This window comes from Tindallia texcoconensis (assembly GCF_055383815.1).
Window position 1 is genome coordinate 1326152 of the sequence record NZ_AP042431.1, and the last position, 461373, is coordinate 1787524.

385 protein-coding genes, 1 tRNA gene, 3 pseudogenes and 3 riboswitches (2 of these 392 only partly in view) are annotated in these 461373 nt (G+C 41.8%); of the genes and pseudogenes, 221 read left to right on the plus strand and 168 right to left on the minus strand.

What is annotated here, in order from left to right:
* Together ACZ47N_RS06090 and ACZ47N_RS06095 are read left to right on the plus strand one after the other, a co-directional pair.
* Positions 1–368, plus strand: the 3' portion of a protein-coding gene (locus ACZ47N_RS06090; protein ID WP_464888245.1) for a Crp/Fnr family transcriptional regulator. It extends 328 nt beyond the left edge of the window; the window shows 368 of its 696 coding nt (coding positions 329–696); its start codon lies beyond the left edge, outside the window; the stop codon is at positions 366–368.
* A gap of 602 nt (positions 369–970) precedes the next feature.
* Positions 971–1972 (plus strand): hypothetical protein, encoded by a 1002-nt coding sequence (locus tag ACZ47N_RS06095; RefSeq protein ID WP_464888246.1) that lies wholly within the window; start codon positions 971–973, stop codon positions 1970–1972.
* A gap of 504 nt (positions 1973–2476) precedes the next feature.
* Here the strand turns inward: ACZ47N_RS06095 and ACZ47N_RS06100 are convergent.
* The 8 genes from ACZ47N_RS06100 to ACZ47N_RS06135 form a co-directional block, all read right to left on the minus strand.
* Complete coding sequence (locus ACZ47N_RS06100) at positions 2477–4057, minus strand: glycine betaine ABC transporter substrate-binding protein (protein ID WP_464888247.1); 1581 nt, start codon at positions 4055–4057, stop codon at positions 2477–2479.
* 1 nt (position 4058) lies between these two features.
* Positions 4059–5024 (minus strand): ABC transporter ATP-binding protein, encoded by a 966-nt coding sequence (locus ACZ47N_RS06105; RefSeq protein ID WP_464888248.1) that lies wholly within the window; start codon positions 5022–5024, stop codon positions 4059–4061.
* A 4-nt stretch (positions 5025–5028) separates the two neighbouring features.
* The gene (locus ACZ47N_RS06110; protein ID WP_464888249.1) at positions 5029–5670 is read right to left on the minus strand and encodes an ABC transporter permease; all 642 of its coding nucleotides are present in this window, start codon (positions 5668–5670) and stop codon (positions 5029–5031) included.
* 20 nt (positions 5671–5690) lie between these two features.
* The gene (locus ACZ47N_RS06115) at positions 5691–6461 is read right to left on the minus strand and encodes a DUF169 domain-containing protein (RefSeq protein ID WP_464888250.1); all 771 of its coding nucleotides are present in this window, start codon (positions 6459–6461) and stop codon (positions 5691–5693) included.
* Positions 6462–6491: 30 nt separating this feature from the next.
* Complete coding sequence (locus tag ACZ47N_RS06120) at positions 6492–7520, minus strand: uroporphyrinogen decarboxylase family protein (protein ID WP_464888251.1); 1029 nt, start codon at positions 7518–7520, stop codon at positions 6492–6494.
* Between the two features lie 486 nt (positions 7521–8006).
* A complete protein-coding gene (locus tag ACZ47N_RS06125; protein WP_464888252.1) occupies positions 8007–8195 on the minus strand; it encodes a hypothetical protein in 189 nt (62 codons plus the stop codon).
* A 20-nt stretch (positions 8196–8215) separates the two neighbouring features.
* Entirely contained in the window at positions 8216–8410 is a 195-nt protein-coding gene (locus ACZ47N_RS06130) for a hypothetical protein (protein ID WP_464888253.1), read from the minus strand.
* Between the two features lie 1222 nt (positions 8411–9632).
* Positions 9633–10055: a hypothetical protein gene (locus tag ACZ47N_RS06135; protein WP_464888254.1), complete on the minus strand. Its 423-nt coding sequence runs from the start codon at positions 10053–10055 to the stop codon at positions 9633–9635.
* Positions 10056–10344: 289 nt separating this feature from the next.
* Between ACZ47N_RS06135 and ACZ47N_RS06140 the strand changes: the two genes are divergently transcribed.
* On the plus strand, positions 10345–11127 hold the full coding sequence (locus ACZ47N_RS06140) for a transposase (protein WP_464888255.1): 783 nt from the start codon (positions 10345–10347) through the stop codon (positions 11125–11127).
* Between the two features lie 134 nt (positions 11128–11261).
* On the opposite strand, the gene ACZ47N_RS06145 is transcribed toward ACZ47N_RS06140, so the two are convergent.
* Together ACZ47N_RS06145 and ACZ47N_RS06150 are read right to left on the minus strand one after the other, a co-directional pair.
* Positions 11262–12083: a nucleotidyl transferase AbiEii/AbiGii toxin family protein gene (locus ACZ47N_RS06145; RefSeq protein ID WP_464888256.1), complete on the minus strand. Its 822-nt coding sequence runs from the start codon at positions 12081–12083 to the stop codon at positions 11262–11264.
* Positions 12080–12673 (minus strand): type IV toxin-antitoxin system AbiEi family antitoxin domain-containing protein, encoded by a 594-nt coding sequence (locus ACZ47N_RS06150; protein WP_464888257.1) that lies wholly within the window; start codon positions 12671–12673, stop codon positions 12080–12082. Before ACZ47N_RS06150 ends, ACZ47N_RS06145 begins: the two co-directional genes overlap by 4 nt.
* 240 nt (positions 12674–12913) lie before the next feature.
* On the opposite strand from ACZ47N_RS06150, the gene ACZ47N_RS06155 reads away from it, so the two are divergent.
* The 4 genes from ACZ47N_RS06155 to ACZ47N_RS06170 all read left to right on the plus strand — a co-directional run bounded on the left by ACZ47N_RS06155 (position 12914) and on the right by ACZ47N_RS06170 (position 15475).
* Positions 12914–13672, plus strand: a complete 759-nt coding sequence (locus tag ACZ47N_RS06155; RefSeq protein WP_464888258.1) for a transposase — start codon at positions 12914–12916, stop codon at positions 13670–13672.
* A 609-nt stretch (positions 13673–14281) separates the two neighbouring features.
* The gene (locus tag ACZ47N_RS06160; protein WP_464888259.1) at positions 14282–14851 is read left to right on the plus strand and encodes a chloride channel protein; all 570 of its coding nucleotides are present in this window, start codon (positions 14282–14284) and stop codon (positions 14849–14851) included.
* A gap of 190 nt (positions 14852–15041) precedes the next feature.
* Positions 15042–15248 (plus strand): type II toxin-antitoxin system HicB family antitoxin, encoded by a 207-nt coding sequence (locus ACZ47N_RS06165; RefSeq protein WP_464888260.1) that lies wholly within the window; start codon positions 15042–15044, stop codon positions 15246–15248.
* Entirely contained in the window at positions 15248–15475 is a 228-nt protein-coding gene (locus ACZ47N_RS06170) for a type II toxin-antitoxin system HicA family toxin (protein WP_464888261.1), read from the plus strand. Before ACZ47N_RS06165 ends, ACZ47N_RS06170 begins: the two co-directional genes overlap by 1 nt.
* Before the next feature lie 26 nt (positions 15476–15501).
* Here ACZ47N_RS06170 and ACZ47N_RS06175 read toward each other — a convergent pair whose 3' ends face one another.
* Positions 15502–15741: a hypothetical protein gene (locus ACZ47N_RS06175; protein WP_464888262.1), complete on the minus strand. Its 240-nt coding sequence runs from the start codon at positions 15739–15741 to the stop codon at positions 15502–15504.
* Between the two features lie 229 nt (positions 15742–15970).
* A complete protein-coding gene (locus ACZ47N_RS06180) occupies positions 15971–16336 on the minus strand; it encodes a hypothetical protein (RefSeq protein WP_464888263.1) in 366 nt (121 codons plus the stop codon).
* A 592-nt stretch (positions 16337–16928) separates the two neighbouring features.
* Here ACZ47N_RS06180 and ACZ47N_RS06185 point away from each other — a divergent pair.
* From ACZ47N_RS06185 to ACZ47N_RS06200, 4 genes are read left to right on the plus strand one after another with little or no spacing between them, the layout of a single operon-like run.
* A complete protein-coding gene (locus ACZ47N_RS06185) occupies positions 16929–17837 on the plus strand; it encodes a putative selenate ABC transporter substrate-binding protein (RefSeq protein WP_464888264.1) in 909 nt (302 codons plus the stop codon).
* 12 nt (positions 17838–17849) lie between these two features.
* Complete coding sequence (locus tag ACZ47N_RS06190; protein ID WP_464888265.1) at positions 17850–18593, plus strand: phosphonate ABC transporter ATP-binding protein; 744 nt, start codon at positions 17850–17852, stop codon at positions 18591–18593.
* Positions 18594–19367 (plus strand): PhnE/PtxC family ABC transporter permease, encoded by a 774-nt coding sequence (locus ACZ47N_RS06195; RefSeq protein ID WP_464888266.1) that lies wholly within the window; start codon positions 18594–18596, stop codon positions 19365–19367.
* On the plus strand, positions 19364–20197 hold the full coding sequence (locus ACZ47N_RS06200) for a PhnE/PtxC family ABC transporter permease (RefSeq protein WP_464888267.1): 834 nt from the start codon (positions 19364–19366) through the stop codon (positions 20195–20197). Before ACZ47N_RS06195 ends, ACZ47N_RS06200 begins: the two co-directional genes overlap by 4 nt.
* A gap of 889 nt (positions 20198–21086) precedes the next feature.
* Here ACZ47N_RS06200 and ACZ47N_RS06205 read toward each other — a convergent pair.
* Entirely contained in the window at positions 21087–21734 is a 648-nt protein-coding gene (locus ACZ47N_RS06205) for a copper amine oxidase N-terminal domain-containing protein (RefSeq protein ID WP_464888268.1), read from the minus strand.
* 387 nt (positions 21735–22121) lie between these two features.
* On the opposite strand from ACZ47N_RS06205, the gene ACZ47N_RS06210 reads away from it, so the two are divergent.
* From ACZ47N_RS06210 to ACZ47N_RS06225, 4 genes are read left to right on the plus strand one after another with little or no spacing between them, the layout of a single operon-like run.
* Positions 22122–23117: a methionine ABC transporter ATP-binding protein gene (locus tag ACZ47N_RS06210; protein WP_464888269.1), complete on the plus strand. Its 996-nt coding sequence runs from the start codon at positions 22122–22124 to the stop codon at positions 23115–23117.
* On the plus strand, positions 23107–23784 hold the full coding sequence (locus ACZ47N_RS06215; protein WP_093312245.1) for a methionine ABC transporter permease: 678 nt from the start codon (positions 23107–23109) through the stop codon (positions 23782–23784). The genes ACZ47N_RS06210 and ACZ47N_RS06215 overlap by 11 nt, the downstream gene beginning before the upstream one ends.
* A 13-nt stretch (positions 23785–23797) precedes the next feature.
* On the plus strand, positions 23798–24640 hold the full coding sequence (locus tag ACZ47N_RS06220; RefSeq protein WP_464888270.1) for a MetQ/NlpA family ABC transporter substrate-binding protein: 843 nt from the start codon (positions 23798–23800) through the stop codon (positions 24638–24640).
* Positions 24641–24656: 16 nt separating this feature from the next.
* A complete protein-coding gene (locus ACZ47N_RS06225; RefSeq protein WP_464888271.1) occupies positions 24657–25478 on the plus strand; it encodes a DUF169 domain-containing protein in 822 nt (273 codons plus the stop codon).
* 427 nt (positions 25479–25905) lie between these two features.
* On the opposite strand, the gene ACZ47N_RS06230 is transcribed toward ACZ47N_RS06225, so the two are convergent.
* Together ACZ47N_RS06230 and ACZ47N_RS06235 are read right to left on the minus strand one after the other, a co-directional pair.
* Entirely contained in the window at positions 25906–26778 is an 873-nt protein-coding gene (locus ACZ47N_RS06230) for an AraC family transcriptional regulator (protein ID WP_464888272.1), read from the minus strand.
* Positions 26779–26791: 13 nt separating this feature from the next.
* Positions 26792–27259, minus strand: a complete 468-nt coding sequence (locus tag ACZ47N_RS06235) for an SAM-dependent methyltransferase (RefSeq protein ID WP_464888273.1) — start codon at positions 27257–27259, stop codon at positions 26792–26794.
* 359 nt (positions 27260–27618) lie between these two features.
* Here ACZ47N_RS06235 and ACZ47N_RS06240 point away from each other — a divergent pair, with 359 nt between their 5' ends.
* A complete protein-coding gene (locus tag ACZ47N_RS06240) occupies positions 27619–27807 on the plus strand; it encodes a hypothetical protein (RefSeq protein WP_464888274.1) in 189 nt (62 codons plus the stop codon).
* 123 nt (positions 27808–27930) lie between these two features.
* Here the strand turns inward: ACZ47N_RS06240 and ACZ47N_RS06245 are convergent, their stop codons facing one another.
* Entirely contained in the window at positions 27931–28782 is an 852-nt protein-coding gene (locus ACZ47N_RS06245) for a copper amine oxidase N-terminal domain-containing protein (protein WP_464888275.1), read from the minus strand.
* 397 nt (positions 28783–29179) lie between these two features.
* On the opposite strand from ACZ47N_RS06245, the gene ACZ47N_RS06250 reads away from it, so the two are divergent.
* The 3 genes from ACZ47N_RS06250 (at position 29180) to ACZ47N_RS06260 (ending at position 30926) form a co-directional block, all read left to right on the plus strand.
* A complete protein-coding gene (locus tag ACZ47N_RS06250) occupies positions 29180–30457 on the plus strand; it encodes a chloride channel protein (protein WP_464888276.1) in 1278 nt (425 codons plus the stop codon).
* Positions 30458–30648: 191 nt separating this feature from the next.
* On the plus strand, positions 30649–30828 hold the full coding sequence (locus ACZ47N_RS06255) for a hypothetical protein (protein WP_464888277.1): 180 nt from the start codon (positions 30649–30651) through the stop codon (positions 30826–30828).
* Complete coding sequence (locus ACZ47N_RS06260; protein WP_464888278.1) at positions 30828–30926, plus strand: type II toxin-antitoxin system HicA family toxin; 99 nt, start codon at positions 30828–30830, stop codon at positions 30924–30926. The genes ACZ47N_RS06255 and ACZ47N_RS06260 overlap by 1 nt, the downstream gene beginning before the upstream one ends.
* Positions 30927–31012: 86 nt before the next feature.
* On the opposite strand, the gene ACZ47N_RS06265 is transcribed toward ACZ47N_RS06260, so the two are convergent.
* On the minus strand, positions 31013–31669 hold the full coding sequence (locus tag ACZ47N_RS06265) for a Fic family protein (RefSeq protein ID WP_464888419.1): 657 nt from the start codon (positions 31667–31669) through the stop codon (positions 31013–31015).
* Between the two features lie 94 nt (positions 31670–31763).
* Positions 31764–31955, plus strand: a riboswitch (cobalamin riboswitch).
* A 147-nt stretch (positions 31956–32102) separates the two neighbouring features.
* On the opposite strand from ACZ47N_RS06265, the gene ACZ47N_RS06270 reads away from it, so the two are divergent.
* The 5 genes from ACZ47N_RS06270 to ACZ47N_RS06290 are packed head-to-tail and all read left to right on the plus strand — an operon-like array spanning position 32103 to position 37213.
* The gene (locus ACZ47N_RS06270; protein ID WP_464888279.1) at positions 32103–33713 is read left to right on the plus strand and encodes an ABC transporter substrate-binding protein; all 1611 of its coding nucleotides are present in this window, start codon (positions 32103–32105) and stop codon (positions 33711–33713) included.
* A gap of 2 nt (positions 33714–33715) precedes the next feature.
* Positions 33716–34669, plus strand: coding sequence for an ABC transporter permease (locus ACZ47N_RS06275; protein ID WP_464888280.1), 954 nt, complete (start codon positions 33716–33718; stop codon positions 34667–34669).
* On the plus strand, positions 34666–35502 hold the full coding sequence (locus ACZ47N_RS06280; protein WP_093315148.1) for an ABC transporter permease: 837 nt from the start codon (positions 34666–34668) through the stop codon (positions 35500–35502). Before ACZ47N_RS06275 ends, ACZ47N_RS06280 begins: the two co-directional genes overlap by 4 nt.
* A 15-nt stretch (positions 35503–35517) precedes the next feature.
* Positions 35518–36450 carry an ABC transporter ATP-binding protein gene (locus tag ACZ47N_RS06285; protein WP_464888281.1) on the plus strand — a complete coding sequence of 311 codons (933 nt, stop codon included), beginning with the start codon at positions 35518–35520 and terminating at the stop codon, positions 36448–36450.
* Positions 36443–37213 (plus strand): ABC transporter ATP-binding protein, encoded by a 771-nt coding sequence (locus tag ACZ47N_RS06290; protein WP_464888282.1) that lies wholly within the window; start codon positions 36443–36445, stop codon positions 37211–37213. The genes ACZ47N_RS06285 and ACZ47N_RS06290 overlap by 8 nt, the downstream gene beginning before the upstream one ends.
* Positions 37214–37230: 17 nt before the next feature.
* Here the strand turns inward: ACZ47N_RS06290 and ACZ47N_RS06295 are convergent, their stop codons facing one another.
* Together ACZ47N_RS06295 and ACZ47N_RS06300 are read right to left on the minus strand one after the other, a co-directional pair.
* Positions 37231–38637 (minus strand): hypothetical protein, encoded by a 1407-nt coding sequence (locus tag ACZ47N_RS06295; protein WP_464888283.1) that lies wholly within the window; start codon positions 38635–38637, stop codon positions 37231–37233.
* Between the two features lie 15 nt (positions 38638–38652).
* On the minus strand, positions 38653–39417 hold the full coding sequence (locus tag ACZ47N_RS06300) for a nitroreductase family protein (RefSeq protein WP_093315140.1): 765 nt from the start codon (positions 39415–39417) through the stop codon (positions 38653–38655).
* Between the two features lie 923 nt (positions 39418–40340).
* Between ACZ47N_RS06300 and ACZ47N_RS06305 the strand changes: the two genes are divergently transcribed.
* On the plus strand, positions 40341–42548 hold the full coding sequence (locus ACZ47N_RS06305) for a stalk domain-containing protein (RefSeq protein WP_464888284.1): 2208 nt from the start codon (positions 40341–40343) through the stop codon (positions 42546–42548).
* 213 nt (positions 42549–42761) lie between these two features.
* On the opposite strand, the gene ACZ47N_RS06310 is transcribed toward ACZ47N_RS06305, so the two are convergent.
* Positions 42762–44078: a methyl-accepting chemotaxis protein gene (locus ACZ47N_RS06310; RefSeq protein WP_464888285.1), complete on the minus strand. Its 1317-nt coding sequence runs from the start codon at positions 44076–44078 to the stop codon at positions 42762–42764.
* 471 nt (positions 44079–44549) lie between these two features.
* Between ACZ47N_RS06310 and ACZ47N_RS06315 the strand changes: the two genes are divergently transcribed.
* Positions 44550–44924: a hypothetical protein gene (locus ACZ47N_RS06315; protein ID WP_464888286.1), complete on the plus strand. Its 375-nt coding sequence runs from the start codon at positions 44550–44552 to the stop codon at positions 44922–44924.
* A 301-nt stretch (positions 44925–45225) separates the two neighbouring features.
* On the opposite strand, the gene ACZ47N_RS06320 is transcribed toward ACZ47N_RS06315, so the two are convergent.
* The 7 genes from ACZ47N_RS06320 to thiW all read right to left on the minus strand — a co-directional run bounded on the left by ACZ47N_RS06320 (position 45226) and on the right by thiW (position 51323).
* The gene (locus ACZ47N_RS06320; protein WP_464888287.1) at positions 45226–46227 is read right to left on the minus strand and encodes a virulence RhuM family protein; all 1002 of its coding nucleotides are present in this window, start codon (positions 46225–46227) and stop codon (positions 45226–45228) included.
* Between the two features lie 8 nt (positions 46228–46235).
* Positions 46236–46817, minus strand: coding sequence for a hypothetical protein (locus ACZ47N_RS06325; protein WP_464888288.1), 582 nt, complete (start codon positions 46815–46817; stop codon positions 46236–46238).
* 324 nt (positions 46818–47141) lie between these two features.
* Positions 47142–48551, minus strand: coding sequence for a sodium:solute symporter family transporter (locus ACZ47N_RS06330; protein ID WP_464888289.1), 1410 nt, complete (start codon positions 48549–48551; stop codon positions 47142–47144).
* Positions 48548–49195, minus strand: a complete 648-nt coding sequence (thiE, locus tag ACZ47N_RS06335) for a thiamine phosphate synthase (RefSeq protein ID WP_464888290.1) — start codon at positions 49193–49195, stop codon at positions 48548–48550. Before thiE ends, ACZ47N_RS06330 begins: the two co-directional genes overlap by 4 nt.
* Entirely contained in the window at positions 49188–50012 is an 825-nt protein-coding gene (gene thiM / locus ACZ47N_RS06340) for a hydroxyethylthiazole kinase (RefSeq protein ID WP_464888291.1), read from the minus strand. The genes thiE and thiM overlap by 8 nt, the downstream gene beginning before the upstream one ends.
* The gene (gene thiD, locus ACZ47N_RS06345) at positions 49999–50820 is read right to left on the minus strand and encodes a bifunctional hydroxymethylpyrimidine kinase/phosphomethylpyrimidine kinase (RefSeq protein ID WP_464888292.1); all 822 of its coding nucleotides are present in this window, start codon (positions 50818–50820) and stop codon (positions 49999–50001) included. The genes thiM and thiD overlap by 14 nt, the downstream gene beginning before the upstream one ends.
* Positions 50817–51323, minus strand: a complete 507-nt coding sequence (gene thiW / locus ACZ47N_RS06350; protein ID WP_464888293.1) for an energy coupling factor transporter S component ThiW — start codon at positions 51321–51323, stop codon at positions 50817–50819. Before thiW ends, thiD begins: the two co-directional genes overlap by 4 nt.
* Positions 51324–51492: 169 nt before the next feature.
* Positions 51493–51605: riboswitch (TPP riboswitch) on the minus strand.
* 285 nt (positions 51606–51890) lie between these two features.
* Between thiW and ACZ47N_RS06355 the strand changes: the two genes are divergently transcribed.
* Positions 51891–53372, plus strand: a complete 1482-nt coding sequence (locus ACZ47N_RS06355; RefSeq protein WP_464888294.1) for an aminotransferase class I/II-fold pyridoxal phosphate-dependent enzyme — start codon at positions 51891–51893, stop codon at positions 53370–53372.
* Between the two features lie 148 nt (positions 53373–53520).
* Here the strand turns inward: ACZ47N_RS06355 and ACZ47N_RS06360 are convergent, their stop codons facing one another.
* The 6 genes from ACZ47N_RS06360 to ACZ47N_RS06385 all read right to left on the minus strand — a co-directional run bounded on the left by ACZ47N_RS06360 (position 53521) and on the right by ACZ47N_RS06385 (position 57249).
* Positions 53521–53919, minus strand: coding sequence for a TspO/MBR family protein (locus ACZ47N_RS06360; RefSeq protein ID WP_176968409.1), 399 nt, complete (start codon positions 53917–53919; stop codon positions 53521–53523).
* 118 nt (positions 53920–54037) lie between these two features.
* Positions 54038–54460, minus strand: coding sequence for a DUF4829 domain-containing protein (locus ACZ47N_RS06365; protein WP_093315010.1), 423 nt, complete (start codon positions 54458–54460; stop codon positions 54038–54040).
* A gap of 147 nt (positions 54461–54607) precedes the next feature.
* Positions 54608–56053, minus strand: a complete 1446-nt coding sequence (locus ACZ47N_RS06370; RefSeq protein ID WP_464888295.1) for an NAD-dependent succinate-semialdehyde dehydrogenase — start codon at positions 56051–56053, stop codon at positions 54608–54610.
* Between the two features lie 729 nt (positions 56054–56782).
* Positions 56783–56914, minus strand: coding sequence for a hypothetical protein (locus ACZ47N_RS06375; protein WP_464888296.1), 132 nt, complete (start codon positions 56912–56914; stop codon positions 56783–56785).
* Between the two features lie 11 nt (positions 56915–56925).
* Positions 56926–57114 (minus strand): hypothetical protein, encoded by a 189-nt coding sequence (locus ACZ47N_RS06380; RefSeq protein ID WP_093314128.1) that lies wholly within the window; start codon positions 57112–57114, stop codon positions 56926–56928.
* A 3-nt stretch (positions 57115–57117) separates the two neighbouring features.
* Positions 57118–57249 (minus strand): DUF188 domain-containing protein, encoded by a 132-nt coding sequence (locus tag ACZ47N_RS06385; RefSeq protein WP_093314130.1) that lies wholly within the window; start codon positions 57247–57249, stop codon positions 57118–57120.
* Between the two features lie 204 nt (positions 57250–57453).
* Between ACZ47N_RS06385 and ACZ47N_RS06390 the strand changes: the two genes are divergently transcribed.
* From ACZ47N_RS06390 to ACZ47N_RS06405, 4 genes are all read left to right on the plus strand, one after another.
* On the plus strand, positions 57454–58500 hold the full coding sequence (locus tag ACZ47N_RS06390; RefSeq protein WP_464888297.1) for a DUF5050 domain-containing protein: 1047 nt from the start codon (positions 57454–57456) through the stop codon (positions 58498–58500).
* A gap of 94 nt (positions 58501–58594) precedes the next feature.
* Positions 58595–58885: a nucleotidyltransferase family protein gene (locus ACZ47N_RS06395; protein WP_464888298.1), complete on the plus strand. Its 291-nt coding sequence runs from the start codon at positions 58595–58597 to the stop codon at positions 58883–58885.
* Positions 58886–58991: 106 nt separating this feature from the next.
* Complete coding sequence (locus ACZ47N_RS06400; protein WP_464888299.1) at positions 58992–60071, plus strand: hypothetical protein; 1080 nt, start codon at positions 58992–58994, stop codon at positions 60069–60071.
* A 39-nt stretch (positions 60072–60110) separates the two neighbouring features.
* On the plus strand, positions 60111–60719 hold the full coding sequence (locus tag ACZ47N_RS06405) for a hypothetical protein (protein ID WP_464888300.1): 609 nt from the start codon (positions 60111–60113) through the stop codon (positions 60717–60719).
* 76 nt (positions 60720–60795) lie between these two features.
* Here the strand turns inward: ACZ47N_RS06405 and ACZ47N_RS06410 are convergent, their stop codons facing one another.
* The 17 genes from ACZ47N_RS06410 to ACZ47N_RS06490 form a co-directional block, all read right to left on the minus strand.
* On the minus strand, positions 60796–61230 hold the full coding sequence (locus ACZ47N_RS06410) for a YaiI/YqxD family protein (RefSeq protein WP_464888301.1): 435 nt from the start codon (positions 61228–61230) through the stop codon (positions 60796–60798).
* Positions 61231–61380: 150 nt separating this feature from the next.
* The gene (locus ACZ47N_RS06415; protein ID WP_464888302.1) at positions 61381–62376 is read right to left on the minus strand and encodes a zinc-ribbon domain-containing protein; all 996 of its coding nucleotides are present in this window, start codon (positions 62374–62376) and stop codon (positions 61381–61383) included.
* A gap of 128 nt (positions 62377–62504) precedes the next feature.
* Positions 62505–63620: a M48 family metalloprotease gene (locus ACZ47N_RS06420; protein WP_464888303.1), complete on the minus strand. Its 1116-nt coding sequence runs from the start codon at positions 63618–63620 to the stop codon at positions 62505–62507.
* An 86-nt stretch (positions 63621–63706) separates the two neighbouring features.
* The gene (locus ACZ47N_RS06425; RefSeq protein WP_464888304.1) at positions 63707–63922 is read right to left on the minus strand and encodes a YwbE family protein; all 216 of its coding nucleotides are present in this window, start codon (positions 63920–63922) and stop codon (positions 63707–63709) included.
* An 88-nt stretch (positions 63923–64010) separates the two neighbouring features.
* Positions 64011–64529, minus strand: a complete 519-nt coding sequence (locus ACZ47N_RS06430; RefSeq protein WP_464888305.1) for a GNAT family N-acetyltransferase — start codon at positions 64527–64529, stop codon at positions 64011–64013.
* A gap of 77 nt (positions 64530–64606) precedes the next feature.
* Positions 64607–65191, minus strand: coding sequence for a DNA-deoxyinosine glycosylase (locus tag ACZ47N_RS06435; RefSeq protein WP_464888306.1), 585 nt, complete (start codon positions 65189–65191; stop codon positions 64607–64609).
* A gap of 218 nt (positions 65192–65409) precedes the next feature.
* Positions 65410–65721 carry an RloB domain-containing protein gene (locus ACZ47N_RS06440; protein WP_464888307.1) on the minus strand — a complete coding sequence of 104 codons (312 nt, stop codon included), beginning with the start codon at positions 65719–65721 and terminating at the stop codon, positions 65410–65412.
* Entirely contained in the window at positions 65703–66512 is an 810-nt protein-coding gene (locus ACZ47N_RS06445; RefSeq protein ID WP_464888308.1) for a transposase, read from the minus strand. The genes ACZ47N_RS06440 and ACZ47N_RS06445 overlap by 19 nt, the downstream gene beginning before the upstream one ends.
* A 337-nt stretch (positions 66513–66849) precedes the next feature.
* Positions 66850–67584 (minus strand): DUF2726 domain-containing protein, encoded by a 735-nt coding sequence (locus ACZ47N_RS06450; protein WP_464888309.1) that lies wholly within the window; start codon positions 67582–67584, stop codon positions 66850–66852.
* Between the two features lie 510 nt (positions 67585–68094).
* Positions 68095–68613 (minus strand): hypothetical protein, encoded by a 519-nt coding sequence (locus ACZ47N_RS06455; RefSeq protein ID WP_464888310.1) that lies wholly within the window; start codon positions 68611–68613, stop codon positions 68095–68097.
* A gap of 35 nt (positions 68614–68648) precedes the next feature.
* A complete protein-coding gene (locus ACZ47N_RS06460) occupies positions 68649–69767 on the minus strand; it encodes a hypothetical protein (protein WP_464888311.1) in 1119 nt (372 codons plus the stop codon).
* A 440-nt stretch (positions 69768–70207) separates the two neighbouring features.
* Positions 70208–72508: a DEAD/DEAH box helicase family protein gene (locus tag ACZ47N_RS06465; protein WP_464888312.1), complete on the minus strand. Its 2301-nt coding sequence runs from the start codon at positions 72506–72508 to the stop codon at positions 70208–70210.
* Positions 72478–73374 (minus strand): HamA C-terminal domain-containing protein, encoded by an 897-nt coding sequence (locus ACZ47N_RS06470; protein ID WP_464888313.1) that lies wholly within the window; start codon positions 73372–73374, stop codon positions 72478–72480. Before ACZ47N_RS06470 ends, ACZ47N_RS06465 begins: the two co-directional genes overlap by 31 nt.
* A 384-nt stretch (positions 73375–73758) precedes the next feature.
* Positions 73759–77082 (minus strand): DEAD/DEAH box helicase family protein, encoded by a 3324-nt coding sequence (locus ACZ47N_RS06475; RefSeq protein WP_464888314.1) that lies wholly within the window; start codon positions 77080–77082, stop codon positions 73759–73761.
* 535 nt (positions 77083–77617) lie between these two features.
* Positions 77618–78796 carry a restriction endonuclease subunit S gene (locus ACZ47N_RS06480; RefSeq protein ID WP_464888315.1) on the minus strand — a complete coding sequence of 393 codons (1179 nt, stop codon included), beginning with the start codon at positions 78794–78796 and terminating at the stop codon, positions 77618–77620.
* 2 nt (positions 78797–78798) lie between these two features.
* On the minus strand, positions 78799–80250 hold the full coding sequence (locus ACZ47N_RS06485) for a type I restriction-modification system subunit M (RefSeq protein WP_464888316.1): 1452 nt from the start codon (positions 80248–80250) through the stop codon (positions 78799–78801).
* Between the two features lie 81 nt (positions 80251–80331).
* A complete protein-coding gene (locus ACZ47N_RS06490; RefSeq protein ID WP_464888317.1) occupies positions 80332–81252 on the minus strand; it encodes a Fic family protein in 921 nt (306 codons plus the stop codon).
* Positions 81253–81385: 133 nt separating this feature from the next.
* On the opposite strand from ACZ47N_RS06490, the gene ACZ47N_RS06495 reads away from it, so the two are divergent.
* Positions 81386–81778, plus strand: a complete 393-nt coding sequence (locus ACZ47N_RS06495) for a GntR family transcriptional regulator (protein ID WP_464888318.1) — start codon at positions 81386–81388, stop codon at positions 81776–81778.
* 94 nt (positions 81779–81872) lie between these two features.
* Here ACZ47N_RS06495 and ACZ47N_RS06500 read toward each other — a convergent pair whose 3' ends face one another.
* Both ACZ47N_RS06500 and ACZ47N_RS06505 read right to left on the minus strand, forming a co-directional pair.
* Positions 81873–82622, minus strand: a complete 750-nt coding sequence (locus tag ACZ47N_RS06500) for a transposase (RefSeq protein ID WP_464888319.1) — start codon at positions 82620–82622, stop codon at positions 81873–81875.
* A gap of 404 nt (positions 82623–83026) precedes the next feature.
* Positions 83027–83197: a hypothetical protein gene (locus ACZ47N_RS06505; RefSeq protein WP_464888320.1), complete on the minus strand. Its 171-nt coding sequence runs from the start codon at positions 83195–83197 to the stop codon at positions 83027–83029.
* A gap of 859 nt (positions 83198–84056) precedes the next feature.
* Here ACZ47N_RS06505 and ACZ47N_RS06510 point away from each other — a divergent pair.
* The 4 genes from ACZ47N_RS06510 (at position 84057) to ACZ47N_RS06525 (ending at position 88562) form a co-directional block, all read left to right on the plus strand.
* Positions 84057–85445: a YfcC family protein gene (locus tag ACZ47N_RS06510; RefSeq protein ID WP_464888321.1), complete on the plus strand. Its 1389-nt coding sequence runs from the start codon at positions 84057–84059 to the stop codon at positions 85443–85445.
* 25 nt (positions 85446–85470) lie between these two features.
* Entirely contained in the window at positions 85471–85755 is a 285-nt protein-coding gene (locus tag ACZ47N_RS06515; RefSeq protein WP_464888322.1) for an ArsR/SmtB family transcription factor, read from the plus strand.
* Between the two features lie 190 nt (positions 85756–85945).
* Positions 85946–87124 (plus strand): M20 family metallopeptidase, encoded by a 1179-nt coding sequence (locus tag ACZ47N_RS06520; protein WP_464888323.1) that lies wholly within the window; start codon positions 85946–85948, stop codon positions 87122–87124.
* 49 nt (positions 87125–87173) lie between these two features.
* Positions 87174–88562 (plus strand): YfcC family protein, encoded by a 1389-nt coding sequence (locus ACZ47N_RS06525; protein WP_464888324.1) that lies wholly within the window; start codon positions 87174–87176, stop codon positions 88560–88562.
* A gap of 1030 nt (positions 88563–89592) precedes the next feature.
* Here ACZ47N_RS06525 and ACZ47N_RS06530 read toward each other — a convergent pair.
* The 3 genes from ACZ47N_RS06530 to ACZ47N_RS06540 all read right to left on the minus strand — a co-directional run bounded on the left by ACZ47N_RS06530 (position 89593) and on the right by ACZ47N_RS06540 (position 92505).
* Positions 89593–89730: a hypothetical protein gene (locus ACZ47N_RS06530; protein WP_464888325.1), complete on the minus strand. Its 138-nt coding sequence runs from the start codon at positions 89728–89730 to the stop codon at positions 89593–89595.
* Positions 89731–90189: 459 nt separating this feature from the next.
* Entirely contained in the window at positions 90190–90435 is a 246-nt protein-coding gene (locus ACZ47N_RS06535; protein ID WP_464888326.1) for a hypothetical protein, read from the minus strand.
* Between the two features lie 720 nt (positions 90436–91155).
* A complete protein-coding gene (locus ACZ47N_RS06540) occupies positions 91156–92505 on the minus strand; it encodes an aspartate aminotransferase family protein (RefSeq protein ID WP_464888327.1) in 1350 nt (449 codons plus the stop codon).
* Between the two features lie 181 nt (positions 92506–92686).
* Between ACZ47N_RS06540 and ACZ47N_RS06545 the strand changes: the two genes are divergently transcribed.
* On the plus strand, positions 92687–92980 hold the full coding sequence (locus ACZ47N_RS06545) for a hypothetical protein (protein WP_464888328.1): 294 nt from the start codon (positions 92687–92689) through the stop codon (positions 92978–92980).
* On the opposite strand, the gene ortB is transcribed toward ACZ47N_RS06545, so the two are convergent.
* The 11 genes and pseudogenes from ortB to ACZ47N_RS06600 form a co-directional block, all read right to left on the minus strand.
* Positions 92952–94376 carry a 2-amino-4-oxopentanoate thiolase subunit OrtB gene (gene ortB, locus ACZ47N_RS06550; protein ID WP_464888329.1) on the minus strand — a complete coding sequence of 475 codons (1425 nt, stop codon included), beginning with the start codon at positions 94374–94376 and terminating at the stop codon, positions 92952–92954. The genes ACZ47N_RS06545 and ortB overlap by 29 nt on opposite strands.
* On the minus strand, positions 94369–94683 hold the full coding sequence (gene ortA, locus ACZ47N_RS06555) for a 2-amino-4-oxopentanoate thiolase subunit OrtA (RefSeq protein WP_464888330.1): 315 nt from the start codon (positions 94681–94683) through the stop codon (positions 94369–94371). The genes ortB and ortA overlap by 8 nt, the downstream gene beginning before the upstream one ends.
* Before the next feature lie 44 nt (positions 94684–94727).
* Positions 94728–95504 (minus strand): glycyl-radical enzyme activating protein, encoded by a 777-nt coding sequence (locus ACZ47N_RS06560; RefSeq protein ID WP_464888331.1) that lies wholly within the window; start codon positions 95502–95504, stop codon positions 94728–94730.
* Positions 95505–95639: 135 nt separating this feature from the next.
* On the minus strand, positions 95640–98060 hold the full coding sequence (locus ACZ47N_RS06565) for a glycyl radical protein (RefSeq protein WP_464888332.1): 2421 nt from the start codon (positions 98058–98060) through the stop codon (positions 95640–95642).
* Positions 98061–98136: 76 nt separating this feature from the next.
* Positions 98137–98913, minus strand: a complete 777-nt coding sequence (locus ACZ47N_RS06570; protein WP_464888333.1) for an HpcH/HpaI aldolase family protein — start codon at positions 98911–98913, stop codon at positions 98137–98139.
* A gap of 117 nt (positions 98914–99030) precedes the next feature.
* The gene (locus ACZ47N_RS06575; RefSeq protein ID WP_464888334.1) at positions 99031–100191 is read right to left on the minus strand and encodes a pyridoxal phosphate-dependent aminotransferase; all 1161 of its coding nucleotides are present in this window, start codon (positions 100189–100191) and stop codon (positions 99031–99033) included.
* A 167-nt stretch (positions 100192–100358) separates the two neighbouring features.
* A complete protein-coding gene (locus ACZ47N_RS06580) occupies positions 100359–101264 on the minus strand; it encodes a fumarylacetoacetate hydrolase family protein (RefSeq protein ID WP_464888335.1) in 906 nt (301 codons plus the stop codon).
* Positions 101265–101335: 71 nt separating this feature from the next.
* Positions 101336–102496: a UxaA family hydrolase gene (locus ACZ47N_RS06585; RefSeq protein ID WP_464888336.1), complete on the minus strand. Its 1161-nt coding sequence runs from the start codon at positions 102494–102496 to the stop codon at positions 101336–101338.
* A gap of 28 nt (positions 102497–102524) precedes the next feature.
* Complete coding sequence (locus tag ACZ47N_RS06590) at positions 102525–102806, minus strand: UxaA family hydrolase (protein ID WP_464888337.1); 282 nt, start codon at positions 102804–102806, stop codon at positions 102525–102527.
* A 67-nt stretch (positions 102807–102873) separates the two neighbouring features.
* A complete protein-coding gene (locus ACZ47N_RS06595; protein ID WP_464888338.1) occupies positions 102874–103893 on the minus strand; it encodes a 2-keto-3-deoxygluconate permease in 1020 nt (339 codons plus the stop codon).
* 732 nt (positions 103894–104625) lie between these two features.
* A pseudogene (locus ACZ47N_RS06600) lies at positions 104626–105191 on the minus strand (transposase).
* A gap of 908 nt (positions 105192–106099) precedes the next feature.
* On the opposite strand from ACZ47N_RS06600, the gene ACZ47N_RS06605 reads away from it, so the two are divergent.
* The 4 genes and pseudogenes from ACZ47N_RS06605 (at position 106100) to ACZ47N_RS06620 (ending at position 108370) form a co-directional block, all read left to right on the plus strand.
* Positions 106100–106351 carry a transposase zinc-binding domain-containing protein gene (locus ACZ47N_RS06605; RefSeq protein WP_464888339.1) on the plus strand — a complete coding sequence of 84 codons (252 nt, stop codon included), beginning with the start codon at positions 106100–106102 and terminating at the stop codon, positions 106349–106351.
* A 391-nt stretch (positions 106352–106742) separates the two neighbouring features.
* Positions 106743–106877: pseudogene (locus ACZ47N_RS06610) on the plus strand (transposase); the annotation flags it as partial.
* Positions 106878–107220: 343 nt separating this feature from the next.
* The gene (locus ACZ47N_RS06615) at positions 107221–107544 is read left to right on the plus strand and encodes an IS66 family transposase (protein ID WP_464888420.1); all 324 of its coding nucleotides are present in this window, start codon (positions 107221–107223) and stop codon (positions 107542–107544) included.
* 40 nt (positions 107545–107584) lie between these two features.
* On the plus strand, positions 107585–108370 hold the full coding sequence (locus ACZ47N_RS06620) for an IclR family transcriptional regulator (protein WP_464888340.1): 786 nt from the start codon (positions 107585–107587) through the stop codon (positions 108368–108370).
* A gap of 154 nt (positions 108371–108524) precedes the next feature.
* Here the strand turns inward: ACZ47N_RS06620 and ACZ47N_RS06625 are convergent, their stop codons facing one another.
* From ACZ47N_RS06625 to ACZ47N_RS06655, 7 genes are all read right to left on the minus strand, one after another.
* Positions 108525–108908, minus strand: coding sequence for a transposase (locus ACZ47N_RS06625; RefSeq protein ID WP_464888341.1), 384 nt, complete (start codon positions 108906–108908; stop codon positions 108525–108527).
* A gap of 62 nt (positions 108909–108970) precedes the next feature.
* Positions 108971–109675, minus strand: coding sequence for an ABC transporter permease (locus ACZ47N_RS06630; protein ID WP_464888342.1), 705 nt, complete (start codon positions 109673–109675; stop codon positions 108971–108973).
* A gap of 75 nt (positions 109676–109750) precedes the next feature.
* Positions 109751–111373: a nickel ABC transporter substrate-binding protein gene (gene nikA / locus ACZ47N_RS06635; protein ID WP_464888343.1), complete on the minus strand. Its 1623-nt coding sequence runs from the start codon at positions 111371–111373 to the stop codon at positions 109751–109753.
* A 216-nt stretch (positions 111374–111589) separates the two neighbouring features.
* A complete protein-coding gene (locus ACZ47N_RS06640) occupies positions 111590–113335 on the minus strand; it encodes an ABC transporter ATP-binding protein (RefSeq protein WP_464888344.1) in 1746 nt (581 codons plus the stop codon).
* Positions 113328–115100, minus strand: coding sequence for an ABC transporter ATP-binding protein (locus ACZ47N_RS06645; protein ID WP_464888345.1), 1773 nt, complete (start codon positions 115098–115100; stop codon positions 113328–113330). Before ACZ47N_RS06645 ends, ACZ47N_RS06640 begins: the two co-directional genes overlap by 8 nt.
* Positions 115097–115726 carry a TetR/AcrR family transcriptional regulator gene (locus ACZ47N_RS06650; RefSeq protein ID WP_464888346.1) on the minus strand — a complete coding sequence of 210 codons (630 nt, stop codon included), beginning with the start codon at positions 115724–115726 and terminating at the stop codon, positions 115097–115099. Before ACZ47N_RS06650 ends, ACZ47N_RS06645 begins: the two co-directional genes overlap by 4 nt.
* Positions 115727–115945: 219 nt before the next feature.
* A complete protein-coding gene (locus ACZ47N_RS06655; RefSeq protein ID WP_464888347.1) occupies positions 115946–116695 on the minus strand; it encodes a transposase in 750 nt (249 codons plus the stop codon).
* Positions 116696–117174: 479 nt separating this feature from the next.
* Here ACZ47N_RS06655 and ACZ47N_RS06660 point away from each other — a divergent pair, with 479 nt between their 5' ends.
* Both ACZ47N_RS06660 and ACZ47N_RS06665 read left to right on the plus strand, forming a co-directional pair.
* A complete protein-coding gene (locus tag ACZ47N_RS06660) occupies positions 117175–118794 on the plus strand; it encodes a M23 family metallopeptidase (protein ID WP_464888348.1) in 1620 nt (539 codons plus the stop codon).
* 44 nt (positions 118795–118838) lie between these two features.
* The gene (locus ACZ47N_RS06665; protein WP_464888349.1) at positions 118839–119423 is read left to right on the plus strand and encodes a hypothetical protein; all 585 of its coding nucleotides are present in this window, start codon (positions 118839–118841) and stop codon (positions 119421–119423) included.
* A gap of 77 nt (positions 119424–119500) precedes the next feature.
* On the opposite strand, the gene ACZ47N_RS06670 is transcribed toward ACZ47N_RS06665, so the two are convergent.
* The 20 genes from ACZ47N_RS06670 to ACZ47N_RS06765 form a co-directional block, all read right to left on the minus strand.
* Positions 119501–120097 carry a class I SAM-dependent methyltransferase gene (locus ACZ47N_RS06670; protein WP_464888350.1) on the minus strand — a complete coding sequence of 199 codons (597 nt, stop codon included), beginning with the start codon at positions 120095–120097 and terminating at the stop codon, positions 119501–119503.
* On the minus strand, positions 120097–120627 hold the full coding sequence (locus ACZ47N_RS06675) for an ECF transporter S component (RefSeq protein ID WP_464888351.1): 531 nt from the start codon (positions 120625–120627) through the stop codon (positions 120097–120099). Before ACZ47N_RS06675 ends, ACZ47N_RS06670 begins: the two co-directional genes overlap by 1 nt.
* A gap of 15 nt (positions 120628–120642) precedes the next feature.
* Positions 120643–120963, minus strand: a complete 321-nt coding sequence (locus tag ACZ47N_RS06680) for a hydrogenase maturation nickel metallochaperone HypA/HybF (protein WP_464888352.1) — start codon at positions 120961–120963, stop codon at positions 120643–120645.
* Entirely contained in the window at positions 120920–121903 is a 984-nt protein-coding gene (locus tag ACZ47N_RS06685) for a DUF5692 family protein (protein ID WP_464888353.1), read from the minus strand. The genes ACZ47N_RS06680 and ACZ47N_RS06685 overlap by 44 nt, the downstream gene beginning before the upstream one ends.
* 35 nt (positions 121904–121938) lie before the next feature.
* The gene (locus ACZ47N_RS06690) at positions 121939–124629 is read right to left on the minus strand and encodes an FAD-dependent oxidoreductase (protein ID WP_464888354.1); all 2691 of its coding nucleotides are present in this window, start codon (positions 124627–124629) and stop codon (positions 121939–121941) included.
* 30 nt (positions 124630–124659) lie between these two features.
* Positions 124660–125349, minus strand: coding sequence for a hydrogenase nickel incorporation protein HypB (gene hypB, locus ACZ47N_RS06695; RefSeq protein ID WP_464888355.1), 690 nt, complete (start codon positions 125347–125349; stop codon positions 124660–124662).
* Positions 125350–125588: 239 nt separating this feature from the next.
* Entirely contained in the window at positions 125589–126842 is a 1254-nt protein-coding gene (locus ACZ47N_RS06700) for an FAD-dependent oxidoreductase (RefSeq protein ID WP_464888356.1), read from the minus strand.
* Complete coding sequence (locus tag ACZ47N_RS06705) at positions 126835–127896, minus strand: helix-turn-helix domain-containing protein (protein WP_464888357.1); 1062 nt, start codon at positions 127894–127896, stop codon at positions 126835–126837. The genes ACZ47N_RS06700 and ACZ47N_RS06705 overlap by 8 nt, the downstream gene beginning before the upstream one ends.
* Positions 127897–128216: 320 nt before the next feature.
* Complete coding sequence (locus ACZ47N_RS06710) at positions 128217–129074, minus strand: NAD(P)H-dependent oxidoreductase (RefSeq protein WP_464888358.1); 858 nt, start codon at positions 129072–129074, stop codon at positions 128217–128219.
* Positions 129075–129138: 64 nt separating this feature from the next.
* On the minus strand, positions 129139–130044 hold the full coding sequence (locus tag ACZ47N_RS06715; protein ID WP_464888359.1) for a LysR family transcriptional regulator: 906 nt from the start codon (positions 130042–130044) through the stop codon (positions 129139–129141).
* 237 nt (positions 130045–130281) lie between these two features.
* The gene (locus ACZ47N_RS06720) at positions 130282–131559 is read right to left on the minus strand and encodes an amidohydrolase family protein (RefSeq protein WP_464888360.1); all 1278 of its coding nucleotides are present in this window, start codon (positions 131557–131559) and stop codon (positions 130282–130284) included.
* Between the two features lie 82 nt (positions 131560–131641).
* The gene (locus ACZ47N_RS06725; RefSeq protein ID WP_207646081.1) at positions 131642–133225 is read right to left on the minus strand and encodes an AbgT family transporter; all 1584 of its coding nucleotides are present in this window, start codon (positions 133223–133225) and stop codon (positions 131642–131644) included.
* Positions 133226–133488: 263 nt separating this feature from the next.
* Entirely contained in the window at positions 133489–134343 is an 855-nt protein-coding gene (locus ACZ47N_RS06730; protein ID WP_093315103.1) for a MurR/RpiR family transcriptional regulator, read from the minus strand.
* A gap of 424 nt (positions 134344–134767) precedes the next feature.
* On the minus strand, positions 134768–135538 hold the full coding sequence (locus ACZ47N_RS06735) for an S-methyl-5'-thioinosine phosphorylase (RefSeq protein WP_464888361.1): 771 nt from the start codon (positions 135536–135538) through the stop codon (positions 134768–134770).
* Positions 135535–136587: an S-methyl-5-thioribose-1-phosphate isomerase gene (gene mtnA, locus ACZ47N_RS06740; RefSeq protein ID WP_464888362.1), complete on the minus strand. Its 1053-nt coding sequence runs from the start codon at positions 136585–136587 to the stop codon at positions 135535–135537. Before mtnA ends, ACZ47N_RS06735 begins: the two co-directional genes overlap by 4 nt.
* A gap of 121 nt (positions 136588–136708) precedes the next feature.
* On the minus strand, positions 136709–137440 hold the full coding sequence (locus tag ACZ47N_RS06745) for a GntR family transcriptional regulator (RefSeq protein ID WP_464888363.1): 732 nt from the start codon (positions 137438–137440) through the stop codon (positions 136709–136711).
* Between the two features lie 33 nt (positions 137441–137473).
* Positions 137474–138436, minus strand: a complete 963-nt coding sequence (locus tag ACZ47N_RS06750) for an ABC transporter permease (protein ID WP_464888364.1) — start codon at positions 138434–138436, stop codon at positions 137474–137476.
* Positions 138433–139617 carry an ABC transporter permease gene (locus tag ACZ47N_RS06755; RefSeq protein WP_464888365.1) on the minus strand — a complete coding sequence of 395 codons (1185 nt, stop codon included), beginning with the start codon at positions 139615–139617 and terminating at the stop codon, positions 138433–138435. The genes ACZ47N_RS06750 and ACZ47N_RS06755 overlap by 4 nt, the downstream gene beginning before the upstream one ends.
* The gene (locus tag ACZ47N_RS06760; protein ID WP_464888366.1) at positions 139610–141148 is read right to left on the minus strand and encodes an ABC transporter ATP-binding protein; all 1539 of its coding nucleotides are present in this window, start codon (positions 141146–141148) and stop codon (positions 139610–139612) included. The genes ACZ47N_RS06755 and ACZ47N_RS06760 overlap by 8 nt, the downstream gene beginning before the upstream one ends.
* 151 nt (positions 141149–141299) lie before the next feature.
* Positions 141300–142457, minus strand: a complete 1158-nt coding sequence (locus ACZ47N_RS06765) for a BMP family lipoprotein (protein WP_464888367.1) — start codon at positions 142455–142457, stop codon at positions 141300–141302.
* Positions 142458–142693: 236 nt separating this feature from the next.
* On the opposite strand from ACZ47N_RS06765, the gene ACZ47N_RS06770 reads away from it, so the two are divergent.
* Both ACZ47N_RS06770 and ACZ47N_RS06775 read left to right on the plus strand, forming a co-directional pair.
* Positions 142694–143965, plus strand: a complete 1272-nt coding sequence (locus ACZ47N_RS06770; RefSeq protein ID WP_464888368.1) for a hypothetical protein — start codon at positions 142694–142696, stop codon at positions 143963–143965.
* 48 nt (positions 143966–144013) lie between these two features.
* Complete coding sequence (locus ACZ47N_RS06775) at positions 144014–144658, plus strand: L-fuculose-phosphate aldolase (protein ID WP_464888369.1); 645 nt, start codon at positions 144014–144016, stop codon at positions 144656–144658.
* A gap of 146 nt (positions 144659–144804) precedes the next feature.
* On the opposite strand, the gene ACZ47N_RS06780 is transcribed toward ACZ47N_RS06775, so the two are convergent.
* Positions 144805–145281, minus strand: coding sequence for a hypothetical protein (locus ACZ47N_RS06780; protein WP_464888370.1), 477 nt, complete (start codon positions 145279–145281; stop codon positions 144805–144807).
* Positions 145282–145961: 680 nt separating this feature from the next.
* Here ACZ47N_RS06780 and ACZ47N_RS06785 point away from each other — a divergent pair.
* Positions 145962–147260: an anaerobic C4-dicarboxylate transporter family protein gene (locus ACZ47N_RS06785; protein WP_464888371.1), complete on the plus strand. Its 1299-nt coding sequence runs from the start codon at positions 145962–145964 to the stop codon at positions 147258–147260.
* A gap of 78 nt (positions 147261–147338) precedes the next feature.
* Here the strand turns inward: ACZ47N_RS06785 and nagA are convergent, their stop codons facing one another.
* The 10 genes from nagA to ACZ47N_RS06835 all read right to left on the minus strand — a co-directional run bounded on the left by nagA (position 147339) and on the right by ACZ47N_RS06835 (position 159165).
* The gene (gene nagA, locus ACZ47N_RS06790; protein WP_464888372.1) at positions 147339–148508 is read right to left on the minus strand and encodes an N-acetylglucosamine-6-phosphate deacetylase; all 1170 of its coding nucleotides are present in this window, start codon (positions 148506–148508) and stop codon (positions 147339–147341) included.
* A 94-nt stretch (positions 148509–148602) separates the two neighbouring features.
* Positions 148603–150000: a hypothetical protein gene (locus ACZ47N_RS06795; RefSeq protein WP_464888373.1), complete on the minus strand. Its 1398-nt coding sequence runs from the start codon at positions 149998–150000 to the stop codon at positions 148603–148605.
* Positions 150001–150040: 40 nt separating this feature from the next.
* Complete coding sequence (locus ACZ47N_RS06800) at positions 150041–150811, minus strand: copper homeostasis protein CutC (RefSeq protein WP_464888374.1); 771 nt, start codon at positions 150809–150811, stop codon at positions 150041–150043.
* Complete coding sequence (locus tag ACZ47N_RS06805) at positions 150812–152320, minus strand: M81 family metallopeptidase (protein WP_464888375.1); 1509 nt, start codon at positions 152318–152320, stop codon at positions 150812–150814.
* 13 nt (positions 152321–152333) lie between these two features.
* On the minus strand, positions 152334–153302 hold the full coding sequence (locus ACZ47N_RS06810; protein WP_464888376.1) for an ABC transporter ATP-binding protein: 969 nt from the start codon (positions 153300–153302) through the stop codon (positions 152334–152336).
* Positions 153299–154279, minus strand: coding sequence for an ABC transporter ATP-binding protein (locus tag ACZ47N_RS06815; protein WP_464888377.1), 981 nt, complete (start codon positions 154277–154279; stop codon positions 153299–153301). The genes ACZ47N_RS06810 and ACZ47N_RS06815 overlap by 4 nt, the downstream gene beginning before the upstream one ends.
* 12 nt (positions 154280–154291) lie before the next feature.
* Positions 154292–155170, minus strand: coding sequence for an ABC transporter permease (locus ACZ47N_RS06820; protein WP_464888378.1), 879 nt, complete (start codon positions 155168–155170; stop codon positions 154292–154294).
* Between the two features lie 12 nt (positions 155171–155182).
* The gene (locus ACZ47N_RS06825) at positions 155183–156103 is read right to left on the minus strand and encodes an ABC transporter permease (protein ID WP_464888379.1); all 921 of its coding nucleotides are present in this window, start codon (positions 156101–156103) and stop codon (positions 155183–155185) included.
* Positions 156104–156170: 67 nt separating this feature from the next.
* Entirely contained in the window at positions 156171–157760 is a 1590-nt protein-coding gene (locus ACZ47N_RS06830) for a glutathione ABC transporter substrate-binding protein (protein ID WP_464888380.1), read from the minus strand.
* A gap of 235 nt (positions 157761–157995) precedes the next feature.
* Complete coding sequence (locus ACZ47N_RS06835; RefSeq protein WP_464888381.1) at positions 157996–159165, minus strand: ROK family protein; 1170 nt, start codon at positions 159163–159165, stop codon at positions 157996–157998.
* Positions 159166–159377: 212 nt separating this feature from the next.
* Here ACZ47N_RS06835 and nagB point away from each other — a divergent pair, with 212 nt between their 5' ends.
* Together nagB and ACZ47N_RS06845 are read left to right on the plus strand one after the other, a co-directional pair.
* Positions 159378–160100: a glucosamine-6-phosphate deaminase gene (gene nagB / locus ACZ47N_RS06840; RefSeq protein ID WP_464888382.1), complete on the plus strand. Its 723-nt coding sequence runs from the start codon at positions 159378–159380 to the stop codon at positions 160098–160100.
* Positions 160101–160278: 178 nt separating this feature from the next.
* A complete protein-coding gene (locus ACZ47N_RS06845; RefSeq protein ID WP_464888383.1) occupies positions 160279–161394 on the plus strand; it encodes a glycerol dehydrogenase in 1116 nt (371 codons plus the stop codon).
* 340 nt (positions 161395–161734) lie between these two features.
* Here the strand turns inward: ACZ47N_RS06845 and arcC are convergent, their stop codons facing one another.
* The 14 genes from arcC to ACZ47N_RS06915 form a co-directional block, all read right to left on the minus strand.
* Positions 161735–162718: a carbamate kinase gene (arcC, locus tag ACZ47N_RS06850; RefSeq protein ID WP_464888384.1), complete on the minus strand. Its 984-nt coding sequence runs from the start codon at positions 162716–162718 to the stop codon at positions 161735–161737.
* A 143-nt stretch (positions 162719–162861) separates the two neighbouring features.
* Entirely contained in the window at positions 162862–164115 is a 1254-nt protein-coding gene (locus ACZ47N_RS06855) for a uracil-xanthine permease family protein (RefSeq protein ID WP_464888385.1), read from the minus strand.
* A 318-nt stretch (positions 164116–164433) separates the two neighbouring features.
* Complete coding sequence (gene rbsB / locus ACZ47N_RS06860; RefSeq protein ID WP_464888386.1) at positions 164434–165381, minus strand: ribose ABC transporter substrate-binding protein RbsB; 948 nt, start codon at positions 165379–165381, stop codon at positions 164434–164436.
* Positions 165382–165419: 38 nt separating this feature from the next.
* Complete coding sequence (locus tag ACZ47N_RS06865; protein ID WP_464888387.1) at positions 165420–166397, minus strand: ABC transporter permease; 978 nt, start codon at positions 166395–166397, stop codon at positions 165420–165422.
* Positions 166394–167887 (minus strand): sugar ABC transporter ATP-binding protein, encoded by a 1494-nt coding sequence (locus tag ACZ47N_RS06870; protein ID WP_464888388.1) that lies wholly within the window; start codon positions 167885–167887, stop codon positions 166394–166396. The genes ACZ47N_RS06865 and ACZ47N_RS06870 overlap by 4 nt, the downstream gene beginning before the upstream one ends.
* Positions 167887–168294, minus strand: a complete 408-nt coding sequence (gene rbsD / locus ACZ47N_RS06875; RefSeq protein ID WP_464888389.1) for a D-ribose pyranase — start codon at positions 168292–168294, stop codon at positions 167887–167889. Before rbsD ends, ACZ47N_RS06870 begins: the two co-directional genes overlap by 1 nt.
* A gap of 30 nt (positions 168295–168324) precedes the next feature.
* Positions 168325–169338, minus strand: a complete 1014-nt coding sequence (locus ACZ47N_RS06880) for a LacI family DNA-binding transcriptional regulator (protein WP_464888390.1) — start codon at positions 169336–169338, stop codon at positions 168325–168327.
* 160 nt (positions 169339–169498) lie between these two features.
* Positions 169499–170296, minus strand: a complete 798-nt coding sequence (locus tag ACZ47N_RS06885) for a transglutaminase-like domain-containing protein (RefSeq protein WP_464888391.1) — start codon at positions 170294–170296, stop codon at positions 169499–169501.
* 103 nt (positions 170297–170399) lie between these two features.
* Positions 170400–171455: a type IV pilus twitching motility protein PilT gene (locus ACZ47N_RS06890; protein ID WP_464888392.1), complete on the minus strand. Its 1056-nt coding sequence runs from the start codon at positions 171453–171455 to the stop codon at positions 170400–170402.
* Between the two features lie 4 nt (positions 171456–171459).
* The gene (locus ACZ47N_RS06895) at positions 171460–172017 is read right to left on the minus strand and encodes a hypothetical protein (RefSeq protein WP_464888393.1); all 558 of its coding nucleotides are present in this window, start codon (positions 172015–172017) and stop codon (positions 171460–171462) included.
* A 15-nt stretch (positions 172018–172032) separates the two neighbouring features.
* Entirely contained in the window at positions 172033–172515 is a 483-nt protein-coding gene (locus ACZ47N_RS06900; RefSeq protein ID WP_464888394.1) for a PulJ/GspJ family protein, read from the minus strand.
* The gene (locus tag ACZ47N_RS06905) at positions 172508–173065 is read right to left on the minus strand and encodes a DUF4860 domain-containing protein (RefSeq protein WP_464888395.1); all 558 of its coding nucleotides are present in this window, start codon (positions 173063–173065) and stop codon (positions 172508–172510) included. Before ACZ47N_RS06905 ends, ACZ47N_RS06900 begins: the two co-directional genes overlap by 8 nt.
* A gap of 38 nt (positions 173066–173103) precedes the next feature.
* Positions 173104–173409 carry a hypothetical protein gene (locus ACZ47N_RS06910; protein ID WP_464888396.1) on the minus strand — a complete coding sequence of 102 codons (306 nt, stop codon included), beginning with the start codon at positions 173407–173409 and terminating at the stop codon, positions 173104–173106.
* Between the two features lie 32 nt (positions 173410–173441).
* Positions 173442–174470 carry a type II secretion system F family protein gene (locus tag ACZ47N_RS06915; protein ID WP_464888397.1) on the minus strand — a complete coding sequence of 343 codons (1029 nt, stop codon included), beginning with the start codon at positions 174468–174470 and terminating at the stop codon, positions 173442–173444.
* Between the two features lie 265 nt (positions 174471–174735).
* On the opposite strand from ACZ47N_RS06915, the gene ACZ47N_RS06920 reads away from it, so the two are divergent.
* On the plus strand, positions 174736–175695 hold the full coding sequence (locus ACZ47N_RS06920; RefSeq protein ID WP_464888398.1) for a hypothetical protein: 960 nt from the start codon (positions 174736–174738) through the stop codon (positions 175693–175695).
* Positions 175685–176584 carry a hypothetical protein gene (locus ACZ47N_RS06925; protein ID WP_464888399.1) on the plus strand — a complete coding sequence of 300 codons (900 nt, stop codon included), beginning with the start codon at positions 175685–175687 and terminating at the stop codon, positions 176582–176584. The genes ACZ47N_RS06920 and ACZ47N_RS06925 overlap by 11 nt, the downstream gene beginning before the upstream one ends.
* A gap of 130 nt (positions 176585–176714) precedes the next feature.
* Here ACZ47N_RS06925 and rsmG read toward each other — a convergent pair whose 3' ends face one another.
* The 8 genes from rsmG to rpmH form a co-directional block, all read right to left on the minus strand.
* Positions 176715–177440 (minus strand): 16S rRNA (guanine(527)-N(7))-methyltransferase RsmG, encoded by a 726-nt coding sequence (rsmG, locus tag ACZ47N_RS06930; protein WP_464888400.1) that lies wholly within the window; start codon positions 177438–177440, stop codon positions 176715–176717.
* A gap of 63 nt (positions 177441–177503) precedes the next feature.
* Positions 177504–179402 (minus strand): tRNA uridine-5-carboxymethylaminomethyl(34) synthesis enzyme MnmG, encoded by a 1899-nt coding sequence (mnmG, locus tag ACZ47N_RS06935; RefSeq protein ID WP_464885833.1) that lies wholly within the window; start codon positions 179400–179402, stop codon positions 177504–177506.
* Between the two features lie 57 nt (positions 179403–179459).
* Positions 179460–180842: a tRNA uridine-5-carboxymethylaminomethyl(34) synthesis GTPase MnmE gene (gene mnmE, locus ACZ47N_RS06940; RefSeq protein WP_464885834.1), complete on the minus strand. Its 1383-nt coding sequence runs from the start codon at positions 180840–180842 to the stop codon at positions 179460–179462.
* 159 nt (positions 180843–181001) lie between these two features.
* The gene (gene jag / locus ACZ47N_RS06945; protein ID WP_464885835.1) at positions 181002–181625 is read right to left on the minus strand and encodes an RNA-binding cell elongation regulator Jag/EloR; all 624 of its coding nucleotides are present in this window, start codon (positions 181623–181625) and stop codon (positions 181002–181004) included.
* Positions 181622–182338 (minus strand): YidC/Oxa1 family membrane protein insertase, encoded by a 717-nt coding sequence (locus tag ACZ47N_RS06950; protein WP_464885836.1) that lies wholly within the window; start codon positions 182336–182338, stop codon positions 181622–181624. Before ACZ47N_RS06950 ends, jag begins: the two co-directional genes overlap by 4 nt.
* A gap of 29 nt (positions 182339–182367) precedes the next feature.
* Positions 182368–182616, minus strand: a complete 249-nt coding sequence (gene yidD, locus ACZ47N_RS06955) for a membrane protein insertion efficiency factor YidD (RefSeq protein ID WP_464885837.1) — start codon at positions 182614–182616, stop codon at positions 182368–182370.
* Positions 182617–182658: 42 nt separating this feature from the next.
* Positions 182659–183039, minus strand: coding sequence for a ribonuclease P protein component (gene rnpA / locus ACZ47N_RS06960; protein ID WP_464885838.1), 381 nt, complete (start codon positions 183037–183039; stop codon positions 182659–182661).
* Between the two features lie 66 nt (positions 183040–183105).
* Positions 183106–183240 (minus strand): 50S ribosomal protein L34, encoded by a 135-nt coding sequence (gene rpmH, locus ACZ47N_RS06965; RefSeq protein ID WP_464885839.1) that lies wholly within the window; start codon positions 183238–183240, stop codon positions 183106–183108.
* 570 nt (positions 183241–183810) lie between these two features.
* Here rpmH and dnaA point away from each other — a divergent pair.
* From dnaA to ACZ47N_RS07030, 13 genes are all read left to right on the plus strand, one after another.
* On the plus strand, positions 183811–185202 hold the full coding sequence (dnaA, locus tag ACZ47N_RS06970) for a chromosomal replication initiator protein DnaA (RefSeq protein ID WP_464885840.1): 1392 nt from the start codon (positions 183811–183813) through the stop codon (positions 185200–185202).
* Between the two features lie 271 nt (positions 185203–185473).
* Positions 185474–186586 (plus strand): DNA polymerase III subunit beta, encoded by a 1113-nt coding sequence (gene dnaN, locus ACZ47N_RS06975; protein ID WP_464885841.1) that lies wholly within the window; start codon positions 185474–185476, stop codon positions 186584–186586.
* A gap of 25 nt (positions 186587–186611) precedes the next feature.
* Positions 186612–186821: an RNA-binding S4 domain-containing protein gene (locus tag ACZ47N_RS06980; RefSeq protein WP_464885842.1), complete on the plus strand. Its 210-nt coding sequence runs from the start codon at positions 186612–186614 to the stop codon at positions 186819–186821.
* A 16-nt stretch (positions 186822–186837) separates the two neighbouring features.
* Positions 186838–187953: a DNA replication/repair protein RecF gene (recF, locus tag ACZ47N_RS06985; protein ID WP_464885843.1), complete on the plus strand. Its 1116-nt coding sequence runs from the start codon at positions 186838–186840 to the stop codon at positions 187951–187953.
* 463 nt (positions 187954–188416) lie between these two features.
* The gene (gyrB, locus tag ACZ47N_RS06990; RefSeq protein ID WP_464885844.1) at positions 188417–190336 is read left to right on the plus strand and encodes a DNA topoisomerase (ATP-hydrolyzing) subunit B; all 1920 of its coding nucleotides are present in this window, start codon (positions 188417–188419) and stop codon (positions 190334–190336) included.
* A 17-nt stretch (positions 190337–190353) separates the two neighbouring features.
* Entirely contained in the window at positions 190354–192831 is a 2478-nt protein-coding gene (gene gyrA, locus ACZ47N_RS06995; protein WP_464885845.1) for a DNA gyrase subunit A, read from the plus strand.
* A gap of 251 nt (positions 192832–193082) precedes the next feature.
* Positions 193083–193397, plus strand: a complete 315-nt coding sequence (locus ACZ47N_RS07000; RefSeq protein WP_464885846.1) for an STAS domain-containing protein — start codon at positions 193083–193085, stop codon at positions 193395–193397.
* 70 nt (positions 193398–193467) lie between these two features.
* Positions 193468–193896, plus strand: a complete 429-nt coding sequence (locus ACZ47N_RS07005; protein WP_464885847.1) for an ATP-binding protein — start codon at positions 193468–193470, stop codon at positions 193894–193896.
* Positions 193896–194696: a SigB/SigF/SigG family RNA polymerase sigma factor gene (locus tag ACZ47N_RS07010; protein ID WP_464885848.1), complete on the plus strand. Its 801-nt coding sequence runs from the start codon at positions 193896–193898 to the stop codon at positions 194694–194696. Before ACZ47N_RS07005 ends, ACZ47N_RS07010 begins: the two co-directional genes overlap by 1 nt.
* Before the next feature lie 50 nt (positions 194697–194746).
* Positions 194747–197545 carry a UPF0182 family membrane protein gene (locus tag ACZ47N_RS07015; RefSeq protein WP_464885849.1) on the plus strand — a complete coding sequence of 933 codons (2799 nt, stop codon included), beginning with the start codon at positions 194747–194749 and terminating at the stop codon, positions 197543–197545.
* A 52-nt stretch (positions 197546–197597) separates the two neighbouring features.
* The gene (gene serS / locus ACZ47N_RS07020) at positions 197598–198875 is read left to right on the plus strand and encodes a serine--tRNA ligase (protein WP_464885850.1); all 1278 of its coding nucleotides are present in this window, start codon (positions 197598–197600) and stop codon (positions 198873–198875) included.
* Positions 198876–198983: 108 nt separating this feature from the next.
* Positions 198984–200438 carry an Hpt domain-containing protein gene (locus ACZ47N_RS07025; RefSeq protein WP_464885851.1) on the plus strand — a complete coding sequence of 485 codons (1455 nt, stop codon included), beginning with the start codon at positions 198984–198986 and terminating at the stop codon, positions 200436–200438.
* Positions 200419–200823 (plus strand): response regulator, encoded by a 405-nt coding sequence (locus ACZ47N_RS07030; protein WP_464885852.1) that lies wholly within the window; start codon positions 200419–200421, stop codon positions 200821–200823. Before ACZ47N_RS07025 ends, ACZ47N_RS07030 begins: the two co-directional genes overlap by 20 nt.
* A gap of 13 nt (positions 200824–200836) precedes the next feature.
* Here the strand turns inward: ACZ47N_RS07030 and ACZ47N_RS07035 are convergent, their stop codons facing one another.
* Genes ACZ47N_RS07035 through ACZ47N_RS07045 form a run of 3 tightly spaced genes read right to left on the minus strand, consistent with a single transcriptional unit; the run spans position 200837 to position 207022 of the window.
* Complete coding sequence (locus ACZ47N_RS07035) at positions 200837–202300, minus strand: hybrid sensor histidine kinase/response regulator (protein ID WP_464885853.1); 1464 nt, start codon at positions 202298–202300, stop codon at positions 200837–200839.
* A 40-nt stretch (positions 202301–202340) separates the two neighbouring features.
* Entirely contained in the window at positions 202341–203927 is a 1587-nt protein-coding gene (locus ACZ47N_RS07040) for a PAS domain-containing hybrid sensor histidine kinase/response regulator (RefSeq protein ID WP_464885854.1), read from the minus strand.
* Complete coding sequence (locus ACZ47N_RS07045; RefSeq protein WP_464885855.1) at positions 203927–207022, minus strand: PAS domain-containing protein; 3096 nt, start codon at positions 207020–207022, stop codon at positions 203927–203929. The genes ACZ47N_RS07040 and ACZ47N_RS07045 overlap by 1 nt, the downstream gene beginning before the upstream one ends.
* A gap of 241 nt (positions 207023–207263) precedes the next feature.
* Here ACZ47N_RS07045 and ACZ47N_RS07050 point away from each other — a divergent pair, with 241 nt between their 5' ends.
* The 17 genes from ACZ47N_RS07050 (at position 207264) to ACZ47N_RS07130 (ending at position 234630) form a co-directional block, all read left to right on the plus strand.
* Positions 207264–208511, plus strand: a complete 1248-nt coding sequence (locus ACZ47N_RS07050) for an MFS transporter (protein ID WP_464885856.1) — start codon at positions 207264–207266, stop codon at positions 208509–208511.
* Positions 208512–208720: 209 nt separating this feature from the next.
* Positions 208721–208796: transfer RNA gene (locus tag ACZ47N_RS07055), tRNA-Arg, on the plus strand.
* 307 nt (positions 208797–209103) lie between these two features.
* Positions 209104–212718, plus strand: a complete 3615-nt coding sequence (locus ACZ47N_RS07060; RefSeq protein WP_464885857.1) for an InlB B-repeat-containing protein — start codon at positions 209104–209106, stop codon at positions 212716–212718.
* A gap of 208 nt (positions 212719–212926) precedes the next feature.
* On the plus strand, positions 212927–213508 hold the full coding sequence (locus ACZ47N_RS07065; protein WP_464885858.1) for a GNAT family N-acetyltransferase: 582 nt from the start codon (positions 212927–212929) through the stop codon (positions 213506–213508).
* A gap of 60 nt (positions 213509–213568) precedes the next feature.
* The gene (locus ACZ47N_RS07070; protein WP_464885859.1) at positions 213569–217252 is read left to right on the plus strand and encodes a PAS domain S-box protein; all 3684 of its coding nucleotides are present in this window, start codon (positions 213569–213571) and stop codon (positions 217250–217252) included.
* A gap of 23 nt (positions 217253–217275) precedes the next feature.
* Complete coding sequence (locus ACZ47N_RS07075) at positions 217276–218529, plus strand: HD domain-containing phosphohydrolase (RefSeq protein WP_464885860.1); 1254 nt, start codon at positions 217276–217278, stop codon at positions 218527–218529.
* A gap of 28 nt (positions 218530–218557) precedes the next feature.
* On the plus strand, positions 218558–220417 hold the full coding sequence (locus ACZ47N_RS07080) for a PocR ligand-binding domain-containing protein (RefSeq protein ID WP_464885861.1): 1860 nt from the start codon (positions 218558–218560) through the stop codon (positions 220415–220417).
* A 96-nt stretch (positions 220418–220513) separates the two neighbouring features.
* Positions 220514–222610, plus strand: coding sequence for a PAS domain-containing sensor histidine kinase (locus ACZ47N_RS07085; protein WP_464885862.1), 2097 nt, complete (start codon positions 220514–220516; stop codon positions 222608–222610).
* A 13-nt stretch (positions 222611–222623) separates the two neighbouring features.
* On the plus strand, positions 222624–225062 hold the full coding sequence (locus tag ACZ47N_RS07090; protein ID WP_464885863.1) for a response regulator: 2439 nt from the start codon (positions 222624–222626) through the stop codon (positions 225060–225062).
* Positions 225063–225317: 255 nt separating this feature from the next.
* Positions 225318–225914 carry a TetR/AcrR family transcriptional regulator gene (locus ACZ47N_RS07095; protein WP_464885864.1) on the plus strand — a complete coding sequence of 199 codons (597 nt, stop codon included), beginning with the start codon at positions 225318–225320 and terminating at the stop codon, positions 225912–225914.
* 79 nt (positions 225915–225993) lie between these two features.
* On the plus strand, positions 225994–228102 hold the full coding sequence (locus ACZ47N_RS07100; protein ID WP_464885865.1) for a chemotaxis protein CheW: 2109 nt from the start codon (positions 225994–225996) through the stop codon (positions 228100–228102).
* On the plus strand, positions 228083–228580 hold the full coding sequence (locus ACZ47N_RS07105) for a chemotaxis protein CheW (protein ID WP_464885866.1): 498 nt from the start codon (positions 228083–228085) through the stop codon (positions 228578–228580). Before ACZ47N_RS07100 ends, ACZ47N_RS07105 begins: the two co-directional genes overlap by 20 nt.
* A gap of 16 nt (positions 228581–228596) precedes the next feature.
* The gene (locus ACZ47N_RS07110; RefSeq protein WP_464885867.1) at positions 228597–230672 is read left to right on the plus strand and encodes a methyl-accepting chemotaxis protein; all 2076 of its coding nucleotides are present in this window, start codon (positions 228597–228599) and stop codon (positions 230670–230672) included.
* 18 nt (positions 230673–230690) lie between these two features.
* Positions 230691–231512 (plus strand): CheR family methyltransferase, encoded by an 822-nt coding sequence (locus ACZ47N_RS07115; RefSeq protein WP_464885868.1) that lies wholly within the window; start codon positions 230691–230693, stop codon positions 231510–231512.
* The gene (locus ACZ47N_RS07120) at positions 231509–232534 is read left to right on the plus strand and encodes a protein-glutamate methylesterase/protein-glutamine glutaminase (RefSeq protein WP_464885869.1); all 1026 of its coding nucleotides are present in this window, start codon (positions 231509–231511) and stop codon (positions 232532–232534) included. The genes ACZ47N_RS07115 and ACZ47N_RS07120 overlap by 4 nt, the downstream gene beginning before the upstream one ends.
* A 56-nt stretch (positions 232535–232590) precedes the next feature.
* Positions 232591–232992, plus strand: a complete 402-nt coding sequence (locus ACZ47N_RS07125) for a response regulator (protein WP_464885870.1) — start codon at positions 232591–232593, stop codon at positions 232990–232992.
* A gap of 66 nt (positions 232993–233058) precedes the next feature.
* Positions 233059–234630 carry a PAS domain S-box protein gene (locus ACZ47N_RS07130; RefSeq protein WP_464885871.1) on the plus strand — a complete coding sequence of 524 codons (1572 nt, stop codon included), beginning with the start codon at positions 233059–233061 and terminating at the stop codon, positions 234628–234630.
* Between the two features lie 125 nt (positions 234631–234755).
* On the opposite strand, the gene ACZ47N_RS07135 is transcribed toward ACZ47N_RS07130, so the two are convergent.
* From ACZ47N_RS07135 to ACZ47N_RS07160, 6 genes are all read right to left on the minus strand, one after another.
* A complete protein-coding gene (locus ACZ47N_RS07135) occupies positions 234756–237089 on the minus strand; it encodes a putative bifunctional diguanylate cyclase/phosphodiesterase (RefSeq protein WP_464885872.1) in 2334 nt (777 codons plus the stop codon).
* Between the two features lie 172 nt (positions 237090–237261).
* Positions 237262–238608: a short-chain fatty acid transporter gene (locus ACZ47N_RS07140; protein WP_464885873.1), complete on the minus strand. Its 1347-nt coding sequence runs from the start codon at positions 238606–238608 to the stop codon at positions 237262–237264.
* Positions 238609–238730: 122 nt separating this feature from the next.
* The gene (locus tag ACZ47N_RS07145) at positions 238731–240761 is read right to left on the minus strand and encodes a cache domain-containing protein (protein WP_464885874.1); all 2031 of its coding nucleotides are present in this window, start codon (positions 240759–240761) and stop codon (positions 238731–238733) included.
* Between the two features lie 33 nt (positions 240762–240794).
* On the minus strand, positions 240795–242315 hold the full coding sequence (locus ACZ47N_RS07150; protein WP_464885875.1) for a methyl-accepting chemotaxis protein: 1521 nt from the start codon (positions 242313–242315) through the stop codon (positions 240795–240797).
* A gap of 24 nt (positions 242316–242339) precedes the next feature.
* Entirely contained in the window at positions 242340–243851 is a 1512-nt protein-coding gene (locus tag ACZ47N_RS07155; RefSeq protein WP_464885876.1) for an HD domain-containing phosphohydrolase, read from the minus strand.
* Between the two features lie 18 nt (positions 243852–243869).
* Positions 243870–245963, minus strand: coding sequence for an ATP-binding protein (locus ACZ47N_RS07160; protein ID WP_464885877.1), 2094 nt, complete (start codon positions 245961–245963; stop codon positions 243870–243872).
* Between the two features lie 348 nt (positions 245964–246311).
* Between ACZ47N_RS07160 and ACZ47N_RS07165 the strand changes: the two genes are divergently transcribed.
* On the plus strand, positions 246312–247220 hold the full coding sequence (locus tag ACZ47N_RS07165) for a chemotaxis protein (RefSeq protein ID WP_464885878.1): 909 nt from the start codon (positions 246312–246314) through the stop codon (positions 247218–247220).
* A 53-nt stretch (positions 247221–247273) separates the two neighbouring features.
* Here the strand turns inward: ACZ47N_RS07165 and ACZ47N_RS07170 are convergent, their stop codons facing one another.
* Both ACZ47N_RS07170 and ACZ47N_RS07175 read right to left on the minus strand, forming a co-directional pair.
* The gene (locus tag ACZ47N_RS07170) at positions 247274–247744 is read right to left on the minus strand and encodes a chemotaxis protein CheX (RefSeq protein WP_464885879.1); all 471 of its coding nucleotides are present in this window, start codon (positions 247742–247744) and stop codon (positions 247274–247276) included.
* Entirely contained in the window at positions 247735–248607 is an 873-nt protein-coding gene (locus ACZ47N_RS07175; protein ID WP_464885880.1) for a response regulator, read from the minus strand. Before ACZ47N_RS07175 ends, ACZ47N_RS07170 begins: the two co-directional genes overlap by 10 nt.
* Before the next feature lie 220 nt (positions 248608–248827).
* Here ACZ47N_RS07175 and ACZ47N_RS07180 point away from each other — a divergent pair, with 220 nt between their 5' ends.
* Positions 248828–249184 (plus strand): hypothetical protein, encoded by a 357-nt coding sequence (locus ACZ47N_RS07180; protein ID WP_464885881.1) that lies wholly within the window; start codon positions 248828–248830, stop codon positions 249182–249184.
* Positions 249185–249383: 199 nt separating this feature from the next.
* Positions 249384–250628, plus strand: coding sequence for a M20 family metallopeptidase (locus ACZ47N_RS07185; RefSeq protein ID WP_464885882.1), 1245 nt, complete (start codon positions 249384–249386; stop codon positions 250626–250628).
* A gap of 24 nt (positions 250629–250652) precedes the next feature.
* On the opposite strand, the gene ACZ47N_RS07190 is transcribed toward ACZ47N_RS07185, so the two are convergent.
* Both ACZ47N_RS07190 and ACZ47N_RS07195 read right to left on the minus strand, forming a co-directional pair.
* Positions 250653–251555 (minus strand): hypothetical protein, encoded by a 903-nt coding sequence (locus tag ACZ47N_RS07190; protein ID WP_464885883.1) that lies wholly within the window; start codon positions 251553–251555, stop codon positions 250653–250655.
* Between the two features lie 20 nt (positions 251556–251575).
* On the minus strand, positions 251576–251935 hold the full coding sequence (locus ACZ47N_RS07195; protein WP_464885884.1) for a response regulator: 360 nt from the start codon (positions 251933–251935) through the stop codon (positions 251576–251578).
* 280 nt (positions 251936–252215) lie between these two features.
* On the opposite strand from ACZ47N_RS07195, the gene ACZ47N_RS07200 reads away from it, so the two are divergent.
* Together ACZ47N_RS07200 and udk are read left to right on the plus strand one after the other, a co-directional pair.
* Positions 252216–253310, plus strand: coding sequence for an AbrB family transcriptional regulator (locus ACZ47N_RS07200; RefSeq protein WP_464885885.1), 1095 nt, complete (start codon positions 252216–252218; stop codon positions 253308–253310).
* 26 nt (positions 253311–253336) lie between these two features.
* Positions 253337–253951, plus strand: a complete 615-nt coding sequence (gene udk, locus ACZ47N_RS07205; RefSeq protein WP_464885886.1) for a uridine kinase — start codon at positions 253337–253339, stop codon at positions 253949–253951.
* Here the strand turns inward: udk and ACZ47N_RS07210 are convergent.
* The 3 genes from ACZ47N_RS07210 to ACZ47N_RS07220 form a co-directional block, all read right to left on the minus strand.
* Positions 253948–255552, minus strand: coding sequence for a Na/Pi cotransporter family protein (locus ACZ47N_RS07210; protein WP_464885887.1), 1605 nt, complete (start codon positions 255550–255552; stop codon positions 253948–253950). The genes udk and ACZ47N_RS07210 overlap by 4 nt on opposite strands.
* Before the next feature lie 56 nt (positions 255553–255608).
* Positions 255609–258017 carry an HD domain-containing phosphohydrolase gene (locus ACZ47N_RS07215; protein WP_464885888.1) on the minus strand — a complete coding sequence of 803 codons (2409 nt, stop codon included), beginning with the start codon at positions 258015–258017 and terminating at the stop codon, positions 255609–255611.
* A 209-nt stretch (positions 258018–258226) separates the two neighbouring features.
* Positions 258227–259375 carry an iron-containing alcohol dehydrogenase gene (locus ACZ47N_RS07220; RefSeq protein ID WP_464885889.1) on the minus strand — a complete coding sequence of 383 codons (1149 nt, stop codon included), beginning with the start codon at positions 259373–259375 and terminating at the stop codon, positions 258227–258229.
* Between the two features lie 277 nt (positions 259376–259652).
* On the opposite strand from ACZ47N_RS07220, the gene ACZ47N_RS07225 reads away from it, so the two are divergent.
* The 4 genes from ACZ47N_RS07225 to ACZ47N_RS07240 all read left to right on the plus strand — a co-directional run bounded on the left by ACZ47N_RS07225 (position 259653) and on the right by ACZ47N_RS07240 (position 262898).
* Positions 259653–260504 carry a helix-turn-helix domain-containing protein gene (locus ACZ47N_RS07225; RefSeq protein WP_464885890.1) on the plus strand — a complete coding sequence of 284 codons (852 nt, stop codon included), beginning with the start codon at positions 259653–259655 and terminating at the stop codon, positions 260502–260504.
* Between the two features lie 100 nt (positions 260505–260604).
* Complete coding sequence (locus ACZ47N_RS07230) at positions 260605–261453, plus strand: ABC transporter substrate-binding protein (RefSeq protein ID WP_464885891.1); 849 nt, start codon at positions 260605–260607, stop codon at positions 261451–261453.
* A 46-nt stretch (positions 261454–261499) separates the two neighbouring features.
* On the plus strand, positions 261500–262189 hold the full coding sequence (locus ACZ47N_RS07235) for an ABC transporter permease (RefSeq protein WP_464885892.1): 690 nt from the start codon (positions 261500–261502) through the stop codon (positions 262187–262189).
* A 1-nt stretch (position 262190) separates the two neighbouring features.
* On the plus strand, positions 262191–262898 hold the full coding sequence (locus tag ACZ47N_RS07240) for an ATP-binding cassette domain-containing protein (RefSeq protein WP_464885893.1): 708 nt from the start codon (positions 262191–262193) through the stop codon (positions 262896–262898).
* Between the two features lie 41 nt (positions 262899–262939).
* On the opposite strand, the gene ACZ47N_RS07245 is transcribed toward ACZ47N_RS07240, so the two are convergent.
* Positions 262940–263833, minus strand: coding sequence for a selenium metabolism-associated LysR family transcriptional regulator (locus tag ACZ47N_RS07245; protein ID WP_464885894.1), 894 nt, complete (start codon positions 263831–263833; stop codon positions 262940–262942).
* A 393-nt stretch (positions 263834–264226) separates the two neighbouring features.
* Here ACZ47N_RS07245 and ACZ47N_RS07250 point away from each other — a divergent pair, with 393 nt between their 5' ends.
* The 4 genes from ACZ47N_RS07250 to ACZ47N_RS07265 all read left to right on the plus strand — a co-directional run bounded on the left by ACZ47N_RS07250 (position 264227) and on the right by ACZ47N_RS07265 (position 266875).
* Entirely contained in the window at positions 264227–264715 is a 489-nt protein-coding gene (locus ACZ47N_RS07250; protein ID WP_464885895.1) for a C-GCAxxG-C-C family (seleno)protein, read from the plus strand.
* 3 nt (positions 264716–264718) lie between these two features.
* Entirely contained in the window at positions 264719–265663 is a 945-nt protein-coding gene (locus ACZ47N_RS07255) for a TDT family transporter (RefSeq protein WP_464885896.1), read from the plus strand.
* 152 nt (positions 265664–265815) lie between these two features.
* Positions 265816–266400, plus strand: coding sequence for a CD3073 family putative ECF transporter S component (locus tag ACZ47N_RS07260; RefSeq protein ID WP_464885897.1), 585 nt, complete (start codon positions 265816–265818; stop codon positions 266398–266400).
* Positions 266384–266875, plus strand: a complete 492-nt coding sequence (locus ACZ47N_RS07265; RefSeq protein WP_464885898.1) for a CD3072 family TudS-related putative desulfidase — start codon at positions 266384–266386, stop codon at positions 266873–266875. Before ACZ47N_RS07260 ends, ACZ47N_RS07265 begins: the two co-directional genes overlap by 17 nt.
* 496 nt (positions 266876–267371) lie before the next feature.
* Here ACZ47N_RS07265 and fdhF read toward each other — a convergent pair whose 3' ends face one another.
* Together fdhF and ACZ47N_RS07275 are read right to left on the minus strand one after the other, a co-directional pair.
* Positions 267372–270044, minus strand: coding sequence for a formate dehydrogenase subunit alpha (gene fdhF, locus ACZ47N_RS07270; protein WP_464885899.1), 2673 nt, complete (start codon positions 270042–270044; stop codon positions 267372–267374).
* Between the two features lie 295 nt (positions 270045–270339).
* Entirely contained in the window at positions 270340–270615 is a 276-nt protein-coding gene (locus ACZ47N_RS07275; protein WP_464885900.1) for a hypothetical protein, read from the minus strand.
* A 368-nt stretch (positions 270616–270983) separates the two neighbouring features.
* On the opposite strand from ACZ47N_RS07275, the gene ACZ47N_RS07280 reads away from it, so the two are divergent.
* The 9 genes and pseudogenes from ACZ47N_RS07280 to ACZ47N_RS07320 all read left to right on the plus strand — a co-directional run bounded on the left by ACZ47N_RS07280 (position 270984) and on the right by ACZ47N_RS07320 (position 280138).
* Positions 270984–271811: a hypothetical protein gene (locus ACZ47N_RS07280; RefSeq protein WP_464885901.1), complete on the plus strand. Its 828-nt coding sequence runs from the start codon at positions 270984–270986 to the stop codon at positions 271809–271811.
* Positions 271808–273079: an alkaline phosphatase family protein gene (locus tag ACZ47N_RS07285; RefSeq protein ID WP_464885902.1), complete on the plus strand. Its 1272-nt coding sequence runs from the start codon at positions 271808–271810 to the stop codon at positions 273077–273079. The genes ACZ47N_RS07280 and ACZ47N_RS07285 overlap by 4 nt, the downstream gene beginning before the upstream one ends.
* Positions 273080–273146: 67 nt before the next feature.
* Positions 273147–273974: an ATP-dependent sacrificial sulfur transferase LarE gene (gene larE / locus ACZ47N_RS07290; protein ID WP_464885903.1), complete on the plus strand. Its 828-nt coding sequence runs from the start codon at positions 273147–273149 to the stop codon at positions 273972–273974.
* A gap of 98 nt (positions 273975–274072) precedes the next feature.
* Positions 274073–274840: a nickel pincer cofactor biosynthesis protein LarB gene (gene larB, locus ACZ47N_RS07295; protein ID WP_464885904.1), complete on the plus strand. Its 768-nt coding sequence runs from the start codon at positions 274073–274075 to the stop codon at positions 274838–274840.
* Positions 274841–275045: 205 nt separating this feature from the next.
* A pseudogene (gene larC, locus ACZ47N_RS07300) lies at positions 275046–276202 on the plus strand (nickel pincer cofactor biosynthesis protein LarC).
* Positions 276199–277194, plus strand: a complete 996-nt coding sequence (locus ACZ47N_RS07305; RefSeq protein WP_464885905.1) for an asparaginase — start codon at positions 276199–276201, stop codon at positions 277192–277194. Before larC ends, ACZ47N_RS07305 begins: the two are co-directional and overlap by 4 nt.
* Positions 277195–277230: 36 nt before the next feature.
* Positions 277231–278640 (plus strand): SLC13 family permease, encoded by a 1410-nt coding sequence (locus ACZ47N_RS07310; RefSeq protein ID WP_464885906.1) that lies wholly within the window; start codon positions 277231–277233, stop codon positions 278638–278640.
* 119 nt (positions 278641–278759) lie between these two features.
* Positions 278760–279506 carry a ZIP family metal transporter gene (locus tag ACZ47N_RS07315; protein WP_464885907.1) on the plus strand — a complete coding sequence of 249 codons (747 nt, stop codon included), beginning with the start codon at positions 278760–278762 and terminating at the stop codon, positions 279504–279506.
* 251 nt (positions 279507–279757) lie between these two features.
* Complete coding sequence (locus ACZ47N_RS07320) at positions 279758–280138, plus strand: hypothetical protein (RefSeq protein WP_464885908.1); 381 nt, start codon at positions 279758–279760, stop codon at positions 280136–280138.
* A 154-nt stretch (positions 280139–280292) separates the two neighbouring features.
* Here the strand turns inward: ACZ47N_RS07320 and ACZ47N_RS07325 are convergent, their stop codons facing one another.
* Positions 280293–281369 carry an HpaII family restriction endonuclease gene (locus ACZ47N_RS07325; RefSeq protein ID WP_464885909.1) on the minus strand — a complete coding sequence of 359 codons (1077 nt, stop codon included), beginning with the start codon at positions 281367–281369 and terminating at the stop codon, positions 280293–280295.
* Entirely contained in the window at positions 281321–282343 is a 1023-nt protein-coding gene (gene dcm / locus ACZ47N_RS07330) for a DNA (cytosine-5-)-methyltransferase (protein WP_464885910.1), read from the minus strand. Before dcm ends, ACZ47N_RS07325 begins: the two co-directional genes overlap by 49 nt.
* A 266-nt stretch (positions 282344–282609) precedes the next feature.
* On the opposite strand from dcm, the gene ACZ47N_RS07335 reads away from it, so the two are divergent.
* Complete coding sequence (locus ACZ47N_RS07335; protein WP_464885911.1) at positions 282610–284073, plus strand: LuxR C-terminal-related transcriptional regulator; 1464 nt, start codon at positions 282610–282612, stop codon at positions 284071–284073.
* Here the strand turns inward: ACZ47N_RS07335 and ACZ47N_RS07340 are convergent.
* Positions 284054–285859, minus strand: a complete 1806-nt coding sequence (locus tag ACZ47N_RS07340; protein ID WP_464885912.1) for a complex I subunit 5 family protein — start codon at positions 285857–285859, stop codon at positions 284054–284056. The two genes, ACZ47N_RS07335 and ACZ47N_RS07340, sit on opposite strands and share 20 nt — an antisense overlap.
* 550 nt (positions 285860–286409) lie before the next feature.
* Between ACZ47N_RS07340 and ACZ47N_RS07345 the strand changes: the two genes are divergently transcribed.
* The 24 genes from ACZ47N_RS07345 (at position 286410) to holB (ending at position 308003) form a co-directional block, all read left to right on the plus strand.
* The gene (locus tag ACZ47N_RS07345; RefSeq protein WP_464885913.1) at positions 286410–287927 is read left to right on the plus strand and encodes a glutathione ABC transporter substrate-binding protein; all 1518 of its coding nucleotides are present in this window, start codon (positions 286410–286412) and stop codon (positions 287925–287927) included.
* A gap of 171 nt (positions 287928–288098) precedes the next feature.
* Positions 288099–289028: an ABC transporter permease gene (locus tag ACZ47N_RS07350; protein ID WP_093315200.1), complete on the plus strand. Its 930-nt coding sequence runs from the start codon at positions 288099–288101 to the stop codon at positions 289026–289028.
* A 20-nt stretch (positions 289029–289048) separates the two neighbouring features.
* Entirely contained in the window at positions 289049–290068 is a 1020-nt protein-coding gene (locus ACZ47N_RS07355; protein WP_464885914.1) for an ABC transporter permease, read from the plus strand.
* Positions 290069–290091: 23 nt separating this feature from the next.
* Entirely contained in the window at positions 290092–291072 is a 981-nt protein-coding gene (locus ACZ47N_RS07360) for an ABC transporter ATP-binding protein (RefSeq protein ID WP_093315202.1), read from the plus strand.
* A 12-nt stretch (positions 291073–291084) separates the two neighbouring features.
* Positions 291085–292047, plus strand: a complete 963-nt coding sequence (locus ACZ47N_RS07365) for an ABC transporter ATP-binding protein (RefSeq protein WP_464885915.1) — start codon at positions 291085–291087, stop codon at positions 292045–292047.
* Between the two features lie 126 nt (positions 292048–292173).
* Positions 292174–292548: a hypothetical protein gene (locus ACZ47N_RS07370; RefSeq protein ID WP_464885916.1), complete on the plus strand. Its 375-nt coding sequence runs from the start codon at positions 292174–292176 to the stop codon at positions 292546–292548.
* A gap of 64 nt (positions 292549–292612) precedes the next feature.
* A riboswitch (cobalamin riboswitch) is annotated at positions 292613–292794 on the plus strand.
* Between the two features lie 111 nt (positions 292795–292905).
* Positions 292906–293274 carry a sirohydrochlorin chelatase gene (locus tag ACZ47N_RS07375; protein ID WP_464885917.1) on the plus strand — a complete coding sequence of 123 codons (369 nt, stop codon included), beginning with the start codon at positions 292906–292908 and terminating at the stop codon, positions 293272–293274.
* Between the two features lie 28 nt (positions 293275–293302).
* Entirely contained in the window at positions 293303–294718 is a 1416-nt protein-coding gene (locus ACZ47N_RS07380; protein ID WP_464885918.1) for a cobyrinate a,c-diamide synthase, read from the plus strand.
* Positions 294715–295479, plus strand: coding sequence for a hypothetical protein (locus tag ACZ47N_RS07385; protein ID WP_464885919.1), 765 nt, complete (start codon positions 294715–294717; stop codon positions 295477–295479). Before ACZ47N_RS07380 ends, ACZ47N_RS07385 begins: the two co-directional genes overlap by 4 nt.
* Positions 295476–296375 (plus strand): GHMP family kinase ATP-binding protein, encoded by a 900-nt coding sequence (locus tag ACZ47N_RS07390; protein ID WP_464885920.1) that lies wholly within the window; start codon positions 295476–295478, stop codon positions 296373–296375. The genes ACZ47N_RS07385 and ACZ47N_RS07390 overlap by 4 nt, the downstream gene beginning before the upstream one ends.
* 2 nt (positions 296376–296377) lie before the next feature.
* Entirely contained in the window at positions 296378–296995 is a 618-nt protein-coding gene (locus ACZ47N_RS07395; RefSeq protein ID WP_464885921.1) for a precorrin-8X methylmutase, read from the plus strand.
* A 42-nt stretch (positions 296996–297037) separates the two neighbouring features.
* Entirely contained in the window at positions 297038–298132 is a 1095-nt protein-coding gene (gene cbiD, locus ACZ47N_RS07400) for a cobalt-precorrin-5B (C(1))-methyltransferase CbiD (protein ID WP_464885922.1), read from the plus strand.
* Positions 298129–298833 carry a precorrin-6y C5,15-methyltransferase (decarboxylating) subunit CbiE gene (cbiE, locus tag ACZ47N_RS07405; protein ID WP_464885923.1) on the plus strand — a complete coding sequence of 235 codons (705 nt, stop codon included), beginning with the start codon at positions 298129–298131 and terminating at the stop codon, positions 298831–298833. Before cbiD ends, cbiE begins: the two co-directional genes overlap by 4 nt.
* Positions 298834–298858: 25 nt before the next feature.
* Positions 298859–299395: a precorrin-6Y C5,15-methyltransferase (decarboxylating) subunit CbiT gene (cbiT, locus tag ACZ47N_RS07410; protein ID WP_464885924.1), complete on the plus strand. Its 537-nt coding sequence runs from the start codon at positions 298859–298861 to the stop codon at positions 299393–299395.
* A 120-nt stretch (positions 299396–299515) separates the two neighbouring features.
* The gene (cobI, locus tag ACZ47N_RS07415; RefSeq protein ID WP_464885925.1) at positions 299516–300232 is read left to right on the plus strand and encodes a precorrin-2 C(20)-methyltransferase; all 717 of its coding nucleotides are present in this window, start codon (positions 299516–299518) and stop codon (positions 300230–300232) included.
* On the plus strand, positions 300225–300986 hold the full coding sequence (cobM, locus tag ACZ47N_RS07420) for a precorrin-4 C(11)-methyltransferase (RefSeq protein ID WP_464885926.1): 762 nt from the start codon (positions 300225–300227) through the stop codon (positions 300984–300986). Before cobI ends, cobM begins: the two co-directional genes overlap by 8 nt.
* Entirely contained in the window at positions 300983–302788 is a 1806-nt protein-coding gene (gene cobJ, locus ACZ47N_RS07425; RefSeq protein ID WP_464885927.1) for a precorrin-3B C(17)-methyltransferase, read from the plus strand. Before cobM ends, cobJ begins: the two co-directional genes overlap by 4 nt.
* Positions 302785–303552, plus strand: a complete 768-nt coding sequence (cobK, locus tag ACZ47N_RS07430; RefSeq protein ID WP_464885928.1) for a precorrin-6A reductase — start codon at positions 302785–302787, stop codon at positions 303550–303552. Before cobJ ends, cobK begins: the two co-directional genes overlap by 4 nt.
* A 54-nt stretch (positions 303553–303606) precedes the next feature.
* A complete protein-coding gene (locus ACZ47N_RS07435) occupies positions 303607–303858 on the plus strand; it encodes a hypothetical protein (RefSeq protein WP_464885929.1) in 252 nt (83 codons plus the stop codon).
* A 50-nt stretch (positions 303859–303908) separates the two neighbouring features.
* Positions 303909–304421 carry a hypothetical protein gene (locus ACZ47N_RS07440; protein WP_464885930.1) on the plus strand — a complete coding sequence of 171 codons (513 nt, stop codon included), beginning with the start codon at positions 303909–303911 and terminating at the stop codon, positions 304419–304421.
* Entirely contained in the window at positions 304421–305854 is a 1434-nt protein-coding gene (locus ACZ47N_RS07445) for an aminotransferase class I/II-fold pyridoxal phosphate-dependent enzyme (RefSeq protein ID WP_464885931.1), read from the plus strand. The genes ACZ47N_RS07440 and ACZ47N_RS07445 overlap by 1 nt, the downstream gene beginning before the upstream one ends.
* Before the next feature lie 50 nt (positions 305855–305904).
* On the plus strand, positions 305905–306597 hold the full coding sequence (gene tmk / locus ACZ47N_RS07450) for a dTMP kinase (RefSeq protein WP_464885932.1): 693 nt from the start codon (positions 305905–305907) through the stop codon (positions 306595–306597).
* 20 nt (positions 306598–306617) lie between these two features.
* Positions 306618–306947 carry a cyclic-di-AMP receptor gene (locus tag ACZ47N_RS07455; protein WP_464885933.1) on the plus strand — a complete coding sequence of 110 codons (330 nt, stop codon included), beginning with the start codon at positions 306618–306620 and terminating at the stop codon, positions 306945–306947.
* Between the two features lie 12 nt (positions 306948–306959).
* Complete coding sequence (gene holB, locus ACZ47N_RS07460; RefSeq protein WP_464885934.1) at positions 306960–308003, plus strand: DNA polymerase III subunit delta'; 1044 nt, start codon at positions 306960–306962, stop codon at positions 308001–308003.
* Here holB and ACZ47N_RS07465 read toward each other — a convergent pair.
* Complete coding sequence (locus tag ACZ47N_RS07465) at positions 307980–308642, minus strand: TetR/AcrR family transcriptional regulator (RefSeq protein WP_464885935.1); 663 nt, start codon at positions 308640–308642, stop codon at positions 307980–307982. The genes holB and ACZ47N_RS07465 overlap by 24 nt on opposite strands.
* Before the next feature lie 189 nt (positions 308643–308831).
* Between ACZ47N_RS07465 and ACZ47N_RS07470 the strand changes: the two genes are divergently transcribed.
* Both ACZ47N_RS07470 and ACZ47N_RS07475 read left to right on the plus strand, forming a co-directional pair.
* Positions 308832–309731 (plus strand): PSP1 domain-containing protein, encoded by a 900-nt coding sequence (locus ACZ47N_RS07470; protein WP_464885936.1) that lies wholly within the window; start codon positions 308832–308834, stop codon positions 309729–309731.
* Positions 309728–310468, plus strand: a complete 741-nt coding sequence (locus tag ACZ47N_RS07475; protein ID WP_464885937.1) for a tRNA1(Val) (adenine(37)-N6)-methyltransferase — start codon at positions 309728–309730, stop codon at positions 310466–310468. Before ACZ47N_RS07470 ends, ACZ47N_RS07475 begins: the two co-directional genes overlap by 4 nt.
* On the opposite strand, the gene rsmI is transcribed toward ACZ47N_RS07475, so the two are convergent.
* Both rsmI and ACZ47N_RS07485 read right to left on the minus strand, forming a co-directional pair.
* Positions 310453–311340 carry a 16S rRNA (cytidine(1402)-2'-O)-methyltransferase gene (gene rsmI, locus ACZ47N_RS07480; RefSeq protein ID WP_464885938.1) on the minus strand — a complete coding sequence of 296 codons (888 nt, stop codon included), beginning with the start codon at positions 311338–311340 and terminating at the stop codon, positions 310453–310455. The two genes, ACZ47N_RS07475 and rsmI, sit on opposite strands and share 16 nt — an antisense overlap.
* 47 nt (positions 311341–311387) lie before the next feature.
* Positions 311388–312815 carry a nicotinate phosphoribosyltransferase gene (locus ACZ47N_RS07485; protein WP_464885939.1) on the minus strand — a complete coding sequence of 476 codons (1428 nt, stop codon included), beginning with the start codon at positions 312813–312815 and terminating at the stop codon, positions 311388–311390.
* 273 nt (positions 312816–313088) lie between these two features.
* Here ACZ47N_RS07485 and metG point away from each other — a divergent pair, with 273 nt between their 5' ends.
* From metG to ACZ47N_RS07545, 12 genes are all read left to right on the plus strand, one after another.
* A complete protein-coding gene (gene metG / locus ACZ47N_RS07490) occupies positions 313089–315116 on the plus strand; it encodes a methionine--tRNA ligase (protein WP_464885940.1) in 2028 nt (675 codons plus the stop codon).
* Positions 315117–315171: 55 nt separating this feature from the next.
* On the plus strand, positions 315172–315939 hold the full coding sequence (locus ACZ47N_RS07495; protein ID WP_464885941.1) for a TatD family hydrolase: 768 nt from the start codon (positions 315172–315174) through the stop codon (positions 315937–315939).
* A 204-nt stretch (positions 315940–316143) separates the two neighbouring features.
* On the plus strand, positions 316144–317532 hold the full coding sequence (locus tag ACZ47N_RS07500) for a sensor histidine kinase (protein WP_464885942.1): 1389 nt from the start codon (positions 316144–316146) through the stop codon (positions 317530–317532).
* A gap of 30 nt (positions 317533–317562) precedes the next feature.
* Positions 317563–318933, plus strand: a complete 1371-nt coding sequence (locus ACZ47N_RS07505) for a sigma-54-dependent transcriptional regulator (protein WP_464885943.1) — start codon at positions 317563–317565, stop codon at positions 318931–318933.
* 278 nt (positions 318934–319211) lie between these two features.
* Positions 319212–320732, plus strand: coding sequence for a sodium/proline symporter (locus ACZ47N_RS07510; protein ID WP_464885944.1), 1521 nt, complete (start codon positions 319212–319214; stop codon positions 320730–320732).
* 174 nt (positions 320733–320906) lie between these two features.
* Positions 320907–322418 carry a sodium/proline symporter gene (locus ACZ47N_RS07515; RefSeq protein WP_464885945.1) on the plus strand — a complete coding sequence of 504 codons (1512 nt, stop codon included), beginning with the start codon at positions 320907–320909 and terminating at the stop codon, positions 322416–322418.
* A gap of 142 nt (positions 322419–322560) precedes the next feature.
* Entirely contained in the window at positions 322561–323367 is an 807-nt protein-coding gene (locus ACZ47N_RS07520; protein WP_464885946.1) for a nitrilase-related carbon-nitrogen hydrolase, read from the plus strand.
* A gap of 16 nt (positions 323368–323383) precedes the next feature.
* Positions 323384–323917 (plus strand): hypothetical protein, encoded by a 534-nt coding sequence (locus ACZ47N_RS07525; RefSeq protein ID WP_464885947.1) that lies wholly within the window; start codon positions 323384–323386, stop codon positions 323915–323917.
* Positions 323918–324056: 139 nt separating this feature from the next.
* Positions 324057–325259 (plus strand): HD-GYP domain-containing protein, encoded by a 1203-nt coding sequence (locus ACZ47N_RS07530; protein ID WP_464885948.1) that lies wholly within the window; start codon positions 324057–324059, stop codon positions 325257–325259.
* A gap of 255 nt (positions 325260–325514) precedes the next feature.
* Positions 325515–326522: a 3D domain-containing protein gene (locus ACZ47N_RS07535; protein ID WP_464885949.1), complete on the plus strand. Its 1008-nt coding sequence runs from the start codon at positions 325515–325517 to the stop codon at positions 326520–326522.
* A 57-nt stretch (positions 326523–326579) separates the two neighbouring features.
* The gene (rsmA, locus tag ACZ47N_RS07540; RefSeq protein ID WP_464885950.1) at positions 326580–327464 is read left to right on the plus strand and encodes a 16S rRNA (adenine(1518)-N(6)/adenine(1519)-N(6))-dimethyltransferase RsmA; all 885 of its coding nucleotides are present in this window, start codon (positions 326580–326582) and stop codon (positions 327462–327464) included.
* A 75-nt stretch (positions 327465–327539) separates the two neighbouring features.
* Complete coding sequence (locus tag ACZ47N_RS07545; RefSeq protein WP_464885951.1) at positions 327540–328652, plus strand: M20/M25/M40 family metallo-hydrolase; 1113 nt, start codon at positions 327540–327542, stop codon at positions 328650–328652.
* Between the two features lie 58 nt (positions 328653–328710).
* Here ACZ47N_RS07545 and ACZ47N_RS07550 read toward each other — a convergent pair whose 3' ends face one another.
* The 3 genes from ACZ47N_RS07550 to ACZ47N_RS07560 all read right to left on the minus strand — a co-directional run bounded on the left by ACZ47N_RS07550 (position 328711) and on the right by ACZ47N_RS07560 (position 332066).
* Positions 328711–329442 (minus strand): ABC transporter ATP-binding protein, encoded by a 732-nt coding sequence (locus ACZ47N_RS07550; protein ID WP_464888421.1) that lies wholly within the window; start codon positions 329440–329442, stop codon positions 328711–328713.
* Positions 329443–329597: 155 nt separating this feature from the next.
* Positions 329598–330815, minus strand: coding sequence for an ABC transporter permease (locus tag ACZ47N_RS07555; RefSeq protein ID WP_464885952.1), 1218 nt, complete (start codon positions 330813–330815; stop codon positions 329598–329600).
* Positions 330816–330845: 30 nt separating this feature from the next.
* A complete protein-coding gene (locus tag ACZ47N_RS07560; RefSeq protein WP_464885953.1) occupies positions 330846–332066 on the minus strand; it encodes an HlyD family secretion protein in 1221 nt (406 codons plus the stop codon).
* A gap of 238 nt (positions 332067–332304) precedes the next feature.
* On the opposite strand from ACZ47N_RS07560, the gene ACZ47N_RS07565 reads away from it, so the two are divergent.
* Positions 332305–333381 (plus strand): LCP family protein, encoded by a 1077-nt coding sequence (locus ACZ47N_RS07565; RefSeq protein ID WP_464885954.1) that lies wholly within the window; start codon positions 332305–332307, stop codon positions 333379–333381.
* A gap of 78 nt (positions 333382–333459) precedes the next feature.
* On the opposite strand, the gene murC is transcribed toward ACZ47N_RS07565, so the two are convergent.
* On the minus strand, positions 333460–334875 hold the full coding sequence (gene murC / locus ACZ47N_RS07570; RefSeq protein ID WP_464885955.1) for a UDP-N-acetylmuramate--L-alanine ligase: 1416 nt from the start codon (positions 334873–334875) through the stop codon (positions 333460–333462).
* Positions 334876–335096: 221 nt separating this feature from the next.
* Here murC and purR point away from each other — a divergent pair, with 221 nt between their 5' ends.
* The 14 genes from purR to ACZ47N_RS07640 all read left to right on the plus strand — a co-directional run bounded on the left by purR (position 335097) and on the right by ACZ47N_RS07640 (position 350920).
* The gene (gene purR / locus ACZ47N_RS07575; protein ID WP_464885956.1) at positions 335097–335924 is read left to right on the plus strand and encodes a pur operon repressor; all 828 of its coding nucleotides are present in this window, start codon (positions 335097–335099) and stop codon (positions 335922–335924) included.
* A gap of 157 nt (positions 335925–336081) precedes the next feature.
* Positions 336082–336411 (plus strand): septation regulator SpoVG, encoded by a 330-nt coding sequence (gene spoVG, locus ACZ47N_RS07580; protein WP_464885957.1) that lies wholly within the window; start codon positions 336082–336084, stop codon positions 336409–336411.
* Between the two features lie 191 nt (positions 336412–336602).
* Positions 336603–337964, plus strand: coding sequence for a bifunctional UDP-N-acetylglucosamine diphosphorylase/glucosamine-1-phosphate N-acetyltransferase GlmU (gene glmU, locus ACZ47N_RS07585; RefSeq protein ID WP_464885958.1), 1362 nt, complete (start codon positions 336603–336605; stop codon positions 337962–337964).
* 4 nt (positions 337965–337968) lie between these two features.
* Complete coding sequence (locus ACZ47N_RS07590; protein WP_464885959.1) at positions 337969–338916, plus strand: ribose-phosphate diphosphokinase; 948 nt, start codon at positions 337969–337971, stop codon at positions 338914–338916.
* Positions 338917–338938: 22 nt separating this feature from the next.
* A complete protein-coding gene (gene pth, locus ACZ47N_RS07595; protein WP_464885960.1) occupies positions 338939–339514 on the plus strand; it encodes an aminoacyl-tRNA hydrolase in 576 nt (191 codons plus the stop codon).
* Positions 339515–339558: 44 nt separating this feature from the next.
* Positions 339559–343074 carry a transcription-repair coupling factor gene (gene mfd, locus ACZ47N_RS07600; RefSeq protein ID WP_464885961.1) on the plus strand — a complete coding sequence of 1172 codons (3516 nt, stop codon included), beginning with the start codon at positions 339559–339561 and terminating at the stop codon, positions 343072–343074.
* A gap of 117 nt (positions 343075–343191) precedes the next feature.
* Entirely contained in the window at positions 343192–344145 is a 954-nt protein-coding gene (locus ACZ47N_RS07605; RefSeq protein ID WP_464885962.1) for a peptidylprolyl isomerase, read from the plus strand.
* A gap of 44 nt (positions 344146–344189) precedes the next feature.
* On the plus strand, positions 344190–345797 hold the full coding sequence (locus tag ACZ47N_RS07610; RefSeq protein ID WP_464885963.1) for a putative polysaccharide biosynthesis protein: 1608 nt from the start codon (positions 344190–344192) through the stop codon (positions 345795–345797).
* Between the two features lie 93 nt (positions 345798–345890).
* Positions 345891–346976 carry a MazG family protein gene (locus ACZ47N_RS07615; RefSeq protein ID WP_464885964.1) on the plus strand — a complete coding sequence of 362 codons (1086 nt, stop codon included), beginning with the start codon at positions 345891–345893 and terminating at the stop codon, positions 346974–346976.
* A gap of 77 nt (positions 346977–347053) precedes the next feature.
* Positions 347054–347332 carry an HU family DNA-binding protein gene (locus ACZ47N_RS07620; RefSeq protein WP_464885965.1) on the plus strand — a complete coding sequence of 93 codons (279 nt, stop codon included), beginning with the start codon at positions 347054–347056 and terminating at the stop codon, positions 347330–347332.
* A 118-nt stretch (positions 347333–347450) separates the two neighbouring features.
* Positions 347451–347714: an RNA-binding S4 domain-containing protein gene (locus ACZ47N_RS07625; RefSeq protein ID WP_464885966.1), complete on the plus strand. Its 264-nt coding sequence runs from the start codon at positions 347451–347453 to the stop codon at positions 347712–347714.
* 114 nt (positions 347715–347828) lie between these two features.
* Positions 347829–348131, plus strand: a complete 303-nt coding sequence (locus tag ACZ47N_RS07630; RefSeq protein ID WP_464885967.1) for an FtsB family cell division protein — start codon at positions 347829–347831, stop codon at positions 348129–348131.
* 81 nt (positions 348132–348212) lie between these two features.
* Positions 348213–348626, plus strand: coding sequence for a S1 RNA-binding domain-containing protein (locus ACZ47N_RS07635; protein ID WP_464885968.1), 414 nt, complete (start codon positions 348213–348215; stop codon positions 348624–348626).
* 251 nt (positions 348627–348877) lie between these two features.
* Positions 348878–350920 (plus strand): methyl-accepting chemotaxis protein, encoded by a 2043-nt coding sequence (locus ACZ47N_RS07640; protein ID WP_464885969.1) that lies wholly within the window; start codon positions 348878–348880, stop codon positions 350918–350920.
* A 189-nt stretch (positions 350921–351109) separates the two neighbouring features.
* Here ACZ47N_RS07640 and ACZ47N_RS07645 read toward each other — a convergent pair whose 3' ends face one another.
* Complete coding sequence (locus ACZ47N_RS07645; RefSeq protein WP_464885970.1) at positions 351110–353644, minus strand: hypothetical protein; 2535 nt, start codon at positions 353642–353644, stop codon at positions 351110–351112.
* Positions 353645–353904: 260 nt separating this feature from the next.
* Here ACZ47N_RS07645 and ACZ47N_RS07650 point away from each other — a divergent pair, with 260 nt between their 5' ends.
* The 18 genes from ACZ47N_RS07650 (at position 353905) to ACZ47N_RS07735 (ending at position 389642) form a co-directional block, all read left to right on the plus strand.
* Positions 353905–354423, plus strand: coding sequence for a hypothetical protein (locus ACZ47N_RS07650; protein WP_464885971.1), 519 nt, complete (start codon positions 353905–353907; stop codon positions 354421–354423).
* 46 nt (positions 354424–354469) lie between these two features.
* Positions 354470–355660, plus strand: coding sequence for an efflux RND transporter periplasmic adaptor subunit (locus ACZ47N_RS07655; protein ID WP_464885972.1), 1191 nt, complete (start codon positions 354470–354472; stop codon positions 355658–355660).
* Positions 355657–358758, plus strand: a complete 3102-nt coding sequence (locus tag ACZ47N_RS07660) for an efflux RND transporter permease subunit (RefSeq protein ID WP_464885973.1) — start codon at positions 355657–355659, stop codon at positions 358756–358758. Before ACZ47N_RS07655 ends, ACZ47N_RS07660 begins: the two co-directional genes overlap by 4 nt.
* 221 nt (positions 358759–358979) lie before the next feature.
* On the plus strand, positions 358980–360524 hold the full coding sequence (locus tag ACZ47N_RS07665; RefSeq protein ID WP_464885974.1) for a copper amine oxidase N-terminal domain-containing protein: 1545 nt from the start codon (positions 358980–358982) through the stop codon (positions 360522–360524).
* A 165-nt stretch (positions 360525–360689) separates the two neighbouring features.
* Positions 360690–367277, plus strand: a complete 6588-nt coding sequence (locus tag ACZ47N_RS07670) for an IPT/TIG domain-containing protein (RefSeq protein WP_464885975.1) — start codon at positions 360690–360692, stop codon at positions 367275–367277.
* Between the two features lie 344 nt (positions 367278–367621).
* On the plus strand, positions 367622–370528 hold the full coding sequence (locus tag ACZ47N_RS07675) for an S-layer homology domain-containing protein (protein WP_464885976.1): 2907 nt from the start codon (positions 367622–367624) through the stop codon (positions 370526–370528).
* A gap of 151 nt (positions 370529–370679) precedes the next feature.
* Positions 370680–372191: an S-layer homology domain-containing protein gene (locus ACZ47N_RS07680; RefSeq protein WP_464885977.1), complete on the plus strand. Its 1512-nt coding sequence runs from the start codon at positions 370680–370682 to the stop codon at positions 372189–372191.
* A 225-nt stretch (positions 372192–372416) separates the two neighbouring features.
* The gene (locus ACZ47N_RS07685; protein ID WP_464885978.1) at positions 372417–373829 is read left to right on the plus strand and encodes a S41 family peptidase; all 1413 of its coding nucleotides are present in this window, start codon (positions 372417–372419) and stop codon (positions 373827–373829) included.
* A 113-nt stretch (positions 373830–373942) separates the two neighbouring features.
* Positions 373943–375544: a CTP synthase gene (locus ACZ47N_RS07690; protein ID WP_464885979.1), complete on the plus strand. Its 1602-nt coding sequence runs from the start codon at positions 373943–373945 to the stop codon at positions 375542–375544.
* Between the two features lie 447 nt (positions 375545–375991).
* Positions 375992–377128, plus strand: a complete 1137-nt coding sequence (locus ACZ47N_RS07695) for a M15 family metallopeptidase (protein ID WP_464885980.1) — start codon at positions 375992–375994, stop codon at positions 377126–377128.
* 27 nt (positions 377129–377155) lie between these two features.
* Positions 377156–378193 carry a copper amine oxidase N-terminal domain-containing protein gene (locus ACZ47N_RS07700; RefSeq protein ID WP_464885981.1) on the plus strand — a complete coding sequence of 346 codons (1038 nt, stop codon included), beginning with the start codon at positions 377156–377158 and terminating at the stop codon, positions 378191–378193.
* 343 nt (positions 378194–378536) lie between these two features.
* On the plus strand, positions 378537–379952 hold the full coding sequence (locus ACZ47N_RS07705; protein ID WP_464885982.1) for a fasciclin domain-containing protein: 1416 nt from the start codon (positions 378537–378539) through the stop codon (positions 379950–379952).
* A gap of 477 nt (positions 379953–380429) precedes the next feature.
* Positions 380430–381641 (plus strand): copper amine oxidase N-terminal domain-containing protein, encoded by a 1212-nt coding sequence (locus tag ACZ47N_RS07710; protein WP_464885983.1) that lies wholly within the window; start codon positions 380430–380432, stop codon positions 381639–381641.
* Between the two features lie 126 nt (positions 381642–381767).
* A complete protein-coding gene (locus ACZ47N_RS07715; RefSeq protein WP_464885984.1) occupies positions 381768–382130 on the plus strand; it encodes a four helix bundle protein in 363 nt (120 codons plus the stop codon).
* 680 nt (positions 382131–382810) lie between these two features.
* On the plus strand, positions 382811–385279 hold the full coding sequence (locus tag ACZ47N_RS07720; protein ID WP_464885985.1) for a copper amine oxidase N-terminal domain-containing protein: 2469 nt from the start codon (positions 382811–382813) through the stop codon (positions 385277–385279).
* A 151-nt stretch (positions 385280–385430) separates the two neighbouring features.
* Positions 385431–387533: a copper amine oxidase N-terminal domain-containing protein gene (locus ACZ47N_RS07725; protein WP_464885986.1), complete on the plus strand. Its 2103-nt coding sequence runs from the start codon at positions 385431–385433 to the stop codon at positions 387531–387533.
* Positions 387534–387984: 451 nt separating this feature from the next.
* Positions 387985–388752, plus strand: coding sequence for a VTC domain-containing protein (locus ACZ47N_RS07730; RefSeq protein WP_464885987.1), 768 nt, complete (start codon positions 387985–387987; stop codon positions 388750–388752).
* Between the two features lie 200 nt (positions 388753–388952).
* Positions 388953–389642, plus strand: a complete 690-nt coding sequence (locus ACZ47N_RS07735; protein ID WP_464885988.1) for a DUF4956 domain-containing protein — start codon at positions 388953–388955, stop codon at positions 389640–389642.
* Positions 389643–389763: 121 nt separating this feature from the next.
* Here the strand turns inward: ACZ47N_RS07735 and ACZ47N_RS07740 are convergent, their stop codons facing one another.
* Positions 389764–390021, minus strand: a complete 258-nt coding sequence (locus ACZ47N_RS07740) for a Txe/YoeB family addiction module toxin (protein WP_464885989.1) — start codon at positions 390019–390021, stop codon at positions 389764–389766.
* Positions 390014–390268, minus strand: a complete 255-nt coding sequence (locus ACZ47N_RS07745) for a type II toxin-antitoxin system Phd/YefM family antitoxin (protein WP_093313935.1) — start codon at positions 390266–390268, stop codon at positions 390014–390016. The genes ACZ47N_RS07740 and ACZ47N_RS07745 overlap by 8 nt, the downstream gene beginning before the upstream one ends.
* 269 nt (positions 390269–390537) lie before the next feature.
* Between ACZ47N_RS07745 and ACZ47N_RS07750 the strand changes: the two genes are divergently transcribed.
* The 10 genes from ACZ47N_RS07750 to ACZ47N_RS07795 all read left to right on the plus strand — a co-directional run bounded on the left by ACZ47N_RS07750 (position 390538) and on the right by ACZ47N_RS07795 (position 403821).
* Positions 390538–393159: a CotH kinase family protein gene (locus ACZ47N_RS07750; protein ID WP_464885990.1), complete on the plus strand. Its 2622-nt coding sequence runs from the start codon at positions 390538–390540 to the stop codon at positions 393157–393159.
* Between the two features lie 456 nt (positions 393160–393615).
* Positions 393616–395574 (plus strand): S-layer homology domain-containing protein, encoded by a 1959-nt coding sequence (locus ACZ47N_RS07755; protein ID WP_464885991.1) that lies wholly within the window; start codon positions 393616–393618, stop codon positions 395572–395574.
* Positions 395575–395688: 114 nt separating this feature from the next.
* On the plus strand, positions 395689–396513 hold the full coding sequence (locus ACZ47N_RS07760) for a stalk domain-containing protein (RefSeq protein ID WP_464885992.1): 825 nt from the start codon (positions 395689–395691) through the stop codon (positions 396511–396513).
* A 77-nt stretch (positions 396514–396590) separates the two neighbouring features.
* The gene (locus ACZ47N_RS07765) at positions 396591–397757 is read left to right on the plus strand and encodes a hypothetical protein (RefSeq protein WP_464885993.1); all 1167 of its coding nucleotides are present in this window, start codon (positions 396591–396593) and stop codon (positions 397755–397757) included.
* A 105-nt stretch (positions 397758–397862) separates the two neighbouring features.
* Positions 397863–398948 (plus strand): stalk domain-containing protein, encoded by a 1086-nt coding sequence (locus ACZ47N_RS07770; protein ID WP_464885994.1) that lies wholly within the window; start codon positions 397863–397865, stop codon positions 398946–398948.
* 56 nt (positions 398949–399004) lie between these two features.
* On the plus strand, positions 399005–400795 hold the full coding sequence (locus ACZ47N_RS07775) for an O-antigen ligase family protein (protein WP_464885995.1): 1791 nt from the start codon (positions 399005–399007) through the stop codon (positions 400793–400795).
* Positions 400776–402830, plus strand: coding sequence for an O-antigen ligase family protein (locus ACZ47N_RS07780; RefSeq protein WP_464885996.1), 2055 nt, complete (start codon positions 400776–400778; stop codon positions 402828–402830). Before ACZ47N_RS07775 ends, ACZ47N_RS07780 begins: the two co-directional genes overlap by 20 nt.
* A gap of 90 nt (positions 402831–402920) precedes the next feature.
* Positions 402921–403142, plus strand: coding sequence for a DUF1659 domain-containing protein (locus ACZ47N_RS07785; RefSeq protein ID WP_464885997.1), 222 nt, complete (start codon positions 402921–402923; stop codon positions 403140–403142).
* Between the two features lie 122 nt (positions 403143–403264).
* Complete coding sequence (locus ACZ47N_RS07790; protein WP_464885998.1) at positions 403265–403486, plus strand: DUF2922 domain-containing protein; 222 nt, start codon at positions 403265–403267, stop codon at positions 403484–403486.
* A 176-nt stretch (positions 403487–403662) separates the two neighbouring features.
* Entirely contained in the window at positions 403663–403821 is a 159-nt protein-coding gene (locus tag ACZ47N_RS07795) for a YvrJ family protein (protein ID WP_464885999.1), read from the plus strand.
* Positions 403822–404107: 286 nt separating this feature from the next.
* Here ACZ47N_RS07795 and ACZ47N_RS07800 read toward each other — a convergent pair whose 3' ends face one another.
* Together ACZ47N_RS07800 and ACZ47N_RS07805 are read right to left on the minus strand one after the other, a co-directional pair.
* A complete protein-coding gene (locus ACZ47N_RS07800; protein WP_464886000.1) occupies positions 404108–404473 on the minus strand; it encodes a hypothetical protein in 366 nt (121 codons plus the stop codon).
* Positions 404474–404755: 282 nt separating this feature from the next.
* Positions 404756–405265 carry a hypothetical protein gene (locus ACZ47N_RS07805; RefSeq protein ID WP_464886001.1) on the minus strand — a complete coding sequence of 170 codons (510 nt, stop codon included), beginning with the start codon at positions 405263–405265 and terminating at the stop codon, positions 404756–404758.
* Between the two features lie 311 nt (positions 405266–405576).
* On the opposite strand from ACZ47N_RS07805, the gene ACZ47N_RS07810 reads away from it, so the two are divergent.
* The 20 genes from ACZ47N_RS07810 to rfbC all read left to right on the plus strand — a co-directional run bounded on the left by ACZ47N_RS07810 (position 405577) and on the right by rfbC (position 430569).
* Positions 405577–406176 (plus strand): sigma-70 family RNA polymerase sigma factor, encoded by a 600-nt coding sequence (locus ACZ47N_RS07810; protein WP_464886002.1) that lies wholly within the window; start codon positions 405577–405579, stop codon positions 406174–406176.
* Between the two features lie 49 nt (positions 406177–406225).
* Positions 406226–406594 (plus strand): YcbK family protein, encoded by a 369-nt coding sequence (locus ACZ47N_RS07815; protein ID WP_464886003.1) that lies wholly within the window; start codon positions 406226–406228, stop codon positions 406592–406594.
* 226 nt (positions 406595–406820) lie between these two features.
* Positions 406821–409862, plus strand: coding sequence for a copper amine oxidase N-terminal domain-containing protein (locus tag ACZ47N_RS07820; protein ID WP_464886004.1), 3042 nt, complete (start codon positions 406821–406823; stop codon positions 409860–409862).
* Positions 409863–410023: 161 nt separating this feature from the next.
* On the plus strand, positions 410024–410575 hold the full coding sequence (locus tag ACZ47N_RS07825) for a winged helix-turn-helix transcriptional regulator (RefSeq protein ID WP_464886005.1): 552 nt from the start codon (positions 410024–410026) through the stop codon (positions 410573–410575).
* A gap of 104 nt (positions 410576–410679) precedes the next feature.
* The gene (locus ACZ47N_RS07830) at positions 410680–411456 is read left to right on the plus strand and encodes a glycosyltransferase family 2 protein (protein ID WP_176968362.1); all 777 of its coding nucleotides are present in this window, start codon (positions 410680–410682) and stop codon (positions 411454–411456) included.
* Between the two features lie 101 nt (positions 411457–411557).
* The gene (rfbA, locus tag ACZ47N_RS07835; RefSeq protein WP_093313903.1) at positions 411558–412427 is read left to right on the plus strand and encodes a glucose-1-phosphate thymidylyltransferase RfbA; all 870 of its coding nucleotides are present in this window, start codon (positions 411558–411560) and stop codon (positions 412425–412427) included.
* Positions 412428–412450: 23 nt separating this feature from the next.
* Complete coding sequence (rfbB, locus tag ACZ47N_RS07840) at positions 412451–413500, plus strand: dTDP-glucose 4,6-dehydratase (RefSeq protein WP_464886006.1); 1050 nt, start codon at positions 412451–412453, stop codon at positions 413498–413500.
* Positions 413478–414278 carry an ABC transporter permease gene (locus ACZ47N_RS07845; protein WP_093313899.1) on the plus strand — a complete coding sequence of 267 codons (801 nt, stop codon included), beginning with the start codon at positions 413478–413480 and terminating at the stop codon, positions 414276–414278. The genes rfbB and ACZ47N_RS07845 overlap by 23 nt, the downstream gene beginning before the upstream one ends.
* Positions 414279–414305: 27 nt before the next feature.
* Positions 414306–415046, plus strand: a complete 741-nt coding sequence (locus tag ACZ47N_RS07850; protein ID WP_464886007.1) for an ABC transporter ATP-binding protein — start codon at positions 414306–414308, stop codon at positions 415044–415046.
* Between the two features lie 31 nt (positions 415047–415077).
* The gene (locus ACZ47N_RS07855) at positions 415078–419388 is read left to right on the plus strand and encodes a glycosyltransferase (protein ID WP_464886008.1); all 4311 of its coding nucleotides are present in this window, start codon (positions 415078–415080) and stop codon (positions 419386–419388) included.
* A gap of 17 nt (positions 419389–419405) precedes the next feature.
* Complete coding sequence (locus ACZ47N_RS07860) at positions 419406–420734, plus strand: hypothetical protein (RefSeq protein WP_464886009.1); 1329 nt, start codon at positions 419406–419408, stop codon at positions 420732–420734.
* 332 nt (positions 420735–421066) lie between these two features.
* On the plus strand, positions 421067–421870 hold the full coding sequence (locus ACZ47N_RS07865) for a hypothetical protein (RefSeq protein WP_464886010.1): 804 nt from the start codon (positions 421067–421069) through the stop codon (positions 421868–421870).
* A 78-nt stretch (positions 421871–421948) separates the two neighbouring features.
* Complete coding sequence (locus ACZ47N_RS07870) at positions 421949–422764, plus strand: sulfotransferase family 2 domain-containing protein (RefSeq protein WP_464886011.1); 816 nt, start codon at positions 421949–421951, stop codon at positions 422762–422764.
* Positions 422765–422917: 153 nt separating this feature from the next.
* On the plus strand, positions 422918–423742 hold the full coding sequence (locus tag ACZ47N_RS07875; RefSeq protein ID WP_464886012.1) for a class I SAM-dependent methyltransferase: 825 nt from the start codon (positions 422918–422920) through the stop codon (positions 423740–423742).
* Positions 423743–423804: 62 nt separating this feature from the next.
* Positions 423805–424704: a sulfate adenylyltransferase subunit CysD gene (gene cysD, locus ACZ47N_RS07880; protein WP_093313869.1), complete on the plus strand. Its 900-nt coding sequence runs from the start codon at positions 423805–423807 to the stop codon at positions 424702–424704.
* Positions 424704–426530, plus strand: a complete 1827-nt coding sequence (gene cysC / locus ACZ47N_RS07885; RefSeq protein WP_464886013.1) for an adenylyl-sulfate kinase — start codon at positions 424704–424706, stop codon at positions 426528–426530. The genes cysD and cysC overlap by 1 nt, the downstream gene beginning before the upstream one ends.
* A gap of 15 nt (positions 426531–426545) precedes the next feature.
* Positions 426546–428318 carry an SLC13 family permease gene (locus tag ACZ47N_RS07890; RefSeq protein ID WP_464886014.1) on the plus strand — a complete coding sequence of 591 codons (1773 nt, stop codon included), beginning with the start codon at positions 426546–426548 and terminating at the stop codon, positions 428316–428318.
* A gap of 21 nt (positions 428319–428339) precedes the next feature.
* On the plus strand, positions 428340–429116 hold the full coding sequence (gene cysQ / locus ACZ47N_RS07895; protein WP_093313863.1) for a 3'(2'),5'-bisphosphate nucleotidase CysQ: 777 nt from the start codon (positions 428340–428342) through the stop codon (positions 429114–429116).
* A 24-nt stretch (positions 429117–429140) separates the two neighbouring features.
* Complete coding sequence (gene rfbD / locus ACZ47N_RS07900) at positions 429141–429983, plus strand: dTDP-4-dehydrorhamnose reductase (RefSeq protein ID WP_464886015.1); 843 nt, start codon at positions 429141–429143, stop codon at positions 429981–429983.
* Positions 429984–429999: 16 nt separating this feature from the next.
* Positions 430000–430569: a dTDP-4-dehydrorhamnose 3,5-epimerase gene (gene rfbC, locus ACZ47N_RS07905; protein WP_093313859.1), complete on the plus strand. Its 570-nt coding sequence runs from the start codon at positions 430000–430002 to the stop codon at positions 430567–430569.
* A 25-nt stretch (positions 430570–430594) separates the two neighbouring features.
* Here rfbC and ACZ47N_RS07910 read toward each other — a convergent pair whose 3' ends face one another.
* Positions 430595–431584, minus strand: a complete 990-nt coding sequence (locus ACZ47N_RS07910) for a glycosyltransferase (protein WP_093313857.1) — start codon at positions 431582–431584, stop codon at positions 430595–430597.
* Positions 431585–431960: 376 nt separating this feature from the next.
* On the opposite strand from ACZ47N_RS07910, the gene ACZ47N_RS07915 reads away from it, so the two are divergent.
* From ACZ47N_RS07915 to ACZ47N_RS07935, 5 genes are all read left to right on the plus strand, one after another.
* Positions 431961–433490 (plus strand): hypothetical protein, encoded by a 1530-nt coding sequence (locus ACZ47N_RS07915; RefSeq protein ID WP_464886016.1) that lies wholly within the window; start codon positions 431961–431963, stop codon positions 433488–433490.
* Positions 433491–433603: 113 nt separating this feature from the next.
* Complete coding sequence (locus ACZ47N_RS07920; RefSeq protein WP_464886017.1) at positions 433604–435022, plus strand: sugar transferase; 1419 nt, start codon at positions 433604–433606, stop codon at positions 435020–435022.
* Between the two features lie 89 nt (positions 435023–435111).
* The gene (locus ACZ47N_RS07925; protein WP_464886018.1) at positions 435112–435369 is read left to right on the plus strand and encodes a hypothetical protein; all 258 of its coding nucleotides are present in this window, start codon (positions 435112–435114) and stop codon (positions 435367–435369) included.
* A gap of 479 nt (positions 435370–435848) precedes the next feature.
* Entirely contained in the window at positions 435849–436523 is a 675-nt protein-coding gene (locus ACZ47N_RS07930) for a SatD family protein (RefSeq protein WP_464886019.1), read from the plus strand.
* Positions 436523–437266 (plus strand): DUF3307 domain-containing protein, encoded by a 744-nt coding sequence (locus ACZ47N_RS07935; protein ID WP_464886020.1) that lies wholly within the window; start codon positions 436523–436525, stop codon positions 437264–437266. The genes ACZ47N_RS07930 and ACZ47N_RS07935 overlap by 1 nt, the downstream gene beginning before the upstream one ends.
* Before the next feature lie 138 nt (positions 437267–437404).
* Here ACZ47N_RS07935 and brnQ read toward each other — a convergent pair whose 3' ends face one another.
* Positions 437405–438700, minus strand: a complete 1296-nt coding sequence (brnQ, locus tag ACZ47N_RS07940; RefSeq protein WP_464886021.1) for a branched-chain amino acid transport system II carrier protein — start codon at positions 438698–438700, stop codon at positions 437405–437407.
* A 367-nt stretch (positions 438701–439067) separates the two neighbouring features.
* Between brnQ and ACZ47N_RS07945 the strand changes: the two genes are divergently transcribed.
* The 11 genes from ACZ47N_RS07945 (at position 439068) to ACZ47N_RS07995 (ending at position 454230) form a co-directional block, all read left to right on the plus strand.
* On the plus strand, positions 439068–441143 hold the full coding sequence (locus ACZ47N_RS07945) for a hypothetical protein (RefSeq protein ID WP_464886022.1): 2076 nt from the start codon (positions 439068–439070) through the stop codon (positions 441141–441143).
* A 109-nt stretch (positions 441144–441252) separates the two neighbouring features.
* The gene (locus ACZ47N_RS07950) at positions 441253–442527 is read left to right on the plus strand and encodes an adenosylhomocysteinase (RefSeq protein ID WP_464886023.1); all 1275 of its coding nucleotides are present in this window, start codon (positions 441253–441255) and stop codon (positions 442525–442527) included.
* Positions 442528–442761: 234 nt separating this feature from the next.
* Positions 442762–445491: a bifunctional diguanylate cyclase/phosphodiesterase gene (locus ACZ47N_RS07955; RefSeq protein ID WP_464886024.1), complete on the plus strand. Its 2730-nt coding sequence runs from the start codon at positions 442762–442764 to the stop codon at positions 445489–445491.
* A gap of 22 nt (positions 445492–445513) precedes the next feature.
* Complete coding sequence (locus tag ACZ47N_RS07960; RefSeq protein WP_464886025.1) at positions 445514–446656, plus strand: ABC transporter substrate-binding protein; 1143 nt, start codon at positions 445514–445516, stop codon at positions 446654–446656.
* Complete coding sequence (locus tag ACZ47N_RS07965) at positions 446653–448773, plus strand: sensor histidine kinase (RefSeq protein WP_464886026.1); 2121 nt, start codon at positions 446653–446655, stop codon at positions 448771–448773. The genes ACZ47N_RS07960 and ACZ47N_RS07965 overlap by 4 nt, the downstream gene beginning before the upstream one ends.
* A 103-nt stretch (positions 448774–448876) precedes the next feature.
* Positions 448877–449983 (plus strand): NAD/NADP octopine/nopaline dehydrogenase family protein, encoded by a 1107-nt coding sequence (locus tag ACZ47N_RS07970; protein WP_464886027.1) that lies wholly within the window; start codon positions 448877–448879, stop codon positions 449981–449983.
* Positions 449984–450101: 118 nt separating this feature from the next.
* A complete protein-coding gene (locus ACZ47N_RS07975) occupies positions 450102–450488 on the plus strand; it encodes a DUF8042 domain-containing protein (RefSeq protein WP_464886028.1) in 387 nt (128 codons plus the stop codon).
* Positions 450489–450492: 4 nt separating this feature from the next.
* The gene (locus ACZ47N_RS07980; RefSeq protein WP_464886029.1) at positions 450493–452205 is read left to right on the plus strand and encodes a [Fe-Fe] hydrogenase large subunit C-terminal domain-containing protein; all 1713 of its coding nucleotides are present in this window, start codon (positions 450493–450495) and stop codon (positions 452203–452205) included.
* Positions 452202–453374: a SpoIIE family protein phosphatase gene (locus ACZ47N_RS07985; RefSeq protein WP_464886030.1), complete on the plus strand. Its 1173-nt coding sequence runs from the start codon at positions 452202–452204 to the stop codon at positions 453372–453374. Before ACZ47N_RS07980 ends, ACZ47N_RS07985 begins: the two co-directional genes overlap by 4 nt.
* A 23-nt stretch (positions 453375–453397) precedes the next feature.
* Positions 453398–453640, plus strand: a complete 243-nt coding sequence (locus ACZ47N_RS07990) for a (2Fe-2S) ferredoxin domain-containing protein (RefSeq protein WP_464886031.1) — start codon at positions 453398–453400, stop codon at positions 453638–453640.
* A 20-nt stretch (positions 453641–453660) separates the two neighbouring features.
* A complete protein-coding gene (locus ACZ47N_RS07995; RefSeq protein WP_464886032.1) occupies positions 453661–454230 on the plus strand; it encodes an HD domain-containing protein in 570 nt (189 codons plus the stop codon).
* A gap of 19 nt (positions 454231–454249) precedes the next feature.
* Here ACZ47N_RS07995 and ACZ47N_RS08000 read toward each other — a convergent pair whose 3' ends face one another.
* The 6 genes from ACZ47N_RS08000 to ACZ47N_RS08025 all read right to left on the minus strand — a co-directional run bounded on the left by ACZ47N_RS08000 (position 454250) and on the right by ACZ47N_RS08025 (position 460631).
* Entirely contained in the window at positions 454250–455311 is a 1062-nt protein-coding gene (locus ACZ47N_RS08000) for a YkvI family membrane protein (protein WP_464886033.1), read from the minus strand.
* Between the two features lie 28 nt (positions 455312–455339).
* A complete protein-coding gene (locus tag ACZ47N_RS08005; RefSeq protein ID WP_464886034.1) occupies positions 455340–456485 on the minus strand; it encodes a pyridoxal-phosphate-dependent aminotransferase family protein in 1146 nt (381 codons plus the stop codon).
* Between the two features lies 1 nt (position 456486).
* Positions 456487–457431 carry a thioredoxin-disulfide reductase gene (trxB, locus tag ACZ47N_RS08010; protein ID WP_464886035.1) on the minus strand — a complete coding sequence of 315 codons (945 nt, stop codon included), beginning with the start codon at positions 457429–457431 and terminating at the stop codon, positions 456487–456489.
* A 148-nt stretch (positions 457432–457579) separates the two neighbouring features.
* On the minus strand, positions 457580–458527 hold the full coding sequence (locus tag ACZ47N_RS08015) for a glycine betaine ABC transporter substrate-binding protein (protein ID WP_464886036.1): 948 nt from the start codon (positions 458525–458527) through the stop codon (positions 457580–457582).
* 57 nt (positions 458528–458584) lie between these two features.
* Positions 458585–459445, minus strand: a complete 861-nt coding sequence (locus ACZ47N_RS08020; protein ID WP_464886037.1) for an ABC transporter permease — start codon at positions 459443–459445, stop codon at positions 458585–458587.
* Positions 459432–460631 carry a quaternary amine ABC transporter ATP-binding protein gene (locus ACZ47N_RS08025; protein ID WP_464886038.1) on the minus strand — a complete coding sequence of 400 codons (1200 nt, stop codon included), beginning with the start codon at positions 460629–460631 and terminating at the stop codon, positions 459432–459434. The genes ACZ47N_RS08020 and ACZ47N_RS08025 overlap by 14 nt, the downstream gene beginning before the upstream one ends.
* Before the next feature lie 623 nt (positions 460632–461254).
* On the opposite strand from ACZ47N_RS08025, the gene ACZ47N_RS08030 reads away from it, so the two are divergent.
* Positions 461255–461373: the 5' portion of a formate--tetrahydrofolate ligase gene (locus tag ACZ47N_RS08030; protein ID WP_464886039.1), read on the plus strand. 1558 nt of this gene lie beyond the right edge of the window; only the first 119 of its 1677 coding nucleotides appear in the window; the start codon lies at positions 461255–461257; the stop codon falls past the right edge of the window.

Consider the following 461373-nt stretch of genomic DNA (forward strand, 5'->3'; position numbering starts at 1 on the left):
ATTTTTTACGCAAATCCTTATTGCTTGAAAAAATATCCCAGCACCCTCAGCTCCTGTCTAATTATTTGTCTTTTGTCAATCAACGAACCGCCTTTCTGTTAAACAAAACCATCTTGTTTAGCATCCAGAGCAATCGCCAACGCATCGCCTGTTTTTTTCTTAATGAGATCCGAAGCCAGAATACCTGCTCTTTCCAGATTAATCTTTCTAAAAGCTGTATGCTCGACTGCCTGGGCATGTCTCGCAGCTCCTTCTACCGAGAGCTTAATGCCTTGCAAAAGACCAAAGCCATTGAGTTGGTAGATAAAAACAAGTATCGCTGTTGCCCCCATCAGTTAGAAGCCATTATGCAAGAAGAAGTGAATTAAAGCCAAAAAGACTAGCATTCCTGATACAAACAGGAAAAACAGTGTCCTTTTTGACACCAGAACCAAGTATTGAATAAAAGATGCACCTAATGGTGGATTTACTGGTATAACTAAGGCATAATAAAAGTAATGGCAATAGATGTAGTTCCAATAAATGTATCCATGACATAAACAATTTACAGGACCAATGGATCGATGTGGATCAAGAAGAAAAAATCATTTGGGACTCCATGATCTGGAGAAGTCATCCTTCCATACGCTGAGGTATTCTTTTGCAACATTTTGAAACCCACTTATCTGGAAGGAAAAACAGACTTGCGGTCCATCCAAGAGCTGTTGGGTCATAAGCATTCTAAAACCACTGAAATTTTCAGGATGTGAGCAATAAAAGCCTTAGCAGAATACAGAGTCCGCTGGATAGGTTGTTGGAAGGGTAGAGCAAATGGGTTTTGGGTTGTTACAGAAAGAAATCGATATTGCCGAACAGAGTTGCACGAATATTTATTGAAATGGGAGAAAAGCGAACTGAGTGAAGGGAATAAGGCGTTAGCGGACAGATAATAAAAAGCTTACATTTACGAGACTACGAAAGGTTGAAAAAGATGAATGAAAAAGAAAAAAAATTAGTGAGTAATTTAAAAAAGTTAAAGGCAGACTATCCAACTTTAGAAAAATATTTAAATTATATAATTGCTATAGTTTTAATGATTCCAATATTAATATGGCTAGTCTATTTAATAGGACACCATAAGACGATTATACCTACGGATATAACTGCTGGAGAATTATTATCCTTTTATGGAACTTTATTGTCATTTCTAGGAATTTTCTGCTTAAGTGCATTGGCTTTATGGCAGAATGAGAAAGCAAACCAAATGAATGAAAGACTAATTAAATTACAATTAGAAGAATATACACCTTATCTAAAGATATTTTCATTTGCAGAAACCATTCCAGACAGCAAAAGATGTCCGGATACATCTCAATCAGTATTAAGTAGGACAAGAGGATATTCTTCAAAAGAAATAACAGAAAAATATCAAAAGGATTTTGAAGAAAAACTAAAGAAATTTACAATCCATAACAATGGTTGTCAGTTTGATGACTCAGAATATAAAGAAGTTCAACTCAATTATATAAAAAATATGAAAAAAGTCCCTAAAACTATAACCGAAAAATATAACGATATATACTGGATAATAGACAGAACCTCAGTTAATCCGCTTAATCAATTTAATTCATTAGAAAGCTTAGAAAAACTAACATATAGATTTGTCTTTAAAAATGAAAGTAACGCTAAAATAAAAAAGATTGTTATAAACGAGGTTCATATGAATAACACAATGTTTAATTGGGTATTTAGGCCAAACAATTCAAAAAACTACATTTCTCAAGTTTTACAAAACAATGAAACAATAAACTTTAATATAAACCTATACTGGGATATCAATGATATCGAACTAAGTTTCTTAATGAATAGCTCTGCTACGAATATCACTATGATGTTCACCATGATAACGATAGGTAATAATGAACAAGTCGAGACTGTAGATGTTAATTTATGGGCTGGGAGTATGTTTGAGTCATCATACCAATTACTTTAATCAAGAATAATTAACTTTAGTTCAAGTCATTAGAGGCTCAGTGGGGACGGGGGCAACTCGTCCTTCGGGTATTGCCTTATGAATCACCACATCCACTTATTAATCAAAGAGGGACGAGAAGAACTGGGCACTGTCTTTCCAAGAATCGGCGCAAAATACGTCTACTGGCATAACCGAAAATACAGCCGAAGAAGGCATTTATTTATTATCAAAACATCGAGCTCTATCCATGGAGCAGATACAAGGAGTACATAAGTGAAACAGACATTTGCGAAACAGCATTTCCCTTAAGTGTTTTTTCGAAGGACAGTGAAAAAGCCAGATCAATATTTAAAAGCTTTCATGCAAAAGAGAATAGTGATCACTGCTTGAACTAGGAAGATTCATTCAGGGTTGTAAAAAATATTAACCGCTTATCTCTGGAAGATAAGCGGTTTTCTTTACCATTATGGGTTATCACTGTTTTTCAGATGGATGAGTGGTAGAACAGTAAATGAATATTATCTATAATAAAGTATGTTCATCTAAAAATTCTTTCGCTGCATCCTCCACACTTATACCTTCAATATCTACTTTTGCATTCAAATTCATTACTGCCTCATTAGTTAATAACTCTGTTAATGTTGCCAGTTCAGAAGAAAGTTCAGGGTACTCTTCAAGGATCTCTGTTCTTACTACCGGGGTTATGTTATATACTGCAAAGGCATTTTTATCGTCTTCTAATGGGATATACCCTTCTCTTTCAATGATGCCGTCTGTAGCAAAACCGGTAGTAACCTGTGCTTCGTCATTTCTTAATGCTTCATAGAATAATCCTAGTTCGATATTCAAGCGATTTTGATTTGGTACAGTAAAGTCGTATGCCTCCATTAGTCTTGGCATCATATCTGGTCTTTCGTAAGACTCTGCAGCCGTAACCAAGGTAATACTATGACCTTCATTATAGGCTCTGGCAAGATCACTAACATTTTTCAAGTCATGTTCCTTGGCAAGCTCCGGTGTAACCACCATAACGTAGGTGTTATTGGCAGGTGAATATGGCAACCATGTTATACCATTTTCTTTATCCCATTCACTTATGAGTTCATAGGCTAAAGCCTCATCAAAAACAGCTTCATGATTCATAAATTGCATTAAGCCGGTACCAGTATACTCAAAGTATAGATCAATTTCTCCTGAAGTTAAAGCGGTTCTAATAATCGCTGTTTCCCCTAAGCCTGTTTGATCAGTAACCTGATAGCCCAATCCTTCTAAATACTGGACCATTACACTCCCTAATACAAGACTTTCGGTAAAGGTTTTTGAACCGATGGTGATTTCTCCTTTGTAATCCCCTTCCGTGGTATTTGAACAACCTACAAATGCCACTAAAACTAACATACTTAACATTATAGCAAATACTCTTTTTTTCACTTGATCTCCTCCATTGTTATTATATTTTTTTGTCTCTCCAAACACTCTGAACATAATTTTATTTTCACAAAGGGTAACAAGATAGATCATACCCAGCGCAATAATGGCAGATAAACCTGCTCCAATAAGTAGATACTCGGGGTATAACATAGCTAAACCACTAGATATTAAAACACCCAGTCCCCCGGCTCCAATAAAACCTGCTAAGGTTGCAATACTAACAACATAGGTTGACGAAGTTTTTATGCCATTAAAGATATAGGGCGTTGAAAGGGGCAACTCCACTTCTAACAGGACTCCCAAAGGCCTCATCCCCATACCTATTGCAGATTCTTTAATCCGAGGATCAATATTTTTGATACCGACAATCGTACCCTTCAGAATTGGAAGAACTGCTTGAAATACCAACACAATCATGGTGGGACGATACCCGAACCCAAGTAATGGTATGGATAATGCCACAAAAGCAAAGCCCGGTATCGTTTGAAGAATAGTTAGCACGTGCAGTATAAGGGCAAAAAAATATCGATTGCCCTTTCGGCTCAACATAATCCCTAAGGGTATCCCTATGATTATTGCAATGGCAAGAGAGGACCATACTAAACCTACATGTATAAGAAAGTGGCGGGGAGCGATTTCCGTTAACGCTCTTAGTAATCTAACACTATCCATATTAAAACTCCTTATTATAATACTTTATAATGTCCAGATAGGAAATTTCCCCTAGAACTTCAGAATGATTGCCCGTAATGGACACTATTGTTTTTGATTGATCCATTAATTGTGCTAAGGCTAAGTATACACTGCTTTTTTTATTAAGCTTTAGCTTATCTGTAGGATCGGCATTCTTAAAGCTTATTGTTGACGGTTCAATTAAGTCACCTAATTTGATGATTTTCAATGCATCGAGTGTCCTTGTCTTGCCCATGTATTCTTTTACGTAATCATTTTTAGGTTTCATGAATGTAGTAATCGAATCATCACATTGGATAATTTTACCCTGATGGAAAACCGCAATTTTATCTCCCAGCTTCATTGCTTCGTCAATATCATGGGTAACAAAACAAATGGTCTTTTGCTCTTTTCTTTGTATCTCTAATAAATCCTCTTGAAGTCTGGCCCTTGCCATAGGATCAACAGCACCAAAAGGTTCGTCCATTAATACAATAGGTGGGTTTGCTGCCAAGGCTCTGGCTACACCAACTCTTTGCATCTGTCCTCCGCTTAGCTGTCTTGGATATTTTTTTCCTTCTGTTTGTGGATCAAGACCAATCATTATAATCAGTTCTTTTACTCTTTTGGCAATCTTTTCTGGACTCCATTTTTTGAGCTTTGGCACAATGGCAATGTTTTCTTCGACGGTTTTATTGGGAAGAAGGCCGATATCCTGTATTACATAGCCAATATTTCTGCGTAGTTCAACGGCATCCAATTCTTTTATGTCCTTACCCTCTATGGTGATCCTTCCACTGTTGGCATCAATCATGCGATTGATTAGTCTGAGGGTTGTGGATTTTCCACAGCCGGAGCTTCCCAAGAAGACCGTAATTTTCCCCTTGTCAATCAACAAATTAAAATTGTTAATAGCAGAGTTCTTTTCAGCACCATAAGTTTTGGTCACATTTTCAAAGCATATCATAGGATTACTCCACCCCCTTGGGCTCATGTCCGCTTAATTTATTTTCTATTAATAAAAATAAATAATCCAGTAGGATTGCAATCACAGAAACTAACAAAGCCCCGGTTAGCACCATATCCATATCGCTTCTTGATAGACCTTGAGAAATCAGTCTTCCTAGGTTTCTTTCTCCGATATAGGTGGCTAACGTTGCAGTACTAATAATCATAATCGATATTAGGCGAAAGCCGGAGAACATTGATGGGACCGCAAGGGGTAGTTCCACTTGGAGCAAGATATCTTTCGAATCCATACCCATACCCTTAACGGCTTCTATTAAAGACCTATCTACATTTACAATCCCGGTGTATACACTTGTTGTCATCGGCATCATCGAATATAGAATAAGAGCAATAATTGCAGATAACCTTCCTAGGCCTAAAAAGGGAATCGTGATCAAAATTGCAAACATGGCAATTGATGGTATGCAATAGAGAATATTGCTTATCATGTTCACGATCGAGGCTATTTTTTCGTTCTTTGCCATTAAAATTCCCAATGGGATCCATAGAATCAAGGAAATAATAATGGCAGAAATCGATAAAGAAAAGTGGTTATACGCATAAACGGAAATACTATCTGAATTTCTTAGGATAAAATCAAACAAAGCCACCCTCCTTATCTACGCTACTTGTAGTAGCTACTATTCATGGTAATACTAAGATCAACATGTTTTTCTTCCAATTTTTTTATAATGTTTTTTTTCTTAGAGTCTGGTTCCGTAGGATTAATGGTCTTCAATATTCCATCGACTACGCTATTCATCTTATGATATGGAATACCGATAGCGAGATCCTCGTCGCTCCATCTTGAAAAGAATCTAGTGCCGGAGCATAGAAGTGATATATTAATATCTTGTTTAGCGTAGGGAAAGGCTGTAACTTCAGAGCATATTCCTTGATTCCCACCTAAACGAATTTCTTTATGGATCCCTTCATTATATGAGTAACCTTGGATTATTCGCATAATCACATAGGAATTGTCTATCATTATTGCAATATCATAGGGTGTATTGGGATAATCCTCTAAAGGGAAAATTTCCACACCATAATTATTTTGATCCAAATACACCGTATCTTCTTGTGCTTTCTTTGCAACTTTTCGATTAGCATATAGTCCTAAGGATTCATAAATTTCACCGGATATAACCTTTTCATTTGCATTTATCATACCCAGAGCCTTCGAAGCACCTTCACAATGAAAATGAGAAAGATTTGCTTTAAAGCGCCTTCCGTATGAACCTAATTTCACCATATAACAGTAAGTAATCTTATGGGTTAACTCCCGACTCTTTGACTGTTCATATTCCTCTTGTCTTTTAAAGATTCTTACCCCCACCACTTTTCTTTTTAGACCGAGCGCATCGGGTAAAACACGAAGTTTTTCCTTCAAATCCATTTTAACAACCTCTTTTACGGAAAATTTTTATTAATACTTACCATGGTCTTCACAAGCTTTGTACATGGCAAATACATTTAAGGGTGGAGTAAGTGGAGGCAAGGTACATGAAGGCATCAAGACAAAGCCACCCTTTCTATGCTTTTGATGTAGGATCAGGTTTTTTGATGCATTGTAGACCTCTTTAGAACTTCCGCTGACGAGGATTTCCGTAGATATATTTCCACCGAGGATATAATCTTCTCCAAATAAGGTAGAAGCCCTTTGAAAATCAATTTTCTCATCAAGACTAACAAAGGTTTTGCTAGGGAAGTTCATCTCTTTATAATATTCAAGTTTATCATTTTGTCCGCCACATAAATGAAAAGAGTAATTACTTACCCCTTTTTTCTCGAAATGTTGATAAATCTCGTAAACAAAGGGTAATACTTGTTTTTCTAACTGTTTAAAGGATATTAATGATTCTAATGGAGTATTGAGTACCGCTGAGCATTTCTTAGCTCCGAACCTTTCGATGGTAAGATCCCCTAATGTCTTTATAAAGTCCGTAGCAATTCTTAAGATTTGTTCTAGTTTTTGGGTGTTCTTTCGAAATAAGCGAAGAAGTAAAGATGCTTCACATATATTTCCGGCAACTTCTAGCGGAGATCCCATGCTAATAGGAATCGTTAAATCATTAACATCCAAAAACTCAAGAAACTCAAATTTCTGTAGAATCATCGGGTCCTTTCTAAGATCTGGAAGAATTATTTTATCTATGTCCTCTTGTTTTTTCACAAAGGGTCGTAGTTTGGGGATACCGATATAGGGATCATCGACAAAAGTAATTTCTCCCTTAAATACACTCCCTATATAACCAGGAAAATCAAAGGAAGGTTGGCTATCACAATGAAACAAGGCTAGGGTTTGTTTTTGTACTTCATAGGATAATTTCTGATTTAAGTAGAAATCTCGAGATTTAATGCCTGCCATTATTCCGCTATAGATTGTTCCGTTAGAAAAAAATGGAACTCTGTCAATACTTTTTCCCTCATATAAGTTTTTTATTCTTTCATTCATTAATGATCATTCCCCAACTGAAAAGGCCTAATTTACACGCAAATATTATAGTATCATGTTTGTTTTCAAAATTATAATTAAACATTTCTATGGAAACACAAGGTTGTATAGATATTAACTATAATCACTTTTTCTGATAAGAGCCACGAAGATAGAAAGAGGCTCAGTGAGGACGAGGCTCAGTGGGGACGGGGCTCAGTGGGGACGGGGGCAACTCGTCCTTCTAGAAAAATGTAGCATTCTATACTTTTATGAACTATAAATTCCTAAAAAGTAGTTTTACAGCATAATAAAACCCCTTGGATTCAATCCAAGGGGTTTCTAGTTAACAGAATTTTCATTGTGTTGAGTTGAACTTGACTTGATGGATTGCTTACGAGAACAAAGTAAATCATCTAATTACTCATAATAGATCTTATAATATTCATTAGGATTCCAGTTAAAAAACCTAATATAAATATATACCTGCCCTTTAACATAATTGTATCACTCACCTTCACTATGAATTTCTGGATCTAAAGACCAAGGTGTTGATGGATCTAACATCCAATCTGGTAGTGTTACTTCTGATCGATATTGCATACCTACAATGTAATCAGCTGCGTCTGAAGCCCAATCTTCTTTAGGTTGTCCTGTTACTTCTACTATCACTCCATCAATTACTGTTGTGGCCATGTCTCCGAGATAAGCTCCTCCTACAAAATAGCTACTGCTTTAATAACACCAATAGAATTTGGCTGTATATCACTTGTGGTTTCAACCACTTTTTCAGATTTAACAGTTTCTACCTTAGTTGCAGTATTTGCACTAACAACACTAACGGAAGCTACCAACATGCTTACCACCACAGTAGAGACCACTATTTTTTTAAAGTTCTTTTGAACATTCATTGATACATTTCCCGCTCTGTTATTTTTCCATAGTATTTTATATATAAACCTCTCTGAATTAGAGGCCTCTAATTAACTATATTATAGCGTGGTAGAAATCATTCAACAATAATATGAAGCTTTTTTGCCAAATTCCTGACTTATCCAACCAGTATATGTATGTTAATTACCTAAACATAATTGAAGATACTGAATATAAGACGCTCAGTGGTACGAGACACTCAGTGGGACGGGGGGCAACTCGTCCTTCGGGTATTGACTTATGAATAACCACATCCACTTATTAATCAAAGAGGGACGAGAGGAACTGGGCACTGTCTTTCCAAGAATCGGCGCAAAATACGTCTACTGACATAACCGGAAACACAGCCGAAGAAGGCATTTGTTTATTATCAAAACATCGAGTCCTATCCATGGAGCAGCTCTAAGGAATACATACGTGAAAAAGACATTTGCGAAACAGCGTTTCCCTTAAGTGTTTTTTCGAAGGACAGCAACAAGCCAGATCAATATTTAAAAGCTTTTATACAAAAGAGAATAGTGATCACTGCTTGGACTATGAAGATTCATTCAGGGTTAATGACCTGGAAACGGCAGAAATAATCAAATAAACAGCAAGCATTGACAACACCAGTAAAGTTCAAAACTTCGATAAGGACAATAGAAACAAACTAATAAAGAATTTCAACAAACAGGCTCTCCATAAGACAGATAGAAAGATTGACGGGAGTCAGGTTTGGTGTGATAAGAAAGCTATGAACATGCACAAAAGAACCGTCTCTTCATGTTTTAAACAAGCTCTCAGTTAAAATTTCTACGGAATATGAAGGAGTAATTGAAAAAGAAGCTTTAAGGGTTTCAGAACTGACTGGACAGGACGAAGGAAAGTAAAAAGAAAGAAAAGCAAAATTGTCGGTAAAAAGGTAAGTTTCGTCATACAAGGCAAAATACTCCTCTGTGACCCTTTGATTTTCATGAGGGAACTGAACATCGGAGGGGTCTATCTTTTTAAACAAAAACCCATGTTATTCGGCAATGATTTCGCTGATTTATTTTGCGTATTATTCATTCTTGGTAAACGATCTGTTATTACGTTGTTATACTGTAAATTTTTTAAGTTGTTTATTTTTCTGTATACTTCCCTTGTATTTCACCTAAGCTAGCTTCTGTTCCCATTGTAAAATCTCTCAACCAACTTCCACCATCAACCATTAAAAGTTCTTTATTTCTTTGGTTTTTTTAGAGTAATTACTCCAAAACCACTCAAAAATATAAAAGCGATTTGACCAAGCGCCATCGCCCATCCATCCCATCGGATTATGATCGCTATCGACACGATAATTGCTACTATTAGTCCGTAGCGATCTATCCATGACGACCATTTCAACACTTCTGTATTTTCTTCTGATTTTTCACTTGCTTCTTTAACATTATCTTCTTTAACATTATCTTCTTTGTTCTCCTTTTCGACGAAAAAAAATGAAAATAAACGATCTCTCAGTTTTTCAATTACTTCCATCGAAATTAAGTATGGAATGAGTGGAACAAGCAGTAACATAATAAAAAATCCTATAGGAATAAACAAAAGAAGTGGCGGTAAAAATAAAACCGCTAACAAAATGTACAGTCTTACATGTTTAGTCACGCTATCACCTCCAATATCTGATTTCCTCTGTTTTGGTATAGATTATGTTTGTGGCTTTGATTCTTGTTTTCCAATAAATCTAAATACATATAAATAAAGACCTATCCACAAAGATGCTGTGACTAGAAACGAAAATAAAGTAAGCGTACAATAGAACCCACCTACCTACACACAAGGGGACGGTTCTATTGTGTTTGCTTGCCCTTTGATTCATCTACACACAAGGGGACGGTTCTATTGTGTTTGCTTGCCCTTTGATTCATGCTAAGATGAACAAGAGGTGATCATTTTGCCAAGAAGAGAGCGAAAGAAAAGCCGTACAGGAATATACCATGTCATGTTAAGAGGAATCAACGGCCAAATTATTTTTGAAGATCATGAAGATTTCACAAAACTGTTGGAAACCATAAAAGAGTACAGAGAAGTAAGTGGTTACGAAATCTACGGCTACTGCCTTATGAGGAATCACATCCATTTATTAATAAAAGAGGGACGAGAAGAACTGGGCACTATCTTTAGAAGAACCGGCGCAAAATACGTCTACTGGTACAACTGGAAATACAGCCGAAGAGGGCACTTGTTTCAGGACCAGTATAAAAGCGAAGTGATCGAAGAAGACGGCTATTTATTGACCGTGCTGCGGTACATCCACCAAAATCCCCTTAAAGCAGGGATTGAAAAAAACATCGAAAAATATCCATGGAGCAGCTACCAGGAGTACATAAGAGAAAAAGACATTTGTGAAATAGAATGGCCACTAAGCATTTTCGCCAAGGACAGCAAAAAGGCTGTGTCATCATTCAGAAGCTTTCATGCAAAAGGGAATCATGACCGCTGCATGGACTACGAAGAATCCTTTAGAGTTAATGACCTGGAAGCGGCAGAAATAATAAAAAAGACAGCAAACATTGACAACACCAGCAAAGTTCAAATCTTCGATAAGGACAATAGAAACAAACTAATAAAGGATTTCAAAAAAGGGGCTCTCCATAAGACAGATAGAAAGATTGACGGGAATCAGTTTTGGTGTGATAAGAAAGCTACGAACATGCACAAAAGAACCGTCTCGTAGCGTCGTAGCGCTTTAATAAAAAAAGCCTTCTCAGCTTTTAACTTGATTTTAGAAGACGAATTGTTTTACAAATATACTTACATCTATCTCGTTATAAGTATATTTGTACCAATGTTGTATTCAGATAACATTGTTTAAACCAGTGCTCTGAAAGCATCTATGATACTACTGTACTCGATATCTTCGGCATACCTATAATCCTTAGTATACTTGATCCATCTTTTTTTTAGGATTTCACTGTTTTCAATTTCATCGATTCTTTTACTAGTATCATTTAAAATATGAGAAGTTTCTCTATGAGCTGCTGTTGATTTAAGGGCCTCTTTAAAAACTAAAAGATCAAAACTCTGAGTTCTTGTCAAAATATAAACATCATAAAAATCTCTTGGTCTTGTATTCAACTCTCCCCTTCTCAAAATGGTTTCTATTTTTTCTGCTAAGACAGTTTCGATGTTGTATGCCCACACGCCAATACTTCCTTCTTCAAAAATCATTTTGAATAGATATAAGACTTCTTTAGGTGTAATGACATCACCAGTTGTAATATCTATCTGCATTGGTGTAATAATGGTATCGTATTCTGAAACAATACCCACTCGATAACCGCCATAGGCATCATCATCTCTAATGGCATCAACACTATTAAATGTAAAAGTTACTTCATCATCTATTGAAATATTACAGATTTCTTTAATTGCTTTGCTAATGGAATCGTTATCGATTGGATAGTGCTTGATTGTTGCATCCATGTCCATAGTCGCTCTATTGTCTATTCCCACAAGAGCTGCAATCAATATGCCACCTTTTAGAATAAACTTATCCCTATAAGCCGACTTGGAAAGACGCTCAAGAAATCGTTCAAACATATAGTTTTGAAGCACTACTTGAGCTGACATATCTTTTTTTCTGGCTAGATTTCTGATTTTTGCTTTTAAGCTCATCGCTTTTTCACTCACAGTATCACCTCCAAATAATTTTTAAGTACCGTTTCTATGTTGAGTTTTTTCGCATAATCCATTAATAATGAATAGTCAGACGATTTTATTTTAACGTACCGTCTCAATGCTTCATTTAGGATTTGAATATCTACTCTGCTTCTGCTTTTAATAATGTCACAAATCGTTCTTTCAATGTTATAAACTCTAACCTGATTACCGAATGAGCTTTTAAGTGATATAACGCCAAGTTCATGTAATTCTTTTTTAACATAGTATATTTTAAATCTATCTGCAACATTTGAAACAACCTTATACCCACTAGGAACCGTAGCCGAATACTCGAATGGTGTTCGATCTGATAGATCATGCATATAAAGTGCTGTCTCATGGGAGTAAATTAATTGCGAATATTTTTTCTGCATAGCAAACATTTCATCCTCAATAGCATCAACCGCTACATATACGCCACGATCACACCTTTCTAGCCTACCTCCATTAATCAATCTTTGAAGATATTTTCGTGGTATCCCATATCTATCAAGATCTGCACTTAAAATTGTACCATTTTGCTTTTTAATTAATTTTTCTATTTTTTCTAGGTAATTCATGCCTATCACCCCCCCCTGGTACAGGTATACTCATATTGTACGCTGATTAAGTATATTTGTAAACAAGACTTTACTCCAAAGGACGCCAAGACACAAAGGGACGGTTCTTTTGCAAGACACAAAGGGACGGTTCTTTTGTGTTGTCTCAATTTCTGTTTCATGCAAGACACAAAGGGACGGTTCTTTTGTGTTGTCTCAATTTCTGTTTCATGCTAAAATGAACAGGAGAGAGGTGATCATGTGCCGAGAAGAGAACGAAAGAGAAGTCGCACAGGAATATACCATGTCATGTTAAGAGGAATCAACGGCCAAATTATTTTTGAAGATCATGAAGATTTCACAAAACTGTTGGAAACCATAAAAGAGTACAGAGAAGTAAGTGGTTACGAAATCTACGGCTACTGCCTTATGAAGAACCACATCCATTTATTAATAAAAGAGGGGCATGAAGATCTGGGCACAGTTTTTCGAAGAATCGGAGCGAAATATGTCTACTGGTACAACTGGAAATATAGCCGAAGAGGCCACTTATTTCAAGATCGGTACAAGAGTGAAGTCGTCGAAGACGATGGGTATTTATTAACCGTGCTGCGGTACATCCATCAAAATCCCCTTAAAGCAGGGATTGAAAAAAACATCGAAAAATATCCATGGAGCAGCTACCAGGAGTACATAAGAGAAAAAGACATTTGTGAAACAGAATGGCCACTAAGCATTTTCGCCAAGGACAGCAAAAAGGCTGTGTCATCATTCAAAAGCTTTCATGCAAAAGAGAATCATGACCGCTGCATGGACTACGAAGAATCCTTTAGAGTTAATGACCTGGAGGCGGCAGAAATAATAAAAAAGACAGCAAACATTGACAACACCAGCAAAGTTCAAAACTTCGATAAGGACAATAGAAACAAACTAATAAAAGATTTCAAAAAAAAGGGGCTATCCATAAGACAGCTAGAAAGATTGACGGGAGTCAGTTTTGGTGTGATAAGAAAACTATGAACACGCACAAAAGAACCGTCCCCTCGTGTCTCTAAAGAACCGTCCCCTCGTGTCTCTGTTTACATACTACGCTAAATGCATCAGTAACCTAACGTAATTAAAAGACAGGAGCTCATCGGGTCAGTTCGGGACGGAGGAAACTCATCCTTCATTTAGCCGGAGGCTCAGTGTTCAAGCAAGAACATATCCCCGGGCTATATAACAATCGACTGTTTTTTGCTCTGTACTTTCCTCAGGGAATGGGAGATAGATCAGTGGGGACGGGAGCAACTCGTCCTTCGGGTATTGCCTTATGAATCACCTCATCCACTTATTAATCAAAGAGGGACGAGAGGAACTGGGCACTGTCTTTCCAAGAATCGGCGCAAAATACGTCTACTAGCATAACCGGAAATACAGCCGAAGAAGGCATCTATTTATTATCAAAACATTGAGCTTTATCCATGGAGCAGATACAAGGAGTACATAAGTGAAACAGTGTTTCCCTTAAGTGGTGTATTTGCCGAATCCACTTCGCTTTTCTATGCACCTTCCTATTCACCAGATGTGACGAATGTCCACTAGTTTATTCATACAGGTATACTGGCTGGAGTAGTTTCTCTTTTATTTATGACCTTCTTTGGCTCTATCCAAAAATTATTTGCAAAACTACCCCGTAAAGGCGCACATCCTATTCTTAGCGGCATTTTAACAGGAATCCTTCTTTTTTATTTGCCTGACGTTGGAGGAACTGGAACTGCTATGATTCAAGGTATGATTAACGGAAGTTTTCCCATCGCTTTCTTATGCTTTCTATTAGTAGGAAAAATGTTAGCCACTTCTTTCACCGTAGCGTCTGGCGGTAGTGCAGGATTAGTAATTCCTTCTTTATTTCTTGGTGCCATTACTGGTAATTTGCTTTCTTCGATTTTAGTTGCCGATGCCGGTCTTAATGCTTCTTTGGTAATTGCCGGTATGGCTGCCAGTCTAGCCAGTGTTGCCAATGTTCCTGTAGCGGCTGCCATCATGCTGATCGAAATGGTAGGTCTACAACTAGGTGTTCCTGCTACTCTCGGCAGTATTATTGGCTATGCTATTGGCCATAGTCGAGTTATTTATGGGGTCACTCGCCCGGATCAATGGCAGTTTGAAGAAACAACTAAATGGCGAACCATCGATGCTGTATCCGATTGTCACTAATGATCAAAGGTTCTTCTTTCTTCTGAAGTGCAGTCATCCCACAAGGGGATACTCATCAGGAGCCTCCCCTTGTGGGAATGGCTTGTTAGATGATGTTCAATAAATTGACCCTAACATTAAAATATGTATATTTCTAAACCCATTATGATATAATATGAATAATTAAACCTTTAAAGTGAGGTGCCTTATTATGAGTATTAAAGTTACTGTCCTTGTTCAAAAAGAAGATAACTGGTATGTTGCTAAATGTATTGAAAATAATGTTGCTTCGCAAGGTAAAACGATTGAAGAGTCAATTAGTAATTTGCGAGAAGCCCTTGAACTGTATTATGAAGATACTCCCCCCCAAAATATTAATGTCCCTACTTTCTTGACTACCATGGAGATTGGATTATAATGGGGTCTAAATATCCTATATTATCACCTAATAAAATTATTAAAGCTTTAGAAAAAATTGATTTTCGTAAAGTTTCTCAAAAAGGAAGCCATGCAAAATATAAGAAGTTAGGTATTCCTACAAGAGTAGTAATTATACCTATGCATGATGAAATTGCAAAAGGGACCTTACAAAGTATTTTAGAGCAAGCTGATATACCACTTGATGAATTCTTAAATCTTTTATAGTAACTCATTCTTAGGAATGAGTTTTTTCATGCCTGTGGGCTCAGTGGGACGGGGGCAACTCGTCTGTGTAGATCTTCAACATTCTCCGCCAGTTGTTCGCTGTATTGTTCTTTCGTCACTTCGTCTACTCCGGATGATTTTCCGGTGCTCATGTTTTTTTGGCATTTGATCAGGTTTTCCTCGTTGATCAGGTGTATTAATGACGTGAATTTTTCTTTAGGATTTTCCTTTGCTACTTTTGCTATCCTGTCCAGTTGCGTTTCCACATGTTTCCTCCCTCTGTGTGGAGCATATGTTTCTCCTTAAGGTTGATGTTGTGTTTTCAGCAATATGCAGTAATCCGACTCCCTGTCGCATTGGGCAGCCTTGCGTTGTTATTGTTGGTGGATATCATTCATTTATAAGTAAAAACAAAACATCACCTCCTGTTGTGATAGGAGGTGATGTTTTATGTGGCTAAATAGTGTGAATAGCCCTTTCTTTACTTTATTCCGTTTAATAAATTCCGCGATTTAATCCGTCACGAATCGCCGAAAGTACTTTATTTGCACGGAGTGTAGCACCACTGTAGGTATCGATATCTTCTACAAATTCTCCAGGTTCATAAAGATCAAAGACGGCCTCGAGTGGCTGACCTTCTAGGTATTCCAATACCTGATGATGTTGCAATAGAACTGGATACATGTCTTCATCCTCGTTTATATCCATAAAATCGATATTTGCATAGCTCAGTCTTCGGAAGCTTAAATCAGTAAAGTTTCCATCTTCGAGGTAAAACTGGATCCCTACCTGCTGATCCCCTCCATCGCTGAACACTCCACGATAACGACCATCTGGATAAGACCCTATATCCGTTGTCACTCCATCAGTGGGTGCAGCAACACGAGGGCAACACGAGGGGACGGTTCTTTGGCAACACGAGGGGACGGTTCTTTTGTGTTTAGGGACGGGGCAACTCGTCCTACGAGTATTGACTTATGAATCACCACATCCACTTATTAATCAAAGAGGGACGAAAGGAACTGGGCACTGTCTTTCCAAGAATCGGCACAAAATACGTCTACTGGCATAACCGGAAATACAGCCGAAGAAGGCATCTATTTATTATCAAAACATCGAGCTTTATCCATGGAGCAGATACAAGGAGTACATAAGTGAAAAAGACGTTTGTGAAACAGCGTTTCCATTAGATTCATTCAGGGTTAATGACCTGGAGTACGCCTCAGAACTCCCAAAACCAAAATCAATTGCCAGATCTATAATCCTTAGTAAACTTGCTCCATCCTTTATTTTGATTGCAATTTTTAGTTGATGCGGCACACAATTCATCCACCCATATAAATGTATCGATATATTCAATGGCCCAATACAAAACCTTTATTGGACTGGTCCACGAAGGTTTTATATACTGTACAAGATATAAAAATTGATATTCTTTTAAGGAGAGATGACCATGAAGCGTTTATTCGTATTTGCTTTGCTATGCTGCCTGTCTATTAGCCTTTTGGCATGCTCAAACACAAGCACGACCACCGAAGGCAATGGAACCGATTCACCTTTTAGGATTGGAGCTATTCCAGATCAATCCGCTGCAGAACTGAATGAAAACATGAAAAAAATGGCCGAGTACCTGACAGAAAAATCTGGTGTAGACGTTGAATACATACCGTCTCAGGACTATGCAGCACTGGTAACGGCCTTTGAACGAGGTGAAATTCACATGGCTTGGTTCGGCGGCCTTACCTCTGTTCAGGCTCGAAATCGTGTGCCAGAAGCAGCATCCATTGTCCAGCGTCCTTTGGATGCTGCGTTTCACTGTGTTTACATTGCCCAGAAAGACTTGAATCTCAATGGGCTGGAAGACTTAGCCGGGAAGACATTTACCTTTGGAAGCGAATCTTCCACGTCTGGCCATTTGATGCCACGGTATTTCTTAAATGAAGCGGGCATCATTCCAGAAGACGATTTTGATGGAGGGCCGAATTATTCCGGATCCCATGATCGGACTTATGCGTTGGTGGAATCCGGTGCTTTTGATGCCGGCGTCCTCAATGAATCTCTATGGGAGATGATGGTGGAATCTGGTGAAGCTGATTTAGATAAAATAGAAGCCTTCTATATCTCTGACGATTATTACAATTACAACTGGACGATTAATAGCGAAGCTGTTTTACAAGATCAGTTTGGTTATGATATAAAGGCGGAAATGAAAGACATTTTATTAACCATGCACGAAGATACCAACAGTGATCTGGCAGCAGATATTCTTGCTTTTTACGATACCCATCAGTTCATCCCCACCCAAAATGAAAACTATTCCATGATCGAAACCATTGGAAGAGATTTGGGGCTGCTGAATTAAGGAGTGGCCACCATGAGCAGAGCAGTCGTTCAGCTAAAAAATCTATCCAAAAGTTATGGAGAGTTGGAGCTTATTTCCTCCCTCTCCCTAACCATTTTTGAAGGAGAACGTGTAGCCTTCATAGGACCCAGCGGAGGGGGCAAGACCTCTCTTCTTCGCATCATCTCCAATTTTGTTGCACCGGATTGTGGCGAAGTGTTTATTTTTGAAAAGAAAATTAACCAGTACCATTATCGTGATTTGGCCAAAAAAGTCGGGATGATGCGACAAAGCTTAGACTTAGTACCACAACTAAACGTCCTTAACAACGTTTTGGCTGGGAAACTAGGGGATTGGGGCCTGCTTAAATCCATGATTTCCCTTGTTTTTCCCAGGGAGAAATCCGAAGCAGAGCAGGCTTTAAAGCGGGTAGGCATCCTGGAAAAAATCAACGAAGTAACCAAAAACCTTTCTGGAGGCGAACAACAACGGGTTGCGCTGGCCCGACTTTTGCTGCAGAATTCCCACATTATCCTGGCAGACGAGCCTGTGGCTTCCTTAGACCCTGCCAGAGCAGAAGACATTCTTAGTCTGATCCGAGACGTGGTGCAGGAAGAGCGTAAAACTTTGGTAGCCAGCATTCATTCTGTTGAATACGCGAAGAAGTATTTTACCCGCGTAGTGGGGATTCGGAATGGGAGTATTCATTTTGACCTTAAAGCAGAACAACTGAGCCAAGAGCAGCTTGATGAATTGTATCAAATTGAGGTGGGATAAGTGAAACACCGAAAACTTTTATTAACAGCCGGCATACTTGCCGCCTTAGTCGCCAGCGTCCTTACCATTGATACTAGCTCTGGGGTTATACACGCTGGTGGCGTCAATCTTTTAAAGCGAATGGTTGTAGCAATGGTGTTTCCTGAAGTATCCATTTCTATTCTGCTGACAGGGTTGGAGGCCCTTAAAAAGACTGCTGTTTATGCTTTTACCGGAATGTCTTTAGCCATAATGCTGGGCATGACATTGGGAACCCTTAGTTCTGGTATTCTGTTCAAGGGACGGACTGGCCATCTCCTATCTATTTTTTTCACCGGGCTTTTGGCTTTCATGAGAGCCATTCATGAACTGGTGTGGGCATGGTTGTTTGTTGCTTCCATCGGACTTACCCCCTTTGCAGGTATCTTTGCTCTGGCCATTCCCTACGGAGGGATGTTGGGACGTATCTATGCAGATATGCTCAAGGATGTGCCCAGATCCATTGTTGAAAATTTAAGAGGCTGTGGTGCTTCTAAACTCCAAATCTTGCTTTATGGATACCTTCCTCTTTCAAAAGCTCAGCTCATCAGCTACAGCCTGTATCGGTTAGAGTGCGCTCTGCGCTCTTCCACCATCATGAGTTTTGTGGGGCTGGGCGGTATTGGATTCCAAATCCAGATGAGTTTGTATGATTTTGATTTCAATAAAACCTGGACTTTTGTTTACCTCTTAATTATTGCGGTAATCCTACTGGATGCCTGGAGCAACACCATAAGAAAGAAGCTGATTGAATGAAAAAAAAAGTAAGTTTTATGTCAATTTCTGCCTCTATTGCCTTCTTATTCCTTTTGTACTCCTGGTATTATATTCTTTATGTTGATGGCGGAAATCTGTCGATGCTTTTCTCAGAGGAGAATGCCACCTATTTGAAACGTTTTCTGGCAGAACTTGCCGGTATACATGAGGAAACCCCAGCTTTTATGGACAGAGAGCAATGGAAGATTGTTTTTCAGTTATCCATGGAAACTTTAGTGATGAGCATTATGGCCATATGCCTGGCTTCTTTTTTCGTTTTGATTACCGTAATCCATGGAGCTCGCAATATTTCCGATGGCAGTCTTCTGGCCAATCCAAAATGGTATCAACGTTTCGCCTTCTATGCCGTACGTCTTCTATACATCCTTACCCGATCTGTTCCGGAGTTGATCTGGGCCATGATGATTATTCTCATTTTTCGACCAGGTGTCATCCCTGGGGTCATTGCCTTAGCCATCCATAATTATGGAGTTTTGGGCAAACTTTGTTCCGAAGTCATTGAAAATCTGGATAGTCAACCCATCCAAAATTTACATGCTTCAGGCGCCAGCAATGGGCAGAAACTGCTGTACGGAATTTTCCCCATGGTTTTACCAAGCTTTATGACCTACATAGTCTATCGATGGGAAGTAATCATTCGAACCACCATTATTTTAGGATTCATTGGCGCCGGAGGCCTTGGAAAACAATTTCGTCTCAGCATGAGTTCCTTTCACTACTCTCAAATCACCATGATTCTGATGGCCTATCTCCTGCTGGTATTCTTCGCTGAAGGGGTTAGCAAAGTAGCTCGCAAATTATCAGGATAAGAGGCTCAGTGGGGAGGCTCAGTGGGGAGGCTCAGTGGGACGGGGGGCAACTCGTCCTTCGGGTATTGACTTATGAATAACCACATCCACTTATTAATCAAAGAGGGACGAGAGGAACTGGGCACTGTCTTTCCAAGAATCGGCGCAAAATACGTCTACTGACATAACCGGAAACACAGCCGAAGAAGGCATTTGTTTATTATCAAAACATCGAGTCCTATCCATGGAGCAGCTCTAAGGAATACATACGTGAAAAAGACATTTGCGAAACAGCGTTTCCCTTAAGTGTTTTTTCGAAGGACAGCAACAAGCCAGATCAATATTTAAAAGCTTTTATACAAAAGAGAATAGTGATCACTGCTTGGACTATGAAGATTCATTCAGGGTTAATGACCTGGAAACGGCAGAAATAATCAAATAAACAGCAAGCATTGACAACACCAGTAAAGTTCAAAACTTCGATAAGGACAATAGAAACAAACTAATAAAGAATTTCAACAAACAGGCTCTCCATAAGACAGATAGAAAGATTGACGGGAGTCAGGTTTGGTGTGATAAGAAAGCTATGAACATGCAAAAAACCGTCTCTTCATGTTTTTAACATGCTCTCAGTTAAAATTCCTACGGAATATGAAGGAGTAATTGAAAAAGAAGCTTTAAGGGTTTCAGAACTGGCTGGACAGAACGAAGGAAAATAAAAAGAAAGAAAAGCAAAACTGTCGGTAAAAAGGTAAGTTTCGTCATACAAGGCAAAATACTCCTCTGTGACCCTTTGATTTTCATTGAGGGAACTGAACATCGGAGGGGTCTATCTTTTTAAACAAAAATCCATGTTATTCGGCAATGATTTCGGAAGGAGTAATGCCTTCCTTGATTTGTTCGCGAATTTCTAGTGTATCCTCTGTTCGATAGATAGTGAACAACCATCGCCCCATTGGAAGCCTTCTACATTTCGTACACTTTGGCTATAGAAGGAGACGGAATCCTCTGTTTCTTCGATAAGGTATCGACCTTCCCAGTGGGATGGAATGGTGAGGTGAAATCCCATCTTTTCATGAATATATGCTTTGTCACGGATACTATCTTCTGTCTTTTCCACTGATGATCCACGAATGACAACGGTACGACTGGTTTCATCCCAATCAACGGCAGCGCCAAGGCTTTCGGCAATAAACCTGGTCGGTACCATGGTTCTTCCATCAAGGATCATCGCCGCTACATCCAGTTCCACTACCTGCCCATTGACGGTAGGATGTTTACTTCCGATAGGAAGCGTTACCTGAATGCTTTCTGTTTGTGCCGTCACTGTTTGAGTTTTCTCATCCCATTGAGGACTTACGCCCAAAGACTCAAATATCCCTCGTAGGGGAACAAGAATTCTGCCTTCTAGGTTGATGGGATTGACATCGAAGTTAACTGGTACACCATTGACAAGGACGGATACCGGTGGTTGACTATACACGGAAAAGCCATGCAAAAATACCATTAAAATGACTAACAAGAAAACGACTAACAAGCATTTCAGTTTCTTATGCATCCTTTCACTCCCTTTCCATTCCTTCTTGTGAATAGAATTTTGCGAATATACTTTCGGCACTACCTACTCCTTATTTTCTTTGCCAAAAAGAAACTGCGATCTGTCATGATGAGTATTTCCGGATAAGCTTAGTGTAGCATAGTCTTTATCGAGATAGTTGAATGATTAGGCTATTCAGCTATTTAGGCATATTGTCAGGCAGTTCTTTGGAAAGAGGTGGGAGTGGGAAGGATTGTATAGCCTCGAGATCTGGGCTATAGGAAGTCTTGGGAATGATAGATAGGCAAACCCTATAGATGTATCAATAATTCATATTAGACGGCGCTTTTGTGATCGTCTATAATGAGGAATATTAAAAATACTGTTTTGACAGGTTGGGAATAGAAAATGATTCAGATACACAATTTATACAAATCCTATCACCATAGTGACATACTGAAAAAAATTAACCTCTCTATCGAAAAAGGGGAAATATATGGCCTTATTGGACAAAGTGGCGCAGGTAAATCTACGCTATTACGATGTGTCAATGGATTGGAAAAATTTGATACGGGAGATTTGATTGTTGAGGGTGTTAATTTAGCTTCCATAACGGAAAAAGAACTGAGAAACTTTAGGAAAAAAATAGGCATGATTTTTCAGGATTTTGCGCTTCTCCATCGAAGAAATGTTGTTGAAAACGTATCGCTGCCTATGGAGTGCTGGAAGTATGATAAAAAAGAAATTGAAACCCGATCTGAAGCGTTGCTGGATCTAGTTGGACTGTTGGATAAAAAAAATTCCATGCCCAGCGAATTATCTGGAGGGCAAAAGCAAAGAGTAGCCATCGCAAGAGCCTTATCCCTAAATCCCAGCGTGCTTCTATGCGATGAAGCGACGTCTGCCCTTGATCCCAATACAACGGATTCGATCTTGAAGCTATTAGCTGATATCAATACGGAGTTGGGAATTACCATTATGGTGGTAACCCATGAGATGTCCGTGGTGAAAAGCATCTGTGATAAGGTAGCTATTATTGCAAGAGGAAGCATTGTGGCTGAGGACACGGTAGAAAACATATTTCTAAAAGAATCTTTAGCGCTGAAGGACTTGGTAGGACAAGAGTCAATCAAGGTTCCGGAAAATCAAACGGTGATAAAGCTGGCGGTACGCAGTACTGATATTGATAAGAACTTCTTGTGGAAACTGGCTTCTGAAAATCAAATCAAATTTTCCATTGTATCAGCCAATATTGAGCAATCGAAAAACAGCCGATTTGGGCACCTTTATATCAGCGTTCATAACCATGAGGTGGATGCGACACAGGCCTATTGTGAAGCGAATGGGATTCAATACACTTTGGTGAATACCTGTGGAAAAGGAGCTGAAATTGGTGTTTCTTAACTTTGCAGACACAAGACTGATAGAATATTTACCAAAAGTCATCTGGCCAGCTTTGTTAGCTACGCTAAGAATGCTTTTTTTCTCTATGATATTAGGACTTATTATTGGTAGCGTTGTTGCCGTTTTCTTGGTCTTAACATCTCCTTATGGGCTTAAGCCAAACAAGAAAGTTTACAGAGTATTAGATTTTACGATCAATATGATTCGATCTTTTCCGGTAATTATATTAATCGTTGCAATTTCTCCTTTAACAAGGGTTATCGTAGGAACTTCTGTTGGAGAGAAAGCGGCTATTGTCCCCCTTACTATTGCCGCTTTTCCTGTGATTGCCAGGTATATTGAAATGAGTATGCTAGAAGTAGACAGAAACGTGGTTATAGCTGCAAAATCTTTTGGTGCTTCTGATTCACAGATTATTTTTAAGGTGTTACTCTCGGAAGCCTTACCTTCTATTGTCGCTGGACTGACCACCACTACCATCCTGTTTCTGGCCAGTACGACCCTGGCTGGAGCGGTAGGAGCCGGAGGTTTGGGGGCTGTTGCCCTGACTTATGGATACCAGCGGTTTGATGATGTGATGATGTACGCGATTGTCATTATTTTATTTGTCATGGTATTGATAATCCAAGGAATTGGAGAATTGATATATAGAAAAATTAAAAAGTAAAGGAGTTACAAGGATGAAAAAAATAGGAATGATGCTTGTTGTTTTATTATTAATGATTTTGGTGGCAGGCTGTTCAGGATCTTCGAATGAAGAGGCTTCTGTTGAAGAGGCTACCACTGAAGAGTCAGCAGTAGAAAAGGAACCGTTGAATCTTGTAATTGCATGTGCTGAAACAACCCAGGCCCTTGTGGATGCCGTCATACCGGTGATGGAAGAAAAAGGATACCAGATGACGTATCAGATGTTTGATAACAATGTGAATACAATGGTTGCCACAAATGATGAAAGCGTAGATGGATTGTTTCTTGTGCATAAACCTTTTATGGAAAACTTCAATAAAGCTAATGATGCGGATTTGGTAATGATGGAACCTCATGTATTTGCCGTGGGTATGGGAGTCTTTTCTGAACGGTATGAAAGCATAGAAAATCTGCCGGAGGGCGCATCTGTTGCGATCATGAATGATGCAATGAATATGGACAGAGGCTTGAGGGTTTTTAGTGATGCTGGTTATATAAAACTGTCTGAAGATGTTGAGCGAGCAACGTTGCTTGATATAGAAGAAAATCCGATGGGCTTGAACTTTGTAGAAATGGATCAGACTCAAACCGTTCGTTCGCTACAAGATATGGATGCGGTAGTTGCTTTTTTTAGTCATATGAAGAATGCCGGAAAAGATTTTGACAATTATATTATCAGAGACCAACGTCCTGAAAACTACCCTCAAGGAGTCATTGTCAAAGAAAAAAATGCAGATGCACAATGGGCTAAAGATTTGGTAGATGCTTTTAGAAGCGAGGAAATAAGAGCTTTTGCCGATGACTACTACGGTGGATTATACGAATACATTGATTAATAAAAGGAAGATACCTGTGGAAAATAAATCTTGTGTTTTAATTGAATCATTATTATCCTTCAGCAGAAAGCCTGTAGGTGTAAAATTTTTACTCACAGAAAATGATTATGAAAAATCGACTTCTTTTGAACACAAAAATGGGATGCCTTACTGTACAGCTATCAAAAATGCATCAAAAGGTTCTCACTATAAAATGAATATGGAAAACTCAAGTTGTGTGGCTGCTTCAAGAGCCTTAGGATTTACGGAAATTAGCGAGGAATCCCTTTCGGGAAGCAGGCATGAACAGTTAGGTGTTTATAAAAACTTATGTATCAGCCGGTCGGTGGCAAAGGATATGGTGTATTGTCAACATCGTTGTACTGGGGTTGAAATCAAGCCTCTTGATGCTTATCAGGAGGAAGAACCGGATGTGGTGATTCTTGTAACATCTCCCTATAATGCCATGCGGATTGTTCAGAGTTATGCCTATCATTTTGGACAGCTGAAAAACATTAAAATGGCTGGTATGTGTGCTATATGTCAGGAATGCACCAGCTATCCCTATGAAACAAATTCTCTGAATATATCCATGTTATGTTCTGGTACCCGTTGTGTGGGGCAATGGTCTGAAAATGAACTAGGTATCGGATTTCCTTACCATTATTTTGAACCGATTGTAGACGGGTTGATTCAAACCACAAACCCAATGGAAGATAATAAAAACAAAAAAAAGATAGCCCGAAGATTTTCAGATAATGGACTGTTGAGCTCTTTAGAGATTAAACCGAATGATAATTACTATAGAGGAGCTTATGGAACACCTAAACAAAAAGAAAAACAACAGAATGTTGAATAGCAAAAACTGTCCCTTATTTCAAGACACTGTCCTTTTTCCATGGCGGTGCGACAAGTTCCCTCCTAGAAACACTTTGTCAGCAAAGATAAGGTGTTTCTTTTCTTTTTGCAAGGCTCAGTGCAAAACCACGGGTTAATGCAGAAAAAGGTGCTTATCCAAAGAGCTCAGTGGGCTTCCTACTGCTTTGATTTTAAATTCCACAGAATAATGGGTTCTTTTTCTCATAAGCCCAGTATAGCTTAAATTCCTTTTTGTGTGTCTCACTCTATGGGTTCATTATATTTCCCTCCTCTAGTGGCAAAAGGGGGGACAGCATTCATACTAATTTGAAACACCAAAATTATGTTAACAAAATTTGACCTTGCTTTTCCACCGCATCAAGTATCACATTCTTTAATACTTTGATTAGTGCGGTTCATCTTGGAGTTTAAACATTATCTGTGGGAATATATATCTCGCTGACAGAGTTTTCATTATTAGGCCCCTTATGCTCTTTGCCATAGAACTCAAAGTTGAAATGTCCTGGCAGTTTGTTGTCAGTTGATGGCAACCATTCTTCATATATGTACTGATACGTATGGCCAACTTGATTGGCTAATCCTTTGTGCCTAAACTTAAAGTAAGTTTGGGCTGGAATGATTTTAGCTGTCAATTGGATAGGAACCAATTCAAGCTTGTTGACAGCTACTGCAACATAAAAATATATGCTGTCATTATCTTGATCTGGGAACCAAAATTGCAACTGATAAAATGCTAAAGGTTTTTTTAGGTTGGGAATTGCTGTAAGATTCCTTGTTAACATTGACCACTGTTCTGTCAGATCATTTTTCATTGATATATCATAGTAAAACGGAATCCCAACCAATTTTATTTCCTCCAAAGACACTCTTTCTGGTTCTTTGTCTAAGTCTAAGACATTCTCATTCTTTTTCAATTCTCTCTCTGTTATAGGCTGCGTCAGCAATTGTCTGTCAATCCCACCTTCTTTACGAATGTCTGATGGGTTTTTGTTTGTAATTTTAAAACACGCCCTGGAATACGCCTCAGAACTCCCAAAACCAAAATCAATTGCCAGATCTATAATCCGTTTTTCCGTGTCAATAAGTTCTTTTATTGATTCAGTGATCTTTCTGGCTAAAATATATGCTTTAGGTGAGTAACCAGTGATAGATTTAAACAGTCTGGAATAGTAATAGAAAGAAAACCCCAGTTCTCTAGATATCTCTAATACTGATATTTTAGATCTGAGGTTGTTCTCCATTATTTGTATCGATTGTAAAATATAATCTCTATTATTCATATTAATTTCCCTCTTAGAAATTAAAAAAATGACTCCAATCATAATCAGCAGACTCTTCGATACATGTTGGCAAGCCGGCACACCAATCTGGAAGTTTCGCCTCTCTAGCTACATCAGAGCATGGATAATATGGCTTAATATCCAAGACTGGCGTTCCATCTTCTGCATCTATATATGAAGTATATATGATCCCCCGTTCATAATCAATGCCTGTAACATCAACAACGGTTATACAGATTGGGTTAGGTCTTAGTGGTGATCTCGTTGAAAACACCCCCATGGTATCTGGACCTAGCTTATATGGTTTTTCTATGGTCTTAACCTTCCACAAATCAGCATTATCCACCTGATCTGCCCACCAAATGACAATCAAGTGACTAAACCCATCCATGGCTGTCAGTGCTTCTTTGTAGAACTCATCCACCACAATTTCAAAACCACGGTTATGCTTAATGTTCCCTACTTCTCTCAACTCCATCATACCTGCCTCCTTTTTAATTGTTGGATTCAGTTATATTATGGATTATTTTTATACCCCGTGCTTGATTAAAATTGTCTAAAATCAGTGGCTAATTGATCTAATTTGCTACATTTTCATCAAAACTTGTTTCAACTTACAGATTAACAATTCGTCTATGTTCTTTATCTGTACCAACGATGATTATTCTCATTTTTCGACCAGGTGTCATCCCTGAGGTCATTGCCTTAACCATCTATAATGATGGAGTTTTGGGTACACTTTGTTCCTAAGTCATTGAAAATCTGGATAGTCAACCCATCCAAAACTTACATGCTTCAGACGCCAGCAATGGGAAGAAACTGCTGTGCGGAATTTTTCTCATGGTTTTACCAAGCTCTATGACCTACATGGTCTATCGATGGGATGTAATCCTTCGAACCACCATTATTTTAGGATTCATTGGCACTGGAAGCCTTGGAAAACAATTTCGTCTCAGCATGAGTTCCTTTGACTACTCTCAAATCACCATAATTCTGATGGCCTATCATCCTGCTGGTATTCTTCGCTGAAGGGGTTGGCAAAGTAGCTCGCAAATTATTAGGATAAAGTAGAATACAAGGATGTTTCTCTCACGGGCTCAGTGGAGACGGGTCTCTGTAGCTTTTTAGCGTCTCTACTAGTTTGTTGGAATCCTATCGATCTCCAAAAAACACAAAAGTAAACGTGTCGGTAATACGGTGAGTTTCGTCATACAAGGCAAAATATTCCTCTGTGACCCTTTGATTTTCATGAGGGAACTGAACATCGGAAGGGCCTATCTTTTTAAACAAAAACCCATGTTGTTCGGCAATAATTTCGGAAGGAGTAATGCCTTCCTTGATTTGTTCGCGAATTTCTGGTGTATCCTCTGTTCGGTAGATAGTGAACAACCATCCGCCCCACTGGAAGCCTTCTACATTTCGTACACTTTGGCTATAGAAGGAGACGGAATCCTCTGTTTCTTCGATAAGGTATCGACCTTCCCAGTGGGATGGAATGGTGAGGTGAAATCCCATCTTTTCATGAATATATGCTTTGTCACGGATACTATCTTCTGTCTTTTCCACTGATGATCCACGAATGACAACGGTACGACTGGTTTCATCCCAATCAACGGCAGCGCCCAGGCTTTCGGCAATAAACCTGGTCGGTATCATGGTTCTTCCATCAAGGATCATCGCCGCTACATCCAGTTCCACTACCTGCCCATTGACGGTAGGATGTTTACTTCCGATAGGAAGCGTTACCTGAATGCTTTCTGTTTGTGCCGTCACTGTTTGAGTTTTCTCATCCCATTGAGGACTTACGCCCAAAGACTCAAATATCCCTCGTAGGGGAACAAGAATTCTGCCTTCTAGGTTGATGGGATTGACATCGAAGTTAACTGGTACACCATTGACAAGGACGGATACCGGTGGTTGACTATACACGGAAAAGCCATGCAAAAATACCATTAAAACGACTAACAAGAAAACGACTAACAAGCATTTCGGTTTCGTATGCATCCTTTCACTCCCTTTCCATTCCTTCTTGTGAATAGAATTTTGCGAATATACTTTCGGCACTACCTACTCCTTATTTTCTTTGACAGAAAGAAACTGTGATCTGTCGTGAGGAGTATTTCCGGATAAGCTTAGTATAGCATAGTCTTTATCGAGATAATTGAATCCTTAGGCTATTCGGTTATTTAGGCGCGTCCTTAGGCTTTTCTTTGGAAAGGAGCAGAGCTTGGTAAGTCTGAAAATTGATTTACTTTTTTGATGTATATCCTTTTCGTTTTTTTTATGTTAGAATGATGAGCTGAATTGCTTAAAACCATCTGAAATCCTTAAAAAACTAAGCTTATAGCTAGTTTCTATGGATTTCTGAAGGATAGAACTATCTGGAAAAGAGGCTCTGATCATGAGAAAAACACTTCCTTACATTGGAAAGTATATGTCAAAATGGCTCATCGTTGCTACCTTTATGGGCTTTGGCGGTGGTATATCGGCGGTAGCTCTTCAACGGGCGATTCATTTAATGGAATCTGGCAGCCGATTTCTTCCACTTGCCCTTGCACCTGTAATTGGTGGAATTATGGTATCCATTATCCTGCTTTGGGATCCAATTGCCGCTGGTTTTGGAACCGATCACTATATTTACGAAGTCAATCATGACAAAAAATATCTGGCTGGAAAAACCATGCTGAGTAAAATCTTATCAACAACAGTTACTCTTGGGTTTCGAGGAAGCGGAGGAGTTGAAGGACCTATGTTGGTCATTGGTGGCAGCATTGGGGATATTTTTTCCCGCATCCCTCTCTTAAATCGTTTTTATCATAAAGAAGATGAAAGAATTCTCACTATTTGTGGAGCAGCTGGTGCGATTGGTGCCATTTTTCATTCGCCACTAGGTGGGGGTATTTTTGTGGTGGAAGTTCTGTATAAATCCTCGCTTCATTATGGCGATCTTTTTCCTGCTATTTTGTCCTCTACCATGGGTTTTGTCATTTATGGTGTTTTTTCCGATTCCACTTCGCTTTTCTATGCACCTTCCTATTCACCGGATGTGACGAATGTCCACTGGTTTATTCTTACAGGGATACTGGCTGGAGTAGTTTCTCTTTTATTTATGACCTTCTTTGGCTCTATCCAAAAATTATTTACAAAACTCCCCCGTAAAGGCGCGCATCCTATTCTTGGTGGCATTTTAACAGGAATCCTTCTTTTTTATTTGCCTGACGTTGGAGGAACTGGAACTGCTATGATTCAAGGTATGATTAACGGAAGTTTTCCCATCGCTTTCTTGTGCTTTCTATTAGTAGGAAAAATGTTAGCCACTTCTTTCACCGTAGCGTCTGGCGGTAGTGCAGGATTAGTGATTCCTTCTTTATTTCTTGGTGCCATTACTGGTAATTTGCTTTCTTCGATTTTAGTTGCCGATGCCGGTCTTAATGCTTCTTTGGTAATTGCTGGTATGGCTGCCAGTCTAGCCAGTGTTGCCAATGTTCCTGTAGCGGCTGCCATCATGCTGATCGAAATGGTAGGTCTACAACTAGGTGTTCCTGCTACTCTCGGCAGTATTATTGGCTATGCTATTGGCCACAGTCGAGTTATTTATGGGGTCACTCGCCCGGATCAATGGCAGTTTGAAGAAACAACTAAATGGCGAACCATCGATGCTGCATCCGATTGTCACTAATGATCAAAGGTTCTTCTTTCTTCTGAAGTGTAGTCATCCCACTATGATGCCCTGGAGGCTCATCAGGAGCCTCCCCTTGTTGAATGGCTTGTTAGATGATGTTCAATAAATTGACCCTAACAGTAAAATATGCTTATTTCTAAATCCATTATGATATTAATCACTAAACCTATACAGTGAGGTGCCTTGTTATGAGTATTAAAGTTACTGTCCTTGTTCAAAAAGAAGATAATTGGATTATCATGAGTTCTAAATATCCTGTATTATCACCTAATAAAAATATTAAAGCGTTAGAAAAAATTGAGTTTCGTAACGTTTCTCAAAAGGCAGCCATGCAAAATATAAGAAGTTCGGTATTCCTACAAGAGTAGTGATTATACCTATGCATGACGAAATTGCAAAAGAGACCTTAAAAAGTATTTTTGAGCAAGCGGATATACAACTTGATGAATTCTTGAATTTTTTATAGCAACTCATTCTTAGGAATGAGTTTTTTCATGCCTGTGAGACTATTGAATTTTATCTAACCGTTCCCGCTATTACCGGATCGTCTGTCTACATCCCTTTCATGATTTTCAATAATCTCTTGTTTATAAACAATTTATCTTTTCCTCTTACCTCAACTTCGAGTATTCCAGACTCTACAAGCTCCTTAAGATAATTCGATGCTGTTTTTCTAGTCACATTTAATCCCACTTCAACATTGTTAATCCTTGTATAAAATTCGACAAACAAGATATCAACTAATTCTTTTGAATACATTTTGGGATGCTTTTCTCTTATTTCATTACTCGTATTTTCCATAAACTCATTTATTTGCCTCAATATATTCAATGATTTTTCAGACGTTTCTTGGATTCCCTTTAGAATGTATCGTATCCAGTCTTCCCAATTTCCCTTATTATGAATATCCTTTAGAAGTCTATCATAATCTTCTTTTGTTGATAGTATATATTTACTTAGATATAAAATTGACGAGTCCAACAATCCTTTCATTACCAGGAACAACTCATTTATGATTCTTCCAGTACGTCCGTTTCCATCATAAAATGGATGAATACTTTGAAATTGATAATGGATTACAGCTAGTTTAATCAACGCATCAATTTCATCTTCTTCATTGATATATCCCTCTAGGTTTCCTAGTAAATTTCTTATCTCCGTTTCAGTTGCTGGTGGCGTATAAACGACCTCTCCGATTCTTTCGTTAATTAGCTTTGTTCCACCTTGGTCCGCCGTTTATGAATACCATTGCATGGCTGGCCGCCAGTTCCATCCCGTTGACAGGATCTTTCATAAAGGGTACACTATTATCATCTTTTCAGGTGCCCTTATCCTCAACAGGATACAAGGGAGAATAGGAAAACTGGTGAAAAACCAGTGCGGACTCACCACTGTAAGCGAAGACGAATCCCTAAAGTGTCACTGGAGAAATCTGGGAAGACTGGGAGGAGAATGATGCGCGAGCCAGGAGACCTGCCTTGAAAAAGACGACGCAGAACCTTTGCGTTTTTTAGGAAGACTTAAGATGAGAAAGTCTCTTAGTAGCCATGCTAAGGGGCTTTTTTGATGCCCTTAGCATGTAGTAGTATCCTCCATCTCCACTCTTAAAAAGAGAAAAAAAGACGAAAGAAGGGAATGTACCATGATGAAACAAAGAAAAGAAATATTATGGACCGTGATGTTTCTCGGGCTTATGAGCTTTTTCCTCTTAGCCGGATGCCATGGCGGATCAACGGATGCTGATTCGGATACCTCACAGGAAGTTGAACTCACTCAGGAAGTTGAAAAGGATCTCTATGAAAAAGAGGTTGTGTTGGCTGGTCCAAGAGATGTCGCCCCAGGTCCGGAGGATGCTTTTTACATGAGCTCCATTTTATCCGTATGGGAACCTCTGGTAGCCATCGGACCCGATCAGCAACCAGCTCCTAAGCTGGCAACCCATTGGGAACGCAACGAAGATGCTACGGAATGGATTTTTCACCTAAAGGAAGGTGTCACTTTTCATGACGGTCATTCTTTTGACGCGGATGCGGTCATTGCCAATTATGATCGCTATTCAAACATGCATGGAAAAAGTTCCTCCTTCTACACCTTCCATTTCGATGCTGTATATCCCCATTTTGAATCCATCGAAAAAATAGAGGACCATCAGGTGAAAATGATTTTCTCAGAACCTTTTGCCTTGCTTCCTTATAATATGGCTAATTTTGGCAGTGCCATGTATAGTCCGGATTCCTTTGACGAAACAACGGATTTTACGACGATTGCTCAGGGAACAGGTCCTTTCAGGCTGGTGGAACATGAAAGGAACCAATATGTAAAGCTGGAAGCCAACGAAGATTATTATGGCGAAAAAGCTCAGGTGAAAAATATTCAAATTCGAATTATTCCAGATCCACAGACTCGATTTGCTGCCTTAAAAGCCGAAGAAATCATGGGCGTTTTAGATTTGGGCGCTTTAACACCAGAATTAACCAAACAGTTATTGGACGATGATCGTTTTGCCCTTTCTTACCAGCCATCAACCATTTCTCATTACTTGTCTTGTAATGGAACACGGTTTCCTTTTAATGATCCGAAGATGAAAAAAGCCCTTAGTTTAGCCATTGACCGAGAACTGCTGGTGCAAGAGTTTTATAACGGTTATCCAGAACCTACCGTCAACATTCTCAACGCCGCTTCTCCCTTTGCTAAACCCATTTCTCCAGTCTATGATCCAGAAAAAGCCAAGACCTTGGCCACAGAAGTCCTTGGTGATCAAACACCGGAACTTGAAATTATTGTTCCTTCCTGGGCCTTAGACCGGTACCCTTATAAAGAACAGGCGGAATACCTGCAATCCGTCTTATCGGAACTTGGCTTGCCTTCCAGCATCAGCATCATGGATGGTGCCGCTTTTCGAGAGCGTCAGTCACAGGGAGACTTTGATATCTCTTTGCATATTCAAGGATTGCCAGATCTAAACCCAATGACCATTTTTAACCGATTTATGCACAGTGAAGGAAGTACCAATATTGCTTATAGTTTGGGTTTTTCCAATGAACGTGTAGATGAATTGCTGGCTCAGCTAGCTGTTGAAACAGAGCTGGATCTCATCAAAGAAGCCGTTAATGAATTACAAACCATTTCTGCCGAAGATATTTCCACCCTGCCGATGTTTCATGATGTAACCTTGGCACCGCATCATAAATCCCTTAAAAATTATGAAGCTACCGTTTATGGAGTGGATTTACCCGGCATTTCCTGGAGATAGCCATGACCTATGCCCTTCCTTATGCTTTGAAAAAAATAGTATTGGCCCTGCCGGTTTTAATCGGAGTTTCGGTAATTGCCTTCCTGCTGGGCGTGGTCGCTTTAGGTGACCCGGCCCGGGAGGCTTTAAGTGCCGACGGAGTGAGTACCCCTACTCAGGAGGAAATTGACGTAAAAAGAATAGAACTGGGCCTTGACCAGTCATTAGGCAAACAATACCAGCAATGGATCGGAGGGATTCTTCAGGGAGATCTTGGTACCTCTTTTATGACGAACATCCCCATTGCTGAAGAATTCCGGGATCGACTGCCTAAAACCTTGGCCTTATCCATTTCAGCCCTTCTCCTGGTCATCTTTCTTTCGATTCCTTTGGCGGTTCTCATGGCCGTCTATCAACATAGCTGGTTTGACCATATAGGCAGGCTCTTCAGCCTGCTTCTCATTTCAACCCCCGGATTTTTGGCCGCCATTCTGCTCATGATGTTCTTTTCTGTTCATCTGCGTTGGCTGCCTACCAGTGGCTATGGGACATTTTCCCACTTGATCATTCCTTCCTTGGTACTGGCTTTCGGAACCAGTGGGGTGATTATGCGTGTCAATCGGGCAACCTTACTGGAAGTGTTGCATAAAAATTATATCTTAAATGCCCATGCCAAAGGACTAACCAAAGCTTTTGTACTTTACCGGCATGCTTTACGAAATTCTCTACTTCCTGTCATAACCATTATTGGCAACTATTTTGGCAGTATCCTCGGTGGATCCGCCATTGTAGAAACCATTTTTGCCATTCCCGGTGTTGGCCGTTATGCCGTAGAAGGGATTATGAGCATGGACTATCCTGTGATTCAGGCCTATGTCCTTTTTACTGGTGTGGTTTATGTCCTTTTTAACCTAGTGATTGATCTTTCCTATATCCTCATTGATCCACGAATTCGCCTTGGTGGTGATCAAGGATGAAGCAAAACACCTTTGGAAAATGGATGAATTCTTTGGGAATCCTTTTTCTCCTTTTACTCATTCTGATGAGCATCACCGCTGAATGGATTGCTCCTTACGATCCGGTACAAGTGGATATGAGTAATCGCTTACAACCTCCTTCGAAGGAGCATCTGATGGGTACAGATGCCATGGGACGGGATGTGCTTAGCCGCATTATTTATGGCGGCAGAACTTCTATGATTTTAGCCACCGTCGCTTCCAGTGGCACCATGATCATTGGTTTGTTTTTTGGAATTCTTGGTGGTTATTTTGGTAAATGGCTGGACGAAATCATTCAGATTTTTGTAAAGATTTTTCAGAGTTTGCCTCCTCTAAGCTTTATGCTGGCTATTGCTGGCATATTAGGACCCGGCTTCCAGAGTATCTTAATCGCCAGCTTAATTGTTTCCTGGGCCGACTTTTCTAGAGTGGTGCGAGCTGAAATCTTAAAAATACGAGAAGAAAGTTTTGTGGAAGGTCTTCGAGTCCTTGGTGCTGGTCATGGGTATATTATTTTCAGGCATATCCTTCCCACCATTATTGGCCCTTTTATGGTGCTTTTTACCGCTCAGGTCGGCCGAACCATTATTGCGATTGCCTCTTTAAGCTATCTGGGTTTAGGCCTTCAACCACCTCAGCCAGACTGGGGTGTCATGATCTTTGATGCAAAAACCTATATGCGTACCGACCCTCATCTGATGTACTTTCCTGGCATTTTTATCATTGGATTTTGCTTCTCTGTCAATCTGTTGGGCGATGCACTTCGAGACTTTTTTGATACCTCCGAAAGAAAGGATCAACCCTTTCTTTAGAAAGGCTGAGATCTGATGAATAACCGTATTGACGTAAACCATCTACAGGTGGCATTTCAAACAAAAGAAGGGCTGGTAAAAGCCGTTAACCATTTATCCATGTCTTTCGAAAAAGGCAGCGTCACCGCAATGATAGGTGAAACAGGCAGCGGAAAATCCGTGCTGGGACTTTCCCTTCTTCAACTACTGCCTGAGAATAGCCTGGTTTCCGGCGAAGCTTTCTATGAAAACCAAAACCTTCTTATGATGAAAGCTTCTGAAATTCGAAAAATACGAGGACAAAAAATAGCTCTTATTCCTCAAAATCCTGATACCTCCCTGAACCCACTTCTCAAGATCAAAAGACAGCTTCGGGAAGTAGTAGCTGGGAAGCATCGCCAAAATCTTAAAGCTGGTATCCTTGAAGAACTAAAACGATATCATTTCACAGATCCGGAAAGAGTGGCAGATGCTTACCCTTTTCAGCTAAGCGGTGGAATGAAGCAACGAATTTTAGCCGCCGCCGCAACCATCCGACAACCAGAATTTATCATTGCCGATGAGCCTACCAAAGGCTTAGATGTACTGCTTCGCCATGAGGTATATCATATTTTCCAGCAAATGAAGCAAGATACCCATATCGGCTTTTTACTGATTACCCATGACCTGATTTTTGCCAATCATATTGCCGACCATCTGCTGGTTTTATATGCCGGCGAAATCGTGGAATCCGGACAGACACAGGATCTTTTTTCCCAACCCTTTCATCCTTATACAAAAGGATTTATTGAAGCCCAACCTTATAAAACATTGACACCCATTCCCGGCATGCCACCCAGTTTAATCCATTTACCGACAGGATGTGCTTTTCACCCTCGATGTCCACACAAAAAGCCTCTGTGCCAACAGGAAAAACCACCGTTATTTTCTGTAAACCACCGGAAAGTGAGATGCTTCTTATATGCTTAAATTAACAAACGTTACAAAGACCTATGGTCGCAGCTGGCCTTTTTCTCAAAAAATCACACCGGTCCAAGAAGTCTCTTTTTCCCTTCATGCCAAAAAAACCACCGGATTGGTCGGTAAAAGCGGTTGCGGAAAGTCCACCTTAGCCAGATGCATTGCCGGTCTTCAACCCATTGACAGCGGCCATATTGTATACCAAGACGTATCCCTTAACCAACTCAGTTTTAGAGAGTGGCTCCCCTACAGAAGAAAAATCCAGATGGTTTTTCAGCATCCGGATACAGCCTTAAACCCTAAGAAAAAAATTCTTGAAAGCCTAAAAGAACCTTTTCGCCTCCATCGAATCCTCCCGGAAAGAGAAGCTGTCCAAAAGATTCGGGAAAGCCTGGCCTTCTTTGGTCTGACAGAAGACATTTTATCCCGATATCCACATCAGGTCAGCGGTGGGCAAATACAGCGGGTGGCACTCCTAAGAGCCTTATCTTTACAACCTGAGTTACTGATTCTTGATGAACCCACGTCCATGCTGGATGTTTCTGTACAGGCGCAGATGATTCAGTTATTGCAAAAAATACAACGGGAGTTTTCCCTTTCCATGCTGTTTATCACTCATGATATTCATCTGATAAACGCTATCAGTGATCATCTTTTAATCATGAAAGAGGGTCGTATCCTTGAACAAGGATCCACAAAAACTATTTTTTCAAACCCAGTCCATTCCGAAACCAAAAAAATAGCCGAATCTTTAAAGATAGGGCTATTTTAAAGGTTCTAAAGAGTCCATTACTGAAATAACTTATCCAGACTCATATGCTTTTCCAGTTCCGAAAACCACAACCGCTTATAGGTATCATTTTCCTGTTCTTCTTCCTGCCATTTTAAGTGAAGTCCGGATCCACCTATGACAAACTGATCAATATCTTCGGGTGCTGTGTCCACAATATCGGATAAGGCTACGGTTACTCCCTCTTGTTCCAACATGTTTTTCAGGTTTTCTCTTTCTAATCCCTCCAAATCAATGGTGACAAATTCTTCCTTAAATTGATATGCACCCTCTTCCGTTGTATAGGTTGCAGAGATGGAAAAACTTAAGAAATGATCATTCATAAAGTAAAAAGAATTAGCCATAATGGCTTCTTCTGGCAGATCCATAGAACTTGCGATCTCATTAATCAAGTGATTGACGGCTTTTTCCTTTTCTTGATCCTGAGGAAAATGAAGATACCTAAGATCCCCAAGGGATTCTCCTCCCTCTATAGGTTCTTTCACGATTTGAGCCGATCCGTTTACCCCAAAGATATGAACATTTTCGATGATCTCATATAATGTCATGCTGTCCGTAGCTTCTGCTTCTTCCAGGGATTGTACCAACTTGGCAAATCCGCTATCCGGATACGCTGATGCATTATTGACCAATAGCTGATATAGCTCGTTGTCTTGATGAATAAAGGTTTCCATATAACTGCCTTCCGGCCCAACAAATAAGGCGGCTATCTGACGATTATAAAGCTGCTTTAACTGCCAGGTTAGGAAGGAAACTTCTTTGGATTGAATCATTTTTTCTGTTTCGATCATATCTTGGATGATTTCTTCGTAGTTTGTATCTTGTCTGCCATATCGATGATTTTGCATTTTATCCTTTAGTATAATCCAACGGGAAAACCTTTGGGTTACAGCCTCTTCGTACTGTTTCAGGGCTTCCCAGTCGGTTTCTACCGCTGGAGTATCTCCGTATCGAACCACCGTCAAGTAGGCATCCACCAATTCCTGATAATCCCTCTTAACCTCTTCCTCTTCAATGTCTACTATCTTTTCTGGTGTTAACTTTCCTCCCATGGTTTGATTTAAGGCTTCCATATAGGCCTGGGAATAAATTTTTTGATGAAAGCGATTCTTCAAGCCAGCCTGATGCAGTACCAGTTTTTCGATCATCATTTCCATTTCCTGTGCCGATGCTTCGGCACCATGTTCTCTGATAAAAAGGCCTATAGCCGCTGCACTGTTTTCTTGCTGCTCCAGCACCTGTTCCCATTTCTCCATCAAATCCGGGCTGAAGCCTCCTGGTGCTTCTTCGCTTATTACTGTCTCCTGCTCTGTAGAAACTGGTTCTGTTGGTTCTGTTGGTTCTGTTGGTTGGCATCCAGTGGTAAAAAGAAGGATGGTGATTCCTATCCATAAACGTTTTTTCATGATATTCCTCCAGCTTTATTTATTTTTCTTGAAACTTGCTGAATACGTATATTCGTAGTTGGGAAGCGTTGGTTCTTTTTCAGCCCTTTCACGAAAGAGATGTACTTCGTATCCTTCTGCCAGGCCTGCAAGCCACAAGTGGCATAGTCCTATGCCCATGTCGATTCGATTAATCTCTTCGTAGAACATGGCTTTCAGTTTTCCTTTTTTGACACAAAAGGCGTGCAAGTTATTTTCTTCTTCCACCAAAAACCAGGGCTGACTATTTGTGGCGGAAGGTGCTAGTCGTAGAGCTTCCACCACAGAGCTAAAATGATTTCCCCGATAGATCTCTTCTCGTTTTTTACGTTTGAATTCGGTTGTTGATTGACGATGAACTGGTTCAGCCGTCGGCCCGATGGCCAGTGCAATCACATAGTTCATTCCATCTTTTCCTACTGCTTTTTCCGTCGGTTTTCCTAAGCCCAGCCAGCAAGAGCCAATGCCCATAGCCGATAACATCAAATCCACTTGTTGCAACAGAAAACCAGCATTTTCCAAGTTGTTTGGTTTTTCTTCAGAGTAAATCAGCACATAATGTGGTGCTTTTATGGCCAGCAGGCCTTTCATCGAATCTGCATCCATGATCTTAATCTCTGTTTTAATATCACTTTCCAGTGGTGTCAGCCCTTCCATAGCTTCTAAAATGGATTGAATCCTTTCTTCTTTCAGTCCTTCCTGGATAAACTTTCTACTGGATTTTCGCTTAAAAATCCATGAATAATAGGTTTCCTGCATCATATGGTTCCCTCCTTCTTTTCTTCTCTTATTCTTCTCTTATTCTTCTCTTATTCTTCTCTTATTCTTCTCTTATTCTTCTCTTTTTTCTTAAGCATCCTGTTTATCAGAATCTGATGACTACCACCTCTAAGAATCCTGTTTATGATCATTATACCTTATAGGAATTTATTCGTGAAAGGAAAGTTTTTATTCAGGAGCTCAGTGGAGAGGGATCAGCTCATCCTTCGGGTGTTAGAAGAACCGTACCTCCCAATAAATACATGATTTGGCCGTTGATTCCTTTTACCCGGTCACGGTTTATTCCTGCACGACTTTTCTGTCCCTCTCTTTTTAGCAAAATGATCCCCTCTTGTTCATCCTGTATCCTTGTTCTGTGCTAATAGGTCAAAATACTTATATGTACTGAATGCTTAGCAGTTCGTCGTCCTATTTATGATATACTGAAACAATCATGTGACGGTACAACGTTAAAACCCTTAGTTCCAAAAATAACGATCTCAAGATAAAAGTGGAGAGATGGGTATTGTATCTCCTAAAAAAAGCATCACACCATGATTTTACATGTAGACACTCGAATTAGTATTACAAATACGCATTCCCAGTATTTAAGCCAATCTGCTCCTTTACCCATTGGCAAAATAAATCATAGTCACTATGTGTTTTCAAAATCAGGAGATAGTTGAACAATTAAAAAGTTGTTGCTTAAAGGGGGTATCTTATCTATTAAAACCAAGAAAACACTACTTACATTATTCGTAAATGACTAAAGATTAACACGTTTAATTGTTGAGGTGAAGTTTAGGTAATAGTAACAATACGACACTTTAAGAGAAAGAACCATAACCATCTACTGCAGCAGATACCTAAAGGTAGTTGGCGGGACACTCCACGGTGGGCATTGTACAACAAAGGAGGAATATATAATGAAACAGCAAAAACAAATCGCCTGGATCATGATGCTGGCCCTGATCATGAGTCTTATCACCCCCATGGCAGTACTAGCCATTGGGCAATCTCCTCTTCCACCGGTTCCACCGGGTCCATCTCTTCCACCCGGACCCAATGATGGTTTTAACATATTTTCCGGCGCCATAACCATCAGGCCGGGGACTGGACCACATACGGGAATGATAGCCGTGGAACAAGGTACCGTGACTAGCCATGTGTATGAAGCGGACACCATCCACATCATCGGCTCTGGAAACAATCAAATTGTGGCAGATGACGTAATAGCCAATATCACCCTGGGAGATGTCAATATCCATAGGTACGGAAACCAATCTGCCTTCGAATTAAAAAACAACGCCACGGTAAATCTCGCCCTGGAAGGAAACAACACGTTGCATGGGGGAGTGAGAAGTGCTGGTGTACAGGTGCCGACGGGTAGTACCCTTACCATTGGCGGTACCGGCTCCCTCACTGTCGCTGGTAGTGACGGTACTATTCTGACTAATGGTGGTGCTGGCATTGACGGCTCAGGTACCATCCACCTGACTGGTGGTAATATAACTGTCACCGGAGGAAATGCATCAAGTGGAGCTATGAATGCTGGTGCTGGTATTCAAGGAGGTACCATCCACCTGACAGGTGGTAATGTAACTGTCACCGGAGGAAGTGCATCAAGTGGAGCTATAAGTGCTGGTGCTGGTATTCAGGGAGATGCCATTCACCTAACAGGTGGTAATGTAACTGTCACCGGAGGAAGTGCATCAAGTGGATCTATGAATGCTGGTGCTGGTATTCAAGGAGATGCCATCCACCTGACAGGTGGCATTCTGACTGCCAACGCGGGGAGTGGCAATAGTGGTGCCGTGGGCATTGGTAATATGAGCTTGTTTGGCAACAGCACCATTATCGTTGATGGCCACCCCACAGTGGTGGCTACTGGTCAGGGTGTGGAGGCCCATGTGGGTAATCTGGTTGATGCGACAGGCACCACCACCATCAAAGACAACAGTGGCAATGATCTTACCTACCTGCGCATGGCAGTGGTAGATGGCCCCTCTCCCCTGACCAATACCGCCATCAGTTTCAATGACAATACACATACCACCAATAACGAAGGCCTCGTTGGCTTCTTTGTTCCCCGAAGGGATGACACAGCCCATCGACTTACTGTGAATCACCCAGAGACGTTCCTGTGGTTCACTCCGGGAGACGTACAAAACAAAAGTCTCATCGTGGACATGGCCGCAGAAGCGGAACTGATAGCCCTTAAGATTATTTCAACCAATACGAATCCAACACCTGTTGCGCTAACTCCTACATTTGAGAAGCATCTTTACAGTTACAATGCTCAGGTGGCAAACAGCTTGGAACACATTCATCTCAAACCTGAAGCGCCGACAGGCTCCGTCATCACCATTAATGGAGCATCAGGACCCATCCAAAGTCCTTATGAAAACATTCCTCTTGATGTGGGGAAGAATGATTTCATGATAGCTGTCACGACGGAAACAGCAGATCCAGCAGTGACTTATGGGGTGGAATACCACTTCACCATCACTCGCCAAGCTGCTCCTGAGGATAATGGCGGCGATCCAGATAACGGCGATTCAAATAATAGTTCCGGCGGTTCTGGAGGTTCGGGAGGATCGGGCGGTTCGTCAGATGGTAGAGGCGGTTCTGGCAATTCTACCCCCGCCAACAATGAAACGCCCCCCACATCTGGCACTGACAGCCCGACAGCCAGTGAAGCCCAAGAAGGCACCGACAGCTCCAAGGGCTCCCTTTCACCCGTAAGCATTCTCCTTACCATTGGTCAGCTGGAAAGCCAAGTCGACGGCACCCGAACACCTGTAGAGGCCGCCCCTTACATCGACCCGGTCAGTCATCGCACTATGATGCCCCTGCGATTCATCAGTGAAGCCCTGGGAGCCGCCGTCACCTGGCAGCCAGAAAACCAGCAGGTGATCATCACCAGCGAGGATACCGAAATCATCTTCACCATCGGCTCAACAGAAGCCCTGGTGAACGGCATTCCCTTAACCCTGGAAACCCCACCAGTGATTCGACCCCCCGGTCGCACTTTCGTACCCCTGCGGTTCATCAGCGAAGCCCTGGAGGTAGCTGTCTCATGGAATCCGGAAACCCAGGAAATCACCCTCACACGTGAATCGCAAAAGGAGTGAATGAACCAGCACCTGCTGTCTTTTCATGGAAAAGACACCTCTGCACAATGAAAAACTTGCGCCTATCAAGGTGACAAGCAGAAAAAATACCCGCTAAAAGCGTTTCCATCAAAAGGAAACTGTCTTTGGCGGGTGTTTTCATTTCAACACATATTTTGTCTGCTAAGAAAAGAAGCAAGCATAAACCATACTGGAATAATCCTACTTAATACCCTAGATATCAAACTCTTTAATACTGTTTTGCAATAAAGAGGCTACTTCCATCAGCTCGTCTAGTGATCCAGCAACTTGTTGCATAGTAGCCGATTGCTCTTCTGTAGAGGCGGAAGCCTCTTGTGTTCCTGCTGCATTCTCTTCTGCAATGGCCGAAAGGTTTTCCATCACACCAAGGATTTCATCTTTTTGGGTTTCCATCTGATTCCCAGAAAAATTTAAGTCTGTGATCACCTTTCTCATTCTTTGAATGGAGTGATTAATACCAGTGAATTTTTCATTCGTTTGATGAATCCCTTTTGCTTGCGCTTCCATCATTTTATCAACATTTTGTGTCACTTCCACAGCTCCACCAGTTCTTTGAGTTAACTGACAGATGATCGTACCTATCTCTTCCGTAAAACGATTTGACTGCTCTGCCAACTTTCGGATTTCTTCTGCAACCACGGCAAACCCCCGCCCGGCTTCACCAGCCCGAGCCGATTCAATGGCTGCATTTAATGCCAGTAAATTGGTTTGTTCTGCGATACTTTTAATCATGGTACTCGCTGACTGAATCTGACGGGCACTTTCATTGGTTTCGTTAATTACTTGTGCCACTTCATGAGAGGCAGTACGATTAGCTTCAGTTTTCTCCACCACCTGTGCTAATATTTTCAGGCCTTCCTCCTTAAGGGATTCTACATCGGTGGCCGCTTGATTAAGACTTTTCATTGCCTGCTGATTTTGACTGATCATTTCTGCCAGCTGCATCATATGCCGTACGCCTTCTTCAGTGTTCTTAGCCTGATCATTCGCACCTCTGGCAATCTCTTCAATTGTTTTAGCAATGTCTTCCGTTGCTTTTGCAGAGGACTTACTCATTTCTTTTAGATTTCCTGCCGTTTCATAGGTTTGATCAGAAGCTACCTGGATGCTAACAACAGTTCCATGCATTTTTTTCTGAAAGGCATTAACATAGCCTGTCATGACCCCAATTTCATCCTGTGCTTTAATAGGGACAGCAGTTTTAAGATCCAAGATGGATAAATTAGCAGAAACATCTTTTATCGGTTTTAGGATCACTCGATTGAGCTGAATCATGATGATCGTTGTGACAAGCAAAAGGTTAATAACAGTTGTGAGATAGGCAGAAAAATTACCCGTAACCAAACCAAACCTTTGAACAATCTGGTCGATGGGAATTGCTATCGCTGGTGAAATCAACAATGCCAATACCACACTTAAGATCATTTTCACTTTAATACTAGTGACATTTCGGACGCCTTCACTAACCCTACCCGACATACTTTGACTCATACTAGACTGATTTTGCACAAAAACTCCTCTTTTCTTTTCAAAATAATAGGTATAGCCAGCTATTCCGTTTTGAAATCAATGGTTATTTCGACCTATTTTAAATTCCGTAATAATAGTACCCCCTTTTTATTTCGTCCAAACCTACTATTTTCTGTTTTTCAAATTTTTTTCAAAGCTCAGTAGAACGAGAGGCAACTCGTCCTACGGTCTTCAACTATGCTTTATCCCTTGATTTCTTTTACCCAGACAGGTATACTCCTGGACGGCTTTGCTTTCCTTCTCTTTTTGGCAAAATGATCACTTCTTGTTCCTCTCGGCATGAATCAATGGGTACATAAACACAAAAGAATCCTCCCTTGGGTATTGCTTCCCTTAGATATTGCTTCCCTTGGATGTTGGGCGCAATTCGAAAAATATTTCATTATCAATAGGTCTTTATGTTTATTTATTCTTCGTTTCAGTATATACTTATTTCTAAGGAGGGATGATATGAATCAGAAATATTTTTGCGAAATATGCCGAAGACCTTTTTTAGGAAATGAAAAAGATTCACTATGCAACCAATGCGAAGAAAAGCTGTTAGAGGATATCCTAGGATTCTTAGAAAAGCACCCAGAGGCAGAGTATGAAGAAGTCCTAGAAGAAATGGATGCCACCAAACAGGAGCTAGATAAATGGATCCAAAAAGGAAGACTTGATTTGGTTTCACCGGCCTTAGAAAAGAAAAAGGAAAAGACACTGACTTTTCAACAGGAAATTCAAGAAATGCAAACCAAATCAGCACCAGAAGATAAAAAGGAAAAGGGAACCACGGAAAAAAAATCAGTTGCGTTTCATCATCAACGTCACAAATTTAAAAAATAGCTATTCGGACGCAGCCTAGGACAAGGGTAGGACAAGGGTAGGACAAGGGTAGGACAAGGGTAGGACAAGGGTAGGACAAGGGGACGTTTCTCGCGTCCCGTTTTAATCAGACAAGTTCACCGTATTCATCTATTATCAAAAAGGCTAGGGAAGAAACGATGCTTCATCACTGGACTATACAAGCCTACGCAAACCCATATGACCGAAACAACAATTGGTGTTACAAAACTAATCAGCAACTGTCCTTTAAGAAAGGTACGCCAATTGTATGAATGCCCATCTTCACATCACCTTTAATCCCTTACTTCTTTTGTGTCCATTCATGCTCTTTCAAATACACATCAAAATCATCTTTTTCAGGTGCACTTAATCGCTTTTTATTAAACTTCTCATATTCATTTTCAGCAAGTTCCTTAGCCACTTCATGTGAAATAGAACCTGCACCATTAAGAATGTCTCGCTCATTAAATTTTAGGAAGGCATTAAGCTTTTCTTCCCAATCTTTCATATGCATTGGATTACGCCTTTCTGCCTGATCTTCAGCATAATCAAGATACATTGTTACAATACGATTGAGGGACTTTATTTCTTTTTCCGTCAAATAATTCTTGGCAACAGTTATATCCACTTTACGTACCTTCTCACCCTTCCAAGTGGTAAGACCCATATTGTCTTTTGAGGCATCTGCTCTTTGTTCGATGAGTTCTGCTGCTGTATTACCATGAATAGCAAAATGAAGCTTGTTTTGTACCGTTGCAAAGAACTTTTTAGCTTCTTCTGATTTTCCATCATAATCTATAGATAAGGCATAGATATCCGTGATTTTCTTATAAAATCTTTTTTCTGACGCTCTAATATCACGAATACGTTCTAAAAGCTCATCAAAGTAATCATCACCGATGTTACGCATATCTTTAAGACGTTCATCATCCATGGTAAAACCTTTGACTAAATACTCATTTAGTCTTTCCGTTGCCCATCGTCTGAATTGGGTGCCTCGACTAGATCGTACGCGGTAGCCAACGGCAATAATCATTTCAAGATTATAATGGCGTGAATTTCTCTGAACCTTTCTATTTCCTTCGTTTTGAACTTGTAAGTAATTCTTACAAGTTGAATTTTCCTCTAATTCGCCTTCTTCATAAATGTTTTTTATATGAAGTGTTATATTTTGAGGCGTTGTTTGATAAAGTTCTGCAATCGCTTTTTGTGTCATCCATACTGTTTCATTTTCAAGTCTTACATCAATTTTGGTTTTTCCGTCTTCCAATTGGTAAATAAGAATATCTGTTTTATTCTCCACATTATCCCTCACTTTTGCTTTGTATATTTCCTTTGTTCAGAAACCCATGCTAAATTATGTTTTCCTTCAATTGAATTATGATCAAATGGATCTTTGTTATGTCTTTTTCGTTCGTCTAAAAACCTAATAATGCACTCCATTGCTAATTTCTCTAAAAAAGTATATGGTATCGCAAAATGCCAATGTATATTTCCTTCACAACCAATAGAAATAAAACATGGCAGATTTTCATTTTGCCTAGATGAAATCTTAGTCCAACTAGAAAAATGCCCCTCATGTGATAACTTATTTCTCATTTTATATATTTGATTCACATAACGATGTTTTTTTGTCTTTATTTTATCAAAATTAGTACCATCAATATCTAAAATCTTTTTAATGCTAACGGATGTATAAATATAGCCATCTTCTAGCACCGATAAATCAATTTCTTCGCATCCATCCCATTTAAAATCATAACATAATGTCACTGGGTTAATTTCTTCTAACCAATTGTAACTACTATTATGTTCCAAAATAAAATCACAAAATACATCTTCAGATTTATCTGTAGGATAATGTGCCCACTCCTGCGCGAAACGTTCAATCAATTAAAATAAAACCAAAAATTTAAACTCATACTCATCCATTTTATCAATGGATTCAAACTTCTTTTTAACATAATCTTTTACCTCTATGTGCCTATTATTTAAATACTCATTTTGTTTTTTCCCACACAATTGATTATCCAAATCAAATCTAACCCCTTGTTATCTAATAGGATCAATAAAATATTCTTCTAAAATGATAAAACATTTATGCTTTTAATTTTACTACAGTGGTTGCAATTTAACCACTTAAACTCCGTTTCAGGACAAGGGTAGGACAAGGGGACGTTTCTCGCGTCCCGTTTTAATCAGACAAGTTCACCTTATTCATCTATTATCAAAAAGGCTAGGGAAGAAACGCTGCTTCATCACTGGACTGTACAAGCCTACGCAAACCAACAAAACCGAAACAACAATTGGTGTTACAAAACTAATCAGCAACTGTCCTTTAAGAAAGAAAGGCACGCCAGATGCCATTCCCAGAATCGAAGCAATTAAGGCTGTTTTTTCCGTCAATTTTGGCTGAAACAGACCATAAAACAGCGGGAAAACCAATCCGGCACAGAGTAGATCGGCTAACAGAAATAGATACAACACACTGAAACCTTTGGAAGCAATCCAGGCACCTGGAAGGATAATGATCAGACCAATCCATTTGACCCAGCGCAGGTTTCCTTGTTTTGCTCCTACTCCATTGGAACTGTAAAGGTCGATGGAAAAACTGGTCACCAAAGCATTCAAAAGCGTATCTACCGTACTCATAACCAGCACCAGCGCCAGAATAAAGACAAATACGATTAATGCGGTTGGAAAAGTAGTGTATATCATTGAAAACATGGCCACAGAAGGATGCTCCGAGTATCCAAGGCCGCTGGATGCAATGCCAAGAAATCCGGTAAAAAGCATAATGGGAACGGCTAACACCGAGGAAATAATCAGGGCTTTTCGCAGACTGCTATCATCTTTCCCTGCATACACCCGTTGCCAATAACCTTGATGAAATAAATTCGCCACCAAAACTGCAATCATGAGGGTCAGACCAAATTCGATGCCTCCCGGATTTCCAAAATCCATCAGATGAGGGGTCATTTCCTGTGTGCGTTTCATGATTTCTACCGGCGATCCCACATACTGAACAATGCCGAAACCCGTTACTCCCAAAAGCAGAATCACTAAACCCATCTGAATGGTATCCGTAAACATAGATGCTCTTAAGCCACCATAGGATGTATAGATCAGGGCACTGATGCCCACCATCAGGGCTGTAAAAAGCATTGGGATTCCAGCAATTTCACGGGCTACCAAGGCGATGGCCGTCAATTCTGCAATTAAGTGCACAAACATATAAAAAAGCGATATGCTTACCGTCAAAAAAAACATTTTTTTCCCATATCTCTTTTTTACATAATCGTTCAGGGTGCTCCCTTCAGGGAGAAAGGTTCTGACCCTGGGACCCAGCAGGATAAAGGCAAGGTATAAACTTCCCAAACCCAGGGCATAAAACACCACGGCACTGATGCCTCCAATGGATCCAGCTTCCGGTGGTGTAAAGAGGATGAATACCCCTAAAAAAGATGCCATAAAAGTAGTAGATAAAAACCCGACTCCCGCAGAATTTCGAGCCGTGAAAAAATCATCATTGCTTCTGATTAGCCCCTTGCTATAGGCTATGCCAAGGCTGGTGAACAAAACAACCGTTAAAACCAATAAAATACTCACAAGTCCTGATGAGATCATCTTTGTTTCCTCCTTGTTTCCCCTATGATTTGGTTGAGCGTTTCCGCTGCTTTTTGGGGAGATGCTGTTTTTAAAACCGCTGATACCACTGCCACACCATCCACGCCTTGCTCCATGACAGAGGGGAGGTTCTCTTTGTTGATCCCTCCAATGGCAACCACTGGAAGTCCCACAGTTTTTTTAATGATTTTGAGTTTTTCAAGGGTTACCGGACGAGTATTGGTTTTGGTGCCGGTTGGGTACAAGGCTCCAACCCCGACATAATCTGCTCCTTCTCTTTCTGCACCAACAGCCTCTTCCAGCGTTGCAGCCGAAACACCAATGAGCATCTTAGGGCCAGTTATCTTTCTAGCTGCTGAAACCGGCAAATCCTGTTGCCCTAAATGCACCCCCTCGGCACCAATAGCGAGGGCAATATCAAGCCGATCGTTAATGATAAGTGGTACCTCATACTCTTGGGTCAACCGATGCACCTCAACCCCACGCTGATAAAAGTCCTTGGCAGAAAGATTTTTTTCCCGAAGCTGAACCAGGCTCACTCCGCCCTTCAAGGTTTCTTCCAGCGTTTTTAAAAAGTCACGCCTTTCTAAGATGCCTTCATCTGTCACTAAATAAAGCTGGTAGTTAAACCCCTGCTTATCCATAGTGAACCTCCTCTTTGATGCGGATTCGTTTCTCCAAAATATCGGCGGAGATCCTGCCCAGATGATCCATCAGCTTCACCCGATAGCTTCCCATCCCTTCTCCTGCAGCCAGATCTTCAAAGGCCAGTTGGCCAGCAACCGCCATGGTGGAAATCCCCATAATTCCTGCTTCCACTGGAGACCTTTGGGCTCCCAAATACAGCCCAATGATGGCCGTGGTCATGCATCCGCTTCCGGTGATTTTTGTAAGAAGGGGGTGACCGTTGGAGAGTTGGTAAACTGATTTTCCATCGGACACCACATCCATGACGCCGGTGATTCCTACGGAAACCTTGTATTCCTTGGCCATGGCCATGGCCAGTTTACTGAGATCCAGATTCTCATTGTCAGCAGCATCCACCCCTCTGGTTTTTCCATTCCCTTCCACCAGGCACTTTATCTCTGAAGCATTGCCCCGAACAAAGCCAAAAGAAATCGTCTCCAAGAGCTCTTTTGCGGTTTTGGTACGCAATGAAGTGGCGCCGGCTCCCACCGGATCCAAGATCACCGGGATCCCTTTTTCATTGGCTTTGCTTCCTGCCAACCTCATAGAGTCAAGGCTTCTTTGATTTAAGGTGCCCAGATTAATCACCAAGGCCGAGGCCATAGACACCATTTCTTCCACTTCTTCTGGATCATCCGCCATAACAGGGCTTCCACCAAGAGCCAGCGTACAGTTTGCACAATCATTTGCCGTCACATAGTTGGTGATATGATGAACTAGGGGAGTGGTTTCTTCCAGTTGTTGAAATGTCTTTTGAAAATCAATTTTTTTCATCAATCCGTCTCCTCCCCTCTTGGTCATAGTATTCGTGAAAGTGATGCACTGGTCCCGGTCCATGGCCAATGGAAAATGATTCTTCGATGGCTTTACTGATGTATGCCTTGGACATCCTTACGGCTTCCAGCATTGAAATTCCTTTTCCCAAATTGGCTGCAAGGGAAGCAGACAAGGTGCAACCGGTTCCGTGGGTGTTTTTTGTTGTGATGCGATGATGTGGATGTTCATGCCAGTGTTCCCCGTCATAAAGGAGATCCGTTGAATCGCCTCCCATTAGATGACCACCTTTCATCAGCACATATTGTGCTCCCATCTGATGAATGGCTTTCCCTGCAATTTTCATCTCTTCAGGAGTTGTGATGGTTTTTCCAAGGATGACTTCTGCTTCTGGTATATTAGGCGTTACAACAGTTGCCAACGGAATTAGCTGTTTGATCAATGCTTGTTGAGCATCCTTTTCCAAGAGATGGTAGCCACTTTTTGAAACCATCACCGGATCCAACACCAGGGGTATCTCAGGATGCTTTCTTAAAAAACGATGGATGCTTCCAATGGTTTCTGTATTGGAGACCATGCCTATTTTGATCCCATGCACTTGAATATCGTCGAAAAGAACCTCCAACTGTTTTTCAATTATTTCCGGCTGTATATCTTGGACACCAAAAACGCCGCGGGTGCTTTGAGCTGTCACCGCTGTAATAACGCTCATCCCAAAGGTTCCATGGGCACTAAAGGTTTTTAGATCTGCCTGTATACCCGCTCCCCCGGAACTATCAGACCCTGCTATGGTTAGTAGATTTTTCATGACAAGGAACCTCCTTCTAGTAATTGCCTCGTTGCTTTGCTTTTATAAAGTACGCTGAGCACCATTAATCCAATAATGGCACCACTAAAGGAACTGATGCCAAAGGGCACCACAAAGAAAAGTACTGCACCTTCAAAACCCATTAAATATTTGGCCAAGGGAAAGGCTCCCAGTGCCCCCAGGAAGGAAGTGCCCAAAACTTCTCCTGCCATGGAAAAATGCATCTTACCTGTTTTGCTGAAGAAAAAACCTGCCATCCATGCTCCAAAAATGCTTCCTGGAAAAGCCAGCAAAGATCCGGTTCCCAGGATATTTCGAATAAGAGAAATCATAAAAGCAACCAGAACAGCCATGGGTGTTCCAAGGGTCACCGCCGCCACTACATTAATAGCGTGTTGCATGGGAAATGCTTTTGCAACGCCCACCGGGATAGAAACCATATGGGCCGTCACCACTCCCAGGGCCATTAAAAGTGAGGCCATGGTTAGTTTTCGAACATTCATTTCTTTTCCTCCTTTCATCCATCCTAAATTTTTTTCATTTATCCTACGTTCTAAATAGCAGGCTCACACCCCAGTGATCCAGCAGGTCCGTTGAATATATACTTTCCTATATCAACATAAAAAGAGCATCACCCGTAGGCAATGCTCTCAAGATACAAAAAGAGTCTAGTCTCTCTGCAAAGCACTTTCCTACGCTGGCATTACCCAGATCAGGTGCAGGGATCGAAGACTTGAAACGGGTCTTCCTCTCAGTCGGCCTAACCGACACTCCCAGTGTTTACTTTCCATTTAGTTTTCAAAGTCATCATAGCACACCTTTTAGCCTTTGACAACGATATTTTCTAAGGTTCATTCTTTAAAACTTCAGTAAAAAATCTTAATCCCTATTCCTAAGCCTATCCATGATTCCTAAGCCTATCCATGCCTTTGATCCTAAAAACGTGCACAAGGGGTTGATGCAAGAAGTTTACACTCAATTAACACAAGAAGTTTGCACCCACCTCTAAAAAAGTTTATAGTGGTTCTATACAGGTCTTACTTTAACCTTAAAGGGCAGGAGTGAATAAAATGATCCCTCTAAATCATCAAAGAGCACCTCTTTTTGAGGCACTGTTAACCTATGTTAACAACGAAACCATTCCTTTTCACGTACCTGGCCATAAAAAAGGAGTCGGCATGGACCAAGCCTTTCGAGAATTTATCGGTACCAACGCCATGGCCATTGATGTCACGGTTTTTGAGCAGGTAGACAGCCTCCATCATCCTTCCGGTTGCATCGCCGAAGCTCAGAAATTAGCGGCAGATGCATTTCAGGCAACGCATACTTTCTTTTGCGTCCATGGAACTTCTGGAGCCCTTCATGCCATGGTGCTCAGCGTGCTCAGGGAAGGCGATAAGATCATCCTTCCAAGAAACGTTCATAAGTCTGTCACCACAGGCCTTGCTCTTGTGGGCGCTCTACCGATTTATATCCATCCTGAGATCGACTCTTTGACTGGTACAGCACTGAATGTAATCCCAGCAACCGTTGAAAAAGCACTACAAGACCATCCAGATGCCCGGGGAGTGCTCGTCATTAATCCCACCTACTTCGGTGTTGCAGCAGATCTAAAAGCCATTGCAAAACTGGTTCACCAACATAACATCCCCCTTATGGTGGACGAAGCCCACGGCCCTCACCTATCCTTTCACAAGGATCTTCCCATGTCAGCCATGGAGGCAGGGGCGGATATCTGTGCCCAGAGTACCCATAAAATCATTGGTTCCCTGACCCAAAGCTCCATGCTTCATGTACAGGGAGAGAGGGTGGATCATCGAAAGGTTCAAGCAGCCTTAAACCTACTGCACACCACCAGTCCTTCTTATATTTTACTGGCTTCTTTAGACGTAGCCCGCCGCCAAATGATGACAGAAGGATTTCAATTGCTGGAAAGGATACAGTTCCTATCCCACCAAGCCCGAGAACGTATTAATGCCATCGACGGCTTTCACTGTTTTGGTGCCGAAAACCTTGGAAGTCCAGGGTTCTATGGTTTGGATCCAGCCAAGTTAACCATTACCTGCCGCAATCTTGGAATCTCTGGTCATCAGTTAGAGGAAATTCTTTCCAAAGAATACCATATTCAGCCAGAATTATCGGATCTTTACAATGTTTTATGTACGCTTTCCATTGGTAATACGCAGGAGCAGGTGGATTCACTGATTAGCGCCCTTCAATCTATCCGTAAAGGCTATGGTCAAAGCCCGATTCTCTCCTATTCTGAAACAGATAATGTCATCCTGCCACCGCTCCCTTTGCAAAAGCTCTCACCAAGAGAAGCCATGCACTGCGATACGCATTTGCTTCCCTTATGGGAAAGTATCCATCACATCAGCGCAGAGTTCTTAATGGTATACCCTCCTGGTATTCCTCTCCTCTGCCCAGGAGAGCTTATTTCTGAAGAGCTGGTACGCTACATTGAAACCCAGCGAGAAGCTGGTCTATGGATTCAGGGAACGGAAGACCCAAGGGTCCGACATATTCGAATCGTCCAAGCCTCACATCAATAAGATTCTTATAAACAGGATTCTTATCCAGAGACGTAGCACCGCTTATCTCCCTCTTGTAGAATCCCTATCGACCAGCACTACTGGAATTGATCCTATCATCATCCTAGCGCCTGTTTTAGCATTTTTTGTACCTAGGAATCCGTCCTGCTTATGCATTCAGATACCAGGTTGCTATATTCAAATAAGTGGCAAATGTGACCCATAACAGGTAGGGCACCATTAGCCATCCAGCCAAAGCGTCTATTCGGAAAAAAAGCCAGGTACACAAACCGATGGCCAGCCACAATACCAGAATTTCTATTGCTGCCACGCCTCGAAGCCCTAAGGTAAAATACAGGTAGGGCCACAGGAAATTCAATGCAAGCTGAAGAACAAATGCCAAGGCTGCTCTCTGGACTTCAGGCCTACCCAAACCCTTGGACAGCACCCTAAAACAGGCAATTCCCATCATCGCATATAATACGGTCCAAACGGGTCCAAAGATCCAACCCGGTGGAGATAAAGGTGGTTTGGCCAGTTCCTGGTAAATGTTATATGAATTATTCAACACAGCTCCCCCTAACCATCCGTTTCAACAACCCTTTTTTCATCCTTTCATCCGCTTCTTACCTTCATGAAAATATGCTCTCACTGAATACGCGGTAGATCCTTATACCTTGCATAAACTAGTATCCCCAATCATCTACTGTCCAATCACTCGTGTTACTCTCTCTATTTAATATCCACATCCAGTCTGTATAGGTTGAATTTGGTTCAAGACTTCCATCACTACTGGACTCATCCACCGTAAAGTTTGATAGTAATACCATTACATTGTCAGGACTTACACCATTAATTGATCCACGCCCATAGTTCATATAAGTCTCGATAAATGAATTAGATCTTTCTTCATCGTACCAAATATCCGTAAGTTCGCATCCATTGAAATCTTTAAATTTTTCCTTCACACATTCAATTGCCTGATTAATTTCTTTGTCACTGAATTGTTCTGACTCTCCAACCAAAACAACATCTTTATCCGCTTGGCTACAAGACATTAAGATGAGACTTAATAAGATTATATAGCTGCACCATATCACTCTTTTCATTTAAAGGTTTCCTCCAATATTCTTCTTTATTTTGAAAGCTTAAGGAGGACGTGTTGAGAGGGCGAGTTGCCCCCGGCCCCACTGAGCCTACCCCACTGAGCCCACTCTCACTGAGCCCAGCCCCTCCCACTGATCCTCTGTCCTTGGTTATTTTATGCCAATGGAGATATATTTAATCTCCAGAAAGCTTTCAATCCCGAAATGTCCTCCTTCTCTTCCAAGGCCACTTTCCTTAAAGCCTCCAAAAGGCGCCTGCACCGTTGCCGGACCACCATCATTAAGGCCCACAATGCCATACTCCAATTTTTCAGAAACCCGAATACCTCTGCTGAGTGATTCGGTGAAAACGTAGGAAGCAAGACCAAAACGTGATTTATTTGCCAGTTCCAGAGCCTCCTCTTCCGTTGAAAAGCGTTGAATTGGCAGCACAGGACCAAAGGTTTCCTCCTTCATAATTCTCATGTCCTCTGTTATATCCACGAGAACGGTGGGCTTATAATAGTAGCCTGCCTGATCATGATTGCCTTTATGAAACCCTTCTCCACCGGTTATAAGTGTTGCCCCTTTTGAGAGAGCATCTTCCACCTGCTCCTGTACTTTTTGATAGGCATTTCCATCAATCAGCGGTCCCATTTGAGTGCCTTCTTCAAACCCGTCACCCATCTTAATGGCAGAAAATTTCTCACTGATTTTTTGGACAAATTCTTTCTCGACGGATTCCTGCACATATAATCGGTTGGTAGCGATACAAACCTGTCCGCAGTTTCTGATTTTTGCTCCCATAAGTTCTTTTACCGCTTTGTCTAAATCCCCATCATCAAACACAATGTACGGTGCATGGCCTCCAAGTTCCATGGATAGGTGCTTAACCGTATCCGCTGATTTCTTTATCAGCATTTTTCCTACATCAGTTGATCCAGTAAAGGTTATTTTCCGAACTCTGTTATCTTCCAACAAAGTGTCACCAATGATTTCCGGCGGACCTGCCAGTAAGGAGATGACTCCTTTTGGTATGCCGGCTTCATGGGCCAGCTTGATGATTTCAACGGCAGAAAAAGGAGTCTGTTTTGCTGGTTTCAGGATCACCGGGCACCCGGCAGCAATAGCTGGTGCAATTTTTCGCGTTACCATGGAAGCCGGAAAGTTCCAAGGTGTAATGGCCGCTGTAACTCCTACCGGCTGTTTGAGAACCATAATACGTTTTCGGCTTGAACTGGCTGGGATGGTTTCCCCATATACACGTTTCGCTTCCTCCGCATACCATTCCACAAAGCTGGCAGCAGACCTCACTTCTCCCAGTGCCTCGGCCAGTGGTTTTCCTTGTTCCGCCGTCAGAGTGCTGGCGATGGTTTCTTCCTTTTCCAGAAGCAGTTTATGCCATTTTTTCATATAATCTGCCCGCACATGGGCCGGCAGGTTGGACCATTCTTCAAAAGCCTGATTCGCAGTATCAATGGCCTCAAGTACTTCTTCCTTTCCGGCAGCTGCCATTTTACCGACCAGGCTTCCATCGGCCGGATTGAGTACATCAAAGCTTTCTCCCGAAGCCGCATCTTTCCATTGTCCGTTAATATATAGTTTTTCCATTCTCATCTCCATAAACCCTCCTGTGTTTAAACTCATCATTCACTTGCATGAATTGGACTTAAAAACATCTATAAATACGCTACCCATCGAATGATAACCGTAAACACAGCCTCGTTTCTGATGCGGATGTGGTAGGAGGGTGGCAGGGTCCAAGTTTTAATGTTGAAGCGCCAACATAGCAGCCTTTGCTTCATAGAGTTAGTCTATTGTAACTTTTTTGATCTGTAGGACATGATAAATCCACCATTTATTATCTACTTATATTTCTTCGAAGATATTTTTTTCACAAAAAAACACACAATGATTGCCTATACACTGTGTGCTTTCTACTATTTTTCTCCAGTCGCTTCAAAGGAGGGAGGGGAAACGATTTTTTGCACCATCAACAATTTTCGAAGAAGAGATCTTCTTAGTGGTGGTATTCATCGGATAAAATTGTCCAAACTAACGGAAGAGGTATGTCTGTTATTCTTTCCCCACCGTCCCGAAGCGATGATGAGAAACGATAAGCTTTTTCGGGTTTGTATTTTTCAATATAGCTGAGCAGGCTTTTCGATCGAATGGTCTTGCCGGATTTCACTTTGGATGGGTGCTCCTAAAAGGATTCCCCTTTCAGTAATAATGTGCTCTTTATTAAAATCTTATGTGTGTATTTTGCACATGTATTATGCATTATTGGTATGTTTAATGCAACAAAGCGCATTTAAACTCTACCATTGCTGTAACTAGAAGCATCTAAGCATACATCAATGGCCCGGTTACACCAGCCAATATAATGGCTAGTGCGATTCCTGCCATGATAATGCTTTTATCAGCTGCTTCATCCTCTTTGTTCTTTAACGCAAGCCCTTTCGTAAGTGAAAACACAATAGCCATCCTCACTGTTTAAGGATGCGAACAATGCTGTCGGCAGTGATCAGCGCAAGGATAAAAGAAATAAGCAATACGATCAGGCTGCCAACTAAGATAGCCTCAGAAGAATTCAAACTGATGTTCATGAAAATAAACATCCTTATGTATACGTAAAAAAATACCGCTACCAGTAAAAAGTGTACCAGCTTCTTCAAGGTTTATTCCTCCTTCAATAGGCGTCGCAGCGCTCTTTCAAAGTCTTTATCCTGATCTTTGTCCCGTTTCTTCGATTTGGATGCATAGATTCCTTTATTCCTCAGTTTTCGATTGATATGCCTGCTGGAAAGCATGCCGTCAATATTGGAATCATCCCTCACCTCTCCTTCCAGTCAGCATATCATATTGGATCTTTGGAATAAACTCTGTAATCGTATAAACAAATGGAACTTTAGCTCCTTTCGAAAAACCGGTTCCTCTGTTAGAATATATGTGAACCCGTTAACATAAAGTTAGATTGTTTCCATAACACCTTCATAACCCAAGGAAAGGAACCTATGATGCTGAAAAAATATATAAAGACACTTCTTATTGCCATCCCTGTCGCACTGATCTTGAGTCAGCTGATCCCGGCTCTGCTTTACAGTGATCTCTCCACCAGTTTGAAAATTCAATACCATTCTTTTCAGACCAGAAACCTTGAGCGAATTCAAATCTCTGATGACCACGCTCAGGGAAACACCGTCATCAACACCAATAATTACGGACATGGAGTAAAAGGGGAGGACCACTATTATTTTGTGGAGAACCATTTGAACCTGGTTCAGACCACCAAGGATTTCCAGAATAAGCAATACCTGATTGAACAATCCGGCGGTACTGGCATCAACCGATTGAATAAGGTGGACGACTGGATTTTTTTCAGCCAGGGCAAAAGCTACAATCGAATCAAAACAGATGGCAGCCAGCAGGAAACTATTTTTCAGATGGGCTATCCTTTGGACGTTCATCTCCTGGGAAACTGGATTTATTTCAGAAATTTTTCCGACAGGTCTATGATTTATCGAATGGATGTGAATGGCCAAAACCTGGAAAGGTTGGTCAACCAGTCCGTTACGGATCTGACTCTTTATGATGATCGGCTCTATTACAGTTATCAGGAGGATGAAGCCGGATGGCTGAAAAGCGTTGATCTGGAGGGAAAGGATCTGCGAGTGGAAATGAATCGTGAAGTGAAGGATTTAACTGTCTGGGAAGGTTATTATTATTTCATGGATTATGAAGATGATCGGCTCTATCGAAAGAACATTTATGATGACGAAAGCCCTCAGCTTTTGGTAGACGAAAAGGTATCTACGTATGCCCTCACGGAAAATGGCATCTATTATGCGTTGCATTCCCCTGATGTGGGTTATCCGGGTGACGGACTTTATAAAATGGCTCTGGATGGATCGGATAAGATCCTCTTGATGGATACGAAAAGGGTGGAAGGGCTCTGCTTGCTGGATCATTGGCTTCTTTTCATGTCCTCAGACGAAAGCATGCTTCCCAACCAAAAAAAGCTCGATCTTCGAAGGGATGAAATCTTAGAAATGGCTCAATAACTCCTGCTCTTTTGATCACCTGCTAACATGCTCATTCAACAAACATTAACAAGAATAGTAGAGTATGTTACTATAGAAAGAGAGGGTGATAAAAATGAAACGAAACACTCTTATCTACCAAAATCGAAAAGAAATATTGAATCTTGCAAGAAAGCATGGTGTTATAAAAATTCAGTTATTTGGTTCTGTAGCAAAGGAGAACGACACCTCTGATAGTGATGTGGATTTTCTTGTTACTTTTAAAGAAGACCGTTCTCTGTTTGATTTAATATCCTTAAAGTATGATTTAGAAGATCTATTAGGTATGAAAGTTGATGTCGTTACGGTAGAATCTTTACATGTTCTCATCCGAGATCATATCGTTGGTGAAGTTATTGAACTATGAAAGATAACAGGATTTATGTGCATCCTATTCTCGAATGTATCAAGAATGTTGAAGCATATCTTGTCAGGACTATACTGACACCACTTCAACCAAAAGGAGTGTTATCTTGAAAAACAAAAGAATCTTTTTATGCTATGGCCTCATTATCTTATTGATGGCTATTTTTTTAAGCCAGTATACGACCTCCTATTCCCATTTATCATTACTACTACTTGCTACCTTTCCCATTTTTCACTTTGTTCAGAAAAACAGTGCGGTGAAAGAATCCGATCCGGTTTATGTGAAACATACTATCTTCACCCTACTGAAATTCTTCTTGATGGCCAGCGTCTATTATGTGCTTCTTCGTTCAACCACCACCTATAGCCATCCAACCTTTACCTTTGTCATGATATTTGTCATTATTGGTCTAAGCAAACTGTGGAGCAAACTACCTTTGGTCAGAAATGAAAAGATTATCCTTATCCTGACTGTGGCGATGATCTATGGCCTTTTCTTTTTTGAAACCTGGCAGGAACAGCCTGTTTCAACTTTTGAATACTATCATCAGGAACTGAGTCAGGTAGAAGACTATCAGGCTTTAAAGGAACTGATGGACCACCAAAAGGATCCGAACTTCGATGAAGAGGATTTTGAAAAGCTTCTTTCCTATCAAGACGCTCCAGCAATGGGCTTTCAGAACCCATCCTTTATCGAAATGTGGGACGGTTCACTGCTTAAACTGAACCTTTTCCGAGATTCCAGAAGCAACGATATCCTGATCCATCATATTGAGTGGCTTCCGGAGGAGGTGGCTCATCATTTTAGGGAATTTCCACCTGAACTAGTCAGAGCTCCCCTGGATGATCTAGATGCTGAAAGCCATCCCATCATCGCTGCCAGAGGTAGTTTTGTCCAGGAAGGACATCACTATCACCGAATGCTTTGGAAGGATGAATTGAGCAGCATTTTCGGAAGCAAAAAAGTATGGGATTCTTTATGGGATGAATTTGATTCCCTTCAGCCACCGGAAGGGCCGGTTATCGGCAGCGGCACTCATCCAGACGGGTATATCTACCTTCGTTTTAGAGAAGATTGGGATGAGGATCTGGAGCTGATTGATGAAATATATGAAGTATTCAAATCCTATGCTTCCGACAAGGGAATTGACGAATTGCCCATGCTATTTTTACAGGATGAATCTTAACCTACCCACACTATCTTTCCGGAATAAGGGGGACCTACATTGTTTTTGAACTTATTCTTCCACTTTGGCATTGCTTTCATTATCTTGATTGTGCTTTTTCAGCTAACCAAAGATACAAAACTCTACAGAGCGAGAGGTTTTTTTCTCGTAGTCATTTTGTTGGTCTATTCTTTTGTGATAACACATCAGTATATTGAACTATCTAACAGCCATCATCAAACTGCTGTTTATCAATATCAGAAAGTGGCAACTTCTTTGCATCATCTTCATCAAAATCATCAACTTCAACATGCTGCCAACTTACGTGATGATGTCCAACACTTGAAACAGCTGATTAGTCTTTCCTCCGTAATGGATCAGAAATCTCAGGAAAAGCTGACATTGACTCTTGATAACATTCAACAGTCCATGAACAACCTGTTAACCGCTTTTCCCACTGAAGAATATGATCGCTATGAGGATTGGTTTGCCGATTCGGATTTTGAGGAATTCCTGTTTCAGGTATCCACAGAGTTTCCCTTGTTTAATCGAGGGAGTTCAAGAAATCCTATCGGAATCTATAATTATGAAATAACTTATTCTGGCAATCATCTTCAGCGGATGCAGGAGAACTCAGAAAGGATGCTTAGCATCAGTGAGAAGCTTTAATCAATACCCCTTAGCCAATCAAAGACAGGCCTTTGGCCAAGCTCTTTGATATATCCTTGATGCGTTTCCTTGTGGATTACTCCTTCAACAGGCGTCGCAGTGCTCTTTCAAAATCCTGATTCTGGTCTTTGTCTCGTTTCTTTACCTTGGATGTATAGATTCCTTTATTCCTCAGTTTTCGGTTGATATGCCTGCTGGAAAGCATGCCATCAATATTAGAATCATCCATTACCAAACCATTTTGATTAATGGGAATGGCTCCCCTGCCTAAACACATGGCGGCAAGGCCCTGATCTTGGGTAATAACAAGGTCTCCCTTGGCAAGGTGATTGACGATATAAAAGTCGGCACTGTCGCTGCTAGTATCCACCGTAACCACTTCTGCGTATTCGTCCTGAAGGACATGGGCATGGTTTTTCACCAGTATGATCCGTACCTGAAATTCTTTTGCCAGATTTACGGCTATTTTTACCACCGGACATCCGTCCGCATCTACAAAAATTCTTTTCATTCCTCACCTCTCCTCCCATCAGTATATCCTATTCCATTTTCCGTTTGTTGTACCTATGTTTTAAATGGTTCCCTAGTAAATTATCTTTTTACAGTAAAGATCCCTTCTATCTTCATGATGCTTTCCAGATCCTTTTCGTGAGACCTTTCTTCATTCTTGTTCTTCATAAGATAGTAAAATAAAACGCTCCCCTTTTCTCCTAATCTGCGATTCCATTCTTCTTACAAACTGTGTATTCGTCTTCACTTCCTCCGACCAGTGTGACTTTGGTTCATAACTAAATACATCCAAAGACAAGGCTTCATAAATATCGAAAACGGCTTGATAGGTACCATCATGGTGATCATATATTTCAACCAATTGGGCAAAAGGAGGGGTTTCACCATCTGCTGCTGGGTAGAAATAGTAACCGTCTCGATATTCCATCGGTATTTGCCCCCGGTCCAGGTTTTCTAGCGGCCTATGGGTCCCAAAGTATTTTTCGATACTCTCCAACACATGCTCTTCATGAACATATGCTTCATAGCCTTTATAATTCAGTCTGCTGGTATTATTAACATAGTTGTGAAAAAAACCAAACCGTAGCAGTTCGCTGTCGTGAATTTCACCCGCTTCAAATGGCAGAAGAAACACTTCGGCAAAGTTACTAAAAAAAACATTGAGGGCACGATGTTCATCATAACTTAAGGATAGCTTAGTGGGTTCAATCTGAGCTTCAACCTCTATTTCAGACTTTTCATCCGTTTTGTGATCTTTATTTTCTTCCCTTTGGATTCCCTCGTTTTCTTCTGTTTCGACTCCTTCATCCGCTTCCACTTTTTCTGGATTCGATGCTTCCAGTCCCTCTTCCTCCATCACCCTTTGCTCTGCAGTAAAGCTCTCTTTCAGTTCTTCTCCTTCATCGTTGTTGCCAAAAAACAGAAAACTAACGGTTACTGCTACAATAATAACACTTAGCAAGATGGGGATGATCTTACGATTTGGTCCAGTGTCTTCGGAGGACGATTCCTCGAGTTTACGTTTCTCTTTTGAAGATGCTTTGGCCTCCATCGATCTATCTCTTGTTTTTGCCTGTACTGACGATCCACAAAATTCACAAAACCGACTGTCTTTCTCTATTTTTTTTCCGCATTGACTACAGAACATGTGCATTCCTCCATTTCCATTTCCATTTCCATTATTCATTCCTTGTATATGAATCTTATGTTTCTCTTTCTAAATAAGGAGAATGAACGTATCTAGTATGACGCCTCTAGTTGCTCCTGCTCTTTATCTTAACAATGAAAAAGTTGCTCTATATTTTTTCCACATCCACAACAAAACTTCATTCCTTCTTCAGCAAGTCTTCCACAGTCGCATTGTATCGTTGTATCTAGGCTCTGTGTTTCAACAACATTTTGCTTCTGTAACCCTTCTGCCTCGGCGCCACAGTTCTTGCAAAATATTGCTTCGGGTTTGAGTTTCTGACCACACTGGCATAAAAACCGATGTGTTTCGATGGATGCTTCATCTCTAATGGATGCATCGTTTATTTGTTGTAACCGTTCCATTCGATCATCCATATGTGGATGACTCGATGCAAGATTTGCCCATAGTCCAGTAGCATTTTGTGGTCCTAGATTAGAGAGTGCCCCCACAAGACTGGCACCATAACCACATCGATGAGCAAATTCATCTGCCTGAAATTCATTGTTTCTACTGGAATGCATCACCAAAAGAATCCCCAGCTTTGTCCAAAACCACATAAGGCCCACCAACACCACGTTGGCTACAACAGTAGACAATATGGCACTGATATTACCCATGAAACTTCGACTCGAAATCACAGCCATAAATCCAACCACATTGGCAATAATCCTAATAAATAAAAATATCCCCGTAATAATAAAGTTTCCAACTGTAATCGTCAATATTAAATCTGTATCTTTATTGGATAAATGTCCCAGCTCATGGGCAAACACGCCCTTAATCTCCTCATCTGAAAACTGAAGAAATCCTTTGGTAAGACAAACCGTTTTTCTGCCTGTGGCAAACGCATTCGGCGCCGCATCGTCTGCAATAAATAATTGTATATCGTCGGGCAGGTTTGGATTTAGTGTTTTTGCCTTTCTGTGAACTTCATTAAAGAGTGGCAAGAGTCTGTTTTTCAATTCTGGATGAGTGATTTTTCTGCATCCAGTTTGAAGTCTTAGTATCCACTCCCCTATTGGAGACAGCGCTACAGCCATAGACAATATGTAAATAAATAACCCCAACAACATTCCCTGGGGTTCCGAAAACCCACCACTGAAAAAAAACATGACCATTAAGATGTTCATGCCCAAATATGCAAAAATGCCTGCATTGTTTCTTTGAATCAAACTAGTTACAAACTCTACAAGATAAGTCACTCATTCTCCTCCTTCTTCCGTTAATGTAAGACAAGCTTCTCCAAAAGGAAGAAAACGCTCTTCACCTGTTGAAAAAACCACTGATGCTATCTCTTAATTTCCTTTACCCTTCCAACCACTCCACTCTCCAACATCACCTTAATCCCATGAGGATGGAAGGCTGCATTCGTCAGGATTTTTTTGACCACTCCTTCTGTCAGGTTTCCGCTACGCTGATCCTGCTTTTGAACCACCCAAACAGTCATCCCTATTTCTATCTCATTCCGTTCTGGTACTGCGGTCATTTTCATGTTCCTTTCCATCAATGGTTATCCTCTATATCTTTCATGCATAACCATCTCCTCGAGGGGTTTTCTCTCCGTTTTATGGCGATCAGAGCTTAAAAAGCCATCAGCAGGATACCCTAAGATAATCAATTGCCATTTCATTAAAGTAAGGCACCGAAGCTTCGTCATGGAATCCTAGGTATAATAAAGAAAAGCCAGCTGGCGTGGTGTCACATTGGATAAATCCTTGCTTCAGCAACCATTTTGTATCACTCATAAAATGATATTTTTTTATACCCACAACCGTAACCAGCCCATCTTTTCCTTGCTTTTTTGCGTCAGCAATGGCATCTTGAAGCAAGGCTTTCCCGTGGCCTTTCCCTTTGTATTTTCCCGAAACCCAAAAACAGCCTAACAGGAAATAGTTCGGAGCCGTCACAGGCATCCAGGCTTTTTCTGCCGGCCCGTATTCAATAAACACTTTTGCCCGTTCATTAAGTCTTCGGAAAACAAATCCTTTTTCAAACTCATTTTTGAGCCACTGCTTTTTTAATTCGTAGCTTTCAGCACACTTTTTATCAGAAAAAGCACAGCAAATATGCTCCTGATCCACATTCCTTTGATCAATGGTTACATAACTCATCAGGTCCTTCCCTCCCTATCAAGCCATCATATTCAAATGAAATACCCCACACGGCTGATCTGTTCATTATACATTAATTATTCGATTAAAATATGCCGCCATTTATTGCAAATGCTTTCAAAATCAATTCCTGCATTGGCTGGACTTGAGCTTGGCAAGGAAACATATTTAATTCCGCTTTTTCGATCAAAATACTTGTCGTAGAGGGATTCCGCCTTCTTCCCATTAAAACCGATTGCTTTTAAGTGGCTGTGTTCTGCCATAAAGCTCTCTAAATCGTTGGGTTCATCGTCTTTTATAGCACTGTCAAGGCTTCCCTTTCTTTTTGCTTTATGAGCAACGTCCCAAAGGCCAATGGATTCTTTCCACAACATTGCTTTCTTTTCTGAATAGGTTAAGGGCAATTCATTGTCTGTAATGGTGGCTATGATTTTCCAGAATCGATTTCTGGGATGTCCATAATACTCCCCAAGTTCAATGGATTTGTCTCCTGGCATGCTGCCTAGTATTAAAATAGTCGTATCCTCATTGGAAATGGGCGCAAAGGAAGATTTGATTGTTTCTGTTGCTTCCGTTGTTGCTTCCGTTATTGCTTCCGTTATTGCTTCCGTTATTGCTTCTGTTATTGCTTCTGTTTTTTTGCTGGTTGATCCTTCTACCATAGCTTATGCCTCCTTTGCAACTGTTTCATTTTAAGGCCATGATCCTTCACTTTTTCATCCACACAGCCATTGCTTCTAAAATTGAGTATTTTAAAATATTTATTGGCCGTATGATAATGTGCTGAAAAGCGGCGGACTATGTTGGCGGCATCTTTGTCCTGTTCATGAACCAGATCTGAATGCTATAACAGGACAAGAGAAACGTCCCCTTGTCCTGTTTAACAATTCAGCTCATTCAAGTATTTTACAATTAGATGCATTTCTGTGTATGGGTTATGATCTTCTGAGTATTTGCTGGTCCCATTTTGCTGATGATACTCCGATAAATTCGTTGCGTTACTGATTGCTTGAGGCTGATTAGCTAAAACCACATTAAAATAACTCTTGTTCTTTTGGTAGTCTTCACCCAGTTCTTTGGATAGTTCTTTTTCAATTTGGCGTGTATTGGAAATGTATGCTGTTGTATACCGAAAATGTAGTAAGTACCACAACTCAAAACACCTGGATGAAATTACTTTATTAAGAGACACTCGGGGACGGTTCTTTTGTGCATGTTCATAGCTTTCTTATCACACCAAAGCTGCTTCCCGTCAATCTTTCTATCTGTCTTATGTCTTATGGATAGCCCCTTTTTTTTGAAATCCTTTATTAGTTTGTTTCTATTCTCCTTATCGAAGTTTTGAACTTTACTGGTGTTGTCAATGTTTGCTGTCTTTTTTATTATTTCTGCCGCTTCCAGGTCATTAACCCTGAATGAATCTTCATAGTCCAAGCAATGATCATTATTCTCTTTTGCATGATAGCTTTTAAATAATGATATGGCTTTTTTACTGTCCTTCGAAAAAACACGTAATGGAAACTCTGTTTCACAAATGTCTTTTTTACTTATGTACTCCTTGTAGCTGCTCCATGGATATTGTTCGATGTTTTTGACAATGCCTGCCTTAAGGGGGTTTTGATGGATGTATCGCAGCACGGTCAATAAGTATCCGTCGTCTTCGATCACTTCGCTTTTATACCGGTCCTGAAACAGGTGCCCTCTTCGGCTGTATTTCCGGTTATACCAGTAGACGTATTTTGCGCCGATTCTTCGAAAGACAGTGCCCAGTTCTTCTCGCCCCTCTTTGATTAATAAGTGGATATGGTTATTCATAAGACAATACCCGTAGATTTCGTAACCGCTTTCGTCTCTGTAGCTTTTTATCGTCTCTAATAGTTTGATGGAATCCTCACGATCTTCAAATATGATTTGGCCGTTGATTCCTCTTAACATGACATGGTATATTCCTGTACGGCTTTTCTTTCGCTCTTTTCTTGGCAAAATGATCACCTCTTGTTCATCTTAGCATGAATCAGAGGGCAGGCAAACACAAAGGAACCGTCCCCTCGTGTTCGAAGCGGATTTTAGTCTGCTTCAAATCTGCCTCCGATAGACGAAGTATGTCATTAAGCATAATCATGAAAACACGTCCTTTTATCGTTTCTTAAAGCAAAGTTGCTAATGGCACTCTTTTCCTCATTGCAAATAGTTTTCTTAAAGGAAATTTTTGTCGCTTATTTGTTTAGAGGGAAGCGCGAAAACTGACTCCTCCTGTTCACACACCCAGCATTGCCACGCGATAAATGTTTAGGAAAAGCTTTATCCCATATACAACCAATCACTCGCTGCCACTAACAGTCTCCCTGCATTTAGGAAAGTTCGCGCATCCCCAAAATGAATTACCCTCATTTTTACCTTTAGAGGCTGTTCTCATCACCATCGGTACATCGCACTTCGGGCAAAGAGGAATTTCGTCATTATCTTTAGCACCTATTGTGACCGGTTCATTTGCAAGTTCAGCTTTTTCATCGAACACACCCATTAACGCCGTCTCGATTTCATTCGCCGTATATCCTGATTTTGAAGACAAACGAATCAGTTCAAGTCCAGCATCTTTATACAGCTTTTCGATAAACTGATCTCGTTCATAGCTCTTCTTACTTGTATGGCTGATATCATCCAGTTCAATGGCACAAAATGGTTTCATTGTTGTCGGGTCACAAAGAACAAAATCGACATGCTTTTGGGCGATCTTGCCAAAATACTTCATGTATTTCTTGCCTGCTTCCTTTGAAATAAAAAAGATATCCTTAAGCCCAACTTTTGGACATATAACCGCTCGATCACCTACAAAGAGCTTTAACGTGTGATAGAATGATTTTTCTGCATCCGTCAGAACACTATCCGATACCCGGTAGGGTAGTTTGGTTTCTTTTTGTAGAACTTCGTCAGCAGCACCGCCATAGCCGGTGCTGGATCCATCCTTGGTATAAGTGCGACGACCCTTTTTAGCCGAAATGGCTAGAAAGGCAATAACAACAATAATAAAAATCACAACAACTTGCATCGGCATCCTGAAGCACTCCTTTTTATGTATGTCCTGATAATATTCCGTAAACACTCCCACGCAAAGCTAAACATTCTCCTATGTTTTGGCTTATAAAGACGACAGGTCACCTTCTTTAGTCTCCAGGTTTCGTGGCTCAAAAATTTTCCGAATTCATTAACATGTTACATAAACTCCTGCGGTGCTATTCTTTCGTGCTTGTCTTGGTATTCGAATCTTCCTGCCTGTTCGTGTTCATGATGGTGAAATAAGGACGAGAGAAACGTCCCCTTGTCCTTACATCGGCATCCTGAAGCACTCCTTTTTATGTATGTCCTGATAATATTCCGTAAACACTCCCACGCAAAGCTAAACGGCCCCCTATGTTTTGGCTTATAAAGAAGACAGATCACCTTCTTTACTCTCCAGGTTTCGTGGCTCAAAAATTTTCCGAATTCATTAACATGTTACATAAACTCCTGTGGTGCTATTCTTTCGTGCTTTTCTTGGTATTCGAATCTTCCTGCCTGCTCGTGTTCATGATGGTGAAATAAGGACGAGAGAAACGCCCCCTTGTCCTTTAAACTTATTGATATTAGACAATGATTCACAAACACATGGATTGACTGCCAATGTAGACATGGGCCGTAATCCATCCCTGTAATACCTAGTAGCCTCCCGTGTTTCTAAGAAGACAGGAGGCCTATATTTATAATCTTCCGCTAAAAAAAGTAATTCATCAAAATATTCATGCGGATTACTTAAGCCTAATTTTGTAGATATTTCTTTAAATGTTTTGCTTTTTTCAAGCATGTCAATAAAACTTGTTGTATCTTTACCAAAAATAAAACAACTCAATTTCTCTATAGCAATATCTATTTTCTTATGGTGATCTATCCTAGAACTAAACCATTTTTCAAGAGGCACCTTGCCCTCTATAGGCGCAACGCAACCATACAGTACTTTTGAATTGCCCGGTGCCTTTAAGTCTTTTAAAATCCAAATATTAATTGAGTACTGCTGAGTATCTCTTACATATTTCCATTTACCGTCCACGAAACCACCCGCCTTTTCGACCTCAGTTAGATCTATTATGACTCTTTCATTACATCTCTCAAACCAATAGCAAAGGCTAAATTGTAGAATATTAGAAGCAAACGCAAAGCCACAGCTTCAGTCCCAAACTTTGTATCTCCACCGTGAAGGATTGCATGTCGACTAATAGGCGAATCGACTTCTTTCCCATGTTCGAAGCTAACAAGCATCCGTTTATTGATTATTTCTTGCAGAGACTCTGTTTCATCTCCATCTAGTAATTCATTGATGTATTCCTTTAACTGCCCTCCATTCATGCGTCCTTTATGCTTAAATCCTCTCGCTATCATCCCTTCAATTAAAGCAAATAGCGCTGGAATTACAAGATAAAATAACTTCTGATCATAACCACACCCTATTTCATTAAGTATCTCCTTATATTCATTGGTAACCACCATATCTATTAGATCACTTATGATTTGTTTTCGTATATCCACTCCATAATATTCTGTAAATAAGGTATCTATTTCTTTACTATCAGATATAGCTTCATCTAATTCAACCAGTTTTTCAAAAAATTCTTTGTTCACATAAAAATCATACGCAATAAACCAGTCATATTTTGATGCAATTAGTGAGGCTTTCTCTTTTGCATCTAGATACTCTCTACGTTCTTCGAGAAAATTATTGACGGTTTCCGCCCATTGTGTTGTCATTGTTTGGATTTGAGATACTATAGGAGCATATAATACTCGGATGCTTATACTTAACTCTTGAAATGGTTTTATTACTTCAGCTATCTTTTTTTGTAAAGGTCTAAAAGATCGCGCTACTGATTCTCTTATTTCTTTCATTTCTTTATCCATTTCAAGAAAAATATCAGTGAACACACTGTCTTCAGAGCTTTCAGTCGATTTCCTTTTCTCCAAAATCTCACTAGCAATTATTTCTAGATCAGCATCCCTTAACTGTCTATAATCCTCTTGAGTAAAGTTCTCAATGATTGCTGCTTTACAAATTAAATCTCTAAATTTTTCTATCTGGCAATCATAGCAACTTTCAATTTCTTCATAAGCTATGTATACATTAAAACTGAAATAAGTTTGTACACCAATAAATTGACCATCGCTTAATCTTATTTGTTTATATTTCTGATACTCTGGTTTAAAAGTCATTTTCCATCCACCACCTATTAGATCCAAAGAGCGTTATTTTTGGGTTTTTATTTTTGATCAAAAGCACTAGAGGACGGTTCTTTTGTGCTACATGGGTAGTGTTCCCCCAATAGCACTAATTTTTGATAATTCTCCATTATTTAAAGAATGTCTTCTCCATATTTTTCGCCTTTTGCATCACCAAAGCCAGAGATCTTTTTCAACTGCTCCATGGGCGAAGGGAATGCATGAATTCAGGACTAGGACAAGGGCAAGAGTAATACAAGAGGACGTTTCTCCCGTCCCGTCTCTTTTCACAATAAAATCTTTTTCGCCTCAACTATAAATCCATTAAGGACGAGTTGCCCCCGTCCCGGATCAAACGTTTCGCGTGTTTACGACGTGGCAATCCTACCTCTTTCCTACTATGTTGGGAACACGCTGTTAGACGATGTTTCAAACTACTTATCCATAATTTTGACTACACGATCAAACATTTTGTGCTCATAATCATCAAAAGTTTTTCTGATTTCTTTAGAGCTATCTTCACTTTCAAAATAGTCGATTACTTTTGGCGGAACTCCATAATCGCTAGCAAGTTTACCTTCATCAGTTAGTGCATTATGCTCCAATTTCTTTAATAATAATGTAATACCAACTATGTCATCATTTGACTTTCCAGTTTTCTCTGATTCAATATGTATGTAAATTAAGTTGAAAACCCCTAAATACTTTACAACTTGATACTTCAAAGTATTGTAGACAAATTGAGTAGTTTCTCGCATAGCTTCATCAAATGTATTTTTTCTTCCTAAGTTATACTTTAAGGATCCCTTGAAGCCATCTTGTAGATACATACTAATCGCATAAGTTAACACTGAATACTCCTTCTTTGTTTTTTTAGTCTCTACTTTATAATCAATTAAAAACTCGAGAGTACGATTTTTAACAATAGGTCGAATTATATTGAGTATTAACTGAAAATCATCAAAGTCATAAGACATACTAAAGTAAATTTGACTTACCACGGATTTAATCATCTTATACTCATTTGGTGGCAAAGCTTTGACAATATCATAAATTCTAATCTTGTCAATCGGACTAATAATTTTAAAAGTATCAAAAACATATTGTGGTAATTTTCTTTTTTCGATTTCTATTCTTAGCTCTTTGAGTCTGATTTTATCATTGTCACTCAGGTATTCACTATCAGTATATAGTAAATCTACGTCGTCTTTGTCTACATTTTCATCATAGTTTTTATGTTTAATGCCTTCTTCATCGCTTTCTAAAACTTTCTCAAATGTATTTTGCAGAACAATTACTCTACCTTTGTAATGATGGTTGAAACGACCAGCTCTTCCTGATATGTTCTTAGCATCAAACTTTTTGAGCATTTTTGTACCTTTTCGTTCACTCAACACGATTAAATTCTTAGCTGAGGTATTTACCCCCTCAGTGATTGTAGTAGTTGAGATTAGAACATTTAAGTAACGATCATTAAATAGGTCAGTGATTTCTTTTTGAATATACTTTGGTACTAATCCATGATGTATACCTATACCTTTTTTGATTGCTCTAATTACTACCCATTCACTACTATACTCATTTTCAAGATGATTAATGAAGTTTTTGACCAAATCAGTCATTTCTATTTTCTCATGATAATAATCATCATCAAGTAATAACTTGGCATAATTTTCAGTCCTTAACTTAGTTGAACAATATACTATACAATTTTCATTATTGATCATTATTGTTTCTACAACTTTTTTGAATCTGTCTTTTTTATTCTTGCTATCAAATTCAAAGGTTAATCCATCAAGTTCATACCTCTTCTTCTTTGCTATAGTTTGAGATACTTTATTTACAATCTCATAATTATTATAATTTAAGACTGTAAAGTCATTTCTCTTAATAAAATTGTCGAACGACGAGTTGTAATTAGATTTTTTTTTGCTCGAAAACTCGATATATGGACCAGCTAACAAAATATCTTTGCTAAACTTTAGAATATAATGTAACGCAATTCTATAAGCTGTATCACGTTCATTCTCTTTAGTAGTCTCGTCAATCAAGTAATCATTATCCATCTTATAAATTTCATCCACAAAAACAAAATCGAAGTCTTTGTCCTTAGTTATATCTAAGTAAGATAAGAACCTTTCAGGAGTATAAATGAATATGTTCTTAGAATTAGATTTTTCGGTTTCACTTAATGTGTGAATTTTGTATTCATTTTTGAAATTCGAATATCGTTCGTCAGAGTATATTCGCTCCAAATTCTCAGTTAATAGCGCTATAGTTGGAAATACTAGTACAACATTTTGGTAATCCAATCGTTTAATAATTTCAAAAATCAAATATGTTTTTCCAAATGATGTGCTGGCAGACAAGAAGTATCTATTTGACGTCTCCTTATTGAATTGATCAATAACTTGCTTTTGATATTTGTGAAGCATTATTTCATCATCAGTATGTAGAGTGCTCTCAAATATTATGCTTGATAACGTTCCTAAATCATAATCTTCATTATCAAAGTCCTTCGAATTAAACTTACTTAATAATTCATAGTAATGCGGTATGCCTATTATGCTGGATAAGTATCTTAAAAACCTTAAATCAGCAGAATTCAGTTCAGAACTTTTGACTTTATCATAAAAATCACAGACCGATTTAATTAATTCGAATGGTTCAAGTTCTTTATTTTTGTATAATGCCAGATCACTAATTACACTAGTTGCTTCTTTGATTTTATGCATTCTATCACCTCGAGTTTTATTTTCCCGACTTCATCAATAGGTAACAACATAAAAAATATCTTATATGGAAATGAAAGATTAAAGTCTAATTGCGCAAATTCAGTATTAATATACTCTACCACAGAAGCTATAGATGCTTCATAGCCTGACTTAAGTTTTTCATACGTTATGAGAACGGGATAAACTAATTCAACATTATACTTTTTAACCTCATCCGCAAGATTTATATATGGATTAGACTCCCAAGATTCTATAACCTCTGATATTAGTTTTTCTGTAGGGTTTATCCTGTCCTTGTAATTTACAATAGCAAGAATATTCTTGTTGAAATAATCGTCAGATATTGCTTTTTCAATACTTTTCATAACGCTTTTAATAGCCGTTCTATAACTTTCGTAAAATTTGGCTTCACCAAACCAAAGCTGAAGTTTGTTAGCATTTTGAATCATGTGGTAAGAATCGTAACCTTTTGCCTCTGAGTTTTCGAGTGGACTATAAAAATAACCTCTCGATATAAATACATCCGTTTTAAACTTTGCTCTTAGTATTGCATGTAATAAGACTTCCCCATAAAAACCATATTTTTTCTGAACTGTTTCATTAGCATTATGATCATAGCGTAACTTTGTCATTAATGCTTTTGTATGTAGTACACTTAAATCCTCTTTTTCTATAAACTCTTCTTCGAACGAGTAATCTATAATTGCATTGTAAATAATGTCAACTAGATTTTCATCATTAATACTTTGATAGCAATAATCTTTCAATGTTGTGTGACAAGTGCTAGTAATACAATTCTTATTACATGGTAAACTGAACTGAAAAACTATTGTATTTTTTATAAGCTCTTTCAAATTTTCTCTCAATCGAACACCCCTGTTCTTTAATTGATTGAATAACAAACATTGATTCCAAACATTACACTATTATATTCCTATATGCTATAAACACTACTTAATGTATAATGTATTCGTAGTTTGAGATTTCGTCTAACGTCTTATTCCCGCCACTAGTTCGTTTTCCCGCCTATTTCAAAAAGGATTTGCGACCTTTGGTTCAGTAATATCGACTTCTTTCTGAAACAATATAAATCCGTTGTGATTCAGTCTTCCAGTAATCCATCTAACCTGACTCAGTCTTTTGTGCAGTATATTGCTATATAGCGACGTAAATACAAAGGTTTTCAGTCTTTCATCTACCTTCAAGACAGTTGTCCTCTATCTATTTTCTTATTGGCTTCAGGAAACTACTCACACACTCAACCTACCATTCAACCGATCAATCACATGAATAATCTTCTTCGCCGTATCAATCTTCTGGTCAAAGAGCTTCGTCACGTTCCCTGATTTATTGAAAGGATGCTCGTTCAACACCTTTTTATCCAGGCTGCCGTTTTGGATGATGTAGTTGACGATGAGCTTCACGAATTCCTGCTGGTTTTGGTTCAGGTTTTCATCGGCGAGGAATTCGGAGAAGGCTTCATTGGCGGCTTTGGGGTCCAGGCCGACGATGGTGCCGGCCAGCTTCAGCAGGGGTTCGTCGCCAAATTCCTTCCGGTAGTCTTCTTCGGTGCCCAGATCATGCCAGAGCACTTTCTCCAAATGCTTGATGTCTTCCATTCCCAGTTCTTTGTTATGCCGCAGCTTGTATACCACCAAGTCGTCCTGGTTTTCCACCAGATACTGACTGACTTTCTTCCGGTAGTTTTCCATGTTGTTGATTTTGAATTCACCTTTGTTCTCTTTGGTTTCCAACACTTCATCGGTGAAATTGGTGTAGTAGATCTGTTTTGAGGTGTCTTCAATATAGCGCACCAGTTCCCGGAAGGCTTCCCGCACCTGTTCGTAGTCCATTAAATCCGCCTGATCCCAGAATTCCTGGGTCTGGACCCGGCCGATAAGGTCGGACTGCTGGCGCACCCGTGCTATGGTGCCTTTTCCTGCCAGTTTTTCTGCTGTGGTGATGACTTTTCGCTTAGGCTTGGAGGCTTCCATTCCTGCCAGTTCTGCGTATTCGATGGTGTACATGAGGAAGTCAAATCGCTTGGCCATTTCCTCCTCTTCCAAGGCAGGGATCAAGGGCGCTATGTGTTCCTTCAGCTCTCGCAGGTTTTCTTCGCTGAGGTTTTCGTAGGCTTCTCTCCGGTTAAATCGGTGAATGTATTTTAACTTCATTCGGGCGCTGAATTTCTTTTCGTCGATTTTCAGCACGTCTTCCAGGATTTCTTCGATGAGCTTTTCCCGAAGGGCTTCGTAGTCTTTCCTCTGATAGTTTAGGTTTTGCAGTTCATGGATAATGTTCAGCTTGATATTGAAAAGTTTTTCCGTCAGGCTGACGGTCATTTTCACTTCTTTGCCGTTTTTTTCTATCCGGAAAAACTCGAAATTGCTGCAGTAATCGAAGATGCGAAACTCTTTTTTATCGATGCCGGCGCCCAGCAGGTTTTCGCAAAGTCGGGTGCCCCGGCCAATCATCTGCCAGAACTTGGTTTTGGAACGGACCTTCTTGAAAAACACCAGGTTGAGAATTTCCGGAATATCGATGCCGGTGTCCAGCATATCCACAGAAACGGCAATCTGAGGGAGTTTTTCTTTCGTTTCAAAGTGCTCCATGGTGCTGACTACATAGTTAATCCCGGTATAGACAGGCTTGGTGAATTCGCCCCTGTATTCCGGGTACAGGAGGTTAAACCGCTTTACGATGAAATCGGCGTGTTTTTTATTCTTGGCGAAGATGATGGTTTTCCCCAGTTTATCGCCGCCCTCCACCTTCAGCCCTTTTTCCATCAGCTCCCGCAGTACCAGATCGATGGTGCTGTTATTGAAGAGAAAGGCGTTCAGTTCTTCGCTGCTGATATCCCGAACGTCGTCGTCGAAGGTTTCTTCAAAGAGTTCTTTTTCATCCTCCGGTAGTTCGTCGTAGTGGATGCCCTCTTCCATGAACTTCATTTTGGTTTCGATGGTATGGTAAGGCACCAGATAATTGTCGTTGATGGCTTCATCCAGTTCGTAGGCGTAGGTGGGGACGTTATTTTCCAATTCAAAAATTTCATAGGTGTTTTTATCCAGATCGTTTCGGGGGGTGGCCGTCAGGCCCAGGAGAATGGCGTCGAAATAAGAGAAGATGGCCTGGTATTTTTTGTAGATGCTGCGATGGCTTTCATCAATAATGATCAGGTCAAAATGACCCCGGGTGTAGAGCTTGTCTCCGGCGCTGTTTTTGACGTCGTCGATGGCGTTCATCATGGTGGGATAGGTGGAAAAAACCATGCGGCTTTCCGGATTGTCTTTGCTGTCTAACAGATTGCACAGGGAAAGCTCCGGCAGATGGTTATGGAAGCTGCCTTTGGCCTGCTTCACCAGGGACCTTCGGTCTGCCAGAAAAAGGGCGTTCTTGATCCAGCCCCGGTTCAGTAACACTTCCACCAAAGAGATGGCGGTTCTGGTTTTTCCAGATCCGGTGGCCATGACCAACAGGGCTTTCCGGTTGCCTCTGTCCAGGGCATCGCAGGTAGCTCCAATGGCCATTTTCTGATAGGGCCGGTTGGTGATTTGTTCGTTAATGAGAGGGTTTTCCAAGGATTGGCGGTGATCCCGCTTGTATAGGGTCCAGAGCAGTTCTTCCTTGGTATAGAGACCGGAGACAAGGCGCTCCGGATAGCTGCGGTCGTCCCACAGGTAATAGTCGAATCCGTTGGTGTAAAAAATCAGCGGTCGAAACCCATACTGCTTTTCCAGACAGTCGGCGTAGCGTTCCGCCTGAACCTGACCGATCTTCGGGTCCACACTGGTTTTCTTTGCTTCCACCACGGCCAGGGGTTTTCCGTCGTCGCCGTAGAGGACGTAATCGATGTAGCCGATGCCGCTGGCGTTGGGCATGCCGAGGACTTCCACCTCTTCCAGACAGTTTTTGCCGAAGGTCCAGCCGCAGAGTTCCAGCTCCAGATCGATGTAGAGCTTACGAGTATGAAATTCGGAGATTTCATCCACTTGGAAGGTTCGCTGCTGTCGGTTGATGTGGCGTTTTTCCGTGTTTTCTTTTCGCAGCCGTTGGTTCTCGGCTATGATTTCTTCCAGCTTTCGGTCCTGCTTGCCCAGCCGCTGCTGCAGTGTTTGAAGCTCCTGCAGGGTTTTGCTTTCCTGGGCTTCATCACTCAGGATGCTTTCATCAAAATGAACTTCCTGGTATTCTTCGGAATAGCAGTAGTCGATCCAACTGGTAAACTCGAATAGATTTTTCAGGGCATGCACTGCCTGCTCCCGGCTGATGGGGGAGGCGGAGTGAACGGCTTTATTGCCCAGCTTTTGTATGTATATCAGCAAGGGAAACAACTGGCTGTCGATGGTGCTTTTAAACTGATAGTCGTGGATTAAGGCACCCAGTTTTTCGTCGTAGGGAACCTTGAGGGCTTCGTCGAAGCTATAGACCCATTTGATGGCCAGTTCCAGCGCTCTTCGGGTAAGAATAGCGGTGGTGGCGTAGGAAACCATCAGGCTTTTTTCCGCCTCGATGCAGGCAGAAGTGAAGCTTTTGTATTTTTCTTCTTTTTCGAGAAAGTGGAAGTTGCCGGGCATGGGTTCACTCCTCTCGGGGCAGAAAATTTAGTGGTTAGGGGTTAGTTGGTTAGGGATTAGCCTGTGCCAGAACGGGTAGAAAAGCAAAGTAAAACCTTAAAGACTTATAATTAGGCTCAGTGCACATGCTATTCCTAAAGAAAATTTAGGCACGCAATATTCCGCCGTATTTTTAACTCATGCTAACTACTTAACGGTTCTATTGTAACATATGTATCGTCAGAAATAGTATTGATTTTCGTTGCAACCTATAATAAAGTTATTGGTACATTGAAAGCAAAAATCAAAAGACGAAAAACTGTTAACCGCTAAGGACGCAAAGGGTCGCAAAGAAAATATACCGAGGTGAAACCATGGCTACAAAAAGCATATTAAAGACGATTGAAATCAGAAATAAGCATGAAGGAAACACATTCATTTGTGCACTTGAGAAAGCTGAGGAAAAAACACCTCTCCCAATTACGCTCACAAAACCTGTAAATACTGTCCCAGATCATCAAATCAAGGAGTTTCTGAAAATAGAATAACGATGTTTTTATACTAATTCTCCTTTAAATGCCCGCTGCATCAGACTGCTGTAGTTGTTCTCCATTTCGATGAGTGATTCTAGCATGAGTTGTTTTTGGGCTACGATTTGTTGAACAATATCGGCGAATTGGTTTTGGAGGTCGATTGGGGGTATTAAGATATTAATCTTTTTAAGTTCTTCTGCATTGATGTTTGCCATTCCAACGATATTTTTTGCCATGTTAAGTAAAACCATCTTTCCATGTTTTGAATTTAAGTATGCAGAGATATATTCACTGTTGGCATTTGGCTTCACAATTAACTTGATAAGGTATCCGGCGTAAGCTATCGAATTTTCTTCCCGATACACCGCTGTTTTTCCAACTAATTCTTTACTGTTAGTTCTATTAAATAACAGTTCGCCTTTTTGAACTAAATATTTCGATTGCTCTTTTTCATCCAAGTCGACATATTTCATGCTCGAAAAATCCCAATCACCTTTATAAGTAATATTATTCATTCTCAGAATTGGAAACTGACCTTTTTCTTCGGATGCTTTTTTACTTGTCCCATATTGAGTTCTAACTGTCAAATCATTGATCTTTCCATTAGGCCATCCCTTCTCATTCACCACTGGATCTCCAAACATCTCATAAAACGTTGACTGAATCAGGTCGTCCATCAGTTCAATCTGTTCTTTTCGCTGATCAATCAAAGTCTGGGCTTTGTCCAGCACTTCGACTATTTTTTGTTGGGTTTGGAGGGGCGGCAAGGGAATTTTGAATTTTGAAAAAGTGGACTTATTGATTATTGGAACAACTGGTGCATTTGCCATTTCTATTAATAGATTCTTTCTAAACAATATCGCATATGCAATATATCTTGACATAGCAATATCTTCATTTGGAATTATTGCGTTTATCTGCTGATTAAAAGATATGTCTCTTAATGCTACTCCAACTTTTCCTATTGTTCCTATACAAGTTACTAGTACCGCACCGCTATCTACTACTCTTGCAACTTTTGAGCCTTGTTCAGATAACCATTCATCTCCGTATGCCAAATTTGTTATTCCACAATTGTTCAAGTCGCTCGGTTTAATGAATGCAATATTAGGGGGATGATAGTAGCTTTCAACTTTTTTTGATGGAGTATTTCCAGTAATAATCTTTGCTATTTGACCAATTTCTTTGATTTCATATTCCACCCCTACACCATCCTCTCAATGTCATCCAAGCCATCAAGAATCTGCTGTTCCAGGGTTCTGATCTTTTCAATAATCACCTTCGGAGCTTCGTATTCCACTTCTTCATACTCCACTTCCTTGTAACGGTTTATGGAAAGGTCGTACTCATTGCCGGCAATTTCTTCTTTATCTACCAGGAAGGAGGCTTCGGTTCGCTTTCGATCTGTTTCGTTCTCTCTGTTATGGTAGCGCTGGATAATATCCGGGATGTCATTGGTTTCGATGGGCTGGCGCTTGTCATCCAAAGAGAATCCGTCGGCTTTCATGTCGTAAAACCAGACTTTGTCCGTGCCGCCGGAGCCGGTTTTGGTGAAGATCAAAATGGCGGTGGATACGCCGGCGTAGGGCTTGAACACGCCGCTGGGCATGGAGATGACGGCTTGCAGCTGATGGTTTTCGACGATTTCTTTTCGGATGCCTTTATGGGCGGTGGAACTGCCGAAGAGAACGCCATCTGGTACGATGGAGGCGCAGCGGCCGCCTTTTTTCAGGATACGCAAAAACAGGGACAGGAAAAGAATCTCTGTCTTTTTGGTTTTGGTGATTTTCAGCAGCTCAGCGGAGACGCTCTCGTAATCCAAAGAGCCTTTAAAGGGCGGATTCGCCAGCACCAAGGTGTAGCGGTCTTTGTCCTTGTTGACTTCCGCCAAGGAATCTCGGTATTCGATGTTGGGGTTTTCCACGCCGTGGAGCACCATGTTCATGGCGCCAATGCGCAGCATGGTTCGATCCATATCGTTACCGTTGAACATGGTTTTGCTGTAATGTTCCTTCAGTTCTTTGTTGGCGAAAAGTTCTTCGTGATGATCTTGCAGATATTCACCGGCGGCCACCAGGAATCCAGCGGAACCGGCGGCGGGGTCGATGATGACGTCGGTGGGGGTGGGTTGAGTGAGGGCCACCATCATGCGGATGATATGCCGCGGCGTTCGAAACTGGCCGTTGGTGCCGGCAGTGGACAGTTTGGTCAGCAGGTATTCATAAAGATCGCCGTTGGCATCCCGGTCTTCCAGGGGAAGGGTGTCTATATTGGTGACGATCTTTTCCAGCATCTGAGGTGTGGGAATCATAAAAATGGCATCGTCCATGTATTTGGCAAAAGCGGAGTTTTCGTCGCCGTGCATGCTTTTGATAAAGGGAAAGACCTGTTTGGACACCACTTCGTACATGGCGTTGGCGTGAAGCTGTTTGAAGTTCTTCCAGCGGAAGTTTTCCTGCTCGGAGTCGAAAATACGTTCTGCCTCGATGCCCAGGATTTCGGCATCCTGTTCCAGCTCTGTCTGCCGGTCGTCCAGTCCTTTGATAAAGAGCAGGTAGGTGAATTGTTCGATGACGGACAGGGGGTTGGTGATGCCACCGGTCCAAAAGATTTCCCATATTTTATCCACTTTGTTTCGCAATTCGCCTGTGATCATGTTGTTCCTCCTGATTTTTGTTTTTATCTGGATGCATTGTTTCTCCTTATTCTATCATTTGACACAGAAGAAAGAAATTCTTTATTCCAATACAGATAGCCAGAGTTTTCCAGACTCTACCACACGTTCCGAAACCAACTCTATGAATGGCCCATAACTCATCGTTGTATGTGCTAAATCAAGAACATCATAGTATCTTGCTCGTTCTTCCTTCTTTATGATGATGGGGGGATAGCCATTTTTCATTAGCTCAAAATTAAGAAGTAACCTTGCCGTCCTCCCATTCCCATCGATGAATGGATGTATTTTCACAAACTCGCCATGCAACAATGTCGCCCTGACAACAGGATGGACTTTTTTCCACTCATTCTGATTTTCCACCAAAAGCTTTTGCATTAGTTCTCCGATCTCATAATGCTTTGGCGGAATGTGTTTTGCACCGCTAATGACAACATTCTCACTCCGATATTTGCCGGCATTTGTATTGTCAATTTCTTTTAGGACCAATGCATGGATATTCCTGATATTCCACTCTGAAAGTGGTTCCTTATTAGAAACTAATTCTTCAACAAAAAGGATGGCTTCACGGTGGTTCATCGCTTCCAGATGTTCTACCATGCTTTTTCCACCAATGGTAATTCCTTCAAGAACAACTCTGGTCTCTGACATCGTCAGCGTATTGCCCTCTATGGCATTACTATGGTACGTCCACTCAACAATGAGTTTTTCCTTCAGCGAATTGGCAAGTCCTTTTGAAAAAGGTCTGTGATCGTCGATTGCTTTCCTAAGTGAATCGATATAACTGAAGTCAAATTCCAGCCCAGTATAATGCTTCTTGCTTGTTTCCCTTGCGTCCCAAGGTTTTTCAGCATCAGCAGGTATAGACCAGTTTCGCCCAATTTTTATAGCACCTTCGATACGCCCCTCATTGCAAAGCACCCGAATCCGACGATCGCTAATGTTCCATTTTTCACTTGCTTCTTTAGAACTCATATATTTCATGAAAAATCACCTCAGAAACACAATATACCGTTATCGGAACAATGTCAAGAAAAGGCATTGGATCGCCGATTTTTTTCACAAAATCTAGTCTGTTTTTGTAAGCGAATATCCATCATTAGAGAGGAAAATGCTTATGCTTCTCACCATTGCTTTTGAATCTGACATTCCATTATATCAACAGATCAAGAACCAGATCATTACCGGTATTGCGCAAAGAAAATTGAAGCCCGGAGAATCTTTGCCTTCAGTCAGACAGTTAGCCGCTGACATTGGCATCAATTTTCATACCGTCAACAAGGTATATCAGCAACTGAAGCAGGAAAATTGGGTGGTGATTCATCGAAAAAGCGGTGTTATCATCAATCCGGATTTAAATCTTCAGGCAGATGAAGCCTACCGGGAATCGCTAACAGAAACCCTGGAAGTTTTGTTTGCAGAGGCACATCTTCGGGGGGGCACCCGGGAGGAAAGCCAACAATTTATTGAAAGGATTTATCAGACTTTTGTGCAGGAGGGATCCAAATGACAATTCATTCTCCGTTACTTAGGACAAGGGTAGGACAAGGGGACGTTTCTCGCGTCCCACTCCAAGTTAAGCAGGCTCTCCACATTCATCCAATTCATTTAACGCTTCTCTCAACTACTCCTTTACTAACACCGAACACCCTGGCCAACTGACGAACACTGCCGTGGTTATTGTCATAAAGACTACGGATCAATTCTCTGCATTCATTTGTCTTTAACTCTCCAGGAGTTACATGATAATCTTTTTGTATTTGCTTAAGCAGCTGATTATCTGTCATTTTTCCTTTAGGTTCAAATCCTAAGCACTTATCTTCCCTTTGTTGGTTCATAAAGGTTTCAAATTGTTTTTTAGATTTAAAATAACCCATGATTCTATCTGTTGCCACATGGGTGTTTTTTCCGTTATAGGCTTCCAGGTAAAGCGGGTAACTGCTCCACGAATAGCTTTCTGCTTTTTCCACCATTCCTGCCTTTATCGGATTTTGGTGAATGTAGCGGGCAACAGTAACCAGATAAGCGTCATCTTCCACAGGTTCGCTACTGTACCGATTCTGGAAGAGATGGCCACTTCGCCCATACTTGTGATTGTGCCACAGCACATAACCCACTGTGATTCGTTTTATGGCTGTACCCAAGTCTTCCATTTCTTCGAGTAAGAGATGAATATGGTTATCCATCAAACAGTAGGCCAGCAGTTGAAATCCGCTTTTTTTCTGTGCTTGAAGCAGTTGCGTCAAAAATTTTTTCCGGTCGCCTTCTTCTAAAAAGACGTTTCGGTCATCCATTCCTTTTAACATAACATGATAGATTCCTGTACTGCTCTTCTTTCGTGCTTGTCTTGGCATTCGAATTACCCTATCCTACCATATCATAAGCACCAAAGCAGGACAAGAGAAACGTCCCCTTGTCTTCATAAGCACCAAAGCAGGACAAGAGAAACGTCCCCTTGTCTTCTACCCATGTCTTACAAGATTGCAGTTGCATACCAAGTTCAAAGGATTAAAGTAAGGCTATTTCAAAATATTAAAAAGCTTGATAACTTAAGTGCTTGGGATAGCTCCGAAAAAAGCACCTGCATTAAGTCGATGTCTGCTACATGATGTGTTTAGAGTTAAAGCCTATCACTACATATAACTTTCGAAAGGTGAATTATTGAGTTTTTCGGAGCTTTCTCTGTCACTTGACTTATTTTGACATTTTAATTAAGTAAGATATACTTATAGATAATTCAACTTTCACAGGCTGAAATTTAAAGGTAATCCCTCATGTAATAGGGCAGATTGTCAATCCACTGTTGTAATTGAAACATGCTTGCTTTGCGAAATCGTTTATTAATTTGCTGCAAGGCATCTCCTGAAATACCCATTAACTGCTGTAATACCATCAACCAATCAAGGTCGGCTATTTCGTCACAGAGCACATATAAAAGCTCTCAAATAGAGCAAGGATTTTTTGTTGTACCGATTCTGTGAGGAAAGAGTAATATGCCAGACGAATACGATTAATGTCAGATCAGTGCTTAAAATTACCAGCCATTCGCTTTTCTTGTAATGTTTATAATGTTTTCTGCAATTCAATTAAGTTGACTCGTCATGGAACTGAGCAGGGAAAAGTCTATTGGAATCAACGTAGCTCCGTTGGACCATGCCATCGTCAGCATATGAAACCCTTTGTAAAATCGCTTTTTTCTGAGGAATGTCTAGGCATCGATCCAGCCAGTTCTTCACTTTTACTGTGGTTTCGTTCGTAGGCAGAGTTATCGATAATCTGCACTTTGGGGCGGTCTTAACTAATCAACCGTGAAACTTACTGTACAGTATAGGTGCTTAGATAAAGCAGAAACTTCCATCAAACAAAGAATCATCTGAAAAAAACACTCACAGGAATAGCCAAACGATTTAGTAATTCTAGATTTTCGTAGATGCTTAAGAACATGTAGCTCTTTCATAACGAAACAACTATCATTTGGTAGTTGCATTAAACTATTCGATTCGTCTATCATAATAGGAGACACCTCTTCTTTATAGTATTTGCGGATCTTAGCAGTTCATTTATACCAAAAGTTATGGTGTCTTCTGCCGTTTTCATGCAAAGTCAATAATACTTTTTAATCGCTACAATCGCTTTAAAATCAAGTATTTAGTCGTTTTTACAAGGTGCGAAAATTGATTATATAAGATTCAGCATTTCCCTTGCAAAAGCGCTTCAGCAAGAGCATTAACATAGTCTTTTATGTATTGATCTTCATGGCTGTTTAATGTCGCAGGGAGGTTCTGACAATGAAAAGAATCAAGTTTCCTCATTCTTACGTGCTTTTCTTTTATATCATTATTTTCGTCACCATACTAACCTATTTTGTACCTGCTGGTAGCTTTGAGCGTAGTACCGATGAAAACACAGGAATCACCTATGTTCTTGAACATTCATATAAAGTAACTGAACAGAAACCCGTATCACCTTTCGGCATGTTTGAAGGTATTCTTGAAGGCATGCTAGATGCTGCTGATATTATTTTCTTTGTTTTTATTGTTGGTGGTGCCTATAGCATTATTAATAAAACTGGTACTCTCACCGTATTTATTGCTCACGTAGCTCATCTAAATCAAAAAAAAGGAAAGCGTTTAATTGTTTTTATCATGATTATTTTTTCTCTCTGTGGCACTTTTTTAGGAACGGCAGAAGAAGCTTTGCCATTTTATCCTTTATTTATTACTATTGCTCTAACGCTAGGATATGATTCTTTCACAGGTGTGGCTATGGTACTTTTAGGAACAGGTGCAGGTTTTGCTGCAGGCATCTTGAATCCATTCACTACTGGAGTTGCCCAAATACTTGCTGATTTACCTCTGTTTTCTGGGTATCACTTTCGTTTTTTAACGTATCTTCTACTTTTGATACCCTCTATATGCTACGTCCTCAGGTACGTTAAGAAAATAGAAACGAATCCTACTGCCAGCATAACTTATGCAGAAGATCAGTTAAGAAATCAGAAGCTTGATTTTAATAGGATTCCTTCCTTAGAAAATACGCATAAGAGAGTACTTACTATTATTTTCCTTTCGGTACTTTTTTTAATCTATATTGTTACTTTTGGCGAGTTTAATACCACAAAAATGGCTGCACTTTTTATTGTTATGGGAATTTTGTCAGGAATTGTTGCCAAACTAGATTCGTCAGTAATAGCTACTGAATTTATAAAAGGATCTTCAAATATCATGTATGGCGCTCTCATTATCGGTCTTGCAAGAAGCATTACAGTGATTATGAAAAACGGCTATATTTTAGACTCTTTAATTTTTCATCTCGCTTCTAGCATTGAAGGCTTTGGAAAGATTGGAGTAGGCATAGGAATGTTTGTTGTTCAAAGCTTTATCAACCTTTTTATTCCATCAGGAAGCGGGCAAGCTGCAGCCGTTATTCCGATCATGAAACCTATAGGGGACCTAACCTCACTCTCACGTCAAACAGTAGTGCTTGCATATCAGTTCGGAGATGGTTTTTCTAACATTATAAGTCCTACTTCCGGCTATTTCATGGCAGCCCTTGCTATCGGAAGAATCAGTTGGAAAAAATGGGCAAAATGGGTTCTGCCTTTATTTTTATATTGGACAATCATCGGTGTTTTACTAATTATATTGTCTATTACGGTTCAACTTGGACCTTACTAGAATATACATATACTGGAGTGTTTATATGTCAGGAATTAACGAAAATACAATCGACACTGAGGTTATGAAAGCCTTATCCGATGAAACAAGAGTAGAAATTTTATTCCTTTTGGGAAATAAGGAGTTAAATGTCAATGAAATCTCTAGTAACTGTAAAGTTTCTAGACCTACTATCTCGCATCATTTACAAATCATGAAACGAGCGGGTGTTTTGGTATCTAGAAAAAGCGGGAAAGAAATTTACTATTCTGTGAACAAATACAAACTAACTTCTCTCGCCGAAAGCATTCTTGCTTTTATCTATTGGTAAAAACCTATGTTTGTAGTTCAATTGAATTATTTAGAATAAATCATCAATTCCGCAAATAATAGGTTGATATTTATCAACCTATAGTATATAATGCTGATTAAAGTCACAATGATATTACATTGTGATATTTTAATGTCTAACGCGTTGACATTCTTAAACCTATCGAAATGTTATTGGGAGGTGCATAGTGATGGATCAATGGATTAACAAAAGCGAGGTCATTTCCTTAGCAGAAAAACTAATTAGTATCCAAAGTCATAAAGAAAATCAAGGACAGGAGTTTAACATTGCTCACTTTATCAAAGATGTATTTCAAGCTGAAAAAATCGTGACAGAGTTAGAAGAAATAGAGCCCCACAGACCAAACATTTACGGGTTTCTTCCAGGTAGTAATAGTGATCATTATTTCATGCTTAATGGACATATCGATACCGTACCAGGCTTTAATATGGAGTATGACCCTTTCAAACCATTTATAAAAAACGGAAGACTTTACGGGCGTGGTTCAGTAGATATGAAAGGTGCTCTCGCTGCAATGATTAGCGCCATCATTGCCATAAAAAGAAGGGGAATACCCTTAAAAGAAGGAGTCGTTTTTGCTGGAGTTATTGATGAGGAGCAATGCTGTAAAGGAACAGAAAGAATTGTTCGAACTAAAGCTATAACACCTACACTTGCTGTTATTGGAGAACCCACTAATCTTAAAACTGCAATTGCTCATAAAGGAATGGAATGGATTGAAATTGCTTTCCAGGGTCTCGCTACACACGGAAGTACACCACATAATGGAGTTAATGCTATTTATCTCGCTAATGAATTTCTTACCTTACTTCGAAATGAACTAGAACCAAAGCTAGAAAAGAAAACCTATCCATTACTGGGCTCCGCCACTATAAATCCAGGAGTCTTAAAAGGAGGACATGATCCGAATATCGTTCCAGATCATTGTATCCTTCAAATTGATAGAAGATGGCTCCCTAGTGAAAGTATTTTAGAGCTTTACGAAGAAATCGAGGAAATCGCCACTAAGGCGATCTCTAAAATTAGTGGCGGAAGTTTTTTAATCAAAAGAATGGATGAAGCAACAGCCGCCCTTTACAATATGCCCCATAGCATATCGCCAGACGATCCTTTTGTTATAGAAACTCTTCGCATTGCTGAAAACATCACCAAAGTTGAATCTGAACCTGTAGCTTTCCCCGGCTGGAGCGATGGAGCTCAGCTAAGTAACAATCTCGATACTTCTGTTATCGTTTTAGGACCAGGGGATATTACTCAAGCTCACTCTAATAATGAGTTTTGTTCCATCGATCAAATTTGGCAGGCTACTCAAATATATTATAGTCTCATAGAAAAATTTTGTCTGTAAGTTTTTTTCCATCATCTTATACCATCAACGATCGAATAGGAGGGTTTTTATGAATAAAATCAAGATACCTCACACATATGTGCTGTTGTTTATGGTTATTGTCATTGCTGTTATTATGACCTATATTGTTCCTGCTGGGGAGTTTCAACGCGTAGAAGACCCCGAAACAGGCAGAATAGTGGTTGTCGTTGATAGCTTTGAATATGTAGAACAGACACCCGTTACACCCTTTGGATTATTTGAATCAATTCCCCAGGGTATGGTTCAAGCTGGTCTTATAATTTTCTTTGTATTAATGATCGGTGGATCTTTTGGAATTATCCAATCCACCGGAACCATTGATGCAGGAATCGGAACAGTAGTTAAATCTATGGCAGGAAAAGAAAAATTAATCATACCCATTATCATGTTTGTATTTTCTTTAGCAGGTTCTATGTTAGGAGTTGCCGAAGAAGTGCTTCCGTTTTATCCTATTGTCATAGCTCTGGCTTTAGCACTTGGTTTTGATTCAATCACTGGAACAGCAATGATTCTACTTGGAGCCGGAGCAGGTTTCGCCGGAGCCTTCGCTAATCCTTTTACGATAGGCATTGCTCAGGGTATCTCAGGGCTTCCCTTGTTTTCAGGATTTACATTTCGCTTAATTGCCTATGTTTTAATTCTCGGAGTCTCTATGATCTATGTTTATCGTCACGCTTCCAAAGTACAAAAAGATCCCACCAGTAGTCCCACTTATGAAGAAGACTTAAAGCGACAACATAAGTTAGACCTTAATGATTTGAAGGAAATGACAGCACGTCATAAAGCTGTTTTCACAGTACTGATTATTGGCATTGCTTTTCTTGCACTCGGAGTAGGCTTATGGGGTTTTTACATCAATGAGTTAACAGCTCTATTTCTCATCATTGGTATTACAGCAGGTCTTGTCGGTGGACATAAACCTAATCAAATTGCTGAAGAGTTCATTAAGGGTGCCCAAAGCTTAGTGTATGGAGCACTCATCATTGGTCTTGCTACAACAATAATGGTTGTCATGGAAAATGGTAATATTCTAGATACTACTATATATACTTTAGCTAACTTAGTAGAAGGCTTGCCTACCGTCCTTAGCGGAGTTGGTATGTTTTTCGTCCAAACGCTGATAAATATTTTTGTCCCATCAGGTAGTGGACAAGCAGCAGTATCTATGCCTATCATGGCTCCTATGGCTGATGTTGTAGGAATAACTCGACAGACAGCCGTACTTGCTTTTCAGTTTGGAGATGGTTTTACAAATGTAATTTCGCCTACCTCTGGATATTTTATGGCAGCCCTGGCTATTGCTGGAATCAGTTGGGAAAAGTGGGCTAAATGGATGCTTCCTCTTTTTCTTATTTGGACAGTTATAGGTATCTTCCTAGTTTCAATAGCTGTTCTTATTGACTACGGGCCTTTTTAATTAATCCTTATGACAGCATAAGTAACTTCTCCAAAATATATAAAAGATATCCCCCCTTTGCTCCACAAATACTCATCCAAATACATCAGTAGATTAACACAATTTAAAGGTATTTTTTTTATCAATTGCTATAAACTCTGAACACAGTTATTTAGATCCAAGCATAAAGATATCTTCTGGTATGTTTAAGTGTTTTAGCAGGACATCAGGACGTTTCGAGACCAGTGAGGAAACACTTTTTTCTCACTGGCCTCGAACAGTTTTTTTGTACATGTTCATAGATTTTCTTATCACACCAAAGCTGACACTCGTCAATCTTTCTATCCGTTATATGGATAACCCTTTTTTGAAATCCTATATTAGTTTGTTTCTATTGTCCTAATCGAAATTTTGAACTTTACTGGTGTTGTTAATGTCTACTGCCTGTTTGATTATTTCTACAGCTTCCCGTTCAGTATAGCTTTTTCGTTTTTTCAGCACCAAATACAATGATTGTTCCTTTTATAGGCCTCTTTTCATTCCGTCTTTTCATTGGCAACATTCTCCAACAAAACATTTAGTATCTGGTCTTCGTCAATGAACGGAACAGCACCATGCCTTCATGAAAGATACCCCTTGCTAATAAGATTACTGGGAAACCATTGTTGGGCTGAGCAAACAAAAGGTATCCCTTCCCACGCTATTTGCCATCTAATCTGTTTTCTATTCTATCCGAGTGAACCTGTATGAAAACCAAGGTCGTATCGAAAGGAGGCTGGCACGACCTCTTTATGATAATGTTAGAACGGTGTTAAAACACTTAAGGATACCAGAAGATACCTTTACATGCGGCTCTGGAAAAGTGTTTTTAAAGCTTGCAGCAAGTGTAAAAAAATATCTTTAAATTGCGTAAGCTACTGATGCATTTGGCGGAGTATGTGGTATGTGTGAACCTCTTCTTTGAGTTTCTTAATTTGTTCTGCAAATAAGCCTACCAAATTCCTTAAAGATCTTGGTAGGCTCATACTATATTATTCTTTTAGTCATTAACTCAACTTTCACAAATCAAAATTGACATGTAAGGCTTCATATAGCAGGGCAGATTGTCAATCCACTGTCGAAGTTGACACATGATTACTTTGCGAAGTCGTTTATTGGTTTGCTGCATGGTATCTTCCAAAATATCCATTCACTGCTGTAGCTCCATTGCCCAATCGAGGTCGGCTATTTCGTCACAGAGCACATATAAGAGCTCGCAAATCGAACGAGGAACTTTGTTGCACCGATTCTGCCAGGATAGAATAATATACCGGACGAATACGATGGTTGTATGGCTGATGAGTACATCATAGCTACGGCTTTGAAACTCTTTTTGCAGCTTTAGGAATGACTTGGTGGTTTTGAAAAAGACTTGAATGTCCCAGCGCATGCCATAGATGTGAATGATTTCTTCTTCGCTTAATGTCAGGTCGGTACTTAAAATAGCCAGCCATTCGCTCTTTTTGTTTCAATTACAAACAAACACGACTTTAACCAGACCTCATTGGCTGTACGGTTATATTGGAACGAAGCATCCCTTTTTGCCGTGGATAGGTGTTGCCAGTTCATATAGTCATTTCAGGTCCACTTTTTTCTCGCGAACCCAGTATCATTGATTCAATTTCTTGACCATACCAATCATATCCAGACCTTGCTCTTTAATGGCTTTAATCAAGGGTGGGTGAGTAAACCAAGTATCCATCAACACATAGGATGCTTCAATGCCTTGGTTCAGTGCACGGTCAATCATTTCTGGGATTTGTACCGGAGCGTACCTAAGTGCATCCATTCGTCGCTTGTACCCGTTGCAGCGTTTATCAATGTGCTCTGCAATCCCATTAATCTGACTCGTCATGGAGCTGAGCAGGGAAAAATCTACTGGAATCTACGTGGCTCCGTCGGGCTAAGCCATCGCAAGCATATGAAACCCTTTGTAAACTCGCTTCTTTTCTGAAGAGTGGTCTAGGCATTGAGCCAGCAGTTCTACGAACTTACTGCGGGTTTGGTCCATAGGCAAAATCATCTATAATTAGCAGTTTGGGGCGGTCGTGACTGGTCAGGTGTGAGACTTTCTGGACAGTACGAGCGCTTAGATAAAGCAGGAACTTCCGCCAGGTAAAGGTAGGCTGATTCAAAAATCGATGCACCGAGTCTTTCGCTGGAATATTCTCATAGCGATCACTCTGAAAAATCCTGAACCAGTTTTTCTGTTCAAAGACCAGGCAGAGAATCAGCTGAAAAAGGTGCCTACAGGAGTAGCCAAAGAATTTGGTGATTCCCGATTTTCGAAGATACTTAAGCATATTTAGCTCTTTCATCATGACACAAATATCATTTGGTAGTTGCATTTTTTCTATCGAGTTGGTTTATCATGATAGTAGACACCTCTTCACTATGATATTTTGGGGTCTTAGCAATTCAATTATACCAAAGGTTGGGGTGTCTTTTTCTGTTTTCAGGAAAGTCAATGATACTTTTTAATCTCTACAATCTTTTTAAAAGAATGTGTTTAGTCGTTTTTTAAAGGTACAAAAGTTGAGATCTATATATATAATATAGCAATTTTACTCTATCTTTACCATCCTTTAACACTTTCTAAAATTTCATCTGGTACTCTTCCTGCATCAACATCACATAATGCTTCCTTGATGATGTCTAAAGCTTGGTCTAATTGCTCCTTAGATATTGTAAGTGGTGGTGCAATTCTAAGAACATTACCGCTAAAGAAGGTTAGAAATAGGCCTTTTTGCCAGCATCTATAGGAAACTTTTGCTGTTTTTTCCTTAGCACGCTCCTTGGTTTCATGATCCTTAACAAGATCCACACCGATCATTAAGCCCTTTCCACGAATATCTCCAATTAAAGGATGCTTTTCCTTCATTTCTTCGAAACGCTTGATAGCATGGTTTCCTAAATCTTCTGTCTTTCTAACAAGATCTTCTTTTTCTATGATATCAATGGTAGCAAGTGAAGCAGCACAGCATATAGGATTTCCTGCCGTCGAGTAGGCTCCAGCAGGCGCTCCCCATCCTTCAAGTATTTCCTTACGGGCTACAATTGCAGCCAGTGGCATTCCAGATGCGATACTTTTGCCTAAAACCATAATGTCAGGCTCTATATTATAATGCTCACTTGCAAACCATTTTCCTGTCCTACCAAAACCACTTTGTACCTCATCGGCTATTAGGAGAATACCATTTTCTTTACAAATTTTCACTAATTCTTCAATGTATGCTGCTGGTGGCTCTATAACACCAGAATCACCTTGAAAAGGCTCTAAGAATATCCCTGCTACTTCTTCAGCAGGTACAACAGTGTTGAACAACTCTTTTAACCTTCCTATACAATCCATATTGCATGAAAAATCTGATTTTTTACTATTACATCTGTAGCAGTCTGGATAAGGTATATGGTGCACATCTGGGAGGAAAGGTCCTAACTCTTTTCTCATAGGCATACACACCGCTGATAGTGTTAATGCTCCATAGGTTGTCCCATGATATGATCGAAAGTAAGAAATAACCTTTGTTCTTTTTGTATAGCTTCTAACAGCTTTGATTGCATTGTCATTGGCATCTCCTCCAGAAAGGCTGTATGCAACACGCTTCGGAAAATCTCCAGGTGTGATACGAACCAATTTCTCTGCTAGTTTTCCCATTTGTTCATGCACTGCATAAGCAGGATTGTAGTGTATAAAAGTTTTTGCCTGTTCAACAATAGCATCTACTACATCTGGGTGACTGTGCCCAACATTAGCAACACATGCACTGGATAGAAAGTCAATAATTTCATTTCCATCATAGTCCTTTAATATTGCACCTTTAGCTTCTTTAATTGCCAACGGATAAAAAGGTATTCTTGTTCCAAGAGATATTAAATTATTATCTTTGTTTATAATTTCAAGACCCTTTACTACTTCATTCATATATTGTCCCCCCCTCATAACGTCGTAGTGTCAAGTCTGACACTACTATGTTTTCTTCAAAACCTTTATTTTCTTTCAGGAGGTTCACTATTTTTTTAATAAAATAGCAATACCCCCCTCATTCTGCGTTATAATTGAAGTTCCCACACAACAAAACAACTCAAAAAAAGAGGTAATTGCTATGCAGAAAATTGCAACTCATTTATTATCAATTATCCAATACCAAAACCAGCAAATTTCTTGGTTAATACGTTTTATTTCCAAATATAATCCTCTTGACCAATGGGCTCATGATGATATCCACTCACCCAACTATCAAAAATTCAAGACAGATATTCTCCCTATGGTTATTCCTTTCATCAAGCAGGACTGGCAGTTCCTCCTCTCCTATTACGAATGGAAGTATGATAAAACGCTTAAGCCGGTTCAGCACCGAAACGGTAAGTCTATTCCTGAAGATATGTCTTGTCTTTAATGTAAGCTTCAACAAAATTAGTATCTTTCCTTATTTCCTCTATAAGATATGCAATATCTTCCTTGGTCAGTGTTGCTGGATCAACATTTTTCAAAGCATTTTTTAAATATGAAGTCCTTAATTTATCAAGATCATAATTCTTTACTGTCATTTGCTCTGGCTTTTCAGGAATAACTACTGATTTTCCTGGAACATTTTCTTTAGGATTTCCTCTTCTAACATCAATTCCTTGCTTTTTAGCAAAGGTAAGCTGAGCAGTAGGATGTTTTCCTGCACCTGTATACTCAGTTTCTTGTACTACAATTACTTCATCTTCGTTTAATTCCTTCGCAATAGCAATAGCTGCTGCTAAAGATGTGCTTCCTGCAGGTCCCCTTTCAATTCCTTCTAATTGTGCTAGCATTTCGCATGCATAGAATACTTCTCCTTGAGTTACTGTTACATATCTATCAAGATAACGAAGTGGTCTTGCAGCATTTCTAGGCACATCTGAACGATCTGGCCATGTCATAAAAGGTATACCAAATCCAGTATGTCCCGTTGTAAAGGATTTTTTATTAAAATCATTATCTGAAGCCATATGCAGACCAGAAAGGTCTACTGAAGCAGCGATGATTTGTGTATTTTCACAATTAGCCTTCTTCACTCCTCTTGCTGTTCCTGTAAGATTTCCACCACCTGCATGTGTGGCAATAACAGCTGCTGGTTCCTTTCCATATCTTCCTTTTACTTCTGTAGCAATTTCATAACCTAATGTTTCGATCCCAGCGATGCCATATGGACTGTATAAAGAGGCATTGAAGAATTTCGTCTCTTCTAATAGGGATAAGAAGTGATAGAAAAGTTCTGGTCCAACTGTTAGCTGAACAACTTCTGCACCTAATGCTTCACAGATTCTTCCCTTTTCTAAGATTTCTGGTTGACCTACTCCTCTACTATCATGTGTTTCCTGCACAACGATACATTTCATTCCCCTTAAGTTAGCTTGACTGGCAACAGCAGCACCATAATTTCCACTTGTTGCAGCAATAACACCTTCATACCCTCTTTTATGCGCTTCATATACAGATAATGCAGCACGTCTAGCCTTAAAGCTTCCCGATGGATTTTGTGCTTCATCCTTTACAAGAATAGTAGCTCCTTTTCCAGGCTCAGACATGCTACGAACTAATTTTGTAATATTTTTTAATTCCATTAAAGGGGTTTGACCTACACCTGTCTCCCTTTGAATTCTAGCAGTTTCTTCTAATGAATAACCCACTTCCTCCATCATTTTTTCATAATCAAAACCAATAGTTCCTGTGGAAAAAACCTCATAGTCAATACCTAGAGCATTTTTCATTGTTTCATTTTTTCTTTGCATTACCTCATCATAGGATTTAGTTATCTTACTCATTTTCTCCCCACCTTCCTGCAAATAAACGCCTCTTTAACTCTGATCCAATAGTTAAGATTTCTGGTACTGGATTACCATAATCAAATTCATGCCTTGGATTTACTTTTATTAATTCTCCATCTATCACTCTACCAATTAAAGTTTTGATTTGTACTTTTTCTCCTACTTTAGCATCTTCTAGTAAAAAGCCCTTTACTCTCATTTCTAAAGGAACTTGCTTTGTATCTTCTACTAGCTGTGGTGCCCGCTCATTAGTTTGCAGAATAATATTGTGTATTTCTACCCATTGACCTTTCTTCGCTTCCATCTTAACCTCTCCTATCTATTATAAAATCTGAAAGTTCCTTTTCCTTAAACAACAACAACTTCAACACCACTCTCTCCCTGCATACTTCTGGCAATTATCCGAAGAGCTTCTCTTGTTGGTGGAGTAACTCCATCTAATTCGTATGCTCTACCTAGTTGCTTGTATTTGGACTCACCTAAACGATGATATGGTAAAAGATGAATTTCTTTTACTCCTATATCCTTAGCAAAGTTAGCTGTTTTAAATAAATTGTCCTGGCTATCGTTATACCTTGGAATCACAGGAATACGGAAAATTACTTCTTTATTCTTTTCTACTGCTTTTTTTGCATTTTCAAGAATTATCTCATTGGATGTACCAACTACCTCTTGATGTTGTTGAGAATCCATCATCTTGATATCTAATAAAACCAAGTCTATCTTCTCAATCACCTTCCAAAAAATCTCCCATTTTGAGTATCCTGAAGTTTCGATAGCTATATGGGTATTTTCCTTCTTTGCCTCTTTGGCCAATGCTGAAGCAAACTCTGGCTGCATTAGCGGTTCTCCTCCAGATAGTGTCATGCCTCCACTAGAACGTCTATAGAAAGCCTTATCCCGCAACACTACACCCAACACATCTTGAACACTTATACTGTATCCCACCTTCTGGGAGGACATCTCTTCAACTTCTATTTTTTGCGATTCAGGATTAGCGCACCAAGGACATTTTAAGGGGCACCCCTTAAAAAAAACAGTAGTGCGAATCCCAGGTCCATCGTGAAGGGAATAACGCTGTATATTGTAAAGGACACCTTTTGCTTTTAGCAATGATTTCGTCATGTTTTAACACCTCTAAGGAACTAAGTTTTTAAATCTTTACTGTATACAGCTGATAGAAGAAACTTGCATTCAGCAGTTCATTTCCATCACCATTCCTATTATTTTGTATGCTTATTGAACTGCTATATCTGCTAACTACAGTGTTTGATATTCCGTTCTTCTTATAATGTCATCCTGCAGTTCTTTAGCCAGTTCTACGAAACGAGCACTATATCCCGCCACACGTATAATAAGATCTTGGTAATTTTCAGGATTTAGCTGTGCATCCTTTAGTGTACTTTCGTCCACTACATTCACTTGTACTTCCTGTCCCTTTAAGTCATCGAAGTAAGTGGTTACTAAGTTAGTTAATTGCTTTAAGTTCTCTTCTGCATCTAATGCCATCTTCGTAAACTTCAAGTTTACTACGTTGCCTTCCATCGTACGGGTTTGATCGATCTTGCTGGCGGATAGTAGCATCGCTGTAGGCCCCTCTCTATCAGCACCATTAGAAGCTGACATAGAATCCCCAATTGGCATGATGGCTTTTCTACCATCGGCTGTAGCCCCTGTAGTCCACCCATGAGGTACAGTTGCCCCTAATGTAAGTATCGTCGTTGTATAAGGACGGCCATCTATATCTTTATATCTTTCAACTTCATCAAAGAAAATATTGGTCATTGTTTGCATTACTTCATCTGCATAATCATCATCGTTTCCGTATTTTGGCGCTGCCTTAAGGATTTGACGGATTTCCTCTCCTCTTTCCCCAGCGAAGTCACTATCTAATATTTCTTTTAGTTCCTCCATCGCAATATGCTTATCATCAAAAACCGCTTTTTTAACTCCCGTTAGGGAGTCACCTGCAGTTGCTTCACCAACATGAAGAATTGGGGTTGCCCCCCATAGGGATCCACCGTAGGTCATGTCTTTCCCATTTTCAATGCAGCCTTCAATTAGAGCCGATAAGAATAAATGTGGTGTGTGCTCTCTTTGTACCATATCCACCACCGCTGCGTTGATAACTTGATGCTTTACAAAATACGCCATTTGTGTACGTACTGCCTTCAACACATCATCAAAGGTCTTAAGATCTTCTGGTTTTCCAGTCTCTGGGCCTATTTGTTTATTGATTAGACGATCCACACCATTATTTAAAGCAAGATCAACAACACGAGCCACATTTAAGAAGCCACCATTTACTCTGCCTTGGAAGCCTCTAGGAGCTAATTCAACACAACCAACTACTCGATAGTCTCTCATGCGCTCTATTGGCATATCTGGAATCCCTTTTTCTAAGGCTTCTATACAGCCCTCATCTCCAAACATAGCTGGCATGCCAGTCCCTAGCTTAACAACCTCTGCCACCCTCATTTTAAAGTCCTGTGACGTTCCCTTATGGAACCTTACTGTAAACTGTGGATTTGTCAATCTGATATGCTCTTGACTGGTAAGCATCAAGTAACTTAATTCATTGGTTGCATCTTCCCCTTCTGGTGTCTGTCCACCGATGGTTACAGTTGGTGTCATTGGGAACCCAGGGTGAATACGAACAGATTCACTTGCTTGAACCTTAATGATTTCATTTAATTTAATCCATAGACAGTCTAATAACTCTTGAATTTCACCTATTGTATAACGACCTTCTTCTATGTCTTTTTTATAATAAGGATATAAGTACTGATCAAGACGTCCAGGACAAACAGAGTCACCATTTGTTTCAGTTTGAATAATCAGTTGCATAAAGGCAACAACTTGAATAGCATCCCATGTATCCCTTGCTGGATTTTCTGGAACCCATTGACAAACATCAGCAATTTTCTCAAGTTCTTGTTTTCTCGTAGGTTTTCCCTCTTCTTTAGCAAGCTCTAGCGCCTTTTCCCCATAACGCTTTGCATATGTTATTACAGCATCACAGCAAATAATTAATCCTTCATAGAAAATTTTTTTCTCAAGACCATCGCTTGTAGTTAAATCTAGTTTCTCAAGCTGTCCTTTAATTTCTTCTTTGATCCCTACAAGTCCAACCTTTAATAGTTTAGGAATATCATACGCTGTGTGACCATAGCCATTTTGCTCAAACAGACCACGGGTAAACATATAGGCATCCCTAGCATCTTTTGTTTCCTCTGGTAACATAGCGCGGTATCTGTCATGGACAGTTTTACCACGCCAGTATGGAAAAATATTTTTTAGATCTTCCTTTACATTTTCTGGCACAATAAAAGTGTCTTGAGTTCTTGTCTCTAATACTTCATCTAATTCTTCTTCTAACCATTTCGTAGCAAACTCAGGGAAAACAGGTGCTGACCTTCGTCCATTACTTCCGTGACTTCCCACTATTAATTCACCTTCAAATATGTTTTGTGTCATATTTTCCATAATTTTCTTTAGTGTTAGTGCTCTTCGGGTAACTGCTGGAAGTGCCTCTATTTCAGCATACACCTCTGTTACTAAAAGTGCTCTTTCACTACATAGAATAGGCTTTGAGTGAACAAGTTCTTCTCTCATGACTTCTATTCTATGGGTAACAGGTTTACTAAATACTTCTGGATTATACGTAATCATGTTTTCCATTTTTCTTCCACCACCTTCAACAGTTTTAGTGCCTCACAAAATTTCATACCATTATCTATCGTTGCTTTCCTAGACCTTATGCATCTGAATTAACTGAAGTAATTTGCTGAACGATATCTCTACAAGCCTTATAGATAATTCCTGTATCTCCCCCATAGGATATATACTGCACCCCTAAATCAATCCACTTATGGGCTCCTTCTGGACTTTCAACAAAACTTCCTACTGTCTTTCCTTTTGCTCTAGATTTTTTAACCACTTCTTCCATTAGCGTTACAACTTTAGGGTGATGTACCTCTCCTGGAATGCCTAAGGATTGAGATAAGTCATAAGGCCCTACAAATATCACGTCAATTCCGTCTACCGTTAGGATTTCATCGATATTTTCAGCTCCTTCTTCTCCCTCTATATGAATAATTACCATAGTTTCCTTATTGGCTTTTTTAAAGTATTCTTTTTTATCAAGATGACTATATTCAGCAGCTCTAACATAAAGACAAGAACCACGTAATCCTAAAGGAGCAAACTTAGCAGCCTTCACTACTGCCTCTGCATCTTCCTTTGTGCTGATTTGTGGTACTTGTACTGCATCTGCCCCGATATCTAGTGCTCTTGATATCATAACCGCATCATTAGCACTGACTCTGATGACAGGAGAAATCCCTACCAACTTAGCTGCTCGAACCATATTCTCCGCCGCCAATACATCTGTAGGACCATGTTCACAGTCAATAATTACATAGTTAAAGCCTGCTTTACCCATAATCTCAACTATTGCTGGGTTATCTAACTTTAAAAATGGTCCAACAACATGCTTTCCTTCACTGATTTCCCTTTGTATTCTATTACCCATGATGGTCCCCTCCTTTATAATTTATATTATTTTAATATTAAGGATGCCCGTGAAGTAGTCACTCCACGTTTATCCATATATAGTTTTTAAATAAATTTTTACTTGTTTTACTATCCCTTAAGCGTTTTCAGTAAGTCTCGTTTTTCCTAACATAACAGCAAGTCGATGTATTCCTTCTAAGATATCCTCTTTTTTTGATGCTAAAGAAATACGGATATATGGACTTCCTTCAGGTCCAAAAGTATTCCCTGGTGCGATGGCTACTTTATGTTGATTTAGAAAGTCTTTGGCAAATTCCGTAGCATTTTCACACCCTATATGCACCCATAGATAGAATGCACCTTTTGGTTGTTGATAAGGAATTTCATACTCATTCATTAATTTCGTTGCTGCCTCCATGTTGGCTTTATAAACTTCCACCATGTCTCTAATACAGTCTTGTGATCCTTTTAAAGCAGCTTCAGCAGCCTTTTGGGCAATACCGCAAGCATTCATAACATTTACCTCTTGAAATTTACCGATTTCTTTCATAATCTCTTTGTTACCAATGGCGTATCCCAGACGGTACCCTGTCATAGAATAGGTTTTAGAAAAACTAAACACTCCGATTACGCGTCCATCTGGATCATATGGTAGTGTACTAATATGGTCTCCTTCAAAAATGATTTCCTCATATACTTCATCTGAAATAAGATATAAATCATGTCTTTTCGCAAATTCTACTAATTCTTTTAATAAGCCTTGTGGAATTACTACCCCCAACGGATTTGAAGGTGAGTTAATTACTATTACTTTTGTTTTAGGTGTTACAAGACGTTCTAAGTTTTCAATAGATGGCAGGAAGTCATGCTCTGGATCTAATGCGTAAAACTTTGGTGTAGCATTAATACAGTCAATTGCCATTTTATAGTTTGGCCAAGCAATCCCCGGGATCAACAACTCATCTCCAGCATCTGCCAGGACACGAACTAGTGAGGAAACAGCCCCTACTCCTCCTACAGATACACCTACGTTCTCCCAAGTTGTTTGCAGGTTAAATCTCTTGTTTACATGGTTAGATATAGTTTCTCGTAAAGATGAAAGCCCTAAGTTTGCAGTATACTTTGTATATCCATCTTTTGCAGCTTGCATAGTAGCTTCAATAATGTGCTCCGGTGTATCAAACTGTGGTTCTCCTATTTCTAACCTAATTACATCCTCCATACCCAATGCTAAGTTCATAATTTCTCTAATACCAGATTCTTCTAAGTTTAATATTGTTTTAGATAATGATGGCATGTCGATACCTCCCTTAATTTTCACAGTAAAATCTTGTATAATTTATCTGCTGTAAAGTTAATCCATTTTCCACTTCAATTTATACTCATTTCCATAGTTTATCGCTGCAAACCATAGGAATTTATTTCTTATTTATGACAACTTATATTAATTACACTAGATTTTTTTTATGCTTTTACTAAATTTCTTAAAATTCCTATCTGATCCACTTCACATTCTACTATATCTCCTGCCTTTAAAAATTTGGGAGGTCTGAATCCCATCCCAACCCCCGAGGGTGTTCCGGTGGCAATAATATCTCCTGGTACTAATGTCATCCCTCGAGAAAGTTCCGATATAATTGTACTGACATCCTTTATCATGTATTTCGTATTAGAGTTCTGTCTTAACTCATTGTTTACTCTCGATTGAATATTTAATTCTATTGGAAATTTAACCGCAGACTTATGTACAATACACGGCCCCATTGCAGTAAAACTATCAAGGCTTTTTCCCCTAAACCATTGCACATGATTCTTTTGAAGACTTCTTGCCGAAAGATCGTTTAATACTGTATAGCCAAATATATATTCTTCTGCCTCTTCTTTTGAAATATTTCTTCCTTCTTTTCCGATAATAACAGCCAATTCTACTTCGTAGTCCATACTTACATCTAAATGACTGTGGCTTTCTATTTCTTCTTCAGGACCCTTTACCTTATTGGTTCTTTTGGAAAAATACACTGTATGCAGTGGTTTCTCCATTCTTTCATCAAAAGCTATCTTTGTTTCATCCACATGATCTATATAATTTAGACCTACACATATAAGATCATGAACAGTTTTTTCAATAGGGGCCCATAGGGTGATTTTCTCTGCGTCATAGGTTGTATACTTGCCTTCTTCCTTTGAAGCAACTGCTTCCTCTAATGTATCCATATCCTGCGTACTTATATTTTTAATCAATTCATTCATATCTGTAAACCTAGTGCTTAACTCCATGGTGTTTAAGTCAATTGCTTTGCCCACACCGTTTTTGTACACACCTAATAATTTTTCTTCTTGATTTTCAATTGTAAAGCTTATAAATTTCATGCTCTATCCCGCCTTCAATCCAAAATATATACGGAATCAGTGAAATTCCACTGACCCCGTATATTGTATTTTTAAACGTAGTTACATGCTCGCATGATAGCGATTTCATTGTAACCTAGCACTTCAGACTTTACTAATTTCCCATTAGCTACATCTAGCAAATCATTTAGCAATTGATCTGTTAGTTCATCCATTGTTTTTTCTCCATAAATTACTGAACTCGCATCAAAGTCTAAGTTATCTTCCATCTTGTTGAATGTTATTTTATTTCCTGTAATCTTAAGTACTGGTGCCACAGGGTTGCCTGTTGGAGTTCCTCTTCCTGTTGTAAATAAAACTATTTGGGCTCCTCCTGCAATCATTCCAGCTACTGACGACGGATCATTTCCTGGAGTATCCATAATCACTAAGCCTTTTTCAGTTACTTCCTTAGCGTAATCGTATACTTCGTTAATAACACTCTGTCCACCCTTATAAATACAACCTAAAGATTTTTCTTCTAAAGTTGTTAGACCACCAGCTTTATTTCCAGGTGATGGATTTCCATCTCTGACTTCTTCTCCAACTAATTGAAGGCTTTTTTCATATCTATGAATAATCTCATAGATTCTATTTTTAACATGTTCATCTTTAGCTCTTCTTGCTAAAATATGCTCTGCTCCAATAAATTCAGTGGTCTCACTTAAAATAGATGTTGCTCCCATTTCTACCAACCTATCACTTAATGATCCTACTAGTGGGTTTGATGCAAGACCTGATGTTGGGTCTGAACCACCACATTCTGTGCCGATAATCAACTTAGAGATTGAGAACTCTTCTCTTCTTTGCATATTAGCTTCTGCTGCCATTTCTTTAGCATACCTGACGGCTTTTTCAACTGTCTTAAGAGTCCCACCTTCTTCTTGAATAATTAAAGTCTTTAAAGGTTTGTTTGTTCTCTCTTGAATAGCATCTACTAAAAGATTCATTTGTGCATTTTCACAACCTAGTGAAACAGCTACAATAGCATAAATGTTGGGGTTAGCCGCAAATCCTGCCATAATATCCATAGTGTATTGTAAATCTGATGGAGGCTGAGAGCATCCATTTTGATTGTTAAATGTTATTGCACCTTGTACCTGATTTGCAATAATTCTTGTTGTATCTGATGCACAAATACTTGCAGGTAAGATTAATATATGATTTCTGATTCCAACTTTGCCATCTGGTCTTTTATATCCGTAAAACTTCATTTTTTTGTCCCCCTCCTGTACTTCCTATTTATAATTCTTCTCTAACGCTATTAACATTGTGTTCATGTACATGCATGCCCACCTCAATATCTTGTGCTGCTTGCCCAATGTTCTCTCCATATTTCTTAATAGGAGCACCTTTTGGTATTTTTCTAATAGCTACCTTGTGATAAATAAGGATATCATCTGCCGCTGTAATCGTTTTCACATCCCCAGCCGGCATTAAGATATTAACCTTTTCACCTTTAGTAATACTTTCAACTAATACGGCTACATTGTCCTTCTCATGAACATATTTTGCATTAACCATTTTAAAATCCCCCTTTTTCTTTCACATGTCTATTAACTATTTAGCTTATGCCAATTTACTTTCTATACTAAACCGTTTTAGATTCTTGAGATATTGATTTTTTAGCATTTGGATTGTTTCCCTTATCAAACTGTCCTTCATATAAAGGCATCTGTGGACTACCGAATTTTTTAGCCCAGTAGCTAGTGATAATAGGTATGCAAATCGCGGTAAATACTGTTGAAGCTGCTACTTGAGTTGTTGCTACCCCAACCCACGGCGCCCAACTTGGATCAACAATTGCAACTGCCGCTGGTACAGCTATGGCATTTCCAGCAGTGCTTGAAACTGCCCAACCTGCATATCCTGGACGTTTATTGAAGATTCTATCGCACCATACAACAAAAGGTCCACTAATACAAATAGTCATTAAACCAAGTAATATTCCAGAAGCTCCACCTTGTACAATACCTGTTACATTTATTCCTGCACCTAATGTTATTCCAACGAAAGGTAGTAATAAACCTACTCCAGGCTTAACAAACTCTGCGAAAGATTTATCTAAGTTTCCTAATATCATACCAAAGATAATCGGAATAACTACAGCTACTAATGAGATTACAGGAACATTTGCCAAGCCTGATGCACCTAAAGCAACTAAGGTCAAGAATGGTCCGTCATTTATAGCGAGTAAACTCATTGAAGTTTGATCGACTTCATCACCATATGTACTTGCTAACGCTAAATACATACTACCATTACTATTAGTAATGGCACTTATTACCGCGAGTGTTGTTAATCCCATAAACCCTGCTGGACCAAAGATATTTCCTATAGCTATACCTATTATGGCTCCTATTACAAACTTAGCCAACAACAGTACGCCACCTCTTCTTAAAACCGAAGTCAATTCCCTTACATGCAACTGTGCTCCCATACATACCAACTGAACTCCTAATATCGCTGGAGCCCCAGCTCCAGTAAATATTGCAGTAGTAAATGAACCTATTTGTAACATTTCCGGAAAAAAAGTATTAATGATTGATGAAAGAAACATAGGGACGATCATCATTCCTGCAGGCACCTTTTTTAGAAATTTCATAATCATAAAAAATTCCCCCAAATATAATTTTTTTGTAACACTGATAATTCACTAAACCTGAAAAGGTTTTCACAAATAATAACCTGCACCAATAGTTTTTTCTAATTACGCCCCCTTCCATTTAACTGTAATAATAAAAAATGCATTGTTTTATGTCATCTTGCTTCAATGTGATCCTAATTCTATTTTCACTTGTTAGTTTGTCTCTATATACGTACATTGGTCTTATATAGGGACTATCTTGATATAAGATTAACATCATTAAAATATTTTGTCAATTGAATTTTTATAAATTTTATTAAGTTTTCAAAAGTATTTTCTGCACCCAACCACCTACCATAAAGTCCTAAACACTTACATATATAGTCTTTTAAAACACACTTGCAAAAGTCTTTAAAACATTGAAATATCAATCTTTAATATCTTGTTTATGATATAATTGTTAAGGAAAAAATTATAGTGAAAGGGCAGAAAAAGCCCGATCATTTTTTCTGATCGGACCTTTTCTGCCCCTCCATTGCCATTTTTCTAATTGAACAACAGGCGCGTCGGAAGATCTATTTCTCGGTAAGGAGAAGTATGTGAGTTTTCAATCTTTATCCACCAAGCCTAAAACAATTGCAATAAAGCACTTTTGATGAAAAAGCGATGATAAAAGGGTTGTTTTGTTAAAACATCATAACTCAAACAAGCCATGTTTTGAATGGCTTTAAAAAACAGCATTCACTTAAAGTGGCCTCATTCCAACTTTGGAATCAGCTTCACGCTTTTTAAGTTGCTGCCGGAGCAAACCGAACATTTTGACACATCGACCCCGAAGAGCATTAGAATGATCAGTTTCGCCGTAAGTCCCTCTAGGATTGATTTCGGATAATTTCTTTTGATCGCATTCCGACAAATAGCCAGTTTCACTTTTTTCGAACGATTGCTGAGGATCCCGTAGTGCCTGATTTTTACAAAGCCTTTCGGAAGAATATGCATGAGAAGTTGTCTCAGAAACTCTTCCGGAGCAAGCGTCATTTGAGAATTAGCCCCGCTATTTTTGTAGTCGTTGGTATGAAACGTAATCTCCTGCTCATTAGCGGATAGAATCCGTGAGTTGACAATGGAAATCGATTGGTGTAACGACCTGAGTACTCAATGACGTTGGCTGCTCCTTTGAAGGTCTCTTCGATATGAGGAATCCATTCCTTCGAATAGAGAAGGTCTACCAGTTGTTCAAAGGCACGCCCTTCTTGAGATACTAAGGAGTCACCCGCAAACACCAGCCAGTCATCCTGATAAAGCTTTTTCAAATCAGCCATAAATTTACCAGAACAAAACCGTCTGCGGCGGTTAAAAAGACTATGATCCGCAAGCTGCTTCTTTCTTAAACTATTTCGGTATCATAATTCCATGGCATTTGATGCATAATGCGGTGGGATGTCCATCTTTATCTCTGTCTTCTGGTGTACACATCTCGTTAACGATGTCTTTATCGATGCCTTTTTCTCTCCTTTTTGTGGGTTTGGAGATTACTGCATACAGTTTTCCATATCTTGGATGCCATATCTCCCATAGTTCCATTGACCCATGGCATTACTCGCATTGCCATGGGTCTTTTGAAAAGTATACAAATAAAAAAAGCGAAGCTGTGAACTATAAGCATTGATGGTCCGGTTTTAAAAAAGCTTGACCTTCTTTAGAAACAAAAATACGACCGTATCTCTTCAAAGGTAATTTGATCCAGCTCTTTATCGCAGGAATCCACTCAGGAAAGGTAACACCTCAGCATACTTTTCTTAAGATACGATTGTATTATTCGTTAAATCGTGCATACAAAATAAATCGTTGAATTTTTCAATGTATGGCATATCGTTAAAAAAATCACGATTAACCAAATCCCCTATAATAAATTAGTTCAATGAAAAGAACCGTTTAGGATGAGCTTTTGTAAAAACAAAATAAACGTTGTTGATAACACTGAAACATGTTACGATAAACACAATGGCAGCACCTCACGTATAGGCTTGTTTTGTGTGGTAACTCAACAATACCTTATATGTGTTCGTGCTGCTATCCTAAATTCAAAGTGCTTTTTGAAAAGGGTTTGGTTTTAAAGCTATCGCGCAAGCGATTTTGTTTTGGATAAGGAAATAGCATACGCAAAAAATGTGGATAAGCTATGAATATGTCATTTGGAAACTTTGTGGAGAAACTATAGCCTAAAAATATGGAAACGAACAGTAAATCCAAATATAAAATCAAAGACATCTTTCAGAAGAATTTTGAACCCTTTTGGGTACAAAACCAGAAGAAATACCCAGCCTATCTGTGCGATCAAATCCAGACACAAATATATAAATTGATCCACTGCGGAGACCCGCAACAAGGAAGCATAAAGTACAAATGCATCCAATGCGGAGTAGAAAAAACATCAGGTTTACCTGCCAATAGCCGGTTCTGTAACATCTGTGAAAAATGATATAGCGACGAATGAAGCGATAAGCAAAACCCAAACTATGGGACGTCATCCATCGGCACTGCGTGTTCACCATCTCCGAAGAATTTCGAAGCTACTTCTTTCACCACAAAGAAAATTTGAAAGATTTGCAAGAAATGGCTTGGAAAACAATTGAAGAAACCATTAATCGCGCAAACCAAAAAAATCAAGATAAAATACGATAAGAAGAATCGCCAGAAATAAAGATGAGAGGGCAATAACCTGGAAAACTAAACTACTTCAACTACCAGAGCCTACGAAAAATCTAGCCATACAAATTAATTAGCTACATGATGAAAAAGAAACTCCAAAAAAGAAAGAATACAGCACCTACTACAAAAGATATCCCGAAAGATTCTACGTCTACGCCACAGGCAAGATGAACAACGCCAAGACAAGTGCCCAGTATATCGGACGATATCTGGCCAGTCCCGCCATGACAGAAAACCAGATCATCGACATGAGCAAAAATCAAATTACCTATTCATTGCAAGCGGTGCGGATTTGAAGAAGGCATTGATGCAGACAGCGTTGACAAGATGTGTACACCAGAAAACAGAGATAAAGATGGAAATCCCGCCGCATTGTTTATCAAATGCCATGGAATTATGATACCGAAATAGTTTAAGTAAAGAAACAACTTGCGGATCATAGTCTTTTTACCCGCCGCAGACGGTTTTGTCCTATAGAAGCATGGAAAAAAACAATGAAATCCCCTCAACCAACTCAATCACAAGAAGATTAAAATCGGCGTTTCCAACAGCTTGAACAGGAAGTGGAAAGCCTGAATGCCAGACTGAAATGGTACGAAGATCAGCATTGCCTTAGCCAACAAGCATCCTAAAGCCTTTCTGGAAGGGTTTGCTGGCTATCTTCATAACGACGGGTATCAAGGCTACAATCAGATTCCCAAGGTCACGGTGATCGGCTGCCTTGCCCATGCTCGTTGGAAATTCACCGATGCACTGAAAGGGCTTAAAAAAGAGGACGAACCAATCTCTCACACCAAGTCCTCCGAAGGGCTGTCCTTTTTCAACCAGCCCTTTAAGCTGGAGAGGGAAAAGTTAAGACGCTTCGCTTGTAGTATCCAAATAACCTCTGATCCAGTGCCTGATAAAGATGGAGTCCATAAACACTTCTTGAAGATGAATGAAATACTGAGAATACGCGAGTAAATGAAATAAAATCTAAGAATAAACAGGGAGGTTATTACTTATGGCCCAAGAAGAACACCGTTCAACAGCTAGAGTATTGGATATACTTCAGTTACTAGCCTTTTCAGAAAAAGGGTATTCCTTAACAGAAATATCTAAAATTATTGACGCACCAAAAAGCAGTATATTTCCCATCGTTCAAACACTTCACAAAAGAAATTTTATTATCTTAGATCAAGCTTCTTTTAAATACACTATTGGATTAAATTCTTTTATTGTGGGATCCTCCTATATAGAGAACTTAGACATCCTTTCCTATATAAGAGAAGAAATGGAAACACTTGTTTCGTCCTGCTCGGAAACCTGCCAATTAGGTATTTTGAATAATAATGAAGTTCTTTATATTGCTAAGGTAGATTCACATCAACCTATTAGAATGATCTCCTACGTAGGTAAAAAATTGCCTGCCTATGCAACAGCCTTAGGCAAAGCACTATTGAGCCAATACACAAGTGAAGAAATTAAAAAGTTATACCCTGAAGGATTAACTTATTTAACAGAAAATACAATTGTAGATTTTGATCACCTTAATGTTCAGTTACAGGAAGTTAGAGAAAAGCATCTTGCTTACGAGAAAGAAGAAGTCGCTGAACATATACACTGTATTGCTGTACCTTTAGAAAAATCTAGTAAAACTATCGCTGCTATCAGTGTAACAATTCCAAAATTTAGAGCAGATGAGAAGAAGGTTACTCTGATTGAAAAGGAGTTGTTAAAAACAAAAGAAAGGATTGAACAGTTGTTTTATAATTTGAATTTTAATGCTGATAAAGTTTTTTCAATATGATAAATATCATTTATCCATCTACCATAACACATTTATATAATGCACCCCATTGTCAAGACACAAAATGGAATTATTTAAGTTAAGCTCCTTTCCAGATTTGTGACTTTTATGAAACAAGGTTTAGCTGGTTTTTTTGATAAAATACCTCAGGGCATCAACCACCAAGGGATGAATGCGGTCGATACGTGTTGTATTCATCTATGTAAACACCAAGAGCTCTGCGCAGCTGCCTGGGTGATTCGAATTCATTAATATAAATCAAGTCGTACTTCAGAGTCCGAAAGAATCGCTCTGTTCGAAGGTTATCCAGTGCTTGACCTTTACCATCCATGGAAATACGGATGCCTTGTTCTTCCAACAGTTCAATATAGGCTTCATTGGTAAAATGGCTGCCCTGATCGCTGTTCATGATCTCAGGCTTCTTGGTTGCAAAAGCTCTTTTTAAGCAGTTTAAGACAAAGGTTTTTTCAAGGGTGCTGCTGAGCTCGTAATCGATGATTTTACGGCTGTACCAGTCAATGATGACAAACAGGTACATGAATCCTTTTTCCATAACCTGATCAGGGCGAACAATATTCAAGTTCCTCAGCAGGTAAGGTTTCATATATTGGGCATGGAAACGCTTACTGAGGTTGGGTTTCGATAGATGGTATAGACACCCATAACACGGAAGACAAGGGCAGGACAAGAGAAACGTCCCCTTGTCCTATTATTTCTTATCAGTCGAACATAGGTAGAAATATAGGTCAGGCTTAAGGGAACGGCCGGCAGAATAATAGCCCCAGCTTCCCGGTTCCCACCAGTTGGCAGAAGCCCTAGTTTTACGCCAAAGAGCCATATCAGCAGAATCCCAATCCAATAATTAGGCATCGCCGAACCAACAAAAATAAACATTCTAACTATTTTATCGAAAATACTATTTTTATATAGTGCGCACAAGACACCAACAGGAATGCTGATACATAACACGATGAGCAAAGAAGCCGATGCAAGTTCAATGGTAGCCGGCAAACTGCATGTGATTTCATCTAAAACGGTCCTGTTTCTATTCACATAAGAGTTCCCGAAATCCAGTCTAAGCGCATCGCCCATCCAAGCAATATACCTCTGAGGGTAGGATTTATTGAGCCCAAGCTCTTCTTTCATTCCTTCCAGCGCTTCTTCCGTCGGTATAATATCATTCACTCTCAAAGCAACTTCTGCCGGATCCACGGGAATAAGGTTAATTAAAATAAAGGCCACCAAGGATACGGCAACGATCATCGGTATCGTCATTACTATTCTTTTTACCATATAGTTTTTCATAGCAATCTCCCTTACGTTGCAGAAAGCCAGATGGGTCATAGAAGAGCTTTCCCATGACCCTATCTGTTTCTAACACTAATCCAGATACATTCTGTCCAAAGGCACTTCAAATTGCGAAGGATTAAAGGTTACATTGTTGACTTTTTCATTGTATACAGCTCTGTTTCTTTCAAAAGTGAGAGGTGCGTAAACAGCTTCCTCGTGTAAATAGGTAAGTATTTCGTCATAGTATGTTTGTCTTTGGATTTCATCGGTGCTTGTAAATGCCTTTAAGATCGTATCATGAAGCTCGTCCACTTTTTCAAGGCCCTGCTGAGCTGCATAGTCGCCATAAACCGCCGGCATCCTCATGCCTCCCAGAACAGAATGAGGATCATATGGCGTCCCCCATGATATATTGAAGGTAATACCAAAGTTTCCACTCTTCATTCTATCTCTGTATGCTTGTTCCTCTTCTCCGGTAATCTTTAGATCCATACCAATTTTTCTCATTTCGTCTTGTAAGTATTCTGATATGGTTCTTTCCGTTACGCTATCCGCATTGTAATGCAGCTGTATTTCCAGCGGTTCTCCGTCTTTTTCTCGAACATTCTCTGCTTCATTCATCTGCCAACCAGCCTCTTCCAAAAGGCTATTGGCTTTCTCCAGAGAGTAAATGTATCCATTCAATCCGACATCACAGTATGGAACGGTACTGGCTAACAGTCTATCGGCAGGAGCTTCCAGACCATAAAATATTCCTTCCGATATTTCCTCTCGATTCACCGCAGCGTTAAATGCCTGCCGTACCTTTACATCCGATAAAATTGGATCCGTAGAGTTCATAATAAGCATTCTGGTTGCCAACGGATCAGATAAGCTTGCACCAAACCCATCCATCTCCGAATACTTGATGTAGGTATCCGCATCTACCATGTTTGTTCCATAGATAATATCAATTTCACCACTTTCCAAGGCAAGTGTTCTTGATTGGTTATCCGGCATAACCTTCGCAACGATCCTGCTAATCTCTGGTTTTTCTGCCCAATAATTTGGATTGACCTCAAATACGGCATATTCATCAATATGGTTTTCCGCAAGTACGTACTTCCCCGTTCCAATTAGTTCACTGACTCCATTTTTTGTAGTGCCGTCAATAAATGCCTCCGGCGAGATGAAGCGAAAGGGTCTTGTTACGGCAAGCTCAATTAGTAGAGGGTAATAGGGTTCTTTTAGTTCCATTTCAAAGGTATACTCGTCCGTGGCGCTATAGCTTTCTAGCAATCGGATACTTTCAAGCCATCCATGCCGATCGTAGTTGTCATAAATCGCTCGAAAATTGTCTTCTACCACACTGGCATCAAATGGATGCCCATCCGAAAATGTAATTCCTTGACGAATATGAAAGGTATACTTGCGTCCATCTTCAGAGATGTCCCAATCTTTCGCCAGCCAAGGCTGAATTCCATCCTCTGTAACCATGACCAAACCTTCAAATAATAAATTTTGTGCAAAAAGTTCTCCACTATAGAGATGAGGGTTTAGGTCTCTTATATCTCTAAAGTTAACAAAGACCAGCTCCTCCGAAACCTCCTCCGAGGTCGGATTGTTTTCTTCTAGATTTGAAGGAGATTCTTCTCCCCTCGTGCAACTTGCCATCAACATCACAATCAACATGCTCATGATAAACCAACTAACTTTTTTTCGTGTTAACATCATCGGCTGTTACCCTCCTAATGTGCTATGTTTCGGCTAGAAAATTTTCCTCTCGCATTTCTGATCAAGCGATAATAATAATCGATTGCAATATGATTATACTGCAACCGTTACTGATAATCTATGCATAATTGCGATCGTTTTTGTACTTTTAGCCATAAAAAGCCCCCGTCCTCCCTTTTATGCTTTTTACTAAGGAGAAACGAGGGCTTATTGATCTTACAGGCTCCACATCAAGCTTTCCTGCTGAATGTTCCACATATTTGAGTAGGGTCCATTTTGTAAAATCAAATCATCATGAGTTCCTTCTTCCACCAAGGTTCCGTTTTCGAGCACAACAATTTTATCTGCATTGGCTATGCTTCTCATCCGATGCGCAATAATGAGTACTGTTTTATCGCGAATGAGTTGAGACATCGCTGTTTGTATCGTTGTTTCGTTTGTTACGTCCAAGGATGCTGTGGCTTCATCCAACAGCACAATAGGCGCATCTTTCAACAGGGCTCGCGCAATCGAAATACGTTGTCTTTCTCCACCGGACAAAGTCTCTCCATTCTCTCCTACAATCGTTTTATATCCTTCCGGTAGTTTTCTGGCAAAGTCATGGCATTGGGCAAGTTTCGCAGCTTCTATTACCTCTTCGTCCGTCGCATCCATTTTTCCAATTCTGATATTATCCATGATGGAGGCATTGAATAGAACTACGTCCTGAAAGACTACGGAGTAGCTTTTCAGCAGGGTCTCCGGTTCAATTTTTTTAATGTCATAACCGCCCAGCGTAATTTTCCCTTTGTCCACATCCCAAAATCGAGCTGCCAGTTTTGCTGTAGTACTTTTGCCTCCGCCGGAAGGTCCTACTAAAGCCGTTATTTCTCCTTGTCTCGCTGTAAAGGATACATTCTTTATCACTTGCTTCCCTTCCTGATAAGAAAAATCTACATTTTCAAAAATAATATCGAAGTTAGAAGGGTGAAATTCAGTTTTTCCATTTTGAATTGGCATTGCTTCCATTTCCTTCATGCGATTAATCCGAACATCAAGAAAAAACAATACAACGAGATAAGAGAACACTTCATCTAGAGGTACATAAATTCTGGAAGCTACCATTAAAAAGATTAGATACGTAAACAAGTCAATTGATCCAGACAGGATTAGGTTTGCCCCTACAAAGATCACGCTGACCAATCCCAGTTTCAGGAGGCTTTGAGATATGTTGATCACCGATCCTACCAACAGCTCTCCTTGGATAAGTTGTTTTTCATGTTGATCAATGGTTTTATTCAAACGATGCAAGTATGTTTCTTCCTGATTGTAGGACTTAATCTCCTGTATTGTCTCCAGTCCTTCTTGAATCTGTTCACTGACCTGGCGTTTGGTTGTATATCCAGATAAGAAACATTTGTGCTGAATTTTTTTTGATATAAGAATCACGCCCAGTGCAAAGGGAACCACCCATAACAATGCCAATGCAAGCTGCCAATTATAGAGCATCAGTCCAATCGCCATCACATGAATACTAATGACCGTTGCCAGAAGCTGAGGCACCGCATGCGAGAAAGTGTGTTCCAAATCAGTGCTGTCATCCATCATGGTTGATGTGAGGTCAGACAGGTTTTTTTCAGCAAAAAAAGAAAGAGGTAACCTGCGAAGCTTCTCAGCTAGTGATATCCTGCGATTAGCGCTTTCTTCATAGGTCGTGATAAATGTATTTTTATACTGAATAGTGGCAATGAAAAACATAACCAGCATAAATCCTGCAGCCATTAGCAGATAGTACCACAAACCGTTGTCGGCGATAGCGGATCTATCAAAAATGGCTTGCCAGTAATCGTCAAAAAAGGAAAAAATATATACTACCGGTAGCATTAACGCTAAATTAAGTACCGTCGAAAACAAAGTTCCTTTTATAAAATCTTCAGCGCCTTTGCGTGACAGGGCAAATCGCCTTTGCGCCATACTAATCATGTTCCTGCTCCTTTCTGATTTTCCAACGAACGGCTTTCTGATATTCATTCCACATGCTGGCATAGGTTCCTTCTTTCTTCAATAGTTCCTGGTGAGTACCTCTCTCGATGATTTTCCCTTCTTTCGTCACCAGTATTTCATCGGCTGAAGTGACGCTGCTTAAGCGATGAGCAATCATCAGCACCGTTTTTCCTTTGGTTAATTTTTTAAACGCTTGTCGAATCAGATGCTCATTTTCTGGATCGGCAAAGGCAGTTGCTTCATCAAGAATAACGATGGGAGCATTTTTAAGCATGGCCCTGGCAATAATAATTCGCTGCTGTTCTCCACCCGAAAGATATGTTCCCTCAGTGCCAATTTTTGTGTCATACCCTTCCGGCATTTTATCGATGATTTCCCGACATTGCGCCATATCAATAGCCTGTTCCACTTCCTCCATTGTAGCAGATGGTTTTCCATACTTAATATTGTCTAACAGGGTTGTCTTAAAAAGTCGTGTATTCTGAAATACAAAAGAGATATGATTCATCAACTCTTTCGAATCAATGTCTTTTACATTCACCCCGCCAATCATCACTTCTCCTTCGTCAACATCCCAGAATCGCGGAATCAATCTTGCAATGGTGGTTTTTCCACTTCCAGAAGCTCCTACCAGTGCCAGTGTTTTTCCTTCAGGGATTTCCAAACTTACGCGATCTAATGCTTTGTATCTGCCTCCTGGATAACGAAAAGATACCTCTTTAAATTGAATGCAATGCTCTTCTATGGGTTTGGGATCAGCAGGAACCGTCAGTGGTTCAACCTCTATCAAATTCTCAATTCGACTGATGGCTTCGCCGGCTTGCCCAAACGCTTGATTTAAATGCATGCTTCGCATAATGCTCTTTGCAATTGTTGGCGTGATCAGTACATACAAAAATAAGTTAAGGATGATTGATGCTATATTCCCTGTATTATTAATCATCAGAATTGCCACCGGTACCAAAAAGAATACAAAGCTATTCATGATAACTGTATAGGCTGACATTGGTTTTTCCCATAACCTGGCATAATTTGATACCATTGTTTTATAATTGACAATACTTCTGTGGAAATCTTTAAAAGAATAAACGGTTTGCTGAAACACTTTTACCACAGGGATTCCCCGGACATATTCAACGGCCTCTGTATTCATTTCTTCTAAAGATGTTAAGTAGCTTTTCATGAAATTCTTGCCTTTCGTTCCCATCATGGATCCCATAATCAGTATGGAAATAACAATCGGCATTAAGCATGCCAGCCCCAGTCGCCAGTCAAAAATAAAAATTAGAACCAGTACGGACACTGGTACCATAATGGTCGCAGCAAGGTCTGGCATTTGATGTGCCAAAAAACCATGTGTGATACCAGCATTATCGTCAATAATTTTTCGTATGCGTCCAATTGTATTGGTATTAAAAAAACCTAAAGGCATTTCAGTTATTCTTTTCATCGTAATCCTTCGTATATTTGTTTCGACCCTAAACGCAACCAAATGCGATAAGGACAAAGCAATAAAGTACAGAGCAACACTTGCTATCGCAGCTCCTACAGCCCACAATGCCAATGCCATGACCATTCCGGAAGAAAAGCTTTCCCCGGCAGCAAACAGTTCTCTAACAATGAACCAAATAAGAATATAAGGTACCATTCCTGCCAGTGCGCTAACGCCTGATAAAACCAAGGCCGCAGGAAGAAGCCCACGCCTCCCTTTCATGTACGGTTGTAATTTTACTAACGTATTCACGAATAACCCTCCCAAAATTCTGAATTTTTCCTATCTTGTTGCTTTTTCAAAATCATCATAAGCTCTTCTTCCATCATTCTACGCAACACATCCTTCCTGCTTTCCAACAATTCAGGGCCTGGCAGGATGTTTTGAAAAAATGTAAATCCATTAATCATTCGACTCATAAATAGGAGCTGCTGTTGTATCTCTGGATCTTCCCCTATGCCTAACCGATGGCACAAACCTTTCAGAAAGTAATCTTGCAGCTTCCGATATTCCTCTTCCGCTTCTGGGTCAAAGGGAATCATAGCCATAAAGATAGCAAATAGCTTTCGTTCAGGCGTCCTTCTGATCATTTTGTCCATGATGGCATCTAGCAACTTATCAAGCATTTCTTCCCAGTCTGCTTTTTCTTCAAGTATGTTTTGACTAATCTCCATTTCTAAATACGCTTCATTATGATACCTCATAATATCGAACAAAATATCTTTTGTTCGACTATAGTGGTGATACACTCCACCCTTTGACAGGCTGGTCTTGTTGATAATGTCTTCCATTGTCGTTGGCTCGTATCCTTTTTCCAAAAAAACCTCCTTCGCCGCCTGGCATATCTCTTTTTTCCGTTCTTCACTGGTTTTGCGCAATGTTCCCTTCTCCTTTCAAAACCGACGCTGCCGTCGGTTCATGAGTAAAAAAATATTATCATTGATAACGATTCTCACAATCAGTTTAAACATCTTTTCCTGTCCTGTCAATCTTTTTCGTTTTATTTTTTCTGCATTGCGCCGCCTTTTGCTCCCAGGACAAGGGGACGTTTCTCGCGTCCCACTCCAAGTTAAGCAGGCTCTCCACATTCATCCAATTCATCTAACGCTTCTCTCAACTACTCCTTTACTAACACCGAACACCCTGGCCAACTGACGAACACTGCCGTGGTTATTGTCATAAAGACTACGGATCAATTCTCTGCATTCATTTGTCTTTAACTCTCCAGGAGTTACATGATAATCTTTTTGTATTTGCTTAAGCAGCTGATTATCTGTCATTTTTCCTTTAGGTTCAAATCCTAAGCACTTATCTTCCCTTTGTTGGTTCATAAAGGTTTCAAATTGTTTTTTAGATTTAAAATAACCCATGATTCTATCTGTTGCCACATGGGTGTTTTTTCCGTTATAGGCTTCCAGGTAAAGCGGGTAACTGCTCCACGAATAGCTTTCTGCTTTTTCCACCATTCCTGCCTTTATCGGATTTTGGTGAATGTAGCGGGCAACAGTAACCAGATAAGCGTCATCTTCCACAGGTTCGCTACTGTACCGATTCTGGAAGAGATGGCCACTTCGCCCATACTTGTGATTGTGCCACAGCACATAACCCACTGTGATTCGTTTTATGGCTGTACCCAAGTCTTCCATTTCTTCGAGTAAGAGATGAATATGGTTATCCATCAAACAGTAGGCCAGCAGTTGAAATCCGCTTTTTTTCTGTGCTTGAAGCAGTTGCGTCAAAAATTTTTTCCGGTCGCCTTCTTCTAAAAAGACGTTTCGGTCATCCATTCCTTTTAACATAACATGATAGATTCCTGTACTGCTCTTCTTTCGTGCTTGTCTTGGCATTCGAATCACCCTATCCTACCATATCATAAGCACCAAAGCAGGACAAGAGAAACGTCCCCTTGTCCTATTTCTGTTAGTGACAATCGATAATGTCTGGTGTATGATTAAGGGAACAGGAATAGCAATTGCATTATTAGAAGGTAACAAGAAGATGCCTCAAATGAAGACTAATCGCAGATGAAACAAAAAAATATTCTTCTGATGCTGAATGCTAGTTTAGTTCCGGTATAAAGCAAATATTCCCAGCAGAAGCTTCAAAGGCCCCAAAACTCGAAAATCTGATACCATGACTAGCTAGGCCGTTCATTCATGATGAAATGGATTTAACATCAAAGGATTGATCTTCCTGACCATGATCAATGGAAAAAGAGCTCCCTTGATCATGACTTGCAGTTGAGTAGGAACTCTTTTGATTCTAGCGTTGATCTCTCCGTAGGCGTAGGCTATTCTTAAAAAAGGGACAAGTGAGGAGCATACTAATGAAGCATATTCTGAATATTCGTTACCTGTGGATCTCCTTTGTTTTCATCATCATGATGCTTCTTTTGACTGCATTTATTTTTCCCCTTCCAGTAAGTTTGGTCTCTGGAATAACCGTAGAACATCTGGCGTCTGGCACAACCAGTTACCATGCTTTGGACCAGGATGATGCATCAGCCTTGTTACAGGGACTTTCAGGAGAAGCTTCAGCAGAAACCTCGGAGGAAGCCTTGGCTCATTCTATGGCTTCCTTTATGATGACACTGCATACCCGCTGGCTTCCCAACCGCCAGTATGAAATCTCCGGATCCACGGATGAAATCCTATTTACTCGACGCACAAGCCGACAGCCTTCTATTTCTCGACATCCAGCTTTTTTCTATCTCCATCCCGCTTTCCAACCATTATACGATCATGCAACGCCGCCGACCATTCAAATTCAGGGGCTAGACAACGTCTTTCATCCTCCTGTTACTCAAGCCATATGGGAATTTCAGCGGATTGATGGTAGCTGGACAACGTCTTCCCAGGTCAGGGATCTTTCTCATGATTCTGTTCTTCCAGTGGATCCTTCTAATGACAGCCTGACGTTAAACCTTGATCCTTACCCGGATGAAATATGGTTACAAGTAACGGATCCTTCCGGGGATATGCGTTACAAGGACTTTTGGGAAAATTCAACCCTACCAATTTTTCCATATAATGGACGTCACAACTATCAGTTGACGTTTTCCTGGACAGATGAAGAACAGCCCTACCGCGGCGCCCTCACCTCTGCCTTTTCTCTGGAAATGAATCTGCCCCCAGAGTTTCAAATACCTGGTCCTCATGCACTACAAGGAGAAATGCTGGTGTTTCATGCCCGCCACCTTCCAGATGGGGCTACTCCGGTTTTTCAACACTCCTTGACAGAGCAGGTGGACTTTTACCCTCTGGAAGACGGAGTTGCTGCCTATATCCCCACCCACTACGGAACCCGCCCTGGAGAATACGTGCTGTCCTATGGTTTGGAAGGTGAGCCCTTACAGGAAGCTACCTTAACTCTGAATCCTCGGGATTTTCATATCCAGTACCTGACCATTGATGCTGGAGTTGCCGCTGCTACTCGAAATGAAGAAGCCGCCGCCATGACAGCCAAGTACTTTTCTCCCGCTCGGGATCATAGCAATCCAGAACGTTATTACTCAGAACCTTTTATGATTCCCGTTAAGGGCAGGCTCACCACAGAGTTTGGCGAAACTCGATATGTCAACAATGCTCCCACCTCCTATCGGCATTCAGGTTTGGACATCGCTGCGCCTACAGGCACTCCAGTAGTCGCCACCAATCGAGGAAGGGTGGTACTGGCCATGGATTTAATAACCCAAGGAAAAACCGTGGTCATGGACCACGGTCAGGGGCTGTTTAGTGTTTATTTTCATCTGGATGAACTCAAAACTGTTGAGAATACCGTGGTCGAAAGGGGTGAGATTATTGGAACCGTAGGGACAACTGGTTTCTCTACCGGCCCTCATCTTCATTTTACCATGTCCCATTACCGGCACAATCTGGAACCAGGTCATTTTTTAGTTGGTGAGCCTATCACCTACCAAAATGCCGTCCATTACCTGTCTCCATAGGAATAAGGACCGTGGAACCAGACGGAAGAAAAGGAGCAATGTACATGCAGAAAGAACCTTCTTTGTATAAAAAACAGGTGCTGGTAGGCAAGGGGATCTGCCTACTAGCTGTCGGATCTCTCTTGTATTTCTGGTGGACGGATCCTTGGATGTCTAAGGGGCCGGGTATGATCCTAGGGGCAATCCTGTTGTTCCTTGGCTTCGGTATAACGCTGGTCTATCATTCCAAAGAAAAATTTTTCCAAGAAGCAATCCGTCATTCTTTTTTGGTGTTTTCCTTGGACCCAGACATGCTCCGCACCATGGAAAAAGAAAATCGCATGGTAGCCCTTGGGCAGACAAAGTCTTTTGTCATGATTAGCTTAGATGGCGTTTTTATGTTGGGCCGTTTTTTTCGATTTAAAGATTTTCAACAAATTGATGGCATTGATTGGCAGAATGCTGAAAAGAGGGCTAACAAGCCTGGCATCCTAAAAATTCGTTGTTTGCATCGCAGTTCTATGGATCCAAGCATCCAGCATACAGATGCTCAGCAACGAAAAGAACTCTACATCTTAATCCCGCCAGCATACAATCAACCAGCTCTTCAGGCAGTTTATCAACTGCGAGACACCTATGTATACCGATAAACCTCTACACCTCATTGCCAAGGGTATCCTTTAAGGGGATGCCCTTGGCACAAGGATACTGGGAACATAAAGGTCCCTCACTTGAGAATTAAGCAAAAGCTTTGGGATGTGTCTGTAAGATGTGTTTTTTCTAAGCCCACTTCTTCACCAAAGGCCCTTAATACTTGGCTGGAGGGCAATCGGTCTTCTGCTACGACTTCCCCACACTGCCGCTTGTGTATGCCATTAATTTCATCTCGGCTGCTGCCGTGGGCAATGGTTAAGGTGCCTCCTGGCTTAAGATGTGTTTTCATCTGATGAATGGCTTGTCGTTTATCTTCAAAATGAGGAAACATGGAGTAACAGATAATATGGTGGAAACTTTGATTTCCCAGGTCTTCCAATACATTTCCTCTTCGATATTCCACCTGGGGATGTGTTGTTTTCATTTTTGCTCGTTTAATCATCTCTTCTGCTAGATCTATAGAAAGAATCCAGCCTTCTTCTTCTATTTCCTTTAGAAGATAGGGCGTTAAGATCCCCGTGCCACATCCCACATCCAGAATGCTCTCTCCTTTTTGAATTCCAATTTTTTTCAGCATGGTTGTTATTTTTTGGGGATTATGTGTGACTTGCTGATCCCAAGTAGCTGCTTTTTCATTGAAGAAGGCTCTTTCTTTTTCTGTTTTTGTCATTATCGATACCCTATTTCTTTTTTTCTCAGGGACATTACGCCAACTACAGAAGGGATAAAAATAAGCTGAATCAAAATTCCCGGAATGCCCGTCAGAATGCTTCCAGAAAGAAAAATCATGGGTCCTGGCAAGTTGGGTGCAAAAAAACTGCCCAGCAACCAAACCATTGCTCCTGCTACCATTCTTCCTGTCACCATGCTAATACAAAGGACTGGAAGTAGTTTCTTTTTTTGTTGGTACACCAAATAGCTTGTCACAAATCCATAGGTGGCCAGTTCCATCATCATAATGGGCATCATCGGAAAAATGGGTGGCATCCCTGTAAGCATGCTGCTAAGGAAGGGGGTTAAGAATCCAACCAATCCTGCTAAATAGGGATTGATCATTAGGCCTGCAAAAAATACAGGAAGATGCATGGGTAGAAACACTGGTCCTGCACCTCCAACACTATGAAAGGCAATGGGTAAAACTACTCCCATCCCTATAAACATAGCTCCCAATACTAATTCTCTTACATTTTTACTTTTCATCTTTATCTTCCTTTCTTACCGTGCTATCATTTCTTTAATTAAAAACTCTTTGCCACGAAGCAACTCCCACTCCGTATGATAACAGCGGGGACACCCGTCTTGATGCTGGGTCAGATGAAATAAATGACTACATGCTTTGCAACGACCATTGGCAGGAATAACCTCAATCTCTAGCTCTGTATGGGCCAGCATGGTTCCGTCCACCGCTGCAGGGTAACATGCTTCAACGTATTTGGGAATCATCGAAGAAAGTTCTCCGATTTGCAGTACTATTTTTTGGATTTCTTTTATTTTATGAGCTTGCGCTACTCGCTCTACACTTTTTACTACTTCCATAACCACCCCCAGCTCGTGCATCTTCCATCACCTCATTTTCATCTTCCTGATACTGGGCTGTTCCAATCCATAGTTCATCTTTGAATGGATTTTTCTTTGTTCTACATATTCGGACGGTTTGCCACACAAAGAGGGTTCCATTGAGCCCAAGTGATCCAATGGCTAAGGCCCAGTTTGCTGTAGGGTTGTAGCTTAAACTGGCTTGAAGTACGCTCCCTGCTGTGAATAAAGAGGGAAAGGTCATAATAAGAATCATCCACACGCTTAGGGTATGGGCTCTGTTTTGCATCCATGTTCCCTTTGCCCAGAAGAAAGCAGGAATAATAGGGGCTAGGTTTAGTGCAAAACCAGAATATAAGGCGTTATTGGGAGAACAAGAGTAGACGTAAGAAATATTCCAAACCGCATAGGCCACAATATAAAAGGACCCTAGATCTGGCCATACCATATCGACTCTATTCTTTCGCTCTTTTCTTTTGATGCCCACCCACCCGCAAAGCAGCAAAATATTTAGAATGCCGGCTATGGCATTCACATAATTCCATCCACCGGAGATATAGTAGGCTCCATCTACGATTCCATGAAATCCAGCCATCACCACCTGAAATTCCCTTACCACCGCTTCCAAGATGTTTATGGCGAGAATTCCTGGAATCAGTAGTAGGTATTTTGGGTTTTTTAGCGGATAATCTGTAAATCGAACTACCATATAAATCAAAGAGCCGGCCAAAGCTGAGTAAACCTTAACCCAGAAAAACCATGAAACAATTTCACTATCCTGAGAAACCCAGAAGAAGGTCATGATCATAGGCAGTACTAAAAAAATGGCTAAACTGATTTTTTTGCTCATGCGTATCAGTTCATTGATCCCAATAGCCGTCAGTAACACCACAACAAAGGTTACTACATTAATACTTGTAAGATTTTCAAAAAAGAACATACCTATCCTTCCTTCCATAATGAGGTGATGGATTTTTATATGTTGCTGATGATTTTACGAACCTTCCTTTTAATTTCCTTCTTTTTAATTCTCCACTTTCGCTTTAATGCATATTTTACGACTATAGGCTTTAATTTTTCAAAGTCTACGGAGGTTTCATCATACTTTCGATGAAGGGAAATGGCATCAAATTTACATTTGGTGACACAGGATCCACATCCTACACACATAAACTCATCTACTTCTGTGGCTCCACAGTCCAGACATCGTTCTGTCTCTTTTTTTACTTGCTCTTCCGTGAAAATGCCTCGAAGGTCTTTAAAGGTCTTTTTCGTTTCTTTTCCTTTGAGCACCTGCATTCGTTGTCTTGGCAATTGATCATACCCTGCTAAATCAAGATTTTCTTTATCCAAAGGCCGATAATCCCGATTTTTTCTTCCTAAAGTAAGGCTCTGGCCTTTATGGACAAAACGGTGAATGGATATGGCTCCTTCTTTTCCTTGTGCAATGGCATCAATGGCAAATTTAGGACCTGTTAGGGCATCTCCACCAGCGAAAATGTCTGGTTCATTGGTTTGGAAGGTAATGCCATCCGCTTGGACGGTTTCATTGCCATTGCGTTTTACACTGGTATCCTCTAATAAGGAACCCCATTCAATCCTTTGTCCTACGGAAAGGAACACATGTTTTGCATGTAGGGTTTTTCTTTGAGTCTCATCAAAGACTGGTTTAAACCTTCCTTCTTTATCCATCACTTCAAGGCATTTTACGAATTCAACTCCTGTTACTTGGCCCTCTTCTCGAAGAATTTTCTTAGGCCCCCATCCATTCCGAATAAGCACGTTCTCTTCTTTTGCTTCATGGATTTCCTCTTCCAAGGCTGGCATTTCCTCTTCTGATTCTAAACAGACCATTTCTACTTCATGGTCCGTAAGGCGAACGGCAGTGCGGGCTACGTCAATGGCAACATTTCCCCCTCCGATTACCACCACTGGTCCTTGGATATCCACAGATTCTCCAAGGTTTACCTTCCTTAGAAAGTCTACGCCGGTGAATACGCCTTGACCTTCTTCTCCTTCAAGGCCTAGAGATCTTCCTTGCTGAGCTCCAATGGCAAGATAAAAGGCTTGATACCCTTGGCTACGCAAGTCTTTCACCGTAAGGTCTACACCCACTTCCACCTGGGTTTTAAATTCAACTCCTAGGTCTTTTAACACTTGAATTTCCGAAAGAATTACTTCTTTTTCCAGTCGATAATTGGGAATGCCTAAGGTCAACATGCCTCCCAGTTCTTTCTCTTTTTCAAAAACAGTCACAGGATAACCTTGAACCGCCAGATAGTAGGCACATGAGAGTCCTCCAGGGCCTGATCCTACAACAGCAATTTTTTCCGTATGGTGTCCTTTTTTCTTAGGTATAAATCGATGTTTTTCCTTTATTTCTTTCTCAGCGATAAATTTTTTAATGTCATCAATGGCAATCGGATCATCTAAGTCGCTACGGGTACAGGCGGATTCACAGTTTTTAGGACAAATTCTTCCGCAAACCGCTGGCAATGGATTTTCTTCTTTAATTAACTCCAGTGCCTCCATGTACTTGCCTTCTGCCGCCAGTTTAATATATCCTTGAATTCCAATATGGGCTGGACATTCGGCTTTACAGGGGCTCGTACCAGAATCTGTTACTACTTGCATGTTTTGTCGATAATCAATATTCCATTTATCCGATCCCCACTCCGTATCGTAAGGAAGTTCTTCTTTTTCTCGATGAACCACTGTTTTAGTGCATATTTTTTGTCCTAATCGCAGGGCATTGGTGGGACAGTTCTCCACACATTCACCGCAGGCCACACATTTATCTTCGTCTACTTTTGACACATAATTGGATCGGACCATATCTGGATTACGATACATGGCCGCAATTCTCATGGCAAAGCAGGAGCATCCGCAACAATTACAAATGGCATGGGTTTTGCCTGGTCCATCCAGATTTGGGATGGAGTGCATTAAACCGTTTTCTTCGGCTCGATGAATAATCTCAAAGGCTTCTTCTCTTGTGATCTCTCGACCTCTTCCTGTCCGAATATAATACTCGGCGGCATGATCTAATTGGATGCACATATCTTCCTTGAGATGCCCACATCCTTCACCCATCACTTCTCTGGAAGTTCTGCAGGAACAATCCGAAACCGAAAATCGGTGACTATCCTTCAAGTATTGAGACACTTCTTCATAGGAAGCTTTTCTTGTTTCTCCTTGAATGGATTCTTCGATGGGTATCACTCGCATGGGTCCTGTGCCCACAGGAAATATTCCTGCGGCTTTGGGTCCTCGGACTTTTCCATATTCGTCAAAGGCAATGGCTATTTCTGGATATTTGGCTACGTTTTCCTTGTGGTTTGCCATCATTTCCATATGGCCTGGAACCCAAATATCATGCCAATAATGGTCTACTCCGTCCATTTCGTTGACAAAGGCAGCTCCACAAAGAGCCAGTTCCCATAGCTGTTTTTCTACTTCTTCTTTGGATCGACCCATCTTATCAGCAATCTGTCCAGCATTTTGTGGTACTCTAAACTCCAGCATCATTCCTACATCCGCCATGTCTTCTGTCACCACGGGTGCTAAAATTTTGTACTCTGGCCGATCAGGGGTAATGCCATCTGCCTTGCCTTTTTTGCTTCGACTTATTTTATTGGCATAATCTAATACACGTTCTTTCACCATCCTATGGCCTCCTCTATCTTTTCCCAAGACTTAAAGCCTCTGGGAATGTGTTTCCTTCTTCCATTGCTCCATCATTGTTTCCAACCACCCAGTCCACTCTTCCATGCCTTCTCCTGTTTTAGCTGAAATCGGTATCATTTTTATGGCGGGATTTAATTGTTCTACTCTTTTTTTAAAGGATTCCATGTCAAAATCAAACAAGGCCATGGCATCGATTTTATTGACCAAAATGCAATCCACCTTGGTAAACATAAGGGGATATTTTAAGGGCTTATCGTCTCCTTCTGGTACACTAAGGATCATAACGTTTTTTGCCGCACCCACATCATAGCCTGCGGTACAGATCAGGTTTCCAATATTCTCTAGAATGACAAAATCCAACTCTTCTGTTCCTAATTGCTGTAGGCCATCCTTTGTCATTTCTGCATCGATATGACACATTCCCCCTGTATGAAGCTGGATGACTTTTGTATTCGTCTCTGCAACAGACTTTGCATCGACATCAGAATCAATATCCGCCTCCATTACGCCAATCCGGGTTTTTTCTTTCAGTCGTTCTATGGTCCCCAGAACCGTAGTGGTTTTTCCTGATCCTGGTGATGACATGAGATTCAACAAAAAAGTGCCTTGGGTTTGTAAATCCGCTCTTAAAAGACCTGCCCGCTCATCGTTATCTTTATACACGCTTTTTTTTATTTCAATGACTTTAAATTCCTTCATGCTTCCCCTCCTCCATGGCTTGATTGTTAATTTTTTAATAATCTTTCACTGTCACTATATCTTAGGGGGTTTTTTCTGTCAAAAAAAATAGAACCCTTGTAAAATCTAGGTTCTATCCTGTTTAACTGATGATTCATGTTTACACTTATCTAATTGGTTAGGAAGTGATTCTCCATCATTTTCAATGCTTTGCACCCTTGTTTTTCTTTAAAGTGTACACTCATCCTGTAAGTAAACTTTTAAAAATATCCTTTCACCAGTGCCTTTCCATAGCCAATGACTTTATCCATGGAAACGCCGCTAAAAAGCTCTCCAGCAAAATAAAGGCCCTGCTCTCCCTGACGTTTTTCCATGGCTTGATAGAATCCTTGCTTTAAAATCTCCTCGTTTAAATAGGGTCCTTGCTGCCAATGGGCGGTTCGATGCAATCGTAGGTTCTTTCCTCCCCACTCTGTAAAATGACGAAGCAGCCCCTGTAGGTGTTGGGCTTTTCCTTGTTCTTTTCCCTGATAGGAAAAGACCGTAAGAATCTCGGATGGGTCCCAGCGATTAATCCATATCAAGGGCACCCCACCCAGGGCCTGGGTAACAAAGGGGATTTCGATGCCACATCCTTGGGGCAGGTTTTCACCCAAAATCCCATGAACGCTATAGGGATGATAGCAGATTTTTTCCATGGCTTCATCCAAGGACTTTTCTTGGAATATACCAGCTAAGATACGAGGAGGGGCGGTCCAGATTACCTTATCATAAATGGCGGTTTCATAGGGGGTTTCCAGTTTGAGTCCCTGGTTTTTTGTAGAGCTACTTCCCTTTGTTAGGTTGATTACTGGTTGTCCTAGTCGCACATCTTCTATGTTCTTCCCCAGCCCATAGGCAATTTCTGAGATTCCTTTTTTCCATGTAAATAGTTCTGGAACTTCTATAAAAGATCGAACGGAATCGTAATCCAAGGCTTTAAGGACATAAAGAGCGGGAACTTTTTCGATTTCTCCCAGTCCATATCCGGTGAAATGATTTCGATAAATGGCTGGTACTATTTCAAACCCCTGCTGTTGGCACCAGGTTGCAAAAGGAACCATCAGCTTTTCTTCGCTATGGCTAAAGCCTGTTTTTTTTAAAGAAGGATATTCTTCCAACACTGAAGGGAGTCTATCCATTTCTCTAATAAATTTGGTTAACGCTTCTCTGGGTATCTGTAGCGTTCTTTCTTTTTTTTCATTATAATAGACCCTTGCAAGGTTAGGCCCATCGGATGGAATATTTAGTTCCTCCATTAAACAACAAAGGTCTTTTTGTGTTGAAAGGCCAAAGGTAGCACCTAGTTCATAGGAGCGGCCTTTATAGTGGTAGCTATAGAGCTTCCCACCAAGTCTTTGTTCTTTTTCAAAGAGGGTGATGTTTTGGTAGCCTTTTTTCTTTAATTCATAGGCAATGGTAAGCCCTGCCAAGCCGCCTCCTACAATAGCGATGGTATGGTTTTTTTCATCCATTCCCCTTCTCCTCTCTTCGTCGATCCAATAATGCTAAAATCCATAATGGAAGAGATTCCAAATCCTTTTCCTCCATTTTAGAGGATTCGATCACCATGTCTATGGGAACTTTCCCTTTGTTTTCTCCTTCTTTCAAAGGAAGGAAAAAATTATGCTGGCGAATTTGTTGTTCTAAGGTTTTTTCCATTGCTCTGAAGCTGAAGGTTTCTCCGATTTTTTCAAGTTCTTTGTGAAAATCCGTTCGAAGATTTCCTTGAAATACCTTGACTTTATCTATTAGGGGATGATCTTCTTTTATAAATTGATGACAAATATTCAGGTCCTCCAGCGTCTTTTGAAGCATATCTCCTTTTATAAAGTAGGGTAAGAATTCTTTTTGGTAACAACTGCAAAGAAGCCTAATGGAAGCTCCGAAGGTTTTTAAAAGATACCGTATTTTTCGATCGAATAAAAAACCGATATTAATCTGGCTTTTTCCTTGATATAGTCTGGATACGGCTAAGCCTGAATATAGATCATAAAGGGTATACTGATACACTTTTCCTACTCCTTGAAATTTTCCTAAGTAGTCTATGCCTTGGATCATCTTTTCCCCCAGTTCTCTTGCTGGTCCTATTTCTTTGTAAAACCTTTCTTCTTTTGTTATGTATTGTCTTGAATCTATGGGAGTTTCTTTCGAAAAGCTCTTTCTTTGAGCCTTCCGGGTTAAATGATTTCGAGCTAAAACCCTGTAAATTCCCGATTCGCTAATCTTTATGCCCCGTGACTTCATTTCATAAAATATTCGTTTGGGTCCATCTTTAGGATACAGAAGGACGTACTCAAGAATTTCTTCTTCCAGATGTTTAGGGGTCTTATTTTTCATCACAGGAGGCTTTCTTTCCTTCCCTTCCAAGCCTTTCATTCCTTCTTGTTCATAGGCTTTCAACCATCGATAATAGATGGTTCTGGAAATCCCAAAGACACGGCAGGTTTTTGCCACGTTTTTTTCCTTTATTCCATGCATCAAAATCCGATGTTTGCCATGGGCATTAAATTCTTTATCCTGTGTCATTTTAGCCCTCTTTTCCCTGGGATTTTTGTTAGGATACCTGCTGTAATCACCTGCCGATGATAAACAACACCTATGCCAATCAGATAGCATTGTTTGGTTTGAGTATAGCATACATGACAAATGCCTTCTACTATATGGCTGTCCAGCGATCCTTGCTTTTAAGCGTGCTTATGTCAACCTTCATAGCCTCAGAATTTCCTCTTTCCCCTATGTCTATATCTATTGAATGTTCACCGTCGATATTGTCCAATTGTTTACGCTAAAAAAAGAACCACTCCTTGGGATCTCTTTCCCTTTAAGTGGTTCTTTTGTTGATTTGATTAAAAAAACGTTGTATCCAAATGATTGATTAGCGTATTTCTAAGCTCCATCATTTCTGTTTCGTAGTTTTCGTCGTCATTGGCCGGCGTTCTGTCATTCATAAATCTGCCTAGGTTTTCCATCCCCCACCAACCGGCAGTATCTTCATCGAAAACATGGAAAGCTTCCATATACTCATCCCACAAGTCATCATTGATGCCCACACCATCTCCTACAAAGCCTCTGCCGCCTCCAAGAAAACCACAGTTGCTTATGGTATACATGCCTTTTCCTACTAGCAATCCTTCTGGTCCTTCGTTGGTATATGCAAACTGGCTGGCAAAAACTCTCTCCATATAACCTTTTACCATCACATTTGGTGTGTCATGCCAATTAGGATAAGAGAAAATAATATAATCTGCCTGGGTTACCAAATCCTGTTCCACTTTTACATCTTCAGGCACTGCTCCTTCTCCATCTTTCTGGTAATAGAATTCCTCTGCCGACAAGACTGGGTTCCAATCCATGTCATATAAATCCCTCAACTCTACTTCTATTCCTTTTTCTTCGAAATGCTTCATAGCTGTATAGGTCATATCATACTGTACACTATACTTTCGTGGATCTCCTACAACAAATAATGCTTTTTTCTGATCAGAATCTGTAAACCCGTTTGGTTCATAATTGTTCCGATAACGGTCCGCTACAACCGATGCTGTAGTTACTCCGTCAACTTGCTCAGAACTAGCTGTAACCGTATCCACTGCCTCTTCACTTTTTTCTTCTGCAGCAATATTAGTTGCCTCAGAATTGCTACAGGCCACATTTGCGACAAAAGTCAACGCTAAGATGATCATTAACAAAATGTTTTTCTTCACTATATACTTCCTCCTCTTTATTCTAATGCTTAGACATCTGATATACTTTTTAATTAAGCACCTATTACCCATACGCATCGATTAACTTTTCTACAAAAAAGGATAGCTCTTCCTTTAAAAATTCATTTTTTCTCTTTACTAATCCACAGGTGATCGGCAGATTTTTGTTTTCATAAGGGATTCTATTCAGATCACTCGGCAAGGCCTTATTACATTTCCAGTCTATCTCTATGGCAAAAGAAGGTAAGTTATGTAAGGCATCATTATACGTTTTATTTCCATTTGCCAATATTGTTTTTTGATTTTCTGGTATTCCTAAAAATTGAAGCTCGTAATCAAGGCTGAACATGCCTTCAAAAAGATACGCTTTTTTTACATGAAACAACCCTTCTAAATCTTTTCTCGTAATATTACTTTTTTTACTTAATGGATATTTTTGACTCACATGAATTTTTAGTTGCCCTTGAAAAAGGTTTTTTAACTCCAGCTCTTGTGCGGTCAATAGCTGTCCCAATTTGTTCTGCTGAAAATCGCTATAGATGATTAAAGCAACATCGTAATCTCTCATATTCACTTTCTGGATTGCTGCTTCAACACCACATTCACATAAATTAAATTCATAATTATTTTCGTTATACCTTTTGCATATTTCGAAAAATTGGGAGTTTATGACTTCTGATCCAAAAGAAGCTATCTTAATTTTATTTTCGTTGGAGCGGGTCATGAGCTTTTTTTCTACCATCGCATATTGCTCTACCAGTGCTTTTGCATAACTGTAAACTTCCACCCCATAGGAAGTAAGCGTTACCCCTCTATTGCTTCTATAAAAGATATTTTTCCCCAAAATCTTTTCTAAATTAGCAATTTGATTACTTAAATTCGGCTGAGAAATAAATAGATTGCTAGCCGCTTTTGAAATACTTCCTGTTTCTACAATTTCAACGACAAATCTTAATTGACTATAATCCATGGTCTATAGTCTCCCTTTTACCTTATTAAATTTTCACTTCGAAGTTTCTAGCTTTGTTATAACATGCTTTTTATTGTATATTATTTAACAGAAAATACAACTACTGTGCTATACGGATTTTTAATAGCCAGTACCCTTCTTTTCATATACGTATCTATGTAAATGATGAGAGGAGAATCTAAAGATTTAACAAGGCAGGACAAGGTAACCCTCCTCCCCTTGTCCTGCCTCGTTTAACTAACCTTTATAAAGAATTCTTCTTCCAGGTTTCTTCTCTGTTGCCTGACCATTGAAAACAACCGTTTCACCATTCACAAGCACTGTATCAACTTTTTCTCCTACTAAATCCAGAATGACCACATCGGCAAAATCACCTTCCCCTAAGGTACCTCTATTGATTTTTAATATTCTAGCAGGATTAACCGTTAGTTTTTGGATTAATTTTCCTAAAACTTTAATTTTTGCGTGTTCTAATGCCACTGAGTTAACAAGTCTGAAAAAATTTTTTAACATGATTCTAGCTCTAATTCCATCTCCTAGCTCATCTGTTTCGATAGCCTCTACTCTTTCAGACAAAGCGCATATAATATTGTTTTCTAGTAGGTTAGTCTTATTATAGTAAAAGGGTGGCTTCGCCGTGTTTATATCCTTAGGAACGGACACCTTAAAATCTTGCGGGTCTATTTTTACTACTTCTCCTCTTTTAAAATAGTCCATCACCAACTTACTATTTCTACTAGTGCTACCCGCCACTTCTGACAAGTGGGTGTCCGTTGTAATATGCGGATTATCTTCTAGCAATGTTAGTGCCTTGTGAATACTATCCTGAGAACATGTACTTCCAACATGACAAAGATGCATAGTTCTTCCTTTCGTAATCTCTACAGATTTTTGAATCCCTGCCAGTCCTAATCCTGTATGAACCAATACAGGCATATCATATTTAGTTGTTTCCTCTAATAACCGATCTAAAAACTCCTCACTGCTGTCGCTGGAAATATGGGCAATCCCCCCAAGTGGTAACACCACTTCTCCCACAGAAGTAATCCCTAAATCGATAAATTCTTCGATTCTGCTGCTTAATTTCTCATAGGGCACCGCCAGCTTAACATAGGTTTCATGCCCACCAGTATCAGGTGGTTCTATGGAGATGGCTGTGGCAATATTTACTCGAAGGCCCTCACAAATGGATAGCATTTTTTTCAATCCACCATAATGATCGATAATAGGTATTCCATCATAGGTGTTACAGGGCATTATTAAAGGTGTTGTAATGCCACAAAATGGTAAAATATCTGAAATATACTCAATGGTATTTCCTGGGTTTACTTGAAGATCTACAAAGCCAGGAACAACAAATTTTCCATCTGCTTCAATCACTTCAATCTCCTTATTGACGGTTATTTCTTTTTCAATTTTTGATATCCTATCGCCTTCAACGAGAAGATCATAGTTTCCTTCTTTCTTATTTCCTGGATCAATCAAATATCCACCTCTGATCAACACTTTTTTCATAGCATCCCATTCCTCTCGATTGTTATATTTTAAATCTAGGATTATATCAATGAGCTTTATTACAACTACACTTCTATTCAAATTACATAAGGTAGGTTGGTGCTCCCGGTCCCATTGGTAATCCTAAGGCTAGCCAAATACCGAAAAATATCATCCAACATACCAACAATACTATGGAATATGGCAAGGTCAACGATATCACCGTACCAATCCCCATTTCCTGCCCTTTATTTCTATATTTTTCCATCATTCCCAATACGACTGGTAAGTAGGCTGATAGCGGTGAGATAATATTGGTGATGGAATCTCCAATTCGGTAAGCCATCTGTGTAGTTGCAGGAGATACATTCATCATTGCAAACATGGGAACAAAAATAGGAGCTAAGAGCATCCATTTCGAAGCACCACTCGTAATAAAAAGATTTAATACCGCACATAAAAATGCAAAGGACAAAATAAGGGGAATCCCTGATATATTCATGCTTTGCAAGGCCTCTGCACCTTTAACCGCTAATACTGTAGAAATATTACTTCTTGCAAACCATGTTACAAACATAGATGCAGGTAAACAGACTACCAAAAATCCAGCAACTCCTGTTAATCCACTTTGCATAAATTTAGCAATATCTTTATCAGACTTAATTGTTCCTGCTACTTTTCCATAAATCACACCCACTACCATAAAGAAAGCAAACACTAAGAATAGGATACTATCTACTAAAGGAGATCTGGGCAGTAAATCTCCAGCATCACTTCTAAAGAATCCGTTTTGTGGTACTGTGAGCATTAGAAGAACAGCAAAGAAAATAGCCGTTGCAATGCCGGCAGCTTTCAAACCTTTTATTTCATTATCCTTTACTGCGAATTCGTTCTTATCTACAATTTTCAAATTCGGATCCGCTGGATCAAAGGTGCCTAAAATCGGTGTAATGACCTTTTCTGTTATAATAGTGACGACTAGTGCCAGCATCAATGTAGAAGCAGCCATGACAAACCAGTTCATCAATGGATGAATTGGTGCATCAATACCAAAAGAAGTAGCAGTTGACTGAGTAATACCTGCAAGCATAGCATCTGTACCAGCCACTAGTGCATTTGCTGAAAAACCTCCATAGGCGGCTACATAACCTGCTAAGATACCAGCTATAGGATGTCTTCCTAAGGCATAAAAAACCGACCCACCTATGGCAGGTGCAAAAACAATGCCAGCATCTGAAGCCACATTTGCGCAAATACCTACAATTGCAATAATAAAGGTAACCATAAAATCAGGGGCACCCAATACCAATTTTTTCATCAAGGCCTCAATTAAACCAGATTGCTCTGCCACTGCAACCCCCAGCATCATTACAATGACTAATCCGATTGGAAAAAAGCGGATATAGGTAGTAACAAATTCACTTGTTATTTTTTGGAGCTCTGGTCTAGAGAGCAGATTTACGACTGCCACTGTTGTTTCTTCTGCTAATTCAGTTGCATCTCTGGACGCCATGGTGTAGCTTACGGTCATATCTGCTTTGGAGAGAAAAAAAGACATGATCAGTACGCCTATGGCTAAGTAGGTAAACAGTGTTAAAGGGTGTGGTAATTTATTACCAGCTTTCTCAATGCTTTTAATGAATTTTTCTGTAAGCTTTCTTTTAGTCTCACTCGATTTTTCCATCATACATACCCCCCTATTGTGTTGTAGTTTTTACTACATTATATTTTATTAGTGTAGTATTTGCAACTATAATTTTCTCATTATTTGCAATAAATCTGCTTTAAGTCTCTTTAGGAGAAGTTGGTTTACGATTAGGCACATTAACTTCTAGCTCTTAAAAAATTTCCACACAAAAAGGGCACCCCCTCATAGGTCTGCCCTCTATTGATTGTACGTTTACATTATCTAACAGATATTTCGAAAAAAAATCTTTCGAAGGTTCTAGTCTAGATAAACAAATCAAAGTCTTCCATGCTATTGATATTTTCTTTTAAACTACTGTAAATTTTATCTTTATTTCTTTCTAGAATGCTTATCAATAGTAGATTACACAATTCCATTGGAACAATATAAGAATTAAAAAAGCTGGTGTTATTGGTTTTTGTCGTTAAAACAATATCGCCTTTATTCGCTACTTCAGACAACTCACTGTCGGTAATCACAACAACCGTAGCTCCCTTTTTCTTGGCATAAAGAACAGCATTCATAGAATCTTTTGAATACCTTGGGAAAGTAGCAACTATTAATAGATCTTTTTCGCTAATGCTCGTTAAATGATCAAACAGCATTAATCCACCGTGGTGGATCACATTTACTCTAAAGCCCATCCGTCTCATATGATACGCTAAAAAATCTATCACAATAACACTCGTTCCCAACCCTAAGAAATAAATTGTTTCTGCTTTATAGATCTGATCAACTGCTTGATCCATTCTCTCACTTTTTATATTTAATAAATATTCTTCTAGGTTCTTTAAATCTGCTTTGCATATATTCGTAATGGCATCGTCCTTATGCTTAAAATTTTTCATGCTTTTCAATAACTTTGTATCAGGCGAAAGTTGTCTTTTGATATTTTCTCTTATAGAATCCTTAAATTCAGTATAACCATTAAACCCTAATACCTTAGAAAACCTAATAACTGTTGCATCGCTAAAACCTAATGTATCACCAAGCTCTTGCGCCGATAAAAAAGCTGCTTCTCGATAATTGTCTAAAATATACTTGCCTAGTATTTTTTGGCTTTCTGTGAACTCATCATACTGTTCTTCTATTTTTTTTAAGACATCTATTTTTTTCATTCAACAAGCCTTCTTTCTATATTTTCCTTGGTTCTTCCTACCAATACTCTCGGAATATCACAGGGAAGCAAATCTTTTATCTCTCTTGTTTGATCCATTATATGGCAATTCCACGCTCACAAACCTTAGTAGAATCATCCATCACCAAGCCATTTAATTTAATAGAAATGTTACCGCTTCCAGCCTTCAACATCCGCCATGTCTCTAGGCTGCCAAAGCCTGTTCTCCCTAGATCTAAATAGCTTGGATACCACTATTTTACCATATAGGCATGGTTTTGGCCGAATTCCTTGGGGAAAATCTGAATATTCCCCAACTTCGGAAGAATGTTGTCAAAATAGTTTGTATCTTTTTCTTTAAAAACAAAAGAACCACGGCTATGGTTCTTTTGTTTTATGTTCTGGTATGCAAAGATCCTGCTGCTTTATAGTGTAACCAAAGAACCATTGCAGGTGCATTGTTGCTGATCTAATGATTGCTCAAAGATTTTCAGGAAGGCTTTGCTTAGGATTTCTTTATTGTTGCCTAAGGCGGCTTCTATGTCATGAAGGGCAATTTGATCCTGTTGTATTCCGGTACACCAATTACTGACTATGCCAACTGTGGCATAGCACATTCCCAATTCTTTGGCAAAAATAGCTTCGGGGATATTGGTCATCCCCACTACATCACCGCCCAGCATTTGATACATCCGAATTTCCTGCTGAGACTCAAATCGAGGGCCTTCCGTACATACATAAACCCCTTCTCCTTTAATGAGAATGTTTTCTTTCTTCGCCAGGGTCATCAATTTATCTCTAAGCATGGTGCAGTAAGGACTAGACATGTCTACATGGCATACGGCTTCCTTGCCACCTTCAAAAAATGTAACCGGCCTATTTTTAGTGAAATCCAAGAAATCTTTGATTACCACCAAATCTCCAGGGCCAAAGGATTCATTGCAAGATCCTACTGCGGCTGTGGCATAAATCCATTTCACCCCCATGGTTTCTAAAGCTTTCATATTCCCTCGATAGTTGATGAGATGAGGGGGTACCGAATGTTTTTTGCCATGACGAGGCAGAAAAACCACTTCTTCTGACCCTACTGTCACGATATCCATTTCCACGGAGCCGTAGGAAGTATCTACGGTTTCTTTTCGTGGATTTTCTCCGACACCGTATACTCCTGTGCCGCCTATAATGGCTTTCTTCATTGATTCCCCTCCTCTTTCAACCTGGGGATTTTTTCACTAAAGGGTCCTCGAAGGATGCCTTTCTCTGTAATGATGCCCGTTATGTTCTGGTAAGGTGTCACATCAAAGGCTGGGTTATATACGTCAATGCCCTCTGGTGCTGTTGGATGACCATCTATATGGGTGACTTCTTCACCACTTCGTTCTTCGATAACAATTTCCTCACCACTCTTGATATCAAAATCCACTGTGGTGGTGGGGGCTACTACGTAAAAAGGAACGTCATAGGTTTTTGCCAACACCGAAAGCATAAAGGTACCTATTTTGTTGGCGGTATCCCCATTGGTGGCAATGCGATCTGCGCCTACCAAAATGACGTCTATTTTCCTATCTCGAATCAATGTGGCTGCCACACTGTCTGCAATAAGACTGGCTGGAATCCCTTCTTGCATGAGCTCCCAAGCAGTCAACCGTCCTCCTTGAAGACGGGGACGTGTTTCATCTGCATACACATAAATATCCTTGCCATTTCGAAATGCCTGACGTACCACGCCTAAGGCCGTTCCGATTCCAACCGTAGCCAAAGCTCCTGTATTACAATGGGTAAGAATGGTGGCTTTTGGGGGAATAATGGTGTTGCCATGATTGCCCATGGCGATATTGATGGCCTTATCCCCAGCCACTACTGCATGAGCTTCTGCTTCCATGCGTTCCACCAATTCTTTGACGCTCTCCTGTGAATGGGTTGCTAACAACTCTCGCATACGCTTTACGGCCCACATTAAGTTAACGGCTGTGGGACGAGATTCGTTTAGGACACATAGGCTTTCCTCCATTTTGGACAGAAAAACAGCCTTAGCTTCCTGTTCATATTCTCTTGCAGCCAGAACTGCTCCATAGGCGGCAGCGGCTCCAATAGCTGGTGCTCCTCGAACCACCATATCCTGAATAGCAAAATCCACGTCTTGCCATGTTTTGCAGATAAATATCTCCTGTACTTGGGGAAGCTTCCGCTGATCAATCATGTGAAGTTCTCCTGCTTTATATTCCAGTGCAATAATCTCTTTCATTGTTGTACCTCCCTTTATGCTCAGACCACTTTTTTATGGTCTGTATTTTGACACGCTACTTTATACGCTACTTCACACTACCTATGCTGATTTCTTTTGTAGACGGATCCTCTGTGGATGATTATTTCACCCGATTTACCCAAAATTTAAACAGCGATGGATTAAAATAATCCATGGAATAGATCAATGGTACTCGTTGCCGATTATAGTGAATTTGATGAAGCAAAAGTAATAGTTGATGAGGGGGCATGCCAGCCTCTCGACTCATCTGCGGTTCTATTTGACTAGGAGAAATTTCTGAAACCGCATAGGCTGGATATAGCTGAAAATGGTTTCCTAAATACTGAAACATTGATTCTTCCGTGACTTTAGTTGGCACTGATCCTTGGATCATAGACCGAGGGATCGAATCCACACAGTAGGCCGCCGCATGGCCATTGGCGGTTCGGAGCCGTGTAAAGGTAACGACGGTTTCTTCAGGGTCTAAACTCAATTTTTCTGCCATGTTTGGAGTCGGTTCTGTTTCTTCGATGCGAATCCACTTTGTTCCTGGGTTGTACCCGGCATTTTCGATCATATGGGTGATGCTTTCTAGTTTTTCCAAGCCACCTTGAATGGCTATGGGGGGAATGTTCACAAAGGTGCCTTTGCCTTGGACTTTATAGATAATATCTTCCTGTTCCAGTAATGCCAGTGCTTCTCTTACGGTATGACGACATACCCCCATGTTCTCCATCAGCACAGACTCCGGCGGCAACTGATCATCGCCTTTTAGATTATTGGTCTGGATGTGCTCTAGGATTTTATTTTTTGCCTGCATACTTAATGAAATGGTTTTTTCCTTGATTCTCATGGTTCACGACTCCCTTAAAATTTTTACCTATGTCTATCTTTTTCCTTTATCGTAGATCTCACCTAAAGATCTGGGAACACGGTTGGTTTTCGAGAAAAAAACCAGTAATATCAAAGTCAGTACGTAAGGAAGTGTCATGGTGATATCATTGAAATTACTACTCATTTCCAGAGATCTAGCCAGTGCATAGCCTCCAGATCGAGCAAAGCCAAAGAGTAGGGCGGCTGCCAAGGTATTCTTTATTTCCCAGTTCCCAAAAATAAGGGCGGCAATGGCCAAGTAACCGTATCCCATATAGATCATGGGAGAAAAATTCGCTGAAATCGAGTAGGCAAAACTAATGCCTCCTAACCCTGCCAATCCTCCAGAAATCACTACGGCGGAAAACCGAAGACCTTCCACGTCTAAGCCTGCGGCAGCAACGGCATGAGGATTGTCACCGCAAGCTCTGAGTCTCATGCCATAGCGACTTTTATAAAAGAGCACATAGGCCGCTATGGCCACTAGAATAATCAGGATTTGAAATGGATATACGTTTCGAAAAGCGGCTCCCAACAAGGGTATTTCCGATAAAACTGGAATGGTAAACCGATTGGCCACACCCAGTTGAAATCGGTCTGAAGGGGCGTTGAAAACAAGGCTATTCAGTTGTCGAGTCAAAAAAGCCGTCAGGGATAGGCTGAGAATGTTAATCACCACACCAGAAATCACTTGATTGGCCTTGAAATAAATACATAAGCCTGCATGAATGGTGGCAAATACAGCGCCGCCTAACATGGCAAATGTCATGGCAATATAAATACCATAGGGTTGGGCTTGAGGAAAAGCATGAAGCGTCAACACCACTGCCAGGGCTCCTGAAAAAGCACCAAACCCTAGCAATCCTTCCAAGGCCAAGTTAATGATGCCGCTCCGTTCACTATAAATGCCTCCTAAAGCAATGATGAACAAGGGCAAGGCAAATGCCAGTCCATCCATGATCATCCGGTCCATCATGCTTCGTCGCCCCCTTTTTTCACCCTTGACCCTTGGCTTGATAGTTCTTTTTCAACGGTGGATGGTTTCTGTTCTTGCTGTGCTTGTCCTTGACGACGGATTCGGTACCGAATATAAGTACCTGTAGCACTGAACAGAAGAATCAGACTAGTGATTACCCCTGATATTTCTTGTACTACCCCTACCCGTGAACTCATATAGGTAGCCCCCTTATCCAAGGTTGTAATAAGGGCCGAAGCCAGCAAAATCCCAAAGGGATGGTTGTTGCCTAAAAGAGAGGTGGCAATGGCATTATAACCAAGGCCTGCCAAAACCCCAGGTTGCATGGATGCATAGTGGCCCAGATAATAGGTGGCACCAGCCAATCCGGCTAATCCTCCACTAATCATCATGGCCATTACCATGGTTTTTCCGATAGAAATCCCCGCATAGGCGGCTGCTTGCTTATTGGCACCTACGGCTTTGATTTCAAATCCTAATCGAGTTTTATACAATAAGTAATACACCAATAAGGCTGCCACTAGGGCTAACAGGATGCCCAAAGAGAAATCCATTCGAAGTCCTCCTACCCTCAAGTGTTTCAACGTAAGGGAAGCCGCTGGTTGAATGTATTCTGATTGGCGGGATACTGGATTCACAAAATAGCTCTTAATATAATAGCTGGTCACATTGGCAATGATGTAATTCAACATAATGGTGGAGACCACCTCACTAATGTTAAAACGATACTTGAGGTAACCCACAAAGCCTGCTGCCAAACCACCTACGGTTACAGCCATGACCACCACTAAGGGCTTAGCCAAATACCAAGGCAAGTCACTATATCCTATTACAATGGTTGCAAAAAACCCAGCTAACAACATTTGACCTGCTATGCCAATGTTAAACAAGCCTGCTCGAAATCCTACGGTAACGGCCAGAGCAGCTAAAATCATGGGAGCTAAGGCATCCAAAAAACTGGTAAAATCTGTGACCATGCCAGTACCACCTGCATAGTTGGCTTTGGGAATCCATCCAGCACCTTGTAGGATGCTGATATAAGCCGTGATCGGATTGTGGCCCATGATAAGCATCACCAGACTCCCTGCCAAAATAGAGAGCACAACAGCAAACACTGGAATAGAGATCCACTGCCATTTTTCATTGGCCAACAAAGAGGCCAGGGGCATTTTTTTATTCATCTGACTTCACCCCCATCATGTAAGCACCGATTTCCATGGCGGTTAGCTCTGAAGCAGCCTTGATTTTCAACATTTCCCCATTATAAAGCACCCCAATGGTATCCGCCAGTGCCATAATCTCATCTAGTTCCAAAGAAATCAAAAGAATGGCTTTGCCTTTTTGTTGCTCTTGGAGAATCTGTTGCCAAGTATTTTCCATGGCCCCTATATCCAGTCCTCGGGTAGGTTGCACAAAAATAATAAGCGGTGTATCTTGCTGAATTTCTCTAGCAATAATCATTTTTTGCTGATTGCCCCCACTCAGGCTACGGGTAATGCTATCTTCTCCTCGGTTGCTACGAATATCATAGGTTTTGATCAGACGTTGAGCATACTCACTAAAGGCTTCTGGGTTTAGCTTCCCAGAGGACGAAGAAAAAGGTTCTCTAAAATATCCTTTCAAGGCCAAGTTCTCCTTGATAGGCTCGTCCAGAATGAGCCCATAGGTCTGCCGATCCTCTGGAATATAGGCAATGCCTTCTAAATTTCGCTGGCGTACAGAATACTCGGTAATATCTACCTGATTCAGACGAATAGAACCTGATGAAGTGGCTCTAATCCCAGTAATGGCTTCGGCAATTTCCGTTTGTCCATTACCAGAAACACCTGCAATGGCAAATATTTCTCCGGCACGAATTTCAAAAGAAACTTCCTTTACCCGCTCTACCTGATCCTGATTTTTCACACGCAGATTTTCCACTTCCAATACCACAGGGCCAAATTGAGGCTTTGGTTTATTCACCTCTAGCACCACCTCTCGACCTACCATGAGATTGGCCATTTCACGAGTCGAGGTGGTAGCCACCTGCCTAACATCCACCAGAGATCCTCGGTTCAAAATAGCACAACGATCGGCTACTTCTTTGATTTCTTCAAGTTTATGGCTCACCAGTATAATGGTCTTGCCATTTTCTCGAAGTTCTCGGATAATATCCAGCAAATACTTTATTTCTTGGGGAGTCAGGATGGCCGTAGGCTCATCAAAAATAAGGATATCCGCTTGTCGGTAAAGCATTTTTAGAATCTCTACTTTTTGACGAGTCGCTACATTCACCTGTTCAATCCGATCTCTCGGATTAACATTCAGTTTGTAACGGCGTGACAAGGCTTCAATTTCTTTTTCGCTTTCCCTTAGATTGACCAAAGGGAAAAATCCCAGTCTTTTTTTCACTGGTTCCATGCCCAAGACAATGTTTTGGGCAATGGTATAATTTTCCACCAATTTAAAATGTTGGTGTACCATCCCGACGCCCATTTCGGCAGCCTTTCGGGGCGAGTACTCCTTTACTCGTTGGCCCTTAATCCATATATCTCCCTGATCTGGCTCATAAAGTCCAAAAATCATGCTCATTAAAACGGATTTTCCAGCACCATTTTCGCCTAAAAGCGCACATATTTCACCTTGTCGAATATCCAGTGAAATACCATCGTTGGCAAGGATACCAGGAAACCGCTTTGTCACATTTCTAATGCTAATCATTGTGTCTTTCATGGGACAACTCCTTTATCAAAGCTACCGCCACAAACCCGACTATGGATGCTTCGGCTATTTGTGCATGGATTGCTTCGTGATTCAAGAGAAAACAGGAGAAAAAACGTAATGCTTTTTCTCCTGCCCTTGATCCACCCCAGTATTTCCCTGATTAAAGACCAGGAAAATCCTCTGGGCTGTGGCCATTAAAGTTGGCCGCAGGAACAATGCTACCCTCCTGCACCAGCTGGTATACATCTCCTAATTTTTCCATCGTTGTTTCCGCTAATTGATGACGCTCCTCTTCCAGTACAAATCCAGTAGAGTCTGTATCTGCCTTCAACAGTTCATTGGCTCCTTGGAAGGTTCCTTCCGCAAAGGCATTTAACTGACGCTCCACGTTTATGGACATATTTTTCAACACTGAAGTTAATACCACATTGCCTTGGCTATACGCACCATCATCAAACTGATCTACATCACATCCAATGACATAAACGTCTTGTGCCTCCATGGCTGCTGTAAAGACTCCCATGCCAGATCCTCCGGCTGCTACAAAAATAATATCAACGCCTTCATCGATCAAGGCATCGCCTACCACCTTGCCGGTGGCTGGATCTGCAAAATTACCTACATAGTTACCGCCTACATTGGCATTGGTTACATCCGTCCCCGCATAAGAAGAGAGCTCCACCACTTCTGCCTTGGTATCAAAATGCTTGTTGGCATAGTGAACACCGGACTCAAATCCCCACTGGTAATTCACGTTAGAAGGAAAGGCAATGCCATTAACAACAGCTACTTTTCCAGTTTCGGTTTCCAAAGCCGCTGCTACCCCAGCAAAGAATCCACTTTCTTCTTCTGCAAAGGTCATGGCATAAATATTTTCAAAGACTTCTTGATCTCCCTGAGGAGTAGGATCTGCATCCACCAAAATAAATTTCTTTTCAGGATTGTCTACGGCAATACCAGAAATATCCGCAAATTGGAAGCCAGGCGTTACGATCACATCGTAATCGGCTACTACATCTCCTACGGCTTGTACCGCTGCCGCTACATCTCCAGTAGTCTCCTGAATGGCGTTGACCGTAGCATGGCTGTGGTGTTCCATAAAGGCAAGAATCCCATTGTAATTATCTTGGTTGAAACTACCATCATCCACACCAGAAGGACTGGTGACGATGGCCACCCGCAAGGTTTCCTCCTCTGTCCCCTCGGTCTGTGTTTCGCTGTCTGCTGCTGGCTCTGTATCGCCACCACAGGCAGAGATCAACAACGCCGTCATCAATAAACATGCTACGACTATCCACTTGCTTCTTTTTCTTTTCATTCATAAACCTCCTCAATCTATTTTTTGTATGTTGTCAGACAAGTAACAACACCATATCATCATACCATGAAAAGCCCTGATTTTCACCCTTCTAGCCAAGAAATAATTGATAAATCTTTGGGGAAATGCTAAGATAAAGGCAGTTCAGATATGTCAGATGTCCAACATGTTTAGGGATGTTTTCCCTAGGCTTCCCCCAGACCTCTGGACAAAAAAATTGAAAAAGGAGAATGGCAATGAAGGTAGGTATTCAAAGTAAAAGAAGCATGGCAGTTTTCATGAGTATTTTGATGGCATTGACTTTATGGGTCCCCACGGCCTATGGAGAAACCCAGGCAGTTCAGACCCTAGTCAATGGAATATCAGAGGAATCCGATGCAGCCAGGTATTTGCACCATTTTTATGATGTTTCCTTCACAGAAGAAAGCGTATCTCAACAGGCATTTCATGAAGCCCTAGCTAAGATCGGCCAGCCCATGGAAACAGACTCCCAAGAAGCCCCCTTCACCGTTGAGGCGGCCATCGTATCCTTGGTGAAAGCCGCAGGCATGAAAGAATTGGCACTGACTTATCCAGAAGAAAAAATCCAAGCCTCCCTATCCACCCATCAACAGCAAGGGATTAGCCCAGAGGCAGCCGCTTATGTTGCCTGTGCCTTGGATACAGGGTTAGTCTCCTCTTCCTTGGAGATGACAGCCCCTCTCGATGCCCAGACGGCTCATGACTTTATCATGAAAGCCGTAGATGTCCTTGGGAAAGGAAGGCAGTACCTTGGCTGGACAGACCAACCAGAAATTTATTCCAAGGTGATGACGGCTTGGAATAGCTTTACCCTTTTTGAAGAAGCAACACTGGATTCCATAGGGGTCGGCCTTATCAAGGAAGAAGCCACCACTGGTTACCTGCTAACCTATAGTGGCAACGACGCTGGTTTTATGCCGGAATACACCCTTCAGTATGACCATTCCAATATTACGCATGCCCTCCAACTAATAGGATTATTAGCCAGCGAAGGTCTTCAGGCACGGGTTCAACTAGAGCCTAAAACATCCGTTTATGAATATATGCTGGAATGGGGTCCTATTGGAGATCCAACGCCACATTATGCCGTCCTAGAAGTAAGTGAGGATCTATACTTAGCTCATAGCGTAGGCTATATTCTCTCTTTGGAGTTTACAAACTTAGGAGATAAGCAGGCTTTTGATGGCCTTATCGAAGCCTATGCTAAAAAATACGAAGGCAATGAAGATGCCCTAGGCCTCATTGCAGGTTCCTATTGGCAGCCCCTCTATAGTTCTCGCAGCTTTATGCCAGACCCTGCTTACGTTGAAATCCGCGATATCGGCCTTTCTTACAATGGCTATCAATTAAACTCCTTTACCTTAAAGGAACATGTGGCCTTGATGAAAGAGACCATCCAAGCTATGTCCGACTTACGCATCAACAAGGAAAAACTTTGGACCAATGCCGCATTTCATCGGTACCTAACAGGATCTGATTTTCAATAACCCGATGGATTTTCCCTCTACTACCAATGCCCTTAAAGGAGTTTTGATATGCGTCTTAAACAAGAACGAGAACGGATTGTAGCCTATGGAAAAAAATTAATTACCTCTGGTCTAACCAAGGGGACTGGTGGTAATATCAGTGTCTATTGTCCTAAGGAAGAGCTGATGGCCATTAGCCCCAGTGGCATTGACTATTTTGAAACCACTCCGGAAGACGTGGTGGTCATGACCCTCCAGGGTCAGATCGTAGAAGGAACTAGAACCCCCTCCAGCGAAGTAGATTTGCATCGGATTTTTTATCAGCAACGGCAGGATATCCACGCCATTATTCACGCCCACACCATGTATGCCACTACCATTGCCTGCTTGGGTTGGGAATTACCGCCAGTGCACTATATGATTGCCTTAGCGGGAATGAATGTGCGGTGTGCTGATTATGCCACCTTTGGCACCCCCGCCTTAGCGGAAAAGGCCTTTGAGGCCATGAAGGACAGAAAAGCCGTCTTGCTGGCAAACCATGGCCTCTTAGCTGGTGCTGGAGATTTAGCCAATGCCTTTAATATTGCCGAAGAAATAGAATACTGCGCCGAAATATATTACCGAACAAAAGCCATTGGAGAGCCAGTGATTTTACCAGAAGAAGAAATGAGACAAATGCTGGAAAAGTTTAAAACCTATGGACAACGGAAATAGCTGCTGTATCCACAAAAACACCAGAATTTTTATGGAATTCTGGTGTTTTTTTAGGAGCAAAAGGAGAAGAAACAAGAGACGATTCTTGGCAAAACCATCCTCCTATCCATTTTTCAAGAGGACACAAAAGAAGCGTCAGGCTGAGTTCATATCCAATTCTCGCCTTCTAGATAATTCATATAAAATGTATTGTTTTGACTTGGATCATATGCTATGGGATACGTTTGGTTCAATTTAAAGTAATGAATAATATAAGCAGGTACACGAACTTCTTTTCTTAGTAAGGTATCCTTTTTATCATAACCATTTGATTCTAAGGTTAATTCTATCTCATAAATAGGTTCTTTATTAAGTCGCTTTCCTGTGGTCTTAACTTTAGAAAGTACTGCTTCACCTCTTTGGAGCCCTTCTAATTTTACAATGATCGGTTTAGCTTTTATAACTAGCCTCACTGCATAAAAAACAATTGGAAGGATAGAAAAAATAATCACAAATGATAAGCCTCGCATAAATTGAAGAAGCATCCCTTCAATAGTTTTAATATCAAGGGATTCTGATGACAGAAGAGAGGAAACAACACCATGGGTAAAAAGCAAAACAACTAAATAAGCTACAATACTCACAAAGGGTAACGCAAATAACGCAAAAAATATTTTTTTGATTTCACCTACAACTCCTTTCGCTTCTCATTTTAATAACAATCCAGCATTATATCGTCAAAAAAACAAAAAATCCTTAGCTTTTTTAGTTAAAAAACAGAGCACACGGAACACAAGAGATAATTTTTTGTCTTCTTTTAAGTTAAAAATATAACAAGATAGCCCTTGAACAAGAAATGGTTAACCATGACCCCCTTAGTCTCTATGAAGCTTGATAAAATCCCTCTAAAAGCCATTCCTTCTGTGTTTTCATGGATTAGCTTTGTTAATCCTTTGAACTTTAAGATCTCTTCGAATATTTAAAATGATTTTGTTGAAAAGGAGTCTATAGCATGTTAGAATGTACGAGTGTAAAAATTTCATATTAGTATACCCCTTGAAAAATGAAGGTTTTTTCAAATCAAAAAAGAGAGACACCTCTGTTCTATCGATATGTCTAAGGGGACCCTACACCCTTCTCAGAGATAAGCGTCATCCCTCAATTTGTATATTTATTAACAAATTTGCTTATCCCTTTTCCATCCCATTGGCAAAGGCGGTAGCATGGTGTGCTTTCCCTTCTGTGTTCATGATATCTTCTTGGGATCTTATTTTAAACCCTAATATGAAATTAAGACCAATCCTAATGAAAATGAGGTGGAGAAATGTTTTTACAATTTGCAATCGTACTTTTAGCTATTTTTATCGGTGCCCGTATTGGAGGCATAGGCCTAGGTGCCATGGGTGGGTTAGGCCTGGCTATTTTAGCCTTTGTCTTTAATATGCAACCGACCTCGGCTCCTATCGCTGTTATGCTGATGATTTTTGCAGTGGTTACGGCAGCCGCTACCTTAGAAGCAACTGGTGGTATGCACTATTTAGTTCAGGTGGCCGAAAAAATCCTGAGGAAAAATCCAGGTGCTATCACTTATATGGCTCCTCTTGTCACTTATGTTTTCACTGTTTTTGCAGGAACTGGTCATGTGGCTTACTCTGTCCTTCCAGTGATAGCAGAAGTGTCTAGGGAGCAAAAGGTTCGTCCAGAACGCCCCCTTTCTATCGCTGTTATTGCTTCACAGCAAGCCATTGTAGCTAGCCCCATTTCTGCAGCTACCGTTGCGTTGCTGGGCATCCTATCGCCTTATGATATTACTTTAAATCAAATATTAATGGTTACCATTCCAGCCACCTTTACGGGTATTATGATTTCTGCATTTTTAATTCGAAACAAAGGAGAAGAACTAGAAAAGGATCCAGAATATCAAAAAAGGTTAGCAAAAGGTCTGGAAGCCCAGAGCAAAAATGAAAAGGTTGCCATTACATCTCAGGCAAAGCTTTCCGTTCTATTGTTTTTACTAGGAACCATCAGTATCGTTTTCCTCGGAAGTTTTGACCAACTGCGTCCTACTTTTGAAGATGGAAGCACCATGGGAATGGCCACCATTATCCAAGTAATTATGTTGAGTGTAGCTGCATTGAATATTTTAGCCTGTAAAGCCGATGTGGAAAAAGTTGCTTCCGGCGGTGTATTTAAAGCCGGTGCGGTGGCTATCGTCGCCATATTTGGGATCGCATGGCTTGGGGATTCTTTCTTTAGTGCTCATTTAGATACCATCCAACCAGCCATTGAAGGCATGGTTGAATCCGCTCCTTGGGTTTTTGCCTTTGCCTTATTTATCATGTCTATCCTATTAAACAGTCAAGCTGCCACAACAGCCGCTTTGATGCCTGTAGGTCTTGCAATAGGCATTAGTCCTTTCCTATTAATTGCAATGTTTCCAGCTGTAAACGGCTACTTCTTTTTACCAAACTATGGGCCTATTATAGCAGCTATTGGTTTTGATCGAACAGGAACTACCAAAATTGGTAAATATATCTTTAACCACAGCTTTATGATTCCTGGCTTATTAGCCACGGTTGCTTCTTTAGCCATAGGTTTCGTTTTATCAGGGATCTTGTTATAAAATAAGTTGTAAGCCCCATGAAGGTTGAAACTTCATGGGGCTTTTATAATGATTTTTTCTTTTGAATACTTCCTTGGTTTATTTCTTTATGACGCTGGTTGTGCCTTCTGGTTTTGTATAAAGAAGCTGACCACCAACAATGGTGTGGGTTACATGGAAGCCTTGATCCAAAATAATAAGGTCTGCATATTGATCCAAAGCAATCTGGCCTAGGATTTTTTCCATCCCTAAATAGGCTGCCTGATTCTCTGAAGTCATTTTCAAGACAGCTTCCAATCCTACTTGGGTATGGGTTAAAAAGTTTTGGACTCCTTGAGGAAATGTGAGGATACTTCCTGCAATGGTTCCATCTTCTAAGGTGCATTGGATCCCTTTAACCGTGACGGCTTGCCCTCCCAGATCATACACCCCGTCTTCCATGCCTCCTGCACGAATACAGTCTGTCACCAGCAGCATTCCTTCCTCCCCTTTTGCATTCAGCACAAGGTTGTACATAGAAGGATTCACATGGAAATTGTCGCAAATTAATTCTGCATAGCAGTCTGTTGTCAGTGCCATGCCTACCACGCCTGGTTCTCTGTGGTTTAGGGGTGACATGGCATTAAAGAGGTGGGTCACTCCTTTGGCTCCTTTTTCTATCCCTTCCTTGGCTTGTTCATAGGTAGCTGAGGTATGTCCCAGAGAAAATACAAAGTCTTTACTCCATTTTTCAATGGCTTCCATGGCTCCTGGTATTTCTGGTGCCAAGGTGATGAGTTTGATCACATGACCGTAGGCTTTTATGATCTCTTCATCTACTGGCATAATATCTTGGGATGACTGGGCTCCTTTTTTGGCTTCATTAATAAAAGGGCCTTCCATATGAGCTCCTAATACCCGTGCGCCTCCATTCCAAGAGGAGTTTTGTACGGCGCTTATGGCCTCTAGTGCCTTGGTGATTTTTTCCTTTGGCATGGTCATCGTGGTTGGAAGAAAGGATGTAACGCCATTTTGAAGCAGTGCTCTACTAATATGCTGGATAGACTCTACGGTTCCATCCATGGTATCAAAACCATGATACCCATGGATATGAAGATCGATAAACCCTGGGAGCACTAATTCTCCTTGGAGCTGTATCTGCTCTTCCACTTCTCCCCTAGGCCACTGGCCATCCTCACAAATGTCTACGATCTTCTCGGAATATAGCAGGGTTTTGTTCTCATGGAATCGATGATTATAGTACACTCTTCCTCCAGTGATTGCTTTCATCCTACCCACCCTTCCATAAAATCATTTTTCGATCTAACTTGAATCATGATGACTACTTTATCTTTTTGGGCTTTTGTCCTTGGGGTCCCAGGGTTTACAAGGAAACTAGGCTTGCGGCTGCAATAGATTGTCCCACTCGCTTGGCTTTTTCGTCTGGGGTTACAAGGCTTATTTTTTCATAGAGCTTTGGAAACTCTTTTTCTATTACTTCATTTGCTTTTTGAATCATCCGCTCGCCGCCATGGCCAGACATAACTCTGCCCAGCAATAACACTTTATTGATATCGTAAAAATCACTGTAATAAGCCAAAGAATACCCTAGGTAAATCCCAATGGTATCAAAAATCTCATAGGCCCGCTGATCTTTTTGCTCCACTAAGTCTTGGACCACCTTTAGTTTTTCCGCAGGGGAAAGGGTTTCTTCTAAGGGAATATTGGCAGCAGGTGCCAGTTTTATGACGGCATCTTGGGAAAAGTAGCTGACTCCTACTCCACGATCCTGTGACCATTCATCGATCATCGCTTCTTCACTATAATCCACTGGCACAAAGGCTAGCTCATTTAACCATCCGGTAATATTTCCTTCCTTATTAACGTATCCCACGGCTTCGCTGGTTCCCATGGCAATTCCAAGGATATTATTTTCATCTAAATCCATGGCTCCTGCCAAGGCGGTTACATCGCCATCGTTGGCTACTTCAAAGGGAATATCTCCAATTTCCTTTACTACTTCAAAGAAAATTTTCCTTACTTTTTCATCAAATTCTTTCTCGGGGACTACTCGAAATAGGGATGCGGCCTTCACTTGGTTATCAATATAGATCCCGGCTGCACTGATGCCTATGGCATCGACTTTAGGCAATTTTTCTGCTGCTCTTTGAATGGAGTCCAGAATGCCTTGGTAATGATAGCTAGGGTCTTCTGTGATTTTAGGATGCCATACCACTTCTTCGCTGTATAGGGGCTCGCCATCCATGACAGCAGAGACTTTACGGTCGCTGCCTCCTGCATCAAAACCAATACGGCATCCCTCTAAATTTCGCCCAATACGTTTTTCCTCTTCCTTAGAATCTGGTATCTCATCAAAGGCTCTTTTTTCTACACAGAATGTTTGGCCATATACCTTTCCCATGAATAGTGCATCAAATTCTCGTTGGTTTCCTTTTTGGTAGGCATTTTTTAAATGTTGAAAAAGGAAATCCGGGCCGGCAAAAAGGATTTTATAGCCGCCTTTGATCCAAAGCAAGGATTTTACTAATCGATCTATATAAATCACCGTATCTTCTTGATAACCGCTGGCTTCTCCAAAAATGTTGACGGTGGTGGTAGAACCATATCCATGGTTTCGCTGGATGCTCACCTTTATTGTTTCTATATGGGGACTTTTTTCTAAGGCTTCTCGGTAGGCTGCGTTTTCTAGGGCCATTGGCCTGAATCCTGGATCTAACCTTGGGATATATTGTGGTTTTTTACGAAATCTATTCATTGTCAACACCCTTTCTCCTAAGGATCTCTTGGAATGTTGTGGATTCCTAGCTGAGTTCCTTAGACGCTTGTATGCCTTGATTTTCAAGGCGAAATAATAGGTCTTTTGCTGCTTTTATTTTGTCATGATCCGCCCGTTGAATCATAAACTCCTGAAGAGGGGTCTGGCTTCTGTGGATGCATGCTCTGTATTCCATCTTGCTCCCCACCTCTGTTTTGCCAGACATATGATAATGGGTGCATCCAGTTTTTTGATATAATGCTTCTATATTGTCTGCATTAACTCCAGCTCCAGGCATAATCGTAATGGCTTTTCCAAACTCTTGTTGAATCCTCTGTATATATTCCGCACCTTCTAGGGCGGTTTTACGTTGTCCTGAGGTTAAAATCCGCTGAATTCCCATGTCTATCAGTCTTGGTATCTGCTTTTCTGGTTGATTGGCGTCATCAAAGGCTCGATGAAGGACCACCTTCAAAGGATCTGCCAGCTCCACCATTTCCTCCAATCTTTCTAAATCTAAGGTTCCGTCTGCTTTTAAAAAACCTGTGACAATGCCATGAAATCCTTTCTCTTTGACGTTTGCCACTTCTTTTTTCATGGTTTCATATTCTCCATGGTCATAGAGAAAATCGCCGGAACGTGGTCGAATCATCACGTATATTTCTACTCCCTCTAGGGTTTTGGCCTGCTGCATCAACCCATGGCTAGGCGTAAGGCCTCCAATATTTAATGCACTGCAGAGTTCTATTCTATCGGCGCCTGCTTTGGTGGCAGTCATCAATGAAGAATAGGAATCTACACAAACTTCTAACTCCATTTAATTCCCTTCTTTCTGCATCCTATAGTCTCCAGCATCATAAGAAAAATCTTTGTCCAGTGGATAGATGGGTCGCTGAACTTGTTGATATGGAATGCTCTCTAAATCTTCATTGGTATTTCCCTTTGTTAAGACCAAAATCCCTCTTTGTGCCAATTTCTCGTGTTCTGGGGTTAGGTAGCCTAACTTACAAATAATGATGCCTGCATTTTCAGGATCTAATTGTAGGTCCCGAAACATTTGAGGATCTGTATATCCTACATGAGTTTCTGCCAAGACGATGCAGACATTGTTCACCTGCACTACGGCAAGATCCCCTGCTAAAAAATCCTTTCGACCCCAGTTTTTTTCATAGGCCCGAACCTTACCAGTAACCTTTACAGGTGTTGAGGTAGCAGGATCAAATTTTCCGCCAATGGATAAAGTGACTTCCTGTCCTACCTTGTTTTCACAGGCTTTGGTGGCTTCTGGGTCGTAAAATCCTCCGTAAATAATAGAGGTTTCCAATGCTTCTAATTCCTTGGATCTTAGGACGTCCACTAAAAAATGGGTACAGTCCGAAGCAGCTCCGGCGGTTGGATTGTCTCCAGAATCTGATAAATAGACGGGTTTTATGCCTTCTTGAAGGCTTTTAATCGCTTCTTGTATGGCTTTTTCATTGTCGTAAGCCTCTACATTAAAAGCGAATTCCTCTTTCTGAGACCAGAGATATTCCCCTAGCTCTACTGCGGTTTGGTCTGCCAAGGCTTGGTTGTTATTGGTCACTACGTATACGCCAATTTGAGCATCTTGGCTATCTGCCCAGGGAAATCCCATTAAGTAAGAAGCCGCTAAAATATCTTCTTGGGCTTCTGCTTTTTCCAAGGCCTCCATTAAGCGAATCATGGGCTGGACATTGGTGGCAGATTTTTCACCAGCCACCAGAACCGGTACTTTTACCCAGCTTGTCTTGGTTTTTACCTGACGCGACAAAGCCATATGGGTTAACTCTGCGGCATGAATACCTGTTTCTGTACAATCTGTATGAGGGGCGGTTTTATACCCAACAAACCCATCTCCATGATCATGCATGGCCTTTGTCATGGTTGTATGCATATCGAGAGAGGCATAGATGGGGACTCCGGGAAATCTGGTGCCCAATTCTTTTAAAAGATATCCTTCTGCATCTCCAAGGTCTTTCACTCTCATAGAGCCATGGAGGGCCAAGGTTATGGCATCCAATGGCTTTTCGTCATGATAAGCTTGTGCACGAGTGAGCATTTCTTGAAGTATCTCCAAGTAAAAGTCTTTATCTACCTCACCATTGGGGACTGCCCTCATAAAAACCGTTGGCAATAACTCATACTCATATTGCTTCAATGTCTGCACAATGCCTGACATTGCATGGTTTTCTTGGATCCTTTGGAAAATTTCTTCTCCATAGGATATCTGAAAATCCTGCTTATTGGCAATAATGGGGTTAAACGAGTTGGATTCGTGATGCATTCCTCCGATTAAGATTCGCTTCATTTTGCATTCTCCTTTAATCAAACGATAAATGACAGGCTACTTTATGGGCTGGTTTTACTTCTTTTAGTTCAGGAGCTTCCTGAAAACAAGGGTGAAAGGCTTGGGGGCATCGGGTATTAAAGGGGCATCCGACTGGCAAATCTATGGGGTTGGGTATGTCCCCTTTCAAAAGAATGCGTTCTCTTTTTAAGGTTGGATCTGCAATGGGGATGGCAGATAATAGGGCTTTGGTATAGGGATGTAAGGGCTCCTTATACAATTTTTCTTTGGTGGTTATTTCCATGATTTTCCCTAAATACATGACGCCGATACGATCGGATATATTTTCTACCACACTCAAATCATGAGAGATAAAGAGGTAGGTCAACTTAAATTCATTTTGTAGGTTTTTAAACAAGTTGATGACCTGTGCCTGAATGGAAACGTCTAGGGCAGATACTGGCTCATCGGCAATGACAAGGCTGGGTTTAACGGTTAAGGCTCTTGCAATTCCAATTCGTTGTCTCTGGCCTCCAGAGAATTCATGGGCATAACTTTGGGCATGACGTTCATTAAGTCCTACAATTTCTAAAAGCTCCATCACCTTCCTATACCGTTCTTTAGCCGTAAGGGTGGTATGTACCAACAGAGGTTCCCCGACAATCTCACTGATTTTCATCCGTGGGTTAAGGCTCCCATACGGATCTTGAAACACCATCTGCATTTTTTTGCGTAATGGTTTCATTTGCCTCGGTGAATAGGTGGATATATTTTGCTGTTGAAACCAAATTTCACCACGGTCTGGTGTTAGCAATCGATTAATAAGTCTACCGGTTGTACTCTTTCCGCATCCACTTTCGCCTACCAAGGCAAAGGTTTCTCCTTGGCGAATTTCAAAAGAAATTCCGTTAATGGCATGCACATATTTGTTTTCTCTAAACATTTTTTTAGAAGCCAAAAATCGTTTTTCTACTTGGTTAAGGGATACTAAAACATCCTTCATGGTTTCTCCACCCCCGATTCGGCTAAATAGCATCTGTGCCAATGTTGATGACCCACGTCCCTTAAGGGGGGCTCGCTTTCAAAACACTTTGGAATGGCTATGCTACAGCGTGGTGCAAATTTGCAGCCTTCTGGTAGTTGACTCAAGTCAGGAACTCTTCCTTGGATATACTTAAGGTCTTGGGTATTGCCTATTTTGGGCACGGAGTCCATCAACCCACGGGTATAGGGATGCAACGGGTTTTTAAACAATGTGTTGACATCCGCGGATTCCACTATTCTTCCACAATACATGACCAGTACTCGATCACAGGTTTCCGCCACAACGCCTAAGTCATGGGTGATCAATAGAATTCCTACATTGTTTTTTTCTTTAAGCTTCAACATTAAGTCCAGTACTTGGGCCTGAATGGTGACATCCAGAGCTGTTGTGGGCTCGTCTGCGATAATGACTTTTGGCTTTGAGGATAATGCCATGGCAATGATGATTCGTTGGGACATTCCGCCGGATAATTGGTGAGGATACCGCTGAAATACGTCTTCTGGCACTGGAATTCCAACTTGTTTAATCATTTCTATGGCATGTTTTTTGGCTTCTTTTTTCTTGTGTTTCAAATGAAGCATGGTCATTTCCATCATTTGTTCTCCGATGGTCATAACTGGATTTAAGGAAGACATCGGATCTTGAAAGATCATGGCAATTTCTCCACCACGAATTTTTCTAAGGTCCTTTTGGCTTAGCTCCAATAGATTCCTATCTTCCAGCCAGACACTTCCTTGGGCGATGCGACCGTTTTCTGGTAGTAGTTTAAGAATAGACAAAGAGGTAACGGATTTTCCGCTTCCAGACTCCCCCACGATCCCCAAGACTTCTTTTTCTTTTAGGGAAAAAGAAATATTGTTAACGGCCACTAAATTTCCCTGATCCGTTTTAAATTCTGTTGTTAAACTGTTGACTTCCATTAAAGAACCGGACATAGCATTCTCTCCTTAATCTAATTTCGGATCCAGGGTATCACGAAGACCGTCTCCTACCATGTTAAAGGCCAAGACCGTGAGGAAAATAGCCATCCCTGGGTAAAACAGCATGTGGGGGGCAAGGCCAATATAATCTCTCCCAGAGGAAAGCATGGCACCCCAGTCTGGATTTCTTGAGCTTGCTCCAAATCCCAGAAAACTCAAAGAGGCAGCAGAAATAATCGCCGTCCCGAGCCTCATGGTATAGGAAACGATGAATGCGGGTATGGTGCCTGGAAGAATATGCTTGAATAAAAGCCTGCTATCACTAACCCCAATCGACCTACTGGCTTCTATATACAGAAGTTCCTTAATGGCTAAGGTACTGCTTCGGATAATACGGGTAAAGTTTGGAATTCCGTAAACAGCAATGGCAATCACTACATTGATCAATCCTGGCCCTATAATGGCTACAATTCCAATGGCTAACAGAAGTCCAGGAAAAGAGAGCATAACATCACAAACCCGCATAATGACTTTTTCCATAAAACCACGGTAGTAACCGGCTATAATGCCTAAAAACGTGCCAATCAATCCGCCAATGGTTACTCCGGCTAATGCGACGCTTAGAGAAAGCCTGGTGCCATGGATGATTCGGCTAAAAACATCTCGTCCATATTCGTCAGTTCCAAACCAGTTTTCACTGTTTGGAGGACTTAAGGTATTGGTATAATTGACTTCAGAAATATCATAAGGGGTAGGTCGAACTACTGCAATCACCAGCAATAACAAAATAAAAACAAGGGAAATCACAGCGGTTTTTTTCTTCAGAAACTTTTTGGCTAATCTTTTTAAAGGACTCTCCACTTGGAATATTTCCTTTGGTATGTGTTGCTTTGTCATTTCCGCCATCCTCATTACTCCTTACTCGTATTTGATTTTAGGATTGAAAACACCATAGAGCACATCCACGACTAGATTCACAATGATAAATTGGAAAGTAAACAGCAATAGGACGGTTTGAACCACCGTATAATCTCTAAACAAAATGGAATCAATAAGAAGTCTTCCTAATCCTGGAATAGCAAAGACGGTCTCCACCAACACCGACCCTGCCAATAGGTATCCAAATTGAAGGCCCACTATGGTAATCACATCTACCAATGCATTTCTAAGGGCATGTTTGTTGACCACGATAAACTCCCTAAGCCCTTTGGCTCTTGCCATTCTTATGTAGTTTTCTCTTAAAATCTCAATCATGGAGGATCGACAATAACGTGCAATCATGGCGGTAATCCCTGCCCCTAGGGTAATGGATGGGAGGATATATCCCTTAAGGGTGGAAACCCCTGTGGTGGGCAACCAACCCAGTTGTACTGAGAAAATTTGCATCAACATTAATCCAAGCCAGAAAAGCGGAATGGAAATCCCAGAAGCCGCAGCAATCATAATAAGGTAGTCTAGGGTTTTGCCACGCTTCACGGCGGCCAATACACCTATGGTGATGCCCACCACCACAGACCATGTAATGGAAAACAAGGCCAATAAAAGTGTTGGCTTCACTCTTGGAATGAGCATATCCCAAACTGGTAATCCTGTTTTCAAGGAGTTGCCCCAATTGCCTGTAAAAATACCGACAATAAAGTTTTTATACTGAATCGGATATGGATCGTTGAGTCCCATTTGTTCTCGCATCATCTCTACTTCTTGAATATCCGCATCGTGACCAACCACCATTCTTGCTGGATCTCCTGGAATAAAATGGATAAACATAAAAATAACCACAGACACCACAAACATAATTGGAATCACGTTTATTAGCCGCTTGATAATATATTCTTTCACCCTATCCCCACCTCTTTAAAATGTTAGGGGCAGTCCATCAAAATCAACTGCCCCCATCTTCTTTAGGCTACTTGGTTGTAGCTGCCCGAGTGGTATTGATAGCCCCTCCGGGTAACACGTATATTCCTTCTGTGGTTGTTCTTTTTGCTGATAGAAGCACATCGGATCCCAAGAAAATCCAAGGGGCGTCTTGCCAGATCATCGCTTGCAATTGGCTATAGGTTTGGCCCCGAACCGCCGAATCCACTTCTACGGCTCCTTCATCAATCAGCTGGTCTGCTGCCGGATTCATGTAATAGGAAACGTTAGGCGATGCGGGTGGTATGTTTCGGCTATGGAACAAGCGGTTGGTGGCTCCGTCAAAATCAAAGGCTGACCAACTTACGTACCACATATTAACGGTAGATTCTTCTGGTGTTTGAGCCGAATAGATGGAATCAGACAAGGTTCCTTCTTCCATGGGAATGACTTCCACATCGATCCCAATTTCTCCTAACTGCTGGCTGATAAATTCCATTCCTCTAATATTTTCCGTATCATTAGGTGCCCAGATATCCGTACTGAATCCATCTGGATATCCTGCTTCCGCTAGTAATGCTTTGGCTTTTTCCACATCGTAGGCATAGGGCTCTTGTGCCTCATGGTATTGGATGGTTTCTGCCACATGGGAAGTCAGTGGAATCGAGTATCCAGAACGAACAATAGATGCATAGGCTTGTTTATCGATGGCATAATTCATGGCTTGGCGAACCCTTGGGTCTGAAAACTCGTCTTTGGTCGTATTAATAAAGGCAAATCGAACAATGGTGGAGTCATCTTGAACAATCTCAATATCCGCCTCTCCACTAAGGGCATTGACCTGTTCTGTAGGCATGGGGTAAATAAAGTCCGCCTCTCCTGTTTGAAGCATGGCTATTCTTGCTCCATTTTCTACAACAGGTCTCATGGTAAGCTCCCTGATTTCTGGACCTTCTCTCCAGTAGTTTTCATTCCTTTGAACTACCAATCGATCTCCAGGAACCCACTCTTTAAACACATAAGGACCGGTTCCAGATGGGTTATTGATAATTCCATCATCGCCGTGTTCTTCAAGAGCCGTAGGGCTAATCATGAAAAGAGAGGCCACTCGATCCAGCATAGGAGCAAAGGGCTCTTCCAACACTAATTTCACCGTATATTCATCCACTACTTCTGTTGATTGTAACTGTAGAAAATTGCTTCTTCTACGAAGATTTTTCTCTTCGTCTATAATCCGATCGTAATTGTATTTGGCCGCTTCCGCATTGAAGGGAGTACCATCATGAAAGGTGATGCCTTCTCGGAGTGCAAAGGTGTATTCTAATCCATCCTCTGAAATCCAATAGTCTTCCGCAAGGCTAGGAATAATTTCCATCTCCATATTGTGTTCTACTAAGGGTTCGTACATGGTGCCGGCGGCGGATCTTGATAAGGTATCCGACACGTTATGGGGATCCAAGGAGATAATATCCGCATTGACGGCGATTACCATGCTTTGATCCGTATTCCCTTCTCCTGCTGCCGCTTGCTGCTCTTCCCCCTCTACTTGTGCTGCTTCTTGATTTGCATCCCCGTTGCCACAGGCAATAGCAGCCATAGACACCATGAGAATTAGTAAAACAACCAATCGCTTTTTCATCATACTCCTCCTTATATTGTGCAGATTAAGTGGCAATAACAGGTTTTATAACGTCCTGTTATTAATTCATTCTAAAGATTAACACAATTCAAATGCCTTGTCAATTAGGAACCCAAGGGTCCCTATGGTTTTCCTGTTCTTCCTTTTCCCATCAAAAAACAGATTGGTTCCGTGCAGGTATCTGTTTTTTGATGAAAAGAAAGCCCCACCGAACTACTGTATCAGTGGGGGAGGTTCATCGAAATATATCTTCTAATACCTGTTTTTCTGCTTCCAGAGCGCCTCCTAAAAGGTAGGCTTTCTCTCGTTGACGCCCTTCCTCTATTTTAATATTTTCAATGCTTCCACTATACATTTCAAAGTCTTTAGAAGCCATCATAATCTCTAGAAAATCTGGAAACCGCTGGATCAATTTGCCTCCAACAATGATTTTATCTGGATCGTAGGCATAAATAATATTGTTCATGGCGATGGAAAAATAGCGGCTTACATCTTCCATAAGCGCCATCGCCCAAGGCTGATTCTGTTGGTATCCTTCTAGGATATCCGAAATGCTATGAATCTCTCTGTTGCCTTGTCTTGCCCTACGGATTAGAGATTCAATGTTCAAGACAGTATCAAGGCATCCCTTTCTTCCACATTGGCACTGAGCTCCCTTATGATCGATGGTAATATGACCAATTTCACCTGCACTATTGTTGGTTCCTCTCAGAACTGTGCCATTAATAAGCAAGCCCACTCCAAGGCCGTAGCCTATATCCATATAGACAATATTCGCATCCCTATTTTTTTCTTCAGAAACGACTTCTCCTAGAAGGGCAGATTTCACATCTTTGTCCAGCATAACCCTTTGCCCAAATTTAGTGTGGGCATACTCGGAAATCTTTTCGTTTTTCCACCCTAGCTGGGTGGATAAAATCACTTCTCCTTTTTGGGTGTCTACAATTCCTGGACAGATAAAAACTATTTTTTTCTGCGTCAGTAGATTCACTTTCCCCTGGCCTATCCAATTTTGATAAACGACTTCAATGGCATTCACATAGCTTTTCATGGTGGATAACGCCTTAGCCTCGATCCGTTCTTGAGCGGTTATTTCATTATTAAGGTTCACAACGGCCATCCTGATTTCATCCACATCCACATATGCTACTAAAAAGCTGGCTGCCTCTTTTTGGACATAAAGCTGTTTGGCGGGTCTACCTTGCTTGTGAGTCCTTGGTGTTGACTCAAAAATCAAGTTGGATTCCATCAAAAGTGTCACCATTCTGGTGATGCTCATACTGGTTACTGGGGTTTTTTCTGTGATTTCTACTCGCGTAATGCCTGGATTGTTTCGAATCAAACGAAATACGGTTTTAATGTTTTCTATTTTCATCTCTGCCAAGGCATGGGGGGTTTTTTGCATCAGGTCCTCCTCCTTCCTATAGGAATTTTCCCCTAAGATTGGGAAATCATATCCACTCATTATATGATATCCTTGACGCCATGACAATCTAGGAAAACCTGTGATGCTGGTATTCTACTTGACTTGACTTAGACGTATTCTTAACGTATATTAAATGCTACGTTATGTATCCATTAAAATTCCAGCTACGTCTTTGGGAAGGAGCCAACTCTATGAAAAAACAATTCGTCAAAGATTATACCCATTTAAGCTTAAAAGCTTTTGATATTTTTCGTCAGGAAGTAGGAAAAAATCCCCAGGGTACATTTGGTTTTGCCACTGGCTCTACTCCCTTAGGATTCTATCAATGCATCCTTGAGGATTATACCCTGAACCAAACCGACTATTCCAATATAAAAACCTTTAATCTCGATGAATATGTAGGCCTGAATGAACACCACCCCCAGAGTTATTATCATTTTATGAACCATCATCTTTTTCATCCTCTCCAGCTTTCGAAAGAGCAGGTTCATCTGCCCAAGGGAAATGCTAAAGACCTCCAGGAAGAATGTGCTCGCTATGAATCTTTGTTATGCACCAATCCCTTAGACCTACAAATTCTTGGAATCGGTGAAAATGGCCATATCGGCTTTAATGAGCCTGGGACCAGCTTTGATTCCACGGTTCATGTGACCACTCTCAAGGAGAGTACGCGGCAAGCGAACAGTCGTTTTTTTGACTCCATCCATGATGTCCCTACCCAAGCCATTACCATGGGCATTCAAAATATTCTTCAGGCTAAAAAAATTGTGGTGCTGGTTTCCGGATCTTCTAAGGCGGCTATCCTCAAAGAAATATTCCATAGCCCCGTCACCACCAACATTCCTGCCAGCGTCTTGCGATATCATTCGGATACCACTTTTATCATAGACGAAGATGCCGCTGTTCATTTGTAATCCCCTGATACAAATTCTTTATCCTGGCTAGGAGCCCCATGACAAGGACTAAGACCAGTATGACAAGGCCTAGGAGCCCCATGGCAATCGCTTGACAAATTCATGAAATTTCATATAATCAAGTTGAGTATGTTAAAAATATGACACTTTATTCACGCTAACTGGAGGAGGGATTGAAATGACAAATGTTATCGGAAGTCCAGAACGATATGTACAAGGCAGAGGGGTTCTTAAGGATCTTTGCAAGCAGGTACAGAATATGGGCCATGCCCCTTTTATCCTGGTAAGTCAATCAGGAAAAGGCCGGGTAGAGGCTCCTATTGCTGAAGGTGCAAAGGAATTGGATACCAAACTGGTGTATGAGATTTTTGGCGGAGAATCTTCCCGTAATGAAATTAACCGTTTACAGAAAATATATGCAGCATCAGGCTGTGATGTGGTTATTGGCATTGGTGGTGGAAAGATCCATGATACAGCCAAAGCTCTGGCATACTATGCCAAAGCCCCTGTTGTTATTGTTCCAACCATTGCTGGAACCGACGCCCCTTGTAGTGCTTTATCGGTTCTTTATACGGATGATGGGATCTTTGAAGACTACCTTTTCTTGCCTCGAAATCCAAATATGGTGTTGGTGGATACAGAAATTATCAGCAAAGCGCCTGCTCGATTGCTGGTGGCAGGAATGGGGGATGCTCTTGCAACCTACTTTGAAGCTCGGGCTTGCCAACAATCAGACAGCGATAATTTTATTGGAGGAAAATATACGGTAACCTCCATGGCACTGGCCAAATTATGCTATGACACCCTAATGGCTGATGGTAGAAAGGCTTTAACATCTGTTCAGGCAGGCGTATGCACAAAGGCCCTCGAGAATATTATTGAAGCCAATACCTACCTCTCTGGCATTGGTTTTGAAAGTTGTGGCATTGCAGCTGCTCATGCCATCCATAATGGGTTTACGGCCATCGCAGAAACCCATGACTGTTACCATGGAGAAAAAGTTGCCTTTGGAACATTAACCCAATTGGTTCTTGAAAATGCCGATACTGAGGAATTAGAAGAAGTCCTTGGATTTTGCATGGACATTGGCTTACCCACCACCCTGAAAGGCCTTGGTATCCATGAAATAAACAAGAAGGAGCTCATGGAAGTAGCCGAAATTGCTTGCGGCCCTAATGATACCATGGGGAATATGCCCTTTGTGGTTACTCCCCAAATGCTCTACGATGCCATCTTAGCCACAGATGCCCTGGGGCGTCAGTATCAAGCCACCCATTGTGCTTCCATAAAATGATCCTAAGAACCCCCTTTCCCCTAAGGACAGAGCTTATATGGATTCCTATAGTGACAGGGGTTTTAATAAAAGATACCTCCATCTAATTTGAATCCTACTTTTAGGTTCCTTTGTACTGGGGAGCATGAGAAAGTCCCTTAGCTACGCTAAGGGGCTTTTTTATGCCCCATTAAAAAACCATGATCTGTTGATTCACCGACACCATCCGTCTGTTAAACTCCCTGTGCAACACCTGTCCCTTTCCCTCGAAACCTATTTTCTGATTCATTATCGATTCACCATTTTCAACGTACAAAAGACCACTGATTCCCTCAGCCAAAGAATCATGTCCTAACCACCTTTAGGACATTTTCTCTCCCTCTAAGCCATCAAAAATCCTAGTACCCGTTTTCCCTTCAATACCTTTTTTAGCTTTATCTAAAGAAGTGATCAAGGTTTCTCTCCCAGGGGCTGATTCAACAAACCGTAAGGCTGCTTCCATTTTAGGTAACATAGAACCTGGAGCAAAATGTCCTTCTTCTATATAATGATAACTCTCTTCTCTTGTTAATCTTGTCAACTCTTTCTGGTTGGATTTACCAAAGTTGATGGCTACTTTTTCAACCCCCGTTAAGATAATCAGTAGATCAACATCCATCAATTCTGCTATTTTTGCCGAAACAAAATCTTTGTCAATAACGGCAGGAACGCCTTCTAAAACACCATTTCCCCTGTCAACAACTGGAATACCTCCGCCTCCGCCAGCTATTACCACATGATTTTGATCCACTAAGGTTTTAATCAGCGAAGCTTCTACTACATCCATGGGTTCTGGTGAAGCTACCATTCTTCTATAGCCTCGACCTGCATCTTCTCCCATGACAAAACCCATTTCCTTTTCCATTTTTTCTGCTTCGTCTTTAGAGTAAAATGACCCTACTGGTTTGGTTGGATTTTGAAATCCTGGATCCTTTTCATCTACTACTACCTGGGTTACCACCGTGGCTACTTCTTTTTTTATCCCTCTATTGACCAACTCTTCTCGAATACTTTGTTGAAGATGGTATCCAATATAACCTTGGGACATGGCACCGCATTCTGGAAAAGGCATAATCTCTTTTTGACTATCCTCTCTAGCCGCCGATTCATAGGTAGCCACTATTTGTCCTACCTGAGGACCATTTCCATGGACAATGATCACTTCATTTCCTTCTTCAATCAGGTCTACAATAGGTTTGGCGGTTTTTTTTGCTGTTATTAATTGAGCTGCTGCAGTGGTATCTTGAGGATCTGCCTGTAGGGCATTTCCTCCTAGAGCTATCACAATACGTTTTTTATCTCTCATTTTTTTTTCAGCTGACCATGGTCAGCTGCACCTCCTTTTCCTCTATTATTGGGTGCAAAAATATAAGTATCCCTATACGAAATATGGATACTTATAGTTGATTCCTTTGATTTCTATGACTCTTTTTATGCTTTTAAATACCCTTATTCTGTATCTGCTCCTGGAAGAATTAAGTTAAGTAAAACTCCTGATACGGCTGCGATTACCATGGAACTGAACTCGATGTCTCCAATTTCAAAGCCAACGCCGCCAACACCTAGCACAAGAATAACAGAAGCCACAATCAAGTTTCTGGATTTCATGAAATTCACTTTATTTTCTACTACGGTTCTTACACCAACCGCTGCAATCATTCCATATAACAGAACAGATATTCCTCCAATAACTGGTAACGGAATCGTATGAATCGCCGCCTCTACTTTGGGAATAAAAGAAAGAGCAATGGCCCAAACAGCTCCCATACTCACTACAAAAGTAGCATAAACCCTTGTAAGCGCTAAAACGCCAACATTTTCACCGTAGGTAGTTAGAGAAGGTCCTCCCAAAAACCCTGATAGCATCGTTGCTATACCACCACCATAAAAAGTTCTTGGAATCCCAGGTTCTTTACTTATATCTTTTCCAATAGTACTTCCAATGGCTAATACATCCCCAAAGTGTTCTATAATCGAAACAATGGCGGCCGGTGCTACTAATAACAATGCGGTTGAATTAAATACAGGAAGCGTAAAGCCTGGAACCCCTAGGAGACTAGCTTCTGCTACTTGAGTACCATCCACTAGATTAAAGGCTAAAGACGCCATATATCCTGCTGCTAATCCAATGATAATTGGCAATACTTTTATCATTCCTCTGCCCCAAATATTAACGACTACAGCAACGCCTAAAGTAATTAAAGCCACTCCCCAATGACCACTAGCCATATCAATGCCTACGGGAGCTAAACCCAAACCAATGATCATAATAATCGGTCCAGTTACTACTGGAGGAAACACTCTTTTGACTTTTTCAGGTCCTGCTACTTCCATTAAATACCCTACAATCACATATGTAAGACCAGCCAAAATAATGCCACCCTGGGCTGCAGGAAGTCCTACCTGATCACCTGCAATCAGCAATGGGCCAATAAAAGCAAAGGAAGACCCTAAAAACCCTGGAACTTTTCCTTTTGTAAAATAGTGGAAAATTAAAGTTCCCACTCCTACGGAAAACAATGTGGCGGAGACACTAAGTCCTGTTAATAGAGGAACTAAAATACAGGCACCAAACATGGCCAATGTGTGTTGAAATCCTAGCAGAACTTGTTGGCCTTTATTGAAATGGCTGGATAAGTCTTCAGGTGCTGCAAATTCAGGATCTTTCCCCATTTCTTGCTTGCTTTCAGAATCATTACTCATAAACATCCTCCTTTTTTTTATCGAACCCACATCATAACCTTTTTCATGGATTGCTTCTAAGACTCTATACTGATTGTACCACGTCTTAGACCATTCAATCTAACCTTTTTTCTTTGGTTTCTGCAAGGATCTCTTTGTGTGTCAGATGGATTGAATGCATCTTTCCCTCTCTAAGGATTGCTCCATTTGGGCTTTTACCATGTTCATAACCTCCACCAAGGTACTGATTGAACACGGTTGGTTTTTTCTTATCCATAAAAGGAGGCCCATGGAATACACCGGCCTCCTTTTAAAACAAACCTATTAATCATTCTTGTTTTATTCTGTGATCAATTCTAAATCTACTGGTATATAGCTCTCTACTTCTTCTCCTGCCAATAATGCAGCTGCGGTTTCTATGCCTAAAGAACCAATCAGTTCTGGTTGTTGAGCCACAGTAGCTGCCATTTTTCCTTCTGCTACGGCTGCCTGTGCATCATCTGTTGCATCAAATCCTACCACCATAATATCACGACCAGATGCTTCGATGGCTTGTAACGCTCCTAAAGCCATTTCATCATTATGAGCAAATACGGCATCAATGGTTTCTTCTGCTTCAAGAATGTTCTCCATAACGCTAAGTCCTTCTTCACGGTTGAAGTTGGCAGTCTGACGTGCTACCACTTCCATATCTGTTCCTTCAATAGCTGTGTTAAAGCCTTGGCCTCTATCTCTAGCAGCGGATGCTCCTGGAACGCCTTCTAGCTCTACTACTTTCCCTTGACCTGCCAGTTCATCCACCATATACTGTCCTGCCATTTTTCCTCCAGCTACGTTGTCGGAAGCCACATGAGCAACCACTTCGCCACCTTCTGCACTTCTGTCCAAGGTAATCACAGGAATATTGGCTTCGTTAGCCATTTGAATTCCACTTTCAACGGCATCGCTATCTACTGGGTTAATTAAAATAACGGATACTTCTTGTTGTACTAAATCTTCCATGTTGGATAATTCCTGAGCGGAATCGTCTCGTGAATCTAATACCACTAAATCAAAGCCTAAGCTTTCTGCTGCCTGGGCCGCTCCTTCTTCCAAAGAAACAAAGAATGGATTGTTTAATGTAGAAAGTACCAACCCTATGGTTTCTGTTGCTTGTTCTGTTGCTTCTTCTTGTTCCCCTTCTACAGCTGGTGCTTCCTCAGCCGTATCACTTCCACAGCCTGCCAGTAATCCCAGTAAAAGTACCAGAATACAACCAACTACTAAAAACTTTTTCCCTTTTTTCATCTTCATTTTTCCCCCTTTTTTTTATAAAAAGCCGATGATTAATCAGCCTTTTTTCGATCTAATAAAACAGCAATTAAAATCACAACGCCCCTTACCACCAATTGATAATAAGACGATACATTAAGTAAATTAAGGCCATTGTTTAAAACCCCTATAATGGTTGCCCCAATAAATGTTCCAAAAATGCTGCCTACACCACCAGCTAAGCTGGTGCCCCCAATCACCACTGCAGCGATGGCATCTAATTCAGCACCATCTCCTGCCGTCGGCGGTGCTGACCCTAATCTAGATATGATAATCATGGCCGCCAAGGCCGCTGTAAAGCCTGATAGGGTATAGGCGAAGAGTTTGATTCGATCCGTATGAATCCCTGTTAGACGAGCCGCATCTTCGTTGCTTCCAGTAGCATAAATATATCTGCCTTGTCTGGTTTGGGTCAGTATATAATAGGCAAACATAAAGGTGATGATGGTGAGAATAACGGGTACTGGCACCACGCCAATCATCCCTCTGCCGATAAAGTGAAATCCTTCTCCTAAGCCACTAATAGGCCTTCCACCGCTAATCACCAATGCACCACCTCTGGCGATGGTCATCATGGCCAAGGTGGCAATAAAGGGTGGCACCCTTCCTTTGGTAATCACGATTCCGTTTAAGAACCCTAATCCACTACCTGCCAATAAACCCACCATCATGGCAACAGGTGCCGGTAGCCCCATTTGGGCCACTGTAGCTGCCGAAACCCCTGAAAAAGCCAGGATAGAGCCTACGGACAAATCGATGCCTCCGGTTAAAATGACAAAGGTTAAGCCTACGGCCATAATAGCATTCAGGGATGTCTGTCTTAACACGTTAAAGAGGTTGGTGACGGTTAAAAATCGGGGTGTCAAGAAGCTCAGCACCACACAGATTAACACTAAGCCAATGATCGATTGAAATTTTAAGATATTCGTTTTGAGATCGTCTTTTTTTACTTGTTCTTTCCATTGCTTCAGCTTAGCGTTTATACGGCTCACGAAATCCCTCCTACTGCCCGCTCCATTATTTTTTCTTGGGTAGCCTCTTGATGATGAAATTCTCCTGTTATTCGTCCTTTGTGCATCGTGACAATGCGGTCACTAATCCCCATTACTTCTGGTAATTCCGATGATACCATAAGGATCGTCACGTCTTTTTGCTTTAATTCGTTGATCAAATGATATATTTCTACTTTGGCACCAACATCTACGCCTCGTGTAGGTTCATCTAAAATTAACACTTTGGGATTGGTCATCAACCACTTTGCAAAAACAAGTTTCTGTTGATTACCTCCGCTGAGGTTTTTGACTTTTTGAGCAATGCTAGGGGTTTTGACTCTCAGTTTATCAATGTATTGCTGTACCATTTTTTTCTCTTCAGATTTTTTTAATCGTCCAGTGGCTGTAGAAAACCCTCCTAAGGAGGCTAGGGTCATATTACGAAATACTTCATGGTCCAAAAAAAGCCCTTCTGACTTTCTGTTTTCCGATAGGTAGACAATTCCTTTCTGGATTGCATCCTTGGGGTTTTTGATGGAGATCCGCTCTCCCTCTAGCTGTATTTCACCTTGATAGGGATGGACGCCAAAAATCGTTTTACAAAGCTCCGTACGGCCAGCTCCCATCAACCCAAAAATGCCTATTACTTCGCCTTTTCTGGCCACCAGATCAATCTCATAGACCTGGCCTGGAGCCGTAACCCCCTTGAGTTCTAAAATGGTTTTTCCTGGATTGGATGCTACCCAAGGAAATTTATCTTCCAGCCTTCTTCCAACCATCATTTGAATCAATTCATCTGTATTAACAGCTGAAACGGCTTTGGTTTCCACATGACTTCCGTCTCTTAAAACTTGAATTCGATCTGCAATTTCAAAAATTTCTTCTAGCTTATGGCTAATATAAATGATGCCTTTCCCAGAAGATCGAAGGCCATCGATGACTCGGAATAAGGTTTTGGCTTCTTGTGGTGTCAAGGCATCCGTTGGTTCATCCATGATGATGATGTTACAGTTCATGGATAAAATCCTGGCTATTTCCACCATCTGCTGAATGCCTATGCTTAGATTTTTCACAGGTTGAGTAACATCTATCCCTGTTATTCCTAGTTCTGCTAATAAGGTTTGACTTTCCTGGCTTAAGTACTGCCAGTCAATTTTTTTCGTCAGGGGATGGATTTTTTCTCTTCCTAAAAATATATTTTCTCGAATGGATAAATGAGGAATCAAACTAAGTTCCTGATGAATAATCCCAATGCCTATTTTGATGGCCTCTTGAGGAGAAGCAATGGAAACTGGTTGCCCATGGATCCTTAAGCTGCCTTCATCTTCTTGATATACGCCACTAAGTATTTTCATCAGGGTAGATTTTCCAGCACCGTTTTCTCCAAGAAGGGCCAGTACTTCTCCAGCCTTTAGGTCTAAATCCACCTGATCTAAGGCTCGTACTCCAGGAAAGCTTTTACTAATGCCTTGCATCTCTAATAATGCCATTAGAACACCACGCCGGATTTCAGAATAATATTCGCATAGGGTGTATGCTCTCCAGTTCTGATGACGGCTTTTGACTTAGCTGCTTCTAGTTTGAAGTTTTCATGGATCACTTCTCGAATATGAATATGGGGGTTTTGTTTCTTTAGACAGTGAATGATTTCTTCGTATAGCACTGGGTTAATCTCTCTGGTTTCGTTGGCGATGGTTACCTCTTCTACCTCTAGCTCCATCAGTATTACTTCTAGGGTTTCCAAAAACCTAGGAACGTCTTTTTTCAGCGCCAAATCAATTCGTTTTACCTGATCTCCAATGGGAAAGCCTGCATCCACCACGGTTAGCCTTTGGGTATGGCCCATTTCCGCAATAACACCAGAAATATGGCTATTCACTAAGGGTGATTTTTTCATATGCGATTCTCCTTTCTTTCATATGCATTTCTATGTATATTTTTTTATAACGGATTCTCTGACCACCAGTTCCGGTTCTAAAACCACTTGTCTTTTTTCCAATGTTTCTCCTTCTATGAGCCTGAGTAACATCTGTGTTGCCATCTTCCCCATTTCATAAGAAGGTTGGCTAATAGTGGTGAGTGCTGGATCGATTAATCGGGCAATCTGGATATTGTCAAACCCTAAGACAGAAATATCTTCGGGAACTTTCAAATTCTGATTTTTAATGGATCTCATAGCCCCTACGGCCATTAAATCGTTGGCCGCCATGACAGCCGTAAACTCTACCCCTTTTGCCAAGAGAGCTGTCATTCCTTTCTCTCCAGTTTCTGCTTTATAGTCCCCATAGTATATAAGCTCAGGATCCATGGACAATCCATGGTTTATAAGGGCTGTCTCATATCCCAGCAGTCTATCTTTTCCTACAATAGAAGTGTTGGGCCCAGATAAATAGGCGATTTTTCGATGGCCTTGGTTCCATAAGTAGGTGACGCCTCGCATCACCCCTTGATAGCCACAGGTATACACACTTGGAAAATCTAGAGGACTATCTGCCACTCGGTCTAATAAGATCAAAGGGGTTTTCATTTTTTCTAACAGACCACCATGATCTGTGGTGGAATAGGTTGAGCTGGTTAAAAGAATCCCATCCACATACTTTTTTTGCAATATCTCTAAATAGATTTTTTCTTTCTCTGGATCATTATCTGTATTACAGAGAATAATATTATAGTGATGTTGATTGGCCGTATCTTCAATGGCTCTCACCACCTGGGGGAAAAAGGGATTGGTAATATCTGGAATAATTAATCCAAGGGTGTTCGTCTTTTTAGTAATTAAGCCTCGAGCTAAATAATTTGGTTTATAATCCAGCTCTTCAGCAATCTTTAGGATTTTTTCTTTTGTTTCTCTTTTAATTCCTATTTCTTTGCTATTTAATACTTGTGAAACCGTCGTAATAGAAACTCCAGCTTTTTTAGCAATATCTTTAATGGTTGTCATGAGATAGACCCCTTTTATACAACTAAAACCTTTTAGTCCTTAAAAAATAGCACAGCCCCTCTTATTAGTCAAGTCTAAAAACCCATTCTTTCTCCCTCTATTACCTGATACACAAAAAAAAACTTGCCGAAGCAAGTTTACAAGGTCTCGATGTTCTTTTCTAATATTCGTATACTTTTTGGTATTCCTTAGGACTCTTAATCATGTGATAATCCACGCCTTGTCGTTTGTATACGGCATCCACCGTAGAATCAAGGATATGCCATTGACCATTAAGGTATACTTCGTTCCAAGCATGATACTCATCTACATGAGAGGTATACCCCTTCACCAGCTTTATGGGAATATCTTCGCTTCGTTTCATGGCCGCCATCAAGGAAGCATAATCGTAACAGATCCCCTTTTTCTCCATGTAGGTCTGCACAATATCTGGCAAATAGGTGGAGGTGAGGCGAGGAATTTTGTCGTAATCATAGGTATAGTTCTGAATGACATACTGGTAAACCTTTTGGACTTGTTGGTCTCGACTTCCCAAGTTCCCAACCATCTTAGCACTATTTTGAATGGGTGGATCTTCAGGATTCCATCGAATTTCCTGAATAGAATTGAGAAAAACCACATTAGGATCCTCTAAGGCAAGGGTGACCTGCTTACTTTCTACAAAGCTGTACCGGTTCCCGCCAATGTTTTGTACTACATCAATCTTATAGGTGCCATTGCCCATTTGGAGAGGAAAACTATCAACAGTTCCGTCTGGCTTTAGCTGATAGGTATACCGCTGTTCTCCCTTAGTGATCAAAACACGTAATGGCCTGTCTTGAGCTGCTTGATAGTGGATGTGGATGACCCCTCGATCCAAATCTGATGTATCAAATACTGGGCTTGCTGCTTGACTTTTCAATGGATTCATCACAACAAAAAAACCAACAAGCACTATGATGATTATCCATTTTTTCATTGCTTCCACCTTCTTTCTATTCCTAAAAACCCAGGGATGACTTCAAGTATATTTATATTCCTTATGATACCCTTTTGTTCTCCACTTCAACGTTACAAGATGATTACGGTAAATATTTTTTGAGGACTTCTGGATTTACGCAATGCCTCATGGCATCTTCTTGTGTAATCCTTCCCTCTTTTACCAAGTTAGAAAGGCTCCGATCCATACTCATCATGCCTTCTGCTTTACCAGTTTGAATGACAGCATCAATTTGTGGGATCTTCCCATCCCGAATCATATTTCGAATGGCTCCATTGACAATCAAAATTTCAAAAGCAGGCACCAAACCTTTCTCTTCAGAAGGGATGAGCTGCTGTGAAACAACGGCATAGAGCACCGTTGATAGTTGAAACTTCACTTGATCCTGTCTATTAGCTGGAAATACATCGATAATGCGATCAATAGACTTAGCAGCTCCCACGGTATGTAAGGTAGAAAAAACCAAATGGCCGGTTTCAGCAGCCGTCAGGGAGGTAGAAATGGTTTCATAATCCCTCATTTCCCCAACCTGTATCACATCCGGCGCCTGTCTCAAAGCAGAGCGTAGTCCGTTGGCATAGCTTTTTGTATCCATCCCTATTTCTCTCTGATCCACTAAACTTTTCTGGTGTTTGTGCAGGTATTCAATAGGATCTTCCAAGGTTAGAATATGGCATTCTCTACGCTGGTTGATTAAATTAATCACTGCAGAAAGCGTCGTTGATTTTCCACTTCCTGCGGGTCCCGTAACCAATATTAAGCCTTTGGTTCGTTGGTGAAAATCTAAAATTCTTTGGGGAATACCTAATGTATCCACCTCTGGTTGTTCAAAGCTTAAGACTCTAATCGCTGCTGCACTGGTGCTACGCTGGGTATAGGCGGCTACTCGAAATCTTCCCACCCCTGGCAAGGAAACAGAAAAGTCTTTTTCTCCATTTTCCATGAATTCTTCATAATGTTTTTCTTTATGAAACAGACTCTTAACAAGAACTTCTGCACTTTCTGGTGTTAACGATTCTCCATCCATGGGCTTTAATCGACCATTTATCTTTAAGGTAGGAGGCCTTCCTACGGTGATAAACAAATCCGATGCTTCTTTTTCCAACGCCCATTTCAACAGGTGTGTAGCCTCATACATTGGATTAGTCCACCTCCACATCCCTAAATTGAATCCCATCCTCGTATTCAAAAGCTTCTGGCATACTTTTCCAAGCCGTAATCATGATTTCTGGGGCTTCTCTCTCCCTAGGAACCGCCTCAAAAGCCACGTAGAAGTCTTTGGTCTTATCTGCTAGATCTCCAGGAATGAGGAAGAACCCTTGTAGGATTGCATCTGTTCTATTTTCCCTTGGGAAATAAACCTCATACTCTAACTCAAAAAACTCCTTTGTGCCTTCTACATGCTCCAGAACATTTTCATAATATGCCTGCTGCCAATGATCTCTATCTCTTTCCGTTTCCTCCCATGCTTTCTCCAACACCTGGTGAAAAGCAAACAAAGATTCCGCCGCCCGACTCTCTTGCTGATAATAAAGGTGGGTCCACTCTGCATTTCTGCGGGCAATCGATAGCCCGGCATAGGAAGACATCATAGAAAAAACCCCAAAGAGCAATATGGTGACTACCATAATGATAACCATCACGCTTGCGCTTCCTCGCTGTTGTTCTTTATATTTATTTCTTATTATATCATATTTCATCGGATTACACCCCTATTATGGCAGATACCGCACCGTACTGATCTGATATATTTCTGGATCTTTTTTTGTTTCCAATAGATAGTTTCCCTTCTTAACGGTTTCCATCGAGAGGCGATATAAAAAGGGAGGAGATTGGCTTGCTGCTGGTAATTTTTCCATTACTAGGGTCATTTCATAGGCGGCCTCCTGAGCTTCTAGGGCTGATATTCCTTGCCATTCATCATTATAATATAAAGTAAGGATATCCTGGTGATGGGTTTTATGATGCTCTGCTTTGATAAGATCTTCATGGTTTAAAAAAGCTTCTTTTGAAGCCGTGGCATCAAATAGTTGTATGAGATGATTGGTCTGATACACGCTTTGATCAAGGTCTTCTGCTTTTTCATTTAATCCATGAGCCGTTACCAGTACCTGTAGTGCATATACACTGATGAAGGCCAGCATTCCAAGGGCTATGATGATTTCTATCAAAGAAAATCCCTGTTTGTGTTTAATCATTGGCTTCACCTCCATCAAGAGCAGAGAAACCAGCGGATTTTTCAGAGGCTTTTAAATGATGAAACCATTCCACAGAATACTCTTTTGTTTGTCCCTGACGACTCATGTGAACCCAAAGACCTGAAAGCTCTGGATCCATGGTGATGGAAAAAGAATCTATTTCTGCAATGATATAGGCAAAATCATCTCTTAATACTTGATCCGGACTAATGATGATTTCTTTTAGAGCACCTTCTTGATAATAAATCCAATTTTCAAACTTTTCTCCGTAATACAGTTCTTCTATCACCAATGCTTCTCCAGATATAGTGGGGTGAGATCCAATGGAAATAGCCTCTGCTTCATCATGTTGACGCAAGCGTGTGGTCACGTAAGAAGAAGCTATCCGCAGTTCAGATCTATGATCTTGACCAGCGATCATTCCTTGGGTCGCATGGTTACTAGCCATCATCAACGTAAAGGTAGAGATTCCTAAAAATATTAATAAGGCCATCACCAGTATCAACTCTACCAGTGAGTATCCTGCTTTGTATGGTGGATTTCGCTTCATCTCGATCCCCTCCTTTCCGATGAAAAGACAACATCCATTTAATTCCATCGGCGATAGACGCCTATTTGGGGCTTAATATTGGATCCTATGATTTCATAATGGTAGAAATAAGCTTCTGAATTGAGGATAAGCCCGTAATGCATCTCTAAATATTCTACATTGGGAGGGTAACTTCCTTCTAATGCATAACATTGAATCGCTGCTTTCCTGATGGCTTCTTCTATATGATGTAGACTTTCTTGGTTGGCCTGTTTCAAGGTATGGTCCAAACTTCCAAAAAGAGTGAGCATGACCACTAACATTAGCAACATAGCTATCCACATACCCAGTTTTTCTATTTTCATGATACTCTCTCCTCCTTGGCTCTAACGTGATGCTACCCGATGGTAGAGATAATTTGAATCAGCGGCATCATGACCGTCATCAAAATAATGCCCACCACAACAGAAAGAATCGTTACAAGAACTGGTTCAATAGCCGTTGTCATTTTCTTCAGTGCCCTTTCTGCTTCCTGCTCATAAAGCTGTGCACTTCTCTCTAAAAACCCCTCTATCTCTCCTGTTTGCTCTCCTATCCGAAGCATTCGAATCATCATTTCCGGTAATAGCTCCATCTCTTCTAAACTTTGGCTGATTCCTTTTCCGTCTCGAATTTCCTTTTCAGCTATTTCTATTTTTCCTCGTGCGTACTCGTTGCCTGTCACCGTTGCTGCTAAAGACAAAGCATCATCAAAGGCTACCCCTGCTGCAGTCAACATATATAAGGCATGACTCATCCGAAAGGCAATCATTTTGCTATAAACAGGTCCTAAAATTGGAAGCTTTAATTGCCAGCGGTGGATTCTTTCTTTCCCATTGTTGCTTTTTCCTAACCAGTAAGCCACCAAGATCACAGCCATAACTGTGGCTACAAGAGCCCCAAAAGAGCTGCTTAACCACTGGCTTACTTGCATCATCACTTGGGTGCTTCCTGGAATGTCTCCCCCTATCCCCAATAATATCTGGTGAAACAGTGGCAGCACTTGTAAAATCAATAAGAGGACTACGGCTCCCATCAACACAAATAAAACCATCGGATAGGTCACGGCATTTTTAATCCGCTGTTCCATTGCTTCTTGCTTTTCATAATACAAAGAAAGCCGATAAGTCTCCTGATCTAGCGAACCAGTATCTTCTGCAATTCGCAGCATTCCTTTTAGGTATTCTGGAAAAACCGTAAGAGTCTCTATGGCCTCGGATAATTTTTTCCCCTGCTGTATGTCCTGATGAATCGCCATAGAAGCCTCTTTCATTTTGGGATCTCCTATTTCATCTGCCAGTATTTTCAAACCATCTAGCAATGGAATCCCTGATCCGTAGACAACGGATAATTGATAACAAAATAAAGAAAGAATCCCTGCTTTCATAATCACACCTCCGAATTTGCTCTTATGCCGGCCCTGTCCTTTTTCTTTGTTCTATACCCAAATTACTTTGACTTAAGCCACAACTTAGCCATATTTGTTGATTGATTTTACAAGGTCGTTATAATAGAATGGCACTAGTATGCTTATAGGTTCTATGGGGTGTACTTCATCCAAATCTTATCTTCTTGATGGAAGAAGACCAAGAAAACAACAATAGATCCATCTGTAACATAATAAATTCTATGGTGTAGAGGAGAATCATTTGATGGAAAAAAAGAAACCTTCATTAAAGCAAATCGCCAGTCATACCAGCCTCCTTCTTTTCATTATTTTACTTGGCATCCAATTAAATTCTTTAAGTCATCAAATCACGAATATCAGTAGCCAATTCCACCATTCTATCAAACAAAATTCCGCGGCTCATTTAACCCATCAGATAAATGAACTGCTGGCTAGGGAGTCATGGATCTTTAATGAAGACTGGCAGGTTCTCGATGTTGACATTCAACAAGAGTTGATCTCTCTGGAGTTCAATTGGTCCATGAAAGAAGTACAGGAAGATGCGGTGATTGGATTGCAAATTCAACAACAACCTTCAAAGGGGGAATCTGATGGTTTGTGGTCCATGGTCCAGGCAGAATCCATAGGAGTCAATACGTATAGGGCTACTGTAGAAGTGTCGCCTTCTCATACTTATGGTGTACAAGTGGTTTCTCAAGGGAAAAAGACCCGCCTTAGCTCCAGCCTACCTATTCCCACTTATTTATATCAACCACCCAAACCTGTACCAGTTTCTTATACTACTTCTCATCACAACGATCCTTCTTATAAAGAAGGGGATGTTTTTGTTGTTTTTCAACTCAAAGATGAATGGGATCTACAATCTCGCCTTAGGGCTCATCCTTCTCTTTCCTTTGAACCCAAGGCTGTAAAGGCCGAGTTCCTTGTAGATGGAACCTCTTATAGTCGCTCCTTAAAACAAGTAGAGAGAGAGAATCCCCCTACCCAAGAAAGTTTCCATGGGGATCCTGAAAAAGCGTGGAAGCTGTCTTTTCCAGCCCACGAAAAAGGCAGTGAAATGAATCAGTTTCTTTTGGAAGTTACGTACACCAATGGACTCACCATATCTCATGATCTGTTGCATCATGAGTATCATCCTTTCCCAACCTTTCACCTTCCCCCCCTCAATAGGATGTACCCAAAGGAGGTGCCCAATGAATCGTGAACATTTTTTTAATACGTCTATGTATCTAAATGTAGCTATTGTGATCCTTATTTTTATCTTAGGCCTGCAAACCCACTTATTAAGTAGCCAAGTTGGCAATCTCCAGGAATCCTTAAGACAACATACAAATCAACAGGAATGGAGCACCCTTTCTAGTCAGATGAATCAATTGCTTCAAGAAGAAAGATGGGTCCTAGAGGATCACTGGAGTGTCTCCAGCATAGACCCTGATCAACAAATCATCAACCTACAGTACAACTGGTCCTTGCAAGAAATAGCAGAAGATGCGGAAATCACTTTGCAGCTTCAGACTTTAAATGAAGACAGGAAGCCCGTCAGTTCATGGAAAACAATCCCAACACAAACCCTAGGGATCAATAGCTATCAGGCAGATATCCAGGTCTCCCCCACTAATTACTATAGGGTACAGGTGGTTTCTCAAGGAAGTATGCAGCAGGTTAGCCAAAATATATATACGCCATCCTATCTCCACCAGCCACCTGGTTTAACCCCTTCCTCTGCTTCATTTAATCATCAAACAGAACCAGCATTTGCCCAAGGCGATGTGAGTATTGGATTTTATTTGTATCCCCATGATATTGCCAAGGAACCATATCCATCTTTGGATTTCATTCCAGAAAAGGTGACGGCAGAAATCCTATTTACCGACCAAGTCTTTCGAGAAGAACTAGATTTAACAGAGAAAGAGATATCTCATCTACCAACAGATCCAGCTGATGACAGGTACCGAGAAGAATGGGTGTTGGATTTTCCTGCCTTCACAAAAGGCAGCTTCGAAACCCTCCATCTCACCATAGAATACGCCAATGGTTTTGTTATCACCAAAGAGTACACCCATCTATTAGAAGACTTTTCTCCTCCCTTATAATCTCTTAACTGTCTTAAGCTGATTTTATTTTGTTTTTAATGATTGCACCTACCTGTTTCACGTGAAACACATACACAAAAGGGCTTCAAGTCAGTGACTTGAAGCCCTTTTGTGTATGTGTTTTTCCTTTTTACATAATTGGTTTTTTCGTTGGTGTTCCCGCTTTTCTTGGATATATTTTTTGAGTGGTTGCTGTTTTTCTAAAAACGAGCAATTGATGATTGAGGTCCGTAAAAGGAACCTTCACTTCCATACTATCTTCTAATGTGACAGATAATACCTCCAAGGCTTTGGATGCATCTTCCATCTCTTCTTTCCATTGAGGCCCTTTTTGACAGAAAAACCATCCGTCTACTTTTAAAAACGGAATTGCATATTCCAGTAAAACCGGGAGGGAGGCAACCGCTCTAGATACCACAGCATCAAAGCCCTCTCGATACTCTTTAAGCCTGGCTGCTTCTTCAGCCCTGGCGTGAACCAATGCTAATTTTTCTAATTGCAAAGATTCTTTCACTACCTCCAAAAAGGACAGCCTTTTTTTAAGAGAATCCATCAACACAAAATCTTGTGTCGGAAAAAGTATTTTTAAAGGAATCCCTGGCAAACCAGCACCTGTTCCTAAGTCTAATATTCTTTGGCAATCAGCATAAGAGCCATGCAAGGCACAGGTGGCTGAATCAAAAAAATGATGGGTTAGTATTTTTTCTGGTTCTTTAATAGCCGTCAAGTTCATTTTTTCATTCCACTCGATCAGCAAAGACAAATACCTGTCAAACTGGTGTAGTTGATGTTTTTCAAAGGGGATCTTAAGTTCCTGCATTGCCTGAATCATCTTTTGTTGTTGTTTTTCATCCATATCATCACGTCCTTACATCAACATTTTCAACGACTTTTCCGCTTCCCAAGGGAAGCGGGGGATTCAATCATTCATCTTTGTTTCTTCTTTATTTCTTCTTTGTTGTTCCAAATAAACCAATAATACTTGAATGTCTGCAGGAGATACCCCGGTAATGCGTGAAGCTTGTCCAACGGAAGTTGGTTTTAAATGAGATAGTTTTTCCTGGGCTTCCAATCTCAATCCTTTGATCGCATGATAATCCAATTCTGTTGAAAGGGGTTTTCGTTCAATTTTTTTAAATTGTTCCACATGTTTAAGTTGTTTATCGATATACCCTTGGTATTTAATTCGTATTTCACACTGGGTCACTACTTCTTTTTTAATCTCAGGATTCCGATGAATATCTATTTTTCCTAAGGAGCTGTAGGTGATTTCTGGTCGTTTAATCGCGTCTTTTAAAGAAAGGCCAACTTTGACTTCAGAGCTCTTCATTTCTTTTAAAAGCGGATTCATCCTATCCGGCGGGATGATGGTTTCCTTAAGGCGTTTCATCTCCTCTTCTACTTGTTCCTTTTTTTCAAGGTAACGTTGATATCTTGCTTCTGTGACCAGCCCTAAAGCATAGGCCATTTCTGTCAAACGTTGATCTGCATTGTCTTGACGAAGAACTAATCGATATTCGGCTCGAGACGTCATCATTCGATAAGGTTCGTTGGTGCCTTTGGTAACCAGATCATCTATCAACACCCCAATATAGGCTTGGGATCGATCCAAGACAAAGGCATCTTCTCCTTTGATTTTTTGGACTGCGTTGATGCCAGCCATCAATCCCTGGGCTGCAGCTTCTTCATAGCCAGAAGAGCCATTAAACTGACCTGCACAAAATAAATTTTTAATTTCCTTCATTTCCAAGGATAAGGTTAACTGAGTTGGATCAATACAGTCATATTCGATGGCATAGCCAGGACGCATAATTTTGACATTTTCTAGGCCTATCATGCTTCGATACATCTGTACTTGTACTTCTTCTGGTAAACTCGTGCTCATTCCTTGGACATACATTTCACAGGTGTTTCTGCCTTCTGGCTCTAAGAAAAACTGATGGGTTGGTTTTTCGTTAAACTTAACGATTTTATCTTCAATAGAGGGGCAATACCGAACACCGGTGCTATCCATTTCTCCCAAATACAAAGAAGACCGATGAAGGTTCGCTTCGATCACTGCCTTCGTCTCTTCTGTGGTACGACTCAGCCAACAAGGCATCTGATCTATCTCTATTCCCTGGTTTAAAAAGGAAAAGGGTACAATTTCCGTATCTCCATCTTCTCTTTGCATTTTACTAAAATCCACGGTTTTCCTATCCACTCTTGCAGGAGTACCGGTTTTAAACCTGCGTAACTGAATGCCATATTTTCGAAGATTTTCAGAGAGGAACTGGGCGGGAAACATACCGCTGGGCCCTGACGTATAGTTTACTTCTCCAATAAATATTTTGCTATTGAGGTAAACTCCCGTAGCTAAAACAACGGTTTTTCCATAATAGATTCCACCACTTCTGGTAATGACGCCTTGAACGGTGCCTGCTTCTATCTGCAGGTCAATGACCTCTGCCTGGACTAAATCCAGATTATCTTGGTTCTCAATGGTTTTTTTCATCGATTGATGATAGTGACTTTTATCTGCTTGGGCTCGGAGAGAATGAACCGCTGGTCCTTTGGCTGTGTTTAACATTTTGCTCTGAATAAAGACTTCATCCGTTGTTAAACCCATCTGACCTCCCAAAGCATCTACTTCCCGTACTAAATGGCCTTTCCCTGTACCCCCTATGGAAGGGTTGCAAGCCAACATGGCGACGGCATCCAGCGAAATGGTCAATAATAAGGTGCGGTACCCCATTCTTGCAGGGGCCAAAGCCGCTTCACATCCAGCATGTCCTGCTCCTACCACTACTACATCATAATTTCCTGCGTTATATTGCATATTTATCACCCGTTCTTATTAGAATATCTATGGCTTTTACGATAATGGGATCTTTCATTATTTTCCAATACAAAAATTAGAAAAAATATGATCAATTAAATCTTCTTTGACACTTTCTCCAATAATAATCCCCAATTGATCCATGGCTTCTTGATAATCCACCTGCACAAAATCTAAGGGCATCCGTTGTTTTAATGCTTTTATTCCTTCTTCCAAGGCCACATAGGCATTTTCCAATGCTTGTTGATGACGGATATGAGTCACCATTTGTTTTTCTTTTGCTTTCTTTTCCCCATTAAAAATAAGGCTTTCCAATGCTTCTTCTAGTTGATCCAATCCCTCTTTTTCTAAAAGGGATATTTTTAAAATTTGATGTTCATCAATCCAATCCGGCAGATCTTCTTGGGATAAAACCGTGGGTAAATCTGTTTTATTGATAATAATAAGGGCTTTTCGCTTTTGAATCATACTAAGAATCGTTAAATCATCTTTGGAAACTGGTGTGGAACTATCCATCATCATCATTACTAAATCCGCTTCCTCAAACAATTGTTTCGCTCTCTCTACGCCAATTCTTTCTACCAAATCCTCTGTTTCTCTTATTCCTGCTGTATCCATTAATACCAAAGGAATTCCTCTCAGATTCAATTGTTCTTCGATGACGTCCCTGGTAGTTCCAGGGATGTCTGTTACGATGGCCCTTGATTCTTTTAATAAGGCATTCATTAAAGAGGACTTTCCTACATTAGGCTTTCCAACAATGAGACTTTTTAAGCCTTCTCTTAAAATTCTTCCAGTTTTTGCAGAGTCTATTAATTGTTGAATCTGATTTAAAATGGGATGAGTTTTTTCTTCTACCTCTTCGTAAGTCACTTGATCTATATCTTCTTCTTCGGAAAAATCAATGGATACTTCCATGGAAGCCATTAAATCTAATAATGTTTCTCGCATCTTTTTCACATCACCAGAAAGATATCCTTCCAATTGTCCCATGGCGGCTTCGTGGCTTAACTCGGTTTTGGAACTAATTAAATCCATTACTGCTTCAGCTTGAGACAAATCGAGTCTACCATTTAAAAAAGCCCTCTTTGTAAATTCACCGGGTTCTGCTACTCTAACGCCTAAGGATACTAATTCCTTCATAATGCGTCTCAGAGAAATGCTTCCACCATGACATTGGATTTCCACCACATCCTCCATGGTATAGGTGTCAGGTGCTTTCATATAACATATAAGCACTTCATCGATAAATTTTAAGTTTTCCACCTCTAAAATTTTTCCATAGGTTAACTTCCGGTTCTTTAGGCTATGGACCTTTTGGTTATGCTTGTTTCGATATATCATAAGCGCCTTTTCCAGAGATTTTATTCCACTCATCCTGATAATCCCTATGCCGCCTTCACCAGGAGCTGTAGAAATGGCCGCTATGGTATCCTCCATTCAAGAACCCTCCTTTTCATTGAAGATCATTATTGAAGATCATTACTATAACAATCATTATGATAAACACTATAAGCCGATCCTTCCAAAAAAACCTAAGGATTTCTTTTCTCTTTAACAAAAACCCGGTTTTCACCGGGTTTTTGTAGGTTCATTTCTCTACTTTTTTAGGGCAATGGCTACTTTACGATAAGGCTCTTCTCCTTCACTGAAGGTTTGGATTTTTGAATCGCTTTGCAACGCAGAATGAATAATTCTTCTTTCATAAGGGTTCATTGGTTCTAGGACCATGGTTCTGCGTGTGGCTTTTACATTTTTTGCCATTTTACTAGCCAATCGAACAAGTGTTTCTTCTCGCTTCTGGCGATAATTTTCTGTATCCATAAAGACTTTTACGTATTTATCCCTATTCTTATTGGCTACTAAACTAGTCAAATATTGGATGGAATCTAAGGTTTGTCCTCTTTTCCCAATAATCACTCCCATATTGGGTCCCCTAAGGTCAATCTCCATTTGATCTTTATCATATTTAATCTCAATCTCTACCTCAAGATTCATTGCTTGGAACATGGAGTCTAAAAATTGACGGGTGGATGCTTCTGTTAAATCTTTTACCTCTAACTCCACTTGTGCTTCTTTACTTCCTATAAACCCAAGAAATCCTTTGTAAGGGACTTCAATGATTCTCACTTCAACTTCTTCTCGGGTTCTTCCCATTTCTTTTAAACCATTCTCCACAGCTTCATCAATGGTTCTTCCACTTGCTTTCACTTTGTGAATCATTTAACTTCACTTCCTTTACCAGTAGATAAGGGGGTTGGTCGGTTAATAATCAGTTGTTGTACTGTCTGGAATAAATTACTTACCACCCAATACAAAATTAATCCATTTGGGAATTGCATAGACATGTAAATCAACATCAAAGGAAAGAAATAGAGCATCATTTTTTGCATGGATTCTTGTTGTGGATTGCCGCCACCTTTGTTGGTAGCCTGCATGGTTTTGCTAGATAGGTACGTGGTGGCACCAGCTAACAAAGGCATAATCATTTCTGGAATCATAGAAGCTGAAAAGGCACTAAAGACAATGTTAGGCGTAGCCGAGATATCTTCTATCCATAAAAAGCCCTGTTGCACCATTTCTGGCGTAAATCCATACTGGGATGGTTCCCTTAATACGGTAAACAATCCGATGATAATTGGAAATTGAACTAATAAGGGCAGACAACCGCCTGCAGGGTTTACATTATGCTCTTTGTACACTTCCATTACTTTTTGGTTCATTTTCTCTTTATCATGTTTATATTTTTTCTGTAGTTCTTTTATTTTAGGTTGAATTTCCTGCATGTTTTTCATGGATTTCGTTTGTTTGACTGTCAGGGGGATCATCACTAATTTCACTAGAATAGTGAAAATTACGATAGAAACACCATAATCCCCTACAAATCCATAGACCAGGTGAAGCAGCTGACTTAAGGGTTCAGCAAAAAATCTCAAAATCATAACCTCCAATATTTAGTATGCCTTCAGTGAGGATTTTCTTTCTTATTTGGGTTTTTATTTGGTACAGGATCCATGCCACCAGGATGAAAGGGATGACATCTGGCAATTCGTTTGATGGTTAGCCAGGATCCTTTTACAAAACCGTGTTTTTCGTAGGATTCAATGCTGTACTGAGAGCAGGTAGGATGAAATCGACAAATTCTTCCTGTAAAAGGGGAAAGGACTTTTTGGTACCCTTTTATAAGGAAAATCATGATCCTTTTCAGGCCCATTTCTTCACCACCTGCTTCCAATATTCCCTACTCTTATTCATTCTATTCTTTAGATCCATCTTGCTTTATCCCTTGTTTATTGGATCTTTTTTTCGAAAAGAACGTTCTGTTCACTAAATGAGTGACGGCTTTTTGCAGCGTGTGATAGTCTGCTTCACTACAGCTAATACGAGCTATCCATACCAAATCATAGCCCATGGGCAGCTGGTCACCCTTTTCCCGTAATATTTCTTTGAGCCGTCGTTTCACTTTATTCCGTACCACACTTTTTCCGACTTTTTTTGATACTGTTATTCCGATTCTTGAATAAGTAAGCTGATTCTTACGATAATAAAGAACTAAATTCCGATTCGCCACCGATTTTCCTCTTTGATAAACCACTCTAAACTCTTTGTTTTTTTTTATCGTCGGGATGGGTTTCATGATCTTCTCCTCCCGTTTTTGTCCGATTTCTTATGACCAGACAGAAAAAGGCCACCTACAGCGGCCTTATGCAGTTAAGACTTTTCTGCCTCTTAGTCTTCTTTTACGCAATATATTTCTTCCACTTTTCGTTCTCATTCTTTTCCGAAAACCATGCTCTCTACTTCTTTGCCTCTTTTTAGGCTGATAGGTTCTTTTCACCGAAAATGCACCTCCTTTATATATGGATCGCGGCGAATGCTTGGATTACGATTCATCAGAATGCTTTAGAATCACACAGTAACACACATAGATTATAACGATATCCCTTGGTAGTGTCAAGAAAAGATCTCTGTGGAAAACTAGGAATTAAAAAAATGTGGAAAAAAATTTTTACCCACCTTTATGTGGATAAACTCATGGAAAAAAATAGTGTTTCATGTATCCTCCCTGATAAAACCCTTGATTTATGACACTTTAAGCCTTACAATTGATTTTGCTTTCTTATTCATAGTTATCCACAGGTTGTGGATAGAATTGTGGGTAAATTGTCTCTTTCTCCCATGAATCCTAGTATCTTCTCCTGTGAATAGAAAGTGTGTTTTGTGGATAAAGGCTGATTTGCCATTCATGGATACTCTTTATATAATAAGAGCCGTCAACAGCTATTTCTATTTATCCACAAACTTATTCACAAGCTTATGCACAACACCCATCTTTAAAAAAGAAATATAAAAGGCTTCAACATGAATTGTCCGTCTTTATGGTTGAAGGCTACAGGAGGTTTGCAGTATGGACCAGCAGTTATCACAAATATGGAACGAAACCCTAGGTGTCATTGAGAAGGAAATGACTGGTGTCAGTTTTAATACCTGGATTAAGGTAATAGAACCATTGCACGTTCGAAACGACACAAGCGAAATTGTTTTTAAAGCCCCTAATCAATTCATTAAAAACATTTTAAGCGATCGTTACCTGATTCTCATTAAAAATGCCATTAAAGAAGTCACTTCTTGCTCTTATGACGTAGTCTTTCAGTTGCCTGAAGAACAAGGAAAAACTGCTGATGTGTCATTGGTAACCGAAGTTAAAGAAGAAACAGAAAAAAAAGTAGAAAAGAAGACCCATACACAGACGGCCCCTCAAAATCAAATTTCCACCAATAATCTAAACCCTAAGTATTTATTTGATACCTTTGTGGTCGGGAATAGCAATCGTTTTGCCCATGCAGCTTCTGTAGCAGTTTCAGAAGCACCAGCCAAAGCTTATAATCCTCTTTTTATTTATGGAGGCGTAGGACTTGGTAAAACCCATCTGATGCATGCTATTGGCCATTACATTGTGCAGAACAATCAGAATATGAAAATATATTATTCATCCTCCGAAACCTTCACCAATGAACTGATCAACTCCATTCGTGATGATAAAAACATTGAATTTCGGAACAAATATCGAAATGTAGATGTGCTTTTAATTGATGATATTCAATTTATTGCTAATAAGGAAAGAACCCAAGAAGAATTTTTCCACACCTTTAACGCATTGCATCAATATAACAAACAAATTATTATTTCCAGTGACCGTCCGCCCAAAGAAATACCAACTTTAGAAGAGAGATTAAGAAGTCGGTTTGAGTGGGGCTTAATAGCAGATATTCAGCCACCGGATTACGAAACAAGAATTGCCATTCTCCGAAAAAAAGCCCATTTAGATCAATTGGATGTCTCTGATGACATACTTCTTTTTATTGCAAAAAAAATACAATCCAATATTCGTGAGTTAGAAGGTGCCTTAAACCGAGTGGTGATTCATTGTAAACTAAATAATAATGAACTTAATATTGATACGGCCAGTCAAATTCTTAATGAAGTCTTTACGACCCAGTCTAGGCAAGTAAACGCATCCTTCATAAAAGAATATGTCTCTAATCAATATAGTGTGAAAACTGAAGACCTGGATTCCAGCAAAAGAACTCGCTCCATTGCTTTCCCCAGGCAAATAGCTATGTATTTAACACGAGAATTAACAGACCTTTCACTTCCTAAGATCGGAAGCGAATTTGGGAATCGAGATCATACGACTGTGATGCATGCCCATGACAAAATTCTTAATGAAATGAAAAAAGATGATAGTTTAAAACATCGGATCGAGAAGATGATCAAAGAGATAAGTGGCGGAGATTAGATTATCCCCACCCTGCTTGTTGAAAAACTGTGGAGAGCCTGTGGATAAATTGTGGATAAGTTTTCAACCCTTTTAGACCGGCCTTTACCTGTGGTTAATGTGGATATATAATCCGTTTACTCACAAAGTTCTACACAGCTATGATTATTGAAAATACAAGTGTTTGAGCCTTATTTCAACAAATTCACAGGGCCTATTACTGTTACTACTACCTTTTGCTTTTATGTTGATTTCCAAACCCACCCCAATAACCAAAAGGAGGTTATCCACAATGCGTTTTACCATTGAACAAAAAGACCTGATTAAAAGTATTTCAACAGTCCAAAAAGGAGTTTCTAACAAAACAACCCTTCCAGTCCTAAAAGGAATCATGATTGAAGCATCAGAAAATTATTTAAAACTCATTACAACGGATTTGGAAATAGGGATAGAACACTTTACCGCAGCTGAAGTAGAAGAGGAAGGAAATTTTGTTGCAGATGCCAAGTTATTATCAGGTATTGTACGAAAACTACCTTCACGGCCCATTACCTTTGTAATGGATGAATCCCATCAATTAACCATTTCCTGTGATCATATTTCCTTTACACTTCATTTACTAGAAAAAGAGGAGTTTCCAGAACTTCCTATTGTCATGGCGGATAATGCCTTTAAAGTTCCACAGGATTTATTTAAAGAAATGATTCAACAAACGGTCTTTTGTGCATCCCAAGATGAAACAAAACCCTCTTTATTAGGTCTTCGGGTAGAGATTCAAGGAGAAAACCTACGCCTCATCGGCGTTGACGGATTTCGATTATCTTATCGTAATTCGATGATTCACAATGATCTGGAAGCTGCTTTTACCATTCCTGTTAAAGCAATGACGGAACTAAACCAAATTATTCCTGACAATGCAGAACCCATGCAAATTTCTTTTACAGATAAACAAATTGTATTTTCCATGGGAAATACAAAAATGATTTCTAGAAGAATTGAAAAACCATTTATTGAATACCAGAATATTCTTCCTCAAGCCTTTGAAACAGAAATTACCCTTTCCAAACAAACTCTTTATAGTAGTGTAGATAGGGCCTCTCTTTTGGTAAGTGAAGGAAAAAGCAGTTTAATGAAATGGGTGCTTCAAAATGGAGAACTGGTAATGACAGCTCATACACAAATGGGACAAATGGTTGAAAAAATACCCGTGGAACACCAAGGAGAAAATATGGAAATAGCCTTTAATTCCCGCTACCTAATGGAAGCTTTAAGAGTAATAGAGGATGAAGAGATTACCATTAAAATGATTAATCATCGTAGTCCTGCAGTCATAGAGCCAGTAGAGGGAAATCATTACCTACACTTAATTCTTCCGGTTCGAATGGCAGCCGCAGAGGAAATATAAGAAAAAATGGAAAGGAGTGGCATGGATGATCTCCTTTAAAATGGAAGGTGCCTTTATTAAATTAGATCAATTGTTAAAAGCTGCCAATGTAGTTGATAGCGGCGGACAGGCAAAAATATTTATTCATGCAGGCATGATAAAGGTAAATGGAGAAGTGGCTACACAACGAGGGAAAAAAATTTTTCCCGATGATGAGGTAGTAATCGATCAAACTGTTATCAAGGTCACTTGTTGAAAGTGGTGAAAAAGGATTGATTCTTAAAAATGTATTCTTAAAGAATTATCGAAACTATGAGCAAATAGAAATTGGTTTTGAACCTGGATTAAATGTTTTTATTGGAGAAAATGCTCAGGGAAAAACAAATTTACTAGAAGCCCTTCATTTTTGTGCTTCCTTACGTTCTTTTAGAACTAGAAAAGACAAAGAATTAATTCATAAAGATCAAGAACAAGCCTATATAAAACTAGAGACCATCAATCAGGATGGTCCACAGATGATGGAATTATTACTTAGACAAGACCAGAAAAAAAGAATACGAAAAAATGGACTTAGTGTTACAGCAATGGAAGATGTCATGGGAACGGTGAAAGCCGTTCTTTTTTCGCCAGAAGATTTAAAAGTAATCAAGGATGGTCCTCAGGAACGCAGGCTTTTTATGGATAGTGAAATGATTCAAATCTCTCCCCGTTACTATTATAGTTTAAAGCGGTATCAGAAAATCATTAAACAACGGAACCAGCTCCTAAAAAACCCATCCGTAACAGAAGAACAATTATCCATATGGGATGACCAATTAGCTGTATACGGTGCTACGCTGATGCAATTAAGGCATGGATTCTTAAAAGACTTATTGGCTTTAGCCTATGGCATCCATGCTGAAATAACAGAAAAAAGAGAAAATCTTGACGTAACCTATAAACCAGCCATGGCATTACCAAAAGAATGGTCTCAATGGAATTTACAGACACTGCAACATCATTTCATGAGTGAACTTCAAAAGGCTAGAAAAATAGATCTTTATCAAAAAACTACCCATCAAGGGCCTCATCGAGATGATATTCACTTTAAGATTAATGAAATGGATGTTCGTCAGTATGGCTCACAAGGTCAAAAAAGAAGTTTGATCTTATCCTTGAAATTAGCGGTATTAGAATGGATGAAACAAGAATCTGGTGAGTATCCGGTGCTTATGATGGATGATGTTACCAGTGAGTTAGATCATCGACGGCAGGAATATTTATTTCGTTACCTTAAGCCAGTCCAAACCTTTGTTACGACCACCCATTTAGAAGACCATATTAAAGAATATGCAAGAGGATCTATTTTTTCTATTCACCAAGGAAGAATAGAGAAAAAAGAACTTTAAAACCTTTTAGCTTCCCAAAAAACCACAAAAACGATATAATGAAAGAAGTTGAGGACAATTCAAAGAGGAGTTGATCCAGATTTGGCATGTACCTACATATTGGGGATAATATATTAGTCAAAAAGAGGGAAATTATAGGGATTCTAGATGCCCGAAAATGGAGTGAAGTGGAAAAAGATCATTCTTTACTGAAAAATTTCGAAAAATCCCAATTAGACTATTTACATCAGAGTGAAGAAACCATTAAGTCTCTGGTTATTTTGGTGCCATGGCTTCAGCGACGGTTAAAACAAAGAAAAAGAAGAAAAAACAAATACCAAAAGCCAGCTCATATTATACTAGTTTCTTCTATCTCACCTACCACCCTAAAAGAAAGGGTACAAAGATCGGAGTCACCCATACCAGGGCAAATCCTAGTCAAGGGAAATGACCTATACCAAAAGAAATAGAAGTGAGGGACATTATGGAAAACCAACAACCAAGCTATAATGCAGATCAAATTCAGGTTTTGGAAGGATTAGAACCGGTAAGAAAAAGACCGGGAATGTATATCGGCAGCACTAGTAGCCGTGGACTCCATCATCTGGTTTATGAAGCCGTAGATAACAGCATTGATGAAGCTTTGGCTGGTTATTGCACAGAAGTAAAAGTGATGATCAGCGAAGACAATGCCATTAACGTTTCAGATAATGGCCGTGGGATTCCAGTAGATACGCATCCACAAACGGGTAAATCAACCTTAGAAACGGTTATGACAATTTTGCACGCTGGTGGAAAATTTGGCGGTGATGGATACAAAGTATCTGGTGGCCTTCATGGCGTTGGCATATCTGTTGTCAATGCCTTATCTGAGTATCTAAAAGTAGAAGTAAAAAGAGAAGGATTTCTTTTTGTACAGGAATTTAAAAAAGGAATTCCTGTTTCTGAAATACGTCAAGTTGAAGAAACAGAAGAAACAGGAACTAGTATGTACTTTCAACCAGATCCTGAAATTTTTGAAGAGGTTCTGTTTAAATATGAATCCTTGGAAAATAGATTAAGAGAACTGGCTTTTCTTAATAAAGGCATCCGAATTAGTTTAGAAGATCAAAGAACAGATCAAGAAAAAAAGAGTATTTTTCAATACGATGGTGGCATCAAAGAATTTGTCCGTCATATCAATAAAAGTCGGGAAGCCTTACATGAAAGCATCCTGTATTTTGAGAAAGAAAAAGAAACAACCATCGTAGAAATAGCCATGCAGTATACAGATTCCTATACAGAAAATATTTTTTCCTTTGCAAATAATATTAATACACAGGAAGGTGGCACACATCTTAGTGGCTTTAAAGGGGCCATGACCAGGGTGATTAATGATTATGGGCGGCGAAATGGGTACTTAAAAGACAAAGACAATAATTTATTAGGGGAGGATATTAGAGAAGGATTAACGGCAATTGTTTCCGTTAAACTCATAGATCCCCAATATGAAGGCCAAACAAAAACCAAACTGGGTAACAGTGAAATAAAAGGAATTGTGGAAGGATCTACAGGAGAATATCTAGAAGCATTTTTAGAAGAAAATCCGGCAGATGCCAGAATTATAATGGATAAAGCCCTTCGTGCTCAACGAGCTCGAGAAGCTGCTAAAAAAGCCAGAGAATTAACCCGTCGCAAAGGAGTTCTGGAAAATACCGCATTGCCAGGAAAACTAGCAGATTGTTCCCAAAGAGATCCTGCTCTTTGCGAAATTTATATTGTCGAGGGAGATAGTGCCGGCGGCAGCGCTAAACAAGGAAGAGATCGAGCCACTCAAGCTATTTTACCTTTAAAGGGAAAAATCTTAAATGTGGAGAAAGCCAGATTAGACCGTATGTTGAATTTTTCAGAAATAAGGGCTATGATTACGGCTTTTGGAACTGGTATCGGCGATGAATTCGATCTTGCAAAACTTCGCTACCATAAGATTATTATTATGACGGATGCGGATGTGGATGGCGCTCATATTAGAACCTTATTATTAACCTTCTTTTTTAGGCATATGAAACCTCTTATTGAAAGCGGGCATGTCTTTATTGCTCAACCGCCACTTTATAAACTTACTCGTGGGAAAGATATTCGCTATGCCTATTCGGATGATGAAATGAAAAAACTGATTAAAGTAATGAGCCCAGAAAAAGAAGGTATGGTGGCTTTACAGCGTTATAAAGGTCTAGGGGAAATGGATCCGGAACAATTATGGGATACCACTATGGATCCAGGAACCAGAACTTTATTAAGAGTGAGTATTGATGAAGCCGCCGTAGCAGACGAAATTTTCTCTACGCTTATGGGAGAAAAAGTGGAACCAAGACGGCAGTTTATTGAAGATAATGCAAGATATGTTACTAATCTTGACATATAAGAGGGGGATATCAATAAATGGATCAGGAAATGGATAGAATTCTCCCGATAGGCATCGAGGATGAAATGAAAAAATCCTATATCGATTACGCCATGAGCGTTATTGTTGGGCGGGCACTTCCAGATGTACGAGATGGTTTTAAACCAGTGCACAGGAGAATCCTTTATGCTATGAACGAACTGGGCCTTGCACCAGAGAAACCTCATCGAAAATCCGCTCGTATTGTTGGGGATGTTTTGGGTAAATACCATCCACATGGCGATTCAGCTGTTTATTTTGCCATGGTTCGAATGGCACAAGATTTTTCCATTCGATATCCATTAGTAGACGGCCATGGAAACTTTGGATCTGTGGATGGAGATAATCCTGCAGCCATGCGTTATACAGAAGCAAAACTCGGGAAAATCGCCGTAGAAATGCTGCGAGACATTCAAAAAGAAACCGTAGATTATAATCTAAACTTTGATGAAACTTTAGAAGAACCCAAAGTATTGCCTAGTCGCTTTCCTAATTTATTGGTGAATGGATCCAATGGGATTGCAGTTGGAATGGCTACTTCGATTCCACCCCATAATCTTGGGGAAGTCATAGATGGCACCATACGGTATATGGAAGACCCAGAGGTGTCCCTAGAAGAGTTAATGACATGCATTCAAGGTCCAGATTTTCCAACTGGATCTACGATTATTGGTCGTGAAGGCGTTTTGGAAGCCTATCGAACGGGTCGTGGTCGTGCTAAAGTAAGGGCAAAAGCCTCTATTGAACAAATGGATAAGGGAAAACAGCAAATTATCGTAACCGAATTGCCTTATCAGGTAAATAAAGCAAAAATGATTGAAAAAATAGCTCATTTGGTTCGTGATAAAAAGATTGAAGGCATAACAGATCTTCGAGATGAAAGCGATCGGACAGGCATGCGTATTGTCATTGAATTACGAAGAGATGCCAATGCCAATGTCATTCTGAATAAACTCTATAAACACTCTCAGATGGAAGATACTTTCAGTATTATCATGTTAGCCTTAGTGGATGGACAGCCACAAGTCTTAAATTTAAAAGAAATGATCCACCACTATGTGGAGCATCAAAAAGAAATTATTATTCGTCGAACCCAGTTCGATTTAAAAAAAGCAGAAGATAAAGCCCATATTTTAGAAGGGTTACGGATCGCCTTAGATCATTTAGATGAAGTGATCAAGCTTATCCGAGGTTCTAGGACAGGAGCAGAAGCTAAAGAGGGCTTAATCACAAACTTTTCCTTATCTGAACGCCAAGCCCAAGCAATTTTGGATATGCGGCTACAGCGTTTAACTGGCTTGGAACGAGATAAAATCAAGGAAGACTACGAAGCTATCATGGAATTAATTAAAGAGTTACGTGAAATTCTGGCCAGCGATGAATTGGTGCAGGAAATTATTCGAAACGAGCTGACAGAAATTCGTGATAAATATGGAGATCCTCGACGAACAGATTTTGAAGAAGATATGAATGAATTTAATATGGAAGACTTGATTGCAGAAGAAGATGTGGTGATTACCATGACACATTTTGGATATTGTAAACGTGTACCTTTAGACGTTTATAAAAGCCAAAAAAGAGGTGGCAAAGGCATTAGTGCCCTTAGCACCCGAGACGATGATTTTGTAGAACGACTAATCATCACTTCAACCCATAGCGCATTGCTTTTCTTTACGAACAAAGGAAAAGTCTATAAGTTAAAAGCCTATGAAATACCAGAAGGCAAAAGGCAATCAAAAGGAACGGCTATTGTGAACTTACTGCCATTAGATCCAGAGGAAAAAGTGAGTGCTACGATTCCTGTTAATAAGAATTGTCAATTAGAGTATTTAATGATGGCTACTCAAAAAGGATTAGTGAAAAAGACGCAACTTTGTCAATTTGAACGTAGCCGGAAAAAAGGACTAATAGCCATCAGCCTTCGTGAAGACGATGAACTCATTAGTGTTCGGATGGTGAATGAGAATCAAAAAATTGCTCTTATTACAGCCAAGGGTATTGCCATTCGTTTTAATGAAAAAGACATTCGAGAAACCGGAAGAAGTTCCATGGGGGTTAGAGGCATTCGTTTAAAAGAAGAGGATCGATTGGTCTCCATGGTGGTAACAGACGATGATGGAGATTTATTGGTAGTCAGCGAAAAAGGTTATGGAAAAAGAACCAATATAGATCAATATAAAGTACAGACCCGAGGTGGCAAAGGGTTATATACCTATCAATACAGCCAAGAAACAGGAGAGTTAATTGGAGCAAGAATCACCTATGATGATGATGAATTACTACTGATTAACCAAGATGGTAGCATGATTCGTTTGGATATGAGCTATATTCCTATTATTAGCCGTCGTACCAAAGGAGTAAAACTCATGCGAACAGAGGAAAATCATTATATTATTTCCATGGCTATGGTGCCACGAAAAGAAGAAGATCCAATGGATAAAGTAGCAGAAGACTTGGAAATGATAAAACCAGAGTAAAAAAAGAACAGCTTCGGCTGTTCTTTTTCATGGATAAATCCCATTTCAATAAAAATAGAGCAAGCATCCTTCGTATTAAATTAAAAAAGCCTCATAAAGGGAAAGAAGCTTTGCTTCTATATCAAGAAATAAAAAAAAGATAAAGGGATAACATGGTTAAAGAAGAAATCTTCTGTTATAATAAACAAGCAAGGACCACGATCAAAGAAAGCACTGAAATATTAGAGGAATATAACGAAGGAGGGAGTCTATTGGCGCTGATTATCCAAAAATCGTATAATGAATCAGAAGAAAAATGGATTTTAGTATTAGAGGGGGAAGTAGATCTACATACCGCCGACAGATTAAAAGAAACGGTTAATCAAATGCTGAACGAACGAGTAGACGATATCAGAATTATTGGCGATAGGCTAGAGTATATTGATAGTACCGGTCTTAGTGTTTTTATCAGTGCACTGAAGAAACTCCAAACAGCCGAAAAAAATATTATTCTCGCAAATTTAAAACCAAGCATCAAAAAACTATTAAATATAACAGGTTTAGATAGACTTGTCCTGATGGAATAAGGAATCACATAAGAAAAAATGATAAAAGCGAGGAATAAGCGTGAATTATAAAATAAAGGAGTTAAGCCAAATGAATACGGAGATCAACCATGAGATGATAGAGGTTTCCATCCCTCATCGATCCGAATATATCAGTTTGATCCGTCTTACGGTGGCATCCATTGCAAACCGAATGGGTTTTGATATCGAAGATATTGAAGATATCAAGGTGGCGTTGTCCGAAGCCTGTTCCAATGCCATTATGCATGGCGGATGTGATGTAAGCGATAATTTTATTATTCAGTTTTTGATGGAACAAGCGAGTTTAACCATCTCTGTTTCGGATTTTGGGAAAGGCTATGATGCCAATTCACTGAAGGAACCCAGAACCGAAGAACTAAATGAAGGAGGATTGGGGATTTTTATCATCAAATCGCTGATGGATGATGTGTCGATCAATACGGGCAATAATCAGGGTACATCGATCAAAATGATTAAAAATCTAAGGGAGGACTCCTGATGAAAACATCTTCATCTAAAAGGACATCAGAAGAAAGAGCATTACCGCCATTTGACTCCCTTAGCGATAAAGAACTCTTTTTGTTGTATAAAAATAATAGAGATGTGAGTATTCGCAACGAATTAGTGAAGAGACATCTTTTTATTGCAGAAATACTGTCGAGAAAGTATATCAACAAAGGGATCGACTACGAAGATATTTATCAAGTGGCGTCGCTAGGGCTTATCTTTGCTATTGAACGCTTTGATACAGACAGAGGATATGAATTCTCAAGTTTTGCCACACCAACGATCATCGGAGAAATAAAAAAATACTTCCGGGATAAAGGTTGGTCTATTCGTGTTCCAAGACGTATTCAAGAACTATCAAAAAAAATCAATACCACAAAAACAACCCTACAGCAAGAGTTGCAACGAACACCCAAAATCAAAGATATTGCCCATTATTTAAAATGTACAGAAGAAGAAGTCATAGAAGCCATGGAGGCCAATCAAGTTTATACCCCAAAATCTTTAGACCTTACCTATGATAACGAAGGAGAGGATAAAGATATCCAATTTATGGATTTAATTGGCGAGCCAGATAAAATGTTTGACTTTATCGAAAATAGAGATTTTATCTATCAGGCAATGGATAAATTAAATAAAGTAGAACAACAAGTCTTACAAGATCGTTTTTTTGAAAATAAAACACAGATGCAAGTAGCAAATGCCTTAGACGTCTCTCAAATGACTGTCTCCAGAATGGAAAAAAAGATTATTGAGAAATTTAAAAAAGAACTAAAAAAATCCATGCAATGATTCAAGAAAATAAAGGAAATAAAGGAAGTCAGGAAGTAGGGGAATTATTTATGATAAAAGGAAAAAACATTATTGGGTTTATCATTGCGGCGTTCATCCTTGGAACGCTGTTTTTCAACGAGATTATCTATTTTATCACAGATTTTCAGTGGTTTAGAGATTTAGGATATGAAACGGTTTTTTTGAAAAAAATCCAAACACAATTAACCATTGGAATTCCAATTTTTCTTGTGGCAGGCCTACTGTTTTATTATTACTTTCGATTTATGAAAAACCGGTATGAAAAAAAAGTGGCCAGTTTTCATCAGAGCATTTCTAATAAAGTCTTGAATCGGTGGCTATTACTTCCAGCAGCCTTTATGGCTTTTGTAACCGCAACCTCCATTGCGGGAAATTATTGGTGGCAGATTCTAGAGTTTCATCATCAAGTACCCTTTCACGCAACAGATCCAGTATTTGGAAGGGATATTGGATGGTATTTCTTTACGTGGCCTTTACTAAGAGATGGCCTTGGAACTTTAACCACCTTGCTGTTTATGATGGTCATGGTAACAGGTCTATTCTTTGCCGCCATGCTAGTGGTTCGGAGACCCACCTTAATGGAAGTTTCCGATGGGGAAGATCCTAGAAAACAAATGTTTAAAAGATTTCTATCCTTTGGTGCTGGCAATCTTGTGGTATTTGGAGTCTTATTTTTATTGACTACCGCCCTTCGATATTTTGTCAATCTAAACCAAATTCTCTTTTCTCCTCAAGGAGCTGTTTATGGTGCCAGCTATACGGATTTACATGTGAACCTTCCGCTTTATCGGATTCAGATGGTAGTCAGCATACTAGCAGCAGTCTTTTTATGGATTGGATATAAAAAGAAAAAGCCCAAGTGGATGGCCGCAGCCCCAGTGGTATTGATTTTGGTAACGGTAGTAGGTCAATTTGTATCCGTAGGTGTGGAGCGTTTTTTTGTAGAACCCAATGTCTTAGCCAGAGAAACCCCGTATATTGAACGAAATATTGAATACACTCGCAAAGCCTATGGATTAGATGATGTACGTCAAATGGAATTTGATGTAGATTATCGCTTAACGAGAGAGGATTTAGAAAACAATCCAGAAACCATAAAAAATATTCGGATCAACGATTATCGGCCAGCATTAGAAAGTTACAATCAATTACAGGCCATCCGTCCCTATTATCGATTTAAGGATGTGGATATTGATCGTTATGTCATTAATGATGAATATCGACAGGTGTTTCTGTCAGCCAGAGAACTTGATATGGAACGAATCAGTGAATCTGCCAAAACATGGCTCAATATGCATCTGAAATATACCCATGGATACGGCGCCGTCATGTCACCAGTCAATCAAGTGACCACCCAAGGACAACCAGAATTGTTTATTCGCAATATCCCGCCGGTGAGTGCTATCGATAAAGAAATTAACCGACCAGAAATATATTTTGGAGAACTGACCAATCACTATATTATTGTGAACACAGATGAAATGGAATTTGACTATCCCATAGGAGAAGACAATGCAGAAACAAGGTTTGAAGGAGATGCTGGTATTTCTCTAAGAGGGGTTAACAGACTTCTTTATGCCCTTCGGGAACGGAATCCCCGTATCTTTCTTTCAGGAAGCATCTCTGGAGAAAGTAGGATCATTTTTGATCGAAATGTAATGGATCGAGTCATGAAAATTGCCCCTTTCTTGCAATACGATGAAGACCCTTATTTAGTCATTCATGATGGACGATTATACTGGATCATGGATGCCTTTACCTTGGGGAAAGAGTATCCCTACGCCACTCCCTATATAGAAGGAGAACATAACTATATAAGGAACTCGGTGAAAGTCGTGGTAGATGCCTATTATGGGACGACAGACTTTTACATTGCGGATGCAGAAGATCCAGTTATTCAAACGTATAGTCAGATTTTTCCGGATTTGCTACAACCCTTAGAATCCATGCCAGAAGGACTACAGCAGCATATCCGTTATCCACAAGCACAATTCGATATACAAACCCAGGTTTATGAACGATATCATATGGGAAATCCTTCGGTATTCTACTTAGATGAAGACCTTTGGAATATTGGACAAGAGCGTTATGCTGATCAGTTTCAACCAGTAGAATCTCAATATATGATCTATAAATTACCAGAAGAGGATAAAGAAGAATTTCTTTTATCCGTTCCTTATACACCGAATCGATTAAATAATATGATTGCCATGTTGGTAGCCCGCAGTGATGGAGAACATTATGGAGATCTGGTGCTCTACCAAATGCCGAAAGATCGGAATATTTATGGACCAAGACAGATCGAAGCAAGGATTGATCAGAATGAAACCATCTCTCAGAGTCTAACTCTCTGGGGAGAAGGAGGTTCAGAAGTAATCCGAGGCAACCTTCTGGTTATACCAGTAGAAAACAGTTTGCTTTATATCGAACCTCTCTATATACGAGCGGCCAACTCAGAAAGTCCTCCTGAAGTCAAACAAGTCATCGCTGCTTTTGGGGACGATATTGTGATGGAAAACACCCTGGAACAGGCGCTGGAATCTCTCTTTGGGGCTGGTACACCAACCATACCAGAAGAAGACAATGTGCCAGCAGAGGCTTTACCAGAAGAAGGAATCGAGTTGGAAGAAACCACCCAAAGGCCAGAAGAAATCGAAGAAAGGCCAGAGTATGATTTTACAGATGCAACGACACAGGAAATTATCCAAGAAGCGAACCAAGCCTTTGAAGAGGCACAGGAAGCCTCGCAACAAGGCGATTGGTCGGCTTACGGAGAAGCCTTAAAGCGTCTAGAACAATCCCTACAACAATTAGAAGCACAGCAATAAATAGGTAAGAGACACTCATTCATGGGTGTGAAAGCCAAAGGAGGAATAAAAAATGTTGGATATCAAACGATTACGGACCGAATTAGATGAGATGAAAGCGGCCATGAACCGTCGAGGGGAAGCAGAGATCGATTTAGATGAAGTAGTGGCTCTGGACGAAAAACGGCGGAAATTACTTCAGGAAGTAGAACAAATGAAAAGTCAGCAGAATCAGGTATCTAAAGAGATTCCGAAACTGAAAAAAGCAGGAGAAGACACACAGCACGTGATGGAACAAATGAAAGAACTATCAGCACAAATTAAGGCATTAGATACACAAGTAGCCCAAGTGGAAGAGACGCTACAGGAAAAAATGCTTCGGATTCCCAATATTCCCCATCCAGAGGTACCCCAGGGAGAAACCGATGAAGACAATGTGGAAGTCCGCAGATGGGGAACACCAGCAGAATTTGATTTTGATCACAAAGCTCATTGGGATATTGGGGGAGCCTTAGATATTCTGGATTTTGAGAGGGCAGCCAAAGTGACAGGCGCTCGCTTTGTTCTTTATAAAAAAGCGGGTGCCAGATTAGAGAGAGCCCTTATTAATTTTATGTTGGACCTCCATTGTAATCAACATGGCTACCAAGAGTTAATGCCACCATTTATGGTTAATAGGCAAAGTATGACAGGCACTGGTCAATTGCCAAAATTCGAAGAAGATACCTTTCGTATTCCCCAAAAAGACTTTTTTTTAGTCCCTACGGCAGAAGTACCAGTGACCAATATCCATCGAGATGAGATTCTTCAAGAAGAAGATATGCCTCTTTATTATGCAGCCTACACCCCTTGTTTCCGATCTGAAGCCGGATCTGCTGGGAGAGATACCAGAGGCCTAATCCGACAACACCAGTTTAATAAAGTTGAAATGGTGAAATTCACCACGCCAGAATCTTCCTATGAAGAGCTGGAAACCTTAGTAGCCAATGCAGAGAAAGTCTTACAACTCCTCCATATTCCCTATCGGATTGTTAAAATTGCTACAGGAGATTTAGGCTTTACGGCTGCTTTTAAATATGATTTGGAAGTGTGGATGCCTAGCTACGGACGCTATGTTGAGATTTCTTCCTGTAGTAATTTTGAAGACTTTCAAGCAAGACGAGCTAATATTCGTTACCGTCCCAAAGACGGCGGAAAAGTAACTTTTGTTCATACCTTAAATGGATCTGGCTTAGCTGTGGGTAGAACGTTGGCGGCTATATTAGAAAACTTCCAACAAGCAGATGGATCCGTAATGATCCCAGAAGCCCTTCGTGGGTATATGGGCGGATTAGAAAAAATTGAAAAATAAAATAAAATAAAAGAGTTATTCAACGATTAACATAGCCATTCCTAGGGTAAAACCACAGATACTAGGTAAAGAGAAGGATAAAACCACTATCTAAAAGGATGATGTGCTGTGGAATCTTTAATAGCCGTATATTTTGACGAAACCTTTGAACAACTAAATACCTGTGAAGCTTCCCTGTCCGCCCTAAGAAAAGGGTATTCAAAAGAGGAAATGAATCAATTCTTTCGATCTATGCACTCCATTAAGGGAGCTTCTGCAGCTATGGGCTATGAAGAAATCCAAGATTTAGCCCATAAATTGGAAGATGTATGGGATGCAGTACGAATGGAAAAAATTAAGTTAACAGAATCCATCATTGATCTATCCTATGAATCTGTGGATATCATTTATCAGATGGCAGAACATCGAAAAAATCCACCGGAAGAAACAGATGCGATTTCAACTCTCATAGGCGGATCTAGAAATTTAAAACAACAATTGATACAAGCACTAGAAAAAAAAGAACCTGAAGAAGCTCCTGTATTCCACCAAATAGAGGAAGCGGTAGCACCAGAGCCCCAAATAGATCCTCCAAGATATCAAAATAGGTACTATGTTCATTTGACCATGGATGAGGAAAACCCTATGCCAGCGGTGACTAGGTTTTTAGTGCATAAAAACTTGATCGAAAAAGGTGTTATTGATTACCTTGATCCTCCTAAAGCGGGAATTGTGGCCATGGAATCCATTGAAGAAAGTAATGAAATGGAAATCCTTTTTCAAAGTCATTTAGATCGTCTAGAAGTACAACGAGAAATAGATGTGGGTTATATCAAAGATTTCTTTGTGTTGGATCTGACAGAAGCATACAAAGGTCATGCATTGACCATTTCAGATAAAAATTTCTTTCTTCATTTTTTTGAAGAAATGGCAAAAATTCTACAGGAAATAGAGGGAAAAAAACCAGAGACCTTAGACCCTCTTTTTTGGAAAAAAACAGCCTTTAACCTGATTCGAATTCATTCTCAAGCCGTTCTTTTGGAAGACCATCCTCATTACCGATCTTGGAAAGAGGAATTGACCATGCTAAAAGAAATTCTTCAAGCAGAAGATATTCCGATCCTAAGAAATTCCGAAACGGCATTTAAGTTAATTCAGCAGATGATGGTACAATTATTGTATGATGCGTATCGGATGACAGCCAATGAAACATTTTTGCGGCGTTATATCGTAAAAGAAGATCAGAATATTATTGTAACCTTTCAGAATGCAGGTATGGAATTGGATGCACATCGGTATAAACTGTATTTAATGGACATTAGTGCATTAACCCAACTACGCCAAGATGAAGTAAACACCCTCAATAGAGTGGATCAGCAACTGCAGGATAAAGGAGTCACCCTATTTCTTATCCATGATGGAACGATTCGAAAAAGAATTCATACCGGTGGAACATATATGCCTATTACTCGTAAGATACTCTTTTACGAAAATGAACGAGATATGATTCATAAAGTGATTCGAGGTTGGGTAATGGAGCAGAATAAGGATGAGGAGGCAGAAGATGAAGATATTAATTGCTGAAGATAATCAACCATCCAGTTTTATTTTAGCCAAATTTTTAGAACCCTATGGCAAAGCCACCATAGCAGAAAATGGGATGGACGCAGTTCATTACTTTGCTCAATCTGTAAAGGATGGATCCCCCTATGATTTAGTATGCATTGATATTTTAATGCCGAAAATGGATGGATTGAAAGTGTTGAAGGCTATTAAAGAAGTGGAAAAAGAAACAAAAAATCCAGCAGATACGGCGGTTAAAACCATTATGGTGACTGCATTGGGAGATACGGATAATATATATCAGGCTTATGAAGATGGCTGTGATGATTATATAACCAAACCCTATACCAAAGAAAAAATATATGAAACCATGGAAAAATTAGGGTTCTCACCTCTTGAAGGGTGAGAACCCTTTTACATTAATCTTCAGGGCAGCATTGCTGACAGGAAGGAATCACGATTACGGCTTCTACACCATTTTCATCTGAACTATTCCTGAGTTTAAACCTACCGCCGACATTCCAAATCATGGTTTTAATGCCATTTAGACCAAGGCCCATTCCTTCCTTTTGTCCAGTAAAATATTTTTCGCCCTGAAAATACGGAAAAAAATGGTTAACGGATCTCAATTCTTGAATGGCTAAAGAAGTTCCATTATTCTTAAGGATCATCCTGGCTTCCTGCTTATCTTTATCGCAGAAAACCGTAACCGTTAGGTAAGGTTGATTGCTAGGATGATTTTTGACAGCATTCCATATAAGTTCATGTAGAATGCTATGTAAATTTTGTAAGGATAAAGATAAGTTGCAGCTAGGTTCTGCACGGATATCAAAGCTGACATGGTTCGGATCAATGGAGTGACTATTCGCCACATCCAATACTAAATCTTTTAATTGATTCATGGGTAAAAATCGATGAATACTGGCATTTCGAGGCCCTAGTAGCTGAAGAATTCGCTGGATTTGTTGATGAAGATCAAGAGCACCATTTCGTGCACAGGTAATGTGTTCCCTAACCTCTTCATAATCTCCGTCATCCAAACTCATGAGAGAAAGTTCTAGAAAAGGCAATATATGGTTCATAGGCGTATTTAGTTTATGGGAGACAATATTATGAAATTTTTTAACTTCCATGGTTAATTCGACGTTGGTTGTCACGTCTTTTATTTGATAAAAACGATGGTTATCCATGGACTCTGGTAGGAAAATTAATTCAAACCATTGAGAGGAATGCTGAGGTGTTTCAGGTTTAATGAAATAGAGAGTTTCTTTAGGGGGATGTCCATGAAACAGTTCTTCCCAATCAGAAGTAGGTTTAAGATCAAAATTTTTGGTAATGAGTTCCTTAAAATTGGTAGGGTTTTTTAATGGATATTCCGATAGGGACAATAATCTTTGAGCCGATTCATTGGCATAAAGCAGTTCAAAGGATTCATTGGTGCTGATATAGCCTTCTTCCGCTTGATCCACAAGCCATTGAAACTTTTTTCGTTCCCCTAAGAGTTTTCGAAAACGGTTTAAACGAAGAATGCCATTAATCCGAACGATTAATTCAATACGGTTAAAGGGTTTGGTAATAAAATCATCGCCACCTGCTTCAAACCCACGAAACAAGGATTGTTTATCATCAAGTGAGGTTAAAAAAACGATGGGCACTTCTTTGCTAGCAGAAGATTCACGTATGCGGCTGCATACTTCATAGCCAGTCATATCCGGCATCATGACATCTAGTAAGATTAAATCTGGATCTATAGCATCTATTGTTTTAAGGGCTTGAATACCATTTTCTGCAAAATAAAGATCATAGCCTAAACCATGCAAAGAAGTTTCAATGGTAAAGCGAGCATTTTTTTCATCATCAATCACAAAAATGCGTTGTTTCATAAGAGCTCCCCCTTTAGGTTAAGAGTTGATGATATGGCGGCTATAAGGAATGGTTGTTTTTTAATACTTCCATGATTGTGTTTAATAACTGATGCAGTCGAACAGGTTTCGAAAGATATTCATCAGCACCAGCATTGAGGCAACGGTCTTTGTCATGATGCATGGCAAAGGCTGTTAGTGCTATAATCGGGATGTTTTTGGTATGATCATTGGATTTTAGTTTTTCTATAGCTTCAAGGCCATCCATTTCAGGCATATGGATATCCATTAAAACAATTGTCGGTTTAAGAATATTGGCTTTTTTAATGACTTCCATACCAGTTAAAGCCGTATCTACTAAAAATCCTTTGCTTTCTAGATACAACTGAAAAGTTTCGATATTCGCAGCGTTGTCTTCTGCTAATAATACACGAATAGGTGTAGAGGTATCCAAATCCTTAGAAAATTGGAAATGAGAAGGGGGATCCTCTAAAGAGACTAATTGAGGTTTCCAAGGCAAAGAAATTGTAAAGATACTTCCTTCATCAGGACTACTTTCTACGGAAAGGACCCCTTGATGCAATTCAATGATTTTCTGGGATAATGGAAGGCCAAGACCACTTCCATCGTAGTTTCGATCAAGACTACCTTGAACTTGTTGATAGGGTTCAAAAATTTTTTCTTGATCTTCCTCCTTAACGCCAATTCCCATATCCCACACATCTAATTCAATGGTTTTATTGGATGAAAATCCACGAACGGCTAACCCTATTCGTCCACCAGGATCCGAAAACTTAACTGCGTTATTTAAAAGATTAATAAGGGTTTGTTTGATCCGTCGACCATCGCCATCAATAAAAGAAATCGATTCATCATAATCAAAAGAAACCTTAATCTTTTTCTGTTGAGCCATGGGATCGATGACGTCCAAGGCACCTTTACAGATGGCTTTTAAATCAAATGGCTGAAAATCAAGGGTAAGTTTACCCAGCTCCATTTTTGCAAAATCTAAAATATCATTGATTAGTGAAAGTAAATGATGGCCACTTTCACCTACGATTTTCAAACAATGGCTTTGATTTGGATTTAAAGAGCCGTAGACTTCATCTAAAAGAGCTTCGGTCATTCCTAAAATAGCGTTAAGAGGAGTACGTAGTTCATGACTCATATTGGCAAGAAATTCATCTTTACTTCGAAGGGCTTTTTGCAATTCAGTATTAACAAAAGCAAGTTGTTCCTTTTGTTCTGCTAAAATATCTTCCGTTGATTTAAGGGTTTCAATTTCTTGTATGATGGTGGAATAATAGGTTGAATCCTTTGCTTTTTCATTATGACTGATAATAATTTGAGAAACGTTTTTTTTAGTCCCTTTTTTATCCGTCATAATGGTTTTACCCCGCCAAAACCCATATTTTTTCGCATGTTCGATACGCAACTCTAAAAAAGGTTGAACTTCTGAAGGATAAAAATCCACAAGACGAATTTGTTGCACTTCTTGTTTAGAAAATCCTAAAAAAGAAAAAGTACTTTCATTAGCAAATAAAATGCGATTGTGTTCGTCAACGACACATACAGCATCTGGCAACATTTTCGTGGTTTCCATTAAGGTTTTTTCCATACTCGAGTCCATTGGATGGAAAGCATTCATTAATTCTCCTCCTCTTTCTCTTCTTGTTGATGAGTGTCTTTATAGAAACGGCTATTGTCAAGAAATGAAACCACTTTATGGGCTGTAAGCGGTGAAGGGACCCATTTAGTAGGTTCATAAAAATAAGAAACAAGGGTGGAATCCATCTCTATGGCATCGGCAATAAGAATCCAATCGAAGCCTTGAGGTTGCATTAAGAAATCATATAACGAATTATATTTTAAAAAAGAGGATTCCATAAAAACCGCATCATAGGAATTTTCCTGTAAAAAACCCAAGGCTTCGGTTTCATTCTGGGAAAAATGACTGATGATTTTCTGCTTTATGAGAAGTTGTCTAAAAATAGATCGATCCTTATTTTGAGACTCTATAATCAGGATAGAGGCATAATCTGGATTTAATGGTGAGGAAACCTCTTTCTGCTGAAAAGAAGGGGGTTGCATTAAGGGATGCTCCGTATCAAAGGGAATTGTAATGGTAAAACAACTTCCTTCCAAGGGATTGCTTTCCACGGTAATACTTCCTCCTAATAATTGAATGAGTTGTTTTGTAATCGTCAACCCCAAACCAGATCCGCCATAACGTCTTGTGGTGGAGTTATCGGCCTGAACAAAAGGTTGAAAAAGGGTTTGGATTTGATCTTTGGGAATTCCTATACCTGTATCTTTAATAGAAACAAATACCTCCATTGTTTGGGAAGACATGGGAGACATTCCTGTGGTAACGGTGATGGTGCCATTACAAGTGAATTTCAAAGCATTCCCAATTAAATTATTTAAAATCTGACGAAATCGATACGGATCTCCTAAAAGACTCTGAGTAAAGTCCGTTGTCTGATGAATAGAAAGATGATTATTGTTTTTCTGAGCATAAGGTAAGAATCCTTCTACAACGCTTTCTATTTCATGAAGAGGATTAAAGGAATTTTTCTCTAAATTCAATTGACCTGATTCAATTCTAGACAGATCCAAAATCGAGTTTATGGTATGCATGAGCGCCTCTATCCGTTCATTAAGGGCATTGATATATTTTTGTTGTTTGTGGGAAAGGGGAGTTTCCATTAGTAGGTCTAGATAACCAACCATCCCGTTCATAGGCGTTCTGATTTCATGGCTCATATTGGCTAAAAATTGACTTTTGGTTTGAGAAGCATTTTCTGCAGATTCCAAAGCATTTTTTGTGGCTTGTTGCATTTCATATGTGTGTGTTACGTCCCGCTCTACTAAAATCACTCGCTGATTCGTCAGACGAATTAAACGGGCTTCATAATTGAGCCGCTTAAAATCCGCTTCTAATTCGTAATCAAAGGTGACTATTTCCGTACTATGAATGGCTTTTTTAGAAAGAGAGAGAATTTTTTTAATCAGAGCATGGGTAAAAAATTTTTCTAGAGGCTGTTCTCCTATCATCTTACTGGTGTTTCTTGTAGGGGAATTGGAACGAATATAGCTTTTGAAACAGGTTGCTTTTTCAATATCGAGAATAAAAATATTATCTGGAATAGCCTGTAAAATAGACTCTTTTTCTTGTTCGTTCTGCTGAAAAGAATGCATCGCTTCTTTTAATTCCGTGACATCGCTTAAGGTAAGGAGGTGTACACGACGTCCATCAATCCAATTTATTGCAGTAGGATGTATCTCAAACCACCGGTTCAAATAATGATTAAAAAAGATGGGTTTTTCATTCTCGAAATTCTTGGGTTGGAAGCGGGTAGCTTGTTTAGGAAGTTGGAAAGAAGACCAAAAATGGTCTACAGACAATTTACCTTCAATCGATCCAAAAATGCTATGGGTGGATTCATTTATAAACAGGATCTTATCAGTGTTGGGGTCGATGACTAAAATATTGGTATGAATATGATTCATGACGGTCCTCAGTCGATGCATGGATTGCATGGTTGGACCAATATCGTTGACATAACCGATGAAATGGCGATTAGGTTCATCAAAGTGCTCTTCGACTTTGGAAGTGACGGTAACCCACAGGATTTTTCCGTCACGATGGACCAGGCGGTAGGAAAAAGAGTAAGAATCTTTTTTCTGCTCTAGCATTTGATTGGTTTCCATTTCAACACGGGCCAGATCATTAGCATGAATTAATGTAGAATAAAGAAAGGATTCGGATGTTAATTCTGCGGAAGAATAGCCCAGAAGATGCTGAACATTTGATGAAACATAAACCAAGGGCCATCCTGGTTGGTCTTTGCATCGAAAAATGACAGTTGGGCCATGAGAAAACAAAGATCTCTCAGCATCAAGAGAAGCTTCGATTTTTTTCTGTGAAGTAATATCTAAAATATAGCCAAAAAAAAGCGTTGGATTCCCATCTTGGTCTCTTTCTACTACTTTTCCCCGATCAAGAACCCATTTATAAGATCCATCCCGTCCTTGAATTCGATAGGTATACTCCATATGGTCCGTTGAGCTAAACCAACCAGAAGGACAAAGAGCACAGCGATGCAATTCGTCTAGGGATACAGGGCAATCAGGACATTCAGGCCGATCTTCTGGATGAATCCGTTCAAACCATGATCGTGTATCATCCGATAATTCCCCTTCTTTAAATCCAATAAGATGCAGGGTTTGAGAAGATCTATAAATTCTTTTATTCTTGATATCCCACTCCCAAAAGCCTGCACCAGCTTCTTCTAATGAAAAACGCCATCTTTTTTGATCCTCCATGAGAGACAATTCATGTTGTTTCTTTTTTGTAATATCTTTGATAGACCCATTCCATTTGAAAACTGCCGAATCTGACAACCCTGGTTTTGCCCATAATCGAAACCAGCATACTCCTTTTTGAGGAAGCTTTACACGAAAATCCATGGACCATAGATGGTTATTTTCCATGGACTGGCCTTTGGTTTTGTGCAACAAAGCCAAATCTTCGTCGAAGATGACGTTATAAAAAGTGGAGTCAGGATAGAAGGGAAAAGACCTAGGCTCCATTTCAAATAGAACCCAAAAATGCGCACTGGCATAAGTCACCGAAAAAACCTGTTCTTCCTTTATTTCAGCTTGAAAGACGGCTTCAGGAATAGTATCTAGAATTTCATGAAGGACAGAAGATTCTGTTGCATCATAGGGGGTGTTCATAAAACCACTCCTTTAAAACAGAACGAATAAGAATAGGGAAAAAGAAAGATAATGCTATACAAATTCTACCCGAAGCCTCTTACAATAAACAAACAGAAATCTTTAAATGTCTATAAAGAATAAGGTGAACCTAGATTTGCAAAAATATCTAATTCTGATAAAATAACCAAAGACAAGACAAGACAAGACAAGAGAAAATAAGAGAAGAGAAGACAAAGAATAAGGGTATAGGAGAGGTACCATGAAAAAAATAACATCAAAATATGTGGTTTGGCTTGTTTTTGGCATGGCTTTTATGATTGGGTTTTTTCATCGGTACTCCATAGGCGTCATTGCAGATCCACTAAGAGAAGACATGCTTCTATCCACAGCAGGCATTAGTTTGATGTCTTCCATGTATTTTTATACCTATGGGCTTTTGCAGATTCCTTGTGGCATCATGGTGGATGCCCAAGGCCCCCGTCGTGTGGTGATAGTAGGAATGATGGCTGTATTGTTAGGGACTTTATTTTTTGCCATTTCACCAACGCCTCTTTTGCTATATTTAGCCAGAATTCTCATAGGATTTGGTGCCGCAACGGTGTTTACCTCCATTTTTAAAATTCAAGCTCTTTGGTTTAAACCAACGGAATTTGCAACTATTGCTGGGATGACCGCTGTTATCGGAAATGCTGGAGGGATGTTGGCCACGGCACCTTTCTATCACTTAACCAAAGCCATGGGATGGCGGGGAGGCCATTTCCTGTTGGCGGCAGTTACATTGATCCCTATTCTGGTAATTTATTGTTGGATTACGGACAGACCGCCGACAGTGGAAAAAACAATAGAAGAAGAACATGAACCACCCAAGTCATTAAAAATTAATATTGGAACTGGGGTGAAGGCCGTTGCTTCCAATCGCTACACTTGGATTAATATGATCGTTCTTTTTGCAGTTTTTGGATCTTATATGAGTTTTTCTGGCCTCTGGGGACCACATTTTATCCGTGCTGTTTATGAGGTGCCTTTGGAGAAAGCCGCTAATTTAATTATGATCTATATGGCTGGCGTATTGATTGGTTCACCGGTCATTGGAAGAATTTCCGACGCCTTAGGAAAACGAAAAAAAGTGTTGCAAGTAGCTTTATTGGTGTTGTTAATGGGATGGTTGTTGATGATACTAGTATTGCCTGGAGTACAGCAAATGTGGCTGTTAGGATTAGTGCTTTTTATCACTGGATCTGTCTCCATTAGTCCCATGCTCTGTTTTACCAATATAAAAGAACTCACCAAACCAGAATACACGGGGATTGCCACTGGATTTGTTAATATGGCACCTTTTTTTGGCACCTCGGTTATTAATAGTGTGATTGCCTATTGTCTCCGTAATGGAGAAACGGCTGCCAGTCATCAGGCTGGTGCCACTGTTTTTCTGATAATGTCCTTTATTGGCTTAATAGCCAGTTTCTTCATGAAAGAAGGATTACCGCCTAAGAGAAGGAAGGCTTAGAAAGATCCGTTTTCTTTTGGCATCTCCTTTTTAGACGTGTGACACATTGCCTTGAAAATCCTAACCGCTTGTAAGAATATTGAAACCTTGTATTGACTTTCTGAAAAGAATCTGATAAAAAGATACTTGGTAGTTTTAGTGAAAAGAAAAAAAGCTCCTACTCAAAAAAGGTAGGCAGTGAGTATTTTCAAAGGAAAGACCATGGATAGGCACCTGTAGCTCAGGGGATAGAGCACTGGTTTCCTAAACCAGGTGCCGGAGGTTCAAATCCTCCCAGGTGCGCCAAACAGAACCGTAGGGATAGCTCTGCGGTTCTTTTTTTTTTGGAAAATTACGAAATACCATTTTACCTAGAGATAAAAAAGCGAGGGAGTGGCTAAGAGAAACTGTATAATGACTGAAAATTAGCAATAATAAGTAGGAGAACCTGCTTATCCATGATACAATAGAAAAACAGGAGAATCTCTTTAGGGGATAGAAGTGTAGGGCTTCATCCTTATATGGATATAGGATGAAGATAAACAAGAAAATGAAGAGTCGATAAGAATAAAAACGAAGAAATAGAAGGAACATAAATTGGGAGGAATAAGGAATGAGGAAAGATAAAAAGACCGTAGTGGTCCTGGTGACATTTTTCTTGTTAATGATAATGGGAGCAGGGATTAATCGTATTGATGCAGAATCTTCCACGGCTATTCTTTTTGAAGATCTCTTTTTGGTAGATGGCTCTTTACAAGATAGCCCACCCCAGACTGGTACTCCCTGGACTTCCAATCAAGGGAATTGGCCTCAAATTAGCCATAAGGTTTTGGATACGGCAGGTGGTGGATTTCAAGTGTTTAGTGATTTTGTTTCTCCTTTGAAAGAAGGCGTATTAACCCTTTCTTTTTCAACGGAGGCAGGGGTAGGTCCTTGGAATCCTAACTCCCATGGATGGGGAGGCATTAGCCTTTATTCAGGAAACACAGAGCATTTTTTTATAGGGCTAGCAGGCAATCAATCTTCTGGATGGGAGATTCATGGGGAACAGATCTCAGGAGACGCTGTTCATTTTAATCCGGAGAAAATCGATGCAGCACAAGAGATCATCTTTACCTATACCTATGATACTGGGAATTGGTCTTACACAATAGGGCAAGAAACTTTAAATGGTCAAGCAGATAAAGAATTGAATTTTGATAGGATTCGTATTGCCCAAGACAGTACTATTCCTGTTAATATTGCTTATAGAGATATTCAAGTTACCGGAGTTCCTCAGCATACGGTTCATGTCGTCACAGGGGCAGTAGATGGTCCTGGTGGTTCTATTCTTCCAGAAAGTCGTACGATCCGAGAAAATAGGGAAACCACTTTTAAGATCATTCCGGAAATTGGTTTTAGAGTCGATTCAGTGACTGGATGTGCTGGCGTTTTAGATGAAAACTCAAACCAATATACCACCGGAGCTATTACTGGAAGTGGGATGGTGCAGGCTACTTTTGTTAATATACCAGTTGATATTGAAGGGATTCAAGGAGTATCAGTGCCAGTAAGAGGAGGGATTCCAGCAACAAGTATTATAGAAACAAATCAATATACAGGAACTATTGATTGGAATCCAGAGCATCAGTCCTTTCAAGCAGAAACTGTTTATACGGCAACTATTACTTTAACCCCCATAGGTGGATATACGTTTAATGGAGTAGCAGCAGACTTTTTTGATGTAGCTGAAGCTGAATCGGTAACCAATGAGGAAAATGCAAAGATAATAACAGCGGTTTTTCCAGCTACAGACTCTATACCGACGTATACGGTTACCTACTTCGGAAATGGTGCCCATAGTGGCATAGATCCTATGGCAGAGACTTTTTATGAAGGAGAGACAGGCTCTGTCCTTGGAAACACGGGAAATCTATCCAAAACAGGATATACCTTTGCTGGCTGGAATACAGCAGCGGACCATAGTGGCATCTTCTATCAAGAGGGGGAAGAATTTTCCGTGGACAACCATCCTGTGAGCCTATATGCGGTATGGGAAGCCCATAAGGATATGGCTTATACCGTCCATCATTATCAACAAACAACAACCTTAAATCATTATAGTCTATTTGAAACAGAGAATTTGACGGGCAGGACTGGGGAAGAAGTCACGGCTTCTATTAAGACCTACACGGGATTTACGGAAAACACCACCCAGGATTCTCGGTTGACCATGGGCACCATTGTTGCCGATGGAAGTTTGGTGCTGAAACGCTATTATGATCGCATTCTCTATACAGTTATTTTTGACAGCCAAGAAGGAAGTGCGGTGGATCCTATGAAGGATGTGCCTTACGGAGATAAGATTACAGCACCGGAAGCACCCGTATCAGATGGAAATGTCTTTAAGGGATGGTACAAAGAACTTAGCATGGAGAATCCTTGGAATTTTAATACAGATATGGTGAAAAAGAATATGACGCTTTATGGTAAATGGTTAGATACTTCTAATATAGCCATGGTGGTTGATCCATCTAGGGTGGAGGCAAAGGAGTCCTTTGATCAAATTTTTACGCTGACAGTGGAAAATGATAGGGTTGTTGGCCATGTATACAGCGAAGATCTGTTGTTGAGTCATGGTTTTGATGGATTGACCCTTGAAAAAGTGAACCAGGACTTGGAACACAACCCGAATCACATAAGCCTCAGGATTCGTGGGGATATCACCAGTGCAGGAAGCGGTTTTATCACCCTTTCCCAAACCCTACTGAAAGACAGTACTAGTCCTTTAGTGGCAGAGGTAGTTATTATAGAAACATCTGAAGCAGATCCAAGCCCATCAACTGGAGGCGGGGGTGGTAGTGGTAGAGCGTCTTCAGATACAAACAAGACAGATGGAGATACAAGCACTACGGAAGACACGAATGACCCCATGGAAGGCCATACAAGTCAACAAGAGAAGGATATCCAAGGCTTGATCAATAATAAAATAGTTTCCCTTGGAAAAGAAACTATTGGCATAGGAGAAGATGGACGACAGGAAAGCTGGTTGCAAGTGGATTCCACAACAGTTAGAAACATGATGCAAGAAGCAATGGAGGCTTCGAAAGAGCAGGTGGTTATCCCTCGGATTGAAATATCCGTGAATACTCCTCAGGCTCATCGAATCAGCACTGGCTTCCAGAATGAATTGGTTCAAGAAATGAAAGACCAAGGTTTCCGATTGCGTATAAACGCAGGAGATGTTTCCTACGAATTGGATGCTGCTGAATTATCCCAGGAAAAAGCGGAACAATTGGCTGGGAAGCCGCTTCAAAATTTCCAGGTAGAAGTGGAGATAGAACGAATTTCCCAAGAAAGAGCAGCAGCAATTCAGGAAAAAGCCCGTCAGCAAGGTCAGGAAATTCTTGTGCCTCCCATGAGTTTTAAGATTATAGGAAGTGGTATGGATGAACAAGGCAACCTCCTAAAGGTGGAAATGAACAGACATGACACATACAGTCAGCGGATTATAGAGTTGCCGGAAGGCATCGACTCTAGTCAGATTACTACGGGTGTAGTCTTTGATAAAGATGGAGACTATCATCATGTACCTACAGAAATCTTTCAGGAAAATAGCAAATGGTATGCTCGGATCCATAGCTTGACCAATTCACTTTACTCGGTCATTTGGAACCCGGTGACAGTGGATTCCGTAGAAGATCATTGGTCTCGGCCACATGTCAAGGATATGGCCTCTCGGATGGTGATAGAGAATCTGAAAGAGTTTAACCCAGAAGCTGCCGTTACACGCAGTGAGTTTACTAGTTATATTACCAAAGCTTTGGGAATCTATCATACTGGCGAATTGTATCACCAGAACTTTGAAGATTTAGAGGAAGATGACAAGAGTCGAGCCGTGAATGCTGCCATGGCCTATGGGATTATTTCTGGCTATCCAGATGGTAGTTTTGGACCAAATAGAAGTATTACTCGGGAAGAAGCCATGACCATGTATGCGAAGGCCATTGATCTGGTGAGCATACCAGTGGAAGAGAAAGACTATCTCGCAGCCTATGAAGATCGACAATTGATTGCTACTTGGGCATCGCCTTTCATTAATAAAAGCCTGGCAGCTGGTGTCTTTCAAGGCTCCAGTGCCCACACCATCGACCCAAAAGGCATCTTTACCCACGCCGAAGCCGTTACAGCCACCAGACGATTGCTGCAACAAGCTCTTTTGATCAATACAGAAAAAGATATGGAATAAAAAAACACCCAAGAATCTAGGAGCTATCAGGTTTAAAAAATCTCTCTTACATCTAAGAAACAATAGGATGGGAAGGGAGATTTTTTTTAAAATACGTTTAGCGTGAAGGAAGAAAGGTTTTTTTGGGTACATAAATACCAATCTGTACAAGCAGATCTGGAGGGCGGATAACCTTTAGGACTGAAAAAATAAAAAGGTGGGATGCAGGATGCTGGAAATCGTTGCCTATGAAAAAGAAACTCAGATTGAAGAGTTGCTTAAAATCGTTGAAATCAATAGAGGCTCAGGCTATAAATCCGTGCAAGAACTATCGGGAGTTCTAGATCGATGGAGGGTAGCCGTAGCCAAGTATAAAGGAGAAGTGGCAGGGTTTATTGCTTTTAGAATGTGTCCCTTAGAAGAAGCAGTTTTAGTGGAAGAAGCTGCAAAGCATTTTGAAAATCGATGGACCTTTGCCGTAGGTGGTCATCTGGTGGGAAGCATCAATTTGCTTGTGGTTCATGAACCCTTTCAAAACAAGGGAATTGGACGTGCTTTGATTGATACCGCCGTCCAAGCCTTGCGAGGAAAAGTAAGCATATTGTTTTTACAGGCTTGGAACAATCCTAACAATCCAGCCGTTGAACCCCTGATGGCTTCCCAGGGATTTGAAACCTGGAAAGTGTATGAAGGTTTTTACCGAAATCATAAGGTAGGCATCGCTTCCCAGTGTCCGGTATGTCCAGGTATTTGTCAATGTAGTATGACGATATACTATCGGTTGTTAAATGGAGATCCCCATAGCCAGTGATGTGGCAACGGCTGAAAAGATAGACAGTCGTCTTCGAGAAAGTTGGAAAGGAAGATTAAGATGAAACAAGAGCCATGCTATGACCCTTCTTGGCTAAATAGGTTACCAGAAGCCTATGGCTATCATCAAGTGATTACCAATCACGAAGGAGAAGTGGTAGACGCTGTTTTTCTTTACGTGAACCTTGCCTTTGAGGATATGATTGGCCTAAAATCAGAGGAGATCCTTGGAAAAAGCGTCACAGAAGTATTGCCTCATCTTAAGACCGGTGATGGTGATTGGATGGCATTTTTGGGAAAAGCAGTCCTAAAGAGAGAAAAATGTCAAATTCAGCAATACTTCAAGGCCTTGGATAGATGGTATCACATCACCGCCCATAGTCATGAGTCTGGGTATTGTGCTGTGTTATTTCATGATATCACCAGGATTCAAAAGCAAAAAAATTTATTGGTTACAGGTCCGGTGGTACAGAATACTGGGGATCCCAATAAAATAGAGAAGGTCCCAGAAGTTTCTCCCAATACAAAAGAAAATCTGGGAGATATATCGGAAGAAATGAAAGAGGCAGAAGCACACGTTTCTGAAAGGCAGCGGGAGTTGGATCAATACTTTGAAACCAGCTTAGACCTTCTTTGCATTGCCAATACCAAAGGTGAATTTATTCGACTCAATCCAGAATGGGGACGGGTCTTGGGGTATTCAACAGAAGCGTTAGAAGGAAAACCTTTTTTAGATTTTGTTCATCCAGAAGACATAGAATCCACCTTAGAAGCCGTCCAAGACTTGGTGAACCAGCAGGAAGTGGTTAAGTTTGTGAATCGGTATCGTTGCCGCGATGGAAGCTATCGTTGGATCGAGTGGCGAAGCCGATGCCAGGGACAACGGATTTATGCCGTTGCCAGAGATATATCAGAAAGAATCGAATACCAGAGAGCCTTGAAGGAGTACAAGGAAAGGCTCTCTCAGGCACAAACTTTTGCCAATGCAGGAACCTGGGAATATGATATAGAAAAAGCAACGCTAGACTGGTCTTCGGAATGCGAAGCTTTATTTGGCATTGAAACTGGATCTTTTGGAGGAACGTTTGAAGCCTTTTTAAGGTATGTACATCCAGAAGATAGAGACGAAGTCATGGCACAAAATCAGTTTATCCTCCATAAAAAAGAAGAAAAAAACCTGAAATACGAGCACCGGATTCTTAAACCATCAGGTCAGGTACGATGGGTTCAGGAAATTGCAGGTGTTCATCGAGATAAAGAGGGGAAGCCTGTTAAAGTTACTGGATTTGTGATGGATATCACCGATAGGAAAGAAAGCGAAAATGCCTTGAAAGAGAGAGAAAAATTATTAGAACTCTTCTTTAACCAATCCCTCCATGGCTTTTACTTTTGTATGCTAGAGGAACCCATTGAATGGAATGAGCATAGCCATCAAGCCTCTATCCTCGAATACGCTTTGAACCATCAGAGAATGACACGAGTCAATCAAGGCATGTTAGATCAGTATGGGGCCCAGGAGGATCATTTCAAAGGCCTTACCCTAGGCCAACTGTTTCAGCATGACTTGGATCAAGCTAGAGAAATAACGAGAAGGCTTTTTAATAATGGTCAATGCCATATTGAAACACGAGAACAAAAATTAGATGGTTCTCCGCTGATGATTGATGGGGAGTATACCTGCCTCTATGATGACCAAGGACGTATCACAGGACATATTGGTGTCCAAGTGGATATAACAGAAAAGAAAAAAGCCCAACAGCAAATCAAGGATAATGAAAGACGCTTAAATACACTGTTATCAAATACTCCAGCCGTGATTTACAGCTATCAAATTGATCAGCAAGGCATACCAAAGATCACCTATATAAACGAGAATGTCAAGGAGGTCTTGGGCTACCATCCTAAGGAATTGACAGAGAGCATAGACCTATGGAAAGCCTGTGTTCATCCAGAAGATCTGCCGGACTTAGGAGAGAAACTGACCGGAAGAACTGGAACCAATCAATATCGTTTCAAAGACAAAAAAGGAAACTATCATTGGTTGCTGGATACCCAGCGAGCCATAGACAGAGGGGAAGAGGAATGGGAAGTAATGGGGACTTGGTGGGATATTACGGATCGTATTCGAGCAGAGGAAAAGCTCCAAGAATATGCCAGATTATTGGAAAAAAAGAATCTTGAATGGGAAGAAGCCACTAAGGAAGCTCAAGTTGCCAGCAAAGCTAAAACCCAGTTTTTAGCCAATATGAGCCATGAAATCCGTACCCCTATGAATGGGATTCTAGGGTTTTTGCAACTGTTGGAAGAAACAACCACCGATGAACAACAATCCCAATACATAAAGTATATTAAAATCTCGACGGATACGCTACTCACTTTAATCAATGATATTTTGGATTTGAGTAAAATAGAATCTGGGAAAATGGCATTAGAAGAAATTCCCTTTGACCTGCATTCCCTCCTAGAAGAAGCCATGATTTCTCAAAGCTATCCAGCACAGAGCAAGCAGATACCATTGAAACTTCAGATCCATGAGGGGTTGCCAGCCTATGTCCAAGGCGATCCTATTCGATTCAAACAAATTCTCACCAATTTACTCAGCAATGCCGTTAAATTTACAGAAGCAGGAAGCATTATGTTGGAGTGTCGTTCCTTAGAAGAAAAGCAATCAAGGGTTTTGGTGGAAATAAGGGTGACGGATACAGGCATTGGCATTGATTCGGAAGCCCAGAAAACCCTTTTTGAAGCCTTTACCCAAGCAGATAATTCAACGACTCGGGAATTTGGTGGAACAGGCCTAGGTCTTACGATAGTGAAAGATTTAGTGACGTTAATGGGAGGCTATATTGGCATTCAGAGCACTCCGGGTCAAGGAAGTACGTTTACCCTCAGAATTCCCTTGGCCCTCCATCCAGAAAAACCTATTCATCTTCATGAGGCAGAGCCGAAGCAGGAAATTTTAGGAGAGCTCCTAAGTCAAGGAGTCTCTACGGTTCTGATTGTAGAAGATCAGGAGATCAATCAGGCCTTGATCCAGCAGTTGTTGAACAATAGAGGCATCCATTGTGATATAGCCCAAAATGGGAAAGAAGCCGTGGAAGCATGTGGAAAAAAGCCTTACGATCTGGTGTTAATGGACATACAGATGCCGGTAATGAATGGGTTGGAAGCCACTCGGCAGATTCGGAAGCTAAAAATCCATCCACAGCCTAAAATTGTAGCCATGACAGCCCATGCCATGGGAGAAGACAAAATCAAATGCATGGAAGCCGGGATGGATGATTACCTGACCAAGCCTATTCGTTTTGATCAGGTGAAGGAGGTACTCAAGAAAAAGAGGAAGCAGGGAGAGGTCCTACCAAAAACCCAATGGACCGAGGTGATCCGATATTTGAAGGAAGAAATCGGTTTTGATCAACAGGCTGCAGAAACTCTTTTACGACAGGCCCTAGAGGAATGGACAGAGCGGTTAATGGACATAAAGACCTTCCTTGAAAAGGAAGATAGGGAAAGCTTTAAACAGGCCTTACATGGACTAAAAGGGGCTGCAGCCAATCTCCGAGTAAGGGAAGTGGCTGATTTGGCCCAAAAAGGGGAACAGCAGATGGCTTTGGGGGAAATAAAAGCATTAAAAGAAACCCTAAGGAGAATTCAGTGGGTTCTGGAAGGTTTTTCGGATGAAATGCCACCTGCAATCCATACACGCAAGGATGTATCTCATAAGGATCATCAAGATACACCATAATAGACAGGTAGAGGAGACTTAGAATGATTTCCTTAACACAGCTGACAGACACACTATCTCGGGCATCAGATATGGTAAGCCCGGCATTAAATGGACACCAGCAACAGGTAGCCTATATTTCTTGGCATATTGGAAAAATCCTAGAGTTGGATAACCATCGAATGAACCAACTCTACGCAGCATCGGTTTTGCACGATATAGGAGGCCTCAGCATGAAAGACAGACTAAATCTTCTTTCTTTTGAGTTGGTCAACCCTCATCTTCACGGAGAAGTGGGATGGCTTTTGCTTAAGGACTATCCGGAATTTTACAAAGAGGCTACCATGATACGTCATCACCATGTACCCTGGAACCATGGACAAGGAAAAACAAACCGAGGAGAAGATGTGCCCTTGGAAAGCCATATTATCCATATGGCGGATCGTATTACCACGGCACACACTTTTAGTACTTCAGCCCTTAACGAAGCCCCCTTCATTAGCCATAAAATAGAGAGCCAAAAGGGAAGCAAATTTCACCCAGAATTGGTGGAGGCATTTCAAGAGTTGAAAAACAAAGAGTATTTTTGGTTGGATCTGCAATCAATTCTGTCGGAAAAACCTTGTTATAGCCCACCTCAACCTGAAAACAAAGAGATAGAAGAAAAAAGACTCTTGCCAATTTCTACGCTTTTTGCTCGAGTGATCGACTTTCGAAGTCGTTTTACAGCGGTGCATAGCAATGGCGTTTCCGCCGTAGCTACTAAGATGGCCGTGTGCATGGGACTTCCGGAAAGCACCTGTAGAGAAATTCATATTGCTGGCCATCTTCATGATATCGGAAAATTAACCGTACCCAGCGAAATTCTGGATAAACCTGGGCCTTTAACAAAAGAAGAATACAATACAATGAAAGGACATACCTATTATGGGTATACCCTTTTAAAAGATTTAAAAGGAATGGAAAGAATCAAGGAGTATGTGTCTTTTCATCATGAGAAAATGGATGGAAGCGGCTATCCATTTAAGCGGACAGAAGCGGAACTTTCTACTGGCAGCAGAATCATGGCAGTGGCGGATATATTAACGGCCTTGACAGAAAACAGGCCTTATCGGAAAGGAATGTCAGATCACAAGGCCTTGCTTATCTTAGGAGAAATGGCTGAACAAAAGAAATTAGACCCCCAGATGGTCCAGTTGGTGCAGGATTGTTATCCAACCATCAAGGAAAGTCGTATCTCCAGTCAAGAAGAAGCCCGCCAAGGATACCATCGTTTTTCGGAAAAAATGGAGGAATAAGGACGTTTTCATGGAAAGGAGTCCAAGGATGAAAAGCCTTCGAATTTCACGCAAAAGTCTTAGAAAAAAAACCACTAGGAATCCAAGCCTTAAAAAAACCTTTATGGAGGCTTTTTTCAGCCAAAATTCACATTTGATTCTTCAGCGGTATGCCATGGATGGCAGGGTTTTAAGCTGGAACCACGCTTCAGAATCATTTTACGGATATTCAGCAGAGGAAGCACTGGGAAAAAACATGTTGGATCTAATTGTGCTTCCAGAAGACCGATCTCAAGTGGCACAAGAGTTGAAAGTCATGGAGCTTACTCGTCGAGCCATTTCACAGCGGGAGATGACTTTACGGCGAAAAGATGGTTCCTTAGTGCAGGCATATATTAATTTCATGTTAACAGAATTAGAGGAAAACCAGGAACCAGAACTTTTCTGCCTAGACATTGATTTAATGCAGGAAAAAAACAGGCAAGAGGAATTGCGTCAATTAGAAATAAAAACCCGTCGTAAATTGGAAGCCATTTTGGAACCCGAAGGAGAGCTACAGACATTAGATATGGAAGACATTCTGGATATTCCCTCTTTGCAGGAAATGATGTATGAGATGTATCAGGCTACGGGATTAGGCATGTCTCTCACAGACTTATCGGGAAACGTATTGATAGGCTATGGATGGCAGCCCATATGTACGGAGTTTCACCGTAAGCATCCAGAAACCAGTAAAAACTGTCGAAAAAGCGATGCTCTTCTTTCGGCCAAGAAAGAGACTGGCCTCTACGCACAGCATAAATGTCACAATGGATTATGGGATTTAGCACTGCCAGTCATGATAGGGGAAAGAAGGTTAGGGACCCTATTCTTTGGGCAGTTTTTTTATGAGGAGGAATCCATGGACCTAGATTTTTTTCAACAACAGGCAAAAAAATATGGATTTCCAGAAAAAGAATATATAGGGGCCTTAGAAAAATCGCCACGGCTCAGTGCAGAACGGGTAGAGCATATTATGAAATTTTATCATCATTTAATCCAGAATATTACCTCTCGGGAATATGCAAATCTAAAGTTAACAAGAAACTTGGAACAGCAACAGCTTCTAGAACAGCAATTACTGGCCTCTTTCCAAAAAATCGAAAAAGCCAACGAAGTAAAGGATCGATTTCTGGCTAATATGAGCCATGAACTTCGTACCCCTTTGAACGGATTAATGGGGATGATACAACTACTGGAAATCACCGAACTGACCCAAGAACAACAAGAGTTTATGGCATTAGCCCTCCGTTCCTGTCAATCTCTGACAGAGGTGGTAGAGGATATTCTTAACCATACGAGCTTGGTTAGAAAGGAAGTCACCCTAGAAGAAAAACCATTTGTCCTTCAGAATCTTATGGAACAAGTATTGGAACTCCATAAAGGAACCGCCTTTCAAAAAAAGTTGGCACTTGATCTCCAGGTGGCATCCAGTGTGCCTAGAGCCCTTTTAGGGGATCCTTATAAAATAAAACAGATTCTAAACAACTTGGTAGGCAATGCGGTGAAATTTACAGAGGAGGGGCACATTCATCTTTGTGCAGCATTGGAACCTCATGAAAACAAGCAAGAAGGAACCTTGAGTCTTTGGGTGATCGATACAGGTGTTGGAATTCCATCTAGCTTACAAGAGCATATATTTCAAGCCTTCGCCCAGGCAGACAATTCCAGTACGCGAGCCCATGATGGATTGGGTCTTGGTCTTGCTACGGTGAAAACCCTGGTGGAAAAAATGGGAGGTCGGCTATTCCTTCAGAGCAACCCAGGGAAGGGGAGCAGCTTTACGGTTTCGATCCCAGTCAAAATACCACAGAAAGAAGCAAGAGAGCCGGTAGATGAGACAATTACCGAGAAGCAAGGGAAAAACTAAGTCGTTTATGGCCATTGGATCTTTGAACACGGAGGGGATCCATGCACAGGAAAAAGGAGACAGGAAAAAGGAGAAAGGAGAAAGGAGAAAGGATAAATGAGGAGGAACCAAAAAGAACGGACCCTAGAATCCTGGCTTCACCATTTACCGGAAGCCTATGCGTATCATCAGATCCTGACCGATGAAGAGGGAACTCCTGTGGATTATGTTTTTATTCATGTCAATCCAGCCTTTGAAGCCATGACAGGACTTATGAAAGAAGCTATTCTGGGGAAAAGAGTACGGGAAGTTCTACCAGAGATCCAGCAGGGCCAGTTTGATTGGATTAGCACCTATGGCCGTGTGGCTCTTTCAGGTGAAAAAGCAGAGATTCAAGCATATTCAAAGCCTTTGGATCGTTGGTATAGTATTTGTGCCTATAGCCATGAACCAGGTTATTTTGCTGTGTTGTTTCACGATATCACTCAGCAACAACGGGAAAAACAAATGATGAAAGCCATGCTTCGTTCGAATCATCGTTTTCTAGAAAAAGAAGGCACCGTAGAGGTGGAAGAACTGGCAAAAGAGATGAAAAACCTGACTGGGGCTCGGATGGTCTTATTTAATGAATTTGATAAAACAACAGGTGAATTTATCACTAAGGCCATGGCAGGGGATCCAGAGCCCTTAAAAAAAGCAGTGGAAATAGTGGGGGTTCAGTTGGTAGGCAAGTCATGGAGACCAGATCCAGAACGACAAGCCAAGATAAAACAGACTTCTTTGGTGATCTTAGAGGGTTTAGGGGATTTGGTGAGAAACAATCTTTCGTCCCAGATGGTAAGGCTTTTGGAAAAAACCTTGGACATAGGGACAACGGCGTTAGTGAATATTACGAAAAAGGAAAGCTTTCTAGGGCATTTTGCTCTGTTGATGCCAAGGGGATATCCATTAGAAAATCAAGAACTGATTACCCTCTATGCCACACAAGTAGGGATGCATTTGGATCGAGAAAAGAGCCAACAAGCCTTAAAAACAGAACAAAGGCGATTGTCTAATATTATTGAAGCCACAAATGTAGGTATCTGGGAAAGGAATATACAGACCAAGGAATTAGTAGTGAACCATCGTTGGGCGGCTATTATGGGTTATGAATTATCCGAGTTGGAACCGATTACCCTGTCTACCTGGAAGGATTTGATTCATCCGGAAGATTTTAAAAAAATAGAAAACGAAGTGATGCGTGCATACCATAGAACCAAGACCTATTGCGATGTTGAGTGTCGCATGAAACACAAGCAAAACCATTGGGTTTGGGTGCATATTCGAGGAAAAATCCTAACCTGGACAGAGGACGGAAAACCTCTTTTGATGAGTGGGGCCATCAGCGATATCACGGATCGAAAGCAATCCGAAGCAGCACTTCAACAAGCCAAACAACAGGCAGAGTCGGCTAACCAAGCAAAAAGTAGGTATCTAGCCCATATGAATCATGAAATCCGTACTCCTCTCAGTGGATTCATAGGATTTATACAACTCATGGAAGAAACCCGATTAGAAGAGGAACGTCAAGAGTTTATGCATTATATGAAACAATCTGCAGATCATTTGTTGAGTATTGTCAATAATGTACTGGACTATGCTCAAATTGAAGCTGGGGAAATGCAATTGGATCATCAACGGTTTTTTTTGGAAGAGGAAATCAAAGCCGCCATAGCTCCCTTACATTCCTTGGCCCTGAGAGAGAATATTGGATTACAGGTGATTGGCATAGAAGACCTGCCTCAGAAAGTAGTAGGAGATCCTCAGCGATTACGTCAAATCATCTTGAATTTAGCTGGGAATGCCCTTAAGTTTACAGAATCCGGTAGGGTGATTCTTACAGTTAAAACAGTGGAAAACCAAGAAACCCAGTACATACTGGACCTAGTAGTGGAAGATACCGGCCCTGGGATGACAGAAGAGACGTTGAAAAATTTATTTAAGCCATTCTATCAAGCAGACGATGGATCCATCCGTCAGACCAAAGGCACAGGGCTGGGAATGCCAATTACCTGGGAGTTGGTGAATCTCATGGGTGGCAAAATCAGGGTAGAGAGCAGCTTAGGGAAAGGGACACGGGTAGAGGTGAGGCTTATGCTGGAAAAAGACCCATCTACCCTTCACTCCAGCTCTTTAGAGATGGAAGTCTCCAAGAATACTGGTTTAGAGACGTGAAAGGAGGATACCCATGAAAAAAAAACCGAATCTGCTAGGGATTTCCGAACCCATATTATTATCCTTGCTGAATGCCATTCAAGATGGGATTACCATTAAAGATCGGAACCATCGGATTTTGATGCAAAACGAAATGGCGAAGAAAATGAATCAACACAAAGAAGCAATAGGCCAATTGTGTTATGAGATAAATTATGGGGGTAAAAAACCCTGTGACCATTGCCATATTCAAGAAGCACGAGAGACAGGCCAATTGGTAAAAAAGAAGGATCTCTTTTATGCCGAGGGTAGGGAAGGGCGTATTTTTGAAATCTATGCCTACCCGATTCGCAATGACCAAGGTGCCATTACCGGCACTATAGAATACCTGCGGGATATGACAGAACCTATAAAACAAGCAAAACAAATGACAGCCATTCAGGAAATCGGGAGCTTGGCCAATGCCTCTTTGGAAATAGAAAAAGTACTTGCTACCATTCTCCAAAATACGACTGAACTGGTGGGTGCAACCGCCGGGATGGTTTTTGTGAAAGAATCTGAGACCGGTTTTCTTCATTGTGGGGCGTCCCAGGGTCTATCAAAAAACTTGGCAGAGACCCTTAAAAAACAACCTATTCCCATAGGCGAAGGCCTAACCGGAGAAATTGCCCAAACCAGAAATTCTATTTTTATTCCAAAAGATTCCTCCAAAGATCCGAGAATTGTACGTCCTGTCGATAAAAATGAAGAATTCCACTCTTTTTTAGGCGTACCCATTGTAGCTGGTGAAGAGCTGATTGGTGTGTTGAATGTCATGACTCATCCTCCTGCTGTATTGGAGGAAAAAGTCATAGAAGTGGTATCGATTATTAGTGGGCAAGCGGGATTGGCCATTAAAAATGCACATATGTACCAAGAACAGCAAGAAAAAGAACGAAAATCCCATCTTCTGATTTCACAGATGCAATTAGGTATGGCTCTTCATGAAATGATTTGCGATGAAAAAGGGAATCCGGTGGATTATCGTTTTCTGAGTATCAACGATAGCTTTCAACGGATCACAGGGTTAAGGCAAGAAGAGATCCTTGGCAAAACGGTGTTGGAAGTGTTGCCAGAGACAGAAGCCTACTGGATCCAAGAATATGGCAAAGTGGCCCTTACGGGAGTAACGGCTGAATTTGAAAATTACTCAGCAGCTCTGGATAAGTATTATCATGTGAATGCATACTCGCCACAGCATGGACAATTTGCAGTGATTGTGGAAGATGTGACGGAAAAAAGAAAAGTGGCTTTGGCTTTGGTTCAGGCCAAAGAAGCCGCAGAAGAGGCGAATCAAGCAAAATCACAATTTCTGGCGAATATGAGTCATGAACTCCGGACACCTCTCAATGGATTGATGGGGATGCTTCAGTTGCTTCAGACCACGAACCTAACCGCCGAACAAAGAGAATACATCCAACTGGCCATGAATGGATTTACCTCGCTTTCCTCCGTAGTAGGCGACATTCTCAACTATACCAGTTTGGAAAAGAAACATCATTCTCTGGTGAAAGCCCCTATTGCTTTAGAAGATTTGTTGGCAGAGGTCATGAGGCTCCATGAAATCACCGCTACTCAAAAAGGCATTGCCTTGACCCTGGATATAGAAAAAAATCTTCCCACCCAAGTGGTAGGAGATGGGTTTAAATTAAAACAGATTTTGGGAAATTTAGTAGGCAATGCCGTAAAATTTACGGAGAATGGATACGTACAGGTGAGGGTGAAAAAAGGTAAAGGGATACCTAAAGAAGGAGACCTAAAAATCAAGTTTCACGTGGAAGATACGGGCATCGGTATTCCCCCAGATAAGATGGATTATATTTTTCATCCCTTCACCCAAACAGATGAATCCCATACCCGTGCTCATGGAGGCCTAGGCTTAGGACTGGCAACGGCACAAGAACAGGCGGCCATGATAGGGGGGCGGATTACAGCAGACAGCATTCCAGGGCAGGGGAGTAGGTTTACCTTCCTATGGGAAGGCGTTAGCATCGTGGAAGAATCGGTTTTAGAAATGGAACAACAGGAGCAAGGGGTTTACTTGAAGGCCCCAAAGAAGAGAGAGTTAGAAATTTTAGTCGTAGATGATGATTATGTAAGCCGATTAGTGGCAGAAAAACATCTGAAAAAAATGGGCTATCAAGTGGCGGTAGCCAAAGATGGACAGGAAGCAGTGGATAAATGCACGGATCATACTTTTGGATTGGTGCTGATGGATTGTCAGATGCCGGTGATGACTGGCTACGAAGCCACCCAACGTATTCGGGAAATCCAGGGAAAAAACAAAAAACCTATGCCTATTGTGGCCATGACGGCTAGAGTCTTGCCAGGGGATCGGGAGAAATGTTTGGAAGTGGGAATGGATGGTTTTATCGCCAAGCCCTTTGATAAAAAAACACTGCAGGAAACCGTGAAGCAGTTTGTAAGAGCATAAGCGGGTTCATGAGGTGGTTAGCAGTGAAGATCCTCACCAATCTTCAGGCTTTTGGATGGATTATAGAAAATTAAGATAATTCTTTAAAAACATTGACAAAGAAAAAAGACCAGGGTATTATTAAGTTAGTTAAGACTAACAAACTAAAAAAGGCAAACAGCAAAAGGTACAAGGTGACAGGTACAAGGTGAAAGGTAAAAGGTAAAAGATAAAAGATGAAACCATAGGACGAGGCAATGGTGAGGAGATGAGCAGATGTTTAAAAAGTATTTAAGTCGAAAAGAACAAATTATTATTTCTGCCATCGAAATCATGGATGAAAGAGGGACCAATGGGCTTACCATGAAAGAAATTGCTCAGCGTCAAGAGGTGACCGAACCAGCCATCTATCGCTACTTCAACAGCAAACAGGAAGTCATTCTGACTATTTTAGAAAGAACGGCTGTTTTTGATGAAGGCTTGTTTAATACCATTCTGCAAAACCAGAGGAATGCCTTGAAGGCCGTTCATTTTTTTATTGAATCCTACACCAGTTATTATGAAAGCTATCCGGAATTAATTACCATCCTTTTTTCCTTTGATGCCTATCGGTATGAAAAGGAAAGTTTGGAAATGATGCAGGCCATCATTGAACAGCGAGAAGCATTTCTCGCCCAAGTGATAGGAGAGGGCATGGCAGAAGGCTCTATCCATGACGCCATGAATGCTTCTCAATACGCCAAACTCCTGATGGGTCAAATATGGAGCGTATTGTATCACTGGAAGATCCATGATTGCCAAGGAAGTGTGAAGCAGGAAATGATGCTCCATATCAATTGGATTTTAGAAAGAATGAAAGGCGCTGAAGGGTAAGAAGGGGGCATTTCAGTGAAAGAAAAAAATGACAGCACCATAGCTAAGGCGACATCAGGCAAGCAAGGGGGGAGAGAGAATGGCAGATAGACCAATGGAACCCATGCTGGAGATGTATATCTTTGAGAATCGTCAATTATTAGAACAATTAGAAGAAATCTTGTTGCTCAGCGAAGAAAGAGGAAAAATGACCAAAGAAGCCGTTGATGAGATATTTCGGATTATGCATACCGTCAAAGGATCTTCCTCCATGATGATGTTTTCCGACATGGCTACCTTGGCACATCGGATCGAAGACTTATTCTTTTTTATTCGGGAGCAACAACCAGAGCCCATTGATTATACATCGCTGTGTAACTTGATTTTTAAGGCCCAAGACTTTATCAAAAGAGAAATGGATTTGTTGGAAGCAGGGGAGGATGCCGAGTCGGATGCCTCTCATTTGGTGCAGGAGATCGAAGCCTATGTCAAAGCCCTTAGCGGCACAGAGACCCCACCTGTCTCCAAGGAAACACAGGAAAACCCACAGGGGATGCAGTATTATATTCGTCAGGATAAGCAAGAAGCAGAAGATCCCTTTTGCTACGCCCTAAGGATTGCCTTTCAGGACGATTGTCAGATGGAAAACGTTCGAGCCTTTACGGTACTCAGAGATTTAAATGAAATGTGCAGCGAAATCATCCATGATCCACCAGAACTTTTCGAAGATCCGAAGGCCAGCGAAAAAATTGCGGAGAAGGGGTTCCATCTTTTACTTAAAAGCAGTTTTTCCCAAGAAGCCTTTCAGGAAAACTTGGAAGAAGCGTTGTTTGTTGATTCCATAGACTTGTTAAGGCTGGAGGAAGAGATCTACCAAGAAAAACGTCAAGCTATGAAACAAGCAACAGAATCTCAGCAGGGAGACCAAGCACCAGAAGCCCAGGAAGAACTGGAAAAAGAATCAGCCATAGAAGACATGCAGGAAAGCTTGCGAAGTCAAAAACAAAGCATGATTACTGTGAATATAAGTAAATTAGATAAACTAATGGATCTGGTAGGAGAAATTGTCATCACCGAATCCATGGTAATCCGCAATCCGGATTTGGAAGGATTGGAATTGGACAATTTTCAGAAATCCGCCCGCCAGCTTCGAAAATTGACAGACGACCTACAGGACGTGGTTATGTCTATTCGAATGTTGCCCATAGGCCCTAGCTTTCAGAAAATGAAACGATTGGTCCGAGATGTGGCTCAGAAAATCAACAAAGAAGTAGAACTGGTGTTGGCAGGTGAAGAAACAGAAGTGGATAAAAATATTATTGATCATCTAGGGGACCCGCTGATGCACTTGATTCGAAATGCAGTAGACCACGGCATTGAACTGCCGGCGGAACGAAAAGCCCAGGGAAAACAAGAAAAAGGAAGAATTCGACTGGAAGCCACTACCAATGGTGGCGATGTTGTTATCTCCATCATAGACGATGGAAAAGGCTTGGACCCCCAACAACTCATAGAAAAAGCCAAAAGCAAGGATTTACTCACCAAAGCCCAAGAGGATATCAGTGATGAAGAAGCCTTTCAACTGATTTTAGCACCAGGATTTTCCACGAAAGAAAAAGTGTCGGAATTTTCTGGTCGTGGCGTCGGCATGGATGTGGTGAAAAACAATATTGAAAATGTGGGTGGCAGTATTCATATAGAAAGTCAGCAAGGACGTGGCACTAGCATTTATCTAAAGATCCCTATGACCTTGGCCATTGTAGATGGGATGCAACTTCGAACCGGTTCAGCTCAATATACCCTTCCAACCGTCAATATTCGGGAATCTTTCCGAGCAGAAGAAAAAAATCTCTTCAAAGATCCAGATGATAACGAACTGATTATGATCCGTGGCCAATGTTACCCAGTACTTCGATTGCATGAATACTTTTCGATTCAGCCAGAAACCCAGGATTTAACCCAAGGCATAATGATTATGGTGGAGCAGGATCAAAAAACCGTATGTTTATTTGCGGACAAACTACTGGGAGAACAGCAGGTAGTGGTGAAACCTTTGCCAAATTATTTGATTCGGTTTCCAGTAAAAGCAAAAGGCATTGGAGGGTGTACCATTCTTGGGAATGGGCAGATTAGCCTAATTTTAGATGTAGCCGGTATGATTAGCGGAACCCTACAGGGAGGTGGCGACAATGTCAGAAATACTGGATGAAATGATGGACATGGAAGAAGATACTCAGAAAGGAAAATATTTAACCTTTCAATTAGGCAAAGAAATTTTCGGCATCGAGATACGGTATGTAACAGAAATTATTGGGATGCAGCCCATTGCAGAAGTACCGGAAGTGCCAGCTTATGTAAAAGGCATTATCAATTTACGGGGCCAGATTATTCCCCTCATTGATGTACGAATTAAATTTAAAAAAGAACCCATGGACTACCACGATCGGACTTGTATTATTGTCATTGAGATTCAAAACACTTCCATTGGCCTTATCGTAGATGAAGTGGCGGAAGTTCTCAGCATGCCAGAGGAACATATTGTCCCGCCTCCAGAGTATAAGACAGGGTTTCAAAATCGGTATATTAAAAGCATTGGACGGGTAGGAGACCAGGTGAAATTGATTTTAGACTGTGAAAAGCTGTTGAGGGAGGACGAATTAGAGGTTCTGGATCAAGTGTCCCAATAAGAAAGGGGAGAAAAACATGAAAGTATACCGCAATATGAAGATAGGTGCCAAATTATTAACTGGATTTATTATAGTGGCTCTTATTGCAGGAGCTGTAGGAGTAGCAGGGTACATGGGCCTTCGAGAAGTCGGGAACCTTCGCCTCCCCAGCGTGACATATCTATTGGAGATGGAGGCAGATCTGGCTAGTATTGAGGCCAATGAGAACGCTCTGATGAATGCCCAATTATCCTATGAGTATAAACAGGAGATTTACAGAGAATTGGATAGCCTTAAAGAAGACTACCAGTATCATCTGGATGAGTTCATGAAGTTGCCTATGACGGCGGAAGAAGAACGGCTATGGGCACAGGTACAGCCAGCTGTAAACACCTTTCTAAATGGCCATGAAGAATTTCTGCGTCTGTCTCGGGAAGTAGATAGCATCGGCATCGAAGATCCAGCGGCGGTTCAGACGAGAATTGCTCTTGGCCAGCGAGATCATTACGATTGGATTTGGCAATTGGCAGAGAGTATCCGAAATGGGACTTCCTTTACAGGCCAACTAGATGCCAATCATTGTGGCTTAGGAGAATGGCTCAGCGGATTTGAAACCAGAAGCAACCAACTACAGGCAGTCATCGATAACTTGCATGAACCACATCATCGAGTTCATAATGCAGGGGGGGATATTGATACCCTTCTTAGGGGTACAGCTGAAAACCGGCAGCAACAAGCATGGAATCAGTATGAATCCGTTGCATTGCCTAATATGAATCAGACGCTGGATTATTTAAACCAGATGGAAAGTTTGGCAACCAGTTCCCTGGCGGTTCAGCAGGCTATGATGGATCAGGCTATTCAGGTCAATACACCAGCCTTTATAGAAGCCATGGGGCTTTTGGATCAAATGGTGGAGTTGAATACACAGATTGCTAATGCAGCCGTCACCAGATCTACCATGATGATTATTGCCTTTACCTTGGGGGCTATCCTTCTTTCCATCCTATTGGGACTCTTTATTAGTAAAAGCATTACAAAACCAGTGGGAGAATTGCTGGATGGGGCAGGAAAAATTGCCTCTGGGGACCTAAATGTGGAGATAACCATTGATTCCAAGGACGAAATAGGAGAATTGGGAAGAGCCTTTAGCCATATGGCAGAAAACGTCAATGAAGTCATGACAGATATCAATACAGCCTCAGAACAGGTATCTTCTGGATCTAGTCAGGTAGCGGATTCCAGCCAGCAGTTGTCTCAGGGAGCTACAGAACAGGCCAGCTCCGTAGAACAAATTACGGCTTCTATGGAAGAGTTATCGGCTCAGACCACGCAAAACGCCAATAATGCTACCCAAGCCAACGATATTTCTAAAAAGACCATGACAGATGCGGAGCAAGGCAATGAACAGATGAAAGAAATGCTTGGCTCCATGAGAGAAATCAATGAATCTTCCAATAAGATTTCCAAGATTATCAAAGTCATCGATGAAATTGCTTTTCAGACCAATATTTTGGCACTCAACGCCGCAGTAGAAGCAGCCAGAGCAGGCCAACATGGCAAAGGGTTTGCCGTTGTAGCAGAAGAAGTAAGAAACTTGGCGGCTAGAAGTGCAGACGCAGCCAGAGAAACCACAGAGATGATTGAAGGCTCCATCCATAAAGTCAGCACTGGAACAGAAATTGCGAATCAGACGGCCAAAGCCCTGGAAGAGATTGTAGAAGGCGTTTCCAATGCCGCTAGGTTGGTGGGAGAAATTGCGGATGCCTCCAACGAGCAAGCTTCTGGCATTGAAGAAGTAAACCAAGCCATCCTCCAAGTGTCCCAAGTGGTACAGACCAATTCTGCTACTTCCGAGGAAGCCGCTGCTGCCAGTGAAGAACTTTCCAGTCAGGCACAACTTCTAAAAGAAGCGGTGAATCGATTTAAGCTGAAAGACCAGGGTCGAAGAGCCAACAGGTCCAGTGGCTTTGACCAGATGAATCCAGATATGATGAAAATCCTGGATAATGGGGTAGAGGATTACGAAGAAGAAGAAGAGCCAGAAAAAACCACCAAAGGGAAAAAAAAGAAACGCATTTCTCTGGATGATCAGGAGTTTGGAAAATACTAAACGAATCAGGTGATACCAATGCTCACCATAACGGAACAGGAGTTCAATCAACTGGCTAGTTTTATCCATGAGCATTATGGGATTCGGCTTAAAAAAGAGAAGAAAACCCTGGTACTTGGCAGGTTGGGAAACACCATCTCCCGCCAGGGTTTTCAAAACTTTTCCCAGTATTATCAGCATTTACTAGCAGATAAAAGTGGAGAAGCTACGTTCGAACTCTTGGATAAAATAACCACCAACCATACTTTTTTTATGCGAGAACCTCAGCACTTTTCCTTTTTTAAAGACGAAATTCTGCCATGGATGCAACGGAAGGCGACGGATAAAGACTTGAGGATCTGGAGTGCAGGTTGTTCAAAAGGGCAGGAGCCTTATACCATAGCCATGCTATTAAAAGATTACTTTGGACCTAGTTTTCATCAGTGGAATGCAGACATACTGGCAACGGATATATCATCTGCCGCCCTTCAATGTGCCAAGGAAGGTGCCTACACAGCAGAAGAGGTAAGCGGATTACCCACATATTGGATACAAAAATACTTTATCAGAGAAGATACATCCACCTATAAAGTGAAAGAAGAATTGAAACAACAAGTGATTTATCGACACTTTAATTTAATGAATCCCAGCTTCCCATTTAAAAAGAAATTTCATGTTATTTTTTGTCGAAATGTTATGATATACTTTGATGCAGCAACTAAAAAACAACTGATTCAAAAGTTTTATCATCAATTACAGCCTGGAGGGTATCTGCTGATCGGCCATTCCGAAACCCTTGGAAATGATCGAATCGGCTTTCAGTACCTACGACCAGCTACTTATCGGAGAGGGATTACATGAAAAGAAAACAACCTATTAAAGTACTCATTGTGGATGATTCCATGATTTCCAGAGAAGTCATTCGCAAAGGATTGGCGGTAGATCCAGGAATTCAGGTGGTTGGCACAGCAGCAGATCCTTATGAAGCCGTTGGAGTGATAGAAGCTAAAAATCCAGATGTCATCACCCTAGATGTGAATATGCCACGAATGGACGGCCTGACCTTTTTAAAAAAAATCATGAAGCAAGCTCCAATGCCTGTAGTAGTGATTAGCGGTTCAGCCCATCAAGTCATGGCTGCTTTGGAAGCCGGTGCTGTGGATTTTGTAGAGAAACCAACTATTCAAAAACCAGAAGACCTTAAGAGATTTTTAGAAGAAATTGTTCAGATTGTTAAAGTGGCGGCGGTTTCCCAAACAAAACCATTGGAACAGCCACTCTCAAAACCCCAAAGGCCCTTGGTAACCAAGTCTAGTTCAGCAGTAGATATTATTGCTCTGGGAGCCTCCACCGGGGGAACCGATGCGTTGATGAAGATTTTAAAAGAACTGCCAAATTCCTTGCCGGGGATTGTGATTGTTCAGCATATGCCAGCCACTTTTACCAAAATGTATGCAGATCGATTGAATACCTTTTGTTCCATGGAAGTGATAGAAGCTAAAACAGGCGACGAAGTAAGGACAGGGAGAGTCCTCATTGCACCTGGTGGCTACCAGATGAAAGTGGTCAAAAGTGGGTCCCGGTACACGGTGAAATGTTATGATGGAGAAAAAGTAAGCGGCCATTGTCCCTCGGTGGACGTGTTGTTTGAATCCGTAGCCGCAACAGCCGGAGCCAAGGCCGTGGGAGTCATTCTCACTGGCATGGGAAGCGATGGAGCCAAAGGATTACTGAGCATGAAAAAGGCAGGCAGTTATACCCTAGGACAGGATGAAAAAACCTGTGTTGTTTACGGCATGCCCATGGTGGCCTATAATATCGGAGGCGTAATGAAACAACTGGATTTGAAAGAGATAGGACCGGAGATCCTTCGGTATGTGTAACCAAGGATGCTAGCTAGGAAAAGAAAAGAAAGAATACAGAAGCGAGGTGGAATGCCATGAAAATCCTTATTGTAGAAGATGATTTAATGAGCCGCAAAATGATGCAACATTTTTTAGCCACCTATGGAAGTTGTGATATTGCCGTAGACGGTATTGAAGCCATTGATGCTTTTTTAATGGCCTGGGAGGAAGGGCAAGCCTACGACCTGATTTATCTGGATATTATGATGCCTCGCCTGGATGGACTTAAAGTGTTAAAAATCATCCGTGAAATGGAACGAGATCGAAAGGTGGCAGAAGACCAGCAGGTCATGATTATCATGACAACGGCCTTAAACGACAAAAAATCCGTCGAGGAAGCCTTTGAACTAGGGTGTCAGGCCTATGCTGCAAAACCCATTAATCGGGAAAAACTGGTGGAAGTCATGGATAAGTTGAAGATTTTTCCGGAAAAATAAAGGGACTATCATCAAGAAAAACAGCATAAGGAGATCAAAGCCATACTAGGAAAGGTGGTGTGTCAAGTGGTGGAAAAAAAAGTGACGGAAACCAAAGTGACGGAAACCAAAGAAAGATTGGAAAGTATTCTGGATTATTCCCATGATATGATTTTGAGGTTTGACCACACCCATACCATCACCTTTGCCAACAAAGCCTATTGTCAGTTATTGGGGAAAGATAAAAGCCAGATAATGGGAAAAAACTTGCTGGAGTTTATCCATCCTAAAGAACGAGATTTTGTGTTGATTCATCTGGAACTGTTAAAAAAGGGCGGCACTCCCAGTGTCTATAGCAACTGGTTACAAGATTATAAAGGGGAATGGCACTGGTATGAGTGGACGGATCATCCCGTTAGGGATCAAGAGGGAGAGATTCTAGAATATCAGTCCATCGGCCATGAGATGACTCAGCGAATGGAAATGGAACAGCAACTCATCAAAAGCAAACAAACCTATCGGGAGCTATTTAACAATACCATCGATGCCCTCTTTCTTCACGACATGCATACCGGAGCCATCATTGATGTCAACGATAGGGCTCTCCAAATATTTGGATATACCCGTGAAGAAGTACCATTTCTAACGGTGGCAGCCTTAAGTGCTGGAGATCCGCAAGAGGCAGGAGAAAAAGCCGCTGCCTTGATTAAACGTTGTGCTGCGGGAGAAGAGCTGGTTTTTGAATGGCTTCTCAAACGAAAAAACGGTGAAACATTTCCTGGGGAGAACCACCTTCATCGAGTAACCATTGTGGGTGAACCAAGGATCATGGCAACGGTTCGAGATATCACCGACAGAAAACAAGCCGAAGAAACATTAAGAACATATGCGCAGGAACTAGAAAAGAAAAATATAGAAAAGGATATTGCCGTTTATCAAGCGGAAGAAGCCAATCAGGCAAAAAGCAAATTTCTGGCTACCATGAACCATGAAATTAGAACCCCTGTCAACGGGTTGCTAGGGTTTTTGCAGCTTCTAGAAGAAACCCCCTTGGATAAAGAACAAACTCAGTATATGAGCTATATGAATTACTCAGCCCAACATTTGTTGAGTCTCGTGAATAACGTACTGGATATGGCCAAAATTGAAGCCGGTGAAATGGAGCTGGATCACCATCCCTTTCATTTGTCAGAAGCCATTAGGAAAGCCATAGCCTCCCTGTACCCCATGGCCCGTGAAAAGGGGCTACAGCTCTTGGTAGAAAAAGACCCAAGTCTACCCAGTAGGGTTAAGGGGGACGAAGTTCGTTTGCGTCAAATTATCTTGAATTTAGCGGGAAATGCCCTTAAGTTTACGGAAGAAGGCAGCGTACACCTGAAGATGAAATCCCTTGGGAAAAAAGAAGGCCGCCATCATCTGCATTTGGAAATAAGCGACACAGGTCCTGGTATGGAGCAAAGCACAGTAGATAAGCTTTTCCAGCCATTTTACCAAGATCGAAAAGATAGCAGCTCCCATCCTGGTGGAACTGGACTAGGGCTACCGATTGCCCGTGAATTGGTGGAGCGAATGAATGGCAGGATTCACGTGGACAGCACTCCCGGAGAAGGAACCAAGGTGATCCTACGTCTTTGGTTAGAAGAAGCCACGGAAGTCTAGTTGCTTCAATGTTTTAAAGATTTCTGGAACCGCTTGTTGATGCAAGGCATCCTTTCATGAGGGTGTTTATTCCAGTTTTTTGATGACTTATCCAGAAAGTGATGGATGAAAGCATGAAACATGGGTTAATCCAAGGAGGAAGGGCATGAGAAGGGTTTAATAAACTGTTGTTCTAGTACAGGTAAAGATACGGGTTTTCCCCATAAGAATCCTTGGATTTCATGGCAGCCCATGTCCCGAAGTAGCTGAACTTGAGCAGTTTCTTCTACGCCTTCAGCAATGGTGGTGAGGCCTATGGCTTTGGCCATCAGAATGATGGCTCGGACCACTTCCTTGGCACCTTCTTCTTGGTGAATACCGTTGATTAATTCTCTGGCAATTTTTAACCGATCAATGTCATAGCGTTTGATATAACTTAGGGAAGAATATCCAGTTCCAAAGTCATCTAAGGAAGCATGAATGCCAAGTTTCCGAAGGGTGTCAAAGAAAACCTCCACATTGAAACCTTGATGAAAGGCAGCTCCTTCTGTGACTTCTAGGTCAATCCAGGCTGGGGGGATATCATAGTATTGGATTTTTTCTTCCAAGGTTTCCATAAACTTCTGATCTTGTAATTGAACCGGAGATACATTTATGGACATTCGGAATTCGGTACCGTAGGTTTGGTTGATTTTTTTGATGGTTTTAAAGGCTTCTGAAAGGACCCAGTTTCCCATGGGGATAATAAGACCAGTTTCTTCCGCCACAGGAATAAATTGTGCCGGTGAGATGATGCCTCTATTGGGTTGGTTCCATCTCAGAAGGGCTTCAAATCCAATGAGTTTCTGGTGATGGATTTCAAATTGGGGCTGAAATACCAAGAAGAATTCTTGTTGCTTATTTGCCTGCTTGAGCAACATTTCCATGACGTGTTTTTCATGAATCTGTTCTTTGATGGCTGAATCATAAAACCGGTAGCTGCCCTGAATAAAATAATCCTTAGCTTGGTACATGGTCATATCCCCATAACGCATTAATGCTTTTCGTGTAGTGGCATCTTGAGGGTAGGACACAATACCAATACTAATTCCTAGATAAAAATGGTAGTGATCAATGGAAATAGGGATTTCTACGGATTGTATCAGTTTTTCTGCTGCTTTTTCCAAGTTTTTTCGGGGGTAATGGCCTTCAAGAATTAAGGCAAACTCATCGCCGCCAATGCGAAAAAGACTCCCGATGGTATTCCAATCCTTCGAAAAACGATGGGCGATGGTCTGGAGTACCCTATCGCCAACATCATGGCCATGGGTATCGTTGATATATTTAAACCGATTTAAATCCATATAGAGAAGATGGAAGGGGGATTTTTTTTCTAGGGTTAACTCGTCCATATAATTAATAAAGGCTCTGCGATTAGACAAATCCGTTAATGGATCTGCATAAGAGTAATAGGTTAAGGTTTCATTGGTTTCTTTCAAACTTTTGGTCTTATCTCGGACGGTTATTTCTAGGTTTTGGTTGGTGATGTGGGCTTCCTGTAATAAGTGGTAATTCTTAATGGATAGTTGGATGTTCTTAGACATCATGTAATAGAGGGAAAGAAGGATCAATGCATTTAAAAATTGGGCGAAGGAAATTTCTCCCAGAAGAAACAGCCCTAGAATAAGGGGCATAAACCCATAGGGAGCCTTACGATGTCCATAATTATCCGGCAGGGTTAAGGGATGATACAACTGGTCAGGTTTTTGTTGATGCACATCCTTATGAAGGCCTAAAGCAAAGAGAATAGGTGGTATTAGATATAAAATGTCGATAAAGGAGTTTGGGACGTACAGGTTAAATAGGCTTAAATAGGCATAGAGAAAGTCTGTAGACCCATATAGAATGAGACCTGCAATAATGCAGCAAAAAGCAAAACTTTTGCTGCGTCGATAAGAAGATAGGTATAAGGTAATGGCAGAAACAAAAATGAAAAGGGCTAAAAAGGTATACAGTACAACTATGAAGTATTCCATATTTATGCTTTGTTCCCCTAGAAAATGGGCGTAAAGCGGATGTGCAAAAAGGTAGATCAGTACGAAAAATACGGCTAAAAAATCTAAAAATAGCTGGTAAAGATTCCATCTCTTGGATTCGGAAGCAACCCAGTGAATAATCATGGCAAACAAGCAGCCAGCAGGAATTGTGTACAAAAGTTCCAGATAGAGGAGGTCTTCAGGGTGTATACCAGGCCTCAGAGCCAGGATTAGCCAGAGGGTATCTGCCAAGAGCCAAAAAAATGCATAGCCAACCAACCATCTATCGTAGCCATAGTGGTTTTTTTTTGCAGAACGGTAAAGAATGAAGATTGCACTCACCATTGTTAGAACGGCTATTAGATTGGATAGATTTTGATGATGGATCCTTACGGTAAAAAGATAGGCAAAAAAGCCACCTATCATCATGAGGATCCAGCCATCTTTCAGGAAGATGTTTTTCATAAAAGGACTCCTTAAACCATTGAGGACATTTCCTCTTATTATATCATTATTTTAGGGGGATGGCACGAAGATCCTTCCTAGGGCACAAAAGCAAAACAGGGATGACCCACGGATATGCTGGATAGGTAACCGTTGGAATCATCCCTGTGTTGTAGGATTTTAAAGAGCCGCCTTAAAGAATAACAAGAAAGAAACTGACCACTAGGCCTACATAAATTAAGTTAATGAGGCAATAGCCCATAATATCCTTGGCACCCAAACCAGCAATTCCTAAAGCAGGCAATGCCCAGAAGGGTTGTATCATATTGGTCCATCCGTCACCCCAGGCAATGGCCATAGCAGTTTTGGCTGCATCGACGCCTAGCTCTGCTCCTGCAGGCATCATAATAGGCGCTTGTACTGCCCACTGACCGCCACCGGAGGGAACGAAGAAGTTAACAATTCCTGCACTTAGGAAAGCAAAGAATGGGAAGGTAACTTCCGTAGAGATGCTGACAAAAAACGTGGACATCTGTTGGGCTAAGGAAAGGCCCTCTGGACTGGCACCAGTCATCATGCCCATAATGCCTGCGTAAAAGGGAAACTGTATAATAATACCGCCAGCTCCTTTAACCGCTGTAGTGACAGCACTTAAAAAACGTCTTGGTGTTCCATGCAAGATAATACCAGTGAACAGAAAGATAAAGTTTACCACATTAAGATTTAAATCAAAACCACTGTTTAAGAAATGTTGAAAGATAAATACAAAACCCATTAAACCAATGGCCATGGAAAGCACCGGGCTATTTTCCATTTTTTCCGCAGGGGTTTGATCCAGAGGCACTTGGGCTTCTACCTCATCTTCCAGCAGCTTTGGATCAACAATGACAGCGTTTTCTTTGGAAGGATGCATGGCTTTGTTAATAAAAGGGATGGTCACCATCAATACCAATACAGGAACAACCGTAAATAAAGCAAAGATGGTTTCGCTGGTGGGAATAGGAGCCACCACAGCCCCACGAGTCATTTCTTCTAGGTTCGCCGTGGCCGTTGCTAAGGTAAGGGGGATAGACGCTGAAAAACCAGCGTGCCAGATGACAAAACCTGAATATCCAGAGGCGATGAGCAGTCGGTAATCCACTCCCTCCACTTTTTTAGCCAACTCTTTGGCATAGAGAGCCCCTATGACCAAGCCAAAGCCCCAATTAATCCAAGACGCAATTAAGGCCACCAGTGTGACAGCAAAAATAGCAGATCCTGGGGTTTTAGGGATAGCCGCTAGGTTCCGTAGACCTCTTTTGATAATGGGAGCCTGAGCCAGTGTGTGGCCTGTAACCAGCACTAGAACCATTTGCATAGAAAAAGCCAATAGATTCCAAAAGCCGCCACTCCAATGATGGACCATATCAAAGGCCGACTGTCCCGTAGAAAAAATTCCAAGTACAAAAACGACTAAAGTTAAAAGAACTGCAAATAAAAATGGGTCTGGCAAAAATCTTTGTACAAGTTTAACGGATGCATTGGTAAATTTTTTAAACATTTTTTTCCTCCTATCGTTATTTAGTTGTTGGGTGGCGTTGCTGTCTTTATCTCGCCAAAAGACGGCAGGGGACCCAAGGCCATAGAAAAGAGTATCACCAGCGGCGGATTTTGTCAATAAAATCACGAAGATTCCCATATGAGGTAAAATCTGGTTCCCTTTCCAGGCTCGGATTCTACGGTCACATCTCCCTTTAGTTGCAAGCTTAAGATATTATATAAGATATGGAGGCCTAAGCCAACATGGCCACGATGTCGGGAAGTGGTGAAAAAAGGGTCGAATATCCTAGCTTTTACATCCTTCTCCATGCCAGCACCATTATCCTTATAGGTAAGAATCAGGCGATGGCCTTGTTGTTGAAAAGAAATATGAATGGCACCTTCTTCTTGTTCATAAAAACCGTGTTCCAAAGCATTTTGGGTTAAAATGGAGATTATTTGTGCAAGGGATCCTGGGAAACTATGGATGGATAAAGCATCGTCGCATTCAAGGGTTACGGTGTGTTTACCGTCCCGAAGCAGATGTTGAAAACCTAGAAGAGTTTCTTCCACATAAGCTTTGACATAAAATTCTCTTTTTTCTTCTTGGGTGTGATCCACAGCCACTTGTTTGAAATGTTGAATTAAATCACTGGACCGGCCAAGGTTTCTTAATAGAACCTCAATTGATTCCTGCATCCGTTGCATGTAGGCATCAAATTGTTGACGATCCACTTGTTGTGCTTGGATGGCTTTAAGGAGTTGTTGAATTTGATGTTCTAAATAAGAAGCAATGGAGATGGAGCCACCCAGAGGCGTGTTTATTTCATGGGCTAATCCAGCTACCAAGGTACCAAGTCCTGCTAATTTTTCGGACTGTATTAATTGTTGCTGGGTATTTTTGAGTAATACCAAAGCTTGGTGAAGCTCTTCGTTGGTATGCTGCAATGCTTTGTTAGAGGCAGACAAGTCATAGGTTCGTTCTTCTACTTTAGAGGTTAGTTCTTGCTGTGATTTTTCGATGGCCGACGCCATGGCGTTAAACCGTTGAGCCAATTGACCAATTTCGTCTTCTTCCGGTAGCTGCAGCCGTTGGCTTAAGTCTCCAGCAGCTAGCTGATCAGCAAATTGGCTTAAGGTGGTTAAGGGACCAGTTAATTGACGGGAAAGCCAATAGGCAAGAAAGAGGGTGAGAATCAATAGAAACAAAGCAATAGTGGCTAAATTTCGTGACAAATCCCAGGCGCTTTGATAGAATTCACTTCCTTGAATAAAGGAGACATAATAAAGAGGGAAATCGGCTAAGGTAGAAGGAGTGACTTGAACATGATAAGTGTTATTTTTATAGGGAAATCCTTCCTGTTGTTGGGGATGCATGGCATTGGATTTCAATAAAGCACCAAGACCAATATCGGCTAAGGATTTTCCCACTTGTTCTGGGTTGTCCGGATAGGCTACAATAGATCCTTGAGAGTCTGTCAAGAGAACGTAACCACTTTGGCCTATGGTGGTTTGGCCAAGGATTAGGGATAGTTCTTTGAGGTCAAAGTCAATGGTAATGACGCCACGCAATTGTCCCAGCTCATCTAAAACCGCCATAACGCAAAGCACCACTTTTTCTCCGCTGGAAGTTGTATAGATTTCAGAGAGGATGACTTCTCCTGGTCTTTCCATGGCTTTTTGGTACCATTGTCTTTCGCGGGCATCGTATTCATTAAAGCGAGGCCGAGGAGGATGCATCACAAAACCTCCGTTGGATTCGACGCCTAAACTGGCGTTTTTAACGGAGTCATGGGACTGTTGAAAGGTTTTTAAGACACCATATACGGCTTGTTCGTAAGGATCTCCCAGCATCGGTTGCATAGGAATTAGCCCCTCGGGACTACGTAAATCTTTATAGGTGGTAATCCGATGGTCGGCTTCCATAATAAGGGGGAGCTCAGCCAACATTTTGGTATTGGAGGCAATGGTATTGGCATAATAATGGACATGATGATCCAACAATTGCATCTTTTGATCAATGGATTTTTGGTAATCTTCACGGGTCTGGTGGGTAATTTGCCAAAGGGCTAAAGAACTGTTGGCCAAAATGGATATCACCAGCAAAATCGAAAAGGCTACAATCATCCGATGTTGTAATCGTTTAAAAGAACAAGAGAGAATCAATCCAATCACCTCGGCTACTCAATGGAAATGAATAAAGAATCTTTACGGACTTGTGTATCGTGTAAGGATTTGATTGATGATATAGGTTTCCTCCAGAAGCTTAAGGATTTCTTGGACTACTTCAGACAAATTACCTGCCTGCTCCTCAGTGGAAGCCATTACTTCTTCTGAACCAGCCGCATTTTCTTCTGCGATGGCAGATAAATTTTCTAAAATCTTCACGGTCCTGTTCTTTTGTTCCTCAATTTCCTGCATCAAGGTAGCAAAAGTAGCATTGCTTGTGCTGATGGATTCAATTAAATGACTCATTTGGTTAAAAGAGGTTTGGTTTTCTATAACATTTTCCAATTGTTGTTTGGTGGAGCTAAGAAGTTTTTCAATGGTACTCTGGGAGTTTAATACATTACTGTTCATTTTTTTGAGTACATGATCAATCTCTTTATTAAATCGGTTGGTCTCTTCGGCCAATTTTTTTATTTCTTCCGCAACCACTCCAAAGCCTCTCCCAGCCTCACCAGCCCTGGCAGCTTCAATAGAGGCGTTGAGGGCTAATAGATTGGTTTGTTCAGCAATTGATTTGATCATTTCATTGGCCTGCAGCACTTCTTTACTGCTGCTAACCGTATGCTCAATGGTGTCTTTCACCAGTAGGATTTCGCTATCCACACTTTCCACCATCTTTACTACTTTTTTTAAGGATTGGATGCCTTGATCTTTTTCTTTTGATAACTCAAGGGTCATTTCATTGATGTGATTGGATTCAGAAATGCTTTGATCAATCATATTGCCTAGATCGATGGTTAGGGACACTCCTTGTTCAATTTCTTTTGATTGATCCATGGCTCCTACGGCCAGTTCTTCTATGGCTTTAGACACTTCTAAAACACTTGAATCTATCTGCTCTGCATGTTCTTTGACCAATTCAATTTTACGATCCACCAATGCGAATTTTTCGATGATCGCCTTTAAATTCTTTTGATATACTTCGATGGACTTTGGGATGACTTGTTTTATGTCTTCAATTTTTTGGTGTACAAAATCCAAATCCAATTCGTTGATTCCCAGTAAAACAATGTCAATACCAAGGACACCGACTTTTTTATCTGCTATAAAAAATGGTTTTGCCACTGCAGTCATAAAGACAGGAATCCCTTCTAAATCATAGAAAAAAGGCTGCATAATCTGGATTTTTTCTGTTTCTAAAGGCTTTTTATAAAAATCTTCCTGATCGATATTTTCTAAAAACATTTTTTTAACGCCGGCTTTCGTTTGGTAGATATAGGTGTTTAAACGACCATGTGTTTCATAATGATCTTGGTTTTCATAGGAGCCATCCTTAAACTCATTTTTAAGGCCTACCACCCATAGGCCATAATAGGATGGATTAGCGGATAACAATCCTTCTAATTCCTTTTCGATGGCCTTGCGGTCGTTTGTTGTGAAAACAAGATTCTCCACGTCCTTAAAGGCTTGTTGAATAATTTGGTAATCAATTAAGATAGAATCCTTCAGGGCTTTTGATAAAATCTTTTCCTGTTGCTGATGATTCTGGCGAAAAAACATAGAAATTCTCCTTTTCCATTTATTTTAAACCCCAGTGATACGGTCCAGATGGGCGATAAATACCGACAACAATTCTGGGTCAAAATGTTTTCCAGATTGGCTGTTCAAGTACTCCAACACTTCTTCCAAGGGGGCGGCTTCTTTATAAACTCGCTTATGGGACATGGCATCAAAAACATCAACAATAGCCAACATTCTGGCCTTCAGGGGGATTTCTGTTCCTTTTAATCCTTCCGGATAGCCGGAGCCATCAAAACGTTCATGATGATAGAGGGCGATTTCCGAGGATACTTTTAATAAAGAGAGGTTGGACTTAGATAAGATTTTATGGCCAATGACAGGATGCTGCTTGATGACAGCAAATTCTTCCGCCGTTAATGGTCCCTTTTTTTTCAGAATATGATCCGGTATGGCAATTTTGCCAATGTCATGCATGGTACTGGCTATTTTAAGTATTTCGCATTCAGAGGCTGTAAAATCAAGGATGGTGGCAAATTGATACATAATATCCGCAATGCGACGCACATGACCGGCGGTTTCATCAAAATGACTTTCCACAATTTCACCTAAGGTAATAATCAACTCTTTTTGAGTGTGAGACACCATTTTTTCCATAACAAATCGATCCAGAGCCACATCGTAATTGGATAAAAACAAATTAATTAAGTTGAAATCATAAATTTCTTTAGCCCCTTCAATGTAGATATAACTATCGTTTAGAGAGTTTTGATCGTTTTTAACTAAAAATCCATTTTGGGCATGAAAAATCTTATGGGAAGAATTTTTACTTTCTTCAATTAAGGAAACAATAGGATCCAGGTCTTTGACTTGGCTTAGTTTTTTCCCCAGATGCTCTTTGTATTTCCCTGTAGCCGCCATAATATGGGATTCGTTATGCTCTTTTAAGGTAAGAAAACCGTCGCTTTGCGTAACAAATAGTATCTCAGCTTCCTCTTGGTAGAAGGAGGCGAGATTGTCTAGAATACTGGTTAAAAATTCATTGAGAGAACGATGCTCGAACAATTGAGAACTGGCTTTAATGATTTTTTCCAGCCCCTTACGGTGATGATCGATACGAGTCAAATCCCGATAACTTCGGAGGGCTGAATACGTTGAAGTGAAAAGACGTTTCATGGTCATTTCTGTTTTTAACCGATAGTCATTAATATCATATTGGCGAATGACTTCTTCTTCTGGTGCTTCTCCTGGCTGACCTGTGCGAAGGATGATTCGTGTCATTTGGTTCTTTAACTCATTTCGCAAACCGTCCACGACTTCTAAACCAGAATTGTTTTTTTCCATGACCACATCTAAAAAAAGAATGGCAGTATCTGGATTTTGAGCCAAGGCTTCCATGGTTTCTTTCCCAGAATAGGTATTGATAAATTCCAATCCCTTCCCTTCAAAGGTGAAATCCGCCAACATCATGCGTGTTATTTGATGGACTTCACGGTCGTCGTCGGCAATAATCACTTTATACGGTTTTTTTACTACTTTTGGGGCACTGGTTTTTTTAGCTAAAAAATCCATAGACATAAACAAACTTCCTTTCTCTTAAGGTTTAGCAGGGCTATCCTCCACAGGTACTTGAATGGTGAAGGTGGTACCCTGATTCTCTTGGCTAAAGCAGGAGATGCTGCCTCCTAGTTTTTGGGTGACTAAACTGTGAACAATGCTCATCCCCAGGCCACTACTACCTTGTCCTCGCCTAGTGGTGTAAAAGGGCTCAAAAATTCTATGTTGTACTTCCTCTGTCATACCAGAACCATTATCAGAATAGGTAAGCCCTAAGCTACGGTCTTCTATTTCAAGGGCTATGGTGATGATCCCATGAGGCTTATGGCCTAAGCCATGGAGGAGGGAGTTCATGATTAAATTTGTGAGAATTTGGGAAAAAACCCCGGGATAACTATCAATCCATAGGTCTTCAGGGCAATTGATCTGAAATTGATGGTGCTGATGTTTGTATTCATGCTTTAAACTTACCACTACATTGCGGATCACTTCTTTGAGACGAAAAGACTGCTTGGATTCAATATTTTGATGGACGGCTACCTCTTTAAAGCTATTCACCAGATGGGCGGACCGTTCTAGATTGTCTTCCAGTAGTTTTAGGCTTTCCTGTAGATCATGGAAATAACCATACAAGCCTTCTTCTGTTAAACTGCCTGCTTCCAATTGCTGGGATACTTTTTGGGTTTGATGACAGATATAAGAGACAGAAGAAATGGAAATGCCCAAGGGGGTGTTGATTTCATGAGAAATACCCGCAACCAATCCACCTAGAGAAGCTAGTTTTTCTCGATCAATTAGTTCTCGCATGGCAAATTTTAATTCTTCTGATTTATCATGAAATAAATCTTGATATTTTTTCTTGCTATGATGAAGCTTTTCAAAGGTAGCTTCCAGGGATACAGCCATTTGATGAAAGGAGGTGACTAGTTGATGGGTTTCGTCTACAGAAGAAGCTGTAATGGGCAAAGGAACATCCCAATTGCCAGCGGCAATTTCCTTTGCGGCCTTGGATGTTTGTTGAATAGGGGTGGTGATTTTGGTCAGCCACCAGATACTCAGACCAGTCACCAAGGAGACAAAGGCCAGAATCAGCATAACGGTATACTGTTGTCGCTCTTTCACAGGCCCCATGAGTCCTTCTTCTGGCAGGCTGACGATTACCTGCCAATTGGGAAGGTTGTCCATGGCCAAGGGATTACGGACCGTATAATAGGCCATGGATTGATGTTGAACCTGAACGGGTACTTCTGGAGGCACCTGATGATTCATGAAATAAGAAGCAGAGTGTTGAATCAAAGGATTATGAAGGGTGAAGGCTTTATCGATGGTGACTTCACCGGTATCCTCGGATACATGGATCCAGTCTTCCTGGCCAGAGTGAGCCACCAGATTCCATGATTCATCTACAATATAAATGACACCTTGACCAGAACGGACAATTTCGTCCTTCTGTAAATGACGTTGAAGGCCATGAAGAGAAATATCTACCGCGGTGACACCAGTAAACTGAGAGAGGGAATCGAAGATAGGAAGGATATGGGTAACCGTTACCTCCATTTTTTCGTCTTGGTTGACATACAAAGAGGACCAGCTAGCCACAGGATGGCTAATAAGAGGTTGGTAAAAAGGCCGTTGGTGCAAGTCGTAGTCCTCTATAACCAGAGAAGGTTTAGACTGGATAGATTCGTCTTCAAAAATAATCAAATGATCATTGGTGCGTTGATCCTTTATCATGACATTGGGAGTGCCGTCTTGATTGATTCGGAGGCCAGCATAGCGGCCTAGTTCATCGCCGTAGGATAAAACACTGGCTTGGGGTATTTCTTCGCCATAGGCATGGATGATTTTTTTCTGCAGTTCTTCAACCTGTCTTAAATCATCGTCTAAATAGAAAGAGGCTTCCTGAATGCCTTCACGAAAAAACTGGTTCATTAACATAGGCTCCATTAAGAGTTTCTCCACTTCTGATTGGGCATGTCGACTGAGGGCACTGGTCATTTGTCGTCCCTTTTCTTCGTATAAAAAATTGTAATCATAGTGGAGCAACACAATAAATGCCGCTACAATAATGATCACAATCCCTAAGAGAGAGCCAATTAAAATTTTCCGTAGAGACCATTTTTTCGTTTTCATCAGAGGACACCACTCCTATTAAAACACTATTGTAGCCTATTATACCCTATTTTAATGAAAATAAAGATAAAAACGGAAAAGATAGAATCAGAGAAAATTGGTTTATTGTCAGAAAATAGTGGCTGTGATAGAATGAAGTGAAAAACTGGCCAAAAGAGAAGAATCATAAAATTGATCAAGACTTTTCGGTTATATGCCTGGTCTTCGGGTATATAAAATGGACATAAGAAAAACATATAAGGATGGTCAGCAGCTATGATAGAGACCCAGGACTGAAGAAAAACAGCAGCAAAACCTGAAAGAAGGTTGTCCAGGCTATGGGTGGAGGATAAAAAAGGGGGAATTGTATTGGACAAACAAAAAGGAATTTTGTTAGAAAGCGGTACCAACGAACTGGAAATAGTTGAGTTTAAAATTGGAGAAAATTATTTTGGTATTAACGTGGCAAAGGTGAAAGAGATCATTACCTTTATAAAGCCTACCAGCATCCCCAATTCCCATCCTTGTATTAAAGGAATTTTTAAACCCAGGGATGAGGTGATTACAGCCGTAGACCTGCCAAAGTATCTTAATTTTCCTGAAGCAAGTAGCGATCAGGCACGGTATATTATTTCTCATTTCAATCAAATCACCGTTGGTTTTCTAGTGGATGCCGTAGTAGGGATTCATCGTATTTCTTGGGAAAAAGTGGAAAAACCAGATGAAACGATTTTTTCTGGCCATGAAGGAATTGCTACGGGGATTGTAAAATTAGACGAGAAATTAATTGTGGTATTGGATTTCGAGAAAATATTGGCGGATATCAGTCCCAATACTGGAATTCAGTTGGCAGATGTTTCTAAGCTGGGACCTAGAAAACGAAGCGAAAGGCCTATTCTGATTGCAGAAGATTCTAAGATGTTGGCCCATATGTTGTTGGATTCTCTAAATGCGGCAGGCTATACGTATGTTACGGTGATGCCCAATGGAAAAGAGGCATGGGACATATTGGAAGCCATCAAAAAAGACAAGGAAAAACCTTGGAAGGATCGGGTAGCACTGCTGATCACAGACATTGAAATGCCTAGAATGGATGGCCACTCTTTGTTGAAAAAAGTAAAAGAGGATGAAGTGCTTCAAGAATTACCAGTCATCGTATTCTCTTCCTTGATTGACGACCAGATGCGGGCCAAAGGGACATCCTTGGGAGCCGACGATCAAATTAGTAAACCAGAGATAAATCGGTTGGTAGAAACCATAGACAGCTTGATTTTATAGGGTAAGACACAAAAAAGCTTTTCCATAGTCATGGAAAAGCTTTTTTTATTCCTTTATTTGTTTTTTGCTTCGACGGCCACATTGATTTGAAGGGCCAATCCATCGGCCATCATTTCAATACAGATGTATTGAGGCATATTCATGACCACCTCAAAATTATCTCCATACATCAAGGTAGGCGTAGAGATATTGGTTTCGATATCCATTTGAGAAAAATTAATGCTGGCATTAGCCGTTAGCATATTAGAAAGTTCTGATAAAGCACTTTCTGCCATGGTATCCAGAGTTTCTACGGGCATTCCCATCATCATTTTGGACGCAATGGCTTTGGCTGTCTCCATTTCCAGGTTGTATACCACATTGCCTTGGAGTTCTCCGATAATACCTAGGTTCATAATCACCCCGCTGCTTTGGAGTTTCCCTTCGCCTAAGCGCAAATTTTTACGCTCAATGGTTTCGAAGCCTAGTTGAGGCATGACATGCTTAAAGGCATCGATAAAAGGATTGATCCATTTTACATCCATGTGATCTCCCCCTTTGCAAATCCAATGGTCATGGCGATTTCCCCAAAGGATGTATTGGCCATAAAACTATTGCCAGTAACATTAGCACTGGAAAGCACTAGCGAATCCCCATGATAGACGGTTGGCGGTGCTAGCCGCAGGTCATAAAAAGGTTTCATTCGATTAATGGTAGAGCAGGCATTGCCAGCAATCATATTGGCAATTTCTGCGGCCATGTTTAGAACATCTTCTAATTCCACCTTCTCTTGTTGCAGGATTTTCTCGACGATTTTCACGCCGGTTTCGTAGGAAAAGTCCATAACAAACCGTCCATTAAAGGCACCTATAACACCAATGACCACAGATACGCCCTGAGACTCTTTAAAGGACCCTTGGATTCGTTTTCCTTGGGCTTTTTCACCGGCAAAACGATTAATATTGTCTAATAAAGCTTCTTGAAAAGATTCGTTGCTTAATTCAAGGAGCTCCAAAAGCATTTCTTCTTCACTGGTAATCCGGTGAATGACATTTTTGAGTTCTTCTGGATCAACGGGTTTTTGAACATAGCCAGAAGCCCCAGCTTTTTTAGCGCGTTTCACGATGGTATCATCTTTCATGGAACTAATCATAATGACCCGAGCATTCGGATGCATTTTTTTAACGGCTTCGGTGCATTCAATGCCATCGGTGCCTGGAATGGTCATGTCCATGGTGACGATATCTGGTTTTAAGCTAGGGATAACCTCTTGGACCTCCTCTAGAGAGCTGGCCTTTCCAACAACTTCTAGATCTAGTTGTGTCAGCATATCGCTTAAGATGCGAATGGAAAATGGCGAATCGTCTACCACCACAACCCGTTTGCCTACTGGTTTTTCTGTACTCATTAGCACACCATCTTTCTTTATGATTTCACATGATATACGGAAGAAATTTCTTTTATTATATCAAAAAAATAACAGGAATGCACCAATTATCGGTGTAATATTAGGATTCAAAGGATTCTGTGATAAGTTTATTTCCTTTTGTCACATAGTTGCCACAATCCCTCTTTATAATGAACTTGTAGCATACAGTGAAGAAAAAGAAAAAAGGAGATGAATTTAAATGAAAAAAAGATGGAAAGTAGTAGCCGTGAGTTTATTGATTATGGGCCTTAGCACATCCATGGTTTTAGCAGAAACATCGGGACGAGGCAATAGAGATGGCCAGAAGATAGGCCATCAAATGGGGTCCGTTGAGGAAAGATTGGAGTTTAAAATCCAACGCATTGAAGAACTCATAGAGCTGGATCAGTTGACAGCAGAAGAGGGAGCTGAGCTGGAAGCGGTAATGATCGAGCGAATGGAAAATTGCTCTGGGGATGCTGCTGGTCGGCCACACCATGGTCCCTTGGGCATTGGATTTGGAAGGACTTCTGAAAGAGGGCATGGACAGGGTAGAGGTCATCATTTTAGACGCTAGTTAATGAACAGAATAATGTGATTGATTCTATAGAACCTTATAGAAGTTCCTTGGGAGTCCCTCCTTTGGCAAAAAAGATGAATCATTCATCTGTTGTCAAAAGGAGGGATTTTTGCTGAAGAAATTCGCAAGAAAAAGTGGGAAATGATATACTAGAAAAAGAAAAACTGTATCCAAAACCATTCAAGGAGTGAGACAAATGATTAAAGCAACGGATTATTTTCAACGGCAGGAATTAATTAACCTGACCAAAGATTTGCTTCGGATTCCCAGTCATGTCGGCGTAGAAACCCAGGAAAAAGAAGTGGCTGCCTACATGTTAGACTTTTTTCAAAAGCATGGAATCCATGCTCATCTCCAACATGTAGAGAAAGAGCGAAGCAATGTAATTGCTTTTATCAAAGGAAGAAAATCACCAGAAGGAAAAAGTTTGATGCTAAATGGGCATATTGATACAGAAAAGCCAGACGACATGAATGAAGCCTTATTTGGTGCGGAAATCAGCTCTAGAGATTTGTTTAGCGGGAAGGTGAAAGAAGGATATATTTGGGGTCGGGGAGCCGTGGATATGAAAGGGCCTGTAGCTGCCATGATGATGACCTTGGTGGTTTTAAAAAGGGCAGAACAGGAATTGGACGGGGATATTGTGTTCTCTGGTGTAGTGGGTGAAGAAACACGAAGCAAAGGGATGGAAAGTTTGGTGGCCTGTGAAGAATGTTTAGGAAGTCATGACATTACATTGGACGGAGCCGTAGTAGGGGAACCTACAGATTTTAGATATGTAGCCAGTCATCGAGGATTGGTCTGGTTGGATATAAAGTTCAAAGGCAAAGGAGCCCATAGCGGTAAACCACACCAGGGGATCAATGCCATTGAAAAAGCCGTAGAATTCCTTAATAAAGTAAAAGAAGAGCTCTATCCCAAACTAAAAGAGCGAAAACATGATTTTATGGGAACGTCTGTGATGAATATTGGCACCATTAAAGGCGGGACTGGCCAGTCAACCGTAGCGGAAGAAGCCTTGGTAAGGTTGGATCGACGCTATGTAGAAGGAGAATCCCTAGAGTCAGTGATCCAAGAGTATCAAGATATTGCCGATGAAATGAAAGAAAAAGATCCAAGTTTTGATATTGAGATTTGCCAAACCCCAGAAAGCGTTTCTGTTCTTCCACATCCGCCGCTTAATACTGGAATGGATGAATCCATTGTTTTAGCCGTAAAGGAGGCCCTTTCCAGGGTCCTAGGGGAAGAACCGGAAGTGCAAACTGAGTATGGGTGGACGGATGGAGCCTTGATTTCCAATTACATGAAGATTCCTACGGTGGTATTTGGGCCAGGGGATATTGCCCTAGCCCATACATCAGAAGAAAAAATTGAGATCAATGATTTGGTGAAAAGCGTGGAAGTCTATACCCAAATAGCCGATGAGTTTTGTGTGTTTTAAGCCTTACATTTCTCATAGGGCTGGTTAGCCATGAGCAGCTGAAACGACCATTAAGGTGATGGCTCCGAAGTTGGTTTGAAATTGTACGGCAATGCAAGGATCTGTTTCTGGGTCTGGTAGTGCTGAAACCACTTCTGGTGGTAAAAGGGTGGAAGGCTTGGAAGCATCCGACAACCATACCGTAAAAAGACCGTTATGCAGGTTTAGAAACTCAGTAACAGAAGCCGCTGCCAAGGCTTCTTCGCCATGAATTGGCAGGTTTCCATGCTTTTCTGCAAAGGGATAATAAGTCTCATTGTCCATGGCTAAATAAGCAGTTAAGGAAACCCCACCTTGAATTTTCTGGCAGAAGACTCGAAAATCCTCCGCAGGGATTCGATGGTTTTCAATATCTAGGATGGCTTTATGATCGACAAAACGAATAAGATTACGCATAAAAAGAGTACTGTAGGCGCTGAGCACATCATGATGAGGAATGCCTGCCAAATCGCATTGTAATTTGACATAAGGGATTAGCAATTGGTCCGCATCGCCTTGCTCCAGGGCTTTCAGTTCTTCTTGGGTTAAATTATTCTCTTCTCGATAATCCGATAAAATGCCTTCCATTTCAGAGGCGGTAAAAATACCTTTATCCATTAAGATCTGTGCTAGTTTGGCGCCTCCCTGGACTTGGTGTTGGAGCAACTGATCTCTTTGATCTTCCGTTAGAAATCCTTTTCCAATGGCTACTTCACCAAATTTGGCGTCTACGTTTCGCTGTGCTAGGTGGGTTTCCTCTACTTGTTGGGAGGTCATAAGGCCTTCGTGCATGGCCAGTACCCCAAGGCGTAAACGTGTATTCTTTTCTAAATCCAGCATTTCCTTAAGGGTTTCCGAGGAGAGAAGGCCTTTGCGTAACAAATAGTTTCCAAGATAAAGATTGAGCACGATATCACTCCTTTGTGTATTTAAGCATACGTGTCGATAATTTTCTTCATGACTTCATCTGTCCAAGGTTTCTGAACAAAATCCATGGCCCCGGCATCAATGGCCTCCCGCAAGGTTTCTCGATTGCCAACAGAAGATAAAACAATTACTTTGGCCTGGGGGTCTGTTTCTAGGATTTTCTTTAAACTGCAGATGCCATCCATTTCAGGCATGACAATGTCCATAAAGACCAAAAAAGGAGCTTCTTCCGAATACATAGTGACGGCTTCTTTTCCATTGGTGGACTCTACTACTTGAAAATTCTTCCAATTTTCTTGAAAGTATTGCTTGAGCTGTCTTCGAATCAGCAACGAGTCATCACAAATCAATATTTTTTTCATCTCATATGCCTCCTGTTCCTATAGCTGCTATGTTTTCAAGCCTTCTAACATCACACGGATAAGTACCATTTCCTAAGGAAGGCCCAAGGTTTCTAGTTGCCTAAGGAATTTTGGGTACCGTTAAAGCCATTATATACCATAAACCTGATGCTTTACTAGTGTATTTTCGAGTTTTACCCTGGCATATTGAATCTCCATGAAACAAGTGGTATCTTTAAAAGGACAGCAGGTTTTCGAGATGCCATAACAAGACAAACTAACATAAGGACGTGAACCGAAGGTGACTGTTTTAGAACCAATTTTATTGCTTACCCTGGCTTTGGCAGGGTATTTATTGTTTTATATCCTTCATATTCCAACACCAGCATTTTTAGGACCCTTTGCGATCCTATCTCTAGCTGGATTAGCAGGCTTAGAGGCAGCTCCCTTTAGCAATTGGCTCGTCCTTTTGCTTCAGTCTATGTTGGGAGCGAATATTGGTGTCAAGGTGACTCGTCAGATTTTTCAGCAGATGAAAGACCTTAAGGTCCCTAGCCTGATTATGATTGGTTGGACCCTTTTCCTCAGCTTTGGATTAGGCCTGGTATTAGTGGTCTTTTTTCAATTAGATGTGGCCACGGCACTTTTAAGTGCGACCCCCTCTGGTGTATCAGAAATGGGATTACTGGCACTGGCATTGGATGGGAATGTAGGCATTGTAATGGTTTTTCAGTTGTCTCGCTTGTTGATTGCGGTGATTTCTTTTCCGATCATTGTGGAAAGAATGACGAAAAACACGGAAAAATCCAGTAAAAAATCTGCCTGGTCTGCAAAAGTCAACAAGAGAGTAGATTCTCTGGCACAAGCAAGGAACAAGTGGAAGTCTCTTTCTTGGCCAGGGATGGAGATCATCCCTTACGGGACAACTTTTGGGGTTGGATTGTTGGGAGCGGTTTTAGGCACTTGGCTCAACATTCCCGCTGGGGCATTGATGGGAGCCTTTTTTATAACAGGAGCTAGTGTGGTGGCCGGCATCCCTTTAAAGCCACCAACCCCAGCCCTTAGCGTGATCATGCAGATGGGCATCGCCGTGATGCTGGCCTTGAATATCATGAATAGCCCTATGGAATCTCTTTCAGCCATGTTGATGCCAACCCTTGGATTTTCAGTGATTATTTATTTAGGGGTATATGGAATGTATAAGATTTTGAGAAAGGCAACAGGTTGGGATCCAGCCTCCTGCTTGTTAGCGGCGGCACCTGTAGGGTTGACACCCATGAGTATCTTAGCCTATGATTATGCGGAAAGACCATTGGAAGTTGTTTTATTGCATATGACTCGAGTCTTGGTAGGAAAGCTGATCATTATACCCGTGATCATTGCTCTGTTGGTGTAAAGAAGAGGAGGAGGAGAAAAAAATCAATGAAAAATCCAATACTGATTGGGGTGACAGGCGGCACCGGATCTGGTAAAAGCACCGTAGCCAAGCAGATTTTACGACAATTACCAACCCAGAGTATTGCAACGATTCCCCAGGATGCCTATTATAAAAATCAGGACCACCTTCCCATGGAAGAGAGGATCAAAACCAATTACGATCATCCCATGTCTTTTGAAACAAATCTATTGGTGGCTCATTTGAAAAGTCTGTTGGCAGGAGAAAACATCCAGATGCCCCAGTATGATTTTCAGCGTCATACCAGAAAAACAGAAACCGTGACAGTGGAATCAAGAGATATTATTATTTTGGAAGGGATCCTACTTTTTAATGAACCAACCCTTCGGGAATTAATGGATATTAAAATATTTGTGGATACAGATGCAGATATTCGGGTGATTCGCCGAATCAAACGGGATATTAGGGATAGAGGAAGAAGTTTAGACTCTGTTATTCATCAATATCGGACCACCGTACGTCCAGCCCACCTTCAGTTTGTAGAACCCAATAAAAAGTATGCGGACATTATTATTCCGGAAGGCGGAAAAAACATGGTGGCCATCGATATTTTGGTGACCAAAATCAAATCCCTTCTTTAAAAGTCTCCTGTCACCACTTCTGCTAAATTGGTGGCATGGTCGGCCACTCGTTCCAGATTGCTGATAACATCCAGAAAAATTACCCCAGACTGAGGCTGACAGACTTTCTGGTTTAGTCGTTGAATATGTCCTTTCCGTAACCTTCGTTCCATGCTATCCACCCCATGATCTTTGGAAATAACCTCCCTGGCCAGGGAGGTATCTTCTTTTTCGAAGGCGTCCATGGCCTTGGAAATCATTTCATCCACCAGTTGATGCATTTCTTCCAGTTCGACCAAGGCTTCTTGGGAGAAGGTTAATTTTTCATCCATTTTGAGTTCAGCCAGATGAATAATATTATGAGCATGGTCTCCAATACGTTCCAGATCACTGCTAAAATGCATTAGAGAGGTGACGGTTTTAGATTGGCTCTGGCTTAGAGAACTTTGAGAAATGCCTGTAAGAAAAAATACAATCTCTTTTTCAAGCCGGTCGATCAGATCTTCTTTTTGGCGGATGGCTCCAATTAAGCTTCCATCGTTATGAACAAAGACATGGAGGGAGTCTTGAAGCATTTCTTTGGCAATCCCGGCCATTCGTAGCAATTCTTGACGGGCGGCTCCAATGGCGATGGAAGTGGTTTGTTGTGCTTTGGCATGGATGTACTTTGGGCCAGTTTCCACCACTGGTTCCTCCCCAGGCATGAAACGGTGAACTAGTTTTAAAAAAGGCGTTAAAAAAGGAAAGAATAGAAGTACGTTCAATAGATTGAAAATCGTATGGGCATTGGCCACTTGTCGGGTGACACTGTTGCCGGTGGCCATCACCAAGGATAAAAAGGGTTGAAAAAAAACCAGTGCCAAGAAGACTCCAGTCACCTTAACCGTAACAATGGCCAATACCGCACGACGGGCCGTTAAATTGGTTCCAATGCTGGCAATGCCAGCCGTAATACTGGTGCCAATATTGGCACCAAGGACAATGGCGATGGAGGAAGGGGTATCAATCATTCCTTGAAGGGTCAGGGCAATCACCACACCAGCAGTGGCACTGGAACTTTGAATCAGAGCCGTAAAAAGAGCACCAGCTATAATGCCAAGCACAGGTGCTTGGCCAAAGGAAGCCAGCATTTGAATAAAAGGAGCATAATCCCTCAAAGGATTCATGGCCTCGGACATGGTATTTAAGCCTAAAAATAGGAGGCCAAATCCCAAGATGGCCTGACCAATGGGTTTGTAAATTCGTTTGCTGGTAAAGAGATGGAGATAAGCACCAATGGCAACGGCAGGATAAATGATAACAGAAATATCAAAGGAAATGATCTGAGCGGTCACCGTTGTACCGATATTGGCCCCCAGCATAGTACCTACAGTTTGGGATAAATTCATTAAACCAGCACTGGCAAAGCCAATGGCCATGACGTTGGTGGTACTGCTGCTTTGGACCAGTACGGTGACGATAATTCCCGTAAGGGTGGCCATATAGGGGTTAGATGTTAAAACCTCTAGAATCCGATGCAGCTTTTCTCCGGCTGCTTTTTCTATGCCGGTAGACATTTGTTTCATTCCATAAAGAAATAGCCCAAGACCTCCCAAAAGACCAAGGGTAAGGGAAAAGAACATAAATGGTAGCCTCCTTCTGTGATCTTGCCAGATCCATTATAACAGAAAAAAGCCCATTAGAAATCCATTTTTAGCACATCCTTGACAAAAATAGCCGTTAGATCTGGATCAAACTGAGTACCAGCATGAGCCAGTAGTTCCATGGCTGCTTCCTCCGAAGATCTAGAAGGCCGATAACTTCGTTGGCCCACCATGGCATCATAAGCATCAGCAATGGTAATAATCCGTGATTGCAAAGGGATTTCTTCTCCTTGTAATCCTTGGGGATAACCAGTGCCATCCCATCGTTCATGATGAGAGAGCACATAATCTGCCGTGTCTTGCATATCGTTGACAGCACTCAGAATCCGATAGCCTATTTCTGGATGTCGTTTTATTTCCAAGTATTCTGCTTCGGACAGCTTGCCCGGCTTGTTTAAGATGCCCTCATCAATGGAGATCTTACCAATATCATGGAGCAGGCCAATGCTCTTCATTTCATTGACGCCACGGTCACTAAACTCCATAGCCTGAGCAATTTGCACACATAGATCCGACACCCGCTGAGAATGCTTTTCTTCTCGCGGGTTTTTTTCATGGAGGGTATTCATAATGGCGTGAACGGTCTTGCTTCGCATACTGGGTCTTTCAAATAATTTCTTTTGGTACATATAGTTCTCTGCATTCTGGAATATTTTCTGCATTTCTTGGGTTTCGTCGGTTTTGGTGTCCCATCCAAAAGAAATGGAAACTTCCACGGTTTCTACCTGGGTTTGGCGGCCTTGGTCCCGAATTTTTTTCACCAAGGTTTCGGCTGCTTCATGGCTCATTCTGGGAAGGAGAATAAGAAATTCATCGCCTCCAATACGGCCAACAATTTCATCTCCAGGACAGGCATCCTTTAGGAGGGAAGCTGCGGTTTTAAGGAGTTGATCCCCTACCTGTTGACCAAAGGAATCGTTTATGAGTTTTAAGCCGTTGACATCTGCCATAATGACGCAGAGAGGATAATTGGAAGGATGGTCTAGTCGCTGGACAGCTTCTTCTAAAAAACGACGATTATACAAACCAGTCAACTGATCGTGATAACTTAAAAACTCAATTTTTTCCAGATGCAGCTTTTCTTGGGTAATATCCCGGGAAAGACCGATGACTTCTTGGTTGGTGGAAGGGACCAATCGTAGTTCAAAAACCTTTCTTTCTTCTTGGAGGATCAATTCATATTCAAATTGTTGGAGAGAGCCTTTCTCTGCAGCTTTCTGAATATGATCAAGGGTTTTATCTGCAAGGGGGGCTGGGATCACTTCTTTTAAATGCTTGCCAACAAACTGTGAAACGGGAAACAGCAATTCGTGTTCAGGGTTAGATTGGCAGTCCAGCAAGTGACCTGCTTGATCAAAGACAAATAGAATGTCAGGCAGGGCATTGATAATTGCTCGACTTTTTTCTTCGCTGGTGCGAAGCTGTTCTTCCTGAAGCCGCAGGGAATCCAGTTGGTCACGGAGTTCTTGGTCCATGGCAACCAGCTCTTCCATGGCGGCCTCCATTTCTGTATTAACAGAATGCAATTCATTGGTTTTACGACGTACCATAAGCCGGAGGGTAAGGACAGAAGCGACTAAGAGAGAAATAAGGACCAAAACAGATCCAAGGATCCAGCCATAGCGATAAAGAAGATTGACAACGCTAGGCTCTTCGTAAACCCCAAGCCATTCTTCGTAGAGTTCTTGGTATTCTCCGGTGGCACTAAGGATTTCCATACCAGCATTCAAGAGCAACAGGAGCTCTCGATTCTCTGGCATAAGGGCCATGGCATACTGATTGGTGGTTAAGCTTAAACCTTGAGGAACCAGATGGTTCATGTCATAGGCCTGGATATTATAGAGACCAGGTAGCTTGAGTACGGCGGCGTAGTCATAGGTTCCATCGGCAACAAGCTCCATGACTTCTCGGACATTTTGGACGTGCACCAGATTAAAATCTAAATCTTCCTGTAGGCTTAAATACTCTGCTACAATATCGGCTTCCTGCACTACAATGGTAGCGCCGCGGATTTCTTCTAGACTGTCTACTTGAAATCCTCTTCGAGTAAAAAGATCGCCAGAGGTAATACTGTGGTAGGTGGTGAAAGCGTATATTTCTTCCCGCTCCGGCGAACGGAACATGCCAGAAATTCCATGGATTTCTCCATTTTCCAAGGCTTCTCTTATGACCGTCCATTCATCTAGACGGATTTCCACAGGGAGATCCATGACTCGGCCAATGGCTTTGGCCAGTTCCACATTAAAGCCTGTTGGGTTTCCGTCTTCATCCAGATAACTGTAAGGAGGATAATTAATATCGTCGCCTATGAGGATAGGAGGACTGGTTTCTTGATCCATCCCAAAAGAAGGAAGGAGAGCCTGTGAGAATATAGAGGCTAAAATGGCTAAAAGTACCACCCATTGGATTTTTTTTCGAAGATGGGACGAAATATAATGGAGCATAAGAGCACCTCGTTGAATGAATTGATTGACGCCTATATTCCTAGTATACACCAAAAAATTGAAAACAAAAGATGTGGATAGAAATTGTAGAAACATAAAATACAAAAGCCGTGGAATTAAAGAAGGTCAAAAAGAATGGAATGCCTTAGATGGGGTATATATGGAAAAGAGAAAGGGTCTGGCATGAACGCCAGACCCTTTGGAAAAACCTAGGAGGATAGACCCTGATAAGCATTCTGATAGATGGATTTAATGGCCTCCACATCAGGCTTTCGGGGGTTTGTCAGGGAGCATGGATCCGCCAAAGCATTTTGACTCATACGATCCAGTACTTTTTGAAAATCTGCATCTGAGATGGAAACCTCATCCACCTTATTGAAGGTAAGAGGAATGCCAATTTCTTGGTTTAAAGCCTTTAATGCTTGAGCCAAATCAGCAATGCCCAGTAGTTGCTCTACTGCTTTGTACTTATGGGTTTGAGTTTTATTGTACTCCACAACATAAGGCATCAAAATCCCATTGGCTAGTCCGTGGGTGACACCAAATTCTCCGCCGATTTTATGGGCCATGCTGTGAACAATGCCAAGAGAAGAATTGGTAAAGGCCATTCCAGCAATAGCTGAGGCATTGTGCATGGCTTCTCGGGCTTCCATATTCTGTCCATCCTTACAGGCCGTAGCTAAGTGCTGGAATACTAAGCGAATGGCTTCCGTTGCCAAGGCGTCGGTATAGCTGGATGCATTGGTAGATACCAAGGCTTCTAGGGCATGGGCCATTACGTCCATTCCCGTATTGGCTGTGATATGAGCTGGCATTTTCGCTGGTAAATTGGCATCTAAAATAGCAATATCTGGTGTCATTTGGTAGGAGACTAATGGATATTTGATATGGTTTTTGCGGTCGGTGATAACTGAAAAGGCTGTAATTTCAGAAGCGGTGCCACTGGTAGAAGGAATCGTTACGAAACGTGCTTTGTTTCGTAGGGGTGGAAATTTTCCTTCTATTAAATCTTGAAAACGGGTATCCGGCTGCTCATAATACACCCACATAATTTTTGCCGCATCGAGAGCTGAACCACCGCCAATGGCAACAATCCAGTCCGGCTGAAAGTCAGCCATGCGTTTACCGCCTTGGATAACGGTTTCGATGGAAGGATCTGGCTCCACACCGTCAATAATAGCTACTTCCATAGATGCTTCTTCTAAATATTGTTGAGCTTGGTCTAAAAACCCATGTTTTTTCATGGACTGTCCTCCGGTGACCAACATGGCTTTTTTTCCTTTAAGCCCCGATAAATAAGATAGGGACCCTTGACCAAAAACAATATCTCCGGGAACTCGAAACCACTTTAAATTCATTGACATCGCCTCCTAAGGGGGTTCTAAAATAGATAAAACAACAACGTTAAATATTTAACGTTTAACCGTAAATAAAAAGAAATGCTCCTGATCCTGGCTGTAATACTTGCGGAAAATCCGTGGAAAAAGCTGTTTTTTTTTGAGGTGATTCATATGCTTCCTCGGTTCCTTCAGTATATAGCCATTCTACTTGAAAAACTAACGATTTTTTTATATTATTAGAGAAATATTTTTAATCCGCGGATATTGTCAAAGAAATAACAAAGGGTGAGTGAAAATGTTACGAAGTTTTGATCGGGTACAAGAAAGGATTAATGGGATGGAAACCGAATATATTAAGTTGCTGACCTATGATCTTCCATCAAACTTTACCGATTATTATCAATCTCGTTGCTATACACGGTTTTGCACGATTCTATCCGGAGAGAAAGAGGTCAGCATAGATCAAGGCCAATCTTTTATCTATGGGGCCGACCAACATTTGCTATTACCGCCACATTCTAATGTTCTAATGAAAATTGAGAAACCAACCAAAGCTCTGGTGCTTGAGTTGAACCATGAATTAATCGAGAAGGTACTTCAAAAAACCCCTTTGGAGAAAGTAGCTTACGATGCCTTGGAACAAACGGTTCATAACCGAGTGAAGGTTGGCCATAATCATCAGAGCATAGCAGAAGAACTTTTAAGAATTTATCAGTTGTCCACCATGAAGCAAAAAGGAACATCATTTTTGATGGATTTAGCAGCTCAAAAATTAGTGTATGAATTGATTCAAGATCAGAGGGTATATGCCATGCTGAAGACTCGATATTCAGCAAGGATAGAAAGAATCATTCAGTACATTGAAGAAAAAATGCATGAAAAAATTAATCTGGAAGAAATTGCCAAAGATAACCATATGTCAGCCCCTGCCTTGACCCAACTCTTTAAACACCATACAGGAATGACCCCCCTCTCTTTTATCAAAACCCGAAAAATGCAGCGAGCCTCTTTTTATCTGCAGGAACACTCCGTCACCCAGGTGGCCATGATGGTAGGATTTGAAAGTCTCTCTCATTTTATCAGGGTATTTCGAGAAACCTATGGGGAAACACCCAAACAATATCAGCTTCTCCGGCAGAAGAAATAATAGAGAAGTCTTGAAGCCTTCATAAGATTTAGGCCATTCCTTGAAATTGACACATTTCCCTGGGTTTTATATAATGCAGAGTAGGATAGGAGTGGAAAAAATGAAGGTACATAAAAGAAAGTGGAGGCTTGGAGTTTGGCTATTGGTACAGGTGTTGCTACTATTGGTAACAGCTTGCGGCACTTTTTCTGGGTCGGCATCGGAAATGATTTTAGCTACAACAACCAGCACAGACAATAGTGGGCTGCTGGACTACATCCTCCCGGATTTTGAAGCTCAGTACGGAATCGATGTAAAAGTAGTAGCCGTAGGCACTGGTGCTGCCCTTCAAATGGGCGTAGATGGTGAAGCGGATGTCTTGTTGACTCATGCCACAGACCAGGAAGAAGCCCTGGTTCGAGCTGGCGATACGGTGGCACGTTTTGATGTGATGTATAATGATTTTGTCCTCCTAGGCCCTGTGTCAGATCCGGTTGGCTTGGAAAAAAAAGCAGCATCCGATGTGCTGCGAGGATATCAGCTCATTGCAGAAAATGAAGCTTTCTTTGTTTCCAGAGGCGATAATTCTGGAACCCACAGCAGAGAAAAGGAACTGTGGGAAAAGGCTGGAGTGGAAGACCTATCCGGCCACTGGTATATAGAAGCGGGACAGGGCATGGGAGATGTGATTCAAATGGCCAATGAATTGGAAGCCTATACCATGACAGACCGTGCCACCTATTGGTCTATGGTGGAGGCTGTGGATCTTGAAATTTTCTTGGAAGGCGATAAAGCCCTTTTCAATCAGTATGGTGTCATGGCCGTAAATCCAGATAAGGGGCCATATATCAAAGGGGAAGCAGCGGAAAAATTTTTAGAGTGGATTTTATCAAGGGAAACACAGGAAAAAATCGGAGCATTTGGGATCGAAAAATATGGGGAGCCTTTGTTTTTTCCAAATGCTAATTAAGATTTTCTTTGGAGCCTAAGAGACTAACGAATCAAGGAGTTTTTCGATGGAGACCTTTGTCAGTGGATTTCAGGATGCCTTTCAATTAATCGTAACCATGGACCCGGAATTTTTTGCCATTGTCCGGCTGTCGATGGTCGTTTCCTTAACCGCTACTTTGCTAGCGTCCATGGTGGCCATTCCCTTTGGCCTGCTATTGGGCATACGGGAATTTCCAGGAAAATGGCTGTTGGTACGAATGATGTACACCCTGATGAGCATGCCGCCGGTGGTACTTGGACTGGTGTTTTTTTTGTTGTTCCTGCGAAGTGGCCCTTTAGGAAGATTTGGGTTAAATTTTACGCCAACGGCTATGGTTATTGCCCAGTTTGCGCTGGTAATGCCTATTATTACCGGAGTGGTTTATAATGGCACCAAAGAACGTGGATCGGATATTCAGGATTTGGCGAAAACCATGGGTGCCAATTCTACCCAAACTCTCTGGTTGCTCGTAAGAGAACTGCGTATCAATATTCTTTCCGCCGTGGTGACGGGTTACGGTCGTGCCATGTCAGAGGTGGGAGCCGTCATGGTAGTGGGAGGAAATATCCGGGGGCATACTCGGATGATGACCACCACCATTGCCATGTTAAGAAATATGGGGGAATACTCCCTTGCGATTGCAACCGGCATGGTGTTGCTCCTTATTTCCTTTCTTATTAATTCCTTACTATATCACTGGCAACAGGAGGGATGACATGAAACTCACCTTATCTTCTCTCGTAAAAAAATACAAAGAAAAAACCGTTCTTTCAATTCCTGAACTAGAATTGGAAGAAGGGTATTTTTGGGGAATCATCGGACCCAACGGCTCTGGAAAAAGCACACTGTTAAAAATCATCGCTGGATTGATGGAAGCAACGGAAGGAAAGGTGCTCTATCATAACCATGGATTAAATGAAACAACTCAAAGAAACATGACGCTGGTGTTTCAAAAACCATATCTGCTTCGTAGGACGGTGTATCAGAATATTGCCTATCCATTGAAGATCCGAGGTTATGGAGAGGAAGAAATCCAGGAAAGCGTCTATTCCCTATTAGAATCTTTTGATATGATATCCTTGAAAGATCAGAAAGCATGGACGCTTTCCGGTGGAGAAGCACAAAGAGTAGCTCTGGCCAGAGCTCTGGTCTTTAAGCCAAAACTTTTGATGTTAGATGAACCTACAGCCAACATAGATCCATCCTCTATTTTGCTAATGGAAGAAAAGATTCGTGAATACTATGGATTAGAAACCCCAACAATACTCATGGTTACCCACAACATTCAGCAAACCAGGCGTCTTTGTAATCGGGTAGCCTTTATGCATCAGGGAGAGATACGAGATAGAGGAGATTTAAACCATTTATTTGGAGCGCAAGCACATCCTCTGGTACAAGAATTTATTCAGAAAGGCCTTATCTAAAAAGAGTGAGAGGATGTGCTAAGGTTTTTCTGGAGAGATGCTTAGGGCTGTTGGAGCAAATGCTCTTTAAACCTTAGTTCCAGCGGCGATAACGTTCGATATTTATGGTGCACCAGATAAAAATCTCTAGATAGAACCATATCCGGGATAGACAATGCTTTTAAAGAGCCATTTAGCAATTCTTGCTGAATGGCTCTTTTGGATAGAATGGAAACCCCCATCCCATCCATAATACATCTTTTGATGACCTCTGTATTCTCAATATAGGCCGCTACCTTAAGATCACGGAAGCTATGCTGGTTTTTTTTCAAAGCCGCTTCAAAGAGTTTTCGAGTGCCAGAACCTTGTTCACGAAAAATAAAATGCATTTTTACCAGTTCAGACCAAGGCACTTCATTTTCATAGTGTTGATAAGCACTGGTATTCGGGACTACCAAGGCAAGGACATCTTCTGTCAGTGAATGAAAGGTCAGATGGCCGTGAGAGGTTTTGCTGCCCACCACCCCTAAATTGTAAGCTTCTGTTAAAATACCATCGATAATTTTATCAGAAGCTAAATGTCGAAGGGTTAAAACCACGTCAGGATAGGACTGTTTAAAACTAGTTAAAAAAGACGGTAAAATGTATTGCTCTGGAATCGTGCTGGCAGCAATTTCGATATGACCAACAAAATGACCTCGATATTCATCTAGTTTAAAGCCAACACGTTCTTTGACCTGAAGAATCTGAAGGGCATATTCATACAGAATTTTGCCAGCAGGGGTGAGGGAGATTTGTTTGTTACTGCGATTAATCAGCGTGGTTCCCAGATCTTTTTCTAAATTAATAATATGATTGCTTAAGGTAGGCTGGGTTAAAAAAAGAGATTCTGCTGCCTTGGAATAGCTTTTATATTTTGATATAGCGACAAAGGTTTCTAACTGCCTGAACTCCATGGGGCACCTCCAAAGGGGAATATAAATTACGAATATAAGACCATTATAGCATAGGTTCCTTTCTCTGTTAGATGGAAAGTTTCCCAGCTCACTATGGAAGCATGGTTGGAAAAGACTAGACCATAGTAGGGAACAGTAAGGACAGCATCTTAAGAAAGCAGGGGATGAAAGCATCAATAGAAAGGAGGAATCCTATAAAGGATTCTCATAAAAAAACGTAATAGAGGACACCAGGGGAAGGTGGCATCCCTTTGTGTTATAGAAAAAACCCATAGGGATATAATAAAAAGGTATTGTACCCACAGAGATAGATCTGACACAATATAGAGTGATATCAATATTATCTTGTGAGACCATTTGGTTCTGCAAGGTGAATCTAAAGGGAGGAAAAAAATGAAAACCAAAGTAAGTGTCAATCAAATAAGGCAGGATGCAGAAGATCTGTTTAAGGCGGGAAAGTACTACTGTTCCGAGGCCATTGTGGCCTCTATTAAGAAAAATTTTGAGTTGGACATGCCGGATGAAATGATCGCCATGGCATCTGGATTTCCAGTAGGAATTGGAAAATCCAAATGTACCTGTGGAGCAGTTTCGGGTGGAGTGTTAGCCCTAGGCTATTTTTTTGGACGAACCCAAGGAACCAACCCTAAAGATCCCAACAGTGTGAAGACATTGGAGCTGGCCTACGAACTGCAGGAGGATTTTAAGAAAAATCACAAGTTGCTGTGTTGCAGTGTGTTGACCAAAGGAATGGATATGGCTTCTGGAGAACACAAAGCACAATGCGTTGCCTTTACAGGAGAAGTGGCAGAAAATGCGGCTCGGATCATAGTGCGGGAAAAAGGATTTGTGAATATGGATGATGTGGGGAAAGAGGTGTAATCAATGAGAAGTCTGCTTCAAAAATTGCCACTGCCTGTTTCTGGTCTGATGTTGGGTTTGGCTGCTTTGGGGAATCTGCTGGGTGGCTACCATGAAGGAATAAGGTTCATCCTTGGGGGGATTTCTGGATTCCTATTTCTGGCATTGGTGCTGAAGATAATTCTTTTCCCTGCCTGTCTGAAAGAAGGTTACAGCAACCCGGTGGTTGCCTGTATTATGGCAACTTTTCCCATGGGAATGATGCTTCTCAGTACGTATATTCAGCCACAATTTCCCAGCTTAGCTTTTGCTGCCTGGGGGTTGGGGATCTTTCTTAATGCCCTGCTGGTCATACTCTTTACCAAAACCTATGTGCTGAATTTCAATATTAATAAGGTTTTTTCCAGCTATTTTGTCCTATATGTGGGGATTGTGGTGGGAAGTGTGACAGCGCCACTCTATGGCATGCAAAGCATCGGACAGATTCTTTTCTGGTTTGGATTGACCGCCTATATCCTCTGGCTTCCTCTGGTAACCTATCGGGTGTTTAAAGTGGGTGGCATTCCAGAACCCGTACAGCCCGTGGTGATCATTTATGCCGCACCAGCAAGTCTATTGTTGGCTGGCTATCTTAGTAGTTTTCCTGCAAAAAACCTGACCATGGTGGTTGCCTTGGGTATATGGGCCTTTCTGATGACCCTTTACGGACTGGTGCAGATGCCAAGACTTTTGAAACTGGCTTTTTACCCCAGTTATTCCGCTTTCACCTTTCCTTTTGTCATTAGTGCCATTGCCTTTAACGGAATGACCAACTATCTGAGTGGCCTTGGGTATAACACGGCTTTGCTGGAACCCATTGGCATGTTTCAGATTCTCTGGGCAACGGTGATGGTACTCTATGTATTACTCCGTTATTTCCTATTTTTAAATGGGATATGGATATCATCGACAAAGATAGAAAAAGCCTAATGCTGGAGAAGAACCAAGGGGAGTTTTTTGATGGTTCAGATAGAAAGCATAGAAAAGAAGACTTCTACTAAGACGATGCAAATATAAATGATGTGTAGATGGATTGGTAGAGAGGAAAAGAAAAAACTATTCAGTGGGAGGAATCATTATTTATGTCTACTGTACCGTTTCGTTCTAACAGAGCAATGATTCTTGCTTCTATAGGAATCGTTATGAACATTGTATTAGGAACCGTTGTTTCGACGATGCAAATACCATTATTATTTCTGGATACCATGGGAACCATTTTAGTGGCAGTAGTGTTAGGGCCGCTGGCTGGTGCTATGACTGGAGGCCTTACGAATATTATACAAGGGGTGATTACAAATCCCCGGGCAATTCCATTTGCCTTGGTCAATATTGCCATTGGAGTCATAGTAGGATTTGTGGCCAAGCGGTTTCAATTTAGGTTAAAAACAGCCATTATTACGGGTCTTATTATTGCTGTTATAGCGCCACTGATTGGAACACCTATTTCTATTGTAATGTTTGGAGGTCTTACAGGAGGAGGCACAGATATTCTAGTAGCATGGTTATTAGCTAGTGGACAACGAATTTTCACAGCAGCTTTTATTCCCAGAATAACCAGTAATTTGATAGATAAAGTCGTTAGTTGTATATTAGTAGTCTCCATGCTTAAATATGTCCCGAAAGACTTATTTACCACAAAGGCGGTAGACTATGATGGTAAGAACTAAGAAAGTACTATTAGTTGCACATTGCATATTAAATCAAAATTCAGTTATACGTGATTGGGAAAGAGCAAAAGGTGGATTTAATCAGTTGATAGATATAATTTTGCAAGAAAATATCGGAATAGTACAATTGCCATGTCCAGAATTGTTATTTTTAGGAGAGGATCGACCACCCCGCACTAAAAAGGACTATGATACAAGGGAGTATAGGGAGCTATGTAAAAGATTATCCGAACCCATAGTACAACAACTAAAAGAATATGATCGAAAAGGATATTCTTTACTTGGTTTAGTAGGCATAGGCGAGAGTCCATCCTGTGATACGAAAAATCATCAAGGGATTTTTATGGAAGAACTTTTAGTACAGCTTTCTAAAATAGGGATAGAGGTAAATTTATTCGACGTGCCGGAAAGCTATAGGGAAGGATATAAGGTGGATGTGTGTCATGAGCTACGCTCTTTTTTAAGAAAGGGGTGAATAAGAATACGAGGGGACGGCGGTTCTCTTGTGATACTTGTGCAAGGCTACCATCTCTATTAGAGGGTAACTTAATAAAGATAAGAGGATCATGTTGAAAGGCATCGAATTAGAGTTCACCTGCTTTAAAACAGCCTTAAGAGATAATTGTCGAAAAGGAATGTGGCTACGGTGAACCGCAAGTGAGATCAAGAGACCTAGAAAAACAAAAATCAATGAAGCACTGAAGGTGATTTTAAGGGTGTTTTTCAGCAAATGAAGTTAACGTTTGCTGGAGAATCCACTGGTCTCTACTGGTGGTTCTGCTACAAAAAACTCTAGTTTAAATCGGCTATTCAAGGCCACACTAAAACTGAAAAAACAAAACCGAGATCTCTGGCTTTTCACACCATAAAGCCAGAGGTTTCGGTTTTTTCTGGTATTAGAAGTATTGCGAGCTCTTTTGACCTTGGAGTATTTGAACTTAATTATCCATGGTCAATCATCAACTCTCAATTTAAAGAGCTTTTTCGATATGAACCGCAGAAACCTTGAATCCGGGAATCTTGCAATATGGATCCAGCACTTCTCCGTTGGTAAGGATATTGGCTCCGTTTCCCCAATGAAAGGGAACAAAAATCACCTGTTCGTCTACACGCTCTGTCACCTTGGCTTTGACGGTAATACATCCTCGGGGAGAGGAAATCTGTACATCATCACCGGGTTCAATGCCTTTTGATGCTGCCAGCGTTGGATGGATTTCTACATAATTATGGGGAGCAATGGTATTGATGCCGTCGGATTTGTCTGTCATGGTGCGGCTGTGAAAATGGTATAGCATTCGGCCGGTAGTCATCACCTGTTCATAACCTTTCAGTGCCAGCTCTGGAGAAGGTTTCCACTCAACAGCTTTAAAAAGACCAGTCCCTCGTGCCACTTTTCCTTGATGAAGGATGGGAGTTCCCTCGTGGGTTTCCGTAGGGCAGGGCCAGGAAATCCCTTCTTCCTTAATGCGACTGTAAGAGATGCCGGCATAGGAAGGGGTCACCCGACGTATTTCCTCAAAAATAGCTTCTGGTCCAGCATATTCAGCTTCCAGACCCATACGTTGCAAGAGTTGAGATAGAATCCACCAATCTGGCTGGGCCTTTCCGGGAGAAGGTACCGCTTTTCGGATCCGTTGTACCCGACGCTCCGTATTGGTGAACGTACCATCCTTCTCGGCGAAACTGGCAGCAGGAAGGATTACATCAGCCAACTCGGCGGTTTCTGTCAGAAAAATATCCTGTACCACTAGAAAAGCTTTTTCCAGTCCTTCTTTTACATGTTGTGTATCTGGATCAGATACCATGGGGTTTTCACCAGTGATGTACAGCATTTTAACAGTGCCTTTGGCGGCAGCAGGCAAAGCTTCGGTGACGGTTAAGCCCTTGTTTTCTGGCAGATCAACGCCCCATGCCTCTCGAAATTTATGACGAGTTTCTGCTGCATCAATTTTTTGGTAACCAGTCATGACGACGGGCAACGCTCCTAAATCGCAGGCTCCCTGCACATTATTCTGGCCTCTCAGTGGGTTCACGCCAGTCCCAGGTTTTCCGATATTACCGGTGACTAAGGCCAGGTTGGACAGACTCATGACGTTTTCTGTTCCGTTCACATGCTGGGTAATTCCCATGGAGTAAATGATACTGGAAGCATTGGAGGATGCATACATTCGGGCTGCCTTTCGGATAGGCTCCGCGGGTATCTGACATATTGCGGATGCCCATTCTGGGGTACAGGTTTTCACAGAATTCTTCAACGCTTCCAAGCCTTCTGTGTGGTTTTGGATATAAGCATGATCTTCAAGGCCTTCCTCCAGAATTACATGAATCATGGCATTGGAAAGTGCTGCGCTGGAACCTGGATGAATTTGAAGGAATAGATCTGCATCTTCTGAAAGCTCGATGGCCCGGGGATCGGCAACGATGATTCGGCTTCCCTGCTGTCGAGCCTGACGAATATAAGCCCCCATCACTGGATGGGCTTCTGTGGTATTGGAGCCGGTGATAAAAATAACTTCTGCATTGCGAACATCCGCCATTGGGTTAGTCATTGCCCCGCTGCCCAGCGTTGTTGCCAGTCCAGCGACAGTAGAAGCGTGACAGAGACGGGCGCAATGGTCAATATTGTTGGTGCCGACGGCACCGCGGATAAATTTATTCATCAGGTAGTTTTCTTCATTGGTGATGCGTGCGGAAGAAAATCCGGCGATGGCTTCAGGTCCATACACTTCTTTTACTTCCCTGATTTTATCGATAATCACACCGAAGGCCTCATCCCATTCAACAGGCTCCAGGACTCCGTCCTTTCGAACCAAAGGCTGGGTGAGCCGATCTGGATGATGAATAAAGTCATGGGCAAAACGGCCTTTCACACAGAGGAGTCCTTCATTGGCAGCGCCTTTAGCTGGTTGCACCTCGATCACCTGGTTGTCCTTTATCAGCAGGTTCATCTGACATCCTACACCACAGTAAGCACAGGTGGTTTTTACTTCTCTGGTTTCCCAGTAACGGTATTTTTCCCGTTTTTTTGGCTCCAAGGCACCTACAGGACAGTAAGATACGCAGTTTCCGCAGGAAACACAAGAAGAGTTTTCCAGGCTGACTTCAAAAGGCGGTGCGATATGGGTATCAAAACCACGATCAATAAAACTCAATGTATGAGAGCACTGAAGCCGGTTACAGACATGTACGCAAAGCCCGCAGGTGATGCATTTGTTCTGGTCGCTGAGATAGAAGGGATTACTTTCGTCCACCGTGAAGGATTTCACTTTTCCCTGATAAGAGGAACCTTCTACATCGTATTGGTAACAAAGATCCTGGAGTTTGCATTTCCCAGATTTTTCACATGTCATGCAATCCAGCGGATGATTGGCCAGCAGAAGGTCCAGGATTTCCCGGCGTGCCTCCACGACTACCTGACTTTCCGTTTCAATTTCCATCCCGTCAGTGACCGGCGTCGAACAAGCCGCTGACAGCTTTTGGCCTCCGTTTACCTGAACGCTGCAGATTCGACAGGCCCCCTCTGGCTTAAGTCGGTCATCATGGCAAAAAGTGGGAATTGCCACTCCTGCTTTTGCTGATGCCTGAAGCATGGTACTGCCTTCTTTGATCTGGACAACCTGCCCATTAATGGTACATGTAATCATCTTTTAATCACCCTTTCATTCAAAGCTTGCATCCCTACCATCCTTTCCGTTAGACAATAAAATGGCTGAATTGTTATTTTATTCACAATTCAGTGTAACACAGCTGGTTAGAAGGTACCAATAGAATCGTATAATGACACTATCACTATTGTTAATAAAGGAATCAAAGAGAGGCGGTTTCTCTCCATGGCCCTTGTTCTCTCTGTGTCTGTTTGTATCCTTTGAAAAAGCCTCTGTCCGTTAATGGACAGAGGCTTTTTCGAAAAATAACCCATAGGAAAAGTGTTGAACGAGCTTAACAGCATCCTGCAGATGGGTTTTCATCCTGAATGACGAGTTCTTCCTTTTCGACAGAGATGGTGATGGTTTCGGCTCTTTCCCTGGCTTCTGGTTCCATTAAGACAGGGATGCCATTAATCCTTTGGTACAAATCGCCTTGTTCTAGCTTGGCTAAATTGAAAACCAGGGAAGAACCACAGCAGGATGGTTTCAATTCAGCATTCAAGCAATCGCAGTCATGGGCGACAAAGGCTTCTTCCAATTTGGCTTTCGCTTCCTTTGTAATATTCATAGGAGTCCCTCCAGTATCGATTGGGTGTTTATGGCTGTCTATTAGGTGTGTTTATGGGTGTTCATCATCAAAAAGCCAGCCTTTTTTTCAGCACTGGCTTTGCCTAGGAAACACATCAACACTTCTCTATCCAATCATAGTAAGGGCAAAAAGTAAATAGGACCTTATGAGAAAACCAGTGAACCTTGTCTTTTGTGATCCTTTCTGTTGTAAGAGGCTTGTTCAGGAGAGAAAAAAATGGGTATAATGGGTAGGAAGCATTTTGGAACACCAACTACCCATCACCTAAAGGAAATGGGTTTCTGTGCTACAAAATTGATGAAAAAAGATGGTTGAAATAACCAATAGAGCAGCTAGGAGGGGTTTTAGTGATTCGAGAAAATACATCAATCGAGATGCTTCAACAAATTGTAGAGGGGTGCCCAGCGGGAACCATCATAGGAGAATTTGCTGGGAGAGACAGCGTAGCCGCCATTATGGAAGCGCTCAAAGGACCAGAGGTCACCCATGTCTTACCAGTAGTCACCTTTGCACCGACAGAGTATGGCAGCGAAAAAGAACTGGAAGTGAATCATATCAGAATGATAGAGCAAGTGCAGCAACGGTATGGGGAAAAAAAGAAAATCTATCCATTAGTCTATTATAGCTCTTTACCTTTGTGGCGAATGCTCAACGGTAGATTTGTTACGACACTGCAGGAAGCATTTGGATTTTACACCCCTTGCATCGGATGTCATGTGTATTTTCATTTGGCAAGAATTCCCTTAGCAGCAAAATTGGGTGGTAAAATCATTGCTGGAGAACGAGAAAGCCATGGCGGAAAGATAAAAGTGAATCAACTAGATCTTTGCTTGAACAGCTATCAGCGGATTCTGAAAACCTTGGGAATAGACCTTCTCTTGCCCATTCGTTTTGTGGAGAGTGGGGAAGAAGTGGAAAAGTTGATTGGATGGAATTGGGCAGCGGAAGAGCAACAGCCGGTCTGTCTCTTTAGTGGCAATTATCGGGATTCTCAAGGAAGAGCGATCTATAACCTTGAAAAATTAAACAGGTTTCTGTCGGATTTTTTGGAACCTTTATCTATTCATTTGGGCAAACACTATCTGGAAAATCCAGGAATGACAGAAGAAGAAATGAAAATGATGGTAGAAGAAAAAATGAAAACCATGACAGAAGTATGGGAGGCCAAAGGATGAAAACCATCTTAATCTTATTGGACGGCTTAGCAGATCGGCCACAACAAGCATTGCAAGGAAAAACACCCATGCAGGCCGCCTATACTCCCCATATGGATGCCTTGGCAGCCCTTTCGGAAACCGGCACCATGGTTCCTTGGAAGCCGGGGATTCCCTTGGGAACGGAAGCGGCTCATTTTGCTCTGATGGGGTATCCCATGGAGGGCTTTCCTGGAAGAGGCATTATTAGTGCCTTAACCTTGGAGAAAACCTTGGAAGAAGAGACTTTATACCTGATGAAAACCTGGGCCAATCTGGAAAAAACATCAGAGGGATATCGGGTCCTTCAGCGAGACTTCAAGGATCTAACCCAGGAAGAAATCCTGTCCCTGAGCCAATGCCTACCAAAAGAAATGGAAGGGATTTCGGTTCGGTGGACTCAACAAGAAGGCCCCCATAGTTTATTACGGCTAAAGGGAAAAGAGCTGGACCATCGCATATCCGACAGCGATCCTTTTTATCCCAATGGATGGCTGCATCGGGTTATGGCCTTTGGCACAGAAGAGACAGCTCCCCAAAGAACAGCATCTTTTCTTAATCGATATATAGGCAGGGTAATGAAAAATCTGGAAAACCATCCAGTAAATCTAAAACGGGCGGCCCAAGGGAAAAAACCAGCCAATGGGATTCTGACCAAATGGGCTGGAAGAAAAACAGAAGTGGAGCCTTTCCCACAACGTTATGGCATGAAAGGCGTCATGGTGGCAGGCACCAAACTGTTGAAAGGCGTGGCCAATCTAGTGGGAATGGATTACGTCCAGTATGCTTCCTTTCAGCAAGGAATCCAGTGGGCTTTGGAAGATGAAACCTACGATTATATTCACCTTCACAACAAAATGCCAGACGATGCGTCTCATACCATGGGGCCAGTTGCCAAAAAAGAAATCATTGAAACCATTGATAGAGACCTTGGGGAACTAATAGAAGAAGCAAAAAAAAGAGACATTCTTTTGGTCATTACCAGCGACCACACTACGGCCAGCGATGGTACCATGATTCATACTGGAGATTCCGTCCCGATTCTTTTTTATGGTAAAACCGTACGGCCAGATAGGGTTACCCAATTTGATGAAATCAGCTGCACTGGTGGAAGCCTTCGAATGACAGGGGCAGATTTGATGCCCATGATTATGAACTATACAGAACGAAGCTTGTTTTACAGCTATCGCATGGGAGATAGAGAGAGCCGCTATGTTCCTTCCCATATCCCTAGATTCTTGGAAGACTAAGACAATAGAAGAAATACCCTATGGATAAGAAGAAAAGAAAAAGTTTTTAAGAAAGTAGGCTTAAAAAATGAATGCATCCCTAGAAGCAAAATACAAGCACCTTCTGGAAAACCTTAAAGAACTAGAGTCCGTGGCCATCGCATTTTCTGGGGGAGTGGATAGTTCATTCTTGCTGCATGCGGCACAAGAAGCCTTAGGAGACAAAGTGATGGCGATTACCGTCACGGCCAGGATGGTGCCGAAACATGAACAGCAACGTGCCTATCAGTTGGCCAAAGAAAAAGGAATCTACCATAAATGGATGCCTGGCAAGGAAGACGAAGAGCCTGGTATTGCAGAAAATGGCCCCCAAAGATGTTACTATTGCAAAAAACACCTGTTCACCATGATGAAAGAACTGGCCAAGAAAGAAGGCTATGATCACCTGGTGGATGGAAGTAATGTGGATGATGCCAAGGATTATCGTCCTGGGCGAAAGGCTCTTAAAGACCTTCAAATAACCAGTCCCTTAGAGGAATCAGGTTTGACAAAGCAAGAAATTCGTCAGCTTTCCCAACAAGTAGGATTGCCTACTTGGAACCTGCCATCCATGGCCTGCCTGGCCTCACGAATTCCTTATGGAACACCTATTACAAAAGAAAAACTACAGCGCATTGAATCCTGTGAAGCCTTCTTAAGGAAATTGGGATATAGAGAATTCCGAGTGCGTCATCATGAAGAGGTGGCACGTATGGAACTGAGTTCTGAGGAAATGTCCCTGTTTTTAGAATCCGATGATCAGGAAAAAATCATCACGTATTTTAAGGCAGCTGGCTTTAAATATGTCACCTTGGATCTGGAAGGATATCGGATGGGGAGCCTCAATGAAAGCATTGGAGAAACAGTTAAGCCTTAAAAGAAGAGGAAACGCTGATGGAGTCTAGGGTGAGGGGAATAAAACCGGATACGAAAAGCCCCTAGCCTTGTTAGGATGCTGTAAGGAAAGGAACATCAATGGTGAAAGAAAAAGAACTAACACAGTTACTGGAACAATATAAACACAATCAGGTACCATTAGAGCAGGTGTTGAAAGAGTTTAAAAAAGCACCTTTTTCCAATTTGAACTATGCGCGCATCGATGACCACCGTAACCTTCGTAATGGTGCCAGCGAAGTGATTTACTGCCAGGGAAAATCCTTGGAACATATTCAAGGGATTGTGTTACACATCCTGGAAAATGGAGGTGTCAACATTTTGGGAACCAGAGCTACCCAGGAAATGGCCGACGCCCTTCAAGGGGTGACGGAATCTATGGAGTATCATAAAGAAGCCCGTATTTTTGTAGTGAATCCCCAAAAGGAACAAGAAACAAAGAACAAAATTTTGGTAGTAACGGGTGGAACCGCAGACATTCCAGTAGCAGAAGAAGCAGCCATAACCGCAGAAGTACTGGGAAACAAAGTAGAGAGGCTTTATGATGTGGGGGTGGCAGGACTACACCGGCTGACATCCAATCTAGATACGATTTATGATGCCAATGTTCTGATTGCCGTTGCTGGTATGGAAGGAGCCTTGGCCAGTGTGGTGGGTGGCCTGGTGGACAAGCCGGTTATTGCAGTTCCCACCAGCGTTGGTTATGGAGCCAGTTTTGGCGGCGTATCGGCGCTGCTGACCATGCTGAATTCCTGCGCTTCTGGCGTCAGCGTAGTGAATATTGATAATGGCTTTGGAGCGGCCTACTTGGCCAGCATGATCAACCATATGACAGAGAAGAAGGCATAATGCATTGAAAAATAGTGAAGATACAGGCTTAAAGAATCAGGGTAGATCAGGGATTAGAGGAAAAAACCGAAAAAAACTGAGCGAGACTAGGAGAAACTGAGCGAGACTAGGAGATAATGATAGAAAATAGGAGAACCTGAGAGAGACTAGGAGGGAGTCTATGAACATATTATACATCGATGGTTTTGCTGGTATCAGCGGCGATATGACATTGGGTGCTTTTCTGGATCTGGGCGTTAGGGAAAAAGCCTTGCGCCATGGATTGGCCCAATTGAAAGAAGTTGGCGGCTACACACTAAAGGTGGAAAAGACCATGAAAAATGGCATTACAGGAACGAAGGTAGAGATCATTTTAGAGCAAGAAAAAGAGACCCATTCCCAGGATCACAGCCATGAAGTGAATGTGGCCGCCGTAGAAAAAATCATAGACGCCAGTGGCTTGGAGGAAAAAGTCAAAGCCCTCAGCAAAAGAATTTTCCATCATGTGGCCTTGGCAGAAGCCAAGGTACATGGAAAACCAATAGAAGAAGTACATTTTCATGAAGTTGGAGCCGTAGATTCTATTTTAGATATTGTAGGGACAGCTATTTGCTTCCATGAACTGGAGATCGATAAAGTAGTAGCGTCTCCCCTGCATACCGGCACCGGCTTTGTGAATTGCCAGCATGGCATGATTCCAGTACCAGCACCAGCCACATTGGAAATATTAAAAGAAAACCATCTAGGATTTTACAGTACTGGGATCCGGCAGGAATTGGTAACGCCAACGGGAGCCGCTATTATAGCAGCCTTGGCCCATGAAACTGGTCCTATGCCAGAGATGGAAGCAAAGGCCATTGGATATGGAGCTGGAAGCCGAGATTTGGAAATTCCTAATATGCTACGTCTGGTAGTGGGTGAAAAAAAAAAGAATCGGATGCAGTAAGGATCATAGAAACCAATATCGATGATATGTCTGGTGAACTATTGGGACATACAATGGGAAGGCTTTTAGAAGCTGGGGCTTTGGATGTGTTTTTTACCCCGATCTTCATGAAGAAGAACCGACCCGCGACTAAACTGGAAGTTCTCTGTGACGAAAACCATCTGGAAAGACTACAAACCATCCTATTAACAGAAACCTCCACCATTGGCCTTCGGATCCACCAAGTGCAGCGATTGGTCATGGAACGGGAAAACCAGGTAGTAAAAACCCCCTATGGAAACCTGAGGGTAAAAAAAGCCACCTGGAAACATATCATAAAATATGCACCTGAGTATGAAGACTGTCGAAAAGCGGCTCTGAAACATGGAGTCTCCCTTAGGAAAGTGTATGAAGAGATACAAAGGAGTTGCCCACAAGAAAAGGAGGAGGAGGAATGACCGTAGAATTGGTACATGGCTTAAGAAACCGTTACGTTGAAAATGTTTATCGTGGAGATGTGGTGGTAGTTGATGAACAGGGGAAGGTTCTCTTGGAATTGGGAAACGGCAGGAAACAAAGCTATTGGAGGTCTTCGGCAAAACCCTTTCAGATTCTCCCCTTTGTGGAAGCCGGGGGAATGGAGGCGTATCACATTACTGGCCCAGAATTGGCACTGATGTGTGCCTCCCACGGCGGAGAGCCAGGTCATATAGAAGCCGTGGAAAGCCTACTAGAAAAAATCAGCTTTTCCCAAGGGCATTTGCGATGTGGGGCAGCAGCCCCTATGTATCTGCCAGCAGCCCATCAGCTCCTGAGTCAGCAGAAACAATGGACTCAGCTTCATAATTGTTGCTCTGGAAAACATAGTGGGATGTTGGCCATTGGGGCTATGAAAGGATACTCCCTTAAAGAATATGAAAAAATCCATCATCCAGTACAACAGGAAGCCTTAAAGGTGGCTTCTGAGTTGACCGCCGTGGCAGCAGACCAAATAGGGATTGGTGTAGACGGCTGCGGGGCCCCCATCTTTTATCTCCCTCTCTATAACATGGCAAAAGCCTATGCGATGCTCTCCAAACCAGCCCTTCTACCGGATCCAAAACGGGCAGAGGCTTTGAAAACCATAGGAACAGCCATGACAGACCATGCTTGGTTTGTTGCCGGCACAGGACGATTGGATACAGTGCTGATGGAGGTAAGCCAAGGAAGAGTGCTAGCTAAATTGGGAGCCGATGGGGTTTACTGCGTCAGCATCATGGGTGAAGGCATTGGAATAGCCTTGAAAATTGAATGCGGGGTGATTCCAGCCATTGAACCCGTCATGGTAGAGCTGCTTCGGAGGATGCAGTACATCAGTGATGCGGAAGCCCAAGAAATGGTTCGTCAACTGGATTTTTCCATTTATAATCATCGAAAAGAAGTTATTGGAGTATTGAAGACGGTTTTTTAGAAGTCCTGAAGTGAAAATCCTCCTGGAGGTGGACCGGTGAGACAAGACAATAGAAAACTATTTTACTGTGGGATGGCCTTGTTGATGGTGTTAAGTTCCTTGGTCCTAACACCTCCGGAAGGCCTTACGCAGCAAGGGTTAACCATGCTGTTGATTGCCTTGGCAGCCGCCTTCCTATGGATGACGGAAGCCGTTGCTATTGGGGTGACGGGGCTAGTCATCATTTTTTTTCAATCTATTTTCGGTATTTTGCCCATCCATCAAGGATTATCCTATATAGCCAGCCCTGTCAATGCCGTGGTGTTAGTAGGGTATTTGTTGGCAGGAACCTTGGTGAATTCAGGGATGGATAAGCGATTAAGTCTTAGAATTATCGCTCAGATGGGAGAAAAAACAAGTCGTCTGATGCTGGGCATGATGATGGCAACGGCCTTTTTATCCATGTGGATGTCTAATACCGCCACGGTGGCTATTATGGTTCCCATTGGAAGGGGTATCTTAAAAATGGCTGGTTGTGAGCCTCTGAAAAGCAACTATGGGAAAGCTCTTTTTATCGGCGTAGCCTTTTCTGCCAATATTGGAGGAATGGGCACCCCAACGGGAACACCTGCCAATCCAATAGCCATTGCGTTGCTCAGTCAATTGGCGGGTATTGAGTTATCCTTTCTGGACTGGACAGCCAGAGCCTTGCCGGTGGTAGTATTGTTAATACCCTTATCTTGGATTCTTTTACAAAAAATCTATCCACCAGAAATAAACCTGGTGGAAGGGGGCCTAAAGGCAGTTGGCAAACAGCTAAAAGAGATGGGTCCAATGACAAAGGAAGAAAAAAGAGTGTTATTTCTCTTTGGGACAGCTATATCTTTGTGGTTGGCAGATTCTTTTGTTTCGTTTTTACCAGCAGGGTGGCTTTATATTGTAGCCATAGGCGTAACCATATGGATCGTGATGCCTAAAATTGGTTATTTAACCTGGAAAGAATCTCAGAATTTAATTGGATGGGATGTCTTATTTTTAGTGGGAGGAGGCCTTGCTATGGGAGCAGGCCTTCAAGAAGCTGGTGTCATCCCTTGGATCGCTGGAATGTTGGAAACTAGTTTTGGCAGCATGCCCCAGGCATTAGCGGTGCTAGCCATCTCTGCTATTACAGCCTTGGGCATTACGATTTTTTGTAGCCTATCTGGAACCGCCAGCACCTTTGTCCCCATTGCCATAGGCCTAGCCCTTAATTTTGGATGGGATCCGGTATTGTTTGCTGTTACGGCAGGATTATCCAGTTCCTTTGCCTATTTGTTGCCAGCCAATGCAGCCCCCAATGCAGTTTCCTATGGGGCTGGATATTTTAACACCGCAGATATGGTAAAAGCAGGGATTTGGATGATGTTGGTCAGTGTGTTGGGAATGGCATTGGTGGGAGCTTTTGTGTTGCCCTTGTATTTTTTCTAGCCAAAGCAGCCATGGCTTTGATCCAAAAAAATGTGTAGCAACCAAAATTAAGTGGTAAGTATCTAATTGTAGTCACAAGGAAAAAAATGCATAGAAAAATTCATCGGGGGTGGAAGCATATGGAAAGTTTGTTGTATAGTTTTTTGGCCGGATCTTCAACGGCCATCGGAGCCGTTGCCCTTCTCTTTTTTGGACCACCTGGAAAAAGAGCCATGGCGGTTTTATTGGGTTTTGCCGGAGGGATTATGTTAGCCTTATCGGTATTTGAGCTAATGCCAGAAGCGGTGGAACTAGGAAGTATGACAACCGTCATTATTGGGTTTCTGGTTGGGTGCGGGATGATGTTTGGGGTGGATCAGGTGTTGCCTCATGCTCACATGTCTCAAAGCGATAAGTTAGAAGTTGAAAATCCAGAAAATTTTCCGGATGAAGAGGCATCGGTACTGCGAACTGGATACCTTATCTTTTTTGGAATCGCCCTCCATAATGTTCCGGAAGGTTTGGCCATTGGGGCAGGATTGGAAGCCAGTCCTGAATTAGGAATGTACATTGCCATCGCCATTGCTCTTCATAATGTTCCGGAAGGTTTGGCCGTAGCTGGGCCCTTGAGAGCTGGCGGCATGCCCGGTGGAAAAGTAGTACTGTTCACATTGAGTGCAGGGTTGATGACAGTGGTAGGAACCGCCATTGGGCTATTACTCTTTAATATTTCGCCCTTATTGGTTTCTGGATCCTTGGCCTTTGCCGCTGGTGCCATGGTGTATATTGTCAACGATGAGTTGATTCCTCAGGCCAACAGCATGAACAGCCATTTTGCTAATGCTGGCCTTATTGTAGGCTTGTTGCTTGGATTTGCCATTCTTTAGGAAGCGGCTTCTGCTTCGGTGAAAGAAGGCGTGTCAAGAAAAATCTCTCTCATAATGGCGAGAAGTGGATGAATACCAGCTCTTTTCAAAGCCCCTACCCATTTTGGGTAGGGGCTTTTTACGTAAAACTACCCCTTTTGTGTGTGGGAAAAAAACAAGAACCCCCCTATAATAGACCTATAAAAGAAAGCAGGCTGAGGGAAAAAGCAAGAAATAAAAAATAAGAAATAAGAAGGAAGAAGGTGTAGGCAATGGATCAGTTGATTATAGGAATCCTGCTAGTGCTCATCATCTTGGGGGCTGGCTGGTTGTTGATGGTTTACAACCGGCTGGTTAATCTCATTAGTTTGGAAGCGCAGCAGCGGCGATCCATTGAAAAATATCACCGAATTCGTCAGCAATATATGGAACTACCAGAAGTAGCACCAGAAGAATGGGATGCCATGAATAAAAAAATGAAAGAGCTGGATCAACACATTGAAGCCATAAAGATGGATCAAAGAAAAACCATCAAGGATTTTCATGGATTTTGTCGATCAACCTGGGTAAAACCAGCATTGTTTTTGATGGGGATGAAACAGGCAGTCCATAAGATACAAGAACCAGAAACCATGTCTGGAAAAAGAAAATAGCAAGCAAATCCTCAATATGAGAAACACTATCGGGGATGGAGATGGATTCCACTTTAAAGAGGCGTAAGAAAGTGGTCTCAAATATTCGTTGGAATAGGATAGGTGAATTTAATCTAAAACTTCTTTCTTTTTCGCCTTCGCCATAAAAGGACCTCTACTTAAACCTAATTTGAAGGTTTAGATTAAAATATTTTCCATAATTTTCCTCATAGATAGAGCCAAATCCATGTCTCGAAGTCGAAGGCGTTTCATATTTCGTGTTTTTTAGTAAATATTCTTCAAAAAAGTTTCTGTTATAAATATGATAAGCAACTACATTCCCCTTACGTGTTACAATAATATAGCCGCCACTTGCTTCATCTAAACCATTCCATGGTGTTGCAGGCTTCATGCCTAAAGCAATAGCCGTTAAGAATTTTTTGAACTTATATTCATAGGCATTTATGTTTCCATAATTCATTGGATTTTCAGCCTTTAACTTATTAACTAAATCTAAACAGTCAGCAATTCCGTCATGGTAATAATATAACAAGGTTTGGGCAATGATTTTATCCATTAAACTATCGATGAGGACAAGGTTATTCTTAAATATATTATTAGTCATATCAGAATATAGTAGCTTCGATTCGGAATCTTCAATACGATGCGTTCTATCACGGACACTTACTTTTCCAGCTGATGTATATAAATTATTTGTTTCTTTTATCAAGTCCTTACTACTGTTTTTAATCGCATACTTGAAGTTGGTAGTTTTACCTGCATTAAGTAGAGTGGGCGATGATCCGAGTTCTGACTTTATGCTAAAACCCACCGTAGGTTTATATCCAGTATTTATATCTATTATTTGCATTTTAATATCCGATTTATCCGTGGAAGGTGCAGAAATTTTATAACATTTTATGTGATCCATAAATTTTTCGGTTCGTGGATTCCCAAAAGCACCTTTAGATTTAGTTGAAATAATGGCATTTAATAAGTGATCGGCCTCATTGTGAAACTCATTTTTTGGTATTTTAACTACAAGTTTCCCGTTAATATTGATTTCAATAGGATCACCTGTAACGAATTCAGTCACTGTTTCTTTATTTTCTTCTCTGATAATTTTAAGTATGGGAAACCAGACATCGTTTAACTCGTTTAGGTCTTCATCAGCTCCAAAAATGTTGCCCTTTGAAAGTAACTTTAAGAGCACATAGATTTCAGACCATTCTCCTTTGTTGGCTTTGAGCATTTAAGAACCTCCTTGATTTCTTTTGCAATGGCTAAAATAACAGGAACTGTTACGGTATTCCCAAATTGTTTGTATAAATGAGTAACCGCTACAGGAAGCTTGAAGCTATCGGGGAAACCTTGAAGACGTGCCCATTCTCTAGGGGTCATTCTTCTAACATATTCTCTGTTAATTTGCCCTTTTATGTGTGTTACTGGTGTGAAATTTGTTAGACGTTCATCAATAATGAGGTTTCTTTCTCGTCCCATTCCTCCGCATACAAGAGCACCTGCTATAGAGTTCTTATCTCTTATTTCATAACCAAAGCCATTCCCTTTACCTTCATGTCTTTTCCTATGTTCTCTTAAAGAATTTAAGTACACATCTGACATATAATACTTTGGAGACACTTCCTCCTCTTCTAGAATATCTTCTATACACGTACTTTTAGAAACTTTCTTAGGGAAGTCAAAGGAAGTAGGGGCGATGTCATCTCTGAAGGCTACGATGTAAATTCTTTCTCGATTTTGTGGTACACCGAAGTTTTTGCTGTTTAACACCTTAGAATAGACTTTGTATCCCAAATTTTCAAGGATTCGCGTAATAGTATGAAACGTTCGACCTTTGTCATGATTGAATAGGTTTTTTACATTTTCGCCAAAAATTACTTTAGGTTTGTGGTACTTCGCAATTCTAGCAACATCAAAAAATAAAGTACCACGGGCATCTTCAAACCCCTTTTTTGCTCCTGCCAATGAAAATGCTTGGCAGGGAAATCCAGCCAATAAAAAATCGTGTTCTGGTATATCCTCTTCTTTAACTTTTGTAATATCACCATCAACACCAGGGTTATCGCCGAAGTTGGCACGGTATGTTTCTTGTGCCTTTAAATCCCACTCGCTAGCATAAACCGTTTCTATTTCATCTTTGAATGCTTGTTCAAAACCTAATCTTATTCCACCGATCCCTGCAAATAGATCTATAGATTTATACATAGTAGACTCTCCTTAGTTAATACATGGATTTTTAAAATTCATTTTTATAAAGCAAAAAGAATCATCAATATTAGTATAAATAGTATCATATCTAAACCGTCACCTCAATGGATATAGAACGTTTGTTTGGAAAACATTTTAATTTCTTTCACCTAAGAGGTTACCAATCATTATAAATGATACAGGTTAGGATTATTGGGACTCCCTATACATAGACTTTAAAGAACAAATCAAAAAAACAATGGAAAATTTAGGACATTTGGCTTATGATAGAAGGTAAGCAACAAATGACTTGCTGGGAGGGACGTCTTGTGACGCATCAGCAAATGACGCATCAGCAAAAATTTTCTATTGCTAGCATCTCATTATTTGCAGGCTGGCTGCTATCCTTCTTGTTTGAAGGAGAAGTATTACATCGCTTAATCCTTGCGGCGGAAACCCATGGCGGAAACATAAGCCTTCTGGTCATAAGCCTTCATTTTGCAGGGCTTTTTAGTGGTGGTTTTTTTATTAAACGCACCAGCTCCGCTAAAATGGTCATGTTAGCCGCCGTGGTGGTGTGTTTTGCAGGAAGTCTGATCTTTTTATTGCCCTACTCTGTGTTATGGTATGTATCGATCATTGCCATGGCCTATTATGCGGGACTATTTGTCGCTTCCTGGGGATTTTTCTATAAGTGGACCACTCCTCGGGATAAGCGGTTGCAAACAGCTGCAGATGTGCTGATTTTTTCCAATGTATTGATGGTGGCCATCAACGTCGTGACCAATCATATTTCTTCATGGCTGGGCTTCGGACTGGCATCCATGTGTTTATTGGCAGCCATTCCGTGTATTTATCCCTTAAAAACAGATGCGGATGTGGTTCAGACCGAGTCGGATGTATTGGAAAGTCCCTTGGTTAAAAATGTCATGTTAAAGCCCTTTGTTTTTCTGTGTGGGTTTATTCTCATCATTACCATCAACTCGGGAATTATGTATCAAGTGGTTCGTCCAACCTTTGGTCACTTAGGGTTGCTAACCACCTACTACTGGGCAGTGCCATATATTTTATCTCTTTTGATCCTAAGAAATCTTCCCCTTGGTTTTAATCGAGCCTACGCTTTGTATATTGCCTTGGCCATGATGGGCATCAGTTATATTCTTTTTATGGTGTTAAAGAAAGACGTCGGGGCCTATATAGTGGTGAATTCACTGATGCTAGGAGCCTTTGGAGTTTTTGATCTCTTTTGGTGGAGCCTCCTTGGTGATTTTCTAGAGAGCACCAAAGAGTCGGCTAAAGTCATGGGAATTGGACTTTCTATGAATGTATTGGGAATTTTATTGGGTGGATTTGCAGGAAATGCGGTGCTTCGTGCAGCAGGTCAACCTTATGAGGCAGCCCTCATGGCCTTAGCCGTGGTGTTTGTAGTGATGGCCCTAATGCCAATACTAAACAGCCAACTAAACCTTTTTTTTGAAAACCATGCTTTTGTGTTGAAACTGGCAAAAGAATTGGATGAAGACCAAGCCATAGATCCATTGATGGCATTTAAAAAAGAGTATGTGTTAACAGAGCGGGAAGGTGAAATTATCAATCTCTTAGTACAAGGCTATACATACAAAGGAATTTCTGAAAAACTGGTGGTCAGCGAAAACACCATCAAGTTTCACTCTCGCAATATCTATCAAAAACTGCAAATCAATAATAAGATGGAGTTGATTAAACTCATCAACCAGCAACTGAAGTAAACACGAGCAAAAGCATAATGAAAACAAGAACAACGGCATAAATCAATGCATCACCAAAAATAATGGGCGTTTCGTATTTGTCCACACAAAATTGAGAAAACCTACGAAATCCATTCATAATAGGATGATAAAGATATTGCTCTGCAGGAAGCCAATTAGGAGGCTTCCAAGAAAAAAGATGAAGCTTGAGTCCGAGGGTTAACAATAGCAAGCCGGCTGCGTAGACAAGGAAGGAACTACTCACATCCTTCCATTGCCAAAAATGCATTCCGGCTATTTTTGTGGCTGTTAAGGGATCGTCAAAATGAAAACCTAAGGCAGCAGGGCTCAGCAAGAGATCCAACATACCCCTCGGGAAAAAACCAATCAAAAGAATGAGTCCGGCTAAGACAGACATGGAGACATTCATCAACCCTGGGGATTTGGTTTTTTTCCTAAGAGAAAAAGAAAATGATTTTAAAAAGACATGATAGAGAAACTTAAAGGCATAAGCCACGGTTCCCACACTGGCTGCCTTAAAAACCAAGGGGGCATAGCCAAGGGATGAAGGCCCTTGTTCTGCGGCCTGAATCAATCCGTGATTCAAAAGGGTTTTGCTGGCATATCCATTGAAACCAGGCATACCCGTGAGGCCTAAAATGGCTACTAGAGCAAAAAAGAAGGCAAGAGGCATTTTTTTTCTTAAACCTCCCAACCGATATATATTGGTTTCTTCAGTAGAAAAGTAAACCGTTGCAACCACCAGAATCCATAGGGTTTTGAAAAGGGAATGATTGATGATGTGGTAGAGACTTCCAGTAAAGCCCAAGGCCCCTTCATAGCCCAGATAGGAAGCTACTCCCATACCAGTAACAATACAACCCATTTGGCTGATGCTGCTGTAAGCCAACAGTCGTTTTAGATGACTTTGCATAAGGGCAGCCAGAGCACCCAAGCTCATAGAAATAAGCCCCATCCAGATGAGAACCATGCCCATTTCCTGAGAAAGCAAATCTGCTAGAAGAGGCTGAGAAATCACTTTCATGATGCCGAAAGCCCCCACTTTTATCAATAATCCTGAAGAAAGAGCCAGGACAGCGAAGGGAGCTCTTTCATATACAGGTGCCATCCAAAAATGAAAAGGCATGACAGCGGCTTTGACACTAAATCCAGCCAGCAACAATCCTGCTATTAGGTATTTAACAGTCCCCATGGGTCGGAGGGATTCCGCCCCACTGATCCATTGTAAGCTTCCTGTGTAGGATACCAGCAATAAAAGCCCACCCAATACCAGTAGTCCACCTATGATTCCCATATAAATATAAACAGATCCAGGATCCAATTGCTCTTGACCACGGTGATACACCATTAGGGCATAAGAACTGAAGGTCATGATTTCAAAAAAAAGGAAAAAGCTTAGGAGATCCCCAGCCATGAGCGTACCAATGGTAGCAAGGTAAACAAGGGTATAAAAAAAGTAATGAATATCCTCACGGCTAAAGAAGCCTATGAGGAGCCACAAAACCCCTGCCAGTACGAGTAGTGGAAAATTCATCAGATCTACCTGAAAAAACAGACCCTGACCAAAAACCCCTGGGATCTTATAGGAGAGAGGCCCTTGGACCACCTCTGGAAAGGTAGCCATAAACAGGATCGTCATCATAAGGACATAGCCCTTGGCCGCCTGGCGACGTATGCTTCCAGGAGGACGATGTTGGAGGATCAGGGGAAGGATCAATTCCAATAAAATAAATAGGATTGTGACGCCTGGGATGCCAAATTCCATGAGAATGCGAGGGATATTCAAAAGAGTTCTCCTTTCCATAGGGAATCATCAATGAAGATACCTACTTTATTGATTATAGGCTTATAGGTTTCTTATACCACAGATGAAGGGAGAATTATCAGGACTTTTCGGGCGGTACATAATTGGGTTCAACTTGAAAAAAACAGCAGATAGACATAATAAAAGGATGTAGAAAAGGGAGTAATACCTATCCCTATATTGCATTGCTAAAAACAATAAGGTATAATAGCCATAAAATATAATGACAATAAAGTATATACTGAATAGAAGAAAAAATCCTAGGAAAGAGTCCTCGTAGGTCGGAAATTTTCAAAACAATGGTAATTCAACAACGAATTTGGAATTGAAGAATAAATCAAAAGTGATCAGTAGCCCTTGGGCTGCTTTAATTTTCAGAAATATTTACTACATATTTTTAACCATGCCAAAACTTTTTTAATTACATATTTGAAAAAACGTCACAATTCCACAGGATATTATTTTCTCTGAAGACTTATCGGTCTTTAGATGAAATTAATATAAATTTAATTATTAAAAGGGGAGAAAAAGAATGAACAGTAAGAAGATTGCATTATTGATAACCGTATTATTAATAGTTGCTGCCTTTGCCACGGGTTGTGGCGATGCAGCATCGGACAACACACTCGTTGTGGCGCAGGGTGCCGATGCGGATTCATTGGATCCACATGCAACCAACGACCAACCTTCTTCAAGAGTCATGAAACAGATTTATGAAACCCTTGTAGATCAAAACGAAGACATGGAACTAGTTCCTGGCCTTGCAAAAGACTGGGAAAAAATTGACGACTTAACCTTTGAATTTAAGCTTAGAGAAGGGGTGCTGTTCCATAACGGAGAAGAATTAACAGCAAGCGACGTAGAATTCACACTGCTTCGAGCATTAGATTCTGCCAATGTAGGCCATATTGTAGGGGAGATTGATCCCGACGGATTTGAAATTGTGGATGACTATACCATCAGAATTTCAACAAAGGATCCTTTTGCACCACTGATGGCTCATTTAGCCCATACGGGGACTTCTATTTTAAATCAAAAGGCAGTAGAAGAGTTTGGGGATGATTATGGTGAAAATCCAGTAGGAACCGGACCTTATATGCTTGATACATGGACAAGAGGATCACAGATTCAGTTAGAAAGATTTGAAGATTTCCATGGTGACAACGCAAAAATGGAAAGAATCACCTTTAGAAGTATTCAAGAAGCTGGAAACCGAACCATTGAGCTGGAAACCGGTGAAATTCATATTGCTTACGATACGTTACCAACGGATATTTCAAGAATTGAAGGAAATGATGAATTAGTATTGGCAAGAGACTTAAACTTTTCAACGGTGTATCTTGGATTTAACGCTAAAAAAGAGCCTTTTGATGATGTAAGAGTTCGGCAAGCCATCAACTATGCTATTAATGTGGAATCCATCATTAATACCGTCATGGAAGGTTCTGGGGAAGTTGCAACCGGACCCATCGGACCCATGGTATGGGCAGCAAATGACGAACTAGAGCCTTATGGACACGATATAGCCAAAGCTCAGGAACTAATGAATGAAGCTGGCTTGGAAGACGGATTCTCAACCACCATCTGGACAAATGATGATCAACTTCGACAAGATATCGCAGTAATTGCTCAAAGTCAGTTAGCGGAAATTGGAATTGAAGTAGATATTCAAGTATTGGAGTGGGGAGCATATCTGGAAGGAACTGCTAATGGAGAGCATGATATGTTTATCTTAGGATGGGTTACGGTAACAGGAGATCCGGACTATGGATTATATGCATTGTTCCATTCAGAACAATTTGGAGCAGCTGGAAACCGAACCTTCTATGCCAATGAACGAGTGGATGAATTATTGGATGAAGCCAGAAGATCCGCAGATCCTGACGTGCGAGAAGCAGCATACAGGGAAGTTCAGGAAATCGTACGAGACGAAGCACCTTGGTTATTCCTTAACACTGGGGAAGATCGAACCGGACTTCGTGCCAACGTAAAGGGATTTAGAAATCATCCAGCGGGTCATCACCCACTGTGGGATGTCGTTGTAGAATAACTAAATACATGAAGAATCCATCTGGAAAACAGATGGGATTGCCAGAAGAGGCAAGGCACAGTAGGGTCATAGCCATGACCCTACTGTGCTTTCTGGAATTATTTTGAAAATTCATCATAATCAATATAAAACTGACAGACAGTTCCGATAGATTAGAAAGGAGGAGCAATAATGTTAAAGTATATTGGTCGAAGAATACTGTTGCTATTACCCGTATTGATTGGTGTATCCTTCATTGTGTTTAGCTTAATGTACATTACCCCAGGAGATCCTGCGGCCATTCAACTTGGAGAACAGGCAACAGAAACACAAATCTTACAGCTTCGAGAACAAATGGGTTTGGATGATCCCTTTATTGTCCAGTATGGCCGTTTTGCCAAAGGTGTATTCACAGAGCTAGACTTTGGTCGATCCTATAGAACTAATACATTGGTATTCGATGAGTTAATCAGTCGCTTTCCAACGACCTTGACCTTGGCAGCTACGGGAGTGGTGGTGGCGGTGGCCATCGGAATACCCGTTGGGATTATTTCCGCAACCAAACAATATTCCTTATTTGATAATGTGGCCATGATGTTTGCCTTAATTGGAGTGTCCATACCGAACTTTTTTCAGGGCTTGCTGGCCATTCTCATATTTTCGGTGTGGGCAGGGTGGTTTCCCTCGTCAGGCTATTCGACACCGATGCATATGATTTTGCCGGCTTTGACCATTGGAACAAGTTCAGCAGCTATGATTACCCGGATGACACGGTCCAGTATGTTGGAGGTAATCCGGCAAGATTATATTCGTACGGCTCGGGCCAAGGGACAAAAGGAGTCTGTGGTCATCAATCGTCATGCGTTGAAGAACGCTTTGATCCCTGTAGTTACTGTAATCGGTTTGCAATTTGGATACTTGCTGGGGGGAGCGGTACTTACAGAAACCGTTTTTTCCATTAATGGTATTGGGCTTTTGATGGTGAATTCCATTAAAATGCGGGATTTCCCCATGGTTCTGGGTGGGGTATTGTTTATTGCCCTGACCTTTAGCCTTGTTAATCTGTTGGTAGATATCTTATACGGATTCATTGATCCTAGAATCAAGGCTCAATACAAATAATCAGAAAAGGAGGTCCTAAAATGTCACCTCATAATGATGATAATGGTTTAATGGATAAAGGAACCCCCCCAAAGGCAAAAGAGTTAACCAGGGAGGATGCGGTAGTAAAAAATTATCAATCCCAAACGGAAATTCATAGTGGTCCTGGAACAGGTCAAGAGAAAAAGATGGATGTGAAAACCATTGTACCACCAAAGAGAAAGAGTCAATGGGCAGAAGTTTGGAAACGATTGATTAAGAACAAAGCAGCTATTGTGGGAATGCTGATCATTGTAACCCTGATGCTTACTGCGATTTTTGCGGATTATATTGCACCGGTCCACTATGAAACACAAGATCTGGAGAATGTTCGGGTGGCGCCGAATTCCGATAACTGGTTTGGTACCGATAATTTTGGACGAGATATTTTCAGCCGGGTCGTCTATGGCAGTAGAATTTCGATTATGGTAGGTTTTATTGCCGTTGGTGTGGCAATGGTTGTCGGTGGAATCCTCGGCTCTATATCCGGATACTACAGTGGTAGAATTGATAACGTCATCATGCGTTTAATGGATGTTTTGCTGGCCATTCCTGGAATATTACTGGCCATAGCCATAGCCGCAGCCCTAGGGCCAGGGCTTGTAAATGTCATGATTGCCGTAGGGATTGCATCGATACCCCGGTATGCTCGAATCGTTCGTGCCTCGGTACTTTCCCTTAGGGATCAGGAGTTTGTAGAGGCGGCAAAAGCCGTTGGAGCCAATGACTTTAGAATCATCACCAAATATATTTTGCCCAACTGTATGGCCCCTATTATTGTGCAGGGAACCTTAGGGGTTGCGGAAGCCATTCTTTCTGCAGCCGGCCTAAGTTTTATCGGCCTTGGTATTCAGCCGCCAACTCCTGAGTGGGGTGCGATGTTGTCTACGGCTCGAATATATATCCGAGATGCCTGGTGGATGGCCATTTTCCCAGGGCTTGCAATTATGTTTACCATCTTTGGTCTGAACCTGCTGGGGGATGGTCTTCGAGATGCATTGGATCCAAGGTTAAAAGGCTAAAGTCAAGGAAGGGAGTGTCGTATATGGCAAAAGATTTGTTGAAAGTAAAGGACTTGTCCATTCAATATAATACGGATGACGGGGTTGTAAAGGCCGTCGATCATATGACCTTTGAAATTGGCATAGGAGAAACCATTGGAATTGTTGGAGAAACTGGTGCGGGAAAAACCACAACGGCCCTAGGGATTATGCGATTGGTTCCAGCCCCTCCGGGAAAAATAGTCCAAGGGGAAATTCTCTTTAAAGGGGAAGACTTGCTGAAGAAAAAGGAAGAGGAAATGCGAAACATTCGAGGAAATAAAATTTCCATGATTTTTCAGGATCCCATGACTTCCTTGAATCCGGTCATGACTACGGAAGATCAAGTTGCCGAGGTGATTTTACTTCACCAAAAGGCAAATCAAAAAGAAGCTTTGGAAAAGGCCAGAGACATGATTGAAACCGTAGGTATTCCAAGGGAACGTGGCAAAGAGTATCCCCATCAATTCAGTGGTGGCATGAGGCAACGTATCGTCATTGCGATTGCCCTTGCCTGTAATCCAGAGCTGTTGATCGCAGATGAACCCACCACGGCATTGGATGTAACCATCCAAGCTCAGGTTTTGAAACTCATGAAACGACTGAAAGACGAATTTGAAACATCCATGATCATGATCACCCATGACCTGGGAGTAGTGGCAAATATTTGTGATAAAGTAGCCATTATGTATACGGGATACGTGGTGGAATATGCCAAAGTAAGCGATCTGTTCGAAAGGCCATTGCACCCTTATACGGAAGGGTTGTTCGGTTCTATTCCCAATGTCGAAGAGGATGAAAAGCGGTTAAAGCCCATAAAAGGGTTGATGCCGGATCCAACGGAAATTCCTGAAGGATGTCCATTTAATCCACGATGTCCTAAGGCCATGGACATTTGCAGAAAAGTACTACCGGATAGAGCGGAAGTGAAAGAAGGGCATTTTGTCAATTGTCATCTGTATCCGGCAGAACAATACAGAAAGTAGGAGGTGAAAGGAATGTTGAAAAATATTTTAGAAGTAAAAAATCTGAAAAAATATTTTAAAACCCCGAAAGGAATGCTTCATGCCGTAGATGATGTCAGCTTTTTTATCAAAGAAGGAGAAACCTTAGGCCTCGTAGGCGAGTCTGGTTGCGGAAAATCCACTACGGGTCGGGCCATACTGCGACTGGTTGAACCCACAGCGGGAGAAGTAAACTTTGAGGGAAAAAACATTGTGGATTTTAACGGATCCCAGATGCGTGAAGCTCGAAAGAATATGCAAATCATCTTTCAAGACCCCTATGCATCCCTGAATCCAAGAATGAACCTGGGGCAAATTATTTCCGAGCCTCTTTTAATCAATAAAGTATTCAAGGATCGTAAAAAAGTGACGGATCGGGTGAAGGAGTTAATGGATACGGTTGGTCTGACCCCAAGACTCCTAAATGCCTTTCCTCATGAGCTTGATGGTGGAAGACGTCAACGGGTGGGTGTGGCCAGAGCGCTGGCCCTAAATCCTAAGTTCATCGTTCAGGATGAGCCGGTATCCGCTCTGGATGTATCGATTCAAGCCCAAATTCTTAATCTAATGCAGGATATCCAGGAGGAACTGGGTCTTACGTATCTCTTCATTTCCCATGATTTGAGCGTGGTGAAACATGTGAGTGATCGAATTGCGGTGATGTACCTTGGGAAAGTAGTGGAGCTTTCTGAATACAACGCTATTTTCAAAAATCCCTTGCATCCCTATACCCAAGCCTTGTTGTCGGCCATACCAGTACCCAGGGTAGATGCACCGGATAATATGATTATTCTTGAAGGGGACGTACCAAGCCCTATAAATCCTCCGGAAGGCTGCCGTTTTTACGGTCGATGTCGACATCGACAGGATATTTGTAAAACAAAGACCCCGGAGTTAAGGGAGTATGAACCTCAGCGATTTGTGTTATGCCATTTAGTGGAAGAATTACAAAAATAACGGAATGGTTTACAAAGAGCAGAGACTCTTTTCCAAGCTGTATATTTTTGATGAAAAGGGCTCCTGACCACAAAATTGAGCTCTTTTCCCTTTTTTGATCTTTGCCCATGGGGGAGGAAAATTTCAATGTCCAACCAATACGATTACACAAAAATTCCGAGGCTTTCCACAGTGCTTTGGCTTGTTACCAAAGAAGGCCTGTTGGCGACACTGATTGCTGCTGTCATGGGAGCTGTCTATGGTTTTTTCTTGTCTCAGAAACCTTTACTGCAACTGGCAAACAATGCTATTTTCTTAATGGGAGTCGTTTTAGGCTGCTATGCTCTTTTTTTTGGTATCCAGCGGGATAAAAAAATCTTTAAAAACATGTTTCACAGCCATCTAAAAGAACAGTATTTGGAGAAACTCTCTCTTCGAAAAGAAAGGGCCATTCATTTTTATCGAGCCTTCGTGGTTTTTATGATGGCGATCTTTTTGGATCTGGTTCTGTTTTATCTTTAACCCTGGGAGAATCATCAGGACTTTTTCTTGTGGTAAAAGAGTGCTTCTGATATAATGATTCACATCAATTAAATATTTTTCAGGTGTTTAACCAACACAATTGGGAAAGGGGTTAGAAACCCCTGCAGCCCCCGCTACTGTAAGTGTGGATGAAAACGGCAAAAGCCACCAAAGGAATCCTTTGGGAAGGAGCCGTGAGTAAAAGGAAACACAAGCCAGGAGACCAGCCTGAGAAAATTGCACCAAACCCTTCGGAGGGAAGGGCCCATGGGGTGAGTGACATACGAACACATGGCGTCTTTTCCGGCGGCATGTTTTTTTGTGACAACAGAAATAGAAAAAAGGAGTTGTTTGAAGATGAAAAAAGCATTAGTCATTCTGGCCCATGGAAGCAGGGTACCAGAAACCAGCGATACCGTCAAAGAATTGGCAGAACATGTGAAGATACGTTCAAAAGATGAATTTGCAATGACCGGATACGCTTTTTTACAGTTTGCTAAGCCAGAGTTGGAAGAAACCCTAGAGACATTGATAGAAAAAGGTGCAACAGAGATCGTAGTAGCTCCGTTTTTTCTATTTGCGGGCCATCATATGCAACATGATTTACCAGAAGCCCTAGATAAAATGAAAGAAAGATATCCAGAAGTCACCTTTAAAACATCAGACGTCATTGGACAGGATTCAAGAATGACGGATATCCTATTAGATCAGATCAGAAAGGTATAAGGAAGAAGAACCCATAGGAGGAGCTTGGATGGCCAAAGGATTTGTACTGGCCGGCACCCATAGTGGTGTCGGGAAAACAACCATTACCCTTGCATTGTTAAAAGCTTTGAAAGAGCGGGGCCATGAGGTGCAACCCTGTAAAGTGGGGCCGGACTTCATTGACCCTCAGTTTCATCATGCCGTCACCGGAACCCCCTCCTACAATCTGGATAGTTGCCTCATGGGTGAAGCTGGTGTTCAAAGACAGTTGGAACAAATTCTTCGAGAAGATCAAATAGTGGTGGTGGAAGGTGTCATGGGGCTTTATGATGGCATGGGGAGCCGTAAAGAAAACGGGAGCACTGCGTGGATTGCCAGATTGTTGAAATTACCGGTAATTTTAATCATAGACGGTGCAGGCATGTCTACCAGTGCGGCGGCCATGGTGAAAGGCTATGAGATGTACGACCCAGCATTGAAGGTGGCAGGGGTTATTATTAATCGTATATCCGGCGAGAAACACTACCAGCTAATTCGTCGTGCCATTGAACGAGACACGGGCATTCCTTGTCTGGGGTGGATGGCCAAGGATCAAGGCCTAACTCTGAAGAGTCGCCACCTGGGGTTGATTCCAGCTACAGAAGTGGAGGCTCTGAAGGAAACCCTCCAGAAAGCCTCGGAAGCTGCTGAAAAAACCTTGGAGATCGATAGGATTTTAGAACAGGCTGCCATCCTTCCAGTACCCTTGAAAACCAAGGAAAACCTTCAGCAGAAAAGGGATTTTAGGATTGGGATTGCCAAAGACCAAGCCTTTCATTTTTACTATCCAGCCAATCTGGATTGGCTGAAGAAACAGGGATGCACCCTAGTAGAAGTAAGCCCTATGCAGGACAAGCATTTGCCAGATTCTTTGGATGCCCTCTACTTGGGAGGCGGATTTCCAGAAATCTTTGGAAAGGAATTGGAGGCAAACACTTCCTTTAGAAAAGATTTAAAAGAGAAGGTTCAGCAAGGATTACCGGTATATGCAGAATGTGGTGGATTTCAGTATTTATGCCAAAGCTTGACGGATTTCCAAGGAAACACCTGGGAAATGGCAGGTGTTTTTCCAGGGAAAGCTTACATGACCAATCGGCTTCAACGATTTGGCTATGGTTCTATTGAAACCAACCCAGAAAAAGGATTTTTTACAGAATCCTTGCAGATCTCAGGCCACGAATTTCATCGAGGAGTAGTGGAAACACAGGAGCCTGGGGTTCTTTCCATCACCAAGATTCAGGATCCTTCAGAAAAAAGAGACCCAGTATCCTGGAAATGTGGCATGACCATCCATCATGCTTTTGGTGGGTTTCCCCATGTTTTTTTTGAATCCAATCCAGCCTATGCCATGGAATGGCTAAAAAAAATCCCTGGCTGGCAGTCATCCAACAAAGAGGCTGAAGAACCAGAAAGGAAGCCTTTATGATACAACCAATACCAAGTCTACGAGACATAAGCATACTGAGGCTTTCTGGCCAGGAATATCTATTAATAGCCTGCGATTCCTGTGGAGCCATTGGTCAAAAAGAAAAAGACCTGGTTCGAGTATCACCAGCAATCACCGGATACTATACCTGTCGGGTAGCAACATTAGAAATTTTGGCAGCTGGCGGCCAGGTACATACGGTGATCGACACCCTGTCTGTAGAATGGGATCCGACAGGAAAAGAGATTTATCAAGGTATTCAGAGGTTCTTAGCAGAAGCAGCCTTAGAAACAACCACCATCAATGGAAGCACCGAGGAAAATTTTCCTACGGTACAAACTGCCATGGGGATAACGGTTCTAGGGACTGCCCATGAAGAGACCCTACGGTTGCATAAAAGCCAACCTAAGGATGAAGTATGGGTATTGGGATTGCCAAAGATAGGAAATGAAATTGCCCATCCCTTTGATCCGGAAGTGGCTTCTGTCACCAGCATTCAGGCCCTGCTTCAGGACCCCAAGGTGACGGCCATGATTCCCGTAGGGTCCAAGGGAATAAGCCACGAAGCCTCCCTTTTGGCAAAAGAAAGTGAATTAGAAATAGAATGGGAACCAGAGCTGGCCGTATCCTTAGAAAAATCTGCTGGACCAGCTACCTGCGTGGTTCTATCCATGGATCCCCACATCCTGCCAGCATGGAAAAAACAATTGGCTTCTGAGGTGTTTTGGAAACTGGGACGCATGAAAGGGGAACCAGCATGAAACGTATTGTTTCCGCCTGTCCAGGTTCCTGTGGGGAATGGCTCCAAGGGTGGATCATGGGTGGCGAAAAACTGATTTCCTATGCCATCGACGGTTTTAGTCGTGTGACCATAGAGACAGCTAAGGACCATGCTGATGGCCATAGGTGGTTGCGTCAGCATCGTCCCAGGGCTTGGAAAATGATGGCATTGGCCATGGAAAAAGCAGCCATCCCATCAGAAGAACAAGCCTCCTTTTCCCTAAGGCTGGAATCGCCTTTGCCCTTGGCTAAAGGAATGGCAAGTTCAACAGCGGATTTGGCAGCCGTAGGGGATGCGGTGACTCGTTGGTTTGGAAAACCATTAACGGCCCAAGAACTAACAAACCTATGTGCAGAATTAGAACCTACAGACAGTATTCTTTTTCCAAGGCTTAGTTTGATGGATCCCTTGACAGGAGAAGTGAGCCTGACCTTGGATGCATGGACACCGGCATTGGAAGTACTGGTATTGGAAGGAAAAAAAGACATTGAGACCGCCACATCCCGAAAAACAGACCACCATGAAAAACGAAAAGCCTATGCCGCGGAAATGGAGAAGGCTTTAAAGCTTTTCCAGAGAGGATTGAAAGAAAAGAAGCCTTTTCTCCTGGCAGAAGCCGCTTGGATCAGTGCCCAAGGCAATGAAGCCTTTATTTCTCAGCCCGGTCTGTGGTCCATAAGGGAGTTGGCCCTTGAATGTGGTGCACTGGGCGTCAATGTAGCCCATAGCGGCAGCACCCTAGGGGTGCTCTATGAACCTAGGGCCATGGACAAGGAAAAGTTTTATCACGGGTGGAAAAGTTTAGAGAGTAGCAAAGAATACCAACACCCACGGCAGCAGCAAATGATTGCCGGTGGCATCCGGAGGGAGGAATAACAATGGAAATAGAATGGAATCCTGAAAATATAGAAAAAAACAGTTTTCAAATAATACGATCTGAAATGAAAACACCTCTAGCCCATCCGGAAATGGAAGATATCCTTGTAAGGGTGATTCATACAACGGCGGATTTTACCTACGCAGATGCCCTTCATTTTAAGCTGGGCTCCTTGTCAAAACCAGAGGAAGCATTACAGGCTGGCAAAAAAATCTATACAGATACTCGGATGGTTTTGTCTGGGATTAATAAGCGAATTTTAAGGTCCTTGGGGATGGAAGTCTACTGCCTAGTGGATGATCCAGAAGTGGCGTCTCTTGCCAAGGAACAAGGACGAACCCGATCGGCGGTTGCCGTCGAAAAAGCCGCCACCGATCCAGAAACATCGATTTTTGTTTTTGGGAATGCACCTACAGCACTTTTTCGGTTATGCCAATTGATAGACGAAGGCAAAGCAGATCCAGCCCTTATTATTGGAGTACCAGTGGGATTTGTAGGAGCAGTCGAATCCAAAGAAGCCCTCCTTACCTATGAGGTGCCCAGCATCTCAGTTCAGGGTCGTAAAGGTGGCAGTACCGTGGCGGCAGCAATTGTGAATGCACTGCTGAAAAGAAAATGATGGAGGCGTATTCATCATTGGAAAAAACGAGGTGGTGATCCCATGGCAAGGAAAAAACTGAAAAAAGGCTTTACTACTGGCGCCTGTGCTACTGTCACGGCAAAAGCGGCGGCAAAGATGCTGGTGACGCAAAAAACCGTCTCCCTAGCCTGGTTGATCCTCCAAGGCGAAGAAAAGAAATTTCAGATTTTAAAGCCAGAAGTCACACAAACATCGGCTTCTTGTTACGTGATTAAAGATGCCGGCGACGATCCGGATATCACCAATAAAGCCTGGATAAAAGCCCAGGTAGCATGGCGGAAGGATACAGAAATCAAGTTGCATGCTGGAGAAGGCATTGGAACCGTGACGAAAAAAGGGTTGCCGGTGGCCGTAGGAGAACCAGCCATCAATCCAGTACCCCGCAAAATGATCAAGGAAGCCGTCCGTGCCATCATTGGAGAAGAAAAAGGCTTGGATGTGACGATTTCCATCCCTGGTGGAGAAAAACTGGCGGAGAAAACCTTTAATCCAAAACTAGGAGTGGTAGGAGGGCTTTCAATTATTGGAACCACAGGGATTGTAGAGCCCATGTCCACCAGTGCTTGGATCAAAACCCTAGAAATGGAATGCAGCGTCATGGCGGCAGGAGGCAATCGAAATTGGATTGGAGTTCCTGGCAACCATGGCCGAGATTTTGCACGAGATCAGTTCCATTTACAGCCGGAAAAAATGGTGAAATTTGGCAACTTTCCAGACACCTTATTGGAACAGGCCCAGGAACATGGGGCAGAAACTTTGCTCTTGGTAGGCCATGTGGCAAAATTGGTTAAAATAGCCGGTGGTATTTTCCATCTGCATAGCAAAGTAGCAGACGGAAGGCTGGAAATTCTGACAGCGGAACTGGTGAAATGCAACACCCCCTACCCACTGCTCCGGCGTGTGGTTTATGCCAATACCGTTGAAGAAGCGGCCAGTATCCTTGTGAAAGAGGGCCCAGAGCACTTTTTTCATAGATTAAGCCATGCCATTACCCAAAAAGCCAAGGCTAGAACTGGAAAAGACGTGGAAGTTGGTACGATTCTTTTTTCATACGAAGAAGGAAGCTTGGGGATGTGTTCCCAAGCCAAAAAAATCCTGGAGGTGATGACATCATGAAACCTATCCATGTGATTGGCATGGGCCCTGGCCATGCAGATTATCTGCTGCCGGCGGCTAGGAAAGCCCTGAAACAATGCCATCTCTTAGCAGGAGGTGCTCGTCTGATTGAGACTGGAGAAGCCTTTGCTCCACCAGAGGTGATAAAATTCCCCCTGAAAAGCCAGCTTAAAGCATGGTGTCATCAGCTTCAGGATACCCTTCGGCAGCAACCGGAAATACAGGCAGGCATTTTGCTTTCGGGAGACCCGGGGTGCCACAGCCTAGTTCCCATGCTGCATCAATATTTTGATTCAAATGCCCTCATTCTGGTGCCCGGGATCAGCTCCGTCCAGCTGTTTCTAAGCCATCTACAGCTCCCCTGGACACACGGGCCCGTCATTAGCTTGCATGGGCGCCGCAGCCAGTGGATGGATGTTCTTCGGCACCATTCTTTTATCCATTTACTTACCGACGCTAGCAGTGGACCAGAGGTACTGGCAAAGGAATTATTGGATGCTGGCTACCCCCATGCCATGATGGCCGTCGGTGAGAATCTTTCATATCCGCATCAAAGGTTATTACTTGGATCTCCAGAAACCATTAAGCAACAGGCACCTTATCAAATGAATGTGGTGGTGATTAGCCTTGACCCAACAATTAAACAACACCTGCAACATCGAAAAATGGCTCTCCATTCCCTCACCGGGACTACCGGATAAGGCTTTTATCCGAGGGGAAGCCCCCATGACCAAACAAGAAGTACGGTGGCTTGTATTAGCCATGCTGCAGATAAGACCAGGGATGACGCTGCTGGACATGGGATGCGGGAGCGGCTCCGTTACCGTAGAAATGGCTCGAATGGCAGGTTCTGGACGTGTATACGCCTTGGAACAAAAACCAGAAGCCGTAGAATTGACAAAGAAAAATCTAAATCAATTTGGACTATCTAACGTCACCATTTTGCCAGGAAGAGGAGAAAACCTTTTAGAAGAATTGCCGGAGTTGGATCGTGTCTTCATAGGTGGCGCTGGTGGTGCCTTGGAAGAAATAGTGCAGTACGTGGCTAGGAAAATGAAGCCAAAGGGACGAATGGTGATTACCGCCGTCACCTTGGAGACCGTCAGCTTAGCAAGGCAACTCCTGAAGCAGGAGCCCTTTAAAGATGTGACCATTCAGCAAACCAGCGTTACCCGCTACCTTCAGCGGGGAGGATACACCATGGCCCAGGCGGAGAATCCAGTGACTATTTTTAGTGCGGAAGTTGCGTCAGTTGGAAAGTAGAAAGTAGAAAGTTGGAATGGAAAAGTGGAGTTCAAAAGAGTGAAAGATCTTAACCGCGAAGGACACCAAGGGGCGGGAAGAAAACCTTAACCAACAAAACAATCCGAAAGGAAGATCCGAATGAAAGGAACTTTAACCGGCATCGGTGTTGGCCCCGGAGATCCGGAGCTACTGACCTTAAAAGCCGTAAAGGCCATTAAACATACAAAAGTCCTGTTTTATCCCGTTACACGTTCAGGGGCTGAAAGTGCAGCCCTGGAGATCGTGGAAGACTGGGTAAATCCAGAAACTCGCCTCATCCCACTGCTTTCTCGGATGACCTCAGACCCAAAAGAGCGACAAGCCCAGCGTTTTCAGCAGAGCCGTCAGATTGCTCAGGTGCTGGACAGTGGAATGGATGCGGTTATGATCACCATAGGGGATGCACTGCTCTATAGCACCTATAGTTATGTGATGAAAGAGCTGAAAGCCGCTGGCTATTCCCTTCAAACCATTCCAGGAATAACAGCCGCTAGTGCTGCCGCTGCTAAGTTGGATATACCTTTGGCAGAAGAAGATGAGAAATTGGTGATTTGGCCAGGGACAGACAACAAAGACCATTTGCTTCATGAACTAGAGACCATGACCGATAATATGGCCCTTCTCAAAGTATCTGCCTGCAGGCAGGTGTTGTATCAGTATTTGCAACAGCAGGAAACAACCATAGATTTTGCCCTGGCATCCCAACTGGGAAGCCAAAATGAAACAGTACATTATGACATTGAATGCCTAAAAAATCCGGAGCTTCCCTATATGTCCGTGGCATTGTTGAAACGAAAGGAGTCAAAAAATGAGTAAAGTGATCTTTATCGGAGCAGGTCCTGGAGATCCGGAACTACTAACGGTAAAAGCCCATGAAAAAATAAAGCAGGCTCAAGTCATTCTTTATGCAGGTTCTTTGGTGAATCCCCAGGTGTTTGCCCATTGCCCCCAAGACGCGGAAGTAGCCAGCAGTGCCTCCATGGATTTGGAGGAAATGTCGGCATTTATGATTAGTCGCGTCAAAGCTGGCAAGGAAGTCCTTCGATTGCATACAGGAGATCCTTCTCTTTACGGGGCCATTGCGGAGCAAATACGAAAATTAGAAGCAGAAAAGGTGGCCTATGAAGTCATTCCAGGCATTAGTTCCTTTTTAGCCGGAGCGGCGGCCATGAAAAAAGAATTGACGCTTCCGGGAAAAAGCCAGACGGTCATTATCTCCCGAATGGCTGGACGCACTCCAGTGCCTGAAAAAGAGAATCTAGTTTCCTTGGCTTCTCACCGTGCCAGTTTGGTATTGTTTTTATCGGCGGCTCAAGTTCATCGAGTAGTCCAAGATTGTCTGACGGCGTATCCGCCAGAGACACCAGCGGCTATTGCTTATCGGGTAGGGTGGCCGGATCAGCGGATTTTACGAGGCACCCTAACCCAGTTGCCCACCATTATGGAAGAAGCTGGCATCAAGAAGACCGCCCTTATTTATATTGGCGACTTTTTGCAAGCCCAAGGAGATGAATCCTTGCTGTATGATGCGGCCTTTACCCACGAGTATCGGGAGGGAGTCCAATCATGAAGCTAGCCGTTATTACCTTTACGGATCAAGGATTACTTCAAGGAAAAACCATCTTGGAGGCGTTTTCTCATGCAGAGATCTTTGCTCCAGAACCACTCTTGAAAACAGAAAAAGACCCATCCCCCCGAATCCATGCTTTTGCCACCATGGAAGCAGAAGATCCAGCCAGTCTTCGTCATCAAATGACCAAAATCTATGACTCTTTTTCCGGCCTCTTGTTTTTGTCGGCTACAGGCATAGCCCTGCGGTATGTGAAGGACCATCTTCAGCATAAAGGAGAAGATCCAGCGGTGTTGGTCATGGATGAGCAAGGCCATCATGTCATCAGCCTGCTGTCTGGCCATGCTGGAAATGCCAATCAATGGGCCTTGGATATTGGGGCAGTGACAGGAGCCACACCAGTGATTACCACGGCGACAGATGTCAGAGGCATAACCGCCGTTGATGAACTGGCAAAATCGATGCAGGCATCCATAACGGATTGGAAGGTGGCAAAATATTGGACAGCAACCCTGCTCAAAGCACAAGCACCCGTACCAGTGTATCTGGCTGAACCATTGGCTTTGCCACTGCCAGCCGGATACCTACCAGTGGAGACCTTAGAAGAGTTTCTGAAAGGTCCTGGAGGACTTTGGATCGGAGCATCGGCTCCAGTTTTTCCAGACCAAGGCCAATGGATGCAGCTTTTGCCCAAGCGGTGGTCCTTGGGAATTGGATGTCGAAAAGACCAGTCTTTTGAAATAGTGGAAAAAACCGTTTCTGATTTTTTAAACCAACAGAATATTGGACCAGGGTCCTTGAAAAACATCAATACCATCCAAGGGAAAGATGCGGAGCCAGGGCTTCAGAAATTGGCAGCGACTTGGCAGGTGCCTTTGCAGGCCTTTGGCCTTGAGGAAATTCAGAGAGTACAGCATTTATTTCCTAGCTCTGATTGGGTAAAGGAGAACATGGGAGTAACCAGCGTAAGCGCACCAGCCGCCTATTTAGGAGCAAAAGGTGGCCAGGTATTGCCAGAAATACGTTATGCAGAAAATGGCATCACCCTAAGTTTAGCACCAGAGGCAGGACTCATGACGGTTGCTGGGATTGGACCCGGTAAAGGAGAGCACATGACCAAGGCCGTGGAAGAAACACTCAAACAATCACACCGTATTGTAGGATATAAACCCTATGTGGATCGAGTAAGCCCTTGGTTGAAAAATGGCCAGATAATGGATCGAAGTTTTATGCGAAAAGAAAAAGATCGATGCCGCCACGCCTTGGAAAGGGTCGCTGGAGGAGAAAAAGTGACCTTGGTCAGCAGTGGCGATGCCGGCGTGTATGGCATGGCAGGATTGATGCTGGAACTTCGGGAAAAAGAATTTCCTCGGATTCCTTTTCAAGTACTGCCAGGAGTTACGGCTGGCAATGCGGCTGCATCTCGACTAGGTTCGCCACTGATGCAAGATTATGCAACCATTAGCCTGAGTGATCACCTGATTCCTTGGGAAGCCATTGAAAATCGTATCCAAAAATCTGCAGAAGCGGATTTTGTCTTGGTGTTTTATAATCCCAAGAGCAAAGAAAGAATTAAACAGTGGTATCGCACCATGGAATTGCTTCGTCAGGTCAGGGGACCAGAAACACCTGTCGGGATTGCTACCAGAGCCCTTAATCAAGGGGAAACCTTGGTTGTTACCACCTTAGAGCAATTACCGGAGGCCGCAGTGGATATGAGTACCACCGTTATCATTGGCAACTCCTTTACCCGAATTACAGAGGAAGGCTTAATGGTGACGCCACGGGGATATCAGCTATGATACTGATTTTATCCGGCACCACAGAAGGAAAAATGATATCGGCAGCCTTAGCCAAACAAGGAATCCCAGGAATCTCCACCACGGTGACAGAATATGGTGGAGAACTCTTGTTAAAAGCCCTGGAGGGAAAAACAGCCGCCTTAAAAGTAGGGGCCTTGCAGAAAACGTCTCTGAAGCAATTAATGGAAGAGCAACAGATAAAAGCCATTATTGATGCTACCCATCCTTATGCCAGGGAAATTACGTGGATGGCCTATGAACAGGCAAAAGCTGCCTGTATTCCATACCTTCGTTGGAAACGCTCCAGCCTTTCTCCAGAAGACAAAGCAAACTGTATCCTGGCAGCCAATTATGAACATGCGGCTAAAATCTTGGCATCACAGCCTGGAAAATGGTTGATGACCACTGGCAGCAATCATCTGGATGTGTTTTGTTCATGGGTGCCGATACAACGGATGGTCATTCGTGTTATGCCTTTTCCGGAAGTGTTGACCAAATGCCTTGACTTGGGATTTAGACCGAAAGACATCATTGCCCAACAAGGTCCTTTTAGTTATGATATGAACAAGCTTCACCTTTGGGAATACAAACTGGATGGCATTGTGACCAAAGACAGTGGAGAAATAGGTGGAACAAAGGAAAAGATACAGGCGGCCCAAGCCCTGGAATTAAAAACGATCCTGATTCAGCGACCGGCAGAACCAGACACCTTACAAGCCGAAAACCTGGAACAGCTACAGGAGTTTCTCTTGCTCATTCCATGAATTTCCTGTAAAATGGAAAAAAGCAATTAAGTGCTGGTAAGAGGGTGAAACGTTGTGGAACGATGGATTAACATTGCCTTTATGGTGGTTTTATTGATTCCGGTTGCTGGGTTTTTAATCCTGCAAAATCACTTGCTTTATCGTCATTTAAAAAAGCATACCAAGCATACCAAGGTGAAGCCATGGGAAAAAAAGCCATCAAAGCCATCGATGGTTCACGATTCCACTGGTGAACAAAACCCTATTTCTCTAAGGGAACGACGTAAAAAGCGTTATGAAGAGAGGAACAAAGCCCTTTACCGATAAATTGTAAAGGGCTTTTTCCAGATGGATTATTTATAATGGGAGGAATCACTATGATCAGGCACACGGTTGCAGAACCCCGAAAATCGTTTCTGACCACTTTGTTGTTGGTGATTGGAATTGTCATAGGGATCAATGCAGCAGTTCATTTACTCAATCTCCTTCCTGGATCCTACGGTGGTGTGGGTGGATTTTTCTTGATTTTAGCATTAGCCATTTACACATCACGGCTTATGAATCGGAAGCTTGCATCGTACACCTATGAATGGGATGGGAAAAAATTAATGATTCAAAAGAGACTGGGACGACGAGACAAGACCATGCTGGAACTTCCTAAAGAAAACATCCAATGGATTCGATCCATGGAAGAAATCAAGCATTCTCTTGGGACCATGAAACCACCAAAAAAAACCCTTTCCTTATCCTGTCGTATGAGAGGCCAAGGCGTAAGAGTCTTACAGTATCAAGATGGAAAGAAACCGTATCGGGTGATTATGGAACCAGGGGAAAAACTCTATAAAGAATTAAAAAAAGCCGCTAAGGAAAATGGGAAAGGAGATTCTTGATGAAAGGTCCATTGGCACAAGCCTTGACCCAGCATCAGCGCAAAGAGATGATTTCTTTTCATACCCCAGGCCATAAAAATGGAGGATTCTATCAAGGCTTACACACAGCCTATTTTCCCGACTCCTTGTTGGCTTGGGATACAACAGAAATTCCAGGCATGGATCATTTGCATCATCCTACCAGCGTTATCCGAGAAAGCCAAGAAAAGGCAGCCCATTTCTTTGGTGCGGAGGAAAGTTTTTACTTAGTCAATGGAAGTACCAGTGGTATCTATAGTATGATTATGGCCGTGGCCAAGCCAGGGGAAGAAATCATTGTGCAACGCAATAGCCACCAATCTGTTTTTCATGGCTGCTTTTTAGGCGGCGTGACGCCTCGATATCTGATGCCGGAAGTAGATCCGGAAACAGGCGTCATTCTTGGGGTGACAGAAGACAAGGTTAGGGAAGCCCTGCTTCGGTGGCCAGAGGCAAAAGGAGTTCTATTAACAACACCCAATTATTATGGGATTACCACCAAGTTAGACCCAATTGCCAAGGTCCTGAGAGAAAAGGACATGCTATTGATGGTAGACGAAGCCCATGGAAGTCACTTTATCTTGGATCATCGCCTACCGAAAACCGCTTTGCAGGCAGGAGCCGATGTGGTGGTCCAGAGCACCCACAAAACCTTGCCAGCCATGACCCAGGCCTCTATGCTTCATCTTCAAGGCCGGAAGGTGGATCGGGAAAGACTGAGGTGGATGTTGAAAATCCATCAGAGCAGTAGCCCTAGTTATCTTTTGATGGCTTCCTTGGAGGCGACGGTTTCCGTGTTAGAGAGCCAAGGGCCTTCTTTGATGGAGCCATTGTTGGATCAGATAGAAGCGTTTAAAATAAATTTGTCTACCATGGAAGGCCTATGCTTGGGCATAGAGACATCCGCCCTGTCTTCCCATGGCTTTGGAACAGATCCAACCCGACTGTGGATTAATCTGAGTGGAACGGGCCTAAGTGGGTATCAATGGGATACCATCCTGGCAGAAAAATACCAGATTAGGATGGAGTTGGCGGATCCACTGGGAGTCTTGGGAATTGCTACCATAGGCAATGAAAAAAAGGATTTTGACCGCCTAGTCCATGGCTTGAAAACCACCTCAGCACAATGCAGGAAAGAAAAAATAGATCAATCAGTCAAAGTCGAAAGCCGAAAGGCTTCTTATTATACCCAAGAACCAACCTTACGCATCTCCCTTGAACAAGCCCTTCAGGCAGAAAAGGAATCCGTAGAGTTGGAGAAGGCCATAGGAAGAATTTGTGGGGAAAGCCTTGTACCGTATCCCCCAGGTGTTCCCGTAGCCATGCCTGGAGAAGAAATGACAGAATCTTTGGTGGCTTGGTTGAAAGGTCGTCAGGAGTTTAACCAAAGCCACATTACCGTAGTGAGAGGCTAAACCATAAAGGGACAACAAAAATTCATAGCTAGTCCCCAGGAGGTGTTCAGGTGAAGGAAAAAAAGATGCCAATAACCCATGAAAAAAAAGGACTCTTTATTACAGTAGAAGGCATGGATGGTTCGGGAAAAACCACTCAGATGCAACAGTTAAAGCAGTATTTGGAGCAGCAGGGGTATACGGTGCAAATCACTCGTGAGCCGGGAGGCCCTCGGATTTCAGAAAAAATTCGGAATCTAATTCTAGATCCGGAGTACAAGGAAATGCATCCATGGACAGAAGCCCTTTTATATGCGGCTTCACGAGCTCAACATATGGCAGAAGTCATTTACCCAGCCTTGGAACGGGAAGAAATCGTGTTATGCGATCGGTTTTTAGACTCCAGCTTGGCCTATCAAGGAGCAGGGAGAGGTTTAGGCATGAAGGAAGTCTTGCAGATTAATGAATCGGCTTTAATGAATCGATGGCCAGATATTACTTTTTGGTTTAATCTGACGCCGGAAGAGAGCTTTCGACGAAAAAGCGGAAGAGATCCTAAAGACAGGCTTGAACAGCAACATCAAAGTTTTTACGAAAAAATCTATCAAAGCTATCGCCAGTTGGCAGAGGAAAATCCTGGTCGGATTGTCCCTTTAGACGCAACCAAAAGCATTCCGTGGATACAAAAAATGATGCGGTGCACCGTAGACCAATATATCCACGCAGCCATGAAGGATACAGACACCCATCATTCATCATTGTAAGGGGAGAAGGAGGGAGTAGGATGAAACTAGTGATTGCCATTGTCCATGACGAAGACGCTAAAAGACTATTAGAAGACCTGACAGAAAATCGATTTCGTGTTACCAAACTAGCCACCACCGGTGGGTTTTTAAAGGCTGGAAATACTACGATGCTAGTGGGGGTAGAAGATCAAGAGGTGGAAAAAGTCAAGGATATTATTAACGAGAACTGTAAATCACGCAAAGAGTTACTCACATCCCCAGCGCCTATGTCCGGAACAACAGGCGTCTTTATCCCGAATCCGGTGGAGGTCACCGTAGGCGGCGCTACTATTTTTGTAATGGATGTGGAAGAATACCATAAATACTAAGAGGTGGAACTCGTGACAATCGCTTTTAAGAAAACCATTGGTCAAGAAAAGGTAAAACAGTTGCTTTCCTATGCACTGGAGAAGGGGCATTTATCCCATGGCTATCTTTTTGAAGGCCCAAGGGGGCTAGGCAAAGGAAAAATGGCCAAGGAACTGGCTGCTGCTATTCTATGCCCCCAGGAAGAAGCTCCTTGCGGCACTTGCAATTCCTGTAAACAAGTAGAAGCAGAAACCCATGCGGAATTTCGGTGGATTCGAGGGCAGGAAGAAGGCAAAGAGCCGGTTGTTTCCGTGGAGATGATTCGAAACCTGGTAAAAGACATTTATTTAAAGCCCTATGAAGGGGAGTATAAAGTATATGTAGTGCCTGAAGCGGATACGATGACGGTGCAGGCTCAAAATGCCTTGCTAAAAACATTGGAAGAACCACCAGATCATTCGGTGATTATTTTAGCAACACCAGAACCTGAGCGGCTTTTGCCTACTATTTTGTCACGTTGCCAGCGGGTGGTATTTCGACCGGTAAAACCAGAAATCATTCAAGCCTATCTGGAAGATACCAAAAAAATGCCTAGGGAAAAAGCCGTTTCCTTAGCAGCCTTTGCCAATGGCATCCCAGATCGAGCCATAGAAATCTTGGAAGATCAAGGGTATCAGCAACAATATAAGGATTTTATTCAGTTAACAGAAAGCCTGATGGAGAAAGATTACGGATTGGCCATCGAAAAAGGAGAATGTATGCAACGGGATAAAAGCCAAGCCCTTTGGGTCTTATCTCTTTGGCAGGAATGGCTGCGGGATCTTCATATGATGATGATGGGTGGCGAAGTGGCTATGTTGATTCATCAAAATCAGGAAAAAAGACTAAGGAAACAGACTGCCTACTATAACGAAGCCATGATCCATGCCATGCAACAAATGATGGAAACCGCTGGAGAAGACATAAGAACCCATGGGAATCTGGCTTTTATTGTAGAATCTCTTTTGATGAATATGGTAAGTATGATAAAAGAACCAGCAAAAGCAGGGGAGCTAGCGACATTTTTGGATCGCTAATCCCCGTCGGAAAAATGCCATGAATTGCCGGGAACTATCTGCCACCCAAGGCATAGGATCATTATGGAAAGCCGCTTCCTTAAGGGCTTTTTTTTCTGTGTGGATTCGCTGTTGGACAAATTCATGAAATTCATTGAGCATCAATTGACAATAGAACCGAATCATGGTGGCATCTAAATCTGCAGCAATAGTGCCTTTTAATTGATTTCGGACCACTAACCTGTGGAGCGTTTGCTGATGAGGCGTGGCAATGGCTTGAATTTTTTCCTGAGATAAAGGACTGAATCGTGGGTCGGAAGCAAAGGCAAGTAGTGAGTGAAAGACTGGATGTTGTAATCGAAAGGTGGTTTCCAACTGGAGAATCCTCTCAAAGTAGGCATAAAAATCATCTGGTGGGGAGGGCATTTGGCTCTTAAGGGAATGCTGTTTCATGGAAAGAACCGTGGTGACCAGATGGTCGTATAAATCAAATTTATCATCAAAATACTGGTAAAAAGTATCCATGGGAATAAAAGCCAATTTTAATAAATAAGATAAAGAAGCCTGATGGTAAGGTTGTTGAGCAAAGACTTCCAAGGCCAGATCGAAAAAATCCTCCTGCTTCTCAGCGGGAAGCGTATAAAATCCTTTTTTGGGCAAAGCAATCACCTCCATGACTATAGGGTTATCATAGTAGAGGGGCTAGGCTTCTGTCAAGAAAAAAAGTGATTTCATCTGGAAAATCTGATAGAATGGGGGCATGCGTGAAAGAAGAGAATGAGGTTGCTGAGATGCAACTGGGTATACAGAAAGATATGTTGAAATAGAGGAATCAGGGAGGAAGATAGCATGAGTACAGAAAAGCATCATGTGGTAGGGGTTCGGTTTAAAAAAGCCGGCAAAATTTACTACTTTGATCCTCAAGATCTTGAGGTGGATAAAGGCAGCCACGTTATTGTAGAGACGGTTCGTGGCATCGAATTTGGTGATGTGGTGGTAGGCATTAAGGAAGTTTCCCATCAAGAAATCGTTACCCCCTTGAAAAGAGTCATACGGGTGGCAACGGAAGAAGACCTGCAGGTGCAGGAGGAAAATAAAGAAAAAGAAAAAGAGGCCTTTGAGATTGCCACCCAGAAAATTCTAAACCATCAGTTGGACATGAAGCTGGTGGATGTAGAGTATACCTTTGATAAAAACAAAATCATCTTCTTTTTTACAGCCGATGGAAGGGTAGATTTTAGGGATTTGGTTAAAGATTTGGCGGCGGTGTTTAAAACCCGCATCGAACTTCGACAAATTGGAGTCCGAGATGAAGCTAAGATGTTGGGGGGCATAGGGCCTTGCGGAAAATCCTTGTGCTGCGCCACCTGGCTAGGGGACTTTGATCCTGTCACCATTAAAATGGCGAAAGAACAAAATCTATCCTTAAATCCCACTAAAATATCGGGTATATGTGGCCGTCTATTTTGTTGCCTTCGATATGAGCATGAACATTATCATGAGATGATTCGAAGAATGCCAGCAGTGGGTAGCAAGGTCAAAACCCAGGAAGGCACCGGGGAAGTGGTTCAAACCGTTATTCTATGTGGGAAGGTGAAAGTAAAGATGAAAAATCCCATGGATGACGTAGAAGAAATTAAAACCTTTTCCATAGAAGACATAGAGCCTATCAGCAAAAAGAAACTGAAACAGCAATTGAATGAGAAAAAGATAGAAGGAGAAACAGAAGAAATGGATGAATCTAAATGAAAAACCCATGGCTTATGGATGGAGAGAGGGTAGACGATTTGCAATGCAATGGATTGCATTTGATTCAAGATCCGAAATCCTTCTGTTTTGGCATGGATGCCGTGTTAATCACTGATTTTACACAACTTCGCTCCCAGGAAAGAGTCATGGACCTGTGCACTGGAAATGGAGTAATTCCCATTCTTTTAGCCGGGAAGAATCCATCCAACTCCTTTGTGGCATTGGAAATCCAAGAAGAAGCCTTTTGTCGGGCCCAGAGAAATGTCCAAATGAATGGGCTGCAGGAGCGTATCCAAATAATGCAAGCCGATGTACGCTGCTGCCGCCAGGCTTTTCCTCCTTCGTCTTTTGATGTAGTGGTGAGCAATCCGCCGTATCTGCCAGCCCAAGGCCTAAAAAACCCTAGGCAAGATCGAGCCATCGCTCGCCATGAAATCCTGTTGACCTTAGGGGATCTTATGGAACAAACCAGCCATCTACTGAAAAATGCCGGCCGGTTTTATATGGTTCACCGGCCAGAGCGATTGGTGGATATTCTGGGGATTTCTAGACAGCATAACCTAGAAGCCAAATGGATCCAACTGGTGCATCCTCGACAGGATAAAAAACCAAATCTGGTGTTGGTCCAATTTGTTAAAAATGGACGGCCGGATCTAAAATGGAAAAAACCCCTCTTTGTCTACGATCAAGAGGGGAATTATACACCGGAGCTATTAAAATGTTACGAGTCTAAATGAACGGCTTGATAGACTTCTCGTTTCGGCAGCCCCCGTAAAACCGCCACTTCTTTAATGGCGGTTTTTTTATCTTTTCCTTCTAGGATGAGTTGTTCCACATGTTGATCCAAGGTCAAATGATTCCACTGATTCATCGCTTCTTGGGCCATTTTTTTTTCATCCGCACCTTCTACCACTAAGACCATTTCTCCTTTTAGATCCGAAGAAAAGCCTTCCAAGGTTTCTAAGAGTTGGGGCAAAGAGAGTCGGAACCACTCTTCGTGTTTTTTGGTTAACTCTCGACCCAGGGATGCCCTTCGAGGACCCCAAACCTCCACCATAGCCCTAAGGGTTTGTTTAATGCGATGAGGGGCTTCATAAAAAATGAGGGTTCGTGGATCCTCCGCCATTTTTTCAAGGGCAAGCTTTCGTTGACGTTTATCTCGGGGAAGAAAACCTTCAAAAACAAATCGATGGGTAGAAAGGCCAGAAGCCACCAAAGCCGTTAGCATAGCAGAAGGACCGGGCAGGACTTCAAAGGGTATTTCTTCCCGCAAGCAGGCTTGTACCAAATGAGTACCCGGATCGGAAATGCCAGGCATACCGGCATCTGTCACCAAGGCCAGTACCTTACCTTCTTGTAATTCCTTTAGAATAAAAGGTTCTTTTTCTTTTCGGTTATGCTCATGATAACTGTAAAGCGGTTTGTGGATCTCAAAATGAGAGAGGAGTTTTAGGCTGCGACGAGTATCTTCTGCATAAATAATATCAGCCTGTTGCAGCACCTCCAGCCCCCGAAGGGTCATATCTCCCAGATTCCCCAAGGGGGTGGGACAAAGATATAGGGTGCCAGCCTGGGTTTGAAATCGATAGTGGGGTGTTTCCTTGTTCATTATCATCATCTCCCATGGTTCCCCATCAATGGAGGAAATTCTTTTCCTTATCTTCTGTGTTGGTGCATCATATCTTGCTTGAGTTGCCATAGCTTTTGGGATAAATCTACTTTATAAATCTGGGGAAGTTGTAAACGCTTATGCTCTGGCCATAAGCTGTCTAATTCTAATTGGACATGGCTTCGGATATCCTGAACCGAAGAGGTTTTGTAGACAGAACGTCCTTTTCGGAAATAGGGAACCATCAGTTCTTTCAGAGAATAACGATGGAAGGTCTTCTGTTTCCAAGTGTAGACAGGGTGAAAAATGGTCAGGGGTTTGGTCTTGTCAATGACCTCTTCATCCAGCATAATTAGGTCTGCCAAAGCAAATAAACCACTTTCATCATAAATACGCGTTACTTTTTTCAAGCCAGGGTTGGTGATTTTATTGGGATTATCGGAAATCTTGATTTTAGGTTGGAGTTGGCCATTAGGACCGGAGGCCGCCAGCTTATAGACACCACCCAAAGCTGGACAGTTGCTAGAGGTGATCAGATTAGTGCCCACTCCCCAACTATCAATACAGGCTCCCTGCATTTTCAAAGAATGGATTTTATCCTCATCTAAATCAGAGGAAGCCACAATCGTGGCGTTGGGATAACCAGCATCATCTAACATTTTTCGGGCGGTTTTTGTTAAATAAGCCAAATCTCCTGAATCAATGCGGATGCCCTTGGGTTCATATCCCTGTTGCCGCAACTCATTAAAAACAGTAATGGCATTGGGAAGGCCACTTTTTAGGGTGTTATAGGTATCTACTAATAGCAAACATTTATCCGGATAGGTATGGGCATAGGCTCGGAAAGATTCAAGTTCTGTATCGAATTTTTGCACCCAACTATGGGCATGAGTGCCTACCACTGGAATGCCATACTGTTGACCTGCCAAGACATTGGACGTGGCCACACATCCTCCGATGTAAGCCGCCCGAGACCCTAAAATAGCGGCATCTGGTCCTTGGGCTCGTCTAAGGCCAAATTCAAAGACCGCATCGCCTTGAGCCGCTTCGCAAATCCGTGCAGATTTGGTTGCAATAAGAGACTGGTAATTAATAAGATTTAAGAGGGTGGATTCAATGAGCTGTGCTTCAAAAGCATTGGTTTTTACCCGTAGTACTGGTTCATGAGGAAACATAATGGTGCCTTCTGGAACACCATCAATATCGCCGGTAAAGCGGAAATGTTTCATTCGTTCCAAAAATTCAGGTCGAAAGCCTACTTCTTTTAGATAGGCTAACTCTTCCTGGGTGAAATGGATATTTTCAATATAACGAATGGCTGAATCGATGCCGGCAATAATGGTAAAGCCACTATCACAGGGGTTCTTTCGGAAAAAAAGATCAAAAACCACCTGATCCTCGTCTAGTTCACTGTTAAGATATCCTTGCATCATGCTTAATTGGTAAAAATCTGTCAGCATTGACAGGTTGCGCATAGGAATCCTCTCTTTCCGCCTCCCGGCGTTGTTATTTTTATCAGCAGTGTATCCTAAGATGAGTCTATTTCCCCTTGTGTGTTTCAAGGTCCTCATCAACCTTTATATTCCTAATTACACATTATCCTTGATTCAATTCTAAAAGTCAATTGAGAAGCCCTTAGGAAAAACAAGCTCTGTGACCTGGAAATACTGATGTTGCCTTGACAGATAAAGTATATTTCCGTTATAGTAGAAGCATTAACCGTCGATGATGGAAGAGGAGGAATTGCGTTGAGTCAGGAAAAAGGAAATGGAATCAACCATAAAGGAACATTTTATATTACCACACCAATTTACTACCCCAGTGGGAAGCTTCACATTGGGCATACCTATACTACGGTGGCTTCTGATGTCATGTCACGTTTTAAAAGAGAAATGGGCTATGATGTGAGGTTTCTCACGGGAACAGACGAACATGGGGAAAAAATTCAAACCTCTGCAAAGGCACAAGGAATGGAACCAAAAGCGTATGTAGACCAGATGGTGGCAGACATCAAAAAGATATGGGAAAGCATGGAAATTTCTTACGATATTTTTATCCGCACCACGGACAGCATTCATAAAAAAGGGGTTCAGGCTATTTTTCAACAACTTTATGACAAAGGCGATATCTATAAGGATGAATATGAAGGCTGGTATTGCACACCTTGCGAATCCTTCTGGACAGAGACTCAACTAGAAGAAGGCCATAAATGTCCCGATTGTCGAAGAGAAGCCCATTTAACCAGAGAAGAAGCCTACTTTTTCAGGCTTTCAAAATATCAAGATCGTCTGATTCAGTATTACGAGGATCATCCAGAGATTTGCCTGCCAGAGTCTCGAAAAAATGAAATGTTAAATAATTTTCTAAAACCTGGATTAGAAGATCTATGTGTGTCTCGCACCAGCTTTGATTGGGGAATTCCGGTGCCTTTTGACGAAAAACATGTGATCTACGTATGGTTGGATGCCCTATCTAATTACATTACCGCCCTTGGCTATGGATCCGAAGAAAATCCAGAGCTTTACAACCAATACTGGCCAGCAGATGTCCACTTGATGGCCAAAGAAATTGTTCGATTTCATACGATTATTTGGCCAGCCATGCTAATGGCCTTGGATTTACCATTGCCCAAAAAAGTTTTTGGCCATGGATGGATTCTATTTGGTGAAGATAAAATGTCCAAATCCAAAGGCAATATTATCTATCCAGAACCCTTTATCCAGCGATACGGCATTGATGCCCTCAAATACTTTCTATTACGGGAATTTACCTTTGGTCAAGATGGCAATTTCACCAATACCCTCTTTCTTCAGCGATACAATTCAGATTTAGCCAACGATTTGGGGAATTTGGTCAGCAGAACCGTGGCCATGATTGAACAATATAAGGAAGGCCTAGTGCCATCTGCCAAAACAACAGATTCCTTAGACCATGAATTGAAAACCTTGGCGATTACGACGGCGGATAAAGTGGAAACCCTTATAGACGACTTGCAATTCCATGAAGCCTTGGAAACCATATGGAAAATTGTTCGACGCTCCAACAAATACATTGATGAAACCACACCTTGGATTTTGGCCAAAGAACCAAGCAAACAAGATCGTTTAGATACCGTACTGAATCATCTGGCAGAAAGCATCCGAATCGTCAGTATTTTGATTAAATCCTTTATGGGCCATACCTCTGTGGAAATCCAGAAACAATTAGGATTACAAGAAATAATGGATCAGATGGTGTGGGAAGATGCCAAAGTATTTGATAAAATACCTGAAGGCACCCAAGTAAAAAAAGGAGAAGCTCTCTTTAAGCGTTTGAAATTGGAAGAAGAAGGAAAAGCCTTGGCCGCTGCCAATGACGCCTATGCCAAAAAAATTCAGCAAGGAAAAGATGAAAAACCCGAGGCAAAGAAAGAACAGCAAGAAGAGAAAGAAATAGAGGAAGCAGCACCAAAGGAAGAAATTACCATAGATGATTTTGCAAAAATAGAATTGAAAGTAGCCGTTGTAAAAGAAGCAGAAAAACATCCTAAGGCAGACCGACTCCTGGTACTCCAAATTCAAGTAGGCCAAGAAACCCGTCAGGTTGTTTCGGGTATTGCCCAGGAGTATACTCCAGAAGAATTGGTGGGAAAAACCGTGATTTATCTACAAAACCTGAAGCCTATAAAACTACGTGGCATTAAGTCTCAAGGGATGATTATGGCTGCCGAAGGAGACGGAACCTTAGGACTGCTCACCGTAGATAAAGACTTGCCAGATGGCAGCAGCGTTAGTTAAGAGGAAGGTCAATAACAATAGATGGTAAGGGGAGAACCCTGAAAAGGAGTTAGATATGTATTTTGATAGCCATGCCCATTTGGGCGATAAAAAATTTGATTTAGATCGGGAAGCCATGATTCAACGGGCTCGAGAGAAGCAGGTCTCCTTGATCCTCAATCCAGGAGCCGAGATGGACAGTTCTCGAAATGCCATGAAACTGGCGGAAGACTATCCGGAAGTCTATGCCGCCGTAGGGGTTCATCCTCATGATGCCCAACACATGAAACAAGAAGATTTAGAAGAATTGGAAGCCATGACCCATCATCCTAAAGTCATGGCCATTGGTGAAATTGGCTTGGATTTTCACTATGATTTTTCACCACGAGAGAAACAGCTTTATTGGTTTAAAGAACAGCTTAAACTGGCAAAAAAACGAAAAATGCCAGTGATTATTCATGATCGAGAAGCCCACGGCCAAGTATTTGAAATCTTGGATCAGGAGGATATAGCAGAAACCGGCTGCGTGATGCATTGTTTTTCTGGGAGTGGAGAAATGGCCTTGGAATATGTGAAAAGAGGCATCTATATTTCTTTAGCAGGGCCTATTACCTTTAAAAACGCACGAAAAGCCAGAGAAGTGGCGGCCCAGGTGCCCTTGGAATGGCTTTTCATTGAAACCGACTGTCCCTACTTGGCACCAGAGCCTCATCGGGGCAAGCGAAACGAACCTTCCTTAGTTCCCTTGGTAGCTCAAGCCATTGCCAAGGAAAAAAACATTTCCGTGGAAGAAGTAGCCCATCAAACCATGAACAATGCAAAAAACTTTTTCAAGATACCCTAGGGATGAGGGAATGCTCCAGAGGGTGAATTTTGGATATAGTAAGATTCCTTTCGGCTAGAAATCCATAGTCTATCCATAAAAGATCCAGGGCGTTGAAGAAACGAGAGTGAAATCTCGGTTTCTACAACGCCCTTTTCATTGACCAGCATCTGTCAATCGTGTATCGTTAAATTAAGAAGCAACCAGAATCCGGAGGAGGCGCCTATGACAGAACAAGAAATTTTAAAAAGGCTGCGAAATAAGATATTCTCCCTTGTAATGGGAATCCTAGTGCTGCCAGTACTAATCATCCTCCTCTTGATTTATCAGAACATTAATTATAATTCCATGATTAAAGAAGGCTTAGGCCAAGAGGCACAAGCCTTAGCCCACAGAATCGCCCTTAACCTAGCAGCAGATCTAAAAGCAGAAGATCAAGGGCTACAGACCATAGGCCAGGACTATTTTGAAAAAATGATTGGACGTCATTATCGAGAAACCTTGTACATTCTGGATCATCATGGAAAAGTACTTTATGCCAACGAAAAAGAAGAATCTCTCCCTATGGATAGAGAGACACTGGAAGAACAGATTTTTCCAATAGCATTAGAAAAAACCAAGAGCAATGAATCTGGATACAAAGAACAGGATGCTTACGGTCAGTATGGCCGGCAGATGATCATGGGATATGCCAGCCTTAGTCAGGACACAAGCCCTCATTCCCAAGGGACGGTGGTGATTTTAGCCCAGACCTCTCGACTTTTGCCTGATGAAAGCGTGTACCGAATGATGTTTTTTTTCACTATTTTCATAGGCGGCGGGATTATTATTAAGCTTTTATTGAAATTCTCAGAGATCATTCTTCAGCAATTTATTCAGGTGAACCAGGAACTACAGGTGGCTTCTGAGGAAGCCGATGACATTCGAAAAAAATTGTTGATATCCGAAAAATTGGCTGCTATGGGACGAGTTACCTCTGGAATTGCCCATGAAATTGGAAACCCACTGGCATCTATTTCTAGTATGTGTCAGATTTTGGAACGCCCTAGCCTTTCGGATCAGCAGAAACAGGGATATATTGAAAAAATAAAACGAGATATAAGTCGCATCGATAAAATTATTAAAGAGTTTCTTGCTTTTTCAAGTCATCAGCCACTCTATCGCCAAAAAATAGCTGTTAATGAAATCGTCAAGGCTTCTATCCATAAAATTCCAGATAATCGAAAAAATCCTCATGTGATTCTCTACCAAGACTACGATCCCAATTTACCCATGATCTATGGAGATGCTGGAAAACTGGAAATGGTTTTTTCCAATATATTTTTGAATGCGTTTCAGGTGTTGGAAGAGGAAGGAAGTATTTTTGTCCGCAGCATGAAAAAACAGAATAAGGTTCAAATCAGCATCAAAGATACAGGTGGAGGCATTGATTCCAAAGATATAGAACGAATTTTCGACCCGTTTTATACCACAAAGCCCGTAGGAAAAGGATCTGGCCTTGGCCTTTATATTTGCCAGCAAATCATAGAAGCCCATGGTGGCAGCATTAAAGTTATCACAGAACCAGAAGTCGGGACAGAGTTTATCGTAAGAATTCCTATCCATGAAACATAGGGAAAAAGTCATAGGCTTAGGAGGAAGGATATGCAACGACTGCTGATCATCGAAGATGAAGAGAATTTAAGAGAGGTATTAGCCTTTTTATTGGAAGAAGAGGGATACCTGGTAGAAGCCATAGGCGATGGATTGGAGGGGGAGAAAAGAATTCTGGCCAATCCCTACGATCTAGTCATTACGGATATTAAATTGCCGGGGAAAGATGGACTATCTCTTTTGGAACGAAAAGAAACACACCAGTTAGAAACGGCTTTTATTATGATTACCTCCTATGGGAGCGTAGAATCTGCTGTGGAAGCCATTAAAATGGGAGCGGAAGAATACATCACGAAACCCTTTCGAAACGACGATCTGATACGTACCGTCCATCGCCTGATGAAATATCAAGCCATGGAAAGAGAAAATAGAGTCTATCGCCAGGAACTGGAAGCCCGATATCAATTTTCAGAAAATGTGATTGGGAAAAGCAAAGCCATGAGAGAAATCTTTGAAATTGTAGAGAAAGTAGCAGGCTACGATGCTTCTGTTTTGATTAGTGGCGACAGTGGGACGGGCAAAGAGATGATCGCCAAAGCCTTGCATTTTAAAAGTCCCAGGCATAAAAATCACTTTGTACCAGTAAATTGTGGAGCCATTCCAGAAAACTTACTGGAATCCGAATTTTTTGGCTATGTCAAAGGAGCATTTACCGGTGCCCTTACAGACAAAGTAGGTTTGTTTCAACAGGCGGAGGGAGGCACCATTTTATTGGATGAAATCAGTGAAATGAGCCCAAATCTTCAGGTGAAACTTTTGCGAGTGCTACAAGATAAAGAAATAAGAAAAGTGGGAGCCGTAAAAGGCGAAACCATCGATGTACGGATTTTGGCGGCCACCAACAAAGCCCTTAAAGAAGAAGTGGAGAAAGGAAACTTCCGAGAAGATTTGTACTATCGATTGAATGTGGTAAGTATCCAACTCCCCACATTGCAACAGCGTAAAGAAGATATCCCTTTGCTGGTCGATTGTTTTATCGATAAGTTTAACCAACGTTACCAGCGACAGGTAAAAGGCATAGCCAAAGAAACACTGACGGCACTGTTGAACTATGCATGGCCTGGGAATGTCAGGGAATTAGAACATGTGGTAGAAAGTGCCCTAACACTTTGTGAAGGAGAGTGGATTGAAACCAGACATATCCAAGATAAGCTGCCTTTGGAAAACCATGGGATTGAGATCCAAATTCCACAAGAAGCATTAAACTTGAAAAGGACCTTGGAAAAAGCCAAAGGTCAGATTGAGCGAGAAATGATCCAGCGAGCATTAAAAGCGTCTCATCAGAATCGAACAGAGGCAGCGCGTCTCTTGGGCATCAGTCATCGTTCCCTGATGTATAAGTTAAACGACTATGAAATATAATGCAGCGGCTATGAAAATAAATTCATAGCCTTTTTTCATGGCTAAAGAAATAGCACCAGGGGCCTTTACAAGCCCTGGTCTTCCTGGGACTATGAAAAGGATTGCATAGAACTGGGAAAAAACCACAGCGGCCCCCCTAATACATAAGCCGGAGGGGGAGAAAAAAATTATTTTTAATCCTTGAAAGGACAGGGCTGCTTTAGCCAAGCAATAACCTAGTGTTTTTGTAATATTCTGGCATGGCCCTTGCAAGCATTAAGCCATAGGAGGAGAAAAAAATGGAATTTAATTATATGGTTACTGGATTCCTCTTTGTCTATTTTATATCCCTGCTGCTGACGGGTATTTTTGCCTATGGACATATGACCAACTTAGAAGAGTTTGTCTTAGCGGGGCGGAGGTTAAAAGCACTGCCATTAGCCCTCACTTTCAGCTCCACAGGTATGAGCGGTTGGCTGGCCCTTGGTTTTGCTGGATATACCTATGAAACAGGTTTTAAAAGTTTATGGATACTGGTGCCGAGTGCCACCATTGGGATTCTTCTTTGCTTTGTCTTTATGGCAAAAAAAGTGCGACGTTACTCCCAGCGTACCGGTGCCCTAACGGTGACGGAACTGCTGCGTAAACGGTTTTACGATACAGGAAACACGTTGAATCTGGCGGTATCTTTGATCATTTGCGTTGCTTCCATTGCGTATATTAGTGGTCAATTGCTGGCAACGGGAAAAATTATGAACTTGGTGTTTGGTTGGGATTTTCACCTATCAATTGTGGCAGCAGCCATTATTATGATTACCTACTCTGTCATGGGTGGTTTCTATGCGGTTTGTTGGACGGATTTTATTCAGGGCATTCTCATGATTCTTGGCAGTCTGGTGACGGGTGCTTTGGTCATCGTCTATGCCGGTGGTTTGGGCCAATTATCCAACAAGGCAGCCCTGGTTAGTCAGAGTTACCCGGATTTTGTCATCACCCCCTTTGCCAGTATCTCTGTGGTGATGATGGGGGCTAGTATGTTTATAGGCGATGGGATCTTTAACTGGATAGGCCAGTCTACCTTGATGAGTCGATACATGGCGGCGCAAAATACAAAGATTTTCGGAAAGGCAGCCCTCTTAACCATCACCATCCAACTCATTTTATTTACAGGTATTTTTCTGGCTGCGGTGTACATGCGAACCCAGTTTCCAGACCCTTCCCTGCTTCCTTATAGCCAGGATACGGAAACTGTGTTGATTCAGTTTTTCTTTACGACTTCACATCCAGTCTTCGTGGGTGTCTTTATAGGAGCAATTATGGCCTCCATTATGTCTACGGCAGATTCCTTGCTGATTATGGCAACCTCTGTGTTGGTCAACGATGTATATAGCTATTACAGACCAGCAGCAACCCAAAAACATCTGGTCTTGGTTAGTCGGATGCTGATTCTTATTTTAGGATTGGTGGCCATTCTGATTTCTCTAAATCGAGGCTCCGTGTTATGGAGTTCTTGGTTTGGTTGGACCGCCTTAGGGATTGTAGGAATGCCCCTTGTGATTGGGCTTTACTGGGATAAAGCAACGAAACAAGGAGCTATTGCAGGGATTACCAGCGGATTTATCCTTTTGGTAATCTGGAATCTTTGGGATTTAACAGAGAAAGTTCATCTATTTCAGGCTTTGCCAGCCTGTGGCATGGCACTCATAGCTACCTGGTTGGTCAGTTTAAAGACTTCCAATCCTCCGCCACATATTATGAAAGATGTACAGGAATTAAAAAAGCCCCATAAAAGTAGGCAAGAGGTGGAGGTTCATTCATAAAGGAAAATAAGCATGGAAAGGAGGCACCCAGATGGATAAAGTACCAATGAGTACATGGCTGTTTATCCTAATACCGGCCATAGGCACCTACATTGCAGCCATTGTTTACTACCGAGACCAAAAGAAAAAGGAATAAGGATTGAAACATAAGAAACTACTCAGGAGGGGATAAGAATGGATCAAGCACTACCAATGATACAGATGTTTCTGGTGCTCTATTTATTAGTATTAGTAGGCGTTGGCTATGTAGCCTCTAAAAAAATGAAAGGCTTGGAAGATTATGTGCTGGCCGGAAGAGGCATAGGATCCTATGTGCTGGCCTTTACCTTTAGTGCCACTGGAATGAGTGGGTGGCTTGGATTAGGACTTGCTGGATATGTGTATACCAATGGTTTCGAAGGGGTATGGACCATGGTGCCAAGTGCCACCATAGGAATTTTTCTCAGCTTTCGCCTTGTGAGTAAGTTGGTTAGGGAATATTCTGAAAACGTGGGAGCCATTACCATTCCAGACGTTTTAGAAGAACGCTATTATGATAAAAGTAGAATTTTGCGTATTATTTCTGCCTTAATCATCCTAGCCGCAGCCATAGCCTATGTGAATGGCCAATTGGTAGCCTTCGGCATTACCTTTGAAGCCGTCTTGGGCTGGGATTATACCGTGACGGTCTTATTGGCTGCAGTCATGTTTGTGGCCTGGACCATGTTAGGAGGCTTGCTGGCCATCAGCTGGACGGACTTTATCCAAGGCATTTTGATGGTGCTTGGAACATCCATGGCCGCTGCTTTTGCGATTTCCTTATCTGGGGGGATAGGAGAATTATCAAAAGGCGCCGCTGAAATAGCCAAGCAAGACCCTGATTTCATTATATCACCTTTTGCCACCATGCCGGCTGTCATTTATGGAGTTTCTTTATTTCTTGGGGATGGAATCTTTAGCTGGATAGGCCAACCTTCCCTAATGGTACGATATATGTCTGCCAAAAGTGTAAAAACCTTAAATTTATCGGGATTGCTAGCGGTTTTTATCCAATCAATTTTATTTGGAGGAACCTTTTTGGCGGCCCTTTATATGCGTACCATCTTTCCAGATCCGTCTACATTACCCATGGCAGGGAACACAGAAACCGTATTGATTCAGTTTTTCTCTACCATGACCCATCCCATTTTTGCGGGACTATTTATTGGAAGTATTTTAGCAGCGATTATGTCCACGGCAGATTCTATGCTTATTATGGGAAGTTCGACCATCGTTAATGATTTCTATATTAAAATTTTCAATCCCAATCTAGACAAGCGGAAAGCCCTTCAATATGGAAGAATTGCCACTTTAATCCTAGGTGTCCTAGGGATCCTGTTGAGTTTAAGAGGCGGATCTGTTTTGATTATCTCTTGGTTTGGTTGGAATACCTTAGGCCTCTTTGGCGGTCCGGTCCTCTTGGGCCTTTACTGGCCACGAGCCACCAGAGAAGGGGCTATTGCTGGCTTATCCACAGGGTTTATTTTGCTGATGCTCTGGTCTTTTTTCGGACTGGAAGATGCGACCAATTTGTTTCAGGCATTCCCAGCAGCTCTAGCCACCTATGTAGTGACGTGGGGTGTTAGTTTGATGACACCAGCACCACCCCAAGAAATTCAGGATAGCGTTCGAGCCTTGCACAAAAAGAATCCAAAGCCGGAACATTAAACTGAAAATCAAAGGAATTTTGGACACGGAGCCGGAGAAAATATCAGTCCTTTTGTTTTTTCTCCGGCCACCTTCCATCAGATTATCTTAAACAGAAACGAATAAAGGAAAAAAATATAAGGAGAAATAAGGAGTGGTTAGGTTGAAAAGAAACTATATCATAGCCGCCGTACAAATGAAATCTGTCATGAAAGATAAGAGTCATAATTTGGATAAAGCCATGGATCTGGTGGAAAAAGCAGCAGAAGACGGTGCCCAATTAATTTGCTTGCCAGAACTCTTTTATCAGGGATATCACCTTAGTCAGGAAGAATTTGTGGCTACGGCAGAATATCCAGAAGGAACCATGTTTCAACAACTTTCCAAATTGGCTAAAGACAAAAAAATACATCTGATAGCCCCCTATGCTGAAAAAACCCAAATGCCAGGCATTTTATATAATTCAGCAATGCTCATTAACCATCAGGGAGAACTACAGGGAAATATGCGAAAGGTATACCTATGGGGAGAAGAATACTCCAAGTTTAGGGCAGGCAATAAATTTCCTGTTTATGAAACGCCCCTAGGAAAAATAGGGATTATGATCTGCTACGACATTGAATTTCCAGAGCCACCCAGAATTCAAGCCTTAAAAGGGGCAGAACTCATCCTAGCCCCTTCCGTATGGAGTTTAACCGGGGAGCCCCGTTGGGACATCGACCTACCAGCCGCAGCCCTATACAACGGTCTCTTTACCATGGGCGTAAATACCATCCACCAAGGCGCCTGTGGCAAGAGCAAAATAGTAGGGCCCAAGGGCATTGTACAAGCAGAGGCTCCAAGGGATCAAGAAGTTACCTTGATGGCCGAAATTCATTTAGACCAGATACATCAGGCCAGGGCAGATATACCATATTTAAAAGATTTTCGGGAAGACACCTTCAGTATGGAGGCTGTCTCTACCTATTAAAAGGAGTGGTAAGGCCATGGAACGAATCCTCACGATCATTGATCAACAAGAAGCGGAAAAACTGTTAGCTGCCTATGGGGAAAAAAAGAAAAGAGGCGTCTACGCCATTGAACATACGGAACAAGTGAATATTCCATATTATATTCTGCAGATTGACATGAGCATAAAACGAGCCTTTGGCCTTAAACCCAAAGTAATCCAACATGTATACTGGGTGAATACCATAGATGGTACGATGATTCGAACCAAGGAAAATCCAGAAAAAGAACTATTGGAAAGCGGGAAGGTGGTTCCCCAACAACTCAGCCGTAAGCAATGTTTTAAAATCGCAGAAGATCAAGCCTTCAAACATGTGACCAGATTCTATAAGAGTTTTTGGATGCCGGAATTAGAACTGAAAGAAAAAGACCATCTATGTATCGGCTATTGGAAGTTCACCGTGAAATTTCAACAGAAGGAAGAAGATCAGATTATCTTGATCAATAGTTTTAGCGGAGATGTGGCAGGCCATTTGAAAAAAAGCCAAGAAATATACGGACAGGTGATGTAAGGAGCCTCCACATTTTTTCATCATAAACGGGGCGATAGTCTCAATTATGTCTATTAGGGTAGAAAACCCTAAAAGCAACCTGTTAAATCGCCGATAATACGTTATAATAGAGACATCAAGATAAGGCAGGTGGTTTAGCATGACCAACCCCATTAAGGAACCGGCAGAAAACTATCGGACGTTACAAAGCTTAGAGGAGTTAAAACCAGGCATGGTCATAGCAGAAGATGTTTTGAATAGCAATGGCCATGTATTAATTGCTGCTGGTTTTGTGGTGGATAATACAGTGAAGTTAAAGCAGTTTTTATCGCTGCACAAAGTAGAACGCATTAGGATTAGACTGCATCCCAAAAAATATCCTGCACAAACAAAAAAACCTAAAGCTGAAAAAAAGAGTCCTGTGGTTCCACAGACCCCGCCAGATTTCACGGCACGGGAAGAGGCGCGACTCCAGAAAAGACGGCAAATAGAAACCAAAGAATTTCGGGAACGATACCAAGAACATCGAGAATCCATCAAAACAGAATTTCAGCGCATGGTAAAAGGTGAATCCGTTACAAAGGAAAGTTTGGAAAAACAAGTCATCGATATACTCAAAAGTTTTGAAGGCATCGTCAACGTATTTCAACTGGTAGAAACCATTAAAAAAGATCATCGAGATCTATATGCCCATTATTATCAGGTAACCATTATTAGCAATGCCATTGGCAACTGGTTAGGCTTAAATGCCCAGCAGATGAAAGATTTAACCCTCAGTGCCCTATTACATGACTTAGGCAAAGAACAGCTTTCGCCCCAGTTAATCCTAAAGCAGATGGAACTGACACCTGAAGAAGCACTGGAATACCAAAAACACGTGGTGAATGGCTACGAATTGGCCAGGCATTATGATTTTATCAATCATAATATGCTACAAACCATACTGATGCATCATGAACGAAGCGACGGCAGTGGGTATCCACTAGGGCTGAAACAGGAAAAGATTCCCATGAATGCCAGAATTATTGCCATTTCAGATGTATACAACACCCTTACACTGCCAGATTCCAAAGGCCAACGAAAAACACCCTTTGAAGCTGTCAAGATACTAGAAAGCGAGTATATGCACCTGTTAGATACTCGGATTCTTTACATTTTTCTCAATCGAATCGGCAACTGTTTTCTTGGCCAAAGCGTTGAATTAAGCGATGGTAGATCTGGAGAAATTATCTTTATTCCGAGAGTTCATATTTATCGACCCATTGTAAAATTAAAACCCACCAATCAGTTGGTTGATTTGAGTCATCCAGACCATAAAAAGCTTTTGATTAAAGCTTTTACAGACGTATCCATGAAGGATTGAAACCTAGCCGTGGAAAGAAAGGGATTTCTTGGAATGGCGTCTTTTGAAATATAATTGTCATATAAGAGGTAAGCCTTGGAAAAACAAGGCCATAGAGGGGAGAATCGGATGGTTTACGTCGATTTACTTGACATAATCTGAGGGCTATACTAGAATGAAGGACGCTTTAAAGAAAGCGTCTTTTTTATTTGGAAAAAAGAAAAAAACAAGATAGACTGAGATCCAACGGGTCTCAAAGAGAAAGAGGAGGAAATTATGAAAGGATTAAAATGGATGCTAGTGCCACTTTTTATTGCAATGATGGTGACCACGGCTTTTATGCATCCAGATACAAGAGAAATAACCATTGAAGTCGGAGAAGAGAAGCTGGTGGTAGAAACCAGCCAAAGAACCGTAAAAAAAGCATTGGAAGCAGCCAATATTCATTTCCAGGAAAAAGCTCAAGTGAAACCGGATTTGGAACAAGTCATTGAATCTGGAATGGTGATTACCGTGGAAGAAGTGATACCCGTTTCTCTGGAAGTAGATGGTGAAACCCATCGGATCTACACGGCGAAGCCCCATGTTCAGGGAGTATTGGACCAAATGGAAATTGAACTGAAGGAATACGATAAGATACACCCGGCACCGATGAGCAGGACCAAGGCCAAGATGGAAATTCATGTGACTCGAGTCGAAAAAGTGCCAGACAATCAAGTGGAAGCCATTGCCTACCAAAGCATTACTCGCTACAGCGACGCTTTGGAGCCTGGAGAAACCAGACAAGTCCAGGAAGGAGTAGTGGGACGGCAAGTAGTACACACGATGAAGATCTATCATGATGGAGAATCCATGGGTAGCCAGGTAGAAAGTCGCCATGTCTTGCAGAGCCCCGTAGATGAAATCATAGAAAAAGGCAAAGAAAAACTACTGGTCACCAAGGACGGCGAATTAATTCGATATAAAGAAGTGATTACCATGGAAGCAACGGCCTACGATGCTGGATACCAAAGCACAGGGAAAAACCCAGGTCATCCCCAGTATGGCATCACCAGAAGTGGAACCCGAGTTCGGCCTGGCGTGGTGGCCGTAGATCCCCAGGTAGTACCCTTGGGAACCAAGTTGTATGTAAAGTCTGGTAACGGTGGTAGCGACTATGGAATCTCCCATGCAGAAGACACAGGCGGTGCCATTAAAGGAAACAGAATAGACCTTTATTATGAGAGTCGATCCGAAGCCTTGCGTTTTGGAAGACAACCCGTTAAAGTATATATATTGGAATAAGAGAGAAAAGTAGAAAGTAGAAAGTGGAAAGTAGAAAGCAGAAAGTGGGAGACAACCATGACATCAATGGATAAAATTCGAAAACTAAGAGAAGGCGGAAACTTTCACTTTACCAAAAGTCTGGGGCAGAATTTCTTGATAGACGATAATATCCTAGACAAGCTGGTGGAGGCGGCTGGTATTTCCCAGGAAGATGCGGTCATCGAAATAGGTCCTGGTGCTGGCATCGTTACGGAAAAACTCTTACAAGCCGCTGGTCCGGTGCTGGCCGTGGAAATCGACAAAGCCCTCATTCCTTTTTTGAAGGATACGCTGGGAGGATACCCTAATTTCACCTTGTGGCATCAAGATATCCTTAAAGCCCCCTTAATGGATTGGATTCAGGAACATTCCCCAAAAAAACCAGTGAAAATACTGGGGAATCTGCCCTATTACGTCACCACCCCCATCATTATGAAACTATTGGAGGATGGACTCCCCATGGATACCATGGTTTTTATGGTGCAAAAAGAAGTAGCCCTTCGGATGGCGGCTTCACCAGGCACCAAAGAATATGGGGCGCTTTCCGTGGCTGTTCAGGTATATTGTCAGGTTGAAAAAGCCTTTGATGTGTCGGCGAACGTCTTTATTCCCAAACCCAAGGTAGATTCAGCCGTGGTGCGGTTGAAGAAACACCAAAGCCCTCCGGCAGAGATCCAAGACTATAGACTATTCTTTACCTTAGTCAAGGCAGCCTTTGGACAAAGACGAAAAACCTTATCCAATGCCCTTTCTGTCCTTCGGCCAAAAGAAGACAAGGCTAGGATTATTCAGGTTCTAAAAAGCCTGGACATTGACCCTATCCGCCGGGGAGAGACTCTGAATATTCAGGAATTTGCCAATTTGACACACTTGTGGAAAAAAACCTTTTCTAATGATACAATGAACATGGACAATAAGTAGGAATTTTCCAAAGGCTTATGAAGCCCAAGGAGTAGATGGATCCGTGAAGAGACACGAGGAAAGGGTGAAGGGAAGATGATCAACAACGAAAGACTTACGAACCTGTTAAAAGAATTGGTAGAAATCGACAGCCCATCTCAGCAAGAAGGCGCCGTTGCCCAGGTAATTCGAGAAAAGTTGGAAGCCCTAGGATTTGAGGTCAAAGAAGACGATGCTGGAAAAAAATTGGATGGTCAAGTAGGGAACTTGGTGGCAACCCTCAAGGGAAGCACCAAGGGCACCCCCATTGGATTTAGTGCCCATATGGATACGGTTCAGCCAGGCCAAGGAATTCAGGCCATCGTAGAAGACGGCATCATGAAAAGTGCTGGTGAAACCATTCTAGGCAGTGACGATAAAGCTGGAATTGCAGCCTTCCTAGAAGCAGCCCAGGTCATCAAAGAAAACCATATCCCCCATGGGGATATTCAAGCTATTTTCACCATTTGGGAAGAAGGCGGACTAAATGGATCTCGCAACCTAGATTACAGCCTTGTCAAAGCCCAACATGTTTTTGTGATGGATAGCGGTGGCCCTATTGGGAGCATTATAAACCAAGGACCAGCTCAGGATCGAATTGCCGCTACCTTTAAAGGGAAAGCCGCCCATGCCGGTGCAGAACCAGAAGCAGGCATTAGTGCCATTCAAATTGCCGCCCGAGCCATTGATCATATGAAGTTACTCCGTGTAGACGAAGAAACCACCGCCAATATTGGGAATATCAGCGGAGGCGGAGCCACAAACATTGTTCCAGATACCGTCACCATTCATGGAGAAGCTAGGAGTCTGAAAGACCACAAGTTAGAAGCCCAAACCCAAAGCATGGTAGAAGCTATGGAAAAAGCCGCCGAGGATTTTGGTGGCCAAGTAGAAATGGATATTCAGCGATTGTATACCGCTTTTAAATTAGAAGAAACCGATCCTATGATTACCAGTTTGAAAGAAGTATTTACATCCATGGGGCTGGAGCCAGTCATCATGCCTTCAGGAGGCGGAAGCGATACCAATCATTTTAATGCTAATGGTCTGAAAGCTGTGAATTTAAGCGTTGGAATGAATAAAGTCCATACCGTAGATGAATATATTAAAATCGAAGACCTGGCCAATGGGGCTCGTATGGTTATGGAAATCATCAAAAAATATGCCTAAAAGCAATTGAAAAAGGGACGGTCTCACCGTCCCTTTTGTGTTGTCCAGGGTCCATGCCCTAGGATTTATAGCGGCAGTAATTTGGAGCTACCTCTTGCCATATTTCCTCCTCACTACGTTCTCCGGTGCAATAATCCCTCAGAACTTCCCCGTCTTTCATTTCAACAATGCGATCCGACTTGGCAGCTAAATGATCATTATGAGTGACTAGGATAAAAGCGGTATTAAGACGAAGATTTATTTCTCGCATTAATTGGTAAACCTGTTCCGTAGTCTCGCTATCTAAATTTCCTGTAGGTTCATCTGCCAGAATCATGGCTGGCTCGTTAATCAAAGAACGTGCAATGGCTACCCGTTGCTGTTGGCCACCAGAAAGATCCGTTGCTTTGTTGTGCATTCGATCTTCTAGGCCCACTAGCTCCAAGAGTTCTTTTGCCCGACTTTCCTTGCCACGGTTAGCACTGTGGCTTTTGATCCAAGTAGGAATCAATACATTTTCCAAGGCAGAAAACTCCGGCAGCAAATGATGAAATTGAAAAATAAAGCCAATATGGCGATTTCGAAAGCCTGCCAGTTCATCCTCTGTCATAGCCGTAACTTCGGTTTGACGAAACCAAACAGAACCCGCTGTTGGTCGATCTAAGGCACCAAGAATGTTTAACAAGGTGGTTTTTCCAGACCCAGAATAACCAATAATAGAAGCAAACTCTCCAGCTTCAAAGGTCAGATCAATGCCTTTGAGAGCTTTTGTTGGGATAAGGGTGCCGTACACCTTTGTGATGCCTTTCATTTCTAACAATATCCTCACTCCCTAAACTGTTATTTCCCACTGCCTTCCAACTGCCTTCTCAACTGCCTTCCAACTGCCTTCCAACTGCCATCCCCGCTGCCCTTCCCACTGCCCTTCCCACTGCCCTTCCAACTGCCTTCTCAACTGCCTTCCCACTAGCCCCTAATCACATCAATAGGATTTAGGCTTGCAGATTTTCTGGCCGGAATCAGGGCAGATACAATACTGGCAGTGGTAGCAATGGCCACAATAAAGGCGGAAGAAACCGGGTCAAACTCCAAAGCGAATAAAGCCCTTCCAGTAGCCTGTTCCGTTCCCCATAGGAAAAACTGAGTTAACAAGAAGCCGAATAAAACCCCCAGCAAAGAGCCGAGCAACCCCATCAATCCACCTTGAATCAAAAAAATTCGGCTGGCGCTGCCACGGGAAGCACCCATGGCTTTCAGAATCCCAATTTGTTTTGATTTTTGAACCACAGATACGGCTAAGACACTGGCAATGCCTAAGGTAATGGCTAAAAGCACAAACACCTGAATCGTAATGGAAGAGCCACTCTGGCTCTGAAGTGCCGATAATAAATCGGCGTTTTGATCTTTCCAGTTATCAAGGTCAACCCCGTAAAACTGACCTGCCAACCGTTGGGAAAGAACATCCGCAGCAAAAACATCCCGTATCTGTGTTTCCAAAAGAGTAATATCATCCCCAAGCCCTAGAAGCCGCTGAGCCCTGCTTAAATCTAAAAAAACCCAGGTTTCATTAATAGACTGGCTTCCCAATTCAAAAATACCAGAGATGGTAAAGACCTGACGATGATCCCCTGGAAGTTGAAACGTTACATTATCCCCTAACTGAAGCTGATATTCTTCGGCTAAGTCCTTGCCAAGTAAAATCTGATTTCCTTCCAACCGCAACTCTCCCTGTAGGAGGCCTTCTTCTAGCTGATAGATCTTGTCTGCCCGATGGGGGATGACCCCTCGGAAGACAACAGGAGCAGCTATACCACTACGAAGCAAAAACCCATTTCCTTGGACCAAGGGAGATACCGCCGTCATTTCTGGTTCCTTGTCTAGAATTTTCATAAGCGGCCGCCAGTTTTTTAAGGTATCTTCCTGTTGGCGGAAGTTTCCTTCTAAAGTAAAAAGATGATCTGCGTCTTGGGTTTGGGTTTCTGGTGAAAAGTCAGTGTCGCCCTTAAAAGTGATATGTGGGCTAGAGCCTACGGTATTATTAATTAAATCCGATTGGAGACCACTGATCAACGTGCCCAGAAAAACCTGTACCGCTACCCCAACGGCAATTCCCAGCAAAATAAAAGCAGTTTGGCCCCGACCATCTTTTAAAAAACGATAGGCAACGGTCCATTCAAAGCCCATGGTTTTCCCTCCTTCCAGTGATGCAAACCATTATGGATGAAGGACAATATCCCCATGTTGTAATCCTTCAAGCACAAGCATTTTTTCTAAGCCTACATACTCAGTCTTGGGGAGTGTAGTTAATTCCATGCCATCCTCACCTTGCAGGTACACCTTAGCAGGGTCTCGGCTTTGGAGAAAGGCCACAGGCAAAAGCAAGGCGTTTTCAACTTCACGCACTATAATTTCGGCCTGAATCGTAAGATCCTGAATAAGAAAATCTTCTTTTTCTTCTAAGGCCAGTTGAACCATAACGGTTCCCGTATCTGTATTGACTTGAGGAGAAATTTTTTCTACGGTGGCGGCTACGGCTCGAGAAGGAAATGCCTCTGGCCATAGGGTAGCTGGTTGGCCTACTTCAAATAGACCAATATTTCGTTCGTCAATTTCCACCTCGGCCACCAAAGACCCTTCTAGTCCAATGGTCATCAACGTAGCACCGCTTTCAGCCAACTCCCCTACTTCCCCTTGTCGCTCCAGGACTCTGCCAGAAACAGGGCTTACAAGTTGATAGTTTAATAACTCTTCTTGTAGGGTTTCTACCTGTACCTGGGACAGAGCAAGGAGAGCCTCAGATTCTTGTGCATCACTGCCACCAGGGGAAAAAAGGCGGATCTCCCTTTGAGCCGAAGCAATGCCAAGGTCCAACAGATCCAACTGGGTCATGGATTCTTTCAGCAGTGCCATTTCACTCTCGGTTTCTTCCAGTGGCTCCAAGGCAAAAGCACCTTGCTCATACAAAATTCTCTCTCGGTCCAGGCGGCGTTGCAGGGTTTCTTTTTCCAGCTCAAGGGATTGGCCTAAACTTTCTCGTTCCAGCATCAGCTTAGAAAGAGATTCTTGGGCTTCTGGCAGCCATCGTTGGGATACCTTTTGATGCTGTGCTTGGGCAACGGCTAAATCAGCCTCTCGCTGCCGTAATTCTCGTTGAAGCCCACTGCGATCCAATTGAATCAGCCCTTGGCCAGCTTGGATATAATCACCTTCCTCCACGGTAATCTCTAGGATACGAGCCGTCACCTCAGACTGAATGGGAATAGGAGACCCTGTTATTTTTCCTGTGGCCGTCACCACCTGTCGAAAAAACTCAGGCTGCATCTCTATTTTCTGGACTTCAGCAGGACTTCTAGTAACAAAGATCAATCCAGTCAAGCCAATTAAAAAGAGGAGGCTTAAAAGAATGCCGGTTTTTTTAGGACTAACGTTACCCAATGTCATCACCCCTTTATCAAAACAAAGATACTGGTGAATTACCCAAACGTAGACGGTTCAAACTCTTGTTAAAGAGATCTCCAAGGTTTTTATGGATTTTTATGGTGCTTTCTGATATAATCAGCAGAAACTAGCTATTCAAACAGCAAAGAAATAGTCCTAGGGGAAAAGGAATGTCCCCTCTTTTTTCATGGAGAGGCCAATTCCTATACGGAAACCAAGATAGGAAGTGAATTTTTTGAAAAAATTGTTTACTCGAGTGTTTTTAGTGGCTTTTTTATGCTTTACAGTGCTCTTTACCGGGGTATTTGCTGCTTTCAATACCTTTATGCAGGAAGCACATCCCAATGCAGATGTGCCGGTAGTTCGTGACGTAGAGGATGAAGAATTTGACCATGAGAAGCCTCAAGAGATGGAACGAGATCAGCTTCGTCGCCTTGTGAACAAGAGCAATCGTGTTAATGCGGTGCTATTGGGCATGGATGGTGGCAGAAGCGATACCATGATGTTTATCTCCTTTGATCCAGATGAAAAACAAATGGATATTATTTCTATTCCACGGGATACCTACTATCCAAGAAAAGGCTACAATGCAGTGGGGCAGAAAAAAATTAATGCCGCTTATCATGCCCATGGAGCCGATGGAATCAAAAGCATTGTCAGCGACGTGCTGTACGATGTTCCAGTACATTATTATGTGACCGTTACCTATCAAGGTGCAGCTTCGGTAGTAGATGCCATTGGAGGCGTACCAATGCATATTTCCCAGCGAATGTATTATAGAGATCCCTACGATAAACCGCCATTGGTCATTGATTTTGCTCCTGGCAACCACGTCCTAAAAGGAGAGGATGCCGTAAAATTCCTGCGATATCGCCAAGCGGCACCAGGATCTGGAGCCATGGACCGCAACGGAGATTTAGGACGGGTGGAAGCCCAGCAAGAGTTTATGAAAAGTGCCATGAAACAAGCCATGAGCCTTGGGAATCTTCCTACCTTAGCCAGCTCTGCCTTTCGGTTTGTGCGAACAGATGTGGAATTACAGGATTTAGTTCGGTATGCGAACCAAGCAAGAAATATGAACCCAGAAGCCATGAACACCTTTACCTTGCCAGGCGAAGCCCGAATGCAGGGAGGACTATCTTACTTTTTTCATAATGCACTGGAAACAAGGCAGTTATTGATTCATATGTATTCCAACGGAGAAATATCCGCAGATCCAGAAGAAGCTAGAATCCAAGAAAATGAAGCCAATGGCATAAGGGAAGAAGCGGAAGAAGCGGAAGAAGCGGAAGAAGTGGAAGAAAATAGTTAAAATAGAAGGGTGAAAACCTAAAAACCGCCAAATAGCTCCCCTAAGGGATCACCACGTGGCGGTTTTCTTGTTGTATCCTTATGGATTCTTTTTTTTCAATTGCTGTTCCAACAGCGGAACCAGTTCATTCACAGGTCCAGCCCCCATGGTCAGGATCATATCCCCGGCGGAAGCCCAAGCCGCTGCTTCTCGGGCAGCGTCTTCGGAAGTCGCCGCGTAGATAGCCTTTCCACCTCGGTTCAGAATCTCTTGGGTCACATCCTTGCTATGAATTAATCCCCGGTCTGGTTCTCGAGCGGCATAAATATCCGTAAGGATCACACCGTCGGCAAGGGCTAAGGCATCGGCAAATTCATTGAGTAAGGCCAAGGTGCGGGTATAAGTGTGGGGTTGAAAAATGCAATAAACCTTTCCCTTGGGATAAACAGCACTGCCAGCTGTTTGCAAGGTGGCTAGAATCTCAGCTGGATGATGGGCATAGTCGTCCACCACCGTCACATTCCTCCAGTTGCCTAAAGACTCGAAACGCCGGTGCAATCCGTGGAAATTAGGAAGAATCTTTTTCAAGGTATCCCTAGATACACCTAGGTCCAAGGCAACTGCCATAGAAGCCAAGGCATTGTAGACATGATGTTTTCCTGGGATCCCCAGGGTAAACAAACCTAAATGCTCTTCTCGGAAATCCACCGTGAAAGAATAGCACCCCTTCCTATCCACTTGTAAATGAGAGGCTTTTAAATCACACTCATCCCCGAGGCCAAATCGAAGAATGGGGCAGTCCGCAATTCTTGCCAAATGCTGGCTGTTCAGGTCGTCTCCGTTCATGACCAAAAGGCCGTCTGCTGGCAGTTTTTCAACAAACTCTCCAAAAACAGCCTGAATGGCCGACAGATTTTCGAAATAGTCCAAGTGATCCAAATCGATATTCAGAACAATACCAATGCGAGGCGGAAAACGAAGAAAACTACCATGGTACTCACAGGCTTCAGTCACCAGATAAGGCCCCTGACTTACCTTGACATTGCCACGGATTTCATTGAGATACCCACCGACTAAAACCGTAGGATCCAGGCCAGCCCATTCCAAGAGACAGGAAAGGAGGGCCGTGGTAGTGGTTTTGCCATGACTACCAGCCACAGCTACGGATTGAGGATATAGTTTCATGATTTTACCAAGGAGTTCTGCTCGGTCCATTTCTGGTATCTTTTGGAGAGCTGCGGCTTGACGCTCTGGGTTATCCTTAGGGATGGCAGCAGAATACACCAACCAATCAACTTGTTCACTGATATGAGAAGTTTCGTGACCAAGGTAGATAATCGCTCCGGCTTCTTTTAATCTGTTGGTGATGTCATTTTCGCTTCGATCTGAACCAGAAATTTTTATTCCTTGATCCAGCAAAATATGGGCCAAGCCACTCATGCCAATGCCGCCAATACCAACCATGTGAATGTGTTGAATATTTTGTAGATTCAGTCGATTTTTTTCTTGATTCATAGGAGAACTCCTTTCTTTGTGATTGAGACAAGAGATGAAGGGTATATAAAAAATCAACCCTAGGCTCATCCCATTATACATGAGGAATGCTAAGGGGGAAAGGGTAGTTCCACAGAGAAAAAAGCATCAGTATCAGAAATTTTCCTTGAAACCTTCTACCAAAAGGAATAGAATGTTATAGAATATAAAAAATATTCGGTTTTAGAAAGGATAGAAGCGGAATGGAGACACCGAAGTTTCGTCGCAACCAACGAATAGCTGCGATGATAAGCCAAATGAGCAATTATCCTGGACGACTTTTTAGCCTGACAGCCTTTACTCAGCAATTGGATACATTAAAATCTGTATTGAGTGAAGATTTGGCCATTGCAAAAAAAACCGTAGAACAATTAGGCATAGGAGAGATTCAATCTACAGCCGGTGTCAAAGGTGGCATTCGATTTGTACCTAGGCTTTCAGGAGTTGGTCAAATTGAATTTTTGGATAAAATGACACAGGAATTGTGCCAGACCCAGCGAATTTTACCCGGGGACTACCTTTATTATTCGGATTTGATCAGTAATCCGGCCTTTGTTCAACCCATGGCAGAAATACTTGTGGAAGTCATGGAACTGAAAAATCCGGACTATGTGGTTACGGCAGAAACCAAAGGCATTCCCTTGGCCTTTTCCGTTGCAAGGCTTCTGAATAAACCCTTGGTGGTGGTTCGAAGAGACAGCCTGATGACAGAAGGATCCACCGTTAGTGTCAACTACGCCTCGGGAAGTGGTGGAGGGATGCAGCGAATGGTATTGCCAAGGAGGGCTATTAAAGCTGGTTCGAAAGTAGTGATGATCGATGATTTTATGCGTGGTGGCGGCACCGCCAAAGGAATGAAAAACTTGATGAAGGAATTTGACGCAGAAGTTACGGATATTGGCGTGATGATGGCCTCAAAGGAACCCATAGAAAAAAAAGGCGGCAGTTATCATTCTCTGCTGATTTTGGAAAAAGCAGATGAAGAGTTGGGGAGAGTAGATTTGTATCCTAATCCCCTATGGAAGTCCTAAAGAAAGACCAGACACCTATATTTTAGGAGGAAACCGCCATAGGCGGCAATCCTTTTAAGATAGCCGTTCTCTGAAAGAGGTGCAACAATCCTTCCAGAAGGAGCATCGGCAAACTTGTCAACAGTAAGAAAGACATCGGGAAGGTGGTGAAGGACAGATGCAAGTGACGGATGTAAGGATTCGCAAAGTGGCTGCGGAAGGAAAGATGAAAGCCATCGTTTCTGTAACCTTCGACGACGAATTCGTGGTACACGACATTAAGATCATCGAAGGACAAAGCGGGCTTTTCATTGCTATGCCAAGTCGAAAGATGGGAGAAGGTGATTTTAGAGACATCGCCCACCCTATCAATTCAGAAACAAGAAACAAAATTCAGGATGCCATTTTTGTTCGCTACGAGCAAATGAACGAAGAGGAAGAAGCGCGTAATCCAGTGGAAGAAGTGGAGTCCAAGGATGAGGAAGAATCTTCAGAAGAAATGCTATAGAGAAGACTTCTCAATAATGATTGATTTAGATTCGAAAAAGAAAATGGCCCCTCAAGAGCAGATTCTTGCTTTTGTCGGGTCTTTTTTTTGACAAAAGCCATAGAGCCCATTATAATGAGGAAGAAGCCGAGGGCCTACCCCTCGGCAACAAGTGTTTTCGGTCCACCACAATCTAAAAGAGGTGAACATCTATGAAAAAACAGGCCGTCATTTTAGCCGCAGGCGAAGGAACTCGAATGAAATCTGTCCTTCCCAAAGTCCTTCACCAAGCTGCAGGAATTCCACTGATCAACCATGTGACCAATCACGCCAGCCAAGTAGGCGTTGAAGAGTTGTTGGTGGTGGTGGGACATGGAGCCGAAGCCGTATCCAAAGCCCTGCCGGAAACAGCCAAAACGGTTTTACAAGCAGAGCAGAAAGGGACAGGCCATGCAGTGATGTGTGCCATGGATCAACTAGATCCAGAAGCCTTAGTCTTGGTTTTAAGTGGAGACGCTCCCTTAATCAGCCCAGAGACCCTTAGGAAGTTTATCCAAGCCCACGAAAAAGGAAAGTACGCCGCAACCGTATTGTCTGCCAGACTAGAAGATCCAACCGGCTATGGACGTATTCTTCGTCATGAAGAAACCTGTGATTTAATGGGCATTGTTGAAGAAAAAGATGCTACTCCTTGGCAAAAGAGCCTTCAGGAAATCAACTCCGGCACCTACTGTTTCCACGGAAAAGCATTAATGGAAGTCTTGCCCAAGCTAAGCCAAGATAATGTTCAACACGAATATTACCTGACAGACACACTTTCATTGCTGAAACACGCAGATTTAGACGTTGGGGTCTTCTGTATCGAGGATTCAGATGAAATGATGGCCGTCAACACGAGAGTACAACTGGCGCAGGTAGAAGCTATTTTTCGAAAACGGATTAACCATGGTCATATGATGCAAGGAGTCACCCTGCGAAATCCAGAGAACACCTATATCGATCATGATGTAGTGATTGGAAAAGACACGGTCATCGAAGCTGGAGTGACCATTCAATCCGGCACAGTGATCGGAGAAAACTGCCATATTGGTCAGCATAGCACCCTTAGCCAAAGCGTTATAGAAGCTGGTGTTACCGTAACCAATTCCACCATTATGAGTAGTCGAGTAGGCGAAGAGAGCACCGTTGGCCCCTATGCCTACCTGCGACCAGGCACCTGCATTGGCAAACGGGTGCGAATTGGAGATTTTGTGGAAGTGAAAAACGCTACCATCGGAGACGATTCCCGAGCAGCCCATTTGGCTTACATAGGCGATGGCAAGATCGGAAAGAATGTTAATATTGGATGTGGCGTGGTTTTTGTGAATTACGATGGCAAAGAAAAACACCAAACCCTTATCGGGGACCATGCTTTTATTGGGAGCAACGCCAATTTGGTAGCCCCCGTGACCATAGGAGATCATGCTTTTGTGGCGGCGGGTTCTACCATTACAGAAGACGTCCCAGCAGAAGCCCTGGCTATTGCCAGAAGTCGTCAAAACAATAAAGAGGAATGGAATAAGGAGGAGCATTAAAAAAATGAATACCAGTGGCAATGAAGTCAAGATTTTTACGGGGAATTCCAATCCAACCCTGGCGGCAGAAATCGCTCGAGAAATGGAAGTTCCATTGGGACGTGCCCTAGTCAGCACCTTTAGTGATGGAGAAATAGCCGTTAATATCAACGAAACCGTTCGTGGTTCCGATGTGTTTGTGGTCCAGTCTACCTGTCCACCAGTCAATGAAGCATTGATGGAAGTGTTGATTATGATCGATGCCATGAAACGAGCCAGCGCCGGACGAATTACGGCTGTGCTGCCCTACTATGGCTATGCCCGCCAAGATCGGAAAGCCAAGGCGAGGGATCCTATTACCGCAAAGCTGGTGGCAGATTTATTGACAACTGCTGGTGCAGATCGATTGTTATCCATGGATTTGCACGCTCCTCAGATTCAAGGGTATTTTAATATTCCAGTGGATCATTTGCTGGGAGTGCCTATTCTAGTAAAATATTTTCTGGAAAAAGAAATTGAAAACCCAGTGATTGTGTCGCCAGACATGGGCAGCGTCTCTCGGGCCCGGAATTTTGCCCATTATCTGGAAGCACCCATTGCCATTATTGATAAACGACGTCCCAAAGAAAATGTGGCGGAAGTAATGAATATTATTGGAGATATTCATGGAAAAACAGCGATCTTAGTAGATGATATGATCGATACCGCCGGCACCATTACCAAAGCCGCCGATGCCTTAATGAACTTTGGGGCAACGGAAGTATATGCCTGCTGTACCCATCCGGTTTTTTCAGGTTCAGCCATTGAGCGTATTAAAAATTCAAGTATCAAAGAATTGATTGCTTGTAATACCATTCCGTTACCAGAAAGCAAACGCATCGATAAAATCAAAAGCGTTTCCGTGGCACCTGTATTTGCAGAAGCCATCAACCGAATTTATAAAAACAAATCCGTCAGCACCCTTTTTGACTAAAGAAAGGAAGACATATACCCCGATGATCCTACTGGCTGGCTTGGGAAATCCTGGTGGAAAATACGATGCCACCCGGCATAATATTGGCTTTCACGTCATGGATACCTTAGCCGCAAACCATCATATAGAAATCAATCAAAAAAAATTCAATTCCCTTTACGGAGAGCTTAGAATAGGCAGCGAAAAAGTGATGCTTATTAAACCTCAGACCTACATGAACCGCAGTGGAGACAGCATTGGATCCTGGATGCGGTACTTTGACCTGCCAGAAGAAAAGCTTCTGGTGGTCTATGATGACATGGATTTTGCTCCTGGAGAAATAAAACTACGAGCCCAAGGCAGTGCCGGCACCCATAATGGGATGAAGTCTATTATTCAGCACCTAGGAAGCAGTCATTTTCCAAGACTCCGCATGGGCATTGGAAAACCCTTATGGCAAAATACGGCCCAGTATGTACTGGGTCGTTTTACCCCGGAGGAAATCCCCGTCATTCAAAAGGCGGTAAAAGAAGGGGCAGAAGCCTTGGAAACCTACGTAAAAGAAGGCATTCAAATTGCCATGAATCGGCATAATACCAAGAAGGAATCCAAGGTATAACTTTTAACTTATGAATCTATCACCTGCTTTTAAAGGAGCTTCGTATGAACGGAAAAACCACACTGCTTCCATTGAAAGAATCCAGAGAGTTTCAGCAAGTGACACAAGCCATGGAGCGACAGGAAAAAACCATTGGCCTATATGGCCTTCTAGAGGGACAGAAAGCCCACCTAACGGCGGGTATTTTTGTTGACCATCCAAAACAGATGCTCATTGTTACAGAAACAGAAACCCAGGCCAAAGAATTGACAGAAGACCTTCGGTTTTTTTCTCCTACAGAACCAATGCATTTTTCTGGAAGAGAATGGGCACTTCATGAATCCGCCACCATAGGTGGATTTCAAGCAGAAGACCGATTAAAAACCATGGAAATTCTGAGTCAACACAAACCAGTCATGGTGGCTGCTTCCGTAGAATCCTTACTAATCAAATTACCACCACCAGAATTATTTCTAAAGCTTACAATCAACTTGGCCCTAGGACAGGCCTTGGATCTAAAAGAATTGGTGCAAACCCTCTATGACATGGGATATCAACGAAGAGATCAAGTAGAAGAGAAAGGCGAATATAGCCTGCGAGGAGATATTATTGATGTCTTTCCGCCAACACAAGAAAAGCCTCTCCGCATCGAACTTTTTGATGAAGAAGTGGACTCCCTTCGTCTTTTTGACCCAGGGACCCAGCAATCCATTCAAAAGATTCGCAGTGCCAGCCTATACCCAGCCACAGAATGGTTAGCACAAAGCCATCATCAGCAGCGGCTGAAAGAGTATATAAAAGAAGAAATGGAGAAAGAATCCAGAAAAAAAACCAGTCATCCTCAGAGGATCCAAATGATGGCACAAACCTTAGAAAGATTAGAACATGCATGGCGAGGAAAAGAAATTGAAGGCTTCCAGTCCGTGGTATATGGCCGTAGCTATTCCCTGTTGGATTATTTTTTGCCCGGATCTCTTCTTTTTTTAGAGGAACCTCAGCGGCTTAAAACCGCAGCAGAAAACACAGGGAATCATTGGAAAGAGCGGATTTCTGCCCTGTTGGAAGAAGGAGAGATTCTTCCACAGCGTAGTCAGTGCCTGTTAGAAGCCAAAGAACTAAAAGCCGCCATCCAACAGCATAGGGTTTTTACCATGGACCTTCTGCCCCGCAGTGAATCCGACTTTCCGCCAGAAACCATGATTAATTTTACCACCAGAGGAATTCCTTCTTTTCAGGGAAAAATGAGTTACTTGCTGGAAGAACTTCGGACCCTTCTGAAAAAAGACAATCGAGTCATTTTACTGACCCCCAGTAAAGAAAAAGCCCTTAAACTTCTAGAGACCCTTCGAGAAGCCCATATCCCCGTCCACTATCTGGTGCAAGATCTAACCTCGGTAGAAGAAATGCCTAGGGGAACCGTCTATCTTATTCAGGGGCGAATTCATAAAGGATTTGAATACGTCAACGCCGGATTGCATATGATGTCGGATCTGGAAATTTTTGGTGCCTATAAAAAGAAAAAACCCCGTCGGTCCCAACAGGAAGGCAGATCCATGCAGTCTTTTGTAGAACTAAAACCAGGAAGCTACGTGGTGCATGAGAATCATGGGATCGGCCAGTACCAAGGCATCGAAAGCCTTACCGTAGATGGGATTACGAAGGATTATCTGAAGATTGGCTATGCTGGTGCCGACCATCTGTATGTTCCGACGGATCAAATGGATTTAATTCAAAAATACATAGGCAGCGAAGACCGGCCGCCTAAAATGAATCGGATGGGCGGCAGCGAATGGACTCGGACCAAAACAAAGATCAAAAAAGCCATTGAAGACATGGCCGACGAATTATTAGAACTCTATGCCAAACGAAAAAGACAAAAGGGCTATGCCTTTGGAAAAGATACAGAGATGCAAGAGCAATTTGAATACCTATTCCCCTACGAAGAAACCCCGGATCAACTAAGGGCGATTAAAGAAGTAAAAGAAGACATGGAGCAAGAACGTCCCATGGACCGATTGCTCTGCGGAGATGTGGGCTATGGAAAAACCGAAGTAGCCCTAAGGGCAGTCTTTAAAGCGGTTGCCGACAGCAAACAGGCAGCCCTATTGGTGCCTACTACGATTTTGGCTCAACAGCATTTCAATACGTTTAAAGAACGGTTTAGTCCTTTTCCCATACGAGTTGAAATGCTGAGCCGTTTTCGGACCGCCACACAGCAACGGAAACTCATGAAAGATCTAAAGGCCGGTCTGGTAGACGTGGTCATTGGTACCCATCGGCTGATATCCCAAGACGTGGAATTCAAAGATTTGGGATTATTGGTGGTAGATGAAGAACAACGCTTTGGCGTTAAACACAAAGAACGCCTGAAAAAAATGAAAGCCAATGTGGATGTATTAACGCTTTCAGCAACCCCAATACCACGCACCTTGCATATGGCCATGGTAGGTATTCGAGATATGAGTACCATCGAAGACCCGCCAGAAGAACGGTTTCCGGTACAAACCTATGTAGTGCCCTATAACCCCTCCTTAGTAGCCGATGCCATTGAGCGAGAAATCAGCCGGGGTGGCCAAGTATATTATGTGTATAATCGAGTAGATGGAATTTATTCCGTTGCCAATGGGCTAGCCCAACGATTCCCACATCTACGCATAGGCGTTGGACACGGACAGATGAACGAGAATGAATTAGAGAAAATGATGCTGGACTACTATGAAGGCAGTTACGATGTATTGGTATGTACCACCATCATTGAAAATGGATTGGATATTCCCAATGTGAATACCATCATGATACAAAATGCAGATCAGCTAGGGCTTTCTCAGCTATACCAGCTACGAGGACGTGTAGGCCGATCCAACCGCCAAGGATTTGCTTATTTGATGGTAGAAAAAGGGAAAATCCTTACAGAAGTTGCAGAAAAACGATTAAAAGCCATCAAAGAATTTACAGAATTTGGCGCTGGCTTTAAAATTGCCATGCGAGATTTGGAAATCCGAGGAGCAGGCAATCTTCTGGGAGGAGAGCAGCATGGTCATATGGCGGCCATTGGCTATGATTTGTATGTAAAACTCTTGGAAGAGACCATTCAGAAAACCCAGGGAGAAACCGTGGAAAAAGAACCAGAAGTATCCATTGAACTCAGCGTAGATGCATATTTACCTAAAAACTACATTCAGAATCCTGGACATAAGGTGGAAATCTACAAAAAAATCGCTGCGATTCGTCATAAAGAAGACTGGATCGAGACAGAAACAGAAATAGAAGACCGTTTTGGCGACTTACCAGCCATCGTTAGAAATCTGCTACTGATTTCCTATATTAAAGCCATGGCCATGAAAGCCAATCTGGAGAATATCATTCAGCGAGAAAATCGAGTACGGATGCAATTAGCCGAAGGAAGGCCTATTCAACCTGAAAGTGTTGCCCGAGTGATGCATAAATACGGCCATAGATTAGACTTTAACGCAGGTACTCAGCCCCATTTCCTCTACCGACCCAAAAGCTTGGAGCAAGGAAACCTGCTACAGGAAATCAAAGACCTGATGGAAACCTATATCGATACCCCTAAGCACTAAGACAACAGACACAGACATCTACCACCAACTCCTAACCAGACAGAGGAATGACTTGAAAAAAATAGAAACTCAGATATAATGAAAAACAGAAACCCTAAGGGTGAAAGGAAGATAAAAATGAAAATGAGAAATAAAACCATAGCGATTGTAGTCGTATTACTGGTAGCACTAACAGCCATGGCTGGCTGCGGAAATGGAAATAGCATACCCGAGGATGCTGTGGCCACAGTGAACGGGCAACCCCTTGAGACCCAAGACTACGAAAAAACCTTAGCCTTAATGAAAATGAACTATGAAACCGAAATGGGAGCAGACTTATTCGAAGAAGAAGAAGAAAACGACGAAGCCATGACCCTGCTGGATACCATTAAAGAACAAGTATTGGAACGAATGATCTTTACAGAAATCATCCTGCAAGAAGCCCAAGCAAAAGACTTAAGCATTGACGAAGAAGAACTGGATGAAACCATGGAAATGTTCTGGCAATTTATGGAAGAAGAGGAAGACATGGTGGCTTTTCTGGAAGAAAACCAAATAGACAAGGACTTTTTTCGAAAAGAAATGTCTCGAGAATTAATGATGATCGAATATCAGCAACATTACCTGGAGAATCAAGAAGTGAGTGAGGAAGAAGCATTGGAATTCTACGAAGCCAATCAGGATATGTTTAGCAGCGACCAGGTAGAGGCAAGCCATATATTGGTAGAGACCGAAGAAGAAGCACAAGACATAAAAGCACAACTGGAGGAAGGCGCTGATTTTGCACAATTGGCTCAAAGCTTCTCTATGTGTCCATCCGCTGCGGAAGGTGGTAATTTAGGGATGTTCCCGAGGGGAAGCATGGTACCACCCTTTGAGGAAGCTGCTTTTAGCATGGAAGAAGGAGAGATAAGCGATCCGGTAGAAACGGATTTTGGTTGGCACATCATCTATGTTACCCAGCGAATTCGTGAAGAACAAGATTTTGAAGCTACAAAAGAGACCATCAAGCAGCAAATCCGACAGGGAGCCCTCCAAGATCATATTGAAGAATTGCGAGAAACAGCAGAAATCAATAAAAGAGAACTTTAATCAAACAAACCGCCTTCGGCGGTTTGTTTCAACGGAGGCCAATCATGACAAAAGAAAAAAAAGAAACCTATCTGAAGGGAGCCATGTTTCTTGGTGCTGCCGGGATCTTAGTAAAAATTATGGGGGCTCTTTTTCGCATTCCCCTAGGCCGTGCCATTGGTTCCGAAGGGATGGGCTACTATCAGGTAGGCTATACGGTGTATAATTTTATGCTGGCCTTTACCTACGCTGGATTTCCAACGGCTATCTCCAAGCTTGTTTCAGCAAAAAAAGCCCGTGGTCACCATGCCGCCGCCCACGATATCTTCCTGACGGCCCTTAAAATGTTAGCCGTCCTTGGGGTGGTAGGATCTCTACTGTTAGGCTTAGGAGCAGGATACCTAGCCAACAACGTATTTGAAAGTCCCTTGGCCTATCACTCAGTATTGGCCTTGGCGCCTACGGTTCTGTTTATATCCATCTTAGCCGCTTTTCGAGGGTATTTTCAAGGAATGAAAGACATGAAACCTACGGCTCTGTCTCAGGTGGTAGAACAGTTTGGCCGTGTGGTCATAGGCTTAAGTTTGGCCTTTATCATGCTTAGCCTCCATGGCCAGCCTCTGGCAGCAGCTGGTGGCGTCTTTGGTGCCGGAGCTGGTGGATTAGCCGCCATGGGGATGATGATTTTTTTATACCGGAAAAGGAAAAGAGCCAATCAAATACAAATGACAGATACCTTAGGGATTCCCCGGGAACCAATTTCTGTGATGATGAAAGATATCTTTAGCATTGCCATGCCCATTGCCATTGGAGCCGCTGTGATGCCCTTGATCAATATGCTGGATACGCTGATTGTGCTTCGTAGACTCCAGGAAAGTGGATTCACCTACGCACAAGCCAATAGTTTATATGGTCAATTGCAAGGAATGGCAGCAACACTGGTAAATCTTCCCCAGGTCCTAACCATTGCCTTAGCCATGAGCATTGTGCCAGCCATATCCGACGCCGCCGCAAGGCAGGATTGGGATTCTGTGCAGGCAGATACAGCTTCGGTTTTTCGAGTATCCCTGATGATGGGCTTGCCTGCTGCCACAGGATTAGTTGTATTGGCACATCCAATTATGCAGCTTATCTATCCAGAAGAACCAGCCTCCTTAGGACAAATTATGTTTATTATGGGATTTGCGGTCTTCTTTTTAACCCAATTACAAACTTTAACAGGGATTCTCCAAGGCTTGGGAAAACCACATATTCCAGTACGGAACCTGATGATCGGAGCTGGACTTAAGCTGGTGTTAACCTATACACTCACGGCGACGGTCCTCCACGTCAGAGGAGCCGCTATTGGAACCGTAGTAGCCTATATCACAGCCTTTACCTTGAACTTGTTGGCGGTCAAAAAATTAACAGGCGTCACCTTTGACCGGCGAAGGGTATTTTTCAAACCACTGCTGTCTGTAGCCGTCATGGCACTATGTGCCTGGGGAGGACATCGGATATTGCGACCGATTCTTGGCAGCAACGTGGCCGTATTAATAGCCATTAGTATGGGTGCAGCTGTCTATGGGTTGATGCTGTTGAAAACCGATGCCCTAGAAATGAGAGACTTTGATTTGCTTCCCAAAGGAGATAAAATTGCTGAGGTGTTGAAACGACTGAAATTGCTTAAATAAAGGTGGAAAGTTTGAAAGGAAAAGAAAAAACTGTTGGTACAGGCGTTCCAACATTCTACGTGCCAACATTCCAACTTAAAAGAGGTGTTAATCATGCCAACCCTAACCATTGCAGGCCTAGGTCCTGGCCACATGGATCAGTTACCCCTAGGAACCTATAAACAGATGAAATCCCATCCCCACATCCTCCTACGAACCTGTCACCACCCTATGGTAGAGGACTTGAAAGCAGAAGGCATTGCCTTTAATAGCTTTGATCACCTCTACGAAGAAAAGGACAGCTTTGAAGCCGTATACCAAGGGATTGTAGAAGAAGTCCTTAGGAGAGCCAAAGAAACAGATATCCTTTACGCCGTACCAGGCCATCCCAACGTAGCCGAGGAAACCGTCCGCCTCCTTCGCAAAAGAGTAGAAAAGCAGGCTTCTATTGACCTTCAGGTCTTGCCAGCCATGAGCTTTTTGGATGTCATCTTTCCCTTAATAGACAACGACCCAGTGGATGGATTCCAATTACTAGATGGACTTCAGTTGGAAAAAACACCACCGGATACCAATATGGATGTCATCATTACCCAGGTATACGATACCATGGTAGCCTCTGAGGTGAAATTAAGGCTGATGAAGTACTATGATGACGAACAGTTGATAGTAGTTGTTCAAAGGGCAGGGATGTTGGAAAAACAAGAAGTCCATAGAATTCCCCTCTATCAATTAGATCACCTAAAAGACCTGGATGAACTCACAAGTATTTATATTGCAAGGGTTGACAGGTTTTCAAAAATACATTATAATATGAACCATCTTCTGGACATATTGGAAAAACTACGTGGAAGCCAAGGTTGTCCTTGGGATCGACAGCAAACTCATGAGAGTTTAAAACCCTATTTGGTCGAAGAAAGCCAAGAAGTATTGGATGCCATTACAAATGGTGAGGATCAAGAAATCTGCGAAGAAATGGGAGACCTGTTGTTGCAAGTGGTATTCCATAGCCAGATTGCCAAAGAACGAGGAGCCTTTACCATGGAAGATGTGGTCCATGGAATTGCCCAAAAAATTGTTCGTCGTCATCCCCATGTATTTGGAACCCAAAAAGCCAAAACCATTGAAGATGTCAAGGAAATTTGGGAAACCCAAAAGGCCATGGAGAAAGAACAACGCACCTCTGAACAAGGCAACTAAAAGTTTTGTTCTAAAATATAGAGGCAATATTAATTTATTTGGATTATGTAGCATATACTTATGAAGGAGGGGATTTTGTGAACAAGGCGGAATTAGTAGCAAAGATGGCGGATCTCAGTGGTCTGACAAAAAAGGATGCAGAGGCTTCACTAAATGCATTTATGGAAACCGTAGAAGAAACACTGGTAGAAGGCGGAAAAGTTCAGTTGGTAGGCTTTGGAACCTTTGATGTTCGTGAAAGAAAGCCAAGAAAAGGAAGAAATCCAAGAGATCCTGAGCAAGTAATCGACATTCCAGCATCTAAAGCACCAGTATTCAAAGCAGGGAAAACCCTGAAAGAAAAAATCAACGGATAAGCCTTCGTTTAAAAGCAAGGATAGAGGCAACCCGAAAATGGTACGTAAGCAAATAAAATCAGGCCTTGGCCTGATTTTATTTTTAGGATCTAAATGAGAGATCTAAAAAGGAGAAAACATGAGACTAGACAAGTTTTTAAAAAACGCACGTATTATCAAACGCCGCACCGTAGCCAAAGAAGCCTGCGATAAAGGCTTGGTAAAAGTCAATGGAAGAGACGCTAAAGCTGGGACAGAAATCCAGCCAGAAGATCAGCTCACCATTACCATAAGTCAACCACCTCTTCATATAGAAGTATTGCGAACACTGGAGCATGTGAAAAAAGAAGAGGCAGAGACCCTGTATAAAGTGATCCCCACTTCCTCCGAGGAGGAAAAATAACACAAATTTTTAGAAAAAAACGCTTCGCCCTTGCAAATACCGCAAAAAAGGGGTATACTGTACTTGACCTAGCTGTGGAAACATATTTTAAGGCTTTGTAGAGGAGGTGCTCCTATGGCAACCAAGAAGAAGCGGTCCTCCCTAAGTAAAAAATTGTTTTGGCTGATTTTACTCTTGCTGATCCTTAACCCAATAAGAACCTGGTATATCCAAGAACAGGAGCGAAAAGAGCTGAATGCTCAACATGCATTGGTGCAGCAACAGGTGGAAACCCTGGAGCAAGAAATTGAGGGGCTTCGTCATACCTTAGAGAATATAACCGATGATGAGCATATTGAAGCCATGGCTCGAAAAAATCTTCGGATGGTTCATGAAGACGAATGGGTGCTAATAGACATACAAAAGCAAGGCAACTAAGAGGAAACACCTACCTTCACAGGTAGTTAAATGGATATAGTGAGTTTATTACATAATTTTACAAGGAGGAGTAACAAGTCTATGCCGGTAGAGGTTGGAAAAATTATTGAAGGTACAGTGGCTGGGATAACAAATTTTGGAGTGTTTGTGGATTTAGGCGAAGGAAAAACAGGCTTGGTTCACATTTCAGAAGTAGCCGATGAATACGTCAAAAATATTCGAGATTTCATTACAGACAAGCAAAAAGTTAAGGTGAAGGTTTTATCCGTGGGCAACGATGGGAAAATAAGCTTGTCTATTCGACAAGCCCAAGAAAAAAAGAAATCCACAGCCCCTACGGAGTTGGAATGGGCGTCGCCTACGAGGAGCAGTCAACCAGAAAGTTTGGATGATAAACTAAGTAAGTTTATGAAAGACAGCGAGGAAAAGATGCAAGGCAATAAAAATCGTGTCAAACCAACACGACGAAACAATGGGTTTGGCAGCAACAACTAAGCAGTAGGACTGGGGAGCAAAGACTTCCCGCCTAAGGATCCATCATAAACAAGCACAAAGCCTGGCTAGGAGAGTAGAGAGCCAGGCTTTGTGCTTGTTTAAGAGATGGCGGAAAAAGCAGATTATTCCAATAAGTCTGTATCCTGTTGACAACAGAATCCCCTAAGGATAAAATTAGGGCGCTAGCTTTGCTTTTTGATAAACCATAGGAACAAAGAGATAAAAAACCAAAGAAGAAGAGGAGGAATGACATGAAAAAACCCACTAGGAAAAAAGCAAGTAGATCCATAGGAAGGCAATTGACCATACTGCCGTTAGTCATTGTACTGATTGCAATTACCGTTATTGGCCTGGTGTCCGCCCTGGGCACTCGGAACAGCATGCTAGACCAAATGCGTCAAGATGGGTTGGAAGTGGCGGCACAGGCTGCCAGACAAATGGAATTGGCCACCATATCCATCGAGACCATTGGGGAGACCATCCAACAGGATGTTCGACAGGCCTCAAATATCGTCATGCTTGAGGAGGATAACATCGATAATGCCATGTTAACGGAAATTGCAGAGGCCCTTGGAATTGACGAACTCAATTATTATGACGAAAATGCCCTAATCCTCTATTCCAACGATCCGGCCAATTTAGGTTGGCAGGCACCATCAGATCATCCGGCTATGGCCTTTGCCATGGGAAGTCAGGATGAATTAATGGAAGAAATACGAGAAAGTGCCGTGACGGATGATTTCTATCAGTATGGCTATGTGAGAACCGCACAAGGGGGATTTGTACAAGCTGGGGTATTGGCCAACAGTATCAATGAAATGACCGAAGAATTTGGCCATCAGAACTTGGTAGACCGATTAGGCCAGGAAGAGAATATTATCTTTGCCTTGTTTGTAGATCCCAACTTAACCGCAGTAGCCCATTCTCATCAAGAACGCATAGGGATCCAAATGACCGACGAAGGCAGCCAAGTGGGAGCCGTAGAAGGACAGCCTTTCACCTCCGAATACTTCTTTGATACAGAAGAGGTGAATGTCTACGATGTCATCTACCCTGTTTTTGTGGATGGACAGCATCTAGGTGCTATTAATATTGGCTTCAGCATGGAACGGGTGAATGCAGCTATCCGTCAAAACACCATTACCGTGGCCACGGCGGGACTCATTGCTTTCTTCCTATTGGGCATTATTCTCTGGAGCATCGCCCAACGGATTATGAAATCCATTAACATGACCAAAGAGCAATTGGGCATTATTGGAAGCGGAGATTTTACGGCAGAAACCCATCCTAAATTGCTTGGGATGAAAGATGAATTTGGTGAAATGGCCCATGCCATCGAAGGTATGCGTCAATCCATTAAAGACATGATCAGCAATATTGCGGAGCATTCTCAGCAAGTGGCTTCTTCTTCTCAGGAGCTAAGCGCTACCAGCCAACAGTCCAATTCAGCGGCAGAGGAAGTTGGCAGAACCGTAGAAGAAATTGCGAATGGTGCCAGCAACCAGGCCAGCAGTACCCAACAAGGGGTGGCCAATATCACGGAGATAGGCAACCTTATTGAAGAAGACTTGAATCATGTGAAAAATTTAAACCAGGCAACGGTCCAAGTCCGACAGTTGAAGGATGAAGGCGTCACCACCATGGAAGAGCTGGTGAAACACGCAAATACCAGTAAAGAAGCATCCAAGGAAATTAGCCAAATCATCTTAAACACCAATGCCAGCGCCGAAAAAATCGAAGAAGCCAGCGGTATGATACGGAATATTGCAGAACAAACCAATCTTCTGGCCTTAAATGCAGCCATTGAAGCTGCACGTGCCGGTGAGCAGGGACGAGGATTTGCTGTGGTGGCAGAAGAAATCCGAAAACTGGCAGAGCAGTCCAGTGAATTTACAGAAGAAATCGCTTCGGTGATCAGTGACCTCATCGAGAAAACCGGCAGTGCCGTTAAAACCATGGAAGTCATGGATCGAACCGTTGAATCTCAGAGTACCAGCCTAGAAGCAACAACCCATAAGTTTGATGGCATTGCCAAGGCCATCGAAAGCATGAGAGAGGTTATCGACAGCATTAATCATTCGGCCAATGAAATGGGCGATAAAAAGAACGAGATTATTGAAGTGATGGAAAGCCTGTCGGCTATTTCAGAAGAAAATGCCGCTGGAACCCAAGAAGCTTCCGCCTCTGTGGAAGAGCAAATTGCCTCTGTGGCAGAAATATCCAATGCCAGCGAAGCCTTAGCTCGACTAGCAGAAGAAATGCAACTTAGCATCAGCAACTTTAAAATTTCATAACAGGAAACATCACCATTAAAAGACCGGAAGCAGATCAGCTTCCGGTCTTTTGTATTCACTCCTTTCACTATTCCTAGGAGAGACTCTTGCGTATGATGTTGGTAATCCTATTCACCTTGGGAAGTACCGACATTATCCCAAATCCATGAATGAAAATCTTTAAAGCCCAAGGGCCTAAAGAGCTAAGCCTTAGAGTTCTAAGCTGCGACCCTGAGAGTCTCTTAATTGGGTGGTAACAGAATCCATTAAGACATCTTCTGTTCGTTCTTTCAAATCATCTAGCCAGTTGTTAAGGCTATGGGTATCTACTTCTTGCCAAGCATTGCTATCTCTAGTGAAACTACCATCCAATCGGAGTCGAATATCTCCATCATGGCGGCGGGTAAGGCTAAATTCAAAACCTAATCCATTGAAATTACCTTCATATCGATTAAAGTCTCTTTCCAAGTCCTTCATTAAATCATCGGAGAGAATCTTGCCATTTTCAATGGAAAAGCGGAAAAATGGATCTGATTGGCTAGCATGTTGAATCAATCCATCTACATTGATTCCAGGATACACGGCGTAAATCTCATCCATGAGTTCCTGGAGATAATCACTCTTATCTTCCGGAATCAAATCCTTGAAACGACTCTCGCTGGTAACAATTCTTAGCTCCACATCTCTTCGCAGCAAATCGCCTTCGTAGCTGAAGCTTCGTCCAGCAAAACGGCGTATATTTCGACGTAGTTCTCGAAGTAACTTTTCAAGATCTAAATCCCTTCGGTGGCCAGCACCACTGTGATGATCAAAGTCAAAATCGAGAGTGCCTGACCTCTGGCGGAAAGAAATCATTACGCGGTCTTCTTCCTGGGTGCCATCGCTTCGAATAGTACCTTCCACTTCGGCTTTTTCATCGTACATTTCTCGAATGGCCGCTTGCATGTCTGTAATCCATCTTTGGATAGACCGTTGCGATATTTCATCGAAGGAATCAAAATCTTCGTCAGACACTCGGACACGAAGCCGATATCGTTGGTCTCGAAGGCGAGACAAGTATATCTCTGTATAGACACCCGTGAAATTGCCATATCGATCTTCGAGATATCGCTCCATTTCACCGATGGATGTAATGCGTTCGTAAGGCCGAACAACAGGCTTCCTTTCAATGTCTTGGACTTCCTCTCGTAGTTGGGCAACCTTAGAACGAAGGGTTTCCACTTCGCTTTCTTTCTGACGCAACTGGCTGACCATGGTCATATGTTCTGAAGGATAAGCCGCCGGGTTCATGCCAAAAACAATTCTGCCAGAGGATTCCTGAATATGAAGCATCAGATACAAGGCATCTGCCAGTTCTCCAGCCGGTACATAAAGGGACGGATTTCGTTGAAACATGGTTTCCTGACTGGAAAAAGGGACACCATCCACGGTCATCATTAGGGGCATCATCCGTACTTGTTCACGAAACTGGTTGCGGGAAGGCGGGTCTTCTTGGGATGAGTCTCTGGCAGCCGCTGTTTCGTACCATTGGCCATCCTGCCACCAACGATCTCGCTCCCAGTAGTTGCTATACCGCTGATTTTCAAATTCGTCCTGCCATCGATCTAAATCATAGCGGTCAAACCAGTCGGAAGGATCTCGCTCCCAACCATAAAGACTACCGTTTTCCAGTGCAAATATTTCTCGGACTCGGCCACTGTCTTCTTCTACCAAGCGACCATAAATATAGATGTCGGCAGCTTCTTCTTCCGTTAAGGCCGCCAATTCCATCAGATATTCTCGTCGCTGGGTAAGGCTCCAATCATCATAACGAGACAAATCTCCTCTATCTGGATAAATCAGCAAATCTGCATTGTCATAATCTCCCTGAAGTCGATACGTGAAACGAACACCGTTATAGTCACCTAGCTCACGAAGCAGAAGTCGCTGCAAATGAGAAGCAGAAAACAAATCATCCTTTTCTTTATCCTCATCTCGGTTAAGCATATGAACAGACAGGCGACCTGGTACGCCGTAGAGAGATCGGAAGCTAAGAATGCTCTCTCGTTCCTCATTAATGGAAACCACAGACCCTTCTAGCTGAGCCTCTTTATCATACAACACCAAGATAGCATCGTACATCTCTTCCAACCAAGCAATAATGCTTCGACGGTCCATGTTTTCAAAGGAAGAACGATCCTTGTCAATAATTTCCAAGGTTAATCGAAACTCGCTATCCGACCGCTCTCTCAAAGAAATATCCACAGGCATTCCACGTAGGACACCAAAATAATCCTGAAGAAATACTTCCAGATCATGGCGGGTTTGAATATCATCCCGATACTCACGAATCCGTTTGGTAACCTGCTGAGGTTTTTCTTCTAGCCGCTCTTTCAAAGCAGCTTGGTGAGCCTTTAAAGCCTCCATTTCATAGGAGGTTCTAGCCAACTCTGCAGCCCAATAAGAAACCCCTTCATCCTTTACAGGACTGCCAGTCTCAAGGGCCAGCCAGCCTTCGGATTCGTCATAGGAAGCCGTAAAACCCATGAAAGGAGCCAAGGTATCCACGGGTAGATGCCATTGCCCCTCAAGAAAAACAGGTTCTACAGCCACTGGGACTTCCCAGTCATCCAAAAAAACAGCCATATCCATGGTTTCCATGGTGACTTGCCGTGGATAGCTATTTACAGCTGCAACAGGCAGAGTCCAAGGGACCAATAATAAAAAAGATAACCCTAATAATAGAACACGAGAAATTTTTTTCATAAAACCACCACCCTTCCTAGGATTCTTTTCTTATTAGTTTATCACAAAATACCAATAAATCCATCTTTAAAAACCCTGGTGCCTAGGCCCTAACTTTTGGGACGGATGGATTGTTGTGAACAAATATGTCGAAATAAACCATTGCTCTGTTCACTTTTGGGATTCGATGTGTTAAAATGGTGCAAGTCATAGTAAAAACAAAAGAAGAAATGTCCCACCATTCAGATAAAGGCAAAAAATGAAAACGAAGAGGTGTCACGATGGTAGTGAGGAATCTGAAAAAATATAAAATACAATTTCTAGTCACCTGGATGCTGTTGATGATGGTTTCCGGACTGGTATTGTTTACGGAGTTCTCCCTGACGGATGAAGTAGCATCTCCCGTAGAAACTAGAGAAGGCCTTCTAGACAGGTATCAAAACTGGGGAGAAGCCCACCAGCTCCATTATTTAGAACGATACCAGTCCGTAAGAGATGTAAATCGGCGTTTGGTAGCACATTTGCTTCAGCCTAGGTCCGAAAACATGGAAATAATGGAGGCCACTGCTGGCCATGGGCGAAACGACGAAAGACTATTGCTTTACTTGAAACTCACCGGATCCCAGCGACAAGACAATCAGGCACCGCCTATTGCTTATCTTTGCTTCGCAGAAGCACATCCAAACCCACCAGAAAAGCGAAGCAGGCAGAGCGTCGTAGAGCAAACCAATCGGGTGAAAAACATCGACCTTCACCAAATACAGGGCTTAAGAGGACCGCCTCAAGTGGTTTTAACGTAAAAGCATCAAACAAGAAACAGTAGAATAAGAGATGGAGGAATTGAAATTGAATAGGAAGAAACAAATCCCAATGGATAAGAAGGCTCTGTTGTTGCTTTTAGCAGCCCTAGCCTTGTTTTTAAATGGCTGTGGAAGAACAGATGTGGCGGAGGCAGAAAGCCCTCAACGGCCAGTGATTGTGGAAGCAGTCGAAACAGAAGAAATTCGAAAAGAATTGGAAATAAGCGGAAATGTCAAACCATCCCAGATGGTACGAGCCGGTTTTAAAGTAGAAGGATTGATCGAACACTCCTACGTAGAAGCAGGAGATCGGGTAGAAGCAGGACAACGGCTTATGCGATTGGAAACCCAGGATTACGACCTAAATGTAGACGCTACGTTGGCTAAATACGAAGCCCTGCGTCGCAAAGCCGACAGTGCCATTCCCTCGAAAATCAACCAAGCCCAGGCCCAACTGGACTATATTGAAGCCCAGTACCAACGAATGACCACCCTTCATGAGCAGGGAGTGGTTTCTTCCAAAGACCTGGAAGAAGTAGAAACCAAATATACAGTGGCTCAGAATCAGTACCAGGAAGCCATGGATGCCTACGACATTACAGAAAAAGAATTGCGACAGGTAGAAAGAGCCCTGGATCTGGCTCAATCCAAATTAGAAGATACGGTGCTGACCAGCCCCATAGCTGGAACGGTTTTAAAAACCACGTTTGAAGCAGGAGAAACCATTGCTCCAGGCCATCCAGCCGTTATTCTTGGGGTCTTGGATACCATGGAAGTAGAGATTGGCGTACCAGACACCATTATTAGCCGAATCGCCATTGGAGAAAGTGTTTCCGTATACCTCTATGGCTTAGATCAGGAAGTGGAAGGAAAGATCACCAATATAGACCCTATGGCAGACCAGAAAACCAGAACCTTTGGAGTACAAATAGAAATCGACAATAGCCAAGGACAAATTCGTCCCGGTATGTTGGCCAAGGTTTCCTTAGCCTCCAGTGAAGTATCGGCCATTATGGTGCCGGTGAATTGTGTAAACAACTTGCCAGAGGCTTCCTTCCTGTTTGTATACAAAGAAGATGGCACCGTGGAACAACGCACCGTAGAACTGGGAGAGATTTACGGCGACCGCATTCAAGTCCTCGGTGGCCTTGAAGAAGGCGAAGAAGTAGTCATAGACGGCCAATATCAGCTGACGGACGGCCAGACCGTTACGGCTAGAAAGGCTGATGCCCAATGACAAAATGGTGCATGGAAAACCGAAGCCTGGTTTTTGTTCTCTCCCTGTTTGTATTTTTCTTTGGATTGGCCACCTATGTGACCATGGAACGCCAAGAAAATCCAGAGGTTGTGGCACCTGGTGCCACGGTTAAAACCATCTATCCTGGAGCGACGCCAGAAGATATCGAAAAGTTTATTGTAAAACCCTTGGAAGAAAAAATTGATGAAATCACCGATGTGGATCAAATTCTTTCTTACTCTCTGGACAACGTTGGTGTGATCATTGTTCGTTTGGAAGACCTTAGCGACGATGACATCAACGAAGCGTGGACAGAACTCCATCAACGAGTAGGAGAGGCGGATCTTCCAGAGCAAGCGTGGGATCCGGAAATTGACACGGATCTTATTGATACCTATGGTATGTTGGGTGTTCTCAGCAGCCCCCATCATGAAGACCGACAGATAAAAACCTACGCCGATGAAATAAAAGAGGATCTGGAACGAATCGATGGCGTATCCGTCGTAGATATCAATGGATTTACAGAAGATGAAATTAAAATCAAGTTAGACCTAATTCGCATGAGAAATATGGGCATTTCAGTCACAGACATTGGAACCGCCTTGAAAGCACGAAACGTTAATATCCCTGGTGGAAACCTAGACCTTTCTGGATTACGGATCCCCGTCACCATTACTGGGGAATACCAGAACGCCGAGGAAGTCAGCAATACCGTCGTAGGCATGTCGGAGGAAGGCAATATTATCTACCTGCGAGATGTAGCCCAAGTCGTAGAAACCATGGGGGAGCGGGAAACCTATGTGGCTGGAAACGGTGAAAACGCATTGCTGCTCAGTCTAAAGTATGCAGAAGGCCAAAACATCGTCCGAGTTGGAGAAGAAATCCGAGAATACATGGATGAAAAACAACAACAATTACCAGAAGGCATGGAAATCACCGTCATTACCGATCAAGCAGATTATGTGAACGATGCCATTAAAACCTTCCAGCGCAACTTGTTGTCCGCTGTGATTCTAGTGGTGTTGGCTGTTATGATATCCATGGGAGCAAAAAGTGCCTTGGTAGTATCTTCTGCCATCCCCATTACGGTCATGGCCACCTTTGCTTTTATGCGATTTACGGATATTATTTTGCATCAAGTATCCATTTCCTCGCTTATTTTATGCCTTGGCCTTATGGTAGCCAACGCTATTGTAGCCAACGATAGTATGTACCTATATATGAGCAAAGGCATGGATAAGAAAGAGGCGATTATTCATGGAATTCGGGAAGTGAGAATCCCGATTCTAACCTCAACCTTAACCACCGTAGCATCCTTTATGCCACTGCTTATGATGGAAGGTGTCGCTGGTAAATTTGTTCGCAGCCTACCTATTTTAGTAACCGTAGCCTTGCTGTGTTCCTTCCTGTTGTCCATTACAGTGATACCAGCCATGGGATATACCTTTCTGACCACAGAGGCCGTTGAACGACAGCAAAAAAACAACGGTAATGGCAAAGGTGCTTTGCAGCGTATTCAAGGAAAACTCTTACAGGTGTATCGAGCTTTCTTGGACCATGCCTTAAAAAGACCAAAAATCGCCATCTCCTTAGCCATGATCATGCTGATTTTAAGTGGCATGGTGGTACCAACCCTGGGACTGCAGTTATTCCCTTACGTAGAACGAGACCAGTATGTCATCGACGTAATTATGGCAGAAGGCAGCAGTTTGGATAAAACCCGCTTGACAGCTGAACAGATCGAGGAGATCCTATCAGAAGAGGAGAGCGTCGACACCTTTATGAGTAAAACCGGGGATGGGATCCCTAAGTTTTACCCATCCTTTGTGCCACACCAAATAGCCACCAATCGATCACAGTTTATTGTCAATGGAAGAATTGACACCATGGATCAAGTCCATCGACGGTTGGAAGAAAACATTCCTGGTGCTCGGATCGAAGTAAAAAGATTGGAAAATGCCGTGCCCGTAGGTTTGCCAGTACAGGTACGCATTAGCGGCGAAGACATAGATGTTCTCCGAAACACCGCCAATGAAGCCAAAGAAATCCTGCGAACCATTGACGAAGGCCATCATGTTCAAGATGACTATGGCAATGAAGTGCTGAAAATGGTGGTAGACGTAGAACAGGACAAAGCCAGCATGGTTGGCCTTAGCACCTACGACGTGGCCAGTACGGTTCGTATGGCCCTCAACGGAGTGGAAGTGACAAAAATCAAACCCAAGGATTCAGAAGACGACATCCCAGTGGTTATTCAAATACCTACAGAAGAAAGAAGCCGAGTAGAAGTGCTGGAAAACATTTTTCTCACCTCTCAGATTACTGGTGAAAACATCCCACTGCAACAGGTGGCCAGTATCCAAAACGAATTTAGTTTGAGTAGAATCTTGAGACGAGACCGAGATCGGACCATTACAGCAGGCTTGTATCCAAGGACTGGTGTTTCAGCAGCGGAACTTTTGGATATTGTAGAAGAACGAATGGAAGAAGCAGACTTTCAAGTGCCCCATGGATACACCTTGGAATACGGTGGAGAAAACGAAGACCGGGCAGAAGCCTTCGAGTCTCTGGTAGGACCATTCTTCCTAGCCATGGCCTTGATCTATATTATTCTGATGTTCCAGTTTATGGACCTCAGACAGCCCCTTATTATCATGGGCACCATTCCCCTCTCCTTTATTGGAGTTATATGGGGGCTAAAAATAACCGGATATCCCCTGGGCTTTATGGCCCTCATGGGAACCGTCAGCCTCATGGGAATCGTGGTGAACAACGGGATTGTCCTGCTAGATTATATCAATCTACTGGTGGGCAAAGGCAAAGACGTAGATGAAGCCATTGGCGAAGCATGCGAAACAAGACTAAGACCCATTATGATAGGGATGATTACCACCGTCATTGGACTAGTCCCTATGGCCTTGTTTGGAGGAGACCTATGGGCTCCATTAGCCTATGCCATTATCTTTGGTTTGGTGATTTCCTCTATGCTAACCACCTTAGTGATTCCAGCAGCCTTTAAAGTTGGGTATAATCGGAACCCAGCCAATACCCTGATTGGAAGACTCTTTTCACCGAAAGATAAAACCGTAAAAGAATAAGCCCAATACCAAAGATACAACTAGTCCCTCAAAGACTCCGGAGAAATTGCTCCGGAGTCTTTGCTTTTCCTTTCCGACTAACAAGACGCGAAGCGTCTTTTTTATGTCATCACTCTGTAAATTGACTTTCTGGTTCTAAAAGGGTATACATAAAGTATGGAACCAAACAACCAAACAATCAAATCAAAAGAAGGAAGAAACAGTGAGAGAGGAAAATAACGATGAAAATAACGAAGAAAATCCCATTGATCATGGTACTGTTGTTGGTGACTCTGACAACAAGCATTCTTTTGGCCCTTCCCCAAGAAACCATGGCACAATCTCCCGTTACCATCATTATAGATGGGGAAATCCTTGGTTTTACAGACAGCACAGGCAGACCCTTTATCGATGAAAACAATCGGACACTGGTGCCCTTTCGGGTAGTCCTAGAAACCTTTGGTGCTCAAGTCCGCTGGGATCCAGAAAATAGGAAGGCCGTAGCTCAAAAAGACAATACCCTAGTAGAAGTTCCCCTAGGACAATCCTATATTGTGGTGAATGGAGAGACCATTCCTAACGATACCCAAGCTGTGATTGCAGAAGATGGAAGAACGTACCTGCCCATCCGAAAAGTTCTGGAAGCTTTTGACGCCTTGGTTCACTGGCAGGAAAGCAGTCAAACCATTTTTGTGGCCAGTCCGCCGCCTCCGGGTTCAGAAGTCTTTCCGGAAGAAATTCCGCCAGAACCCCTAGAACCAGAATCATCAGAGGAGGAAAAGGATGCTTCGATTTCTCAAAGACTAGAAGAACGGCTAAAAAGACGGAATGCCTCCGAAGAACAGGAAAAACAGAGGTTGACGACTGCCTTAGAGGAAAACACCACCCTTATTCGAGATCCGGCCTTGTTCACCCTCTATGCCTTTATGAATTATACGGGCTATGAAGAAGAAAATAATCCGGCAGGGTTTCATCCAGTACGCAAAGCCATATTGAAAGACCTGAAATCCATGGATTTACAGTTAACAGAACCCAGATACTATCGTCAAAAGGGCCTACCTTATAGCCAATACATCTCCGCTTTGTCAGAAATGGATAACCGGTTACGATACAAAGAACCTCGAAGGATTCAAGCCTTGCTACCAGAACTGGCAGAACTGGATCAACGGTTACAGGAATTTTCAGAGCAGGCAGATATTCTTACCCTCTACGAAAAATATCGGGAAGAATACCTGCAGGCCATTGCCATGTATCATCCAGAAATGTATGCGTTTCTGGCCCAATACACCCAATTTCTCCGGGTATCCCCTCGGGAAGTGCCAGAATTTTACTTTGTCGTCAATTTACAGGAATCCTACTGGCGTGGCTATTTTCTGGTAGAAAATTACGGCCCTTTAGACAATGCTTCGATCATGGTATTAGGACCTTCGGATCAGATGAATCACCGCTTATTGGCCCATGAATACTTGCACAGCATCATAACCCCCATTCATGCTGATCTGGCAGAAGAGATTGAAACACTTTCACATATGATGCGTCAGGTACCGCGGGGAAGTCAGGCCCGTAACGCCGTTTACGACACATGGTTCACTATCTTCGACGAATCCATGATCCGCGCCCTAGATAGCTGGTTTGTTAACACCAACCAAGAAGAACTGATTCGTCAGGAAGTCGAAGCAGGCTTTATTCTAACGGAATATTTCTATCATCGTTTCCAAGAAGACTGGGAAGATTTTCATGGAACCCTGGAGGACTTCATCCGAGAGATGATCCGGGATTTACAGTAAAAATTCCCTCTCTCCTGGCGGGGGAGGGGGAAGGTGAAGGGGGACTAATTTCCCCTTTCTCCTTTATAAGAACATAAATTTTGCCGATAATACTACATAGTGGTATAATTTTTTAGGAAGCATACCAGAAAATAAGAAATCTAAAATACCGGAGGAACGCACCCTATGACTATAAACCGCCACCAAAACCAATTTCGAAAAAGATTTTCTCATAAAAAAAGGATTCAACCCCGCCGGGCCATAGCCGGGATACTTTTGGTTGCGTTCTTTGTTTCCATTCTGCCCGTGGCCCCCAACCAAGGCTTTGGCATGCTCACCGCCCAAGCCATTGATCTGGAAAGACCCACGGTGACTATCCGAACTGAGCTCACGGCTTTTGATCAAACAGGAAAAAACATTAGCGTCAATGAACCAGAATCTGTTGGCTCTGTTAATCGAAGCCTTGAAGTGGAAGACACCTCAGAAGGAGTCTATACCATACCAACAGGAGATTTGAGTTATGGCATTGGTGCTACCACCCAGGGGGAGCTTCCGGAAGATTTTGAAAACATTGAAAGTCTAACCATTACATTTTACCAAGAATTACCAGATGGCACTTTGGAGAGAACCATTAAAACATATGAAAACATCCGAGAAAACATGCCTCGGATTACTGGTATTGACAAGCCGATTGTGTCCGACGATGAAATGATTGTGATCAACAGCAATGAAACGGACATTACCAACTTAGCAGACAATAACTTTATTGTAAATGTAGGACCTACAAAAGCTAAGGTTATTACAAATGCTGACTCCCCAGCAGGGGATGGTCTATCGGATAAACAGATAGGTCTGATACCCGATGAAGGGAGTTTTACTGGTGGGGTATCGGATATTGTGGTACAGCGATTAACTGTAAAAGATCCCACGGATGATAATTCTCTTCGAAACGTAGATACCTATCGAAGAGCTGTTACGATTATTACAGATTTAGAACTGGATGGCATAGAGATGTTTCCTACCATGGGCCGGGTTGGCAGTCAGGTAGAATTTACCCGAGGAAATATGTCACCCAATGGATACGATGTTTATTTTGTGGAAAACCTAAGTAATATCAATCTGTTTAATGAAGAATCAAAAGCAAAGCCAGTAAGCCCGCCGGTGGAAGTAGATGATCAGTGGATCTATACCGTAGAAGTGCCGGGTGTTCGTGCTGGACGGGATTATTTTGTGGTCCTAACACCACCGAATCGACTGGATACCCGTTATGTCATGGATAGTCAGTTCCGAGTCATAGAAATTGAAGATTCACCGACCTTGGAAGGCTTTGATCCTACCAGTGCTTCAACACGTCGGCCTACAGAAGTCCAGCTTTGGGGTTCCTATTGGACTCGCCTGGCAGTGCCAGGGTTAGAAGACTTTGTCTTGGAAGGGGATGATGGTGGTGGAGACTTTGATCCAGCCACGGCCATCCGCTTTAAAATAGGCGGAGAGCTTTACGACCATATTCCGGAAGGAGAGTCTGTAGAAACTCTGGTCATCCAGTATGAAGGATCCGGTGATTTTCGTTTTAGCGATGACGGAGACGAATATAAGATTCTTTCGGTTGAACGACGCTTCCGGGTCTATATGGGCCAAGATCTTTCTATCCATGAATTTACCCATAACAGCAGACAGGATGGATTTGAAGATGGCCAAGGAGCCGACAACTCTCTGAAAGTCAGAACCAGAGACTTTAGTGATGACCAGGCAGGGCCGGTGCCCGTAGAACTGGAAGTAGAGACGACGATTCGTATAGATGATAATCTAGATGGAGAAAGGGTGCTGAGTTTGAGGGAAAACCTCACAGCACCTGGCAATTTTACCTATATCCCCTCTACGGAACAACCAGAGGTGACGGATATTGTGCCTACTATCTTCCCCCTGCAATCCCCACCTATCGGGGCCACAGGATATCTTAACGAACGAATCGGCTCCTTGCAAGTAGTCATTCGTGGAGAAAATTTTCTAGTGACCCGCTATGAAGACGCAGGTGGCCAGGATCAAATCGTCCAACCTAGGGTAGATCTGGGAAGTACCATTATTGATCCTTTGCTGGAACCAGGCGAAATCGACGGAAATCGCTATGGCCCTACTAAATTCGAAGTGCTACAGGGTGGCACGGTGGTGGATGGGAAAGGAGCCAACCAGATTGGTGACACCATTGTCATGATCCTGGAAACCGGAACAACTGGCTTTCCAGTTGCCAACATTACTAATCAGGATATCCGCATCAGCAATCCTCGCCGTGAAAGCAACGAATACGATGCTTTTGTACGGTTTGAAAATATGGTTGATTTCATTTATGTAGACCCGAACCAATACCCTCGTATTACCAGCGTGGAACCCAATTTGGTAGCCATGGAAGGCGGCGTGCCGGTTCGGATTGATGGCAGTCAGTTACGTTCTGATGCCAGATTGTATATTGGTGGCGAGGAAGTCACCACTATTACGGATCGAAGCTTAGAGCATATCGAATTCATGGCTCCACCAGGAGAAAGACCTGGCGAGACTCAGCTCCAAATTATCAATCCAGAAGGAGGCATTGCCACCCATCCCTTTACCTATACAGAAACCGACACTAATCCAGTGCTGACCAGCGTCACACCGGACAGAGGCACAGAAAATACCCTGCTGACCCTAACAGGAAGTGACTTTTTTCGGCCAGATCCTACCATTGTGGTCGACGACCTTGATGACATCGATGCTTTTTTAATGAACCGTCTCATCGGAAGCAAGGTTGAAATAGCCGGCCGGGATATCAACCGTTACAATCGGGATGGTACACGCATTGCTTTAACAGAATATCACGCACCGGAAAAAACCATTGAAGAACCAGTGTTTGTCTACTTATCTGATACAGACCGTTGGCGAACAGGCAACGGCTTTGACAGTGTGATTTTTGTTAATGAATCTGCCGACCCGGATGCACCCGTCCATTTTTTCCGCTTAATTCGTAACCGACAAAATCAGTACTATCTGGAAGATGGCGCCGCCAATTCCTGGCGTATTCGTTACAACAAAGAAGAAGAACAGTTTGAAGGAGTGGAAGAAGGCGGGAATGTGGCGATTCAGCAACTCCAAAACGGAGTGCTGGAAATAGACGGAATGACCCTAAGAGCCTATACTCCTTATGCAGTAGAGAGAGTTGGAAGTTACGACCGGATCACCGGCAATCGGGTACAAGTTCTGGGCAGTAACGAAATTCATGCCCGGGTCCCTAATATGATGGGAGCCGACTGGGCTGGTCCCGGTACCTATGATGTGTCTGTGGTGAATCCAGACACACAAAAAGCAACACGGCAAAATGCCTTCACCTACTTGGGAGAACCTAAAAACATTCCTGCCCTTCGAGATATTGTACCGGAATTAGGCCCAGATAGTGGTGGCAATCTAGTCACCTTAAAATTAGATGAAGCCGTAACCGACGCTTCTTTTACGGAAGGGATTCGTATGTTTATCGGCTCCCAGGAAGTACCTCGGGCCAATATGAACTTGTCCGTAGATGGTCGGGAGATTGTGTTGACGGTGCCGCCTTATGCCGGTAATTTACAGCAGGAAGGGCAGCGAGAAATCACCCTGCCCTTAACCTTGTTAAACTCCGACGGAGGAACCTTCAGCGTAGACTACGATAATCCCATCATCGTAGAGAGGGTTCAGCGGGATGCCGACGGAAATGAACAAACCATTCAGAAGGAACTATTAGGCTATACCTATGTGGTGCCTACCAGTAATCCGGAAATAAACCGAATTGTTCCAACGGCTGGATCCGCAGCTGGAGGCTATACCGTAGAGATCTTCGGAGTGGATTTCAGGGATTTCCGCCGTATCCGGGATGAAGACGGGAATCTGATTGAAACGATTACCGCCAATCCAGATATAACCCGTCCCTCCCGTTATGATTCAGAATTTGATGTCCTCTTGGACGACCTGTATCCCAGGGTATTTTTTGGAACAGAAGAAGCCGAACTGGTAGAATTTGACGGGGAGTTCCTAAGGGTTATCGTAGGGCCCAATGATGGCACCGTGCCAGTGTATATCGTCAACAACGATGCCGGCATTTCCAATACCGTTAACTTTAGTTTTGAGAGTTCAGACCCACGTATTACCAGTGTGAACCCACCACAAGGAGATCGGCGAGGAGGCACCTCTGTAGAAATAAGGGGTCAGGCTTTAGAAGAAGACTTGGTAACGCTAATGACCAAAGAATACGAAGAAAACAGCCCTCTTGTTTCGGTACGGGAAGAAGATACTCGTCTAACCCGTGTCAGAGTAGGGAATCGAACCAATGCAGATTTACCGCGGGAGCATGAAAACAGTGGAGTGATTCAAGTAAACCGAACTCGAGTCACCTTGGAAGACGGCCTTCGATTTGATTATAATTCAGGGGATGGCGGCGTCCTAAAGGCTCAAATTACAGATCAAGGAAACACCTATCACCATGAATACCTTGGATTTGGAGCTGGCGAGGAGGTCTTTATCAATACCAGAGATTTAACCCGGGAAGAAGATGGAGAAACCATCCAATACCCTTATGAAGAATTGGTGCGGCTGGAAATTAGGAATCGCCGACTATTTGTAGAAGGTGGCTATGCCCCGGAAGTAGCCCATCGGAATCAAGGTCATATCGTGGCCACTATGCCTTCCTATTTTACCACTGGCCGCGTAAGGCTATCCGTCATCAATCCAGATGGGGGAACCGCCAATTCGGATTTTGAATATATCACACCAGATAGTAACCCAGTGATTACCAATATTTTAAGAGAAGGCCGAGAACCGGTTAGAGAAACTCGGGAAGGATATGGGGAAGTCATGCTTCAAAAAGTATCTCAACGAGGGGGCAATATTATTCGGGTGGTTGGAACCGACTTTAGGGAAGATGCCACCATTCGCATAGGAGATATTCTAACCATTGGCCCAGACCATCCAAATCGAATGGAAGATGAGTTGCCTAATCAGCTAGTATTTGAATTGCCAGAACTGCCGGAGGCCACCATCGACAACCTCTATCGAATCGTGGTCACCAACTTTGATGGAGCATCCGCCAACTCAGAAGAAGCCCTTTATCAAGGAGAAGAATCCATCGCCATTTACCTGGAAGTCATTCGAGGAGAGTCCAATCCACGATTGGATACGGTCACCCCCAATAAAGGTCCGGTCACCGGTGGAACTCGACTTACGATCAGAGGAAATGATTTCCGCCAGGAAATGGATGGCCATAGCGATCCCATTGGGGTCCTATTTGGAGAAGCTCGGGTAGACGAAGACTCCGGCGATGTAGAATATGTGGATTACCGCCAACTAGAAGTGGTGGCGCCGGAGAGTCCAAGGTTTGGGACGGTAAGGGTTCGGGTAGAAAACCCGGATGGCGAATTGAGCCTGCCCCCCGGCGAATTCCAATACATCAGTCAGCCCAACATCGAAAGCGTAGACCCACCACGGATTTTTGCCAACGATATGGATACCGAGATTACATTAACTGGTGAAATGTTTATGAACGGAGCCCAGGTGATTTTGGGAGGAAGACTGGTACCCATCAATGAAGTAACCGACGACATGGAGGTTCATGGGGAAGGGATTCGAGGCGTGGACGAAGACGGAAAAAACCGAGTATTTGCCGTTGTTGGTGGCGTTGCTGCCAATACGGTTAACGTGGAAAGTGAAAACGTCATGCGGGTTCAGTTCCCAGAAACCTTAGATCTGGAACATGATGACCTGATCATCCTTAATCCGGATGGAGGTTTGTCTGATCCAGACGATGCCCCAGACTTCGACTACGATATACCAGTACCAGATGCACCACTGGTAGTAGAAGCCGTACCTGGATCAGAAGGAAGTATCCACCTGATTTGGTCCAAATCCGATCCAGGTGTTTTGAACGCCGCAGCCAGTTACGAAGTATACGGCAAAAGAAGTGCAGAAAGAGAATACACCTTTATCGCAGAAGCCAATGACGCCGACTACCTGGTGCGAAATCTGGAGCCAGATACCCGCTACGACTTTCGGGTAAGAGCCTTGAATGAATACGGCAGTGCTATTGAATCCGGGGAAACCAGCGCACGAACCTTACATCCAGATGAAGATCCAAAACTGGAAGAAAAGCTGGAAGAACTGGATCGGCAGCGGGAAGAACAGGAAACCCGAGGCAAAGAAGAAGTGGTCAATGGCACCTTGGTGCGTACCATCGGCAGTCGAGAAATTCCAGAGGGCCTATCGCCTTATGTGATCGATTTCTCCGGTGCAAACTACAGCCGCCACAAGGACTTTGTCGTAGCCTTCCCAGTACAATCCTTGCCGGGCATGGATCGAGAAGTGGTTATTACCGATGGCACCGCCAGCCTGACCATCACACCAAACACCCTCTATACCCGTGATGTCAGCAGCCTTAGTGTAGATGAAAGCCGAGACGGCGTAGCACGGGTTCACTTTACCCCGATGCAAGGCAACGAAGCCAATGCTTTAAACAGTGCCATCGATCGTAGGCAAAGCAGAGCCTCCAGCCCCTATAAGATCGACTTTAGCCTAAAAGCTGGTCGCACCGAAAAAAGCCTCCCCCGACTTTTAGGGACGGCACAGATGAACATAGGCCTTAATACCAGCAGTTACCCAGAGAGTAATAGCGGAAATACCAGCATAGCCACCTACAATCCGGCATCCCATGGTTTCCAAGGAAACAATGGAACAACCACAACCTTGAGAGAAGCCGGCATGTATATGCTTTTGAGAAACAGGTAAAAAGCAGGTGAAGAAGCAGTTGAAAAAGCAGTTAAAAAGCAGTTGAAAAAGCAGTTGAAAAGCAGTTGAGAAACAGGTAAAAAGCAGTTAAAAAGCAAGTTTAAAAGCAGGTTAAAGGGAATAGGGAATAGGTTACAGGGAAAAGAAAAACCCAGGATCTTTCTCCCTTAACGGGAGAAAGGACGTAGAAAAAACCGCTTCCTGCGGGAAGAACCGTAGTTTAAGGGACTGGTGGGGACGCGAGGTTATTTACTCCGCGATTTTCGGGGAAAATTACCTCCGTCCTCACAGTGACTGACAGTGAACATGAATGATCAACTATATCAAGATAAGGAGTCTCAAAAATGGGAACTCAGAATAATCAAATCAAACAACTACATATCAGTAAATCCCCTCTCCCCTGGCGGGAGAGGGTTAGGGAGAGGGGGATCATAGCAAAAACCCCAAAACTCCTCCCCCTGGCCTTAATCTTCATGATCCTACTCACCAGCCTCCTGCCAGTCACCGCCGCTACGCCTTTCACCTCCGTAGACACCTATCGAGGACTTCCAGGAGCCTCCCAACAGGTGAGGGATATGAACTACACCGATATCGGTGGCCATTGGGCAGCCCAGTCTATTTTGGACGTTACCGGCCTTGGCATTATGAGCGGCACCGGCAATCAACAATTTGCTCCTAATCGATCCATCACCGCCGGAGAAGCATTGATGGTACTGCTAAAGGCTCGGGGAATGGAAACAGAGCTGCAAGAAGCCCTAGCGGAACAGGATGCCCTAGAAGTAGCCGGTGTTACCGTTGGTACCGAAGGAGACCGACAGTTAGTAGCCGCCGTAGAACTGGCCCAGCAGGAGAACATCCTGACGGATGAAGAAGCCGACGACCTACTGGAGCTTTCCGATGAAGAAACAGATAGACTAGACAGCCAAGTCAACGATGCCGTAGACGAATATCTATATAGCCAACTAACCTCGCCGGAATTAACAGAACTTGAAAATGCCCTGCGTAACCAGTTGGAAACCCGTAAGGCATGGAATCGTCCGGCCCAACGGCAACAAGTAGCCGCTTGGTTTGCTCGCACCTTGAATCTGGAGCCAGCAGAACCAAGCCAAACACCACAACTGGGCCGCTTCACGGATCGTCGTCAAATAGATGAAAACAAGCGGCCGCTCATCGAAGCCGCCCTGGAGGCTAATTATATCAGTGGCACCAGCGAAACCACCTTTTCCCCTTCAGATCCCATGAGTAGGGCACAAATGGCGGCCCTGATGATGAAGTCTTCCTCCGACTGGCTTCCGCAACGGGGCATTACCCCACGGCAGGGAAAAGTCAGCGATATACGAATGATTGAAACCCCGGACAATCCAGAAAATCGCACACGACAAGTTACCCTTAAGCATCCAGACAATACCTCTGCACTGTTGGAGTTAACTCGCCAAGAAGATTTGCCAGTGCGTCGAACCAATAACCTTTACTTGTCGGATCAAATTTTTGACGGGGATCCAGTGACGTACTATACAACGGAAGAAAACCATGTGAAATACATGACCGTCACCACCAGTTCAGACGGTGAAGCAACTCCTGTTCTCACTGGATTTATTGAAAACATAGATCCGGACACCCGTACCCTGAAACTACGAGACTTTAATGACCGAGAACATCACCTGAAGGTACCACCAGGAACCGGTGTTACCATTAATGGAAGATTGACTCCCTTCCAAGACCTACCCTATGGACTAGAAGTCACAGTTTCTCGATTGGGTAATACCGTCAACAGCATCCAAGGAACCCTGGAAGAAGATCCAGAACGACATGGGTATATTCCACCAGAAAGTCGCTATAAAGTGGGCGATGTGCTCTTTTACGATGAAAACAGCATCGAAATCCAGAATCGAGGCAGTCGGGAAACCTATCAGATCACAAACAATACCCAAATCCTTCGGGATGGCAGTCGGGCACCAGTACATCAGATTCGAACCGGAGACAGAGTGCTGTTACTATTCGACGATATATATAGCCCAGAAGTAGCTACTGTCCGAGTAGAAGACGATGAACGCCATATCGCCGACATGATTCGTGGCACCATCGACTCTGTGGATACCCGAGCTGGCGAAGTGATCCTTCGGGATATCCGGAGATTTGATGAAAACCGATGGGTTCCTCATTCAGATTCCTTGGTTCGCTATAAAACCAATAATGGGAACTTGTTTGACGGAGCCAACCAAGTGCAACTGGCCCAGCTAGACCGCATGAAAGGCCAGCAGGTCTATGCCGCCGTAGAAGAAAGCTACGGTCATCCCCGCATTGCCAAGCTACAAACACAAAATGGCAGCGCCCAAAACTACGACAGCCGTATTCAACGTTTAGAATTTGCTACAGAAGAAATGGAAGTAGATTACAACCGTTTCAACTTCCACCCAGGGACCATTGTGATTCAGAACAATCGACTGGTAGATCGTCTTAACTTGGATGAAAACCAAAACATCTACATGATGGCAGATATGAACCCAACTGGTCGAAACGCTGCCATGATCAGCATTACGGATCAAGGCATTATGGAACCACGGCCCGGAGGGACCCGTTTGGTGCTTTATCAAGCTCGCCTCCAAGACCTATTCGATTATCAGGTGGAACTGGGACGAATTGGTTATCAGTTAGATTATCTTCGATTAAATGAAAACAGATGGGAAAGTTTGAGAAGCGCCCGCAGAGCAAGTTTCAGCGAAGATACCTTGATTTATGACAGTGAATTGGAAGAAGCCATCGATCCAGGTGTTTTTCTGGACACACGATTTATCGACCCACAGGACATCGAAAACGATGAATTGAGAAAGCGAATTGAAGACCGTTTTTACTACGATAAAACCGCCTACTTTCTGATTCGGGAAACAGATACAGGTACTGATACCCACCGGGAAGCCCTAGCCATTAATTTGGCACCAAGAGCTCAGGAGTATGAAGGAGGTGCCATGGCCACAGAACACAGCGCTATGGGAGTAGTAGATGACGTCAACCTAGATGTAGACACCATCACCCTGAACAATGTCCGCAATTGGAACGGCCTTAGTCGAAGATGGGAACCAGTCCGAAGCCGACAGGAATTCGACACCCATACAGCGGTTATTCTTCTGAACGATGACCCTATAACCGCGGAAGAAATGTACCGGATCCGAAGCGGTGCCCAAGCGTATATCATTCAGAACCGCACCGCCTCCAACGACCAGTCCGCCTATGTCATCGTTATTGAACAATAGAATTAAAAACAGTTTAGAGTTAGAGAAGCAGTTAAGCAAGTCCCCTCTCCCTCGACGAAATGCTGATAGCCTGCAAGCCCCCTCACCTCTGGCGGGAGAGGGTTAGGGAGAGGGGGAAAACAAAATCACCAAAGAAAAAGGAGCTTGTCCCATGAAGCAAACCATCGCTACCCTCAAAAACGATATACGACACATCGCGTGCTCCCTGATTTTCATTCTGTTAGCCACTTCCATCACCGCCTTTGCCGAGGAAGCCTCCTTCCAGACTCCTGGCTTCGAAGGCGGCGTTCAGGACCCACGCATCTATCGGGAAATCATCTTTATTACTGGAGAACCAGTGTTGTTGGAAGGAGAACTGACCATTTCCGACAGAGGGGGCAGAATTACGTACAACTATCGAAATTTAGCCAGCGATGACGGTGAAATTACCCTGACTCGAAACGTCACCATGGAAAAAGAAGTTCGGGAAAACGGTGGAGACCAGAAAACAGAAACCTATGAGCTTACCCGTTTTCGAGAAACCATCAATGCCAACGGAAATACCTATCAGTCCGATGAACGAGACAACCAGTGGTCCAAATCCTCCGTGTACCATGCCAAACCTGCCGCCACCTATTTTGCCGGCAATTGGGACGGAAGAAAATATTACCATATCAATGGAGACGAAGGCCGTGTCATCGTAGAAACCCGAGGAAACCGAGTGGGCTACGATCAGCAGTGGAGCAGCATCGACACCCAAACCCTAGCCCATTACATTGATTATGAACATACCAACGGAGATGACGATCCCCTTCGCTGGCAGGGAACCGCTCAAGTACAAGCCTCCCACAATCGAAGCGTTACCCCTCATTATCAGTCCAATGAGCCCACCCTCATTAGCTTTCGAGGAGCCTATCGACTGACAGAACATGAAGACAACGTCTTGAAAGTCAGCTATGACCTTCCACGATTCCAGGGCAATGGCAATCCGACCCGACAGCGAAACCTAGGAACCGATAGCTTTACCTTAGATAGCAATCCTACCAACGAAATGCTAAACATACCAGAAATGAGAGACACCAACGGCCATGCCGCCGAAGAACCCATCCGGTTTCTGGCTAGCCTCAATGCCTTTCCTGCCCATGTAGAAACCTTTGGGCCAGATTTACCCGTAACACGTGGGGAGTTTGCTCGTGCTCTGACCGTTGCCACCGGTCATTCCAAACAAAAACACGAACCAGAACGACGGCCATCCTTTCAGCGGGCAGAACGAGAAGAAACCCTTTTTGCCGATGTAGGCCAAGACCATCCCTATAGAGGCTATATCGAATCCGCCTATCATCATAATCTGATGGCAGGCGTGGATCAAAATCGTTTTGATCCAGACGGAACCATTACCCGGGCTGAAGCCGTTACCATTCTCATAAAAGCCATGGGCTTTCAGCACATGGCACCCATACAACAATACGGCACCGGTTATTTAGATGACGCCCAAATTCCCTTATGGGCTAGAGATGCCGCCTACCTAGCCGGCGAACTGGGCCTGATAACCGATCAGAGCGGGTATTTCCAGCCCCAGCGTCAGTTGACCAAAGCCGATACTGCTATCCTGCTGAAGGATTTTATCGACTACCTGCGAGTAGACCTACGCTACGATTATCGAGAACGTATCCTCAATTTTTAAGCTAGCCATAGGAGGGGATGGTTCATCTGTGTTTGTGCGTTAACACAGAAGAACCATCTTCTTTTGTTGCTCCTTTTAGTGCTCCATGGGTTTTATTGCCATCAAACTCATACTTTTCCACCAGATTCAATTGTCATTAGGCCATACATATCGTATAATAAAGAAATAGATTTTATGAATGTGGGAGAAGACCCTTGTCAGAAACAAGAATAGGATGTGAAACTGGTGAAAAAAAGAACCGAATGCATAACCCTGACCCTGGCGCTGCTGTTACTCTTCAGCGTTTTTGCATTTTCAGCTACAGAAAGCATCCCTGCTCAGGATCAGCCGATCATCCGAGAAGCCATTCTTCGGAATTATGTGACCCCCATAGACCCAGAAAACCTTGAAGAAATCACCCCGGAAAATCTAGAAAATCTTTTGGACGAAAACAGCTACTATCTACCGGCTCAGCAAATGAGAGATCTGGTAGAAGGATTTCAAGGAGAATTTCAAGGCATAGGCATTTACATTGTTGAAGAAGCTGGAAGAGTCATTGTCTCCGAACCAATTCCAGACACCCCTGCCTTCGAAGCCGGAATACTTTCCAATGACCGAATTGTCTACGTGGACGGCGTGCCCACAGCTGCCCTTACCTTAGATCAGACAGTCCGCCGTATCAAAGGACCAGAAGGAACCACCGTGGTTTTGGGCATTCAACGTTCTGGACAGGAGGGGATCTTGGAATTTGAAATAACACGTCAAAGCATACAAATATCCAGTGTAGACCTAGAAATCTTCGAAGATGAAATTGGATATTTAGAAATTCGACAGTTCGGCGAGGACACCACCAAGACCACTAAAAAAATGCTGAAAAACCTAGAAGAAGCAGGTATTGAAAAACTCATCATAGACCTGCGAAGCAATCCAGGAGGCTTATTGAATGAAGGCATTAGCTTTAGTCGATTGTTTATTCCTGCTGGCCCTATTACCCATGTTCGTTATCGAGAAGGCGAAGTTACCTACTCCTCCTTCTATGAGGAAATGCCCTACGACACAGCCGTGATTCTCGTGAATGAAGGCACCGCCAGTGCATCAGAAATTTTTGCCGCCGCCTTTAAAGAGCGGGGAAAAGGCATCGTCATTGGGCAGCCTACCTATGGAAAAGGTTCTGTCCAACGATTATATCCTATGCCTTCTGGCGGAGGGTTTAAATTAACAGAAGCCGCCTACTACAGCCCTTTTCGACGAGCCATCGATGGCCTTGGCATTTACCCAGACATCGACCTCCAACGGTTTCACCCTTCTATTGATCTGGAGGCCCTAAAACCCTTTAATCCAGAGGGGGCGCTTAGGCTGGGAGATGAAGGCCAAGACGTTCTAGGGGCACAACAGCGCTTGGAATACCTGGGCTATGACATTCAAGATGAAGAAGGTGTTTTTCACCTGTCTACCCAACAGGCCATTACAGAATTTCAGGAAAATCAAAACACCTACCCCTATGGAGTTCTGGATTTTTCCACCCAGCGTCGCCTCAATAGAGAATTCCAAAAATGGCTGGTGGCACCAGCCCAAGACCTGCAGCTTACTACCGCCATCAACTACTTAAAAGGCCAGCGTAGCTCCCATGAAAATGCAAAACCAGTGAAAATCAACTAAGAGTTTATAGTGATGAGTTAAAAGTTAAAACCCAGAAGTGCCAGATATAGAAGAAACCGCCCAAGGGTTTCATAATCCTAAATTCATAATAATATCGAAAGGAAGATCTTAATATGACGAAGTACATCTTTATTACCGGCGGGGTGGTTTCCTCCTTAGGAAAAGGCATTACCGCCGCATCCCTAGGCCAACTACTGAAAAGCCGTGGCATGAAAGTCACCATTCAAAAATTTGATCCCTACATCAATGTGGATCCCGGCACCATGAGCCCCTATCAGCATGGCGAGGTCTTTGTCACCGATGATGGCGCCGAAACCGATTTGGATTTAGGCCATTACGAACGTTTTATCGACATCAACCTTAGCAAATATAGCTCTGTTACCTCTGGCAAAGTATACTGGACTGTTATCAGCAAAGAACGAAAAGGCGATTACTTAGGTGGTACGGTTCAAGTGATCCCCCATATTACAAATGAAATCAAAGACCGCATTTATCGCCTTGGCAGTGATAGTCATCCAGATGTAGTGATTACGGAAGTTGGCGGTACCGTCGGCGATATCGAAAGCTTACCTTTTCTGGAAGCCATCCGACAGGTAAAACACGAAGTCGGGCGAGAAAACGTCATGTATATGCATGTCACCTTGGTTCCTTATCTGGGAAAAGCTGGTGAACTGAAAACCAAACCCACCCAGCATAGCGTTAAAGAACTGAGAAGCATTGGAATTCAGCCAGACATGGTAGTGTGTAGAACAGAACAACCTATTTCAAAAGACATGAAAGACAAAATAGCCCTTTTCTGCAATTTAGATCCCTGCCATGTCATTGAAAACATGGATGCAGACAGCATCTATGAAGTGCCACTTTTCCTTCAGCAAGAGGGATTAGACCAAAAAGTCATGGAGTTACTAGGCTTAGAAGCAGGACCAGCCAACATGGAAGAATGGAAAGACATCGTTCACCGAGATAAAAACCCAGAAGCAGAAGTGACCATTGCCATTGTTGGGAAATATGCAGAATTACAGGATGCCTATCTATCGATTGCCGAGTCTTTGAATCATGCCGGCATTCACTTTCAAGCACGGGTAAAGGTAAAATGGATCCACGCCGACAAAGTCAATGAAGAGACGGTTCAAAGTCAGTTGGAGGACGTACAGGGCATTTTAGTACCTGGCGGATTTGGAGAACGGGGCATCGAAGGGAAAATCACAGGGATTCGCTATGCCCGAGAAAATAAGATCCCCTTCCTTGGCATCTGCTTAGGGATGCAATTGTCCGTAGTAGAATTTGCTCGGAACGTAGCAGGTATTACAGAGGCCCAAAGCAGCGAATTTAGACAAGAAGCAAAAGATCCTGTCATCGACATTATGCCAGAACAAAAGGATATTGAAGATAAAGGGGGCACTATGCGCCTTGGCCTTTATCCCTGCAAACTATACCCAGAAACCAATGCCAAGAATGCCTATGGTGAAAACCTGATTTACGAACGCCATCGTCATCGGTTTGAATTCAATAATAGCTATCGAGATCAGCTTACGGAAGCTGGGCTCATCATCAGCGGTATATCCCCAGACGAACGACTGGTAGAGATGGTGGAATTAAAAGATCATCCATGGTATGTAGGCTGCCAATTCCATCCAGAATTCAAGTCTCGCCCCACCCGTCCCCATCCACTATTTAGAGAGTTTGTCAAAGCAGCACTGGAAAAGCAGGTATAAAAGCAGTTAGAAAAGCAGGTGTAAAAGCAGTTAGAAAAGCAGGTGTAAAAGCAGTTAGAAAAGCAGGTGTAAAAGCAGTTAGAAAAGCAGGTGTAAAAGCAGTTAGAAAAGCAGGTGTAAAAGCAGTTAGAAAAGCAGGTGTAAAAGCAGTTAGAAAAGCAGGTGTAAAAGCAGTTAGAAAAGCAGGTAAGAGGTAAGAGTTGGAAAGCAGTTTGTTAAAAGGGTAAGCAGGTTACAAGGGAACAGGTTATAGGTTATAGCCCCCTCTCCTCTCTCTCCTCTGTTGGGAGAGGGTTAGGGAAAGGGGGAGAATGGTGCCACACTTCAATGCTTGATAGAACACCTAAAGGGAGAGCAGTTTGGCTGCTCTCTTTTGTGTACCAATCAATGAATCAAGGATTGAGAAAAAAGCCCAAAAGCTTTACAATAAAAGAAAGGAGTTGCTTCATGGTGAAAAGAAGCTCTGGATTCATTTTATCAATTTCCCTTCTACTAGGGATACTAATGACCAGCAGCCTTGGATATGCTCAAGAAAAAGAGACCATTATTCAGTTCAAAATCAATGAAATAGAGGCCCAGAATAGAAGACAGGTTAGCAAACACATTGTAGAATTAATAGAATGCCTCAGCGGTGAGGAGATGAAAATAAAGGAAGAGATCGTCTTCCTAGATACACAGGACCCATGGGTACAGAAGGTATATACCGCTGGTATGATGGAAGATTTTCCCGTTGCGGTGCTAAACAATGGAGCGGTCCTCACATTTCCCAATACGGAAGTTACCTCCTCAGAAAAAGCCTTACTTCTGTTGAAAGCCTTAAATTTTCTAGATTCTGACGAAGACTTATGGATTACCACGGGAAAAGAAGAAAAAACCCACCTGTATGATTGGCTTAGGCAGAAACAAGGAATTCACTGGAAAAAAGATCCAGCAGACTTTTGGGAATTCCTTCAAGCCAAAGAAATAAAGCTGATAAAAATGGAGCCCCGCATCCAGAAAGATTTGCAAGGCTTCCGATTTATCGTCAACAGGGACCATCCCTTAGATCAAAGCTATAGACCGAAAAACCTTCAGCAGCCGGAAACACCATGGGTTTTTCAAAACGAATCATCCTATCTTCGTCAGGAAGCTGCAGAAGCCCTGGACAAAATGACGGAAGCCGCATTAGAAGCTACAGGAACACAGTTGTATCTGCGATCGGGATACCGCTCTTATGAAACCCAACAATACTTGTTTAATAGCCGAGCCAGCCAAAGAGGCGAAGCCGCCGCCAATCGGTCTACGGCAAGACCTGGACAAAGTGAACATCAGACCGGATTGGCAGCAGACCTGACCTCCCCTAAGGTGAATAGACAGATTAACCAAAGGTTTGGAGAAACAAAAGAAGGCCAATGGCTAAAGGATCATGCCCATGAGTATGGATTTATTCTCCGCTATCCCTTAGGCAAAGAATCCATCACAGGATATATCTACGAACCATGGCATTTTCGATACCTAGGAAATAACCTAGCCCAAAGATTGTATGAGACAGGCATGACCATGGAAGAATATTGGGAATATCAAGAAAAACAGGAAAGCAAGTAAGTTTAAGAAGCAGAAAGGAGGCATTACATGCCTAGAAAAACCAAGGGATTCATTTTCTCCATACTCCTAAGCCTAAGCCTCTTACTGACCAGCATCAGTGCTTACGCCAATGATCCGGAAGACCATCAAGATCAGGAAGACCATCCATCAACCGAGTATACCCATATCCACCTTCGTCCAGGTAGCACCGCCGCCATGATCAATGGAGAAGAGTTTACCCTAGAGGTTGCACCGGTTATTAGCGACGAAAACCGAACATTAGCCCCGATTCGCTTTATTGGCGAAGCCTTGGGGGCTCAAGTTACGTGGGACCCAGTGGGGAGTGCCGTCTTTTACCAGTCCACCCAAGAAGAAATAATTACCTTGACCATGAATAGGAGCATTGCCACTAAAAACGGCGAAGAGATCCAATTGCCAACAGCCCCAATTCTTCATGGATCAAGCCATCGTAGTCTGGTGCCTCTCCGATTTTTCAGTGAAACCTTGGGCTACAACGTCCAGTGGGAAGAGGAAACCCAAAGCATCACCATCACCGATGAGCCAATTCCGTCATCAGAACCATCCTCAGCCGAAGATTCCGAGGAAACCCAAGAAACAGAGAGCTCCCAGGATACCCCAGAACCTGAAGAACTGGAAGACCCAGAACCAAGGGAAACCACTGAATCCGAACCAGAGCCAGAATCCGAACCAGAACCGGAACCCCAGCCTGCATTAGCTCCCCCCTCAGCCTTAGATAAGTTGGAACTCACCGGTCAAAAGAGTATCGCCTTGCCAGAGAGCAGGCAAATGACACGAGAATACCAGGTCACTGGCTACACCCAAGAAGGCCAGGAAGTTGACCTGACAGAGGTTCCCTTAGAATGGAGCTTTATGGGAGTCTTAGGCTTCAACGAAGAATGGAACCCAGAGAATGTAGGCATCACCTTAAGTCAAAACGGCATATTGACCTTAAAAGACATACACGAAGACATTCGTTCCGCCACATGGATCTACCTACTGGTCACCACCCCAGAAGACTACGAACATGGCTACTTCGAAGCCGATATGGTGATTACACTGCTTTAGAAGCAGGCTACAGGGAAGCAGGTTATAGGGAAACAGGTTATAGGTTATAACTGTCCCCTCTCCCCTGGCGGGAGAGGGTTAGGGAGAGGGGGATAAAACGGCTAGCAATAGCCTTTTTTTATGCCCTTCTTTGCATCATTTGCATGTGCAAGTCTTTTGAAATTCCCTTTAAATTTTAACCTGTTAACTTCTAACCTGCCCTTCTAACCTGCTTTTCCTCCAATATTTTTCTGTAACCATAATGTAATATTACGTAAACAAGAAAGAGGTATAACTAACATAGGAGAATTATAGTTTGAATCTATATCAACTGGATAACAATAAGGAAGAGGAGTGGAAAGAAATGAATAAGAAGCGTGGGTTATCCGTATTACTTGTCCTTATGTTGGCTTTCAGCACATTTGGAGTTTATGCCGACGAACACATGGAAGAAGAAACCAACACCATCGTCGACATCGCCGTAGCCAACGAAGACTTCGGCACCTTGGTGGCAGCCCTTACAGAAGCAGAACTGGTAGAAACCCTTCAGGGAGAAGGCCCTTTCACCGTGTTTGCTCCAACCAATGAAGCTTTCGCAGACTTATTGGAAGCATTAAAAATTGAAGCAGTTGACCTGCTGGCTCATCCCCAGCTTACCGACGTCCTGCTGTATCACGTAGTAGAAGGAAAAGTTATGTCGAGTGATCTGGAAGACGGTATGGAAGCACCCACCGTCGGAGGGGAAAATGTAACGATCAGTCTGGAAGATGGCGTATTTGTTAATGAGTCAGAAGTTATTCAACCAGATATCGAAGCAGATAACGGCGTGATTCACGTCATTAACAGCGTACTAGTGCCAGAAAGCTTCGTATTAGAAGCAGAGGAAGAAGAGGAAATTGTAGTAGAAGAAGAAATCCTGGAAGAAGAGGAATCTGTAATTGAAGAAGCCGTCAGGAAAACCATCGTCCTCAAAGAAGGAGAAGATCAGGCTATGGTTAATGGCCAAACCATGACACTTCCTTTAGCACCCTACATGGTGGAAGACAGAACACTTATCCCACTTCGATTTGTATCGGAAGCTCTGGGTTATGAAGTTAGATGGGATGGAGAAGCACGCAAAGTAACCATTCTGGATCAGGAAGAAACCTTCGTAGAAATGACCATTGGTGTGATCAGTGCTACCGTAAGAGGAACAGAAGTCGAAATGCATGTTGCGCCTGAAATTCACCCAGGTACCGACAGGACGGTTGTTCCGTTGCGATTTGTTTCGGAAACCTTGGGCTATCACGTTCACTGGGATGACGAAACCCATGATATTACCATAACATCTGTTGTTGCAGAAGATGAACCAATGGAAGAAACCAATACCATCGTGGATATAGCAGTAGGCAACGAATCCTTTAGCACTTTGGTTGCCGCCCTTCAAGCAGCCGATTTGGTTGAAACCCTCCAGAGCGAAGGCCCCTTCACCGTATTTGCACCAACAGACGAAGCCTTTGCAGCATTACTGGAAGACCTTGAAATTGAAGCAGCCGACTTGTTGGCTCATCCACAGCTTGGCGAAGTCCTGCTCTACCACGTAGTGGCCGGAACTGTTATGTCCGGTGACCTGGTGGATGGATCAGAAGTTGCCACAGCAGGTGGCGAAACCATTATGTTTGATCTGGAAGACGGCGTGTTTGTTAACGAATCCGAAGTTGTTCAATCAGATATAGAAGCCGATAACGGCGTTATTCACGTCATCAACAAAGTTCTCGTTCCAGAAAGCTTCGAATTATAAGAAAGAATCCGAGAGTAGTTAACCCTCAGCAGTATAGAATGCTATACAGATAAAAGTGGCGGCCGGCAACGGCCGCCTATTCTTATGCTTTCTTTTCCCCTTCGTGGTTAATATCTTTTCAGTTCAAGATCTTTAAAAAGAAAGAATGAACGCCAAGAACGCAAAGGACGCTAAGAAAAGAAAAACATAAAGGATAGCTATTAAAGGCAGTTTTTAGGTTGTCGGGTTATAGGTGACAAGTTTTAAATCTTGTGAACTTAACTTTTAACGATTAACGTATACCTGCATCTATGCTTGCTTTAACCAGTTTCTTCCCTGCACTTACCTATAACCTTTTCACTTCTAACCTGCATTTACAACTGCTCTTCCCCTGCTTGTCTGTAATCGTATTGTAAAGATCAAACTCCGAAATATCTGTTATAATGATAACCGTCTATAAAGCATACGAAATATAATACAAAAAAAGGAGTGACATGAATGAACAAAAGAGGAATGTTAGCATTACTATTGGTTTTTATGCTGGTTTTTAGTTCGTTTGCTGCATACGCTGACGAACACATGGAAGAAGAAAATGGAGTAGAAGAAACAGAAATGGAAGCAAACGGCGAGGTTGACGCTGATGAGAAGGATGAAGCTACAGAAAACGGCGATGAAGACGTTGCTGAAGAAGTAGATACAGAGGAAGAAGTTGTTGAAGAAGACGAAGCAACAGAAGCTGACGAAGACGTTGCTGAAGATGTAGACGAAGAAGCAACAGAAGAAGACGAAGCCGTAGAAGAAGACGAAGCGGCTGAAGAGACAGAAGAAGAAATGGAAGCGGAAGAAGTAGTAGCAGCAGAACGAATCCAGCTTAAATTAGGCAACAACATTGCCATTATTGACGGTGAGCATGTAGAAGTAAACCCAGCTCCCTATGCAGACGAAAACCGAAGAACCATGGTACCCCTAAGCTTTGTAGGCCGTCAGCTGGGCGCCTCCTTTGACTGGGATGCAGATGCTCGTCAAGTAACCTACACCAAAGACGAAACCGTTATCCTATTAACCATCGATTCCAATATGGCTGTTGTCAATGGCGAAGAAGTTGAAATGGATACCGTAGCCGTCATCCTTGAAGGAAGAACCGTGGTACCCGTAAGCTTTATCAGCCGAACTCTTGGCTTTGACGTAGAATGGAACGGAGAAACCCAAACCGTAGTAATTACACCAGCAGTCGAAGGTGAAGAAGAAGCAGTAGAGGAAGAAGAAGCTGACGTAGACGAAGATGCAGACGCAGCAGAAGAAATGGACGAAGACGAAGCAACAGAAGAAGAAGTTGCCGAAGAAGCAGTGGACGTAGACGCAGATGCTGACGAAGATGCTGAAGAGGAAGAAGCAGCAACGGATGCAGAAGTAGCTGATGAAAGAACTCCATATCATGAAGAAGATCCAGATGTAATACCGAACAGCATGTACTTTTTACAAACTCCAAAAACAGAGTATAAAGTTGGAGAAGCCCTTGATTTTACAGACTTAGAATTTGGAATTTATGCTGGTCATGGTGGAACATCCATAACCGCAGAAGACTTCTTTGATTACGGAGTTGAATCCAGTATCGAAGAAGGAACCCCACTAACAGTGGAAGATACAGTAGTTGTTTTCACATCTCTTAATGATGCAACATTAGAAATGGAAATTACAGTGACAGAATAATAGGATTAGATTTAAAGAAGCGACCAGAGAATTCTGGTCGCTTCTTTAGTTAAAAGTTGGAAAAGCAGTGATGAGTTAACAGTTAAGTTCAAAATCTATTTAGACCACACCAAAAGGAGTCGACCGATGAAAAAGCCCTTTATAGGCGAAAAGTCATTTGCATTTGCAATTCGAATCGTCAACCTTTACAAATACCTCACCAACGAACAAAAGGAATACGTCCTTTCCAAACAACTCCTACGCTCCGGCACCAGTATTGGAGCAAATGTCCGTGAAGCACTACATGGCGAAAGTCGAAAAGACTTTGCCCATAAAATGAATATTGCCCTTAAAGAAACAGCAGAAACCATGTACTGGCTGGATCTGTTAGTGGCAACGGAATACCTGGAAGAAAAAAATGCAAAAACAATGCTATGTGAATGCAAGGAGCTTTACTTGATGCTGGTAAGCACGGTTAAATCAGTTAGAAATTCAGTTAAAAGTTATTAGTTAAGAGTTAATAGTTAAGTTCAAAAGATCCCGATTCGGTTTACGGTTTTTAACTCATAACTCATAACTGCAGTTAAAACTGCCTTTCCGTCTGCCTTTCCGTCTGCCCTTCCGTCTGCCTTTCCGTCTTTTAACTGGTTTTTAACTCATAACTCATAACTGTAGTTATAACTATTAACTGAACTAAATTGTAATTGTCCTGTAATGGTATTCCCCCAACTAAAAGAGTATAATGAAAACAGATCATATCACGAGGGATGAATATAGCAACAAAGTAAAGGTACAGTCGAACAGGTACAGGTCACTAATCTTTTGAACTTCACCTATCACTTATAACCTGTTCACCTGTAACCTGAACTTTACAGCTATGTTACAAAGCTGTAAAGTTCATTGACCTTGCTTTACCCTGGTGATATAATTGTCCACATGATGGAGGGTTGCGCAGTTCACCCTTCTCTCGGTGCCGGCGACGATGGCAGCTTCAGAAGGTAAACCTTCGCCGGAACCTGAAGAAGAAAGATTCGAAACCTGTACTGAAAGGGGGGAGTCTGTAAGACACTCAATCATACGAGCCAAGTCAAAGACCAATACTTAAGATCTTGCCGGCTTGACTGACCTAACATAGGCTCGTAAAACACCTAAGGCAAGGCCAAACCATATTAAAAGGAGGAAAATAATTAATGAGAAAAAGAATTGCTTTAATTTTAGCTGTAGCTATGCTCTTTAGTGTTATTATGCCTATGAGTGTATCCGCAGCAAGCAGCAACAGCGTTAGCTATGTACCAACAGTTGACGATGAGCACGTATTTGATTCAAGTGATGCACCAGAATTAAGAATCGAAGAAGATAGCACGGGTGATTTCTCTGATGGAGATTCAGGTGCTGTCATGATGGAAACACAGGTTTTCCGTTTAAACCTGACCAATGCAGACTTTGTTAATATTGCTGATATTGCAGCAGATACCAGAGTTCAAGGTGCAGTAGGAAACCCAGGGGTTCCTGGAACTGACGGAACGGTAAGAGTAAGCCGTCGTACAGATACTTCTGTAACAGTAACCGTTAGTGGATTTACAAGAGCGAATGCAGGCGATGACCTTCGAATTGATATCCCTCTTTACACTGAGATGGATAGTGAAGGCGAAGCAAGAGTAACAATCGACCAGCAAAACAGTAACTTGACAGGTGGAACTTACACATTTGCTATCGTGGCTGATGGTGAAACTACAGCTTTTGTAGACGATGTGGAAGATATCTCCAGAGGTCGTTACCAAAGAGCTGGGGACATCATCATCGATGAAGTTACCACAGGTTCTTTATCAAGTGGTGATTCTCACCGTGCTAGATTAAGACTTCCAAACAACTTTGAGTGGGAAAATATTTTAATCCATCAATCAGGTGATGACTACATCAATGAAAGTGGAACTGTAGTGTCATTACCAACTACTGGAGTACCAGCTTCTACTATAGAAGCAAATGAAAGAACTCTAGGAAGAAGTACTATCGTTCGTTTTGAAGGTTGGACTAATGTTGGAACTACAGCAGCTGAAGCAATTCAAATTAACGCTGCTGACACTGAAACTGACGGAAGAGATCTGTCTATTGACTTTACAGTTAATAGTGCACCTGCTTCCAGAGGATCTATCATTATTGGTTCAAGAATCAACGTAACTCGTGATGCTAACTATGGCGAAGTTTCTGTTAACTTAACAGGACGTGGCGATATTAGCAACCAAAGCGGGTTAGTGATTGCAGAATACATGGACTTTGGAGCTGCTTTCGAAGCAGAAGAAGATGGCGAAAAAGAATTCTTTGTTGGTCGATTATTTGACAACAACGACGAAGAATACGAAGTAGAATTTACAATTGAAGAAACTGTTGATAATTCCTTTATTTCAGGAAGAGACATCGACTTTATCTTCCCAGATTGGATACATGTTATTGATGTAGAAGCTTCTGATGATGCAGAAGACGGAACTATTTCTCTTGATAAAGATGGAGAAAATGAATTCTCTTACACCATCGAAGACGATGAAGATGAACTGACTTTCAACGTTAGATTTACGGCTAATGGAAATGCTCCTTTTGATGGAACAGAAGACATTATGATTAAAATCAGCGGTGGCGGTATTGAAGAGATGGAACAAGTTTTAGCAGTAGCTAAAAAGCCAGTAACCGTTGAAGTTGGAGAGCAAGTTGAAATGCTTTCTATCGGTACTATGAAGCAAGATGCTCCAGAAATCCTTATTTCTGAGACAGAAGCAGGCGCTTTAATGGAAGATGGAATGTTAAGATTACACTTACGTGAAACCTATGGCGGAAGCATTCGAATTGATGGATTTGATGTTGAAGTTGTAGAAGGTGATATCGAACTTAAAGACGACGACACTTATGGTGGCGGCGTAGGTATGGAAGTTGAAATTGATGTTGAGTCTACTGAAGCTTCAACTCTTAGATTCTACAACATCAAAATGGACGTTGACAGAAGCGCTCCAATGGGCGAGTACCAAATTGATGTTCGAGGAACTGCTGTAATCGAAAACATCACAGATGATGGTGATTTAATCGGTCGAGCAGATGACTACCAATTCTTTGGTGGCGGAGTTCAAGATGAGTGGAGATCTAACACTAACTTAGCAGGTACAAATTATAATACTGTTAATGATCACGTTGCAGAAATCCTTGACGAAGCAGACTTCTCTAGTCGAGTATTCAGAGCTGACTACGTATCCGTAGGAACTCCAATCGACTTACAAGAAACAGTATCTCGTGAAGAAGTTTCCATGACAGTTGGTCAAACAACTTACATGGTAGGTAGCGAGCAAATGACAATGGACGTAGCTCCATTCGTACAAGACAACAGACTAATGGTTCCAGTTGCTCATGTATCTAGAGCTCTTGGAGTTTCCAGAAACGCTGTAGTATGGGATGGCGATGCTAGAACAGTAACCATCTATGCAGACAAAGTAATGCAAATGGAAATTGGTAGCAGAACTATGTTAGTAAACGGTGTGCCTTCCGATATGGGAGCAGCAGCAACCATCGTTAGCGAAAGAACTTTTGTACCAGTATCCAGATTTGCTCGAGCTTTAGGAATTGATTACACGTGGGATGCAGCAGCTCAAACGGTAACCTTCCACGAAGAAAAGTAAATTAAAGCAGTAATTCTCTTTACAAAAAGAGCCCGCCTCGGCGGGCTCTTTTCCTATGTCGAAACAGCATGAAAGCTCCTGTTTCTCTTTTCTTGTTTAGGGTATCTATACAGATGATCGGCAAAAGATAAATTGATGAGGAGGATAAGGAATGAATAAAATGAAAAGAAGAATGGTATCCATATTGTTGGCAATGTCCTTAATAGTGCCTGTGGCCACTTTTGCGGCTACGGAAAATTCCGTGGGAGAAAGTACGGTCATTGCAACGGAAGAAGCGATTCCCTCTGGGGATGCTTATTTACGCATCCAGGATGACCGAGGGGATATGGGCACAGAGGAGCAACATATCCGATTAACTCTGGAGAATGCAGAATGGGCTCCGGCAGAAGAGTGGAATCCATATGAGTTTCGTTATTATCGGGAGGGGAGCCGAGTTGCCAATGGCAACAACTTTTCCGTAAATATTAGCCGAGTATCTTCCACACGTTTAGATCTTAGGTTTTCCTTGGATCCGGCAGATGTGGGACGTGATGCTGATGAAATTAGAATCCCTTTGAAGGCTTCCGTAAGTAAAGAAGGAGAAGCTACCGTCACCATCGACCCCTTAAACAGCATGGTTTCAGCCGGTGAGTTTGTATTTGCAGAAGGCGTCACCACAGAGGCCATTGTAAGAACCGGGGAAAAAACAACTTTTGGCCCTAGGGAAACAGCAGCCTTAGAAGACATCCGCATTGTAGAGACAGCAGCAGGGTCTATTCCTGAAGACGGTACAATGCGTTTTCGATTGCCACCGGGCTTCCAATGGGTTGAAAACTCAAACTTGGAAATAGAAGGAGAAGGATCTTTTCATGGAAGTGCCAGCTTTACCCTGAAGGATTGGATGCCAGAGGATAGAGAAATTTCTTTTTCTCCAACAGATCTTGGCCTTCAAAGATCAGAAGATACCACCAGAGGATCCATTCACCTTAAAGGGCTGGCTATTACCTCGGATGGTCAACGGTTTGGGGATGTACAGGTAATCACCGCTGGTATTTTAGGCAATCAAAGACTAACCGTTGCAGAATACATGGACTACACCGTATCCGCCAAGGCAGAAGGGTCTAAACCCACTATATATGCAGGCCGTTTTAATAGCTTAGAAGGCGAAGGCTATGAGCTGGCGCCATTAGTCATTGAAGAAGAAATTTTTGCTTCCATGAGCTCCGGTCGATTAGTGGATGTTGTTTTTCCAGATTGGGTTGCCATTACCAAGGTAATGGGCGTGGAGACAGAAGACTTCACAGCAGGAGATCATGCCTTTTCCTTTATCCCTCAACGGGAAAATCAAGATAAAATGCGTTTTGAAATCATGATAGAAACCACCCTGCATCCTTCTGCTCAAGGGGAGATAGAAGCTTCCATTGCCGGAGGAGGCATACCAGAACCGCTTACCGTTACTTTGGGTGAAGCAGTACAACCCGTAAGGATCGATGCAGATCCGGTAGTTTTCGTAGCAGATGATGAAGAAAATTTTTCGCCAGCAATCAAAATCACTGAAAGCTCCTACCGAGGATTAATGGAAGGCGTACTTGAAATTGATCTGGGCATCGGCGAATGGGCTGAAACACCAGAAGTTCAAGTAGAAACTGGAGATCTAGAAATTGGAGATATCCAAATAGAAGGCTCTTTACTCAAGATAACCATTGATACAGATAGCAGCGTTGCTTCTCAGATTCATGTTGCAGAAACACCAGTAACCGTAGAAGGTACTCCAGCCTTGGGCACTTATAGCCTCAGTGTAGGTGGAGATGCCTTGGTAAATAACGCGGTAGAGTCCTATTTTGATCAAGAATACTTTCAAGAACTGGAAATGCTTCAGGTAGCTCTTAACCGTGTCACCCAGGCAGTCTTTAGCCTAGGTAAAAATGCCTACTATGTAGATGGAGAAAGCTATGAACTGGACGTTGCTCCCTTTATTGAAGAAGGACGTTTAATGGTGCCTGTCGCCCATGTATCACGAGCCCTTGGCATTCCCCGTGAAGCAGTGGTATGGGAGGAAGACGCTCAAACCGTTACCGTCACTTCAGAAGACAGCGAAATGGTCATGACCATTGGCAGTGCCATGCTGACCGTAGATGGAGAAGAGAGGGATATGGGAGCCGAAGCCATCATCCTTGAGAACAGGACCTTTGTTCCTATCTCCCGCTTTGCAAGAGGATTAGGTATCGAATTCCAATGGGATGAAGATGCAGAAACCGTAACCTTTGAATTTTAGACATTAAATAAAAAAGCAGACTTCCTTATAAAAAGGGAGTCTGCTTTTTTGTTCTTCTAATAAAAAGCCTTGAAACCTTGCGTAGCAAACGTATTTCCCGTATAATGAATGTGCCAAACAATGAATAAAACAGTTGGAAAAACAGTTAGAAAAGCAGATAAGAGTTATTAGTTATAAGTTAAGAGTTCAAAAGACACAGGTAACAAGTAAGCAAGTTACAGGGAATAGGTTAAAGAGAAAAGGCAAAGGAACATGTATGAGGCGTATGTGGGAGTTTGAGGCACATGTGGGGACGGAGGTCATTTACTCCGTGCTTTTCGGGGAAAAAGACCTCCGTCCCCACTGTGACTGCTGTGAGCTGACTCCTTGCCTTAACTCTTGTGACTGCTAGTCTCAATAAAACAAGTTCTCTCCCATTGGCGGGAGAGGGTTAGGGAAAGGGGGATACAGCTTGTCCGAGCGTTTTTTCAATCGATATGAATTCAAATACCTAATAAACGAAGAAACCGCTGTGGATTTTCTCCGGCTTATTACCCCTCATATGAAGCGGGATCAATACACGGATGAAAACGCTACCTATCGCATCAGTAGTTTGTATTTTGATACCCGAGAAAACCTATTTCTGGATGAATACCTGCGAGGAGAACGATTCCGCCAAAAACTAAGGTTGCGGGTATACAATAGTCCTAACCTATGGGACACCTGCTTTTTTGAAATAAAGAAAAAATTCTCTAAATACGTCAACAAAAGGCGAGCGAAAATAACCATTGGCGAAGCCTATGCATGGATGCGGGGAGAAAGAACCTTGGAAGAAATGATAAAAATCTTTCCCACAGAAGCCCAGATCCTACGGGAAATCCACTTTTTGATGGAATTATACCAACTGGAATCTCGGGTAGTCATTAGCTATAATCGCCAAGCCTATATGGGTATTTTTGATGAGAATCTGCGAGTCACCTTTGATCGTCAACTCACCAAACGCCATGGCTTGCTAGAGCCCCATCAGCAAGGTGAAGATCGCTTGTACCTCCCAGCGGAAAAAGTCGTACTGGAAGTAAAAACCAATAAAGCCATCCCCATGTGGTTGGCAGGCACCATTTCCGAACTGGAATGCCGAAAGCAAACCTTCTCCAAGTACTCCAACAGTTACCACGCACCGGAAATAAGAGAAAAACAGATGAAAAAGCAGTTGGAAAAGCAGATAAAAGTTAAAAGTTAAGAGTTTACAGTTAAGATCAAGGTCAAAAGAAAAAAGATAATAACCGCGAAGGCCGCAAAATGGGCGCGAAGTTTATTCCTCTCGCCCCTGGCAGGAGCGGGTCAGGGTGAGGGGGAATCCCATGAACTTAATTATCCATTATCAATTGTCAATTATCAATTCCCAAGGCGCATAACGCCTTGGCCAACGGAGGGATCAACATGGAACAACTAACAGAACTACTGCGACTCCACGAAATCGGCGCTCGTGCCACCGCCGTGGAAGTCTTATTCACCATATTCATCTGTTTCGTCTTACAAATGATCATCGGATACACCTACATACGTACCCACAAAGGAAGATTCTATTCCCAAAGCTTTGTCCACACCATGGTCATTGTTGGGGTGGTTATTTCCGTCATTATTATCGTCATCGGCTCCAATATCGCTCGAGCCTTCTCTCTGGCAGGAGCCTTGTCCATTATCCGATTCCGTAGTGCCATACGCGATCCCAGAGACGTGGCCTTTATCTTCTTCTCCATGGGCGTAGGACTGGCCTGCGGCTCCGGACTTTTTACAGCGGCGGCCCTATTAACCGTATTGCTTAGTTTAGTGATTTTCATTCTGGAAGCCACGGATTTCGGGAGACGGGAAGACAAAGCCAAACTCCTTAAAATCACCATTCCAGAAAACCTGAACTACGAAGGATTATACGACGATGTCTTTCGTAAATTCACCGACGAATTTACCTTCCTTAGCGTCCGCACCACTAGCCTTGGCACCATGTTTGAACTGGTCTACAGCGTAAAAATCAAACGAGGCATCAGCGAGAAAGAAATGTTGGACCAAGTGCGTGCCCGCAACGGAAACCTTAATGTTTCACTGATCTTAGACCAGCAAATGATGGAGTAGAAGAAAAGGCAGTTAAGAGATGAAAAGGCAGTTAGATCAGCTTTTATAAAATATGGAATCTCCCCTGCGGCCTATTAACTTTTAACTCATAACTGCTTTTAAAACTGCTTTTCCATCTGCCCTAATAATGGTCTTTCAGCGAAACAATCACCAGCTGATGCTGATCGATGGTATAAACCATCCGATGCTCTTCGTTGATACGACGACTCCAATAGCCGCTCAAGTCATGCTTGAGAGCTTCCGGCTTGCCTATACCATCAGCAAGACCTTCCCGCTCAATGCTCTTAATCAGTTTATTGATACGCTTCACTTTGGCAGCATCCTTCTGAAGCCAGTACAAATAATCATTCCATGCGTTGTCGGTAAACAGTTTATTCATGGATTAGTTCCCGCTGGGAAGTTTTTCCCTTTTCGTACTGATCAATGCCATCACGAATTTTTTTGTATCGTTCAGGATGACTGAAAATCCGAAAGTTTTCCATTATATTATTGTACTCAGACTCAGACATTAACACTACGTTTTCACCACGAGACCTGGTAATAATAACCGCTTCAGCATCTTCAACAACCTGGTCGCATACTTCCTTAAAATGACTACGAACTTTCGAACCATTTAATGCAATCATAAGAACACCTCCTAACTTTATTGTACAACATTACGTACGATTGAGCAAGGGAATAGAAAAGCAGGGATTAGGGAATAGAAAAGCAGGGATTAGCAAAGCAGGGATTAGGGATTAGAAAAAGCAGGGGTTAGGGAATAGGAAAGCAGGGGATAAAAGAAAGACTAAAAGCTTTTGAACTGGGTTTTCCTAATCCCTAGCCCCTAGCAGCTAATACCTGATCTGTTGTTTCTGTTTTCCTAACCCCTAACCCCTAAAAAGGAGCAATCTCTATGAAAAACAAATTTCCTATCTTTATATTCTCCCTCATTGCCCTCCTAACCGTGGGCTTTGTTTTGTTTCTACAACCAGCGGCTCCCGTAGAAGGCCTAGTGATTAACGAAGTCATGACCTCCAACGGCGAAACCCTACAGGACGGTCATGGCGACTACCCTAACTGGATTGAAATTTACAACAAAGGCTCCGAAACCATCCAGCTCAATGGAGTTTTTCTTTCCGATAACCAGAACAATTTAACCAAATGGCAATTTCCAAACCGAACCCTCTATCCAGAGTCTCATCTGTTGGTCTTTGCTTCAGAAAAAGAAAGCACATCCAAAGAAGAACTCCACACCAACTTCAGCCTTAGTGCCGGTGGCGACACCCTCTACCTAACAGCGCCAGACGGAGAAACCATTCTGGATCAGGTGGATATTGTTCCCCTGCCCCGTGACGTTTCTTATGGACGCACTGCAGACGGCGCCGATGAATGGGCCTACTTTCAACCAGCAACACCCGGTCATTCCAATGGTCTATCCCAGCCCCTGAAGGCTCAAGTGGAGGCTCCCTCCTTTTCTCATACCACCGGTTTTTATCCGGACACCGTTACCCTGAGCCTGGAAGCCGAAGAAGGAGCCACCATTCACTATACCTTAGATGGCAGTTGGCCCACGGAAAAAGACCCAATTTACAGGGAGCCCTTATCCTTAAACTCGGAAACCCTAGGCCCGGACCATCAGCCAACCCCCTTGAGCTTTGTCCAAACCGCATCAGAGGATCTTTATCCAGCTTGGGGTTATGATCGCTATGTCTATATTCCACCACCAGAGCCCATCACCCGTTATCCAGTGGTAAGAGCCATAGCCCTGAAAGACAGCCATCTGCCCAGTGCCGTAGAAACCCATACCTATTTTATTGGCAACCAAGCCGCAGAGCACCATCTGCCGGTAATCTCTATGGCCATAAATCCAGAAGACTTGATGGACGAGGAAAAGGGCATCTATGTACCTGGCACTATTTTTGACCAATGGCGGAGGGAAAACCCAGAAGAGCCTGTGGTTGGAGATGTTCCCGCCAATTACAATCAACGGGGAAGAGAATGGGAACGGCCAGCCCATATGACCTGGCTCTATCCACCAGAATATAAAGGTAGTCCTGAAGATGTTTATTCACATGTTAAGCAAGATGTTACTGAAACCGTGGGGTCAGAAGAAGTTGATCTTACTAATCCCTACTTTTCCCAAAACATCGGCCTTCGTATCCATGGCGGCTGGACCCGCATGTGGACCGCCAAAAGTTTACGGATCTATGCTCGACGCCACTACGATCCAGAACATTGGCTCCAGTATGAATTCTTCCCGGGCTACACCGGCACCGGAACCCAAGAACCCATAGACGCTTATAAACGTCTGATTCTTAGGACTTCCGGCAACGATTGGTCCATGACAATGTTTCGAGATGCCCTAATTCATGAACTAGTGGCGGATACCAAAGTAGACCGACAAGCCTATCAACCAGTGATCCTCTACCTTAATGGAGAATACTGGGGGGTGCATAACCTGCGAGAAAGGCTTGATCAGTACTATTTCATGTCACACTACGATATCGAGGAAGAAGACATCATTGTCATCAACGAACCCCATCGGGAAGTGGAGCGAGGCAAAGCTTCAGACTTAGACGATTTCGACAAGGACATGCGGGCCATTATGGGCGTAGCCCTTAGTGCAGAAGAACGATACCAACGGGCAGAAGAAGTCATGGATATTCCCACCTGGATCGACTACTTGACCACCAGCCTTTACGGTGGCAATATTGACTGGATCAACAACAACATTCGAATCTGGAGAACCCGCACCAAGGCTTACGACCCAGAGGCTCCCTTTGGACTGGATGGACGTTGGCGATGGATTCTCTTTGATGTAGATTTAGCCTTTGATTTTCAAGGACATGGCTATCAGACCCACAACACAATCCAATGGTTGGAAGAAGAGTCGGAGTTGTTCCATACCCTGATACGAAGCGAAACCTTCCGAAATCAGTTTATACAACGCTACAACGACTTACTAAATACGGTGTATTCAGAAGCATACGTACTGTCCATGATTCAGCAAATGGCCGCCATCTACGAACCAGAGATCCCAAGAATGGTAGACCGATGGCCTAATTTTGAATCCGTGGAAAACTGGCAGGAAGAAGTAGAAGTCTTGAGAGTCTTTGCAGCAGAACGCCCTACCCATGTTCGAAACCACATGGCACAGATGTACAACCTGGGAGAGCCAGTGGAAATAACCGTCGCCCTACCAGATCCATCCGATGGGGACATCACCATCAATAGCCTGGAAGATGTCTCCCTGAGAAAGCAGGCAAATGTCCTTTCTCCTTCGGGCAATGTCCCCTCTCCCCTGGCGGGAGAGGGTCAGGGAGAGGGGGAAATGCATTTCTCTGAAACCTGTCACCTGTCACCTGACACCTGTTTTAAGGGTGTCTATTTCCCTGCCATCCCCATCACCCTGACCGCCCAACCTGCGGAAGGGCGGACCTTCGCCCATTGGGAAGTTGATGGAGAGGCATACAGCACCAAAAAAACCATTACCCTCACACCGGAATCCGGCATGGAGGTTATACCAGTCTTTTAGCAGATGTTGGAAAGGAGACGGAGTAACTTCCGACATTTTTGATCTGGACAGCCTAACTGAGACAGCCACCTTGGTCAGGCACCTTGGAGACGGAGTAACTTCTACTCCAGTTTTTTCGGGGAAAATGAGCTCTGTCCTCATTGTGCCTGGCGTTCACCTATCACCTATAACTTGTTCACCTATAAATTGTTCGCCTATAGCCTGATTGCTTATACCCTATAACTTGTTCACCTATACCCTATAACCTGATTTCCTATACCCTGCTCTCCTGTAATCGGATTGTAAGACACACTGGGTGCCACTCTATGCTATAATAGAGCTATGACCATAGCATAAAAAGATACCCTAAAAAAACAGGTCAAACCACAGCCTAAAGGAACAGGTCAAACCACAGCCTAAAACCCAAAGACACAGCCTAAAATCGAAAAAGAGTAAAAATGTAAAGGGAGGATCTACATGCAAAAAACAAAAATAGCACTTCTGCTAAGCATCGTGATGATTTGTTCCACCATCATCCCGGCCTTCGCTGTAGAGTTTACAGATATCGGAAGCCATTGGGGACGAAGCCATATACAGCGAATGGCAGACAAAGACATTGTCAGCGGATCCGACGATCCAGCTACCGGCCGTCGAGTGTACAAACCCGACGATCCAGTAACCAAAGTAGAAGCCATGGTGATGCTGTACTCCATGCTACGGGAAACCGACCAATTAAGTTCTAAGAATGACCATACCAATCGATACAAAAGCATTATGACCTCAGCTCAAATACCAGAATGGGCCATGCGGCAAGTAGCCTATGCCCTAGAAACCGACATTATTAGCACCACAGCCCTAGCAGGCTTCATGAAGGATGCAGACCCCTATCCAGAACAACAAAGTGCGGCTCGAGAAGATGTAGCCATCTACTTTGGCAAAGCCATGGATACAGACAGTGAAGCCCAGAGCAGTGCTGCCACCTTGAATTTTAAAGATACAGAGCAGATTAGCAGCAATGCCCTGCCCTACGTCAGTCTTTTAGTGGAAAAAGATGTGATTTCAGGGGATACGGAAAACAATTTTAACCCACGTCAAACCATTACCAGAGCCGAGATGGCCGCCCTGATGAGTAAAGCCGTAGAAGCCTTGGAAGAAAATGAACCCATCGTGATACAACTTCCAGACAGAGACAAGGATAAGGATGACGATGACGATGACGATGACGATGACCAAAGAGACAAGGACCGGAATGCTTGGACTCGCAAAGAAGGCGAAATTCAACGAGTGAATACAGACACAGGGTTGATCTACATCACCTTTGAAGACGAAGACGAAGTAGAGCTGTATAAAGTCCAAAGAAATACAGAAATCTTGATTCGAAGCATTGAGCATGACCTTGTTAATCTGAAGCGAGACATGAAAGGTGAGTTTACCATCAACGACAAGGATGAATTGATTCGCATCGATATCGAGCCTCGTCGCAGTCGTTTCACTGGATACCTACGTGTCATCACCGACTTATCCACCCATTATGCCATTGTGGTGGAATCCAGAGGCGATTCAGACAATCGTCGAAGCTTCCGAATCACAGAAGACACAGAAATCCTTATCGATGGAAGCAGCTCCAGAGCCAGCCGGTTGGAAGAAGATGAACTGGTCACCATCGAGTATAACAACTTGGACGTTATCCGCATCGAAAACGATTACGACAAAGGGAAGGAAGACCAAGTAGAAGGAATTCTAGAAGGACCTGTTTCCTTTTCCAGTTATCCGTATACCCTTGAAGTTCGCAAGCTGAACCACAGGACAGAAAAATATGAATTAAAAGACGACCCAACCCTTCGAATAGATGGCCGCCGAGGCTATCTGGAAGACCTTTCTCGCGGGGATATTGTAGAAATGGAATTGGATAAAGATGGATATGTGAAGCGGATTGATGCCATTAGCTTTGATCGGGAAACCTCCTATGAAGGCACCATTCAGCAAATCACCCTGGGCCGAACGGAAACCATCACCATTATGGACGACGATCGGGATGAAAGAACCTTTGAACTGGCAGAAGGGGTAGATGTCTTTATCGACAACGATCGAAGCTCCCTTAGCGACCTACGGGTCAACGCCAAAGTAGAACTGCATCTGGAAGGTGGACGAGTAGTAGAAATTGAAGCAGACCGACTCCCCCGCAGCGATCGTGTCTTATCCGGAATGATTGATCGATTGGATGACCGGCGAGACATCCTGACCTTGGAACATTTAAGTCCCCAGTCAGACCGGTATATTAAAACCTCTGTTTATGTCACCAGAGATACGGATATTATTGGACGGGACAATCGAAGCATCGACTTTACGCGCCTGCGACGGGACGACGAAGTCCTTATTAATGGCCACTATTCCAACAACGACTTTATAGCCGACAGAATCTTTGTCATCGACTAAAGAAAGAAGTATTGTTCATCCCCAGTTCATAAAAATCCTATACTATTTACCAGAATGTAAAGACTGGGCTAAGAAAGCAGTACAACCAAATCCTAAAAACAGGAGGGAATCATGATGAAAGAAAGAATAAAATATGGCGTCACCGGCTTAGCCCTAGGCGTTGCCCTAACCATGTCTGTTACATCCATTTCCGCCATTACGGAAATGATCAACGTCCATCTTCGCCCAGATATTCAATATGTGGTAGATGGAGAGATTCAACCCATGGCTTCCGGATATACCACCTTGGTTCACGAAGGCCGCACCTATGTACCCCTGCGGTATATGACTCAGATCCTAGATGCCGATGTTTTATGGGATGAAATAACCCAACGGGTCCTTATCACCACCCCAGAGCCAGAAATAGTTCCAGAGCCGGAAGAGCCAGAAGAGGAAGAATTGGTGGAAGAGCCGGAAGAGGAAGAAGAAGTAACGGAAGAAGAGGAAGAAGCAGCAGCAGAAGAAGATACAGGACAGCCAGCAGGAAATTATCGTCGCTTGCCTGTGACTCAGTACCATGAAGATTTAGAAGTAACGGTAAACTTAGTCACCCTTCGGGATAAAGATGGCCGTGAATCCGCCAGTCGAGGCCGTGTGGATACCACTCGAGTGTATCTTCGGGTAGAAAATGAAGATCGTACTCCTTATGAGATTCGACAGGGCAAAACAGTAGCCATAGTCGATGGAAAAGAATACAAAACTTCGGATGTAGGGTTCCAACACTATGACACCAAATGGTATAAACATTTGCAAAGAGATGATGTCATCGATGGGTATATTTCTCTTCCAGATATACCAGAAGATTCTAAGGAAATGAGACTCACGATTTTTGCGGAAAAACATGGCGTTAGACCAGAATTAGTAGAAATCGAATTTGACATTGCATTAAACTTAAAATAAGGAAAAACGAGAGCTATTGAAAGAAAAAGACCAATAAACCGAATCTTAATTAATGCTAAGAAGAAGGAGAAGTGCTTATGAAAGCCAAAGGAATAAAAGGGATGATCGTCATGATGCTGCTCATTTCAGTGTTGATGACCTCTGTGCTTCCGGCATGGGCCGAAGAGACCGCCAAAAAGCCACTCACCCTGGAAGAAGCCATCCAAAAATCCGTCAACAACGACATTAGTCTACGGAAACGAGCCAACACCATCGAGCAATTGCAGGAATCACGAAGTAGGCTTCGGGAATATGATCAAGACACCCGTCCTACCATTTCAGATTTAGAAAGTGCACAGACAGATCCACAAGCCGCTAGAGGCGTGATGATCTCCTCTGCCACCAGCAAAAACATCGTCATGAACATTATTCAGACGGATATTAATATCCGATCCATGCGAAACCAGAAAGAAATCGAAGAAGAACGCATTGGGTATATTCTGGAAGCCATGTTTAATGACATTCGAGAAGCAAGAATCAACCAAGAATTACTGGAAGATAGACTCAGCTATATGAACACCCTACAAGCCCAAGAACGCTTGAAAGCCGAAAATGGCATGGCCAGCCGATTTTCCTTTAGTCAGCTGAACCAAGAAGTGGAGCGGACAGAAAAAAACCGAGACCTATTAGCAGAGTCAGAGAGAATCCTTTATGAACAATTGGGGATTATGACAGGCATCCGTGATATCCATGAATACGAAGCCGTGATAGAATTACTAGAGTATCAGCCTGTGGCTGGAACCGCCACCAGCACCTTGGTAAGCCGAGCCGTGGCAGCAGATCCTTATGTGGAAATTGCGGAATTGCAAATTACCAAAGCCGAAACAGACACCAAGTTTTTCACCTATACCGGCTCACCGGCAGACGCTCCTTACAAGGTAAAAGAAATCGAAGTGGATAACGCTATTAAAGAACGGAACAACATTCGAAGAAACCTTCGGGAAGTATTGGAAGAGCGGATCAGCAAGTTGAAACAACTGGAAAAAACCATTGAACAAGGCGAGATGAAGGTAGTGCAATTACAAGAACAACTAGGGGTTTTGGAACTACAGCATGAACTAGGCATGATTATCCGAAACACGATCACGGAAAAAGAACTGGAAATTAAATCAGAGCTAGAAGAACTGGAAAACAAAAAACAACAGCATGCCCTATTAAGAACACAGGTAACGAAACCCTATCTGGTTCCAGAATACATGCAGTAAAGAGGAAGACACTAAAGAAGGAACCCCGGCTATTTCGTCGGGGTTTTTTTAGAAGCCTGTGAATTTCCCATCCAACTTTCCAACCATTGAAAGGAGCGAAAAACAATGAAAAAAGCCTTTGTGATCCTGCTGATAGGAGCCCTCCTATGCACACCCAGAAGCTTTGCCGCCAGCGATAATACCGTCAACTATACCCCTCGTGTGCGAGTGGATCATGTTTTTACAGCAGCGGATGCACCAAAACTTCGTATAGAAGAATCTGCCTTGGGAGATTTTAGAGAAGATGAAAGAGTCCGCCTTCATTTGCAAAATGCCGAGTGGAAAAACATCGATGAAATACCAGGCCATACTCAGGTAAGAGGTTCTGCAACGGAGATCAGCGTCAGCCGAGTCACCAGTACCACCCTTCAGGTCACCCTAAGGAAAGACGAAACCATCAATGAAAAAGCCTTTTATCAAATTCCCTTGTACGCCGAAGCCACGGCTGGTGGGGATGCCACCGTCCGCATCGAAGCATGGACCGGAGGAGCCACAGCAGAAACCCTGACCTTTGCAGGCGTAGTAGGACCAGAAAAAACCGGAATGGATTGGCTCAAAGAAGATATGCCCGGCCACTTTGAAACAGAAGAACCCAAAGAACCAGAAGAGCCAAAAAAACGAGAAGAACCAGAAGAACCAGAGGAACCTGAAATGCCCAAAGCCCCAGAAGCCCCAGAAGAGCCTGAAGAAGAGCCTGAAGAAGAGCCTGAAGAAGAGCCAGAAGAGGTTAAAGAACCCTCCCAAGTTATCTTTACCATTGATGAAACCGGATACCGCAAGGATGGCATCCACTACCCAACAGATGTAGCTCCCTATATCCAGTCTTTGTCTGGCGGAGGGGGGCGTACTATGATGCCTCTTAGCCATGTGGCCCTGGCACTGGGAGCCGAGGAAGTCATCTGGGAGGAATCCACCAGAACCGTCACCGTCCATAAAGGAGAGGACACCCTTCACCTTACCATCGATGAACCGGAGTTACGTTTAAACCAAGAAACCATCCTGATGGATACCCCAGCCGTCATTCAACCTACGGAAGAAGGCCTAGGCCGCACCATGATCCCTGTGGCTCATCTATCCAGAGCCTTGGGAGTAGAATACCAATGGAATTCGGATACCCGTTCCGTTGTTTTTCAACCCCTTTCCTATCACTAAAATACATGGTAGAATAAAAGCTGATTGATCGAATAACTTAGGATTGGGTGATCATATTGGCAAAAAAGAAAGCAACAGGTGCCTCAACAAGAAACCAAGCAAAAGACCATAAACCAACCATTTTCTCCGTACTGCCAATTTTTCTGACTGTGGCATTGGTTCCACTCATAATGAGATTAAGAATCGTTGAATTGGACCCTCAATCCGCCCAAGTTTGGATTGAGGGCTCTCATAACCTTGATTTCAATGCTTACTGGAAAATGATTTTTCTGGTGGTGTTGGCCGTCTTCGCAGGGTTAATGCTACTGATGGAAAGATTTTTAAGCAAAAAGCCCTTTATCTCCCCAAAGTGGTGTATTCCAGTGGGGGTTTTCTCTGTTTTCACCATTCTTTCCACCCTGTTTTCTGAAAACAAAACCGTTGCCCTACGAGGTGTCATGGATCACTATGAAGGCATGTGGGCCCTATTGGCGTATATGCTTCTGTTCGTAGCAACACTCTATCTGCTCCAAACCAACCATCAGCGACGCTTTGTTCTGCATGGCCTTTTAATATCCAGCGGAGTAATTGGCCTTATTGGAACCCTGCAGTGGCTGGGATATGATCCCATCATAGCCCCATGGTTTCAACGTTTGATGCTGCCCTCTGAGTTGCACCACGCCATTGCAGACACTGGGCACACCGGTGGTGGACATGACGTTTATGCAACCCTGGGTAATTCTAATTACGTTGGGAGCTTTGCGGCATTAACGTTGCCTGTTATGTTGGCGGCCTCCTTCACTAACAGGAACAAAGCTGTTAAAATACTATATAGCATTGCTTCCCTCTTACTGGTCACTACCCTTGTCGGCTCCCAGTCTCGAGCAGGGATAGCGGCAGTGTTGGTTATACTTGTTCTGTCTGTAGTCATTATTTTGCTAAAAACCACTGGAAAACCACAGAAAATGGCTCTGGGACTCAGTGCAGCCATGGCTATTCTCATTCTGGCAACACTGACCATCCATCCGCAAATCCTTAACAGAACCTTGGCGGAAATACAACCTAGGGAACACCCAGCTGGACTAACAGACCTCTGGATTCAAGACAATCGTATTACCATGGATACCACCCAAGGCATCCTTCAGATACAGTACAATGAAGACAAAACCCTGACTATTCTTGATGACGATGGCTATGAAATACAGTCAGATTCACTTAGTCACTTTGCAATAAACATAGACCATAGCTCAGATGTCCCTATTCTAAGGGTAGACAGTGGTAAAAAAGAAATGGAGTTTCCTTTTATCGAGGAAAGCTTCCACATAATAGACGCTAGCGGCGAAACCAGACCCTATGAGTACGTGGAGAAATGGGGATTCGAAGGAAGGGAACATTTAGGAACCCGACGGGGCTACACTTGGTCCAGAACCATTCCTCTTCTGAAAAACCACATATTTATTGGAGCTGGCCCTGGAAACTTCCTATTCCAGTTTCCGCAAGATGATTTTATTGGCCAATTACAGGGACATAACCACCCAAACCGTTTGGTAAGCAATCCCCATAACGATTACCTCCAAACAGCCATCTATACAGGTGTACTTTCATTATTAGCATTGTTGTTTATGATTGGACAGTTCTTTTTTGAATGGCGAAGCCTGAGCCATCAAAAACTAGACTTAACCCAAGAAAACCACCTGTTGCTCATGGCTATTACCTTAGGAGTTGCAGGCTACCTAGTGGCTGCTATCTTCAACGATAGCATTGTAGCCATTGCCCCTCTATTTTGGATCTTGCTGGCAATGGGCATCACCCTTCTATCAGAATGTCAGATTGGGGATAGAGTGAAAAATGAAAAAACCAAAGCCTAAAAGTTCATCTAAAAACACGCTCTGGGTCAAATGGGGGCTTAGCATCATCGTGATGCTGGCCCCTTTCTTCAGAGGGGCTTTTTTTCCTGGAGCCATCCTTGTGATCCAAACCTGTATTTTTGCCATTGCAAGCCTCTGGCTAGTCACCGCCGCACTGAAAAAAGAAACTATTCCCCTTCGAGATCCAATTCACTGGATTCTACTACTGATGGTGGTAGCATACCTGATCCCCCTTCTTACACATCAGTGGTTCAACTTGGAAGAAACCATAGCCATGGTATTATGGCAGCTTTCCATCCTATGCATAGTAGGACTAACCCGAGAAGTAACTGAATCCCCCCAAGCCAAAAAACAAATGATAGGTCTAATCATTACACTGGCCGTCATGCTATCCATTATGGGATGGCTTTCCCTTGCTGGCTTTATCCAGTATACCGATGCGGTTTTAGCAGGACGTCTGGCATCTACCTTTCAATACCCAAATACCCTGGCGGCTCTAGTCATGAGCGTCTATTTTCTGACCCTTGGCCAGTATCAGATAGCAACCTCAGGAGTGGAAAAAAGAATGCTGATGAGTGCTTCTTGGATTTTGTTAATCACACTCATCCTAACCTATTCCAGGATTGCTTGGTTGCTATTTCCAATAATTGCCCTAGGCTATTGGGGGATAACTCCAAAAGAAAATAAGCCACAAGTATTATTGGTATACTCTATCCAGGCCACCGTCAGCTTGTTGCTATTGACACCACTACATAGTGCCATTCCAATACAGCAAAACACTTCTCTAGCATTACTGCTATGGATTTCAGCAGGTGCTATGATCAATGGAAGCCTTCAATTCATAATAGATAAAAAGCCAATAAAACCAAATTGCTGTTCAAAAAAATTCATAGTCATTGGGGCATCTGTTATCATGGTTCTGGGAATAGTCGCATTATTTCTTTTGCCAGAAGCCATATCACAACGTATCATGGACATCAACATCGACCAGCGTAGCGCCTATGAACGTATTGCCTTCAGCCAAGATGCCTTTGCTATCTTCATAGATCAGCCTTTCACCGGATCTGGAGGCGGTGCGTGGGAAGCTCGCTACGAAGCCTTTCAGACACAACCCTATACCAGCCGCCTCACCCACAATCACATTCTCCAAACCATGGTAGAGGCAGGGATCTCGGGAATGTTGGCGTTGGTTTCCTTGGTAGTCATCCTTCTCTTAAGGGGAAGTCAAGCCATTAAGAAAAAAGACGTCATGACACTTAGTCTTATTACAGCGATTCTATCATTACTCTTGCATAGCAGCTTTGACTTTAATTTCAGCTTTTTTTCTATCACAATCATCTTCTGGATGATGATAGGATTCATTTCATGGGAACCACAAACGTGGCAGAAACCAGCCTTTAAAAAAGCCATCAAAGCCCGAACGGTCTTTGTGTTACTGCTTCCCATTCTTGTACTTTCTGGCCTTCGTCTTAGTGCCCACCACCAGTATGAAAAAGGAATGGAGCAAGTGCAACACCATCAAAACATAGAAATTGCGTATGAGCATTTGGAAAAGTCCATAGCCCAAAACCCATTCCATCCTGGATATCGCAGCAATATGGCTCAAGTGACATTCTATAGGAGCCAAATATCCAATAGCCAACAAGATGACAGAGAAACCATTGCCATCATAGAAAAAGGACTAGCGTATGCCCCGAATCATGCCAGATTAACGCATCAGGCCATAGAATATTACAGGACTACAAACAACAAAGAAAAATTTGAAAAAAGACTGGATCAATATATCGCTCATCGGCGAATTAAGCCACAGGCCTATGCTTTTGCAGCTTTCGCACTTAACCAGTATGCCGATATTCAACATGAGAATGGTCAAGAATCAGAAGCAAAAGAATTATATCAACAAACCATCGACCTCTTAACCATCTTCCAGGAAAATACCAAGCCATTGTCCTTTTCCATCAAGCCGTCAGAAGAGTTTCTGGAATCCGTGGAATACGCAAGAAAAAAAATCAAAAGCATTGAATCCATCCCTTAACCCCCCTGCCAATATCTCGAATTGCAGGGTTTTTTTATGTTATGCATCCATCCTTTTTGCTATTTATTAAGTAGAAAGGAGGTGACCCACATGCCAGTAGAAGTGATCAATCAAAACTCCAGACTTCGACTTCGCTTCATCAACGACATCCTAGACGGACGAGAGCAATTGATGTCCAGAACCTACAGCGGAGTAAAAACCGATGCAGAAGACAGCCAAGTCTTCAACGCAGCCAATGCATTGGGAATGTTGCAGACAAAACCCGTCAAAAGTATTATCCGCACCGAAGAAAAAGAACTCATCGAAGCTTAGGAAAACGTAATAATCAGACACCCTTCTCCCTGGAAAGCATGATGTGGATCTTGTTCCCCTCTCCCCTGGCGGGAGAGGGCAGGGTGAGGGGGAATGAAAACCCAAAAGAAAGGAGGTAACCCATGAACCAGCGACTAGAACTTAACTTCATCAAAACCGACGGCGCCAGCGCCCGAATTTCCCTGCCAAATCCAGATACAAGCCTGGAACCAGCAACGGTGAAAAGCACCATGGAAAACATTATTAACACCAATGTCTTCGCCCCTGGCGGCGCAGCCTTAGCCGTAGCAGAAAGCGCACGAATTGTAACAACAGAAATTACCGACCTGGACTTCCAAGGCTAAAGCCATCCCAGTCCATACCACAGCAAAGGAAGGGCCCTCTCGGGGCCCTTCCTTTCCATCTTAGGAATCCACGCTATATTCTCTAATTTCATGGGTTTGAACGTAATGATCAACGATCAATTCATCAGGATCAATTAACATAATCGCCACAGGCAGTTACGCTAAGGAGGTGACACATGCAAGTACAAGAACTGCTAGCCCCTATCGCAAACCTGGGATTCCCCATCGTCCTTTCCATCTACCTGCTGGTACGACTGGAAAGCCGTATGGAAAGCCTAACGTTCAGCCTTCAGGAGTTGGCCCAATCCATCAACAGCATGGAAAAAAGCGATTAAGAATTAAGCGTTATGAATGAAGGATTACAAAAAGCCAGCGTCACTGTGACCTCTCACGGTGTCTGCTGGCTTTAAATTACTCAATACAGAGGTTTTCCTTCGCGCCCATTTGCGGTTATCTCTTTATCTTTTGACCTTAATCTCTTGAACTTAACTGTAACCTGTTAACTCATAACCTTTAACTGCCCTTTCAACTGCTATTCCAACTGCTCTTTCAACTGTTTTGAACTTACCTATCCCCTATAACCTGTTCCCCTTTAACCTGCCCTTTAACCTGTTCATTCCCCTACTCCGCCTTCTGCGTTTTGATCAATCGAATATCAAACTCTTGTGAATCTACCCGCTCCGTCAGGCGATCCACTTTATCTTCCACCCGCTGGATTCGCTCAGCGTTCATTTGCACCGCATCAAACAGCATATCTATTTTTGGCATAATTTCATTCTCAATACGCATATCAATTTTTTTTATACAGGTAGTATTACTCTCAACATGCCCTTCTAATCTCTCAAACCGTTCATCCATCTGCTCAAACCGTTCATCCATCTGTTCAAACCGCTTATCAATTTGCTCAAACCGCTCGTCTACCCGCTTGAATCCCTTTTGCATCTCCGAATACATCGCCGTCATCAATTCAAAAGCTTTTTCATCCATAGCCTTCTGCTCCCCTCATCCAAGAACGTACATAGCCGAACTTATCTATCTCTTAAAATATCTGTTTTCTTCTGCCATCATTATACCATTTTTCCCACCCTCTTTCGATGCAAAAAAATTGCCAGCTCCGCCCTCGCTGCGCCTTGGGGTTTTGCCCTTAATTTTTAACTTATAACTCTCAACTGCCTTTCCACCTGTTTTGAACTTATCTATCCCCTATAACCTGCCTTTCCAACTGCCCCTCCACCTGCCTTTCCAACTGCTCTTCCAACTGTTTTGAACTCACCTGCCCTTATAGTACTCCCGCATCAACACAGTTCCCAACTTTGCCTGCATCATCCGCTGCTTTACCGTTCGACTTTTATTCAAACAGGGAAACTCCCTTCCACTCCTTAATACAATCTTTCCTCGGCTCAGTACCCGCTCCACCGCATGCCAATTCACATATCCAATCATGGAATCCCCTTGCACCAATGGCCTCCGCGTCTTAAAGGGGATTAGCATCATCTCCCGCCCCAGAGGAATAGGCACCAAATATTTTGCTTGCAGTTCCAGACTAAGATACCGCTGCGCCACCTTTATATTATAAAAACAACCCTCCGAAAGCCGGCTTGTAAATCGTTTTACCGTAATAGAATAATCTTGGGATTCTCCATCCCCATACAAGATCCGCATTCCATCTCCAAAGCCATGGACCTGCACCGGGTAAAAACCCTCCACCTCTAAAGGACGCTCCATCACCATTTCCAAAGCCGCTTCCGCACTTTCAACCTCATTGTCCTTCCTACCCATCCAAACACCCCTTTTCTTCCTGCATTCCTAGTTGTTGTCGAAGCCCTCCTTAAGATCTAATGGAGGGATCGATACAATCATACAAAAACATATGTTCGAAGTCAATAGAAAATCGAAAATATGTTCGATGATCCTCAGTAAAGACCTTCCTAAGGCAACAATTCCCCATTAAGAAAACACAAACCTACCACTCAAAGGTTGAAATTCATCCTACAAATGTGCAAATCTAAATTTTGTGCCCTTCTGCTCTTTTGGATAATATAAGCCTAACCGGTAATTCACAGAGGATGCATCCTCCCAAAGAGGAGAAAATGAAAAATACAACCGAAGCAATTCAAGCCCTGGCAATGGCCATCACAAAAGGAGAAGAGAGTCCAGAAGAAACCAAGTACCAAATCGAAAAACTAATTCACCAACTGAAGCCCCTCCTTCTGGCCCTGCACCGCAAACACCCTACGGTTTTCGACAGCCCAGAAGATGCCCTTCAGGAAGGCGCCCTCATCCTGCTCCAATGCCTGAAAAATTACGATCCCACCCAAGGGGTCCCCTTTATTGCCTACGCCCAGCAACAATTGCGGTATCATTTTTACAACGGCTATCGAAGCAAACGACCCCTGATTACACTAGACGCACCAGCCACAGGAACCATGGAAGATATCAAGGAAACCAAAGCCAACCAACTACCAGACCCAGCCGCCTCAGCCGAAGAAGCCCTTATACAGGAAGAACAGCTCCAAGCCCTGTCCCAAAGTATGCATCATCTAAGCAACAAAGAAATCAACCTGATCTACCACCACTATATTCGCCAAGTACCCCTAAAAGACATCGCCGCCGATCTGAATCTACACCCCGTCACCCTGAGTCGACAGAAAGCAGCAGTATTAGAAAAACTCAAGGGATTAGTTGGTTAGTTGGTTAGTTACACTCTCCCCCTCAACCCTAACCCGAAAGGAGAATTTCATGACAAACAGAACCAACCACATCCCAATATCCAAAAATTTCCATCTCCATGAATTCCAATGCAAAGACGGCAGCCATCAGGTCCGCCTTCATCCCACCCTACTCAGCAAACTCCAACAACTACGGGACCGCCTAAACCGCCCCATCATCATCACCAGTGGCTACCGTAACCCTAGCCACAACCGCCGAGTGGGAGGCGCCACCCATAGCCAGCACCTGCTGGGCACCGCCGCCGACATCCGCGTCCAGGGCTTCAGCCCCACCCAACTACTGCCCCACGCAGAAGCCATCGGCTTCACCGGCATCGGTCTATACACCACCTTCCTCCACGTGGATATCCGCTCCACCCCCGCCCGCTGGAAAGGATAGATTTTAATGAAATAGTAGATCCTTGATTTCTGTTGAATCAAGGATCTGATTAACTCCGTCCAACTGAAAAAAGAAGTGACTTTACAGTCTCTACGAGGTATAATTATTCAGAAGCTTTGGAAATCAACCTAACTGATATGATTGGAAGTAATAGGATGAACATGCTTAAAAGCAAGGAATAAAGGTTGGCATAGAAAAAAGGAATAAAGAAAAGGAGCTGAACTGAATGGGAAAGCAGACGAACCAATGCAAAAAGAGCATTGTATTACTTTTGATAGTAAGTATGATGGTTTCCCTGCTGATAACGGTAACGGCTGAAACGATTGATACAGAGCGTCCTTTTGGCACTGTAGCCTTTACTATGGATCAGACAGGATACACTATTGATGGCGTGAGTCAGACATCGGATATAGCTCCCTACATACAGGACAACCGCATCATGGTGCCCGTCCGGTTTGCTGCTGAAGCCTTGGGGGCAACCGTAGACTGGAATGAGTCTACTCGCACCGTTATTGTTAGCAAAGGCCTGGATGTCATCATCATCCAAATTGAAAGTTCAGACCTGATGAAAAACGGTCATTTTTTCATGGAGATGGATACAACAGCCCTTATCGTAGACCCTGGCCGTGCTATGATTCCTATTTCACCTTTGGCGCAAGCTCTGAAGATCCCCTACCAGTGGGACCCTGTGAATCGGACAGCCTATTTTATGCCTCAATCTTCCGATCTACCAGATACCATCGTGATCGACACCCCAGGCACCTACGGCCCTGAAGATAGAAATGAAAATAAAGATATAGATGAAGAAGGTTTATTAGAAGAAGGTTTATTAGAAATTATCGACGGCAGCGTCATCATCACCTCCGATGGTGTTACTCTACAAAATAGGATCATCACTGGAAACCTAATAATTGCAGAAGAAGTAGGCGACGGCAGCGTGTTCCTAAATAACATCGCCGTAAAGGGGGAAACCTTCATACGGGGAGGCGGAAAAGACAGCATCTATGTGAATGGTGGAGCCTACAACAAAATAACAATTGAAAGAACAGACAGTGGTGCAGTACGCATTGTAGCTATCGATGTGAATGGATTGGAAATTCTTATTTCAGAAGCCGCCGAAGAACAAAGCGTCATTCTGAATGGAAATTTTGATACTGTGATCATTGAAGGAGACAACGTCCATGTCATTCTTCAAGGGAAAAGCAGCGTAGAAGAAATGATTATTAAAGAAGGAATTACTGGAACAATCATAAGTATGGAGAAAGATACAGTTATTGACAGACTTAACACAGATGAAATCCTTAGAGTTCAAGGTGAAGGAACTATAATAGCAGCATCTGGAAAAGAAGCCAGTAATGCTACCTACGAGAAAATGCCTGAAAACATGACAGAAAGGATCACGGCACCGCCTGCCATAAGAGACGATAATGATGGCCAAAGAAGCCGTAAAAGAAAACCGCCACAAAATGATCCGGGAATGAAAGTGTCGCCGGAAACCGTGAGCGTAAATTCCAACTTTGATCAGATTTTCACGCTTACAATCGAAAACAATACGGTTTCCCAAGCGGTTTACAGAGAACACGTAATGCTAACCGGCGTGTTCGATGAATTAAACCTTGGTAATGTAATCAGAGAAAACCAATCCACCGTAACCGCAGAAGTATATGGAAATCTTGAAATATCTGGCTTAGGTACAATAACCCTGGATCAAGATTCTTTGGTCGATCCTACAGAGGCATTCTCAGTGGATGTGACGGTTGAAAAGGGAGTTCTGGAAAGAATAACCATAATTTGGTCGGACCTATTAATCGGGCCAGATGTGGGTGAAACGCTATTTATAATTGAGATGGTACCAGAAGCGGCAACGCTCGAGTATCAATGGCAGTACCGGGTTAAGGATCATGACGAATGGATCGACATAACGGACGCCACTGATGAGCAATATCTGATAGCTGATCCTGTGAAAACTGGAGATTGGGTAAGAGTCGTGGCCACAGGGGTCGGACACTACACAGGTACGGTGGAAAGTGAACCGTTGGAAATTGGACGAGTAGAGTTTTCTTGCCCATTTATATACTCATTTGATGGCGAAAAACACCATTTTGAGCACGAAGCAATTCCCTTTGCCGTGAATAGAGCACTGGAAACAACTTCATACGGGACACTTCGTCAGTTGCAGGCGGTAGAGGGAAAATACCATGTAAAAATAGCAGAGGAATTGCAAGAGATTTCCTATGTTAATGGATTTCGTCTTATGGCAGTGGATTACCCAGCTAACGAAGGGATTCAGGAAGTAGTGGCAGACATATTTGGAAACCCCCATACGATCAAGGATCGAGTTTCTCCCGTTGCCTTTGTGGATTCCAATGGAAAGAGCCGATTGGCAGAAATCACAAAAAAAGGTCAAATGGTGACATCTGAAGAGAATGTAGCCGAAATGGGCAGGTATGTGGATACCTATAACGGTATATTCATTAAGCCGGAAGACGCCGGAAAACAAGGGAAATTGCTGATTAGCACACAGAAAACCGAAGGGGTCAATGAGTTAGGATCCTATATCATCGACAGAGTTGATGGCCTTAATCATATGTGGTGGATTGAAAGAGTATTGGAAACACCAGCAATCCAGGAAAAGCTGTGGGATTTTGTCAGCATCGTTAACCTGAGAATCGAACTGTGGAACGGGGAACAATGGATCAAACAAGGCGAAATCAAAGCAGGTATGCACTTGCTTGAAGAATTCTTAGTTCCCCTGGATCTCAGCTTAATTGCAGGGTCTACCAATGAAGTGAAAGTTCGGCTGGTTTCAGGAGCGGGACTTTACGAAATAGATCAGATTAGCATTGATTATTCAGATAATGTAATGGTACAGATGATGGAGCTAAAACCTAACACAGCTCTATTTAATGGAGAAAAGAATGTTCAAACCATCATTGGAGATTTCGACAACGACAACTATGTCAGGATGATTTATGGAGACAGGATTGAATTAACCTATAAAGTCCCTGCATTAGAGCAAAATCATGAGAGAGGATTCATTGTGGCTTTAAAGGGATATTACTACATCAACCCCAATACCGTAGAAAGCACCTTGATAAAAGAATGGGAAAGTACAGATCACTTAGAAATCATCAATGAAGTGTTAACCGTAGTGCCAGATGCAGTAAATGCACTGCCAGGACTCATGTGGTTGATGGACCTCATAGAATCCACCTACCAAGCACCGTTAGAAGAAAAGCTAGAAGCATTTTATTTAAACCAAGGATAAAACAACCTTGACAACTAAATTCAACTCATGTTACGATAAGCCTGCGTTCAACAACTGAACACAGGCTTGTTTTATTACAAAAAGCGTCAACACCTTCGTGGTTAATCGTATTTGTAATTCTCTTTTAAGTTTGAACTTGCTTTAATCTGGAGGTGATCAACATGACTATATCCAACGACAAAGAATACATCATTCTCACCCAACTAGACGCCAACCCCAAAGCCTCCCAACGGGATATCTCCCGCCAAACCGGCTTCTCTTTGGGCAGCGTCAATCTTCTGCTCAAAAAAATGATCAGCCGGGGAGTGGTGAAAATGGAAGAAATCCCCGCCAACCGGGTAGCCTATATGCTCACCCCGGCCGGCATACTGGAAAAAGCCCAAAAAACCGTGAAATACGTTAAAGTACACTATACGATCATAGAAAAAATGAAAGAGGATATTAAATTTTGTTTAAAAACTCTTTTGAATCAGCATGATAGTCTTTACTTTATTCATTCGGAGGATGAATTTAGCAGATTGACAGAATTGGCATTAAGAGAAATGAATGCAAAAGAAAATGGATCTATAATATATATTCAAACAGTAGAAGAAATAGAAAAATTGGATATACCCATACTTCATGTTGGTATGGAGTTTAAGAATGATATTTCAAATCCAATAGTTAACCTTCCAGAGAGAGTAATGCTTTTAGAAACAAGGGAATTGTTATAAGAAAGTCTCAAAACATAGGGGTCAATCAAGTAGTCGATAACTTTTGAAATGCAATAGACTTTAGAAGCATGACAAATTGTGAGAAAAGGCAGGTCGTGTTGAAAATGAGCAAAATAGACTTGAGTTTAGCGATAGTTACATATAACAATGAAGACTTAATAGAAAACACGGCAAGAAATATTATTGAAAGCATTCCCCCGAATCATACATATAAACTATATATCATCGACAATAACTCCAAGGATAATACAGTAAAGATAGCTCGAAAGGTTTCTGGAAATATAGAGATTGTTTGTCGTAACGAGAATAAGGGTTTTGGCAATGGACATAATGCAATTATTGGAGACATTAATTCTAAGTATCACTTTGTGATTAATCCAGATATAACAATAGAAAATGCGAACCAAGTCCAATCAATGATTCGATTTTTAGATGATAACCCAGAAGTAGGCTTGTTGTCTCCATTAGTTTTAAATACAGATGGCACCATTCAACATCTGTGTAAAATTAACCCAACTGTTTTAGACATGATGATCAGAAGAATTTCGCCCAATTTACTTAGAAAAAGACAAGACAAATACGTTATGAAAAACACTGGCTACAATTCGTCTATGCAATTGGAATATGCTACAGGCTCTTTCATGGTATTTAGAACCAATATTTTCAAACAAATCAATGGATTTGATGATGCTTTCTTTTTGTACTTAGAAGATGCAGATATCACGAGAAGAGTAAATCAAGTATCTAAAACCATGTTTTTTCCAGAAGCAAGAGTAATTCACATATGGGAAAGAAATGCACATAAAAGTCTTAAATATGTATATATAACTTTACGTTCTATGATAACATACTTCAATAAATGGGGCTGGAAGTTCATGTGACATATCTGGGCAGAATAGGCTTTAAGAAACGCCTTGACCTACCAAATTAGTAGTGATACCATGAAGTTCGGCAATATTATTTCAAAAAAGGAGGTCATAAAGTGAAAGGCATTATACTAGCTGGAGGTTCCGGCACTCGCTTATACCCGATTACTCGAAGCATATCAAAACAACTACTACCCATCTATGATAAACCAATGATCTACTATCCTTTGTCTGCATTAATGTTGGCAGGAATACGCGAAATACTTATTATATCAACACCAACAGATGTACCCATGTTTGAACATTTATTGGGAGATGGGAAAGAACTCGGCCTCTCTCTTAGCTACGCAGTGCAACCAGAGCCCAAAGGACTTGCCCAAGCATTCATTATTGGAGAAAAATTTATTGGTAATGATTCCTGTGCATTGGTATTAGGAGATAATATATTTTATGGAAAAGGCTTTACAGGGACACTTCAATCAGCAGCTTCCTTAAAAGAAGGTGCCGTCATTTTTGGCTACTACGTTAAGAATCCGGAAGATTTCGGTGTAGTAGAATTCGATACTGGTGGAAACGTAATATCCTTGGAAGAAAAGCCACTAACACCAAAATCACGTTATGCTATTCCAGGACTATATTTTTATGATCATAATGTAGCAGAAATTGCAAAAAACGTAAAGCCGTCTCAGCGAGGCGAATTGGAAATAACATCGGTAAATCAGGCATACTTGGAACAAGGCAATCTAAAAGTAGAACTCTTCGGTAGAGGATTAGCATGGTTGGACACAGGAACTCATCAAAGCATGCTGGAAGCGTCCAATTTTGTGGAAGCCGTCCAGAAACGTCAGGGACTCTATATATCCTGCATCGAAGAAATTGCCTATCGAATGGGTTACATCACAAACGAAGAACTTGAAAAGCTGGCACAACCGCTCTTGAAAACCGAGTACGGCAGATACCTGTTAGATATTGCAAAAGGATTGTAAATAATAGAATAAAGGAGAACCCTATGAAAAAAATACTGGTTACTGGAGGCGCTGGATTTATTGGTGCCAACTTTATAAAATATATGCTGAATAACCATGAGGACAGAGTTGTTAACCTGGACATGTTGACATATGCTGGGAATCTAGATAACTTGTCAGAGGTTGAAAAACACCCCTTATATACATTTATTAAAGGAGATATTAGGGACAGAAAACAGATTAAAAGCATTTTTAACGAATACGATATCGATACTGTAATTAATTTTGCCGCCGAGTCTCATGTAGACCGCAGTATTGAAGAACCAGAAATCTTTTTAAGCACCAACGTTATAGGGACCCAATTGTTGCTGGACACAGCTAAAAACCATTGGAAAGAGAATCCGGAAGATAAGCATTGCAGGAAGTTTAAACCAAATGTAAAGTTTGTGCAAGTCTCCACGGATGAAGTCTATGGAACATTAGGAAAGACAGGCTTATTTACGGAAAAAACTCCGCTGGCTCCCAATAGTCCTTATGCTGCATCTAAAACCAGTGCAGATCTTTTGGTGCGAGCATATCATGAAACTTTTGGAATGCCAGTCAATATTACACGTTGTTCCAACAACTATGGGCCTTACCAGTTTCCAGAAAAATTAATTCCTTTAATGATCAATAATTGTATCCAGAATAAAAGCCTACCTGTCTATGGAGACGGTATGCAAGTTAGAGACTGGCTGCATGTTTCAGATCACTGTGTAGCGATCGATACGGTTCTGCGTAAAGGAAAAGTCGGTGAAGTGTATAATATTGGCGGAAATAATGAAAAAGCCAACATAGAAATAGTGAAACTTCTTATCAAAGAACTGAATAAAACCGAAAACCTAATAAAATATGTCAAAGATAGACCGGGTCACGACAGACGCTATGCCATCGACAACACTAAAATTTCCACAGAACTTGGATGGAAACCAGCATACACATTTGAACAAGGTATGGCAGAAACCATTCGATGGTATTTAGAAAACAATAACTGGCTAAAAAAAATTGTCACAGGAGAGTACAGGGATTATTATGACAATATGTACAGACAATAAACTAATTCGTTATCTAAAAACCTTTAAGAAGTATTACTTTTTATTAACCGTACTAGTAAAAACTGCCATCGAAAAAAAATACAAAGGATCTGCTTTGGGAATAGTATGGAGTCTCTTAAACCCACTCCTCCATATGATCGTTTTGTCCATCGTATTCTCCACTCTTCTCCAACGCCAGATAGAAAATTTTCCATTATACATATTAACAGGAAGGCTTGTTTTTGCTTTTTTTTCGACCTGCACATCAACAGCAATGAAATCCATTACTGCATCTGGTAGACTTATTACAAAAGTATATATTCCCAAATATATCATTACCCTATCCAAAGTCATATCAGAATTTATTTTTTTTATTGTTTCTATGTTTAACCTAGTATTTGTGATTTTATGGACAGGCGCTAGTTTTAGTATCCATCTGATATATGTACCCATATATCTAATCTTGTTGTTTATTTTAGTGATGGGAGTCAGTTTGTTACTGGCAACTGTGGCTGTGTTTTTTAGAGATATGGAACATATATATAGTGTTATTATCATGATGATGATGTATCTCTCCGCTATTTTTTATCCGCCAGAAATTGTTCCAGACCAATACCAAATATTTTTGCAAATAAATCCAGTTTTTCATTTTATCCAAGGATTTCGGCAGATTATTTATTACAACGCAACACCAGAAGTGGGGAATCTGCTATTTTGTGCTGGATATGCCCTCTTCTTCATGATTGCTGGACTTTTTCTATTTGAAAGAAACCAGAAAAAATTCATCTTTTATATATAAATTTTTTAGACTATCGGAGCGATATGAATGAACCAGAAACCAATTATAAAAGTAAACAACGTCACAATGGATTTCCGTCTTCAAAATGAAAAAGTGAATTCCATCAAAGAATATATGATACGCATCCTGAAAAGGAAACTCACTTATTCAAACTTTAGAGCACTAGATAACGTGAGCTTTAATGTATATAAAGGGGAGCGCTTAGGGATTATTGGACGAAATGGAGCTGGAAAAAGCACACTTCTTAAAATAATATCCGGTGTGATGAAGCCTACCAGCGGTAGTGTAGAAATTAATGGTAGCATCGCTCCATTGTTGGAGCTGGGAGCAGGCTTTGATCAAGAGTTTTCTGGAGCAAAAAACATTTATTTAAATGGTGCTATCCTAGGAAAAGACAAGGCATTTCTGGATGCAAATTACGAAAGAATTGTTGAATTTTCTGAGCTGGGTCATTTTATTCATACCCCACTCAAGAACTATTCTTCAGGAATGCGAGCAAAACTTGGTTTTTCCATTGCCTCACAAGTAGGAGCAGATATTTTAATTGTCGATGAAGTCTTAGGTGTTGGTGATGAAGCCTTTAAAGCTAAAAGTTCTGCTAAAATGAGGGAGATGATGGATGGCGGTGGTACGGTTCTAATTGTATCCCATAGCTTACAACAGATCAGGGAATTGTCAGATCGAGTGATTTGGATAGATGGAGGGAAAATCATTAAATCTGGTGATCCTGAATTAATATGCAAGGAATACAAAAATGCAATGAAATAAGCAATAAAAATTATCTAAAAGGGTGATTTAAGTGCAGGCAATTTTCATACTAGGAATGCATAGATCTGGAACGAGTACTGTTGCAAAAGCAGCAGTAGATTTAGGGGCGTATCCAGGGAAAAAGCTCTTGGATGCAGATGAATTTAATCAAAAAGGTTACTGGGAAAACAAACGAATTGTTGAGCTTAATGATAAGATATTAGCTTTTTTTGGTATGAAATGGTATAACATAGATAATATCGTGCTGAATAGATTTCAATCAATGTTGTATGAATACTATGATTGCTTTGTTCATGAAGCAAAGGCTATTCTTGAAGAAGAGTTTGAGGATAGTAAGTGTATTGTTATAAAAGATCCAAGACTTTCGTTGTTGCTGCCTTTTTGGGAAAAGGTATTTAATGAAATTGGAATTAAAACAAAAAGAATTATTGTCTATAGAAAACCAATTGAAGTAGCAAATTCTTTATATAAAAGAAATGGAATTGAGATAGAGGCTGGTATAAAGCTATGGATTTACTATTACTCAATACTATTTCAAAATGTATGTGAAGAATTTATACTATGTGATTTTAATAATCTATTGAGTAAGAAGCAAAGCGAGTTTAAAAAAATTGAAGAGTATCTAGCAATCAAAGAGTTTAATAGCAATATAGCCAAAGAGTACTTAGAAGACTTTTTGGATGTGAAGATGGTTCAAAATGATAAACTAGACACTAAGTCGATATTGAGCAATAATTTGAATGAAATAACATGGCAAATATATAATATTTTGCAGGTTCAAAATGATAATTGTAAAATAAAAAACTTTTTTCTTAGTCGCAGAGAGGCTTTGATGAGAAACCTTCTATCACTAAATGATGCAGAATTTGATGATTATATCCAGTTATTCATTGATACAGGAAACGGCTACAATGAAGCTGAATCCCAAAAGTGGACAAATGGGAAAAATTTAATGGAAATAGAAGCGGACAACATAGTTGGTGAGCCTGTTGGCGTTAGAATAGATCCTAGTAAATACAGTGTTCTTGTTAAAATTAATTCTATCGTTGTGAGTGACAACAAAAAATTAGATACTAATGAATTGACTGGGAATTATACTCATAGAATAGGTGAGTTTTATGTATTTGAAAAAGATGATCCGCAACTTGTCATTAATGAAGATATATCTGACTTTCTTAAAAATAAAATAAAAATAGTATTTGAAAAATATAGTTTAGATAAGTTCACGTTATTTCATGTCAATCATACAGTGAAAAAAGAAATGAATACTGTGCTTAAGGAAGTGAAATCGGAATTAGAGAACACCAAGAGCAAAAAAATGCATATTGAAAAGAACATCATTAAGAAAAAGCAAGATGTTGAAGAAAAAGAAGCAGTAATAGAAGAAAAAGAAGCGGTAATAGAAGAAAAAGAAGCGGTAATAGAAGAAAAAGAAGCGGTAATAGAAGAAAAAGAAGCGGTAATAGAAGAAAAAGAAGCGGTAATAGAAGAAAAAGAAGCGGTAATAGAAGAAAAAGAAGCGGTAATAGAAGAAAAAGAAGCGGTAATAGAAGAAAAAGAAGCAGTAATAGAAGAAAAAAGAAAAGAAAATGAATTACTTTTGGTGGATTTAGAGCAGAATAAAAAGACAATAAGTGACCAAGAAAAAAAGTTGAAATCGCTTAGATTTCAACTGAATCTTATAGATGCAGTTGAAAATCTAATGAGCACGCCATTGTTTGACCCTGATTACTATTGCAATCATGCTGAAATAGACAGGGTACAAAGCAAGCGCATGTTGATTAAGCATTATGTGAACGAAGGTGCAATGAGAGGACTTAATCCAAGTGAGTTTTTTAGTACCGATTACTACCTCAATGCGAATGCTGATATTGACTCTCGAATAATAAATCCTCTTCACCACTTTGTTCAATATGGTCAACATGAAAAAAGAGCGTTTATAAACCCTAAAGAAGTGTTAAAAGCATTTTGTCAATCATCAAGAAAACGCAGAAAACTAAAGGTCTTGAAAACGATTAACGATCTAAAGGTTTGTTACATTATTTACAGGTCAGGAATGTACGATTCAGCCTACTATAGGCAAAAAAATCCAGATTTTGTGAAGGCAATGAACTTAAGCAGATGGAGCAAGTATAAGTCTTCAAGAAATATCCTTTTAAAGCATATAGGTAAATTCTTAACACACCCAATTAAACATTATGTATTCCATGGTGTTTATGAAGGAAGAGATGTAACTCCAGACTTTAATTCTAAATATTATTTAAGTCATCAAAGTGATGTTCTGATAAAAGGAATTAATCCGTTATATCATTACGTTTCGAACGGAAAAAGTGAAGGACGAAAACCCTGTCATTTAGTGGAGCGAAATGCATATAAAAATGAAAATGAAATTCGAGTACGTATAGAAGGAAAGAAACACTTTGAAATTCTAAAAGAATCAGTAGACATCATTATACCAGTTTACAATGGGATTGAATATCTTGACAACTTGTTTAATAGTTTGAAAAAACATACAACAACCCCATGTCGTTTAATTATCATTGATGACGCAAGTCCAGATGTAGGTATTGTAGATGTAATAAAGAAACACCTCGGTGACTTTCAGGAAACAATTTTTCTTCAGAATACGCATAATCTTGGTTTCGTAAAATCAGTTAACAAAGCTAGTGAACATGTAAAAAGCACGTGTTTTGTTCTATTGAACACAGACGTTTGTGTCCCGAATAATTGGTTAGAGCGTTTGCTTTTTCCAATATACAAGGAAGATAATATTGCAACAGCAACGCCACTTTCTAACGCAGCAACAGTACTTAGCTTTCCGTTGATAAACGAAGACAATCAAATGAATACAGATGTGGCTGTTGATATTGATGATGCTTTTAAAGAGATTGTGTATGAGCCTTCGGAAACAGCAATTGATATTCCGACAGGTATTGGTTTCTGCATGGCGATAAAAACAGATTTATGGAAAGCGTTAGGAGGATTTGATGAAGCCACTTTTGGGTTAGGATATGGTGAAGAAAATGACTTTTGCCAAAGGGCTAATTTGAAAGGTTTTAGAAATGTATATGTCCCAAACTTATTTGTATTTCATAATCACGGCGGTTCATTTGAACCAGAAAAAAAACAAAGGATGCTGAAGAAGAATCTGAATGAACTAAATCGCCTACATCCAGGCTACCACTATCAAATTGAAACGTGGATAAAAAACAAACGTTCCCAAAACTTTAGAGACGCCGCACTATATAGTCTTTTCCTAACAAAGCACGATGCCTACCTAATACTTGATCATGGAAAAGGAGGAGGCGCTGGTGATTATATGACAAACACTCTAATACCTGAAATAGAATCAAATGGTGGTGTTGTTGGGATACTTGCTCCAAAATCAAAGGAAGTGCATGTAAAAGGCGTAAAGCTAGAAATTATGTATAAAGGTTTAAATTTGAATTTTGAATATGAAGACTATTATTCATTGATTTGCAATTATGACAAAAATATTATCATTAATGAATTGGCGTTGTGGAATGATGGTGATTTTTACACTTGCATGGATGCGTTGCTGAAGACTAAATCGAAAATAATGATGCTAATACATGATTTTTACTGCGTTTGCCCAACGGTCAATTTACTCACGGGTCAAGATATATACTGCTTCTTACCAGACATAGATGAGTGTAATAAGTGTTTGACCACAAATCCACATAAAGTGACAAGAATCGCAGATATAAAAGAGTGGCGAAATGCATGGCAACAGTTGATTAGAAAAGCAATTGAAGTAAGATTCTTTTCTGAGAGCAGCAAAAGAATAGTAGAAAGCATCTATATTCTAAACCACAAAAAAACTACAGTGCTTCCGCACAAACCGTTAATAGAGTTTAAAGAGTGTCAAAAAAAACGCACTCAAAAATTACCCTCAAAAGAACTTCATGTAGGGGTTATTGGTGCATTAGGTGTGAACAAAGGGGTTCAAATACTACTGGAAATGGCCAAAACTGCAAAGCAACTGAATATGAATATAAAGTTTTTTGTTATTGGATACGTACACCCAGACTACGAACAAGAAGCTGAAAAAATGGATAATATCTTTGTTACCGGAGCATATAATCGGGCAGACCTTCCAGAGTTACTAAGCAATAACAGTATTGATGTTACTATGATACCTTCAGTTTGGCCTGAAACATATTGCTATGTACTTCAAGAAATAATGGCACTTGAATATCCTGTGATTTCGTTTGGTATTGGTGCTCAAGGGGAACGAGTTAATGAGTATTCAAAGGGTCAAATAGTGAAAGAGATAGATGCAAACTGTATGCTAGAGACATTACGTTCAATTTTAATGTAGAAGTGGGGTTAGCAAAAATGAAAAAAAAACTGTACATCCATATAGGCACTCCAAAAACAGGAACTACTTATTTGCAGGAGTTTTTTGCAACGAATGCTAGTGTCTTAAAAAAGTTTGGGATTTATTACCCTTCAGATGCAGGTAAAAAGTATTCATTGAGCAACCAACATGCACCTTTGATTACATCGCTTATTAACAAGCATATTCCAGCTATACCAGATGCGATGAACTACACACGTGGTGAAGCTCATGATCAATTTTTAGAAGATATGCTTAAGGCGAAAGAAAATGATATACTTATATCCAGTGAATTCTTTTACGATAAAGTAAGACTTCCAGCTGATTTTAAAAAAATTAAAAAAAAACTCAACCAATTTGATGTTAAAATAATTGTATATTTACGAAGTCAAGATGATTTTTATATTTCTCGAGTGCAAGAGTTAATTAAGTCAGGGCATTACGTTAATCCGAGCGTAGAAGACATGATAAAAAGACCGTATTTTTATTACTCTAAAATGTTAGATCCTTGGACACAAGCATTCGGGAAAGAAAACATCTATGTTCGGGTTTTTGACAAAAATCAGTGGATAAATGGAAGACTTGCTGATGATATTTTGAGCATAATAGGAGTAAATAAATTTTCAAACTTTACAGATACTCCTAAAAACAATGAAGCGATTAGTCTGAAAAAAGCCTTATTGCTTAATGAGATAAACAAATCGTTACAGCCGCTTAGCAATAAAAACAGCCAAGATCGATGGAAACATCAATCAATAAGAAATGTTATCATTGCGATGAATGTCCTGAATGAAGGGGATATGAAAACACTACTGACCGTCACTGAAAGAAAAAATGCCATGCAACGGTTTAATGAAGACAACAAAAGGTTATCAGAAATCTACTTTGATGGTTCGAAATTGTTTATAGAAGAAAAAATGATTTCAAACGTCGATTACAAGGAAAAACAGCATATAATGGGAGACGCATCAAAAGTTATCATATTCTTGATTGAAACCATATTAAAAATTGATCAATGGAAGAATATTGCGATGAAATTGTACAAAAAAATATACTTAAATAAAAATGGACTGGACACAGAGGATTATCGAGTTATAAAGAATTCTGGTTTATTTGATGAAGAGTTTTATTTAAGAAACTATCAAGATGTGAATAGTGCAGGAATTGATCCAATAACACATTATCTGAAACATGGAGTTTTTGAGTTGAGGAACCCAAGTCCGAGCTTCAATACAAAAGAATATCTTGAAGAAAATAGGGAAATGCTTGAAAGAGGAGAAAACCCATTAGTCCATTATATTCGTTGTATAGATCATGGAAACGTATGAACCAATCGAATTAACCCTGGGTTTTTCTGGGTGTGCTTTTCTGGGGTGCACTGATAGTAATAATAAGCTTAGGATTCGATGAAACGGAGGTAAAACAGTGAGAAATAGAAGGCTAATACTGCATATTGGTATGCACAAAACTGGCACGTCGACAATCCAAAACTCTTTTTGGTCGGGGACGAGAATATCTTCTTTCTAAGCAGATATACTATCCGACAGTCAAGCCATTTAATCATTCTGCTACTTGATATCCCTTGTTCTGTGAAGATCCTCTTAGCTTGGAACAATTTAAGGTGAAGGGTATATACAGTTGCAAAGAGGCCAATAGTCATTTGCAAGAATTGAAAGAGTATTGGAAGAACGAAATGAAAAATTATCCCGGTGGAACATTTATTATTTCTGGGGAAAATCTATCACGGTTAAATACTAGTGCGACTAGAGAGTTGAAGAAGTTTGTAAATAACTACTTTATGGATATTAAAATAATTATTTATGTGCGAGATCCTCTTTCATACATAAATAGTGTTGTGCAACAAAAAATAAAATCAGGAAAACAGACTATTGAAAGTATAAATATTAACCAAGTTGAATTATACAGAGGATGCATTGAGATATATATGAATATCTTTGGCAAAGAAGCATTAATAGTGAGACCATTTATAAGAGAAGCATTCGTTAATAATAATTTAATTGAAGATTTTATATCATCTATAGGGTTGAATTCGAATATAGCTAGTAAGCTGAAAGTTACTTCTAAAAACAATTCACTTGGCGAATACTCTGTTCAAACATTGTCAAGATTTAATAAAAAATATCCGCTGATAAAAAACAGTAAGATTAACAGTGAACGTGGCCTAGCAAGAAATAAAGGGGTTTTAATTAATGTTTTAAGCAAAATAGAAGAACCGTCATTTAAGTTTAAATACAAGATATCCAAAGAATTTGCGAGAATGCTTAATGATGAGATTGAATTTGTAAATAAGCTGATTCCTGTAGAACATAGATTTACTGAAATTTCAGCAGAAAATGAAGATTTGAGCGAGAATGTTTTGGGTGGTAATGTTCCAATAGAATTTTATATCGAAATTATTAATGAGCTTGCTAAAACAATTGAAAAACATCTAAAGAATAAATAAAGTGCTAGCAAACTTATCAATAGCATTTTGAGGTGACTATGTATAGAAGACATATCTAATATGAAGGAGTCGAAAAAAATGGAGCTAAATGAAAAAAATCAACTTATAAAATTTAGAAAACCACTATGGGAAAAGAACTTTCCTTTTGTTTTGTTTTGGTCTCAAAAAAGTGGATGTACTACATTAGTCAAATGGTTTTTCTATCAAATTGGAAAACTAGACGAAGCTTTAGCCTATCATCCATGGATTCATAAATATGAAAACGAAGTCTTTAAAAAGCACTTAACATACAATGAAGAGCTGATAAAGGCAATGAACTCTAGGGAAAAAACAAAAATAAAACTGGTTCGAAATCCTTATAAACGAGCTGTAAGTTCATTCCTTATGTTATCTTCACCAGCCGTACATAAAAACAAAAAACATTTTGCTCATAGAGAATGGGTGAATATTCGTTCGCATTTTTATGATGACCCGGGTTCCAAACAAGGGATTTGCTTTTATGATTACCTTAAATACCTTCAATGTACAGGCTCAAGAATTAATGAAAACAATCCACACTTTGCACAACAATATATTGACGGAGAAGAAACATACATTGATCATTATTTGCAACTTGAAAAGTACTCTGAACAAATCAAAGATTTGGAAATCCGCTATAATTTGAAAGCGTCCGACACCGATCCGAGGATAATTGATTCTGGCCATCACAGACTAAAAAATACTTCTTCAAAAGAGAATTACTCAAGGATGGAAATAAATGAAAAGACATTTCTAAGCAAAAAAACACCGCATTACATGAATTTTTATGATGAAGAGTCTAGTGAATTGGCTAGGATTATATTTTATGAAGATTTTAAATCTTACGGGTACTCAGAATGTTTAGGTGGGGAGTAATATTTTCAATGATATTTAATGCAAACTTCTTTAGAATACATAAACCATTCAAAGAACTGAGATTCTTGCTTTAAGAATGTAGATGATGAAACATAGTTTTATGCGTTCTAAGAAAAATCATGTAACTATTTTTGAGATGAGGTATGATTATATATGAAAGAACACAAAAAACCCGGTGATCGACACTATAAAGCTTACGTTGGGCCACCTGAGCAGTATGATTTTATGGGAGCCACGCAATTTCGCTTATTGTGCACAATAGGACTCAGAGCAAACCATGTAATGCTAGATGTTGGCTGTGGGTCCCTTAGAGCAGGCAGATTCTTTATAAGCTATCTTGATGAAGGGAATTATTCTGGACTGGAGCCAAATGAGTGGTTAATTAATGATGCTATTAAGAATCAAATAGGAGAAGACTTGATTAGAATCAAGAAACCAAAATTCGCTTATAATGATCAATTTGAAACATGTGGATTTGAAACGGAATTCGACTATATATTAGCACAATCAATTTTTTCTCATGCTGGAAAAGATCTTATCACTAAAGCTCTTCAAAACTGCAAGAAGGTTTTAAAGTCCAGAGGAGTAATAGCTGCAACATTCATTGAAGGGGAATCTGATTACGAAGGCGATGGCTGGGTTTATCCTGGCTGTGTTGTATATAAAAAAGAAACCATAATAAAAATGGCACAAAGTGAAGGGTTGGAAATAGTAAAAATTCCTTGGTTTCACCCTAGACAGTCTTGGTTTCTCATGTCAAAAGATAAAGATGCATTGCCATGCCAGGAAGACTTTAAGTACTTATTTGGAAAAGTGTTATTGGATGAGGAATTTAAGGAAGGCACTAAAACAAATGAATCAGCGATTTCAATAACAAACAAAGAGAAGAATGAAAATACAAAATCATTTTCGTATAAACTTAAACGCAGTTTTAAGGAGCATGCACATATACTCAAAGAAATGATTATTAGAAAGTAAACTGTTTTATTATACTCAGAAAAAGGATAGGCAAAACAAGAAAAACAGAGGAGGCTTTATCATTGAGAGAACTCACACATCTAGAACAGTTAGAAGCAGAAGCCATTTATATAATGCGTGAAGTAGTGGCGGAATGCGAAAAACCAGTAATGCTTTATTCCATCGGAAAAGACAGTTCGGTAATGCTTCATTTGGCTATGAAGGCTTTTTATCCTGAAAAGCCACCTTTTCCGCTGATGCATATTGACACTACCTGGAAATTTAAAGAAATGACGAAATTTAGAGATCGAAAAGCAAAAGAATTGGGCATCGATCTTATCGTGTATACGAACCAAGAAGGTGTTCAACAGGGAATTAATCCCTTTGACCATGGGGCTGCCTATACGGATATTATGAAAACTCAGGCACTTAAGGATGGTTTAGATAAACATGGGTTTAACGCTATTTTTGGCGGTGCTCGAAGAGACGAAGAAAAATCCAGAGCAAAGGAACGTATTTTTTCGTTTAGAAACCCTGCACATGCTTGGGACCCTAAGAATCAGCGGCCTGAAATGTGGAAGCTTTACAATACTCGGATAAATAAAGGGGAAAGTATACGTGTATTCCCCCTATCTAATTGGACAGAAAAAGATATTTGGCAGTACATTAGGAAGGAAAATATCGATATTGTGCCACTTTATTATGCAAAAGAGAGACCAATTGTATTTAGAGACGGCAATATTATTCTGGTGGATGATGAAAGAATGCGACTTTTACCAGGAGAAGAGCCTGTGATGAAAAAAGTCCGATTCAGAACACTTGGTTGCTATCCTTTGACCGGTGGGCATGAGTCCGATGCGGATACATTGGATGCTATTATTGGGGAAACGCTAGGTGCAGTATCATCAGAAAGAACTAGTCGAGTCATCGACCACGAAGCATCTGGCAGCATGGAACGACGTAAGCGGGAGGGGTATTTCTAATGAAAAGTCTACTGAGATTTATTACCTGTGGGTCCGTTGATGATGGAAAATCCACTTTAATTGGTCATATGTTGTATGATGCAAAATTGATTTTTGCAGATCAGGAAAAAGCTTTGGAAATGGATAGCAAGATGGGAAGTCGAGATGGGAAAATCGACTATTCCTTGCTGTTAGATGGTTTAATGGCAGAGCGGGAGCAGGGGATAACCATTGATGTGGCGTACCGATATTTTACGACAGAAAAACGCTCTTTTATAGTAGCAGACACCCCTGGGCATGAACAATATACCCGTAACATGGCTGTAGGGGCTTCATTTGCGGATCTTGCTGTGATTTTGGTGGATGCACGCCAAGGGGTTTTATCACAGACAAAGCGCCACGCAAGGATTTGTTCGTTAATGGGGATTAAGCATCTTGTCTTGGCGGTTAATAAGATGGATCTAATTAGCTACAATAGGCACCGTTTCGAAGAGATAAAGGAAGAATTTTTAAACTTTGCTCACGGGTTGAAGATGGAATCTATTCAAGTAGTGCCAGTTTCAGCATCGGAAGGAGACAATGTTACTAGGTCTTCAGAGAATATGCCTTGGTATAAAGAAGCACCGTTGCTGTCTTATCTGGAGGAAAAAGATGTAACCACGCAATCTGAAATGGAAGGTTTTGTAATGCCGGTACAGAGGGTAGCAAGGCCTAGTCATGAATTTAGAGGATTTCAGGGGCAAGTGGAATCTGGATCCATTAAAACAGGGGATGAAGTGATCACACTGCCTAGCAACGAAAAAGCGTGTGTGAAAGAAATCTTTGTCGCAGATGATAACGTAGGTGAGGCAGTGATTGGGCAGCCTGTTACCATTCAACTGGATCGGGAAGTAGATGTATCCAGGGGGTGTGTGTTGGCAAAGGATTCCTCTCCTGAACTTGCAGATATGTTTACGGCAACGATTCTTTGGATGGATGATATGGAATTGGTAGCAGGAAGAAATTACTTGATAAAAGTAGGGACCAAAATTTTGCCAGCGATGGTCATGGATATCAAGAGCAAAGTGGACATCAATACAGGAGAACACATACCTGCGGATCATTTATTCAAAAATGAAATGGCTCGATGCGATATTGCTTTATCAGAAAAAATGGTTTTTGATGAGTTCGATAATAATAAAGTGTTAGGCAGTATGATTTTGATGGATCGTGTTTCGAATATGACATCTGCATGCGGTGTTATTGAGCATTCCCTTAGAAGGTCTACCAATGTGGTATGGCAGGATACAGATGTTACACGAGAAATACGAGCTGAACAGAAAAATCAAAAGCCTTTGACTTTGTGGTTTACGGGTTTATCAGGATCTGGAAAATCAACATTGGCCAATGAAGTGGAAAAACGGCTGGTAACAATGGGAAAACATACCATGTTATTGGATGGAGATAATGTGCGTCACGGTCTGAATAAAAATCTTGGATTTAAAGAAGTGGATAGGATTGAAAATATTCGACGGGTTTCAGAGGTGTCAAAGTTGATGAATGATGCTGGGTTGATTGCCATTACGTCTTTTATTTCGCCGTATGCAACGGATAGAGAAAGCGCACGAGAGATTATTGGAGAAGGTTTTATAGAGGTTTTTGTCAGTACGCCTTTGGAAGAATGCGAAAAACGGGATGTGAAAGGTCTTTATAAAAAAGCAAGAAGTGGTGACATTCCTGAATTTACTGGTGTATCAAGTCCTTACGAAAAACCAGAAAAACCAGACATAGAAGTGGATACTAGTAAGCTTTCTATAGAGGAGGCTACTGACTATGTGATGGATAACTTATTGGCTCATCTGGACTAAAGGGAGTGAAAAAACGTGTTTGAACCACTGTTTACCATAGTAGTTGTTGCTGTTATGATATGGCTTTTAGTGCGAAACACCTTTGAACCAGTAATTATTTTCCTAGGTTCGGTTGTTGCTTTGATGACTGCGGGTGTTATTAGCAGCCAAGAAGCTTTGGTGGGTTTTTCTAATGAAGGAATGCTGACGGTGGCTATTCTCTTTGTAGTAGCGGGTGCGATTCAACAGAGTCCATTTTTGCCAGGAATTGCTACGCGTTTATTTGGGAAACGGGCCACTGGACGACGACCGTTGCTTAAAATGATGGCTCCGATTACATTGTTGTCTGCTTTTCTAAACAACACGCCAATTGTTGCTATATTTATACCGATTATTCGAAACTGGTCAACACAGCACAATATTTCTCCCTCAAAATTTTTAATTCCTCTTTCCTATGTTTCCATGTTTGGGGGCATTTTAACGCTGATAGGAACTTCTACCAATTTGGTTGTGAGTGGAATGCTTCAGGAATTTGGACATGAACCAATGGGAATGTTTGAAATCACAAAAGTAGGATTACCCTTGGCGCTTTTAGGAATGCTGTATTTGCTATTCTATGGATACAAGCATCTGCCGGACAATCAGGACTTGCTGGATTCTGCTAAACGGAATTTTCGGGAATATCTGGTTACCTTTCAGGTGGAAACACAGAGTCGTGTTATTGGCAAAACGATTGAAAAGGCAGGATTAAGAAATTTAAAAGGATTGTATCTTTTCGAAATCATTAGAAATAAACAAAAGATATACCCAGTTTCTCCTTCTGAGGTTCTGCAAAAAAATGATAAGCTTGTATTCACAGGTCAAATAGAAACAATTGTGCAATTACAGGCTATTGAAGGATTGAAATTGCTAAGTAGTGATGAAGAGTTTTCTGACATGTTTAAGAGTGGGGAAGCGAATATTGTGGAGGCCGTGGTGTCTCCTGATTTCCCCTTTTTAAACCAAACGATAAAGGAAAGCAATTTTCGTTCTCACTACAATGCAGCAATAGTAGCAGTGGTTCGTCAGGGGGAGCGAATTAATGACAAAATCGGGAAGATCACGCTAAAACCTGGTGACACATTGCTAATACTTACAAACCATCGGTTTGCTCAGCAGTGGGATGGAGCAAAAGATTTCTATCTTATTAGTCAAAGGGAAAATGAAGAGATTTTATCACCAGCAAAAGCAAGAATTGCGGTAGGTTCTTTTTTAATGTTAATTGTTTTTGCCAGTACTGGATTACTTTCAACTTTTCATGCGTCTTTACTGGCTTTGTCAGTCCTTATGTTTACCAGAACGATCTCTGTTAAGAATGCATTTAAAGCGATCAGTTGGGATACGTTGCTAGTAATAGCTTTCTCCTTTGGAATTGGAAATGCACTGATTAAAACAGGAGCAGCGGATCTGATTGCAGGTGGTCTTATTTATGGGATAGCACCTTTGGGGCCTATTGGTGCGTTGTTTGCAGTGTACTTGGTGACGAATTTTTTCACTGCTATTATTACCAATAATGCAGCAGCTGTACTTGCATTTCCAATAGCCTATGCGGCTTCGGTACAGATGGATTTGAACCCAATGCCTTTTGCGATTGCTGTTGCTATAGCAGCATCGTCTTGTTTTGCAACGCCATTTGGCTATCAAACAAATTTGATGGTTTATGGACCAGGAGGGTACTCCTTTAAGGATTTTTTAAAAATCGGCCTGCCTTTAAATATATTATTTTTAATTGCTTCAATTATTCTGATCCCAATTTTCTTTTCTTTTTAATGATTGAAATGGAGGCTAAAAATGAATATAACCCGAGAGTTGGAAATAGCGAAAGAATTAGCAGTAAAAGCTGGAAAATGTATCATGGAAATTTATGATAGAAGCTATGAAATAGAGGTGAAGGATGATAATTCTCCCCTTACAGAAGCGGATCAGGCATCTAATGATGTGATTGTTGAGGGAATTAACCTTCATTTTCCTGAGCATGCTGTATTATCTGAAGAGTCAAAAGATGATTCTAATCGTCATGAAAACGACTGGTGCTGGGTGGTAGATCCTTTGGATGGAACCAAAGAATTTATTCGGAAAAATGGGGAATTTACCGTTAATATAGCGTTGGCCTATCAACACAAACCTGTTTTAGGAGTGATATATGTGCCGGTACAGGAAAAATTGTTTTTTGCCTGTAAGGGAAAAGGGGCATATATGGTGGTGAATGGTAATAAAAAGCCCATAAAGGTGTCTTTGGCAACGGAAAAACTAAGGATGGTATGTAGCCGATCACATCCGGATGAGCGGAATAAAAAGATGTTGGAGGAAAAAAGCCATTTAATTTCTGATATGAAAAGCGCTGGAAGTTCTTTGAAGGGTTGTTTGGTAGCCAGCGGTGAAGCTGAAATTTACTATCGGTTTGGCCCTACAATGGAGTGGGACACGGCGGCAATGCATTGCATAGCAGAAGAGGCGGGTGCAATCCTACGGCAAATGGATGGATCGGACCTTTTATACAATAGAAAAGATTCATTGAATGCAAAGGGATTTTATATTATTAATCGAGAAGAAAATAGGTTTATTTAGAACCGCTTGGAAGGAGATTTGACCATGAGCACTATCGTTACTGGGGCTAGTGGGCAGTTGGGAAAAGAAGTTGTTAAACAATTGTCAGATCGTGGATGTAAAAATGTATATGCTTTTAATTCTCATGAAATGGATATAACAGATTACGATGCTGTTTGTAGCATTGTAAATAAATTAAAACCAGATGTGGTATATAATTGTGCAGCACATACGAAAGTAGATTTATGTGAAAGTGATAGAGACAATGCATATTTGACAAATGCGATAGGACCTAGAAATTTAGCGTTAGCCTGCCAGATTGCAAACACTGAGGTAGTACACATTTCTACGGATTATGTGTTTGACGGGAAAGCAAAAGAACCAATGAAAGAGGATGCACCAGTTGCTCCTAATACTGTGTACGGAAAAAGCAAATTAATGGGAGAACAAATGCTAAATCAGTTTTGTCCCCAAAATTACATTATAAGGACTGCGTGGCTTTATGGTGATGGAGAGAACTTTGTACATACAATGCTAAGTCTAGGCAGTAAAAATAAAAAAATAAAAGTTGTAGAGGATCAAATAGGGACTCCAACCTCCGTAAGAGAGGTAGCTAAGACTATGATTATGTTAACGAACAGCGGAAAATATGGCTTGTATCATGGAACATGTCTGGGGTCATGTAGTTGGTTTGAGTTCGCAAAAAAAATATTTGAATTAAAAGGAATGGACATTGAAATAGAGCCAGTAACATCGGATACTTTCCCAAGACCTGCAAAAAGACCTGCCTACTCAGTACTTGACAACTTTATGTTGAGGATACAAGGAATGGATACTTTTCAGTCTTGGGAAGATGCATTGCGGGAATTTATAAAAGATATGAAATAAGCGGGAGTGGAATAAGATGAACTTCAAAATGACAGAGACACCTATCAAAGATATGGTGGTTATTGAGCCTACAATTTTTGGTGATGAGCGAGGGTATTTCATGGAAGTCTATCATGAAAAGAAATTTCGTGATATGGGTTTGGAAGCAACCTTTGTTCAGGATAATGAATCCAAATCAAAAAAAGGCGTATTACGTGGCCTTCATTTTCAAGCAAAAATGCCCCAAGGGAAGTTAGTTCGGGTTCTATCGGGAAGTGTTTACGATGTAGGCGTGGATCTCCGGAAAGGGTCACCTACTTATGGCAAATGGCATGGTGTAGTGCTCACAAGTGAGAACCAAAAGATGCTATACATACCAGAAGGATTCGCTCATGGTTTTTTGGTGCTTCAAGACGCTGTATTTACATACAAGTGTACCAATTTTTATGCGCCAGAGTATGATAGCGGAATTATTTGGAATGATCCTACTATTGGCATTCAATGGCCCGTTGATTCCGTCGAAGAAATGATACTTTCAGAAAAAGATAAAGAGCTTAATATACTCAGTGAGAAGGGCTCTCCCTTTTATTACAAAAATAATAAATAGGATACATCGTAGCGTATTGCATTACTTATTTACAATGTGCTGAAAAACGATACTTGATTGTTTTAATAATTATTCGCGAAAAAGAAAGTGGAAGCAGATTGATGAATAGTTCCAATAAAATGAGCTGAGGATCAACTTTAATTCTACTGATCATGAGAAAGGTTGTTCGGAAACTCTTGTTTTCAAAGAAACGAATGCGATCTTCTGTCCATTTCAGCACTTGTTGAACGCTATGAACACATATGGGGTTGGTTTTATAGTATTCGAGAAGCCACTGGTATTTGGATCTTTCTGTTAACAATTTTTTTTTATAATAGTCATCCTTGTCATCTATGTTATTTAATAGAGAAAGGCCTATTTGGTTTTTTTCGTGAAGTCTGTATTGAACTAAGGGATCTGGAAGGTATGAAATCCTTCCTCTAGATGAAGCGAATAAAGCAAGCCAGTGATCATGGATATAGTATTGGCTACAGAATGGAATGGCATTTTTTGCTATTTCGGATTTTATAAGCATTGTGCAGCCAGTAATACAATTGCGTCTTAAGAAGTATTTGAATAATTGATTGCCATATAAATGGTTAACCCTTCTGTTAATAGCTTTGAAGCTCTCTGCTAGTTGAACGCCATCTTTGTCAATGACAGACAAATCAGAATAACACAAAACCGTATCTTTGTTTTTTTCGATAAGTTCGACGAGTTTTGTGAGTTTATCTTTTTCCCAGATGTCGTCTTGATCGCAATAGGCGACGTAATCTCCACGGGAATCAAGCGTTAATTTCTCGAAAGTTTTGTTGCTTCCTAAATTGTTTTGATTCGCAGTAATTCTGTAGTCAAATGATGTGATATGTGTTTTCACAAGTTTTGAAATGGAATGAAAGGTATCTGAATTAGAACTATCATCTCGAATAATCAAAAAAAGGTTTGGATATGATTGTTCATCAAGACTTTTTAATAATTGAATGAAGTACTGGTCATTGGGGTTGTAGGTGGCTAAAAGGATATCGACTTTTTTCATATTTATACCATCTCTTTCGGAAGTATTTTGAGTGACGCAATAAGCGGATTTTTGATTGACTTATAGGATAGTTAGGTAAAGGATGTATTTAAGCATCTTGGATTATTTCAGAATGCATTGGAATAAGAGGGATTTGTTGAAATACGATAACGCAAAGTATGATAAAGTCTAGTTACTGGTGTTACTTCAATAGTAACATCAGTATTGGATAGACGCCATACCTTTCTTTGCTTTTTAGGATATGAAATAAATGACTTTAAAAATATCTGTGTACAATACTATTAGAATTTGTGGGTATTATGGAAGACTTGACAAAAGCATTTATCAGTTGTTTAAATGAGTTTTTAATAATTTGCAATGCAGGGAGGTGATAAGGATGAAAACAATCTATAAATTCGGCTTTAAAATAAATGAAAATCCAGAATGTTGGGACGATGACTTTCGGACCATATTTGGAATGAGGTTAAATGCAGAAAAAGTAGATAAGTATGAGAATAAAGAAAAAAACTGGAATGAAAGCTTTAAAAATGAACCAGCGTTAAAGGAGAAAAGGTATCTGAGAGAAATGTTGTTATTGCAAATAGTTCCTGATTTTAATAGGTTTCAAGAATTTGTATATTTAACGCTCGTCTTTGAGGGTGAAGTAAATGCGGATTATTTTAAATATTTTTCTGAATTGGAACTGCATGGTTTTGTGGATAGTTTCGAAATACCATTCAAGGAACCGGACTATTATGGCGGCTACCTAGAGGATGGAAAATACATGGAATACGTTGAACTTAAGAATCCCATTTATATCGTTGAAGAAGCAAAAGGTAAAGTTTTAGAAAAATTCAAAGAGCATAAGCGAGAAAATAAAAGTGATAACAAATTTAAAATATACTATAAAATTGAATACACAGATAATCTGGGTAAAAAGTATCGTAGGGTACTTGAACATATTTTTTTAGATGAGAATGCTCAAAACACGCTCAGAATTAGTGAGCACTTTCATTCTGTTTTTGTATTGTTTCATAGATCGCGTGCTTGTTATGAAGAGTTGAAGATAATTGATAATCCTTCAAAAATCTTATCAGCCACCTCTAATAAGCTTAATGATAAATGGCCCAAAGAAAGGATTAAACTATTTCTTTTAAACAGATTTATCAATGCAAGACTTTACAATATGACGTTTTTCAGCATATTAGAACTCAACGCTCAAATGAACTCCATATATAACCAAATAGTGATTAAGCATCAAAAGATTACAGATAAGTATGAAAAACAATATGAGAGGGTTATTTTTAATTTTACAGAGAAGGGCGAGAATATGAAAAGTGAATACTATGAAGAGATGTTAGAATATCTATATGCACCACGAAAGCATAGGGAGAAATTGTTAAATAGAATCAAGAATTTTTTTGAACCAACAGATGCTCAAATTGAACGTTTAAGAAGTGATAATGACTCTAAATCGAGTATGGCGATACAATGGATTGCTACCATCTTATCAGTGATTATTTTCTTTTGGGGAATGTTGACTTTTTGGTATAATGCTGCCATTAGGACGGAAACTATAGAAGATGGTATTTCTCTTTTGCCTATCCATATGCCCAATAGAATGCTAGCAATCATTATTGTAACCATTGCATTAATTGGGATAGTCGTAACTCAGTTTTTAATCAGAAATTCTTCTAGCACGTCCAAGGACATGAAAGAAGTGATCAAAAATGAAGAGTTAAAACCTGAGAAACTCAATGAGAAAGTACAAGAGATTAACAGAATGAAAAAACAAGATCGAAAAATATTACTAAAAATCACAGAAGCTTTGAAGTTGTTAACAACACATACTATATTGAAAATAGATAGTGGGCTTCATGATGTTGATCGGTTTGTCCAAGAAATCGATAGCATTAGAGAAGATTAGACGTAAGGAATCCTAGACAATTCCGTGACACTAGAAAAGCCAATAGCAAAAAAGGTTCATTAATGGTAAAATAGGGTAGATTCAATCAATAGATACTCGAGAGGATGGACCTTTTGCTTGGAATAAAAAGTTTTGGGAACTATAAAAAGCTGGCGGTAATGCTGGCTAATATATTGCTAGTACATGCTGGATATCTAATGGCGTTTTTCTTGCGCTATGGGTATCCTTTTCCGGAATACAATTTTTCATCTTACAGAATCATGGTGCCCTATATTTCTGTGGGTGTGGTTTTGCTCTTTAGCATTTATGGACTGATGAATGTAACCAGAAAAGGGCGGTTGGAACTTATTCAATCGGTAGGGGTTTCGGTAGTGATTTTAAATATCCTTACAATGGCGGGTACTTTTTTTATGAGGACCTTTAGTTTTCCACGCAGTATCTTTGCCATAGCCGTTGTATTACAGTTAATGGTGCTTAGTGTTTTTTATATGATGCTATTGGAAATTCAGCGCAAAAGGCATGGAGCCAAGCATATTTCTGTGATAGGGAAGGGTCAGAATACGGAAGAGATTGCTGGAAAGATCATGCAGAAGTATAGGGAATGGTTTTCGGAAATGGTAATTTGTCAGGAAGAAAGCATTTCTGTTATGAGCGATGTAGTAAAAATGTCGGACTGGGTTTTTGTATGCCCAGGGGTACCGACGGCTCAAAAACATCGTTTGATGCAACTGTGTATTCAATATCGAAAAGAACTGCAGCTGGTGCCGGACTTTTATGAAATCATGAATGTGGGTGCTTCGGTTAGTCAGATGGATGATGTGCCAGTCATTCATATCGATACCATGCAGCTGTCTGTGGAACAGCGGATGATCAAGAGATTCCTAGACATAATGGCCTCTGGCATAGCGCTGGTGGTCCTTTTGCCGTTGCTGGCGTTTATTGGAATCTGTATTAAGGTTACTTCTCCTGGACCAGTCTTATATAGTCAGATTCGGGTTACGCGGGATGGGCGACGGTTTCCGTTGTATAAATTTCGATCCATGGTGCTGGATGCGGAAAAAGATACTGGTCCAGTTCTGGCCGCAGAGGATGATCAGCGGATTACTAGTTGTGGAAAATGGATACGAGCTTGGCGGTTAGATGAGCTGCCGCAGTTGTTTAATGTGCTAAAGGGAGATATGAGTCTGGTGGGTCCCCGACCAGAACGGCCTTTATTTGTAGATAAGTTTGAGCAGAAAATGCCACATTACCGATATCGAAAAACCGTTAAAGCTGGTATTACAGGTTTGGCACAGGTGCGGGGGAATTACAGCACAACGGTGGAAGATAAATTAAGGTTAGACTTATTGTATATCCGAAATTATTCTTTTTGGATAGATAGCATGATTATGTTGCAAACCCTGCCTGTTATCATGAATATGGATCGGGCGAAGGGGGTTTCTGGTAAACAGGATTTGCAGAAGGTTGCGGCTGAGTATGGGTTTGTTGTTACTGAAAAAGAACCAATGATCCGAATTCGAAAAAGTAGATGAGGGAGTGTAGGAGTGTCAGTATTAGGATAGTTGTCATAACTCTCCAACTAAAGTATAGTGAGTACCAAGAAGAGTTGGAGGAGAAAAATATGTTCATTATGCAGAAGATGATGCTGTCTGAAAATCAAAAAGTATCAACTATAGCTCAAGAAACCAGCATGTCAGAAGACATTTTATATAAATGGAAAAAAGAAGCTAAAGCCGAAGGTATTGTCATCCTGGATGGAGAACCCAATGCAGAGCAGTGGAATACCCAGGATGAATTTCAGGTGGTATTGGAAACAGCCAGCCTTAACGAAGTCAAACTGGCAGAATACTGCCGAAAAAATGGTCTTTATGTCGAATAGGTTCAGAGTTGGAAAAATGCTTGCCTACAAGCCAATGGAGGTGTGGATCAGGAAGCAGCCCAAAAGCAAAAGGAACTGAAAGAACAATCGATGGGAAGCCGTCAGACTGATCAATTCGTACCAGAAGAAGACTAAAGATAAAATTGTAAGCATTATCGATCTATGCAAAAACCACTTAATCGTCGATAAGACAGCAAGATCATTATCGCTTCCACGGAAACTACTTTTAATGTAGGTGATGAAAAAGTGACTAGGGAACAGGAGTGCAGAAGCATACATCGGATAAAGACTTTTTTGTTTTTTGTCTACTTTTTGAAGCTTTCCCTGTCGTCTGACTTATCTGTTAAACTTGGATAAAAAGTCAGATTTATAACGAGGAGAGCATAACTGAAAAAAGATGCACCTTAAAGTACATCAAAACAAAAGATTCACCTTGAAGTGAATCTTTTGTTTTGTTATACTAGTTATGAGGTGATAAGATGATCTTAAATCAAAAAAACTATGTGGTGATTATTGGGGATATTGCTAATTCAAGAAAGATTAAAAATAGAAAAGAGTCGCAGAAGGGATTAATTAGGTTGTTGGACACTATAAATACCGAATATTCGGACGATATTGCTTCTAAGTTTTCTATTACATTAGGGGATGAATTTCAAGGATTGCTTAATAATGGCAAAAATACGATGAGAATAATCAATAAAATTCAAATGGAGATGGAACCATTAGAACTTCGATTTGGGGTAGGAATAGGTGGTATCAATACAGATATAAATTTTGAGAAATCAGCTGAAATAGATGGACCTGCATACTATAGCGCTAGAGAAATGATTAAAGAGATTGAAGATAGAAAGTCTGAATATACGAAGGGATATTCTAATATTATGATAGATTTAGGGAAACATAATGTTGAAAGTAGCAAATTGCTAAATTCTATATTATGCCTATGTACAGCGTTGAAATCAAAGTGGACGACTCGACAGAAAGAAGTAATTAAACAATATTTTAAAAATGATGAGAATCAATATAAAACAGCAGATGCTTTGAATATAGGACAACCTTCTGTAAGTAAATCCCTAAAAAGCTCAAAATTTTATTCTTATAACTCAGCAATAAACACAGTAGCATTATTTTTAAGTGGAGAGGGGATGCTCTAATGGTTAAAATTGTATTAACAATTTTTCTGATAGGGCATTTTTTAGGGGATTTTTATTTGCAATCATCAAAAGTTGCAAGTAAAAAAGATAGTTATTTTAAAGTACTACTAAAACATAGTATAGCGTATATGCTGATTATGATTATTCTTACATTACCTTTGTGGAACTCTCAGCTAGTTAAATTGGCAATTTTACTTGGTTTTATCCATTTCATAATTGATTTTATGAAGTTTTGTATAAAAAGAAAATGTAAGGTCGGTGAAAATCTAGACACTAAAATCTATGTTGTCGATCAGTTGATACACATTTTTCTTATTTATACAACTACATATGTAACTTGTTATTTCTATGAGCCAATTAGATTTCCCGATTCTTTAGGGGAGGCACTAAATTATTTGCAAATAGACATCTTGAATTTCTTGTCCTGGATATTAATGATATTGTTCATAACAAAACCAAGTAGTATCACAATCAAAAAAATATTAATTCCGTATAAGTCTAAAAGAGACGAAGAAGATACAGGATATGAAAATGCAGGAGCTCTTATAGGTATGCTTGAACGATTTATAATGTTACTATTAATTTATGTAGGCCAGTATTCAGCTATAGGATTTATTTTAACTGCTAAATCAATAGTGAGGTACAAGAAAATCACTGAATACCAAAATTTTTCCGAATATTACTTACTGGGTACTTTATTAAGTATTCTATTAGTGATAGTATCTTATACTTTAATCTTCTAAAATCATTCATCCCCAAGGCAATCATTTGAAGTGATTCGCATAAGAGGCAATCATTTAGAAAGCCCATGAGTATGCAAAGTGTATCCAAGGGCTTTAAAGTAGGAATGAATAGCACCGTGGCTCACATATTGATCAGCGCTACCGTTCCTTGGGAACCAACTGGCGAAGCCGTTTCCAACCCCAGGTCACCACTCCGCCTAGTAAGGCGGGCATCAACCAAGCCAAGCCATACTCACTAAAGGGAATCAGGGACAGCCATCCTTCCACTTTTCTATGGGAAAACCCTAAAAGCAATAGAAGATCAAAGATGCGGATAGATAAAGCTCCCACTACACAACCTATATAGGCCTCTTCAAAGGAACCCCATCTTTCTAGCAAATTCAAGAGAATCAAGACAATCACCACAGGATATAGAATATCAAGAATAGGCCCTGCGAATTGGATAATCCGCTCGATGCCAGCATTGGCTAACAAGGCGCTAAAGAGTACCGTAGCACATACGACCCAGCGGTAGGGCAGGCGACCACGAGATAGTTCTTGAAAATAATGGCCTACGGTAGTGGTTAGGCCGACGGCTGTTGTTAAACATGCTAAAATCACCACCACTGCCATGGCGGCAACGCCAATGTCCCCCATAGACATATGGGTGACATGAATCAGCACATCACTTCGGCTAGCGTTTTCTGGGAGTCTGGTCATGGCATTAGCCCCTAAAAGAACCAAGCCTCCATAAATTACTACTAAAGCCCCACCTGCTACACAGCCTGCTTTGGATGTGACGGAAATGACTTCTTTTCCTTGGTATCCCCGGGCTTTCACAGCAGCTACAATGGTTCCTGCAAAAATGACAGAGGCCAAAGCATCCATGGTCTGATAGCCTAGTGTGAAGCCATCTGCAAAGGGAGTTTGCATGGAAGTTGCTATGGGAAGGCCTGAAGGCCATAGGATCCCTTTTATAATCACCGCAAGCAGCAAGAATAGCATGATGGGGGTCAATACTTTTCCTAATTTATCAATGACATTAGTCGGATTAAACACCAGCCATAAGGTAACGGAGAAAAATACTATAGAAGAAATAATAGCTGGGACATGTTGAAAAAGCGTTAGTACTCCTAATTCATAGGCCGTGGCGGCGGTTCTGGGAATTGCGATTAAGGGGCCGATGGTCAGGATGATGGTGGCTGTAAGCAAGGTGGCAAAAAGCGGACTTACTTTTTCAGCAATGGCTTCGGTTTTTCCGCCGGCGGAGGCCACGGCTAAGATACCCAACATGGATAAACCAACCCCGGTTACTAAAAAACCTGCAGCAGCTGGTTGCCATCCTTCGCCAGCCATAAAACCAAGAAACGGGGGGAAAATAAGATTGCCTGCCCCTAAAAACATTGCAAATAATGCAAATCCTATTATCATGATATCTTTAGATTGCCTTGACATGAGATGCCTCCTCTAACATTGTTTTCATCCATACAGAGCTATTATAACATACCAAGGACACCCTTTCCAATGTCAGCCATTCCAAGAATCCAAGGGGCCTTATAAAAATCTTTCTTGTAGGAGGCCTACATAGGGTGATCCATCCAATGTAGGCTTTTCAGCGTAAGATTTTATGTTCAAAGAAACACCTAGGATAAAGAAGGAATTTTCTGAAGGATATAGAATAAGATAGAGAGCCCGGAAACCCAGAAAGTCACGAAAACGCGGGCACAAAATCACTTTGGAAAGGTGGCATCCTATGGTTGAGCTTAGAAACAGGTTGAAAAAGATATCTTTTTTGTGTGCGTGGATTTTAATGAGTCTCCTAATGGCGGGGGAAGGTCTAGATGTTTATGGCGTGACCTCCCAAACTCAATATGAACCATGGCTCCAAGTTACCTTTGTTCAGGAAGAATCCTCTGGATGGGTTGTTTCTGCCCATAGGAAACCCTCTATTAGAGAGTGGGCAAAAAAGAGAACAGAAAAGAACGGGATATCCGCATCTTGGAGAGTTACATCCGAATCTACCAATGGAATATTGGAATTGGGGGATGCGTATACCAATGGCAGAATTCGCTTGGGAGGAAGCTTTGAAAAGATTCTGGTAACCGGAGAAAATCTTCGGATAAGCCTAGCCCCAGATACGGTGATACAGGTTTTAGAAGTGGATAAACAGGTAGAGTCATTGGATCTTGATATAGATGAAACCGCTAATATTCAACAAATAATAGGGGTTGAAGAAAGGGCAGAAGAAGCAAAATTCTTGGTAAACCCAGATCCATCACGGAAAAGAAAGACGAATACCCATGTGAACCTGGAAAAACCAGAGAAAGAAGAACCAGAGAAAGAAGAGCCAGAGGAAGAACTAGAGAAAGAAGAGCCAGAGGAGGAAGACTTGATTGGAGAAGAGGACCAAGAAGAAACAGAAAATCAGGAAAAGCCTTCTAGTAGCCCTTATGGCATTACCGTAACAGAATCTGTTTACGGAAAAGCCCTGCTGGGTTCCAGTGATCTTGGTTTTTGGGAGGTAGAAGCTGGGGAGCAAGTGGCCATCAAAGCTGTTTCTCAAAGTGATACTCATAGGTTTAAAGGATGGACACGAGACGACTATCCCCAAAAGCTGATGGAAGAGAATCCCTATATTTTTGAAATGCCAAAGGCCAATATCCTATTAGGAATGGTTTTTGTTGAAGAACAGGTTCCAGAAGACCCATCTGTGGAATCTCCAGTGCCTTTCGATGCTGGCACTGGCTTCAAGGAAGATCCGTATGAAATAAGTCGAGTAGAGCAGCTAATCTTTCTAACGGAAGGAATCTATTCATTGGAAGAGTTCGTCAAGGGAGCTGATGGTCCTTGGAATCCCCATTTACTGGAAGCACATTATCGACTAACAGAAGACCTTGATTTAAGTAGCATCACCGAGGAGCAAGGGTGGAAACCCATCGGCAGTTCAGAACCTGGGAGTGGAAACGCCAGCCAAGCTTTCAACGGTCATTTTGATGGCAATGGAAAAACCATAAGAAATCTATATATCCAGCGACCTAGGGAATCTGGCCTTGGATTATTTGGTGAAATTGGAAGCTCTGGGGTAGTGGAAAACCTAAGGCTTTTGGATCCTTATGTAGTTGGATGGTCAGAAGTGGCTAGTCTAGCGGCGTATAACAATGGCATGATTCGAGACGTGCAGGTAGTAGCAAGAGAAGAACCATATTCTCCCATTGAGCCTAAGGGAAGTAAAAAACCCCTAGTTATTGTGAAAAAAAACAGGGATGCGGCTCCTGCTGGGCTATTGGTAGCCGAAAATGGTCCGGAAGGAATATTGCTAAGATGCGGCGTAGAAGGCGTTTTGCGGACCAAAAGAGATCGACAGGGATTATTGGCAGGCGTTAGTTCTGGAGTGATTGATCAATGCTATGCCAAAGGTTATCTGGATAGTTTTAGAGGTCATGGCATAGGAGGGTTGGTGGGAATCCTTAGGGCTGGATCCGAGCAGCCGGATGCATTGGTTCGGGATAGTTATGCCATTGTACAAATTGGATTTGAACCCTGGGTGGGTGGAGGGCTTCTGGGACTTCAAACCGGAAACCGTGAAAACTCCCATGAAAAAGGTACCGTAGTGCAGAATGCCTATGCCGTTGGTCGTAAAAAAGAGGGGTTTAACCTGAATTATGGCGGTCTCATTGGATTTGGCCTTGAATTCGAAACAAGGAATGCATATTACGATGAAGATGTTTTTCACCACAAAAGCCATAACCACAGTGGGACACGGAAATCGACAGAAGCCTTAAAAAGCTCAGATTTTCCCTTGGGTTGGAGTCGAAGTATCTGGTGTTTTGACAGCGACCTAAACGATGGATACCCAGTACTGCAATGGCAGAAAGAAGCATCTTACAGATATCATTAAAAACTGAATGGGCGGGGCTAATGTATGCCTTGGGTCCCTTTTTATGGTACAATAGCTAGGAAGAGGATCTACGCCTAATGATCAGGAAAAAATACAAGGAGGAAATCCGATGACAACCAAAATTGAAAATACAGCAAAAACAGCCTCTAAAATTCGAAATATGGATTTGGCACCTGAAGGAAAGCTAAAATTAGACTGGGTACAAGCCCATATGCCCTTACTGAATGAAGTAAAGCATCAATTTCAAAGGGATTTGCCTTTTAAGGGGATGAAAATCGCCATATGCTTACATTTGGAAGCAAAAACCGGCTACTTGGCTCAGGTAGTCAAAGCAGGCGGCGCTGATGTAGTGGTATGCGGGAGCAACCCCTTATCGACTCAAGACGATGTAGTGGCGGCTCTGGTAGACTCTGGTATCACAGCTTATGCTTGGCATAATACAACGGAAGAAGAATACCATGAATTGATCAACGATACCTTGGATTTTCAGCCGGATGCCATTATCGATGATGGCGGAGATTTAGTAAAAATTTTGCATAGTGAGCGGCCAGAACAGGCAAAAAGAATGATCGGTGGCTGTGAAGAAACAACCACTGGAATTCATCGATTGAAAGCTTTGGCCAAAGAAGGTCTTTTAGAATTTCCGATGATGGCCGTCAACGATGCGTATTGCAAGTACCTTTTTGATAACCGATATGGCACGGGCCAATCTGTATGGGATGGCATTAATCGAACCACCAATCTGGTAGTTAGTGGCAAGACCGTGGTGGTGATTGGCTATGGATGGTGCGGCAAAGGAGTTGCCATGAGAGCCAGAGGCTTAGGGGCCAAAGTAGTGGTGACGGAAATCGATGCTATTAAGGCCCTGGAAGCCCATATGGATGGATTTGATGTCATGCCCATGGAAGCGGCGGCAGCCCTAGGAGATGTGTTTGTGACCGTCACAGGAAATAGAGATGTGATTGCTGGCCATCACTTTACCCTGATGAAAGATGGAGCGGTGATGTGCAATGGTGGACATTTTGATATTGAAATTAATAAGAAGGAACTGGGAGAAAAAGCCATTAGCCAGCGTACGGTTCGGAACAACATAGAAGAATACCAAATGCCCGATGGACGAAAACTCTTTCTTTTGGCCGGTGGTCGTTTGGTGAACTTGGCGGCGGGAGACGGACATCCGGTGGAAGTAATGGATCTTACCTTCGCCCTGCAAGCCCTCTCTCTTCGATATGTAGTGGAACACAAAGGGGATTTGCCAGCAGAAGTGTTATCGGTACCAGAAGAACTGGATCAATATGTAGCCAACCTTCGACTCAAAACCCTGGGACTATCCATCGACACATTAACCACAGAACAAGAAAAATACCTTAATAGTTGGGCCTAAGACTCTGGGAAAACCAGCGGTGAACCCCTGAAGCAATTTGCTTCAGGGGTTTTTGCGCCTAGGGAACTAGGGCGAGGGCCTATGGCTACGGGTAAACAAGTTGAGGACAAGGCTTGGAGGGAAAGAAACAGGATATGCAATATTCTATATAATTGAAAAGGCGAAATATGGTACAATTAGAAAAAAGATTAAAGAAGGTGACAGCCTGATGCAAAACAGGTAGGAGGCGGGGATATGAAGAGAGTATTGAGGAAATTCTATCTAATCGGAATCTTGCTGATTCTTATGGTTGCCTTGGGCATGTCCATACAGTTTCACTTTGCGGACACCACCATTCAGCAACAGGCGGAAGAAAAACTGATGCTGAATAGCCAAAAAGTCATTGGAAACATTGAGAGTTGGCTGGCGATACAGGGAGAAGTGGTAGATAGTACCGCTGCATTTCTGGAAATTCAAGAAGAGGAAGCTAATATATTGGCGCTTCTACAAGAGCAATTGAAACGAAAAGATACTTTTACGTCTCTATATTTTGGAACCCCAGAAAACACCATGATCAATGCCAGTGGTTGGATTCCACCGGAAACCTTTGATTTACGCAACCGTCCTTGGTATCAAGGAGCTGTGGAAAGAAGAGGACGGATTTATACCGAAGCTTTTTTAAATGCTTCTGAAGACCAATATATTATTACCCTGGCCAAGCCAGTGTACGATTCTCATGGCAGCTTCAAGGGGGTAGTGGCCGGAGATATTTCCATACAGGAAATTCTCGGGTTTGTTCGGGAACAAGAAATATCCGAAAATGGCTATGCGTTTTTGCTAGATGGAACAGGAACTGTGTTAGCTCATCCAGCAGATAAAGGGGAAGCGTTGGCCAAACCACCCAAGGTTCAAAGTACAAGCCCATTGCTTTGGGAGGCTTTGGAAAGTCAGCCCAATGGATTTGAAGAAATGGAAATAGAGGGAGAAATGGGATTTGTTGTGTATCAGAGTGTGCCGGAGACGGATTGGGTGGTAGTCAGCTTTGTGCCATCAACGGATTATAAGGCAGCACAGAATCAAATTATGATGGTGTTTCTGACCACTGTGCTGTTGACGATGATGGGAGTAGGGCTGTTGATGGACCGACAGCGTAGGGATGTACTATCTCCTTTAGTACGGCTTGATAAGGATATTCAACAGATATCCATGGAAGAGAGAATTCATTATCGCTTGCCTTTGGGGGCTCAAGAAGTTTTTTATGAAACACGCTCCTTGTTGAATGGCGTACTGGATAAGGCGGAGGAATTTTTTGAAGGGCTACAGAAAAATGAAAAAGAATTAAAAACCACCCATCAAAAGTTGGAAATGTTCTTGTCCTTGCTTTCAGATACGGAAGAAGCAGTGTTTATTTTGGACGATGCCTACCGATGTATTTATGGAAATCAAGCCTTTTATAAAATGATGAAGGCCAAACAAGAAGACCCATCCTTCTATAACCCGTTGGAAGAAGGGACCTACTTGGACAAGTCTCTTTTACAAGAAGTAGCCCAAAGTGGCCATTGGACAGGAGAGCGGCAGGTCATGAAGGAGGATGGAGAAAAGGCCTACTTGTTTTTGAGAATTAGCAAGGGGATCTATCAGGAGGAAACCTACTATACGGTGATTCTGTCGGATGTGACGGCTCATAAAAAGAATGAAAAAGAACTCTATTACTTTAAATATTATGATCCGATGACAAAACTTCAAAACAGCCAATGCTTCCGTGAAAGGCTGAAAAAAATAATTCAAGGCGAAGAAACGAGGCATCAGAACCACGCTCTTTTGATTTTGAATATTGATGATTTTCGCATCATCAATGAGGCCAAAGGGTTTTCCTATGGGGATCAGGTGTTGGTGTCCTTGGCGGATAGACTTCAAAATTTGTTAAAAGATGGAGATATGTTGGCTCGTTTGGGCAATGATGAGTTTGCTATTTTAAAAATAAACTTTTCAGGATATGAAGAGCTATTTTATGAGATTCAGCAACAGAGCAAGGGACTGAAAGAAAAGTTTTCCATCGATAATCAAGAAGTATTTATTTCCCTTAGTATGGGCATTGCTATTTATCCTACGGATGGAGAGGGCCCAACGGAGATTTATGGAGCGGCAACCTCTGCTTTGAATAATGCTAAAATGGATCCGTCTACCATGTTTCAATTTTACGATAAAAAAATGAACCGAGAATCGGTTATGAACTTTGAGATTCAGCATAAGCTTCGGGATGCCTTGGCAAAACAAGAGTTTTTTCTGCATTATCAACCGAAAGTCCATATGAAAAGCAAGCAGATTATTGGCATGGAAGCATTGATTCGGTGGGAAAGTGCAGGAGAAATCATTTCTCCGAAAGACTTTGTTCCCATTGCAGAAGCGACTCATTTAATTGTGCCTATTGGGGAGTGGGCATTGCGACAAGCCTGTGGATTTGCCAGCCAGCTTCTGAAAAAAGGGAAAGAAATGCCTGTGGCCGTTAATCTTTCTCGACTTCAGTTTAAAAATCCCTATATATTAGACCTAGTAGATACGGTGCTTCGAGAAACCGGACTTCCACCCAAACTCTTGCAATTGGAAATAACAGAAGGGATTTTGATGGAAAATGCCGAGGAATGTCGTTGGTTGATTGAAGAACTTAAAGAGCGTGGCATTATTATATCCATAGACGACTTTGGGACGGGCTATTCTTCTCTTTCTTATCTGAAAAAATTTGCCGTAGATCAAGTGAAAATTGATCGGGCCTTTATTCGGGATATTCCTTACAAAGACAACGGGGTAATTGCCAAGGTTATCATTGAGCTGTCGGATCATTTTGGGTTAGATGTTATTGCGGAAGGGGTAGAAACAAAAGAGCAAGAAGCCTTTTTGTTGGAAAATAATTGCCAAAAAGCCCAAGGCTACTATTATTACCATCCTATGAAACAAGAGGATATCCAGAAGCGGTTGCAGGCATAAGGGCTGGAAAGGGGATGAAAAGATGCGGAATTTCAAAATATACCTATGGATTCTGGGCATGGGAATTTTCCTGCTGATCCCTGGCTGCGCCAAGACTCCTTCTCATCCGCCAGAAATCCTTTTTATTACAAAAGATCAGTCAGACACCTTAAGCCTTAATCCTTCTCGTCTGGAAGTGGCGGCGGCCATGGCCTTGGAATCCTTTGGGTCTGAGGATGAAAAAGAGACACGGCTTCAGCATCGTTTTATTCGCTATACTGGTGAGGAAGCCCAAGGCTATGGCCAGGCCAAAGCTTATCTGGAGTCCAATCATGCCGTAGTGGCACTGGTTGGAGATTTTAATTCAGCCGGAACAGCATATGTAGCAAAACTGGCAAAAGACTTTGAAATTCCCCATCTTTCCTTTATGGCTACGGAGGAAGAAATTTTCCAACATAATCCCTGGAGTTTTTCATATCGGAGTCTAGTAGCCCACGAAACCCAAGCATTGCTGACCTTGGTTACAGATAGGCTGGAAAGCAAGGCTGTCATAGGGGTATACAACGATTTGAGTAATATTCAAGATCGGTGGAAAGCCGTGGAGTCTCTCTTGCCAGAACAGGGTGTTACAGTGTCATGGTCCAAGGAGGTTTCACGGGATCAACGAGATTTTCGTCCATTTTTTCAAAGCTTGGCATCCAAAGACATGGAATCTCATACCTTGATGTTGTTTTTGTCCTCTGGTCAATTAGAGCATTTTTTGCAGCAGGCATCCATGGCAGAGATTTCACAAGCCATCTTAGTGTCTCCAGTTACCTTGGCGCCGGAAATAGTTTCTGAACTACCAGAGCTAAATATGCCCATCTATAGCCTGGTGCAAGGGTTTTACTTTGGGTTGCAGGAAGGAGAAAAAGAAGAGCTGGCTGCATTTGCGGAAGCCTATCGGATTAATTTTGGACAGCATCGAATGGATGGGCTGGCTCCTTGGATTTACGATGGGGTTAAGCTCCTTCACGAGCTAGTGGAGCAGGGGCTGGTAGCCAAGGAACTTCGGGAATCCCTAGAAGCCTATCATGAAATGAGAATGATGGGAACCTTGTGCTTTGACCAAGTGGGACGGATCCAAGAAAATCCTTTTGTAGAAGTGACCATCCATAAGGGACAGCTAAAGGAGTTGGGCAAATGAAGCCAATGAAGCTGTCTTCCAAGGGAAGGAACAATAGTTTGAAATTCCGGTTTTTTGCTTATTTTATGGCCTCAGGCCTTTTGTTGATTCTTCTAATGGCTGCTTTGAGTTATTGGACGGTTCATCGATATGCCATGGAAAACTTTCGGCAACAGACCATAGAAAGCGGTATGAATCTGGAACAAAGAATGAAGGGGCATATCGAAAGAGAAAAAAAGCTGTTGGAAGCCTTGCACCAATCGCTGGAACCATCACAGGTGGTAGCCAGCCTAAAGGAGACGGATCGATACCATGATTCCCTTATCCTGTCCCCTGGGGGGGTGGTGATGAATGCCAGCGACCCATGGTTGACTGGGTACCGATATGAGAACAAAGGGTACTTTCAACAGGCTTTGGAAAATCAGGAAAAAAGCCAGTTGCTAGTACAGTACGATCCTTTTGAACAGCAGGCATTTTTGCATTTTATCGTGCCAGTATTGGATAAGCAAGGGGCATTAACCCATATCGGTGTTCATCGGATGTTGCCCATATGGTTGGAAAGCCAGATAGGAAGGGAGCATCTTAAGGGAAGCGGCGAATTTTTGGTTACAGACCAACAGGGGATTGTTTTGTTTAAAGTTTGTTGTCACGCCTTGGGTGAAGAGGAGGTGGCAGCCATTAAGCCTGCTTCTGTTTTCGACCATGGTTTAACCTATAAGGATATGAAAAACCTAGGAGAAGAACCGGTACATTATGTGGGAGACGGATTTATGGTGACCTACCAGAATTTGGAAGGGTCTTGGGGGATTGTGTCTGGAAAGACGAGCACCCAGGCTATAGATCGCCAGCTTTCTCTGATTTTTCGGGGCATTCTAATAACGCTTTTGTTGGCTACCTTTATTTTTGCTGCTTTTGGGATTTTGTTGGCTAATCGTACCATGAAACCAATCCGAGATTTGACCAACCAAGTGCAAGCTACATTGACTGGACGGCAACCTCAGATTTTCTTTCCTGCAAATTCTGAGCTAAGTCAGCTAGTGGAGGGGTTTAATCATTCGTGGAAAGAGAATCGGCTGGCGCAGGAAAAATTATTGGAAGAAAAACAGGAAGCAGAAAAATTACGGATAGAAGCAGAACAGGCAAACTTGGCAAAAACCCAGTTCATGGCTAATGTTAGCCATGAACTTCGAACTCCGCTAAATGGGATTTTGGGCATGATTCAATTGACGATGAATCGAGGACAGGATAGCCAATCCCAAGAAAATTTAAAGAAGGCTCAACAGTTTTCTCATCATTTGTTGAAGATTATCACAGACTTGCTGGATTTTGCACGGTTGGAAACCGACACCCTAGGCATTCGGGAAGAAGTATTTTTATTGGAGCCAATGTTCCGGAAGCTAGCCGAGTCCTATGGGGGGGAGGCGGAGAAAAAGAAAGTAGACTTCTTCATTCATGGAACCCAGGAGTTGCCGACAGCTCTTCTTGGCGACGGCCAACGAATCGAAGAAGTCTTGAACAAACTCCTGGATAACGCTTTTAAATTTACACAGCAGGGATCGATTACGGTGGATTTTTCGCTTAAAAAAGAAAAGAGTGGCCAGGAGAACTTGTTGATTTCCGTTGCAGATACAGGTATTGGCATTCCAGAAGATAAAAAAATGGCTATTTTTGATGGTTTTACACAGGCAGACGGCTCTACCCAGCGGGCTTATGAAGGGTTGGGTGTAGGTTTGAGTATGGTGCAAAAACTGGTTGATGCCATGGGGGGGATGATTTGGATGGAAAGCAAGGAAAAAGTAGGCAGTAGCTTCTATGTTTCCCTGCCGGTGGCGGTGGTAGAAACGCCATGGCATCACGAGCTGGCAGAGGAGCCTTATAAACAAGAACCTGCTCACCCTCTAGAGCTGAAGAAGACAAAAGAAAGGCCTATTCATGGAGAGGTTGTGAAACAGTTAGAAAGCCTTAAAGAAAAAATAAAAGCCTGGGACTTCATTGATGAGGAAGATTTGGGACACATACGAGAGGCTCTTGCAGGCCAGAAACAAGGGATGGAATCTTTCCGTGATCTTGAAGAGGCAATTAGCGGCTTTGATTATGAAAAGGCCTTGGAAATACTAGAAACGATCCTTCGTCAATAGGAAATCGAGAATATTTTTAGGGCGAATAATACTAGAAGGCTTGAATCTTTTCCTTCCTTCCCATATAATAGGCGGCGGAACAAGGACAGGAGGGATTAGATATATGAAACTAAAGGTTTGTATTATTGGAAGCGGAAATGGGGCCTTAGCTGCCGCAGCAGATTTGACACTGCGAGGCCATTTAGTGAATTTTTATGTGAATGGCCATTATCGTCATCGGATGGAAAGTTTATTTGATGAACAAAGCATTCAATTGGAAGGAGTCGGTGCCACCGGTTTGGCAAAGCTCAACAAAGTCACGGACGACCTGCAGGAAGCCTTGGACGGTGTAGATCTGATTATGCCGGTGCTGCCAGCCTATACTATTGTAAAGTTGGCAGATGAACTGGCAGCCCACCTTACACCCAATGCCCGGATTGTGCTAGCCCCTGGGAGTACTGGCGGGGCCATGATGATGGCAAGAAGGCTTTATCAGAAGCTGGGGAACAATGAAATCCGCATTTCGGAAATGCATTCCTTGCCTTATGCAGCTCGAAAAAATGGAGGGAATAATGGAGCTCTTATTTTGTTAGAATGTAAAAAGCTATACTTTTCTACATTTCCTGCCAAGCACAATCAGGAAATGGAGAGCCTTGTAAAAGAGATTTACCCATCCATCGAAACCGTCAGCGATGTATTGGAAAGTTCCTTAAACAACGGAAATCCAGTATCTCATCCGGCGCCGGTGGTACTCAATGCAGGGAAAATAGAGTATTATAACGGAGAGCACTATCATTATCGAGAAGGCATTACCCCTTCGGTGGCTCGAGTGAATGAACAGATTGATGCAGAACGACTGGCCATTTGCAAAGCCTTGGGATATCCAGGCATTCGTGCCATTGATCGCCTCTACGAGATGGGATACGCTCCCAAGCGAGAGACTCTTTATGAATGCTATCGGGACAGCGATGCCTTTAGTCCACTGAAAGGTCCAGCCACCTTGCAGGATCGGTACTTGGTGGAAGACACGAAATGCTCTTTAGTGGCCTTGGCCAGTCTGGGAGATGCCATTAATGTCCCTACGCCAGTGATGGATTCGGTGATTGTCCTGGCTTCTGTGTTAAACAACGAAGACTATACTACCACGGGATGTCATGTAAAAGATTGGGGATTGGAGAATAAAACCATTGAAGAAATCAAAGCTTTTCTATATCAAGGCTATACAGCTTAGTCAATAATGGACGGACTTTCCGAAAAGGGAGTCCGTTTATTATTGGAACAAACTATGATAAAATGGTGAACCAGAGGGGAAACATACAAGAGGAAGACTAAGGAAAGGAGGAACAAGGATGCAAGCATCAACAGATTTAATGAAACAGGTAAGCCATCTGATAGAAGTCATAGAGGATGCCTTTGTTCAAATGGAAAAACAGGTGGAAGCTCAACGCTATCAGGAAACGATTTTATTACTAGAAAATGCGATGAAAGGGATTGAAAGCCTTCAAAAAGTCGTTCAGGCCATGGCGGCAAAGGTACCAGAAAGCAATTTTAACGAAGCTACCCAAAGCTTTATGGAAGCAGTGGGATGCTTTTTAGAAAACTATAATCAAAACCAAACAGACCAAATGAGCCAGCAGATGAATCAAGGGGTGATCCCTGCCTTTACCCAATGGAAACAAGAAGCAGAAAAGGCCTTGGAAGCTTGGAACCAAGGAAATATAGAAGATAAGGAGTGAGGTTTTGAAATTTATCAATCATTCCATGGATCGATGTAACAACTGCTACAAATGCATTCGAGCCTGTTCTCCTAAAGCCATCTCTATTTTTGATAACCACGCCCATATTGACCAGCAGCGCTGTATTTCCTGTGGCGAATGTTATGTCACCTGTGAGCAGGGTGCTTTGTATATTAAAAATACCGTAGATGAAGTGAAGGAAGCCATTGAATCGCCGCATCAAGTGATTGCTAGTTTATCCTCATCTTTTCCCGGTGGATTTGACCTTCATAAGGGAGAGCAAATGGTAGAGGCTCTGAAAAAGCTGGGTTTTGATGTGGTGGAAGAAACCGCCATCGGTGGAGATGGTGTGGTGGATGCTTATGAAGATTATCTGAAGCATACAAAAAAGAAAAACGTCATTGCGTCTAGTTGTCCATCCACCAATTATCTTATTGAAAAATACTATTCATCCCTACGGCCATATATGATTCCCATTGTCTCTCCAATGATTGCCCATGGTAGAATGCTACGGAAAAAATATGGAGCCGACGCATATATTGTGTATATAGGTCCTTGTTTAGCAAAAAAAGCAGAAGCTAGAGAACAGCAGCACCGTGGCCTTATTCAGAAAGTCCTCACCTTTGTAGAGTTACAAGAATGGTTGGAAGAAGAAAAAATTCAGATCAAAACTCTTTCTGGAATGGCTTTTGATGCCGTTGGATCCGATAAAGGCCGTGAAATTCCCTTTGACATTGATATGGCCCTCAATAAAAATCACCCTTTCCAAAAAGCTTCGGTATCTGGCGTGGAAAACAGCAAAGAAATTTTCAATAGTTTAGCCAAAGGAGAATTAGAAGGCCTGTTTCTGGAAATCGCATCCTGTGATCGGGGATGTATCAATGGTACTGGTATGCCTAAGGACGATATTGGATACTACCTTCGAAAAAAGAGAGTCGCAGACTATAATAACCAGATGAATCCAGGGAGTTCTTCAGCAGCAGACTCCAAGGAATCAGCCCTAGACTTAAGCAAAATCATCTACGATCAGCGGGTGGAAATGCCAGAGTTCTCCATAGAAGAAATAGAAGACGCCTTGAAAATCATGGGAAAAAACAAAAAAGAAGACGAGCTTAATTGTAATGCATGTGGCTATGGCACCTGTCGAGCCAAAGCAGAATCCCTGTTGCGGGGGACTTCCCATGTGAATATGTGTTTGCCTTTTATGCGGGCCCAGGCAGAGAGTTTAAAAAACGTTATCTTTGATCATAGTCCCAATGCGATTTTTATGGTAGGCCTGGATCTGAAAGTCAAAGAATTTAACCCTTCATCGGAACGGATCTTTCAAATTCAAGCCAAGCACATCAAAGAGCATGACATTGGGAAAATCATTCCTCGAGATCTATTCGAGCAGGTTTTGGATACCAAAATAAATCTCATAGGAAAACAAGTAGAATATCCTCAATATGGAGTTATTCTGATTGCCAATATATTGTATTTAAAAGAAGAAGGCATTCTTATGGCCATTATGACAGACGTGACTGCAGCCGAGAAAAATAAAGAAGAACTCGTTCGGGTAAAAGAAAAAACCTTGAATGTAGCCCAGGATGTCATTGATAAACAGATGCGGGTAGCCCAGGAAATTGCTAGTCTTTTGGGGGAAACCACCGCAGAAACCAAAGTGACCTTAACAAAACTCAAAGATATTGTGGTAGGCGAAGGAGGCGACGAGAGATGACATACTTCGTGGACCTGGCCTATGACAGCTTAAACAAAAGAGATGAAGAGCTTTGTGGAGACAAGGTAGAAGTGGTGAAAACCGAAGACAGTACCATTGTGGTGTTGGCGGATGGCCTTGGAAGCGGAGTTAAAGCGAACATTCTCGCCACCATGACCACCAAAATAGCAGGTACGATGCTTCGAGAAGGGGCTAGTATCTATGAAACCATTGAAACCATTGCTAAAACCTTGCCGGTATGCCACGTGCGAAAGTTAGCCTATTCAACCTTTGTGATTTTAAAAATTGGTGATGATGGCATTGCGAATTTAGTAGAATATGACAATCCGCCAGTTTTTTATATTCGAGACCGTAAATATTTACCTTTGGAAAAAAAAGAACGAATGATCCATGGTAAAAAAATTGTGGAAAGCCAAATAAAGGTGCAGGTAGGAGATTGCCTCACCATGGTCAGCGATGGAGTGATTCATGCGGGTGTGGGTGGCGTTTTAAACCTTGGCTGGCAGTGGGAAAATGTGTTGGCCTACCTGTTGAATCAATCAAAAATAGAAAAAACAGCGAAAGGAATTACCAATAAACTGATGAATACATGTACGGATTTATACGAAAGAAAACCAGGAGATGATACAACCGTGGTATCCGTGAAGATTAGAGAACCAGAAATTGTCAGCGTTTTTGCTGGTCCACCGGAAAAGAAAGAAGATGACCCAGTATTGTTAAAGGCCTTTTTAAAAGGCAAAGGAAAAAAAGTGATTTGTGGTGGAACCGCAGCCAATATAGCCGTCCGAGAATTGGAAGAAGAAATAGAAGTGTTATTAGAAACTGGAACCGCAGAGGTTCCACCCATAGGAAAGAGTAAAGCCTTTAATCTGGTGACAGAAGGGGTGATTACCTTAAGTATGGTATTGGAAAATCTGAGGCAATATGCGAATCGCGTAGCACCGGCTATTGAATTGAGCCGGCAAGGCAAAGAAGATGGCGCTTATTTGTTAACAAAAATGCTCATCGAAGAATGCACCCATATTCAATTTTTTGTGGGAAAAGCCATTAATCCAGCCCATCAAAATCCAGATTTGCCCAGAGATTTAAGCATTAAGATTCAAGTAATCCAAAAAATTGCTGAATATTTGGAAAAAATGGGAAAAAATGTATCCATTGAGTATTATTAGGAATTTGGAAGGGTGGTGCAGGAATGAAAACCATTCATGTTTGTATTGGCAGTGCGTGTCATTTAAAAGGAGCGTATCAGGTGGTCAATGGATTTCAAAAGTTGGTGGAGGAAAGAGGATTGGAAGAACAGGTGACCGTCAGAGCTGCTTTTTGCCTTGGCCATTGCACCAAAGCCGTATCGGTTCAGTTGGATAATGGGGAAGTCTATTCCCTCAGCGAAGAGCAGGTAGAGCAATTCTTGGAAGAAAAAGTGTTAGGTTGTTAAAAAAGAAAGGGAGAGATCTTATGATTGATCGACAAAAAGCACTGTCCTTGATGGAACAGCACTTGGAAGCAGAACATCTATTAAAACATTCTTATGCCGTAGAGGCTGTTATGAGGGCGTTAGCCCAAAAGCTGGACCCGGAAAACATAGATCGATGGGGCTTTGCTGGCTTGGTCCATGATATGGATGCAGATTTAGTAGATTATAAAAATGGCGAAAATCACCTTCATGGACCTAAGGGGACGGAGATCCTTAAGGAAGCGAATCTGGGAGATGAAGAAATATACCAGGCCATCTGCGCCCATAACAAGGCCACTGGTATCAAAGTACAAAGCAAAATGGATAGAGCCTTATATGCAGCAGACCCAATCACTGGTTTTATTACGGCGATTACGTATGTATATCCAGATAAAAAAATCAGTAGTGTCAAGACAAAATCCATTACGAAACGCATGAAGGAAACTCGTTTTGCAGCAGGCGCCGATCGAGAGGCTATGCGAAGCATTGAAAAACTGGGGATTCCCTTTCCAGATTTTGCTGCTATGGCCTTAGAAGCCATGCAAGGGATATCCCAAGAGTTGGGATTGTAGAAACCTGATCATCCAAGGCTTATTTTTTCGAGTAAATCATACCAGCCATTAATACCAAGCCTAGATAGCCAATGGTGGGATAAATAATGCCTACCATGGTAGCGAAGGGCAGATGACCACCAATAAAGGCAAATAGAGTCATGATTAGAGCCGTCATTCGGTAGCCAAGGGTTTGTTCGTTTTCTTCTACTCGATTGACAGCTGTCCAAAGCATGGTGACAGAAGAAGTGTAGGTGCCGGCCAGCATTAGCAAGGCAAAAAGAGAAGCGATTTTGGGAAAATGAGCAGAAGCTACAAAAAGAGATGGGATTTGCCGATGATATACCTGGCCAATATTGACTAATAGGCCGGTGCTAAGGATCATGGCACCGGTTAGAAAAAAGATGCCTGCAAAAATACCGCAGAGCATGGTTTCTTTATGATGGCGGGTTAATTTCCCAATGCCTGCCGTAAAAGGCATAAAGCCTACCAAAAGAAAAGCAGCATACATAATGCCTGAAACCAGCCAATGGGAGTAGGCCTTGGGGACTTGCACCCTAGATAAGACGTGAGTTGAACTGGCAATGCCTTCTGGGTTTTTGATAATGCTGGATAAGCCAATGAAAATAGTAAGCGCGATAAACAAAGGGGCCACAGACCCTACAATACGAGCCAGTCTTTTTAGACCCAGCAACACCGTGGACAGGGTTAAGCAGGCCATCCCAATACGACCAAAGCCGGGATGTATGCCATAATGTTCATGAACCGTGGCACCGGCGGCAGAGATCATAATGGAGTAGACTAAAAACATGAGAATAGGGACAAACCATTGAAAAAAAAGACCGATTTTTTTACCGCAGTAATAGGTAAAAATTTCATTGGAGTTGGAAAATTGATGAATGCGTCCATCTTCCAAAACCGTCATAAAAACCCATGAAAGAAGCAGCATAGCGACGAAGCCGGCGCCAATGCTGCCTGTAAAACCAAGATGGGTAAAAAATTGCATCACTTCTTGTCCGGAGGCAAAGCCAGCCCCAACAACGGATCCCATAAGGGCACCGCCAAAAATAAATACTCTTTTCCATTGGATGTCTTGCATCACAAAGCTTGCCTCCTTGTGGAAGGATTGGTTACTGAAGCATTTCTTTCATAAAAATACCAACACTTTTGCCGAATTCCACTGGATAGCCAGAATGATAGAGAGCTCGTTCAATGGTGGCTAAAGTGGCTATTAAGTCATGCATATCTACATTGCCCATATGTCCCAATCGGAACATTTTACCAGCGTAAGCCGATAGTCCTCCGGCCACGACGATCCCTTCTTCATAGAGAAGACTACGAAATTTAGCGTCTTCAATGCCCTCGGGATAGAGGACGTTGGAGAGGGTAGAAGCACGGTGGCCTTTATGGGCTAAAATAGAGAAACCAAGGCCTTCTAGGGCGGCTTGCATGGCTTTTCCTACTTTTTGGTGGCGAGCATATCGAGCTTCTATGCCTTCTGCCTTAATAAGAGCTACGGATTCTTTAAGAGCCCAGATCATATTGATGGCAGGAGTGGCAAAATACTTGGATGGATCGTGCATAATCGGTAGCCATTTATCAAAATCAATATAAAATTCTGGAATCCTGCCTAGGGTTTGGCGTCGTTCCATGGCCTTGGGGCCTGCCCAAAGGATGCCTAGGCCTGGTGGCACACCAAAGGCTTTTTGAGTTCCCGTAAGAAGCACATCGATATTCATCTCATCCACATATTCTTTTTCGCCGGCAGTGGCACAAACCCCATCGACGATAAAAAGCGTGTCTGGAAACTCACCCATGATTTTTCCGATTTCTTCCACAGGAGCACAAACCCCAGTGGACGTATCTACATGACTGACCGTCAGGGCTTGATAGGTTTTTTCCTTGAGTTTGTTTTGGATTTCTTCAAGGGCAACAATCTGGCCCCATTCACTGGATAAAACGTCTACGGAGATGCCTTTTCGCTCTGCCAGGTCGATAAATCGGTCGCCGAAAAATCCATGGGAGACAACTAGTAAATTGTCTCCTTTTTTTAGGGTGTTGGCAATAGCCATTTCCATGACTAAGGTACCAGTTCCAGCCACCACAAATACTTCGCCTTCGGTTTTCCAAAGGGTTTTTAAATCCTGAAGAAGCTCTTTATAATCCTGAACAAAGGTTGGATCTCCAAAAGCCGCAACCTCTCTGCCCATCTGATCCTGAATAGAACGGGTAACCGGAGTAGGTCCTGGGATCATGACCAAGCGCTTGTTATGCATATTATCCCTCCTGGTGTTCTAGAAACTTCTCTACTTCTACGGCAGCAATGGCTCCATCAGCAGTGGCTGTAACTACCTGTCGCAGGGTTTTAACGCGAACGTCTCCGGCGGCAAAGACTCCTTCTACATTGGTTCGCATACGGGAATCCGCAATGATATAACCTGTTTCATCCGTATCGACGCAACCAAGGAATACTTTTGTAACGGGTACATAGCCAGCCAATACAAAAATTCCAAAGGTGCCATCTTCTTCTGCAGCTTTGATTTCTGTGGTTTCGCCGGTTTCTTTATTGTGAAAAACAGCTGATTCTACTAGGCCATCCCCTTTGATATCCACAATAACAGAATTCCACATGATGTCAATTTTAGGGTTTTCGAAGGCTTTTTCCTGCAGGTATTTAGCAGCTCGAAGCTGATCTCGTCGATGAACGATGGTTACTTTTCGGCCAAACTTTGTGAGGTAAATGGCTTCTTCTACGGCGGTGTCTCCACCACCTACAACAAATATCTCTAGATCCTGGAAAAAGTCGGCATCGCAGGTAGCGCAGTAAGAAACGCCTTTTCCTGTTAAGGCTTCTTCTCCAGGGCATCCGATTTTTCTGGGATTAGCTCCGGTGGCAATAATGACGCTACGGCCTTTGTAGTCTGCTTTTTCGCCTTTTACAACTTTAATCTTTCCTTGAAAGTCTGTGGCCGTGGCAGAATCTGCGACCATTTCGGCACCGAATTGCTTGGCTTGTTCAACCATTCTGGCTGTAAGGGTGGGACCGGTGGTATTTGGAATAGAACCAGGATAATTTTCTACTTCGCTGGTGATGGCAATTTGCCCACCTACCTTGGTTCCTTCCAGTACCAGAGCCTTGAGTTTGGCTCTGCCAGCATATAAAGCGGCAGAGAGACCGGCTGGACCGGCACCAATAATAATGACATCGTAAATAGTTTCCATAATAAAAACCTCCTGAATAATAGATTCTGATACTATTATAACAGAAGTAGAAGAGGCTTAACAGAGGAAAAAGGCCTGGCTTTGGCAGCATAGAATCCGAAGAAAAAAAGCCCGCCAAAGGGCGGGCTTTTAAGTTTAAGTCTTAGACTTACTGTACGTAGTCGTTGATTTCATCAATGCTGTTGAAAGGTACATAGGATGGAACAACTAATCCGATGCGAGCTCCTTCATAGTTGGTTGCAACTTCAACAACGTCATCACCAAACTGATCGATGTAAGAAGCATGAGTTCCTGGCAACCAAGCTGTGGTCATAAAGTCTGCATCGCCTTCGGCAATGGAAGACCACATAACGCCACCATCAACGGGTGTCATGTTAACTTCGAATCCTGCATCTCGAAGGATGGCAGCAATTACGTTGGTGCTTGCTAGTGCACAATCCCACTCGACTAATAGAATGTCAATTTCTTCGCCATTTCCTTCTAAACCTTCTGGAGTCCAGCTGTCAACAAGGTCACTGTTGTCGGCGATCCATTGGTCTGCATTGGCAACAAAGTCACTGTTTTGTGTGTTCATATCCATGACTTGGCCAATTTCATCGTCTGTCCAGCTGAAGTTTTCAAGTAGTTGGAAAACTTCAGGATGGTCTTCTTCTAGTCCTTGTCTTGCTATGGTTGCAATGTACTCTTCTCCACCATATACTTCTTCTGGATCTTCTAGGTATTTCAGATCAAAAGCAGCAAATTTCCAGTGAGGAGACCAACCAGTTACGATAATCCATTCATCGTTGGCGATGGCTGCATCTAACTCAGCAGTCATAGCCGCATCACTAGATTCCAATAGACCAACGTTTAGGTCGTATACTTCCATGGCTTCTTCTGTAGCCGCCATGATACCAGCACCTGGATCGATTCCAGTAATGTCAGAGATGCTTCCTTCCATCTCTTCCACTTCAGCCGGTTCTTCTGTTTCTGCAGGTTCTTCAACATCAACAGGCTCTTCTACTTCAGCTGGCTCGTCTGCACCGCAACCGGTAAATACCAGTGCGAAAGCGGTCAATAAAATTAGTGTTACGATCATCAGTTTGTTCTTAGACAAACTAATCCCTCCTTTTTCTTTTCCTCATTTTTTTGTTGCCTATCTATGATCAATGGCTTATTCCTCCGCATCTTTGTTTCTTTGAGTGATGCGGTCAAGAATAATAGCCAGGATCACTACGGATACACCACCTTCAAAGCCAAGACCCAGATCTACACGCTGGATTCCTCTAAGCACTACGGCACCAAGGCCGCCGGCACCAATCATGGCTGCTATAACAACCATGGATAATGCAAGCATAATGCATTGGTTGACGCCAGCCATAATCGTTGGCATGGCCAAGGGAAGCTGGACTTTGGTTAGCTTTTGCCAATCGGTGGTTCCAAAGGATGTAGCGGCCTCCACCATATCTTCTGGTACCAATCGTATGCCAAGTCCCGTAAGCCGAATAACCGGCGGGACAGAGAAAACAACGGTAGCAATCATGGCGGATACCACTCCCAGACGGAAAAAGAATATAGCTGGGATCAAGTACACAAAAGCTGGCATGGTCTGCATAAAGTCGAGAATCGGCCAAACAATCTTATGGACCATTTCATAGCGTGTGGATAAAATTCCTGTGGGCAGACCGATTAAGAGTGATATGAAAACAGCCACTAGGATCATTGTAATGGTGATAATCGATTCTTCCCATAAGCCGATATTATAGATCAAACTTAATCCTAAAAAGCTAAAGATGGCAACTCGCTGGCTGGCCAGTTTATAAGCCACCGCACTGATGATTAGGATGAGTATGAAAGGTGGTATAAAAATCAATGCATCGGATAGTAATCCCATGAAGCCACTTAAAAAAGTAGAAATAACTCTTGTGATGGGACCAATGGCGGTTCGAAGGGCTTGAATGATGGCATCTACCCAATTACCGATGGGAATTCTTGGAATGAAATCCAATGGATTTAGGATGCTACTCGTCATCATGAGGATACGCCTCCTTTACCAGACCAGATAACAGAGAACCTCTGATGATCAGGCCTTTGAACTTGTTTTCTTCGTCAACGACGGCTACAGGGATCGTGGCAGTCGCAGTAAGTTCAAACAGTTCATTAAGGGTGGTGTCCGGCAAAGTAGTGACAACATCCTTTTCAAGAATGTCCTCTACGCTGGTTTTATCCGCTTCTACTGCTTTTTTTGCGTCATCCGAACTGATATACCCTAACAATTCATCTTCTCTGTTAATCATAAAGATGCCAGAAATGCTTGCTTCTCTCATTTTACGAAGTACCATTCTTGGTCCATCCTTAGGCCGCGCCACAGCTTTAGCCTTTACCATAACGCCTTCAGCCGTCAACACTTTAGAAAGGTCAACATCTTCGACGAAACGGGAAACATACTCGGTTTTAGGATTACGGAGGATATCTTCTGGTGCATCAATCTGCTCGATAACTCCGTCCTTCATGATGGCTACCCGATCTCCTAATTTCAAGGCTTCGTCTAAATCATGAGTAATAAAGACGATGGTCTTATTCATTTTCGATTGGAGTGCCAACAGTTCATCCTGCATGTCTTTACGAATCAGAGGATCCAATGCGCTGAAAGCCTCGTCCATAAAGAGTATTTCTGGATCGACAGCCAAGCATCTAGCTAATCCTACCCGTTGCTGCATCCCCCCGCTTAGTTGTCCGGGTTTTTGGTTGGCATACCCTTTCAAGCCTACCAAATCCAAAGCCTCCAACGCCTTTTCCATTCGATCCTCTTCATTCATTTCCTGAATCTCCAGGCCGAAAGCCACGTTTTCTGCAACGGTTTTGTGAGGGAATAATGCGAATTTCTGAAACACCATCGCCTGTTTGTAACGACGGAAGTTTCGCAATTCCTCTGGGTTCATCTTGGTGACGTTCTCCCCGTCTACCAGTACGTTTCCTGCAGTAGGTTCGATAAGTCGGTTCATACAACGAATCAATGTTGATTTCCCACTTCCAGAAAGCCCCATGATGACAAAGGTCTCGCCTTCTGCTACTTCAAATGTAGCGTTGTTGACCCCTACGGTACTACCGGTTTTTTCAAGAATGTCGTCTTTTGAAATACCTTGATCCAGCATTTCTAAAGCTTTTTTGGTCCGATCGCCAAAAATCTTGGTGACATTCTCTACCTTAATACTAGCCATTAATTCAGCTCCTTTCATTGAGAGTAATCTAGTTTTGTACAAATTACTTGCCCATTGCTTTACTTCTATACCCATTAAGCTAGGTGCTTCAAACAGAAATCCTAGCTCAATGGAAGCGTAACTCCATTTAAATCCTAGAACAAATAAGACACTTAGAAGACATGAAAATGGTTGTTGAAACCGTGTTTCTAAGTGGTTGAAGTTGTTAAGCAAGCATAAATGAGTCAATAACACTATGCATTCTACCATGATCACGCATAAATTGCAAATTTGGAAAGGCTAGGAGGATTGAAAAATCAAGAAAGTATTTATTTTTTTGGCCTGAAAATTCTAACTTTTTGATCTTTTATAGGGAATCTTGTTGACAATAGAGAGGCACTATTATAATCTGTAGTAGAATAGCGTTCTAATAAATGAAGAGAAATCAAATTAGAAATAGAATAAAAAAGCCTTTCGTAAAAAAAGAAGGGTTTTAGAACCTCTGTTATGGGAGCTTTCAAATCCATGGAAGTATGGACGAAATAATGACGCTGTAGATGCTATGCTACGTCTATAAGCATGCAGTGCGATAAGCAACGTATGCATATAATAGGAAGAAAAAATTTAAGGAGGCGTTGTAGAATATGAAAACCGATATCCAAATTGCTCAGGAAGCGACCCCGAAAGATATTCGGGACATCGCAACACAGCTAGGTTTAACAGAAGATGATCTGGATCTTTATGGCAAGTACAAAGCCAAAGT

What these genes read in the sequence shown, in the direction of transcription:
- ACZ47N_RS06095 (WP_464888246.1), top strand. Translation starts at nt 971, where the DNA reads ATGAATGAAAAAGAAAAAAAATTAGTGAGTAATTTAAAAAAGTTAAAG.
- ACZ47N_RS06100 (WP_464888247.1), bottom strand. Translation starts at nt 4,057, where the DNA reads ATGGATAGTGTTAGATTACTAAGAGCGTTAACGGAAATCGCTCCCCGC.
- ACZ47N_RS06105 (WP_464888248.1), bottom strand. Translation starts at nt 5,024, where the DNA reads ATGATATGCTTTGAAAATGTGACCAAAACTTATGGTGCTGAAAAGAAC.
- ACZ47N_RS06115 (WP_464888250.1), bottom strand. Translation starts at nt 6,461, where the DNA reads ATGGATTTGAAGGAAAAACTTCGTGTTTTACCCGATGCGCTCGGTCTA.
- ACZ47N_RS06120 (WP_464888251.1), bottom strand. Translation starts at nt 7,520, where the DNA reads ATGAATGAAAGAATAAAAAACTTATATGAGGGAAAAAGTATTGACAGA.
- ACZ47N_RS06125 (WP_464888252.1), bottom strand. Translation starts at nt 8,195, where the DNA reads ATGGCCACAACAGTAATTGATGGAGTGATAGTAGAAGTAACAGGACAA.
- ACZ47N_RS06130 (WP_464888253.1), bottom strand. Translation starts at nt 8,410, where the DNA reads ATGAATGTTCAAAAGAACTTTAAAAAAATAGTGGTCTCTACTGTGGTG.
- ACZ47N_RS06150 (WP_464888257.1), bottom strand. Translation starts at nt 12,673, where the DNA reads ATGAATTACCTAGAAAAAATAGAAAAATTAATTAAAAAGCAAAATGGT.
- ACZ47N_RS06160 (WP_464888259.1), top strand. Translation starts at nt 14,282, where the DNA reads ATGACCTTCTTTGGCTCTATCCAAAAATTATTTGCAAAACTACCCCGT.
- ACZ47N_RS06165 (WP_464888260.1), top strand. Translation starts at nt 15,042, where the DNA reads ATGAGTATTAAAGTTACTGTCCTTGTTCAAAAAGAAGATAACTGGTAT.
- ACZ47N_RS06170 (WP_464888261.1), top strand. Translation starts at nt 15,248, where the DNA reads ATGGGGTCTAAATATCCTATATTATCACCTAATAAAATTATTAAAGCT.
- ACZ47N_RS06185 (WP_464888264.1), top strand. Translation starts at nt 16,929, where the DNA reads ATGAAGCGTTTATTCGTATTTGCTTTGCTATGCTGCCTGTCTATTAGC.
- ACZ47N_RS06190 (WP_464888265.1), top strand. Translation starts at nt 17,850, where the DNA reads ATGAGCAGAGCAGTCGTTCAGCTAAAAAATCTATCCAAAAGTTATGGA.
- ACZ47N_RS06200 (WP_464888267.1), top strand. Translation starts at nt 19,364, where the DNA reads ATGAAAAAAAAAGTAAGTTTTATGTCAATTTCTGCCTCTATTGCCTTC.
- ACZ47N_RS06205 (WP_464888268.1), bottom strand. Translation starts at nt 21,734, where the DNA reads ATGCATAAGAAACTGAAATGCTTGTTAGTCGTTTTCTTGTTAGTCATT.
- ACZ47N_RS06210 (WP_464888269.1), top strand. Translation starts at nt 22,122, where the DNA reads ATGATTCAGATACACAATTTATACAAATCCTATCACCATAGTGACATA.
- ACZ47N_RS06220 (WP_464888270.1), top strand. Translation starts at nt 23,798, where the DNA reads ATGAAAAAAATAGGAATGATGCTTGTTGTTTTATTATTAATGATTTTG.
- ACZ47N_RS06230 (WP_464888272.1), bottom strand. Translation starts at nt 26,778, where the DNA reads ATGAATAATAGAGATTATATTTTACAATCGATACAAATAATGGAGAAC.
- ACZ47N_RS06235 (WP_464888273.1), bottom strand. Translation starts at nt 27,259, where the DNA reads ATGATGGAGTTGAGAGAAGTAGGGAACATTAAGCATAACCGTGGTTTT.
- ACZ47N_RS06240 (WP_464888274.1), top strand. Translation starts at nt 27,619, where the DNA reads ATGGTTTTACCAAGCTCTATGACCTACATGGTCTATCGATGGGATGTA.
- ACZ47N_RS06245 (WP_464888275.1), bottom strand. Translation starts at nt 28,782, where the DNA reads ATGCATACGAAACCGAAATGCTTGTTAGTCGTTTTCTTGTTAGTCGTT.
- ACZ47N_RS06250 (WP_464888276.1), top strand. Translation starts at nt 29,180, where the DNA reads ATGAGAAAAACACTTCCTTACATTGGAAAGTATATGTCAAAATGGCTC.
- ACZ47N_RS06255 (WP_464888277.1), top strand. Translation starts at nt 30,649, where the DNA reads ATGAGTATTAAAGTTACTGTCCTTGTTCAAAAAGAAGATAATTGGATT.
- ACZ47N_RS06270 (WP_464888279.1), top strand. Translation starts at nt 32,103, where the DNA reads ATGATGAAACAAAGAAAAGAAATATTATGGACCGTGATGTTTCTCGGG.
- ACZ47N_RS06275 (WP_464888280.1), top strand. Translation starts at nt 33,716, where the DNA reads ATGACCTATGCCCTTCCTTATGCTTTGAAAAAAATAGTATTGGCCCTG.
- ACZ47N_RS06280 (WP_093315148.1), top strand. Translation starts at nt 34,666, where the DNA reads ATGAAGCAAAACACCTTTGGAAAATGGATGAATTCTTTGGGAATCCTT.
- ACZ47N_RS06285 (WP_464888281.1), top strand. Translation starts at nt 35,518, where the DNA reads ATGAATAACCGTATTGACGTAAACCATCTACAGGTGGCATTTCAAACA.
- ACZ47N_RS06290 (WP_464888282.1), top strand. Translation starts at nt 36,443, where the DNA reads ATGCTTAAATTAACAAACGTTACAAAGACCTATGGTCGCAGCTGGCCT.
- ACZ47N_RS06295 (WP_464888283.1), bottom strand. Translation starts at nt 38,637, where the DNA reads ATGAAAAAACGTTTATGGATAGGAATCACCATCCTTCTTTTTACCACT.
- ACZ47N_RS06300 (WP_093315140.1), bottom strand. Translation starts at nt 39,417, where the DNA reads ATGATGCAGGAAACCTATTATTCATGGATTTTTAAGCGAAAATCCAGT.
- ACZ47N_RS06305 (WP_464888284.1), top strand. Translation starts at nt 40,341, where the DNA reads ATGAAACAGCAAAAACAAATCGCCTGGATCATGATGCTGGCCCTGATC.
- ACZ47N_RS06315 (WP_464888286.1), top strand. Translation starts at nt 44,550, where the DNA reads ATGAATCAGAAATATTTTTGCGAAATATGCCGAAGACCTTTTTTAGGA.
- ACZ47N_RS06330 (WP_464888289.1), bottom strand. Translation starts at nt 48,551, where the DNA reads ATGATCTCATCAGGACTTGTGAGTATTTTATTGGTTTTAACGGTTGTT.
- thiE (WP_464888290.1), bottom strand. Translation starts at nt 49,195, where the DNA reads ATGGATAAGCAGGGGTTTAACTACCAGCTTTATTTAGTGACAGATGAA.
- thiM (WP_464888291.1), bottom strand. Translation starts at nt 50,012, where the DNA reads ATGAAAAAAATTGATTTTCAAAAGACATTTCAACAACTGGAAGAAACC.
- thiD (WP_464888292.1), bottom strand. Translation starts at nt 50,820, where the DNA reads ATGAAAAATCTACTAACCATAGCAGGGTCTGATAGTTCCGGGGGAGCG.
- thiW (WP_464888293.1), bottom strand. Translation starts at nt 51,323, where the DNA reads ATGAATGTTCGAAAACTAACCATGGCCTCACTTTTAATGGCCCTGGGA.
- ACZ47N_RS06355 (WP_464888294.1), top strand. Translation starts at nt 51,891, where the DNA reads ATGATCCCTCTAAATCATCAAAGAGCACCTCTTTTTGAGGCACTGTTA.
- ACZ47N_RS06365 (WP_093315010.1), bottom strand. Translation starts at nt 54,460, where the DNA reads ATGAAAAGAGTGATATGGTGCAGCTATATAATCTTATTAAGTCTCATC.
- ACZ47N_RS06370 (WP_464888295.1), bottom strand. Translation starts at nt 56,053, where the DNA reads ATGAGAATGGAAAAACTATATATTAACGGACAATGGAAAGATGCGGCT.
- ACZ47N_RS06385 (WP_093314130.1), bottom strand. Translation starts at nt 57,249, where the DNA reads ATGCTTTCCAGCAGGCATATCAATCGAAAACTGAGGAATAAAGGAATC.
- ACZ47N_RS06390 (WP_464888297.1), top strand. Translation starts at nt 57,454, where the DNA reads ATGATGCTGAAAAAATATATAAAGACACTTCTTATTGCCATCCCTGTC.
- ACZ47N_RS06395 (WP_464888298.1), top strand. Translation starts at nt 58,595, where the DNA reads ATGAAACGAAACACTCTTATCTACCAAAATCGAAAAGAAATATTGAAT.
- ACZ47N_RS06410 (WP_464888301.1), bottom strand. Translation starts at nt 61,230, where the DNA reads ATGAAAAGAATTTTTGTAGATGCGGACGGATGTCCGGTGGTAAAAATA.
- ACZ47N_RS06415 (WP_464888302.1), bottom strand. Translation starts at nt 62,376, where the DNA reads ATGTTCTGTAGTCAATGCGGAAAAAAAATAGAGAAAGACAGTCGGTTT.
- ACZ47N_RS06425 (WP_464888304.1), bottom strand. Translation starts at nt 63,922, where the DNA reads ATGGAAAGGAACATGAAAATGACCGCAGTACCAGAACGGAATGAGATA.
- ACZ47N_RS06430 (WP_464888305.1), bottom strand. Translation starts at nt 64,529, where the DNA reads ATGAGTTATGTAACCATTGATCAAAGGAATGTGGATCAGGAGCATATT.
- ACZ47N_RS06435 (WP_464888306.1), bottom strand. Translation starts at nt 65,191, where the DNA reads ATGGTAGAAGGATCAACCAGCAAAAAAACAGAAGCAATAACAGAAGCA.
- ACZ47N_RS06450 (WP_464888309.1), bottom strand. Translation starts at nt 67,584, where the DNA reads ATGCCGATGCAAGTTGTTGTGATTTTTATTATTGTTGTTATTGCCTTT.
- ACZ47N_RS06460 (WP_464888311.1), bottom strand. Translation starts at nt 69,767, where the DNA reads ATGACTTTTAAACCAGAGTATCAGAAATATAAACAAATAAGATTAAGC.
- ACZ47N_RS06465 (WP_464888312.1), bottom strand. Translation starts at nt 72,508, where the DNA reads ATGCATAAAATCAAAGAAGCAACTAGTGTAATTAGTGATCTGGCATTA.
- ACZ47N_RS06475 (WP_464888314.1), bottom strand. Translation starts at nt 77,082, where the DNA reads ATGCCCGGCAACTTCCACTTTCTCGAAAAAGAAGAAAAATACAAAAGC.
- ACZ47N_RS06485 (WP_464888316.1), bottom strand. Translation starts at nt 80,250, where the DNA reads ATGATCACAGGCGAATTGCGAAACAAAGTGGATAAAATATGGGAAATC.
- ACZ47N_RS06490 (WP_464888317.1), bottom strand. Translation starts at nt 81,252, where the DNA reads ATGAAATATATGAGTTCTAAAGAAGCAAGTGAAAAATGGAACATTAGC.
- ACZ47N_RS06495 (WP_464888318.1), top strand. Translation starts at nt 81,386, where the DNA reads ATGCTTCTCACCATTGCTTTTGAATCTGACATTCCATTATATCAACAG.
- ACZ47N_RS06500 (WP_464888319.1), bottom strand. Translation starts at nt 82,622, where the DNA reads ATGCCAAGACAAGCACGAAAGAAGAGCAGTACAGGAATCTATCATGTT.
- ACZ47N_RS06510 (WP_464888321.1), top strand. Translation starts at nt 84,057, where the DNA reads ATGAAAAGAATCAAGTTTCCTCATTCTTACGTGCTTTTCTTTTATATC.
- ACZ47N_RS06515 (WP_464888322.1), top strand. Translation starts at nt 85,471, where the DNA reads ATGTCAGGAATTAACGAAAATACAATCGACACTGAGGTTATGAAAGCC.
- ACZ47N_RS06520 (WP_464888323.1), top strand. Translation starts at nt 85,946, where the DNA reads ATGGATCAATGGATTAACAAAAGCGAGGTCATTTCCTTAGCAGAAAAA.
- ACZ47N_RS06525 (WP_464888324.1), top strand. Translation starts at nt 87,174, where the DNA reads ATGAATAAAATCAAGATACCTCACACATATGTGCTGTTGTTTATGGTT.
- ACZ47N_RS06530 (WP_464888325.1), bottom strand. Translation starts at nt 89,730, where the DNA reads ATGGATATTTTGGAAGATACCATGCAGCAAACCAATAAACGACTTCGC.
- ACZ47N_RS06535 (WP_464888326.1), bottom strand. Translation starts at nt 90,435, where the DNA reads ATGACGAGTCAGATTAATGGGATTGCAGAGCACATTGATAAACGCTGC.
- ACZ47N_RS06540 (WP_464888327.1), bottom strand. Translation starts at nt 92,505, where the DNA reads ATGAATGAAGTAGTAAAGGGTCTTGAAATTATAAACAAAGATAATAAT.
- ACZ47N_RS06545 (WP_464888328.1), top strand. Translation starts at nt 92,687, where the DNA reads ATGCAGAAAATTGCAACTCATTTATTATCAATTATCCAATACCAAAAC.
- ortB (WP_464888329.1), bottom strand. Translation starts at nt 94,376, where the DNA reads ATGAGTAAGATAACTAAATCCTATGATGAGGTAATGCAAAGAAAAAAT.
- ortA (WP_464888330.1), bottom strand. Translation starts at nt 94,683, where the DNA reads ATGGAAGCGAAGAAAGGTCAATGGGTAGAAATACACAATATTATTCTG.
- ACZ47N_RS06560 (WP_464888331.1), bottom strand. Translation starts at nt 95,504, where the DNA reads ATGACGAAATCATTGCTAAAAGCAAAAGGTGTCCTTTACAATATACAG.
- ACZ47N_RS06565 (WP_464888332.1), bottom strand. Translation starts at nt 98,060, where the DNA reads ATGGAAAACATGATTACGTATAATCCAGAAGTATTTAGTAAACCTGTT.
- ACZ47N_RS06570 (WP_464888333.1), bottom strand. Translation starts at nt 98,913, where the DNA reads ATGGGTAATAGAATACAAAGGGAAATCAGTGAAGGAAAGCATGTTGTT.
- ACZ47N_RS06575 (WP_464888334.1), bottom strand. Translation starts at nt 100,191, where the DNA reads ATGCCATCATTATCTAAAACAATATTAAACTTAGAAGAATCTGGTATT.
- ACZ47N_RS06580 (WP_464888335.1), bottom strand. Translation starts at nt 101,264, where the DNA reads ATGAAATTTATAAGCTTTACAATTGAAAATCAAGAAGAAAAATTATTA.
- ACZ47N_RS06585 (WP_464888336.1), bottom strand. Translation starts at nt 102,496, where the DNA reads ATGAAGTTTTACGGATATAAAAGACCAGATGGCAAAGTTGGAATCAGA.
- ACZ47N_RS06590 (WP_464888337.1), bottom strand. Translation starts at nt 102,806, where the DNA reads ATGGTTAATGCAAAATATGTTCATGAGAAGGACAATGTAGCCGTATTA.
- ACZ47N_RS06595 (WP_464888338.1), bottom strand. Translation starts at nt 103,893, where the DNA reads ATGATTATGAAATTTCTAAAAAAGGTGCCTGCAGGAATGATGATCGTC.
- ACZ47N_RS06605 (WP_464888339.1), top strand. Translation starts at nt 106,100, where the DNA reads ATGGAAACGAACAGTAAATCCAAATATAAAATCAAAGACATCTTTCAG.
- ACZ47N_RS06620 (WP_464888340.1), top strand. Translation starts at nt 107,585, where the DNA reads ATGGCCCAAGAAGAACACCGTTCAACAGCTAGAGTATTGGATATACTT.
- ACZ47N_RS06625 (WP_464888341.1), bottom strand. Translation starts at nt 108,908, where the DNA reads ATGTACCTGTTTGTCATCATTGACTGGTACAGCCGTAAAATCATCGAT.
- ACZ47N_RS06630 (WP_464888342.1), bottom strand. Translation starts at nt 109,675, where the DNA reads ATGAAAAACTATATGGTAAAAAGAATAGTAATGACGATACCGATGATC.
- nikA (WP_464888343.1), bottom strand. Translation starts at nt 111,373, where the DNA reads ATGATGTTAACACGAAAAAAAGTTAGTTGGTTTATCATGAGCATGTTG.
- ACZ47N_RS06640 (WP_464888344.1), bottom strand. Translation starts at nt 113,335, where the DNA reads ATGATTAGTATGGCGCAAAGGCGATTTGCCCTGTCACGCAAAGGCGCT.
- ACZ47N_RS06655 (WP_464888347.1), bottom strand. Translation starts at nt 116,695, where the DNA reads ATGCCAAGACAAGCACGAAAGAAGAGCAGTACAGGAATCTATCATGTT.
- ACZ47N_RS06660 (WP_464888348.1), top strand. Translation starts at nt 117,175, where the DNA reads ATGAAGCATATTCTGAATATTCGTTACCTGTGGATCTCCTTTGTTTTC.
- ACZ47N_RS06665 (WP_464888349.1), top strand. Translation starts at nt 118,839, where the DNA reads ATGCAGAAAGAACCTTCTTTGTATAAAAAACAGGTGCTGGTAGGCAAG.
- ACZ47N_RS06670 (WP_464888350.1), bottom strand. Translation starts at nt 120,097, where the DNA reads ATGACAAAAACAGAAAAAGAAAGAGCCTTCTTCAATGAAAAAGCAGCT.
- ACZ47N_RS06675 (WP_464888351.1), bottom strand. Translation starts at nt 120,627, where the DNA reads ATGAAAAGTAAAAATGTAAGAGAATTAGTATTGGGAGCTATGTTTATA.
- ACZ47N_RS06680 (WP_464888352.1), bottom strand. Translation starts at nt 120,963, where the DNA reads ATGGAAGTAGTAAAAAGTGTAGAGCGAGTAGCGCAAGCTCATAAAATA.
- ACZ47N_RS06685 (WP_464888353.1), bottom strand. Translation starts at nt 121,903, where the DNA reads ATGTTCTTTTTTGAAAATCTTACAAGTATTAATGTAGTAACCTTTGTT.
- ACZ47N_RS06690 (WP_464888354.1), bottom strand. Translation starts at nt 124,629, where the DNA reads ATGGTGAAAGAACGTGTATTAGATTATGCCAATAAAATAAGTCGAAGC.
- hypB (WP_464888355.1), bottom strand. Translation starts at nt 125,349, where the DNA reads ATGAAGGAATTTAAAGTCATTGAAATAAAAAAAAGCGTGTATAAAGAT.
- ACZ47N_RS06700 (WP_464888356.1), bottom strand. Translation starts at nt 126,842, where the DNA reads ATGGATGAAAAAAACCATACCATCGCTATTGTAGGAGGCGGCTTGGCA.
- ACZ47N_RS06705 (WP_464888357.1), bottom strand. Translation starts at nt 127,896, where the DNA reads ATGACACAGGATAAAGAATTTAATGCCCATGGCAAACATCGGATTTTG.
- ACZ47N_RS06715 (WP_464888359.1), bottom strand. Translation starts at nt 130,044, where the DNA reads ATGGATTATAGTCAATTAAGATTTGTCGTTGAAATTGTAGAAACAGGA.
- ACZ47N_RS06720 (WP_464888360.1), bottom strand. Translation starts at nt 131,559, where the DNA reads ATGAAAAAAGTGTTGATCAGAGGTGGATATTTGATTGATCCAGGAAAT.
- ACZ47N_RS06725 (WP_207646081.1), bottom strand. Translation starts at nt 133,225, where the DNA reads ATGATGGAAAAATCGAGTGAGACTAAAAGAAAGCTTACAGAAAAATTC.
- ACZ47N_RS06730 (WP_093315103.1), bottom strand. Translation starts at nt 134,343, where the DNA reads ATGAAAAAAATAGATGTCTTAAAAAAAATAGAAGAACAGTATGATGAG.
- ACZ47N_RS06735 (WP_464888361.1), bottom strand. Translation starts at nt 135,538, where the DNA reads ATGAAGAAAGCCATTATAGGCGGCACAGGAGTATACGGTGTCGGAGAA.
- mtnA (WP_464888362.1), bottom strand. Translation starts at nt 136,587, where the DNA reads ATGAAAGAGATTATTGCACTGGAATATAAAGCAGGAGAACTTCACATG.
- ACZ47N_RS06745 (WP_464888363.1), bottom strand. Translation starts at nt 137,440, where the DNA reads ATGAGAATCAAGGAAAAAACCATTTCATTAAGTATGCAGGCAAAAAAT.
- ACZ47N_RS06750 (WP_464888364.1), bottom strand. Translation starts at nt 138,436, where the DNA reads ATGATGGACCGGATGATCATGGATGGACTGGCATTTGCCTTGCCCTTG.
- ACZ47N_RS06755 (WP_464888365.1), bottom strand. Translation starts at nt 139,617, where the DNA reads ATGAATAAAAAAATGCCCCTGGCCTCTTTGTTGGCCAATGAAAAATGG.
- ACZ47N_RS06760 (WP_464888366.1), bottom strand. Translation starts at nt 141,148, where the DNA reads ATGAAAGACACAATGATTAGCATTAGAAATGTGACAAAGCGGTTTCCT.
- ACZ47N_RS06765 (WP_464888367.1), bottom strand. Translation starts at nt 142,457, where the DNA reads ATGAAAAGAAAAAGAAGCAAGTGGATAGTCGTAGCATGTTTATTGATG.
- ACZ47N_RS06770 (WP_464888368.1), top strand. Translation starts at nt 142,694, where the DNA reads ATGAAGGTAGGTATTCAAAGTAAAAGAAGCATGGCAGTTTTCATGAGT.
- ACZ47N_RS06775 (WP_464888369.1), top strand. Translation starts at nt 144,014, where the DNA reads ATGCGTCTTAAACAAGAACGAGAACGGATTGTAGCCTATGGAAAAAAA.
- ACZ47N_RS06785 (WP_464888371.1), top strand. Translation starts at nt 145,962, where the DNA reads ATGTTTTTACAATTTGCAATCGTACTTTTAGCTATTTTTATCGGTGCC.
- nagA (WP_464888372.1), bottom strand. Translation starts at nt 148,508, where the DNA reads ATGAAAGCAATCACTGGAGGAAGAGTGTACTATAATCATCGATTCCAT.
- ACZ47N_RS06800 (WP_464888374.1), bottom strand. Translation starts at nt 150,811, where the DNA reads ATGGAGTTAGAAGTTTGTGTAGATTCCTATTCTTCATTGATGACTGCC.
- ACZ47N_RS06805 (WP_464888375.1), bottom strand. Translation starts at nt 152,320, where the DNA reads ATGAAGCGAATCTTAATCGGAGGAATGCATCACGAATCCAACTCGTTT.
- ACZ47N_RS06810 (WP_464888376.1), bottom strand. Translation starts at nt 153,302, where the DNA reads ATGAAGGATGTTTTAGTATCCCTTAACCAAGTAGAAAAACGATTTTTG.
- ACZ47N_RS06815 (WP_464888377.1), bottom strand. Translation starts at nt 154,279, where the DNA reads ATGTCCGGTTCTTTAATGGAAGTCAACAGTTTAACAACAGAATTTAAA.
- ACZ47N_RS06820 (WP_464888378.1), bottom strand. Translation starts at nt 155,170, where the DNA reads ATGGCGGAAATGACAAAGCAACACATACCAAAGGAAATATTCCAAGTG.
- ACZ47N_RS06830 (WP_464888380.1), bottom strand. Translation starts at nt 157,760, where the DNA reads ATGAAAAAGCGATTGGTTGTTTTACTAATTCTCATGGTGTCTATGGCT.
- ACZ47N_RS06835 (WP_464888381.1), bottom strand. Translation starts at nt 159,165, where the DNA reads ATGCAAAAAACCCCCCATGCCTTGGCAGAGATGAAAATAGAAAACATT.
- nagB (WP_464888382.1), top strand. Translation starts at nt 159,378, where the DNA reads ATGAAAAAACAATTCGTCAAAGATTATACCCATTTAAGCTTAAAAGCT.
- ACZ47N_RS06845 (WP_464888383.1), top strand. Translation starts at nt 160,279, where the DNA reads ATGACAAATGTTATCGGAAGTCCAGAACGATATGTACAAGGCAGAGGG.
- arcC (WP_464888384.1), bottom strand. Translation starts at nt 162,718, where the DNA reads ATGAGAGATAAAAAACGTATTGTGATAGCTCTAGGAGGAAATGCCCTA.
- ACZ47N_RS06855 (WP_464888385.1), bottom strand. Translation starts at nt 164,115, where the DNA reads ATGAGTAATGATTCTGAAAGCAAGCAAGAAATGGGGAAAGATCCTGAA.
- rbsB (WP_464888386.1), bottom strand. Translation starts at nt 165,381, where the DNA reads ATGAAAAAAGGGAAAAAGTTTTTAGTAGTTGGTTGTATTCTGGTACTT.
- ACZ47N_RS06870 (WP_464888388.1), bottom strand. Translation starts at nt 167,887, where the DNA reads ATGGCATTATTAGAGATGCAAGGCATTAGTAAAAGCTTTCCTGGAGTA.
- rbsD (WP_464888389.1), bottom strand. Translation starts at nt 168,294, where the DNA reads ATGAAAAAATCACCCTTAGTGAATAGCCATATTTCTGGTGTTATTGCG.
- ACZ47N_RS06880 (WP_464888390.1), bottom strand. Translation starts at nt 169,338, where the DNA reads ATGACAACCATTAAAGATATTGCTAAAAAAGCTGGAGTTTCTATTACG.
- ACZ47N_RS06885 (WP_464888391.1), bottom strand. Translation starts at nt 170,296, where the DNA reads ATGAAAAAATGGATAATCATCATAGTGCTTGTTGGTTTTTTTGTTGTG.
- ACZ47N_RS06890 (WP_464888392.1), bottom strand. Translation starts at nt 171,455, where the DNA reads ATGTATGAGGCTACACACCTGTTGAAATGGGCGTTGGAAAAAGAAGCA.
- ACZ47N_RS06895 (WP_464888393.1), bottom strand. Translation starts at nt 172,017, where the DNA reads ATGAAATATGATATAATAAGAAATAAATATAAAGAACAACAGCGAGGA.
- ACZ47N_RS06900 (WP_464888394.1), bottom strand. Translation starts at nt 172,515, where the DNA reads ATGATTAAACACAAACAGGGATTTTCTTTGATAGAAATCATCATAGCC.
- ACZ47N_RS06905 (WP_464888395.1), bottom strand. Translation starts at nt 173,065, where the DNA reads ATGAAGCGAAATCCACCATACAAAGCAGGATACTCACTGGTAGAGTTG.
- ACZ47N_RS06910 (WP_464888396.1), bottom strand. Translation starts at nt 173,409, where the DNA reads ATGAAAATAGAAAAACTGGGTATGTGGATAGCTATGTTGCTAATGTTA.
- ACZ47N_RS06915 (WP_464888397.1), bottom strand. Translation starts at nt 174,470, where the DNA reads ATGAAAGCAGGGATTCTTTCTTTATTTTGTTATCAATTATCCGTTGTC.
- ACZ47N_RS06920 (WP_464888398.1), top strand. Translation starts at nt 174,736, where the DNA reads ATGGAAAAAAAGAAACCTTCATTAAAGCAAATCGCCAGTCATACCAGC.
- ACZ47N_RS06925 (WP_464888399.1), top strand. Translation starts at nt 175,685, where the DNA reads ATGAATCGTGAACATTTTTTTAATACGTCTATGTATCTAAATGTAGCT.
- rsmG (WP_464888400.1), bottom strand. Translation starts at nt 177,440, where the DNA reads ATGGATGAAAAACAACAACAAAAGATGATTCAGGCAATGCAGGAACTT.
- mnmG (WP_464885833.1), bottom strand. Translation starts at nt 179,402, where the DNA reads ATGCAATATAACGCAGGAAATTATGATGTAGTAGTGGTAGGAGCAGGA.
- mnmE (WP_464885834.1), bottom strand. Translation starts at nt 180,842, where the DNA reads ATGGAGGATACCATAGCGGCCATTTCTACAGCTCCTGGTGAAGGCGGC.
- jag (WP_464885835.1), bottom strand. Translation starts at nt 181,625, where the DNA reads ATGATTCACAAAGTGAAAGCAAGTGGAAGAACCATTGATGAAGCTGTG.
- yidD (WP_464885837.1), bottom strand. Translation starts at nt 182,616, where the DNA reads ATGGGCCTGAAAAGGATCATGATTTTCCTTATAAAAGGGTACCAAAAA.
- rnpA (WP_464885838.1), bottom strand. Translation starts at nt 183,039, where the DNA reads ATGAAACCCATCCCGACGATAAAAAAAAACAAAGAGTTTAGAGTGGTT.
- dnaA (WP_464885840.1), top strand. Translation starts at nt 183,811, where the DNA reads ATGGACCAGCAGTTATCACAAATATGGAACGAAACCCTAGGTGTCATT.
- dnaN (WP_464885841.1), top strand. Translation starts at nt 185,474, where the DNA reads ATGCGTTTTACCATTGAACAAAAAGACCTGATTAAAAGTATTTCAACA.
- ACZ47N_RS06980 (WP_464885842.1), top strand. Translation starts at nt 186,612, where the DNA reads ATGATCTCCTTTAAAATGGAAGGTGCCTTTATTAAATTAGATCAATTG.
- gyrB (WP_464885844.1), top strand. Translation starts at nt 188,417, where the DNA reads ATGGAAAACCAACAACCAAGCTATAATGCAGATCAAATTCAGGTTTTG.
- gyrA (WP_464885845.1), top strand. Translation starts at nt 190,354, where the DNA reads ATGGATCAGGAAATGGATAGAATTCTCCCGATAGGCATCGAGGATGAA.
- ACZ47N_RS07005 (WP_464885847.1), top strand. Translation starts at nt 193,468, where the DNA reads ATGAATACGGAGATCAACCATGAGATGATAGAGGTTTCCATCCCTCAT.
- ACZ47N_RS07010 (WP_464885848.1), top strand. Translation starts at nt 193,896, where the DNA reads ATGAAAACATCTTCATCTAAAAGGACATCAGAAGAAAGAGCATTACCG.
- ACZ47N_RS07015 (WP_464885849.1), top strand. Translation starts at nt 194,747, where the DNA reads ATGATAAAAGGAAAAAACATTATTGGGTTTATCATTGCGGCGTTCATC.
- serS (WP_464885850.1), top strand. Translation starts at nt 197,598, where the DNA reads ATGTTGGATATCAAACGATTACGGACCGAATTAGATGAGATGAAAGCG.
- ACZ47N_RS07030 (WP_464885852.1), top strand. Translation starts at nt 200,419, where the DNA reads ATGAAGATATTAATTGCTGAAGATAATCAACCATCCAGTTTTATTTTA.
- ACZ47N_RS07035 (WP_464885853.1), bottom strand. Translation starts at nt 202,300, where the DNA reads ATGAAACAACGCATTTTTGTGATTGATGATGAAAAAAATGCTCGCTTT.
- ACZ47N_RS07040 (WP_464885854.1), bottom strand. Translation starts at nt 203,927, where the DNA reads ATGAATGCTTTCCATCCAATGGACTCGAGTATGGAAAAAACCTTAATG.
- ACZ47N_RS07045 (WP_464885855.1), bottom strand. Translation starts at nt 207,022, where the DNA reads ATGAACACCCCCTATGATGCAACAGAATCTTCTGTCCTTCATGAAATT.
- ACZ47N_RS07050 (WP_464885856.1), top strand. Translation starts at nt 207,264, where the DNA reads ATGAAAAAAATAACATCAAAATATGTGGTTTGGCTTGTTTTTGGCATG.
- ACZ47N_RS07060 (WP_464885857.1), top strand. Translation starts at nt 209,104, where the DNA reads ATGAGGAAAGATAAAAAGACCGTAGTGGTCCTGGTGACATTTTTCTTG.
- ACZ47N_RS07065 (WP_464885858.1), top strand. Translation starts at nt 212,927, where the DNA reads ATGCTGGAAATCGTTGCCTATGAAAAAGAAACTCAGATTGAAGAGTTG.
- ACZ47N_RS07070 (WP_464885859.1), top strand. Translation starts at nt 213,569, where the DNA reads ATGAAACAAGAGCCATGCTATGACCCTTCTTGGCTAAATAGGTTACCA.
- ACZ47N_RS07075 (WP_464885860.1), top strand. Translation starts at nt 217,276, where the DNA reads ATGATTTCCTTAACACAGCTGACAGACACACTATCTCGGGCATCAGAT.
- ACZ47N_RS07080 (WP_464885861.1), top strand. Translation starts at nt 218,558, where the DNA reads ATGAAAAGCCTTCGAATTTCACGCAAAAGTCTTAGAAAAAAAACCACT.
- ACZ47N_RS07085 (WP_464885862.1), top strand. Translation starts at nt 220,514, where the DNA reads ATGAGGAGGAACCAAAAAGAACGGACCCTAGAATCCTGGCTTCACCAT.
- ACZ47N_RS07090 (WP_464885863.1), top strand. Translation starts at nt 222,624, where the DNA reads ATGAAAAAAAAACCGAATCTGCTAGGGATTTCCGAACCCATATTATTA.
- ACZ47N_RS07095 (WP_464885864.1), top strand. Translation starts at nt 225,318, where the DNA reads ATGTTTAAAAAGTATTTAAGTCGAAAAGAACAAATTATTATTTCTGCC.
- ACZ47N_RS07100 (WP_464885865.1), top strand. Translation starts at nt 225,994, where the DNA reads ATGGCAGATAGACCAATGGAACCCATGCTGGAGATGTATATCTTTGAG.
- ACZ47N_RS07105 (WP_464885866.1), top strand. Translation starts at nt 228,083, where the DNA reads ATGTCAGAAATACTGGATGAAATGATGGACATGGAAGAAGATACTCAG.
- ACZ47N_RS07110 (WP_464885867.1), top strand. Translation starts at nt 228,597, where the DNA reads ATGAAAGTATACCGCAATATGAAGATAGGTGCCAAATTATTAACTGGA.
- ACZ47N_RS07115 (WP_464885868.1), top strand. Translation starts at nt 230,691, where the DNA reads ATGCTCACCATAACGGAACAGGAGTTCAATCAACTGGCTAGTTTTATC.
- ACZ47N_RS07120 (WP_464885869.1), top strand. Translation starts at nt 231,509, where the DNA reads ATGAAAAGAAAACAACCTATTAAAGTACTCATTGTGGATGATTCCATG.
- ACZ47N_RS07125 (WP_464885870.1), top strand. Translation starts at nt 232,591, where the DNA reads ATGAAAATCCTTATTGTAGAAGATGATTTAATGAGCCGCAAAATGATG.
- ACZ47N_RS07135 (WP_464885872.1), bottom strand. Translation starts at nt 237,089, where the DNA reads ATGAAAAACATCTTCCTGAAAGATGGCTGGATCCTCATGATGATAGGT.
- ACZ47N_RS07140 (WP_464885873.1), bottom strand. Translation starts at nt 238,608, where the DNA reads ATGTTTAAAAAATTTACCAATGCATCCGTTAAACTTGTACAAAGATTT.
- ACZ47N_RS07150 (WP_464885875.1), bottom strand. Translation starts at nt 242,315, where the DNA reads ATGTTTTTTCGCCAGAATCATCAGCAACAGGAAAAGATTTTATCAAAA.
- ACZ47N_RS07155 (WP_464885876.1), bottom strand. Translation starts at nt 243,851, where the DNA reads ATGTCTATGGATTTTTTAGCTAAAAAAACCAGTGCCCCAAAAGTAGTA.
- ACZ47N_RS07160 (WP_464885877.1), bottom strand. Translation starts at nt 245,963, where the DNA reads ATGAAAACGAAAAAATGGTCTCTACGGAAAATTTTAATTGGCTCTCTC.
- ACZ47N_RS07170 (WP_464885879.1), bottom strand. Translation starts at nt 247,744, where the DNA reads ATGGATGTAAAATGGATCAATCCTTTTATCGATGCCTTTAAGCATGTC.
- ACZ47N_RS07175 (WP_464885880.1), bottom strand. Translation starts at nt 248,607, where the DNA reads ATGAGTACAGAAAAACCAGTAGGCAAACGGGTTGTGGTGGTAGACGAT.
- ACZ47N_RS07180 (WP_464885881.1), top strand. Translation starts at nt 248,828, where the DNA reads ATGAAAAAAAGATGGAAAGTAGTAGCCGTGAGTTTATTGATTATGGGC.
- ACZ47N_RS07185 (WP_464885882.1), top strand. Translation starts at nt 249,384, where the DNA reads ATGATTAAAGCAACGGATTATTTTCAACGGCAGGAATTAATTAACCTG.
- ACZ47N_RS07195 (WP_464885884.1), bottom strand. Translation starts at nt 251,935, where the DNA reads ATGAAAAAAATATTGATTTGTGATGACTCGTTGCTGATTCGAAGACAG.
- udk (WP_464885886.1), top strand. Translation starts at nt 253,337, where the DNA reads ATGAAAAATCCAATACTGATTGGGGTGACAGGCGGCACCGGATCTGGT.
- ACZ47N_RS07210 (WP_464885887.1), bottom strand. Translation starts at nt 255,552, where the DNA reads ATGTTCTTTTCCCTTACCCTTGGTCTTTTGGGAGGTCTTGGGCTATTT.
- ACZ47N_RS07215 (WP_464885888.1), bottom strand. Translation starts at nt 258,017, where the DNA reads ATGCTCCATTATATTTCGTCCCATCTTCGAAAAAAAATCCAATGGGTG.
- ACZ47N_RS07220 (WP_464885889.1), bottom strand. Translation starts at nt 259,375, where the DNA reads ATGAATTTAAAGTGGTTTCGAGTTCCCGGAGATATTGTTTTTGGTCAA.
- ACZ47N_RS07225 (WP_464885890.1), top strand. Translation starts at nt 259,653, where the DNA reads ATGTTACGAAGTTTTGATCGGGTACAAGAAAGGATTAATGGGATGGAA.
- ACZ47N_RS07230 (WP_464885891.1), top strand. Translation starts at nt 260,605, where the DNA reads ATGAAGGTACATAAAAGAAAGTGGAGGCTTGGAGTTTGGCTATTGGTA.
- ACZ47N_RS07235 (WP_464885892.1), top strand. Translation starts at nt 261,500, where the DNA reads ATGGAGACCTTTGTCAGTGGATTTCAGGATGCCTTTCAATTAATCGTA.
- ACZ47N_RS07240 (WP_464885893.1), top strand. Translation starts at nt 262,191, where the DNA reads ATGAAACTCACCTTATCTTCTCTCGTAAAAAAATACAAAGAAAAAACC.
- ACZ47N_RS07245 (WP_464885894.1), bottom strand. Translation starts at nt 263,833, where the DNA reads ATGGAGTTCAGGCAGTTAGAAACCTTTGTCGCTATATCAAAATATAAA.
- ACZ47N_RS07250 (WP_464885895.1), top strand. Translation starts at nt 264,227, where the DNA reads ATGAAAACCAAAGTAAGTGTCAATCAAATAAGGCAGGATGCAGAAGAT.
- ACZ47N_RS07255 (WP_464885896.1), top strand. Translation starts at nt 264,719, where the DNA reads ATGAGAAGTCTGCTTCAAAAATTGCCACTGCCTGTTTCTGGTCTGATG.
- ACZ47N_RS07260 (WP_464885897.1), top strand. Translation starts at nt 265,816, where the DNA reads ATGTCTACTGTACCGTTTCGTTCTAACAGAGCAATGATTCTTGCTTCT.
- ACZ47N_RS07265 (WP_464885898.1), top strand. Translation starts at nt 266,384, where the DNA reads ATGATGGTAAGAACTAAGAAAGTACTATTAGTTGCACATTGCATATTA.
- fdhF (WP_464885899.1), bottom strand. Translation starts at nt 270,044, where the DNA reads ATGATTACATGTACCATTAATGGGCAGGTTGTCCAGATCAAAGAAGGC.
- ACZ47N_RS07275 (WP_464885900.1), bottom strand. Translation starts at nt 270,615, where the DNA reads ATGAATATTACAAAGGAAGCGAAAGCCAAATTGGAAGAAGCCTTTGTC.
- ACZ47N_RS07285 (WP_464885902.1), top strand. Translation starts at nt 271,808, where the DNA reads ATGAAAACCATCTTAATCTTATTGGACGGCTTAGCAGATCGGCCACAA.
- larE (WP_464885903.1), top strand. Translation starts at nt 273,147, where the DNA reads ATGAATGCATCCCTAGAAGCAAAATACAAGCACCTTCTGGAAAACCTT.
- larB (WP_464885904.1), top strand. Translation starts at nt 274,073, where the DNA reads ATGGTGAAAGAAAAAGAACTAACACAGTTACTGGAACAATATAAACAC.
- ACZ47N_RS07305 (WP_464885905.1), top strand. Translation starts at nt 276,199, where the DNA reads ATGACCGTAGAATTGGTACATGGCTTAAGAAACCGTTACGTTGAAAAT.
- ACZ47N_RS07315 (WP_464885907.1), top strand. Translation starts at nt 278,760, where the DNA reads ATGGAAAGTTTGTTGTATAGTTTTTTGGCCGGATCTTCAACGGCCATC.
- ACZ47N_RS07320 (WP_464885908.1), top strand. Translation starts at nt 279,758, where the DNA reads ATGGATCAGTTGATTATAGGAATCCTGCTAGTGCTCATCATCTTGGGG.
- ACZ47N_RS07325 (WP_464885909.1), bottom strand. Translation starts at nt 281,369, where the DNA reads ATGCTCAAAGCCAACAAAGGAGAATGGTCTGAAATCTATGTGCTCTTA.
- dcm (WP_464885910.1), bottom strand. Translation starts at nt 282,343, where the DNA reads ATGTATAAATCTATAGATCTATTTGCAGGGATCGGTGGAATAAGATTA.
- ACZ47N_RS07335 (WP_464885911.1), top strand. Translation starts at nt 282,610, where the DNA reads ATGATAGAAGGTAAGCAACAAATGACTTGCTGGGAGGGACGTCTTGTG.
- ACZ47N_RS07345 (WP_464885913.1), top strand. Translation starts at nt 286,410, where the DNA reads ATGAACAGTAAGAAGATTGCATTATTGATAACCGTATTATTAATAGTT.
- ACZ47N_RS07350 (WP_093315200.1), top strand. Translation starts at nt 288,099, where the DNA reads ATGTTAAAGTATATTGGTCGAAGAATACTGTTGCTATTACCCGTATTG.
- ACZ47N_RS07355 (WP_464885914.1), top strand. Translation starts at nt 289,049, where the DNA reads ATGTCACCTCATAATGATGATAATGGTTTAATGGATAAAGGAACCCCC.
- ACZ47N_RS07360 (WP_093315202.1), top strand. Translation starts at nt 290,092, where the DNA reads ATGGCAAAAGATTTGTTGAAAGTAAAGGACTTGTCCATTCAATATAAT.
- ACZ47N_RS07365 (WP_464885915.1), top strand. Translation starts at nt 291,085, where the DNA reads ATGTTGAAAAATATTTTAGAAGTAAAAAATCTGAAAAAATATTTTAAA.
- ACZ47N_RS07370 (WP_464885916.1), top strand. Translation starts at nt 292,174, where the DNA reads ATGTCCAACCAATACGATTACACAAAAATTCCGAGGCTTTCCACAGTG.
- ACZ47N_RS07375 (WP_464885917.1), top strand. Translation starts at nt 292,906, where the DNA reads ATGAAAAAAGCATTAGTCATTCTGGCCCATGGAAGCAGGGTACCAGAA.
- ACZ47N_RS07380 (WP_464885918.1), top strand. Translation starts at nt 293,303, where the DNA reads ATGGCCAAAGGATTTGTACTGGCCGGCACCCATAGTGGTGTCGGGAAA.
- ACZ47N_RS07385 (WP_464885919.1), top strand. Translation starts at nt 294,715, where the DNA reads ATGATACAACCAATACCAAGTCTACGAGACATAAGCATACTGAGGCTT.
- ACZ47N_RS07390 (WP_464885920.1), top strand. Translation starts at nt 295,476, where the DNA reads ATGAAACGTATTGTTTCCGCCTGTCCAGGTTCCTGTGGGGAATGGCTC.
- ACZ47N_RS07395 (WP_464885921.1), top strand. Translation starts at nt 296,378, where the DNA reads ATGGAAATAGAATGGAATCCTGAAAATATAGAAAAAAACAGTTTTCAA.
- cbiD (WP_464885922.1), top strand. Translation starts at nt 297,038, where the DNA reads ATGGCAAGGAAAAAACTGAAAAAAGGCTTTACTACTGGCGCCTGTGCT.
- cbiE (WP_464885923.1), top strand. Translation starts at nt 298,129, where the DNA reads ATGAAACCTATCCATGTGATTGGCATGGGCCCTGGCCATGCAGATTAT.
- cbiT (WP_464885924.1), top strand. Translation starts at nt 298,859, where the DNA reads ATGACCAAACAAGAAGTACGGTGGCTTGTATTAGCCATGCTGCAGATA.
- cobI (WP_464885925.1), top strand. Translation starts at nt 299,516, where the DNA reads ATGAAAGGAACTTTAACCGGCATCGGTGTTGGCCCCGGAGATCCGGAG.
- cobM (WP_464885926.1), top strand. Translation starts at nt 300,225, where the DNA reads ATGAGTAAAGTGATCTTTATCGGAGCAGGTCCTGGAGATCCGGAACTA.
- cobJ (WP_464885927.1), top strand. Translation starts at nt 300,983, where the DNA reads ATGAAGCTAGCCGTTATTACCTTTACGGATCAAGGATTACTTCAAGGA.
- cobK (WP_464885928.1), top strand. Translation starts at nt 302,785, where the DNA reads ATGATACTGATTTTATCCGGCACCACAGAAGGAAAAATGATATCGGCA.
- ACZ47N_RS07440 (WP_464885930.1), top strand. Translation starts at nt 303,909, where the DNA reads ATGATCAGGCACACGGTTGCAGAACCCCGAAAATCGTTTCTGACCACT.
- ACZ47N_RS07445 (WP_464885931.1), top strand. Translation starts at nt 304,421, where the DNA reads ATGAAAGGTCCATTGGCACAAGCCTTGACCCAGCATCAGCGCAAAGAG.
- ACZ47N_RS07455 (WP_464885933.1), top strand. Translation starts at nt 306,618, where the DNA reads ATGAAACTAGTGATTGCCATTGTCCATGACGAAGACGCTAAAAGACTA.
- ACZ47N_RS07470 (WP_464885936.1), top strand. Translation starts at nt 308,832, where the DNA reads ATGAGTACAGAAAAGCATCATGTGGTAGGGGTTCGGTTTAAAAAAGCC.
- ACZ47N_RS07475 (WP_464885937.1), top strand. Translation starts at nt 309,728, where the DNA reads ATGAAAAACCCATGGCTTATGGATGGAGAGAGGGTAGACGATTTGCAA.
- rsmI (WP_464885938.1), bottom strand. Translation starts at nt 311,340, where the DNA reads ATGAACAAGGAAACACCCCACTATCGATTTCAAACCCAGGCTGGCACC.
- ACZ47N_RS07485 (WP_464885939.1), bottom strand. Translation starts at nt 312,815, where the DNA reads ATGCGCAACCTGTCAATGCTGACAGATTTTTACCAATTAAGCATGATG.
- ACZ47N_RS07495 (WP_464885941.1), top strand. Translation starts at nt 315,172, where the DNA reads ATGTATTTTGATAGCCATGCCCATTTGGGCGATAAAAAATTTGATTTA.
- ACZ47N_RS07500 (WP_464885942.1), top strand. Translation starts at nt 316,144, where the DNA reads ATGACAGAACAAGAAATTTTAAAAAGGCTGCGAAATAAGATATTCTCC.
- ACZ47N_RS07505 (WP_464885943.1), top strand. Translation starts at nt 317,563, where the DNA reads ATGCAACGACTGCTGATCATCGAAGATGAAGAGAATTTAAGAGAGGTA.
- ACZ47N_RS07510 (WP_464885944.1), top strand. Translation starts at nt 319,212, where the DNA reads ATGGAATTTAATTATATGGTTACTGGATTCCTCTTTGTCTATTTTATA.
- ACZ47N_RS07515 (WP_464885945.1), top strand. Translation starts at nt 320,907, where the DNA reads ATGGATCAAGCACTACCAATGATACAGATGTTTCTGGTGCTCTATTTA.
- ACZ47N_RS07525 (WP_464885947.1), top strand. Translation starts at nt 323,384, where the DNA reads ATGGAACGAATCCTCACGATCATTGATCAACAAGAAGCGGAAAAACTG.
- ACZ47N_RS07530 (WP_464885948.1), top strand. Translation starts at nt 324,057, where the DNA reads ATGACCAACCCCATTAAGGAACCGGCAGAAAACTATCGGACGTTACAA.
- ACZ47N_RS07535 (WP_464885949.1), top strand. Translation starts at nt 325,515, where the DNA reads ATGAAAGGATTAAAATGGATGCTAGTGCCACTTTTTATTGCAATGATG.
- rsmA (WP_464885950.1), top strand. Translation starts at nt 326,580, where the DNA reads ATGACATCAATGGATAAAATTCGAAAACTAAGAGAAGGCGGAAACTTT.
- ACZ47N_RS07545 (WP_464885951.1), top strand. Translation starts at nt 327,540, where the DNA reads ATGATCAACAACGAAAGACTTACGAACCTGTTAAAAGAATTGGTAGAA.
- ACZ47N_RS07550 (WP_464888421.1), bottom strand. Translation starts at nt 329,442, where the DNA reads ATGAAAGGCATCACAAAGGTGTACGGCACCCTTATCCCAACAAAAGCT.
- ACZ47N_RS07555 (WP_464885952.1), bottom strand. Translation starts at nt 330,815, where the DNA reads ATGGGCTTTGAATGGACCGTTGCCTATCGTTTTTTAAAAGATGGTCGG.
- murC (WP_464885955.1), bottom strand. Translation starts at nt 334,875, where the DNA reads ATGAATCAAGAAAAAAATCGACTGAATCTACAAAATATTCAACACATT.
- purR (WP_464885956.1), top strand. Translation starts at nt 335,097, where the DNA reads ATGGAGACACCGAAGTTTCGTCGCAACCAACGAATAGCTGCGATGATA.
- spoVG (WP_464885957.1), top strand. Translation starts at nt 336,082, where the DNA reads ATGCAAGTGACGGATGTAAGGATTCGCAAAGTGGCTGCGGAAGGAAAG.
- glmU (WP_464885958.1), top strand. Translation starts at nt 336,603, where the DNA reads ATGAAAAAACAGGCCGTCATTTTAGCCGCAGGCGAAGGAACTCGAATG.
- ACZ47N_RS07590 (WP_464885959.1), top strand. Translation starts at nt 337,969, where the DNA reads ATGAATACCAGTGGCAATGAAGTCAAGATTTTTACGGGGAATTCCAAT.
- pth (WP_464885960.1), top strand. Translation starts at nt 338,939, where the DNA reads ATGATCCTACTGGCTGGCTTGGGAAATCCTGGTGGAAAATACGATGCC.
- mfd (WP_464885961.1), top strand. Translation starts at nt 339,559, where the DNA reads ATGAACGGAAAAACCACACTGCTTCCATTGAAAGAATCCAGAGAGTTT.
- ACZ47N_RS07605 (WP_464885962.1), top strand. Translation starts at nt 343,192, where the DNA reads ATGAAAATGAGAAATAAAACCATAGCGATTGTAGTCGTATTACTGGTA.
- ACZ47N_RS07610 (WP_464885963.1), top strand. Translation starts at nt 344,190, where the DNA reads ATGACAAAAGAAAAAAAAGAAACCTATCTGAAGGGAGCCATGTTTCTT.
- ACZ47N_RS07615 (WP_464885964.1), top strand. Translation starts at nt 345,891, where the DNA reads ATGCCAACCCTAACCATTGCAGGCCTAGGTCCTGGCCACATGGATCAG.
- ACZ47N_RS07625 (WP_464885966.1), top strand. Translation starts at nt 347,451, where the DNA reads ATGAGACTAGACAAGTTTTTAAAAAACGCACGTATTATCAAACGCCGC.
- ACZ47N_RS07630 (WP_464885967.1), top strand. Translation starts at nt 347,829, where the DNA reads ATGGCAACCAAGAAGAAGCGGTCCTCCCTAAGTAAAAAATTGTTTTGG.
- ACZ47N_RS07635 (WP_464885968.1), top strand. Translation starts at nt 348,213, where the DNA reads ATGCCGGTAGAGGTTGGAAAAATTATTGAAGGTACAGTGGCTGGGATA.
- ACZ47N_RS07640 (WP_464885969.1), top strand. Translation starts at nt 348,878, where the DNA reads ATGAAAAAACCCACTAGGAAAAAAGCAAGTAGATCCATAGGAAGGCAA.
- ACZ47N_RS07645 (WP_464885970.1), bottom strand. Translation starts at nt 353,644, where the DNA reads ATGAAAAAAATTTCTCGTGTTCTATTATTAGGGTTATCTTTTTTATTA.
- ACZ47N_RS07650 (WP_464885971.1), top strand. Translation starts at nt 353,905, where the DNA reads ATGGTAGTGAGGAATCTGAAAAAATATAAAATACAATTTCTAGTCACC.
- ACZ47N_RS07660 (WP_464885973.1), top strand. Translation starts at nt 355,657, where the DNA reads ATGACAAAATGGTGCATGGAAAACCGAAGCCTGGTTTTTGTTCTCTCC.
- ACZ47N_RS07665 (WP_464885974.1), top strand. Translation starts at nt 358,980, where the DNA reads ATGAAAATAACGAAGAAAATCCCATTGATCATGGTACTGTTGTTGGTG.
- ACZ47N_RS07670 (WP_464885975.1), top strand. Translation starts at nt 360,690, where the DNA reads ATGACTATAAACCGCCACCAAAACCAATTTCGAAAAAGATTTTCTCAT.
- ACZ47N_RS07675 (WP_464885976.1), top strand. Translation starts at nt 367,622, where the DNA reads ATGGGAACTCAGAATAATCAAATCAAACAACTACATATCAGTAAATCC.
- ACZ47N_RS07680 (WP_464885977.1), top strand. Translation starts at nt 370,680, where the DNA reads ATGAAGCAAACCATCGCTACCCTCAAAAACGATATACGACACATCGCG.
- ACZ47N_RS07690 (WP_464885979.1), top strand. Translation starts at nt 373,943, where the DNA reads ATGACGAAGTACATCTTTATTACCGGCGGGGTGGTTTCCTCCTTAGGA.
- ACZ47N_RS07695 (WP_464885980.1), top strand. Translation starts at nt 375,992, where the DNA reads ATGGTGAAAAGAAGCTCTGGATTCATTTTATCAATTTCCCTTCTACTA.
- ACZ47N_RS07700 (WP_464885981.1), top strand. Translation starts at nt 377,156, where the DNA reads ATGCCTAGAAAAACCAAGGGATTCATTTTCTCCATACTCCTAAGCCTA.
- ACZ47N_RS07705 (WP_464885982.1), top strand. Translation starts at nt 378,537, where the DNA reads ATGAATAAGAAGCGTGGGTTATCCGTATTACTTGTCCTTATGTTGGCT.
- ACZ47N_RS07710 (WP_464885983.1), top strand. Translation starts at nt 380,430, where the DNA reads ATGAACAAAAGAGGAATGTTAGCATTACTATTGGTTTTTATGCTGGTT.
- ACZ47N_RS07715 (WP_464885984.1), top strand. Translation starts at nt 381,768, where the DNA reads ATGAAAAAGCCCTTTATAGGCGAAAAGTCATTTGCATTTGCAATTCGA.
- ACZ47N_RS07720 (WP_464885985.1), top strand. Translation starts at nt 382,811, where the DNA reads ATGAGAAAAAGAATTGCTTTAATTTTAGCTGTAGCTATGCTCTTTAGT.
- ACZ47N_RS07725 (WP_464885986.1), top strand. Translation starts at nt 385,431, where the DNA reads ATGAATAAAATGAAAAGAAGAATGGTATCCATATTGTTGGCAATGTCC.
- ACZ47N_RS07735 (WP_464885988.1), top strand. Translation starts at nt 388,953, where the DNA reads ATGGAACAACTAACAGAACTACTGCGACTCCACGAAATCGGCGCTCGT.
- ACZ47N_RS07740 (WP_464885989.1), bottom strand. Translation starts at nt 390,021, where the DNA reads ATGAATAAACTGTTTACCGACAACGCATGGAATGATTATTTGTACTGG.
- ACZ47N_RS07745 (WP_093313935.1), bottom strand. Translation starts at nt 390,268, where the DNA reads ATGATTGCATTAAATGGTTCGAAAGTTCGTAGTCATTTTAAGGAAGTA.
- ACZ47N_RS07750 (WP_464885990.1), top strand. Translation starts at nt 390,538, where the DNA reads ATGAAAAACAAATTTCCTATCTTTATATTCTCCCTCATTGCCCTCCTA.
- ACZ47N_RS07755 (WP_464885991.1), top strand. Translation starts at nt 393,616, where the DNA reads ATGCAAAAAACAAAAATAGCACTTCTGCTAAGCATCGTGATGATTTGT.
- ACZ47N_RS07760 (WP_464885992.1), top strand. Translation starts at nt 395,689, where the DNA reads ATGAAAGAAAGAATAAAATATGGCGTCACCGGCTTAGCCCTAGGCGTT.
- ACZ47N_RS07765 (WP_464885993.1), top strand. Translation starts at nt 396,591, where the DNA reads ATGAAAGCCAAAGGAATAAAAGGGATGATCGTCATGATGCTGCTCATT.
- ACZ47N_RS07770 (WP_464885994.1), top strand. Translation starts at nt 397,863, where the DNA reads ATGAAAAAAGCCTTTGTGATCCTGCTGATAGGAGCCCTCCTATGCACA.
- ACZ47N_RS07780 (WP_464885996.1), top strand. Translation starts at nt 400,776, where the DNA reads ATGAAAAAACCAAAGCCTAAAAGTTCATCTAAAAACACGCTCTGGGTC.
- ACZ47N_RS07785 (WP_464885997.1), top strand. Translation starts at nt 402,921, where the DNA reads ATGCCAGTAGAAGTGATCAATCAAAACTCCAGACTTCGACTTCGCTTC.
- ACZ47N_RS07790 (WP_464885998.1), top strand. Translation starts at nt 403,265, where the DNA reads ATGAACCAGCGACTAGAACTTAACTTCATCAAAACCGACGGCGCCAGC.
- ACZ47N_RS07795 (WP_464885999.1), top strand. Translation starts at nt 403,663, where the DNA reads ATGCAAGTACAAGAACTGCTAGCCCCTATCGCAAACCTGGGATTCCCC.
- ACZ47N_RS07800 (WP_464886000.1), bottom strand. Translation starts at nt 404,473, where the DNA reads ATGGATGAAAAAGCTTTTGAATTGATGACGGCGATGTATTCGGAGATG.
- ACZ47N_RS07805 (WP_464886001.1), bottom strand. Translation starts at nt 405,265, where the DNA reads ATGGGTAGGAAGGACAATGAGGTTGAAAGTGCGGAAGCGGCTTTGGAA.
- ACZ47N_RS07810 (WP_464886002.1), top strand. Translation starts at nt 405,577, where the DNA reads ATGAAAAATACAACCGAAGCAATTCAAGCCCTGGCAATGGCCATCACA.
- ACZ47N_RS07815 (WP_464886003.1), top strand. Translation starts at nt 406,226, where the DNA reads ATGACAAACAGAACCAACCACATCCCAATATCCAAAAATTTCCATCTC.
- ACZ47N_RS07820 (WP_464886004.1), top strand. Translation starts at nt 406,821, where the DNA reads ATGGGAAAGCAGACGAACCAATGCAAAAAGAGCATTGTATTACTTTTG.
- ACZ47N_RS07825 (WP_464886005.1), top strand. Translation starts at nt 410,024, where the DNA reads ATGACTATATCCAACGACAAAGAATACATCATTCTCACCCAACTAGAC.
- ACZ47N_RS07830 (WP_176968362.1), top strand. Translation starts at nt 410,680, where the DNA reads ATGAGCAAAATAGACTTGAGTTTAGCGATAGTTACATATAACAATGAA.
- rfbB (WP_464886006.1), top strand. Translation starts at nt 412,451, where the DNA reads ATGAAAAAAATACTGGTTACTGGAGGCGCTGGATTTATTGGTGCCAAC.
- ACZ47N_RS07845 (WP_093313899.1), top strand. Translation starts at nt 413,478, where the DNA reads ATGACAATATGTACAGACAATAAACTAATTCGTTATCTAAAAACCTTT.
- ACZ47N_RS07850 (WP_464886007.1), top strand. Translation starts at nt 414,306, where the DNA reads ATGAACCAGAAACCAATTATAAAAGTAAACAACGTCACAATGGATTTC.
- ACZ47N_RS07860 (WP_464886009.1), top strand. Translation starts at nt 419,406, where the DNA reads ATGAAAAAAAAACTGTACATCCATATAGGCACTCCAAAAACAGGAACT.
- ACZ47N_RS07870 (WP_464886011.1), top strand. Translation starts at nt 421,949, where the DNA reads ATGGAGCTAAATGAAAAAAATCAACTTATAAAATTTAGAAAACCACTA.
- ACZ47N_RS07875 (WP_464886012.1), top strand. Translation starts at nt 422,918, where the DNA reads ATGAAAGAACACAAAAAACCCGGTGATCGACACTATAAAGCTTACGTT.
- cysC (WP_464886013.1), top strand. Translation starts at nt 424,704, where the DNA reads ATGAAAAGTCTACTGAGATTTATTACCTGTGGGTCCGTTGATGATGGA.
- cysQ (WP_093313863.1), top strand. Translation starts at nt 428,340, where the DNA reads ATGAATATAACCCGAGAGTTGGAAATAGCGAAAGAATTAGCAGTAAAA.
- rfbD (WP_464886015.1), top strand. Translation starts at nt 429,141, where the DNA reads ATGAGCACTATCGTTACTGGGGCTAGTGGGCAGTTGGGAAAAGAAGTT.
- rfbC (WP_093313859.1), top strand. Translation starts at nt 430,000, where the DNA reads ATGAACTTCAAAATGACAGAGACACCTATCAAAGATATGGTGGTTATT.
- ACZ47N_RS07910 (WP_093313857.1), bottom strand. Translation starts at nt 431,584, where the DNA reads ATGAAAAAAGTCGATATCCTTTTAGCCACCTACAACCCCAATGACCAG.
- ACZ47N_RS07915 (WP_464886016.1), top strand. Translation starts at nt 431,961, where the DNA reads ATGAAAACAATCTATAAATTCGGCTTTAAAATAAATGAAAATCCAGAA.
- ACZ47N_RS07925 (WP_464886018.1), top strand. Translation starts at nt 435,112, where the DNA reads ATGTTCATTATGCAGAAGATGATGCTGTCTGAAAATCAAAAAGTATCA.
- ACZ47N_RS07930 (WP_464886019.1), top strand. Translation starts at nt 435,849, where the DNA reads ATGATCTTAAATCAAAAAAACTATGTGGTGATTATTGGGGATATTGCT.
- ACZ47N_RS07935 (WP_464886020.1), top strand. Translation starts at nt 436,523, where the DNA reads ATGGTTAAAATTGTATTAACAATTTTTCTGATAGGGCATTTTTTAGGG.
- brnQ (WP_464886021.1), bottom strand. Translation starts at nt 438,700, where the DNA reads ATGTCAAGGCAATCTAAAGATATCATGATAATAGGATTTGCATTATTT.
- ACZ47N_RS07945 (WP_464886022.1), top strand. Translation starts at nt 439,068, where the DNA reads ATGGCGGGGGAAGGTCTAGATGTTTATGGCGTGACCTCCCAAACTCAA.
- ACZ47N_RS07950 (WP_464886023.1), top strand. Translation starts at nt 441,253, where the DNA reads ATGACAACCAAAATTGAAAATACAGCAAAAACAGCCTCTAAAATTCGA.
- ACZ47N_RS07955 (WP_464886024.1), top strand. Translation starts at nt 442,762, where the DNA reads ATGAAGAGAGTATTGAGGAAATTCTATCTAATCGGAATCTTGCTGATT.
- ACZ47N_RS07960 (WP_464886025.1), top strand. Translation starts at nt 445,514, where the DNA reads ATGCGGAATTTCAAAATATACCTATGGATTCTGGGCATGGGAATTTTC.
- ACZ47N_RS07965 (WP_464886026.1), top strand. Translation starts at nt 446,653, where the DNA reads ATGAAGCCAATGAAGCTGTCTTCCAAGGGAAGGAACAATAGTTTGAAA.
- ACZ47N_RS07970 (WP_464886027.1), top strand. Translation starts at nt 448,877, where the DNA reads ATGAAACTAAAGGTTTGTATTATTGGAAGCGGAAATGGGGCCTTAGCT.
- ACZ47N_RS07975 (WP_464886028.1), top strand. Translation starts at nt 450,102, where the DNA reads ATGCAAGCATCAACAGATTTAATGAAACAGGTAAGCCATCTGATAGAA.
- ACZ47N_RS07985 (WP_464886030.1), top strand. Translation starts at nt 452,202, where the DNA reads ATGACATACTTCGTGGACCTGGCCTATGACAGCTTAAACAAAAGAGAT.
- ACZ47N_RS07990 (WP_464886031.1), top strand. Translation starts at nt 453,398, where the DNA reads ATGAAAACCATTCATGTTTGTATTGGCAGTGCGTGTCATTTAAAAGGA.
- ACZ47N_RS07995 (WP_464886032.1), top strand. Translation starts at nt 453,661, where the DNA reads ATGATTGATCGACAAAAAGCACTGTCCTTGATGGAACAGCACTTGGAA.
- ACZ47N_RS08005 (WP_464886034.1), bottom strand. Translation starts at nt 456,485, where the DNA reads ATGCATAACAAGCGCTTGGTCATGATCCCAGGACCTACTCCGGTTACC.
- trxB (WP_464886035.1), bottom strand. Translation starts at nt 457,431, where the DNA reads ATGGAAACTATTTACGATGTCATTATTATTGGTGCCGGTCCAGCCGGT.
- ACZ47N_RS08020 (WP_464886037.1), bottom strand. Translation starts at nt 459,445, where the DNA reads ATGATGACGAGTAGCATCCTAAATCCATTGGATTTCATTCCAAGAATT.
- ACZ47N_RS08025 (WP_464886038.1), bottom strand. Translation starts at nt 460,631, where the DNA reads ATGGCTAGTATTAAGGTAGAGAATGTCACCAAGATTTTTGGCGATCGG.